Origin of the sequence: Paenibacillus sp. FSL W8-1187 (genome assembly GCF_037965485.1) — a bacterium.
Classification (GTDB): domain Bacteria; phylum Bacillota; class Bacilli; order Paenibacillales; family Paenibacillaceae; genus Paenibacillus_O; species Paenibacillus_O pasadenensis.
This window is the reverse complement of the sequence record NZ_CP150181.1, coordinates 1,939,303-2,400,675: the sequence shown is the minus strand read 5'-3', so window position 1 is coordinate 2,400,675 and position 461,373 is coordinate 1,939,303. Positions and strand designations below refer to the sequence as shown.

Sequence of the window (461,373 nt, the reverse complement as noted above, 5' to 3'; positions counted from 1 at the left end):
GGCCGCTCGCCTCGTCCCACAGCTGCGTGAGGATGCCGTGCTTGACTTCCTCGGCGGTGCGCTTGTAGTGGTCGCTGCGCTCGTAGTCGCCGAACAGGTCGGTGAAGAACGAAGCGGCCATCAACCCGCCGTATACCGAAGCCGCCGTATACGTCCAGATGCCGTAGCGCTCCTCCCACAAGTCGTAGCTCGGCTTGGGCAGCGAGAGCGAATGCTCCATGTAGCTGCTGAGGAACGCGGCCGACTTGCGGATCAGATTGCTGTACAGCGACTGCGGCAGCTCGATCACCTGATGCCGCTGGAAGTCCCGCCACAGCGCGAACAGCACGAGCGCCGTCTCGTCCTCCTGGATCGGCAGCCGCTTCGCTCCCTGCACCGTATACGGATGCCAGCTGGAGCCGACCGTGCCGTCGGGATTGAACTTGTGGTTCAGGTAGCCGTCCGGCGTCAGCGCCTCCGAGCAGAATTGGAAAAACGGCGCGATGACGCTCTGATAGCCTGCCAGCGACATCGCATCGGCGACGAGCGCGCCGTCGCGAGGCCACATGTAGCTATAGTGGTCGCGGTTGTACTGCAGGATGTCCGTATCGTTGGCCGCGATGATCGCGCCGCGCTCGTCCGTCTGCGTGCGCACGAGCAGCAGGCTCTGCCGGAACATGCGGGCGACCTCCGGCGGCAGGTCGCCGAGATCCTTTTCGGCACGGCCGAGCCAGTGGTTCCAGTAGACGACGATGCGGCTCAGCAGCTTCTCCGGATGCTGGTCCTGGACGTAGTCGTTGAGCTGCTTGACCTCCTCGAGGCTTTTGCCGATCGACATCCAGTAATAGACCGTCTTCTCGCCGCCGGCCGGCACGACCGTGCGGAAGCTGATCGTGCTGTCGACCGAGCCTTGGGCGATCGCGTTGCCCATCAGCACGCCGTCCTCGGCGTCGCGCCATGTGCCCTCGGCGGAGTGGAACCGCTTGATGCCCGTCGAGTACTGGGACATGCCGCCTTCGTCGGAGAAGCCGTTGAACATGAAGTAGGACGAGCGCTTGTAGTGGAACAGCGTATGGTTGTCGGGATAGTAGGCGGCGGTGTCGCCGACCTCCGTGCCGTCGATCATGAGGTCCTGGTGGAAGAACAGGCGGAATTCCCGTTCCCGATCGGCGTGATTGCGGATGACGACGCGCTTCAAATAGATGCATTCGCGCTGGTGGATGCCGTCGTTCATCTGCAGCTCGACGCCGAGTCCGCCGTGACGAGCCGTGACGTCGGTGACGAGGGAGTCCTCGATATAGCCGAGCTCCCTCGACCACGCCGGATCCTCCAGCCAGCTGAACTGGCCTTCGGTCCAGAGGCCGAGGCGGCAATACTGGCCGCCGACATGGTTGAGCTGTCCGACGTACGGATAGTAGATGTCGCGGATATAGCAGTTTTGATCGAGGTTGAGCAGCATCTTGCCGTTTCCGATTACGAGGTGACGGGCCATGAATCCTTCTCCTTCCGCTCGGGCGCGAGTTGTTCGTACAGGTCGATGTAGGATCGGGCGGAACGGTTCCAGCTATAGTCGTCCCCGGCCCCATTGCGGACGATCGCCTCCCAGGCGGCAGGCTCGCGGTAGAAATGGAGCGCTCGGCGGATCGTGAACAGCATGTCATGCGCGTTGTAGCTCGCGAAGCTGAATCCGTTTCCTCGGCCAGTATATTCGTCGTAAGGCTGGACGGTGTCCTTGAGCCCGCCGGTCTCGCGCACGATCGGCACGCTCCGGTAGCGGAGCGCGAGCAGCTGGCTGAGGCCGCACGGCTCGAACTGCGACGGCATCAGGTACAGGTCCGAGCCGGCGTAGATGCGTCGGGCAAGGCCGTCGTTGAAGCCGGTCGCGAGGCTGACCTTGTCGTAGCGGGTATGGGAGGCCGAGCGGAACATCTCCTCGTACTTCCACTCGCCGGAGCCGAGCACGGCCAGCTGCATGTCCTCCTCCAGCAGCTCGCCGAACACGCCGTCGATCAAGTCGAAGCCCTTCTGCTCGACGAGCCGCGAGACGATGCCGATGACCGGCACGTCCTCGCGCTGGGGCAGCCCGAGCTCCTTTTGGAGCGCGAGCTTGTTCTGGCGCTTGCGCTCCAGCGAGTCCAGGTACGGGACGGCGATCGCCTCGTCGTTCATCGGGTCGAACAGCTCCGTGTCGATGCCGTTGACGATGCCGGCCAGATCGCCCGCCCGCATGCGCAGGATGCCGTCCAGCCCTTCCCCGTAGTACTCCGTCTTGATCTCCTCGGCGTACGTCGGGCTGACCGTCGTCAGCTTGTCCGCGTAGAGCAGGCCGCCCTTCATGCAGTTGGCCGCGCCGTCATGCTCGAGGCCGTCCCAAGCGAAGATCTCCGGCCCCATGCCGATCAGATCCATCATCTCCTGCTTGCCGAACACGCCCTGGTAGCGCAGGTTGTGGATCGTGAACACGGTGCGGACGGACGACAGCCGCTCGTCGGCGAAATAGCGCCGCTTGAGCAGGAACGGGATGAGGCCCGTCTGCCAGTCATGGCAGTGCAGGACGTCCCAGCGGATGTCCATCCTCCGCGCCGCCTCCAGCACGGCGATGCTGAAGAAGACGAACCGCTCCGGATCGTCGCCGTAGCCGTACAGGCCGCCGCGATGGAAGTAGAACTCGTTGTCGATCAGATAATAGACGACGCCATCCACCTCGCCCTCGAGCAGGCCGCAGTATTGCGTCCGCCAGCCGAGCTGCACCGTGAACTCGTCGATCTTGCGGAAGCGCTGCGCCAGCGTCCACGGAATCGTGTCGTACTTGGGCAGGATGACGCGGGCCTCCGTGCCCGCCTGGCGCAGCGCCTTGGGCAGCGCGCCGGCGACGTCGGCCAGTCCGCCGGTCTTGGCCAGCGGCACCGCTTCCGATGTTGCGAAAAGTACATTCATGAGTAGGGTTCCCTCCAGGTTGGCTCCGCCGTTCCGCTCTGTCTATGTGCGCGGGGGCAGGCCGGAATGTCGGCCGGGCTCATCTAACGGTTAGTATCGGCCGAAGCGCGGCCGGATGTTGGCTTTTTAGGCGCAAATAGAGAAAAAGACCATCAGATGGTCTTTCTCTTGCCCGCCACGAAGGGCAGGCCTGCCGTGCCGCGGATATCGCGATGCGGCTCGACCTGGCTCTCCTTGTCGAGGATGACGCGGTCCAGCTGCGTCCCGTCGCCGATGACGCCGTTCTGCATGACGATGCTGTTGCGGATGACCGCGCCTTTGCCGACATGGACGCCGCGGAACAGCACGCTGTTGATGACCGTGCCCTCGATCTTGCAGCCGTTGGCGATGAGCGAGTTGCCGGTCTTCGCCCCTTCGAGGTAGCGGGTCGGCGGCTCGTCCTTGGTCTTGGTGAAGATCGGGCCCGGCCGGAAGAACAGCTCGCGCCACGCCTCGGGACGGAGCAGGTCCATGCTGGTCCGGTAGTAGGCCTCGACCGTATTGACGACGCCGAGATATCCCTCGTAAAGGTAGCCGAAGATGCGCAGCCGGTCGATCCGGGACAGGATCGCGTGCCGGACGAGATGGTCCTGGCCTTGGGCCAGCGAGGTCTGCACCAGGTCCATCAGCAGATCCTTTTTCATGACGTAGATCTCCATCGAGTGCACGTCGGAATCCATGTTGCCGAAATGGTCCTGCATGTCCTTGACCCGTCCGCCCTCGCCGAGCTCCACCTTGCGCGTCTTGCCGCCGAGCAGGTCGGCTTGCTTCTTGCAGATGACCGTAATGTCGGCGTTCTGGCTCTCGTGGTAGTCGATGACCGCGTCCAGATCGACGTTGCACACCATATGGCTGCGCGTCACGACGACGTACTCGAGCTTGCAGCGCTGGAAGTAGTCGCGGTGCTGGTAGAAATGGTACAGGTCGCCGCGGCTCAGCTCATGGATCTGGTCGGAGGACGGCGGCAGGACGAACAGCCCGCTTTGGCGCGTATGCAGGTCCCACGGACGGCCGGAGCCGAGATGGTCCATGAGCGAGCGGTACTTCGTATGGGCGAACACCGCCACCTTGGAGATGCCGGAGTTGACCATGCTGGAGAGGATGAAGTCGATCAGCCGGTAGCGCGCGCCGAACGGCACGGTCGCCGGGCAGCGGGTCGCGGTCAGGCTTTCGAGCTCGTCGGTCTCGTGGATCAGGTTGACGACGCCCATCGCTTTGTTGATCATGGCTGCTGCACCTCCTGGAGCGAATGATTGCGGCCGATCTTCTCGTCGCTGCCGACGACGCCGATCTCGGTTCCATCCGGAGAGCCGAGCATGACGCCCGGCTCAAGCACGGCGTTCTCGCCGATGATCGTGCGGTATACTTTGCAGCCGGCGCCGATGACGGCTCCCGGCATGATGACCGACTCGGAGATGAGGCTGCCCTCGCCGATCTCGACGCCGCTGAACACCACCGAGCGCGACACCTCGCCCTCGACGACGCAGCCTTCCGTAATCATCGACTCGCGGATCGAGGCGGCCGGGGATACGTAGTGGGCGGGCCGGTTGTGGGGGGTCGAATAGATGCGCCAGTCGCTGTCCCCGAGATCGAGCTGCGGCTCGCAGCCGAGCAGGTCCATATGGGCTTCCCACAGGCTCTCGATCGTGCCGACATCCTTCCAGTAGCCTTTGAACGGGTACATGTGCAGATGGATGTCGTCCTCGAGCATCGCCGGGATGATGTCCTTGCCGAAATCATGCGACGACTTGCGGTCCGCCTCGTCGCGGATCAAGTATTTTTGCAGCACTTTCCAGCTGAAGATGTAGACCCCCATCGAGACGACGTTGCTGACCGGATGCTTGGGCTTCTCCTCGAAGTCGACGATGCGGAAGCCTTCGCCGAGAATCATCGTGCCGAAGCGGCTCGCTTCCTTGATGTCGACCTCGAGGCCGGCGACGGTCACGTCCGCGCCGGTCGACTTGTGATGCTCCAGCATCTTTTCGTAGTCCATCTTGTAGATATGGTCGCCGGAGATGATGAGCACGTACTCCGGCTCGTAGCGGTCGATGAACCCCATGTTCTGATAGATGGCGTTGGCGGTGCCTTTGTACCAGTCTCCGCCTTTGGACTTGACATAGGGCGGGAGCACGGCCATGCCGCCATCGCTGCGGTCGAGGCCCCATGGGCTGCCGATGCCTAAATACCGGTTGAGGACGAGTGGCTGGTACTGGGTCAGGACGCCGACGGTGTCGATGCCCGAGTGCATGCAGTTGCTCAGGGTAAAGTCGATGATCCGGTATTTGCCTCCGAAATGGACGGCCGGCTTGGCCAGGTCCTTCGTGAGGACGCCGAGGCGCTTTCCTTCTCCCCCGGCTAGCAGCATGGCGATCATTTCTTTTTGGCCCATGGTCCCAACTCCTCGTGTCAGTGTGTTCCCCTCGGCTGGTGCTCAAGCAGCTGGAAGGACAGCGGGGGCAAGTGCAGGGTAAGGCTGTAGTCGCGGCCATGCATCGGAGCCTTCTGGCTGGAGATGGAGGTCGGAAGCCCGGTCGAGGCTCCGCCGAGCCGGGCGTCGTCGCTGTGCAGGAGCAGCTTGTACCTGCCCTTGTCCGGCACGCCGACCCGGTAGTCCTCGTAGGAGCTGCGGGAGAAGTTGGCGACCGCGACCGCGCACCCGCCGTCCTTGCTCCTGCGGATGAAGGAGACGACGCTCTGCTCGGCATTGTCGGCGTCGATCCACTCGAAGCCGGCCGGATCGTAGTCCTGCTCCCACAGCTGCGGCAGCTTGCGGTACAAGCCGTTCAGCTTGCGCACGTACTGCTGCATCGACCGGTGGGAGTCGTACTCCAGCACCATCCAGTCCAGCGACTCGCTATCCTTCCATTCGTCGAACTGGCCGAATTCTCCTCCCATGAACAGCAGCTTCTTGCCGGGATGGGCCATCCAGAATCCGTAGAACAGGCGCAGGTTCGCGAACTTCTCCTCGTAGCTGCCGGGCATCTTGTTCAGCAGCGACTTTTTGCCGTGCACGACTTCGTCATGGGACAGCGGCAGGATGAAGTTTTCCGTGTGGTGGTACATCATCGCGAAGGTGAGCCAGTCATGCCGCTGGGACCGCTGCGACGGATCAAGCTGCATGTAGCGGAGCATGTCGTTCATCCAGCCCATGCTCCACTTGAAGTTGAAGCCGAGCCCGCCGTCATGCACCGGCGCCGTGACGCCCGGCTCCGGCGAGCTGTCCTCGGCGATCATGAGCGTGTTCGGGAAATAGCGGAACACCGCCTTGTTCAGCTTCTGGAGAAAAGCGTCCGCTTCCAGGTGGCGCGTGCCGCCGTAGATGTTGCGCGCCTGCAGCTCCGGCGGCTTATCCATCGTCAAGTCGCGCATGCTCGCGACCGCGTCGACGCGCAGGCCGTCGACATGGAACAGGTCCATCCAGTACAGCGCGTTGGAGATGAGGAAGCTCTGCACCTCCGTGCGGCCGTAATCAAAGGCGTTCGTGCCCCAGAGCGGCTTTTCCGCGAGGCTGGGGTCGGCGCTCTCGTAGAGCGGCGTGCCGTCGAACTGGCGCAGTCCCTGCTCGTCTTTGACGAAGTGCGCGGGCACCCAGTCGAGGATGACGCCGATGCCCTTGCGGTGGCAGCGGTCGATGAACTTCATGAGGCTCTTGGCCGGGCCGTAGCGCGCCGTAGGCGCGAAGTAGCCGGTGATCTGATAGCCCCACGACTTGTCGAGCGGATGCTCGGCGAGCGGCATCAGCTCGATATGGGTATAGCCCATGCGGACGACGTAGTCGATGATCTCCCCGCCGATCTCGTCGTAGCTGTAGAACACCTCCGGCGCCTTGATCTTCCAGGTGCCTAGATGCATCTCGTAGACGAGCATCGGCTGGTCGTACGGAGAAGTCGTCCGCTTGCGCCGCTCCCACTCGTCGTCCTTCCACTTGTAGCCGGACAGGTCGGCGACGACCGAGGCGGTGTTCGGGCGCAGCTCGCTCGCGAAGGCGAACGGATCCGCCTTGAGCAGCTTGCGGCCGTCCGCGGTCACGATTTCGTATTTGTAAAGGTCGCCGGCCTTGAGGCCGGGAATGAACAGCGACCAGACGCCGGTCGCGTCGACCGGCTCCATGCGGTGCTGCCCGCCGTCCCAGCCGTTGAAATCGCCGGCGACGCCGACCTCGCGGGCGTTCGGCGCCCAGACGGTGAAGCGCACGCCGCGGCGGCGTTCCTCGAGCCTGACATGCGCGCCGAACGTACGATAGGCGAAGTCGTTTTCGCCGCGGTTGAACAGGTACACGTCCTTGAGGAGCGCTTTGTCTTGCTTGGACTTGGCGGATGGCTTCGGCTTGGCGGAAGCTCTCGGCTTGGCGGATGGCTTGGAGTCGGCGGGCTGGTCGATGCTGGCGGGCCGGCCGTCCAGGACGGCCGGATCGGATGGAACGGGCTGCTTGGGCTTGAGTGTAGGCATAGGGGACACCTCCGGATCATTCTCGCTTAAGGCAGGCGGCATTCGGGTGAAAGTAGTTCCATTATAGCAAACCTGCGCCACGCCATGATAGATTACTTGACGCAGATGCGCCGCCGCCTCGTCCCGGAGGCGGACCAGGCGGCCGGACGCCCGCAAAGCCTGCTTGAACGGGATCTGCATGCGCGGTTTTATGTAGGATCGCCGAAAAATGAAAACGCTTTTACGAAGCTCTTGCCCTAAGAATATACCCGCCGCAGGGCCGGGTCAATCAGAGGTGGCGAATTGTCGCATGATTCGGGCGGCAGCTTCGGCAGCAAGGGCGGCTTATCCTCGGTATAACGCCGGCAGGGCAGGCGCCCGGGGGGGCGGCATGCTCGGAGATCGCCGCATGCCTCGGCGGCCCGGCTTGAAGCGTTGCCGGACGCTTGGCTATCCATCTAACGATACTGACAGACGCTATTCGTGGAAAAGAAGGCTCCAAAAAAATCTAACGATACTGACCGAGCTTATTTTCTTAAACAGCCTCAAAATCGAGGGGAAAAGGGCCAATAGGCTCTGTCAGTATCGTTAGAATTCAAAACTCGCCTCAAACGATGAAATAAGGCTCGCTAGTATCGTTACGTTGAGCGGACCCAAAATTGACGGAAGGCCGCACACACCCAAGCTGCAACCAATGTGCCTGGAACGACTGGCCTCCGGGAGGCAGCCGATTCGACAGATGCGGCCGGGCGCCAATTCGTTCTCTGGATGAGCCGCCCTCCCTATGCCGTCGGCCGGGCGAGCCGCATCAGCCGCGCGATGCGGCTGATGCGACAGATACCCGCTCCAGGCGAGTCATCCGTCTGACCCGGGCAGCGGCATCCAATCCGGGAGCGCATAGGACCGATAGCGCAAATTCCCGCCCACCTGCTTCAATCTCCCCAGCTCGACCAGCCGATGCAGAATCCGTCTTGCATAAGCGGCGCTCACGTTGAGATGGACCGTCAGCTCGGAAGGCGTGAACGGACGAAATACCCGCCTCGCGTACCGGACCGTCTCCGCCTCCAACGCCGTCAGCGAGCCTGCGCTTTCGCCCGCGATGAACTTTCCGACGAAAGAAAGTACCAGCTGCTGGCAGCGCTTCGGCTCCTCGACGATCGACAGATAGGCGACGGGGATGAACAGCCAATCGTCGATGGACAGCATCGAGTACCTCCAGCTGAGGTCCTTGAAGCGCCTTACATCAAGATCTCGAGCATGAGGACCAAAGCCCTGAATCTCGATGCCCCCCTTCGCGCCCCCGCCCGGAAGATAAGCCAGATCGACATATCGGTAGCCGTTCGACGCGTCGCGCACTTCCCATTCTGGATGCAGATGCTTGAAGCTGCGCATGGTCGGGAACCAGATTTGCTTGAGGAAAGCGACCGTGCCGTGGCCCAGCCCTTTCTCCAGAAGCTCTCGGCGGCGCGGATTGGTCTCGTCCTGAATCTCGGCTTGCAGCCATTCGTCATAGGCAGTTTGAAAGTTTGGCATCGTTTCTTCGGCTCCTTTTCTGATTCGAAATGAACGAAAAAAGCCGCTTCAAGCCCTCCCGGATCGGGATGGACTTGAAGCGGCGCGTGCTTCACGACCGCAACTTGCTTTAATGTCTCGCTTCGCGACTTGCTTTAATGAATCTCGGTTCGACTGGGGCAGTCCTGCGAGAGGTACGTCAGTCGGCGAAGGCGACTGCCATGCCTGCTGCGAAGATGCCTAGCGGCGGCGTCCCTTCACATGCAGCAGGATCAGGATGAGGGCGAAGGCGGTCAGCGCCATCAGCGGAATCGTGATGAAGCCGAGCCAGTTCAAGTAATCCTGGTTGCACGGCACGCCGGACTTGCACGGCACGATGCCCGACAGCGACGGGAACCATTGGAGCAGGTTGTGGTAAAAGGAGATCGCGATGCCGATCCAGGCGAGCGGCAGCGCATAAACGCCGATCTGCCGGTCTCCGCGATAAGCCGCGATGCCGAGCAGCACCGCCAGCGGATACATGAAGATGCGCTGGTACCAGCACAAGTCGCACGGCATGTACCCGGCGACCTCGCTCAGGTAAAGGCTGCCCAGCGTCGCTGCGAGCGCGACGACCCAGGCGCAGTAGAAGCGGTAGCGCTCCCACAGTCCTTGCGGCTCGTCCTCGTCCTGGTCAAAGGAATCCGGCTCGTCATGCTCGTAGAGCTCCCCATCGGTGTTCTGTTCGGCCATGAGCCGCCACCCTCCCCATCAAAATTTCGGCGCGTCCTCGGACGTCATGCGCTTTTCGCGAAGCCGATTTCAAGCGCGCTCTTCCGCTCCGCGCATTCCATCCGGCGAAGCGGCTTACTTCTTCTCGTCGAGCTTGGCGTCGATCGCCTTCTTGATGTCGTCATAGCCTTTGAACTGGAGCTGCTCGCCGTCCACGAACAGCGAAGGCGTGCCGCCGACCTTGAGCGTCGACTCGGCCAGCCGGCTCTCCTCGGCGACCTTGTCGGAGCCGACGCCGGCGTTGATGTCGCTCAGCAGCTTGTCGAAGTCGATGTCGAGCTTGGCGTCCTTGGCGATCTGCACGAGCCGCTCGGGCGTCGCCCAGACGGTAGTCTCATCGCCTTGGTTCGCATAGATCGCATCATTGTAGGCCCAGAACTGCTCCGGGTCCTGCAGGTAGACGGAGTGGGCCGCGACGGCCGCCGTCACCGAATCCTGTCCGAGGAAAGCGTAGTTCGCGAAATACAGCGCGGCCTTGCCGTCGTTGATGTAATCCTGGACGAGCAGCGGCTTGACCTGCTCGGAGAACAGCTTGCAGCTCGGGCACTTGTAGTCGCCGAACTCGACGAGCTTGACCTGCGCGTTCTCGTCGCCGAGGCGCGGCATCTCCCCGTAGTTGAACGCATGGGGCTTGGACGAATTGTTGATGCCCAGAATGATGACGACGGCGATGAACGCGATGGCGATCGTCAGCCAGATGAGCGCTCCGTTGCCCTTCTTCTGCTTGGCTGGAGGCACGTAGACGTTCTTCTTTTTCTTGCTGCTCTTCGATTGGCTCAAGAGGCGTCCTTCCTTTCGGTCATGATGCTCGTAATCTAGCAGCCTGGCCACCCAGGCACTTACTAAAGTATAGCCAGCTCGCGAGAACAGCGTCAAGCGTCGAAATAACGAATTCCGGGGGAGAAATCGACGATCTCGAGTCGCCGGAACGTCGACGCTGCCGGCTCATCGGCCGGCCGTCTCGCCGGCGTACCAGCTTACGTCGTCCAGCATGATGCGCCCCGCCCCGCCGTCCGCCGATCGGAAGCGCAGCTCCAGACGGTCAAGCGAGTCCGTATCGAGCAACGGCTCGGCCTCGCGGAAGGCGGACAGCGGCAGCCGAATCGTCACCCGCGCCAGCTCGGCCGGGCGGTCGTACTTGCCCTCGCTGGCGAATTCGTCGAGCCAGGCCGGCCGCAGGAACGGCTCCTCCTCCACCGCCGCGAGCGCATCGGCGACCGCGACCTCAGCCTCGGCGCCATTTCGATCGCGCAGCACGACCTGCAGCCGCAGCTCCTGGGGCTCGCAGTCCGCTCTCTCGGAGCATAGCTGGCGGCCGAGGTTGGCCGCCGTGAAGCTCAGTCCTCCTCCGTCGGGGTCCAGAGGCTGCGGCAGTCCGGTCAGCCTCAGCCAGCTGCCTTCCGAAGCGGTACCGCTCCCGGAAGCATCCTCATCGCTGCCCGGCCTTTCAGCGGCTGCCCCAAGAGCTCCCCAGGAGACGACGGCGCCTCGACTGCCTTTGGGCGAGCCGTTGCGGTCGAGCAGCGGATCGGCGCTCAAGCTGGAGCCATCCGCCGCTTCGGCGCGCACGCCGGAGCCCGCTTGCCGGGCATCCTCCTGCTCGAAGTCGGCAACAGGCAGCTCGTCTGCGTCGGCGTACAGCCGGTACGTCCGGACGCCGGAAACGGCTTCCGGACGGCCTGCTTCAGCCGCCGCCGAAACGCTCGTCTCCTCGGACTTCGCATCCGAGGCTTCCGACTCCGGCAGCAGCCAGGCGCGGGCGGCGGCGTCGCCGCCGAGCACCGCGTCCGCGAACGCCCCGACATACGAGGCGGCGAGCAGGCGCTGCCGCTCGCCGCTCAGCATGTCCCGCTGGCGCAGCAGCAGCCCTCCCGGCAGCGAGTTGTCCATCGTGCCCCAGTCCGCGTTGAAGCGGCTGTGGTTCGCATCCTCGATATACACAGCCGCCTTGAAGCGGTCCGAGCCCGGCTCGAGCCGCACGCGGCCGTATTGCCTTTCTCCGTAAAAGACGGTCAGATCCGCATCCCGCGAGCCGTGCAGCGTGAGATAGCTCGCATGCTCCAGCACGGCCCGCTGGCCGTCCTCCTCCGTATCCGTCGGAGCGAGCGCGGCGACGCCGAGCACCGAGCGGGCCAGAGCGGCATCGCCGGGGAACCACTTGCCCGCATCCGCCGCCATCGCGGCCGCCTGCCCGCCGCGCGAATGCCCGATCAGCAGCGTCCGGGACGCGTCGAGCTTGCCGGCGAGCGGTCCGTCCGGCTGGCCGGACAGACGCTTCAGCTCCTCGAGATGGCGCAGCAGCAGCCACGCCCGCAGCTTCATGTCGTCGTCCGGGATGCCCGTCCAGGGCGAGAAGTTCAGGAAGTTCTCGTCGACCGAGACGGCGGCGTAGCCTTTGGAGGCGAGCCGCTCGCCGAGGTAGGCGTAGCCTGCATCCGATCGCTGCTGCGCGATATGGTTGCCGTGCACGATGAGCGCGAGCGGGAACGGCCCGTCTCCGTCCGGAAGCCACAACGTGCCGTTCAGCGGCATCCGATCGGGCTCGAAGCCCCAGTACCACGCCTTCAGCCGGCTCCAATCCGTCAGCAGCGCCGAAGCGTCTGCGGAGGAGGTGCGGATGTCCGCCTCCGCGGCGAACTCCGCCCGGCGGCCGGTGCCGCTGCCGTAGGTCAAGACGGAGTAGGCGTAGGCGCCGGATCGGCCCGGCAAGTCCGGCGCGATCGCGCTTCCCGCAGCGCCCGCGCCGTCCGCATCGTCCGCCGAGCCGCCGAAGCCCGGCGCCGGCAACGACAGCAGGAGCGGCAGCACGAGCAGCGCTCCGGCGGAACAGAGCAGCGCGGCCAGCGGCTGCGGCCGGCGAAGGCGAAGCCGCGGCAGCGCGGCGGCAAAAGCTACTCCGCCGACGGCGGCGGCAAGCGCGTACGCGGCCGCGAGCGGCAGCGCCGCCGTCCAGCGCAGCTCCGCGACGAGCAGCGCGCCAGCCGTGCCGGCGGCAAGCGCCAGCGCGCCGCCCGCGAACCGGCGAGGCAGCGGCAGCCTCATCCAGCACAGCAGCCAGGACAGCGCCCAGGCGGCGATGCCGAGCGCGGCCGTGCCGGCCAGCGTCATCGCCATCAGATCATAGGCGGGGCCAAAGCCGAGCGGCAGCCCTTGCGCGCAAGCGGCGCACAGGAACGCGGCCCCGATCCAGACGCCCGCCATCGACCGGCGCCAAAAAGCCGTGTCGCGCTGCCCGGGCGCTTCCTGCGGCAGCAACCGCTTGCGCCACGGCTTCCGAATCGGATTACGATTCGGCTGTCCCGCTCTTCCAAGCGGCCCCCACTCGATCGACACGTCTGCTCGCCTCCTGCTTCTCTCGTTGACTCTTCGATTCTACCAGTATAGCAGACCGGGGAGAAAGAGCTTCGCGATCATGAAAGGCAGGCAAAGGCAGCCACCCCGCCAACTGCAGCCGCATGAAAACAAACCGAGGGTGCCCCAAAAGCCTTGGCTTAGGCTTAGGGACACCCTCTCTGAACCGAGCTCTCGGATGTCTGCAGCCCGATCGATTCGGGTTACAGCCATTGAATTACGCCAGACAGCCCCGCTTGCCCATTCATCTCTGCTCCGCGCGCCGCTTGCCCTTGTCGGCTTCCCTGGCATTGGCGTCGGCCTCGTCGCGAGCCGCCTGCATCTGCTCGAGCGTCTTGGTCTGCAGCCTCGCCGCGCCTTCGTACTCGCGCGTCGGGATGAGATTGCCGGCCGCCAGCCGCTCCTTGGCGGCGGCGATCGCCTCGCCGTACTGCGGCAGCCAGCGCTCGCCGGCGACGAGCATCTCGTCGACGAGCTGCCACACCTCGGGCGGATTGCATACCGCGCCGACGAGCGGATCCATCAGGAACGCCTGGCGCAGCAGCTTGTCGTCGCCGCGCACCGCCGCCTCAACGGCCAGCCGCTGCACGTTCACGCTCGCCTGGCAGACGGCGGCCGGACCGAGCGGCAGGTCGCCGACGACCGGCATCGAGATGCCGTTGCGGTCGACGTAGCCCGGCGCCTCGATGATGCAGTCATCCGGCAGATTCGAGATGACGCCGCGATTGACAACGTTGAAGTGGCCGCGGTACACCCGCCCCGTTTCCAGCGATTCGATGATGTAGCCGCCGTGCTCCTGGCTCCGCTCCGACGCCTCGTACCGCAGCGCAGGCTCCTTCATCCACGCCGGGAACTCCGTCTCGAACCAGAGCCGGCCCTCGGTGCAGACGCGCAGGTAGCCTCCGGTCTCCCCGTTGATCCAGCTGTTCAGGTCGATCCAGTCCGGGATCTCCTGCGGACGCTTGCGGTACCAGGGCACGTATTCGCTCAGATGGCCGTTCGACTCCGTGCTGTAATAGCCGAAGCGCCGCAGCATGTCGATCCGCACCTTTTCCGTCCGGGCGAAGTCGGGATGGCGCTCGAACGCCTCCAGCAGGTCGCCGGTGCGGTCGACGCCGCCGGTCTTGACGCTGACGTACCAGGTCTGGTGGTTGATGCCCGCGCAGACGATGTCCACCTCGTCCATCTCCAGCCCGAGCGCCTGCGCGATCTGATGGTGGCCGCCCTGCACGCCGTGGCACAGCCCGATCGTCCGCACGCCTCCGTACGCGTTGCACGCCCAGGTGAGCATCGCCATCGGATTGGCGTAGTTGAGCAGCAGCGCATCCTCGCGGGCGAACTCGCGGATGTCCTTGCAGATGGCGAGCATCTCGGCGATGCCGCGCTGCCCGTACATGATGCCGCCGGCGCAGAGCGTGTCGCCGACGCACTGGTCGATGCCGTAGCGGAGCGGAATCTCCACGTCGGTGCGGAACGCCTCGAGCCCCCCGATCCGGATCGTGTTGAGGATGTATTTCGCGCCCTTCAGCGCCTCGCGCCGGTCCGTCGTCGCCTGGATCCGGATCGCGAGGCCGTTCTCGTCGATGTCGCGCTGGCAGAGGCTGCGCACCCGCTCCAGATTGTCCGGATCGATGTCGGCGAACGCCACCTCGATTCCCGCGAACTCCGGCACCGACAGCAGATCCCGCAGCAGCCCCCTCGTGAAGCCGATGCTGCCCGCGCCGATAAAAGCAACCTTGAATGACATGTCGCTCTCTCCTCCCTCAATCTCTTGATGGCTCTATGCTAGCCGATATCGGGAAGAAAGCGTTATCGCGGAACGAACCGATTGCTGCGGCTATTGTTCGAAATCCGAACCTTGCCCCGGCGAATAAGCGGAGTCCGGACGGCTGTCCGCCGTCACGGAGCGCCGGAACTCGGACGGCGTCATGCCCGTCTGGCGGCGGAACCACGCATGGAAGTAGGCGCGGCTGCCGAGGCCGACGTAATCCCACAGGTCGGACACGGGGATCGAGGAATGCCGGAGCAGCTGCCGCGCCTTTTCCAGCCGGATCGCCGACAGGTAGCCGCCGAGCGTGACGCCCTCCGCCTGCCGGAAAATCCGCTGCAAATAGCCCGGATGCAGGCGGACCGCCGCCGCCACCTGCTCCGCCTGCAGCGGCTGGTCGAGCCGCTCGGCCATATAGCGCTTGGCCTGCTCCACGTAGCCGTCCTGCGGACGCTCGGCCGCATGGGCCGTCTCCAGCCGCGACAGCCGCAGCAGCAGCTGGGCGTGCAGCAGCCTCGACATGGCGCTGCCGCCGATTCCGGATTCGTCGAGCTCCAGCACGAGCTGGCGCAGCGTCTGCAGCGCCCGCTCCCGGCTGTCCCGCAGCACGAGGCTGGGCGCCTTCCTCGACAGCCACTCCGCCAGCGGCGCGTCCGCCTCGGCAAGAGCGGCCGCCTCCGCGAGCGGCGCTGCCGCCGCCACGAAGCGGAACTCCACGTTGAGCATCCGGCATTCCTCGCGGACGAGCAGGCGATGCGGCACGTTCGCGTCGAGCAGCACGAGGTCTCCGCGCTTCAGGCGGCTGGCGGCGCTGCCCGGCTCCATCGGCGTCCCCAGCTCGGTCTCGACGAGGCAGCCTCCCTCCATGACGTACATGATCTCGGTCGCGTCGTGGCGGTGGTAGTCCATCGCGTAGCCTTGCCATTTTTTGAAATAATACGCCGTCACCTCCGGCTCGCAGCCGCCTCGGCGCACGGCCGGATCAAACAGGCTGCCTGTCCGGAACATCGGTGCTCGCCCTCCCTCTCGCCCAGTCTCGCGCCAGCAGGCCGTAGACGGCATGGTCGAGGAACATGCCGTCCGCATGCTCCTCCTCCCGCAGCACGCCCTCGAGCGAGAAGCCGAGGCGCAGCGCGACCGCCCGGCTGCGGCGGTTGTCCGTGCGCGCGCGGATCTCGACGCGGTTCAGGTCCAGCGTCCCGTAGGCGAACGAGAGCATCTCGGCGGCCGCCTGCGCCATCAGTCCCCGTCCCTGCCAGGCGCTGCCGAGCCAGTAGCCGAGCGACGCCTTGCGGTGGCGGAAGTCCAGCTCCTGGAAGCTGATCATGCCCGCCGCGGACGCCCCGTCCAGCAGCACGGCTGACATCGCCTTGCCCTCCTTGTAGCGCTTGCACTCGAAGCGCACATAATCCTTCATGTCCGCCGCGGAGCGGATCTGTCCGACCCAGGGCAGCCATGCCTCCAGCTCGCGCCGATCCTTTTCCAGCGTCCGGTACAGCGCCTTCGCGTCGGCAGGAGCGAGCACCCGCAGCTCGCAGCCGCCTTCCAGCCGGCGATGGAACATCGCCTTCGCCTCCCTGCCCGAAAGCGGGCTCGTTTTTTCCATCATAGCACGCGATTGTCTTTTTTCGAACGGGATCGTGTACAATAGGACTGCATGACGATACGCGAATGGAGGCTGAACCACTTGAGCAAATTGCAGCAGCAAATCGAACGCTACGCCGATCTCATCATCCGGGTCGGAGTCCGCATCCAGCCCGGACAGAAGCTCGCCATCAACGCGACGCTCGACTCGGCCGACCTGGTGCGCGGACTCGTCCGCAAGGCATACGAGGCAGGAGCCTACTCCGTCAAAGTAAACTGGTCCGACGATACGATCGCCCGCACCCGCTATGAGCTCGCTCCAGACGAGGCTTTCCTCGAGGAGCCCAAATGGTACGCCGGCGAAATGACCGAGCTCGGCGAGCAGGGCGGAGCCGCCATCAGCGTCGTCTCCTCCGACCCCGACCTGCTGAAGGGCATCGACAAGCAGCGGATCGTCAACCACCAGAAGACGTACGGCAAAGCGATGGCGGCCTACCGCCAGATGACGCAGTCCGACAAGTTCAGCTGGTGCGTCGTCGCCGCTCCGTCCAAGGCATGGGCGGCCAAGGTATTCCCCGGCTCCACCGAGGAAGAGCAGTACATAAGCCTTTGGAACTCGATCCTCAAAGCCGTCCGCTGCGATCTCGACGATCCGGTGGCGGCGTGGGAGGAGCATATCGCGAGCCTGAACTCCCGCTCCGAGCATCTGAACGCGCGCAAGTACAAAAAGCTCCATTACACCGCGCCGGGAACCGATCTGACGATCGAGCTGCCGGAGGGCCATCTGTGGGTGGCGGCGGACAGCGTCAACGAGGCCGGCATCCCGTTCGTCGCCAACCTGCCGACCGAGGAAGTGTTCACCGCCGCCAAGGCGGACGGCGTGAACGGCTACGTCTCGAGCACCAAGCCGCTCAGCTACGGCGGCACCATCATCGACAACTTCAAGCTGACGTTCGAGAACGGCAGCGTCGTCAAGGCCGAGGCCGAGCGCGGCCTGGAGACGCTCGAAGGGCTGCTTGAGATGGATGCCGGCGCCCGCCGCATCGGCGAAGTGGCGCTCGTGCCGTTCGACTCCCCGATCTCCCGCTCGAACATCCTGTACTACAATACGCTGTTCGACGAGAACGCCTCGAACCATCTGGCGCTCGGCAGCGCATACGCCTTCAACATCGAGGGCGGCAAAGGGCTTTCCCAGGAAGAGCTCGCCGCCCGCGGCCTGAACACGAGCATCACGCATGTCGACTTCATGATCGGCTCCGCCGACATGAACATCGACGGCATCGCCGAGGACGGCAGCGTAGAGCCGATCTTCCGCGCCGGCAACTGGGCGTTCTAAGCCAGGCATCTGCGAGCGCGCCAGCGGATCTGAACAGGCGTCGCCGCATGCAAAAACCCGGGAACAAACGGACCTCGCTCCGTTCGTTCCCGGGTTTTTTATGATTGCGGACGCTTGCGCCTCGCGGCTCAGCCTCGCTGCCGCGCCTTGGCCGAGCTGCGATAGGCGTCGATGGCCTCCTCCAGCTTGTCGCGCCGGATCGGCTTGCTGAGATAGTCGTCCATGCCCGCCGCGAGGCAGGCTTCCCGGTCGCCGCGCAGCGCGTTCGCCGTCACGGCGACGACATACGGCGGGCGCGCGAGCCCCATCGCCCGGATCTCGTCCATCGTCTCGAAGCCGCCGAGCACCGGCATCAGAATATCGAGCAGCAGCAGATCGTACGGCTCCGGCTCTTGCAGCGCCTCCAGCACCTCGGCACCGTTCGCGACGACGCGGACGGAATGGCCCGACTTTTCGAGCATCTTGCGGATGACGAGCTGATTGATCTCGTTGTCCTCCGCGACCAGCACGCGCAGCGGACCGTCCGGCTCGGGCGCGGCCATCGCCGCATCCGGCAGGGCGTGCGGCGGCTGATCCCGGGCGGCCTTCGCGGCGAAGCGGAAGCGGAAGCGAGAGCCCTGGCCCGGCTCCGACTCGACCTCGATCGTGCCGCCCATCAGCTCCACCAGCCGGCGGGAGATGGCAAGGCCGAGACCGCTTCCCTCCTCCGTACGAGTCATATAGGTGCCGATGCGGCGGAACGGATGGAACAGCTGCTGCTGCTCCGTCTCCGTAATGCCGATGCCGGTATCGGATACCTCGCATTCGATGAGCCTGGAGCCGCGATCCTCGCCGCCCGCCGAAAAGACCGCCCGAATCTGCCCGCGCTCGGTGAACTTGACGGCATTGCCGATCAGGTTGAGCAGCACCTTGCCGAGCTTTTCGCGATCCCCGAGCAGCTCCGCCGGCACGTCCGCGGAGATCGCCGTTTCAAGCTTGAGCCCCTTTTGGACGACGATCGGCATCTGGATCGCGACGATCTCGTCGAGCAGCTCGGCAAGCCGGAACGGACGCTCCTCCGCGGCCTCGGCGCCGGCCGACTCCAGCCGCGTGTAGTCGAGCGTGTCGTTGACGATATGAAGCAGCGCATGGCTGCTCTTGCGGATCAGCTCGATATAGCGCCGGGCCTCTTCCTCGAGCGGCGTGTCGAGCACCATGCGCGTCAGCCCGAGGATGCCGTTCATCGGATTGCGGATCTCGTGGCTCATCATCGTCAGGAATTCGTTTTTGGCCCGGTTCGTCGCTTCGGCGGCTTCCTTTTCGATGAGCAGCTTCTTCTGCTCGCTCATGTCCTTGGCGATCAGGTAATAGCCCTTGATCGTCCCGTTGATGATGATCGGAGCGATCGAGGCGAGGATCTCCGTCACGCGTCCGCTGCGATGCCGCATGCCGCTGAGCTGCCGCTCGGCTTCCGTGTCCTGGCTCGCCTGGCGAAGGATCGGCCCGATCTCCTCGACGAGCAGGTACGGCGAGAAGTCCTTGCCCGCGAGCTCCTCCACCGGCATGCCGAGCATCCGGCCGGCCTCCTGGTTGTAGTTGATCACTCGCCCCTGCAGATCGAGGGAAATGACCGCGTCGTGATTGTATTTCTTGAGCGAGGTATACCGCTCGACCGATTCCTGCAGCTGAAGCTCGAACCGCTTGCGCTCGGAAACGTCCTCGAGGCTGAGCAGATACCCTCCGCCCGCGCCTTCCTCTCCATCGAGCGCGTAGCCGATGATGCGGAACATGCGGCGTTCGCCGCTTTGGAGCGTCATCTCCTCCTCGCAATCGATCGGCTCCAGCTGACGAATGCGGGCCAGCTCCGCCCTGCAGAGGCTGTCCGCCGGAAAGCAGAGCCTCGCGAGCGCGTCGGCTCCGAGGCCCGTCAGCTCCTGCTCCGTGCAGGCGAAGGTGCGGAGAAAGGCCGGATTGACCGTCATGATGCTCAAGCCGGAATCGAAAAGAAGGAGGGGAACGGGGCTGAGGCTGATGACCGAGGCCAGCATGGCCCGGCTGGGCTGGGCTGGCGTCCGCTCCCCCGCTCCGCTCCGCTGCGCTGCGTTTTTTTCCATGATTTGATGTCCACTCCCGGTCCGTCGGTTTGATCTCCCCCTATATTAACCGTATCGGCCGGCTCTCGCACCTCATCTGAAAAAAAAGGCAGGCAAGCCCCCTCAGCCGGCCGGAACGGCCGCCAAGAGCCAGAACTGCTTGGCCTCCTGCCGCAGCAGCGCTTCCGGCGCCGTCACCCGGCCGTCGTCGGGCACGCCCTCGTCGACCGCGCCGCGATACAGCCGGTTGTCCGGATTGGGATCGAAGACGAGGAAGCCCGGCTCCCCTGCCGCCGTCCGCGCCGGCTCGGCCAGCAGAATGAAATGCCCCGCCGACGTGAATCGGCCCGGCTTCATCGAGGCGATGGCCACATCGCCGCGCTGCAGCGCCGCGCGCGCCTCGTCGATGGAGCCCGTCGCCTTGCAGGCGAGGCCGTACTCGCGGCTTGCCGCCGGAAAGAAGCTCCAGGACGTGCCGGAAGCGCGCGTCCGGTGCCCGCCCTTGACGGAAAAGGCCGCCAGCTCCGTCGGCAGCGGCCTGGCGCGCGTCAGGCTCGCGACGGCCATCGCCATGCAGGTCGGACCGCAGCCGGAGCTGCCGATCGTTTCCTTCCCCCCGATCGTGTACGGCACATTTCGCCAGCGCGGGTCCTCCTGGCTGTAATAGATCCGTTCGCGCGAGACGCGCTCCTCGCGGACGGCCGTGGAAGCGAACAGCGCCTCCCAGGTCTGGCGTCCGACGACGCCGGCCGCGCTGCCCGCATTGCCGAGCCGGCTCCGCGTCTTGAAGCGGTTCACCGCATGCAGCGTATTCCGGCCGAAGCAGCCGTCCGCCTTCAGCGGCGCCCCGTCCGCGCCCGAGTAGCCGAGCGCGGAAAGCCGCTCTTGGACGAGCCGCACCGCCGCGCTCGGCGCGGCAGCGCTCGCCGCCGACAGCGGTCCCCCGAATTCAGGCGTCGAGCCCGACGCCGTCGCTCCGCTCATGACGACGCTCTCCCGCCGCCTGCAGGGGGATCGCCGCCCGTGGCCGGCAGACGAATCGAGCTGGAATCGAAATACGGGCTGGACATCCATCCCGCAGCCTCGGCGGCCAAGGCGGTGCCCGCCCCCGCCGCAAGCTCCAACCGCTCCAGCAGCAGCTGCTGGCCGAGCAGCACGTCCTGCAGCATTTCGCAGACGAGCTGAAGCGTCGGCTCGAACGGCGTCTTCCCGGTTCGCGCGAGCGTCCTCTCGGCCAGCTCCTCGCTCATCAGCCGCTCCGCGCGAGCCGACACCTCGAAGCTCGCCGCGACCGGCAGCGAGTCCGCTGCCGGCAGGCGCATCAAGTCCCATGCCTCCGCGCCGGAGCTGCGGATTTCCAGCAGCCCGCCGCCCAGCTCGCCCGCTGCCGCGCCTCCTGCCTGGCGGCCGTTGATGCCCGGCGTCTCGCCCGCTGCCGCCGCGCCCTCTTTGCGGAGCTTGCGCTTCGTGTCATCGCTCACCGGGCTTCACCGCCTTTACGAATAGTTCCGCGTTGCGATCGAGCCCCTGCGTCGCGATCCGCAGCACGCCGGGCTCGCGGCTCGTCACCATGAACGTCGCGGTGCCGCCGCTGACCTGCACCGGCTGCGTCTGGCCCTGCACCGACACCGGCACGACGCCGCTGAAGCTCTCGTCCAGCCGCGACATCCAATCTCCGACAAGCAGCATGACCCGGATCGCATCCGCGCCGTCCGCGGCCAGCTCTCCTTTGTCGGCCGTCAACAGCGCCGCAGTGCCCGCCAGGACGCCGTCCGCATAGCGGGCGAACAGCAGGCCCGGCTGTCCGTACTGCTCCTCCGTCAACGGCACGAGCGAGCTGTGCTCGAACGGCTCCGGAAAATCGCAGCGCCCGACGACCCGTCCGTCCGCCGCGATTTGCGCGTAATAGCTAGGCATATTCAATCACCTCCCAGGAAATGAAAACCGTCCGGCCCGCAGGCAGTCCTCCGGCGAACAGATAGATCCGCTCGCTGAACAGCACGGCGTAGACGCCTGACGAGGTGCCGGCATCGCTTTTGACCTGATATAAAGTGGATGTCACTTGGAGAAAGCTTTTCGAGCGGTCGATCCACGGAATCGGCACGTTGACGGAGTCGCTCGGATTCGCGATCGACGTCTCGCCTCTCAGCACCTGCTTGATTCCCACGCCTTTCCACCCCGTTCCGTCGTTGTACTGCAGCTTGCCGCCCGCGGCGGAAAAATGGATGCCGTCCACCTTGTCGGCGTTGGCTGCGCTCGTGGCATTGCCCGCCCCCGCCGCGTAATCGGCCGTCAGCGCGCGCTGGGCGAGCGTGTTGCTGCCCGCCAGCCGCGAGGTGATCGCGAAGTTGAAATGGACCAGGCCGACTCCGTTGCGCTGCGCGAGCACGAGCCGGTTCCGATGGTCGTAAGGACGTCCGTTTTCCAAATAGACGCCCTTCTGAGCCGCGATCTCGCCTGCCGTCCCAAACGGCAGATCGATATAAAGATAATCCCACGCGCCGAGCGTGAACGTGCCCCGCGACACCCGGATGTAGCTGCCCGAGGCCGGATTCATGACGATGAGCGTGCCGTCGAGCGTCACCTTGCCCGCCCCGTCGTCGACGATGCCGCCCTCGCTCATGACGACGAGTCCTTGCAGCCGCGCATTTAGCCCCCAGCCGCGCTCGTCGTCGAGCGGGTCGAGATCCCGGTTGCCGTGGCTCGAGCTGAACACGCTCAGGCAGGAGACGGAAGCGGAGCCGTCGGCGGCAGCGGCCGCCTTGACCGTCAGCCGGACATAGCGGCAATCGGCGTTCGCCGAGAACGGCAGGTACGACAGCGGCGAATAGGCCGGCTTGCCGGCATGATCGTAGGTCTTGACCCAGTCGGTCCCGTTCGGACTCGCCTCGACGATGAAGTCCTTCGGCAGCGAGGCGGCGCTCTGGACCGGCCATCCGCCAAAGCTGATCCCTTCCAGCTTGGCGCAAGGCAGGCCGAGATCGACCGTCAGCGACAGCGGATAAACGGAGCCGGCAGGCAGCGCCCAGCGGCCTCCCTCTCCGGCCGCCGCGGAAGACCACGGAGCGGTCGGCAGGCCGATCAGCACGCCGCCCGTCGCGGCGGCGCGTTTGTTTTTGGCGACGTTGGCCGAGCTCGTCTTGACGACGAACCGGTCCAGCGCTTCGATATTTTCATTTTGAGCCGCTCTGCGGACGATGTCCGAGGGCTCGAATGTCTTGAGTCCGCTAGGCAGCTGCGCCATGACGGATCACTTCCCTTCCACAGGATTCCACACCTCAAGCGCGTCCCAGCTGAAGCCGAGCCGCTCCAGCGCGTTCCAGTCCAGTCCGGCCGCGTCCAGCTCTTCCCATCGCAGATAGGTGAACTGGAACTCCAGCAGCAGATGGGCCGGCAAAATCTCGCGCACCGCCGACTTCACGTCCGCCAGGTTCGGCGGCACGCCGCGCTTGCCGATGAACGTGACGACGACCTTCCAGTCGCCGAACTTCTCCTCGACCGAGATCTCGCCGTTCTCGAACGAATCGACGACGCTGCGGATGACGGCGAGCGTCACCGTGCCGGCTCCGCGCAGCCGCGACTTGATCAGCGAGCGCCGCTGGTCGAGCGGCTTGCTGCCGCTTGCGGTGATGCCGCAGGCCTCTTCCCAGCGGGACAAGCCCCATGTCGCCGTCTCGAGGAAAAACTGGCGGAACGCCTCGTCCAGCTGGCCGGAGGCGAACGCCAGCTCCGCCGCCTCGCGCTCGATGATCGCGATCGCGGCGAGCGCATCTTCGTAATACTTGGGCAGCATGCCCATCATCTGCTCCGCCAGGCTATACGTCATACTCGATCTCGACCTTTCCCGCGACCGGCACCATGTCCGCCTCGAGCGCGATGTCGGCGCTGCCGCCGTTCATCGCCAGGCTGACGTAATCGTCGACCTCGTCGATGCCGATCAGGATACCGGCGATGCGGTTGAACGGCACGCGGTCCTTCTTAAAGGCGAGGCCGGCCAGATAGGCGGCCAGCCGCCGCCGGAACTCGGCGACGATCGGCTCGAGCTCCACGCCCGGCACGAAGCGCAGCTGCGCCGCGACGTCGATCTCGATTCCTTTCGCCGGAGCGACCGTCACCTTGGCCCCGATCGGCCTGCGCGCCTCGATCGCTGCCCGCGCCAGATCGACCTTGTCCGGCTTGGCCGGCGTTCCGTCTGGGCCGAGCAGCGACAGCTTGACCGTGCCGCCCCCTTGCCACACCTCGAACACCTTGACGTCGCCGATGCCTTCCACCTCCAGCGCCCACTGGCGGTAATGGCCGGCGTTGCCGCTCGTGGCTGGCGTGCGGACGCGGTCATAGTACCGCTGCAGCAGCGACGCGTCGCTCTCTTCATCCGCCCCGCCGGCGAACGCCTTCGGATTGCTGACGGCGACGATGCCGGCCAGATCGCCCAGCACGCGGCTGATCGAGCCCGGCTGCACGTTGCCGGCCGCGCCCGGCTCCGAGGAGACCGCGCGGACGAGGATCTGCTTGCCTTCCCCGATGGTCGCCGCCTCGCGGGTCGCGAACGAGACCGTCCCGTCCGGCAGCGAGGCGATCGTTCCCTCGCGGATGCGGGTGCCCGCGGCTCCGGCGAACAGCAGCTCGCCGGAGCTTTTCGTGCCGGGCTTGCGCGCCAGTCCCATCTCGGCGGCGCGCAGATCGAGATACGGACCCGGCTGCTGCGGTCCGGCGAACCCCCAGTCCAGCGTCTGGCCGAGCCGAATGTAGAGCTGGGCCAGCTCGATCGCCGCCGGCGACAGCATGTCGTGGACGACCGACCCCGGCCGGCGGTCGAGCTCCGGCGGCACGGCCGCCAGCATCCGCTCCAGAATCGCTTGCTTCGTATGCTGCTCAAACAAGCAGCGTCACCTCCTGCTGCAATAATCCGTCCTTGTGGACGACCGCGAAGCGGGCGCTCAGCCGGTCTCCCTGGCTGTCCAGGGCAAAATCCACCACGTCCAGCACCCGGTCGTCCGCGAGCAGCGCTTCCCGGATGACGCGCGGAACCTCGCTGCGCATCAGCTCCGGCGTCAAGTCCTCGCCGATCAGGCGCTCGAGCTCGGAGCCGTAGCTCCAGTCGCAGGCGAGATAGCGGAAGCGCGCCGTCCGCAGCGCCTTCTCGACCGCCTGACGCAGCGCCTCCTCCCCGTCGATCAGCCGGTTCTCGAGCTGTCCGCCAGCGAAGTCGAGCGCGTACGTCCGGGACGGACGCGGCGCCGGCGGCGCGGCGGATGCGGCCGAGCTTCGCGGCTTCAGCGGCGACAGCGCCATCAGTACGTCACCGCCCGATCGAGGACGAGGTACAGCTGGCCCTGCTGCACGCCGGCGACGATGACGCGCTCGCCCGGCTTGAGCTCGTCGATGTAGGTGAGCTCGGCGTCCGAAAGCGCGAAGTCGCCCGCTTGCATCTCCAATTTCTGCGTCGTAATCGTAAGCGTCCCTCCCGATGTCACCAGCGTTGCCGAGGAGGGCGACAAGCCCGCGCTTGCGCTCATGACTTTCTCCGCGTCCACCTTTACCTTGCGCATGTGGCTCGTCAGCCTCTCGGCGACGACGAGATCGTCCTTCTCCAGCACCAGCTCCGTATGGTCGAGCCGGATCTTCAGCTCGGGAGGCTCCGCGACGACGGTGCCGAGCTCGATCGTCGTATCCGCGTTCCAGCCGATGCTCCGCATGAGCTGCACGAGCTGGCTCGCGCCCGAACCTTCTGCTCTGTCCATGCTGCTTCCCTCCTGTCCGTTGTACGGCGCGTCTTCATCCTCAGTCCGCTTCCTCCATCGCTGTCAGCGTCAGCGCCATGCGATGCGCGCCGCCCTCGTACGAATGCTCGTCGGCGGTGATCGCATACCGGCCGACGATGCCGCTCAGCCGCTCCTCGACCTTGACGACCGCGCCCGAGACCGCTTCCTCGATGCCGAGCGCCTCGATTCTGGCCTCGTCGGCAAACGTCGCCAGCTGCCGCAGCAGCTCGTCGGCCTGCTGCTGCATCATCGAGCGGCTCATCGCCGCGCTCGGCTTGACGAAATGCTGCATGACGCCGAACCGCTCCGCGAGCTCGGCGCTGCGGACGACGACGGCCTGCTCCGTGCGCTGCGGGTCGAGGCCCATCACCTTCACCTGCGTCTTCATCTCCTCCATCGACTGCGAGCAGGACGCCGACAGCAAATTCCGCCCCGCCTCGATGCGCCACGGCACGAGCTGCGCGCTGCGCTCCCGCAGCTCGACCCGGCCTTCCCGCGAGCCAAGCTCGAACCGGCGTCCGTTCTGCTCTTCCGTCATCTCGAGCGCCTTCGTCATCATCTCGTACAGCGTCTTGTCGCGCTGGATCAGCTTCGGAATGACGAAGCCGGTCGAGGCGAGCTCGCCGACAGGCACGCCGAACTCGCCGCACAGCTGGCGGATGATGCCGTCCGCGGTCATGCGGCGGAACAGACGCGAGTCCTTCGTTTTGGTCAGGTAGATGTTCTCGTCGTACGCCGTCGCCGACATGCGGCCGCCGGAGTCGATCGAGTCCGCGAACACGACGCCGCGAAAAAGCTCCGCGCCCGACTCGCCCGCGAGCCGCAGCTCGCCGCCCTTGTCGATCTCAGCCAGCCGGCTGCGGCCGTCGGCCGTGTTGACCAGCTCGACGACGAGCTTGCGCGCCGCCTGCTTGACATCGCCCGACCAGCGGATCGACATGCACATCGCGCTCAGATCCAGCTCCTCGCCGCCGCGCCGCACATGCGTCAGCGTCCAGCTCATGCCGGCACCGCCAGCTTGAGCCCGACCTTCAGCCGGTTCGGATCCTTGCCGATGGCGGCCTGGTTGGCCGCATGCAGCTCCCGCCAGCGGTCGCCGTCGCCCCAGATCCGCTGGGCGATCTTCCACAGGCTGTCGCCGGCGACGACGACATAGAACGCCGGCGGCGTGGGCGAGCCGTCCTTGCGCTCCTGCTCTGCGGCCGGCTCCGCCTGCACCGGGCGGTACTGCTTGAGCGCGAGCTCATAATAGAGGTCGCCGGGGCTGCCGGCCCGCTCCTCGTAGGAGAACGAGCGGATCGTCGTCGGCACGCCCTCGACCGTCGTGCCCGTGATGTCGAACGTCACCGGCTTGCGGGCCCGCATCCAGCCCTCCACGAGCTGGACGCAGCTCCAGGGCGGCTCGAACTCCATATGCTCGCAGTAGCCAGGATGATAGTCGCGGGGGAAAAAGGAGGAGATCGCAAACTCGCTGAGGCCCGCTTCGCCGAATACGGTACGCTCGCCGAGCGCCACGACCGAGAGGTCCTGGTAGCCCTGCGACAGCTTCACCGACAGGACGGCCGGATTGACCGGCAGCCGCAGCCGCTTGCCTCCGCCGTCCGGCGTCAGCCAAAATTGCATGCCGCTCATCCCATCAGCCCTCCCGCGGCGCGGATTTCACGCGCGAGCGCGCGGGCGATGCCGTCGATGTCGCTTTCCTGGCGGACGTGGAACGTATTGCCCGTCACCGTCACCGCCAGCCCGGCGGCTCCTCCTCCGGACAGCTCGCGGTTCTCCTGCGCGCTCAGCACGCGCTCGCCCTTGTGCAGGCGCGCGACCATGCCGTCGTACGGCACGTAGCCGAGGCCATGGTAATGGCCGGGCAGGGCGGCCGCGCCGGCAGGTCCGGCGGCCGCCACCGTGACGGTCGCGTCCTCCCCGAGGCCGAGGAAGCCTTTGACCTTGTTCCACTTTTCCAGAATGCCGCCGACAAAGTCGTTGAAATACTTCTTGATGTCATCGAAATGATACTTGAACAGATAGGCCAGTCCTGCGACCGCCGCTCCGACGAGCAGCACGGGAGCGAGGATCGCCAGGATCGGCGCCGCCACCGCCCAGGCGGCCGCGGCCGAAGCGAGCAGCGACGGCGCGAAGACGCCGATGAGAATCCCGGCCATGACAGCCGCCGAGATGCCGAGAATATCCGCGTTGCGCGCGAACACCTCCATGACGGTGACGATGCCTTCGCCAAGCGGCAGCAGCGCCTCGCCGAGCGGCGCCAGCGCGATCGTGACCCGGTTCTGCAGCGCGCCCCAGCCGTCGCCGAAGCTTTGCAGCTGCTGCGACTGCGCCGAGATGCTGCCGCTCGCCTCGCTCATCGAGCCGAGCATGCCTTTGAAGCCGTCGGTGCTGCCGCGCAGCGCCAGCGCCAGGTCGATGCCGGCCTCTTGGCCGAATACGCCGATCGCCAGTTTGGCCGCTTCGGCGATCGACTCCGCTTGCCGGATCTGCGAGGCGATGATTTCGAAGCCTCCCTCCGGCAGCTGCATCGTTCCGCCTTCCACTTTTTTCAGCACATCCTGGATCGGATTGATGCCTGCCTTTTGCCACTTGGCCATCAGCGCCGTCGAGGCATCGAGTCCGAGCTCCATCTCCTGGAACGAGCCGGCCGAATCGCTCACGCCCTTCATCAGGGCGGCCATATCGGTCTTTCCGGCCCGGCTCGCGGCGAAAAACCTGTCGAGCGTCCCTGAGCTGTCGCCAAGCTTGACGTCCCAACTGTTCATGATGCCGGCCAGCGACTCCGCCATGGCGGCGCTGTCCCCTCCTGTCAGCCGAGACGCGTCCAGCAGCGTCTTGGACGTCTTCTCCAGTCCGGCGCCCGTGAGCGGCAAGCTGCCGCGCAGCGTGCCCATCGCCTTGGCGACTTCGTCCAGGTTTTGCGGCACTTGCGATCCGACCTTGCGGAAAGACTCCAGCAGCTCCCCCATCTGCTCGCCAGGCACTCCGGCGGACGCCCGCAGGATCGAAGAAGCCTTGCCGAATGTTTCGGCCGCCTCCAGCGATTTCGTTCCGACCGCGACAATCGCGCCTCCGGCCATCGCTGCCGCCGCCGCTCCATGCTCCTTGACCAAACCCTTGTGCTGCTCGTACACGCCCCTCCCCTTCTCGCGAAGCCCTTGAGCATACGACTTGACCGCCGTCACGCCGCGATTTTTGTAGCCCGCCCAGCGCTCGCGCATCGGCCGGCTATGCTCGGCCAAATACGCTCTTGCCGGAGCCGCCGCCTGCGAGACAGCGTCCTTCGCCTTGCCCCATCCTTCCCGGACCGGCTTCGTCGAGTCCATCCATTTCTGGCCTGCCCAGCTCCTGGCTCTGCCTCCCAGCGCCTTCGCGCCTCCCCACCCCGACTTCATCATGCCGGTCAGCGGAGCGATCGACCTTTCCTTGAACGCGAAGCGGATGCCTCCCTTGACGATGCTTTTCGACGCCCTCGCCGAGGCATTGCCGACCGCCTTCGCGGCATTGCCGACCGCCTTCGCCGATGCGCTTCCCGCGGCTCTCACGACATTGCCGGCGGCATTTGCGGCTTTGGCCGTGCCTGCCGCGGCTTCCCTTCCGAGCGCCTTGATCTGATCGCCCGCATCCTTCCGGACTTTTCTCATCTGTTCGAGGAAATCCTTGGCCTGCTTCTGCTTCTCTGCTATGCTCCGCCCGGCCGCTCCCAACGGGTCCAACTTGGACAGCTGCTCCATCTGACGGCGAATCTTATCCATCAGCCGCGAGAACTGCTCCAGCGCGGCGTTCTGGGACGGTCCGGGCGCAGCGCCTCCTGTGCTCATATCCGCCCGCGCCTCCTTTCGATCGACCGAATCCTACCTGCGGGCGGCCGCCCGCTCGCTCGCCTTCCGCGCCTTCTCCTCTTCCTCCAGCTGCAGCATCATCGAGGCGTACATGAAGCGCTTGAAGCGCTCCTCCTTGTTGTACACCTCGTCCGGCGCGATGCCGTGGCGCTGGAAGATCAGATGGAGCAGGAAGGGCTCGCCGCCCGCCCGGATCAGTTTTTTACTTCTTCCTCGTCGCTGTCGAAGCCGCTGATCTCCAATATCTCGGAGGAAAGCCTCGCGATCTCGCCCGCCAGCAGCAGCCCCATGATCGCGTCGGCCGGAGTGCCGTATTTTTCCGTCAGCTCGCGCGCGGTCCAGTCCGGCACGACGCATGACTTTTGGATGACGAGGGCGCCGAACTGCTCCTCGTCGAGGATTTTCTCCCGCTTGCTGCCTTTGCCCGCGAAGTGCGTGCACTGCTCCTGGATGCGGCTGATCGTCTTGCCGTCGAGCGCCTGGATCGTGAAGTCCACGCCCAACCTCTTCATCGGGATGTCCTTCTGCGGCCTCGTGTCGGCGCTCAGCAGCGCGTGCAGGACGGCCGTCTGGCGGTTGTCGCTCATGAACGTCTCACCTCCGTTATTCATCTAGGCTTCTTCCGCGGCGAGCTTGTCGAGCAGCTCGTAGCCGGTGAAGCTGAACGGCAGCTCCTCCTCGACGAGCGACCCGACCTCGTAGTGCAGCAGCGGGATCTTGTCGAACGTCACGCCCTTCAAGCGGACGCGGTAAGCGCCGTACGACTCGGGATCCTCCAGCTTGAGGATCAGCTCCGTGATGAAGCTGCCCTTCTTGTCGTCGGCGATCGAGCCGATCAGCTCCACGAACTCGGACGTCACCTTGTAGCCGCTGATCGTGCCGGTGCCGCTCAGTCCGGTCACCTTGTGGGCGGTCCAGCGCGTTCCGGCGCGCTTCACTTCTTCCTTGGAGATCTCCACGTTCGCTTCCGCGGACTTGATGTTCGTCAGCCACTTGCTGTCATGGTACACGTAGCCGTAAGCGCCGTTGATGACGCGTGTCGGATCCAGCATTCGATCTCATGCCTCCTCTTGGGTTCGGTTGCCTCAGACCTCGATGGTCAGGAAAATGCGTTCCATGCTGTCGATCTCCGTGTAGGCGATGCGCAGGTAGACGTTGTCGCCCTCGGACTTGCGCTCCGGATCGAGTCCGGCCTCGATGTCCGTCAGCACGCTGGCCAGCTCCAGCCGCTCAAGGTACGCCTTCACGGCGGAGATGAGCGCCGCCTGGCCGTCGGCGTTGTTGTCGAGCTTGCCGATGTAGCTGTCCGCCGCCGTTTTTGGAATGTCCGTCGCGACCGCCTGCCGCGCCCGGATCGTGCGGATCTTGGCTCCGCTCGTCACGAGCCCCTGCTCGACCTTGACCTTCTCTCCGTCATGGACGAGCGCGAGCGAGCCTTTTTCGAGCGCGGCCGCGATCTCGCTGTTCTTGAGCCGCCGCAGCGCGTCGGTCGCGGACACCTGGGCGTACGTGATCGACTTGTTGATGCCGGTGCCGGCGATCAGACCGGCGACATACGGCGCGTATTCGCCCGAGGAGTAGGACTTGCCGCCCGCCTCCGCGCCGGTGATCAGATTGACCGCGTAGTCGTCCTTCAGCTTGACGCTGCGGGCATTGCCGAGCGCCGGGTCCTTGTCCTCGTCCCTCGTGCCGCCGAATACGGCGAGGAAGTGCTTGCCGTCCTTGCGGCTGCTTTTGATCCACGCCAGCGTCAGATCGACCTCCGACGCCTCCACCTCGGCCGGATAGACAAAGACGTTGAACGGCCTCGCCTCCAGCTGGTCGCGCATCGAGAGGAAGCTTTTCGCCCGGGACGCCTTGAGCGCGTCGCCCTCGCCCGTCGGCGGCGTCATCGTGTACACGAGAACCTCGCGCGCCCCTCCTTGCAGGACGAGCAGCACCGGAGCCGCATCCGCCTCGCCGAACAGCTCGACCGCCTCGGCCGGCTTTTCGATCGTGTAGAACTTCTCCTTTGCCGCCGTGCCGTATTTCAGCAGCGGCAGCGCCACCGTGCCGCGCGCTCCTCCCTTGATTACAGCTGCCGCCGCGTTCACGAAATTGATGTACAGTCCCGGACGCGCCGGCAGGCTCGTCGTATCCCATGTACCGCCCATGTTCGTCGCCACCTTTTCCTTCGATTTGCTTGTTCGGTGCTGCTCAGCCTTCCCGGCTGTCGTTCAGATGAAGCTTCTTCATTTTCGGAGCTGCCGGCAGCTCCAGCCGCTCGCGCACGGTGCCCTGCAGCTGGCAGCTGCAGCGATGCAGGCCGCCTTCGAGCCGCTCCGACTGTCCGAGCCTCGCCAAGGCCAGCCCGCGCACGACGGTCGCTTCCTCACCGGACGCCGGCCTCGGCGAGGCGATCAGCGCCTCGAGCGCCAGCACCGCCTCCCCGGCGCTCGAGCGGTAGCAGGCGACGGCATAGCTGCGCTCCGCCGCGACGGCATGCGCCATGTCGAGCCGCCGCTCTTCCGCCAGCAGCGCCACCGTCCAGTCTCCGTGAGCCGGCTCGGCCGGAGGCTCGTGCCGGCTGATCGCCGCATTCGGCTCAAGCCCCTTGATCCAGGCGCAGATGGCCTCGATGTCCGCCGTGATCGTGATCGCTCTCTCCTCCTTTCGGGCACAACCTGGATTATAGGAGCGCCGAGGGGGGACGGGGGAGGATGAACTTTTATCACCCGGCCTCGGAACGGATGTTCAGCGGGGGGATGATGGAAGTTCGCCCTGTTCAGCTGAGGCGGGACTTGATATACTCCATGAAAAACAGGCTCGGAGGAGGCGGTCCGCATGCGCCGCATACGCGTCATGCTGGTGGAGGACGATCCGTTCTGGCAGGAAAACATCAGCTCCGATCTGGCCGCCGAAGCGGATATCGAGGTCGCCGCCGTCTGCGGAAGCAAAGAAGAAGCCCTGCAAGCGGCAGCGCTTGACAGGGCTCTGGACGTGGTGCTGATGGACATCAATCTGTCGGGCAACAAGCTCGACGGACTGGAGGCGGTGCAGGAGCTGTGGCCGATTCTAGGCGAGCGCGACGTCAAGGTCATCATGCTGACGTCGCTCAAGGAAAGCTCGATCATCCTGAAATCGCTGCAGCTCGGAGCGGTGAACTATATGACCAAGCAGAGCTGCAAGGATATCGTCCGCGCGATCCGGGAAGCCGCCGCGGGCGCCGCGCAGATCCACGCGGACGCAGCCGGCGCGATGCGGGCCGAGCTGCAGCTGATGGAGCTGACGCCGACCGAGCGCGAGGTGTACGAGCTGCGTCGGGCGGGGCTGAGCCGGCAGCAGATTTCCGACCGGCTGTACAAGTCCGCCCATACGATCAAGTCCCAGATCAAAAGCATCCGCAGCAAGCTGCTGCCGTTCCGGCTCCATCAGCCCTCGCGCGCGGCGGACGACGAGCATGATTGAGCCCGCGCATGCCGGCTGGCGCAGGCTTGCGGCGTCAGCCCTCGCTTGCGGCGGACGGCGAGGAGGCATGCCGCGCCTGCTCCGCGGCGGCGAGCGGCGGCCTCGCGCGGAATCGGGATGCCGGCAGCTGCAGCTGCACGATCGTCCCGCTGCCCGGCTCGACAGGCGGAAAGACGATCGCTCCGCCGTGCTTCTGGGCGACCTGCGCGCAATAGGACAGGCCCAGCCCGTGGTTGGACGCGTTTCTTTTGGTCGTGTAGAACGGCTCCATGATGCGCGGCGCATGCTCGGGATCGATGCCCGCGCCGTCGTCGCGCACCTCGACGATGAACCGCTTGCGCGTCGAAAAGGCGCGCACCGAGATGGTCCCTTCCTTGCCCTTCGCCGCATCGGCGGCATTTTGCAGCAGGTTCGACACCGTCTCCAGCAGATGCATCCGATCGCCTCTCAGCTCCCCGTCCTCCACGCTCGACTCGAGCCTCGTCCCGCGACCTGCCAGCTGAGGCCGCATCGGCCCGAGCGCGCCCTCCAGCATTTCCCGCACATCGACGGCGGCTTCGCGCAGGACGATCTCGTCCGACTTTTCACGGATGCTCTCCACCATGGAGAGCAGATGCGAGGTGACGCCGCCGATCTGCCGCAGCGATTCCTTCGACCGCTCCGCCTCCCCGTTTTCCAGCTGTCCGGCCGCCTTTTCCGTCAAGTAGTCGATTTTTTGAATCTCGTTCTTGATCGAGTGGTTCAGGATCGACACGCCCATCGTGATCGCGCGCAGCGAGTAGCTGCGGCGCTCGCGCTCGATGCGCAGCTTGATGCCGAGGAAGCCGTTGCGGATGAGCTGGTACAGGATGGCCCCGACGAGGCTGAAAATCATGATGACGTTCAGCTGCCACAGGTTGTTGCTTTCCAGGCGGAAATCCCACATGCGGAGCTCCAGCCGCTTCATGCCGAGGAAGTCGGTCACGTACGCCCAGACGACCGCCGCGGAGAACAGCCAGGCGACGCGTTTCTTGTTGCTCAGGCTGTACATGCTGCCGTCCCGCCAGTAGGCGAGGAAGAAGAAAAACACGGCCGCAGCGAGATAGAAGCCGACAAGCAGGCGCTGCTCCTCGAAGGCGAAGACGTTCCACGGCTCCCGCTCGAGATGGCGCAGCAGGTTCAGGACGGCGGGCAGCAGCAGCGCGGACGCAAGCAGGTGACGCGCGCGGCGGGACTCGATGCCGCCCATCCAGAGCGCGCCGAGCGAGGTGATCGCGGGAAAAAGGTACAGATAGACGGTCATCATGAAGACGCTCGCCTGATAGAGGATCGTCTCGACGTCCGGCGTCAGCCAGCCGAGCGGCTGGAGGCGCGGAAGGATCGTCAGATGGATGGAGAAGGCGCAGCTGGACATGCCGCCGCTCAGCATCGTCAGCGCGATCCAGAAATTGCGGCGGAAGTTGAAGGCAAGGAACGTCAGTCCCAGCGTCCATAGCGACAGGAACATGAACAGATACAGGATCGTCAAGCTAGCGTCCTCCATTGCTGGCCAAAAAGCCCGATTCCTTTCGCTCCGATTATACGGCAGCGCGCCGCCAGCAGGGATGGGCCTAAAGTCATAGGCACGGACAGCGGCGGTTTTTACACAATGTTAAATGTACAATCCGGCCTTTGCCCTCTATACTCTTGAGCGAACGTTCAGGCGCGGTTAAACCGATGTTCAGTCCTCAGCCGCCGCGGATGATTCCAATTCGACTGGGAGGGATTTTTATGTGGAAACGCAAGCTTGGCTGGGGACTTGTCGCGATGCTCGCCTTTATGGCGGCGCTGTTTCCGGGCGCTTCCGTCCGGACCGAGGCGGCAGCCGGCTATGACGCCGTCATTTATTTTCCGTTCGACCGCTACCCGCTGACCGGCGATCATATCCGCGACGCGATCGCGGACGGGCATTCGGCGATCTGCACGATCGATCGGGCCGGCGCGGACGCGAACCGCAAGGAGTCGCTCAAGGGCATCCCGACCAAAAGCGGCTACGACCGCGACGAATGGCCGATGGCGATGTGCGACGAAGGCGGTGCAGGCGCGGACGTGCGCTACGTGCCGTCCTCCGACAACCGCGGCGCAGGGGCATGGGTCGGCAACCAGCTTTCCTCGTACGCGAACGGCAAGCGGATCAAGTTTGTCATGTCCTACGGCAGCTGACGAGCCTTCTCCGCGTCCGGCGGATCGGCTATACTGAAGCTACCCGATTCCGGCGCATTCAACCGGTTGAAAAAGGAGTGATGCCGCATGACCCGATTGGGCACCACCGAGCTGCTCGTATCCTACTCTCAGCTCGCGGCGTACAACCGCAGCGAGGAGCATCCTTATTCCGACTGGACGGACGAGCATGTCGGCCAAGGCTTTGCCTGGCGCGAGGGCAGCGTCTCGTTCGGCACGCTCGGCGATGTCCGCAGCCTCGTCGAGCTGGAGCTTGACGAGAGGCTGCCCGAGCCGGCAGCCGACGCGGTCCGCGTCATCGTCGTGCCGTTCCGCGCGGACGGCAGCGGCATCGCGGTCAGCAGCATCCTGTCGGGGACGCTGGCGGCCGAGCTGCCCGCCGGCTTGTACGAGCTTCAGTTCGAAGCGTTCGAGCCGGCGGGCGGCGGCGATGGCCCCGGCCGCTATCGGCTCGCCTTCGCCCCGGCGGAGTCGCCGGCGGCTCGCATCGTCCGGCAGGACGAGGAGCTCGACCCGCCTGCCGAGCTGGTCCTGGCCGCGGAGGCGGCCGTTTGAACATGAGCCTGGCCGCATCCGTGCATGCACGGATGCGGCCAGGCTTTTTCACGGATGCGGCCAGGTTTTTTCGACGGTCCGGTCGTTCGACGCCAAGCTCCTCCGCTGATCCAGGTCCGCTGCGGCGAGTCCAGTTTGACGCCGTTATTGCTTGCGGTGCACACCCGCGGCGCCGAGCGCCGAGCCGATGATGCGGATCGGCACGTCCGCCGTCTTGCGCGTGCCGTTGCGGTACACCACCTCGAAGCGGATCGTATAGTCGCCCTTGGACAGTCCATCCGTCAAATGCGCCCACCGCTCGTCATGCAGCTCGCCCGCATAATGGCGATCGGCCGTCACCGGCTTCAGGATGGTGCGTGCGTCCAGCCCGCCTCCGGCCGTCAAGCTCGCCGTCACCTGCAGCACCGGAGCCGGGACCGGATAGCCTTGCACGATCAGCTTCTCTCCGGCATAAAACTCCTTCGGATGCTGCGCCGTCTCGTGGCCGAGCCGGTCATGGATTTCCTTCCAGTCCGCCGTATGGCCGACATCGGCGCTCAGTCCAAGCGGCACGACCGAGATCGGCTTCGCCGCCGTCGCTTCCGCCTTGCCGTCGCTGACCGTCAGCGTCACCTGATAGGTGCCGGGCAAGGACCGTTCAAGGAGCGGCGGAGCCGCATGCACGCTCGTTCGGCCCGACGGGTCGAGCACGGTCCATTTCGCCGTAAGCGCGTCTCCGTCCGGATCGGACGAGCGGTCGAGCAGTTGGATCGGGTCGCCTTCGTAGACCGGCCTCGGCGTCCAGTCGAAATCGGCCACTGGCGGGCGATTCGTCTCGAGATAGAAATACTTCGGCGCACTCCAGGCGCTCCAATCGAAGCCGTCGTAGGCGCGGACCTGCACGTACAGGTTGACCTTCTCCGGAAGGTCGGTCGTAGGGCGCCAGCTGCGGTCCTTGCCCGGCCGAATGTCCGTATCCCGGAGCAATTCGCCGCCGTAGCGATAAATCCTCAGTTGATACCGGCTCTGTTCATCGCTGTCTGCATCCCAGTAGCTCCACTGGAAAAGCGGCCTGAATTCGATCAGTTTGGTCGGCTGATTCGGATCGGAGCTCGCCGGCACGGTGATTTGAGCGGACGGGATCTGGTTGTGAATCGTCACGGTCTTGGTGATTTGCGCTTCGGCACCGAGCGAGTCTTCGACGCGCTGGCGGATTTCAAAGGTGCCGATCGTGCTAAAGCTCTTTTGCCAGCTCGTCCGGCTGCCGCTTGCGATCGTCTCGGCTCCGTTCGTCGTCCGATTCCTCAAGTACCACGTATGCGGCAGGTTCTCGCGGCCGCCGTCCTCTTTGTCCCATGCGGTGGAGTCGAACGTGATCGTCACGCCTCGATACGTGTTCACATGGCTTTGGTTGAAGCCAGGCACTGGCGGCGTATTGTTCGCGCCCGTCACCGTGACATGGAGCGTCTTGACGGTGTAGGCCGACCATGCGCCGTACTCATCCTTTACGGCCATCCCAATTTCGTACATGCCTTTTTCTTGCGGCGTCACGAGCTTTTCGTAGAAGGTGTCCCCCGAAGGCGTCGTGTAGTAGAACTTCTTCTCCAGAATGCCTCGCGTCAACCGATATTCAATGCCGGTTGCTTCGGTCGAATAGTTGCTCGGGCTTTCGTAACGATCCGGATCGTAGCTGCTGTCGGTCCAGATGACTTTTCCGTCTCCGGATAGCGTCACCGTATACTGCGATACCGGGCGGCGATGAACCGTTACTTTCTTTACGAACGGATTGCTCTCCTTGCGGTATTCACTGAATCGATTGTCCGGATACCGGTAGTCCGGATGCGGATCGTCCTGGGCTCGCAGCTGCACGAGGTAATCCCCGACTTTGTCGAAGGCGAGCTGCTCGCTCTCGAACGTTTTTCCGTGCAGCGCCGAAAGGCCCTGATTGTTGAGGAAACGCGGCGTGTGCTCGAAGCTCCAGCGGTACGAGCCGGCCTTCGGATCGTTCTCCGGATCGAGGAACTGGATGCTGTCGTACTGGACTTCCGCCTTGGCCGTTCCTTCATCCCAAATGGCGTAGTCGGCCGACCATTCGACTTTGCTGTCGACGGCCTTGTACGTCAAGGCGCTGAACCTGACATACGCCTTGTTCGCGAAGTAGCCGAACTTGCCTTCGAGGAATTGGCCATCCGTCGCCGACAGGATCGGGATGTTGTTCAGGAAAACCTCGATCTTGCTGCCGACGGTCTTCACTTTGAAGCCATAGCTCACGTCCGATTCGAACGGATAGCTGCCGGCCTGCAGCACGGTCCGGCTGCCATTCACGTATTTCACAAGATCCAGCGAGTGGCCATTCGACTCCACGGCATAGCGGTTTCGCGGGTCTTGCATGCGGAAGCTGAAGCCCATCGCTTCTTGGTCTACATCAACGTCGAGCATGCGCTGGCTGTACTTCATTTCCGCGTCGCTCAGCGAGACGTCCGAGACGAACTGGCCGTTCGTGAACGTCTGCTTGACGAGCGGCGTTGTCGATGGAGCGCCAGAGGTAAACCAGATCATGGCATTCGGCTCGGAGTTTTCTCTCGGGATTCGCTTCAACGCGAAGAGTGATCCATCCCCGACGTATTCGCGGAAGAAGGTACAGCCGCGATAGCTTATCACCAAGGAACCGCTCGGATTGTAGACTTGGCCGTCGGCTGTGCAGTTTCCTTGATTGTACGGCGTAGAGTTCGTGATGTATCCATCGGCTGTCCGAGTAGAGAAGTCTGTCCCCTGAGAAGATCCGTCCCAGTTGAAGGTCGCGTTATTCCAGTTGGATAAATTCTGGAGTGTAGCACCTGACTTCATGTTGAAGACCTTTGTTATTCGCGTCGGGAGGTAAGGCTCGCTTCCCATGAAATAAACATCGACATAAAGCTCGTTTGCGAATGTGTTCATCCACATCGGGTTGTAGCCGTAATAGCCGCCCGCCCCTGCGAACATGCCGATTGAATTGGAGTTCAGCGCCATCTGCTGGTCTGGCTCAGATAAGTATCGGCTCCAGATGAGATTCATGTTCTTGTCGTATTTGTTGATCGTCAAATCGAAGAATAGGGTCATGTCCCGATACTCGTTTTGCTTATACCCATAGCCTTCTAGGGTGTAGGTGTTTCCTTCGGGATCCAGGTACATCTCCGGCGCGGCCCGGTATGGATAATCGGCAAGATCCCAAGGGGTCGGTCGGTTCATTTGCCGTTGAATGGAACCCAGCGTTGTAAGGGTCATGTTGGGGCTGACCGAAACAAAGTGCGCGTACGCGCTCCCGACCTGGTAGTTGTCTTTGCCGCCAGAGCTGAAATCTCTCTCCATTTTCAAGACAACGCCGTTTCCAGAAGTCGTGGAGTGAATGACCCAATCCTTGAAGTTCCAGTTCACTTTGTCCGTGAACCGGTTCATATTGGATGGCACGGTCGTTTCTTGAAGAAGGGTTCCGTTTGCGGCATCGTAACGCCGAATGATGACATCGTCAACAGAGGAAAGAACGACGTACAAGTATGGACCGGAGAGCTCCCATGTCATTTTTCGTGAAAATGGACCCAGGTTGATGACATAATCATACGGACTTCCTTTGCTCCATTTCTTGGCTTTCCAGTCATAAGGATTATTGCCTTGGACAAGAGGCGAGAGTTTCTTAGGATTCAATCCGTAGATCTTCATCTTACCTTGGTAGTTTGAATAATTAGAAATGCTGAAGATGACATGTTTCTTGTTGGACCGAACTTTCGGAATTTCATTGTACTGCGTGTACGAGATGCTGTACGCCTCGATTTGCCGCCCGTTCTCATCCGCTAAGTAATCGTTGAAATAGGCCGTATTCGTCAACGCTCGCCAAGGGGAAAGGGCGTTGGCGCCAAAGCCGTTGTTTGGCTTCGTGCCGTTAATCAGTTCCACTTCGCCGCCATAGCGCATGAAGGAATAGGTGTTGTTTTGGGCATCTCCGAAGTTTTTGGCGTCTCCGCCGATGAGGCTTCCTCCGTCGACGCTCCATAGCCGCGACCGATCAAATACCGTTTCGTTCGTATTCGTTACATAGACGGGCCACGTAATCATTTTCTCCGGACGGATCGTCGTGCTCGCATCGAGATCCGGCTGCGGGTTTTTGCCCTTCAAGTCGAAGGAGACTTCCGGCGCGTTGTTGACGATGTTCAGCGTGTAGCTTTCGATCGGTTCGTCATCCGTATTGTCCTTCAAGTTGAAGTCGTCGGTGACTTCGGTCCAGAACAGGTACTTGCCGACTTTAGGGGCCGTGAAGGATACCTTTTCCTTCGATCCGACAATCGTCTGCCAGGCATCGTCCTGAAAGCCGTTGTTCAACGCGTCGTACTTGAAGCGGTAGATGGCGGAGACGATCTGGTCGCCGTCCGGACTGAACGACTTGTTCAAAATGACGTTCGGTTCGTTCCGTATCCCTAGCTTCGGCACGTCGAGCTTGGCGATCGGAGGCAGGTCGGGCTTGACGATGATCGTGCATCTGGCCGGCTGCTCTGATTTTCTCCCCTCAACGTCGTAGACGTTCAGCTGGACCTCGACCGTGATGTTTTGTTGCGTTCCGTTTACATAGGAAGACTGCCTTCCGATCCATTCATCTTGACTGTGATCGATCGCAGCGAAGACGGGGCTGTAGCTTTTGCTGGAGTCGAACAAGGCGTCTGGTATGTAATGGTTCTCGATGACTTCGTCCGGGCACTTGATGATGGGAATAGGGCCTTTAGACTGGACGTTGATGAAAGCCGAAACCTCACCGGTCGCTCCAAACGGATCGCGGAGCGTGCCTTTCACGGTGTGGACACCAGGAGTGTCCATGCGAATTTCGTACATGCCCCAGCTGCCTTCCGGATATCTTCCTTTCAGGCTCTTTATCCATGCGCTATTCCCGTTTGCAAAATCAAATCCATCAAAAGTCACTTCATCGCCATCCGGATCAAACGGGGAGGGGATGGACGGATCATGCAGAACGATTAGGTACATGGTTTCGCCTTCAACAACGGAGGTTACGGGAACCGTCGGGTTGCTGGGCCGAACAAAGGCGGCTTTGCCGGACGGCGGGCGGTTGTTCGGCGGGTTTTTGACTTCCAGCGGGCGGGGGCCGATTTCCTTCTGTCCGCAGTCGGTAATCAGGGTCATGTAGACCTGATGCGTCCCGGTGCTGATGGCACTTGGGTAATCTTTACGCTCGATCGTCGTGTCGGACCAACTGTGGAACCAGCCCGTCACGCCTTCCCTGGAGCCGCGCTTGAACGTGTACATGTGGCGCAGATATTTACATTGCTCGAATTCCGGATCTTTCGGGCGAAGCGTGAAGCTGTCGCCATAGTCGATGGACGGGGGCGTGACGTCAAAGTTCCCTCCAAAATCCTTGCTAGGAGGAGGGGGTGTAGGCGTCGGTGCTTCGCCCGGCGAGAATGTTCCATCTACCGTGTTGTTCGTTTCGCTGGCTTCGTCGATCGTGTTGGCCGAATCGACCGTCAGCCGGAACGTTTTAGGCGCATTCGACGTGAAGGTACTGCTGAACGTGAGCGACCGGCTCGCCCCCGCCTTCATGGAGGGAACGGATTCGGATTTCAAGACCGTCCCTGTACCGACGTCTTTTACGTTTACCGTGAAGGCTTTGTTGATGTCGACGCCGTCGTTATGATAGTCGGCTGTAAAGGTCATCGGTTTTCCGATTTCTATTTTTCCTGATGATCGGATGTTGTCTGCGACTAAATCGGGTTTAGAATTGTCAATTGGATCGTAGATGACGTTTACCGAATAACTTATTTCGTAGGTAAGAGCTGCCCAAGTTGTTTCGGTGTTTATTGGTTCATAGCGCCTACCTTGGACGTTTCCTGAACTGCCAGAGAGGGCTATCCAATGAACTCCGTTTATATTGTTAGTGGCATTTAATTGCAGTTTGACTTTTACGTAGCCGTAACCTGGCTTTCCATTTCCTTTAGCGGTAACTTCGTGAAAGCCTAAAGATTCGGCTTCAATGACTTTTACGGAAGAAAGTTTAATCTTATCAGTTGGAACTCTATCGGTAGTTTTTTTGTCTTTGCGGTAAAAATCAGGCACCCCCAGCTCATCCGACCACGCAGCAGCAGAGCCATCCGTATAGCGCAGTCTGGAATCGATGGTTTGTCCTGAACTGTCTTTCTCAGGAATAGCTCCAGGATATTGAGACACCCCATTCTGATAAGTCGATGAGTCAGCTATAAAGGTGTAGGACGGAGTGTCTCCTACCTGGATTGTCCAACCCTTGCCATCTGACTTCCGCCAAATATCATAATACATTCTTGATTCTCTTTGCCCGGTGAGCTCGACGGGTACGCCATTTACGGGCGGTAATGCTATCTGGCCGCTACCTTCATCGTAGGTTCCTAATTGGCCCTTTTGATTCCCGTTAATTTCAAAAGACCAGGACTTTACTTTGCATCCAGACTTCTTAACGGTTGCGGTTTTTAACCCTTCAATTATGTCTGAGTTGTGGAGCCCGCCCCCGTTGCCGGTTATTGTAGTAGATTTGCAGTTGGTTGCTTCAGCTGCTTCGGCAATCGAGTTTGGAGGGAAGGAGAAAACCTCAAATAATGGCATTAGAAGCGCAAGGAGTAACATCACACTGATTTTTGATTTCATTGAATTTTGCCCCCGAAGATCCTGCCTTCTTCGTTAAGCAGAATCTTATGTTTATCATTTCCGAAAGATTCGAAATAAAAGAAAACATTATTGTAAGTTGACGCTTCTTTAACCTTCTCTTTACTGATTGAATAAAGTGCCCATATTTCCTGGGAATGGATCGTTCTCATGTCAAAGTGCCAGTTTGATCCAAGGGGTCCTTTGCTACCGTAAGGCATGTGTAAAGCAAAGATGAAATGGGGCAGACTGATCATAGACATGAAAGGCATGCTCAATTTTTCAGTTTTTGTGTTCGTGACGTTAACCTTGAATGCGACAAGGTATTCGTCTTTCCATGGTTTGTAGGTAAGACGATGGATGCCTGCTGGATCGAGCTTGTTTACTGGTTCAAATGAAGATTTTGGTACCCAATTCATATAAGGACTGTTTTTGTCGTCCATATCAATAATGATGATTTGCTTAAACTCACCATCTATATATGGTCGAATGTTAGCCTTGAACGGCAACTGCCGGAACTTCCCGCCCCACATCGTCTCGACGTTTGTTCCCGTGTACGCCACTTCGGCATAGGACGCCGCCCGCTTGTCCATCGGCAGCGTCCCGCCGGCAAGCAGCGTCAGCATGCGGTCGATGATGACCGTCGCCTGTGCGCGCGTCGAGCTTTCCTTCAGACCCAGCTCGCCTCCGGACAAGCCGGACAGAATGCCGCGCTTCGTCGCTTCATAGACGAGCTGAGGATCGGTTGTTTTTGCCTGCCGCAGCTTCTCGTCCACGGCCCGTACGACGAGCCGCGCCATCTCCTGACGGCTGATCGGCTGGGACCAGTTGTCGTTGAAGTCGCTCGTTTTGTGGACGCCGGCGCTGACCGCCGCTTGAATGTACGGCACATGCCAGGCTTGGCCCGCCGCCGCTTCGCCTACCGGAAGCCCCAGCGCGGAATCGGTCATCTTGATGAACTCGGCGCGAGTAATCGACCGGTCGGGGCAGAACAGGCCGTCTCCGCAGCCGTTGACGAGCCCCTTTCCAGCGAGCTTGGCCACCGAGGCGTAGTACCACGCCGACGGCTTCACGTCAGTGAAAGCAGCCTCAGAAGCGGCAGAAGCAGCCCCGATCTTCGACAGCAACGTCCCTCCGCTCGTCGTCCCCATCAGCAATCCCGCCATCGTCAAAGCCATCCACGTTTTTTTCATCTTCATATCGTTCATCCTCCATCGGTTAAGTTATTTGGGGTTCCGCAGTCGTTCCGCTGCGGCTCATGCCACTAAAAATCATCGATTGTTCCATTCCTGACTCCCTTCTTTATCGGAATTTCCTACCGGGATTGACACCAATTGCATCCTTTAGAACCCATAAAAAGGCAAAAAGCACCTGTTCGCGTGGGGCAAATGCGAACGGGTGCTTCCCGTAGCGGATCTCTATTCGGTTATCCAAGTCGATCATCAGCTGCAGTCCTCTGCGCCTTCCCTGCTGATGGAGCAAAATCGGCGTGGCAAACTGTCGGCTTCGCAGCGATCAGGAGCCAATCTCAATCTCCGGAGTCCCTTTGCTCATTTTATCCACCATCTGTACGGTCGGTTTCACAGTATAACCTCACCAAAATCTGGTTCGTCATTCCTTCGACACGCGGCGTCGGTTTCCTCTTTATGAAGAAAAAAGGCCCTCTTCGTGTAAAGGAAGACCTAAGCAGTAACAAAAATCTTAACCCAACTGAAGTGAAACAAAAGCATATTATGGTACGTCTGCGGAGCTGGAGGTGTTTATTTTGAACAAGTTGGTAATTATCCTTTTTCTAGCATTGTTGGGCTGCCAATCTTCGGGACCTGATGAATCAATGACTACTAAGATAAACGGCACTCCATCCGCCACATCAAACGCTGCAAACGAGCTTTTCTCCGTTCATGTTTCGGTTCCACAGCAAGTTAAAGCAAACGAGGATTTTACGATTGACGTTGAATTAATGAATAAGACGGAACGGAGAGTCGAGATCTTAAGTGGAGAGCCCGTGTTTTATTATGTCATACACCGGTAAGTCGATTAACATGATTGCAAGGAACGATATAGGGGTTGTGCATCCAATGGCAGGAAGCGAGGTTATTTCAGAAAAGCATCCGTACCGGTTTAAAAATCCGGGCGTATATGAGGTTTCGGCCATTGCGGAATTTTCTGTTCAAGGTGGAGCAGACGACGAGGTCTACAAAATGGAAACGGCTCGAAAGCAGATTGAGGTTATTAGCCAAATGTCTCCTAGCGGGAACCGAACGCGCTGATTCAATGAGGGGCTAAAAAGACGGAAAAACGCTTCGAAGAGATTGAGGCCACTGAAGAAGGTACCGTTTCTAAGCGGCTCGAAAAATTCATCGACAACAAGGCATCGGCTCCCAGTAACTGGGTGCCGATGCCTTGTTGTTGGAACCATCTTGGACACTTCTTGCCTACTCCTGCTCTCCCATTTTTAATATTCGTTTTAAATTTACGGCAAATTAGGGCCATTGCTCCTTGCGAAACCGACGGTCTGTCCGCTGCTGGCATCCCGCCCGATCAGCTCTCGCGCTCGCCCGTCAGGAAACGGTAGCCGATGCCCGGCTCGGTCGCGATATAGAGCGGATCGGCCGCGTTGTCCTCGAGCTTCTTGCGCAGATGGCCGACATAGACGCGCAGATAATGGCCTTCCGACTCGACATGGCCCGGTCCCCATACTTGCCGGAGCAGCTGCTTCTGCGTCATCACCTTGCCCGCGTGCTGCGCGAGCGCCTTGAGCAGATCGTACTCGGTCGGCGTCAGCTTCACCCGCTCCCCCGACAGCTCCACGATCCGCTGCGCCAAGTCGACCGTCAGCCGCCCGAACCGCAGCACCGGCTCGGCCGCCGGGCCGCCCGCCGCATGGCGGAGGGCGACGCGGATGCGCGCGACGAGCTCCCCCGTGCCGAACGGCTTGGTCACATAATCGTCCGCCCCGCTGTCGAGCGCCTCGATCTTGTCCTCCTCGCCGTCCTTGGCCGTCAGCACGATGACCGGCATCGGCGACCACTCGCGCAGCCGCTTCAGCACGTCCAGTCCCGGACCGTCCGGCAGGCCGAGATCGAGCAGCACGAGGTCGGGATGCCCGGCCGCGGCCTGCAGCAGGCCGTCCTCGCCCGTGACGCTCTCCTGCACCTCGTAGCCATGCGCCTGCAGCGTCATCCGCAGCAGCTTGCGGATTTGCGGCTCGTCCTCGATGAGCAGGATGCGCGCTCCACCCGCCTTATTCGTCATGCTCTCCGCCTCCTGTCTGGTCCGTTGCAGCCGCCGGCAGCTCGACGGTCACGACGGCGCCGATGCCGCCGTCCCCGGGTCCGGCGGCGATCGAGCCGCCATGAAGCTCGGCGACCGCCTTGGCGATGGACAAGCCGAGTCCCGTCCCGGTCACCGACGCTGCATTGCCGCTGCGATAAAATTTCTGGAAAATCCGCTCCCGGTCCGCCTCCGGAATGCCGATGCCCTCATCGCGGACGGCGATCCGCACGAAGCCCTCCCGCTCCTCGGCGGCGATGACGATCCGGCTGCCGTCCGGCGAATATTTGACCGCATTGCCGATCAAATTGACGAGCATCTGCTCCAGCAGCACCGGATCTCCCCGCAGCAGAGGGGCGGGATCGCCGAGCCGCAGCTCGACCGCCCGGTCGCCCCGAGCCTCCTTCAGCTGGCGAAGCGCCGCGCCGACCAGCTCGTCGGTGCCGACCCAATCCCGCCTCAGCCGCAGCAGGCCGCTCTCCAGCCGGACCATGCCGAGCAGATTGGCCACCAGCCGGTTCATGCGCAAAGCCCCTCCGCGGATCGAGACGAGCAGCTCGCGCCGCTCCTCCTCGCCGAACAGCGCCCCCGATTCCAGCAGGGCGCTGCTCGAGCCGATCATCTCCGCGAGCGGCGTCCTCAGCTCATGCGAGACGGAGTCGAGCAGCGCGGCCCGCAGCCGCTCCGACTCGGCCGTCACCTGCGCCAGCCTCGCCTCCTCGCCCCTGCGGATACGGGCCAAAGCGCCCGCCGCCAGGCCGGCCATCGCCTCGCAGCGGGTGCGGTCCGCCGGCCACGCCCCTGCCTGCTGCGGGTCGCCCCGCAGCAGCAGCACGCCGAGAGACTCTTCCTCGGCCGTCAGCGGGAGCAGCAGCGTCGCTCCGTCCAGGATGCGGATGCTGCCCGCGTCCCCGGCCTCCTGCCGGGCGACGCTCTCGACGATCCGCCGCATCCGCTCCTCTTCCACATCTGGCGCAGCCGCCGGGTCGGCGCCGTAGCGGACGAGACGTCCGTCTTTTCCCGGCAAATAAAAGACCGTCTCCTCTCCGGTCAGGCTGCCGATGCCCGCCCGGAACGTCCGCACGAGCGACTCGACATCCGCTACGTCGCTCATGCTCCGGCTGATGTCATACAGGATCGCCGTCTGCCTCTGCTGCGTGACCGCCTGCCGCACCTGTCGCTTCAGCCGTCCGGCCAGCTCCGACGTGAGCAGCGCCACGGCCAGATAGACGGCGAACGAGACCAGATAGCGCAGGTCCGCCACCGTGAAGCTGAGCACCGGCGGCACGAAGAAGAAATCGAACGCCAATATGCCTGCTCCCGCTGCGGCGACGGCCGGACCGCGTCCGCCGTAGACCGCTCCGATCAGAATCGGAAACAAATAGATCAGCGCCGCGTTGACCGGATCCATGCCCAGCTCGGGAACCCGCATGAGCGCGGTCAGGGCGGCCGTGCCCGCCACTACCGCCGCATAGGGCAGCCAGCCCGGCTGTGCGGCTGCTTCCGCCATGCTCCGTCACCCTTTCCAACCGATATCGTCCCATTATACCGCACCGAGCCGCCCCAAGCCCGGCGCGCAGCCGTAAAAATAATATAAAGAATGCGGATTTTTTCCGACAGTCTGTCCGGCTCGCGCTTTACAAAATGTATAGCCCTCTTTCTTCCAATCGTTGGTATAATCGGAGCGAATTCCAATCCATTCGATGTCAGGAGGCATGAAGTCATGAAATCCGTCGTCCGTCTCATCGCCAGCATCTCTCTTGTTCTCGCGCTCGTCCTCGGCAGCTCGCCGCAGCTCGGGCTGCAAGCCGTTCCGTCCGCCGCCGCCGCGGTGTCCGGGCCTACGGACTTTGCCGGCATCATCAGCTACCTGAAGGCGAACGGCAAGCTGCCCCCGAACTTCCTGACGAAAAGCCAGGCGACGAGCCGCGGCTGGGTATCGAGCCAGTGCAATCTGGCGACCGTCGCTCCGGGCTACAGCATCGGCGGCGATACGTTCCAGAACCGCGAGGGCAAGCTCCCGGCCAAAAGCGGACGGACGTGGAAGGAAGCGGACGCCTACTACAGCTCCGGATGCCGCAACGCTTCCCGCGTCCTCTATTCGAATGACGGCCTGTACTACACGACGAGCGATCATTACGTCACCTTCACGAAGTGGAACTGAGATGGTAGACTAGAAGCGGAGAGGGACTTGCCGGAAACGGCAAGTCCCTTGCCATGGCAGGCTGGAAAAGGGGGTCTCGACATGAGAGAGCTGCTGCTGGACGGAAGCAAGCTGCAGGCATGGAACGACATTCACGATTGGTTTGCGGAGCAGTTCGGCTTTCCGGAGCATTACGGCCGCAACCTCGACGCTCTCTACGATTGCCTCGGCGACTATGCCGCGCCGCCGCTCCGCTTGCGGTGGCTGCGCTTCGAGGAAAGCCGGGTTCGTCTCGGCGAGGATGCCGCGCGCGCGCTCCTGCAGCTGCTGCAGGACGTCGAGTCGGAGCTGGACGGCTTCGAGGTGAGCGTCGAATGAAGCTCCGCTTGTTCCGCGCAGGCTGCCTGCTGCTGCTCGCTGTCCTTTTGGCCGCGGGCTGCGCCCTGCGGACGGAGGACGCAGCCCGCGGCGGCTCCGGAGCGGACGGCGCGGACAACAGCTTCGCTACGATCATCGGCCATCTTCGGGAGCATGGCGAGCTGCCGGAGCATTTCCTGACCAAGGCCGAGGCCCGGAAGCGCGGCTGGGACGCCAAGTCCTGCAATCTCGCCGACGTGCTGCCCGGAGCGAGCATCGGCGGCGACCGCTTCCAGAACCGCGAGGGGCTGCTGCCGGCCAAGTCCGGCCGGATCTGGCGGGAAGCGGATGCCGAGTACGAGTCGGGCTGCCGCAACGCGAAGCGGGTCGTCTATTCCAATGACGGCCTCTATTACGTCACCGAGGACCATTACAAGTCGTTCCGGGAATGGACGGCTCCTTGATCGCAGAATGAAAAAAAGCAGCTCCCGAGCGGCCGTCTTCCGGCCGTGCGAGGAGCTGCTTTTTTGCATGCGCCGCTTGTTGTTGCTCAGATCACGCTGCGCGAGGAGACGTAACGGTCCTTCCACCAGCCGCTCGTCAGGCTGTGGATCGCCACCCCGTCCGCCGAAGGCGTGTTGTGGATGAACTGTCCGTTGCCCATGTAGATGCCGACGTGATTGATGACGCCGTTGTTTGAGCCGACCGTATCGAAGAAGATCAGATCGCCCTTCTGCAGATTGGCCCGGCTGACGGCCTTGCCTTGGCTCTTCTGCACGCTCGTGCCCCACTTCAGGCTGACGCCGGCTTGTCCGTAGACGAACTGCGTGAACGACGAGCAGTCGAAAATGAGTCGGGATTCGTTGCGGACGCCGTAGCCGTAGCTGACTCGTCCGATATAGCTCTGCGCGATCGAGACGACTTGGTCTCGCTTGGAGGAGACGCCCGGGGACGTCGTGCCGCCGGTCGAGCCGCTCGGTCCCGAGTACGTCGAATATTGGCTGGAGGAGGAAATATAGCCGCTCTCGCCTCGCGGCGTCAGCACATGCAGCCAGTAGGCGTTCGCCTGGCCGACGACGTGGACCTGCTCTCCTTTTTTCAGCATGCGGATCTTGTCCGATCCGGCGCTTGCCTGAACCCTCATGTTGACGCCATATGTAATCTTGGTCTCGTAGGATGCCGCCGCCGAAACGGTGCTCGAGGCGGGAATCCAGGCTCCTCCTACGGCTCCAAAAGCGATTGCCGCGCTCAGCGCCACCTTGATCTTGTTTCGGCTTACCCAACTGTTGTTCATTCTGGATGCTTCCTCCTTGGGTGCAAGTTGTACCCTGAGCATACCAGAAATGAATCGGCCTATATTTTTCCACAAAGAGCGGAAAACCAAGGACGGCTTGGCTCGGCCGCCCTTTGTTAGAAATAAATGAGAAAGCTCTAACCTTTCATTTCCTCTATTTCCTCTCCTGCCTCCCCCTCGCCCGCCAGACCGTGCGTCTGCCGGAAGTAGGCCCGATTGTGCAGCATGCTCGGATGATCCGGGAATAGGCGCAGCGCAGCTTCGTTATGCTCATGCGCCTTGGCGTACAGCCCCATCCGGTCATAGCAGAGGCATAGCTGAAGATGCGGATACCAGGTGCCGGCCGTACGATCGGACAAGCCCATCGTCGACGGCCAATCCGCCTTCAGCGCCTGCTCGTACCAATAGGCCGCGATGCCGTAGCTGCCGCTGTCGAACAAGGCGTTGCCGATGGCACAGCAGCCTTCCGGCCGCGGCTTGTCGTAAGCAAGCGCGCGCAAGGCGGACTGCAGCCGCAGCTCCGGCTGCCCGAGCGCTTCGTAGCACGCCGCGAGCTTCATGCAAGCCTGCAGATTGTCCTCCACCCAGCCTTCGCCGGTCCGCAGCATCGTCTCGTAATGGATCGCCGCTTCGTCATGGATGCCGTGATCCTTGAGCTCGTTGGCGTAGTAATAGAGATCGCGCACCGAAAACGCCTCTCCCCGCTCCCGCCGCTGCCGGTAGATGCGCAGGTTGCGGTCGGTATAGGCTTTGTCCTTGCCGTGCTGCACCGCCGCATCGGCGTCCAGATGAGGTCCCGATGCGTCCAGATACTCATGCACCGCCCCGATCCAGCGGAAGCCGCGATCCCTGCGCACGATGCGGTTGCGGCGCAGGCTCGACAACGGCTCCCCGTCCGCCCCGCGGCTGAGCACGTACGGCATCGTCACCCGCCAGATCGAAGGGTCCAGCGTCCGCTTCAGCTCCAGCAGGCGCTCGGCGTCCTGCGGCTCGACGTAGTCGTCGGCGTCCAGCCAGAGGATGTAGTCCATCTTGGCATGAGAAAAGGAGAAGTTGCGCGCGGCGGCAAAATCGTCGATCCACTCGAACGGCTCCACCCTCGCTCCGAACGAAGCCGCGATCTCTGCGGTGCGGTCCTCGGAGCCCGTATCCGCGATGACGATCTCGTCCACGACTTCCCGGACGGAGGACAGCGCCCGTGCCAGCACCGCCTCCTCGTTCTTGACAATCATGCACAGGCTGATCGTGATCACAGCTCATCCCTCCTGTCTCCACCGTATTCGCATTCTCCGCTCTCCATGCCTAGCGCGGCTTCACCTCCCGGCCTCGTGCCGCATATACAGGCAACATCGAAGGACCGACCGCTCTCGAGCGCTCGGCAGCTAGAAAGGAGCGGCGGAGAGTGGCCCCTTCAAGGCGCGGCAAGAAACGATTCAAATCCCGCCCATCGTTGCGCAGGCTGCTTCGGTGCGCTGCTACGCTGGCGGATAAGCGCTGGTCGGGAAAAGAGCTGGCGCGAAAGCTGGAGCGGCTTATCGAGGCGGAGGGCCGGAAGGCATGCGCGAAGCCCAAGCGACGCAAGGCGACTCGGCCGAGCGGCGGCATGAAGCCTTGCCAGAGGAAGCGGCGGCGGCCGAAGGCTCCCTGCCGGCCTTGTGATGCCGGAAAAATCAAGGCGCTGGTGAATGAAGAGCTTGGCCTGATCGTGCCTTTGCTGCCTCCGGGCAGCACCGGGGCGACTGGGGCGACAGGTGTTGCAGGAGCGACGGGCGGCACGGGGGCGACTGGGGCGACGGGCTTTACGGGTGCAACAGGTTCTAGTGGAGCGACTGGGGCGACGGGCCCTAGCGGGGCGACGGGGGATCCTGGTGCAACAGGGGCGACCGGTTTTACGGGTGCAACCGGTTCTAGCGGTGCGACTGGGGCGACGGGCCCTACTGGGGCGACGGGGGATCCTGGTGCAACAGGGGCGACCGGTTTTACGGGTGCAACCGGTTCTAGCGGTGCGACTGGGGCGACAGGTTCTAGCGGAGCTACTGGCACCACAGGGGCGACCGGGGCCACTGGCTTTACAGGTACGACTGGCGCTACTGGTGCGACCGGCTTTACAGGCGATACTGGTGCTACTGGCGTGTCTGGTACGACTGGAGCTACTGGGGCCACGGGTGCGACTGGCATCACAGGTGCGACAGGCTTCGCTGGAGACACGGGCGCGACTGGCTCTAGCGGTGCGACCGGGGCTGCTGGCGCAACCGGGGCGACTGGAGACACGGGCTTGACCGGGGTGACTGGTTTTACGGGGACCACGGGTGCAACCGGGGCGACCGGCGCTACGGGTCCGAGCGGAGTCGCAGGGGTGACTGGCTTCACTGGCGCGACTGGCGTTACGGGTGCGAGCGGAGTTACTGGCGTCACTGGGGCTACCGGTTCTACCGGGGCCACTGGAGACACTGGCTCGACAGGAGCAACTGGATTTACGGGGACGACTGGCGCTACGGGTGCGACAGGTGCGACCGGGTCCACGGGAGACACTGGCGCGACCGGAGTAACTGGCTTTACAGGTACGACTGGTGCAACTGGAGCGACCGGCTTTACAGGGGCGACTGGCTTCACTGGCGAGACGGGCGCGACGGGTTCTAGTGGCGCTACTGGCTCCACGGGTGTGACCGGGGCCACTGGCTTTACGGGGGCAACTGGTGCAACTGGGGCCACGGGTGCGACTGGCAACACGGGTGCGACTGGCTTCGCTGGAGACACAGGCGCGACAGGTTCTAGCGGTGCGACCGGGGCGACCGGCTTTACTGGCGCAACTGGTATTACAGGTGCGACTGGCCTCCCTGGCGATACTGGCGCTACGGGTGCGACCGGGGTGACTGGCATCACGGGGGCGACAGGTGCGACAGGTGCGACCGGGGCCACTGGCGTCACGGGCGTGACCGGAATAACCGGTTTTACCGGGACAACGGGTGCAACTGGGTCGACCGGCGCTACGGGTTCGAGCGGAATTACTGGGACTACTGGGGCGACTGGTTCTACTGGGGCAACTGGCTTTACTGGCGCGACGGGCGCGACGGGTTCTAGCGGCGCTACTGGATCCTCAGGTGTGACAGGTTCGACCGGGGCAACCGGAGACACGGGCATGACCGGGGCGACTGGCTTTACTGGGGCAACTGGGGCGACCGGAGCCATTGGCCTTACGGGCGCGACTGGTTCTAGCGGAACTACTGGAACCACAGGCGCGACTGGTTCGACAGGTGCGACCGGGGCCACGGGCCTTACCGGGACAACTGGCGCGACCGGCTTTACTGGAGACACGGGTCCAACCGGGGCCACGGGTGCGACTGGCTTCACTGGAGACACGGGCGCGACAGGTTTTAGTGGAGCTACTGGGACGACTGGCGCTACTGGCGACACTGGTGCGACCGGGGCAACGGGCTTAACAGGGACGACTGGCGATACTGGGGCAACGGGCGTAACCGGAGTAACCGGTTTTACAGGCGCGACGGGAGCCACCGGCGCTACGAGTCCAACCGGGGCCACTGGAGCGACGGGCTTTACAGGTGCGACGGGCTTCACAGGAGACACTGGAGCGACCGGGATAACTGGCCTTACGGGGACGACGGGTGCTACTGGCTTTACTGGCGCGACGGGCGCGACGGGTTTTAGCGGAGCTACTGGAAACACGGGTGTGACAGGTTCGACCGGGGCGACTGGAGACACTGGCGTGACCGGGGCCACGGGCGACACTGGCTCGACAGGAGCAACTGGCTTTAACGGGACGACGGGCGATACTGGTGCGACTGGTTCTAGCGGTGCGACCGGGGCTGCTGGCGCAACTGGGGCGACCGGCTTTACAGGCGCAACAGGTCCTACCGGGGCGACAGGTGCAACTGGTATTACAGGTGCAACGGGCTTCACTGGAGACACAGGCGCGACTGGTTCTAGTGGAGCTACTGGCTCCACGGGGGCGACAGGTCCAGCCGGGGCAACTGGCGACACGGGCGTGACCGGGGCGACGGGTTTAACAGGGACGACGGGCGATACTGGTGCGACCGGCTTTACAGGCGATACTGGTGCGACTGGCGAGTCTGGTGCGACTGGCACGACTGGGGCCACGGGCGTAACCGGTTTTACAGGCGCGACGGGAGCGACCGGCGCTACAAGTCCAACCGGGGCCACTGGGACGACGGGCTTTACGGGTGCAAAGGGCTTTACTGGCGATACTGGAGTGACGGGTTCTAGCGGGGCTACTGGCTCCACGGGGGCAACAGGTTCGACCGGGCCTACGGGCGACACGGGCGTAACCGGAGTGACTGGCATCACAGGGACGACTGGTGCAACTGGAGCGACAGGCGCTATTGGCTTTACAGGCGTAACGGGCTCCACTGGCGATACTGGAGCGACCGGGTCTAGCGGAGCTACTGGCTCCACGGGGGCGACGGGCCCGCCCGGGGCCACTGGCTTAACAGGGACGACGGGCTTTACAGGGACGACGGGCTCTACTGGGGCGACCGGCTTTACAGGTGCAACTGGTATTACAGGCGCGACGGGCTTCACTGGAGACACGGGCGCGACAGGGACGACTGGCTCTACTGGGGCAACGGGCTTAACCGGTTTTACAGGCGCGACGGGAGCCACCGGCACTACGAGTCCAACCGGGGCCACTGGAGCGACGGGCTTTACAGGTGCGACGGGCTCCACTGGAGACACTGGAGCGACCGGGATAACTGGCCTTACGGGGACGACGGGTGCTACTGGCTTTACGGGCGCGACTGGTGCGACGGGTTCTAGTGGAGCTACTGGAACCACGGGGGCGACCGGAACGACCGGGCCAACTGGAGACACGGGCGTGACCGGGGACACGGGCTTTACGGGGGCGACCGGAGCCGCGGGCGACACTGGCTCGACAGGAGCAACTGGCCTTACTGGGACGACTGGCGCGACTGGTTCGACTGGTTCTAGCGGTGCGACCGGGGCTGCTGGCGCAACTGGGGCGACCGGCTTCACCGGCGCGACGGGTTCTAGTGGAGCTACTGGGGCGACTGGTTCGACCGGGCCCACTGGCGACACTGGCGTGACCGGGGTGACTGGTTTTACAGGGACGACTGGTGCAACTGGGGCGACCGGCGCTATTGGGGCGACTGGTTCGAGCGGAGTTACTGGCGACATCGGAGCGACAGGTTCGACCGGGGCAACTGGCATGACCGGAGTTACTGGCGACACTGGAGCGACAGGTTCGACCGGGGCAACTGGCATGACCGGAGTTACTGGCGACACTGGAGCGACAGGTTCGACCGGAGCGACTGGAAACACTGGCGCAACCGGAGTCACCGGCCTTACGGGGACGACGGGTGCAACTGGCGTGACTGGCTTTACGGGTGCGACAGGCGCAACTGGTTCGAGCGGAGTCACCGGGGCAACTGGCTTTACGGGCTTCACTGGCGAGACTGGCACTACGGGTTCCAGCGGCGCTACTGGGACCACGGGTGCGACTGGTTCAACCGGGGCAACTGGCGCGACCGGAGTGACTGGATTTACGGGGACCACTGGTACAACTGGGGCGACCGGCGCAACCGGTTCGAGCGGAGTCACCGGGGCGACTGGCTCTACGGGCGTAACGGGCTTCACTGGCGAGACTGGCGCTACGGGTTCTAGCGGAGTTACTGGGACAACTGGGGCGACTGGTTTAAACGGCGCGACTGGTGACACGGGCGTGACCGGAGTAACCGGCCTTACAGGAACGACTGGTGCAACCGGAGCGACTGGCTCTACGGGCGTAACGGGCTTCACTGGTGAGACTGGCGCTACGGGTTCCAGCGGTGCTACTGGGATCACGGGGGCGACTGGTTTAAACGGCGCGACTGGAGACACTGGCGCAACCGGAGTAACTGGCCTTACAGGAACGACTGGTGTAACAGGTGCGACCGGCTTTACAGGTGCAACGGGCTTCACTGGAGACACTGGCGTGACCGGGGCCACGGGCTTTACGGGCGCGACGGGTTCTAGCGGCGCTACTGGAACCACAGGTGCGATTGGTTCGACCGGGGCTACTGGCGACACGGGGACGACTGGTGTAACCGGAGCGACTGGCTCTACGGGCGACACGGGCGCGACGGGTTCTAGCGGTGCTACTGGCACCACGGGGGCGACTGGAATGACCGGGCCTACTGGCGACACGGGCGTGACCGGGCCTACTGGCGAGACTGGCGTGACGGGCGTGACCGGGACGACTGGCTTTACGGGGACGACTGGTGCTACTGGTGCTACTGGGGCGACGGGCTTAACGGGGACTACTGGGGCGACCGGAGCGACTGGTGCTACTGGGGCGACGGGCTTCACTGGCGCGACAGGTTCTAGCGGCGCTACTGGCACCACAGGTACGACAGGTCCTGCCGGGGCAACTGGCGACACTGGCGCGACTGGAGTAACTGGCCTTACAGGTACGACTGGCGCTACTGGCGCGACAGGCCCTACCGGGGCCACTGGTGCAACTGGAATTACAGGTACGACTGGAATCACGGGTGATACTGGCGCTACGGGTTCTAACGGGGCGACTGGAATCACGGGTGTGACAGGTGCGACCGGAGCGACTGGCTTTACGGGGACGACTGGTTCAACCGGGGCGATTGGAGACACGGGCGCAACCGGAGTAACTGGCCTTACAGGTACGACTGGTGCAACTGGTTCGACTGGGGCCACAGGCTTTACTGGCGCGACGGGCGCGACGGGTTTTAGCGGCGCTACTGGAGCCTCAGGTGTGACAGGTTCAACCGGCGCAACCGGAGACACGGGCATGACCGGAGCGACTGGCTTTACGGGAGCGACGGGTTCTAGCGGAGCTACTGGCATCACGGGTGTGACAGGTTCGACCGGGGCAACTGGAGACACGGGCGTAACCGGGGTAACTGGCCTTACCGGGACAACTGGTGCAACTGGCGCGACCGGAGCGACTGGCTCTACGGGCGCGACGGGTTCTAGCGGCGCTACTGGCACCACGGGTGCGACCGGAACGACCGGGCCTACTGGCGAGACTGGCGTGACTGGCGTGACCGGGACGACTGGCGCTACTGGTGCGACGGGCTTTACGGGCACGACGGGGACGACCGGGGTAACTGGCCTTACTGGGACGACTGGTGTGACCGGCTTTACAGGAGCCACTGGTGCTACTGGTTCTAGCGGGGTGACCGGCGCTACTGGCGAAACAGGCGCAACCGGCTCTACAGGGGCGACGGGCGCGACCGGTCCGACCGGGGCGACTGGAGCAACCGGAGTCTCTGGCACAACTGGTGTGACCGGCGCTACTGGCTCTACGGGAACAACTGGCACTACTGGTGTGACGGGGGCGACGGGATTCACAGGCGCAACAGGCGCGACGGGACCAACAGGAGTTACAGGCGTTACTGGCGAGATTGGCGCAACGGGCCTTACTGGTGTGACGGGCTTCACAGGCGCAACGGGGACGACCGGAGCGACCGGTCCGACCGGAACGACCGGAGCAACTGGAGTTTCTGGCGCTACTGGTGTGACCGGCGCTACTGGTACAACTGGTGTGACGGGGACAACGGGTTCTAGCGGGGCGACCGGCTTTACGGGCGCCACAGGAACGACAGGCCCGACTGGTGCGACCGGAGCCACCGGCATATCTGGAGAGACCGGATCTACAGGCGTGACGGGGACGACCGGCGCTACTGGCGCGACCGGAACGACCGGGGTTTCTGGAATAACTGGAGCTGCAGGCGCTACTGGTACGACCGGCTTTACGGGCACGACGGGGACGACCGGCGCCACTGGGGCAACCGGGGTTACTGGAGCCTCTGGCACCACCGGAATTACGGGCGCGACCGGATTTACAGGCGCGACGGGGACGACCGGGACCACCGGCGCAACGGGTCCCAGCGGAGCTACTGGGGTTACTGGGGTTACTGGGGTTACTGGGGTTACTGGAGCTACTGGGGTTACTGGGGTTACTGGCACGACGGGCGTGACCGGGGCAACAGGCCCAATAGGCGCTACGGGGACGACCGGCACGACGGGCGTTACAGGTGCGACCGGATTCACTGGAGCCACAAGCGCCACCGGCGCGACTGGACCTACCGGTCCAACAGGTCCGACCGGAGCAACGGGCTTTACTGGCTTCACCGGAGCGAGCGGAATCAATGGCGTGACGGGCGTGACCGGGTTCACAGGCCCGACGGGCGCGACCGGGTTCACAGGCCCGACGGGCGCGACCGGATTCACGGGCGCGACTGGACCTAACTTCCTCTCGAACGGCTTCTCCGCCACGCGAACGCCGACCACGTCGTCGAGCAGCACGCAGCTGACGGGCTGGAGCACCGCGTCGCCGTTCTACCCCGGCACCGGATTCGACCCGACGGGCGGCAACTATACGGTGCCCGTGACCGGACGCTACTCCATCGAGGCGACGATCAGCTACTCGACGACCGCGTCGCTCAGCGTCTCTCTCGGCTCCAGCGTGACGCCGGCTTTCGTCATTCAGCGCACGTCGCCGGTCTCGACGGTTCTTGTCACGGGATTGTTCCCGGTTCTCGACGTCAACATCGCCCTCCTGCTGACGCTGCGGGCGATCCTCGGCTCCGCGACGATCACGATGGTCGGCGAATACCAGCTCAATGCCGGCGACGTCATCGGCATCTACTATGTCGCCAACGGCCTCTCGGTCAACCTCAACCTCGGCGGTGCCGCCGCAAACGTTTCCACCTGGGCGATCCATCAGATGGCTTGATTTCGGATGAGGACCGCCGCCGATGCGCAAAAACGAAGACCCGAGACCATGCAGAGCCGGCTCTGCATGGTCTCGGGTCTTTGCGTTTTTCAATAAAATCAGATCCGTCCGCCCGCATGCGGCACGACGCTGATCAGCTCCAGCAGCTCTCGATCCGAGAGCGCCTCGGCTCCCTCCTCCGCGCCTGCGGGCCGGACGAGCTCCTCCATCATCCGCAGCTTGCGGCTCTGCAGCTCATGCATCTTCTGCTCGATCGTGCCTCGCGCCGCAAGGCGGATGACCTGCACGACCCGCTGCTGCCCGATCCGATGCGCGCGGTCCATCGCCTGCTGCTCGACCGCAGGATTCCACCACAGGTCGTACAGGATGACCGTATCCGCGCCGGTCAGGTTCAGTCCGGTGCCGCCCGCCTTCAGCGACAGCAGGAAGACGTCGCGCTCGCCTTCGTTGAAGCGGCGGCACAGCTCCACCCGCTCCCGGCTCGGCGTCGAGCCGTCGAGCTGGAAGCAGTCCAGCCCTTCCTTTTCCAGACGACGCCGGATGAGCGCGAGCATGGACGTGAACTGCGAGAAGATGAGTGGCCGCCGGCCCGCCTCAAGCGCGTCGCGGACGAGCGAGGCGAGCTGCTCGAGCTTGGCGGAGCCGCCTTCGTAGCCTTCGACGAACAGCGCAGGGTGGTCGCAGATCTGCCGCAGCCGCGTGATGCCGGCGAGGATGCGGATCCGGTTCTGCTCCAGCTCGTCCTTGTCGATATGCCGCAGCGTTTCCTGCTGCAGCTGCACCAGGTAGGCGGCGTACAGCTTCTTCTGCTCCGGCAGCAGCTCGGCGCTGTGCAGCGTCTCGATCTTGTCCGGCAGCTCACGGATGACGTCCCGCTTGAGCCGGCGCAGCAGGAACGGCCGAGTCCTCGCCGCCAGCTCCTCGCGCGGCATCTCCTCGAATTGACGCTTGGAGCCGAGCAGCCTTGGAAAGACCGCGTGGAAAATCGACCACAGGTCCGCGGCGTGATTTTCCACCGGCGTGCCCGTCATGGCGAAGCGGTACTCCGCCGTCAGCGCCGACACGGCGCGGGCCGTCTGCGTCGATTCGTTCTTGATCGTCTGCGCCTCGTCGAGCAGCAGCGCCGCGAACGGCTGCGCCCCGTAGCTCTCGGCGTCCAGCCGCAGCAGCGGATACGACGCGATCACCACGTCCGCCTCGCCGGTGCCGGCCGCCGCGAGCTTGCGGAGCCGCTCCTTCTTGCCCCCGTCGGCCACGACCGCCCTCAGCTCGGGAGCGAAGCGCTCCAGCTCGGCCGCCCAGTTGTAGACGAGCGAGGACGGGCAGACGACAAGCGCCGGCCGGCCCGTCCGCCGGATCTCCTCCCGGATCGACAGGACGAACGCGATCGCCTGCACCGTCTTGCCGAGTCCCATCTCATCCGCCAGAATGCCGCCGAAGCGGTAGCGCGCCAGCGCCTTCAGCCAGCGGTAGCCGGCCTTCTGGTAGTCTCGCAGCACGCCATTCAAGCCTTCCGGGATTAAATCCGCGCTGCGCTCCGGATGGCGCAGCTCCTGCAGCAGCCGCTCCGCCTCCGCGCTCGTCGCCATGAGCGGGCTGCCGGCCAGCTCCTCCAGCAGCGAGACGCCGGCAGCGGCCGGAGCCCGGTACCCGTAGGCGGTCCGCTCGGCGTACGCAAAGCCGGTCTCGTTGATATAGCGGACCAGCTGCTGATACGCCTCCGACCGGAGCGGCAGCAGCGCGCCGCTGCGCAGCCGGTGGTACGGCCGCTTCTCCTCGAGCGACTGCAGCACGGCGCGGATCTCCGACTCGGGAATTCCATTCATCTCGAAGCGGAACTCCAGCCAGTCGGTACGCTCGTCCGGCTGCGCCCGGATGTGCGGCGGCGGATCGGGATGCAGCCGCGTCTTGACCGCCGTCGTGGCATACACCTGGACCAAGCGCTCGAGCCGGGGCAGAATCTCGTACAAAAAGGCGAACTCCTCTTCCTCGCTCGACAGGCTGCAGCCTTGCTCGGTCAGCGTCATGCGGCCTTCCTTCATCAGGTCCAGGATGTCGGCTTCCTTTTCCCGGTCGCGCACGAGGATGCGGCCATGGGCGGGCTCGTCCCCTTCGCGCAGCGGCTCGATCGCGATTTCGCCGTAGCGGAATTCCAGATCCGCGACGAGCCGGTCCTTCACCCGGTCGAGATACAGCCTCGCCTTGAGCGGCGGACGATCGAGCCGCTGCGCCATCTGCGGGCTCACGCTCACCTCCGCCATCCGTCCGAGGCCGGGCAGCACATGCCGCGCCAGCTCCTCCAGCTGCGGCCGGGAGAGCGAGAGCCGTCCTTCCGGCAGCGGCCGAAACAGCTCCTGCAGCGCCGTCAGCCTGCCGCAGCCCTCGTGCCCGAGCGCGATGAGCCGGCCATGCCCCAGCGCGGCGCCGTACGCGGGCAGAGCCAGCAGCGCATCGAGGCCGCTGGACGTCAGCACGCCTCCGCCATCGCTCGCCGTCTCCAGCCCGAAGCGCAGCCCCGTCGACTCGCTCCGGTCGAGCCGGAACGGGGCGGGCCGGTCGCCGCCGTGCAGCCGGGCTTCGGAGCAGGCCTCCGCGAGCCGGACGATCTCGTCCCAGTCGCCGGGCGGGATGTCGAGCCGGTCCTCCCGCTCTCCCGGCTGGCCGGAGCCGTCCGCCCGCAGCAGCGCTTCGGTCGAGGCGATCCGCGCCAGCCCGCGCAGCAGCGCCGCCGAAGCCGTCTCGAACCGATGCCTATCCGGATCGTACGCCTCCGCTGAGGTGATCGTCGCCTTGCGGCTCCCCATGATTCGGCGCAGGAAGCTGCGCAGCCGATAGATCGGCTTCCACCCGTCCGCCAGCCTCACCGACAGGCCGACGCACAGCAGCGGCTCGCCTCTTCTCGCGCGCGGCTCGAAGTCGAACCGCAGCTCCAGACGCTCGCGGGCATCGAACAGCGCCGGCCGCGACAAGCCGCTGCCGGGACGCGGCTGCCGCTGGAACGCCTGCTTCAGGCCGTCCAGCGCGCGCTCGGTCGCCGTCCGCTCCCCGCCGCCGGGGCCGGGCCCCGCTGCCGCCGACGACGACGGCTTGGCCGGCGCACCTGCGCCTTCGCCGCGGCGCAGCGCATAGAGCACGGCCGCGACATGCTTGCATGACTGGCCGTAGGAGCCGATGTCCAGGCAAAAGCTGCAGGACGCTTCGGGGAGGCTCCCTGGCTTCACTCGCAGCTCCACATGCGCGACAGGCTTGCCGAACACCTCCGCCCGGATCACGTCCGAGCCGGCATTGCCGCTGCGGATGGCGACGAGCCCGCGCTCGGCGAGCTGCCTGCCCTTGCGGCTGGACAGCTTGCCGCAGCTGCGCTCGATTTCCGCCTCGTTCCATGCGGGCTTGTTCATGGCTCCCCCTCCTATCTCTTGCCGCTCCCTGCGGCAAGTCCACCTCCGATCGTATCATAGTCGGCCGTCCGACAGGTAGCTTACGTCGTCTCCTCTTCGGCGAACGCCTTGGCCAGCTTCCCCGAATCCGCCTCGTAATCGGCGACGACGAGCACGTCGAGACGGCGCGCCTCCCGCAGCACGCTGCGGACGAGACGGTTGGCGCAAAACGGCCTCCAGCTGCGCCCGGCGGGCTGGCCGACGATGATCTGCGTCGCCTTCTTCTCCGTGGCCCAGCCGAGCAGCGCGGCGGCAGCCGGCTGCCGCTGCTCCCGGCGCAGCAGCCGGAAGCTGCCGCCGAGCCGCTCCGCCAGCTGCCGCAGCTGCTCCAGCCGGCCCTCGAGCTCCGGCGCGAGCGGTCCGCGGCCATGCACATAGACGACATGCCAGGCCGCCTTCAGCCGGTAGGCGATCCGAAAGCCGCGGCGGATGAGCCGCTCGGCGCTCGGACTGGCCGTGACGGCGACGAAGATGACCTCCTCCCTCCGCCACGGACCGCGCAGCGACCCGCGGCGGTCCCATGACTCCAGCCGCTCGTCGACATCGTCGGCCAGCTCCCGCAGCGCGAGCTCGCGCAGCGCGATCAGATTGCCGAGCTTGAAAAACTGCCCGAGCGCCGCCTCGACCTTCTCCGGAGCGTAGATTTTGCCCGCCTTCATCCGCGCCTGCAGCGACTTCGGCGAGACGTCGACGAGCTGCACCTCGTCGGCGAGGCGCAGGATCCGGTCCGGCACCGTCTCGCGCACGACGACGCCGGCGATCTGCTCGACCGCGTCGCCTAGGCTCTCCAGATGCTGCACGTTCATCGTCGAGATGACCGAGATGCCGGCGTCGAGCAGCCGGATCACGTCCTCCCAGCGCTTGCGGCGCTCGCTGCCGGGGATGTTCGTATGGGCCAGCTCGTCGACGAGCGCGACCTCCGGCCGCCGCTGCAGGATGGCGTCGACGTCCATCTCCTCCAGCAGCGTCCCCCGGTACTGCGCCTGGCGGCGAGGCACGATCTCGAGCGCACCGACCTGCGCCTGCGTATCCTCCCGGCCATGCGTCTCGAGCAGGCCGATGACGACGTCGACGCCTTTCTGCAGCAGCTCGCCTCCCTCCCGCAGCATCGCGTACGTCTTGCCGACGCCCGGAGCCGCCCCGATGTACAGCTTGAAGCTGCCCCGCCGCAGCTGCCCGATCTCCGCCTTGAGCTCCTGATCCGTCAGCCGCCGGTAGCGGCTGCGCGGCTCGCGCTCCGGGCTGCGGGCGGGCAGGATGCGCTCTCCGGTCCAATCGGAGCGGTCGGCGACGAACAGCAGGTCGATGTTGCGCGTCATCGTCAGCAGGCGGTTCGCGATCGAGCCTCGGCGCCATTCCTGCCACGGCGTCTGGCGCGAGTGGCCGAGCACGATCCGGGTCGCCTTGCGCTGCAGCGCGAAATGGAGCAGCTGCCGCGGCAGGCGGCGGCGCGAGCGGAACGTACGCTCCTCGAACGAAGCGCCGACCTTGCGGGCGAGCAGGCGGATGGAGCGGCGGAACGCCTCCTCCTCCACGCGCAACGCCCGTCCTGACGGGACGAAGGCGACGACGTCCATCTCGCCGCCGAGCCGCTTGGCGACCTGCTGGCCGCGCCGCACGAGGATCGATCCGTTCCAGTGGTACTGGACGGCGACGAGCACGCGCTCGGCGATGCCGGACGGACCGGCGAGCCCGAGCTCCTCGCGATGCTTTTCGAGCGTGCCGTTCACGCCCTCCGCCATCGTGCGCAGCGCAAGCTCGCGCAGCCGCCCGAGCGTCCCGCGCTCCAGCCAGCGCGGCGGCAGCGATGGATTCGCCCCTTCGGCCGCGCGTTCCAGCAGCGTATCCGGCGTGACGTCGATCAGCCTCATCTCGTCGGCCAGCTCCAGCGCCCGAGCCGGCACGAGATGGTCGATGCGCAGCCCGATCCAGCTGCGCGCAAGCGCGGCCGCTCCTTCGAGCTCGTAAATGTTGACGGTCGTGACGACGCTGATGCCGCGGGCCAGCAGCAGCTCGATATCCTCCAGCCGGGATTCCCGAGGCGCGTCCGGCCGATTGCGATGAGCCAGATCGTCCACGAGGACGACCTCGGGATTGCGCTCCAGCAGCAGCTCGACATCGAGATCGACGGCTTCGCCGCGGCTCCAGGCGACGCCCGCAACCGTCTCCAGCGGCGGCTGCGCGGCCGGAGCGGAAGCCGCCTCGCCGCTCTCCTCCACCGGCGGCGACACGACGGCGTCGACGCCCTGGCGGAGCAGCTCTTCTCCTTCGCGCAGCATATGGTACGTCTTGCCGGAGCCCGCGACCGCTCCGACCAGGATGTTCAGCCTCCCGCGCTTCAGCTTGAGGATGGAGGCCAGAATTTCTTCCGGCGACTTTCGTTTGAACGGCTCCATGAGCGCTTCCCTCCATGAACGGGCAAAGCCCCGCTCTCCAGAACGGAGAAGCGGGGATTCGCGCCTTACTTGGACGCCGCTTCGCGCAGCGCCAGATTGAGCTCCAGCACGTTCACCGTCGGCTCGCCGAACAGCCCGAGCCGGCGAGGCGCCGTATGCCGCTCCACCAGCTGCTCGAGCTCGGCCTGCGGGATGCCGGTCGCCGCGCTGACGCGCGGAATTTGCACGCGCGCGCCTTGCGGGCTGATGTCCGGATCGAGGCCCGAGCCGGAGTTCGTGACGAGGTCAAGCGGCACCTCGCTCAGCGGCACGTCCGGATTGGCGGCCTGCCAGTCGAGCGCCGACTGCCGCGCCCGCTCCAGCAGGTCCGGATTCGACGGAGCGTAGTTCGGCGTGCCCGAGCCGTCCGCGGCGTAGCCGATGCTCGACAGCCGCCCGTGGAACCAGCGCGGCTCCGTGAACGTCTGGCCGATGAGCTCCGAGCCGACGATGCGGCCGTCCTCCTCGATCAGACTGCCGCTGGCCCGATGGGGCATCAGCGTCTGGGCGATGCCGGTCGCCGCCAGATTGTAGACGACGCCGCAAAGCAGCATGAGGACGAGGCTGATGCGGAGACTGCTGGCGAATAGCTGCATGGTCGGTTCATCCTTTCGAGGTTCGATTGTTCCGTCGTTCGCCCGCATCCGCCTACACCATCCACATGACGGCAAGGTCGATCAGCTTGATGCCCGCGAACGGCACGATGACGCCGCCGAGGCCGTAGACGAGCAGATTGCGCCTCAGCAGCGCGGCGGAACCCTGCGGCTTGTAGGCGACGCCCTTCATCGCGAGCGGGATGAGCAGCGGGATGACGATCGCGTTGAAGATGAGCGCGGACAGGATCGCCGACATCGGCGAATCGAGCCGCATGATGTTGAGGACGTCCATCTGCGGGATCGCCGCCATGAACATCGCCGGGATGATCGCGAAATACTTGGCGACGTCGTTCGCGATGCTGAACGTGGTCAGCGCGCCGCGCGTCATGAGCAGCTGCTTGCCGATCGCTACGACCTCGATGATCTTGGACGGATCGGAGTCGAGGTCGACCATGTTCGCCGCCTCCTTGGCCGCCGTCGTGCCGCTGTTCATGGCGATGCCGACATCCGCCTGCGCCAGCGCCGGCGCGTCGTTCGTGCCGTCCCCGGTCATGGCGACGAGCTTGCCCTGAGCCTGCTCGCGCTTGATGACCGCGATCTTGTCCTCCGGACGGCTCTCGGCGATGAAGTCGTCGACGCCGGCTTCCCGGGCGATCGTCTGCGCGGTCAGCGGATTGTCGCCGGTGCACATGATCGTGCGGATGCCCATCTGGCGCATCTGCTCGAAGCGCTCCTTCATGCCCGGCTTGACCGTATCCTTCAGGTAAATGAGGCCGACGATCTTCTCGTCCACGGCGACCGCGAGCGGCGTGCCGCCCGCCGAGGCGATACGGTCGCTTTTCGCGTCCAGATCGCTCGGAACGTCGCCGCCCTTCTGCCTGGCCCACGTCTTGACCGCGTCGACCGAGCCCTTGCGCACGCATCGTCCATCTGCGAGATCGAGGCCGCTCATCCGCGTCTCGGCGCGGAACTCGATCCACTCCCCGCCCTCGGCCAGCGCCGGGTCCGCCGACAGCCCCATCTTGCGGGCCAGCTCGACGACCGAGCGGCCTTCCGGCGTCTCGTCCTTGACGGAGCCGGCGAGCGCCCACTCGGCGACGGCCGTCTCGCTCCAGCCGCCGACGGAGACGAACTCGCTCGCCATCCGGTTGCCGTACGTGATCGTGCCCGTCTTGTCGAGGATGATCGTGTTGATGTCGCCGGCCGCCTCGACCGCCTTGCCCGACATCGCGATGACGTTGAACTGCGTCACGCGGTCCATGCCGGCGATGCCGATCGCCGACAGCAGGCCGCCGATCGTCGTCGGGATGAGGCAGACGAGCAGGGCGATCAGCACCGGCACCTCCAGCTTCACCCCGAGGAAGCCCCCGAGGAACGGCAGGCTCGCCACGACCATCAGGAAAATAAGCGTCAAGCTCGTCAGCACCGTGCTGAGCGCGATCTCGTTCGGCGTCTTCTGCCGCTTCGCTCCCTCGACGAGAGCGATCATGCGGTCGAGGAACGACTCGCCCGGATCGCTCGTCATGCGGACGCGGATCGAGTCGCTGAGCACCTTGGTCCCTCCGGTGACGGAGGAGAAGTCGCCTCCCGCCTCCTTGATGACCGGAGCGGACTCGCCGGTGATCGCGGACTCGTCGACGGACGCGAGTCCCTCGATGACCTCGCCGTCGCCGGGAATCCACTGGCCGGCCTCGACGCGCACGACATCGCCCTTGCGCAGCTCGCTCGCCGGCACCTCCTTGAGGCCCGCCGAGCCGCTCTCGCGGAAGGCGACGACGTCGCGCTTGGAGCGCTTGAGCGAGTCGGCCTGCGCCTTGCCGCGGCCTTCCGCCAGCGCCTCCGCGAAGTTCGCGAACAGCAGCGTCACCAGCAGGATCGCGGCGACGACGACGTTGAACCAGGCCGGCGTGCCGCCCCCGAACGCATCCGGGACGACGGCGAGCAGCAGCGTGACGGCGAAGCCGATCTCGACGACGAACATGACCGGGTTGCGGACCATCACCCGCGGATCCAGCTTCAGGACCGATTCCTTCAGAGCCTGGCGGACGATCGGTCCGCCAAGCGTCGATCTATTTTGGCTCATGGCTAGCTCTCCTCTTTTCTGTCCGTTCGGCTATGGCTTCAGCGTCAGCTGCTCGGCGATCGGCCCCAGCACGAGGCTCGGGAAGTACGTCAGCGCGCCGACGATGAGCACGGTGCCGAGAAAGACGGCGCCGAACGTAGCCGAATCGGTGCGGAACGTGCCGATCGTCTCCGGCACGGCCTTTTTGGCGGCGAGCGAGCCCGCGACCGCAAGCAGCGTGATGATGGAGACGTACCGCCCCAGGTACATGACGATGCCGGTGCTGAGGTTCCAGAACGGCGTATTGTCGCCTAGTCCCTCGAAGCCGGAGCCGTTGTTGGCCGCGGACGACGTGAACTCGTAGAGCGCCTGGGTAAGGCCATGGTAGCCCGGGTTCGAGATCGTATCGGGATAAGCATAAAGAGCGGCGGCCGTCGGCAGCAGGATGAGCGCCGGCTGCACGAGCAGCGTCAGCGCGATCAGCTTCATTTCGCGACCCTCCAGCTTCTTGCCGAGAAACTCCGGCGTCCGGCCGACCATCAGGCCGGAGAGAAACACCGCCATCAGCGCGTACAGCAGCACGTTCATGAGGCCGACGCCGGAGCCGCCGAACACGGTGTTCAGCATCATGTTCATGAGCGGCACCATGCCGCCGAGCGGCGTGAACGAGTCGTGCATCGAGTTGACGGCGCCGGTTTCGGAGGCGGTCGTCACGACTGAATAGAGCGCGGATTGCGGCACGCCGAAGCGGGTTTCCTTTCCTTCCATGCTTCCTTGGCCGGAATCATAGCCGAGCGCCGCGATCGCGGGGTTCGCCTCCTGCTCGGCCGTCAGCGAGACGCCCAGCATGACGACGAACAGCAGCGCCATGGAGACGAACAGCACCCGCCCCTGCTTCGGATTGCCGACGAGCTTGCCGTACGCGAACGGCAGCGCCGTCGGCACGAGCAGCATGAGCAGCATCTGCAATAGGTTGCTGATCGCGTCGGGGTTTTCGAACGGATGCGCGGAGTTGACGCCCATATGGCCGCCACCGTTGTTGCCGAGCTCCTTGATGGCGAGCAGCGAGGCGACCGGACCGCGCGCGATCGTCTGCTCCCCGCCCTCCAGCGTCTGCGCAGCGGCAGACGGCTCCAGCGTCTGCGGCACGCCGAGCGCGACGAAGACGAGCGCCAGCACAAAAGCGATCGGCAGCAACACCCGCGTGATCGAGCGCACGAGATCGACGAAGAAATGGCCCATCGGCTTGCCGGCCAGCCCTCTCATGAACGCCATCGCCGCGCACAGCCCCGTCGCCGGCGAGACGAACATCATGAACACGATCGCGATCATTTGGGACAGATAGGATAAGCCGCTTTCGCCGCTGTAATGCTGCAGGTTCGTATTGGTCATGAAGCTGATCGTCGTGTTGAACGCGAGCCGCGGCTCCATGTTCGCGATCCCGCTCGGATTGAGCGGGAGATAGGCTTGCGTGCGGAAGACGGCGTAGACGAGCAGCAGCATGACGCCGTTGCTGACGATCAGCGCCGCGGCGTAGGCTTTCCAGCTCTGGCTTCCGGGGCGGATGCCCCCGAGGCGGTAGATCAGCCGCTCCGCCGGGCCGAAGACGCGGTCGAGGCCGGTCGGCTCCAGGCTGTAGGCCCGATAGAGATACAGCCCCGCCGGCTTGGCCAGCAGCAGCACGAGCAGCAGCGTGATTGCGATGGATAGTCCTGCCATCATGGGAGGTGGCTCCTTCTTGGGTCAGAATTGGTCGGGGTGAAGTAAGACGTAGACGAGGTAGAGGAACACGGCCGCGACGACAACCCACAGGAGCGCGATCATCGTTCCTCGCGTCCTTCCTGCGCCTGCTTGCCGCACCAGGCGAGCAGGCCGAGCATCGCGGCGGTCAATCCGATCAGCAAGGCGAGCATGCCGATATCCATCATGTGAATGGCTCCTTTTCCTTGTCTTGGCGGGCTTCGTCCTGAATGAGGTAAAAGACGTCCTGCCCGTTTGTATGAATGACATAATCCGCTCCGAGCGACTTGTAGACGCCGCCCGAGCCGCGGCCTTGCGTGACGACGAAGATGCTGCGGCCGGTCCAGCCGCGGAAAATCTGCACATAGCGGCAGCAGAGAGCGAGGCTGCTCTCGAACAGGTAGACGTTGCCGCATCGGCATTCAGGCGCCGGATTGCGGTCCTTTTCGGCCGTATCGATTTGCATGATTCGACCTAAGCCGAGGCGCTCCAGCCGCTGCCTTTCGCGGCGGCTGTTGACGACTGCGGCGCAAGGAATCCGCATGCGCTTCAGCTGCATCAGGAAGCGTTCGCCGGCCGCTGTGGCCGGCGAGACGAGTATCGTTTCGGGATCGAGATCCATGGTGGTTCTCCTTCGGGTGGCGAGGGCGGCGGACGGCTGCGGACCGGGATCCGCTTTGGAAAAAAGCGCGCAAAAAACCACAGAGGCAGCGGCCCCTGTGGTCTTGGTCAGATCACAAGCGTCATCATCCTCTCTCCCGATCGGAGCACGGCGCGCTATGGCGCGCGCCGCCTCCTGCGCTTACGAGGTTAGCTGTCGGATTCGGACGGTGAGAGTCGCCCTACCCGAGGGAGACGGATTCCATGGATCCGCTCCCCCAGGATTCACCCCTGGAGCCGCGGCGGCCGACTCTCACATCGGCGGCCGCAGGCTCCGCTTGGTTCCCCCGTTTTCCATTTCGGAAACTCAGCGTTGTCAAAAGCTGGTCTGGCTAGCTGAGACGAATCTTACACCCGGACTTTTCGGAAAGTAAAGCCGGGCCAGCGGCGAAAATCCGGCCGCGATCGCGCTTGTCGAGCAAGAAAGGCCGATCGATCTCCATTTCTCTCTCTGAATCTCGCTCATTCTCTCGAATTCATCTCGACGCATGCCAAAAACCCGCCTCCATCGCCGATTTCATTCTCGGCAAACGAAGGCGATGGTCGCGCTTACATGAAGCGGGACGGCTGAATTCCGCCTGCGCCGCCTTTTACAGACCGCCCTCTCGTCGCGTAGGATGAGCAGCAAAAAAAAGCGAAGGAGCAATTGCCATGCCCAAATCGGAACACATCCTCGTCTGCCTGTCGTACGGCCCGCACGGAGAGCGCCTCATCCGCCGCGGCGCCGAGCTTGCCGCGGCGGCGGGCAGCCGCTTGGTCGTCCTGAGCGTGGTGTCGGACGTCGAGGCGGCGCCCGGCTCGGCGCAGGAGGAATGGCAGCGCGTCTGGCGCGAGGCCGCGGCCGAAGCAGGCGCGGAATTCCGGGCGGTGCCGTCCGCAGGCCGCAAGGCCGTCGACGTGATCGCGCATACGGCGATGATCGAGCGCATGACGCAGATCGTCGTCGGCCAGCCCGTGCCGACGCGCTGGGAGGAGCGGTTCCACGGCTCCTTCGTCGACGCGCTGCTGCGCCGGATCGGCCAGACCGATCTGCATGTCGTCGCCGTGCAGCGGCTGGACGAGGAGCTGGAGCGGACCCATGAGCGCGGCGTCCGCGTCGCGGTCGCCGCGCGGGACGGCGGCTACGTCATCCAGAGGACCTTGGACAAGAATGGATGCTCCGGCGTCTTTTTCCGCAGCCGCGATACCGAGTTCGAGCATGGCCTGCTGAAGCTCAAGGACGGCAGCAGCCGCAGCCGCGCCTTCAAGGTGCGTCACGGCGCCGTCGTCGATCCCGAATTCCCGGCCTTCTGGCGGAGCAGAAGCTAGGGCGTGTTTGCATAACCCGAAGCGGGATTGCAAACACGCCCTAAGGAGACGTTTTTACGCGATTTTTATTTGGCAGACCGGGTCGCCGGGCGTAAGATCAGCTTAACGAATCCATCCAGCCCGTGAACTCCAGCTCGTCGTACCGGTAGAACTGATCCAGAATCCGCTCGCGATCGTCGAGGAACAGCCCGCCCGCGACCTCCGACACGAGCTTCGGTATCGCATGGCGCATGCCCGACAGCGCGGAGGCGGATAGGCCGCAACTGATCATCGCGGAGTAGTTGAACGTGTGAAGGCCGTGCAGCCGCGACGCGCCCTCCTCGTCCCGGCTCGTGAAGGCGAAGCCCGGCGTCAAATACGGATGGGCGTCGAGCACCGGGCTGGCGATGTCCGCCGGCGCCTCGTACCGGTCGCCCCAGCGGGCGATATGGCGCTCGACCAGCCGCAGCTCGGGACGCAGCGCCGGGTCGGTCAGCAGCCCGGTGCTGACGACGAGGAAGTCGAACGACTCCTCGCCCTGCGGCGTCGTCACGACGGCCCGCTCTCCTTCCGTCCGCACCGCGAGCCAGGGCGCTCCGACATGGAGCCGGAAGCCCGGCCAGGCGGCCGCCCGCTGGAACGTGTCGTTCGTCGGCGGCTGGTTGTGCTTGAAGAAATGCGCCATGACGGCGTACTTGTCCTCGTCGGACAGCCGCGGGAAATGCTCGATCATGCCCGAGTGCTCCATTTGCCGGATCGGATTGATGCGCGGCAGCTCCGGCCGGCGGACGAATACATGCGCCTCCGCGACGCCCGCGGCCAAGGCGAAGCTGGCGTTGTCGAACGCCGACGCGCCTCCGCCGAGCACGGAGATCCGCTTGCCGCGCAGCGCCTCGAAGTCAATCGCCTCGGACGTATGCGCGTACAGCTCGCGCGGCACATGGCGCGACACGAGCGGCGGCACATGCCACTCCCCGCCGCCCTGGATGCCGGTCGCGAGGATGACCTTGCGGGCGAGCAGCTGCGGAGCCGGCGCGCCGGGGCCTTCGAGATGGAGCCGGTAAAGGCCCTTCTCCAGCGGCTCGACGAGCGTCAGCCGCGTCTCGTTGACGACAGGCAGGTTCAGCACCCGGCGGTACCAGCGCAAGTAGCTCATCCAGTCCCCGCGCGGAATTTTGTCGATCGCCTCCCAGCCCTCCGCGCCTGCCTGCGCCTCCCACCAGGCGCGGAACGTGAGCGACGGAACGCCGAGATCGATGGACGGCAGATGCTTGGGCGTACGGAGCGTGTTCATGCGCGCGTACGTTTCCCACGGCCCTTCCTTGCCCTCCGGATTCTCATCGAGGACGATGACGTTCGAGACGCGTTCCTTCATTAAAGCAAATGCGGCTCCGAGTCCGCTCTGGCCGCCGCCGATGATGGCGACGTCATGCACATGGCCTTCGTCATGGCTCCTCGGCTGGACCCAGCCCGCCCCTCCGAAGGCGATATAAGACAGGTCCCGCTGGACCTGGGCGTTCAGTTGCTCTAGGCTCATCCCGCATCGTTCCTTTCTGCTGTTCCGCTTGCCGGCCCGGCGGCTGGAGGTCAGACTATCTGCCGCATCCGATTCGTCTTTTTGGCGACTAGACCGTTTCAACCCTTTATCGCGGCTCTCAATGTCTCCTTCATGTTATATTTTATCACATAATGCGTAAAGAGTTGCGGAAAGAACTTGTAACTCGCCGCCTTCGATTTGTGCCCGTTGACAAGAGCGGGACGATCCTGCTGATGGCTCATATCGCTTTGCGCAGCAAAAAGAGCCGCGCAAAGAGGGCGGCTCGGGGCTTGCCATCGTTCCTGATTCCAGCCTCTTATCGACGGTCATAACGGGCTCAGCTGCTCAACTTCTTCGTTTCGACTCCGTCTCACAATGGCGTTAGGGCGTGTTGATGACGACGCACCGCGCTCCCTAAAGGCAAAAATGGCGTTAAGACGCGCTGATGACGATGCGCCGCGCTCCCTAAAGGCAAAAATGGCGTTAAGACGCGCTGATGACGATGCACCGCGCTTCCTAAAGGCAAAAATGGCGTTAAGACGCGCTGATGACGATGCACGCTCGCACACTACCAGCTTGAATCCATTCCGTGTCTTTCTTTCAAAAAAAGCCTTGCCAAGGTCGCTTTCATCGACCTCGGCAAGGCTTTAGCTGTCTAACGCTTCTAAAGGAAGCTCGCTTTAACCGCCTCCACCGATCAAGAATGGACGATGTTCTGGTTAGGATCCTGCTTGCCCGATCAAGGCAGGAGCAGCTTCCAAACCGCGTGGAGAACGGCCGCCGCTTCGGCGCGGGTCAGCGCGCCGGCCGGATTCAGACGGCCGGCCTCGTCGCCGCGGACAAGTCCGGCCGCGACGAGCTTCTCCGCGTCCGCGCGGGCATAGTCCGCGACCTGGCCGGCGTCCTTGAAGCCGGCCAGTCCGCTGCCGCTGCCGCTGTCGAGCGGCCATCCAGCCGCCTGCAGCGCGCGCACGGTCAGCGCCATCATTTCCTGGCGGCTGAGCGGCGCTTGCGGCCGGAACGTGCCGCCGCCTTGGCCGCCGGCGATGCCGAGCTCCTTGGCGGCGCGCAGCTCGGCGGCGTACGGCGCGTTCGCCGGAACGTCGGCGAACGGAGCTTGCGTGCCGGCTGCCGCTCCGCCCTTGAGCTCGAGCAGGCGCAGCAGCAGCGATACATAATCCGCGCGGCGGATCGGCGCCGACGGCGAGTAAGCGCCGGCTCCGGTGCCCTGGATCAGTCCGCGCGCGGCGAGCGTCTCGACCGCTTCCTTCGCCCATGCGGCGGAGGATAGATCGGAGAAGGACGCCGGCACAACCGTCATCGCATACAGGCCGGACGCGGAGAGCGGGAAGCGGATCTCCGCCGCGGCGGCGTCATACGCCGAGCGGATGACCGGCACGAGCGCGCCCGTGCCGCTGCGGAACCGGATCGACGCCGCAGGGGCGGATGCGATCGCCGGTCCGTCCTTCGGCACGGCCAGCGTCGCGGAGGCTCCCGTCGCGGAGCTCGGTGCGAGCTCCTTTCCATCCGCTTCGAGGCTCCACTGCAGCGCCGGCAGGCCCGAGGAGCTGACGCTCCACGGCAATCCGGACGCGGATGCCTTGGCGAGCCGCAGCGTCACGACGCGGTCAGGCGCCAGCCCGGCGCCCTGCAGCAGCTGTCCCGGCAGCGAGACGGCCGCGAAGCCGGCGTCCAGCTGCAGCGTCAGCGCAGCTTGTCCGGCCAGCCAGCCGGCCGGCAGACGGACTTCGAAGGCGTCGGCCTTGGACAGCGCGGCGAGATCGACGGCGATCTGGCGGCTGCCCGCCTCGCCGACGGCGGCCGCTTCAAGCAGGCGCCGCAGGTACGCTTCCGTCAGCTCGACGGTCGCGCCTGCCGTGCCGCTCGTGACGACTGGCCCCGGCGTCGGCGATGGAGAAGGCGTGCTCGCAGCCGGAGGCTGCTGGCCACCAGGCGTCGATGTCGGCGTCGGCGTGGACGTCGGCGTGGACGTCGGCTGCGGCGACTCCGACTCGCCAGGCTCGCCCGGCTGGACGGCCTCGGCCAGCTGCAGCATGCCGAGTCCGCTCGTATCCTGGTAGGACTGGCCGGAGCCGTCCGCCCAGTTTTTGACGGAGTAGCGGACGCCGCTGCCCGTCTCGTCGTTGTTCACCTGCAGGTCGAAGCCGATGTACATGCCTGCTGCCGGCTGGATCGCATCCAGCGCGATCTTCGCCTCGACCGCATACCCGCCGTCGACGATGCGGACCGCCGAAGCGTAGTTGTCTTGGCTGGCATGGCCGCCCGTCGTGCGCACGTTCTTGAAGTTGATGCGGTACTGGCCGTCATCTCCCTCATAGACCGGCGTCTTGCCGTTGTTCTGGTCGACGAAGATCTCGATCGAGTCCTGCTCCCAGGCGTTGGCGCTCGCATCGCTCAGCAGCGGGTCCTTCACGACCGCGTATACATACAGATTGTCCTCGTCCCACAGCGTGCGGAAAGCTGCCGTCGCCCCTTTGTCGGCCGGACCTTCGACCGCCACCTGGGTCAGCAGCTCGTCGGCCTGCTGCCAGATGCCGTCCGCCTCGCCGTCGATGACCGGCGTTCCGTAGCGGGCTTTCGCTTCCTTTGATGCCGCGGCCAGCGTCAGCTCGCCGTAGCCGAGATCGTCGCGCTCCTGCGCGCTGCGGGGATCGCTCCAGGAGACGATCGCGCCGTTGCTGCCCTGCTCGGAGCCGTCGTTCACTCCGGTATCCGTCACCCGCAGGTCGAACTTCAGCTTCGCGCCGATCTGAAGCGGATCGGGCAGCTCGAACGAAGCCAGAACCGCGTAGCCTCCCGCTTTTTCCGCTGCGCCCTCAGCGCCGCGAGCGACCGTACGGACCAGCGTCCGATCGCCGTCCTTCAGGAACAGCTCGACCTGATCGCCGGCGCCGACGGAGGCGTCGCGCACGTCCGCAAGGACATGCAGCCTGCCGCCGTCCCACAGCGTCTTGAACGAGGCTTGCAGCGTTCCGATCTCTTCCGTCTTCAGAGCCGGCACCTTCTGCCAGGCCTGATCTCCGCCGCCTCCGCTTCCCAGCGCTCCTTGGCGGGAAACGGCGCTTTTGCCTACGACCGGCAAGCGGCTCGGATCGACCATGCCCCAGAAGGCGGGCTTCGCCTTGTAATTCTTGTCGAAGGCGAACGGCGCGTCCTGACGGCCCGTGCCGCTCGGACGGTCATGCAGCCACGTATGGTCGTCGGCGATGCCCCAGAACGTCACGTTGCTGATGTATCCGCCAGGAACGCCATTGCGCTCGCCCTCGTCATCCACTTTCTTGAGGGCGTCGAACAGCTCCTTGTACCGGTAGCCCTGCTTGTCGAGCAGCGCCTGAGGCACCGTCTGGTAGGAGTCCGTGTTGTTCGTATAGACGGATACGTCCAGCTCGGTCAGCTGGTTGTCGAAGCCGGCCGCACCGAACTTGCGGATCGACTCCGTGATCTCGGCGACCGACGGACCGGCGATGTTGATGTGCGTCTGATGCCCGACACCGTCGATCGGCACTCCTTCGGCGCGCAGCTTGACGACGAGATCATAGAGGAAATCGCGCTTCTTCGCATTCTGCGTGCCGTAGTCGTTGATGTAGAGCTTGGCGTCCGGCGCATGCTCGCGCGCCGTCTCGAACGCCGTGCGGATGAAGTCGAGGCCGGTGATGCGGTACCACTGGGAATCCCGCATGCCGTCCGGACGTCCCTCGTCGATCACCTCGTTGACGACGTCCCAGTCGGTCGCGACATCCTTGTAGCGCTCGACGGCGGCAGCGATGTAGTTGCGCAGCCGGTCCAGCACGAGCTCTTTGTTTTCCGGCGTCGGAGCCAGGAACTGGCCGCTCTCGTCCTGCAGCATCCAGTCCGAGCCCTGGCTGTGCCAGAGCAGCGTGTGGAAGCGCAGGTTCATGTCGCGTCCCGCCTGCTTCTCCGCGCGCACGTAGTTCGCCAGCACGTCGGCCCCCGACCAGTCGAACTGGTCGAAGCCCTGGCTGAGGTACGCGGGCTTCATCGCGTTTTCCGCGACGAGCGAGTTGTAATGAAGATCCAGCAGCTCCTTGTGCACGCCTACAAGCTGAGTGTTCGTCACCGCCGCGCCGATGCGGAAGTACGGAGCGTACGCCTCCTTCAGGCTCGGCAGATCCTTCTCGATCGAGCTCGGCGCCGGAGGCGCGATCGACACGTCGTCCACATAAAACGCATCGTCCACGCTCGACGTCTCGACGTAAAGCTTGAGCGTCTCCAGCTCGCCGGAATAGCTGAACGTTCCCTTCAGCTGCACCCAGTCCGTGCCGGACACGCTCGCCGAGGCGAGCGTCGTATACTTCGCGTCGCTGCCGGGCGCCTTGTTCTCCATCGACAGCCGCACCGTGCTCGGCTGCGCCGGAGCCGCAGCCAGCTTGACATACGCCGTCACCGCATACGGCACGGACGGCTGAAGCTGTCCGAGCAGATCGCGGTTCGGCCCGTTCCAGCTCTCGGTGCGGCCGGAAGCCTTGATGCTGTACGTTCCGGTGCGGGCCGCCTCGGAGCTGACCGCGACCGTTTCGCTGCCGCGCGGCCCCCAGCCCATCGACGTGCCGTCCTCGAAGCCGAACTCGATCGCCGCCTCGCCGGGCTCCGAAGGCTCCTGCGGGCCGGCCGTCAGATCGACGATCTCGACTTCATCGACATACAGGTCGGCGGACGATGCGGCCGTCTCTACGTAGAGCGTCATGAGCGTCGAGCCCGGCGGACGGGTGTACGAGTCGACGGACAGCGTCGTCCACTCCGCATCGCTCACCGGCTTGTTGCCGACGATCCACGTATAGTTGTTGCTCTGGCCCGTCGTCCGCATCGTGACATGGGCTTGGTCGCTTCCTTGGGCAAGGCGCGTCTTCAGGGAGATCTTGTACGCATGCCCTTCCTGCAGCTGCGAGTTCAGCTCGAGGCTCGGACTGCAGGTTTGCGAGCCGCGATTCGCCAGCTTGAGCGAAGCTTGTCCGCTCGCCGCCTGCTCGTTCGAGACGGACAGCGCGCCTGCTCCGGAGCCGCAGTTGAACACGCTCCAGCCCGCCGTCGTGCCGCCCTCGAAGCCATAGACGGCCCCTGTCGCCGTGCTTGCGCTCGCCGCGAGCGCCTTAGCCTCCGGCTCCGCGGAAGCGCGGGCCGCTTGCGGACCGAGCATCCCGCCTTGCGGAGCGAGCAGCAGCGCCGCCAGCGCCAGCGTCAGCGCCCGGCGGCCGGATTTTTTCCAACTGGAAAACATGATGGACAACCCCTCCTTCATGATGGTCGAGGAACATTTGAACCGCTTACAATTTCCCTCCGCTTCTATGTAAGCCCTTACATTATAACGAGCCGATTCGCGCAAGTTTACCCTGCAAACTATAGCATTTGCTTCGAAATCCATAGAACTTGACGGGGAAGGCATGAAAAAAGACGCCGAACCGAGCGGTTCAGGCGTCGATGGATGGGGCCTGCTTCAAGCCGCGCGTCCGCCGCAGCAGCGCGAGTCCCGCCCAGCCGGCCGCGAGCAGTAGGCCGAGGACTAGAGCGGTCGCCCAGCCGGCGCTCAGCCAGCCGGCCGCGAGGAAGCGCAGCCAGACGTACAGCCCGCCGAGCGCGAGCAGCAGCGTCGGCACCGTCAGCACGATGCCGGCCTTCATATAATAGCCCCAGGAGATGCGGACTCCTTTGCCCGCCAGCACATGCAGCCAGAGCAGCGTCGCGAGCGAGCCGATCGGAGTCATCTTCGGGCCGAGGTTGCAGCCGATGACGTTGGCGTAGACCATCGCCTCGCGGATCGGTCCGGAGACGCCGGATTGCTGGATCGCCAGCGCGTCGATCATGACGGTCGGCATGTTGTTCATGACCGAGGACAGCAGCGCCGCAGCGATGCCCGTCGCCAGCGTGGCGGCGAGCAGCCCGTGCTCCGCCGCCGCGGCAAGCATCTCTCCGAGCTCTCCGGTCAGTCCGGCGCCGCGCAGCCCGTACACGACGACATACATTCCGATCGAAAAGACGACGACCGACCACGGCGCGCCGCGAACGACCTTGGCGATCGAGACGGCCGGACTGCGGCGGGCCGCGCCGAGCAGCAGCAGCGCCGCCGCCCCGGTCACGAGCGACACCGGCAGCTTCAGCAGGTCGCTCGCGAAGTAGGCGGCAAGCAGCGCGCCCATCACGATCCACGACAGGCGGAACAGCCGCGGGTCCCGGATCGCGTCCGCAGGCGCGCGCACCTCCTCCGCCCGGTAGCGGCCGCGCACGTCCCGGCGGTAGAACGCCCCCAGCACGAGCAGGCTCGCGCCGATGGAGACGAGCGTCGGCACGATCATGCGCGAGGCGTACTCGCCGAACGACAGGCCGAAAAAGTCGGCCGACACGATGTTCACGAGGTTGCTGATGACGAGCGGCAGCGAAGCCGTGTCGGCGATGAAGCCGCTCGCCATGACGAACGCCAGCACGAAGCGCCCGCCGCCGCCGAGCGCCCGCACCATCGCCAGCACGATCGGCGTCATGATGAGCGCCGCCCCGTCGTTGGCGAACATGCCCGAGACGGCCGCCCCGAGCAGGATGACGGCAACGAACAGCAGCGGCCGGCTGCCGCCCGCCAGCCTCGCCATATGCAGCGCGCACCACTCGAAAAACCCGATCTCGTCGAGCACGAGCGAGATCAGGATGATGCCGACGAACGCGAGCGTCGCGTTCCAGACGATGCCCGTCACCGCCGCGACATCGTGCAGCGTGACGACGCCGAGCGCGAGCGCCAGCAGCGCGCCGACCGAGGCGGACCAGCCGATGCCGAGCCCGCGCGGCTGCCAGATGACCAGAATCAAGGTAAGGATGAATATCGCTGCCGCAGCCATATGAAATTGCTCTCCCCCGCCATTCTATTTCTCTTAAACGCACGGACTCTATTATACAAAAAATGTGCATGACCGAGTGGCAGCTTTTGCAAAGCCCGAGTTGCGAGCTGTAACCCGATGAAATCGGGTTGCAGCTGGTTCAGAGCTCGGTTTGCGAGCTGTAACCCGATATATTCGGGTTGCGGCTGTTTCAAAGCCCGGTTTGCGAACTGTAACCCGATAAAATCGGGTTATAGCTGTTTCAAAGCCCGGTTTGCAAGCTGCAACCCGATAAAATCGGGTTGCAGCTGCTCCAAAGCCCGGTTTGAGGGCTGTAGCCCGAAAAGTTCGGGTTGCATAAAGAGGCCGGTCCTTCCCGAGAGAACGGACCGGCCTCGCGTTCCAGCCTCTGCAATCGTTCGGCGGAATCAGGCCAGGTTCCCGCTCAGCAGCGGCTGTAGCCGCAGCTGCCGCAGGTGCTGCAGCCTTCCAAGCGGAGCAGAGCCGCGCTGCCGCAGGAGGGGCATAGATCCGCCGCGACGGCCCGTTCTTCGGCATGCGCTCGGGAACCGGCATGTGTATCAGAGCTGGCATGCGCCCGGGAACCGACATGCGTATCAGAGCCGGCATGCGCCCGGGAACCGGCATCCGCACCGGAGTCGGCAGGCGCCCGGAAACCGGCATGCATCTCGGAACCGAGCGGCGCGTCCTTTGCGCGGCTGCCGCGCTCTCCGGCTCCAGCGTCCGGCGCGGCTGCCTCGCCGCCGCTGGCGGCATGCTGCTCCAGCGCCTTGGCGACCGCATCGGCGATCGACTCGACGCGGCTCGCGCCGAAGCCGGTCGCCCCGGAGCCGCCGATTCCCTTCAGATGCTTGATGAGCAGGCCGACCTTCCGTCCGTGCTCGCCGTACCGGAGGAACAGCGAGCAGACGCGTCCGAGCGCTTCCGCCATCGCGAACACATCCGATCCCGCCTTGCCGACGTTGAGGAAAATCTCTCCCGGCGTTCCGTCGAGATCATTGATCGTGATGTACGCCATGCCGAGCGGCGTGTTCATCCGATATGTCGAGCCGCGCAGCACCGCCGGACGCCGCTTGTACTCGTGGTCAACGATGCGCCCGGATGGGACCGAGGTCGATGGGGCCGAGGTCGACGGGACCGATGTTGACGGGACCAACGCGGACGAGACAGGCGAGGACAGTACCGGTGGTTCGGCCGCGTCGCCGCGTGCCGCGCCCTGTCCGGCGTCCGCCTCGGCGGCTCCGCTGCCTGCAAATCCGCGTGCCGCGCCCTGTCCGGCATCCGCCCCAGCGGCTGCGCTGCCTGCAAATCCGCGTGCCGCGCCCTGTCCGGCGTCCGCCCCAGCGGCTGCGCTGCCTGCAAATCCGCTTGCCGCGCCCTCCCCGGCGTCCGCCCCTGATACGGCGCCCTCGCCCGCCGCCCCTGCGCCTCCCCCTGCCTGCCCGGCGTCCGCCCCGGCCGCAGCTCCGTCTCCCTCAGCACCGCCGCCCTCAGCAGCGCGTGCCGCGCCTTGCCCTTCCTCGCCCTTTTTGCCCTCGGCCGCGCTCAGCACCTGCGTATCCCGGCTGCCGTCGCGGTAGATCGTCACGCCCTTGCAGCCGAGCTCGTACGCCAGCTCGTAGAGACGACGCGTGTCCTCGACGGTGAAGTCCGCCGGGCAGTTGGCCGTCTTGGAGATCGAGCTGTCCACCCAGCGCTGGATCGCCGCCTGCACGCGGATATGGTCCTCGGCGGACAGGTCCATCGCCGTGACGAACGGCTCCGGCAGCTCCTCGCCCGGATGGGCCTCCTTCCATTGCCGCGCGATCGGCACGAGCTGCCGGTCGAGACCGAGCCGGCTCTGGCGAACATACTCAAAGGCGAAATAGGGCTCGATGCCGGTCGACGTGCCGACCATCGTGCCGGTGCTGCCCGTCGGCGCCTGCGTCAGCACGGTGACGTTGCGCATGCCGCTGCGGCGGACAGCCTCCGCGACCTCAGGAAACCGCTCGGCCAGGCTCCGCATGAAGCCGCTTTTCAAATAGGGCTCCGCCTCGAACGCCGGGAACGGCCCCTTCTCCGCCGCCAACTCCGCCGAGGCGAGATAAGCCTCGCGCGCGATGAAGCTGTACAGCCGGTCGAGGAACGCGAGCGACTCCGGACTGCCGTAGCGGATGCCGAGCCGGATCAGTAGCTCCGCCAGTCCCATCGTGCCGAGGCCGATGCGGCGCTCCCGCTGCTGGTTGCGCTCGTTCGCCGCGAAATGGTAAGGCGTCGTGTCGATGACATTGTCCAGGAACCGCACCGACCCGCGCACGACCCGGGCCAGCTCCTCCCAGTCGACGTCCTGGCGGCTCTCGTCGTGGAATCGGGACAGGTTGATCGCCGACAGATTGCAGACGCCCCAAGGCGGCAGCGCCTGCTCGCCGCATGGATTGGTCGCGATGAGCGGATTGAAATACCAGCTGTTCGACATCTCATTGTAGCGCTCCATGAAGACGACGCCCGGCTCCGCCGACTTCCAGGCCGACTCCACGATCGCCGCCCACGCCTCGCGCGCCTTGACCGTCCGCCAAGCCGTCACCGCGCCTCCGAGCTCGCGCCATGCGGCCAGATCGCCGGTCCAATGCTCGTCATAGAGCGGATGCTTCGTGTCAGGGAAGGCCAGCTCCCAGTCGTCATCCTCCCGGACCGCCTGCATGAAGCGGTCGCTCACGCAGACCGACAGATTGGCGTTGGTCAGCTCGCCCCTCGTCTGCTTGACCGCGATGAAGTCGAGCAGGTCGGGATGCCAGTCGTTCAGCATGAGCATGAGCGCGCCGCGCCGGCTGCCTCCCTGCTCGATCAGTCCCGTCGTGTAGCTGAACAGCCCGCCCCAGCTGACCGAGCCGCTGGAGCTGCCGTTCACGCCCGCGACCGGCGCGCGCCGCGGACGCAGCGACGACAGGTTGATGCCGACGCCTCCGCCGCGCGACATGATCTCCGTCATCTCGCCGAGCGTCTGCATGATGCCGCCCCTGCTGTCGCGGGGAGACGGCAGCACATAGCAGTTGAACAGCGTCAGTTCCTCGCTCGTGCCCGCTCCGGCCGCGATGCGCCCGCCCGGCACGAGCTTCCAGTCGTCCAGCAGCGAGCGGAAGCGCTCCTTCCACAGCCGCCGGCTCTCCTCGTCCGGCTCGGCCGCCGCCATCGCGCGGGCGAGCCGGTCCCACATCTGCCCGGGCTCGCGCTCCTCTGCGAGCGTCAGACGGTCCGCCTCGGTCTCGACCAGCTCGCCGGAGCGCGTCCGCACCGTCGCCCGCGAGCCGGAGCGCGCGACGACCTCGCCGACCTCTTTAGCCGGGAAGGCCGGATCGTCCTTCGTCAGCACGAGCACAGTGTCGCCGGGCTTCGCCTCGCGCGGATCGGCCTTCTTCCAGGCATAGCGGTCCAAAAAGATTTTTTCGCTCAAGCCTTCCAAACGGGTCGCCGTCATCGCATGCACTCTCCTCGCTTCGCTGGTCTATCTCCCATATCTAGTGTCTACTCCATTATATCCTACGACATCTAGATCAACATGTGATAAATGTCCGATTCCGCCTCCCCTTATTGAACTCCCGGACGCTGGGCATACTGAATGGCATATGACAACGAGAGGGGCCGATAGAGATGACGCGAACCGTCAAAGAAGGCGGATCGGGACGGCTGCATCCGCTCGTCGACCTGAGGATGGACCGATCCTGGTTCGAGGAGCTGCAAGCCCGCGTGGACCGCAACGGCCCGTGGGACGATTGGACGCTGTACCAGCTGGCGATGGAGGCGGAGCAGTCCCGGCGCATCGAAAGCTTCGACGAGCTGCAATGCCTGCGCTTCCTGAACGGCCTCGAGCCGATGAAGCATCAGACCGAGACGGCCGTCAAGGTGCTGCACGACATGGGCGGACGGGCGATCCTGGCTGACGAGGTCGGCCTCGGCAAGACGATCGAAGCCGGGCTCGTGCTCAAGGAATACATGGTGCGGGGGCTCGTGCGCCGGGCGCTCATCCTCGTGCCCGCCTCGCTCGTGCTGCAATGGGTGCGGGAGCTGAATACGAAGTTCGGCATCACCGCCGTCGCCCAGAAGCGCGCGCATACGTGGAACTACGATGTCGTCGTCGCCTCGATCGACACCGCCAAGCGCGAGCCGCATCGCGACCTGCTGCTCGGCACCGACTACGACATGCTCATCATCGACGAGGCGCATAAGCTCAAGAACAAAAAGACGACCAACTACCAGTTCATCACCCAGCTGCGCAAAAAATATTGCCTGCTGCTCACCGCGACGCCGGTGCAGAACGATCTCGACGAGCTGTACAACCTCATCACGCTGCTCAAGCCGGGCCAGCTCGGCGGGCAGGGCGAGTTCGCCTCCAACTTCGTCGTCGGCAAGCGGATGCCGAAAAACGAGGATCAGCTGCAGGAGGCGCTCTCCTCGGTCATGATCCGCAACCGCCGCGGCGACGGCGACGTGCAGTTCACGAAGCGGATCGTGCGCAACGTGCCGCTGCGCCTGTCCAAGGAAGAGATGGACTTGTACGAGGCCGTCACCGCGTTCGTCAAGGAGCGCTACGAGGAAAGCGGCGGCAGCCTGACGAGCATGCTCTCGCTCGTGACGCTGCAGCGCGAGGTGTGCTCGAGCCGCGACTCGGTGTTCCTGACGCTCGTCAACCTGTTCAAGAAGACGGAGGAGGACTCCCCCGTGCGCGGCAAGATCTGGGAGCTGATCGAGGTCATCAAGCGGATCAAGGCCAACACGAAGGCGGAAAAAGCGATGGAGCTCGTGCGCGAGAGCGACGGCAAGGTCATCATCTTCACCGAATACCGCGCGACGCAGGAATATCTGCTGCAGTTTTTCCGAGGCTCAGACATTACCGCCGTGCCGTACCGGGGAGGCATGGGACGCGGCAAGAAGGACTGGATGATGGACCTGTTCCGTGGCCGCGCCCAGGTCATGATCGCGACCGAAGCCGGCGGCGAGGGCATCAACCTGCAGTTTTGCAGCCGCATCATCAACTTCGACCTGCCGTGGAATCCGATGCGCGTCGAGCAGCGGATCGGCCGCGTGCACCGGCTCGGCCAGACCGAGGACGTGCAGGTATACAACCTGTGCACGCTCGGCACGATCGAGGAGCATATCGTGAACCTGCTGCATGAAAAGATCGACATGTTCGAATCGGTCATCGGCGAGCTCGACCATATCCTCGAGCGGTTCGAGCAGGAGGAGTCGATGGAGCAGCGGCTCGCGCGCGTCATGCTGGAGGCGCCGGACGAGGAGGCGCTCGCCGAGGGCATCGACCATCTCGGCCGCTCGCTGCGCAGCCTCGCCGAGCAGCCGGCCGCCTCGCCGAAGGTCCGGCTCTCCGGCGCAGCCGGCGCAGACGGCCGCAAGCTCTCCCGCGCCGAGCGCAAGCAGGCGCTGAACCGTCTGCTCGACGGCATATCCCAGCCCGTGGAGGTCGATGCGCCATGAACGACAAGCAAGTGCAGCGCTTCGTCGCCCGCTACGCCGAGGCGACCGGCTCCCGCATCGTCGAGAAGTCGCCGATGCATCTGACTGTCAAGCTCTCCCCCGCCGCCGACCGCGAGCTGACGAACCGCCCGTACTATTGGAGCTACGTCGACCGGGCGGGCATCGAGCCCGAGACGATGACGTACCTGTTCGTCACCGACAGCAAGCGCTACGACGAGCAGCAGCTGCGCCAGGCCAAGGCCGAGGCGGAAGCCGCCGCCGAGCCCGGCTCGCTCGATCAGGCGGCGCAAAGCGCCCTCGCCCGCTCGATCGGCTTCGTGCACGGCTCGATCCAGGGCCGCACGCCGCGCGAGGACCTGTACTTCGGCTCGCGCAAGCTCGACCAGCTGTTCGCCGCCGCCCGCAGCGGCGGCAGCTATGTCTGCCTGTTCCAGGAGCCGGAGCGCCGCTCGCTCCATCCGTTCGAGTCGGTCGCCTACACGGCCTGGCTCGGCGTCAACCTGCGCGTCGAGTTCGCCTGCGACATGAAGCGCGAGGAGATCCACTCCTACGGCATCTCGCTGGCGACGGGCAACATCCAGGAAAACTTCCATGAGCGCTTGTCCGGCCTCAAGCTGACGCCGAAGCTGCCCGCCAACGTGCATGCCGCCCGCAACGGGCTCACGCATGCGCGGGCGATGTCGCTGATCGAGGGCCATCTCGAGCGGAAGCTGCGCGCCGCCGACTTCAGCTGGGCGGAAGGCGCGAGCCGCAGGCTCCAGGAGGAGCTGGACATCCTCGCCCACTACTACGACCGGCTGCTGGAGTCGGCCGAGGAGGAGCAGCGGGACGCGATCGCCGCCCAATTCGAGACGAGGCGCCAGGAAATCCGCTGGCAGTACGAGCCGCGGGTGACGGTATCCGCCATCAACGGCGGCCTGTTCCATCTCGAGGGGATCGAATGAGCGCCTTTTCGCCAGCATGTCCGTCCATCCGCCACAAATAGCCCCGGCGCAGGCGCGGCGGAGCTGACAGCAAGCAACAGCCTTCGCCCGCTATCCGCGGTAGACTGAAGCAGAATCGAATCGACAGGAGGCAATCGTAATGGCCCAATCCTCGCTGCGCGCCGCCGCGGCCGCCTTGCTCGCCATGATGCTGGGCGCCCTGCCGGCCGCCGCCGTTGCCGCAGCCGCGCCGCCGCTCTCTCTCGCCGTGTCCAAGGCGCCGTCCCGCTACGCGAGCTCGGACAAGGCTCCCGCCGAGGACGCCTTCCGCTCCCGCTTGCAGGCGCAAGCCGCGAGCTGGCGGGACGAGCTGGCGCGCCTGCCCGAATTCGCCGCCTGGAAGTCGGCCGAGCTCCGTCTGGAGCCGCTCGGTCCCGGCACGCATGCCTGGCTTGCCGGCGTATTCGCAGCGGACAGCGGCGAGCAAGCCGGGTACATGATTCTGAATGCCAAGGAAGACGGTAGCGTCGAGCTGGGCGAATACGGCGCCGGCGAAAGCCCGCTGTTCCGCGAATCGGCGCTTCGTCAGGGGCTGAAGAAGGAAGGAAAGAGCTTCGCGGACTTCACGGCGCGCAAGCGATATGCATCGCCTTTCGCCGCCGTCTGGAGGCTTCAGGACGGACAAGGCCGCGTCCGCTACGCCGATGCGGCGAGCGGCGAGCTGCTGCCGATCTCGGATGCCGATTGGAGCCGCTGGGCGAACGACGCTGCGCGTCCGGCCTCCGGGCAAGCAGCCGCGCTCCATGCCGCGACAAGCCAAAAACCGGCTTCAGCAACGAAGCCGGTCCATTTGGCAAGCCATCGCCTGTTCGCCGGCGACGATCCGCTGCAGCGTCTCTCCTGGCTGCTGCAGCGGCCGCTGTCCGCGCCGACCGAGGCGCAGCTGCTGCAGCGGCTGCAAGCCGGAACCGCGCTCGATTACGCCGCAGAAGCGTACGGCGGCAAAGCGCTGTTCATCGGACAAGCCGCCGGGTTCCACCGCTGGAGCGGCGCGCCGGCGTTCGGCGCGTTCCGCATGGCGGGCTCGGCCGGCATCCGCTACATGCCGCTGGTCGACGCTGCGGCGGCAGGCTCTTTTTATCCCGTCGGCGATGTTGCGACCGCTTAGCGCTTCAGTCCGCGCAGCCACATGCTGATGCCCATGCCCGACATGCCGAACCAGCGCGTCAGCCACGGCTCGCGGCTGCTCTTGCGCTCCCGCCGCTTCTGGCGGCGCACTTGGCTAGGCGTATCGACATAGCGGACGAACCGCTCCGTCATATCCTTGATCCATTCTTCCGAATCCATGCCTCATCCCTCCGTCGCTTCGTTCATGGAGATAGTATTTCCGCCGCCGGCTGCTCCTAAACGCGAATAGAGCCCGGCTTCGAGTGGAAAAGTATCCGTAAGCTTTCCATGAATGGAGGATCGAGGATGAAGCAGAAGAAGCTTCCCCGCTGCCGGGCGGCCGCGCTGACCGTCGCCCTGGCGCTGCTTGCGCCCATGTCCGCCTATGCCGCTCCGACGCTGGATCTGGCGCCGCCTCTTGAAGAAGCGGGCGGTCCCAGCTACAAAGGCGCGCTTCCGTATGCCGAGGTGCTGATCGACGCCGGCCACGGCGGCATCGACGGCGGCACCTTTTACGAGAAGGTGCTGGAAAAGGACATCAACCTGGCGGTCGCCAAAAAGCTGCTTGTGCGGCTGCAGCAGCTCGGCGTCAGCGCCGTGCTGAACCGGGTCGACGACTACGAGCTCAGCGACGACAACCGCTGGCTTGGCAGCCGGTCGCGGCATCAGAAGGACCTGTCCCAGCGGACCGGCCTGACCGAAGAAATCCATACCGGCATGCTCGTCAGCCTGCATGTGAATTGGTCCAAGCGCGGCGCAGCCCGCGGTCCGGTCGTGCTGCATCAGAAAAATCGCGGCGAGAGCGTGCTGCTCGCCCTCTGCGTGCAGGACGCGCTCAACCGCCAGCAGCTGACGGCGGAGCTGCCGCGCGCGGGCAGCCCGTTTTATCTGCTCAACACGGTCAAGCAGCCGGCCGTCATCGTCGAGATGGGCTTCATCAGCAACGGGGACGATCGGGCGATGCTGACCTCGATGGAGGGCCAGCAGAAAATCGCCGAAGCGATCGCCTCAGGCGTGCGGCAGTACAAGCTTCTCTTCCGCTGAAGCCGGCAGCAGCTCCGTCAGCCGCACGAATCGGCTCTGCGGCATCGATGCGGCGGCGGAGCGCACGGCGGCGGAGGTGATGAGCCCCGGCACGCCGACATGTCCGATCGTGATGCAGTCGTTTTTCTCGCGGGCGAGCTTCCGCAGCTTGACGATCTGGCCGGAAACATGGCTCGCGGTATAAACATCGTCAAGGAAGATGTCGTTGCTCAGCACCGGCACGCCCAGCTCGGCGCCGACACGCGGGATGACGGTCTTGAACGTCGTCCGGCTATCCAGGAAAAACAATCCCTTCTCCTTGCAGACCGCGAGCACGACGCGCATGATGCGCTCGTCCGCGGTTATTTTGCTGCCCATATGGTTGTTCATGCCGACGGCATGGGGCACCTCGGCAATCGCCTTCTCCACCGCCTGCCTCACCTCGGCATCGCTCATCGAGGAGCGGATCGCGCCGGGTCCGAGCCACTCCGGCTTGCCCTGATTCGGCTCCATCGGCATATGCACGATGACGTCCAGGCCGAGCTTATGCGCCTGCTCGGCATCCTGGCGCGAAGTCGGCATGAACGGCATGACGGCGGCCGTCACCGGCACCGGCAGCTTGAACATCTCCTCGGTTCCCTTCATCTTGTTGCCGAAGTCGTCGATGACGACGGCGACGCGGCTTTGCGCCGCGGCTTGCTGTCCGCCCCGCTGCTGCTGCGCTTGCGGCGCGGACGCTCCGGCCCAGGAAGGCAGCAGCAGCAGCGCGGCGAGCGCGATCACGGAGCTTTTTCGGAATGTGGTCATGGCAAGAATCCCCTTTCTATTCGGGCTTTCCTGTTCATTTTGCATCCGAATGGAGACGCTTATGCCGGCGAGCGTAAAGGCAAATTGAGGCTCTTGCTTGCGCAGCACGCAAAAATGGCTTCCCGTTGCCGAAGCAGCGGGAAGCCATAGTCGAACGAATGCTTATCTCATCGGGGCAAAGCCGCTGACCTCGGACAAGATCTCCTCGGTCCGCTGGAGCACATCGTCGGTCAGGACGAGATCGAGCGCCTTGATGTTTTCCTCCAGCTGCGAAGGACGGCTGGAGCCGTTGATGGCCGAGCTTACGTTCGGCTGGCGCAATACCCACGCCAAGGAGAATTGGGACAGGCTCGCTCCCAGCTCCGACGCCAGCGCTTCCAGCTTGGCCGTGCAAGCGAGCACGTCTTCGCGCAGGTAGCTGTTGATGACGCCGTTCGTCTGGTTGTTGGCCGCGCGGCTGTTTTGCGGAATGCCTTGGCCCGGTTTATATTTGCCGGTCAGGACGCCTTGAGCGAGCGGCGAGAAGACCACTTGGCCCAAGCCTGCCTCCTCGCATTGCTGGATGACGCCTTCTTTTTCGATATAGCGCTCGAAGAGGTTGTAGATCGGCTGGTTGGAAATCAAAGGACGCAGATTGAGCTGCTTTCCGATCGCAGCGGCGCTCTTGATTTGCTCGGCGGACCACTCGCTGACGCCCGCGTACAAAATTTTGCCTTGAGCCGTCAGATCGTCCAGCGCCCGCAGCGTCTCTTCGATCGGAGTTGTGTCATCGAAGCGATGGCACTGGTACAGATCGATGTAATCGGTGTTCAGCCGCTTCAAGCTCGCCTCGCATTGCTCCATGATATGCTTGCGGGACAGGCCGCGCTCGTTGGGGCCTCGGCCCTGCGGGAAGAACACCTTCGTCGCGAGCACATAGGTGCTGCGGCGATAGGCTTTCAAAGCCCGGCCCAGCACTTCCTCCGCGCCCTCATAGGAATTGGACGTATCGAAAAAGTTGATGCCTAGCTCGTAGGCTTTATCAATGCACGCCTTGGCGGTTTCCTCGGCCGTAACCGATCCGTATGTCAGCCAGCTTCCAAGACCGATCTCGCTTACCTTGAGGCCGCTTTTGCCGATTGCTCTGTATTTCATTGCCTTCACTCCTCCTAGTTGGGTTGTTCTTTACGAGCATAAAGGCTAAAGTTAACTTCAGGTCAAGCGTTTGATTGACCACCTTGCCAAAGGAGAAGATCTGCATGGACTATACGATCAAGCAAGTCTCGGAACGCCTCGGCCTGCCCGTCTCTACTCTTCGCTACTATGACAAAGAAGGCTTGATGCCGCTGCTGAAAAGGACGGATTACGGAACTCGCCAATATTCCGAGACGGACATCTGCTGGCTGGAGCTCGTCTGCTGCCTCAAAAACAACGGCATGCCTTTGAATGAGATCAAGGACTTCATGGGCTTGTGCCTGGAGGGGGCGTCGACCTGCGAGCAAAGGAAAATCATGCTGGAGAAGCACAAAGAGCATGTCCTGCAGCAGATCGATTCCTTGACCCGCAGTCTTGACATGATCAACTATAAATTGGATCATTATGATGAAATCGGCATCTTCCACATCGATGCCCCGGTCCATTCCTAACTTTCTTTCAGGAGGTTCTCCATGCCGAAGCCGATTTGTTATGCCGAAGTCTCCCTGCATCCTCTCGCATGGGAGCAATTGAAAGCGCATTACGAAATCACGAGCGACGACAGCCGCTTGCCGGAGGCGTCCGCCGCGCTGGTGTATTCGGTGCCCGATCATTGGGCGTTCAGCGAATCGACGAGCAGGCTCAAGGCTGTCGCTTGCCACTCCTGCAGCAGCTCGGCCGCCGCTTGGATGAAGGAGCAAGGAATTGCTCTGACGCTGGCACACAGCTTGTGGCGCACCGTAGCGGAGCATACGCTGGCCTTGATGATGGCCGCGGCACGAAATATCGTGCCGGCGGACCGGGCCGTGCGCAACGGCGAATGGAGCGGTCAAGACTTGAAAATCCCTTACTCGGGATGGGATTTCCAGCAAAAAACCATCGGGATTTGGGGCATGGGCAAGATCGGCATCGAATTGGCCGGATTGATATCCGGCTTCGGCATGAACAGGCTGTACAACGATTGCCGCCGCCTCCCGGCGGAGCAGGAGCAAAGGCTGGGCATCGCTTATGCCTCCGTCGAGGACATGCTCGCGCAGGCGGATTATTTCTGCATCCTCCTGCCGCTGAACGAGCAGACTCGTGGCGCATTAGGGAAAGAGCAATTTGCGCGCATGAAAAAAGGCTGCATCCTGATCAATACCGCAAGAGCCGGCATCATCGAGGAGCAGGCTTTTCAAGAAGCGCTGGAAAACGGCACGATCGGCGCCGCCGGTCTCGATGTCTTTTGGCGGGAAAACGATGTGCAGCCCGCCTATCTGGCGGAAAGAACCAATGTCGTGCTGACCCCTCATCTAGGAGGATCCACCTATGAATGCGACATGGTTCTGGTGAATGCCGTGCTAGAGCGGAAGTAGCGGGTCGGAGACGATGAAGCGCGACCGCTCGTCCGCGTCAATCGCCGCCTTGACCGAGGCCAGGATGTCCTCGCCTGTCAGGATCGAGTCTCCGCCCTCGAGGCGCTTCAGAAAATCTGCCGTGATGGACGGCGGAGAATCCAGCCGCGCTTGGACGAAGGGCTCTGTATGCGTCGCCGTCAGCAGCAGCGGCTCCGCCTGCGCGCCAATCGCCAGCGGATCTCCCGCCAGCCGGCATTCGGCCGAGCCGCGCGTGCCCGCGACGAATATCCTTCCGTCCCCCCACGTCCAGCTCTGCCTGGGCGTATGCCAATCGGCATACAATTGAGCGACCAGGCCATTGTCCATGAGGACCTGCAAGGAGGCCGCGTCATAAAAATCCGGATGCTCCGGAAGGATGCGCTTGACCGCAACCCCTTCCGCATGGCGGATCTCGCTGCCCGTCAGCCAGCGGAGCAGATCAAAATCGTGGATGAGAAGATCCACGATGATGCCGCCGCTCTGCGTTTTGGAAAAAAACCACGGGGGGCGGCTCTCCGGGCTCAACCGATGCGGCTTGCGGATTCCGATCGACACCAATTGCCCTAGATCCCCTCGATCGATGAGCTGCTTCAGGGCATGGATGGCCGGCTGGAATCGTTCCGTGAGCAGCATGCCGACTTGAATGACTCCCCGGTCCATGACCGCCTTCAAGCGTCGATACCCTTCTCGATCCGTCACCGCAGGCTTGTCGACCATGACAGGCTTGCCGTGACGCTCGCATGTCTCGATCACTTCGATTTTTTCGTTGTGGATCGCCGAAGTGCCGATCAGCTTCACCTCCTCCGCCAGCAGCCTGTCGCATTCGCTCAGCAGAGGCACTTGATGCTGGGCGGCCAGCTGCGATGCGAGCGCGGTATGGCGGGGGTCATAGATGCCGGCGCAGACATGGCCCAGTGCCAGCATTTCCTCAAGAAAAACTCCGATATGCGCATGCTCGCAGCCGAGAATGCCGAACGTCATCGTTTTCATGTCGAACTTAAACCTCCTTGACGGCTGCGGCTTGGTCAGAGAGAGAACCGCTTCTGCTCGCGATAAGCTCGCGCGAATGCGGCGCCGTCGTAGCCGCTCGCATCCGGCGTCAGGCTCGGCAGCTCCACCGGTTGTCCGCCTCGCTCCTTGGACAATCGGGCCGCGATCGCGGCCAGCTCGGTCTCGATCACGGCCTCGAGCTGGACCGGCGCCGGGGCCTCGCCGCTAAAATACGGCATGACGGCCTCGAGCAAGGACCGATACAGTCGGCTGCTGTCAGCCGTGATGAATTCCACTCCGGACTGCGTAATCATCGTGGCGTAGAACGGATGGCTGCTCTCCGTCGCGCCTACGCTGACGATCCCCCGGCGCCCGTCCGACCAGGACAGCTCATATTGATCCTGTCCCGAATGCCCCAGATGGCGCACGCTGCGAATGCCCGGCCCCAGAAGCCCGTGCAGCAGCGTAAAGGCATGAATGCCATAGTAATACTCGTCGTTGGCACAGCCGGAAAGAGCGTAGATGAACGAATGCGGAGCCGCGGCTTGCCGCCTCAATGCCTGCACTTCTGGCGCATAACGCAAAGCGGAGCCGCCCGTGACGACCGCCCCCCGGCTTGCCCATTCTTTGATTTGCAGCAGGTCGCGGACATTGCCCGCTAGCGGCTTGTCGATAAAAACAGCTTTGCGGGCGTGGACAAAAGGCAGCGCCCTCGCGACATGAACATCCCAGTTGCAGCTATGAATAAAGGCCATATCGACTTGTTCGGCCATTTCCTCCACGGACGCATAGACCCGCTCGATGCCGTGATCGGACGCGAATGTTTCTGCATAGCCGGCTGGATTCACCTCTCCATGGTCGCATACGCCGACGACCTCGTGACCGAGGGATCGCAGGATGGGGATGAAGCTTTCGGGGTGAGACGTATCGGGATCCACCAGTCCGATTCGCAAGGCTTTCATGACGCAACGCCCCTTTTCTGCGCTACTCGGCGCGCCGACCTGCGGATACCCGCTCCAAATAATCGTCCAAGCGTTCGATTTGGAATTCCTGGATGATGTCTTCTATCGTGCATTCATCCGTCTCGCAGGAGATCAGAACGGAGCCCAAATGCCCGGGATCCGCGATGGCCACTTTTGATCCGTATTTGGATTTGAGCTGCCGCAAACGCTCCATATTGTAATCGAGATGCACGACCGCGCAATCCAGATTGACGGATGTCGTCGCGAAGTCGAAATAGCTGGTGCTGGATGCCAGCACCTCGCCGACCGGGGACAGCACCGCGCTTGGCAGGCCGCCTCCGATGGCGCCGACAAAATGCGATCGGCAGGAATAAGCCCAGTAAGGCTGCATGATTCCGCCATGATACAGAGAGGAAAAAAGGATCAAATCGGGCTTTGACTGGACGTATTGCAATCGCAGCCGGTCAAAGTTCAAATCAAAACAAATCGCGCATGCGACCCATCCGAAATCGCATGCGATGATCGGCGCCTCGGTGCCGCAAACGACGCCATAATCCTCGATTTCTCCCAACGTCAGATGGTTTTTCGCATACTCGCCGATCGGTTCGCCGTTTCGATCCAGCACGACGATTGAGTTTCGCCAGGTCCGATCCTCCTGCAGCCTCAAGGTCGGATACGCGATATAGCAGCCGTTCTCGCTCGCCATTTCGGAGAAGAGACGCTGAATTTTATCTCCGCGAACGCGGCAGTATTCATGCGTTTTGGCCGGCGACAAGAAAACATTGGACGGAATGTCGCAAAATTCAGGCAAAACGATTAGATCAGGCTGATCGGGAAGCACCTGGCTCAGCTTCTGTTGCAGGTGCTTCATCATGCGATCGACCATTTCCTCCGTCGCCAGCTGCTCCTCTACGTTGAACTCACGATTGCCGATCGTGCTGATTTTGACGTAATTGCTCATGGCTCAAGGCTCCCTTCGCGCCCGGACGGCATGCGGAAGATCCGATCAGCTCAGGACGGGTTGATCTCTTTGAATGAGAGACCGTATCGGCTCGGGCTTGCCGCTCTTCACGGATTTTATCGCCTGCAGCATCATCAACGTCGCGTACAGGCCGTCCATATGGTTGATCGGCGGCTCCGCATTCTGTCTCAAACTTTCGATGAACGCTTTATTCTCTTCGAGAATGCCGGTTTCCTTGCCGCGATACAAGATCGTTTCCTTGCCTTCTTCGCTGTAGATCAACGTCGTCAAGCGATCGGACAGCGTAACGGTCTTGTTCTCGGCGAACAGCTGCATGAAAAACTTGCTGGTGAAGGGCGGACATTTGCAATCGCCCTGAATCAAATTGCCGACGACATTGTCGTCGAAGCGGAAAATGGCGGCTATATTGTCCACTTGGGCATTTTGCTGGTAATAATTCGCCCCGGCCGCGTAGACATCGATCGGGTCCTTGCCGACCATGAACCTCATGATGTCGGCCGAGTGGCAGCCTTGCGACAGCACATTGCCGCCCCCGAACGTCGGATCGTTGGCCCATATGCCTGCCGGCCACTTGTCGTCCATCATCTGCATGCTGACCAGCAGCGGCTCCGGAATCAGTTCCTTCGCTTTCAACAGCATATCGTAATAGCGCATCTTGAACGCCGTCATCACCTTTTTGCCGCTTCGTTTGACGGCTTCGTCGATGCGCAAGCAGTCTTCCACATTCATGGCGAGCGGTTTTTCCACCATCACATGCTTGCCCGCTTCCAACGCCCGGATGCAATAATCGGCGTGCGTATTGTGCATGGTGGAGATATAAATCGCGTCGATCGTCTCGTCGGCGTACAGCCTTTCCGCATCGTCGGTCGCATAGTCCCCGCCGAACTCCTCCAGCAACTTCTGAGCGTTGCCCACATGCACATCGCAAAATGCAACCATATCCATACCGTCCAGCTGGCGGATGCATTCGGTATGAATCCTCCCGTTTTGTCCGCAGCCGATGAGTCCGGCTCTAAAAGTTCGCACCGTTTATCTCTCCCATTTTCAGAGCATGTATGATTCCGCAGTTGTCCGACCGTCTGATCCTCGGATAGGATCAGACGCTCCGAAGGAGGGCCTGCCAGGAATGATGGCTGCGGGCGTTCAACGGATCGCGCTCCCACTCGCTCGCTTCCATTCCTGCAGCCGACTCCAGGCAATGGCTCGCTGAAGCAAAAATCGTCCCCCGCAGCCCATTGTCGACGAGCTCCAGCTCGATATCCACCGGCGAGCTGAAGACAGCCGCGCGTTCTCCCATTCGCAGCTCTCGCAAGCCGAGCGCCGTCAATCGCCGATGCGCCGGGTCCGATAGGACCGCTTCGGCGTCGATCTCGCAGCCTTGCAGCCGGATGGACGTCGCTTTCTTCCCGAACTGCAGCTCTGCCCCGCCTTCAAATGAAATGACGCCTTCCTGCATCGAGACCTCACCGGCGGTCGCGGTGACGGCAAAGAGGAACGCTCCTTGCTTGACCTGCGACGGATAGGCAAGACGCCAGCGCTTGTATCGCGGAAAGCGCCCGTGCTTGATATCCTGCTCGCCGGCGTTGCCGTTCAAGCCGTAGATATAGGTCGGATGCCATGCCGGCTCCTCGATGTTGACTTGCCGGTCGTCCGGTCCATCCAAAATGCTGACGAACACTTCGCCCTTTTCTTCGTCGCTCAAGCCTTTGTCGCCATCCTTGATGCCTGCGATGAGGTTGGCCTGGCCGCCTGTAAGCCGATACTGGCCCGCTCCGAGATCCGTTGCGGCGCCCGAGCAATGCAAATGCGTCGCGAAATGGAGGGGGCGGCGGCCCTCGAACGAATCGGACAGGACGATGGCGCCGGTGCGCTGATCCACGACGATGATCCGCTCGGCTTGCTTCACCTCATGCCGGGGATGAAGCTCGTTCGTGATGACGGCATGCGCGTAGATGAATCGTTCGCCGATCAGGCAGCGGCGAATATACGAGCTTTTTTCCGGTCCGACATTTCCGTTCAAGTATTGCCCTTGCGTGTAGCAGCCCCCGTCGTCAAAGCACATGGAATTGCAGAGGGAGCTGTCTATGCCGTAGGTTCCGATGTCGATCAAAACGGGAGAACCGTCCGCGCTGAGCTGAATGCCGCCCATGGCCGGCGGGAACTCGCGGTTATGCGTCTGGATGTTGAAGCTGACGGAGCGGCCCGCTTTAAGCCCGGCGGTGAACGCCCCGGCGATCCGTCCGCCGGACGCAAATGTAATCATGCCGATATCCTTCGCAAAGAAGGGCCGTTCCGGATACGGCGCAGCCGCGCCTTGCTCCTGCGGAGCGAACAAGAAGTCGAATAATCCAAGCTCGACGTCTCCCGCCGTTTTCCGCTCTTGATCCACGAAGGTTCGATAGATGGAATCGATGCCCGGCGTCGGATGGAACCGGGTCAAAAAAGCCGTCAGGTAGCGATGCTCCCGCGTACGCAGTCCCCGCTGCAATTCCTGGCTGTTCGGCGCGTTGAAGCACGCCAGCATCGCGTGGCCGAGCCGGTCCAGAAAAGGACTCTCGTCCAGCTCGGGACGCTGTCCGCCAAACGTATGGGCCGCCGCCAGATAACGAATCAGATGAAAGGGGAAGTAGGTGACCCATACGTTTTTGCCGTCCTGCGGGAACAAGCGAAGGCTTTCGGCAAACAGCCCGTGAAAAAACGGAAGGGCTTTGCGTGCCGCCTCGAGATCGTCATAAAACGCCATGCAGGCGATCGCCGTTCCGTTCCATGTCCCGAGCGAATGAGGCTCCGGCGTCGGGCAGCCCATATACGCCCGCTGCAGAACGGTAAAGTCATACAATTTCCGGATGTACGTTCCGGCCTTTTCCTTCATGCGCGTCTGCTCGGCCGCATCGAACAAATCGGAGCACCAATCCCAGGCAAGCCCGATCGCATACAGCTTCAGGGCGATGCCGCGATCGTTCTCTCCGCCCATGACGAGCGGGTCCGCTTTCCCCGACCAGGTCGCCAGCCGGCATAATTCATCGACTTTCGATTTTACGGACGCGCCGATCTCCCGATCCCTCGTCACCAGGTACGCCAGGCAGACGAGATCGAACTCGACGCTGCCCGGCGGGCCGCTTTTGATGCGCTCGACGATCGCCTGGAAGGCGGGATCTCCGGCCAGCCGGCGGCGCAGCGGCTCCGCCTCATCCGCGTTCAGATAGACTCGCGGATGCCCTTTGCCTATCGGCGCCAGCTCGTGCAGCTTGCGGTCGTCGGTTTTGATTTCGATGAACTTGATCCGCTGCCAGTCGATCCGGCTGCGATCGCGTTCGACGAACTCCAGCCTCAATTCGGTCTCGTCGGCATCGGCTTCGAAGCCAAAATCGGCATTCAGCCGGCTCGCTTCGATATCCTCCGGCCCGGGCATGTCAAACCACATTCCGCCCAGCAGTCTGCCGTTCACATATGTTCTGGCCATCGGCATGGCCATGACGCCGCTCAGATGATCGAAATCCCAAGGCCCGACGGGCTCAAGCGCCCCATCCGGCACCCGCACCATCGGAATCATCGCCGTATTCATGTCAAAGGCGCCGTCCAGCGTCTGCAGCCGGCAGCGATAGAGGCCCCGCGGCAATGACACTGTTAGGACGAGCCGATCGGCGTCCGCTTCGATATCCGTGATCCGGCCGGTCACGTCGCGCCATTCCGTCCCGTTGAACCGGTTCGGCGACGGCTGCAAATATGCGATCAAGTCGCGGTTAAGCACGCTGAGTCCCCCTTACCGCTGATGTAAGACAACTACTTCCTGCCCGCTGCGATGCGAGGCATAGATCGCTTGCACCGCAGCAACGACGCTGCGGCTGTATTCTCCGGAGCATTCGGGATTGACGTCCGTGCGGATGCTGCTGAGCAAGTCGCGGTATTGCAGGACGAACGGAGGGGCTTCCTGCGGCGCCTCTACGGACCGATATTCGCCGGATTGGCCGATCCAAAGCCCAGCTCCGGTGCTCAGCTTCAGCATGCCTTCCGTAAACACAATTTCCGTTTCGTCCCTGTTCACGCCGCCGTATCCGCTTTGGCTGATCGTACACGGCACGCCTCGGTCCGTTTGGACCCATGCCGTCACGCTGCCTTCAATGTCTCCCTTGGCGCCGTAATGGCTGACCGAGGCTTTGACCTGCACGATTCTGCTGTCCGTCAGCCATTGAATTTTATCGATGGAATGCGATCCAAGGTTCATCGCAATTCCGCCGCCCGATTTTGCGCTCTCGAAAAACCAGTCCGGCCGGTTCGGGGAATAATAATCGACATGCCGCACATCGTTGATCATGACCAGCTTGCCGAGCCGACCGCTTTGAATGATTTCCTTGGCGATCCGATTTTCGGCAAAATAATGCTGGGTGTGGCCGACCATGAGCTTGATCCGGCTTTCGCCTACCGTCTTTATGATTTCATCGCATGCCTCGACGTCGATGGCCATCGGTTTTTCCAGCAAAATATGGCAGCCGCTGCGCGCGCACCAGATCGCGCACTCTTTATGCAAATGATGCGGCAGCGTAATGACCACGATATCCGGCCGCTCGATCTCGACCATGCGCCGATAATCGGCATACGCTCGAACAGGATGCTGAGCGGATGCCTTGCGGGCCCGCTCCTCGTCGATGTCGGCGATCGCAACCGCCTCGATCTCGTTCATTTCCGCCAGAGCCTGCAGATGCAAGGAGCTGATGGCTCCAGCTCCGATTATGGCCGCCTTGAACATCGTTCACCTCCAAATATGACGTCGCGATTCCCGTTGCGAGCAGCGAATGCAGGGTCATCGGCCTTAAGGACATGGACATCGGCCATGGCCGAGCTCGCCCTCACTCCTCGCGATCGCCGATCGCGGAAGGCCATTCTCCCCATGCGACCGTCAGATCCTCCCAAGGGAAAAAGGACGGAATCGAGGCGAAGGGTTCATTCAAAAATGGCAGCTCCTCGCTTGTCACGCCGTCAATGGCCGCTATCGGCTGCTCGATTCGAGCGCCGTTGATCGTCGCATACCGCGTCGCCATCGCTCCCGGACTCCAGGAGGTTTCAAGCTCAAGCGGCGGCCTGGCTTTGCCGGCAGGGCGTCTGTACCGCACCCGGCGCGTAGTCCAGTAATAGTCGGTAAACTGAGCGGATTCAAACTCCTCCGCGAACTCGGCCAGAGAGGCGTACTCCGAAACGCTCGCATGCTCGGCTACGAATCCGCCGAAAAGGAATCGAAGCTCGTCTCGGGCAAAGCTTCGCTCCTCCCCTTCATACAGGCTGGAGCAGATGAAATTATAGTTCCCCTTTGATTCCAGGCGGATCGAAACCGGCCTCTGGCTTGGCGTGTAGACCATGGGACGGAAGGCCGACAGCAGCTTCCCGGTGCGGCAGACGATCCATTCTCCGTGCTGCACCTCTCCGGACCAGTCCTTCCGCGGAATGCCTCCGACGATCAGCTCCTCTACGTCTCCTCCGTGCGTCGACAAGATGATCTGCTCGCGGATGGCCGACAACGGCTTGCGGGCCGCCGCCTCGTCGAAAGACGGATGCGGATGCGTGAGCACCAAAGCCGTAGATCCGGACTGGATCGTAAACGTGTTGGCCCAGGAGGAGAGGATGTCGGCTTCTCCGACATTGGCATATTCCCGATCGCCGTCTCTTGCCCGGACTTTCGTTCCCGGCACGTCGCCGTTGACCGCCAGCTTCGTGAAGATCGTTCCGATATCCCGATAGGACTCAACCTGATCCTGCCGCTTGTAGGTGACGAAGTAGCTGTTGTTCTGATCCATGCTGCCGAACGGCGCGCTGGACGTTCCGAGCGCGAAGTCGCGGTGCAGCACCGTTTCGATCCGGCTTGTTCTTGCCAGGAAGTCCGTGCCTTCGCCGGCTCCCAATTCGCAGGAGGCGACCGCTCGGAACGGAAACGGCTTGGCGTCGAACAGCCGCAAGGCCGTGTCGGGGATATCGTAGTGTCCGCCGGCGAACCAGCAGAATTGCGCGACATTGAACGGAACGTCTCCCATATGGTGAAGGACAAGGTCGTCGGGCTTGTCGAACAGCAGCATCGGAGACGGGTGGACCCGGTCGCCCAGACAGAACCAAAGCAGGCTGGAGATGCAGCTGGCATGCGCGGCCGTGTCCACGGTGTAGGCGCGCGAATACGGTCCCGCGAGCACGCCCATTTCCGGGTGGAACCGGGCGGCCAGATCGATCCAAAGGCGCTGCTCGATCCCGGACGCCAGAAGGCGCGCTTCCTCGTTTTGCGCCTGAGCGGCGATCTCCCCCATGGCGCGGATCGTCAAGCCCGAATACGTCGGCGAGTTGAACTCGCTGTTGATGCCGTTCCGGACCAGCATCGCCCTGAATTGCCTTAGATTCCAAAGTCCATAGTCGACCGCTTCCTCGCAGCCGAGCATTTCCCCGCCGAGAATCAGCCCTGCCGTCGCCTTGGCAGGCATGTTGTCGTTGTAGCCGTGGAATTGAAAGTCCGGCTGCCGGTTGCCCGGCTTGAACGAAAACCCGTCTCGCACGAGACGCTCGAGCTCTTGCCGGACGGCTGCCGACATTTTGTCGCGATGAGCGACTAACAGGCTGGCGGCTATATTGGTATTGAAAATGTTAAACCGGATCGCCCCGTACTTTTCCGTCTCGCCTTTTGCGACGATGGCATCCGCCCATTCGGCTTCTCCCGCTGCGTACATGGCGCCGGCCAGCCAGTACCGTTCCCTTGTGTGGGGCGGCGTGGTGTCGGCCAGCCATTCGCCTTCGCGGTCATACCATTGTCCGGCGGCATCGACCGCCCTCGCCATGAACCGTTGCGTTCGTTCGCGGAAGCCCTGTCCGTTTCCGCTATTGGAACGCTGCTCTGCTTGATTTTCGACCATCGGGATTCCTCCTGACCGCTTACCCCTTTACGGAGCCGAGCGTAGCCCCTTCCATAATCCATCTTTGGAAAAACATAAAGACCAATACGGAAGGAATCATCGTGATGATGACGCCGGCGAACAATGTCACCCAATCGTTGGTGTACTGCATCAGCATGTTGGCATGGTAAATATTGACGCCGATCGTATATTTGCTCGAGTCGCTTAAATAAATGAAAGGCTCCAGGAAGGAATTGTACAGGCCGATGAATTTGAAGATCGCTACCGTGACGATCCCCGGCATGGAGAGCGGCACGATGATGCGGATGAACATTTTAAATATCGACGCGCCGTCGATCGTCCCGCTCTCCTCCAGCTCGCGCGGCAGCGACCGCATGAACCCGCCCAGCAGCATGAGGAAAAAGACGCTTTCCCCCAGGCAGTTCAGCAGAATGAGGCCGGTAAGGCTGTTGGTCAGATGCAGATCGCGCATGAGGATATACTGCGGGATCAGCGCATTGATGCCCGGCAGGAACAGCGAGAGCATGATCATGCCCCAGATGAATTTCCTGCCTTTAAATTCAATGCGGGTGAGCGCGTAGGCGTTCAGAGCGGTCAGGAACGTGCCGATCACGAGGCTCGCCCCGACGTAATACAGCGTATTGAGCATCGCGGTCAGGAGATTGTAGTTGAGCCAAGCCTTCTTGTAGTTCATCCATTGGGGATGATCCGGCAACGTCCACACATTTTGGAAAAACTCCGGATTCGTCTTCAGCGATTCATAGAGAACCCATACGATCGGAAAAAGAATGGTTAACGACCAGGCGATGAGTACAAGCCACCAAATCAGGTCGATATAACTGCGCCGCTCCTTCATGGTTCACCACCTTTAATATTCGTAACCGCGGTCTGGCAAAAGCTTGTCGACCAGCAGCTTGGCTCCGACAAGAATGACGAACAAGAACATCCCGATCGCCGAAGCGTAGCCGTAGTTCTGGACTTGCTCCCCGAAGGCCATGTTGAACATATAGAGGCCGATGACGTCGGTAGAGCCTGCCGGACCGCCGCGCGTGAGGATGAGGATCAGATCGAGGCTCTTCAGCGTGCCGAGCACGAGGAAGATGGCGCTCACCCGGATCAAAGGCGTAATGAGCGGGATCGTAATGCGGAACAGCCGCGTCATATGCCCCGCCCCCTCCAAAATGGCGGCTTCGTATAAACTCTTGGGAATCGTAGTCATGGCATTCATGAAAATGACGATGTACAATCCGACGCCCGCCCATACGTACGGAGGCAGCACCGCATACATGGCCGTCCGGGTGTCCCCGAGCCAATAAAAGCCGTCCATGTCGATGCCGAACACCTTCAGCAGCGCGTTCAGCAGGCCGAAGCTGCCATCGTAGATGAACGCCCACAGCAAGGAGACGACTACGGTAGACAAGACGTTGGGGAAGAAAAAGAGCACCTTGTAAAACGACGTGCCCTTGTAGCCTTTGTTGGTCAGAAGGTAGGAAAGCACCAAGGAAATCAAAATGACGCAAACCGGCACGGTGGCCATATAGAATAAATTGTGGCCGAGCGCTCGCCATACATAACGATCGTTGAAAAGGCGGACGTAGTTTTCAAAATAAATGAACTTCGGCTCCGTAATGCCGTTCCAATCCAGCAGCGAGTAGTAGATCGACAGTAGATTGGGATAAAGCGCAAACAGCAGGTAACCGCCAAAGGTCGGCACGATGGCAAAGGTGAGGAAGATCCACTTTTGAACATTCGCCCTTTGCAGCAGGCTGCTTCGCTTCGGTCTAGTCAGGTCGCGATCTGTTCGAAGTGTAGCCAAGGTTCAGCGCTCCTTTCTTGAGGTCAGCCGATAAGAAAGGAGGGGGCCTCCCCCCTCCTTGGCGGATTTACTTGCCCTGTGCGTCGATCGCTTTCTTGAGGTAGTTTTCCGCTTCCTGAAGCTTCGGCTGCGGATCCTGTTTTCCGGTCGCGATCTGTGTAATCGATTCGGACATGACCTTGTTCGCCTGCTCGAATGCGGGGTCCGTCAACGTAACGTCTGCGGAGCCCGAATCCATTTTTACTTTATTGTCCTTCATATAAGCCAGGAATGCGCTAGGCAAGCTCTGGAGCTTCTCCAAGCGGGACGCGTCGTCGGCAAAGTCCGCTCTCAGAGGAATCATGCCGCCCTTTTCCGCGATCTGCAGTTGATTGTCCAGGTTCCACAGCCAGACGATGAATTCCTTGGACCAGTTCTTGTTCAGCTCAGGCTTGGCCGCCCAGATCAGGAAGCCCGAGCCCGGTGTGAACGTAATCCATTTCGTATTGTCAGGCTTCTCGGCCATTGGAACCGTCATGTAGCCCCATTTGAAGCCTTCCGGCGTCGACTGCTTCATTTCGTTCTCGACCCAGGTGCCCGTCGCCACCATCGCCGCTTTGCCTTGTACGACCTGCATTTGAGATTGCGTATGATTCAATGCGGCAAGGCCGCTCGGGAAGTAGCCCTTCTTGCCCATATCATAGATCCGGTTCCAGCGCTCGACGTTTTCGGCAGCGAGGAAGTAAGGCTGATTGAACTTGTGGTAATCCTCATACACCTTATCCAGCGTGCCGTTCTCCTCCGCCAGCTCGTATACCTTGGGCGGGCCGAACGCGTTGGTGATATAATCCGGATACACGCCGGGGAACGTAATCGGATATAAGCCGGCCGCTTTAATATCCTCGCAAAGCTTCAAAAACTCGCTCCACGTTTTCGGGTTCTCGTTCCAGCCGTTTTGCTCGAACAAAGATTTGTTGTACATCAGACCGGATCCGCTTGCCGAGATCGGGAAGGCGTACGTATTTCCCTTCGTGCGCGGAGACGACTCAAAGCTGCCTTCGAAGGAAACCTCTTTCAGCGTCTTACCGCTTCCGTCATACGCTTTTCGGTCCCACAGGTCTTCCTGCGATTCAAGCTTGCCCGCTTCGACGTAGCTCGCGATGCCTCCCGGTATGCTTCCCGAGAACAGATCGAACATGTCCTTGTCGTCATTCGCCGCGATTTTCGTTTGCGTGACCTGCGAGATCGTAGGGGAGTACGTGACGTCGAACGAGACGTTGGGGAATTTCTGCTTGAAGGATTCGAGAGCGTAGTCGAACCATTCGCGGCCCATTCCGCCTTCAAAAAAACCGACCTTCAGCGTTACTTTTTCGTCCTTCGGCAGCCCGTTCTCCGAATAGACCTGGGCGCCCGCGTCCGTCTCGCCGGCCGAGGCATTGACCGGTGCGGGAGAATTGGCGGCATTGTTCGAGGAATTGCTGCTGCAAGCGGTAAGTGAAGTAAGAACAACGAGCGATGCAAGTGATACTGAAGTCGCTTTCAAAACCTTTTTCATGTAGACCCTCCTTGGAAGTTAGAAGTCATGGTTTTGCTGAATTAGCCTTCGTATAAATGCTTGTTCTTACACGCAATCGACGAGCGGCTCACCTCCCGCATGGGCTCCATCCGATTGGAACCGATTGAACCCCGCCCAATCTGCTGTATATTTGATTTACTTTACTTAAGCCAATTTTAAGCAGGTATCGCCCGGTTGTCAAACTAAATTTCTCATCATATACAGCAGATTGGATAAAAAAGTGAGTTTATAGAAAAATAGTACAGCAAAAAGGGAGGGAATCCTCCCTCCCTACCCGTTGACAAGCAGTTCCTCCACCTTGGCGCACAGCTCTTCCTCGGTGATGAGATCCGACCAATACCTTTTCAACAGCCGGCCGAGCTGGTCGAACGCTTCCGCCGATAGATTCAGGCGGCTGCGCGAGCTGTACGTCGCCATGATCTCACGGAAGAGCGGATAGCGCGACGGCCGGTTGATCGAATCCCGCTCTTCCAGACGGATTTCATTCAGCGATCTGACCGCCGGTATGCTGTTCGTCCACTTGCGGATCATGCCCTGGGCTCTCGAGGAAGCCAAATAATCGACGAGCAGACGGGCAGCCACATGATCGGTCTTGCGCATGGACACCCCGATCGTGTGGAGCATCGTAGCGGGCGCTTCAATGAACGGAGCCGGCGACAAGTCGAAGTCGATGGACGAGTCCTTCAGCTCGTTCAAAGCCATGTAGCTGGCCAGCATCATCGATACTTTGCCCTGACGAAACAGGTCCATGACATCCTTATTGTCCTCGATCAGGAAGCCAAGGTAGTTGTCCTGCGCCTTGATGATGCGCTTGCACAACCGAATGCTCTCGAGCAGCTTGCTGCCTTGAAGTCTGAATCCGCCGCTCGGGTCCGGCCCGATCTCTTCCCCGCTCTGCATGAGAAACACCGGCCAGCGCAAGGAGGACACCATGATGAAGTATAGCCCCAGCCTCCCGTCCGCCCCTCTGGACAGCGTCTCGGCATGCTTCAGCGCATCCTCCCATGTCCAGCTCCCATCCGGTTCGGGGACTTGCGCTTCGCTGAAGTGAGTCCGGTTGTACGCGAGTACGATAGGGGAAAAGACGATAGGGACGGCATACTGCAGCGATTGATGGCTGAACACGTCGTTCAGAAACGGATAAATCTCCTTTTCCGCTTTCAACGGCTCGAGCATGCTCAGCGCTCCGCTTTCTTTCAGCTCCTGGAAATGAAGGCTGTTCTGCGTGAAGACGTCAATGACCTCGTTTTCCAAATAGCTCTCGATCTGGCTCGTGTAGTTGGTGATCGTGATCGTCATGATCTTGACGCGTATATGAGGGTACAGCTCGTTGAAGTCGTCCAGCAATTTCGAAAGGAGGATGTCCTTCTCGATCGAAGAACTGACGCCTAGCGTAACGACCGTCGATTCATGGCCTTTTTCCGTCACTTTGCTTCCGACCCGATTCACTTTGACGATCAGGCCTTCCGCTACCAGCTCGTCAAGCCCTTTCCGGATGGATTTGTTGCTCAATCCGTACAGCTGGACCAGCTCGGACTCCGAAGGAAGAAACTCGCCCGGTTTATAAGTGCCGTCCAAGATCCGGTCCCGCAGCTGATCAATCATGAATTTCAATCGAGACCGGAATTTAGTACGACCTGATTTAGGTTGATTCCCCATTTGAATATGAGCCGCCACCTTTCGAGACGCATGTTCGTTGCATGAATAGCATTTTTCTTAAATCTAAACGATTGAACCTTCAAAGTAAAGCGATCTGCTGTATAACTTCTGACTTTTCGGAAATGCAAACAAGCCATCGGGCCGCAAGGGAGGATCTCCCTGCGCCGCGATGGCTTTAAGCTCAGGCGATAGCGCCCGACTTTTTGCCGGCTTCGGCCATGCTCTTAACTTCCCATTCGAACTTCACGTCCTGATTTGGAGGACTCATAGATGGCGTCGATGATCCGATTGTTGAGGTATCCGGTTGCGGCTGAGGGCAGAGGCTCCTTCCCTTCGAGGACGCATTCGACAAAGTGCCGGCTTAACAGCAGCCGCTCGTCGGCTTTCTCATCCGGCGTCATCTCGATGTCGACCTTTCGATCGAACAGCTCCGCATGCAGCACGCCGGAATTCAGCTTGATCGTCGCCCCGCCCTCGGTTCCCATAAGCTGCAGCAGCATGCCGTCCTCGTTGCCGTTGTGGCTGGCCCAGCTTACGTCGAACAGCAGCGTCGCGCCATCCTCCATCTTCACGAACGCCGTCGCGAGATCCTCCACGTCAAAATAGCCGTTCCAGTCGTGGGTTCCCCAATTGCCGATGCCGAGCTTGCGAGGTCCGAAGCTCGCATAAGTCGAGCCCGATACGCTGGCCGGCGTCGGGTTGCCCATCAGATACAGCGCCAGATCAAGCAAATGGATGCCGACGTCAATGAGAGGCCCTCCGCCGGAATGCTCCATCCGCGTAAACCACGAGCCCCAGCCGGGGATATTTTTACGGCGCAGCCAATTCGCCTTGACATAATAGATCGTGCCCAGCTTGCCTTCCTCAATCAGCTTTTTGAGCTGCCTCGCCGGCCACACCCACCTGAGCTGATGGGCAATCATGAGCGTTTTGCCGGACTTGAGATGCGCCTCTTGGATGCGAGCGGCCGCCTCTGCATTGATGCCCATCGGCTTCTCGAGCAGCACATGCTTGCCGGCTTGAAGCGCCTGGATCGCCAGATCGGCATGCCATTTGTTGGGGACGCCCAGGACAACGGCGTCGATCTCCTCGCTCGCGATCATCTGATCTGCGGAATCGAAGACGCGTTCGATGCCGAGCTCGGCGGCAGCCTTTTGCGCGAGCGGCAGATGGGCGTCGGCCATGCCCGCGACGACGGCGTTGTCGAGCTGCTTGAACGTCGCGGCATGGATCTGGCCGATGGCGCCGGCTCCGATGATTCCGATGCGAAGGCTCATCGCTTTTCCTCCTGAGCTAAAAGCTCGTTCCACTGCTGTTTGACGAGCTGCAGGCTTCGAACCATGGCCGGCATCGGATCGTGGTCATAGGGCTCGTGCTCCAACGTCAGCGCCCCTTGGTAGCCGATCGCATGCAGCTCGCGAAGCGTCCCCTTGATGTCGACGACGCCTTCGCCCAGCCCGCACGAGTCATGCGCGCCTGCCGCGAGAACGTCCTTCAGGTGAACATGCTTCAAATACGGCGCAAGCTCGCCGACGGCAGCGCTGACATCGCAGCCGTTCGTGCCGAACCATCCCGTATCCAGCGCAGCCCCGATCCAGGGCGAATAAGGGGAAATCTTCTCGATGATCTCCTGCGCATTGCGCTCCGGATGATTTTCCAGTCCAAAGAAAATTCCGTATCGCTGCGACAGCTCGACAATCAGCTCCGCATTCGAGACGTTGAAGCTGCTCGCGAGCAGCGGAGCGCCGATCGCGCGGGCGATCTCGAATCGACGGGCTCCCTCCTCAAGCGTCATGTTCGGCGATGAGAACGAAGCGGTATAGGACACGACGGAGAGCTCGTACTTATCCAGCAGCTCGCGCGCCTTGCGCACCATCTCGTCCGTCGCCGTCTCCGGGTGCAGATGCCCCACCCATAGCTCGATCGCATCGAATCCATTTTCTTTGATGCCGCTGATCAGCGACTCGAACTTCAGCTCGAATTGACTGCCGTGGAAGCTCCGAATCGTCGCTTCCGTGCATCGTCCCCAATCCTTGAACCAGTCCGTCACATCCTTGTAGCCGACTTCCTTCGCCACGTAGTTCGCCGTCATGAACGCCCATTCCATCCCGTACCTCTCCTCGCTTCCTAAGCTTCGTGCGGCTGACTCAGCCTTCCAGCCACTCCATCAGCCGATGATTGGTGGCAATCGCCGCAACGCCGACTACGCCGGGATCCCTGCTCAGCTGCAGGTCACATCGGACGTCGATGACGCACAGCCGCTTCAGGTATTCTTTCACTTCATCCAATAATGCCTCTCCAAGCGCCTCAACGGTCACGCCGCCCAGCACCACGTCCGTAATGTCAAGAGCGGCGACCAGGTTGGAGATGCAGAGCGCCAAATGCGAAGCGATGTAACGGATCATCTCCTCGAAAGGACCGCGATGCGTCGTCGGATAGCCCCCCGCTTGTCCGTCGTTCAGGATGTTCTCCAGGAAGCTCCACTTGCCGATCAACGGATGAATGCCGAGCCTTCCTTCGATCCAGCCCACCTCCGTCTTGGACATTCGGAAGGCTGGATCGAAGGAGGTGAAGGCGATCTCGCCGGCCAGGCTATGCTTGCCGCGACGGATTTGGCCGTCCAGGATAATGCCCGCGCCAATGCCTGAGCCGAGCGAGACATACAGCAGATCTTGCAGCGCTTCTCCGCTTCGCGTGATGTACTCGCCCCATGCGGCTGATTTGACATCATTGTCGATGGAGACGGGCAGTCCGATTTGCTCGCTCAGCCGATCGATGAGGCTTCTGCAGTCTCTTCTTTCTTTGACGCCGACGATAGGAGCGGCGAACTCGATCTGAGCCGTGTCCGGATCCACGACTCCGGGGATGCCGATGCCGACGCCGAGAATGCTCGGCCGGGCTTCCCCGAACTCCTCCATGAAAGCCCGCAGGATGACCGGCAGCCGAAGCTCGAGCATCTCGTCCAGGTTGGCGACTGCCTTGAACCTTTTCCGATGCTTGATATTCCCGTTCAAATCGACGAATCCGACATCCAGATAATCGCCTTCATACACGACTCCGATCGACCATGCGGCATCCGGATTGAAGCGGATCAGCTGAGGCTTCCTTCCTGCCGTGGAGATGCTTCCCTCGCCTAATTCGATGACCAGGCCCTTCTCCTGAAAATAACTGACGATCTTGATGACCGTAGGAGAACTGATTCCCGTTCGCCTGCTGATCTCGGCTCTGGAGATGCTGTCTACCGAAGACAATAAGTCGAATACCGTCTTGCGGTTCATATCTTTCAGATGGGTTTGAATGAAGCTCGCCATGAATGTCCCTCTTCTCATTAGTTAAGAAAGCTTATTAACCAAATATAGAGGGACGACCGCGCCCCGTCAATGACACGGGGCTATCGGTTTCCCCTTCCAGTCCTGCCGCTAAACGCCGTGCCAGAGATCGATCGGTTTCTTTACTTGGGGACGAAACGGAAGCTCCACCTTGTTCCCCGTTCGGGCAGATTCGTAGGCGGCATAGATGATTTCCAGGACAGCCCTTCCGTCTTCTCCGGTTACCAAAGGCGTCTTGTCATAGGCGATGCATTCAATGAAGTGCTTGAGCTCTTGCGGATAGCCGTAGTTGAACGCTTCCTCGTAGATCGTAAACGTCCAGCCCTTTGTCGTTCCCGCCTTCTCCGCCGCATAATCGTACCCGTCCACGCTGTAGGTCAAGGCGGAGTTGCCCATGACCATATCCGCGTAGCTGACGCCTTTTGTACCATGAACCTCGATCTTGTCGTCCATGCCGCCATGCTTCGCCCAGCTGTCTTCCGCAACGCCGAGCACGCCTCCCTCGAATTCGATGAGGAGAACGGCGTTGTCCTCGCCTTTCGTAATCTCGTTGTGCAGCACGGTCTGCATATGTGCCTTTACGCTCTTCACGCCCGGGTTCCCGCCGAGCATCCAGCGGAACCATTGGATGGCATGGCAGCCCATGTCCATCACCACGCCGCCGCCGGACAGATCCATGTCATAGAACCAAGGGCTGTGAGGACCGGAATGCTTCTCGGTCTGCTTCAGCATATAAATTTCGCCTATCGCGCCATCCTGAACGAGCTCGCGAACGCGTTCATACTTCGGGGCAAAGCACAATTCCTCGGCATACATGAGCTTGACGTTCTGCGCCTTGCAGGTCGCGATCATATCGTCCGCTTCTTCAAGCGTGACGCAGAGCGGCTTCTCTATGATGACATGCTTGCCGGCATTGGCGGCGGCGATGCAGACCCTATGGTGGAGAAAGTTTGGGAGGCAAATGTCGACGACGTCGCAGCCCGATTCCGCGAGCAGCTGGCCGATGTCTGAATAAGCCTGCGGAATATGATGCTTGGCTGCGAATTGCTTGGCTTTATCCAGATCTCTCGCATAGACGGCGACGACTTCCGATTCCGGGACGAAACGACGATAGCACTCTGCATGGTAATCCGAGATGAACCCGGCTCCGAAAATAGCCACCTTTACTTTTTTCATCCTCCATGGCCTCCTTCGTGGAATTAGACCGGCTCCCGCAAGCTAGCCGGGTTGTTTCTCGCTTGGCTGATCATCGTCATGGAAGCCGGCCAGATGTTGAACCAGCTGGGCGGGCGTCGGACTTGTGCCATGCTTTACATAGTAGCTGGCTACGGCGTTGCCGGTCTGCAGGCTCTCTTTGACGCCGAGTCCGAGCAGCTGCCCCGAGCAGTAGCCGGCGTTGAAATGGTCGCCGCTGCCTGTGAGGATGACCGGCTCCTCAATGGCATAGCTGTCTGCTTGAAACAATTCGTCGCCGCTCCAGGCGAACGCCCCGTCCTTTACATGCACGACAAGCTGATCGACTCCCGCGTATTCGTAAAGCTGCCGCGCCGCATGCGCCATGTCCTGCTCGTCCTGGTCAAGCAGCTTGCGGCCTGCTGTCGCCAATTCGTTCTCGTTCATGCCGAGCACAACGTTGCAATGACGCTTGAATGCCTTCAGGAGCGAGAAGGCTCGGCGAAGATCGGCCTCGCTTTTTTTAGAGCAATCGGACAAGTCGATGAAGATCGTCTTCTCCGAGGCGTTCCGGGCGTTCGGGATAATCTCATTCAGAAAGCCCTCCCAAATCTGAGAGGCATGCTTCGTCTCGCTCCAATTCAACAAGCAGATCAGCGGATTGCTGTCGAACCAGGAGAGGAGCCGCTCCTTCCCGACGCATTGGACCAATCTGTCCCAGTCCATGGAATCCAGGCAGCTGACATCGGCCAGCATGACCTTCCCGTCCCGGAATTCTATCGCCGTCGAGAAGCCTGGATCCGTCACGGAAATCGCTTCATGGACCGTTCCGGTCAGCTCCGAAAATTGCGGCTTGATCCCTTGACTGCCCAGCGCCCCGATGCTCGTAAGCCGGAAGCCGAGCCTCCCCAAGGCGAGAGCCATGATCGGCATGTTGCCGCCGAGCTTGTTCGTTTGCTCTACCAGCTCGATCGAGCAGTTTTTGCCGCTCTTGTCCACTAGATATTGCCCGAACTCGCTCATGGTCTCGAAATAGCGGGCTTGATCCTCCTCGTCACGCCGCCGTACCGCGCGAACGACGCTGTCGATGAAACCGTCAAATCCGAGCATGACCCCGAACTGCTCTGCCTTCTTATACTTGATCGCGATTTGTTCGGCTATTGGCTGCAAGCTTCCTTCAGTCCTTCCTTGCCTTGACGGCCGCCTCGCTGTCCAGCAGCAAGCAGCCGTTCGGATGCTTCCGAACGAGGCTCGCCGGCAGCTGCTCACTGATCTCCTCGTTAACGATGCGCTCGACGATGTCGGCTTTGTGGGAGCCGCTGACCATGAGGACCACGCTCTTCGACTCGGCGAGATGCCTCAACCCCAACGTGACGCCGGTCCGAAGCCTCATCGGCTTGGTGAAATATTTCTGGCCGACCTGTTGGGTCACCTCATCCAAATTCGCCACATGAGCATACGTATCGAACGAAGTCCCCGGCTCGTTGAAGCCAATATGCCCATTCATTCCCGCTCCTACGAGCATGAAATCAATGCCGCCGAGCGTTTCGATCCGCCGGTTCATGGCTTGGCATTGTCCGGCCAGATCCTCCGAGCAAGCATCGAACATATAGAGCTGGTCTTCGGGAATTTGCAGCGGCTCAAAAATCTCTTCATAAAGTAATCGCTTACAACTGCCTTCGTCCTCGCGGCCAAGTCCGGCCCACTCATCCAGTCCGACAAAACGGCATTTCGACAAGTCGACCTTTCCTTCTCTGGCCATCGAGACCAGCTTCCGAAAAGCGCCTACCGGCGTAGCTCCGGCTGCCAGACATAATACCGCGTCCGGCTTGTCTGACACGCACTTCGCAATCCATTCGCTTGCTCTCTCCGAAAGAGCTTCATAATCGGATTCGATGATCGTCTGCATAGTCACCACCTCGGGTCCATGATTTAATTAACTAACTTTATTAATTATAATAGGTTGCCTCTACGGCCCCGTCAACCCCTATCGGTAGGCCAAACGAAAAAAAAGCTCCCGAACCGTCACTAGGACGGGTTCGGGAGCTTGTACATTTCTGGGGTGGTGCGGTCAAGAGGACTCGAACCTCCACGGTATTGCTACCACTGGCACCTGAAGCCAGCGCGTCTGCCAATTCCGCCATGACCGCATAACCAACGAAAAATAATATACCATGATTTAAAGTTCACGGTCAAGCTCTTTTATGATTTTTACAAAAAAGAAGGACCGGCTCCACGGCCGGTCCTTCTGCTTTGCTCCGAGCTCGCCTTACGCCGCTCTTACTTCCATTCCTTGATTTCGAACAGCCGATAGAGCACGGCTGCGGCTTGCGCCCGGCTCGACAATCCGAGCGGGTCGAAGACGCCTCCGCCCATTCCGTTCATCAAGCCCGCCTGCTCCACGGCAGCTGCCGCTTCCTTCGCATAACCGGCAATCTTGTCTTGGTCCGCGAATGAAGGGGCGGCGGCATTCGCCGGCGCGAGCACATCCAGCTTCATGTAGCGGGAAGCGCGGTACAGCATGACAGCCATATCCTGCCGGCTGATCGGATCGCCGATCCCGATCGTGCCGTCCTTCTTCCCTTCAACGATGCCCGCCTTCTGAGCGGATGCGATGGCCTCATAATACCAGGCGCCTTTTTTCGCATCGGAGAACGTGGCGGCCGCCGCCGGGTCCGTCAGGTCGAACAGCCGGACGAGCATCGTAATGAACTGCGCCCGGGTCAGCCGTCCGTTCGGATCGAAGGCTTCGCCGCCGACGCCGGTTACCGCTTCGCGGGCCGCCAGCGCCTTGATATACGGCTTGGCCCATCCTGCCTCGTTCAAGTCGCGGAAGGTGAGGTCGGCATAGCCAGGGAAATAAAGGCTGAAATGCCGGGGGCTGAACGAAATCATGCCTGTGGCCGGGTCGTATTTGGCGTTTTTGACGACCTCGAGCTCGCCGTTATCGGCGATGTAGTAGATGACGGCCTGCTCCGGCTGCTCGCCAGCGCGGAGCGTGTACGGAACCGTCACCGTCACTTCGCGGGCATCGAAGGCGCCGACCGGCCGGCCATCCAGCGTCAAGCCGAAGTCATAGATCGTCGCGTCCGCCGGCACGTTCCCGCTTGCGGCCGCAGGCAGCTCGGACGCCGCCTTCCGGCCGACCGACAGCTGCAGCTTCGCGCCGTCCGCCGCATTCTGCTTCGCGAACCAGCTCCGATCCAGCGAGACGACCGCCAGGCCGTTATCAATCGTCAGGCGTTCCACATTCGACGCCATGGCGCTGCGGATCGGTCCGAAAGGCAGGACGAGCTCGACCTGCTTCGTCGCCGGATCGGAGACGAGCTTGATCGTCAAGGCATGTCCCTCCAGCTTGCCGATCGCGCTTTGCAGACGGGCCGCATCCAGCTCGACACGAGCGGTTCCCGCTGCATTCGGCGCTGCCTTGACGCTGATGCCCGAGCCGCTGATGACCGGATCGTTCCCGGCGTCCGGAATGACGGGAGCCGGGCCGCTGTCGCCGCCCCCGCCGCTGACGATCTGCGTGCTCGTCCGCACGCCCGGCGCATAGTCGGTCCACCGGTCGCCGTCTTGGCCGACCTTGATGGCATTCAGCGAGAAGGCTCCGCTGCCCGCCGCTTTAGCGGTGAACTTCACCTTGCCGAGCATGAGGTCGCCGCTGTCGCCCGCCGCATGTCCCAGCTTCGTATAGACGGCACGCAGCTGGCCTTCGTCCAGCAGCTCCGGGTTGACGACCGCGCTGAACCCGCTCAGGCCAGTCGTGAACGAAGACGCGCTGACGCTCCACAGGGCGGCGTCGAACGACAGATTCAGCTCGAAGGCCGTCCACGCTTGGGCGCCTCGCACTCCGATCTCGACCTCTACCTGGTCTCCGACCGCCACGCTCGACTTCGACGCGCCCACATAAAACGCAGGCTCATCGCTTGCTGCTGCCGGCGAGACCGGCAGCAGCATGAAGATCAGCAGGAGAGACAGACTCCATGTCCATAGATTTGTTCTCAATGATTTCGACTTCCTCTCTTCCGATTCGCTCCGGCTTTAGCTCAAGATAAGCTTGGCCAACTCGCGCAGATCCTTGATGTCGATGACGTTGTCGCCATTCAGATCCGCCGCCTTGACGCTGCTCCAGTCGGTGTCCGCGGCTTTTTTGCCGTAACGGGCCGCCGCCAGGCTCAGATCCTCGATCCCGACGCGTCCGTCTCCGTTCAGATCGCCCGCAACAGGAACGCTCGGAACGTTTTTCAGCGCCTCGAATGCCTCTACGGCTTCATTCAGCGCGATCATAGCCTGCTGCACGTCCTCCGTCTCGGCCGTATCGTCGTTCAGCACAACGCTTGCCTGATCGATCGCCGCTTGCAGCGCCGCCTTGGCGCCTGCCGGATATTGGCCGTCCAGATCGCCCTCCGTCGCCGCGTCATGCCGCGCTTGCGCATCTGCGACCGCAGCGGCCAGCGAAGACTTCGACACCGCCATCAGGACGTAGCTGTACGTAGCGCCATTTGCAGCCGGCGCTTCCAGACCCGTACCGTCGGCAAGAATGACATCCGACGTGTATACGCTTCCGGTCACCGTCTGCTCCAGCGCCTTCGCCTTGAACTGCAGCTTAAGCTGCGCGACGTCGGCATCCGGCGTCTGCGTTCCGCCGGCCTCGACGGTCGTAACCCGGACCTGACCCGGCGCCACTTCCGTTTCCAGCTGGAAGATGTACCCCGGCTTCAGCGGCTCCGCCTGGATGAACTCCAGCTTCGCCGGATCGTAGTTGATGGTGTACTCCTTAGCATATACGCTGTCGGTGACCGAACGAAGTCCAAACGCGACCTCGAACGTCTGATTGGACACCACGTTCGCAGGCCCCGTCAACGACAGCACGGTATCTTCCAGTCCTCCGCGATCCGCCTCGACGGTGTAGCTCGCTTCCAGAATGCCGCTCGTCACGCCGTTTACGATCGCGATCGCCTTCAGCGTGCTCATGCCGACCGGCAGCTCGATCGCCCCGGCATACGGCGTGCTGGACAAGGTCGGCGTGCTGCCGTCCAGCGTGTAGTACAGCTGCGCATCCTCGACGTCATGGGACAGCTTCACCGATTGCGGGAAGCTGTACGTGCCCGACGCGAGATCGGCGCTCGGCGGCGTCAGCGTGTACGGATCCGCCGAGTTGGCGTATACCTGAACCTCGACAAGCCCGCTTCCCCATGCGTTGCTGAGGGCGTTGTTGTTGACGCGGCGAACCTCGTTTACTTTCAGCTTCACGTACCGGTAAAGGCCGCTCAGCGTATCCGAGTTGAAGCCGGCCCACATATTCGTGCCGTTGTTCACCAGCTCCGTCCAGTTGGCATTGTCATTGGAGGCCAGGATCTGGTAGCGATGATACATCTCCGAACCATTATACAGCCGGTAGGCGACATCGATCCGCGACAGATCATAGATCGCGCCCAGATCGATCGTGTATTCGTACGGAGCCGCCAGCTCGAAGAAGCTGCTGGAATCGCCCGACGTATGCAGGTTGAAGGCATAGCCGTCGTTCGCCTTCTCGATGCCCGCGGCCTCGTCGTTGCCGGTAATCGTAGCGCTTTTTCCTTGCGAGACGAGATACGCCTGCGGCATCTGCACGCCGCCGGTGGCCGCATTCAGCTTCCAGCCCGTCGTGTATTTCATGGAAGCCGTATGCTGCTCGGCCTCGAACTCGATCGGCAGCCATACGTAACGCGAGTCGGACAGCTGGCTCGAGCGCCATTTGTCGCCCATGTAGACGTAGGTCCGGGTGCCGTCCGCGCCGGTAAGCTTCATGATGTTGGTCGGCTGGCTGTAGTACGTGCTGTTGTTTCCGAACGCATATTTCTCGATGATTTTTCCGTCTTCTCTGACCGGCGTCCAGCCGTGCGGATCGCGGAGATCGGCGCTGTAGCTGATCGTTCCTTGGTTCGGCATCCAGCCGGACTGCCCGGATGACGCCATATAGTAGCCGTCGTCCGTCCGCACGACTGCCGGAGCTTCGCGGCCGACGTCTTCATAGAAGCTGTAGGATTCAAAATCGGTCGCCTTCGATTCGGAATCGCTGAATTCATAGGTGGTGAAGTCCACGTCGGTGTAATCTTCGTTCAGCCGGTGGACCCGCATGGAATGTCCTTCCGCCGACATCAGGTAAGCCGTGCCGTCGTCATCGGCGAACACGGTGAAGTCGCGCGAAAGATAGCCCATTTGCGATTCGTCCTGCTGAACGGAAGCCGGAATCGCCGCCTTCACGCCTCCAGCTTTGAAATATTCCGAATCGCTGTAATTGTTGACGTCGCTGCGCCAGTTGCGCAGCGTGCCGCCCGGACGCCAGTGTCCGAGGAACGTATACGGACCTTCCGGACTATCCGCCGTCGCCACCGCGATCTGGCTGCTGGCGTAGCTGCTCGCCGTCTCCCAGTGGCCGTACAGCACGTACTTTTGCGTCTTTTCGTTGTAGAGCAGCTTCGGCCGCTCCCACTTGTTGTCGATCAAACCGAATTCCGCCCCCGGCACCGTAGCCGAGAACGAGTTCAGAATGTCGCCCTCGTTCGTCCAGTTGACCAGATCGCGCGAGGAATACAGCGACACGGCATGGAAGTTCGCTTGGTTATGGATTTTGTTCTCGCCTACCCAGTAGTAGATCGGGTTGCCGTCCGCAGCGGTCTGCTGCAGGAATCCGCCGCCGTGAGCCTGGATCGGGTTGCCTTCGGTATCGTACCAGAGCTCGCCGACCGGCACGCCTGCCGCCGCATAGTCCACGACCTTGTCCGGATGGACGTTCTGAGCCCAGGTGAAGGCCTCGTCGAGCTGCTGCAGCGCCCGGTCAATCGTCCACTGCGTTGCGGAAGAATCGTTCAGCACCGCCTCCGCGTTCCGAAGCGCCTCCGTGATGGTATTCCAGCTTCCGTTCGTAAACGTGCCCCGCTCCGTGTCTTTATGCGCGGCATACTTGGCCTGCAGCGCCGTCTTGTCGAGATGCGGCGTGCCGTAGACGGACAATTCGATGATGCCGTCCGCCCAGATCGCGCTGTTGCCGTTGAATACGTTGATGACGTTGTCAACGGTCAGGCGGACGTAGCGATAAAGCGATTCGTCCGTGACCGGATTGGTCACAAAGCCGACGACGTTGTTTTGCGAGCCGTCCGTCAGCAGCGTCCAATTCGCATTGTCCATGCTGCCTTCCAGCTTGAAGCGATAAGCCGTATCCGAGCCGCCGACCTCGCGGGTGGTGAAGTTGATCTCGGAAAGCTGAGACGCCTGCGCCAAATCAATCACGATGTTATACCCTGCAGCCTTATGCTGCACGCGCGGCGACGAGGCAAAATCCGCTCCGTCCGTCACGGCAGTGGCGTCGAGCCCTTCGGAATCGACGGCTTTTTTGCCGAGCGAGAGCAGCTGCCCGGATTGGACCGGAATGGCGCCGATGGCCGGATCGTAGTCCAGCTGATGGAACCAGTCGGCGGTTGCAATGCCGTCGTGGAACACCATCGGGAACAGACGCGAATAGGTGCCCATCGGGTCCCTGAACTCGCCGGGATATTGGTCGCCCCAGTGGTAGCCGTTCAGCGCGAACGTTTTTTGTCCGCCCGTTCCGGTCCAGGTGCGGGTTCCGTTCGCCTGCGTGGCGAAGGAGGAGCCGTTGCCGATCGGCCGAAGCGGCGTCCAGTCGCCGTCGAGCGATGTCGCAGAGGCATACTCCGCCTGGCTCGGATACCAGCCATTCGCCGTCGAGCCGAAGAAGTAATAGCGCCCTTCATGCTTGATGACGGTCGGAGACTCCTTGTGCTTGCCCACGAACGCCGTGTTCACCAGAGCCTCCGGCTGCTCCCAGCTGTCGTTCAGCCGGACGATCCCGATGTCGTTGTTGTTGCGCGTAGCGAACAATACGTACGCCGTTTCGTCATCGTCGACGAACAGCACCATGTCGCGCGCTTCCATATCGAACGGGCGCGCCCGGAACGTCGCCTCGAAGTCGTTCCCGCCTGGAGTGACCGAGGCGATGAACAGCTTCGCCTGCTGATAGTCGAAGCTGCCTTCCTCATGCGCGGTGAAGACGACTTTGCCGTCGGGATGCAGCGTGTAGCCGGCTCCCTCCGCCCGCATGTCCTCGAACGAGCCGAGCAGGCGCTTGTTGCCGTAGGAAAGCCCGTCGGCGCTCGTCTGCTCGTAGATTCCCGTCGTGACGACGCCGGTGACCTCGTCCTTCGTCGATTCGTAGACGTAATCATACCAGGTATTGCCCGACTTGACGCCATACGGAATTCCGTTCGTAAGGCTGTCCGCGCCGGTCGTATTGATCTTCTTGTGCGTGATCGCCGCAGCGTCGTAGCCGAACGTGCGCACCGCATTCGTGCTCGCCTCCGCGATTGTCGCGCCGGCAGCGATCGCCTTGACCGTATACGTATAGTCTTGATCCGTCTCGAGTCCGTACTCGTCCGCGACGTCGCCGTAAGTCCGGCTGATGAGCTGGTCTCCGCGATAGACTTCGTAATAGTCCGCACCCGTAACCAGCGGCCAGGCAATCTTCGCGTTTACGACCTCGGACTGTCCGTCAAGCCGGAAGCCGGTCGCGGTCGCCGACCAGTCGCTGCCGTAGAAGTCCGCGCTGGCGATCGCGCTGCTTTTCCCTTCCGCGGAAATGGCGACGGCCTTGATCGTCGTAATTCCGTGGACCGGGATCGGTCCCGCATACGTCGGGCTTTCCGCCGTAGGGGTCGAGCCGTCCGTCGTGTAGTGAATATACTGCTCCCCTGCCGGATGCGAGATCGCGATCGGAGCGTAAGCCTGTCCCTCGGATGGAGAGAAGGTAGGAGGAGCGCTGGTCAACCGGTTCTCAAGCAGCTCTTGCTCGCTCAATGCCCGGCTGTACATCTTGAAGTTGTCGATCAGGCCCGCGAAATATTCGCCTCCGCCCCAGTTGCCCTTCCCGAGCTGAAGAATGCCTCCGGATTCGGTCAGGACGCTCGACATCGGATAGGGACTCGTCACCGTCGACTTGAGCGTACCGTCGACGAACAGCTTCGTTTCCGTCATCGTAATGACGACGTCCACATGCTTCCATCTGGTCGCTGAAGTTTCCGCTTCTGCCGCTTCCGGGCGGGAGCCGTTGTTGTTGAACCGCTCAACGCCGACGAAGCCTGGCCGATCCAGGATCCCTATGTAATGCTCGGCCAGATAGTTCTGCGTCTCCGCATTCGGCGCGGCAAAAAACGCCCAGGTGCTGCCGCCGTCCGGCTTGCTGTCGTACGAGACGGTGATCTCTTCCATCCCGGCCAGCAGCGGCGTGCCGTCCTGCTTGGTCAGCTCGAGCCAGAAATTGTTGCTGAGATTGGCCGCCTTTCCTCCCCCTTCGTAAGAGTCCTCATAGCTGGGGGTGCCGTGAACCGTAACCTTCGCCAAGCTGCCCTCCAGGCCGCCAACCGGATCCTCGAAGTTGAAGTCGGCCATGATCGACTCGTCGCTGTCGCCGTTCGAGTCATCGGCCGCCCAAACGCTTTGAAGAGGCATGAGCATGTTGAAGGCCAGGCATGCGATAAGAAGCAGCACTCCCGGCTTTCGCCCTTTAGCTCGCCCCCTTCTTCCTGCACTTCCGTTCATTGATTATCCTCCTTTGCTTGCTTGAATCCGCCCGCCGAAATTTTTTCAGGAAAGCGGTTCCATGAACTCATGACGAATCATAAGCCAATCATCCGCGCTTTTTCTAGTGAACATATCGATCACCATTGGACATGTCGAGGATTTTGACGGTGAACAATATTGATCTTGCTGCATAAACAAGCCCTTCCTCGACCGTCCGCCCGTCAGTACCCGATCATCGGCACCGATTTCGGCAGCTTGCCATAAGGCATTGCCTCGCCGTTTTTGACCTGATACAGCACGCGCGACGTTTCGCGAGCCGCCTCCATCAATTCCGGGTAAGGCTGCATGCAGATGTCCACCATGCCGATCTGATAATTCTCGCCGTCATACCTGCCCAGGCAGAACTGATCGTTATACTGGAACCAGTGGGCGCCTACGCCATAAGGATGGGCCGCGACCTTCTCCACGAAATGCCTCCACATGACGCCTCGTTCCTCTTGATCGGGAACGCCCTTCAGCCCGGTCGCCGGCAGCCCTCGATCCAGCGCCCCGCAGTGGTACTCTCCGAGCAGGATCGGCAGGTCCACTCTCGCATGCTGGACAAAGTCCATGTCGCGAGTCGGGTCGAAATCATAACAGTTGATGGAGAATACGTCGAAGTACTCCCAGCCCTCCATCATGTCGAGATTGTAGGCTTTGGACCATCTGAGACCGAGGTTCAGGTGATTCGAGTCTACCGCTCTGCAGGCCAAGGACGGTACTTTGATATATTCGCGAATGAGATGAGCCGAAAACTTCCGAATATCCGGCTTTGATTTTGGATACGTCGTGGAGCAGCTGTAGATCGGCTTTTCCAGTTCCGAAAAACTCTCGAATGCGGAATCCCAGGCGAGATTCAGCTCCTCGATCGTCGTGTAAGCGCTTTTCAAAAAGGCAATGAGTCCCGACCGGCAATGCGTTTGCGCGGGATTATGCAAAACCTCGTCGGCAATGGCCAAGCCCTCCACGAAGTTGAACTCCGGTTCATTCCTCAAAAAATAACCGATCAGCCAAGGGTCGTCCTTCCACGCCGACAGCTGGCGCGCATACTGCTCGGCTTTCTCTTTGTACTCCGGCGAGAGGACATCCGGGAAATCCCTGAAAATGAGCGTGTCGGTCGTCGGGAAATTAGGCAGTTCTCGAACATAAGGCAGCTTTGTCCGGCCGCTGGCCATGCCGAGACCGGGGAAATTGCCTTGCGAATTGATGCCGTTTTTCATCAGGATATGGTGGGAAATCTCCTCCCATTTCTCATGCCATCGCTCGCCATACGCTTTTTTCATATTCAATGCGGTGAAGCGGATGATTTTGAACGAATCGAGGGGCATGTAGGCCGCTCGCCTTGTCGTCCCGATTTTGTAAAATTCCCCGAAGTCCGGGTCGTCGGTCTCCGGAAGCCAGTCGCACAGGTCCTCGAAGCTGTCCACGCGGCACTGATCCCCCGGATTCGTCCCGCACGGGCCTAAGGAGAAATAATCGCAGCCGCTCGGGTCTACCAGATGCCATCTTCCGTCCTCGGACTTGAAGGTCGAGAAGTAGCCGGTGCCTTCCTTCAGCTGGCGGGTTCGGTCTCCTCCCCACTCGTTCCATTCGGGAAACGGGTATTCCGCCGGCCCTTCGTTCGCTTCCAGCCTCTCCTTCAGCTCGGCCAAGGAATGGATTTTGCCCGGCCAGTCCTTTCCTTTCCACTGGCCGAATTCATCCACGAGCTTTGTCCGAGGCAGCGGAAAATCGGTCGGCATCTGATCCGTCAGATGAAAATGCTCGAACCGGACGCGGACATCATGAAAGGCCTTTTCCATGCCGAGCTCGAAGCGCTCCACGCTGCCCAGCTCGGTCCGCTGCCCATGTACGACCAGCTTCAGCGTTCCCGGCGTACGGTTCGTAAAAATGGTTCTATTGTCAAGCAAGTGAAGATCCAAGCAAATCCTGGTCTTGAAGCGCGGCAGCAGACCGAAACGCATAAAAATCCGTTCCTGGTCTTCTCCGGGCAAGAAGCAGCGAAACATCATCGCCACGGAATGATCCTCCAGCACTTCGATGTCGCCGACAAGATATCGTTTGCCCGCTTCTTTGACTTGTCCGATCGTAATCCCGCCACCGTCCGCGCCAAGGACAACCTCGCAGCCATCCGGGCTGCAAGCGGCCATCTTCGCCTCTCTGGCCACGGAATTCGTAAAATTAATTTTCATGGCTCGACCTCCGCATGAAGCATAGTTTGTACGCCTTAATTCTCGAATGAATAGGTATGGAATTCAATGCAAAATCCCAGCCTCTTTGTAAAATAGCGACTTTTTAACGAAAAAGATCCAGGCTCGTCCGTTTTCCCTGTCGAAAAAACAAAAACCGCTCTCTCGAGCGGTTCGCAATTGAAATGGCAGAAGGGATGGGCCATAATGAACCGAGATCGCTTTTACACCATAACGACTATGATGCGGATGCATCCCTAGCCGCATCAAGCGATGCCGGGAGTCGATACAAAAATGAAGACCCTGCTGCATTATCGAATGGACAGCAGCCAGCTGCCGCGAGTGCTCTTTATGGAGAAGGTATCCGTAGCTCCCCCGCATCTTCATATTCGGAGAAAAACCGAGGAATTCATTTTGTACTATGTGCTGGCCGGCGAGATGCATTTGAATGAGGAAGACCGCCGCTTCGTGCTCAAGCCGAATGACTTTCTGCTCCTCGATCCGCAGCGGGAGCATTGGGGGACGAAATCTGCCCCCTGCACCTATTTTTATATCCACTTCAGGCACGGCGACATGGAAGAGCGGACGGAAGCCGTGGATGAGCTCAAGCATGCCTTGATCGCCGATCGCTTGACCGCCTTGAAAACGCATGAATGCGATGCCGACAAGCCCTCTTCATCGAAGCTCGTCCTTCCAAAAACCTTCTCCTCCAAGCCGACCGGCACGGCCGTAAGCCTCCTCCATAAGCTGAGAGAGGTCCATCATAACCGTCTGGAGCATTTTCAGTCGATGTCCGGAATGGTTTTATTGGAGCTGCTGATCACATTGTCCCGGGAGCTGACGGCCAGCTTCCTTTTCAACGAGCATTCCATCGCGAAGACCCGCTCCACTCGAATGATCCATGATCTGCTGGCCTATTTTCAACAGGACTATTCCTTGCCCATCAGCGGAGCGAGCCTCGAGGAACGATACAAGTGCAATTTCGATCATTTGAACCGCCTGTTCAAACGGACGACCGGCACGACGATTTTGGCGTATTTAAATGAAGTGCGAATTTCAAAAGCCAAGCAGATGCTTTATGACGGATCGGGCAGCATCTCCGAAATAGCCGAAAAATGCGGGTTCAAGGACGTCTACTATTTCTCGAAGGTGTTCAAGAAATATACCGGGCTTGCTCCAGGCTTGTTTGCCCGGAATCGCAGCTGGTAGCGGAAACCGATCCCCATTATCCTAAAACGAAAAAAGCTCCTGAGCTGCCGCTTGAACGGGTCCAGGAGCTCGATTATTCATAGAGACGGCCATCATGCGCAGGGCAGCCCTTAGCTTAAAAGTCCATCTTGGAAATGAACGATCCGTTTTTCACGGGCAGACAAATAGGCTCCTTCCAGCAATGAAACCGTATGCAAATTATCGTAGGCGCTGTTCGAGGCCTCTTCTCCGGTTTCAATCCATTCCAGCAACTGATTTAATCCATCAAACACCGCTTCTTCAATAGGCATGGCATACTTCCAGGTTTGAACGGGGGTTGGGTTCCAATTAGGCTGACCGGAAGGATCGGGCTTGAGCAAGTGAATCTCATTCCCCGTGGGCCTTAATGCGGCTTCGCTTCCCAACACCACAAGGTCATCCCTGCAGAACGCGCTGGAAAAGCTTTGGGAGAAATTCGCATTCACGCCGTTGTCGAACACGATCTGCACCGTCGCATCGGTTTCGCCGATGCAATCAATCGCCTCCGAGCTATAGGACGTACAGTAGATGGAGCTTGCATCGGCATCGGCCATTCTTCGTATTCCGTCAAACCAATGAATCGACATGACGGACATCGCATGTCGTTCGGTATGGATTCTCCAGCCTGTATCTTGACGAAAGAATAAGGACGAAAAATGAATTCCCTCCAGCTTCCCTATCGCCCCCTCTTTGATCAGTCCCCGGATAAACTCGAATTTGTGGTGCTTTCGGAAGTTTTGGTTGACGGACACGGGAACCTTCAACCGCTTGGCTTGTTCCGCGATCGACTTTGCTTCCTCAAGCGTGTCGGCGAACGGCTTTTCGACAAAAACCGGAATTCCTGCTTCAAGCAGCGGCGTGATGACGCTTTCACGGATCGTCGAAGGCGTGCAGACGACAGCAGCCTCGATGCCTGCTTCCTTGATCATCGTTTCCACATCCGTGTACCTGCCCGGAATGTTAAATTCATCGGCTCGTTCTTGAACATTCGACTCGCTCGGATCGCAAATGGCAACGACCTCAATCCGATCCGGATGAGCGGAGTAGCCTTTCAAATGCATTCGCGTCACTGCTCCTGCGCCCACAAAACCTACCTTGAACTTCTTCACTCGGGCTCACGCTCCTAATCCTAGTTTCATGAACTTGAGGCATTCTTTCATTCCGGTCGCAATTTCCCCGCCGCTTTCCTCGTCTGCGGAGATCCAACCGGAGTAACGGATATCCTGAATGGCTTGAAACACGGGGGAGAAATCAATCTCTCCATGCCCTAATATCTCAAAATGACCTTTGGCAAAATCTTTCATATGGAAATTCGTTATAAAGGGAGCAAACGTGCGAATGACCTCCGCGATATCGTCTACACCCGATTTGACTAGATGAGCGGTATCGATCGTCAATCCGACATGAGCGGGATTCTTGATCCTGTCAAAAAAGAGATCAAAGTCCTCCCGATGCATGAGCGGCTGGTCATAATGGTGGTGCAAGGAGAGCCGCAGGCCCTGTTGCTCCGCCTCTTTGCCCATTTCTTCAAAAACGGCGGCGAATGTCGCGATGTTCTCGTTTGACACTTGCTGCCTCGGCACCGCATGGCAATAAACGATTATCTCCGAATCAACATGCGCAGCAAACTTATACACCTGGCGCAATTGCTCTTTGCTGTCATCGTTTAATAGAGTGCCCCCCGCGATGAGCGCAGCAGCGATGCCGGCGGGTTGTCCCCAACGGCTCCTGAATGATTCAGGCTCAAGCAAATAAGGAGTGTACTGACTCGGCTTCAGCTGCAGCCCGCTATAGCCGGCCTTTTGATAGCCGTGAACGAGCAGCTGTTCCTCCTCGGAGGTTGCCGTAGGCCTTGAAAAGGCAAAGTTGTACGTCATGCGTCCTTTCCTCCCTTCCTGATCGGCTTCATCGGCCTCACAGCCGTGTTCCGTTTACTCTCCGATCGTCTGCCTGTCTACCGACGAATAGGCGATGATCATTTTGCACGGCTCCCAACTCGTTACTTTGGCGTGATGCGGCACGCCTTGCGGAATCCGAAGCGCCATGCCCGGCTTCAAATGAACGATTTCATCTCCCAACGAATGGTCGCATTCCCCGGACAATACATAAATGATTTCTTCGCAGTTCGGATGGATATGACGTCCATTCTCCTGCCCCGCTTCAATGTACACCACGCCGAACGTCATTTGACCGTCCGGATCAATTTCTTTGCCATACAACCAGGCGATTTTGCCCCATCCCATGTCGAGCACATGCTTCTCTTCGTTCAAATCCGATGGCTGGATCATTCGGCACTCTCCTCTTTTGCAGCTGGCAGGATGTAAAGTTGAATCTGTGTTTATGATAATTCAACATGGTTGAATTATCAACAACTTTATTGAATGAACTTCTCCGGAGTTTAGTTTATGATATGATGATGGAAGCGAACGTCGATAAGGAGAGAGAATCCATGAATATCGGAAGCCGAATCCGGTACATCCGACAGGAACAAAAACGAACTCAAGAGGAAATCGCCAAGTCATGCGGATTTACGAAAAGCCTTTTATCCAAAATTGAAAATGGACAATCCAATCCGCCTGTATCGACGCTGATCAAGATCGCTGCCTCGCTTGGAGTTCGAGTGTCCGATCTGCTGGAGGAACAAAGCGCTCAAACGACAGTATACAATAGCGTCAAGCAATACGAGGACCAGGAGAAATGGGTCGAGACGAATAAAGGCTATTCCTTTTTCGCTTTTGCCGGCGAAAGAAGGGACAAGCTGATTCAGCCCTATTTGATTACGGCCAAAAAAGGGAACGTCAAGCAGCATGGGTTTACGCATGAAGGGGAAGAGTTCATTTATATGATCAAGGGAGAAATGAATTATCAAGTCGGGGCTACTCAATATACGATGCTGCCTGGAGATTCGATTTATTTCAATTCGCTAGAGAAGCATCTGCTGATTCCGATTACCGACGAGGTCACTTATCTTGCGATTTTCACTCAAAAAACGGACGACAAGAAGTAGCCTTTCCTTTCCAAACGGATGGAATATGGGGAGCCTAGCTAGGCCAAAAAAAGAGGGGCATTTCTCGGGGTTACGACGCCGCCGAGAAATGCCCCTGCTTCATGACTCTCGTCCTGACTAAACGCCAAATTGCCTTAAATGATGGTCCAGATGTTTATAAACCCCTATCCCCCATTGCTCGGGCGTGAATTTCCCAAAGAAAGGATGCGGATGAGAGGAACATTTCTCCGGGCCATTCCTTTGGAAAACGACAATCATTTGCTTCAGCTTTTCCTTTTCCGTCTCAAAATCTCTCTCATCTGCAATCCGTATCGTTGGAATGGTCGACATATTGTGCGGTGCCGGCTTGTCATTATAAAAAATACGGTTTACGAACCTGCCAATCACTTTCCCCAGCCAGTATCTCGGGGGAAAGGAATTCCCCATCGGGATGTCTTGGAACGCCGAGCAGTGAGCCAGCATCTGAGCCGCATTCATCGTTCCCCACTGGGGCGCTGCATGCGGGCTTAACTTGTCGATCCGATTCAATATATTCGCTGAATGCACCGGGCTGTAGATGCTTTCCATGATTCCACCTCATTCATTTCTATAGGCTGGTTTACAGTATTTCACATTGTCCCGTATCTTGAAACAAAAAAATAAAAAAATCCCTTCCGAAAGGAAGGGGTCGATTGAAAGGATGGTGCGGTCAAGAGGACTTGAACCTCCACGTCATTGCTGACACTAGAACCTGAATCTAGCGCGTCTGCCAATTCCGCCATGACCGCGTAATCACAAGGAATAATATACCGCGGCCGTATCCTAAAGTCAACAAAAATCAGCGGATTTCCACCATCGCCTTGATGACCTGCGAGGCGGGATCCAGCCATCCCTCGAACCGGTCGACTGTCTCGTCGAAGGCTGCCCGGTGGGTGACGTAGGCGTCGATGTCGAGCGATCCGCCGCGCACGACATCCATCACATGGAGGAAATCCTCCTTGGTCGCGTTGCGGCTGCCCATCAGCGTCATCTCGCGCTTGTGGAATTCGGGATCGTTGAAGGCGATGTCCCCCTTCACCAAGCCCACATAGACGAGCCGGCCGCCATGCGCGACATAGCGGAAGGCGCTTGCCATCGAGCCGGCGTGGCCCGTCGCATCGAATACAGCCGTCGGATAGTCGCCGTCCGTGATGCTCGCCAGCTCGGCCGCGGCTTCCGGCGACGCCTTGACCGTATGATGGACCTTGGCCCACTGGCTGCAAAAAGCAAGCCGCTGCTCGCTCAAGTCCATCACGATGACGCGCGCGCCCCGCTGCTTGGCGAACGCCATCACGCCGAGGCCGATCGGCCCCGCGCCGATGACGAGCGCGGTCTCGCCCGCGCGCAGCTCCGAGCGGCGCACCGCATGGGCGCCGATGCTCAGCGGCTCGACCACGGCCGCCTCGTCGAGAGTGAGGCCGGACGCCTTCAGCAGATGGCTCGTCGGCACGGCGATGCGCTCGCGCATCCCGCCGTCCGCATGGACGCCGAGCACCTTCATCGCCGTGCAGCAGTTCGTCTTGCCGCTGCGGCAGGCGATGCAGCGGCCGCAGTGCAGGTAAGGGATGATGCTGACGGGATCGCCGGCTCGCAGGCCTGAGGCCGGATCGTCGACCCGCTCGATCACGCCGGACAGCTCATGCCCGAGGATGCGCGGATAGTCGAAGAACGGCTGGTTTCCTTTGTAGGCATGCAGGTCGGTGCCGCAGATGCCGATCCGCTTGACCGCCACGATCGCCTCGCCCGGCCCGCATGCCGGCTCCGGCAGCTCGACCAGCGCCAGCTTTTCCGCTTGCTCGCAACGGATTCCTTTCATCGTCCAAGCTCCTCTCGCTTACACATTCAAGCTCCGGTTGTATTCCGGCAGGCCGCTAGGCCAGGTCTGTCCTTGCACGGGCGCCAGGACGTCCAGCACTTCCTGCAGCAGCTCCGTGTCGAGCTCCTCTTCCGCCCAGCCGGCATTGCGGCGGATGTTGTCCGGGTTGGCCGTGCTTACGAGCGTAGTCGGGATGCTCTCGTTGGCGACGGAATACTGGATCGCCAGCTTTGCGATCTCCGTTCCTTTGGAGGCGCACAGCTCGGCGGCGCGCTTGCAGGCCGCCTTCAGCTCGCTGCCGGCCGGATGCCAGTCCGGCGCGCCGCGCGTGCCGAGCAGTCCCATCGAGAGCGGAGAAGCGTTCACCAGCCCGACCTGACGAGCCGAGAGCAGCGGCAGCAGCTCGAGCAGCGTGGAGTCGTTCAGCGAGTAATGGCAGTACGAGATGATCGCATCGACCTCGATCTGCGGCAGCATCTGGCGGAACAGCTCAAGCGGCAGGCCGCAGATGCCGGCATGGCGGATCTTGCCCTCCTGCTTCAGCCGCTGGAGCGTCGGCATCGCTTCTTCAAGGATGACGGCCGGCTCCACGAATTCGATGTCATGCAGGAAGAAGAGGTCCACATGGTCGGTATTCAGCCGCTGCAGGCTTTCCTCCAGGCTGGCGGCGATCCGCTTCGACGAGAAGTCGAATTCGTTCTCGCCGTAGCGGCCGGCTTTGGTCGACAAGTAGAAGCTGTCGCGAGGAACGTCGCGAATCGCTTTGCCGAGCACGGTCTCCGCCTTGGTCAAGCCGTAATAAGGCGATACGTCGATATAATTGATGCCGCAGTCCAGCGCTTCGCGGACGGTGCGGATGCTTTCGCTCTCGTCCGTAGTCCGGAATACCGAGCCCAGCGACGAGGCGCCGAAGCTCAGCACGGAGACGTCGAGTCCGGTGCTGCCGAGTTTCCTGTAGTTCACGTTCGGTTCGCTCCTTGAAAGAAGAGTGGGATGACGCTAGAGGATGACGCCGTCCTTGAAGATCGCGATCTCCCGGAAGTCGTTGCGCTCATTGTTCGTCTGCCGCTCGCCCGAGGCGAGCGCGATCACATAATTCCACAGCTCGTCGGCGAGCTGGTCCATCGTGGCATCCTCAAGCAGGCGGCCCGCATTGAAGTCGATCCAGTTTTTTTTGCGCGCGGCCAGCTCGCTGTTCGAGGAGAGCTTGACGGTCGGCACCGGTCCGCCGAACGGAGTCCCTCGGCCTGTCGTGAACAGGACGATATGGGCGCCGCTCGCCGACAGCGCCGTCACCGAGACGAGATCGTTGCCAGGCGCCTCCAGCAGGGCAAGCCCCGGCCGGCTCGCCCGGCCGCCGTACGGCAAGACGTCGGTGACGGCGACCTGGCCGCCCTTCTGCGTGCATCCGAGCGACTTCTCCTCCAGCGTGCTGATGCCGCCGGCTTTGTTGCCGGGAGAAGGATTCTCATAGACCTCCTGCCCATGCCGGATGAAGTAGTTCTTGAAGTCGTTGACGAGATGTACGATGCCTTGGAAAATCTGCTCGTCGGCCGCCCGGTTCATCAAAATCGTCTCGGCGCCGAACATCTCGGGCACCTCCGTCAGGATCGCCGTCCCGCCCTCCTGCGCCAGCCGATCGGCGACGGCTCCGACGAGCGGGTTGGCGGTAATTCCGGACAGCCCGTCCGACCCTCCGCATTTGAGGCCGAGCTTCAGCTTGGAGACCGGCACCGGCTCGCGCTTGAAGCGCTCGGCGTAGTCGGCCAGCTCGGAGAGCAAGGCCATGCCGGCCTCGAGCTCGTCTTCTTCGTCCTGCAGCTTCATGAATTTGATGCGGTCGGGATCATGCGGCCCGATCGCCTGCTTGAACGAATCGATCTGGTTGTTCTCGCAGCCGAGCCCGGCGACGAGCACGGCCGCCGCATTGGGATGGTTCACGAGCGCGGCCAGCAGCCTTTGCGTATGGACGAGGTCGTCGCCGAGCTGCGAGCAGCCGAACGGATGCGCGAAATGATGCACGCCGTCGATGCGGCCGCCAAAGGCCGCGGTCGCCCGCCGCGCGAGCGTCTCGCAGGTCCGGTTGATGCAGCCGACCGTATTGATGATCCAGATCTCGTTGCGGATGCCGACCTGCCCGTCGGAGCGCAGGTATCCCTGAAACATGCGGCCTGTCGGCCGCTCGGCCGGTGCGATGGCGGCCGCCGGCGCATAGCCGTAATCTTCCTTGATCCCTTGCAGCCCGGTGCGCAGATTATGCGTGTGCACCCACGAGCCCGGCGCGATGTCGCAGACGGCTTTGCCGATCGAATAGCCGTACTTGACGACGTCCTCGCCCGCGCGGGCCGCCCGCGTCAAAATCTTGTGCCCCTTGGGCACGTCGTCCAGCAGCGTCAATGCCGTTCCGTCCTCCAAGATGATGGAGTCTCCGGCTTGGAACGGCTGCAGCGCTACGATGGCCGAATCCTTTTCGGCAAGCCTGATCCAGCTGTTCATGCTTCCTTCCGCTCCCATCCCGCCAGATGATCGGCGACCGCTTCCGCCAGGCCCTTCCAGGCCGACAGATCGATTCCCCATACCGTCTCGTCGGCCAGCAGCCGGCGAACCTTCTCCCGCTCCCCGCAGTCGGCCGACCACGCCTGCTCGATCCGGCCCAGCAGCTCGGCATCGTCGGCGACCCGATACGGCTCTCCGGCGAAGCTCCGACCTTCATAGCCGTCGCCGATCCTTTCTACGCGGTAATACCGCAGCAGGGCGGCGAAGCCTAGGGCCAGTCCAGCCGGCACAGGCTCGCCCTTCTCGGCGTAATAAGCCATCGACGGCAGCAAGCGCGCCTTGGCCTTGCTGATGCTGTTCATGGCGATATCCGAGAGCCGGTGGCGGAGATGCGGATTCAAGTACCTCTCGTAAACTTCCGCCGCATAGGCCTTCATCGCCTCCGCCGGCTCCGGCAGCGACGGAATGATCTCCGCTTCGACCGTATTCCGGACGAAGCTCCCCAGCTCGGGATGCTCCATCAGCTCGCGCACATGCTCCACGCCATGCAGCAGGCCGAGCGGAGTCATGAGCGTATGGGCTCCGTTCAGAATCCGCACCTTGCGCTGCTGGAACGGCTTGAGATCGGGCGTCCAGTGGACGTTGAAGCCGGCCTGGCGCAGGGGAAGCTCCTCATCCAGCTCCGGCTCGGCCTCGATCGCCCACAGATGGTAAGGCTCGCCCGTCGTCAGCAGCTCGTCGCGATAGCCCCAGCGCTCGAACCAGCGCTCCGCCTCCTCGGCATCCGGGTATCCGGTCACGATCCGATCGACGAGCGTGCTCAGGAACCGGTTGTGCTCCCGCACCCAGGCTTGAAAAGCCTCCGGCAGGCCCCATTCCTCGGCATGCCGCAGCACGCCTTCCCGCAAACGGTCGCCGTTGCGCTCGAGCAGCTCGCACGGCAGGAAGATCAGCCCCTTGTCCGGCGCCCCCGCGAACGTCTCGTAGCGGCGCAGCAGCAGCAGCGTCATCTTGGCCGGGAACGACTCCGGCGCCTCGCCCGGAACCATCGGCTCGGAGCGGTAGGCGAGCCCCGCTTCGGTCGTATTGGATACGACGAACCGGAGCTCGGCGCCATCCGCCAGCGCGAGGAACGACGCCCACTCCTCGTAAGGATCCAGCACGTTGGAGAATACGGAGACGACGCTTCGGCGCTCGATCCGCTCGCCTCCCTCCAGGCCGCGGATGACGAGGGTGAACAGTCCGTCCTGCGCAGCCAGCTTCTCGATCTTGCGCTTCCCCGATCGGCGGGGCTGCACGACCGCGACGCTGCCGGGGAAAAGTCCTTGCTTGCGGCAGCCATCGAGCATCCAGTCCACAAAACCGCGCAGGAAGTTGCCTTCTCCGACCTGCAGCACCCGCACCGGGTCGGAACCAGCGCTTGTAAAGCGGCCGTCTTCCGCTGCGGCCAACAGCGTTTCGGTAAGTAACGACGCCATCGCATAGCGCCTCCTTTTTGTTCGCTTGCCTTCATTTTATAAGATAAAATGGATTATAAACATAACCTGTAATTGCTTTAACATTCTCTATTTTGATATATTGAACGAACGATGAGGACATGGAGGAGGTTTCCCGTGCAGCCGTTTCGCAAGCCCTTTCAACTGGATCCTGTCTTTCCGTTCGAGCTCGTTCTTCAAGGCGTCCGCCGCTACGAGACCGAGCTTCCCGACCATCTGCACGATCTGTATGAGCTCGTCTATGTCCATGACGGCCAAGGCACCTTTTTCATCGACGGCTCCCTGTACGAAAAAAAAGCCGGGGACTTGTTCCTCATTCCCGGCAACACCGTCCATCGCGCGTTTCCTTCTTCCGGCGACCCGATCGTATCGACAGCCTTGTTTTTCGCTCCCTCCCTCGTCCATGCCGAATCGCTCGACGACGGCCATCACCCGCTCCGCTGCTTCGAGCGGGCCCGCAAAAGCAAGCAGCACAAGGCCGAGCTGACGCAGCCGGCGCGGCTGGCCGTAGAAGCGGCCATCGAGGCGATCGCAGGCGAGCTCCAGACGGCAGCCGCCGGCTATCGCCATGCGGTCAAGCTTCATCTGCAGCAGCTTCTGCTTGCGCTCAGCCGGCTGCCGATGCATGAGGAAGCCCCCCGCAGCGACCTCCTGCCCGGTCCGAAATGGGTCCATGACGCGCTGCGGACGATCGACCTCGATCCGGTCCGCTGCGGCGGCCTCAAGGAGCTGGCCTCTGCCGCCTGCGTCAGCGCGCCTCACTTTTCACGCGTGTTCAAGCAGATGACCGGCATGAACGTGACGGACTATGTCGGCGCCAAGCGGCTCGTCGCCGCCAAGGAACGGCTGCTCTCCACGGACGACAACGTAGAGGCGATCGCCAATGACTGCGGCTTCCTCGGTCTGCCGCATTTTTACCAGGCGTTCAAAAAGCTGACGGGCATGACCCCGCGCGGCTACCGCCTGCAGAGCCGGCTTGAGCCGAAGGAATGAACCGATTCAGCCGAGACGCAGAGGCCGCGGCTCGACGCTACTGGCTCCAGCTGCGGTAGCTCGACGGCGACTCGTTGAAGATCTTCTTGAACACGCTGCTGAAGTAGCCCGGCTCCGAGAATCCGACCTGCTGCGCGATTTCATAGGTTTTCAGCGTCGTATTGCGCAGCAGCTCAGCCGCTTTCTGCATGCGGTATTCCGTCACGTATTCAATATAGGTGCGGCCGATTTCATTTTTGAACAGCGCGCTGATATAGCTGAGGCTGAGATGGACATGCCGGGACAGGTCCTGCATCGCCAGCTCCGGATCGGCGTAGTTTTGCGCGACATATTCCTTGATCCGGGCCACATAGACGCTGTTGCTCTTCGCATGGGCCTCGATATGGGCGCTGCACTTCAAATACAGCTCATGCACCCACTGCTTGATGTTGAGCAAGCTCTTGATCTGCCGCAGCGTCTCGGACACCGGGACCTCCCTTCCGAACATGGCCTCGACGCTCACATTCATGTCGATGAATTTCTGCAGCATCATGGCGACGAGCTTGATCCATTCATCGACGCACACCTGCTTGTCGAATTTCTGCAGGATCATGTAGTCGTAAAAGCTTTCCAGCTCGCGCGCGACCCGCTTGTCCTCGCGCGCTCCGACAGCCTGCAGCACCGAGCTGCGGATGGTCGCCAGGCCGCCTGTAAAATCCGTGGAGCTCTGCTCGACGCGATCCCCGTCGACGATGACGTCGTTGCCGATGAAGAATTTATACTCAATCGCTTTTTTCGCGATGACATACGATTTGGACAGCTCTCGGAGCGACTTGACGAAGCTTCCCACCCCGGCGGAAATCGTAATCTTCAAATATTGCCCGCTGGCCTTTTTCAGCTCGGCGATAGAGGCCTTCGTCTTCAGGACCGCCGCCTGCTTGCTTTCATCCAGATAGGAAAAAACAATCGCGATTTCATTTTCGTCCGTGCGGAAGACGCTGCAGTCCTCCCGGTTCTGGAGCAGCTCCGATACGAGATTGTACAAAGCAAAATTCGTCAGCTTCCGTTCATCCGGATGAATCGAGGCGCTCCCGCCCAGAACGCGATCGTAATCGAGCAGGCAGATGCCGTGCCACTGGCACGCTTCGTTGAAGCTCATCTTCGCGATCGCTTCGCTGTCGATGTACAGGCTTTCATAAATCAGGCCGTTCAAATAGCGGCTCCGCATGTAGGGCAGGCTTTCGTTCACCTTTTCGTTCAACGCCTCGTATTCAAGCTGCTTTTCTCTTTTTTTATCCAGTCCGGCCACGACAGTCGTCAAAATCTCGATCGACTCGTCCTTGGTCAACGGCTTCAAAATGTAGTCGCTTACATGAAGCCGCAGCGATTCCCTCACATAGGCGAAATCGTCGTAGCCGGTCACGACAATGATCTCGCAGTCGTTTCCGGCGTCTTTCAGCATTCGGACAAGCTCCAGTCCGTTGACCTGAGGCATGTTGATATCCACGATTGCAATGTCCGGCCGAACGCGCTGGATGAGCTCGAATCCTTCGATGCCGTCCTGCGCGCCTCCTGCGTATTCAAGACCGAGCGAGGGCCAGTCGATTTGTTTCCGCATCCCTTCCCGGACGATATTCTCATCGTCGACGATTACGATCTTGTACAAGGCAACTCCACCTTCAGGATCCAGATTCACAGCCAGCTAACAAACGAACCAGGGGATGATCCATCCCCTGGCTTCCGGCTTTTTTCACGATTATACTCTGCTTGCTACTTCAACGGATAGAGGGCCGCTTGCGAAGCCGGATCTTCCATATTGTCCGTCGCCACGAGCGTCGTGCCCGTGTCGATGCTTTTCGTCACCTCGGCTCCGCTGAACGAATTCACGAGCTGCTTGATGCCTTCGACCCCCATCGTATACGGCATCTGCACGGCTACGGCCTTGATGATTCCATCCTTCAGCAGCGGAATGACGTCGTCGGAGGAGTCGAAGCCGACGAGGATCGTTCCCGTGACGTTCTTTTCCTTGAAGGCACGGCCCGCGCCGACGACGCTAGGCTCGTTGGCGGCGAAGAGAGCGGTCAGATCCGGATGGGCGGTAAGGATGTCCTGCGTGACGGAGAGCGCTTTCGTCTTGTCGCTCTGGCTGTACTGGGTCGTGACGATCTTCATGTCGGGATGCTCGGCGATCGCTTTCTTGAAGCCGTTTTCCCTTGCCGTATTGGAGCCTGCTCCCGGCTGGAAGCCGAGAATGGCGACCGTTCCTTTGCCGCCGACCATTTCCGCGAGCTTTTTGCCGACCTGGTAGGCGGCGTCCTCGTTGTTCGTCGTCGCATAGCTCAGGTAGTTTTCGGTATTGATGCCGGAGTCGATGATGACGACGGGAATGCCCGCCTTGGACGCCTTGTCGACGGCCGGCACGAGCGCGTCCGAATCGGAAGGAGCGAGTACGATTCCGTCCACCTTCTGGTTGATGGCCGTCTCGACCAGGTTCACTTGGCCGTTGATATCCGTCTCGCCGCCGGCGGCGCCGGTGAAGTACATGTCGACGCCGTTCTTTTTCGCTTCTTCCTCGGCTCCCTTTTTGACCGTCTGCCAGTACGGAGCATCGGTCGATTTGACGATGACGGCAATTTTCTTCTGCTTGTCGCCGCCGGCCGCATTGCCGCCGCCGCTTGCATTTTCCGCCGCGCCGTTGCCGGAGCTGCCCGAATTTCCGCATCCCGCCGCAAATGCGACCAAGCATGCTGCCACCATAAGAGCTGCAACCTTTTTAATCGGCTTCACATTTCTTCCTCCTTAGATAGGTCCATCTATTTTTATGGAAAATTCCATTTGAAACCGTCTCGAGCGGCGCCGCCTCCGATCAAGCGAGGGCGTGGCCTTTTCTGCGGCGAAGCGTATCCATGTAGACGGCGATGATGATGACCGCGCCGATGGCAATCTGCTGCCAGAATGCATTGACGTTGAGCAGGTTCAAGCCGTTGCGCAGGATGCCGATGATGAAGGCCCCGATGATCGTCTCCCGGATCTTCCCGGATCCGCCCGCCGGGCTCGTTCCTCCGATGATGGCGGCGGCAATGGCGTCCAGCTCGTAGCCGGTGCCTGCCGTCGACTGGGCGGAGACGAGCCGGGAAGCCATCATGATGCCGGCGAAAGCGGCCAGCGAGCCGGAGATGACATACACCCAGATTTTCGTCTTCTGGACGTTGATGCCCGAGAGCACCGCTGCGTCCTCGTTGCTGCCGAGGCAGTACACGTAGCGTCCGAACCGGCTCTTGCGCAGGATGAACCCGAAGACGATCGCCAGCACGAACATCTCGATCATCGGGATCGGAATCCGGCCGATGCTCCCGCCGCCGATGAAGTAGAACTCCTCCGGCAAGCCCGATACCGGCATCGCTCCCGTGATGACGTAGGCGACGCCCCTGGCGATGCTCATCATGCCCAAGGTGGCGATGAACGGCGCGATGTTCAGCTTGGCGATGACGAGTCCGTTGATCCATCCGCATACGGCCCCGATCAGGATGCCGGCGACGATCGCCAGCCAGATCGGCGTTCCGGCGACCATCAGCTTGCCTGTGACGACCCCGGAGACCGCCAGGATCGAGCCGACGGACAAGTCGATGCCCGACGTGATGATGACATACGTCTGCGCGATGGCCAGGATGCCGATGACCGACGTCTGCAGCGCGATCGTCAACAGGTTGTCGACGGTGAAGAAATGATCCGAAAGAATGGAGAAGACGAGGCTCATGACAAGCAGTCCAAGCAGAATCCCGAATTTATGCAAGACTTTCCGTGTGTAATCCGTCGCCGATCTTTTCATTGCTACGGTTTGCCCGTCCAATGCTTCCACTTCCTTTGTCGATAATTAATGGATGGCGTGAGACAGGATGCCGACCTCCGTCAAGTCCTCCGCATCCAGTTCTCCTGTCACGCGGCCTTCCCTCATGATGACGACGCGGTCGCTGATGCCGATGATCTCCGGAAGCTCCGAAGAAATCATGATCACGCCGATGCCCTCCTGCACGAGCCGGTACATCAGCTCGTACACCTCGTACTTCGCTCCCACGTCGATGCCGCGCGTCGGCTCGTCGAAGATGACGATCCGGGACTGCTTCGCCAGCCATTTGCCGATGATCACCTTCTGCTGGTTGCCGCCGCTCAGGTTTTTGGCCAGCTGATGAATGGACGGCGTCTTCACGCGCAGATCCTGGACGTATTTCTCGGAAGTCAGCGCCGCTTTCCTATCGCTCACCACGCCGACGCTCGTTATTTTCTCGAGGCTCGGAAGCGTGATGTTGTACTCGATCGACAGATCGAGCGCCAGGCCGTCCTTTTTGCGGTCTTCGGTCAAGTAGGCCAGCCCGTAGGCGATCGCATCGTACGGAGCCCTGACCTTCATCGGCTCTCCGAAGATGCGGACATCGAACTGATCGACTCGATCCGCTCCGAAAATCGCTCGCGCCAGCTCCGTCCTGCCCGATCCCATCAGCCCGTAGATGCCGAGAATCTCGCCCTTGTAGAGCTTCAGGTCCTCCACATCCAGCTTCGTGCCTCTGCGGATCTTGTTGACCTGGAGCAGCACCTCCGACCGGTCGGCCTTCGTGTGCGGCTTCGGCGGGAACTTTTCGCTCAGGTCCCTCCCCACCATGGAGGAGATCAAGCTGTTCATCGTCATGTCCTGGAAGCGCTCCGTCTTGATGTAGCTGCCGTCTCTGAGGATCGTGACGCGATCGCAGATCTCGTTCAGCTCTTCGAGACGATGGGAGATGTAGATGATGCCGACGCCGTTTTTCTTCAGGTTGCGGATGACCTTGAACAGCTCCTTGATCTCCGATTCCGTCAACGCCGCCGTCGGCTCATCCATGACGAGAATCTGCGCGTCCATCGACAGCGCCTTGGCGATCTCGACCATCTGCTGCTCGGCGACGCTGAGCCTTCCGACCTGTTGATCCGGGTCGAGCTTCAGGTCCAGCATGTCGAGCACTTCGCGCGTCTTTCTTTTCAGCTCGCGGTCGTCGATCACGAAGTTGAAAAGAGCGTGTTTCGGTTCTCTGCGGATGAATATATTTTCCGCAATCGTAAGATCCGAGAATAAATTGAATTCCTGGAATATAATGCTTATCCCTCGTTTTTGCGCTGAATCCGGATCAAGGTCGACGACCTCCTCGCCCTTGATGAAGATCCGGCCCTCGTCTTTTTTATAGACGCCGGCCAGAATTTTCATCAGCGTCGATTTCCCCGCCCCGTTCTCGCCGATCAAGGCGTGCAGCTCGCCGCTCTGCAGCTCGAGATCTACCCCTGACAACGCTTTCACTCCGGGAAACGACTTTACGATTCCATTCATTCGCAACAGCTCCGTCAAGCTCTTCACCACCGTTTTGCTTTTAGTCGTCCTGCTGCCCTGTCTCCTGCTCCTTCGATTATAGGTCTCGCGGCAGAATTGCATAATAAAGAAATCTATGATGAATATATAAAAATCTCTAAAAAAAACACCCTCCGGATTGCTGCCGGAAGGTGTTGCATGATGGCGACTGGCGAAGCTATTCTGCGAACGGGAAGAGCAGCTTTTCGTTTTGCGGCGAGTACATCGTCTCTTTCGTAATGAGCTCGTAGCCGGTAAGGATCGTTTCGCTCTTGTCCTTCAGAGCGGATATGATGCTGGCATATCCCATGTTGAACGGCTTTTGAACGACGATGGCCTGAATGATCCCGTCCTCGAGCCCCTTGATGATCAGCCGCGAGCTGTCGAAGCCGACGACGCTGATCCGGTCCTGGACGCCCAGCTCGCGAACCGCGATCGCAATGCCCTCGAGCGCCTGCTGATTGACGCCGTAGAGGCCGGTCACGTTCGGATTTTTCCGCAGGAGCTCCTTGGTCAGATGGTAGCTCTTGTCGACATTCTCCTGGCTGTACTCCTTGAACGCGATCGATGCGCGGCTGTCCGCAGAAGCCTCCACCGCCTCCTTGAAGCCTTTCTCGCGGTCGATGGCCGTCGTCGCGTTCATCGTCGAGCTGACGATGCCGATCTCCCCCCCGGCCCGGAGCCGGTCCAGCAGATGATGGCCCAGATCGACGGCGGCCGCTGCATTGTCAGTCGTAATGAAGCTCCTGCTGACGTCCGAGTGGATGTCCGAGTCGAGCAGCAGCAGCTTGATGCCGTGATCGGCCACCTGCTTCGCCGCATCGCTCAGCAAATACTGATCGACGGCGGATATGATGATCGCGTCCGGCTTCTTTTCGATGGCGCGCTTGACGAGCTCGATCTGCTCCTGCGCGTCGTTCTCGTATTTCGGTCCCCAGAAGACGAAGTCGCAGCCATGCTCCTTCGCCGCGGCTTGGGCGCCGGCCCGGATGAGCCTCCAGAATTCATAATCCTCGCGGTCCACCTTGACGATCATGTAGATCACCGGCCTCTTCGGCGAATCGAACACGGATCCGCTCAGAGCGAGCAGCCCGCCTAGCAGGATGGCCGCGCAAGCGGCAGCGAACAGGCTTTTCTTGACTTTCATCCGCATCCGAAGTCCACCTCCGCTATTCCACGATCGGCAGGAAGACCGTGACGGTCGTGCCTTCGCCTGGAACGCTCTCAAACTGAAGTCCGTACGACAAGCCGTAGCTCAGCTGGATTCGCTGATGCACGTTGATGATCGCTACGCCGCCGCTCGTGAGCGGCTCGTCCTCCTTGAAGATGAGCAGCCTCGCCAGCTTCTCCTTGCTCATGCCGACGCCGTCGTCCCGCACCTGCAGGGTGAGCCTGTCCCCGCTCCGCTTGCCGGAGATCCATATCTTTCCGCCGCCGGGCTTGTTCTTGATGCCATGATACAAGGCGTTCTCGACGAGAGGCTGCAGCAGCGTCTTCAGCATCTTGTACGAGTAGAGGTCTTGGTCGATCCCGATCTCGTACTCCAGCTTGCTCTCGTAGCGGATTTTCTGGATGACGAGATAATATTTGATATGCTCGATCTCCTGATAGACCGGGATGATGTCATGGCCCCTGCTCAGGCTGAGGCGGAAATATTTCGACAGCGCCGACGTCATCCTGACGACCTTCTGATGCTCGCCCTGCTCCGCGGTCCAGATGATCGTATCCAAGGAATTGTACAGGAAATGCGGATTGATCTGGGCATAAAGCGTCTTCAGCTCGCTTTTCCGCAGCTCCGATTGATCCTCTTCGATCTTCAGCAGCAGGCTTTTGATCCGGCGCACCATGATCGAGAACGTATGGGCCAGATGGGCGACCTCGTTCCTGCCGGATACGCGGATGTCCAGATCGAGGTCGCCCTTCTCCACGCGCTTCATCATCTTCTCCAGCTGGGACAGCGGCCCGGACAGATTCGAGGAGACCTTGATCGATATGACCGTCGCGACGATCAGGCAGACGAGCGTGAGGAGCACCATGATCTTCATGAGCACTTCTTTTTGAATCAATATATCGTCCATATAGGTCACGCCGACGACCTTCCAGTCGATCGACTGCAGGCTTTGGACCGTGACGATGCGGCTGACGCCATCCTGCTTGTCGTTGAAGCTGCCGTTCTCGGTCTGAAGAAGGCGGGCCGTATCTTCTTTTTTGACGTTGGAATGGATGAGCTGCTGGCTGGGATGATAGACCATCTCGCCTCGGCTGTCCATGAGGAACAAGTAGCCGCGCTCCCCGATCTCCACGTTGCTGCATAGATCCGTGAACACCTTGTAGTTCATGTCGATCAGCAGCACGCCGACGAACTGATCCTGCTCGTCGTAGATGGCGCTGCTCAAGGAGACGACCCACGGATACTGGTCGACGATGAAGTTCTGCACATGGGAGGAGGACAGCACGGGCTCGCCTCCAGCCTCGACCGCTTGCCGATACCAGTCCAGGCTGGCGACATCCGTATTCCCTTTGATCTGATAATCGTCTTTGTCGGCCAGCAGGATCTCATTCCGGTTCAGCAGCACGATCGTCACGATATCGCTGCGCGTCTGGGGAATCGTCTTCACCAGCACGTCGCCTTCCTTGGCGGAGGAATACCGGATGATCGACGAGATGTCCTGCATGTAGTTCACATAGTAGTCGATGTTCCGGCCGATCTGAGCCGTGATCTGGCTGGCCGAGGCCTTGGCCTCGCGGGTGATGACCTGTACCGATAAATAATAAAACACGCTGTCCAGCACGATGATCAAGCCGATGATCATCAGCCCGATATTCGTCAGGATCTGCATCTGGATCGATCTGAAGTTGCGGAACTTCATGCGGCGCCGGTCCCCTCCCGCTATGCTAGAACGCGTCTACCTGTCGAAGATCATGCTCCGTCCGAAGCCGCCTCTTCCTTTCCTCCCCGAAAGACAAGCCGATAAACCGCTCCCGCCCGGGTCGAAAAGACAACCGCTCCGGCAGCATCCGTCTTCGCCTCGACCTTGCCGCCGTCCTCGTCCCGCACTTCGAACGGCTGGCAGCTGACGATCGCGCAAGCGCTGCCGGCGTCGGAGCGCAGCTCCGCCTCCGTCAAGCGGCCGTCACGCCAGGCCATGCCGACCTCGAAGCCGCCTCTCGCCCGCAAGCCGCGGACCGAGCCTTGCGGCCACGCCTGCGGCAATGCCGGCAGCAGCTCGATCCGTCCTTCATGAGACTGCAGCAGCAGCTCCGCGATGCCGGCCGTAGCCGCGAAATTGCCGTCGATCTGGAACGGCGGATGCGCGTCGAACAGATTCGCATACACGCCGCCGCCCTCGTATTCGGTCGGCTCGTTCGGACGCACCAGCCGAAGCAGGTTCGAGATGAGCCGAAACGCCCGGTCGCCGTCCTTGAACCTTGCCCACAGGCCGATTTTCCAGCCCAGGCTCCATCCTGTGCCGCCGTCGCCCCGGATGTCGAGCGACGTCCTTGCGGCCTCGAACTGCTCCGGGACGCTGCCCTTCGTCACGATCCTGCCCGGATAGACTCCCACGAGATGGGAGACATGCCGATGATGCGGGTCCTCGTCCTCATAGTCGCGGCTCCATTCCTGCAAGCGGCCTCGGTCGCCGATCCGGATCGGATGCAGCTTTTGCCGGGCCTGCTCGAGGGTGTGCGCGAACTCCTCGTCCAGCCCCAGCTCCGCCGCCGCGAGCTGGCAATTGTCGAACAGCTCCGCGATCAGCATCAGATCCATCGTCGCCGATTCGGTGACGGCATGCTTTTGCCCCGCGAGCACGAATTTATGCTCCGGCGAGGTGGACGGCGAGGTGATGAGCTGGCCGTGCTCGTTTTCGACGAGCCAGTCGAGCGCGAACAGCGCCGCCTCCTTCATGATCGGGTAGGCGCGCTCCCTCAGGAATTCCGCATCCGAACTGAAGGCGTAATGCTCCCACAGATGCTGGGTCAGCCACACGCCTCCCATCGGCCACATCGTCCAGACCGGGTCCCCTCGGCCATAGTCGCCGACGGGAGCCGTCTGCGCCCATAGATCCGAGTTGTGATGCGCCACCCAGCCTCGCGCTCCGTAATTGACCTCGGCCGTCTTGGCGCCATTGGCCGCCAGCCGGCCGATATAGTCGAGCAGCGGCTCGTGAAGCTCGGCCAGGTTGCCGCTTTCGGCAGCCCAGTAGTTCATCTCCGCGTTGATGTTGAGCGTGAAATTGCAGCTCCACGGCGCCCGCGTCTCCTCGTTCCAGATGCCTTGCAGATTGGCCGGCTGGCTGCCCGGACGCGAGCTGGCGATCAGCAGATAGCGTCCATAATGGAACAGCAGCTCGACCAGTCCCGAATCGTCCGCTCCGTAGTCGGCGATCCGCCGATCCGTCGGCAGCGAGTCCGGCGCCTTGCTGCCGCCCAGATGGAGCGAGACTCGGTCGAACAGCCGCGAGTGGTCCTCCGCATGGCGCTGCCGCAGCTCCTCGTAGCGGCGGACGCGCGCCTGCCGCATCGTCTCCAGCGTGAGCCGCTCCGGCCGGATCGCCTCGTCGCTCGCTCCCAGGCGCGGATGGAAAGAAGTCGCTGCGCTGAACAGCAGCGTAGCCGATGTCGCATCCTGGACATGGAGCCCGTCCGCGTCCGCCCGCAGCGTGCCGCCCTCCAGCTCGACCGCCAGGCGGCCGTGGAACGACAGCCCCTTGCTCTTGCCGTCAGCGCCGTAGCGGACGGGCTGCTCGGTATCGTGGTAGCTCGGCGAGACATGCTCCGGCGCGAAGCCGAACAAAGTGAAATCTCCCTCGTCCGCCGCCGTCGCATGGCGCAGCGGGCTGTCCAGGCGCGCCCGGAAGCTGAGCGCGCCTGTCCGATCGGCAGACAGGCGGACGACGATCGCCTGGTCGGGATGCGAGGCGAACACTTCGCGCTCGTACGTCACCCCTCCGATCGAATACCGCACCGTCGCCATGCCGCGGGCGAGGTCGAGCTTCCGCTCGTAGCTGCCATAGCTGATCTGCCCATGCTCCATGCTGAGCAGCAGATCGCCGAACGGCAAGTACGACTGCGTATACGGTCCCATCAAGCATTGCTGGGCAAGCCGATCCGCCTCCGCATGCTTTTCCTGAGCGATCAAGGCGCGAATTTCCGGCAAGGCTTCCTTCGCTCGCGGGTTGTTCCAGTCCGTCGGATAGCCGGACCAGAGCGTGTCCTCGTTGAGCGCGATCCGTTCCTTCTCGATGCCGCCGAATATCATGGCGCCTAGCCTTCCATTGCCGACGGGCAGCGCCTCGACCCAATGGACGGCGGGGGAATTGAATTGAATGTTCATCGTGGATAAACCCTCCCGATCATGTCGATTTCGATTGGTGCATCAGTAGCACGAACAGATCTATGGCCCGTCAAGTCCGCAAGCGATGCAGAGGATCCTGAGAACGCTTACGAAAAGCAGGAATGAACCCAGCATAAAGCATCGACGGCTGCAGGACAATGATGGATTCTCCTTTCCTATCATCCACAGGTAAAAGCTGGCCGTCCTATCCAGAGACTCAAGCTCATCAAGCGATCAAGGACGTCCAAGAGGCCGGCCATCTCTCCCGAGAATGCCGGCCTCTCCTGTCACGCCCCTGATTTTTGCATGCGTCAGGTGTAATTCAAGCTCATGAAATCATAATCTCCTGCCCAAGTCCCGCTCGCGACCTCGACGAGCACGTACAGATCGTGGACGCCTCCACTAGACGCGCCGGTCAGCGCAAGCTGAGGCTCCATGTCGCTGGAGGCGACAGAGGCGCTGGCGATCCGCTTGCTCTCGTCCAGGACGACGTTGGAGATCTGATAGCGCCGGCTTGCTTGTCCGTCGCCTCGAGTCGTCTGATAGTCATCCTTGAATTGCTTCGACACGCTCTCCTGGAGGTCGACGTAGAGCTTGATCGTCGCAGCGCCGGCATATACCCGAGTGAAGCGGATCGAGTCCAGGCTGCTGAAATCAATGTCGCTGAACTTCCAGACCGCCTGATTTCCCGTGCCGTTGCCGGTATAGTTCAGCTTTCCGCCGCTAAGGACGTAATGGCCGAATCCGTAATCGAAGCTCTCCATCTCCACTTTGCGGTCAGCCGAAGGGTTCGCGAGGATCGGGACAAGCCGTTCGTTGGACTTGAAGCGGCCGTCGGTCGTCGTCGCATGCACCTTGACCGTCTTGCCCACGGCCGTCTCCGCGCTCGCTTTCGTAGCCGAAAGCACGCCTTGATCGGAGATTCCTACGCCCGGAATCGGCTTGCCCGAAGCCGCATCCACCGCAAACCAGCGGATTGCGGTCGCAGGATTGACCGACGCTTGGAACGAAGCCGTCGTGCCCGCCTTCAATCCGCCTGCGCGATCCGCTTCGGCCGAGGAGATCGCGATGCTTGCATCGGCAAGCTCGAACTGCACGGTCTTAGAAGCTCCTTTGGCAAGGGAGATGTCGATGTACTTGCGTCCCGTCTCGTCCGTCTTGATCGTCTGGGCGACGCCGCCAACCAGAGCCCTTTTCCACGTCAGGCCATTCATCAGCTTCAGCTGGACCGAGGACTGATCCGTCGTCAACGTCACCGAAGCGGTTTTAGCCGCCGTATCCCACGCGATCTGATTGACGAGCGTATTGTTCCTGGCCCTGAGCCCGCTCACGCTTCCTTTATTGAAGCTCGGAAGCAGCGTCGGCAAGATCTCGATCTCACTCATGTTGGAATACAGCAGAGATTCGTTTACCGCGCCCATCAGGCCGAACGCCGCATCCGTGGCGTACGTGGAGCTGAGCCCGCTGTTATGCGAGGTCATCAAGCTGGCATAGTGGTAGCGGGCGGTCAGCAGGTATTTCACCGCATGCTCGAAGCCTGCCGGCCTTTTCAGCCTCGCCTCGACGAGCGCCTTGTGCGTCGCTCCATGAGACTGGGTCGCTTCCGAACCGTTGTATGCGGCGGAACGGTAATTCATCGCCAGCGCGATTCCCATGCTCAGCGCCGGATCGTTCTGGGCTTCGAACCCTGGCCAGGCCGGGTAGGCGTGGCTTTCATGCCGATGCCGATGCTGCTCGGGCACATTCTTGTCCGCCCATTCCTTCAGCTCCCCGGTTTCCTCCTCGTACACATAATCGGGGATGTATTGCTCCAGCTGCGCCCATTTCTCTCGGATGCTGCCCGCGTCGCCGGGCTTGACCGCATCGAGCAGCGTCCTTCCCATGAACAGCGTATTTCTTGCCGCAGCGATATCCATGGTCGTATTGTACGACAGGGCATAGATCGAGTTGCTGCCGTCGGCGCTGGTCCGATCTCCGCGAGTATTTTCGGGCGAATAGCCCGGCGTGAACAGATATTGCGCCTTCAGGTCGCCGCCGGCGACCGCATCGGACAGCGTCGAGCCGTCGTTCAGATGGTGATTGCCCATGCCGTCCGTATAGAACCTCTCGTCCACGTACTGAAGCCAGAAATTCATCGACTTGATGACGAGCGGATAAAGAACGTCGTTCTGCAGGTCGATCAGGCCGGTCTGCTTGATGCGGGAAACATCCGCCGCCGTCAGGTCCAGCACGTCTGCGATCGTCTTGCCCGTGGAGCGGCTCTTCTTTTCAAAATCGATGTCTTTGCCGACCGGCACCTGGCGATTGCCGTACGTCTGCCAGTATTCGAAGATCGGCAGGATGACCCAGTCGGTGATGCCGTTCACATAAACATGCGGATAGCCGTTGAGGAAGTGATAGCTGCCCGACTCTCCGGTGCCGTCTACGCGCGGCGGCGCCTTGATGGCGTTGTCCATGCCATAAATATTGTGAGCATCATCCTCCCAGTCCGCCACCATGCGGACGATGAAGTTGACATATCCCTGGCTCGCTCCCTCCATATTTCCGACGTTCATGCCGGACACTTGCAGGTTGTTGTTGGCGTCCAGCGTAAAATCGCCCGACCAGTCCGGCTTCCATGTTCCCGTCCATATCGCGCCAAGCCGCGTCGATTGATACCCGCTCGCGCAGATCAAGCCGAACCGGCCGTTGTTGTAGATCCGTTCCAGGAATGCCTTGTTGATGACATTTTTGTTGCTGTTCTGCTTTTGGATCAGAGCCGAGTTCGTCAAGGCGCGATCCGCTTTTTCTGCGGCCGTCTCGGCAAGATCGAGACGCACGGTGTTGAACATGCCCCCGTGAATTCCGGCATGCGGCTGCAGCAGCGCCTTGTAGCCGCTCAGCTCGGCCTTGCCGGAGTTCACGCTGTATTTGGCGAGCACGCCATTGATGTCTGCCAGCAGCTTGTCGTACAGCTTCGTCTTGACATCCGCCAAGCTTGGAGCGCCCTCGTCGATGCGGTCGACCTTGCTGACGAGCAGGAGGGTATTCGTGCCGGTGATCGTCAATGTCGGATCGTTCGCCACGACTGGCGCGGTCCCGGTGCGGAAATAATTGATCCTGCCGTCGGCAGCCGGCGTGAAGGTGCGCTTTTTCGCCTCGTACTTGATCGCGCCATCGGTGACGACTCGGGTAGCCGTGCCCCAGCCGCCTTCGGCGAACAGCCTTTTTTCCACGTTTTTGGTGCCTTTGCGGTTCAAGTTCGGAGATTTGCCCACCATGCCGATTCCTACGACTTTGCCTTGCTGCTCGGTCACGACGTAGTCGGTCGCGGGAAACTCTTCGTTGTTGCCTTGATTGCTCTGATTTTTCATCTCGAGAATATGGTCGATCGACAAGGTCAGGTTCAGGTTCCGCCCTTGCGGAGCCTCGATGTACGTCACGATGACCTCATCGCTCCTCGAGGCGAAGGACAGCCGATTCCACTGATTGCCTTGTTCGTCCTTCCACTGGACGCCGACTTCGCCGGTTTCAAAATTCGTGTACCGGTTGTAGTTCCCCGCGCTTGCGTTCGCGCTGGTATAGTCATTGTTCTTGATGCGATACTGGGCGGCCGGCTGATAGTCCCGAGGCCACGTCGTTCCCCAGTTCGCGCCGTACTGCTCCTGCGAGTACCTGTTGTATTCCTGCGTCCACGGAAAATCGCCGCTGCCGCCGCTCAGGACCGCCCCCGTCCTCTGCGCGTCAAGCACGGGCGACAGGACCGGAGTTTCATAAAAGTTTCCGTTGTCAGTCACGATTTTCGTATTGTTGAAGATGAACACATCTTCGCTCGGATCCGCGCTCTCGATGAAGCCGATCTCTCCGTTGGCGGTTACGGAGCCGTCTCTCCAATTGTTGTTGGCGCCGCTTTTCACGATCGGCTTGAACGTATCTTCATTGAATCCAAGAGCGTTTCCGAGCCCGAACTTCCAAGCGCTGGAACCGCCCGCTTCGTAGGAAAGGCTCATTGAATCAAAATTAGCCGCGTAGGTCCCGCCGCTTGCCCGGGCGTAGACGTACAAGTCATGTACGCCCGCAATCTCTTTGCTGAGCGCGACGGTTTGGTTCAAGGCGCCGTTCGGAGCGTTGCCGCTGCCGACTCGTTTGGACGCATCGATCGTAACATCGGAAAGCAGATAGCGCCGGCTTTGTTCCGCCGTTCCTTTGCTCGGCTGCCAGTCCTGAAAATACGTCTTGCTCGCCTTCTCCGGCAAGTCCACGTACAATTCAATGTTCGCGGCGCCCGCTTGCTCCCGGATGAAACGGATCGATTTTAGATCGGTGAAATCGATTCCGCTGTATTTCCAGACCGCTCCCCTCCCGTCCGCTCCCCCGACATAACCGAGAACGGTGTTTCCGTTCGGAGCAACGCCGTTCTGAATCACATAATAGCCGAATCCGTAATCCAGGTTCTCGCTCGGCATGTCCGCCGTCCCTTCAGCCGCCCTGACCGGAGCAGGAGCCGCCGGAAGCGCTCCTCCGATCATCGACAGGCTCAAAAGCAGCGCCATGACTGTTCTCTTCATCCTAATCCTCCATTCGAATTTAGCGTACAAGCCAGATTGTAAGCGCATTCAATAAGAGGGGGAAGGCAATATTCTCCAATAAAAGTCGATTATTCTCTTCTTGTCCGAGGCGGCGAAGAAGCACAAAAAAAGCTCTGGACTGTCGTTAGGACAGATCCGAGAGCTTTTTCGCGCTTGCCGTTTCAGCATCCGGCATGCCGCTTGCCGACGCCATGCGGACAGCGAGCGCTACGGCAGCGAGCTTTCGCGTGCTTCATCGATCGCTTTTTGAATATCATCCAGCGCCGTCTTCAACGGAGCGCCGGCCAAATAATGGTTGACTCCCTCCAGAATTTTGACCTGAAGCGATTCCGTCGAAATCGTATGCGGCCAGTACAGCGTAGCTTCCTTTTGAGTCACGGCAGCCGCGATCGAAGACGTCGATTCGTTCCAGCCCTGGGACGACGAGATCGTCGAGGGAATGGCGTTTGCTCCGCGGGCAAGCTTTTCCTGGCTGGCGCGTCCGTTCATGAACGCCACGAACAGCTTCGCTTCCTCGGGATGCTTCGTCTGCGAGTTGATGACCCGGTAGCTGCCTACATTGATGTTGGGAACGGTACGGGTGCTGCCCGGAATGACCATGAACCGGATATCCTGAGAAGGATCTCTCTCCTTGATCGTCAATAGGTCCCATGTCCCCGTAATCAACATGGCCGCGCTTCCGTTGCCGATCAAATCTTTCGCCTGCTCATGCTTGAGCGACGTCCAGTTTTTCGGAACGTAGCCGCGATCGATCAACAGCTTGTGCTTGCTGATCGCATCGACAAAGTAAGGATGGTCGATCTTGATCTGGCCGCTCTCCAGCTTTTTCGTCCACTCGGCATCCGCGCCATTGTTGGACATGATGGAGCCCCAGAAAAACTGGGCGTTGGACCATTCGCCGTCTGCCGCGATCGGGATGATCCCTTCTCGCTTCAGCGTTTCGCAAAGCTCCAGCAGCTCATCCCATGTTCGCGGCACTTGAAGCCCCAGACGGTCGAACATCGTTTGATTATAGATCAAGCCGTCGCTATGCATGACTTCCGGTACGCCATACACCTTGCCATCCACCTCGACGGGCTTCAGGGAAGAAGGATAAAAATCGTCGAGGAACGGAGAGCCGCTCAAATCGAGATATACGTCCGGACGCAGCTTGCGGAACTCCTCGAACAAGCTCGGGGACCAGGTGTCGAACACATCCAGCGGCTCGCCTCCGAGCAGCCTGATCTTGATCCCGGCGGTATAGTTGTTGCTTTGAATGAAGTTGGCTTCGATCTTGATGTTCGGGTAGCGTTTCTCGAAATCCGCGATCGCCTCGTAATAAACCTTGCCGGCTTGAGCCGCATCCAGCAAAAAGCTGGAATAATGCAGGACGACCGGTTCCGGCGCCGGCTTCCCGTCCTCGGAGGAGCGGGGAATGCCGAACCGGCCAGCCAAGCCGCAGCCTGCGCAGCTGACGATCAGAGCGCAGAAGACAGCCAGCAGCGCCCATGCTGCGCGCTGGCCTCGCTTCATGCCGGGCATTCCCTTCCCTCCCTTTTATCCTTCCCGAGCTTGATTTTCCTCATCATGACATGACGGCTTTCGCTCGTCAATGACTCAGAGCTTGCCGCCGGACGTCGCGATGCCTTCGATGAACTGCTTTTGGAACAGCATGAACAGCGCGAGCATCGGCCAAATCGCCAGCACAGACGCGGCCATCAGCTCCGGATAGTGGACCGCGAACGCGCTCTGGATTTTGGCCAGCGCGGAAGAGAGCGTCGCCGCGCTGGAATCGGTGTTCACGATGAGCGGCCACATCAAGTCCTTGAACGAGAACAGCGCGGTGAAGATGGAAAGAGCGGCCAATCCGGAGCGGACCAGCGGAAGCATGACATAAAGGAACGTCTGTCCGATATTGCAGCCGTCGAGCTTCGCCGCTTCCTCCAGCTCCTTTGGCAGTCCCATGAAAAACTGCCGCAGCAAAAAGGTGCCGAAAGCGCTGACCAAGCCCGGGAACAGCAAGGCAAGTATAGTATTGCGCAATCCGAGCTGATCCACCATTAAATATTGCGGAATGATGAAAATTTGGGTCGGAACCATCATTTGGAACAGCACCAGGCTGAAAAAGAAGCTTCGTCCCGGGAATTTAAGCCTGGCGAAAGCATACGCCGCCATCGCGCTGAACGTCACGCCGCATAAAACGCGCAGCGCCATCATCGCAAACGTATTCCAGTACAGGCGGAGGAAGTCGGTCTGCCGCCACACCTCCGAATAGTTTTCCCACATCACCCGGCTGGGGAAGAAATAGAACGGATTCATCGAGGTCGATTCCGTCACGGTCTTGAGCGAGGTCAGCACCATCCAAAGGAAGGGCAGAACCATGATGGCCGCTCCCAGCAGCAAGACCGCATGGACGAACAGCGTGGATACTCGATTTTTTTTGCATCATGCCGCACCTCCTATTGATAATGGACCCACCGCTTCTGCGCTTTCATCTGGAAGAAGGTGATGATCATGATCAGCGCCAGCAGCAGCATGACGATCGCGGATCCATACCCTCTGTCCATGTACTTGAAGGAGCTGTTGTAGAACAGATAGACGAGCGAGACGGTATGGTCGTACGCCGGATTCGTCACGTCGATCATCATGAAGATGACATCGAATACTTGCATGGCCTGAATGACCGACGTTACGACGACAAAAAACAGCGTCGGCGTCACGAGCGGCAGCGTAATGACGAAAAATTGCCTGATTCTGCCCGCCCCGTCGATATCGGAAGCCTCATAGTAGTCCTTCGGTATTTCCTGCAGGCCAGCAAGCAAAAGCACCATATTGTAGCCGACGACGCTCCAGATCCCGATGACGGCAATCGAGACGAGTGCAAGACGGGGATTGGAAATCCAGTCGACGGGCGGCAAGCCAAATTTGGACAGCACATAGTTGAATAATCCGAATTGCTGATTGTACATCCATCTCCATACCATCGTTACGGCGGCAGGCGCCGCGATCATCGGGATGAAATAAATGGTCCGATAGGCGGATCGGCCTGCGATTTTCTGATTCAGCAGCACGGCGATGAGCATCGCGAGGGCGATGCTGACCGGCACGACGATTGCGGCATAAAGCAGCGTGTTGGCGACAGCATGCCAGACCTGCGCATCCTGGACCAGCTTGCGGTAGTTGTCCAGACCGACATAAATATTGTTTCTCCCGAAGTCTCCGCTCTTGAAAAAGCTCAAGTAGGCCGACTGGGCCATCGGAATCAAGTTCAGAACGATAAGTCCGACGATGGTCGGAGCGATGAAAAACCAGCCCCAGGCCCATTCCTTCCATGCTTTCTTTCCGGATGTTCTCTTTACGGTTTGGCTCTGCATCCGATTTCCTCCTATCAAAATGCGGCAACCGCTCGGTTGCCGCATTCCTCATTTACCGTTCCGCCAACCCGTGGCGCTTACTTCTCCTGGGATAGGCTTTCATTCATGATCTTGGCGGCGTTTTTAGCTGCCTCCTCCACCGTCGCTTGACCGAGGAAAGCCGGCTTGAGCGCTTCGTACGCCTTGTCTTCCCAGACAAGAGTCGTATTGGAGTAAGGACGGACGACGCCGTATTGAACCATGTCGACAAACACTTGAGAATGGAACGTCGACGAGGATTCGACCCACTTCTGTGCCGTTCCTTTGTAAGCCGGGATCGCCAGGCCAAGCTCCGCCTGCATCTCCTGGCCTTCCTTCGAGCTCAGGAACTCCACGAATTTCCAGGCCTCTTCCGGATGCTTCGTTTTCGCATCGATCGCATGGCCCAGGCCGTTGTAGATGGAGGCTTGCTTTTCTTTTTTCGGCAGTACGGCGACGTCGAAGTTTTTCGCCATGTACTCGTTCTCGGCAAAGCTGCTCAAGTTCCAGGAGCCGAAAATGCCCATCGCGACTTTTCCGTTTTTGATCAGTTCCGGACGCTCCGCGTCGACGACGGTCATCGGAGACAGCCCTTCGCGAGTGAAGCTGATGTAATAGTCCAGCGCCTCGATCGTTTTCGGATCGTCATAACCGGATTTCTTGTCGTCGGTGATGATCGTGCCGCCGTTTTGATACACGAAGTTGTAGTACCCTTCCTGGTTGTGCATCGGAGCGAGCAGGCCGTACACGCCGTCTTTCGTCAGCGTCTTCGCGGCGCTTTTCAGATCGTCCCACGTCCAGCTCTCGTCGGGATAGCTCAGGTTCGCCTTGTCGAACAGCGTTTTATTGTACCAAAGTCCGATCGTATCGAAGTCCCTCGGAACGGCATATTGCTTGCCGTCAAAGTTGTAGATCTGATTGAGCCCCTCGGGGTAGTTCTCCAGTTTGACTTCCGTGCTTTTGGCGATCTGATCGTTCAGATCGAGCAGCATGCCGTTGGAGGCATAGCGATAAATCTCGTTGGAGTGCATCCAGAACACATCCGGCAGCGATCCGCCGGTCGCTCCGGCTTCCAGCATCGTCCAGTAATCGGACCAGCCGGCCACTTCGATCTTGATCTTGATGTTCGGGTTTTTCGCCTCGAATGCGTCGGCAATCTTGCGCGCGCCTTTCTCCTGATTGGAATCCCATAACGCGTATCTCAGCGTTACGTTTCCGCCGCTTCCGCTGCCTGTCGAAGCGTTCTCCGCCTTGGAAGGCTCCGAACCGGCATTGCCTGCAGCGCCATTGCCGCCATTGCCGCCATTTCCGCATGCAGCCAACATCGTCGCGGTCAGGCCGATGGATACTAAAGTCGTCCAGCGTTTGTGCGTCACTCGAGTTCCCCCTCTAATCGTGCTCAAGTTTCCCTTGCCTTTGCTCTCTTATCGTAAACAATGGCGCTTCAAGCCGGAATGGCGGTTTTTTACGCTCTATTCACCTTTTTTGACCAGACAAAAGACGACAAAAAAAGCGCTCCGCCGGAAGGAGCACTTTTTTTACTTTTCCTCTTTATTTTTTGCTTTCGCCGGCAGATCCGCGGAATTCCTCCGGCGTCATGCCGCAATGCTTCTTGAACAGCTTGCTGAAATAAGCGGTATTGGGATAGCCGACCCTTTCCGCCACCTCGTACACCTTCAGCCGGTTTTCCCGCAGCATTGCTTTTGCCTTTTCCATGCGCAGCCGAGTCAAATAGCCGACGAAGTTCACTCCCGTCTCGCGTTTGAAGATGCGGCTCAAATAAGAGGCGTTCACATTGATCTTCTCCGCCACGAATTGAAGCGAAATATCCTCCGTATACAGCTGCCGCATCATTTCGCATGCCTGCTCCGCATAACTGCGAGGAAGCTCTTTGTCGGTCAAAAGGGAGCGGCATGAGTTCAAATAGTCCACGACCGTGCGGTGGAGGCCCTCCAGCCGTTCTTCGCGCAGCAGCTTTTCGTATACGTTCAGTCCGTCCTCGTCGGAATCGGGAAGCACCGGGAAGCAGGAGGAGATCAAGCCGAGCACCCGGATATAAGCCGAGCGGGCCGCTTGCTTCGTGTAGCCGCCTTCCCGCAGCTGCTCCTTCAGCTCCTCCAAAAACGCCAGCGCCGTCTCGCTGCCAAGCTCCGCGTCCTGGCGGAACGATCGCAAGGCCGCGCCTTTCCACACGAAGCGCTGGATGCAGCGCTCCTTTTTCCGTGGCCGGTCATAATAGACCAGTCCGTTTCCGGAGCTGAAAAACAGGTCGTCCAGCGCTTCGTCCGCTTCCTGAAACGCTTTCCGAGTGCCTTTGTAGCCGTCGGCCTTGCTCGCCCCGATCGACATCGTCAAATTGAGAAAGTCGTTCATCGCCTCCTGAATCTTGTCGACGAGCTTCTCGAATTCCTGCGGCGGCCCGTCATCGAGCCATTCCATCAGCAGGACGTATTCAGCCGAATTCATGACGATGATTTCCTTCTGCCGCTGCCGTGGTATGATCTCCTCCAGGATGTTCAGGATGGCATATCGCAGCAGCTTCTCGTCCTGCTCGACATATTTGCGGCGCAAATATTCGAAGCGGTCGATCCTGAACTTCGCCAGCAGCATCGGTCCGTCCTGGACGCGGATGCGCAGCGATTCCCGGTTCGCCGCAATGTCGCGCTCTCCTTTGTAGCCGCTGATCACTTCCTTGAAGAGCGTCTCCTTCAAGTATTCGATGCTTTCCTTGACCGATCCGGGCGGCATGCCGTCCATCTCTTTGCGCGTCGTTTTCGCCGCTCTTTTTTTCACGACATCGAGCACCCGCAGCAGCTGCGAGGACTTCATGTCGCTCTTGATCAAATAATCGGCGGCTCCGAGCCGGATCGCCTCCTGCGCATAGTGGAATTCATCCAGGCAGCTTAAAATGACATACTGGCAGTCCGGACGGTCCCGCTGCACTTCGCGGATCAGCTCGAGTCCGTCCATGACCGGCATTTTGATGTCGGTCACGATCAGGTCGGGAGCCGCCGCCTCGGCCAGCTCCAGCGCCTCCTTGCCGTTCGCCGCCTCGCCCGTGATGCGAAAGCCCTCTTCCTCCCAATTGATCAGCGATTTGAGGCCGATGCGCATCAAAAGCTCGTCATCCACGATGAGAACGTTCAGCATGACCGTTTTCCCCCTTCTTTAGGTCGATACGGGAAGATCAAGGTAAGCTCGGCCCCTTCCCCCTCGGCGCTTCGGAAGGACACGCCGTACGGCTCGCCGAAAACCCTCCGGATGCGCTGATGCACGTTGCAGATTCCGATCCCGCCCTCCGCATCGCTGCCGGCCAGCCGTTCTCGAAGACGGCTGGCCGCTTCGCCGCTCATCCCCGCTCCGTTGTCGCGCACCGTAATCCACAGCTGCTCTTCTCCGATGCCCCTTACTTCCAGCGTCAGCACGCCGTCCTTCTGATTGGCGATTCCATGGAAGATGGCGTTCTCAACGAGCGGCTGTATGCTGAGCTTGGGAATTTCCTGATCCAGCAGCGAGTCGTCCTCGACCTCCACATGAACTTCGATCCGGTTGAAATAGCGGACCTTTTGGATGACGAGATAATGACGGATATGCTCCAGCTCTTCGCGGACGGGCACGAGTCCCTTGTCCGCTCTTGCGGTATACCGAAGCATGGAGATGAGCGCCTCCGTCATTTCCACGATTTTGTCCGAGCGCTGCATCGAGGCGATCCATTTGACCGAATTCAGCGTGTTGTACAAGAAATGCGGATTTATTTGCGCCTGCAAAGCCCGGATTTCCGCCTCCACCTTTTGCTCCTGCTCCTCGTAGATGCGCTCGACAAGCTGCTTCAGTTCTGCCGACATCTGTTCGAACCGGATCGCCATCAGCCCGATCTCGTCATTCGACTGAACGGGGTGCAGGCTGTCGAACTTGCCGTGCTCTACGAGCGCCATGTTCCTCATCAGCTGCTTGATCGGCCGCGTGATGAGGCTGGAGATATAAAACGTGCTCACCAGCGCGAACAGCAGCAGCACGGTGATGATCATCCACAAATTGCGCTTCAGAATCCCGTCCTCGATCGTCAGATCGTCCATAGGCATCGAGAGATAGGTCTTCCATCGGTGGGATTCGAAGCCCGCCTGGATGAGCATGTACTCGCTGCCCTTGACGCGGACGATCTGGCGGTCGAGCCCGCCGTCGACATGGCCGCCCATCGGGAAGATCGACTCGAACGGCTGGCCGATCGTGCCATAGTCGTCCCTGAACATGATCCGGTCCTGCCCATCGACGATGGTCATGACGGACTGGCTGCCGACATTCATGCGCTTGTTGAGCTCATGGATGAATTCGATGTCGACGCTGATCACCATCACGCCGAGCAGCTTGCCGTTCTCCATGTCCAATATTTTCCGCAAATTGTAAATGGACCAGTTGCCTTCTCCTTTGACCTGCCGGTCCTTTTGCGTCGGCAAATCCCGCGTAATGTCGTCCGATTCCAAAAAATCGTTGAACCACGCTTCCTGGCGCGGCTCGTACGCGTAGTCGATCGGCTTGTTCGGGCTGATATAGAGATCGTTTCCAGGATTCATGTTATAGACATAGATGGAAATTTTTCGGTCTTTCATCGTGATGTAGTTCATCAATAATTGCGTAGCTTGCATTTCATTGGCGATGGATTGGTTGCGCAAATAATTTTGAACCGGATAATTATCCTGCGATACAGCCGAAATATAGCTGTTGATGCCATAGCTTGAAATAAGGGAAATCTGCCGGATATTTCGCAAATATTCCTCGATCCGGATATTGGACTGCCTGGCCACGTCCGCAAGCAGGATGCTGTACTTGCTCTCCAGCATCTGGCGCGAAGAAAAATAGGCATTGACGACCATCACGGACAGCGGGATGAGGACCGACAGCAAGAAAAAAACCATGATCTTGTTTTTCAGGCTGATGAAGCGGTATTTGCGACGCATCGCATCGTCCTCCGGTCTGAACGGGATAGAACCAATGTCCTCATGATAATCATAGAAGCATCGCCTTGTCACGTCATGACGGTCTGCTATACTGGTAGCAGCACGGCACTTCACCTGAAAAGAGGTTGCTTCCATGGCTAGCTTCACCTTGCAGAGACAGCCGGACGGGGTTGCGGATCCGGAGCTGAACTTGCTGTTCTGGGGCAGGGAGCAATGCTGTCCCGGCCATACCTACGGTCCCGGCATGCGCGATTTTTATAAAATCCATTTCATTCAGAGCGGGTCCGGCACGTTGACCGCCGCGGGCGAGACCCATCGCATCGGCGCCGGCCAGGCGTTCCTCACTTATCCGCATATGCGGGTCACCTATTCGGCCAGCGAGGAGACGCCGTGGCTCTATTCCTGGATCGCCTTCAAAGGCAGCCGGGCCGAAGAGCTGCTCGCCCGGACGGCATTGTCGGCAGCCAGCCCGATCTTTCCGCTGGACGACAAGCTGATGCCGACGCTGGATCAGACGATGAGCCGCGACGCCCTGGCTTCGGACGCCGCCGATCTGCTGCTGCTCGGACGGCTGTACGAATTTCTGGCCGCGCTGATCGCGATCGTGCCGCGCCACGAGGCCGGCCACGACGGCCGCTCGCGTCCCAACCCTCATGTCGCCGACTGCCTCCGCTATCTGCACGCTCATTACGACGAGGACATCTCGGTCGAAAGCATGGCGCGGGAATTCCAGCTCGACCGCAAATATCTGTCGTCCCTATTCAAGCGGGAGACCGGCATGCCTCCGCGTCAATACTTGCTGGATTACCGGATGTCGCGCGCGGCCGATCTGCTCGATCGGACCGACTGCACGGTCAGCGAGATCGCGTTTTCGGTCGGCTATCGCGATCCGCTGCTGTTTTCCCGCATGTTCAAGCGGGTCCGAGGCTGCTCGCCTCGAAGCTATCGCGATCGCAGAATCTGACATCATGACATGTTTTCCTTCCTTGCTGACATGTATTCCACGCCGCTCCTTCCGCTACAATGGAGAAGTCAACTCGGCAAGGCAAGCCCTTTCAGGCTGCCGGGCCACATGGGAGGAATGATGATTTTGTACAAAGCTTCCGAATCACGATACGACACGATGAAGTATAACCGAAGCGGCCGCAGCGGCTTGCTGCTTCCGGCCATCTCGCTTGGTCTTTGGCACAACTTTGGCGGCATCCATACGGTCGAGAACGGCAGAAGCATGCTGACCCGCGCCTTCGATCTCGGCATCACGCACTTCGATCTCGCCAACAACTACGGTCCCCCTCCAGGCTCGGCCGAGGAAATGTTCGGACAGATCCTGAACAAGGACTTGCTTCCATACCGGGATGAGATCATCATTTCCACCAAAGCCGGCTATGGCATGTATCCCGGCCCTTACGGCGATTGGGGCTCCCGCAAATATCTCGTCGCGAGCCTGGACCAGAGCCTGAAGCGCATGGGCCTCGACTATGTCGATATTTTCTATCACCACCGTCCAGACCCGAACACACCGCTGGAAGAGACGATGAGCGCTCTCGACGCGATCGTCCGCCAAGGCAAGGCGCTCTATGTCGCCATCTCCAACTACGGTCCGGAAGAAGCACGCAAAGCGTCCCAGATCCTGCGCGAGCTCGGCACGCCATGCCTCATTCATCAGCCGAGCTACTCCATGTTCAACCGTTGGATCGAAGACGGACTTCAGGACGTGCTGGATGAAGAAGGCATCGGATCGATCGTCTTCTCCCCGCTGCACGGCGGCATCCTGACCGACCGCTATCTGAATGGCGTCGCGGCGGATTCCCGCGCTGGCGGTCCAAGCGTCTTCCTGAACGAGAACGACATCACCGAAGAACGGATCGCTAAGGTCCGTCGCCTGAACGAGATCGCCGCGGGCCGCGGCCAAAAAATGTCGCAGCTCGCCCTGAACTGGGTGCTGCGCGGCGGCCGAGTCACTTCGGCTCTGATCGGCGCCAGCAAAGTGTCGCAGATCGAGGATGCGGTCGACTCGCTCCGCTTCCCGGAGCTGACCGAGTCGGAAATCGCCGCGATCGAAGCCATTCTGAAGGGCTGATCGGATCCAGGACGCCTCGCGGCATGGTCCTTGATGCTTGGCTGACGCCAGGGATGAGGCTCATGCCGGTCCAATCGAAAGGGCGGCTACTCATTAATTGAGTAGCCGCCCTTGTTTCATACCATGAGCAATCTTCGATGCAGACAGTCAAATGAGTTATTGACCCAACGGACGTATGAACGATCCGAGATAGCTGGCTCTGTAAGGACTACAGCCTTTTGTATATGACGCCGAGCTTGTCTATATTGTCGGCAGCGCGTCCGAAGAAGCCCGCAATACTGCTGCCGGCCGGGGCGGTAAAGGTAGTGGCGGTGCCGCTCTTCGTGCCCGAAGCAATCTTGCGTCCCTTGCTTGTCGTAAGCTCCAGATAGAAAATGCGAACGCTGTTGTTGTACGTATTCGTGTACACGAGCGCGCTGGCGATCGTTTCCCCGCTGTCCAGCGTAAGGGTGCTTGTTGTCCCGCCGGACCCGCCAATGCTGATCGTCGTTCCGTTCACATAAGTCATGGCGATGGAATCCAGACGGCTCGCTCCCCTTAGCGTGACAGAGAGCGGAGCGCTTGTCGCCGGAGCGTTGCTGTGGAGGAAGTTGAAGCCATTGCCGCCGCTTCCGCCCGCAAGATCACTGTAAGATACGGCAGCGCTGGTCGAGTACGTAAAGTTCGCGGCTATCCCGTAATGATCGGACAGTTGCGCGCCGTTCTCATCGGTAAAGTAAGTATCCTCGACCTGGTAGCTGTTCGCTTCGAGGGATAGGGCAGCGCCGCTGCGATAGAAAATCTTGTCGACGACTTCGTTGTCGGCGCTTGTCGATCCAGGGACGCCCAGCAAGGCGTCTGCGCCCATGGTCGGATAGCTGCCGCCGCGAACTTTCTCGATCCAGGCATCCTTCATCCCTAGCCGATCGACGAACAACGACTTCAAATTATCTTCGGATCGCGTATATCGGGTGTTGGTATCGCCGAATACAAGCACGGCATGACCTTGCGAATGCGCCTCGATATAGGTGGCGAGCTGGCTCAGGTTATCCCGTCTCGCTTCATTGGACAACGTGTCCGTATTGGCGTCGGCATGGAGATTGTAAACGTCAATGTAGACCCCTGCGGACATTTGGATTTGGCTGTAGGTGAAGCCCTTCGGTGTCAGCTCGTCCGATCCGTTGTCAAACAGTCCATAGCGTTTGTTCCAGGTCACTCGCTTCAAATCGTTGAGCGGGTAGTTCGACAGCGTGTTCAGGCCGCTGCCGATGCCGGCGCCGCCGGATGTCGGGGTGCGGTGGGGATGATTGTCGTTCGCATACAAGGAAGCGTGGTAATTAAAGTCCTCCTGCACGTTGACCAGATCATAAGGCCCCAGCTTGGCTCCGATCAACGGCGTAAATTTTTGCGGATCTGAGCTGCTGGACAGAAGCGCGGGCAATCCTCCGATATTGTAGGACAGCACCGTGAAGCTTCCTGTTGCCGCGCTTGCCTTCTGAACATAGCCGGTCATCCCTAATGGAGCCGCGCTTGCCAACGCCAGCGTTAATGCCAACACCTTGCGCCACTTCGGCATTTCAATTCATCACCCTTCAACATTTGATCGTGTGTTGCCTCCCACAGTCTAACACCCGATTTTGGCGAGCTTCCATATGACAAATCCCGTATTGTAGCAGAACCGTACGATTCTGCGGCAGGGCTCATCCAGAACCGGCTTCGCGCCTATATGAACATGAACAACGTTTATGGAAAAATCGCAGAGTCGTATAGGATGTGGCGCCGGAGACCGGGCTTTACGAGGGTTGATGCTCGTCGCGCCATTCATTCGCTTCCCGGACCACCTGCAATCCTCCCATTTCCATAAATTCCTGGACGAACGCATCGAAGAACTCCAGGGGCTGATCGCCCGTAATGATGGAGATATAGGCCTTGTTCTTCCATTTGATGAGGTCGGAGCCGTAACGGGCCAGAGATGGAGTCGCGACCTCCAGCGCATTGTAGAGTCCGTCCTTGTCCAGGCCCAGGGAGAGCGCCCATTGCTCTCTGCGGCCGGCCGGCATGATCGGAACAGTCATGCCCAGATTGGCGCCGATCAGGTTCTGATAGCTGAACAGCTTATCGTACGGCGGGAGCAGAATGACGTCCTCCTTGGATGGACTTGTCCATCGCCAGTGCGTCCCTTCGATTCCGTATTTCAACGTGGCCGCCTCGTCGGGATCGGGGTTGGCGCTGACATCGTCGAGAATCCGCAAAATCATCTCCAGCTTCCCAGGCTCTCGGACTGCGTCGGCGCCGATCGCCATGAAGCTCATGAGCATGTCATAGGCTTGGGAGCCGCGCTTGCCTTCCGGGCCTTGGACAGGCCTGCCAAACGAAATCCGGGCTTCCGGATAAGCCGCGGACAGCTCCTTCGCGTTGAAGGCGGCGGCGGCGGGAGACAGCTGTCCGTTCAAATTCCAGGCCAAATAGTCGCCTTCCTGGACCCAATGATAATAGTTGCCCATCGAGGTCATGCCGATCGTTCCATTGATGAAGGAATGGGAGAGATGCTTGTAGCCTCCCTTGTTCTCGCCCGTTATGAATTCAGGATCGATGACGCCGTCCCGATACCACTTCCTGAGAAGCCGCAGCGCCTCCTTCATCTCCGGCTGCAGGGCGCCGACGGCCAACTCCCCATCCTTCTCTCCGAAATAAAGCTGGTCGGCGAAGACGACCTGCCCGAAGGCGCCGAAAACGACGTTCATCCCTTCTCGGGACAAGCCGTACGTATCCTTCTTGCCGTTGCCGTCCGGATCGTCATGTGCGAACGCGTACATGACCTTCTCGAACTCGGCCAGCGTGTCGGGAACTTCAAGCCCGAGCTTGTCGAGCCAATCCTGCCGATAAACGACAGGGATACGGTAGACGTTCGTAGGATTGATGACCGGAATGCCGTAATAGCGGCCGTCGATGACGCCGTAATCCTGATAATGAGGCGCGTTCTCTCGAATGGCCTTCATGAGGTTCGGAGCGTACTTCTCCAGAGCCTCCTTCGGGATCTCGGCCAGCACGCCTTGCCGCTCATACTTGAGCAGATCCTGCGGCTGCCGGATCCGGAACAGGTCGGGGATGTCTCCCTGCGCCAGCTTCAGATCCAACAGCGCTTCGTAGTTATTGTTCTCGAGATTCCACAGGTCCAGATCGACGTTGAACTTCCTTTCCACGTAGCGGACCATCTCGGCCTCTTCGGGCACGGGCAGGTTCTGATGCATCGTCCAGGAGATTTCGTACTTCGGCTCGGTCGCGGCCTCGGCGGGGGGCAGGGACTGAGGCGAGGCGAGCATCGTCGAGGCTCCCTCGCATCCACCGAGCAATCCCGCTGACAAGATTGCGAAAAGGATGGCCGCGATGCGACGCGGCTGCTGTTTGGCCATGATTCCCCTCCGTTGCCGCTAGGCATGTCTTGCGATGCTGCGCCTGTAATTTCCCGGCGTGCAGCCGTGAATTTCCTTGAATTTCTTGATGAAGTAAGCCGCCGTTCCGTATCCGACCGTGCTCGCGATCTGCTCGACCGTCAGCTTGTTGGCCTCGATCAGCGCTTTGGCCCTCTCCATCCGCTGGCCCGTGACGTATTCGGTATAGGTTACGCCAACCTCCTCCTTGAACAGTTTGCTGAGGTATTTGGGACTCAAGAAAACTTGTCCGGCTACCGCGTCCAAGGACAAGTCCTCCGATAAGTGATCCTGGATGTACCGCTTGACAGCCTCCACGCTGGAGACCGCCCTCTCGCTGTTCCGACTTTCCATGTGCGCGATGAACTCGGCCGCCGAATTCGTCAACCAGTCCTGATAAGCCAGAATATGGGGCAGCCCGGCAAACTCGCCGTAGAGATCCGGATTGCCGGGATCGGGATGCTTGTAGCGGACGCTCTTCATGTAGTCGGAATAGACGAACACGGTATTCGCCAGAATATAGCGGCAATAATCCGCCGCATAGGCCCCTTCCCGCATGACCGTCGCCAATTGCTCGACGGCGTCGGCAAGGCCGTCCGCCTGGCGGGCATGCAGCTTGTCCCTGAATGTCGCCAGGATAGCCTGCGGAATTTCTTCCGTGCTTTGCTCTCGGTCCAGCAGCTCCGGATCGTTCAAAATGGACGTCTCCGGAAAGAAGTAGGCGTATTTCATCCGAATCCGGGCTTCGTCGAAGCTCCGGTGAACGTCGATCAGCTCCTCCACCCAACAGCCCCAGGAGATTTGGAAGTCGAGCTGGAATCGCTCCCTGCCTTCGGCCACGACGAACCGGGAAATCCGCTCCCGCAGCTCGCCGCTCTCCCGATCGGCGCCCATGAGGACGACCACCCTCTTATCGGGGAGCGCCTCGGCCCGAATGAAGCCATCCGGCAGCGCGGCCGCCTCCAATTGGCCGATCATTCGATAGGCCGCGTACTGAAGGCTGCGGGAATTCAGCCCGGCAAACGCTCCTCTCGAATCGAGAAGCAGGCAGCAGTAGCGGCCATACTCGCGGTCCAGGCCAAGAAAATCGAGGTCCTCGGCCAATTCCTCCTGACTGTAGCTGTTGCGCAGCAGGCCAAGGATGACATTGTGCCGGATGACCGAGCTGTTCGCTTCCAGCGTTTCCTCGAGGCTGGCGACTTTGGCGTTCAGCTTGACGAAGGCCGTATCGATCAGCCGGTACTCGTTGGCGACGCTTGCGGAGGCGGGGTCCAGCAGGCCCTTGATCTTGGCCGTCAGACGTTTGATCGGACCCGTATTCGCCCGCGCCAGCACTCCGGACATGACGATGCCGATCAGGAGCGCGAACAAGCAAAGGCCTAAAATAAGCTTCTGAATAAAAATCGACTTCTGGTAGAACGCGCTCGAAGGCATGATGCTGTACAGCTTCCATCCGGTCGATGGAAGCGTCAGGTAGGTCGCCACTTGGGAGGACCATTCTACCGTCCCCCCTGCGTCGCCCGCTCCCGGCTCCAGCGCGCCCGCTCCTGCCTCCGCCCTCTGGCCCAGCTTGCCCTTGTCGGAGCCGGATATTGCATTGCCCGAGCTGTCCACGATAAAAGTGCCTTCGTACCGGGAAGGCATCCTATTGCGGATGATTCCGCTGATCGCGCTCTCCTTTACGTCCACCGCGACGATCACCTCGCTGTCCGCTCCCGACGACCGGAACGGGTATCCGTGAGCGTAGGTGATGAGCGCCTGGCTCTTTCCGCCCTTCAGATTGGAATAGATGTCCTCGGGAACCAGGCGGGCTTGCGTCCACAGGCTGCTCTCCTTGCTGCTCCGCATTCCTTCGATCCAATCCGTCAAAAAAGGCGTTTCCCGCTCCCGGTCGGCGTAGAATTTCAGTCCGTAGGCAGAGGAGAGCATGATGTTCGGCTTGGGATAATAGAGATGCACCGCCTGAACGAAATCGGAGTTTCGGATGACTGCCGAACGCAGCAGCTCCTGCAGATCGAGCACCTCGGCATGATCGCCCTTAAAGGAGGGATCGGCGAGCAGCCTCACGTCTGCCGTCTTATTGAGGGAGATGTCCAGATAGATCTGCTGAGCCCGTCGAAGCACCGAGCTCTCGATCGTCTGGGCCGTATTCTCCAGCGCAATCCGGCTTCGGTCGCGCAGCTCCTCCTTATACTTGCCGGTAAAGTACATATAGAAGCTCGAACAAAGCAGAAGCACGATGACAAGGACGATAAATAGGTACGATAGGATCAGGTTAGCGAATACCGTGTTCCATTTTCTCAAGTCGTCCCCTCCTTCCGCTGCCGATCCTGCCTCAGCTTTCTCATTCAAAATACCGCATCTTTATTAAGGCAATGTCAAATCACGCCCGGTTCCTCCCAAAGCGACAGAAAGCGGAAATTGTCCTATTGCCGCCCGCCGCGCCCCGGTGCTACATTGAGTCCGGTTCCGATCCCCCGAGGGTCGAGATTAATCATGATAGGAGTAGACTCATTGTGAAGACAAAGGCAAAACCAAAGAACCGGCTCGTATCGGCCATGATGGGCGCGCTGCTGCTTTCGAATTTCGCAGGCGGAACGATCGCGCTCGCGGCTTCCGACGATCCATCCGCAGCTCTGCCCGCTGCTCTGCCCCCCGCTCCGGCATGGGGATACTTCGTCGACGGCTACAAGAACAACACGACCGCCAACATGACATTGGAATCCAACCCGGTGCTGGGCACGCTGTCCAGGTTTCTGGATCTGTGGACGCCGGGGACGTCCTGGAACAACGGCACGAAGCTCAACGCCGGCGTTCTCGACGCCAACATTCAATATGTTGCCGACATCGCGGCCAGCCGCACGGATGCAGAGGAAGCAGCGGCATATTACGATGACCGGCGCAACCAAACCTACGGCGCCATCGACGGCCTCGGCTCGCTGGCTGACGTCTACCGTCAGAACACGAACACGTTCACCACGATCACGAGCATTCCGGAAGACGCTGCATCGGTGAAGTACAACGACGGCAACGGCGCGAACAAGGGGGGCGACTCCGATTCCGAGCTCGGCAAGATGGTCGATCTCATCGGAACGGTGAGAGGCAACTACGCCTCGACTACCCCGGCCAAAAATAACTTCGCTTACATGCGTCCCTACCGCTGGCTGGACGACACGTCCATCATCGTGCCGACGCTTGTTCCTGCGATCAGCTCAACGCCGGCTACGGACGGCGGCTTCCCGAGCGGCCACACGAACGCATCGTACCTCGCCGCGCTGTCGCTCGCTTATGCCGTGCCGGAGCGGTTCCAGGAGCTGCTGACCCGCGCTTCCGAGATGGGCAACAATCGCATCGTCGCCGGCATGCACTCTCCGCTCGACGTCATGGGCGGGCGCGTCACGGCAACAGCTCTGGCGGCCGCTGCCTTGGCCGATCCGGACAACGCTGCGCTGAAGCAGGCCGCGTACGATCAAGCTCACGCTATCCTGCTGAAGGAGAACGGCACAGCTGAAGACCGCTTCAGCGATTACGCCAAAAATAAGGCGCAGTTCACCCAGCGGCTCACCTACGGCTTCACGCCGATCGCTTCCACTACGGAGGCCATGGTCGTTCCGAAGGGCGCCGAGGTTCTGCTGGAGACCCGCCTGCCTTACTTGAGCGGCGACCAGCGCCGTGCCGTTCTCGCGACGACAGGCCTCTCCTCCGGCTACCCGCTGCTGGACGATCCGGAAGGCTGGGGACGGCTCAACCTGTTCGCTGCGGCGGACGGCTATGGCGCCTTTAGCGGCGACGTTACGGTCGAGATGAATGCAAGCCAGGGCGGATTCCATGCCTCCGACAGCTGGAGGAACAATATCTCCGGACCCGGAAAGCTGACGAAGGAAGGCACGGGCACCCTGAAGCTCAGCGGTAGCAACACCTATTCCGGCGGCACCGAACTGAATGCCGGCACGCTGGAAGGCGCCTCGGAGACGGCCTTCGGCAGCGGCGCGGTTGCGAACAACGGCGGCACGCTCGCAGAGAGCGCAACGGGAAGAGTAGCGATCGGAGGCGACTTCGCTCAAGCTTCCAAAGGCACGTTGGAGCTGAACGTAGCGAGCTTCGGCGACATGCTCGATGTCGACGGCGCGATCGACGCGGACGGCAAGCTCGTCGTGAGCTTCGCGAAAGACTACGTGCCGGAAGCAGGCTCTCTTACTCTGATCCGCCATGGCAAGGACAAGCGCATCGGGCAGTTTTCCTCCGTGGAGATCAACGGATTGCCAAGCGGCTATACGGCCCAGCTTGATTACCAGTCCGACCGGATCGCGCTGTCCATCGACAATGGCACGACGCCTGGCACCACGCCTGGCACCACGCCTGGCACCACGCCTGGCACGACTGCGCCGGATACGGGAACAACTGATCCTTCCGCCGGGACGGACGATACGGATTCTGGCGGCAGCAGCGCTCCGGAACCGAACCAGGAGCCGGACGCCGGCATCGATCCGTTCCATTCGAACGTAGTCAGCCGCGAAGCCGTCGTGCAAACGGTCCGCGACGCGATTGCCGCTGCGGGCAACGAGAGCCGCTCGTTCCGCGACGTCGGCAAGCACTGGGCAAGCGGCACCATCGCCAAAGCGGCAAAACTTCGTATCGCGGGCGGTTACGCGGACGGGACGTTCCGGCCGAATGCGCCTGTCACCCGGGCCGAATTCGCCGCCATGATCGCCCGCGCGTTCGGGCTGGCGCCAAGCCCGGCTTCGAACGTCTATGCCGATGCCGCATCCAGCTGGGCTGCCGGCTCCATCGGCGCTTTGGCGGACAAAGGAATCATCGCCGGATACGCGGATGGCAGCTTCAGACCGAACGATCCGCTCACCCGCGCCGAGCTGGTGAAAATAATCTCGCAGATCTTGAACCTCAATACGCTGGCGAAAGGCTCCGCTGCCGGCTTTGCAGACGTACGCGGCGACCATTGGGCGGCGGAGGCAATCCGTCTGGCGTCCTCGGCCAGCCTCGTCCAAGGGATCTCTTCCTCCCGCTTCGCGCCGGACGACAGCAGCAGCCGCGCCGAAGCGCTGACGATCCTCCTTCGCGCCTTGGAGAGCGACCTTACGATCAAGGCTATGATCGACGCCATGTAAACGCAAGGGAAACGCAAAGAACCGGGGCTCATGCTGCACGAGCCCCGGTTCTTCATTCTGGTTCTGAAAATAAAAAAAAGCTCTGATCTGCGAGAATTCGCAGAACAGAAGCCTGTTGTAGATAAGAGTGGTGCGGTCAAGAGGACTTGAACCTCCACGTCATTGCTGACACTAGAACCTGAATCTAGCGCGTCTGCCAATTCCGCCATGACCGCGTGACACTTTTAATAAAATATCACACGGCCCGGATGCTTGTCAACCTTTATGTCGAAGGCTTGAAAAGCTCATGGCGCGGGCGGCATTCCGTAAGGCGGGGACGGCGTCTCCGGCCGTTTTTCGTCGGCAGGCACATAACCGTAAGGTCCGCCGGCAAGCGCGAAGCCGCCTGCTTCCTCCTCCGGCGCTCCGTAAAGCGGAATGCCGTCGTCGCGCGCTCCTTCGGCTTCCTCGGACGCCAGCTCATGGGCTCCATAAGGCGTCTCGCTCAGATGTCGCTCCTCGACCGGACCGGAATAGTATGGCGTGACTTCCACGCCGCCATACAGCCGCTCGCCATCCGGGCCTGCGAGGCGGACATTGCCGCATACAGGGCAGCGGAACACCGTCACGCCATCGACCTCGGACCCGTTCATCACCATATGATCGTTTGGACAAAACATCTCGCGCTCTCCTCCTTCGTCGTTCAGGACGATGCGGAACGCGGAGCTGCTGCGGATTCGTACGTATAGCCCCGGCTGAGCTGGACGACCCGCCGGTTCGCCTTGCGGATCATGACGCTGTCGTCATCCCAGGCGACGACGATTCCGAGCACGTCGTTCTGCTCCATTTCATCCCGGATGACCCGGACCTTCTCTCCGGTCAGCCGGAATCCGTTCAGCAGATCGTCGCTGGCAAGATTCATCTTATTACCCTCCTCTCCTGCTGCTGAAACGCCGCCGCATCAAAAAGCCCCGGAAGCACCGGGGCTGAAGCCGCTCTATTCTGCGTTGCCGACATGCTCCTTGGTATCGTTCGTCTCGTACCACTCGTCCAGCACGCGCGAGCTCATGACCCGCTTGGAAATATAATCGGCCTGCTTGTCGGTGAACTGGCCCTTCCACTCCAGCCCGAGCTCCTCGCTCAGCTTGACGATCGTCAGCAGCTCGGACCAGGCGACGTACCGTTTGTACCAGAAAAATTGCGGATGCTCGATCATGTACGGATACAGATCGTCGAATTCGGTATGCTTGCAATCGAGCGCGCGCTCGAAATGAATTTTGGCAGCGGACAGCTTGGCTTCAAAGAAACCGGGATCTACGTTTTCCATCGCCTTGTGCCTCCCCATGTAAGAAATCTTCTTTACCCATTATAGGCGATATGCCGGGCAGGGAAAAGGGAAGATTTTGACGGCTATTCCTCGAAGACGATCGATCCGCCCTCGAGCGAGCGGATGCGGACGAGCGGCTCGACGCGGATGCCTTGCTCGCGCAGCGTGCTGGCGCCGGCCTGGAAGCACTTCTCGATGACGACGCCGAATCCGACGAGCTCGGCTCCCGAGCGCTCGATGATGCGCACGAGACCGCGCGCGGCGTCGCCGTTGGCGATGATGTCGTCGATGAACAGCAGCCGGTCCTCCGGAGACAGCAGCGACTTGGACACCATCAGATCGGTCACGATGCCCTTGGTGAACGACGGCACCCGCTCCGAGTAATGATCGGGATCGGCGATCAGCGTCTTCTTGCGCCGAGCGAACAGCAGCGGCACGTTCAGCTCCAGCGCCGTGGCGAAGGCGACCGGGATGCCGGACGATTCGACGGTGATGACCTTGGTCGCCCCCGCTTCCCGGAACAGGCGAGCGAACTCGCGCCCCATCTCCATCGTCAGCGCCGGATCGACCTGATGGTTGAGGATGGCGTCCAGCTTGACTACATCGGCAGACAAGATCGACGCGTCCTGAAGGATTCGGTTTTTCAGCATTTCCATATCGGCTTGGTCCCTTCCTTGGGGAATTCTTTCCGTTAAATTATCATAGCCCGGCCGTTCCTGCAACCTCGCCCAGCCGCTCCCTGTCATGCCTGTCCGCCGCCGCACATAGGATGTAAGGACAATCCATGCGAGAACGGAGGCGAAGCCATGCGGGGACGCGTCTTGCGCGTGCTGCAGATCGGATTCACGTATATGGGCACCGTCGTCGGTGCCGGATTCGCCACGGGCCAGGAGATCCTCCAATTCTTCACCCGCTACGGCCACTGGGCCGTGCTGACGATCGTGCTCGCGACCGCCATGTTCATCTGGCTCGGAGGCAAGATGATGCTGCTCGCCGGCGAGATCGGAGCCAAGTCTTACGAGGATCTCAACAAGGCGCTGTTCGGACCGGCCGTCGGCCAGCTCGTCAGCTATTTCATGCTCGTCGTCCTGCTCGGCGTGAACGCCGTCATGCTGGCGGGAGCGGGAACGATCTTTTATGAGAACTGGAACCTGCCCTACCAGATCGGACTCGTCGTGACGCTCATCGCCTGCTATCTCATGCTGCGTCGCGGCATGAACGCCATCCTGACGATCAACAGCATCGTCGTGCCGTTCATGTTGCTGTTCACGGCGATCGTGCTGTACGACACGTTCACCTCGCCGAGCGGCGGCCGCTGGCTGCAGCTGACGACGGACGACTCGGCGCTGCGGGTGTGGACCGCCCCGCTGCTGTACACCGCGTTCAACCTCGCGATGGCTCAGGCGGTGCTCGTCCCGCTCGGCGCCGGGATCACGGACCGCAAGGCGATCCGGCTCGGCTCGCTGTTCGGCGGCATCGGCATCGGCTTCATGCTGCTCGCCGGCCATATCGCGCTGTCGTCGCATATGCCGGGCGTCCAGCAGTACGAGATCCCGATGGGCGGCATCGCGCGCCAGCTCGGCTACGGCATCCAGTTCGTCTATATCCTGCTCATCTTCTCCGAGATCTTCACGACGCTCATCGCCGACATCTACGGCCTGGCCCTGCAGCTGCAGCAGCGCGTGGCGGTTTCACCGAACGTGCTGCTGCTGATCATCCTCGTCCTCTGCTACCTGCTCAGCCAGATCGGCTTCGGCCCGCTCGTCAAGACGCTCTATCCGATCTTCGGCCTGTTCAGCCTCGGCTGGCTGGCGCTCATGATGCTCAAGAAGACGCGAAAGCGGCCGGAGAGCGATTAGCTCTCCGCCGCTCCAGGCGCCGCTTCCAGATAGACCTGCTTCAGCTGCGAGATGACCCTCGTCAGCGAGTAGGCTTTTTTGGCTTTGTCCCAGGCGGCGCGGGCAAGCTGATAACGGAACGTCTGGTCCGTGATGAGCCGCTCCAGCGCCGCGGCCAGCGCCGCCGCATCGTCTGGCGGCACGAGCAGCCCGTTCACGCCCTCCTCGATCTGCTCGCCGATGCCGCCGACGTCGGTGCCGACGAGCGCGAGCCAGCAGAGCGCCGCCTCGGCGAAAACGCTGCCGAACGCCTCCGCCCGCGATGGCAGCACGAACACGTCGAAGAACGGCATGAATTCCTCCGGATGCAGCATGTAGCCGTAAAAAATGATGTCGTCGTACAAGCCGAGCTCGGTCGCAAGCGTCTCGAGCTCCTTGCGGATCGGGCCGTCGCCGATGATGTGGAGGACGAACGGATGGCCTTTGTCCTTGAGCTCGGCGCAAGCCCGCAGCAGGATGTCGATTCCTTTGGCGGGCACGAGGCGGCATACCGTGATGAGCTGCGTCACCTCGTTCTCATGGCTGATCGGCTTGAAGCGCCGCTCGTCGAAGCCGTTGGCGATGACGCCGATCGCCTCCGCGTCGTCGACGTACGGAGCCATGTACCGGCGGAACGAATCCGATACGGTCAGCAGCCGGTCGGCGGCATGCTCGAGCTCGCGATAGATGGAGGCGAGGAACCGGTGCTCCGGCCCGCCCTCCTCGATCTTGCCGTTCAGGATGAGCTCGCGCTCGTAGCTCGAGTGGATCGTGACGACGAGCGGCGTGTCGGGAAAGACCTGCTTCATGACGAGCGCGGCGACGGGATGATGCGCGTGGATCAGGTCGTAGTTGCGCTTGATGCGCATTTTGGTCCACCACAGGTAGTCGCTCAGCGTCTGAAGATACTTGGCCGCGATCGGATTGTCCCGATACGGCTCCGGATCGAACGTATGCAGCCGCACTTCCTCGGTTCCCTTGCCGCGGATCCGCTTCGGCAGGGAGAACAGGTCGGTCGGCCAGCCGACCTTGTTGAACCGATCCTGCATATAAGGGACCATGGAGGACACGCCTCCGGGCTGCTCGGGAGGAAAGAACAAAGCCTGCAAAATTTCCATCTGATCGCTCTCCTTCCAGCTTGGCCATGATAGAATGGAACGGACGTTCCCTCTAATGGTTGGACGGGGAACAGCCGATACCGTGAAAAGGCGGCAAGCGAATCGCTTCCGCTGCCCGGCCGCCGCTGCGAAACGCGGAGCCGGACCGATGCTGACAAAGGCGGAGTGCATGTTCCATGACCAATTGGCCTCAGGCTGCTTCGATTCAACTATTCGCATCCGCCTGCACGCTGACCGTGCTTGCGCTGATGATCTTCATGGGCGTGAAGCTGTATCGAAGCTATCGCCGCCATCACGTCTACCGGCTGCTGATCCTCATCCTGCCGCTGCTCATGATCCGGCAGGGGATGCTGCTCGCCGGGCTGGACCAGGGCGATGCCCTTCCCTTGCTCCAGCTGGCGACGCGCCTGCTCGGAATCTTTTCTTTCATCATTATAAACTTTGTCTTCATGAAATTATATAGCCATCCCGGCGCGAAGCTGCGCGGAGCTCCGTTCGTCGTCATGGCCGCCCTCGCCTTCGCGATCGCCGGAGCGGAGCTGGCCATGAATCCGGGCCTGCTCGACGCTGCCGACGGCCGTGCGGTGCCGCTCGTGCTGCTCGACTTCTACGGCATCATCATCAATTTCCTCATCCTGCTCGATACGCGGGGGGTCGAGCTGCGCACGAAGTATTCCGCCAGCTTGATCGTCTACTTTACGGCCGACCTGGCGCTCGTCACCGACCGCTACGTCTTCCAGGGCGGCATGCCGGTGCTGCTCGTGCTTTCGCGGATGCTGCCCGTCGTCTACTTCACGCTGCTGTTCCTGCTGCTGTTCGAATGGGTGCTCGAGCGGCTGCTCACGACCTACCGCTCCTCCATCACCGACGGGCTGACCGGACTGTACAACCGCCGCCATTTCCAGCAAAAGGCGGAGCTGCTGCTCCGCCGCGGCAAAGGAATCGCCGTCGTCTTTTGCGACATCGACAACTTCAAGAAGCTGAACGACACGCAAGGCCATCACCGGGCCGACGGCGTGCTCAAGCAGATCTCGGAGATGATGCGGGAGCTCGTGCAGGGCATCGGCTCGGCCGGACGCTACGGCGGCGAGGAGCTGCTGCTGGTCGTCGGCTCCAGGGAGAAGGCCGCCGAGCTCGCCGAGACGCTGCGCCGGCGGATCGAGCAAGAGACGATCGTCACCGTCAGCATAGGCGTCAGCTACTCCCGGCCCGGCATCAGCGTCGACCAGATCGTGCGCGAGGCCGACGAAGCGATGTACCGCTCCAAGACGACCGGCAAAAACCGCGTCACCGTCGTGAACGAGCCCGCTCGCGCCGCGAGGGGCAAAAAAGCATCCCCCGTTTAGGGCGTGTTTGCACCCCCGCTCAGTTGCGTCTATCACCGCCTTTTTGCCCCCTGCTTCGTCACGCAGGGATCAAAAATTCGGCAATATTCGGCTTCCTTCGAAGGATGCAACACGCCCTAGGACGGCGGATGCCTTTTCTTGACTGCCCTTTCTTGGCGCGACCGGCTCCAGGCGCATGGCGCGGGGCAGCTGCGGCCGCCCCGGCTGCCGGGGTCAGGCGCCGCTGCTGAGCCGCCAGTCGGCTGCGGCCGTCTGCCCCGACACGAGCCGGATCGCCGCCGGCAGCTGCGCGAGCTCGGAGATGACCGCGTCCGGCAGCGCCGCCGCCTCGTCCGGCCAGGCCTGGCTGCTCCGCAGCCAGACGGTCTTCATGCCGCTGAAGTAGGCGCCCTGGATGTCGTTGACGGGATGGTCGCCGACAAAAAGGGCCTGCTCGGGCTGTACGCCAAGCTCGCGCAGCCCCATGGCGAAGATCTCGCGCTGCGGCTTGCGGCAGCCGGCCGACTCGGAGACGAGGATCGATTCGAACCAGCGCGCGAGCCCGGTCCGCTCCAGCTTGCCGCGCTGAATCGCGTCCTTGCCGTTCGAGACGATGCCGAGGCGATAATACGGACGCAGCGACGCGAGCAGCTGCGCCGCGCCGCTCATCGCCCGCGCGGCGGCGACGTATTCCCGCTCATAAAAGGCCATGAGCTCCGCAGGGTCGGAGCATGTGCAAGGAAGAAGCTCCGGCAGCTCCCGAAACAGGTCGTGCTTCGGCTTGTAGCCGTCCTCGTCCAGCTCGATCAGCCGCCGCGTCCAGCCTGCGCGCCCGCTCTCCGGCACGGCGGCATACCGCTCGGCGAAGCGGCAGGCGAACTCGTGGAAGCCTGCCGTACGGTCGAGCAGCGTATTGTCCAGGTCGAACAGGATCGCTCGTATCATCGCTCTCCTCCTTTTTGCCGATCGCTCACGCTTGCAAGCCCCGATAGCGTCCCGTCACGAGCTCCCGACAATACGGCTCCAGCTGCGGCATGGCGAGCCGCTCGGCGCGGGCGACCGCCTCGCCGATATCGTAGGGCACCCGGATCAGCTGCAGCGCGAAAGGCGCCATGGCCGCCGCATCCGGCTCCCCTTCCACGATCGCGTAGGAGGCTTGCGGCAGATCGAGCGGGTTGCCGACGCTGCCGCAGTTGAACAGCAGCCTGCCGTCCACATATTGGGCATAGGCTTGGTGGATGTCTCCATAGCCCAGCGCATCGGGGCGGCCGCTGCAGCCGTCCGGCGGATCGAACATGGACGCCCTGTCCTCCGGGGAGTCCCAAGGCTGGACGCGGCGATACACGCTCTGCGGAGAAGCATGGACGAGGCGGATGAGCCGCCCGCCGAGGCGAAGCTCCGCGCAGAACGGCAGCTCCCGCAAATAGCGGAGCCGCTCCGGCCCGAGACGCTCCTGATGCCAACGGAGCGTCTCGTCGTCCGTCGGCAAGCCGAGGAATTCATCCCAGTTGCCGCGGATGACCGTCTCGCAGCTGCTTCGCACCTCATCGACGGCCTCCGCCGGCTCCGGTCCCTTTCCCGCCAGATCGCCCAGGCAGACGATCCGCGAGATGCCTCTGGCCCGGATGTCCGCGAGCACCGCCTCCAGCGCCGGCATATTGCCGTGTACATCAGATAGGATCGCGATCCGCTCCATGCAGTCCCTCCTTGAAAGCGGTTCATAGTAGCTTATGTACGGCAGGCCGGGAGGAATGATTCCTCCCGGCCGATTATTTGCGCAAGCGCGTTTGCCGCGGGATCGTTCAGCGGCCGCGCACCGTCTGGACATCCGCCGCCGGGATCCGTTCTCCCTCGTAGAGCATGAACCGCCCCTCCTGCCATTCGATGCGCAGCAGCCTGCGGTCGTCGGACTGGTATTGCCACACATGCAGCTCGCCCGCCGGATGATGGGGGGCCCTGCCGGACGACGTCACCGGAGAAGAATGCTGCTCTTCCAAATAGTAGTCCCGGCCGTCCAGCGCCATCGTCGACGGCACCTCCTCGATCGAGTCCAGCCGTCCGTCGATCGGCTCGTACAGGCTGTACTCGGTCTGCTCGCGGTCCTCGATATGGAGATAGCGGAGCCGGGTGCCGTCCTGCAGCGTCAGGAACGTTTCCTTGCGCCGGAAATTCTTCGTCTGGCCGATCACCTCATACGTCTCCAGCGAGATCTCGCAGATGTCGCCCGGGCCGAGCGTCAGCATGCTTTTCTCGGCCGGCGCCGGCTCCGGACGCCGCATGAGGTTCGCCACTCGTTTGAACAAGCTCATGCCTTCGCCGCCTTATTCCGGTTTTTTGTATTGGTTCAGCAGGGCAGCCAGCTCATCCTCGACTTTTTTGTCGCGGCCGAGCGCCTCGAACTCCTCGTCGAGCGACTTCGCCCGGTCGTTCAGGACGTTGCTCGCCTCCGCTTGCGATTCGAGGCCGAGCACCTTGTCTTCCATCCGCTTCAGTCCGGCCATCGCCGTATCGGAGCCGAAGCCGCTCATCGAACGGTTGATCTCGACCTGCGCTTTGGCTGCCTGGGCCCGGGCGACGAGCGACTCGCGCTTGCTCTTAAGCTCGCCGAGCTGCTTTTGCATCTGCGCGAGCTTGTCGCGGAGCAGATCCGCGGAAGCCTTGTTCGTCTCGAACGCGGCGCGGTATTCGTCCCGCTTGGCTTCGGCGCTCTGCTTCTCCGCAAGCGCGCGGCGAGCCAGATCGACATTGCCCGCCTCGGCGGCGGCATGGGCCTGCTGCAGGCGGCGTTGAAGAAGCTCCTCCTGCTCCTCGAGCAGCTTCTTGAACTTCTTCTCCAGGGCGATCTGGGCCGCGACCGCCTTTTCGGCTTCTTCCAGATCGCTCGCCATGTCGCGGATATATTGATCGGTCATCTTGACCGGATCCTCGGCTTTGTCGATCAGGGCATAAACGTTGGATAGAGTCAGATCGCGCAGGCGTTTGAACAGAGACATGGATAAATTCCTCCTTGGAAGGTCGATTAATCGGTACTGAAAAGTTTGCCAGTCAATTAGTTTCTTGCTTTCCCCTTATACGACGGCAGCCGCCGGAAGGTTTCCGAATCCGGACGGCAGCCGGGCCGGACGGTCCAAGGTTAATGCTTCCGGGGCAAGGGTATACAAGGAGTAAAGGAATCCAGTCGCCCGAACGGAGGTCGTCCCGCTTGAAAATCGGAAAGTTCTATCAAGCCTGCATCAGCATCATTCTCGTCCTCGTCATCCTCTACCTGCTCTCCCGGCTCGAGTTCCTTTACCGCCCGGTGCTGCTCGCGTTCAACATGCTGCTGCTTCCGTTCGTCGTCTCGTTTTTCTTCTATTACCTTTTCCGCCCGCTCGTCACGCAGCTGCACAAGTGGCGCATGCCGAAATGGCTTGCCGTGCTCGTGCTGTTCGTCGTCATGGCGGCCGTCGTGGCGATGCTCGTCGTGCTCGTCTGGCCGACGCTGCAGTCCCAGGCCGAGGGCTTCGTCGAGAACCTGCCCGCCCTCGCCAAGGAGGTGCAGGAGCAGATCAACTACTTGCAGACGCAGAGCTTCGGCGGATTCAGCCTCGCCGAGATCGACTTGTCGAGCAAGCTGACCGGCTACCTCGAGCAAGGCATCAACTATTTGTCGACCTACCTGCAGAACGCCGTCTCCGTCGTCGCGACGATCGCGCTCGTCGTCGGCACGGTGCCGGTGCTGCTCTACTACATGCTCAAGGAAGACCGCAAGGGCTATACGTCCTTCGTCCGCTTCTCGCCCGCCAAGTACCGCGCCGACGCGATCGAGATCTTCGGCAGCGTCGACAAGATGCTGAGCGAGTTCGTCATCGGCCGCGTCGTCTGCTGCCTCGCGCTCGGAGCGTTCGCCTATATCGGCTTCCTGATCGTCGACCTGCCTTATTCGCTGCTGCTCGCGCTGTTCGTCGGCGCGATGAACATGATCCCGTACATCGGGTCGATCATCGGCTCGATCCCGTGCATCCTCATCGCGTTCACGGACTCGTTCACGACGGCGATCTGGGTGCTCGCGATCATCCTCGTCGCCCAGCAGCTCGAGGGCAACCTGATCTCGCCGTTCGTCTACGGAAGGACGATGGACATCCATCCGCTGACGACGATCATCGTCGTCCTCATCGCCGGCGCGGTGAGCGGCATCGTCGGCATCATGATCTCGATCCCGGTTTACATGATCTTCAAAATCGTCATCCTGCAGATCGCCGAGCATTTCGAGCGCAAAGCACAGCCGGACAGCACCGCTTGACCCGTCCGGCCTAGGCCGGCGGAACGCTCCAGAGCAGCTCCGCCCGCTCCAGCGGGCTGACGCGATAAGCCTCGTCGAGGCCGTCCGCCGCGATGTGCGCCTTCGGTACCCGCTTCAGCCTCAGCTCGACCTTCGTCTCGCCTTGCAGCGCCCTCTCCGACAGGAGGAGGCGCTGCTTGTCCGTCCAGGACGCCCGCAGCCGGCGGCCGGACGGCAGCAGCCCGTCGGCCGCGGAAAAGCCTTCCCTGTACCAGGGATGCTCCTGCTCCCCCGCTGTGCCAGGCTCGTTGAGGCAGACATACAGCGACAGGCTGTCGAGCAGCTGCAGCCGCAGCAGATCGAGGCGGGTCCGCTCCGGATCGGCGCGCAGATTCATCGCGAGCCGGCGCTGGCGCACCTCCTCGGTCCGCTTGAACTCTTCGCATGCCTCTCCTTCCAGATGCTCGAAAAAGGCATGATAAAACAAGCTGCACAGCAGGCCGGCATAGGGGCTGACCGCTTCGACCTCGTCGATGCCGCGCCGGTAGAACGCGATCTTGGGCAGCAGCGGATAGTCCTCGAACGCGTAGGGGCGTCCGGCCGCATCGTTCCAGATCGGCGTCTCGTCGAGCCCGATCCAGCCGCGGTCATGATGCGCCGCCGCATAGACGACGCTGGCGCGAAGCTTGTCCGCCGGCAGCAGCTCGGGCGCGAGCGCCTGCGCGAGCTGCGCGGACACGGCCGCATGGTCGTGCTGGCGGATCAGCACGAAGCTGTCTCCGCTGTCCCGGATGATCATGGTCGGTCGGCCTCCTTTGCCGGCAGCGGCACTTCCGTGTAGTGCTCCACCGTAGGGAACGGATCATAGTAATGATGCAGCAGCGCCTTCCAGCGGCCATAGTCGGCGGATTCGCGGAAGCCGTGCGTATGGTCCTCCAGCGTCTCCCACTCGACGAGCAGCAGGTAGCGCGAAGGCTGCTCCAGGCAGCGGGACAGCGTATGGCGGACATAGCCGCGCATGGAGGAGATGATGGCGGAAGCCGTGCGGAAGTCCCGCTCGAAGTCGGCCTCCTTGCCGGGAATGACGGACAGCAGCGCATGCTCGAGAATCATGGTCGTCGCCTCTTTTCGATCCGTTATGGATGATGCGGCAGCATGAGATGGGGGCGGATGAACGCCAGCCTCATGCCGCAGCGCTGCATGTTGCGCATGCTGATGCTATAGGGCTCGCACTGGCTGACGGCGATCAAGCATCCTGCTGCCCGGGCCGCTTCAAGGCGGGCAAGCAGCAGCGCCTGCTGCAGCCCTCGCCCGCGCTCCTCCGGCAGCGTCGCTGCGAAGCTGAGGTTCGCCGCTCCGCCGCTTATGCGCATGACGCCGACTGCGGCCGGCTCTCCATCCCGCTCCGCGATCCAGAAGCTCCACCCGGGACGCTCCATCAGCACTTCGTTGTTCGCCCGCACCGACGGTATGCCGGATTCTCCGAGCCCCGTCGACAGGCAGTGGATGCGGGCATAGGCCTCAGCATCGGCAAGCCCCGCCTGCCGTATCGTCAGCCCGCTCCCCGACGACGGCTCGACTTCGATGCCGGCTTCTTTCGGAGCGAACAGCCGGTACAGGCCTGCATGGAGCGCCGCTGTCCTATAGCCTCGGCGGCCGAGCTCCTGCAGCAAGGCAGAGGTGATCCGCTGGGGACTAAGCTCCAGCCTGACAGGCCGCTCCCGCTCCCGATAATAGCGCTCCAAATCGTCCAACCTTTCCAGCACGCCCTCGTGAACGCCTTTGACCGTATTGAACTGCGGCCACGGCATCGAGCGGCTGAACAGGCGCAGCATGCCGTCCTGCTCCACGATCTCCACGCCTTCCGGATTTCCCGCTCGTTCCCGCACCGCTTGCATCCGGTCTTTCATGGACTCCGCTTCCGCAAGTTCGGCAGCCGAAGCGTGCATGGCAAGCAAAATGTCGTTTGCGTTCAATAGGCCGCCTCCGTTTCCTCGTTCATCCGGCTCTTCTTCCGGCTCCATGCTGAATATTCGTGATCGGCACCGCGATCTCCCGCTTGCTGGATGAAAACTCTCGGGCCATCGTTGCCAAACCGGCCTTGATCCGTTAAGATAATCGAGAGAAAGTTAAAGGGCTTTAATTTTGAAGCAGGCTGACGCCGCTTCCTTTTGCCAGCCTTCTCGACATCCGAAAAGAGCAAGCTCTCTTTTTTTTCATCAAAAGTTTAAGCGGTTTAACTTCACGAAGGGAGGCGCTTCATGAAACCAAGCATCTTCGACGTCGCCAAGCGCTCCGGCCTGTCCGTCGTCACCGTCTCGCGCGTGCTCAACGGCTCCGGCAACGTGCGGGAGAAGAACCGCCTCAAGGTGCAGCAGGCGATGAAGGAGCTCGGGTACCGGCCGAACTCGGCCGCGCAGTCGCTCGCCAAGGGCAAGACCGGCGTCGTCGGCCTGCTGCTGTCGACGCTTCAGGACTCGGTGTTCGACGCGATCGTCAAGAGCGTGCATGACGAGCTCGCCGGACACGGCTATTTTCTCGCGCTGTCCGTATCGCCGAGCTGCCGGGAGCCCGGAAGCAGCTTCCTGATGGAAAGGGACCGGGTCGACGGCATGATCATCCTGTCGCCGACCTGGGAGGACGAGCTGATTCCCGATCTCGAGCGCAAGGGCATTCCGTACTCGATCATCGACAACCAGAACCCCGCCTACGACTTGTCGGCCGTGCAGGTCGGCCATTACTCCGGCGGCTACGCGGCCGGCAAGCATCTGGTCGAGCTCGGCCATTCGTCGATCGCCCATCTGAGCGGCCCCAGCAACTACAAGAGCACGATCGACCGGCAGAACGGCTTCCTCAAGGCGCTGGCCGAGCACGGCCTGGAGCCGGTGTTCATCGAGGAAGGGACATATTCCATGGACACGGGCTATGAGGCGGCGAAGCGCTGGCTGGCGGAGGGCCGCCTGCCGGAGGCGCTGTTCTGCGGCGACGATTATATCGCCGTCGGCGTGCTCAACGCGCTGCAGGAGGCAGGCCTGGCCATCCCCCGCGACCTGTCGCTCGTCGGCTACGACGACCAGAACCTCGCGACGCTGCTGCATCCGAAGCTGACGACCGTGGCGCAGCCGGTGCTGGAGATCGCGCGCTCCGCGGTCGACGGCCTGCTCGCCCAGATGGAGGGGCGCGAGGCGCCGCCTCCTGTCGTGCTGAGACCGGAGCTCGTCGTGCGCGAGAGCACCGCTCCGCCATTATCCGCTTGGAAGGAGAATTCCGTATGAGCTTCTATCTCGGCGTCGATGCCGGCGGCACGAAGACGCATGCTCTCGTCTCCGATGCCGATGGACGCATCCTCGGCAAAGGCATGGCCGCAGGCGGCAACCATCAGAACGGCCGCGACTCCGCCCGGCGCAATCTCGACGCCGCCGTCTCCGAGGCGCTGCGGCAAGCAGGCGTCGAGCGCTCCGCGCTCGCCCACGCGTACTTCGGACTCGCCGGAGCCGACCGCCAGGCCGACCTCGACATTTTGCATCCGCTGCTCGGCAGCATCGGCTTCGCGGAGCGCTATACGGTCGTCTGCGACACGATCATCGGCCTCCGGGCCGGCACGGCCAGGCCGTACGGAGTCTCTGTCATCTGCGGCACCGGTGTCAACTGCGCCGGCGTGAGTCCGAGCGGCGACATGTACCAATGCGGCGGCTTCAGCTACATGTACGGGGACTTCGGCGGCGGCGGCGGGCTGAACGTCGAGGTTTTCCGCACCGTCATCCGCTCCTGGGACGGCCGCGAAGGCCCGACGAAGCTGACGCCGATGCTGCTGGAGATGCTCGGCTATCCGACGGTCGAAGCGATGTTCCACGACTATCTCGACCGCTCGCTCGGCGTGCCGACCGACGTCGTGCGGCTGCTGTTCCGCGCCGCCTCCGAGGGCGACGAAGCGGCGCTCCGCATCCTGACGCATCAGGGCGAGGAGCTCGCACTGTCCGTCAAGGCGGTCATCGAGCGGCTCGGCATGCGCAAGCTTCCGTTCGACGTCGTGCTTGCCGGCAGCCTGCTGACTCGCGGCGACCACGGCTGGATCAGCGGCCCGATCGCCGCGATGCTGCGGCAGACGGCTCCGGGAGCGTCGCTCGTCAAGCTCGATGTCGAGCCGGTCGTCGGCGCCCTCTGGGGCGCGCTGGAGGCGGACCGCATCGACATCACGCCGGAGATGTACCGATCGATGCGCCAGCACCGCGAGTTCGACGACATCCCGATCGCCCCACTTTAACGAAAAGAGGAATCGACCATGACCGAAACAAAAGGCCTCAAGATCGCCGTCATCGGCGGCGGATCGTCCTACACCCCCGAGCTCGTCGAAGGCTTCATCCGCTATTATGACTCGCTGCCCGTGCGCGAGCTGTGGCTCGTCGACATCGAGCCCGGCCTATGGAAGCTGAACATCGTCGGCGAGCTCGCCAAACGAATGGTCGACCGCTCCGGGCTGCCGATCGAAGTGCATCTGACGACGGACCGCCGAGCGGCGATCGCCGGAGCCGACTTCGTCAGCACGCAGATGCGCGTCGGCATGCTGGAAGCGCGCGGCCTGGACGAGGCGATTCCGCTCAAGCACGGCGTGATCGGCCAGGAGACGACCGGCCCCGGCGGCATGATGAAGGCGCTGCGCACGATTCCGGTGCTGCTCGACATCTGCCGCGACATCGAGGAGCTCGCTCCGGAAGCATGGCTGCTCAACTTCACCAACCCGGCCGGCATGGTCACCGAGGCGATCCGCAAGCACTCCAAGGTCAAAAGCATCGGCCTCTGCAACGCGCCGATCGGCCTGCTCAAATGGCTCGCCGGCAAGTACGGCACGACGACGGACCGCGTCTACGCCGAGTTCGTCGGCCTGAACCATCTGCACTGGGTCAGCCGCGTCACCGTCGACGGCGTCGACCGGCTGCCGGAGCTCGTGCGGGGCGAGGACAGCTTCTCCGCCAAAAACGTCTCCGGCTCCGACTGGGATCCGGCGTTCATCTCCGGCCTGAACGCGCTGCCCTCCTACTATCTCAAATACTTCTACATGACCGACACGATGCTCGCCGAGCAGAAAGCCGCGTTCGAGAAGGACGGCAACCGCGCCGAGGTCGTCAAGCGCGTCGAGAAGGAGCTGTTCGAGCTGTACCAGGATCCGGAGCTGAAGGAGAAGCCGAAGCAGCTGGAGCAGCGCGGCGGCGCCTACTATTCCGAGGCGGCAGTCAACCTGATGCGCTCGCTCTATGGCGGCACCGGAGACGTGCAGACGCTGAACGTGCCGAACAACGGCATCCTGCCTTTCCTCCCGGACGACGCCTGCATCGAGGTCAACTGCGTCGTCACGAGCGGCGGCCCGATCCCGCTGCAGCTGACGGCCGTGCCGGCCCCGTGCGTCGGCCTCATCCAGGCCGTCAAGACGTACGAGTCGCTCGCGATCGAAGCCGCCGTCAGCGGCGACCGCAGCATCGCGCTGCAGGCGCTGGCGCATCATCCGCTCGTGCCGTCGGTCCGCGTCGCCCAGGCGCTGCTGGGCGAGATGCTGGAGGCGAACCGGGCGTATTTGCCGAAGTTTTTCACGCAGGAATGAAAAAAAAGCGCGGCGGCTCCTTCATCGGCCTGCAGCCATGCTCGCCATGCTTGCCGCTGCGCTTCCCCCTTGCTTCTTTGCCGCCGCTTCGCCGCAAAGCCGCTCCCCGCAACCCGCAGCCTGCTTGCCCCCGGTTGGCTCGGACGAGCCGACAAAAAAAGCAACATCCGTCGACAAATTTTTCCTCCCCGGCCTTCACCCCCAGCCAAATACCGCAAAAAAGGAAATGCGATTGGACAATTATCTTCATAGGCTTGCGTTCTCCCCCGATTTACAATGAACTGGCGGATTGTTCCGTCAGACCAGTATGGGGGGAAATTGAATGTCAAAGAAGAAAATCGCTCTGTTGTTGTCTCTTTGCATGATGCTGGCTTTGCCGACGGCTTGCAGCAACGCTCCGAGCGCAAGCAACGGCGCCGGCAGCGCTTCGACCGGCAATGAGGCCGCGGACGCTCTGGAAGCAAATCCTTCCGACCCTGCCTTCAGCGCCTACAAGGAGCCGGTGACGATCCATACGGTCACTTCGGAATATCCTTCGGCCAAATATCCGCAGGGCGACGACATTACCAACAATGTATGGATCCGGCGCTACCAAGAAAAATACAACATCAAAGTCGTGACGGATTGGGTAAGCGATGAATACGACACCAAGCTGAACCTGGCGATCACCTCCAACGACCTTCCCGACGTGTTCAAGGTCAACGCCTCCCAGCTGCAGCAGCTCATTGAAGCCGACATGATCATGGACTTGACGGAGGTGTTCGACAAGTACGCTTCCAGCCGCTTGAAGGATTACATGAAAGCGGATACAGACAGCTATGAATCGGGGATGAAGGACGGCAAGCTGTACGGCATCCCGCAGCTGCACTGGGGATTGATCGATCAATCCGACTACATCTGGATCCGCAACGATTGGAAAGAAGAGCTGGGACTTAAAGATCCGCAAAGCCCGGAAGACATCAAGAACATCGCGCTTGCCTTCATGGAAAAGCACGGCGGCTACGGCATGGCCGTCGACCAGACGCTGGATTACCTCAATGTGCTTGCCGTCAGCTGGAACGCCCATCCCGACATGTGGATCAAGGACAGCAGCGGCTCCATCGTGTACGGCTCCATCCAGCCGGAAATGAAGGACGCGCTCCAGGCATGGGCGGAATGGTACAAGCAAGGCATCATCGATCCGGAGTTCGCCATCAAGGACTTCAGCGCGATGAACGCGGACGTCGTCGCCGGCAAAGTAGGCCTGCAGCCGTACTATCAATGGTGGGGCTACAATCCCGGCGTCGATACGATTACGAATCTGGGCAAGGAAGCCATCTTCTATCCTTACCTGCTGCGCACGGCGAACGGCGAGGAAGCGAAGCAATCCATCTCCTTTGCCAACGGCAGCTATATCGTCGCCAAAAAGTCGTTCAAGCATCCTGAAGCGGCCGTCAAGCTGCTCAACGATTACGCCTACATCGTCGATGAAGGATTGGAAAAAGAGTCGAAGGAAACGCTGTCCGGCCTGCTCGACAACGATATGGCGCATGTCGTAGGCGCCTTCCGGGTGCTCAATCCGACCTCCGACTACGAGCAGTACGAAGCCGTTTCGGCAGCGCTGGAATCCGGCGACTCCAGCGGCCTCACCTCCTCGGGCATGTGGCAGAAATATAAAAACAGCATTGAATTCAAAGAGAATGCGACTCCTAGCGCCGTGGGCGACTACCTGCAGCAAGGAGCGCCGAAGTCGGCGTTCAGCCTGGCCAAAAAAATCTATGACAGCGGCAACTATATCAAGACCGAGCTGTGGGGAGCGACTCCAGAGGCGCTTGCAGCGTACGGAACGACTCTCGATGATATTTTGACGGAAGGCTTCACCAAAATCATCATGGGCTCCGAAAGCATCGATTATTTCGATACGGTCGTGCAAAATTGGAAGACTGCAGGCGGAGATGCGGCTACTCAGGCCGTAAACGAAGCTTACGGAAACAAGTGACTCTTTCTGTAGAGGGGATGCGGATTTCCGCAGCCCCTTTTCCACCTATCCAAGTCAAGAAACGAGGCGACCATCCATGCTGACGAAATTAAAGCAGCAGCGCGCGCTGCATCTCATGCTGCTTCCGAGCCTCATCCTCGTCTTCATTTTCAGCTACATTCCTTTTTACGGCCTGGTCATTGCGTTTCAAAAGTATAATCCCGGACTCGGCTTCCAATCTCCGTGGGTCGGTTGGGACAACTTCAATCATGTCTTCCAGCAGCCTAACTTCGTCCGAACGATATGGAACACGCTCTATATGTCGGCCTTCAAAATCATCGGCGGCATCGTCGTCCCCGTCGTTTTCGCCCTGCTGCTGAACGAGGTGGCGCACGGACTCGTCAAACGGACGTTCCAGACGCTCGTTTATATTCCGAACTTCCTGTCGTGGGTCATCATGGCCGGCATCCTGCTCGACATCCTCAGCTCCGACGGCATCATCAACCATTTTCTGAGCTTGCTCGGAATTCCCGCCGTCAATTTCCTCGGCAATCCGTCCCTCTTCCCCTGGACGATGATCGTGAGCGATATATGGAAAGGCTTCGGCTTTGGGACGGTCGTTTATTTGGCGGCGTTGTCGGGCATCGATCCCGGCTTGTACGAGGCTGCCGTCATCGACGGCGCAAAACGCTGGAAGCAGACGATTTATATTACGCTGCCGCTGCTTATGCCGACGATCGTGCTGATGTCCGTGCTGTCGCTCGGAAACGTGCTGAACGCCGGCTTTGATCAGATCTACAATCTGTACTCGCCGGTCGTGTACCAGACGGGCGACATCATCGATACGTATGTCTACCGCCTCGGCATCCAGCAGGCCCAATATTCAATCAGCACGGCAGTCGGATTGTTCAAGTCGGTCATTTCCTGTATCCTCGTCGGCGTATCCTATGTGCTTGCCTATAAAGTCGCCAACTATAGAATCTTCTAAGGGGGGATCCGGATGATTCAGGACCGAAGCGTCGGGAGATATTTGTTTGTAGCCGCCAACTATGTCATCTTGATCGCCACATCGCTGCTTTGCATCTTGCCGTTCGTCAACCTGCTGGCCGTATCGTTCAGCGGCAGCGCCGCCGTGTCGGCAGGAGACGTCGTGTTCTGGCCGGTGGACTTCACGACCAAAGCGTACGAGTTCGCGATGACCGGCGGAAAGTTCCTCACTTCTTTATGGGTATCCGTGCAAAGGGTCGTCCTGGGGACGATCGTCAACCTCCTGCTCATCGTCTTGACGGCTTATCCGCTATCCAAGTCATCGGGCAAGCTTGCGGGCCGCAACTGGTACATGACCTTCTTCATCGTCACGATGCTGTTCAACGGAGGCTTGATTCCCACCTACCTCATCGTCGTCAAAACCGGCTTGATCGATTCGATCTGGTCGTTGATCCTGCCCGGGGCGCTCCCCGTATTCAGCATGATCATCCTCATGAACTTCATCCGCGGCTTGCCGGAAGAGATCGAAGAGTCCGCCATCATCGACGGGGCGAGTCCGATGCAGATCTTGATCCGAGTCCTGCTCCCCTTGCTGAAGCCCGCGCTGGCCACGGTCGGCCTGTTCAGCATCGTCGGCCATTGGAATTCATGGTTCGACGGCATCATCTATATGAAAAACCCGGCCAACTATCCTTTGCAGAGCTATTTGCAGACGTTATTGATGAGCTTCGAGCAGCTTATGCTCAAGTCGGGCTCCGATTACACGAAGCTGCTGTCGATGATGAATGCCAGGACAGGCCGCGCTGCCCAGATGTTCCTGGGCGCCATTCCGATTTTGCTCGTCTACCCTTTCCTGCAGAAATACTTCACGAAAGGCCTCGTTCTCGGCAGCGTAAAAGGCTGACCGCTGGGCAAAAACGGCGCTTCCGCATAGGAAGCGCCGTTTTTTGATCGTTCAGGAAATACCGGGAAGCAGGAACGTAAACGTCGTCCCTTCCCCGGGGCTGCTTGCCACTCCGATGCCGTAACGCTCGCCGAAATGAAGCTTGATGCGGCGCTGCACGTTGAACAGCCCGATCCCCCGCGCTTCGGCCTCCGTCCCGGTTCTCCAGCTCTCCAGCAAGCACCGCACCGTCTCCTCCTCCATCCCCGCTCCGTTGTCGTGAATCTCGATGGCGACATCGGCCTGGATCGAGTAGATGCGGATGGTGATGCAGCCTTCCTCCTCCAATTCCGCGAAGCCGTGAAAGATCGCATTTTCAATGATCGGCTGCAGGATCATTTTCGGAATCCGGTAATCCAGCAGAGGCTCTTCGATTTCCCGGCGGATCTGGATGGAATCATAATAGCGCACGTTTTGAATCGTAATGTAATTGTCCACATTGTCGAGCTCCTCGCGGATCGTCACGAGCGGGCTTTCGAGCCGCGAGGCATACCGGAGCATGGAGATCAGCGCTTCGGTCATGTCGACGATCTTGTCGGACTGCTGCATCGCCGCGATCCATTTCAACGAGCCGAGCGTATTGTACAAAAAATGGGGATTGATCTGAGAGTGAAGCGCCCGGATTTCCGTCTTCGCTTTTTCGATCTCATCCTGCTGGATTTTTCCGACGAGCCTTTTCAGCTCATCGGCCATCTTGTTGAACCGCTGGGAGAGCTGCCCGAACTCGTCCCGCGCGTTGATCTGCTGCACCCGTTCGAAATGCCCCTTCTCCACGAGCACGATGTTGTTCATCAGCTTTTTCATCGGCCGGGCAATGACGGAGGAAAGAAAGCTCGACACGATGGCCGCGAACAGCACCATGAGACCCGCCAGCAGGAGCAGATTGCGCCCCAGCAGCCTTCCTTCATTCGTCAGCTCGCCCTTCGGCATGTACAAATACGTCATCCAATCTTTTTGGCCCAGCCGATTGGTCACGACGATATTTCTCTTTTCGTCGGGACGGACGTTCGCCCGGAACAAGGTGCCGATCAGCGACTCGTTCCGGCTGTAGACGATTTTGTCCTCGCTGTCCACGATCATATAGTTGGAACGAAACGTATCTTGCAGATTGCGGTTCACATTTTCCACGAATTTAATGTCGATGCTTACGACGATGACTCCAAGAAGCGCTCCCGATGACGAATCGTATATTTTCCGGGCATGGGAGACGGCCAGCGGCTTCGTTTCGATCTGCTCGTCGACGCGAGTCGTCAGCGTGATCGTCCGCTCCTTGTCATGCATGAATTTTTTGTACCACAGCTCGGTCTCCACGTTGTACGCCTCATGGACCGGGCTGTTCGGGCTTACGATCAGATCCGGCCCGCCGTTCAAGTTGTACAGGTAGATCGAAAAAACGCGATCCTCCATCATGATGTAGGTCATCAGATTGTTGTAAGCGAGCGTCGTGTTCGGCTCGCCGCCCTCTCGCAAAAAATCCTGCACCGGATCGCTTCCGACTCCGGTCGCAGACTGGCTGCCGCTGAGCCCGGTGCTGGCCAGCAGCGATATTTTTTCGATCTTTTTCAAGAAGTCGTCGATGCGAATGCTCGTCTGATAGCCCAAGTCCTCCATGATCCGCTTATAATTCCGCTCCAGCAGCCGCTCGGAGGAGCGGTAGGAGCTGATCGTCATGACGGTGATCGGCAAGACGATGACGACCATGCAGATCAGGATGATTTTCGTTTTGATCGAGACAGGCCGGCTTCTCCGCATGCTGCACCTCTATCGGCTCGAATTCAATGGATTTGTTCCCGATATTCCTCCGGCGTGACGCCGACATGCTTTTTGAATATTTTGCTGAAATACGTGTAGTTCGGGTAGCCTACCATCTCGGCGACGGCGTATACCTTCAGCTTTCCGCTCCGCAAATAGATTTTCGCCTTCTCCAAGCGCACCTCGGTCAGGTAGGAGACGAAATTGACCCCTTTTTCCTGCTTGAAGATCCGGCTCAAATAGGAAGGGCTGACATTGATTTGGCTGGCTACGCTTTGAAGGGAGATCGCTTCCGCGAAATAGGTATGGATCAGGTCGACAGCCATCCCCGTATACGTGCTTTCCTCGACAACGCGGCCCTCCTGGTCGAAGCAGCAGGACACATAGTCCAGCAGTCCGTGATGGACGTCTTCCCAGCTGTCCCCTTTTAGAACGTTTTCATAAGGCGACAGCCCGTTGAAGGAGCTCAACGGTCTTTTGCCGGCCAGCGACAAATAGGCATTCATCTTCTCCAGCAGCAGGATGTAGAACAGCCGGATGCTGCTCTCGTCGAGCCGCTGCTGATCCAGCTTCGAGCGGAGGCCGGCAAAAAACCGACCGGCCTGCTCCTTGTCCGCGGAGCTCAGCATGGCGAAGAACAGCTGCTCTTCCTCCGAGCTGATTTTGGGGTTCGCTGCTTTGCGCGGCGGCTCCTCCGCCTTGTCGTCATAAAAGAAGGTCGCCGGTCCAGAGGCGAAAAAGCGAGCGCCGAGCGCTTGTTCCGCCTGCTTGTACGCCGATTTGACGGAGCTGAAGCCGCTCGCCGGCGCGCTCGCCCCGACCGACACGCTGAGGTTGGTGAAATCCTTCAGAGAAGCGATTATTTTCGCGCACAGCTTTTCGATGTCCGGACGTGCCGACGAGCTTCCCTCCAGCTTGTTGACGACGATCAAATATTCCGAGGAGCTCAGGACGACGATTTCTTTTTCCCATTTGGACGGGATGATTTCCTCTAGAATGTTCAAGATTGAAAATCGGAGCAGCTTTTCGTCTTTCTCGACGTATTTCCTTTTGATCGCTTCGAAATGATTCACTTTCAACGTCAGCGCGATCAGATCCGCCGGCTTGACGCGAATGTGCAGGTCCGCCGCCCGCGCATCGGCTTCGCTTTCGGTCATGAAGCCGCTGATGAGATCCTTGAAAAACTCGGCCTTCCTATGGCTGATGCTGCTGGAGCCGTCGTACGGATGGTCGGCGCTCGCCGGTTGTCCGGATTCAAGCTGAAGCTGCTCGCGGATGGAGGCGAGCAGCTCCATGAGCGCGGCAGAGGTAAGCTCGCTTTTGATCAAATAATCGGCCACATGCAGCTTGAGCGCTTCCTTGACGTATTGAAGCTCATCGAGATTGCTGAGCACGATGAACTGGCATTTCTTTCGCTGCTTCAATACTTCCCGGATGAATTGAAGACCGTCCATGACCGGCATTTTGATGTCGGTGATGATCAGATCCGGCGAGGCCGCCAAGGCGACCTCCAGCCCCTCCTTGCCGTTGGCGGCTTCGCCGACGATGCGAAAGCCGTGCTCTTCCCACTGGATCATGTTCCGGATGCCGATCCGCATCAGCAGCTCGTCATCGACGATCATCAGGTTGTACATAACAAGTCACCTCTGACGGGCTCCATGGCCGTAATCGACGAAAGCGGATCCGGAGCGAGCCACCGCTCCAGAAACGCCCGCACCGCCGCGTCGTACTGCACCGGCGCTTTTTGCCGCGCCGCGCCATGCTCTGCGCCCGGCACGACGAGCAGCTCCTTGGGCTGCGGGCAGGCCTCGTGCAGCTTGACGCCCATCCAGGTCGGAACGAACGTGTCGGCTCCCCCATGGATGAACAGCATCGGGACCTTGGCCTGCCGAACCTGCTTCAGCGCCGACGCCTCGCCGAACGAGTAGCCCGCCAGCAGCTTGGTCAGCGCGCTCGTCAGCGGCAGGAACGGGAACGGCGGCAGCTTGTACATGCGCTTCAGCTGGAACGTCAGCTCGTCCTTGACCGACGTGTACGGGCAGTCGGCGACGATTGCCTTCACCTGCGGCGGCAGCGCCTCGCCCGCCGTCATGCAGACGGTCGCTCCGCCCATCGAGATGCCGTGCAGCACGATCTCCGCGTCGCTGCCGGTGCGGGCGAGCGCCCAGTCGATCCATCCCAGGTAATCCTTGCGCTCCGGCCAGCCGAAACCGATGTAGCCGCCGCCGCTGCGGCCATGTCCGCGCGCGTCCGGCAGCAGCACGTTCCAGCCGAGCTGCTCGGCGTAAAAGCGGGCGAAGCCCGCCATCTGCTTGGCCTCGCCGGAATAGCCATGCGCGAGAATCGCCGTCCGCGCGCTTCCGCCCGGCGCCGGCAGCCAGTAAGCGCGCAGCTTCAGGCCGTCCGGCGAGAGCAGCTCGGCCTCCTCCGGCGCGCGCCCGCGCAGCCATGCCTGATGGTCGGCGGCGCTGCCTTCCCCGGCCTTCGGCTCCGGCAGCTGCGGCAGATCGGGGTCGCCCTCCAGATACGTCTTCGGCGAACGATGGATCGCCATGCGGTAGAAATAAATGCTGGCCGCGATCAGCAGCGCGGCGAGCGCGCCGGCAGCGGCGGCAATCCAGATGAAACCTTGCGTCATGTCCGGTTCAGTCCTCTTTCCTGAGTTTCTGGCTTGTCGTCGTTCTCGATGATCGCGCCGGACACGCTTCCGGCTACTATGTCCGTATTATACCAATCGGACGGCGCGGATGATACGAGCTGCGCAAAAAGGCCAGCCGCGCTCATGAGCGCGGCTGGCCGGGGTCGATCGGCTGCTTATTTGAATACTTTGACGCGCTCCTCGATCGGCGAGAACTGCTTTTCGCCGGCCGGAGCGACCGGCTTGCCGAACGGCATCTGGGCGATCAGCTTCCAGCTCTCCGGCACGTTGAACTCCTTTTGCACCTGCTCGTCGATGAGCGGGTTGTAGTGCTGCAGCGTCGCGCCGAGGCCTTCCGCCTCCAGCGCCGTCCAGATGACGAGCTGCAGCATGCCGTTGGAATGAGCGCTCCATTTCGGGAAGTTGTCCTGATAAGCGACGAACTGCTCCTGCAGGCTGCGCACGACATGCTCGTCCTCGAAGAACAGCACCGTGCCGTAGCCGGCCTTGAACGCGGCCATCTTCTCCTCGGTGGAGCTGAAGCCCTCGCCGCCGCCCGTCACGACGCGCAGCGTCTCGAGCGTGAAGTCCCAGAGCTTGTCCGATTGCTCGTCGAACAGGACGACGACGCGTGCGCTCTGCGAGTTGAACGCCGACGGCGTATGCTTGACGGCTTCCTCGATGATCGACTGCACCTTGTCGACCGGCACGACTTTCTCTTTGCTGATGGCGTACAGGGAACGGCGGTTTTTGATGGCGTCCAGGAATGCTTGCGAAGACATCGGAATCCCTCCATTGAGTTGAATTATCCACGAATTAAGTTACCTACTTTTCTATTGTAACTTAAAAGGGAAATCAAGGCAATCGTCAAGTTTCGCTCGCCCGCAAGTCCGATTCCGAGGCCGGTCCGGACGAGGTCGGCGACTGCACAAGTTTACCCCGAGCGGCCGATTTTGAACCGGCTCAGCTGCTCCGTCAAGCCCATTTCCGTCAAGATCCGCTCCTGATGGACGCCGAACAGGTCCAGATGCGGGTATTCGCTGCGGCGGTGGATGTAGCGCGGCTCGAAGCCATGGCTCCGGCACCACCGCTCCAGCTTGCCGAGGTCGCTGCAGCCGACCTTGGTGACGCTGGTCATGCCCGGGAAGCGCTCGTCCATCCAGAAATGCGTCAGCAGCGCGATGTCGCCGCGGGCGACCGCCTGCTTCCAGGCGAGCAGCTCTCCTCTGCCGATGCCGAAGGCCATCCGCCCGCTACAGCTCCCCGGTGTAGGCCACGATGGCCTTGACGCGGCCGACCTGTCCGTCCTGCAGCCGGACCTTGATGCCGTGCGGATGCGTCGGCGAGTTCGTGAGGATGTCCTTGACGATGCCGCGCGTCAGCTTGCCGGATCGCTGATCCTGCTTGAGCACGATGTCGACGGTCAGTCCCGCGCGGATGTCGATTCGTTTTTGAATGGCCATATGCCTTCTTCTCTCCCTTGTCCTTGCCTAGTCGGTTCCCCGCCTTCCGGTCGGGTCTCATGCGACAAAGAGTATCACAGACGTCCTCCGCTTGGCAAAATCCGTCCGTTCGGCTCTTTTGCCATGTGCATCCCGCCGCGGCGGCGTGTTATACTGAAGGAATAAGCAGACGCCGGTTCTTCTGCCGCGCTGCACTTATCCAGAAATGAGGAATCTCAACTTATGTCATCCCCTTTTAACGCCCTCGGCATCCGGGAGGAGCTTGTCGGCCTTCTTCACCAGGAGGGCATCCTGGATCCGACTCCGGTCCAGGAGACGGCCATTCCCGTGCTTCTCAAGGGCAAGGACGCCATCGTGCAGGCGCAGACGGGCACCGGCAAGACGCTGGCGTTCGCGCTTCCGATCCTGGAGGGCATCCATTCCAATAAAAGCTATACCCAAGCGCTCATCCTGACGCCGACGCGCGAGCTGGCGATCCAGATCAGCGGCGAGCTGGCCAAGCTCGCGCCCGCGCTCGGCGTATCCGTGCTTGCCGCCTATGGCGGCCAGGACGTCGAGTCGCAGATCCGCAAGCTGAAAAATCCGCCTCATGTCGTCATCGCGACGCCCGGCCGCCTGCTCGACCATCTGCGCCGCGAGACCGTGACGCTGAGCTCGATCCGCATGCTCGTGCTGGACGAGGCCGATCAGATGCTGCATATGGGCTTCCTGCAAGAGGTTCAGGCGATCATCGACCAATGCTCGCTCAAGCGCCAGACGATGCTGTTCTCGGCCACGATGCCGGGTCCGGTCAAGCAGCTCGCCGCCCGCTACATGGACGACCCGGAAGACATCCGCATCCGCAGCGCGGCCGTCACGCTCGACGCGATCGAGCAGCGGGTCGTCGACACGACGGACCGGAACAAGCAGCCGCTGCTGCTGGCTCTGCTCGACGCGGAGAACCCTTACCTGGCCGTCGTCTTCTGCCGCACCAAGCTGCGCGCCAAGAAGCTGACCGAAGCGCTGCAGGAAGCCGGCGTCCCGGCGGACGAGCTGCACGGCGATCTGACGCAGGCCAAGCGCGAGACGGTCATGAAGCGGTTCCGCAACGCCAAGCTGCAGGTGCTCGTCGCGACCGACGTCGCCGCGCGCGGCCTCGACGTCGAGGGCGTCACGCATGTGTTCAACTATGACGCTCCGTCCGACGGCGATACGTATATCCACCGCATCGGCCGCACCGGCCGCGCCGGCGAGTCCGGCATCGCGATCACGTTCGCGACGCCGCGCGACCGCACGAGCCTCGAGACGATCGAGCAGAAGATCCGCGCCAAGCTGAAGCATGTGCCCGGCTCCAAATACGGCGTCGGCCAAGGCGCGGCTGCAGCACAGGACGAGCCTGCGGAAGCCCGCCCGCGGCGGACGGGCGAGGCCTCGTCCCGCGGCGGCGCGCGTTCCGGCGGCTCCCGTCCTGCCGGCGCTGGCCGCAAAGGCGGCGCGGCCGGATTCGGCCGCGGCAGCTCCTCCCGCCCGGGCGGCTCCGCTCGCTCCGGCGGCTCCGACCGCCGCGACGAGGCTCGCGGCCCGGCGCGCAGCGCCTCCGCACGCGGCGGCGCTGCCGGCGCCAGGCCGGAAGCTCGCGTCGCGAGCTGGAGCGACGAGCCGCGCGGCGGCGCACGCAGCGGCGGCAGCGCCCGCGGCGCCTCCGCTGCCGCAGGACGCGGATCCTCCGCCCGCTCGGCTGGCGGCGCGCGCAGCGGCAAGCCCGCTCCCGGCGGCTCGCGCTCCGCTGGCTTCTCCCGCGCCTCCAAGCCCGCTTCCGGCGGCGGACGCTCCGCCTCGCCTCGTCCGGGCGCCAAGCCGGGCGGACGCAGCGGCAAGCCGTCTCCGGGAAGCCGCTCTGGCGGCGGTCAGGGACGACGCGGACGGTAACGGCCCTTCCTCTGTGCCAAGCCTATTTTCCGGATATCCGGGCGCTTGCCCCGGACCAATCAGGCGGGCGGGCATAGACTGGAGTACAAAGCAGCTCGAAGGCTGCCGCTTGGCCAGAGGAGGGAATCACATGTCCGTCGCAGGCTTTGGTGGAGGCTACACCAGCACAGCCACGATCCTCGTGCTGTTCATTCTGCTCGTTATCGTTTCCCAAGTTTTCCTGCTGTAGGCTCGCATAGACGCAAAGAACCCGCCTTTCTCCGGAAAGGCGGGTTCTTTGCGGTTAAGCTTGAGTTCGGTTCGGTGCGCTGCTCCGCGAGCCGCCGTGCCGGCGGGCGCATCAGGAGTGGACGCCGCTGCCTTCATGGCGGATGACAGGCGCTCCGGCGGCTGTCTCCAGGCGGACGCCTGCAGCGCGCATTTTGACGACGATCTTACGCAGACTTTCGATGGAGAGGTGGAACTTCTGCTCCAGATCAGCCAGCGACAATCCCTTCAGATAGCAGCGGTAGATGTCTTCGTTGCGGCGCTGGATGAGCTTGCGCGATCCGCTCAGCTCGCCCCATGCGGCGCGGCGCTCCTGCTGCTTCGGGATGTAGATCAATTCCCCGTTGATGTATTTCTGCAGCTCTTTCAGCAGGCTAGGGGGAAGCACGTCTTTTCCATTTTTGTAGTTCAAGGTTTCCTACCTCCTCGATTGCATGACCCTTTACGACCAGACGGCGGCTTTCGGCAACAATGCCTTTTGCGTTTGCAGCAACACGAACGATTTGATTGTTCATTTTGTGCTTCCTCCTTTCGAAATTTGCCCCTGCGATGGGGGGTGGCGATATCGCCATTCCAATTGTATTCGTTTGCGAACGACAGATTTCCTGCTGGACCGAAAAAAAAAACGAAGGGAGGCCATCGGCCTCCCTTCTGGCACGGGTCTCCGCCGTTAGGCGGAGACCACCTCGTATGCCTGATCCATTTCTATCAGCCTCCTTCCAGTAGAGGATGTGTCGGCCCGACATCTATATTAAGCCATACCTTGCCAGGCTTCGGCAAGAAACAACTTGGCTATAGCTGTTTTTTACCGCAGGTTCTCCCGATACGCCTTCAACGCGTCCGGCTGCAGCGAGGCGAGCTCCGCCTCGGTCAGCTCCCGGTACGTCCCGATCGGCAGCCGATCGTCGAGGACGAGCGGTCCCATCGAGACCCGCTTGAGATGGACGACCCGGCCCCCCGCGGCCTGGAACATGCGCTTCACCTGATGGAACTTGCCCTCGCGGATCGTCAGCCGGACGGACGACAGCGCGCCGCCGTCCGTCTCCTCTCCGGGATCGTCCGCGCCCGCTTCCTTGCAGCCGAGCGTCTCCAGCTCGGCCGGCATCGTCACATAGCCGTCGTCCAGCTCGATCCCGCTGCGAAACAGCTCCGCCTCGCGCTCTCCGACCGGCTCGGCCGACCGCACGAGCGCCTCGTACGTCTTGGGCACATGCTTGCGCGGGGCGAGCAGCTCATGAGCGAGCTGGCCGTCGTTCGTAAGCAGCAGCAGCCCGACCGTATCCTTGTCCAGACGGCCGACCGGGAACGGCTCCAGCACCCGATCCTCCGGCGCGAGCAGGTCGATCACCGTGCGCTCGCGCCCGTCCTCCGTCGCCGAGATGACGCCTGGCGGCTTGTGCAGCATCAGATAGATCTTGTCGCGGAACAGGACCGCCTGCCCGTCCAGCTCCACCTTCTCCTGCTCCGGATCGAGGACCCTGCCGCTGTCCTTCTCGGTCCGTCCGTCGACGGCGACCCGGCCGGCCTTGACGATCCGCTTGATCTCAGCCCGCGATCCATGCCCCATGCTCGACAGCAGCTTGTCCAGCCTGATTCTTCGGCTCATGGCGCTCCCTCCTTCTTCTCGTTTCCCGCCAAAAGAAAGCGGAGCCTCGTGCGGCTCCGCCAGCGATCTTTTTCTTGCAGGCCGCGCGATCGGCGCGGCTTATTCGAGCTCGTCGGCCTGCGGCGGGCTTTTGCGCGCCTTGTGCAGCGACGACTGGATCTCGCCCGACAGCTGCTTGAGGCCGAACGTGTCGCCCTGCTCCCACAGCTCGTTGAACTTGAGCTGGAACTGGACCGCCTCCCGCACCTTGCGGTAGAAATACAGGTCCTGGATGTCGCTCAGCACCTTGTTGACGATATTCGAGCCTTCCTCGAAGCCGATCTGCGCATCAAGAATCTCGCTGCGGATGCTCGACATCTCGTTGTCGAGGTTGAACGCCGCCTCCGCCGCCTTGCGCAGGCGCAGCTTCACGTCATCGGGCAGGCTCTCCTTGAACTTGTAATTGAGCGAGTGCTCGATCGTCGCCCAGAAATTCATCGCCAGCGTGCGGATCTGGATCTCCGCCAGCACCTTCTTGAATCCGAGCGCCGTCTGCACGGGATATTCCACGATCATATGATAGCTGCGGTAGCCGCTGTCCTTGTAGTTCGTCACGTAGTCCTTCTCGTAGACGAGCTTCAGATCCTGCCTCGAGCGGACGATCGCGGCGACCCGCGTGATGTCGTCGACGAACTGGCACATGATGCGGATGCCGGCGATGTCCTCGATGCCGGTCTCCAGCTGCTCCATCGGCACGTTCAGCCTGCGCGCCTTGTCGAGGATGCTGGAGATCTTCTTCACCCTGCCGGTGACGAATTCGATGGGAGCGTAGGACTCCCGGGCTTTCAATTCCGAACGGAGCGTTTTGAATTTGACCTTCATTTCCTCGACTGCCTGTTCATAAGGCTGCAAAAAAAGATTCCAATCCCGGCCGTCCATCCGTCCGCCTCCTGTCTGTCATTGATGATCGGCGCCGATAGCCTCCTTGATCGAGCGATAGCCGTCCCGGCGCAGCAGCGCGCCGAGTCCAGCCGCGATGTCCTTAACGATGCCAGGACCGCGATAGATCATGGAGGTGTAGATCTCCACGAGCGACGCTCCGGCCTTGATCTTGGCGTACGCATCCTCCGCCGTGAAGATGCCCCCCGAGCCGACGATCGGCAGCCTGCCGCCGGTCATCCGGTAGAGCTCGGAGACGACCTCCGTCGAGCGCTCCCGCAGCGGCTTGCCGCTGAGGCCGCCGGCCTCGCTCCGGCTCGCATGGCCGAGCCCGTCGCGGCTCAGCGTCGTATTGGTGGCGATGATGCCGCTGACGCCGCTCGCCGCGATCGTCTCCGCCGTCAGCGCGAGCTGGTCGCCGGTCATGTCCGGGGCGATCTTGACGAGCACCGGCTTCGGCCGCGAGCCGGATCGGGACGCCTGGGAGGCGATCTCCGACGTGACCGCCGCGAGCAGCGTGCGCAGCTCGTCGCCGTGCTGCAGCGCGCGCAGATCCGGCGTATTGGGCGAGCTGATGTTGACGACGAACAGGTCGGCATGCTCATGCAGCTTGCGGATGCAGGTTATGTAGTCTTCGTGGGCAAGCTCGTTCGGCGTCGTCTTGTTCTTGCCGATATTGACCCAGACGGGCACCGTGCGCCGCCCCAGCGCCGCGAGCCGTCCGGCCATCGCGTCCGCCCCGTCGTTGTTGAAGCCCATCCGGTTGATCAGCGCCTCGTCGGAGGGGAGCCGGAACAGCCTCGGCAGCTCGTTGCCCGGCTGGGCGAGCGGCGTCACCGTGCCTACCTCCATGAAGCCGAATCCGATGCTGGAAAATCCGGCGACGGACTTCGCGTTCTTGTCCAGTCCGGCGGCGAGGCCGACCGGATGGCGGAAGTCCAGGCCGAACAGCTCCATGCGCAGCTCGGGCTGATCAGGCACGCCGTACAAGCTCTCCAGCATCGCGGCCATGCCCGGCACGCGCGATGCTTGATGCAGCCCGTCGATGACCAGATGATGGGCTTTTTCCGGGTCCATGCGGAAGAACACCGGCTTCAGAAAAGATTGATACAGCAACCCCTTCACTCCCGTTCCTACAGAAAATGCTCTGCCCTTCAGTTTATCGCGTTCCGCCTCAAAAGGAAAGAGCGGCTGCGAAAGCGAGCGCTTGCAGCCGGCAACTTCCGCTATCTCGGACAGGGGCTATTGCCCGTCCGGCGCGCAAGCGATTACAATAGGAAGACAGACGGCGGTGCCGGCTGATCGGAAAGGGGATGAACACGATGAGCGCTGCAAAACGGAAGCCTCCGGCGATGAAGCAGGTTCAAAAGGAGCAGCCGAACCGCAAGGCGATCGCGGTCTTTTCGGCTGTATTCGGCGTCGTCGCGGTCGCGATGATCGTGCTGCTGATCGTATATTCCTAAGCGCTCGGACGACGGGCTTACAGCCAGTCGTACCGCTTGCCCGGATTCTCCTCGAGAGCCGCGGGTTCGACCCGGTAGCGGCTCTTTTTCGGCTGTCCGGATTCCGGCTGCAGCCGCTCCAAGCCGCCCTCCTGAATCGTGACCGGAGTGCCGATCGGCACCAGGTCGTACAGCTCCTCCACATCGTCCCGCCCGAGCCGCACGCAGCCGAGGGACTCGTCCTTGCCGATCGAGTCCGGCTCGTCGGTTCCGTGGATCGCATAGCGCGTGTCGGACAGCGTCATGCCGCGGCTGCCGAAGCTGCCGGTCGAGCTTCCATTCGGATTGCGGACCTTCTCGCTGATCTCGAAGCGGCCGAGCGGCGTCCGCTCGCCCCCAAGCCCGGCCGCATAGACGCGCACCGCGACAGGGCCGCTGAAGACGGCGAGCCGGCGGGCCTTCGTATCGACGACGATGCGGAAGCTTTCTGCCATCGCCGCAGCCAGACGCCCGCGGCCGGCCGAAGCTCCGCCCGTCGCCTGTCCGGCCGCCGCCCCGCCAGGCGCCCCTCCGGCCGCTCCGGCGGCAGCGGGCTCGGCCGGCTGCTTCGCTTCCTTCAGCCAGCCGTCGAACCGCTCCTCCATGCCGTCTGCGCGGCCGGCGAGGATATTGTCCGGGTAAGGACGCAGCAGGTCCTCCAGGCGGGCCGGCCATTTGCCGTATCGCCGCTCGAAGCTCCGGATGCCGCTCACGACGGACCAGCGCTGCTCCTGCAGCGCCTTCTCGGAGCGGACGGCTTCGTCGGCTTCCGCCGACAGTCCGCTCTCGCAGCCGCATTCTTCCCGGCCGGCCGGCTCCCGCACGAGGTAGTCCCCGCCAGACGCGCGGCTGGCCAGCGCCGCTCCCGCCGCTTCCGATCGCCAGCGATAATGCGAGCCCGCCTCCGGCAGCGTCGCCGCGACCGCCCGATCCTCTCCACCGGCTCGCGACAAGGCGTCGACGGCGGCAGCCGCGCCCTCCGGAAAGCTCCGTCCGTCGACCCATACGATACCGATGCCGCTCCCCTCCCCGTCGCGCTGCGCCGGCTTGGAGACGGCAGCCGGCTGTCCGCCGGGCTTGTCGACCGTCGCCGGCAGCGCCGTTCCCGGCGCCCAGGACGCCGCCGGAAGCAGCGCCAGGCCGGCCGCGATCAGGATGGCTGCGCGCAGCGCCGTTCTGGCGACGCCCCCGCGCCGCGGCTCGTTCCAGCGGTCCAGCCAGTCCTCGGCGGCCAAATTTTCGAACGGATGAGGCTCGTTCTCATACGCCTCGTAGATCGGACCCGATCGCAGATAGCAGTAATTGGCCTTTCCTTCCTTGCCCAGCGAGGCGTAGGTCTTGCCCAGCAAAAACCAAGCCATCCGGTTCGATGGATTGGAGGCCAGATAGCGCTTGAGCTCCTCCAGCCGCTGCCGCGCGGCGGTCTCCCCTTCCTGCGGCCCGCCTCCGCTTCCGCCTCGTTCCTTGTCGTCCACCCGCATCCGCTCCTTCCGTGCGCCCTTCAAGAGGTACTATCGGCAATTCGACGCGCCGTCTCCATGAGGCCGCGGTCCCGAACCGCGAAAAAGCCTGCCCGGGTATCCGGGCAGGCGGCATGAGAGCGATGATTTACAGGTTGAACGGTTCGTCGGCGATCTTGATGGAGTCGGTCGGACAGCCGTCGCACGCGTCCTGCAGATCGTCGAACAGATCGTCCGGAATGATCTTCGTTCCCGTGTTGCCGTCGCCTTCGTAGATCGTCTCGGCGAGACCCTCGTCATCGTAATCGTAAATATCAGGGGCCGTCGCGCCGCATGCTCCGCATGCGATGCAGGTGTCTTTATCGACCCATGTATATTTGCCCATGGTGTTCCCTCCTCCAATAAATGAAGCCTGTGGCCCTTATAATCGGATAAGAGTATTCTTACCCGTTATCAGCCTGTCTGTACACATCAATTTATAACAAAATCCTCATCGATTTGCAAGGAGGTGCCGCGCAGCTTGCGGTTGCGGATGAGCGCCGACGGATCCTCTCCGAGCATGCCCGCCGTCAGCACGGCGCTCTCTCCGAACTTGTCGCGCAGCGCGTCCATCGCCTTGGTCAGCGCCTCCCGCCGAGGCTCCTGCTCGTATTCGAACAGATCGAGCTGCACCGCCGCGCTGTCCTTGGGCTGCAGGCTCTGGAGCGTAATGCCGAGCAGCCGCACCGGCTCCGGCCGCGGCCAATGCTCGTCGAACAGGCGGCAGGCTTCGCGATGGATGCTCGCCGCGTCCTCGAGCGGCTTGTCCAGCGTGCGGGAGCGCGTATAGGTCGTCATGTCCGGCAGCCGCACCGTAATCTGCACGCAGCCGGCGACGAAGCCCTTGCGGCGCATGCGGCGCGCTGTCTGGTCGGCGAGATTGAGCAGGACGCGGTGGATCTCCGGCCGGGCGGAGACGTTGGCGGGCAGCGTCGTCGTATGGCCGACCGACTTGCTCGCTTCCTTCGTCTCGCGCACAGGCGAGCGGTCGATGCCGTTCGCGGCCTCCTTCATATGCGGCCCGTACACGCCGAACTGCGACAGCAGCAGCGTCTCGTCCGCCGCCGCGAGCTGGCCGATCGTGCGGATGTTCAGCTTGCGCAGCTTGTCGGCCGTCTTGCGCCCGATGCCGAAAAGCTGGTCGCACGGCTTGTCCCAGAGCAGCCGCGGCACGTCGCGGATGCGCAGCACCGTCAGGCCCGACGGCTTCTTCATGTCCGAGGCCATCTTGGCGAGCAGCTTGTTCGGGCCGATGCCGACCGAGCACGGCAGCGACCACTCGAGCCGGATGCGGCGCTGGATCGTCTCCGCGATCTCGAGCGGGGACCCGAACAGCGACGAGCCGGTGATGTCCAGGTAGCATTCGTCGATCGACACCGTCTCCATGATCGGCGTATAGGAGGCGGCGATCTGCCGGAAGCCTTGGGAATAGCGCCGGTACAGGTCGAAGTCAGGCCGGATCAGAATCAGCTCGGGATAGAGCTGCAGTCCCTGGCGGACGGTCATGCCGGTGCGTACGCCTTTGGCGCGAGCCGGATACGAGCAGGTGACGATGATGCCTTTGCGCAGCTCCACGCTGCCCGCTACCGCCGTCGGCTTGCCGGCGTATTTTTCCGGCTCCTCGGCCTCGTGGACCGAGCAGTAGAAGGCGTTCATGTCCAGATGCAGGACGACCCGTCCCTTCCGCGCCTCCCGGCCCTCTTCCCGCTTCTCCATGAGAGCGCCTCCTTTTCCGCAGCCTCGTCCTTGTACTAGAAGCATACCCCCGCCCCTCCCGAGGGTCAACCGCGAGGAAAAATTGCACTTTCTCTTCTATCCTGCGCAGCCGCGGTGTTATAATAAAGTAATCTTTCACCCAATACTTCTGCGCATGAATGCGGCAACACATCAAAGGGGGATTCGTTCGTCTATGAGCCAAGCCATCTCCATCTTCGACACGACCTTACGGGACGGCACCCAAGGCGAGGGCATCAGCCTCTCCGCCGACGACAAGCTCAAGATCGCCCTCAAGCTGGATGAGCTTGGGGTCCATTATATCGAAGGCGGCAACCCGGGCAGCAACAGCAAGGACATCGAGTTTTTCCAGCGCGTGCAGAAGCTAGGCCTGAACGCCAAGATCACCGCCTTCGGCAGCACGAGGCGCAAGCACAGCGTCGCCGAGCAGGACGCGAGCCTGCTGCGGATCGCGGAGTCCGGCGTGCAGGCGGCCACGCTCGTCGGCAAGTCCTGGGACTTCCACGTGCACACGGCGCTCGGCACGACGCTGGAGGAGAACCTGTCCATGATCTTCGACTCCATCGCCTTCCTCAAGCAGCGCGGCCTCGAGGCGATCTTTGACGCGGAGCATTTTTTCGACGGCTTCAAGCACAATCCCGACTATGCCCTCGCCGTCCTGCGGCGCGCGCGCGAGGCCGGCGCCGACTGGCTCGTCATGTGCGACACCAACGGCGGCACGATGCCCGGCGAGATCTCCGATATCGTGAGCCGCGTCCGCTCCGAGATCGACGCCCCGCTCGGCATCCATACGCATAACGACTGCGAGCTGGCCGTCGCCAACACGCTCGCGGCCGTCGCCGCCGGCGCGACCCAGGTGCAGGGCACGATCAACGGCTACGGCGAGCGCTGCGGCAACGCCAACCTGTGCTCGATCCTGCCGAGCCTCGAGCTCAAGCTCGGCTATTCGGCCATCGGCCGCGAGCGGCTGCGGCTGCTGACGCCTACGGCCCGCTACATCAGCGAGATCGCCAACGTCAGCATGCCGGTCGGCCAGCCGTACGTCGGCAACGCCGCCTTTGCCCACAAGGGCGGCATCCACGTCTCGGCCATCCTCAAGGATTCCAAGACGTACGAGCATATCGAGCCGGATCTCGTCGGCAACAAGCAGCGGATCCTCGTCTCCGAGCTTGCCGGCCAGAGCAACGTCATCTCCAAGGCGCAGGAGATGGGCCTCGACGTGACGAGCAACAACGACAATACGCGCGCGATCATGGAGCGGATCAAGGACCTCGAGCATCAGGGCTACCAGTTCGAGGCGGCCGACGCCAGCCTCGAGCTGCTGCTGCGCGACGCCTTCGGCGGCCTGGACGAGGTGTTCGCCGTCGAGTCGTTCAAGATCCTCCTCGAAAAGACCTCGCACGGCATGGTCACCGAAGCGATCGTCAAGCTGCGGGTCGGCCAGGAGTCCGTCTATACCGCCGCCGAGGGCAACGGCCCCGTCAACGCGCTCGACAACGCCTTGCGCAAGGCGCTGCTGCCGTTCTATCCGCGCATCAACGACATCCATCTCGCCGACTACAAGGTGCGCGTGCTCGACGAGAAGGACGCGACGGCGGCCAAGGTGCGCGTGCTCATCGAGTCCAGCGACCTGTCCAGTAGCTGGAATACGGTCGGCGTATCCGGCAACGTCATCGAGGCGAGCTGGGAGGCTCTGCTCGACAGCATCCGCTATGCCTTGCTCGGCATGGCGCGCCTGGAGAGCGGCTCCGGCGACGATGTGCTGCGCATGCGGACCGGCGTCGTCAATCATTGATTCGATATGCCAAAAGGCAGCTCCCAACGAGGGGAGCTGCCTTTTTTGTGCCCGGGCTTGTGAGCCCCGGAGGGCCATACGATCGCATCGCCGCGCCGCCGAGCGGGAGCGTCTCGCCTCGCCACGGTCCGATCCGGCTGTCCGATTCGGCTGTCCGTTCCGGCTGTCCCCATTCGGCTGTCCGATTCGGCTGTCCGTCCCGGCTGTCCAATCCGGCTGCCCAATCCGGCTGTCCCATTCGGCAGTCCGATTCACCCGTCCGTCCCGGCTGCCCGTCCGGCTTCAGGCGCCGGGCTGCCGCGGCTGCGCGAGCAGATCGTCCAGCTTCTGCTCCCACTGCTTTTTCGTGATGACGCCGGTAATGCGCTCCCTCACCTTGCCGTCCGTTCCGATCAGCAGCGAGGTCGGGAAGTTGCTGACCTTGTACGCCTTCGTAGCCACACCGTCCCGGTCCATCGGAATCGGGAACGTCAGCTTCTTCTCGTCGACGAAGGCGCGCGCGTCGCGCTCGCGGTCGTAGTCCGTCGAGTTGACTCCGTAAAAATCGATCCGGTCGCCGTACTTCTCGAACAGCTCCTGTAAATCCGGCGCTTCGGCGTCGCATGGGCCGCACCAGGAGGCCCAGAAATTGACCAACACCGGCTTCTCGCGAGCGCCTCCGACCGCATAGGTCTTATCGTCCAGCCCGGGGAGAGAGAACGCGGGCGCATCGTAGCCTTCCTTGGGCTTGGCGTCTTGGCCGCCCGAGAACAATCCTGCGCCGAGCGGCATGTCCGCCCGGTCCATCCAGATCCAACCGCCGGCCAGCACCGCGGCCAGCAGAAACAGCACGGTCATTCCCTTTTTCATGCTCTACCTTCCTTCGCTACTGCCGTCTTCCTGTCATCGACATGGTATCATGAATGAGGAGGCCGACTCAAGGCCGTCCCTTCCATGATCCCCCAAAGGAGCGCCCGCTATGAAAAATGCCGATTACCTGCTCTCCGCCTCGGCGTTCGGCCAGCTCGTCGCCCGCTGCCGCCAGGCAGCGCCGCAGGAGGCATGCGGCCTAGCCGCAGCTTCGGCCGACGACCCTTGCGGCATCGTCACCTGCATCTTGCCGCTCCGCAACTGCCATCCCGATCCGCTGCGCCACTACCGGCTCGATCCCGCCGAATGGATCGAAGCGCATTACCGCCTCGTCCGCTCCGGCCTCCGCCTGATCGCCGTTTATCACTCCCATCCTCGAGGACCTGCCGCCCCGTCGGAAGAAGACCGCCGCGCGGCGCTTTGGACCGGCTCCCCGCGCGCCGAAGAGCCCTTCGGACTCGCCGAAGGGCCTGGCATGTGGATCGTATCGCTGGAAAACGCCGCCGAACCGGAAATCGCCGCTTATGCCTCCGGACCGGAAGGCCTCCGGCGCTCAGTGCTGGCTCAAATAAGCGTATAGGTCGCCGAGCGTATGGATGTTGCGCGAGCGGATCCTCCCGAGGTACGTCCGCCATAGCCGCGACTGCATGAAGCAGTCCTCCAGCGCGTGGTGGCGGCGCGTGATCGGGATGCGCTCCTCGGCCAGCAGCTCGTCGAGGCCGTATGATTCCCGTCCAGGCTGCAGCCACTTGGCGACCATCATCGTGTCGAGCACGCGATGGGTCAGATTGCATTTGTACGTCCTCCACAAGGCGGCGTTCAGGAACTGCTTGTCATGCCCGCTCCCATGCGCGATGAGCAGGCGCTTCCCGCAGAAGTCCATGAAATCATGCAGCACGTCGGCCAGTTCCGGCGCGTCCTCGCCCATTGCGCTCGTAATGCCGGTCAGCTCCGTGATATGGAGGGGAACTTTGCGCTTCGGGTTGACGAGGCTGTAGAACGTCTTGCCCTCGACCGGCTCCCCTCCCTTGAGCAGCACCGCGCCGAAGCTGATGATCTCGTCTCCGTTGTACGGATAGAAGCCCGTCGTCTCCAAGTCGAATACGACGGTCTCCAGATCGTCGAATGGCGTATCGAGCAGAGACTGCTTGCGCAGGTCGCGGTTGACCGAGCGCATAAAGGCCATCTGCTGCGCGTTCTGCGCTCCCAGCATGGACGCGAGGGCCGGCGTGACGCCTCCCATCTTGTACAGCTGCCACATTCGGCTGACGCCTTTGCTTTCCTTCATGTTGACTCCTTTCCATCCGTCAGAGCCTGTTCATCGTATGCCGGTACACCCGCCGCTGCAGCTTCTTGCCGACCTTGAGGCCGCTTTTCAGCTCCTCCGCCATCTCCTTCGTCAGCTTGCGCGAGCTCAGCTTGCCGTTGGTCGTGAACCGGCCGTTCTCGATGCGCTCGGTCGTCATCATCCGCAGCCGCAGGAACAGGCGGAACGTCTGAATCCACTCCGCCGCCTCAGAGCGCTGCACGAGCCCCTGCTCCTCGAGCGCGCGGATTCTCTCCAGCGTGCCCGTCTCGCGCAGGTTGGCCTCGATCGCCAGCAGGCGGATGGCATTGACCATCGGGATGTAGGCGCCGTATTTGATGTCGAGGCTGCCCGCGTCTTCGCCGTACGGCTCCCGCAGGAGCTGGCCGAACACATTGAGCAGCACCTTGTGCTTCATCGTATTTTCCAACATTCGCTTCACGATGACGGGCTGTTGGATGACGTCTCGATAAAAGTAGGCCATGAGCTCCTCGTGGAGCTCCGGAGCGCCGAACACGCAGCGGCTGTCCGCCACGATCAGCAAATAGCGCACCGGCTCCCACGCCGGCTCGTCGAACCAGCGCCCGAGCCGCTCCTGCCAGCTCGAAAGCGGGCGGCACCACTCCGAATTGCTGCTCAGCACATTGCCCTCGCAGAGCGGATAGCCCGCCCCGAGCAGCAGCTGGACGACCTGGTCCGACAGGGCGGCAAAATAGCGGCGGCTTTCTTCTCGGCCTTCGCCATCCGGCGAATCGCCATAAACGATGCCGCTGTCCTGATCGCTGAGCAATGTCTGTTCCCTGCGCCCGCCGCTCCCGAACAACAAATAGGCAAAAGGCGCGGGGGGAGTTCCCATCCCGAGCCGCGCCAATTCGCTTTGAGCGAGCTGAATGGCGCGACGAATCATAGCGTCGTGCGCGTCATTCAGCTCGGCATAGAATTGTTCTGTCTGTTGCTGAGGCAGCCGGGCGACCATCCGGTCGTGGACAAGCTCGCGAAGGCGATGCAGGCTGGCGGAATCTTCCGCGCGGGCGATTCCGTGAAGCAGCTGATGCCAACCCGGGTCTGTCATGCGGCGTCTCTCCCCTCTGGCCTGATCCAAGCTCTGGATGAAGTGTAGCAGATTTCGCTACGCTTGGATATTCTGGCCGGAAGGTTTTTTGAGCTGCTCCGGATAGCCGTAGTTGCCGTGCTCGCTCAGGTCGAGGCCGGCGATCTCCTGCTCCTCCGTGACGCGCAGGCCCATGATGGCCTTCATGATGCCGAGCAGGATGAAGCTCGCGGCGAGGACGAACACGCCGCAGATGACGACGCTCTCGAACTGGACCCACAGCTGATGCCAGCTGCCGGTATCGATCAGACCGCCTTGGCCGACGCCGACTTTGGTGGCGAGCTCTTCCGTGGCGAAGATGCCGTTGGCGAGCGTGCCCCAGATGCCGGCCGCGCCGTGCACGGAGAGGGCGAAGATCGGATCGTCGATTTTCATTTTTTCGAAGAAGCGGACGCTGTAGAAGACGAGGATGCCGGCGACGAGGCCGATGACGACTGCCGCCCATGGATCGACGAAGGCGCAGGAGGCTGTGATGGCGACGAGGCCGGCGAGCGCGCCGTTCAGCGTCGTGCCGATGTCCGCCTTGCCCAGCACCGCCCAGGAGATGAGGAGCGCCGCGACTGCGCCGCCGGCTGCGCCCAGCTGGGTGTTGAAGGCGACGAAGCCGAAGAAGCCGTCGCCGATCGCGACCGTGGAGCCGGCGTTGAAGCCGAACCAGCCTACCCACAGGATGAGGACCGACAGCGCCGTGAACACTTGGTTGTGGCCGAGGATCTCATTGGCGGAGCCGTCTTTGTTGAACTTGCCGATGCGCGGCTTGAGCAGGATCGTGCCGGCCAGAGCGGCGAGGGCGCCGGTCAAGTGGACGACGGTAGAGCCTGCGAAGTCTTGCGCGCCGTCTTGGGCAAGGAAGCCGCCGCCCCAGATCCAGTGCGCGACGACCGGATAGATGAGAGCCGTGAACAGAATCGTGAAGATCAAGTATACGGACAGCTTGGCGCGTTCCGCGAAGCCGCCCCATGCGATCGACAGCGATACCGCCGCGAAAGCGAGCTGGAACAGGAAGAAGACCGTAGTAGGAAGGCCGTTGTCGACCGACGTCTTGGCCGGATCGAAGAAGAAGTCTCCCCATCCGAAGAAGTCGTTGCCGGAGCCTCCGAAGGCGATGCCGTAGCCGAGCGCCCAGTAGACCAGCGAGCAAAGGCCGACCGTGAAGATCGTCTTGCCGGCGACGTGCCCGGCGTTCTTCATGCGGGTCGAGCCCGTCTCCAGCAGGATGAATCCTCCTTGCATGAGCAGGACCAGAATCGCCGCCAGCATGACCCACAGGGCATTTAGACCCATGTTGAGCGTCGCTCCCGAAGGATCCTCTGCGAACGCCATCGCCGGGAAAAGCACCAGCAATGCGCTCATGGAAATCAGCATCTTTTTGACCACTACGACCACTCCCTAATGTAATGTTCTCTAACGTGTGATGAAAGACTTAATGCCATTATAGTCAGAAGTACCTGCTTTGACAATAACCTATTTTTCAGAAACGAAAAGAATATCAAACGTTCCCCTTTCATATCGTAACGAATGTTAAGTTTTCCCCCCACATTCAGCGAGAACGGACGATCCTCCCAGGCTATCCTTCGGTTTTGCCGCGAAACCAGGATGAAAAACCGATCCGTCAGAAGTCATGCGATGCATCCAGCCTTCATGTAAGCTTTCTCGACAATCCCGCTTTTCTCCCTCGCTGGACCGGCAACAGGAAACGGCTGGGTTTGACGGCATGAAGGCTTACCGATTATCATAGTTTTCATAGAGAAGCAAGGGTTTGATAAGGATGGTGGAGGAGAAATGGCTGAACAACTGCTCAAGATCGGTGAATTGTCCAAGCAGGCTGAGGTCAGCTCCAGAACGATCGACTACTACACGAAGCTAGGCTTGATCCAGCCCGAAGCCCGCAGCGAGGGCAATTATCGGCTCTATAGTCGTGAAACCTTGGAACGCCTCCAGCGTATAGAACAGTTGAAGAAAGAAAAATATACGTTGGACGAAATCAAGCAAGCCCTGGACAGCTGGACCAAGGTCTCATCCGTGTCCCAGGTCACGCAGCGACTCAGCGATCTCGAGCTGCATCTGACGCAGCTCGAGCGCGAGGTCAAGGAGCTTGAGCCCGTCATTCAGAATCTCAAGCCGAAGCAGGCCAACCAAGCCGTCAAGCGCCTCATCCCGCAGACCGCGGCATGCATCGAGGCGCTGATGCTGATTCTGAACAAGGGCAATTTCATGTAGCCAACGAAGAAAGATGGAGGGATTGCCTTGTTTTTTCATCCGATGGACTTCCTGATCCTGATCGCCTTCGCTCTGTCGATCTGGGCGCAGTTCAGAGTCAAGGGCACGTTCAACCGCTGGTCCGAGGTGCAGGCGATGAGCGGCCTGACGGGCTACGAGGCCGCGCGCCGCTTGCTTGACGCGAACGGACTGTACGACGTGCCGATCGAGCCGGTTCCGGGCCGCCTGAGCGACCACTACGATCCGATCCACCGCGTCGTCCGCTTGTCGGAGCCGGTCTACTACGAGAGCTCCATATCGGCGATCTCGGTCGCCTGCCACGAGGTCGGCCACGCGATCCAGCATAAGGTGAGCTACCCGATGCTGACGCTGCGCCACCGGATCTTCCCGGTCGTCAACTTCGCTTCCGGCATCGCGCCGTTCCTGCTGATCGGCGGCTTCCTGTTCCAGGCGACCGGCCTGATCGGCATCGGCATCATCTTCTTCTCGGTCGCCGTGGCCTTCCAGCTCATCACGCTGCCGGTCGAGTTCAACGCCAGCAGCCGCGCCCGCGAGCTGATGGTATCCGAGGGCTTCATCTCCAACGAGGAAGAGCGCGGCGTATCCAAAGTGCTCAACGCCGCCGCCTTGACCTACGTCGCGGCCGCCCTCATCTCTCTGCTGGAGCTGGTCAAGTACATCATGATTTTCTTCAGCAACCGCGAATAGCACGCAAACGAAAAGCCCCTTCCGTCTCCAGACGGAAGGGGCTTTTCGTTTGGCGGAGCAGGACTCGCTCTTATGCGAGGCCAGCTCCTGCAACGCCCCACGCGGCTGATCAGCGCCGCATGGGGGGCATGGCTAGGGTTGCCGCAACCCCCGCCTCAACGCTGGCGGGCCCGGCGGTAGCGCTCCTTGTTGTCCATCGCGGCGTAGATCAGATAGCCGCCGATGAGGCCGCCCAGATGGGCATACCAGTTGATGTTGGAATAGAACAGCAGCGACACGACGCCCAGGATCAGAATCATGTAGACCGTCTTGACCGAGCTCTCGTCCATCATGCCCTTGCGGTGCAGCGCCATGAACAGATAGGCGCCGTAAACGCCGTAAATGGCGCCTGACGCGCCGAGAGACGACTGGACTCCGGTAATCGCGACCGCGGACAGCACGTTCCCGGCGATGCCGCTCAGCACGTACAGCAGCGTGTAGCGCCAGGCGCCGATAAGCCGCTCCAGCGGCGGAGCGAAAACGAGCAAGGCGAACAGGTTGAAGAACAGATGCTGCAGGCTGCCGTGCACGAAAATCGAGGTGATGTACCTCCACGGCTCCTGGAGGCCGAAGGCATTGTCGGCATAGCCGGGCTGATCCTGCCACTGGATGAACATCAGATCGTAGGTGAGGCGGTCGTTCGTCAGCAACTGGCCGGCGAACAGGATCAGGTTCAGCGCGATCAGGATCGACGTGACGGGATACGACTTCAGGTATCCCCGAAAGCTTTCGTAGCGCAGGAAAATCATGAGGCTCTCCCCTTCTTTCCCGATTGGACAACCGGGTTGGCGAATGTTTATAATGAGAAGGCATTTCCTATTCCATTGTTGCAAATGAAGGAGGACATATCAGATGGCTCAAGAACGTCAAGCAAGCTTCAAGGGCAACCCGATCACGCTGGTCGGCCCGCAGCTTCAGGCAGGCGACAAAGCCCCTGCATTCACCCTCAACAAATCGCTCGTGGACACGGCCACGCTCGGCGATTATGCAGGCAAGATCAAGCTGATCAGCGTCGTGCCGAGCATCGACACCGGCGTTTGCGACGCCCAGACCCGCCGCTTCAACGAGGAAGCCGCGAAGCTCGGCGACAACGTGGCCGTGCTGACGGTGAGCGCGGATCTGCCTTTCGCCCAGGCGCGCTGGTGCGGCGCGGCGGGCATCGACAAAGTCGTCCTTCTTTCCGACTACAAGGGCAATGAGTTCGGCCAAGCCTACGGCGTCTACATCAAGGAGTTCGGCCTCGACATGCGTTCGATCTTCGTTCTCGACGCCGACGACACGATCCGTTATGTCGAGGTGCTCGGCGAGATGACCGAGCATCCGAATTACGAAGCCGCTGTCGAAGCGGTGCGCGCGCTGCTGTAGCGCCAGGAACAGAAAAGCGAGCAGGGACGATGTCCTTCGCTCGCTTTTTGCTTGTTCAGGAGGTCGTCTTGACGGCCGCCAGCTTTTTGTCCAGGGTGCGGTAAATATCGAGGATGACCCGGTAATTGGCGCCGAGATCCCCGAGGGAGCCCCGCGAGGCGGAGTAGATATCGACCGCGGATGTGACGGGTCCCGTACCGATGACCGAGACGGTGATGTCCATCGTCCGGCCCGTAACGGTCCGCTTCTCCAGTACGATCTCGCCGACCGACGGCACGTCATGCAGCACCTTGTAGCCCTGCATCTTCTTGAGCGTGCTTAGAACCTCGTCAAAAGCCTTGTCCTTGGAGAGCTTGTAGTAATGGGACTTGAGCAGCGGATCCTTCGCCTTGTCCCCCGACTGCTCGAAGCTGCGCAGCAAACCGAAAAGCGTCCGTTTCAGCAAGGATGATTCCCCCTCCGACCTCTATGTATAAGGGTGTGGCTCGTATGTCGGCATCAGGCATGCCGTTTCAAAAAAAAGGCTCTGACAGCTGTCAGAGTCGTCTTGAACTCTAGAATTAAGTCCCGCGATGCCGTCCGGCTTGCTTGTTTCTGAACCCGCTCTCGCAGGTGGGTGTCCGCAGATCTGCCTTTGAGATCCTCCATGAAATGAAGGCGTGTCAGCCGCACATCGATGTTGAACTCCCGGGAAACAGCCATTGGTTCAAAACAATTTAAAGCCGTAACGAGCATCGCAGGATGTATAGCTATTATAAGCCTTGCGGCCGCAAAAGTAAAATTCGCCGCTTTATTTTTTGGCGCCCTCTCCAAGCTCCGTATCCACGACGTCGGCTTCTTCCGCGGCGAGCCGATTCTTCTCCTCCAGCTGGGACTGCACCTTCTGGTAGACGAGGTAGAAGTTCCAGAATGCGAAGTAAGCGATCAAGCTGCCCATGAAAAACGGGATCAGGAACGTGATCTTCGTGAAGCTGATATACAGGATGAACCCGGCCACGATCGCCGTGGAGAACGAGCGCAGCGGCCGCCCGATCGTGATGAGGATCGCATTTTTGAGCAGCTGGAACGTCTTCATGTGATAATGCACGACCATCGAGAAGAAATTGAACACCGAGATCGACAGCAGCAGCATCAGGCCGATGAAGATGTACGAGACGAGCTGCAGGCTCGGATTGTTCATATATACCCGGTAATCGACGATCATGATGGCGAATAGAAGCGCATACAAGATGCCGCCGACCATGCTCTGCACATAGTTTTCCTTGTAGGTCCGGAAAAAGGTCTTGAACAGAGGCACGTCCAGGTCGCCCATGACCCACTTGCGCGCGACGCCGAACATCGCGGACGTCGCCGGGAACAGCGTGAACGGGGCGACGACGAGCGCGAGGAACATCCAGCTGAAAAAGCTTGCCGCGACGTCGACATCTTCGATCCCCGTGGAAAGGAATGCGGTCAGCACCAAAAACGCAAACGGAAAGGAGCAGACGACCCACAGCAGATTGATGACCGCAAGCCTCATGATCCATTCGGAAAGGCGGTAGAAGCCGCCCATAATGCCTCTCATTTCCATGTCGTACTCATTCCCCCCAGCTGACTATTGCTTCTATTATACCGCGTATCGCAGCAGAAGCCCAACTATATCGAGACCGGGCATTCGTCCTGTCCGTACAACTGTCCCCCGCATACACTGACATCAGCTTCACCCAAATCAATCCATTTCATAGGAGGTGTCGATATGGGCGCAGCTTACGGAGGATTCGGTGGCGGCTTCGGCGGATACAGCACGGGAGCCATTCTGGTCCTGTTCATTCTTCTGGTCATCATCACACGTGCATTCTGGTACTGATCCGACGGATGCCGACCGAGACCGGACTACGGGATTCCTGCCAGGCAGGATAAGCTCGGTCCGGAAGGCGACTCCGCTGGATCGGGGCTAGGCATGAAACGGCGATGCACCTTCTTCTTTGCAAACGAAAAGCCGGGATGGCCGCATATGCGGTTGTCCCGGCTTTTCGTCTAGACGCATCGTGCAGGATTATTGGTTGACGAAGTCGTCCGAGGAGAACTTGGGACGACGGTCGCCGCCGCCGCTGTTGCCGCGGTTCTCTCCGCGGCTTTCGTAGCTGCGGCCGCCCTCGCCTCTCGGCTTGTAGCCGTCACGGCTGCCGCCGCGATTGCCGCCGTAGCTGCTGCTGCCGCTGCCGTATCCGCTGCGTCCACGAGGAGCGCTGCCGCTGCCTCCAGTACCGCCGCCAGTGCCGCCGCGATTGCCGCCGTAGCCGCTGCCCGTAAAGCGGCGACCGCTCGAACGTACATCCGGACGGCGCTTTTTGGCGCGGATCGGATCTTCCGGCGTCAGCTCGATGCTGACGTCCTTCTTCTCGCCGGTGATCAGCTTGATCGCCGAAGCGAGCACATTGACGGAGTCGTACTGCTCCAGCAGCTGGATGGCGATGCCCTTGTACTCTTGGAAGCTGTCCGTCTGCACGATCTCGATGATGCGCTCCGCCGTGATGCGCTGCTTGCCCTCGATCGCCTCCGCGATGGACGGAACCGGCTTCTTGGAGATGCGCTGGCGCGTCACCTTCTCGATGAAGTGCAGGTGATCCGTCTCGCGCGGCGTCACGAAGCTCCATGCCGTGCCTTCCTTGCCGGCGCGGCCCGTACGGCCGATGCGGTGGACATAGCTCTCCGGATCTTGCGGGAGGTCGAAGTTGATGACATGCGTCACGCCGGATACGTCGAGGCCGCGAGCCGCGACGTCCGTCGCGACGAGCACGTCGATGCTGCCGTCGCGGAACTTGCGCATGACGTTGTCGCGTTGGTTCTGGCTCAGGTCGCCATGCAGGCCGTCCGCGGAGTAGCCGCGCTTTTGCAGCGCTTCGCTCAGCTCGTCGACGCGGCGCTTCGTGCGGCCGAAGATGATCGCCAGCTCTGGGCTTTCCATATCGAGCAAGCGGCTCAGGGCGTCGAACTTCTGACGCTCGTGCACTTCGATGTAGGCCTGGTCGATCGTCGGAGCGGTAACCTGTTTAGGGATGACCGAGACATGCTCGGGATTTTTGAGGAACTGCTGGGCGAGACGCTGGATGTTCGGAGGCATCGTCGCCGAGAAGAGCATCGTCTGGCGCTGCTCCGGCACGAGGCTCAGAATGGACGTGATGTCCTCCATGAAGCCCATGTCGAGCATTTCGTCCGCCTCGTCAAGCACGACGTGCTGGACGTCGTCAAGCTTGATCGTCTTGCGGTTGATGTGGTCGAGCAGACGGCCCGGGGTGCCGATGATGATCTGCGGACGCTTCTTGAGCGCGCGGATCTGGCGGCCGATCTCTTGTCCGCCGTAGATCGGAAGGGAACGGATGCCCTTGAAGCGGGAAAGCTTGCCGATCTCCTCGGCGACCTGGATGGCCAGCTCGCGGGTAGGCGTCATGATGAGCGCAACGATGCGATCCTCGGTCGTCGGAATGTTGTTGATGAGGGGGATGCCGAAGGCTGCGGTCTTGCCTGTGCCCGTCTGGGCCTGGCCGATGAGATCGGTGCCTGCGAGGGCGATCGGGATGGCCTTATCTTGAATTGCCGTGGATTCCTCGAATCCCAGCTCCGTAATTGCCTGCAACACCTTAGCGTCGAGGCCAAATTCAGCAAATGTTTTCAAATCTTATTCAAACTCCTTCTCTTTGCGAAGCTCGCTTCAAAAATATCCTGTTAAGTATAGCACAAAGAACCTGGTGAATACCAGTCGCAGGCAAACAGCCATACTACGGGCGTATGCAAAGGGAACGGCCGCCCAGGGGACAAGCCTCCGGCGGCGGAAACGGAGGAAGCATGAAGCCTTACCAAGCATTGGCCTCCTGGCTGGCCGTCACGGCCGGCTCGATGCTCATCGCGGCCGCCTTCAATATCCTCCTGATTCCGGAGCAGCTGCTGAGCGGGGGCATCTCCGGCATCTCCATGATGATCGGCTACCTGACCGGCAGCAACATCGGCTGGCTGTACCTGGCGCTCAACGTTCCGGTGCTCGCCTGGGGCTGGTTCACGCTCGGCCGCCGCTTCGTCTTCTGGAGCAGCTACTCCGTCGTCGCCGCCAGCGCCTTCATGCAGCTCATCCCTGTCCAGCCGGTCGCGCAGGACATCCTGCTCGCCTCGGTATTCGGCGGGTTGCTGCTCGGATTCGGGACCGGCCTCTGCCTGCGCGCCGGAGGCTCGTCCGGCGGCTTCGACATCATCGCGTCGATCGTCAGCCGCAGCCGCGACCTCCCCGTCGGCATGATGATCTTCATCCTCAACGGCCTCGTCATCGGCATCCTCGTCGTCTTCACCGGCAACTGGGACATCGCGCTCTACTCGCTGATCTCCATCTTCACCGCCGGGAAAGTCGTCGACCTCGTCCATATCCGCCACCTCAAGGTGACGGCCTTCATCGTGACGCAGAAGACGGAGGAGCTGCTGAAGCAGATGCTCTCCCGTCCGCGCGGCGTGACGATCGTCAAGACGAGAGGCGCCTTCTCCTCCGAGGAGCGCGACATGCTGATGACGGTGACGACCCGCTACGAGCTCGACGAGCTGAAGCGGATGGTCCGGCGCCTCGATCCGAAGGCGTTCGTGAATATCGTGGAGACGGTCGGCGTCATGGGCGATTTCCGGCGCAACGGCTGACCGGAGGAAGAGGCGGAAGCGGATTTGTGGCCCCTTCCCTTTCTTCCTCCTCCGCATTGGAGTATACTGGAGCTATCCCGTAGTTCATTGTTTCATGCCCAGCGTTCTGCCCTGTTATCTGAATGAGAAAGGGTGATGCAAGGTGGAAGTGGAAACGGTCAAACTTTCGAGGATTGTGGAAAAGCTGGCGCCTGAGCTTCATTCCTTCCTTACGGCGCATGAGCTTGATCTCAAGATTGTCCTCCGGGACGGACTGTCCGTGCTGGAGCCGTCTGACGCGATGGAGATCGTGCAGCACAGCATTTGCGAATACCAGAAGCTGACGCTTCTGCATTGACCCTTCTCGATCCGAGAAGGCCGAGGGCCCGCCGCCAGGCGGGCCTTTTTTAGCTGAAATTTCTTGTGTCAGCTTGTCGGATCTTGTTTTATAATTTCATGAGAAGAGTACATAGGGAGAGAACAGAATGGAAATGGTGTATTCAACGATGCTGCTGCTGATGCAGCTGTTGTCGGGCGGGACCGGTCCGGAGTCGGACGCCTCTCATCAGATGATGGCGTCCTATGTGAACGCGGCCGCGGGCAAGCCGGTGATCGCGATGCCGGACGCGGAGGTCAAGGCTCCGGACGCCGGCGGCGAGTTCGTCAAGAAGGATCCGCAGCCGGACGCGCCCGAGGTCAAAGGCATCTACGCGACGGCGCACAGCGCCGGCGGCGCGCGGCTGGAGAAGCTGCTCTCGCTGCTCGACCGGACGGAGCTCAACAGCATGGTCGTCGACATCAAGGACGACTACGGCTACATCACCTACCCGACCGACAATCCCGAGCTGCTGGAGATGGGCACGGCCAAGAAATACATCAAGGATCTCCCGGGCCTCATGAAGACGCTCGAGCAGCATAAAGTGTATCCGATCGCCCGCATCGTCGTCTTCAAGGATACGGTGCTCGCGGCGAAAAATCCGGAGCTCAGCTTCGTGCGCGGAGACGGCAGCGTCTGGAAGAACGGCAAGGGCGACAGCTTCGTCAACCCTTATTCCAAGGAAGTCTGGGACTACAACATCGCTGTCGCCAAGGAAGCGGTCAAGTTCGGCTTCAAGGAAATCCAGTTCGATTACGTGCGCTTTCCGGAAGGCTTCGAGAAAAAAGCCGACTCGCTCAAGTATGAGAAGACCGACATCAGCCGCGTCGACGCGGTCGCCGGATTCGTCAAGTACGCGCGGGAGCAGATGGCCGATCTCGGCGTCCGCGTCTCGGTCGACATTTTCGGCTACGCCGCCTCCGTCCCGGCTGCCGAGGGCATCGGCCAGGACTTCGTCAAAATCTCCAAATATGTCGACGTCATCAGTCCGATGGTCTACCCGAGCCACTATTCGACCGGCTGGTACGGCGCCAAGGCGCCGGATACGAAGCCTTACGACGTCATCAAAGGCTCGATGGTCGATACGCACAAGAAGCTCGATCCGATCGGCAGCTTCAAGCCGGTCATCCGCCCTTGGATCCAAGACTTCACGGCGAGCTGGCTCGGCAAGGGCAACTACATCAAGTACGGCAAGGCCGAGGTCGAGGCGCAGATCCAGGCGCTCCACGACACGGGCGTCAAGGAATACCTGCTCTGGAACGCGGGCAACAACTACACGGAAGCGAATTATAAGTAACGCCGGACTCATCCGCCTTTATTGCGAGCGGGAGGCGGCAGGGAAACCTGCCTCCTCCCGCTTTTTTTGCCGCGCCAAGACAAAAAGCGGCCGCGGCGTCCATGGTGGACGCCGCGGCCGCTCGGCGCGCGAAACGGATCAGCCTTCGATCAGATAGCCGCTGCCCGGCTCGGGCCGCTTCTTCTCGACGATGGCGATCGACTGGAGCTCGGGGGTATGCAGGAAATGGCGCTGCGCATGGCTTTCGACGTAGGAGAACGCCTTCTCGTCGCTCGCCGCGAGCACGATCAGATGCGCCTGCTTGCCTTCCGGCAGCTGCAGCTCGATTTTATACAGGAACAAGGGGCTCGCCCTCCTCTGCGGCTTATTGGGACAGGCGAAGGGCCAGGTTGTACAGGTCCATGTTGAACGGCTTCTTGGTGTTGACGACCAGGTCGATGTCCGTCGCCGTCAGCTCGCCCTTGATGATGCCGCAGGACTTGGCCGATTCGCCCGCCATCAGCTGGCGCACGGCGAAGTCGCCGAGCTGGCTCGCCAGCACGCGGTCGTTGTGGGTCGGAGAGCCGCCGCGCTGGATGTGGCCCAGCACCGTGACGCGAGGGTCGATGCCGCAGCAGCTCGTGATATGGTCGGCGACGTCCTGGCCCTTGCCGGCGCCTTCGGCGACGATGATGATGCTGTGGCGCTTGCCGTGGCGGAAATTGTCCTGCATGCGACGGGAGACTTCGTCCAGATCGTACGGCACCTCCGGCACGAGGATCGTCTCCGCTCCGCTCGCCAGGCCCGCGTAGAGGGCGATGTCGCCGCAGTGGCGGCCCATGACCTCGACGATCGAGGAGCGCTCATGGGATGTCATCGTATCGCGCAGCTTGTTGATGGCGTCGACGACGATGCTCACCGCCGTGTCGAATCCGATCGTGAAGTCCGTGAACGGAATGTCGTTGTCGATCGTGCCCGGCAGGCCCATCGTCTTGATGCCGAGCTTGCTCAGCTTGTTGGCTCCTTGGTACGAGCCGTCGCCGCCGATGACGACGAGGCCGTCGATGCCGCGCTCGCGCAGCACCTCGGCGCCCTTTTGCTGGCCCTCGGGAGTCATGAACTCCTTGCAGCGGGCCGTCTGCAGGATCGTGCCGCCGCGCTGGATGATGTCGCCGACGCTGCGCAGGTCCATCGGACGCAGATCGTCGTTGATCAGTCCTTGATAGCCGCGCTGCACGCCGTATACGTCCAGGCCGTGATAAAGGGCGCTGCGCACGACAGCGCGCACCGCCGCGTTCATCCCCTGGGAATCTCCGCCGCTCGTAAGGACGGCAATGGATTTGACTGCTGACATAGTAGGTCCTCCAATGACGCATTAGTATAGGTGCAAAAAGAAAAGAAACCGGTTCGGAAGCGCGCTAGGCCCGGATCCGGCGGATCCAGACGCTGTTGAGCAGGAAGAACAGCCGGGCGAGCGGACTGCCCTTCATGAGCGCGCGGGACACCCGCTTCACGTCCTCCTGGCCGCCCACCTTGGGATCGGACAGATACAGAGCCAGCAGCCCCTCGACGATCAAGCGGTGGAAGCCGGGGTCGGGCAAGGCGAGCGCATCCGCTCGCGCCTGCTCGACGATGGCGCCGATGCGCGCCGCCGCCTCCTCGGTATCCCGATAATAGTTGCAGAAGTTGAGGTCCCCGCCGGCCAGGTCCTCCTCCTGATCGATCAAATAGTCGAGCAGAATGTGGAGGCCGCATATATGCGGGAAATAGCCGCCTCGCACGCGGGCGGCGCCCTCCGGCGTCAGGCCGGGATCCACGGCGGCCGTGAACAGCGCGAACATGCCGAGCGTCGAGCCCGTCGCGGCGGCGAACTCGTTCCAGCGAAGCTCGGGACTGAGCTGCCGATGCCGCTCCCGCCAGGCGAGCAGCTGCTCCTCGCGCAGGTCCTTGCGGATGTGCTTGTACACCTGCAGGTCGCCGTACAGCGAGACGAGCTGCGCGACCTCGGGCTGCGCGGCCGCATAGCCGGGCAGCCGGCGCACGGCTTGCTGGCAAGTCCGCACGAGATGATGCAGATAGCCGCCGTCATCCTGCTCGGCCCTCCGCGCGTAATAGTTCGTCAGCTCGGCGTCCGGGTCGATCGCGTCCAGCATCGAGCGATGCAGCAGGCGAAAGTCGTCCGGATCGAGCGAGGTGCTGCGGTCGCATAGATTGTCCAGGTAGTCGCTGATCGTCTGCAGCGCGACGATCAGCGGAATGAGCAGGCGGCGCTTGGACGGATCTAGGATCGCGTAGACGCAGCCGCCCTGGCAGTGGAACCGCTTGTCCCTCATGCTCGCGAGCGCCTGCGTCCGCAGCTCGGGATCGGGGATGAGCTCCGCCCGACGGCGCAGGGCGGCCAGCTCCGCCGATACGCCGGGCAGCACATAGCGGTAGACGCGGTACATCAAGTTCATCGGCTTGGACGGAGCCTTGACGGCTCCGATCGTCCTGTCGTTCATTCGAGGCGCCCTCCTAGCGGTCGTCAGGAATGGCGCCGCGCTTCAATCTCCTGATTGACGCGGTACCAAATATGCAGGTCATTGATGCGGCTCGCCAGCTCGGCGATGTCGGAATTGAGGCGGCATGAGCGAGCGAAGTCCTCCTCCTCGTCCAGCTCCCGCTGCAGGAGGACGATCTGTCTCTCCAGAGCGAAAATGACGTCCGGAATGCGGCCGCGGATCAGCTCCCACTGCTCCACGATCCCCATCTGCTCCGCGGCGTCATATTGATCCCAATTCCGATCCAGGCGGGGCAGGTCGATGCCGAGCCTGGCGTCCGGTACGAAGAAACGGTCCCTCATGGTAAACCTCCATTGATACTTTACCATCCTGATGCCTTAAAATCCAGTGTCGAAGCGGAAAACGATCACCGCCGCGTGGGCCGAGAAAGGGGGATCGAGCCGGGATTCCGGTCCCGAGCGGGGAGACAAAACGCATAGACGAATCAAGCGCCAGCCGCCGGTCCGCTTGACGGATGCCGCCGCTGGCGGCCGGAGGCCGCTCGGCAAAAAAAATAAGGCCCCTCGAAAGGGGCCCTATCTTGCTCTATAATAAGCGAATCCGACGAAGCGGATCTTACAGCTTGACTACGTTCGCAGCTTGAGGACCGCGGTTGCCGTCCGTGATGTCGAATTCAACTTCTTGGCCTTCGTCGAGGGACTTGAAGCCTTCTGCTTGGATCGCAGAGAAGTGAACGAATACGTCTTCGCCGTTCTCAACCTGGATGAAGCCGTAGCCTTTTTCTGCGTTGAACCACTTAACTGTTCCTTTCAAATGAACAACCTCCTAAAATGACGCTGCTTGAAGCAGCGAATAAGCCCATTATACACTCGCCACTCCCTGATTGCAATGAGGTCGAGACGGCTATAGCCGTTCTTTACCGGACGATTTCGAGAAAATGGGTCGACTGCGGCAGAAAAGGCAGCCTCGAGGGCTTCAGATCCGGCCGTCCGCCGGCCGCGCGGATCTCGCCGAGCAGCCGCTCCAGCTCCGGATAAGGCTCGGCGGCCAGCGACAGCAGCGGGTAGATCCGCACCGTGCCGCCTGGCCGGCAGACGCGCATCAGCTCCAACGCCGCGTCGCGATGGAAGCGGTAGCCGAACTGCTCCGCATATAGAAATAGGAAATGGCTGCAGAAGACGAGGTCGAACTTCCCGTCCGGCGCAGGCAGAGCCGGCAGCATCGCCGCCAAATATCTTCCTTCCGCCTCCACCGAGGCTCGGTCGGCCAGACAGCGCTCCAGGGAAGCGATCCGCTCCGCATGATGGCGCTCCAGCGTGCCGTAGTAGCTCCAGTCGAATGTCTCCTTCAGCGCGTCCAGCTTGGCCGTGGACAGCTCGATCTCCTCCCGGGCCGACTGCGCCCAGCTGCCGAGCGGCTCGCCGAAGCGCGGATCGAAGGCATAAGCATCCGCTCCCGCCGCCCTCGCGCCGGCGCAGAACGAAGATGCTCCTGCGGCTACATCCGCGACGGCGATTCCATGGAACGCCTCCGGCTCGAGGCCGAACATCGCGGCGTACTCCGCGAAGCTTCGGCAGGTCATCGCCACGCCCGACTGCTCGTAGCGCTCCCGGCTGAACGATGGCGGATTTGATTCAGGCTCGCGGCCCCTGCTCATGAATGGCTTCATGCGTTCATCTCTCCTCTTCTCGTCTTCCCCGCCGCTCTCGCGGCGACGGCGGAGCATCCCTTTTCCGAAAAGGAGGGATGCAATCCCATGCTAATCCACCTCTTGGTTGCTTTGCAACGATTTTTAGCGCTATGATGAAGGGATAGCAAGTCCGACACATGAAGGGGGATTTATCGTCATGATCAAAAAACATCTGATCTACAAGACCGACAAATACAATATGCTGAACGTCGAGGTCCACGGCAAGACGATCATCGCAAGGGAGATTTCCGACCAATGGGGCGAGGAATGCCATACGTTCCTGAGCCGTCCGGAGCTGATGCATTGGGCGGAGAGCCGCTTCCGTCCGGAGAAGTTCGAAGGCCGCGAGGAAGAGCTGCAGACGATTCTGCAAAATTTGAGCGAGGTCTAAGAGCCGGCGGCAGGATTACTCCCCGCCCTTCACGAAGGTTACACGCATCCCCGGATCAATTCCCATAAAATGGAGGAGCCTTGCCCGGATGGACACCACCAATGCCGTCATCTTCATCATCGCCAGCTTCTGCCTGGCCGCGATCGTCCTCATGAACCGGTCGTCGCTGCCGGATCGAGTGCGCAAGCCGCTCGCGATCAGCGCGATCGCGCTCGTCTCGATCGCGTTCGTGCTCCTCGTCGCCTCCTTGTTCCGCATGGGAACATAAGGCAAGCCCCAGGCAGGCATACTAAAGGGTATTCTTGTTCCCGATGGAGGCCTGCCGAATGAAATGGTTGCCCGTGCTGCTGTCGCTGACCCTGCTGGGCGGAGCTCCGCCGCGCATCGCCGCCGGCGCGCCGCCCGCCGCCGCGCCCGCCCATCCCGCTTCCGGGAGCGCGGACGCGGCTCCACTACCGAACCTTCCAAGGAGGGCTATCATGAGCCAAGTACCGAAACGTTCCGAAACCGCACCGGAGTACCGTTGGAAGCTGGAAGACATCTTTGCCGACCAGGCCGCCTGGGACAAGGAATACGGCAAGGCGAAGGAGCTCATCCGCTCCGCCGCCGCGTTCCAGGGCACGCTCTCCGAAGCGTCCCGCCTCAAGGCTTGCTTCGAGCTCGAGGACGACATCGGCTACCATGTGGAGCGCCTGTACGTATTCGCCAACATGAAGCATCACGAGGATACGGCGGAGCCGCAATACCAGGCGCTGTCCGAGAAGTCCCAAAAGCTCAGCGTCGAGGCCGGCGAGGCGCTCAGCTTCCTGACGCCCGAGGTGCTCGCGCTGCCGGAAGAAAAGCTCGAGGCGTTCATCGCCGACCCGCAGCTCGCTCCGTACAAGCATACGCTCGAGGAGATGAAGCGGCAGAAAGCCCATGTGCTCTCCAAAAACGAGGAGTCGCTGCTCGCCCAGGTCGGCAACATCAGCAGCGCGCCGAACACGATCTTCAGCATGCTCAACAACGCCGACCTCAAGTTCCCGAAGGTCCGCAACGAGCAAGGCGAGGAGGTCGAGCTGTCGCACGGCCGCTATATCGAGTTCCTGGAGAGCCGGGACCAGAACGTTCGCCGCGAGGCATTCAAGGCGATGTACGATACATACGGCAAGCTCAAAAATACGCTCGCCTCGACGCTGAGCGCGAACGTCACCAAAAACGTCTTTTACGCCAAAGCCCGCAAATATCCGTCCGTGCTGGAGATGTCGCTCTACGGCGACAACATTCCGAAGACCGTGTACACGAATCTGATCGACACGGTGCACGGCTCGCTGCCGCTCATGTACCGCTACATGGAGCTGCGCAAAAAGCTGCTCGGCGTCGACGAGCTGCATATGTACGACCTGTTCGCGCCGCTCGTGGACGAATTCGACATGAAGATCACGTTCGACGAAGCGAAGAAAATTACGGCCGAAAGCTTGAAGCCGCTCGGCGAGGACTACGGCAAGGCGCTGCAGCAAGGCTACTCGGACAGCTGGATCGACGTCTACGAGAACGAAGGCAAGCGCAGCGGCGCCTACAGCTGGGGAGCCTACGGCACGCATCCGTACGTGCTGCTCAACCATAAGGACAACCTCAACAGCATGTTCACGCTGACGCATGAGATGGGGCACGCGCTGCACTCGTTCTATTCCGACGGCAACCAGAAGTACCGCGACGCGCAGTACACGATCTTCCTCGCGGAGGTGGCCAGCACGCTCAACGAGGCGCTGCTCATGGACCATCTGCTCAAGAAATCGACCGACCGCAAGGAAAAGATGTACCTGCTCACCTACTATGCCGATCAGTTCCGCACGACCGTGTTCCGCCAGACGATGTTCGCGGAGTTCGAGAAGATCATCCACGAGAAGGCGGAGGCGGGCGAGTCGCTGACGCCGCAGGAGCTGTCCAAGATCTACTACGGCCTCAACGAGCTGTACTACGGCAAGGGCATGACGGTCGACAAGGACATCGAGATGGAATGGGCGCGCATTCCACATTTCTACAACAGCTTCTATGTGTACAAATACGCGACCGGCTTCTCGGCGGCGACGAGCTTCGCCAAGCAGATCCTCGACGAGGGCCAGCCTGCGGTCGACCGCTACCTCGGCTTCCTGAAGAGCGGCGGCAGCGACTTCTCGATCAACATCCTGCGCAAAGCCGGCGTCGACATGAGCTCGCCGGAGCCGATCGAGCAGGCGATGAGCGTGTTCGAGGACGTCATCCGCCAGCTCGAGGAGCTGGTCGATTCTCCGTCCGAATAGTCCGCATCGCATCGCCAAAGCCAGAAAAAGCCTTTCCCGGGCAGCTGCTGCCGGGAAAGGCTTTTTGGCGTGGCATGGAGGCGGTGCGTGAAGCGGCGGGCGCGAGCGTCCGGAACGCTCCGCCGGAAAGCGCGGGAGCGTCGATCCCCGCCCTCTCCGGCGGTTATCCCAGCAGCGCCATCGCCGCGGCGAGCGCGCCGGCGAGCAGCGACGAGACGAGGTTGACCGCGTCGTTGGTCATCCAGGCGAAGCCGCGCACTCGCTCGGCGGGACGCCCGCAATGCTCGGCGCGCTCCGTCTCGCTGCCGCAGGCGGAGCAGCGGTACATGACCTGGAACGTCGCGCCGAGCCACGAGTCGGCGAGCGCGCCGGCCAGTCCGGCGAGCGCGCCGGCAGCCAGCAGCGCGCCAAGCGGCGGCGCGGGGACGGCCGCGGCGGCGCCCCAGGCGAGCGGCGCGGCCGCAGCCAGCAGCGCGGCGGCGGCCCCGATGAAGGCGCCGCCGAGCAGCGCCGCACCGGTGCCGAGCGGCGTGACGCCGCCGCTCGTGCCGGCCGGCACGCGGCGGAGCGTGCGCACCGACCGCGGCAGGCGGCGGCTCAGGGCGCCGATCTCCGTCGCCCAGGTGTCGGCGTTGACGCTCGCCATGACGCCGACAAAAGCGAGCGCCAGCCAAGGCTGCGGCCAGATGGCGTAGGCGGCGCAAAGGAGCAGCCCCGCCCCGCCGTTGGCCAGCACCTGTCCGGCGTCGCGGCGGCTGCCCTTGGCATAGCCGCGCTCCGCGCCGGCCTTGGCGCGGTGATGCTTTTTCCACTTCGACCAGAGCGTCGAGCTGACGAAAAACGCCAGCAGCAGGCCGAACCAGAACGGTCCGCCCAGCGCGACATAACCGGTGCCGACCATTGCGGCCGCAAGCGCTCCCGAGCCGGACAGCGCGCGCAAGCGCCAAGCCGCGCCCGCGATCGCGGCCGCTCCGGCGGCCGCGGCGGCCAGCCTCAGCAGCGGCTGGCCGTCGAGCAAGCCCCACGCGTCCATCGTCTTCCCCCTTTCGACGCCAACGCGCCTCGCTGTTGTCAGTCCCAGGTCCGGTGCGGCTGCGGCAGGCTGCGCATCGCCTCGCGCCAGCACGCCGGATCGTTCGTGCAAATCATCAGCCGGTCATCCATCAGAGCATGCTGACGGATGAGCCGGTAATCGTCGATCGTCCACGCCATGACGCGCAGGCCCGCCTCGCGAAGCCGCCGCAGCCGCTCCCGGTTCAAAGCGCGGTAGTCGATCGACAGCAGGCCGCAGCCCAGCTCCCGCAGCTCCTCCGGCAGGCGGCCGTTCCAGCTGTCGGCGATCAGGCCGGTCGGCACGGCGCCTCCGAGCTCGCGCAGCCGCTGCAGCGTGCCGCGGCTGAACGAGGTCAGCACGCAGCGCTGCTCCATGCCGGCGTCGCGCACCGCTGCGAGCACCCGCTCCTCCAGGCCGTCCGCCCCGCCGTGGCGCTTGAGCTCGATATTGAAGCGCAGCCGCCCGCCGAATTCGCGCAGCGCCTCGGCCAGCGTCGGCACCGGCTCGCCCCGATAGGCGGCCGAGAACCAGCTGCCCGCGTCGAGCCGGCCCAGCTGCTCGGCCGTCAGATCGGCCGCTTCGCGGCGGCCTCCGGTCGTCGTCCGCCTGAGCGTGCGGTCATGGAGCAGCACGGGCGTCCCGTCGCCCGCCAGCTGCACGTCGATCTCCGCCCAGCCGATGTCGGGCGCCTCCGCGGCCAGCCGGAGCGCCGAGAGCGTGTTCTCCGGAGCGAGGCTCGACCAGCCGCGATGCGCGACGCACGGATTCCTCAACGCGGCTCACCTCCCCGCGGACTTCTCAACGCGGCTCACCTTCCCGCGGACTTCTCAACGCAGGCTCACCTTCCCGCGGACTTCTCAACGCGGCCTCGCCGTCTCGCGGACTTCTCAACGCGGCTTCACCGTCCCGTCCGCTCCGATGGAGGCGGCCTTGCTGATGCCGTTCAGCCGCTTCAGCTGAGCCGCGAGCTGCTCGCCCGAGACGGGCGCAGGGCGCGACTGAGCGATCTTCATCGGGTGGAACTGGAGGCCGCAGCGGCCGTCCTTGGCGCAGACGGCGTCGAGCACGCCGGTCTCGCTCGTGTTCGAGTTCGCATTGGAGGTGAAAATGAAGTTGCCGAGGCTGTACGCGATCCACTTGCCCTTGTACAGCTCGAAGCCCTGCAGCACATGCGGATGCGCGCCGATGATTAGATCGGCTCCGGCGTCGATGAACGCCCGCGCGAGCGAGCGCTGGTGGTCGACCGGCTGATCGGCGCGCTCGCGGCCCCAATGGACCATGACGACGACGAGATCCGCCTGCTTGCGAGCGGCGCGGATCGCCTCCTCCGCGCGCGCCGGATCATAGGCTTCGGCGACGCCGGCACGGGTCGGGCCGGCTTTCCACTCGACAACCGGCAGCACGCGGCTGACGCCGAGATAGGCGACCTTGACGCCGCCGCTCTCCAGCACGACCGGCGCGTACGCTTCCTTGTCGGTGCGGCCGCCGCCGACATGCGGCAGTCCGGCGTCGTCCAGATGGCCGATCGTATCGAGCAGCCCCTCGACGCCCTGGTCGAGCGTATGGTTGTTGGCGAGCGTGACGACGTCGAAGCCGGCGTCCTTGAGCGGCTTCACGTATGCCGGCTTGCCCTTGAAGACGAACTGCTTGCCCGTGGCAGGATTGCCGCGTGACGTGATCGGCGTCTCCAGATTGCCGGCGGTCAGATCGGGCTTGGACAGCCGCTCGGCCGCGCCGGTGAACGGGTAGTCCAGCCCCTCGCTCTCCATCAGGCCGGCTACCTTGGCGGCCAGCAGGATGTCGCCGGTAAAGGCGAGGCGGATCGTCGGCGCGTCCTTGGGCACGAGGCCCGACCAGCCGGACGGCGAAGCCGTCGGCCGCGCCCCTGCTCCCGAGCCGCTCGGCGGCGTGGAAGGCTCGGACGGCGAAGCGCTCGGCGCAGCCGATGGAGCTGCCGACGGAGAAGCCGACGGCTCGGGCGACGGAGTCGCGGAGGGCGTCGGCGATGCGGACGGCGACGCCGTCGGCGATGCGGAAGGCGGCGCCGTCGCCGGGGCAGGCTCGGACGGCGCGGCCGTCGCCTCGGCCAGCGGAGCTCCGCCGGAATCCGGCCGATTGTCGCGGCTCAGGCCGAAGACCAGCACGGCGCCGGCTCCGAGCAGCAGGGCGAGCAGAATGACGTTCAAGACGAGCAGGCGGCGGACCGCGCGCTTGCGGCGCTGGCGCTGCTGCTGTCTGGCTTGGCTGCGGTTGCGGTACAAAAAGACAGCTCCTCTCGCGAAGGCAGGAATGAATGGATGAGGCGAACCGGATTCCGCCAGATGGACGGACCTTACGCCATTATACCATTCTATCCCCGCTCGGAAAGGAGCCGGTTCTTCTTAGCTTAAAGACGCCCAGATTTGCCGCGCCGCCTCGCGGCCTTGGCGGATGCAGTCCGGCAGCCCGACGCCGTCGAACGCGGCTCCGGTCGCATAGACGCCCGGGCAGTCGCGGCGCATCGCGGCGCGCAGCCCCGCGATCGCCTCGACGTGGCCGACCGGATACTGCGGCATCGAGCGGCGCAGGCGCGTGATCTCCGTGAACAGCGGCTCCGCCTCGATGCCCATCGTGTCGCGCACGTCGCGGCGGACGGCGGCGATCAGCTCGCCGTCCGGCAGCAGCGCGCCCTCCTCCGCTCCCGCGCGGCCGACGTAGCAGCGCAGCAGCACGCGGCCGTCCGGGCTGCTGTGCAGCCATTTGGACGACGTCCATGTGCAGGCGGTGATCGTACGCCCTTCGGAGCGCGGCACGAGGAAGCCGGAGCCGTCGAACGCCATGTCGGCGATATCCTCCTCGCGGAACGCCATGACGACGTTGGCGACGGAGACATACTCGACGGCGCGCAGCGCGGCCGTGTCCGTCAGAGGATCCAGCAGCGCGGCGGCCGCCTGGCTCGGCACGGTCACGACGACCGCGTCCGCGGCCAGCGTCTCCCCTCCCGCCAGCTCCAGCTCATACGCCGGAGCCGCCTCGTCGGAGGAGCGGCGGCGGATCGCCTCGATGCGCGTTTGCATCCGCCGCTCGATGCCGCCCAGCGCCTCGTCCAGCCCGTCGACGAGCGTGCGCAGCCCGCGCCGGTACGTCATGAACACGCCGCCGCGAGCCGCCGCCGGCACGTAGTCGGGCGCCGCCGGAGCGCCGCCGGCCTTGGGCGCTCGCATGCCGCGGATGAGGCTGCCATGCTCAAGCTCGGCCTGGCGGAACTGCGGAAACGTCGCCGCGAGGCTGAGCTTGTACAGATCGCCGGCGTAGATGCCCGCGAGCAGCGGCTCGCTGATGCGCTCCACCATCGCCCGCCCGAAGCGCCGCTCCAGCAGGCTGCCGACCGACTCGTCGCGTCCGTCGTCCGGACGCGGAGCCGTCAGGAAGTCCTGCGAGGCGCGGAACTTCTCCTGCGGGTCCATCAGCTCCGTCTTGAGGAAGCTGGCCATGTCCGCCGGCACGCCGAGCGCGAGCCGCGCCGGCATCGGATGCAGGCGGCCTCCTTGGTAGATGTACGTCTTGGCCGCCTTCGGATTGGTCGTGACGAGCTCGTCCAGCAGGCCGAGCTCCTGCGTCAGCTCCAGGATCGCCGTCTTGCGGCCGAGGAACGAATCCGGGCCTTTTTCGATCGTGAAGCCGTCCTTGCGCAGCGTCTCGATGCGGCCGCCGAGGCGGCCGCTCGCCTCCGCCAGCACGATCCGCGCCTCCCGCCCCTCCTGCCGCGCCTGCAGCTGCAGGTAGAACGCCGCGCTGAGGCCGGTCAGTCCGGCTCCGGCGACGACGATGACCGGCGTCCGTCCGGACGTCATGACGGCAGCTTCGCCGCCGCTTCGCGGATGCTGTCGGCGAGCGTCTCCATGTACAGCGGATCGGAATTCAGCATGCGGATGCGGCCGAACGCCACGCCGAGCTTGTCCGCATGGGCCATCGCCTCGATGTCGAGGTCGTAGAGCACCTCCAGATGGTCGGAGACGAAGCCGACCGGCGCGGCGAGCAGCGCCCGCTCCCCTTCTCCCGCCAGCTTGTCCATCGTCTCGAGGATGTCCGGACCGAGCCAAGGCTCCGCCGTGCGTCCCGCGCTCTGCCAGGTGAACTGCCAGCGCGGCGCTCCGGCCGCCTCGGCGACCGCGCGCGACGTCTCCAGCAGCTGCTCCTCGTACGGATCGCCCGCCTCGCGGATGCGCTCCGGCAGGCTGTGCGCGCTGAACAGCACCTTGACGTCCGCTCCGCCGGCTTTGGCCGACACGGCCTCGACGCCTTCGCGCACGCGCTCCGCGAGCGCCTCGATCAGGCTCGGATGCAGATGGTAGGATTCCACGCAGGCCAGCTCGATGCCGTGCTTCTGCGCCTCGGCGAGCGCCCGCTTGTTGTAGCTGGCGATGCTCATCGTCGAGTAATGCGGCGCCAGCACGATGCCGACCGCGCGCTTCACGCCGTCCGCGGCCATCGCCGCGACGCCGTCCTCGATGTAGGGACGGGCATGCTTGAGGCCCTGGTAGCAGCGGAAGCGGCCCGGCTCGGCCGTATCCAGCTTGTCCTGCAGGCTGGATACTTGGCGGTCCGTGTTCTCGCGCAGCGGAAAGACGCCGCCCGCGATCGCCTCGTAGCGGTCGGTCAGCTCCTTGAGCTGCTCGGCCGACGGCGCATGGCCGCGGCGGATGTGGGTGTAGTACTCCTCGACGGAGTCGAGGCTTTCCGGCGTCCCGTACGACATCACGAGCACGCCGATCGCAGCGTTAGACATGAGGCAGCTCCTCTCCCGTATGGACGGCTGCCGGCTGCGCGCCGGACAGCGCCTTGGACGAATAGTCATGCACGAAGGCCGTCAGCTCGCGCAGCTTGTCGAGCGAGGCTTCGGGGAACAGGCCGTGGCCGAGGTTGAACACATAGCCCGGCTCCTGGATGCCCTGGTCGATGATCGCGGCGGCGTGGCGCTCGATGACGTCCATCGGCGCGGTGAGCACGACCGGATCGAGGTTGCCCTGGATCGCATAGCCGCCGCCGAGGCGCCGGCGCGCCTCGGGAATGCTGACGCGCCAGTCGATGCCGATGCCGCTCGCCTGCAGGTCCCGCAGCTCCGGCAGCAGCTCGCCCGAGCTGACGCCCGGGAAGTAGATGCCCGGCTGCTCCAGATCGGACAGCTCCGCGAAGATGCGGCGGATCGTCGGCAGCACGTACCGGCGGAAATCGGCCGGAGCCAGCGAGCCGACCCAGCTGTCGAACAGCTGGTACGCCTTGCCTCCGCTGGCCGCGTGGGCCCGCAGGTAGGCGATGACCATATCGCCGAGCTTGTCCATGAGCAGGAACCAGGTGTCGGGATCGCCGTACATCATCGCCTTGGTCTTGAGGTAGCTTCGCGACGGCTTGCCCTCGATCAGATAGCTGGCGATCGTGAACGGCGCGCCGGCGAACGTGATCAGCGGCACCGTCAGCTCGCGGTCGAGAATGCGGATCGTCTCTAGCACATGGCCGAGGTCGCCCTCGACGTCGATCGGCTTCAGCCGCCGGACGTCCTCCGCGCTGCGGATCGGATTGTGGATGACCGGTCCCGTGCCGGCCACGATATCGAAATCGATCCCGATCGAGGCGACCGGGTTCATGATGTCGGAATAAAGGATGGCTGCGTCCACGCCGAGCTTGCGCACCGGCATGAGCGTCACTTCCGCGGCCAGCTCGGGCCGGCGGCAGATCTCGAGCAGGCTGTACGATTCCTTGATCTTTCGGTAATCCGGATCGTAGCGCCCCGCCTGCCTCATGTACCAGACCGGAACATGGCCGGTCGTTTCCCTCCGGAGAGCCCGGAGGAAGGAGTCGTTGTTGATCATGTGCGCGCCCCTTCGCTCTCTATGAATTTCCCATCGTTTCCATTATGCCCGTTTTCAAAAACGCTAACAACCTTCGCCCCGCGGAGGCTATGACAATCCTATGACAAACGAGTTTCAACCCCCGATCAAAAAGATTATACTAGGGTAATGAGCAAAAGGCGCCTTACGGCCTGGGCAAATGCTCCGTCAGGGCGGGTTTGCAACTGCGCCCTAGGCCGTCAAAACGCGAAGGAGACCGCTGATCTATGACTCTATATCCCGTTCGCCACGATCTGGCCGCCTCGGCGCTGGAGCAGTCGCCGTTTGCCGTCGCTCTGCTCGATCCGCATGCGATGGAATGGGCCGGCATGAATGCCGCATTCCTTCGGCTGGCCGGATACGGACAAGAGCCGAACCGCCCGGCTCCGCCCGGCCCCGAGCAGCTGCTGAAGCTGGAGACCGGCACGCTCCGAGACGTCGCCGAGGGCGTCCTTGGCGGGGCGTCCGGCGAGCGCCGCGCGATGCTGCTGACGGCGCGCTCCGGCTCCCTTCCGGTCCGGGCCGCCTTCGCGGACGCTTCCGCAGGGGGAAGTCCCTGCATCGGCGTCTATATCCTGGAATCAAGCCCGGCCGCGGACGAGCCGCTCGTCGAGGACAACATCGCCGAGCTGATCGCCGACCATACGCTCGATCTCATCACCTGCAGCACGCCCGAGGGGACGATCCTTTATTGCGCGCCCTCCATCAAGGAGATTCTCGGCTACGACGTGAGCGAGATGATCGGGCGCAACCGGCGAGAGTTCTACCATGAGCAGGAGGCGAGCGAGATGACGCCGGAGCGGATGTACGACACCGTCCGGAACTTCGTGCGCCGCGTCCGCCACAAGGACGGACGCTTCATCTGGATGGAGACCTATTCCCGAGAGATCCGGCTCCAGAACGGCCGCAAGCGGGTGCTTACGTTCGGACGCGACGTCACCGGCATGAAAAAATACGAGGACATGCTCGCCGCCGTCCATCGCATCGCCAAGATCGGCGCCTGGGAGTGGGACATCGAGCGCGGCCTCATCACCTTCTCCGAGGATGCCCGGCGCATGTTCGCCTATCTGCTGCCTGCAGAAGCGGCGCCCGTGGACGCCCTCGTCGACTCGCTGAACCTCGACGACGGGCCGGTCGACCGCAGCATGAAGGAGTTCCTCCGCCTCGGCAAGGACAACTCTCCCGGCGAAAAGGTGTGGGAGTACGCGCTCGACCTTCCCGACGGCTCGTCCAAGACGATCCAGGTCCGCTGCGAGCCGCGGCTGAACGAGCAGGGCAAGCCCTACCGGTTCACCGGCATCGTGCGCGACGTCACCGAGCAGCGCCAGCTGCAGCGCCAGCTGCTCGAGAGCGAGCGCAACTACCGCCTGATTACGGAAACCTCGCCCGATCTGATCACGCGCCACAAAGGCGATCGGCAGGTCGAGTTCACCTTTCTCTCCCCTTCGGTCGAGAAGCTGCTCGGCTACAAGGCCGAGGAGCTGCTCGGGCGGACCGTCCTTCCGTACGTGCATCCGGACGACCTGCAGCGGGTGCAGGGCTATATCGAGCAGCAGCTGCAGGCCGACAGCTCGCAGACGGTCGAATACCGCTTTCTCCGCAAGGACGGCTCCTACGTCTGGCTCGAGGTCACCTGCAGCTGCATCCGCGACGGCAAAGGCCGGCCGCTCGAGATCGTCGCCGTCTCGCGGGACATCTCCGAGCGCATCCTCGCCAGCCACAAGCTGCAGGAGAGCGAGCAGCGCTACAAGTCGCTGTTCGAGCATAGCCCGCAGGCGGTCTACTCGATGAACCTGCAGGGCGACTATTTGACGGCCAACGAGCATCTCGAGCGGCTGACGGGATACAAGCTCGACGAGCTGATCGGCATGTACTGGGGACCGATCGTGACCGAGGAATATACCGAAAAGACGCTTCATCATTTCCAGCTCGCCTGCCAGGGCCATCCGCAGTCGTACGATCTCAAGATTCGCCACAAGCAAGGCCACGAGCTGCTGATCAATACGATCAACATCCCGATCATCGTGGACGACAAGGTCGTCGGCGTATACGGCATCTCCAGCGACATCTCGGAGCGGGCGCGCTACGTCGAGCAGATTGAAAAGCTCGGCTATCAGTACACGCTCATCCTCAACGCCGTGTCCGAGGGCATCCTCGGGCTGGACAACGAAGGGCGGGCGATGTTCGTCAACCCGGCGGCGATGGCGATGCTCGGCCTGACGGCAGCCGAGTCGAGCGGCGGCTCCTATCTGGACATGATCGAGCAGACGCGGGCCGATGGAACGCCCTACAAGCGCCACGAGTCGCCGATCCATCAGGCGCTGCGCGAGGGCCGCTCCTACCATAGCCCGGAGGCGGTGCTCTGGCGCAAGGACGGCTCCAGCTTCCTCGCAGAGTTCCGCGTCACGCCGATCTTCGACCGGGGCGAGCATCGCGGCGCCGTGCTCGTCTTCCAGGACATGACCAACGAGAAGGAGATCATCCGCGCCAAGGAATCCGCCGAAGAGGCGGACCGCGCCAAGTCGGAGTTCCTCGCCATCATGAGCCATGAGCTGCGCACGCCGATGAACGGCATCCTCGGCATGGCCGACCTGCTCGCGGGGACGGAGCTCGACGAGGAGCAGCAGAGCTACGCCGACATGATCATCCAGAGCGGCGAGTCGCTGCTGCGCCTGCTCAACGAGATTCTCGACTTCAGCAAGATCGAGGCCGGCAAGATGGTGCTCGAAAAGGAGCGCTTCTCCATGCCGAAGCTGGCCGCCGAGGTGGCGGATCTGTTCCGCGCCGTCGCCTCGGAAAAGCAGCTCCGGCTGGAGCTGCGGCTGGACGATTCGATCCCGGCCGCGCTGCTAGGCGATGCGGGGCGCATCCGGCAGGTGCTGGTCAACCTTGTCGGCAATGCCGTCAAGTTCACCGAAGAGGGGCGGGTGTGCCTGTCCGCGCGGCTGCTCGGCCGCGACCGCAGCGCCGCCCTGCTGGAGCTGGCGGTGCAGGATACCGGCATCGGCATCCCGCTGGACAAGCAGAACCTGCTGTTCCAATCGTTCTCGCAGCTGCATCCCGGCCTCAACCGCAAGTATGGAGGCACCGGGCTCGGCCTCGCCATCAGCCGCCGCCTCGTCGAGCTGATGGACGGCTCGATCGCCGTGGAGAGCATGCCGGGCGAAGGCTCGACCTTCCGCGTGCTGATCCGCCTGGAGGTCGAGGAGGACGAGGGACTCCGGCAGTCCCGGCCTTCCCACGAGGGCCGGCTCGATGCGGTCGAGCCGGCGGCCTCCGCCCGCTTCAGCGGCGTCCGGGCGCTCGTCGTCGACGACAATCAGGTCAACCGCATGCTGCTGAACGCCCTGCTCGGCAAGATGGGCTGCTCGACCGACAGCGCCGAGAGCGGCCAGGAAGCCGTCCTCGCGCTGGAGCGGGGGCGCTACGACATCGTCTTCATGGACCTGCAGATGCCGGTCATGGACGGACTGGAGGCGACCCGGGCGATCCATGCCCGCATCCCGGCGGAGCTTCAGCCGGCGATCGTGGCGGTGACGGCGTTCGTCCGCCAGGCCGACCGCGACAAATGCCTCGAGTCCGGCATGAAGGACTTCATCGGCAAGCCGGTGTTCGCTTCGGAGGTCGCCCGCGTGCTCGGCACGCTCGTCTCCGGCGGCTACGGCGCGGAGCGCGCGCGGAGCTGAGCTCGGCTCGCAAGAATGGAACGATAGGTTCAATTGGAATCCCGATCCATGTAAGGCGGCGTTCAACGTTGCTATAGTTTGGATTAGGGTGATCGAAGACATGGCTTATGACTACTCCGTAATCGGCAAGCGGATCCGCAGGGCTCGCGAGGAAAAGGGCTTGACCCAGGAAGCGCTGGCCGAGCAGCTCGACGTGTCCAACGCCTACATCAGCAAGATCGAGCGAGGCCGGACGCCGATCAATCTCGACCGGCTGTCCGAGCTGTGCGTCGTCCTCGAGGAGACGCCGGAATACTTGCTGAGCGGCGCGAACCGCTCCTCCCAGGACTTCTTGCGCGGCGAGATCATGGAGATGCTGGAGGGCTGCTCGCCCGAGAAGATCCGGCTTATCTCCCAGGTGATCCGCCCGATCGTGGATTTCAAGGAAAAGGAATAATCAAAAGGGGGCAGCCCCGCGATCCGATTCGGACCGCGGGGCTGCCCCCTTTTTGATGTCGGCTGCGCACGCCGGCGGGCGGCCCGTCCAACAAACGCCGCCGCTCCCGTAGCCCCTGGCAGAGGCCCTCCTCTGCGGGAGGCGCCTCAGCCCCGGGAAACCGCGGCGCGCGCCTGCACCTGCACCTCGTCCGGACGGTAGACGCTCACGAGCGAGCCGTCCTTGGCGGCGGCGAACAGCACGGAGCGCTCGGCTTCGAGGGTGAACGCATACGACGTGCCGGTCGCCGGATCGACGACGCGGATGTCCGCGTCCAGCGCGTATTCGGAGACGAAGATGAAGACGGCTCCGTCCTTGAACTGCAGCTTGCGGCCGTAGACGCCGGCCAGCTCGCCGCCCTGCTCCCAGAGCAGCTCCTGCTCCACGCCGGCTGCCTCCAGCGCGATGTCGTATACCGCCTCGAGCGGCATCCAGCTCTCGGCCAGCTCGAGCGGCAGCGGGCACCAGAGCAGGCGGCCCTGGCCGAGCGCGATGTCATGCAGCTTGGCCGCGGCGGCCGGGCGGCCGTCCTCGCCGAGCGGCGACTCCTTGCTCAGCCGCGCGATGCCCTCCCCGCCAAAGCCGACCGGCAGCAGCTCGCCGTCCAGCTCGAGCGCCTCCTCGCGGCGGACGTTGCCAACGGCCGTCGCTCCGATCAGTCCGCGCGCGCGGGCCGTCGGGCGCCAGTACGCGTCCAGCGACAGCGGGCCGGTGACGAGCAGCGTGCCGCCGGTCCGCTCCGCCCAGTCCGTCAGCGCCGCGAACGCCTCGTCGCTCAGCGCATGCGCGGACGGCAGCAGGATCAGCTTCGGCGATTCGTACGACGGATCGCGCAAAATGTCGAGCCCGTACTCGCCGAGCGAGCGGAACGGCACGTTCATCCGATGCGCAAGCGAGCGCGCCAGGCGGGACGTGCTTTCCTCGACGCTGGAGCGGTTCGAGAAATCGCTGCTGTACGGATAGACGACGGCGACCTCCTCCAGCTTGCGGTCCTCGAACAGATGCCCGCATTCGCGGATGAAGCGTCCGAAGTCGTACGAGACGTCCGCCTCCGGCTTCTCCGTGCCGTCGGCGCGCAGCGCCCCGATATGGGACTCGTTCACGTTGTGCATATAGAAGTTGATGTTCCAGATCCACTGCACCGCGCCCGCTCCGCCCGTCGAGAACGCGTAGGCGTACTTGCGCTCGAGGATCGCATGCAGCTCTTCCTCTGTGCGCTTGGCGAAGCCGTCCGGCGTCTCGACGTACATGATGCCCGTCTCCTGGATGACATTCGGCTTGTTCGGCGTCTTGGCGAAGACGCCGTCCAGCACGAGCTGGTCGTTCTTCCACCAGGAATGGACCGTCGTGTAGTCGACCGCCTGCTCGTAGAACAGCGGGGACGGACGCTGCGCCTGCAGGCCCTCGTCCTGGCCGACCGTCACGAGCTGCTTCGGCTGCACCGCCTGGATCGCCGCCCGCAGCTCCGACGCCCAGCGGTTGTGCATATCCTGCGAGAACAGCAGGTAGTCGAGCCACTGGCCGCTGCGCTTCTCGACCAGCTCCGTCGTGGAGAAGCCGATGTCCTGCGGCAGCGGAGGCAGGATGCTCTCGAACGACGGCAGGTCGAGCGGCGACATGTTCCAACGCTCCTGCAGCGTCCCGATGTCGCCGTGCCGCTCCTGCAGCCACTGCCGGTACGCGGCGACCTCGAAGCGGTCGCGCAGCGTGCTCGCCGCGTTCCACAGCTTCGCCGGGTTGAACATCGTCGGCTCGTTGATGAGGTCCCAGTGCACATGAGCGCTGTCCTTGTGCCGGGAGACGATCGCCGTCAGGAAGCGCTTCTGCGCCTCGACGCTGCGCGGGTCGAGGTACGGGTTGTCCCCTTCCCACAGCTCCGGCGTGAACGCGAAGAAATTGAACACGAGCTCGAGGCCGTGGCGCTTCGCCGTCAGGATGAGCGCGTCGACCGCGCGCAGCATCTCCTCGCTCACATGGCCGTCGACGAACGCCATCTTGCGCAGCGCCGTCCAGAGGCCGGTGCGGATCAGGTTGATGCCCGCCCGCGCCATCTGCTCCATGTCGCGGTCCCAGACGGCCGCGTTCGGCAGATGCAGGTACTTGCGCGCGACGTCGCTCGTCATGTACGTCATGCCGACGATCGGCAGCGGGCGTCCTTCCTTGACGAAATAATCGCGGCCCGCCTGGAGCATCCCGCCCTCGCGCAGCAGCGCCTCGTCGCGGCCCCAGAAGCCTTGCACGAGGCGGCGCTTCTCGCCGCTGCCCGCCGCCGTCAGCTCGGCGTCGATCCGGTAGTAGCCCGGCTCCGCCGCGATCGGCAGCGCGATGCGCTCATAGTCGGCCAGCGCGCCCGAGGCAAGCTCGAGCTCGCCTCCAGCCACGACCTCGCGCGCGCCGCCGCGCTCGCGGCTCACCTCGTAGCGGACGCGCCACGCGCCGTCGGCGCGCTCGTTCAGGCGCTGGCGCTGGAACGTCAGCACCGGCTTCTCGCCCGGCTCGTAGCAGGCGTAGTTGGGCTTGAGCCACCACTCCGTCACGCCGCGCGCGGCATAGTCGCCCCAGGCGGCAAGCGCCTCGGCGCCCCTTCCCTCCGCCCAGAACCTTGCCCCGGCCTCGCGGCAGGCGAAGATCCAGCGGCCGCCGGCAAAGTCGCCCTTCGTATTTTCCAGCAGCACGACCGGCGCGCAGCGCTCGCGGCCGTCCTTGTCCTCGCCCGTCAGCAGCGGGTAGATGTGGGCGTCCATCGGGCCTCCCGAGCCGTTCTCGCCCGGATGGTCATGCGAGCGCGTCACATGCAGCGCCAGGCCGTAGGTCGGCGCCCCGTCGAACAGCTCCTCCGCGCCGTCCAGCAGCGGAATCGCGGAAGACGCCTTCCAGCGGACGACCTTGGAGACGTCTGCGCGCAGCGCTTCGTGGATGCCGATCGCCTGATGGTAGTTCGTCTGCTCCAGCTCTTCCTTCCAGCCGCTATCCGTCGCCGCGACCGGAACGCGCAGCGGAATGCCGCCGATCGTCACGAGGCCGCCGCCGCGCTGCAGATGGCCCAGAATCGCCGGCCACGCCGCCTTGGGGAAATAAGGCCCGTGCAGCAGCAGCAGCGCCTCCGGGCGCTCCGTCTCGAGCCGCGCCGCCAGCTCCTCCGCCGTCGCGACGGAGCCGCTCAGCGCCGCGAGCTGCTCCGGCTCGGGGCGAACCCCGGGGAATGGAAAGCCTCCATCGTAAAATGCCAGCCATGTCGCCATGAACCAACTTCCTCTCTATGCAAAAGTTTGGCTTGCTTGAAATCGTTAGGTTTGTTAGGCTAAAAGCATCCGAATTTCAACCAAACTTTAGAGGGTGCATGATGCGATGTCAAGAGGAGGAAAAGTGACGATGCAGCAGATCGCCGATCGGCTGCATGTATCCAAATATACGGTTTCCCAGGCGCTCGCCGGCAAAGGCGGCGTCAGCGAGGCGACCCGCCAGCGGGTCATGGAGACGGCCCGCGCGATGGGCTACGAGGCGCCTTCGTCCCGCCCCCGCTCGGGGCCGCCGTCTACGACTCGGCTCTCGCCCGGCCGTCGGCCGCCGGCGATGCCGACGGCCGCTACATCGTCGTCTGGATGTCCCGCATCCATCAGGAGGAGCCGATGTACTGGCAGCGCGTGCTCGGCGGCATCCAGGAGGCATGCCGCCTGCACGGGTGGGGCGCCGTCGTGCTCGCTCCCTTTGACGACGGGCATGTCTCCGACATCCTGCCGCCTTACCTCGACCGGACGCGCTGCGTAGGCGGCCTCGCGGTCGGCTCGTTTCCGCTGAAGCAGCTCGCCGCCATGAAGCGCACGGCCCTCCCGGTCGTGCTCGTCGACCATCAGGAGCCGTTCTCCGGACTCGACAGCGTCGCCAACGACAACATCGCGGCGGCGCGCATGATCAGCGGCCTGCTGCTCGACCGCGGCTGCCGCAGCTTCGTCTTCGTCGGGAGCGACCGGTTTTCCGTCAGCTTCCGCGAGCGCTGGCTCGGGTGCCGTTCGGCGCTGGAGCAGACGTTCGCCCAGCGCAAAGACGGCGAGCTGCGCCGCTGGACGATCCCTTATTCGCGCGAATGGATCGACACGCTGCAGGCGCGGCTCTCGCGGACACGCCCGGACGAGCTGCCCGACGCGTTCGTCTGCGCCAACGACGACATCGCCGCCGAGCTGCTCAAGCTACTGCTGCAGCGCGGCGTCGACGTCCCCGGCCGCTGCCGCGTCGCCGGCATCGACAACATCGAAGGCTCGGCCTGGACGCGTCCGCCGCTGACGACGATGGACCTCGGCAAGGAGCAGCTCGGCCAGCGCGCCGTCGAGGCGCTCGAGCGCCGCATCGCGCGACCGTCCGCGCCGGTCGAGCGCGTCGGGCTCGTGCCGGAGCTCGTCCTGCGCGCGAGCACCTGACCGTCAGCCTTTCACGCGCATAACGGCCAGCCCGTCATAGGCGGGCAGCAGCGTGCCCGCTAGCCGCGGGTCCTCCGCGAGGCGGCGGTTGAACTCCCGCATTGCGAGCACGGACGGGCCGGTGCGCGCCGGATCGGCGACGCGGCCGCGCAGCAGCGTGTTGTCGGCCACGATGACCGCGCCCGGCTCCGCCAGCTCGATCGCGGCGTCCAGATAGCGCGGGTAGCCGCCTTTGTCCGCATCGATGAAAAAGAAGCCGAAGCGCCGGCCCTCCGCCTTCAGCGCCTCGAGGCTGTCTCCCGCGTCGCCGACCCGGTATTCCGTCCGGCCGCCGAAGCCGGCCGCCTCCAGATGCGCTGCCGCCAGCTCCGCATATTCCGAGAGCAGCTCCAGCGAGGTCAGCCTGCCGTCCGGAGCGAGCCCGCGCGCCAGGCAGATGCCGCTGTAGCCGCCGAGGGCGCCGATCTCCAGCACCTGGCTCGCTCCGCTCATCGCTACGAGCAGCGTCAGCAGCCGGCCATAGCCGGTCGGCACGGAGATCTCCGGCATGCCGCGCTCGCGGATGCCCTCCAGCACCCGGCGCAGATCGGGATCGGGGGGGAACAGCTCCTCGATGTAGCGCTCCATCTCTTCGGGTCCAAGCAAACGTTCTTTCATGGTTCGTTCCTGCCTTCCTCGTTGTGCTGGATCGGTACGATCGCCTATACTTGATTGTATGATGACAGGCCGGGAGACACAAACGCCCCGGCCGGATATGGAGTGAACGCAAACCGATGCAACAGCTTGAACTGATCGCAACCTCTCCCATGGGCCTCGAGGCGGTCGTCGCCCGGGAGCTCAAGGACCTCGGCTACAGCGAGGCGAAGACCGAAAACGGACGCGTCACCTTCAAAGGCGGCCTGGAGGACATCGCGCGCGCGAACCTGTGGCTGCGCACGTCCGACCGCGTCCTCGTCAAGATGGCCGAGTTCCCCGCCCTCACCTTCGAGGAGCTGTTCGAGGGCGTGCGCGCCATCGACTGGCCGGACTGGATTCCGGAGAACGGAGAATTCCCGGTGAACGGCCGCTCCCAAAAATCGCAGCTGTCGAGCGTGCCCGCCTGCCAGTCGATCGTCAAAAAGGCGGTCGTCGAGCGCATGAAGGACAGCTACGGAACCGAGTGGTTCTCCGAGGACGGCGACCGCTACGTCATCGAGGTGAGCCTGCTGAACGACGTCGCGCTCATCACGCTCGACACGACCGGAGCGAGCCTGCACAAGCGCGGCTACCGCAAGCTCGTGACCGAGGCTCCGCTCAAGGAGACGATGGCCGCGGCGATGGTGCTGCTCAGCCGCTGGAATCCGTCGCGGCCGCTGTACGATCCGTTCTGCGGCTCCGGCACGATCCTGATCGAGGCGGCGATGATCGGCTGGAACGTCGCCCCCGGCCTGCGCCGCGAGTTCAACAGCAGCAGCTGGGACATCATGGGCCAGCGCCGCTGGGAGCTCGCCCGCGAGGAGGCGATGGACGCCGTCCGCGACGACGTCCCGCTCGAGATCGCCGGCTCCGACATCGACCCGGAGGCGATCGAGGTCGCCGAGGCGGCCGTGCGCAAGGCCGGCTTCGCCCGCGACATCAAGCTGCAGACGCTGCCGATCGCGCGCGTGCAGCCGGCCGGCAAGTACGGGTGCATCATTACGAACCCGCCTTACGGCGAGCGGCTCGGCACCGAGAAGGAAGCGGACAAGGTCATCCGGCAGCTCGGCTTCATCGACGCCGTCAAGAAGGACTGGTCCGTCTTCGCCCTCAGCCCGTCCAAGACGTTCGAGCAGAGCTACGGCCGCTCGGCGGACAAGAAGCGCAAGCTGTTCAACGGCCGCATCGAATGCCAGCTGTACCAGTACCTCGGCCCGCTGCCTCCGCGCGGCTAGACCCCGATCCCCAAAAAAACCGGCTCCCGCCGGCAGGACCTGAAGCGTCCCGCCGGCGGCGCCGGTTTTATTTTTTGATATGAGGCTTGACCTTCTCCAGCACCTCGTCCTCGGTCGGGGCGGTCACGTAGCGGCCGTTGACAAAGACGAACGCCCGCTTGCCGCAAGGGCCGCAGTACGACTTGCAGCCGACCTTGATGTCCGCCTCCGGGTCCAGCTTCTGCAGCTTGGGCAGCAGCGTCTTGACGCGGGTGAACTTGCATTTGTCGCAGATGCGGATGTCGTTCAGCGAGGTCGGCTCTTCCGTCCCGAGAGGAGCTTCCAGCGTCTCAGTGGTCACCGTGATTGCCCTTGGCAGGGTTCGTCACGACGAAGCCCTCCTCCGGAGAATACAGGTAGTCGACCTTCACGCCGTCGAGCAGGTCGACGCCTTTTTCGAGCAGCACGTCGATCTCCTTGTCGGTGGAGACGAGCTCGTCCTTGTCGCTGCGCTCGTCGATGCCGAGGCCGTAATGCGCGTGGTCGCCGTGCGCATGCGTAATGTAGACGCGCAGGAACTTTCCTTCGTGCTCGGGCTTGTCCAGCTCCGCCTTGAGGATCTTGGCGGCGTTGCGGGTGATCTTGCAGTTCATCGGGATATCCTCCTTGGGTCTATGTCATCCATCCGCCTGCCGGGCGGGGGAATCTCGTCGATTTTCGTCTCTATCATTTTATAGAAAGCCCGTCGAAACTTCAACCCGCCGGATACTTGCCCTCCATCCAGCGGGTGAAGCCCTCGGCGGCCAGCATCGTGACGGCGATGTCGTCGATCGGCATGAACGGCATGACGTCGGGCAGCACCCAGTACAGCGCGACCGGCACCAGGAACAGCAGCTTGTGGACGGGCTTCACGTCCCGCGAGCGCAGGATCCGGAAGATCCGGGCGAATACATGCTTCCAATGGCGAAGCGAGAGCAGCTTGCGCATCGTCATTCCTCCTCGGTTCAGCTTCGCCGGCGCAGCAGGCTTTTAAACCGGCCTTCCCTTATACGAATAGAGATTCCCCGAGGTTGCGAAAGGAAAAAAGAGAGCCCGCAGGCTCTCCCGTTCCGCGGCGGAAGCCGACATCCAGCCGTCCGGCATGCCGCTATCCACCGCCCGGCGATCCTTTCTCCGCTACCGCGCCGGTCCATCCTCCTCGCGGGCCAGCCGCAGCAGCTCCTCCAGCAGAGGACGCAGACGCGCCACAATGTCGTCCTGCTGCTCCAGCGGCAGCGGGTTCGCGCCGCAGCCGAGCTCGATCGTGAAGCCCGGCCGGCGGAAGCGCTGGATGAACCAGTCCTTGTAGCCGGCGTCGCTGCCCTCCAGCTCGACGGCCGCATAGCCCGAAGCGCGGGCGAGCCGCTCGGCCATGCCCCTCGCGCAGGCCGGCTCCAGCCCCCTGTAGTTCCAGTAGATCTCCTCGCCCTGCGTATGCAAGGCGGCGACGACGTCGAACGACTCCCGCTCCGTCAGCGCCGCCGCCGCGCGCGCCTCGGGCTCGCTGAGCGGGCTTTCGCCCGGGTAGTCGCGCGGTCCCGGTCCCTCCATGCCCCGCCGCCTGCGCTCTTCGTCCCAGTGGGCCGGGAACTGGTCGTTCAGGTCGACGCCGCGGATGTTGGCCTTCCAGCCGCTGAAGTCGGCACTGCCTCTATTCCACTCCAGCAGCTGGCGCCCGTACGGATGCCCTTCCGGCACGCCGCGCAGCGCAAGCTCCACGCCGTCCGGGTTGACCATCGGCAGCAGCCAGAGCGACAGCCCGTCTGCCGGGTCGACGCCGGCGGCGCGCCGCTCGAGCAGCTCCTCGGTCCACCTCATGAGCGCCAGGCTGGTGATCCATTCGTTTGCATGGAACGAAGCGTTCAGATGCACATGCCGGCTCCCGCGGCCGATCCGCAGCAGCTCCAGCCGCTTGCCCATGACGCTCGCGCCCGCCGGCTGGCGCTGCAGCTCCGGATAGCGCAGCTGCAGCGCCGCCAGATCCTCGTCCAGCTCCGCCGGGCCGTACGGCCGCGCCTGCACGATCTTGCCGGTCCTTGCCATGCCGCTCCCCTCCTCCGAATCCGATTAGAGATGTATATGCGGCCGCAAACGCAGCTATCCCCGTCCGCTGCGCGGACGGGGATAGCTCTCAGCCGATCTGCGGGATCTGCCAGACGACCGGCGTCAGCTCGATCTGCTCGCCGAGCCACTGCTGGGCGATGCGCTTGAACAGGCGGGGATCGCCGCTGCAAAAGAACTGATGCACCGGCAGCTCCGGCTGGGAGGCGAGCTTGCCGGTCTCCTGCAGGATCGCGCTCATCTCCCGCGCCGTCTCGCTGTCGGAGCTGATCAGCTTCACGCCCGGCCCCATCACCTCGCCGATCGTGTCGGCGAGGAACGGGTAGTGGGTGCAGCCGAGGATGAGCGTGTCGAGCGGGATCTCCTTGAGCGGCTCCAGCGAGCTGCGGATCGTCTCGAACGTCTGCTCGGAGCGGAAATTGCCCTGCTCCACGAGCGGAACGAACTGCGGGCAGGCGAGGCTGGCCACATGGATGTTCGGGTTGAGGCGCTTGAGCGCTTCCTCGTACGCCTGGCTGCGAACCGTGCCGATCGTGCCGATGATGCCGACGATGCCGGACTTCGTGCTCTTGATCGCGGCCCGCGAGCCGGGATTGATGACGCCGATGACCGGGACGTCGACGCGGCTGCGGATGTGCTCCAGCGCGACGGCCGTCGCCGTGTTGCAGGCGATGATGATCATTTTAGGCTTGAACTGCATCAGATAGGTTACGAGTTCATCCGTGAACCGGACCACTTCCTCCGCTGGCCTCGGTCCGTACGGCGTCCGTGCGGTATCTCCGAAGTAGATGACCTTCTCGCGGGGCAGCTGCCGCATCACCTCGCGCACGACAGTCAGGCCTCCCACTCCGGAATCTAGGATGGCTATCGGTCTTTGCACGTACACACCGCTTTCCTTGAACGAATTGACGTCAGCTATTCGCTAAGACAGCATATGAATCCGGGCTGCCGAACGTACCTTCATCTTAGCGGATTGCTAGAGTCGGTTCAAGCAGGCGGACGCCCATCCGGCGCGGAGGAGCCGTCCCGCGGCGGCAGCCGGACCGGCAGCCGCACGGTCAGCGCCGTGCCGCCCTCCTCGTCGCTGCCGGCCGCGATCGAGCCGCCGTGCAGCTCCACGATCTTGCGGCTGATCGCGAGCCCGAGGCCGCTGCCTCCGCCCTCGCGGGTGCGCGACTTGTCGACCTTGTAGAAGCGCTCGAACAAATGCGGCAGGCTCTCGGGCGGGATCGGCGCGCCCGTGTTGGACACCGTCGCCACCGCTTCGTCGCCTTCGCGGACGAGCGAGATCGAGATGCGCTCCCGCTCCGGCGAGAACTTGACCGCGTTGTGGATGAGATTCGTCCATACCTGGCGCAGCAGGTCCTCGTCCGCCTCGATCTCGAGCGCTCCGGCCTGGACTTCCAGCTCCTGCTCCTTGGCGCTCCAGAGCGGCTCGAGCGACAGCGCGGCCGTGCGCAGCTGGGCGTCGAGGCGAAGCCGCGCCGGGCGGAACGGATGATGCTCGGAGTCGAGCGAGGCCAGGCGCAGCATGTTGTCCGACAGGCGCGAGAGGCGCTCGCTTTCCTCCTCGATGATCGCCAGATAGCGCCGCCGCTGCTCCTGCGGCAGCTGCTCGTCCTGCAGCGCGCGGGCGAAGCCGCGGATCGAGGTGAGCGGCGACTGGATCTCATGCGAGACGTTGGAGATGAAGTCCTGCCGCATCGTCTCCATCCGGCCAAGATCGGCCGCCATGTCGTTGATCCCTTGGACGAGCCGGCTGAACTCGTCGCCGCTGTCATGCGGACGGGGAAGGATGACCTGGACGGTGAAGTCGCCGCGGGCGATGCGGCTCAAGGCGTCGAAGATCGCCTTGAACAGCTCCATGTTGCGCTCGTGCATGAAGCGGCCGACGATCGCCATCGACAATCCGAACAGCAGGAATCCTCCCGCTGTCGCGGACAGATGGGCGATCAGCGGCGGCGGCGTCCAGCCGGAGAGGTCGATGGCATAAAACGAGGCGGTCCAGCAAAGGGCGATCCAGGCCAGCACAGCCGCGACGAGAGCGGCCCGCTTGATCCGCATGCCCCAGCTTGCCGGCTGCCTGGCAGGCGAGCCCCGCCTGGCCATGCCGGATGCAGCGCCTCCGCCGCGCGCCGGGGCGCCGCGCTCCCGTCCACTCACGGCCGCTCCTCCAGCCGGTAGCCGAGGCCGCGGATCGTGCGGATCTCGACGCCCGAGCCGTCCGCCAGCCGGTCGCGCAGCCGCTTGATATGCGTGTCGAGCGTGCGCTCGTCGCCCTCGTAGTCGTAGCCCCATATCTGCTCGAGCAGCTGCTCGCGAGGCAGCGTGCGTCCCGGATAGCTGGCGAGCCGGAACAGCAGCTCGAACTCCTTGCGCGGCAGCGTGTCCTCGCGGCCGCCGATCCGGCAGGTGTACGTCTCGCGGTCGAGCGTGACGGCTCCCGCCTTGACCTGCCTGGAGGAGGCGATCCGGCTGCGCTTGAGCAGCGCCTTGACGCGGGCGACGAGCTCCGGCGGATCGAACGGCTTGACGACATAGTCGTCGGTGCCGAGCTCGAAGCCTTTGACCTTATGCATCGTCTCGCCCTTGGCGGTCAGCATGAGCAGCGGCAGCTCCCGGCTGTCCTCGCGCAGCCGCCGGCACAGCTCCCAGCCGTCCATGCCCGGCATCATCAGATCGAGGATGACGAGATCGGCCGGACGATCCTCCAGCCGCGCCAGCGCCTCCGACCCGCTGGCCGCCTCCGTCGTGTCGAAGCCTTCCTTAGCCATGAAATGGACGACCAGCTCGCGGATATGGCGGTCGTCGTCGACGATGAGCAGATGGGGCATGCAGCATTCTCCTTTTTATCTCGCTGATGCCCCTAGTCTACCCCGCCAATGTGAACGGAAGTTGGACTCGCGGAATCAGCGGTACTCCGGCAGCCAGTCTCCGTGCGCCTCGATCAGATCATCGCACAGCGAGACGATGTCGTCCATCGACAGCTCCGCCGACGTATGCGGATCGAGCATCGCCGCGTGGTAGATATGCTCGCGCTTGCGCGTGACGGCCGCTTCAAGCGTCAGCAGCTGCGTGTTGATGTTCGTCCGGTTGAGCGCGGCCAGCTGCGGCGGGAGCGCTTCGACCTGCAACGGCTGGATGCCGCCGCGGTCGACGAGGCAAGGCACCTCGACGCACGCTTCCCGCGGCAGGTTCGGGATGAGTCCGTGCGTATTCATGACGTTGCCGCCGATCTTGAACGTCACGTCCGTCTCGATCGCTTCCATGATGTAGGAGGCGTATTCATGCGAGCGCTCATGCTCGAGCCCCGCGCTTCCGAGCAGCTCGTCGCGCTGGCGGTTCCAGTTCGCGATCTGCTCCACGCAGCGGCGCGGGTATTCGTCGAGCGGAATGTTGAATGTTTCGACGAGCTCGGGATAGCGGCTCTTGATGAAGTAAGGATGGTATTCCGCATTGTGCTCCGACGATTCGGTCACGTAGTGCCCGAATTTCAGCATCAGCTCGTAGCGGACCATGTCGTGGTGCTTCTCTTTCTGCTTCTCGGCCGCGCGGCGCTTGATCTCCGGGTACAGATCCTCGCCGTCCCTTGTCGCCTCCAGCAGCCACGCCATATGGTTGATGCCCGCGATCCGCGTCTTGACGCCGGCCGGATCGAGGCCGAGGTCGCGGAACAGATGCGGCACGCACACCTGCACGCTGTGGCAGAGCCCGACCGTCCGCACGTTGCCGTACGTATTCAGGTAGTTCGTCAGGACGGCCATCGGGTTCGTATAGTTGAGGAAGAGCGCGTCCGGACACACCTCGCGGATGTCGGCCGCGAAGCCCTCCAGCACCGGAATCGTGCGCAGGCTGCGGAAAATGCCGCCGATGCCGATCGTATCGGCGATCGTCTGGCGCAGGCCGTACTTTTTCGGAATCTCGAAGTCGGTCACCGTGCAAGGCTCGTATCCGCCCACCTGGATCGCGTTGATAACGTACTTCGCGCCGCGCAGCGCTTCCTTGCGGTCCGCGTACACCTTGATCTCGCAGGTGCTGCCGCTCGACCGCTTGATCGCGCCGAGCAGCTGCTCCGACTCCTTCACCCGCTGCGCGTCGATGTCGAACAGCGCCAGCTCGAACTCCTGCAGCGCCGGCGTCAGCATCGCATCGCCCAGCACGTTGCGGACGAATACCGTGCTGCCCGCTCCTAGAAACGTGATTTTCCCTTTCATGATCCAGCCTCCCTGACCTTCATGATTGTCTTGCTGCGGCTTCGCGGCCGGCGCCTGCGGGCACCGCGATGCCCGCTTCGGGCCGAGCCCGGATTTGCGCTTCGTGAAAGCGCGTTCCAGGGCAAGCGCATCCGCTTTGCCGCTCCACTCGATCTTACGGAATCGCCGGGGCGGAGCATAGGGCCGGATGAAGGGAAGCCATGGACAGATGTCTTCTTTTCGGCTACGGTAGAGGAAACTAGGCTCGGCCGGGAGGCCGGATTCGGAGGGACAAAGATGGAGACGCCGGCACAGCCCGACCATTACTCGTTCCAAGTGTGGGACAATCCAAGCGAGGCCTCGGCTGGGGAGCTCTACGTGCTGTTCAGCGGCCAGGGCAGTCCGCTGCCAGGCCACCGGAACGGTCCCGGCATCCACGATTACGCGCTTGTCCATACGGTCGCCAGCGGGCGCGGACTGTTCCGCTGGCGGGATGCGGAGCATCGGCTGGAAGCGGGCGATACGTTCGTCATCTTTCCGGGCGAGCTGTTCTTTTACGAAGCGGACGGGCAGGAGCCGTGGACGTACGAGTGGGTCGCTTTCCGCGGCTATGCGGTCTTGCCGATGCTGGCGGCGGCGGGATTGGATCCGTCGAGCCCGGTGCTGGCCGGGCGCGGCTGCGGCGACGCCTCCCGGCTGTACGGGCGGCTGCGCGAGGCGCTCGCCGGCGGCAGCAGCGCCGCCTTGTCCGATCTGGAGGCAGGCGGCTGGCTGCGGCTGCTGCTCTGCGAGCTGGCTCGGCTCCAGCCGGAGCGCGCGCGGCCTCAGGCACGCTCCTCCGACGCGGCGCGCCGCCAAGTCGACCAGGCGGTGCGCTGGCTGCAGACGCATTATGCGGAGCCCGTCTCGATCCAGGATCTGGCGCGCCGCCTCGGCTACCACCGCACCCATCTGTCCAAGCTGTTCCGCGCGTTCACCGGCCTGTCGCCGATGCAGTATCTGGGCCAGCTGCGGATGAGCCGGGCCAAGGACCTGCTCGCCACCGACTTGTCGGTCGAGCAGATCGCTTCTTCGTGCGGCTATGCGGACCCGCTCTATTTTTCCCGCCATTTCCGCCGCAGCTTCGGCTTGTCGCCTACGGCCTACCGGCAGGGGCTGGAGTGAAGCTAGGCCGGAACCTGATGCCGCTTTTCGGAGCGAGAGCTAGGCTGGAACCTGCTGCCGCTTCGCGGAGCGGGAGCTAAGCTGGAACCTGCTGCCGCTTCGCGGAGCGGGGACTCGTTCCGATCTCCTTGGAGCCCAGATTCCTTTGATCCCATTCCCCAGCTGGGGTGGAATCCGGCCTCCAAGGGAACCGCTGCCGCTTCTCCACGAGTTCCCCGTCCACTTCGCTACGGTTTCAGGATCTGCTTGCGCTTCGCGCACGACTCGCGGTTTCCAACGCCATTTAGAGATTCAACCCTACTCATGCATCCAGTTGCTCGGTTTTTCCGCGCAACTTCCTTCGTTCCACCCCTTCCGCACACGAGTTGCTCGGTTTTTCCGCGCAATTTCCTTCGTTCCTCCCCTCCGCACACGAGTTGCTCGGTTTTTCCGCGCAACTTCCTTCGCTCCGCACCCTCTCCGCACATGGGCTACTCGATTTTCTCGATCACCTTGCTGGCGCGACCAGCTAGCTGGCCTGACCGTCGAGTCGGAGCTGGTCCGTGCAGCGGGCGACCCAGGCTGCCGTCTGCCAAGGAACGGGAGACGGCTCCTTTACTCCATAAAAGGGGAGGGCAGACCCGGGACGAAAGGAGCGGAGCGTGACGATGCCTTTCGGAGAAGCGGCAGCGGTCCTCTTGGAAGACGGATGGCCTCCGAATCGGAGGTAGGGCGATCCGGGCATCCGGCTTCCAGTGGAATCGGAAAAAGGCTCGGCTCGCGCAGCACCCTGCATGAGAAAAAGCCTCTCCCGACATCCGCTTGCCGCAAAGGCTCGCATCGGTCGAAAGAGGCTTCCGATCTTGGCGTCGTGTCCGCTTAGAGCGGGCCAGACGGCTTACACTTGCATGATCTTGATCAGGTTCGTCGCGCCGGCCTTGCCCGTCGGCACGCCGCTGGAGATGACGACGAAGTCGCCGTCCTGCAGCAGGCCCGTCTTGCGTCCGCCGTCGACGGCCGACTCGAACATCGCGTCGGTCGATTCCGCGCGCTCGCCGAGCACCGGGATGACGCCGCGCAGCAGGCAAAGCTTGGCGATCGTCGTCGGCTCCGGCGTGATCGCGATGATCGGCGCCTTTGGACGATACTTGGACACCATGCGGGCCGTGAAGCCCGATTCCGTCGGCGTCAGGATCGCCTTGGCGTCGAGGTCGAGCGAGGACCCTACCGCAGCCTGGCTGATCACCTCGGTCGTCGTCGTCGCATGCAGCACCTGCCGCGTGCGGAACTGCAGGCGGTGATCGGCGAGCGACTCGGTCTTGGCGGCGATCGACGCCATGCGGCGCACCGACTCGACCGGGTACTTGCCCGCCGCCGTCTCGCCGGACAGCATGATGCAGTCCGTGCCCTGGATGACGGCATTGGCGACGTCGCTCACCTCGGCGCGCGTCGGACGAGGGTTCACCTGCATCGACTCGAGCATATGGGTCGCGACGATGACCGGCTTGCCGGCCAGGTTGCACTTGTGGATCATCTCTTCCTGCAGGGCCGGGACGTCCTCGACCGGGATCTCGACGCCGAGGTCGCCGCGGGCGACCATGATGCCGTCCGACACTTCGATGATCGCGTCAAGGTTCTCCACGCCCTCGTCGTTCTCGATCTTGGAGATGATCTGGATGTGGCCCGCCCCCTGCTCCTCCAGGATCTGGCGGATCTCCATGATGTCCTCGGCCTTGCGGACGAACGAAGCGGCGATGATGTCGACCTGCTCCTTGATGCCGAAACGGATATGGTTCACGTCCCGCTCCGTCACGCCGGGCAGGCGGGTGCGCACGCCGGGCAGGTTGACGCCCTTGCGAGGCTTGAGCGCGCCGCCGCTGACGATTCGGCAGCGGATTTCCGTGCCGCCGGACTCCAGCACCGACAGCTCGATGAGGCCGTCATCGATCAGAATCGTGCTGCCTTCCGTTACGTCCTCCGGCAGTCCGGCATAGTTGACGGAGATTCGCGATGCGTCGCCTTCGAGCTCCACGGTCGTAAGCGTCAGCTCCCCGCCGGGCACGAGCGTCACGTAAGGCTCCTTCAGCTTGCCGATCCGCACCTCCGGACCTTTGATGTCCATCAGCACCGGCACGACGGCTCCCGATACGCGAGAAGCCTCCCGGACGGCGCGGATGCGCGCGGCATGATCCTCCAGCTCCCCGTGCGCCATGTTGATGCGCGCGACGTTCATGCCGGCTTCCATCAGTTGGACGAGCACTTCCGGCGATTCGCTCGCGGGGCCGAGCGTACAGACGATTTTCGTTTTGCGTAGAGTCACAGCAATAGCCTCCTCATCTTCTGCCCCTATTGTACCTTTCTGTTCGCCAGGATTCGACATGCTATAGTATGATTAGAAAACTATAGTACGATTTAGGGGTTGCAACAGAGGAGGAATAGAATGGATTGGACCATCAGGAGGCTGCAGGGAAAGCTCGACGGCATGCCGCTGCGCGCGAGTTCCGGCAACACGCTTCAAGCGCAGCGGCACGCGAATACCGACAACCCGCTTCAAGCGCAGCTGCATGCGCATTCCTACAACCCGCTTCATGCGCCGCTGCATGCGCATTCCGACAACACGCTTCAAGCGCCGCTGCCAGGTAGCTCCTTCGAACCGCCGCTCGCAAGCTCCGGCACAACGCAGCAGGCAGGCTCGGGGATGGGGCTGCTGCTTTTGATGGCGTACGGGAGCCTTGCCTTGCGCTTGGACGCGGATGGAACGGAGCTTGAGCTGAAGCGGGGCGACATGGCTTATGCTCCGCCGGGCTCCCTGCCCTCGGTTCATGCAGGCAGCGGCCGCATGCAGGAGCTTTACCTGCTTGGAATCGAAGCGGACTGCGCATCCGTGCGGGAGCTTGGCCTGCCGTCGCAGGGAGCCTTGCTGCATACGCTGCGGCTCGACTGGATGGTAGGCCGGCTGCGCACGCTCCTCGAGGAAGACAGCGACCGCGAGCCAGGCTACCGCGTGCGCGGAGAAGGCATCGCGCTTGAGATCGCGGCGCTTTGGAGCCGCGAGGCTCATGCCGGTCGGCCGACACCGGTCGCCGAACGCCATCTGGAGCGGATGAAAGCCTACATCCAAGACAAGTATCGGGAGAAGGTCACCAAAGAAGACCTCGGGCGCTGCATCGGACGCACGCCCAACTACGCCGCCACGCTGTTCCGCCAGGGGACCGGACAGACGATCAGCGGGTACGTGCATGCCCAGCGCATGCGGACGGCGGTCTACATGCTGTCGGAATCGCTTCTGACGATAGAAGAAATAGCCGATTATCTCGGCTATGGGGAGGTTTCGTATTTTCAGCGGATATTCGGACGAACGTTCGGCATGCCGCCTTCCCGCTACGCCGGCCGCTCGGATTAGGACGCAGCCCGAGCCGCATGGACGACGCTCCGGCTCCGCCCCGATTCGCGATCGGCTCTCAGATCTTGTCGTCTTCGCCGTTCGTCTGGATCGCAGCCGCTTCTTCTTCGTCCAGGATGTCCGCCGCCTGCAGGCTGCCGGCCAGCTCCTCGATCGTATCGGCCCCTTCGATCGCGGCCGAAGAAAGGTTCGCCGATGCGATGGATACGATCGGCTCCTCCGTCTTGCGCTCCCAGAACTTGATGCCGGAAGCCAGATGATCGGCCGTGTGGATCGCCTTTTCCTTCAGCGCCGAGGCGCTTTCGGCCGTGTGGCGCGCCGCTTCGGCCGCCGAGCTGCCGATCCGCGAGCCGATCTCGCCTGCTTTGTCGGCCGCGCGCGATGCGCGCTCGCCGATGTCGCTCCGCAGCTCGCTGCCGGATTTCGGGGCGAACAGCAGCGCTGTCACCGAGCCGATGACGCCTCCGGCCAGGGCTCCGAGCAGGAAGCCCCCGCCGCGTTTCTTCGTTTGCCATTTGACCATGTCAATCTCTCCTTTCGTCATTAGGGTTCCCTTGTTCCCCGCCGGAACATGCAGGCGATCTGAGCCGGGAAGCCGCCGAGCGCACATACATCCAGCCTTCGAGCGCGGCGTCGGCGATGGCGATCGCTTCCTCGAGCTGAGGCCGGTACTTGCCGGCCGCCGAGCGGACTCTTGCTGCGGCCGCATCCGCGGTGCCGGCCGCCTGCTCGGCGATCCGCCGTGCGGCCGTGCCGGCCGTGTCCGCCGCTGCCTGCAGCGAACCGGCCGCTTCCGCAAGCGGCGCCAGCTTCTCGAGCTGCCGGCCGGCCATGACGGCCGCCTGCTCCGCCTTTCCGACGAGCGCGCGAAGCTCGCCGGCCAGCTCCGCCGTTTCGCCGAGCGTGCGCGACGAAGCCTTTTCCAGCTCCGCCGCCGTCTCGGCCAGCCGCCGCATCAGCGCCCGCGCCTGCCAAGCGGCCGCAGCCGCCGACAGGCATAGCAGCGCCGCGCAGCCCGCATACCACCATTCCATCCGCCTCGCCTCCCGCTGCATCTGTTGCCGGACCGGGCGGGAGCCCAGTTCCTGCTCTCAGTAGATGCGCCGCGGGCTCCAAGTGACACAAAAAAAAGCCAGCCCGCGAGTCCGGGCTGACGGAACGATGAAAAAAGCCGCATCCTGCGCCTTCATGGCGGCGGATGCGGCTAATGATGCTACTGTTCTTTTTGCAGATAGTGCCCGACCTGATCGCTGAAGCGCCGCAGCCAGCCGGCGAGCTCCGCCGTGAACGGATGCCGCTCGCCGCGCGGCCAGCTGAAAAACTCCTGCACGAGCGGACGGCGCAGCGCCGTCAGCTGCTTGAGCCGCTCGGCCAGCTCCGCGTCCAGCACCTCTTCGCCGCCGATGATCTCGATGATGTCGCTGTAGCTGCTCGCCTCGCGCATGATGTAGCCGTCGATCAGGCAGCTGCCGACGTCGGTCACCGTCTCGATCGCCAGGTGGAGCAGCCGCTCCTGCGCGAGTCCGTGGAGCGTCGAGCCGTTCCAGGATGCCGCGAGCTCGTCGAGCGCGTCCGCCAGCTCCGGTATTCCATCCAGCCGCAGCCGGATGTCCTGCACGTTCACATAATACATGAAGCGCCTCCGTGAATGCTTATTTCTTCTTTTTGCCGCGACGCTTCAGCCAGACGATCATGATGACGCTGCTGATGACGACGACAAAAAGATAGGTGATCATCATATAGAAGTCTTCCCCGAGCGACTGCTGCTCTTCCATGAATGAATGCTTCCTCCCCGGCTCCGCTTAGGATTCGTAATCGACGGCGACGGACGATTCCCGCGCCTCGTTCATATGGCGGATGACATCCTGATGGACCGGATGGACCTGATACTCGCCCAGCGCCTCGAGAGAGTCGAACTTCGTCACGAGCGCGATGTCGTAGGAGCGCTCCGAGTGGACGACGTCCTTGCCGACCTCCAGATGGCGGAGAACCTCGATCTTGCCCTCCATGGCGCGCAGGACGGCCGCCGTGGCCTCGACGCTCTCGGGAGAGCGGTCCTTCAGGCGGAAAAAGACGATATGAGTCAACATTGCCGCGTATCCTCCAATCCAGTTGTGCCCGCAGGCGGAAGGGCCTTGTCCGCCGTCTGCATGTCCGGCGCCCTTTTGACCCATAATAACGCAAGCCGTACGATTCGGCAATGCCGGCGGAAGGGAGCTTTGCCCATATGCGCTATCCGGTCACGCTTGCTGCGACTGCCCTCGGCCTGATCCTGTGCCTGTTCAGCTCGACGGGCTACGACCCCCATAATGTGTTCTTCTTCATGTTCAGTCCGGTCGCCTGGATATCCGACGTGTTCTACGACATCCACAAGACGCCGGTCATCGTCATGTACGCCTTGACGGTGCTGTGCTACGCCGTCATCGGCTATGCCTGCGATCGGCTGATCGCGGCTGGCCGCAGGCGCAGGCGCGTCTGAAGCCGCATCGGCGGACGCCCATGGACGCCGCGCTCCGCGCGCGAAGCAGCCCGGCAGCGAAGCTCCTCCTCTAAAAGAAGGAGCGCGCCGCCGGGCTGCCGCCGTTTCCGCCGCCGTCAGGCCGGCTTCAGCCTGCCCGCGTCCAGCACGAGCACCCGGTCGCAAAACGGAAGCACCCGCTCGTCATGCGTCACGACGACGCCCGCCTTGCTGCGCGCCTTCACCTCTGCGCGCAGCATCTCCATGACATCCGCGCCGCGCGGCGCGTCGAGGCTCGCCGTCGGCTCGTCCGCGAGGATGACCTCGGGCCCGTTCATCCAGGCCCGGGCGATCGCCGCCCGTTGCTTCTCCCCTCCCGACAGCCGCTCCGGATACGCCTTGCGCCGGCCGCCGAGGCCGAGCCGCTCCAGCAGCTCCCGCGAGCGCGCCGCCGCCTCCCCCCGCGGCATGCTGGCAAGCCTGGCGACGAGCAGCAGCTGCTCCTCCACCTTCAAGTAAGGAATCAGGTTCGCCGATTGAAAGATGAAGCCGAGCTTGCCGAGACGCAGCTGCGCGAGCCGCATCGCGTCCATGCCGGACAGCGGCTGCCCGTCGATGCGCACCTCGCCGCCGTCCGGCGACAGCAGCGCCCCCGCGATCGACAGGAACGTGCTCTTGCCGGAGCCGGACGGCCCGGTCACCGCGACCAGCTCGCCCTCCCCCACCTCGAGCGACAGCCCGTCCAAAATCGTCCTTTCCTTCTCCCCGTCCGTGAACGCATGCGTGATTCCGTCCAGCACGAGCTTCGCCTTCGTCCTGTTCATGCCGTTGTCCTCCCTATCGCTTCCAGCGCATCGGCGCGGGCTACTTTGACGATCGATACGAGCGAGCCGGCGGCCGATGTCGCCAGGAACAAGCCGCAGGTGGCGAGCAGCGTCATCTCGTCCAGCCGGAACGGCAGCGAGGCCGGCAGCACGGCGCGGAAGCCCGCGATCAGCAGCAGGCTCGCGGCCAGGCTCGCCGCCGCCAGCAGCAGCACCTGCACCGCGACGCTGCGCGCCAGATAACCGGTGCCGGCGCCGATCGCCTTGAGGATGCCGAACTGGCCGAGCTTCTGGAGCGTCATGACATAAAAGAACACCGCCAGCACAAACGCCGAGATGACATAGAGGAACGCGATCATCATCGACAGCGAGCCTTGCTCCGCCGAGTAGCCTGGGATCGCCTCGATCACCTGGCGCTTGCTCAGCAGCGCCGTGTCCGGCAGCTCTGCCGCGATCGCCTCCAGCCGCTGCGCGTCGCCCTGCAAGGCGATCGCATTGTACGGCGCCGAGCCCGCCGGATCGCCGCCGCCGCTGGCAGCTCCGCCGCGGACCGGCCGAGCCAGCTCCGCCCATTCGGCCGGACTGACGAACAGCGCCGGCGTATGGCTGAACGATTCGTCCTGCGTGAAGCCGACGATTTCCCAGCTCCGCCCGCTGGCCGTATCGGTCAGCACCCCGCCGATGCGCGCCCCCGCAGCCTTCAGCTGCGCGTCCGCCACGGCCTTGCCCGTATCGCCCGGCGCAAGCGCAGCGCCCTCTACCACCGGCGGAGCGAGCCAGCCCTCCGGATCGACGGCGAGCACCGCCGCGTCGGCCTTGCCGGCTCCGTCGACCTCGACCGCAGCCATCCGCACGCCGAGCGCCTCCGACTTGCCTTCCCCAGCCAGCTCGCGAATCCGCTCCGCCTGCGGGGCGGCCAGCTCCGAGCGCGCCAGCCGATGCTCGGCATCCGCCGACAGCAGAAACGCGTCCGCCGGCATGTTGACGACCGAGGACGCGTTCGCGTAGCTCAGTCCTTTGGCCAGCCCCGTCACGAACAGCACGAGAAAGGACACCAGAATCAATATCGCCGCCATCAGCGCGTACCTCAGCTTCGAATGCCTCATTTCCCGAAGCGCCAAAAACATCCTTCATCGCCTCCTTGTCTCGATGCATTCAGCTTAGGGACGGCGTATGAACGGAGCGTGAACCGCTCGTTACATCGGCGATGGCGCACGAAGCGCGCAAAAAAAGCGCCCCCCGAAGGGAGCGCTTGATCCGGCGGCGCCGATTATTCGACGACGAGCGTCGATTTCATGTCGGCATGGCCGATGCCGCACATGACCGAGCAGTGCATTTCATAACGGCCTGGCTTGTCGAAGGTCACTTCCTGCTCCATCGTATCGCCTTGCAGGTCGATGCCGAGCTCCTCGATGCCGAGTCCATGGATGCCGCTCTTGTTATGCAGCACCAGCTTGTACTTCTGGCCGGCTTTGACGACGTATTCCTGCTTGTCGAAGACGAAATCGTTGGAGGCGGTCACCTTGAGCAGCTCCACGCCTTCCGGCAGATCCGCCGTCTCGTCCTTCGGACCTTCCGGCAGGCCGAGCGTAAGCATGTAGATGCCGACGCCAGCGGTAATGACGAGCAGAATTGACATAATCCATTTCATGAGGTTCTTGCTCCCCTTTGCATTGATGATGATCCAGTTTTGTCCATAGCTATTTCTTACTATAACGAATAAAGGGGGTCCATCACAAGCTTCAACCGCTTCCATGCGGACATCGAGGGCAAGATTTTGACAATTCATTGAACATTCCGTGTCGTTCACTCGTCCTTGCGGCGGAAGATTTCGATCGCCGACCGCAGCTTTTCCGGCAGCGGCAGCCCGATGCGTCCGCAGTTCTCCACGATGGACAGCAGCTCGTTGCCGATGTAGAAATAGATCGCGGCGCCCATCACCGCGCTTCCGCCGCCCAGCAGCTCGTCGATCCGATGCGCGATCAGAATGATGAGCAGCGTCAGTCCTTTGCGCGCGAGCCCCCAGGAGCCGACGATGCTGCTCAGCCCCCGCCGCTCCTTGAGCGAAGCGGAGATTCCGGTGATATAGTCCACCGCCATGCAGACGAGCAGCAGCGTCAGCGACTCGTGCCAGATGCCGAAGGCAAAGCTGACGATCGAGCCGATGACGGCGGCGAGCGGCACGGCCAGTCCGTCTTTCATGGCGCATTCCTCCTCTATCGGGTTCGATAGAACAGTTTATGCGCCGTCTTGTCCTGCGGACTGTTTGTCCGCCTGCACGCCGCAGGTCAGCTGAGGTTGAATTTGCCCGTGTGGATGAGCTCCAGCTTCACTACCGCCTCGAGCTGGCCGGGCTTCGGAATCCATTCCCGCCCGCTGTTGAGCTGCTTCCAGACGTGATACTGGTCGCGGTACAGCTTCTCTCCAAGCAGCAGCACGTCCACTCCGGCGGCGCAGCCTTTGCGGAACGTGTCCATGATCTCGCTTCGGATCGCCTCCTCCACTTGCCGCGTGATCTCCTGCTCGTCCAGATTGCCGTCCAGCTCGACGACATGGCCCTTCAAGCTCACCTCCATCCTGAAATGCGGTTCCCCATCGGATACGTCCATGCTGACGCGCGGCCGGGAGCGGTTGATGCTTACGCTCGCGTTCGGCTGGCCCTGCTTGTCCCCGTCTCCCCCGTCCTCTTCCGATTTCGTATTCACCACATACTGCAGGAAGGAAGGATCGATCCAGCGGAAGCCCTCCGTGTCTTCCAGCGGCAGGAACCGCTTGAACTTGCGGTGGTTGAATGCGAACAGCCCGTCGTACGCCTGCACCTTCAGCTCCCGGTCGGACTGCAGCCAATTGCCTTTGTCGAGCTTCAGGGAAGGAAGCATCGCCGTGAAGCCTTCCTCGTCGAGGAAGCGGACGAGCTCCTGCATGCTGATCGGCCGGATATAGCTGCTCTGCGCGTACTGGCTGCTCGGGTTGTACAGCACGCTGAGCAGCGGCGAGGAGCCGAAGAACGATTCCGTCTGGAGCAGCTCGGCGATCGGCCCCCGCGTGCCGAAGACGAGCGTCGTATAGCGGGAAGCCCGCTGGCGGTTGTTCGCGTCGAGAATGTCGCTCATCAGCGGCAGCGCCCGCTCGTGGACGATCATCGCCTTCAGGTGCTCCATATTGAGGACGAACTGGCTCGTCCGCTGCAGGTTGCCCATCGCGGTCAGCAGCGTCTTTCCTTTGGCGGTTCCCACCCATACGTTGCCGTTGCCGGGACCCGCGCCTTTCTGCTTGGCGATCGCCTTGAACTGGATCAGCTGCGTGTAGACGACATACTGGCCGTCGACGTAGTCGACTCCGAGCGCCGACACGTACCCTTGATCGGTCATGTCGATCTCGTCCCAGCATCCCTGAAGCAGCAGCGCCGGCAGCAGCGCCGCGACGAGCCGGAGCCAGGCGGCGCGGGAGGCGCGCCGGCTAGTCATGGCTTCCGCCTCCGCCTTGCAGCCTGCGCTTCTTCCACGGCAGCTGCAGGAAGCTCGGCAGCATGTTCTTGAATTCCATCGTCGCGAGCGGAGCCATGTAGGGGCGGCCGAACGACTCCAGCGAGCACACATGGACGACGATCGCCAGCAGGCTGATGAAAAAGCCGAACATGCCGAGCACGGAGGCCGCGGCGAGCACGGCGTAACGCAGCACCGTGACCGTCCCGTTCAGCGTCTGGTTGACGAGCGAGAACGTCGCGACGGCGGTGACGGCGGCGACGACGAGCATCGTCGGCGACGTGAGGCCGGCTTCGATCGCCGCGTTGCCGACGATCAGCCCGCCGACGACCGACACGGTCTGCCCGACCGCCCGCGGCAGCCGCACCCCAGCCTCGCGGAACAGCTCGAACATCGTCAGCATGAGGAACATTTCCATCGTGCTCGAGAACGGCAGTCCGCTGCGCGAAGTGGAGATCGTCGCCAGCAGGTTGAACGGGATCTGGTCCGTGTTGAACGAGCAGAGCGCGATCCAGAAGCCGGGAGCGAACAGGCTGAGGAACAGCCCGATGAAGCGCAGCGTCCGCTCCAGGGAGACATAGAAGTACGGCATGTGCAGGTCTTCGGGCGACTTGAGGAGGAAGGCGAGATCCGCCGGCGCGATGACGCAGGCAGGATTGCCGTCGACGAGGATCGCGATGCGCCCGGCCATCAGCGACGAGGCGACGAAGTCAGGGCGTCCGCTGTAGTGGACGAGCGGGAACATCTTTCCCTTGCCGTCGGAGACAAGCGCCTCGATCTGCGTGCTGCTCTCGATGAAGACGACCGAATCGGCGATGTTCTCCAGCCTGCGCCGCGCGCTCTCGACGATCGCCGGCTCGGCGAGGCTCGCCATGAACAGAAGCGCGATCTGCGTGCGGGACTCGCTTCCCGCCGTCAGCAGGTCGATCTGCAGGTCCGGCGTCTTCAGCCGCCGGCGCACGAGGCTGATGTTCTGCTGGATGTTCTCGACAAAGCCGTCGCGCGGCCCTTTGAGCGATACTTCCATGACCGACTCGTCAGGCTGCCGGACCGACAGGTTGGCGATGTCCGACAGGTAGATCCGCTGCTCCTCTCCCTCGCCGGCGAGGATAAGCACCGCTCCGCTGAACAGAGCCTCGAACAGGTTCTGGACTTCGTCCGCCGGATCGAAATGGAGCAGCTTCGTGTCCGAGCCGGCTACGATCCGGCCGCCATGCTGCCTGAGCTCGCTCAGCACGGACAGCTGGAACAGCGTGGAGTCGATGAGGTTCGGACAATACAGCAGCACGACATCCTTCTGCCCGCCTTGCTCGGTCATCAGCCCCGAATCCAGCATCTCGACGTCGCCGCAGCCTTCCAGCTTGTCCAGCAGCTCTTCCTTCGTCCAGCGGCGGCGCCGGACGCCGTCCCGCTCCCGGGACCGGTCCTGGCCGCTGCCGCGCGCGCGGCCGATCGAGAACGCCGACCGGCTGCCCGATTTTCCTTGTTGGGTCATGTCTGTCCTCCTTTGCTTCCGCCAGCCGGCTTCGAACGGCTGCTTCGCGCCAGCGCCGCCACGAGCCAGCTGCCCAGGCTGACCAGCAGCAGCAGCAGTCCGGATGCCGGGAAATAATACACCATCAGCTCGCGATACGGAATCATATGGTCCGTGACCAGCTGGGCCAGCGGGGTCAGCGCTGCGAACAGCAGCCAGCCGTACGCCGCCTTCGCCTTGGGCCGCCGGATCCCGAGCAGCTCCTGGACGAGATAGAGGCTGATCGCGATGCGGATGAGCGACCCGGACAGCCACTGGTAGACCGCGAAGAAGTCGAGATGCTCGATGTACTTGCCGATCTGGACAAGTCGCCACTGCGAGAAGGCCGGATAGCGCATCTTGGCCGCCTCGGTCGGCCCGAACTGCGTGATCGCTCCAAGCAGCGGCCCCATCGTCAGCAGCACGAGCGCCACCATGAGCAGGAGGAGCTGCCACAAGGCGAACTTCTGCCGGATATGGTGCTGATACAGCACGAGGATGTAGATCTCGACGAGAGAGCAGCCCGCAAGCAGCGCCCCGTGCCACACCGGGGTGAATCCCTGCACGAGGAACGGCTTGAGGAACTGGTAGTCCTTATGCGGCATGTTCGCTCCCATGACGAAGTCTCCGAACAAGACGACGAACGGCAGCAGGACGCATGAGGCGAAAGCGATCGTCCGCAGCCCTTTGGAGACGGCATAAAGCGAGACGCCGAGCAGGCAGATCGCGAACATGAAATTGGGCGTAGCCGGCAGATAGGTCGACTTGCTCCAGGAAATGGTGTCGATGAGCGAATTGAATGCGGTTGCCAGCAGCACGACAAGCACCGGCAGCTTCAGCGCCCATGAGCCGGCCTTGCCGAGCGTCCGCTCCGCCGCCGACCAGAACGGCTCGCGCAGCCGCTTCATCGTGCCGTAGACAGGCAGGCATATCCACAGGACGCCGAGCACGCAGGCGAGCAGCGGACTGATCCAGCTGTCGCGGCCGGCGACACGAAGGATAATGGGCAAGATCAGGACGTGATTGACGAGTCCGACCGACAGCACGAGAATGAACACGGCCGGCAAGCGGCCGATCTGGTTCGCGGCCTGCATGCGATCCCCTCCTTTTGGGGTTAGATTATCCCTCTATCGGCAGGAATATCCAAAAGCGAGGCCGGCAGGCTTCAATTCAAAAAGCCTTCCCGCTCCGGCAGCGCCGGGCGGGAAGGCTTTTGAATGATGCGGCCAGGCCGCGGACTCGGCGAAGAGCCGAGCCTATTCGGCATAGATCATCTTGCGCGTCATGCCGCCGTCGACCGTAATGTTCTCGCCGGTGACGAAATCGTTGGCCGAATCGGTCAGATAGAAGCAGGCGCGGGCGATGTCGTCCGGACGTCCGACGCGGCCGGACGGATGCTGCTCATGGTCGCGGACGCTCAGCTTGGCCGTGTCGCCGGTCTCGATCCAGCCGGGGCTGACCGAGTTGACCCGGATGCCGTGCGGAGCAAGCGAGAGCGCGAGCGCATGCGTCAGCGCGAGGATGCCGCCCTTGGACGCCGCGTACGCTTCCGAGTCGGGCTCGGACATGAACGCCCGCGTCGAGGCGATGTTCACGATCCGTCCCCGCACGCCCTTCTCCCGCATCAGAACGGCCGCCTCGCGGCTGCACAGGAACGTGCCGCGCAGATTCGTATCCAGCACGACGTCCCATTCCTCCACCTCCAGCTCCCAGAGGGGCTTGAAGGCGCTGATGCCGGCGTTGTTCACCAGCACGTCGGCCGCGCCCCAGCTTTCCCGGACGCGCCCGAACAGCTCCTTCACTGCTTCCGGGCGGCTCAGATCCGCCTCATGGACCTGCGCTTTTCCGCCTGCCGCCTCGATCAGCCGCAGCGTCTGCTCCAGCCCTTCGCGGCTGCGGTCGACGAGCAGCACCTCGTCCCCTTTGCCGGCATAGGCTTGAGCGAGCGCCCGGCCGATGCCGGAGCCCGCTCCCGTGATGATCGTCCTGTCCGTCTCCGTCCGCCTGCTCTCCATCGCTCTCATCCTTTCGCTTCGGGCCGGCCGCCAAGCCGCCCGGGGTATCTACCTCTATACCCCGCTGCCCTCCGGATCTATCGGCCGGCATCCGGCCGAGCGTCCGGGGCCTAGGCCCGTCCTGCCTCCATTTTAACCGGTCGAGGGCTGGTTCGGAACATGTCCCTTCTGATTGCGGTTCTCGTCGCTGCCGGCAGCGGCCCGATTTTCCGCTTCCTTGGACCGCTGCGCCAGCGACTGCTGCTTGCTGTCGAGGCTGATCTTGCCGCCTTTGGCCATTTTCCATCCGCCTCCTTCCGCGGGCTTGATCCGGCGGTCCCCGCAGGGCCGCCGCGCCGCATCCGGTAGCTTGCCCCTCCCTCCGCTTCTCCATCAGGCGCGTCCGCAAGGTTTCCCTTTTCCCCTGAATCCCTTACAATGAAAGTCGGATGCCGGCATCCGCCGCTTCCGAACCATTCGATCCCGCCGCTAGGAGAAAGGATGCCTGATCATGATCATCAAACCGAGAACACGCGGCTTCATCTGCACGACCGCGCATCCGGAAGGCTGCGCGCGCCAGGTCCGCGAGCAGATCGAGTACATACAGCAGCAGCCCCGCTTGGAAGGACCCAAGCGCGCCCTCGTGCTTGGCGCGTCGACCGGCTACGGCCTGTCCGCCCGCATCGCCCTCGCTTTCGGCGCCGGCGCGGCGACCGTCGGCGTCTTCCGTCCGTCCGCCGCGACGGACAAGCGCACCGCATCTCCCGGCTGGTACAACTCCGCCGCCTTCGAGCGCGAGGCCGCCGAGGCCGGCCTGACGTCCATCAGCGTCACGGGCGACGCCTTCGCCGACGAGACCAAGGACAAGGTCATCGAGACGATCCGCGAGGAGCTCGGCCAGGTCGACCTCGTCGTCTACAGCGTAGCCGCTCCGCGCCGCACCGATCCCGACACCGGAGAGACGTTCTCCTCCACGCTCAAGCCGATCGGCGATCCGTATACGAACAAGACCGTCAACTTCCACACCGGCGAAGTGAGCGAGGTGACGATCGAGCCGGCCGAGGACGACGACATCCGGCAGACGGTCGCCGTCATGGGCGGCGCCGACTGGCAGCGCTGGATCACCCGCCTGCAGCAGGCCGGCGTGCTCGCCGAAGGCGCCGTCACGATCGCCTACTCCTACATCGGCTCCTCGATTACGCAGGCGATCTACCGGGAAGGCACGATCGGCAAGGCCAAGGACGATCTCGAGGCGACCGCGCTGGAGCTCCAGCGGCAGCTCGCTCCGCTCGGCGGACGCGCCTACGTCAGCGTGAGCAAGGCGCTCGTCACCCAGTCCAGCTCGGCGATCCCGGTCGTGCCGCTGTACGTGTCGGCGCTGTACAAGGTCATGAAGGACAAAGGCCTGCACGAGAATACGATCCAGCAGACGGCGCGCCTGTTCGAGCTGCTGTATGCGGATGGCGGCACCCCGCTCGACGAGAAGGGCCGCATTCGCATCGACGACTGGGAGCTGCGCGCAGACGTGCAGGACGAGGTCGCGCGCATCTGGGCCGAGGTCGACAGCTCCAACATCGACGAGCGGACCGATCTCGAAGGCTACCGCAAGGAGTTTTTCCAGCTGTTCGGCTTTGAAACGGCCGGCGTCGACTACGAGCAGGACGCCGATCCCATCGTCGACATCCCGTCGGCCCGCTGAGCGTTGCCCGGCGCCGATCCCATCGTCGACATCCCGTCGGCCCGCTGAGCGTTGCCCGGCGCCGATTCTATCGTCGACATCCCGTCGGCGCGCTGAGCGGCGCCCGGCGCCGATCCTATCGTCGACATCCCCTCGGCGCGCTGAGCGGCGCCCGGCGCCGATCCCATCGTCGAGATTCCTTCGGCCCGCTGAGCGCGGTCGGAGCTTAAGAAGAAGCAGCCCGTCCTGGGAGCCAGGAACGGGCTGCTTTTAGGTTTGCCGCGAGCTGCAAGGAACCGGCGGATGGAGCGTCCGGCCAAGCCGGAGCGTGCGCGGGCCCGCGCACGCCTTATCCGTCAGCGGCGGGGTCCGCTCCCTGCCTGCGCTCATGCCGCCGCTTCGCCGTCTCCGTCCGGCCGAGCCCGCCCTCCGTCAGGCTTCGCCTCCTCGCCCTCCTCCTCGCGCAGCAGGAATAGGCGGATATCCGCCGCCAGCCGCTCCGACAGCTCATGCACGTCCGCCGCCTGGCGGGCCATCCGGCGGATCTCCTCGTCCTGCATCGTGCCCGACGCGAGCACCTGCTGCGCCGCCGCGGCCGCGCTATCGGCGATGCCCGACACCTGGGCGGCGAGCTGCCGAAGTCCGCCGCAAGCGTCGCGCGTGCGGTCCACCTGGGCATGCACCTCGTCGATGCTCTTGCTGATGCGGGTCATCGACCCGCCGATCGCCTCGAAGCTGCCGAGCGTCGCCGCGACCTGCTCCTGCTGCTCCAGGAGCAGGCTGCGGCTGCCTTCCATCGAGGAGCGGAATTGCTCCATGCCCTGCTGCAGCCGGCCGATCAGCCCTCCGATGACCGTCGTCGACTCCTTCGTCTGGTTCGACAGCCGCCTGACCTCCTCGGCGATGACGGCAAATCCCTTGCCGTACGCCCCCGCCTGCGCCGCTTCGATGGAGGCGTTCAGCGCCAGCACATGCGTCTGCGAAGAAAGCTCGATCATCGACTTCGTAATGCCGGAGATTTGGCTCGAGAATCCGCTCAGCCGCTCCAGCTCCTCAAACATGCAGGCGATGCTCTCCTCGGTCTGCCGCGACGTCTCCCGCAGCCGGCCGACCGTCTCCTGTCCGCGCCGCGTATCGCCCTCCGCCGTGCCGCGCAGCTTCAGCATCCCGTCGGCCAGGCCCGCGATCGCCTCCACATCCGCGCCCAGCCCGTCCATCAGCCGGCTCGTCTCCTCGGACAGCTCGCTCTGGCTCTCCGCGCCGGCGGCGATGTCCCGGATCGAGCGCAGGATCTCCTCGTTCGCCGCTGCCGTCACGTCGGCGGACACACGGAATGCGCCCGACCGGCTCTCCAGCGAAGCGGCCACGGCGCGGCTCCGCTGCAGCATTCCGTGCACCCGGTCGACCATCACGTCGAACTGACGGCTCAGCCGGCCGAGCTCGTCCGTCCGCGAGGAGCCGATCCGCTCCCGCAGATCGCCCTCGGCGAGCCTTCCGACGGCCCGCTCCAGCTGTCCGACGCTCGCGCGGAACGAGCGGACGAGCAGGAACGCGACGACCACGGTAAGCGTGATGACCGCCAGCGCGGCAGCGCCCGACATCGTCAGCGTGTCCTGCAGCCGCTCGAACGAGAGCGCCTGGGCGGCGCCCGCATTGCGGTCGGCGGCCGCGCTCAGCCGGCTGCTGATGTCGAGCATCGTCACGTTTTCCGCGGCGGTGCGGGTATGGAGCAGATCCATCTGCTCCAGCAGCTCCAGCGGATCGGCATTTTCATCCAGGAGCAGCGCGGCCATCTTCTCCACCTCGCCGGCGTAATGGCCGGACTTCGTCCGCAGCGCCTCGAGATCCTCCTGCGCGGCGGTGCTGCCGGAGAAGTCCAGCCGACTCAGCTCCGTCTCCATCGCCTGATGGACCGTGCGGAACGGCTCGATGCGCTCCGCGTCGTTCTCCCGCTTCAGCTCGCCCTCCAAACGATCCAGCTCCTGCAGGAACTGGCTGATCTTCGCGGTCGACAGCCGCTTGTCCATCTCCCGCTTCTGCTCGGTCATCGAGCTGCGGACCTGGCTGATCCGCTCGAATTGATAGACGGCGAGGCCGACCAGCAGCAGCGAGACGATCGCGAAGCTCGCGATCAGCCTCGTCTGCATGTCCGACCAGCCGCTTCCCCTGAAAATGCGCATTCTGTCTTCCTCCTCCGAAGTCCCGCTTGCATTCGAGTGGCTCAAGTCTACGGAAGGACGATTAAAACCAGCCGGTCGAATCGTCAACGGAGCGTTAAACAAAGGAAGGAGCAGGAAGTCGCTATCGACTTATCGCAGAGTAGAAGCGCGCGAAAAAGGCCGTCCGCATGCGGATGCGGACGGCCTTGATGACGGCGAAGCGGCGTTCAGCTGTTCAGCAGCTGCTTGACGATTTCTTTGTTGCGGCTGCTGAACACGTCGTTGTGCGAGGAAACCATGGCGTAGCTGTCGGCATCGGGATTCAGATGCATCTTGGCCCGGTTGACGGCGTTGGCCGCGTCCTGGAACGTGCCGGCGATGAGATGGAGCTTGCCTTCCTGCATGAGGATGTCTCCCGCGGCGTAAAGCCCCGGCACCGAGGACTCGCCGCTGCCGTTGCCCGCGATGTAGAAGCTGTCGATGCGCTTGAGGTCCAGCGGGCTGTTGTCGAGCAGCGAGCTGTCGCGCTCGTAGCCGTGGTTGATGACGACCTCCTCGACCTCCACCTCCGCGATCTCGCCCGTTGCGATATGGGTCAGCTCGACCTTGCCGATGCGGTCCGATCCGGGCTCCGCAAGCAAGCGCGTGATCGACGTCTGGAACAGGCATTTCGCCGAGCTGCCGAGCAGCTGGGCGACCTTGGCCTCATGGCCGGTGAGCGATTCCTTGCGGTGCACGACGTACACCTGGCGGGCGACGGCGACCAGCTCGTTGGCCCAGTCGACGGCCGAGTTGCCCCCGCCGGAGACGAGCACGACCTTGTCCTTGAACTGCTTGAGCGACTTGACCGTATAGTGGAGGTTCGACACCTCGAAGCGGTCCGCTCCCTCGATCTGCAGCCGCTGCGGATTGAGGATGCCGCCGCCGACGGCCACGATGACCGTGCGCGAGCGGTGGATCCGGCCCGAAGACCCTTCGAGCAGAAAGATTCCTTCCTCGTCCTTCACGATGCGCTCGATCTTCTCCCCGAGCACGACCTCCGGATCGAAAGTCAGCCCCTGCTGCACGAGCTGCTCGATCAGCTGCGCGCCTGGCACGGGCGTCAGCCCGCCGACATCCCAGATGATCTTTTCCGGGTAGATGTGGATCTTGCCTCCCAAGCGAGGCTGATACTCGACGATCTTGGTCCGCAGCCCTCTCAGTCCGCTATAAAAGGCGGAATAGAGCCCGGCCGGCCCTCCGCCGATAATGGTCGTATCGAACAGCTCCTCGGTTTCCCGACCTTCGCGATTCCCGTTCAATCCGGTTCCCCCCGCTCCATTGATTATCATTCTCATTTACTTTACCGTCTTTTTTCTCCCTTGGCAACGCCCGCTTCGGCAAGGCGGTTTTCTCGCGCCATCTTCGACTCCAGGCTTGACAGATCCCGCGGACAGCTCTATAGTGAAGAACGTCATTGATAATCATTATCATTCATTTAGGGAGAGATCATCGTTGAAAAAGATATGCCTGCCGCTCATCCTGTCGCTCCTCCTTCTCTTGACTGCATGCGGCGGTCAGAAAAGCTCCAACGCCGGCACGAACGAAGGCGCCGCCGGAGCTGAAAATGCCGCTGCGGCGAATGCGAACGGCTCCGCAGCCGCGACGGAAGGAACGATTACATACGAGTCCGAGAACGGACCGATCGAAGTGCCGGCGAACCCGCAGCGCGTCATCGTCGTCGCCTCTTATGCGGGCAATGTCATGGCTCTCGGCGTGCCGCTCGTCGGCGTCGACAGCTGGTCCAAGATGAATCCGCGCTACCAGGACCATCTGGCCGGCGTCGAGGAGATCAGCGAGGAGAACATCGAGAAGATCATCGAGCTCGATCCCGATCTGATCATCGGCTTGTCCACCACCAAAAACCTCGACAAGCTCAAGGAAATCGCCCCTACCGTGACCTACACCTACGGCAAGGTCGACTACCTGACGCAGCAGCTGGAGATCGGCAAGCTGCTGAACAAGGAGAAGGAAGCCCAGGCATGGATCGACGACTTCAAGGCTCGCGCCGCAGAGGCCGGCGAGCAGATCCGCGCCAAGATCGGCGACAAGACGGTTTCCGTCATCGAGAGCTACGACAAGCAGCTGTACGTGTTCGGCGACAACTGGGGCCGCGGCACCGAGGTCCTTTATCAGGCGATGAAGCTGAACATGCCGGAGAAGGTCAAGGAGATGGCGCTTCAGGACGGGTACTACGCCCTTTCCGCCGAAGTGCTTCCGGAATATGCCGGTGACTACCTGATCATCAGCAAATACCTCGACCAGGAGAACGCGTTCCAGCAGACGGAGTCGTACAAGAACATCCCGGCGGTGAAGAACGGCCAAGTGTTCGAAGCGAACGCCAAGGAGTTCTACTTCAACGATCCGATCACGCTCGACTACCAGCTCGACTTCTTCAAATCCCATTTCCTCGGCAACTGACCAAGGATGATCCGACTGGAACTCTTGCTCGTTCAAGGGTTCCTTTCGCTGTTTAGCCGACCGGCTCGAACCGCCGGACGATCGATCAAGGAGGTTCCCCCATGCAGCAACCATTGTCCCGGCGAAGAGGCGCTTATTTCGGCTGGAAGCTCGCGGCCTCGCTCGTCGCTCTCGCCTTTTGCTTCTTCTTCGCCCTCACCTTCGGCGCGGCCGACACCAGCTTCCGCGACGTGCTGATGGCCCTGTTCACTTCCTCCTCAGAAAAGGCCGTCCTCACCATCCGCGAGCTGCGCTTGCCGCGCGAGCTGGCCGCCATGGCGGTCGGCTCCGCGCTCGCCGTAGCCGGCGCGGTCATGCAGGGCATGACGCGCAATCCGCTCGCCGATCCCGGCCTGCTCGGCCTGACGGCCGGAGCGAACCTGATGCTCGCGCTGACGATCGCGCTGTTTCCGAACATCGGCTACATCGGCATCATGATCGGCTGCTTCATCGGCTCGACGGCCGCCGCTCTGCTCGTCTTCGGCATCAGCGCCTCCCGCAGCAACCGCTTCTCGCCGCTGCGCATCGTGCTGGCCGGCGCCGCGATCTCCGCGCTGCTGTTCGCAGCCTCCGACGCGGTCAGCCTGCACTTCAAGATCTCGCAGCAGGTCAACCTGTGGAACGCCGGCGGCGTCATCGGCACGACCTGGAAGCAGCTCGCCCTCGTCACGCCGTTCATCGGAGCCGGCATCCTGGGGGCGCTGCTCCTATCCCGCCAGCTCACCGTGCTCAGCATGAGCGAGGAAGTCTCGACCGGCCTCGGCCAAAATACCGCGCTCGCGAAGACGCTGCTGTTCGTCGTCGTCGTGCTGCTCACCGGCGCCGCGGTGGCGCTCGTCGGCAACATGGCCTTCGTCGGACTGCTCGTGCCGCATGTCGCGCGCGCGATCGTCGGTCCGGACTACCGCTTCGTCCTGCCGGTGTCGGCTGTCGGCGGAGCCGCGCTGCTGCTGCTCGCCGATACGTTCGCGCGCACGGTCAACTCGCCGTATGAGACGTCGCTCACGGCGATCGTCGCCATGCTCGGCCTGCCGTTCTTCCTCTGGATCGTCAATCGGAAAGGAGGCGCGTTCCGATGATCGAATCGCTCGCGCGCCGGCGGCAGCGCATCGCGCTGATCGTCCTGCTGCTGCTCGTCGCCGTCACGATGCTCGTCAGCGCCAGCTGGGGCTATTCCAATCTCGGCATCAAACGGGTGCTGCCCGTCCTGTTCGGCGACGGCTCGCGCAAGGAGGAGTTCGTGCTCTTCTCGATCCGCCTGCCGCGCATCGCCATCACCTTCCTGGCCGGCGTCGGCCTCGCCCTCTCCGGCGCGATCCTGCAGCGGGTGACGCGCAACGACCTTGCCGATCCGGGCATCATCGGCATCAACACCGGCGCCGGCCTCGGCGTCGCCGTATTTTTCCTGTTCGCCCCGATCGAGCCGGGCAGCTTCGTCTATCTGCTCACGCTGGTCGCCTTCGCCAGCGCGATGCTGACCGCTTTTTTCATCTACCTGTTCTCGTATCGCAAGGGCGAAGGACTGAATCCGGTCCGGCTCGTGCTCATCGGCGTCGGCTTCTCGCTGTCCATCTCCGGCATCATGACGGTCGTCATCTCCTCGGTCTCCGACCGCGAGAAGGTCGACTTCATCGCCAAATGGCTGTCCGGCAGCATCTGGGGCACCGATTGGGTGTTCATCTGGGCGCTGCTGCCGTGGCTGCTGCTGCTCATCCCGTTCACGCTGTACAAAGCGAACCAGCTCAACCTGCTTGAGCTGAGCGAGCCGGTCGCCGTCGGCATCGGCCTGCCGGTGCAGAAGGAGCGCATCTGGCTGCTCATCGCAGCCGTCGCGCTCGCCGCCTCCTCCGTCTCCGTGACGGGCGGCATCAGCTTCATCGGGCTCATGGCGCCGCATATCGCCAAGGCGCTCGTCGGCCCGCGCAACCAGCTGTCGCTGCCGATCGCGATGCTGATCGGCGGCTGGCTGCTGCTCGCCGCCGACACGATCGGCCGCAATCTGGCGGATCCCAACGGCGTGCCCGCCGGCGTCGTCGCCGCTTTTATCGGCGCGCCTTACTTCGTCTACCTGCTGCTTCGGCGGACGACTTCCTAGTCCGAGCTGGCCGCTGCGCTCCGGGTACGACAATTCCGGTTCGGCTGGCCGCTGCTGCGCTCCGGGTACGGCAATTCCAGTTCGGCTGGCCGCTGGCTGCGCTCCGGGTACGGAACCTCTTTCCGATTCCGCTGAAGCCCAGATTCCTCTGATCTCCCTTCCCGAAACGGAAGGAATCCGGCCTTCAAGGGAACCGCTCCCGCTTCTCCAAGAGGTTTCCGTCCCCTCCGCTCCTGCTGAACGCCCCACACCATCTAGTAAATGCCCTGAAGAGAGCGGACTTTGTAGCCGCTCTCTTTTCGTATGTACATCTCGCAAGGTTTTCCGCGCGTAGAGCGCCGCGTCGCGTCGGCTTCGCTGGCTACGCACAGTTTTTCCGCGCGTAGAGCGCCGCGTCGCGTCGGCTTCGCTGGCTACGCACAGTTTTTCCGCGCGTAGGGCGCCGCGTCGCGACTCCTGCTCCGGCTACGCACAGTTTTTCCGCGCGTAGGGCGCCGCGTCGCGTCTCCTGGGCCAGCTACGCACGGTTTTTCCACGCGTGTAGCGCCGCGTCGCGACTCCTGGGCCAGCTACGCACGGTTTTTCCGCGCGTAGGGCGCCGCGTCGCGACTCCTGCTCCGGCTACGCACAGTTTTTCCGCACGTAGAGCGCCGCGTCGCGACTCCTGGGCCAGCTACGCACGGTTTTTCCGCGCGTGTAGCGCCGCGTCGCGACTCCTGCGCTGGCTACGCACAGTTTTTCCGCGCGTAGAGCGCCGCGTCGCGTCGGCTTCACTGGCTACGCACAGTTTTTCCGCGCGTAGGGCGCCGCGTCGCGACTCCTGCTCCGGCTACGCACAGTTTTTCCGCGCGTAGAGCGCCGCGTCGCGTCGGCTTCGCTGGCTACGCACAGTTTTTCCGCGCGTAGGGCGCCGCGTCGCGACTCCTGCTCCGGCTACGCACAGTTTTTCCGCGCGTAGGGCGCCGCGTCGCGACTCCTGCGCTGGCTACGCACAGTTTTTCCGCGCGTAGAGCGCCGCGTCGCGTCGGCTTCGCTGGCTACGCACAGTTTTTCCGCGCGTAGAGCGCCGCGTCGCGTCGGCTTCGCTGGCTACGCACAGTTTTTCCGCGCGTAGAGCGCCGCGTCGCGTCGGCTTCGCTGGCTACGCACGGTTTTTCCACGCGTAGGGCGCCGCGCCGCTCCTTCAAGCGCACCGTGCCCATCACGTATAGCTCAGCAACTCGGTTTTTCCGCGCAACTCCCCCGGTCAGACTCCTTTTCGGCCGCTCGTACGAGCGGCTCCCCTGCACTTCAGGCGGAGAGTAGCGACTCCGTCAGCCATCCGCTATACTAAAATGGTCGAAGAGTTTAAACGCATCAACGTATAAGCCTGACTTTCTCTACCTTAAGGAGGCTCTGCCATGGGCAAGCTCGCCATTCAGCTGTTCCGCCAGTGCCTGCCGGTGTTCCAGACGCTGTCCGATCCGCATCGGCAGGACATCCTGCTGCATCTCCACGAAAACGGCCCGCTGTCCGTAAGCGATCTGACCGCGCGGCTCAGCTTGAGCCGGCCCGCCGTGTCCCATCATCTCAAGCTGCTGCTGCAAGCCGGCCTGCTCGCCTGCGAGCAACAGGGCACGCAGCGGATCTACTCGCTGCGGCTCGAAGAGCCTGCCGCCCTGCTGCGCGAGCTGCTGGAGACGGTCGAGCGCGAATGCCTGGCTCCCGGAGCCGGCGGCGCATCCGTTCCGCCAGCTCGATCCCCCAACGCATCCGACACCCCATCCGACAAGGAGGAACGATCATGAAGCCCGTCACCCCTGCCGAGGTCGCGGCGATGCTCGCCGAGCACAAGCGCTTTTTCGATACTGGCGCCACCCGCCCGATCGACTGGCGAATCGAGCAGCTGCATCGGCTCGCCGCCGCGCTCCGCAGGTTCGAGCAGCCGCTGCTCGATGCTGTGTTCAAGGATCTGCACAAAGGCCCTGCCGAAGCATATATGAGCGAAATCGGCTTCACGCTTGCCAGCATCAAGGAAACCGCCAAAAAGCTGCGCCGCTGGGCGAAGCCGGAGCGGACCGGGAGCAAGCTGTTCCAGTTCCCCGCCCGCAGCCGCATCTACCGCGAGCCGTACGGCACCGCGCTCATCATCGGGCCGTTCAACTATCCGATCCAGCTGCTCGTGGAGCCGCTCGTCGGCGCCATCGCGGCCGGCAACTGCGCCGTGCTCAAGCCGTCCGAGAACACGCCCCATGTCTCCGCCGTCATCCGCGACATGATCGCCGATACGTTCGAGCCGGGCTTCGTCCGGGTCGTGGAGGGCGAGCGCGAGACGACGACGGCGCTGATCGAGTCGCCGTTCGACTACATCTTCTTCACTGGCAGCGTGCCGGTCGGACGCATCGTCATGCAGGCCGCGGCCAAAAATCTCGTGCCGGTCACGCTGGAGCTCGGCGGCAAGAGCCCGGTCATCGTCGACCGCACCGCGGATCTGAAGATCTCCGCCCGGCGCATCATGTGGGGCAAGCTGATGAACGCCGGCCAGACCTGCGTCGCTCCGGACTACATTCTCGCCGAAAAGGAGATCAAGGAGGAGCTAATCCGCCAGATGCGCGAGGCGGTCCGCGACTTCTACGGCGACGATCCGTCCCGCGCCGAGTTCGGCCGGATCGTGAACGAGCGCCAGTTCGACCGGCTGGCGGACATCCTGGAGCGCGATCGCGAGAGCATCGTCTTCGGCGGCAGGACCGACCGCGCGACGCTGTACATCGAGCCGACCGTGCTGAACGCGGACTTCCACCACTCGGCGGCGATGGAGGAAGAGCTGTTCGGACCGGTGCTGCCGATCATCGGCATCGACAGCGTCGACGAGGCGATCCGCCTCGTGAACGGCAAGCCGAAGCCACTGGCGCTGTATCTTTTCACCAAGGACGACGAAGCCGTGGAGAAGGTCATCGCGCGCTGCTCGTTCGGCGGCGGCACCGTGAACGACACGATGATGCATCTGATCAATCCCGAGCTGCCGTTCGGCGGGGTCGGACCTTCCGGCATCGGGGCGTATCACGGGCGGCACAGCTTCGAGCTGTTCTCCCACCGCAAGAGCGTCGTGCGCCGCAGCTTCCGCTTCGCGAGCAGCCTCACGTTCCCGCCGTACACGCCCGAGAAGATGAACATGATCCGAAAATTCCTCGGCTAGGCCGCCGAAACGGCGGTGGATCGCCGAAAAGGCGGCGGATCGCCGAAACGGCGGCGGATCGCCGAAACGGCGGCGGATCGCCGAAACGGCGGCGGATCGCCGAAAAGACCGGAGCGGGCGCTCCGGTCTTCTTTTCGTCTGCAAGAGGGCCAAGTGGCCGAACAGCCGGCAAGGAAAGCGGCTGCCTCGCTCGCCCGCCTGCCTATGCCTACGCCTTGCCTTCCCGCCGAGCCGCGCGGCCTTCCCGCCGTCCGCTCAGCCCCGTTCCTCTGCCGGCCGTCGCACCGGGATCCAGATCTCGCTGCGATAGTCCGGCTTGGACGTGTCCGCGGACTCGTTCCAAAGCATCTCCGGTCCCGGTACCAGCTCATAGCCCGAGGACGGGAACCACTCGGAGTAGATCCGTCCCCAGACGTTTTGCAGCGCCGCCGGGAACGCCCCGACCGCCTCGAACACCGCCCATGTCGACGGCGCCACCTCCAGCGTCTGCCAGCCTGCCGGCGCGCTCCTTGTCGTGGCCGCTCCGATATGATGGTCGAGCTCGCCCTTCTCCTCCATGCGCTCCTCGGAAAAATTCGTCGATGCGCTGACGAGTCCGGACGGCTCGCCGTCACTTAGAGCCTTTAGCTCGGCGACGCCTTCCGGAGTCAAGCTGCCCCACATCTCCTGAATCGCCGGATTGACGCCTTCAAATTGAATCGGCACCCGCCGGCCGAGGCCGACGATCCGAAACGCTCCTTTTTCAACTATCCGCACCTTCATCTCCATGCCGCCTCTCAAGCTCAAGTGAAAGGTCATCCTCGGAAACGCCTTCAGCTGGACGCCGCCCGAGCGCGCCTCGCTCGGCGTCGCTCCGTGCTGCGCCTGGAACGCGCGCGCGAAGGCGTCCGGCGACGCATAGCCGTGCTTGACGGCGACGTCGATGACCTTGGCCCCCCGCTGCCGCAGCTCCTCCGCGGCCAGCGTCAGCCGCCTGCGGCGGATGTACTCCGCAAGCGGGACTCCCGACAAGTAAGAGAACATGCGCTTGAAGTGATGCTCCGAGCAGAGCGCGATCCGCGCCGTCCGCGCCAGGTCGAGCTGTTCGCCGGCGAAGAGGCGTTCCTCCAGATCGTCGAGCGCCAGGCTCCAGGCTTCCAGCATGCCGATGGACCTCCTTTCCTTTCCCTAGGATAGCGACTGCAAGACGAGAGCGCCCGACCGGCACGGTTCCGAAAAAGTCGGATCGGGACGCTCGGACGAAGGCGCCGCCAGCGCCGCATAAAGGGTGGAGCCGGATGCGGATCGGCGTCGGAGCGCTTGCGCCGGCTCCGGAGCCGGCGCAAGCGCTTCGACGCTCAGCCCGGCAGCTCGTCGGCGAGCCGGCAGGCGGCGTCGTGGAACTCGCGCCGCAGCGGACCGAGGTCGACGCCGCGCCCGAAATGGACGCGGTTCGTCAGCAGCACGACGGCGAGGCCGCGCTCCGGATCGACCATGAGGCTCGTTCCGGTGAAGCCGGTATGGCCGAACGCGCTGCCGCTCGCCAGCGAGCCGAAGCAGTCCGCCTTGTCGCCGCGCAGCACCCAGCCGAGGCCGCGCCGCTCCTCGTCCCGCCCGGACGTCTGCAGCCGCAGCGCCTCGCGGCGGATCGGCTCCGGCAGCACCTCCGCCGCGGCAGCTGCGCTCGCCGATGCGTCGCCGGAAGCAGCGGCTCCGGCCGGCGGCTCACCCAGCCACATCGCGGCATAGCGCAGCAGATCCTGCGCCGTCGAGAACATGCCCGCATGGCCAGCGACGCCTCCGAGCGCGCGAGCGTTCTCGTCATGCACGACGCCTTGCCAGAAGCGGCCGCTCGCGGCATCGCGCTCGGTCGGCGCGCATACTGGCCGCTCCTCCGCGCGCAGGCCGTAGGAGGTCCGCTCCATTCCGAGCGGCTCCCAGACGAGACTCCGGACCGCCTCGTCCAGCGGCAGGCCGGCCGCCCGCGAGGCCAGCTCGCCGAGCAGCAGGAAGCCGATGTCGCTATAGACGGCCGACGTCCCCGGCTCCGCGCGCAGGTCGCGGGCCGCGATCCGGCGGAGCGCCTCCGCCAGCGGCGCCGGCGGCGAGTGCAGGTTCTCGCTGGACGGCAGCCCGGAGGTGTGGGCGAGCAGCTGGCGGATCGTCACGCCGCAGGACGGTCCGGCGGCGAGCTCCGGCAGCAGCCGGCTAGCCGGCTCGTCCAGCCGGAGGCGTCCCTCTGCCGCGAGCCGCAGCGTCAGCGGCAGCGTCGCGGCCACTTTCGTCAGCGAAGCGCAGTCGTAAAGCGTATCCGCTCCGACCGGCCGGGCGTCCGCCGGCTCGGACGAAGTCGCCCCGACCGCGACGCTCCAGCTTGCTCCGCGGACATGAACGGCGGCCGCGGCTCCCGGCGTCCATTTCCGCTCCACCGCCTCGCGAAGCGGCTTCAGCAGCCGCTCCAAAACAGCGTCTTCCGATTTTTCCGACATAGGCGATTCCTCCTTTTGCTTGCCTCCATTGTACCGGATCCTCGCGGACGGCAGAACCCTTTTCGGCTGAGAGACGTATAGAAAGCATTCCAGCATGGCCGGGAGGTACGATGAACCGATTGCTTCTGCAAGGAAAAAGACTGCTCGCCGACTGGCTCGACCGTCCGCTGCGCGGCGGCGTCATCGTCGGCCGCCGCTATCGGATCGACGAGCTGCTCGGCATCGGCAGCTACGGCCTGACCTATCGCTGCACCGACCTGCTGCGCGGCCGCCCGGCCGCTCTCAAGCAGGCCAAGCCGAGCAAAGGCGCGGCCGCCCGCGAGCTGCTCCGCCGGGAAGCCGGCATGCTGGAGCGGCTGGACCATCCGGCTATTCCGCGCGCGCTCGCGCTGCTGGAGGAGCGGGGGCAGCTGTTTCTCGCGAGCGAGCTGGCTGCGGGGGTGACGCTCGAGGATTGGATCTTCGAGCAGGGACGGACATTCTCCGAAGCGGAGGCGCTTCGGCTCGTCCGCAGCCTGGCGGAGATCGTCGGCCATGTCCACAAGCGCGGCTATGTCCATCTGGACGTGCGTATCCCGAATGTTTTGGCCAAATTATCCAGCAGCGAATTCGGAGCGCCAAACAGCGCAGCGCGGGCCGGATTCGCCAGCGGAGACAGCCTCTCCCTCATCGACTTCGGGCTCGCCCGCCGCATCGGCGAGCCTCCGCTCGCGCTCGCCTCCGCAGACGAGCATGACCGGCGCCGCGCTCCGGCCGAGCCGGCTTCCGACCTGCATGATCTCGGCGAGCTGCTGCTGTTCCTGCTTTACTCCTCCTACGAGCCCGCGCCCGGCGCTCCCGAGCGAGGCTGGGAAGAGGAGCTTGAGCTGACCCCGCAGGCGCGCCGGCTGCTGCGCCGCCTGCTCGGCTCCGATGGCCCGCCGCTGAGCGGCGTGCCGGAGCTGCTGGAGGAGCTGGACCGGATGCTCGCGGCTCGCTGAGCGCAGCGGACGATAACGGCCGCTCAAGCCGGCGCCGCCCGCCCGATCGGACAAAAAGACCGGCCCGGACCCCCGCATCGCGGAGATTCGGTCCGGCCTTCTTGCATCGCCGATCGGCGGGCGGCCTCCTCAGCTTGAGCTATGCTTGCGGCCCTTATAGTAGCCGTGGCCGCGGCCATGCCCGTACTTGCGGTCTGAGGAGCTGTAGCGCTTGTGGCTGTAGCCCCTGCGGCCGCTGCTTGAGCTGTAGCGCTTGTAGCCGCCGTAAGGCTTCCGATGACGGGACGAGCCGAGCAGCCGTTCCAGCAGACGTCGGATCATAAATCATTCCTCCTCGCTTTTTCCCGTTCTACGAAGAAAAAGCGGCTTGGTTTCAGACGGCCGCTTGCGCGCCGGCGGCTCGCGTCTCGAAGCGGTACGTGCCGGAGCCGAGCCGAAGCTCCAGTCCTTCGTCCGCTTGAACGACCTCCGATACGCCCTCGGCCTCTCGCACCGGCCGGCCGGATTCGGTCGATCCTTCCTCCGCCGCGCCCGGCAAGCACACGCGCGCGGTGGCGCCCGCCGGCACCTCGAACTCGTAGGCGAAGCCGCCGTCCGGCCGGCGCGACCAGGCGGAGCGGATCGGACCGTACGGCGAGTCGAGCTCCGCTTCGGCGAACGAAAGCGAGCCGCCCGGCACCGGACGGAGGCGGATGCTCCGGTAGCCCGGTCCGCTTTCGTCCGCGTCAATGCCCGCCACCGAGCCGAACAGCCAGTCGCCGACCGCTCCGTAGGCGTAATGATTGAACGAGTTCATGTCCCGGCTCCAGAAGCTGCCGTCCGGCTTGATGCCGTCCCAATGCTCCCAGATCGTCGTCGCTCCCTTGGTGACCGGATACAGCCACGACGGATATTCGCGGCGCTCCAGCAGGCGGTAGGCCAGCTCGGCATGGCCGAAGCGGGTCAGCACATGGCAAAGGTAAGGCGTGCCGACAAACCCGGTCGTCAGCTGATGGCCGCTCTCCTCGACGAGCGCGGCGAGCCGGTCCGCCGCTTGCTGCCGCTGGCCGGGCTCCAGCAGGTCGAACATGAGCGCCAGCGCATAGGAGGTCTGCGTCGGCGCCGCAAGCCGGCCGCTCGGGGTGACGAACTCCTTGCGGAAAGCAGCCTCGACCCCCTCCCGCAGCTTGCCGTACTCGGCGGCATCGTCCGCCTTGCCGATGACGGCGGCCGACTTGGCGAGCAGGCCGGCGGCATGCGCGTAAAACGCGGTCGCGATCAGATCGCGCGGCGTCGCCCCGACATAGCTGTTCTCCTTGGCGTCGAGACCGAGCCAGTCCCCGAAATGAAAGCCGGTATTCCATAAGAACTCGTCCTCGCCTTGAGCGCGGATATACTCGACCCAAGCCTTCATGCTGGCGTACTGCTCCTCCAGCACCCGCTTGTCGCCGTAGCGCTCGTACAGCACCCACGGAACGATGACGGCAGCGTCTCCCCAAGCCGCCGAGCTCGCGCCGACGCCCGGCACATCCGGCACGACGAACGGCACGCCGCCGTCCGGCAGCTGGTCCGCCGCCAGATCGCGCAGCCACTTGGCGAAAAACGGCAGCACGTCGCGGTTGTACGTCGACGCTCGCACGAACGCCTGCGCGTCGCCGGTCCAGCCGAGGCGCTCGTCGCGCTGCGGGCAGTCGGTCGGGATGTCGACGAAGTTGCCGAGCTGACCCCAGACGATATTGTCGACGAGCTTGTTCACGAGCGGATCGGAGCAGCGGAACCGGCCTGCCGGCCGCAGATCGCTCGTGATGACGCACCCGATGAAGCGGCCCGGAATCTGCTCCGGCGCGACGCCCTCGACCTTGACGTAGCGGAAGCCCTGGAACGTGAAGCTCGGCTCGAACGTCTCTTCCCCTTCGCCGGAGCAGATGTACGTCACCTGCTGCTTCGCGGAGCGCAGGTTGTCGGTATAGAAATTGCCGGCCGCATCCAGCACCTCGGCATGGCTCAGCGTGACGGCGGCTCCGGCTTTTCCGCGAACGGTGAAGCGGACCCAGCCGACCATGTTCTGGCCCATGTCCAGCACCGTCTCGCCGCTCGGCGTCGTCAGCACCGAAACGGGCACGATCGTATCGACGACGCGCACCGGCTCGCTCTCCTGCGCGACGAGCCGCCCGGCGGCAGGCTCGATCGGCGCGGCCGCCGTCCAGTCCGCGTCGTCGTAGCCGGGCAGCGCCCAGCCTTTCTTTTCCCGCCTCGCGTCATAGCGCTCTCCGTCGTAAATCTCCGAAGCGCGGATCGCGCCGTCGCTCCCTTTCCAGCTGCCGTCCGTGCCGATCGTCTCCTCGGTGCCGTCGGCATACCGGATGCGCAGCAGCGCCAGCGCCGCGCGCTCGCGGCCGTAGATCGGCCATTCGCCCCAGCCGATCCTCCCCTTGTACCAGCCGTCGCCAAGCAGGATGCCGAGAGCGTTGCCGCCCGAGCGGAGCTTTTTCGTCACATCGTACGTCTGGTACTGCAGCCGCTTGCCGTAGCTGGTCCAGCCGGGATGCAGGCAGGCGTCGTCGGCCGGCTCGCCGTTCACGAGCAGCCGGTACATGCCGAGCGCCGTCGCATAGATCCGGGCTGAGGCGATCGGCCGCTCGAGCCGGAACTCGCGGCGCAGGCAGGCGGCCGGCTCCTTGCCTTCCTCGTCGGCCGGCAGCGGATGCGAGATCCAGCGCGCTCCGCTCCACGGAGCATCGCCGAGCAGGGCGGTCTCGAAGCGCGCCGGCTCGCTCCACGGCGACTCCTCGCCGTCGACTCCCCATGCCTTGACTCGCCAGACATAAGCCGTGCAGGCTTGCAGCGCCGCTCCTTCGCACCGCGCATGCAGCGTGGAGCCGCCCTCTTGGCGGCCGCTGTCCCAGACGAGGTCCTTGTCCGCGAACTCCTCCCCTCCAGCCGCAGCCGCGACCTGGATGCGCCAAGCCTGCTGCAGCCAGCCCCTGCGCTCCGATTTGATTTTCCAGCTGAAGGACGGGCTCGGATCGTCGATGCCGAGCGGGTCGATGCGGTTGTTGCAGGTCAATCCATGCACGTCGATGATGGCCATTGAATTCTCTCCCCTTTTAGGCAGCGCTTACTTGCTACCGTCAGCTTACCTCGCTGCCAGCCGATCTCCCATAGCTGATCCGGACGAAAAACCATGGTAAAATGGACATAACCATCGACCATTCTATTTGCTGCCGATGCCGAAAGGAGGCCGCGCATGAAGCGAAGCCGGCTTACGATGAAAGCGAGCGAGCTATTCCGTCCGGGGTACCGGATTTTCGTCAACCGGATCGAGGAGCGGTTCGAGACCGCCCTGCACGAGCATGACTTCATCGAGCTGAACTATGTGGCCGAAGGAAGCGGCTACCAGTATTTGGGCGGCACCGCCCATCCGGCGGGACGCGGCGACTTCTACGCGCTGCCGGTCGGCGCGTCCCATGTGTTCCGTCCCTACTCGGCGGACAAAAGCCGGCGGCTCGTCGTGTACAACGTCGTATTCCAGCCCGAGCTGCTGGAGGAGATCGCTGCCGCCTCGCCGGAGCTCCGTCTGCTGGAGCGCTGGCGGGACATCGAGGCCGGACCGCCGGGGGCCGGCCATATCCGCGACGCGCGCCTGAAGCTCGAGCCGCTGTTCGAGCGGCTGCACGAGGAGCATGCCTCGCCGCGCGCCGGCACGCCCGCCATGCTGTCCGCGCTGCTGACGCTGCTGCTCATCGAGTGGCTGCGGCTGCGGGAAGCGGACGCGAGCGGCGGATCCGGACAGGAGCCTTCTCCGATCCATGCGTTCGCCGAGACGATCGAGCAGGTGCGCGAGCAGGCGCTCGGCCCGATCACGCTGCATGAGGCGGCAGAGCGGTCCGGCATGAGCGAGCGGCATTTTCAGCGTCTATTCCGGCGCCATGCCGGCCAGACGTTCCATCGGTTCGTGCAGCGCCAGCGGATCGCCGCCGCCAGCGAGCTGCTGCGCGCGACGGAGCACAAGCTCGACACGATCGCCGGCATGGTCGGCTATCGGGACATCGCATCGTTCAGCCGCGTGTTCAAGCAGATCGAGGGGCGGACACCGGGGAGATATCGAAGCGAGGCTTTCAACGCCAAAAAACCCCTCCCAAGCGAGAGGGGGTGAAATCGAAGCTATTTTACGACTGGGAATGCGGCCCGACGGGCTGCAGCCACTCCAGCTTGATCGCGTCGCCGACGGGACGGGTCCGCAAGCCGAGCGACTTGAGCCGCACCACTACCTGTTCCTGGTACTCAAACAGTGGAACTTCTTGAAGATAGGCGGAGGAGCGGTCGAGCGTCACCGGCTCCCTTCCCGGAAGCTCGAACGTATATCGCGTATCTACTTGCTTGATATACGGCAAAAACGCACGAGCGCGCACGTAGGGCTCGCCATTCAAATAATAAAGCGGGTATTCATTGCCGCCGCTGGCGTTCGGGTGCACCTCGAACAGCTCCGATTCCAGACGGAAAGCTCGTGATCGCTGCATGATTTTTGCCAGCTGCTCCCGCGAGTAGGGCGCATCGCTTGCGTTTCTCAGCAGCTCCTCCAGCAGGTCGATGATTCGAGACAGAGCCATCAGCAGCAGTCCGCCGAACAGGCCTCCGGCAAAGGCCGGCCATTGCTCCGAAAAGAGGCCGAACGCCCCGAATGCCAGGAGCACCACGCCGCCGACGACGAGTAAAGCTTGCATCGCGCCACCTCTTCCTTTTATTTCCTATTAGAAGTGTAGCATGGCGAAACAGCAGCCGTACAGCATCCGCTGCGCCTTTTGCCCCCTCGAGAGCTGCCTCGATCCGTTTAAGCCCGCATGCTTTCATCTCCCAGCTGCACCAGCACCTTGCCGAAGCGGCCCCCTTGGCGGACCGGAACACGGCCCGACGGATAGGCTTTCTCTAGGTGGCCGGCAATCGCCCGCTCCACCTCGTCATCCACGGTCATGCCGCGGCCTCTCAGCAAGCTTCTCATTTCCTGCAGCGCCTCGCCCCATGACAGCTCGCTCATCTTCGATTCCCGCGTGACGAGCGAATGATAGGCATACCCCTTGAGATAAAGCAGATGCTGGAGGAAGCCCATCTCCCGATGGAGTCCGACCTGCAGCGGCTCGCCGGTGACGAGCGGCCAGATCTCCTCGGCGAGGCTATGCCCTCCCGCGCTCGCGGGCAGGCTGATGTAGGCATAATGCCTCGCGCAGGACAGGATCTTCTCCACCGCGCTCCAATCGTGCAGGACGGGGCACATCGAGACGAAAACAAGATCGAACGCGCCCTCCCAGCCCCGCTCGCGCACGTCGATCTCCTCGAACGGGGCAGCCGCGATCTCCAGCCCGCTTGCGCCCGCGCGCGCCGCGTTCTCTCTCAGCAGCCGGACGAGCGGCGGGGAAGGCTCCACCGCCGTGACGGCGGCTCCGCGCTCGAGCATCGGCACGGTGAACACGCCGGACGCCGCGCCGACATCAAGGATGGACATCCCTTTGAAGTCGACGCCCTGCCCCTCCAGCCATCCGAGGATGCGCTCTGTCCTTCTTCTTCCTTCCTCGCTGAAGGAAGATTGATCGAACGTCTCCGCTTTGTCGTCAAAAGCTCGGGACGGCTGGATGCCGGCTTTTTCCTGCTTTGCCCGCACGAGATCCCCTCTTTCCTTCCACGCCTGCTCCCACACCTTGGCATCATCAAGCTCTTTCATCGTCAAGCCCCTCTCATTGATTCTATTATGGATATCTAATATCTATAATAGATGAGTTCATTCCGATGAGCAAGCGCCTCGCTTCGAAACAAGCCGCAAAAAGCCGTTTCCAAAGCTTTGGCAAGCTTCGGAAACGGCTTATTTTTTCGCAATCGGCTGCCCTGGCAAGCCTTCTTGAACGCGATGATCCCTTTCGACGGTTCTTTATTCTCCGAGGAACTTCTCCGTAAAGAAGTCGAGCTGATACTCCAGGCTGAGCGGATCGTTGAAGTAGAACGCCTTGGCGTCGGCCTCGTACACATGCCCGTTCTTCACGGCCGGGATGTTCTTGTACGTTTCCGTCTCCTGGAACGAGTTGTCCTCTTCCGAGTTTTTGCTGAAGATGATGTAGTCGCCCGAGTAGTCGCCCAGCACCTCGGTCGATACGGCCAGGTAGCCGTCCGTCTTCGTCGCTTCCTTCACCTTTTCAGGGATGTTCAGCCCGAACGGCCCGTAGAGAAGCTCCGTGCCGCGGCCGAAGTTGTAGCCGTATACGTACAGCTGCTTGTTGAACGTCTCGAGCACGGAAACGGTCGCCTTGTCGCCGATCTTTGCCCGAATCTTCGCTCCGGCTTCCTTGGAGCGCTTGTCGAAGTCCTCGACCCACGCCTTCGCCTCGGCTTCCTTGTTCAGCAGCTTGCCGACCTCCAGCTGCAGGTCCAGGTAATCCAGCTTGCCGTAGGTGAAGGTGACGGTCGGCGCGATCTGCTTGAGCTTGTCAAGGTTTTTGGCATCCGTCGTGCCCAGGATCAGGTCGGGCTGCAGCTCGATGATCTTCTCCACGCTTTCGTCCGATACCGCCTCGACATCAGCCAGCTTGTCCTTGAAGTTCGGATTGTCCTTGGACATCTCGTCCGCGCCGACAAGCGGCACGCCCAGCGCCATGACGTTGCCCGTCAGGAACCGGGTCAGCACGACGACGCGCTGCGGATGCGCCGGCACCTCGACCGGGCCGCTCTCGGATTGATAAACGATCGTCTCGGAGCCGCTCTCTCCGACAGCCCCCGCGTTGGATTCGTTATCGGCCGCCTCCTTGCTGCCGCAGGCTGCCAGCAGCAGGATCGCGCTCAATGCGATCGGCATGAAAAGCTTCTTCATGATGACTCTCTCCCTTTTCTCTCGCTGTCCAAACTGACGATGAAAATCATTATCAGTCGCTATCGCTAGTATAGGGAGACTCCCTCGGCCATGCCATAGCTTTTTAAGGGAGGAACCGCATGCACAATTGGCTCACTGGCGCCAGTTGGACATTCAGGCTCGGAACGGCTCGCCGAGCAGCAGCTGGACCGCGCGGCGAAGCTGCAGCTGGATCGAGACCGGATTGTACGGAATCCAGTCGTCCTCCTCCGCTCTATAGACCGCTTGCCGCTGCACGGCTCGCAGCCCTCGCCACGCGTCCGATTGCAGAAGCTCCTCCACATGGCCGATAGAGCCGTGCTTGTCGGGCACGGAGATGAGCAGGAGCCGATCGCCGTCGCACCGTCCCAGCTCGGACAACCCGACCTCCATCGAATGGAACTGGTCGATTCGGCGCTCCATCTCCTCGCGCACCGGAGGCGGAGGAAGCATTCCGAGCGAACGGTAGAACACATACCCCGCATTGCGCGCGCCGTAAGCCAGCAGCCGCCCGGGCTTGGCGACCAGGATCGAGACGGTCTGACCCGCCAACCCCCGTGCCTGCACGAGCTCCCGAGCCGCCCGCTCCTCCCGGTCGAACGCCTCCAGCCACGCATCCGCCCGCTCCGTCCGCTGGACCGCGCGGGCGATCAGGCTCAGCTGATCCTTCCAGCCGATCTCCATCCACGGAATATCCGCGAGCGGCGCGGCGACGCGCAGCCGGCTGGCGCTCTGCCCGTACCGCTCCAGATGCGGCGAGGCGCCGACGATCAGCTCGATCCGGCTGTCCAGAAGAGCCGCTCGGATCGTCTCGGGCGGCTCGTCGGCGGCGATCAGCCGGGAAGCTCCCGCAGCCGGGACCTCCGCCTCCGGCTTCAGGAACTCGCTGCTGTCCGCGATCAGCAGCTCCGGCTCCACGCCGAGCAGCCGCAGATGGACGGCGTAGGGAGCGAGCCAGGCGGCGACCCGTTCGACCTTGCGGCTGCGGAATTCGCTCGGCGAGCGCCCCTCCTGCAGCTTGAAGCGCCGGCTCAGGTAGAATTCGTCCTTGTAGCCGACCTTGTGGGCGATGTCGCGCAGCGAGTCCGCGCCGCCAAGCAGCAGCTCCTTGGCCCGGTTGATCCGCAGGCGCGACCAGTAGTCGCTCGGGGTGAAGCCGGTGTGCAGCTTGAACAGCCGGGTATAGTGGGACGCGCTCACGCCCGCGATCTCGGCCAGCCGCTCGCGCGTCACTTCCTCGGCGAACCGCTCCTCCAGATAAGCGACGCTGCGCTCCATCGAAGGCAGCTCCGCATCCGGCGCCTGCTTCGCCTGGCCGTGGGGAAGCAGGCGGAGCAGGAGTTGGTGGAACAGGAGCTGGTTCTGGACGTGGCGGATTTCCGTGCGCGGCAGCCGGTGGACAAAAAGCTCCTCCAGCTGCGACGCCAGCCCAGCATCTCCGGAGATGCGCCGAGGCTGCCGGACGGCGTCAAGCGAGCTGGGGCGCAAGCCTCCCGGGCCATCCACGGCTGCGGCTCCAGCCATCCCCGTGCCGATGACGAGCAGGTAAGCATGCAGCGGTCGGCCGGGATCTCCTCGGAGCTCGGCAGCCTCCTCTGCCGGCAGCAGCAGCGCCTCTCCCGCGCCAAGATCGTAGGCATTCCCGCCCGCCCGCAGCGTTCCGCTGCCGTCCCGGACCGCGAGCAGCGACGGCGACGCTTCCTTCCACTTCTGGACGGGCGTATTCGCCGTGCAGTAGACGGACCGGATCCGCTGCGCGGAATAGAGCGGAAAACGGAGCTTTTCCCACTCCGATCCAAATGTCTGGTCCACCGTCAAATCCCCTCTTCAAGCCGGGACCGTGGCGCCGAAAGCCGCCCTTTTCCCGCGTTTTCCCCTATCGTAGCATATCAAGCGCCGGGAACAAACCGAGCGCCAAAAAGGAGCCGGCATCCCGGCTCCTCGGTCGTTCCTGGCTCTAGTCTTCTCTCGGATGCCGCTTCCGCAGCTCGCCGACGTATTCTCCCCGTCCCGTCTCCGCCAGCCGCTTGGCGTAGCGGGCCAGATTCCCCTTGGCGTGGTACGGGCCGCCTTCCTTCATGACGGTCCAGAGCGGATCGACGTCATGGTCCATTGTCATCATCATGCCGTCGTGCCAGTCCAGGAGCCGATGAGCGGCTTCCCGGCACAGCTCGGGACGCTCCGCAGCGAGATCGCGCTGCTCGTGCGGGTCCTCCTTGACGTTGAACAGCATCTCCTTGGCGAAAAGATGGTAGCCGTCGTGGTACGTCCGAATGTACAGCCAGTCCCCGAAGCGGACGCTGCGCTGGCACACATGCGCGCATTGGGACAGGACGAGCGCGTCGCGTCCCGTCTCCTCTCCGTCCCGCACGGAGGCGGCATAGCTGCGGCCGTCCCACGACGGCGCCGGCTCCAGCCCGATCAGCTCCGCCATCGTAGGCGGCAGATCGAGATGATAATGAAGCCCCCGGTCGACCGTGCCGCGCCCGCTGACGCCCGGCCAGCGGACGATCATCGGGATCCGGCATGTGGCCTGGTCCGCCGTGCCGTGCTCGCCGTAAATGCCCAGCTCGCCCAGGCTCTCGCCATGATCCGCCGTCACGATGATGACGGCATCGTCCAGCACGCCTTTGCGCCGCATGGCGTCCAGGATCAGGCCGATGTTGTCGTCCATGTGGCGCACGCCGCAATCGTAGCCGTCGATCATGCGCCGCAGATCGTCCCGGTCCTTCAGCTCGCCGGGATGCCGAGGATACTCGGGGAAGGTCTGGCTGTCATACATGTTGATTTCGCGGGCGCCGTGCGGTCCGACCTTCTCCCGATGCTTTCGGAACGCTTCCTCGGTAATCCAGTCCGGCAGCGGCTCGTCGGCGAAGGGGTTGCCGAACGCCTCCGGCGCCCGGTAGGGCGTATGCGGGTCCCAGTAGTTGACGTACAGCATCCAGTCGTCCTGCTCCGCATGGCGCTCCAGCCAGTCCAGCACGACCGGCGTCACCTCCTCGGCGGACTCCATGCCGCCTTTGCCGGTGTTGTGGATCTCGTTGAAGCCGGCATAAAACGTCCACGCCGAATGCCGCTCGCCGAACGGGCTGACGAGCGCGGTCTTCATGCCCGCCTTGCGGAACAAGGCCGGGAAGCTGTCGCTTGCCAGCCGGCTGCGGAAATCGCGCGACTCCCCGTCATGGCGCACGTCGGCCGCCGTGCCGCCATGCCCGACGACGCCGTTGTGGATGCCGAACCGTCCGGTCATGAGCGCGGTGCGCGAAGGAAAGCACGGCGCGTCGGAAGTGTAGTAGTTCTCGAACCGCACGCCCTCGGCGGCGATCCGGTCGATATGGGGCGACGTATTCCGAGGGTACCCGTAGCAGCCCAGATGGTCGGGGCGGGTCGAATCGAGGTCAAGCAGCAGGATGCGCATCGTCTTCTCTCCTTTTATCGGGCTTGGGCGAGCTTTCCCTATGGCCTGCTCCGAGTATAGGAGACGAACGCGGAGCACGTCGATGTAAGATCCGATTCCGGGAGGTACGATTCAACGATGACCTTTTTTCGAGCTCGGACCCGCTCATGCGGAAAATGGTATACTGGCAAGGATCGATTACGCGATGAAGGTGATTCCATGCTGCGTTCCTTGTCGGTACATTTGGATGATTTCATTCCGGGCTGGCGCACGCAGTCCGAGCGCATCCCGTACCATGTGCTGATTCTTGTCCTGGAAGGAAATGTATCCTATCGCATCGACGGCCGGGACTATGTCGCCGAGCCGGGAGACCTGCTGCTCGTGCCCGCAGGGACGCGCCGTGCCGGCAGCACGCATCCGTCCGGGCCCCATCGGAAATTCACCGCTACGTTCACCTTCGATGCCGAGGCCGGGGGCGCGGTTCCGCTGCTGCGGGAGAACCGCTTCATCCGCTTCAAGCCGCGCCACTTCCCGTATCTGGAGCAGCGCTTCGAGCGCCTGTTCGAGGAATTCCGGAGCAGCGAAGCCTACGGGACATTCGTCTGCGAGGCCATCCTGCTGGAGCTGCTCGGCCTGGCGGCAAGGGAGCTGGACAAGCCCGAGCTGACGCCGATCCAGGCTCGGTACGCCGAGCGGATGAAGCGCCACCTGATGGAGCATTACCGGGAGCAGGTGGAGATCCGGGACCTGGCCCGGCTCATCGGGCGGTCGCCCAACTATGCCGCCTCCGTCTTCCGGGAGACGATCGGCCTGTCTCCGATCCGCTACGTCCATCAGCTGCGGGTGGCCGAAGCCGGACGCCTGCTGCTTCATTCGGATATGACGGTCGCCCGGATCGCCGAGTATCTCGGCTATTACGACACGTCCTATTTCTTCCGGATGTTCAAAAAGCATACTTCCCTGTCGCCGACCGACTATGTCGCGCGCGGCGGCCGGCGGGACGGGCGTCCTCCGCTCGCCGACTGAATCCGCGCAGCGCCAAAAGACCCGCCGCGCGTAAGGCGCGGCGGGTCTATTCGGCGTGACCGGCCTCAGGGGAGGACGTCCGCGGCGACGCGGAAGCCCATGTTGCCGGTGGAGCTGTCCGGCGTATTGCCGCTTCGCGCGGCGACCCGGTAGCGGTTGCAGTAGGAACGGTGGCACAGGTACGAGCCGCCGCGCGTCGAGCGCTTGCCGGTCGGCTCCGTCTGATGCGGGTTGACGGGATCGGTGCTCGCGTGGTAGCTCGGGCTGAACCAGTCCGCGCACCATTCCCAGACGTTGCCCGACATGTTGTACAGGCCGTATCCGTTCGGCTCGTAGGCGTCGACGGGAGCCGTTCCGACATACCCGTCGGAGGCGTTGTTCTTGACGGGAAACTTTCCTTGCCAGATGTTGCACCGGTGCCGGCCGTCCGGCCTCAGCAGGTCGCCCCACGGGTACGTCCTGCCCTGCAGGCCGCCGCGGGCCGCATACTCCCATTCCGCCTCCGTCGGCAGCCGCGTGCCCGACCAGGCGCAGTAGGCCGCCGCGTCCTGCCACGAGACGTGGACGACGGGATGGTCCAGCCGCTCCTTCCCGATCGACGAGTCCGGCCCTTCGGGCCTCGACCAGCATGCCCCTTCGACGACGAGCCACCACGGGACGCCTTGAGGCACGCTCGCCACCCGCCGACGGGTCTGCTCCGAGACGAGCAGATGAAAAACGAACGACCAGCCGAAGCGCTCCGCTTCGGTCCGGTAGCCGGTCGCCTCGACGAACTCGGCGAATTCGCGGTTGCTTACGGCGCAGGGCGCGATCCGGAACGGATCGACGCGCACGAGCCGGGGCGGCCCTTCGCCGTCGGAGGCGAATCCGTCGGCATCGCTGGCCCCCATCTGAAACTCGCCGCCCTCCAGCCGCACGAGCCGCTCGCTCCGCGCCGGAACGACAGGCGAAGGCGTGCGCTCGAGATCCGGCCCGGCCGCCGCCTGAGGCCCGGAGGCCATGCGCGAGGCGCTGCAGCAGGACGAATGCATGTCCATCGTGTGACCTCTCCTTTTGTCCGATTCCGTTGCCCGGATTCCCGCCGGCGCCGTCAGCTGTAGAGAGCGACGCCGACGAGTCCTGACACGATCATAACGGAAACCGGATGCTTGCGGTAGACGAGCAGCGCGATCAGCGCTCCGGCGAAGAGCAGCAGCTGCGAAGCCGCGAACCAGGAAATCGTCTCGAGCATGCCGCCGCTCTTGGCGAACGATACGGCCGCATAGGCGATGAGTCCGGCGACGGCGGGGCGCAGGCCGTATAGGGAGGCTTGCACCCAGCGATTGTCCCGATACCGGAAAAACAGCGTGCCGAGCAGCAGGATCAGCAGCAGCGAGGGCAGGACGATGCCGAGCATGGCGACGATCGCTCCGGCGTAACCCGCGACTCGATGGCCCGTCAGCACGGCGATGTTCGCCGCCATCGGTCCCGGCGCGATGCCCGCTAGGCCGACCTGATCGGCGAACTCCCGGGCCGTCATCCAACCGTGCCGGTAGACGATCTCATGCTGCAGCAGCGGCACCATCGCATAGCCTCCGCCGAAGGAGAACAGCCCTGCCAGGAAAAACGCGATAAACAGTTCGATCAGCTGCATGGCAGGCCTCCGGTCAGATCATGTATTCAATCTCATGCTCATCGGAACGCCGGGCCGGAATCCGGCCTTTGTTCAAGCGCATGGCCGCGATTCCTGCGGCCGCTCCTCCCGCAAGCACGAGCAGGGGATGAACGAGCGGCTGTCCGAGCAGCATCGCAGCGGCCGCACCGACGAATATAAGCACGGAGATCCAGTCCACGAGCGCCGTTCGGCCGACTTTATAGGCCGCATAGACGATCAGCGCCACGACGGCCGGACGCATCGCCGTCAGCGCCGCCTCGATCTTGGGATTGTCCCGTCCGGCCAGGAACGCCATCGACAGCGCGAGCACGATCGCGAACGTCGGCAGCAGCATGCCGGCCAGCGCGGCGATAGCTCCCCGCACGCCGGCCATGCGGTACCCGATGAGCGTCGCCGCATTCGCTCCGATCGCTCCGGGCACCGTCTGGGCGACCGCGCACAGGTCCGCCACGTCCTCGGAGCTCAGCCAGTGCCGCCTGTCGACGACCTCGCGCTCGATCAGCGCGACCGAGGAATAGCCTCCGCCGAAGGTCAGCGGTCCGATCTTGAGGAAACTGACGAAAAGCTTGCCCGGCAGCTTGAATCCCGGTTCGTTCATCGTCTTCACCTCCATCCGCATCAGTATATCATCTTAATTCCATTTTGGCATTAAGTTATCAACGAGAGCTGATTCTTCGTTCCAAACCCCTCTGAAACAACTCCCATTCCGGCCTTTTCCCCCTTCTTTCGCTTTTGGACGACTCCACTTTATTTGAAATTAACCTAAAGTTGCATTTTTCGGCGGATGCTCGTCGTCTTGCACGATGGTCTTCCCAAGCGAATTCCGTTATACTGACCTTAATCCCATCCCGATACAAGGAAAAAATCCATGAAAAACTCTTCCGATCGCCGTACCGATCCGCCAAAGAAGCGGATCCATGCCCTCGTCTCCTCGATGGGCACCGCGTCGAAAGCCGAGCTGCTGCCCGCCTCCGGGATGACCGGCAGCTCGCTCACCCGGCTGCTGGACGAGATGGTCGCCGAGAAGCTGCTGAGCGCTTCCCGGCTCGGACCGTCCAGCGGCGGCAGGAAGCCGATCCTGTACGAGATCAATCCCGAAAGCGGCTATTTTTTCGGCTTGGAGATTTCCCGCCGCACGTCCTCGCTCGGCTTTTTCGATGCGAGGATGAACGCCAAGGCGCTTCTCCACTGGCGGATGGACGAGGCCATGACGCCGGAGCAGCTCGTCGATTTTGCCGCCCGCAACATCCGCTCCATCCTGTCGGACCACCGGATCGAGCCGAGCCAAGTCCGAGGCATCGGCATCGGAGCCGTCGGCCCTCTCGACCGCAAGCAGGGACTGCTCATCGCGCCCCTTCATTTTCCGGCACCGGGATGGAAGGATGTTCCGATCTGCCGCTTGCTCGAGGAGCGGACCGGCATTCCGGCCCGCCTGGAAAACGGCGCCAACGCCGCCCTGCTAGGGGAGCGATGGGCGATGCGCGGCGACAATCCGCAGCATCTGCTCCATGTGCATGCCGGCATCGGCATCCGCACCGCGATGATGTCCGGCGGCAGCCTCGTCCACGGCTCGGTGGACATGGAGGGCGCCGCCGGACAGATGATCATCCATATGGACGGTCCGCGCCTGCACTCGGACGGCAATTACGGCGCGTGGGAGGCGTTCGCCTCCGTGCAGGCGATCGAGCGAAAGGCGCAAGCCGACGCCAAGGCCGGCCGGCGCGACGTTCCCGGCGCCGCCGCGGTTCCTCCGGAGCGGATCACGTACGACATGGTGCTGCAAGGGCTTCATGACGGCAGTCCCTACGCCCGCGAGATCTTTCTGCAAGCCGCCGTTCATCTCGGCATCGGGCTCGCCAACCTGATCAACGTCCTCCACCCGGAGACGGTGCTGCTCGGCGGCGCCCTCATCCGCTCCAGCGACCACGTCTACCGGACCGCCATCGAGACGGCCCGGCGCAACATCTATTACTCGCCCCACTACTCGCCCGTATTCTCCAAAGGCGTCCTCCAGGAGGACGCCGTCGTCGTCGGAGCCGCCTTGACCGTATGGCAGGAGGAGCCTTGAACCCGAAACGCCCCGCCGGAGCCGCTGCATACGCGGCTCCGACGGGGCGTCGTGCGTTATGGTTTAGGCGCGCCATGCGCCGCTGCTGCGGACGACCGGCTGTCCGCTCGGATTTCCAGGCTGAACGGGGCAAGACAGCACGGCCCGCCGCACCGCTTCGTCTCGCTTCTTTTCGTTACGGTCCTGTGCTAACCGACGGCTCGGGCGGCTCATTCCACCGCGTTCCACGCCTCCAGCATGAGCTCGCCCACAACCGCCGCGCCGGCGATCGACCCGAGCGCCGCCGCTTGAATCGCCTGATAGCGCGCCGTCATCGCATCTCCGGCGCAGTAGACGCCGGGCACGCTCGTCTGGCCCATCTCGCTCGCCTCGACCGTGCCCGCCTCGTCGGCGCGGCAGCCGAGCCGCTGCGGCAGGTCGGAGCCCGCCGCCAGCTGCGGAGCGAAGATCATGCCTCCGAATGGCTCGCTCGTTCCGTCCGTCCATTCCACCCGCTCCAGCATCCCGTCCCGCGCCTGCAGCCGGCGGATCGTCCCGGTCCGCACCGCGACGCCATGCGCCTCCAGCTCAGCAATCTGGACTTCGTCCAGCCCTCCCTGGCCGTTCGTCAGCACCGTCCGCCGCGGCGACCAGGCCGCGAGCAGCTTCGCCATGTGCATCGCATGCTCGCCGCGGGCGAGAATCGCCAGGCTGCGCTCCCGCATCTCCCAGCCGTCGCAGAACGGGCAGACGAAGGCGCTGCGGCCGTAAACCTCCTGCAGACCCGGCACGTCGAGCGGAAGGTCCTTTTTGCCCGTGGCGAAAATCAGCTTGCGCGCCTCATATGTCTCGCCTTCCTCCGTGACGATCCGAAACCGCCCGTTCTCGCCTGCGGCCTCGACCGCCTTGCCCGCCCGCACGCGGACAGAAGGATACGGAGCGAGCTGCTCCAGTCCGATGCGGCGGAATTCCGTCGGCGAGATGCCGTCTCGCGTCACGAAGCCGTGGCTCTCCCGGGTCACCCGGTTGCGCGGCTTGCCCTCGTCCAGCAGCAGCGCGTCGCGCCGCGCCCGCCCCAGCACGAGCGCCGCGCTCAGACCGGCAGGACCTCCTCCGATGATGATCGCATCCAGCCTCTTGTCCGCCATTGCTCAATCGCCTCCATTGTAGAGTAATAATATCTATAATTGACCCGAAACGATCCCGCCTCTACTCGCGCTCGAAGCGCCTGCGAGGCGGGAATCGAATCAGGATAATGCCCTCTGCTCCTGCTGACGGGCGAGATCGGCGATCGTAACGGAGGCGAGATGCGCCTCCATCCTATGCTCCGCTTCTGCCATCGCCTGATGGATGAGGCAGCCGGGATGATGGTGGACGCCGCTGCACTCGTACAGCGACGTCTTGCCCTCGATCGCCTGGATGATGTCGAGCAGGGCGATGTCTCCTGCGCTGCGCCGCAGCCGGTAGCCGCCCGATACGCCGGGCGAGGACTCCACGAGTCCGTCCTTGACGAGCTTCGTCAAAATCTTGGACAGATACGTCGGGGATACCTGCATCCGCTCGGCCAGCGGTCCGACGCCGACGCGTCCTTCCCGTTCGCCGAGCGCGAGGAAAAGCATCGTATGCAGCGCGTAATCCGTCGCTTTGGAATATTTCATTCGCTATCGCCTCTTTATTACAGACTTCACGGGTCTATATTAACCCGATTTTGGCAAAAGCGCAACTTAAAAAGCCGGCAAGGGGGCTTTCGCATCCCGCTGCCGGCCCATCCGAACCTTGCACGAGAAATCAGTCCCCAGCGGTCCCCGGCTGCGCTCCTTGTCCTCCGCTCCCCCAGCGGATCGCCCAATTCTCCATTTCCCTCAGCGCCGCCTGGAAATCCCGGCCCTTATCCGTCAAGGAATATTCCACCGTCACGGGCACGCTTGGATATACCTCGCGATGAACGATTCCCGTGCTTTCCAGATGACGAAGCACGTTCGTCAGCGACTGCGTGCGCACGACCGCGACATCCCGCTGCAGCTGCTGGAATCTCCGCGGCCCTTTATAGAGCTCCGCGATGACAAGGATGGACCATTTCGCCCCCAATATTTCGAGCACCGAGCAGATATGGGGATGATGCGATTCGTCCTGGCTCCACCCTCCCTCCTCAAGCTCCTGCTCTTCGATTCCTTCCTGCTTTTCGATTCGCTCCTGCTTTTCGAGTCGCTCCTCCATTGCCTTTCCTCTCCTTTGCCGTTTCGAAAGGAAGTCCATTCCGGTGGACTACGTCCAAACGCTTTGCGAACTTACCTAAATAAAGAAACTTAATTATAATCCAATCAGACAAAAGGAAGGGAACGATCTCCATGAAAACAAACGCGTTTACGATCTACCTGCTTGCCCTCGGCGTGTTCCTCACGGCGACGTCGGAACTGGTCGTTTCTGGCATTCTACCCCGCATCGCCGAGGATGTAAATATTTCCTTGGCCGTCGCCGGACAGCTGATCGCCGCTTATTCCTTGTCGTTCGCGATCGCGACGCCGCTGCTCATCGTCGCGACGAGCCGCATGGACCGCAAGCCGCTGCTGCTGTGCTCGCTGGCCGTCTTCATCGCCGGCAGCGCCTGGTCCGCCTCGAGCTCGAGCATCGAGTCGCTGATGGCGGCCCGAGTCGTGCTCGGCGCCAGCTCCGGCATGTTCCTCGTCGTCTCTCTCGGCATCGCCGCAAAGCTCGTTCCGGCCGACAGGCTCGGACGCGCCATCGGCACGATCATCCTCGGCTTCAGCAGCGCGATGATCCTCGGCGTGCCGCTCGGCGTCGCCATCGCCGACTGGCTGAGCTGGCAGGCGATCTTCATCCTGCTCGGCGCTCTCGCCGCAGCCGTCGGCGCCGTCATGTTCCGCCTCATGCCCGGAGTGGAGGGCGACGAGCCGGTTCCGTTGTCTCGCCAGCTGAAGCATGCGGGCAGCGCAGTCATTTTGACGGCGTTTTTGATCTCGCTGCTCCGTGAAGGAGGAAATTCCGTCTTCCTCACCTATATCTCGCCTTACCTGCAGCAGATGCTGGACTTCCGAACGGCGGATATCGCGTTTTTGATGCTCGCTCTTGGCTTGGCCGGTGCTTTCGCCTCCCGGCTCGGCGGCGACCTCGTCGACCGCTGGGGCGCCGCTCGTACGCTCGGAGCTTTCCTTGTCCTGCATGCGCTGAGCATGGCGCTCTTGCCGTTCTTCGCGTTTTCCACGCCTGTCGCGGTCGGACTGATCGCGATCGTGTTCATCGCCTTGTTCGCATCGGGCCCTGCCGTCCAAAGCTACATGATCCAGCAAGCGCCCAAGTCGGCCAACCTCGTGCTCAGCCTGAACACCTCCGTCATCCATCTCGGCATCGCCGGCGGCGCCGGCGCGGGAGGATGGCTGATCAATCGAACGGCCGAGGTGGAGTTCCATCCTTGGCTTGCGGCATCGCTGATCGCGCTCGGCTTCGCGGCCGCGCTGGCCAGCTTCGCGCTGGGTCGCAGGGCTCGGATTCGGGCGGACCGGCGAAGCGCGGCTTGAATTCAAATAAGGGCAAGGGCTTGTCCCTTGGCTGCCCTGCTTGGATGGACGGAACAGGCGCAGCGAAAAAAGAGCCGAAGCGAGGGCAGCCTCCGCTTCGGCTCTGCTCGTCGATCTGACCTAGGGCGTGTTTGCAAACCCGCTCCGAGCCTCTCTCCCGCTTTTTTGCCCCTTGCATCCTTAGAAGGCTGCAGCACGCCCTAAGCTTTGGGCCGGGCCCGTTTCGCTCGCAGCGCCGTCCCTGCCTTGGCCGGCGGAATGCTCTGCGGATTGCGGAATACGTTTTCCGGATCGTACTTCGCCTTCACGCGGCGCAGCCGGGGATAGTTCTTGCCGTAATAGACCGGTCCGGAAGCTTTGATGCCCTGGTCCGGGACGTTGATATAGGAGCCGACGATGTACGGCTGCAGCCTCCGGCGCGTCTTGCGGACGATCGCGATGTTTTTGGCCGCCTGGCTCGGCTGCACCCAGGAGCTGTTCCACTCCACATAAAACTTCGCATCGCGCCAGTAGAAAGCCGTCGAGCGAGGCGACGGACGGCTGACCGCTCCGCCCCAGTTGAGGAAAAAGAAGCCGGCGAACTCGCCCTCGATGTTCTCCAGGAATTCACGCATCGGCTTCAGCGCCGCGGTCGGGAACGGACGGCGGGCAAAGCCGGAGGAGAACTGGTTGCTTTCCCGATTCGTCAGCACCGGGTCCGGCGGCAGCAGGAACGTCACCGCCTCGTCATACGGCAGCTGCCGGATGATCCGGCTCGTCGGCGTTCCGATGCTCGTCAGCGGCTTCAGCAGCCTTGTCGCTGCAGTTTTGGAGCCGAGGAACAGCCCTTCCATGCTGACGTTGCCGCCCTTTTTCGGCCCGATCGACAGCTCGCTGCCGAGCCTGTCGTCCACGCTCGGCGCCCATTGCTGCCAGGCGAGAAGCACTTCCTCGAACTGCTCCCACGGCCATGTGATCCGGTAGACGGTCGCCTTCGCCGGAGCCTTGCGAACCTTGAACTTATACCGGGTGCAGATGCCGAAGTTGCCTCCCCCGCCGCCGCGCGAAGCCCATAGCAGATCCGCGTTCCGCTTCTTGCTGGCGTGGAGGATCCGCCCCTTGGCATCGATCATTTCCAGGGCGGTCAGATTGTCGCTGATAAGGCCGATCGTCCGCTGGAGCGGGCCGATGCCGCCGCCGAGTGTGATGCCTCCGATCCCGACGGACGGACTGTCGCCGAACGGAGCGATGAAGCCCCGCTTCGCCAGCGCGTGGGCGAGCCGCCCTACCCGGTTGCCGGCGCCGACGACGACGGTGCCTTTGGCTTTGTTCAGCTTGATCTCGTTCAGCTTGCTGACATCGATGACGATGCCCCCGGTTACTTGGGACAGATCGCCTTCCAGCGCATGGCGGCCGCTTCTCGCCCGGATCGGGACGTCGTTCTCCCGAGCCCATTTGATCGCGTTGGACACGTCTTTGGCCGTCCGGGCAAAGACGAACACCTTCGGAAAGCGGTCCGTGTGCGGATCCCAGTTTTTGCGCGCGGCATCATAGCCCGGTTCGCCGCGAAAAATGACTTTTCCAGTCAGCTTCGTGTTGGATTTCATGGATCCAGCTCCCATCGGGACAAGTGGGCATCTCGCCTTGGCGCGGCCAGATGCCCTCTATCCTATGCGGGACATTCGCGGACGGAATGGGCCCATGCGGCAAGCCAGACAGGCGACCGGAGCGTTCCTGCTACATCTCTCTATGCTCCCGCCACATTCTTCTATTCGCAACCGGCTGCGATTCTGGTTTAATCCGAATAGACGACATCATGCGGCGAGCGCTCCTCCCGATAGGATCGACGGCGCATGATAAAGAGAGGATGAAGGAAATGGATGCTAACAAGCCGCTTGGCCTGACGCCCGCTTTGGGCTGGAATTCATGGAATACGTTTACATGGGATATCAACGAGGAGCTGATCCGCAACGTCGCCGATCTATTCGTGACGGATGGCTATAAAGATGCCGGCTACGAATATATCGTCATCGACGACTGCTGGAGCTTGAAGGAACGGGATGCCGACGGCAATCTTGTGGCCGATCCGGCCAAATTCCCCAGCGGGATGAAAGCGCTGGCCGATTATATCCACGCCAAAGGCTTGAAGTTCGGCATGTATTCCTGCGTCGGCACCCACACTTGCGCCGGCTATCCGGGCAGCTTCGAGCATGAGTTCCAGGATGCGGCGCTGTTCGCCGAATGGGGCGTCGATTTCCTCAAGTACGATTACTGCTTCAAGCCCCGCCATATTTCCGGCGAGCTGATGTACAAGCGGATGAGCCTCGCCCTCAAGAACAGCGGTCGCGACATTCTCTTCTCCGCCTGCAACTGGGGCGCGGACGATGTGTACGACTGGATCCGCGAATCCGGCGCCCATACGTACCGGTCGACCGTCGACATCCGCGATTTCTGGGATTCCATCAAAGAGCTCGCCATCTCCCAGCTCGACAAGACGCCGTATACGGGACCGTTCAGCTACAACGACCTGGACATGCTCGTCGTCGGCATGAACGGCGGCAGCAACGACGCCTTCATCGGCAGCAAGATCGGCGGCTGCACCGACATCGAGTACAGGACCCACTTCGCGCTCTGGGCCATGATGGGATCCCCGCTCATGATCGGCTGCGATATCCGCAACGCGAGCGAGGCGACGAAGGACATTTTGCTGAACCGGGATCTGATCGCCATCAATCAGGACGTCGAAGGGCGCGGCGCCTACCGGATCAAGCCGGAGCCGAACTGGTTCCATAACGACGAGGTGTTCATCCTCGTCAAAGTGCTGACGGACGGCGATCTGGCAATCGGCTTCTTCAACCTGAGCGACACCCAGCGCGAAGTGCCGGTGCTGTTCTGGGATCTCGGGCTGCCGCATGCAGCCGGCTTCTCCCTGTCGCTGTACGACTGCATCGAGCATGCGGAGCTGGGATCGTTCAAGGAACGTTTCGCTCCGGTCGTGCCTGCTCACGATTGCCGCGTCGTGCGCGCCAAGCTCGTCCGCTGAAATGGCCGGCCCCCGCATCTGCACCAGCTGCCGCGTGCCGCTCCAGACGGATGACGTCGCCATCTATTTGAAGCTCGTGTCCCGCTTCGCGCAGGACTTCCTCTGCATCGACTGCCTCGGCGTCAAGCTGAAATGCGGCCGCGAGCCGATCGAGAAGCTCATTCAGCATTATCGGGCTTCCGGAAAATGCTCGCTGTTTCGTTGATGGATTATGGATTTCACGACGAAAGCAATCGGGAAGAAACGGATGCATCCGTTTTAGGTTAAACTCAAGGGGATGAACCTAAAAGGAGGCCGTTTACGATGAGCATGCACCAATCGGGTCTGGATCGGGGAATCGTTCCGCATCTGTGGTTTGACAAGGAAGCGAAAGAGGCGGCAGAGCTCTACAGCAGCGTCTTCCCGGATTCCAGCATCAACAGCGTGACGCCCTTGAACGACACGCCTTCCGGCGATGCGTCCCTCGTCTCGTTCCAAGTATGGGGGCAGCCGTTCATGGCGATCTCGGCAGGACCGCATTTCAAGCTGAATCCCTCGATCTCGTTCTTTGCCCATTACGATCCGTCGCGGGAACCGAAAGCGAGGGAAATGCTTGACGAGGCATGGGAGAAGCTGGCCGAAGGAGGAACTCCTCTCATGCCGCTCGGCCAATACCCGTTCAGCGAACGGTTTGGGTGGATCCAGGACAAATTCGGCGTCAGCTGGCAGCTCATTCTGACGAATCCGGACGGGGAGCCGCGTCCGCCGATCATCCCTTCCCTGCTGTTCGTCGGCGCCAACTGCGGCAAGGCTGAGGAAGCGCGCGACTTCTATCTTTCGGTGTTCCGCGACTCGCAGCCCGGCGAGCTCGTTCGTTATGGACCCGGCATGGAGCCGGATCGCGAGGGAGACGTCATGTTCTCCGACTTCAGGCTGGGAAGCACCTGGTTCACGGCGATGGACAGCGCACATGACCACTCGTTCCAATTCAACGAAGCGATTTCCTTCGTGGTCCGTTGCGACACCCAGGAAGAGATCGACTTCTACTGGGACAAGCTGTCCGCCGTTCCTTCAGCCGAGCAATGCGGCTGGCTCAAGGACCGCTACGGCGTGTCATGGCAGATCTGTCCCAGCGCCATGGACAAGATGATGGCCGAAGGAACGCCGGAGCAGCGGGTCCGCGTCACGAAAGCTTTCCTGAAGATGAAGAAGTTCGATCTGGCAGAGCTGGAGCGGGCTTATCGGGGAGATTGACGAGGGCAGCAGCTTTTCTGAAAAAAACGCCATCCCGGTCGGGAGGGCGTTTTTTGGGTTCAACCTGCGTCAGCTTTGTCTTTATGGACAGAGCGTCTCGCCTACCGCCGCCGGGGAGCCGGCTTAGCGTAGTTTCGGCTATGGCCTCAGCTTTGCCGCTCTTTTTGGAAAGAGCGTCTCGCCCACCCGCGATAGCCGATCAGCGTCACGGCTAGAAAGACGCCGTAAATGGCGGCCGCCGCCCAAATATTCCGCGCGTCGTAGACAAGGCCGTCGCCGATGACGACAAACAGCAGCATCGACGGCACCTTTCCGAGCGCCGATGCGACGGCGTACACGCCGAACGACACGCGGCTCAGCGCCGCGTAAACGTTGATGACGATCGACGGGATGACGGGAATGAGCCGTGCGAACAGGATCATCAGAAAGGCATTGCGCTCGAACAGCTGCGTCATCCGATCGAGCCGGCCATAGCGTGCCAGCATGCGCTTTCCCCAGTCCTTGAAGACGTAGCGGACGAACAGGAACATGAGCAGGGAAGCGGCGGTCGAGCCGACCCAGGTGACGATGCCGCCCTCGATCGGGCCGTATGCCGCGCCGATGACGGCGCCGACGACCGGATACGGGATGACGGGAAACAGCGCCATCCCCGTCGCTGCCAGCATGACGGGCAGGGCCGATTCCCGGCTTTCGATCCAGCCGAGGATCGGCTCATGGTACAGGTAGACGACGACCGCAATTCCGGCGTACAAAATCGTCATCGTTAGCTTTTTGATCATGGATGCGCTCTTTTCCGGTTCGTCATTAGCATGCTTGCTTCTATGATACGGAATGAGCGGGGTGGATACAAATGCGGGGCGAGGCCGTCGATCCATGAATGGGTTTTTCTGGTTCAGATCAAGTCCCCGCTTTGGACAGAGCCTAAAAGCTCATACGAGTAGACTTTTCCTGATGGTCCAGCCGGGACAGGCCTCAGCTTTCCTTTTTGCGCGAGCTCGCGACAGTACTTGATGACGGTCTGCTTATGCAATTCCAGTTCGACTGCCGCTTGCGCCGGCCGAATGATTCGGTGATGACGGACCGCAAAAACGCATCCATTCGCGCTCTATCTTCCCATGCCGCCGATTTCCTGTTCCCGAATGATCTATGCCGGAATTCAAGTATGGGGCCAATATATTCCGTAGAACGGCCTCAATGAAAGCTGGATTTTCTTTCAACTCGTCCAATGAAATCGCGATCAAGCGGCATGAATAGGATTGCAGGAACATTCCGCGGTTCAGGTCCATCCGATACTTCGTCCGATCCTTGCCGTGCGAGCCATAGTCCATGATTTCGATCGCAAAGCGAAGAGTCCCCACGATCCACATGAAATCGACGAAATACGATCGCCCGCGCCAATCCATCACTTCATACTCGGGGTGCAAGTCATGAAAATGGCCCACGAGCGGCCACCATGTTTTCTCTGCAAAGAATCGATTTCCATACCCATGGCCTCGCTTCAACGCATCTTTCCGCTCCCCTTCGCGTCGTTTCAAATGCCCTTTGATCCATTTTTCATGTTCCGCTTTGAAACTCATTCTTGTCCACTCCCTCTGTTAGAATAAAATGAAATACGAGAAGAAAAGGCGTTCTGCCGGAGCGTTCTTCCAAGACAACGATCTAATCATATGTACCAAGATTGGAACCCCTGTCAATCCCCGCAATCTCCTCCGCACGTTTTATGACCTTATGAAGAAGGCTGATGTTCCCAAAATTCGCTTTCACGATCTGAGACATACTGTGGCTACTCTGATGCTCAGCCGCAACATCAATCCCAAGGTAGTAAAGGAAATATTGGGCCATTCCGATATTCGCGTCACATTGGATACGTATAGTCACGTACTACCTTCTGTTCATAAGGAAACGGCACAGCAGTATGGCAACATGCTCTTTGGGACGGAGCAAAAGAGCAAGGGACATGAAGTCTCATTTACCGTCCCGCCAGAGAGACTATTTGATACCGACTCTGAATCGTCAACGACGATTCAATAATTCGCTCTCAAGCTACTGACCGCCTTTCAACGTAGCTTTCGGAGCGGTACAAAATGAATCGCCCTGCCTTTAACAGAAGACAGGGCGATTCATTTTCTTAAAAAATATTGATCTGGATGAAGCGCGTTAGCTTTTGAGGTCCAAAATGCTACGTTGGAAATATCCTGCCTGCCGTAAGAAATTATTATGAACTTTGGTCTGTCAACATTGCTTCCTGCTCCAATTTAATACGTTTTTCAATCATGTAGTCGATGCAGGCTTGACAATCGTCAAGCTCTTCACGTAATTTCAAGGTGCCAAGTTTCTCAAGATATTTTGGCGTGAATGATGCTGTCAATGAAGAATGTTTTATCAACTCCGATTTATTCATACGGTAAGGAATGACATTATGCTTAATTTCCCGTCTCAATCTTGCTAACATTGAAAATCCACCATAATCGATATCGCTCCAATGATACCAGTTACAAGTGTTTGGTATGTTATTGGCAATGCTTTGTAAAAACTTCCGCTTTGCCGGACTGAATTGTCCTCCATGAAATACAACCAATTCATGCTCACTTTTTTGCTTATAGATGTAATCAATGTAATTTGCCCGATTTTCGATAGAGATCACACTTTTTATTTCAGGAGAAACGTTTAGGTGTCCTCTTTGGAAATCAGTTATGCTCACAGTCCCCCCGAAAGTTAACGGTGAAAAATCTACGGATTCATTATCAAATATGATTTTGACGTGCCCACAAAACTCCATTTGCTCAGGATATTTGGAAATCCCTACCTGTCTAAGAAGCCCCTCTTCAGATTCATCTACGGAATCCAAATATTTTGACAATATGCCAAGCAGCCGAGTTTTTACCGTCTTCTCAAATCTCTTTGAATCACCGAAACATTGTATCGAAAAAACACGCTCAAGTATTTCCACCGTGCCCAATTGTTCCACAAAGCATATTGCATGAATAAGATCTGTGCGCTCCTTTTTGTCGGCGGGCAATCTCTTTCCAATAGAGCGTCTGCTAGAAATAGCTTCATAAGCATCAGCTAGGAACTGTTTGGCCCAATCACTTTGGACAATTTCCATGGCAGCCAACAGTTCAAGACACACGTCGTCTATTTCATCACCTTTAGGCTTTCTACAAATCAAGGCATATGCTGAGGATATATTCTCAATATTTAACCACACCTTAGCAATAATGTGGTGTTCTTCTCCTCGCATCCACTGATAGGAAACGAGTTGCTCCTCATTCAAAGACAGTACCGCATTATTAATCATCGTACGTTTTTCAAATTGTTCAATATCATATTGGGGGAAATCTGTCTGCCCACCATCGTATAGATTCAATATGATTCGGCGTGAAGGCTGTTTTCTCTCAGAAAAATAACTACTGCGTTCGTATTTGTCTAGCAATGCTGCTATCAGTTGGTACCTGTACCGTTCACTCATATTCAAGGTCCTCTAGTTTTCTAGGATCAAATTTGCGAACACAAGCCTGTTTGCCTTCACGTAACACTAGTAGATTACTGTCGACGAGAGTGGCAATATCTCCAATTTTATCAGGTGGTGCAGAAATCACCACTTGGAAATTGAATTGACGTAGTAGTTCAACGCTACGTACGATACGCTCTCCGTCCATTTTAGAAAAAGCCTCATCAAACAGAATTATGCGAGATGTGTTTGCAATCTTATCCCTACCAACCCGATATAATTGAGTGAACGATGCCAATACAGCTATATAAAATGGCGTCTGCGTTTCACCGCCCGACTTTTTACCTAGCGTTTTCGAAAGACGTTGTGATTCGCCCTCACTGTTCATGACCTCCAAATCGAAAGACAAGTATGTACGGTAATCTGTAAAGGCTTGAACACGTTTTTCATAATCTTCGCGCTCCTGAGTTTTGGATCCAGTTCCTTCATTCGTTATGATGGCAAATAGTTCTGCTATCTCGTCCTTGTATTTTGTATTAAACTGATCGGATAATAGATTGTATCCACCCTCCAGAAGCATTGGATCAACGATCATATCATAATACCGCTTGTATTCAGGCTTGGGAATAATCCGGAATCGATATGTATCCTCACCAAAGGAACTTCCACTTAAAGCATTATTGAGTCCGTCAATTTGTCTTTTGGCATCATTAATGTTGTTTTGCAAGCGACTTAAAAAATCTTCTTGAAACTGCTCAAAGGCTTTGTTCCTTGTGTCCTGGATCAGTGAAAGATACTCTGGAAGCTTATTATCACTAAGCTCGAGCCACGCGTTATCGTAAACTTCGTTATGCAAGTCATTAATATTGTAACCCATAAGATACATATCGTTATATTGTCGGCGCAAGTTTCGCAACTCGTCCCATGTCGCAGTTTTGGCGTTTGTTGAGCGGTTGAGCTCTCGCGGAAAAGCCCTTTCAATATCGATAGCGTTGCCTCTACTAAGTAGCTCACGTTCATACCTCATTACCCCTGTATTTTCCAGCCACTCCATTTCGAATTTTTCGGATAACTGCTTTTCCATGGCGTTGAGTTCTTCGGACAATTTCGGTATCGTTTCGTCTTTGCATACTCGCAAGCGTTCTTTGATGGTGCTGCAATGGTCTTTATATCCATCAATTTCTTCACGCAACTTATTCAACATTTGATCTAAGCCTCGAATACGCTCCTGTAGGGCTTCAACAACGCTCTTATCAACGGAATTCAAATCGTGTTTCAATTGGGTAATATCCCGCTCAATCTCCGGAATCAACCCGACATTTTTCGCGGCTGATACTATTTGTCCTACTTCTGATGTGCTTATGGACATTAGGCTGCTACCCAGTTGAAAGGCAGTCTTGATGGAAGAGCAGATGCCTATTTTATCGGTTAGTTCTGCTATCTCTATTCTCACATCTTCCAATCGTTGCCGAATCGCGCCTTGACCTATAGCTGGTTTCGCCCATCTTTCAGGATTCATAGCTCTTACAACGAAATTCTGATAAATCATGCCTTCGTCAGTAATTGATGTTCGATGACGACGCAAGTCACCGACGCGATCACACTTTTTCACACGGCCAAGAGTATAATCCAAAAATAGTCGCACATTGGCATCATTGGTGTCGAGTTCTTCTGCTAAGCTACCGGGGTCCGCAGTAGGATTTATTTTCTTAATACTTTCAATATCTACAATTCCGGTACCATAAATACTACGCTTTCGTTTGATTTCGTCATACACATGTAGCGCAGTATCGAAATGTTCTGGAGGGACTATAAGATAAAATTTTTGCGTATGAAGATACCCTTCTATGACATTACGCCAGCGATTATTCCTTATTTCCGCCGCTTCCGCCACGATTACGACTTTGACACTTGTCCCCGTTTTAGCACGTAAACGACCTGATACCGCTTCTTTGAGATCCAAGACATCTCGTGGAAAGCGATAAACACCACTCTCAAGGGATTGTAGTTCTGTCTGTAATATTTTACGTTCATCAGCAATCTTCTGCTGTTCCTCAGAAAACCGGGAAACGAGTCCACCGGACTCTATTCGCATTGCATCCGCAGTTTGTGCGATGCGGATAAGCCCATCCTCACCAACTGACAAAATAGCTTCAGCATCACTATTACCGATTGTGTCAAAATTGACGAAGAATTCTTGACCTTCAGCAACCAAATCATGAATACGAGTAGTCAATAGAGGGTTTAGAGAAGAAATATCGATTTCATCTATCTTCCGGATCATTCCACCCAAATTAATACGCCACGACGCCACGCTTTTTGTAAGCATTGCCGAGGTCCTGTCATATTCCTTCTGTAATTCGTCTTTTCGTAGTTCTTTTTCTTCAATCTGCCCCTGAAGGTGTTTCAGGGTTTGAGTCTGCTCATTATTCAGATACTGGGCTTGTAAAATATCACGTTTTTCCTGCATTTCTATTTGCCGTTCATTTTCCACTTCCAATTTACCGTTCAGAGTGAATACCTGCGCTGTATATTCTATTGCCTTTTTCTTTTCAACTTCTAAGTCCATCGTTTTGATATCAGCCCGAGCACGGTCCACTAAATAAGAATAGAGCATTTCATTTTGTTGGTGAGTTACAAAACTCTGATGAGAAGTAACGATTTGATCAAGCAAGGCAATACGATCCTTAAGTACATCAGCTTCTTGTTCCAATCTTTTATAGCTTCTAATATTCTCTTGCATTCGGCTGACATCGACTGTTTGTTGCGTATCGCATACGAATTCTGAAATAAACTGCTGGATGTCCACATCCGGATTAAATGAAACAGCTTTTTTCAATAATTGCCCGAAACGATCACGCAATCCCCCGAGCTTTCCATACAGATCATTCCTGAAATCCCGGTTTACATCAGTGGTATAGCTATGTCCTGTATAACTTTCTTTGATATAAGCCCTAAGTGCTGTAATATCCATTGGCTTACGGTTAACGACGAGAGCATTGGACGGTATGGATCCATCAAATCGGAAGAACAGTTTTTGCATGTCGTTTTCCGAGTAGGTATCAAAGCAACACCCGGCAGTAAAATATTTCTTCTTTTCCTCATCATAAAACTCTATGGCAATGTAACTTGTAAACCGACCGTCTCGCAGGTATTTGAAACCAGCGTTCTCATCGTCCCCCAATTCTCCACGCAAATATCCGCTCAAGGTTCGATTCCCGCGTCCGCTAGCAGCTTTGTTGAAGAAACTGCCACTCGTATCGGCCAATAGCAATAACTGAAGCGCATCCATGATTGTGGATTTTCCAGAGGCATTTTTTCCGGTCAGAAAATTCACTTTATCAAACTCAATCATTTCATGGACAAAATAGTGCCAATGAATCAGCAGTAGTTTAGTCATCCGTTTCATTTCGCATCCTCCAGTCCCGGCTCCGTCTTGTCGACATCATCTTTGCGAAGTTCCTCTAATTCTGCCATCATATCATTAATTCCCTGATTAGAGACAATAGACAAAATGGAAGGAAGAATGAGAACTTGGTTTCCTTCACTGTTCCATGCAGAAGTATCCATTTTCTGTATGATGTTATGATGAGCAAGTGTTCTCTGAGCATCCATCCGTTCTTTTTGAGTCGTTTTCCCTTTTTCCAGAAGCCCAAGCATCTGCATCTTCTCTACGATTGCCTGAGTATCCGTTTTCACAGTGTGGAAGCTGCTCGCTTGTTCTCGTTCTTCCTCATAAATGAGACGACATGTATATAGAAAGAGTGTGGTGAATCGATCGATTCTAAAGCGATTATGGTCGTAAATGTTGATTAAAGACATAATGCCGTAATGATCATCTTTCTCAAGACGCCAACCCGTGACAGCAAAGTAATCCCGTAAGACTCCAAAAAAACGTGACGCATTCTGGTAATCATAGCTAGGCAATGTCATTTGCTGCGATGGCTGATATTCATATCGCACCATATAAGTGTGGGATAGCAGATAATTCGCAAGTCGTCTAAACTCGCCCTTCTCGTAACTAGTAAGTGCTTCATATTTCTCACTCCACAAGATGCTTTGCCACCTTTCTGCTGATTGTCAGATTCGGAATGGTGTATCCATTTTTCTCATGGCGCCCTTCCTTCATTTGAACCTTATATGTCATACCACGTTCATTAGCGCGGACAATAGCTAAAATCAGTAAAATAAAATCGGTATCATTATCCACTGGAATCGTCTCACTGCTGACCTCGCTGTTACCCGAAGCAAATAGGCTATCTACATAGGCTCGTATTCTTGCTATAGGATACCCCTTTTTAATTTGTTGCAACATGCCAGCCATTGCCGAATCGGAGAAAGTTTGATTATCCGATATTTCTAGAGGGTTTAAATTAACTCTCCGACTGCGTACATTTTTATGATAAAGAGATTTTCCATCTAAAAATTCTTGTCGATTAACTCGAACATTTCTTTCAAGCATCTCTCCAATTTTACTTCTTGCTGTATTCGTGGACTGTGCATATCCCTTCAACAATTCAACTAATTTTCCCTTGATACTTTGGTCGGCAGTCATCAAATACTGGATTTTGTCTATGGAGCTTTTGGTATAGGTACTGTGCTTTCTATCGATTTCGTTTACAATACCACCTACAGACTGATATACATCCAAAACATAATCAATCAACGTTATAATTTCCTGACTAGCTTCTTCGTGACTTTCATATTTTCGTATAGTCATAGCTCTTGAACGCATGTTATCCATAAGTTCCTCATCCGCAAGAACATCTGACAAAATCCCTTGAATTGGAGCCATATACCTATGAATAGAATCCATCGTTTTGATAGGATGATAGATACGATCGGACATCCGTTTATACTCTTCGAAATGATTTTTCAAGAGTATGTTCACATCGCTCTGCTCTTGGATCCGCCGCAAATAACTTCGAATACCATGATAGAGACTTTTCAATTCGAATGTAAGCCGCTCTGTATTTGCCTTCGCCGATAAAACCGCCTCGTACATTTGCCCGCGGTGTTCTTCTTTTGCTTGTTTAAGACTAGAGTAAGTGGCAAAAACGAGAGAGTTATACTCGTGTAACGTGTGGTCGTTCAGTTCACTTAAAAGTTTCATTACTTGAATGGCATAATCTCGCGGCGTAATTATCTCGATGAATGATCCGTCCAGAAACTCTTTATCAACCCAGCCCGTTTTTACCAACCGATTCAAGATCAAACGCGCCTTAACATTTGGTGTTAAACTACCCTCAGTAGCATCGTCATCTGCTTCAGGTGTAAACTCCTTATCTTCAATCTGTGCAATTAAAGAAGTTAAATAGTCATCCACGCGTATATTGAGTTCATATTTAAACATCTGATGTAAAAGCATGATCGCATCAAGATATATTTCTTTGTTTCCAGATGAAAGCACGGAAAAAAAGCTTCCGGGAATAGTGGCAAATAGGCTCATTTTTATACCTGCCTTCTTATACATGGTATAGATACAGCATGAATTAATTTCTTTTATGCCATACCATTTTTCATACATTCAGAAATTTCATCCAACGAAAAAGATGAGTATATAAATTAAAGTTTTCGACAAAAAATGAGGAAATTCCTTCCTAATGACAAGAATTTCTATAAGTTACCCATCCGATTGTAACTAGCCATTTTAGGCATAGTGGGCTACGAATGAAGCCGAGACGCTTTCATACTATTTAAAATGTTGAATCTCACTGCAATTAGCTGACCGCCTTTCATCCAAGTGTTGATATTTATCATAAAAGTCGCCCTGCCCTTATGAAAAGGACAAGGCGATTTTTTTTATCGAGGGATACGATGCTCTGGAATTCTCACAAGAAATTCGAAAATCCTGATTTTACACCAAAAAAATCGTCAGCGTGACCAAACGTGTGACCACGACCCAAAATCAGCTCCGTTTCGGGCATAGAAAAAACCGCCAAACACCCGGAATCCCTTGTGTTTAGCGGTTTTCTTTTGTATGGAGCCTAGGGGGATCGAACCCCTGACCTCATCGCTGCCAGCGATGCGCTCTCCCAGCTGAGCTAAGGCCCCGTATGATCATGTCGTATGTATGTCATCTGCTTCGTTAGAAGAAGATTTGCTTACCGCGACAAGAAAGAATATACCATGCTACCGAATAAAGTGTCAACACTTTATTCAATATTCTTTTCACCGCTCCGTGCGATGTGTCCAGCTGCTGCGTCATCCACTGGCTTTTCCGGCGAATGCCAGTTGCAATCCGCTAAAAAATGTTCTAACCTATTAATTGTTAAGACCTTTTAACTATTATTGAAATGAACCTATTCGACATGCGAGGTGAATGCCGCTGAACCCTCAGCATCCCCTCTCCCGACTGGTCGGAGAGTACATGCAGACGCTCGTCGAGCGCTTTACCAAGCTGCAGGACCCCGCCTTGTCGGCGCCGCAGTATTCCATCCTGCAGACGCTCGCCCGCGAAGGCCGCAAAACCTCGTCCGAGCTGGCCGCCCGCCTCGAGGTGACGCCCTCCGCCGTGACGAACCTCAGCACGAAGCTCGTGCAAAAGGGATACGTCGAACGGATCGTCTCCGAGCAGGATCGCCGAATCATGTTTCTGCAGATTACGGAATCCGGCATGGCAGCCGAAAAAGGACTGCTGGACCGATTCGAAGAGCTGATGGACGGAGCCTGGGAAAGCTTCACCGAAGAGGAGCGGAAGCTGCTCGAACGCTCCTATCGCCATCTGATCGACCACCTGCGGCAAGAAAAGAACTCCACCGGGACATCTTAGCATGGGCAGCATCCAGCATCCCAATTCATCGAATGCGGAGGAATCAACTATGGATCGACTCAAAGGAAAAGTCGCGATCGTAACCGGCGCAGCCGGAGGCATGGGCAAGGCGGACGCGCTGCTGTTCGCCAAGGAAGGCGCGAAGGTCGTCGTCACGGATTTGCAGGAGGACAAGCTCCAAGCCGTCGTCGAAGAAATCAAGGCGGCCGGCGGCGAGGCCGCAGGCTTCAAGCATAACGTCGCCTCCGAAGAGGACTGGCAGCGCGTCGTTTCCGAAGCGAAGAACGCTTTCGGCAAGATCGACATCCTCGTCAACAACGCCGGCATCTCGGACGCCACTCCGTTCATGGACCAGACGGTCGACAACTGGGAGCGCGTCATGAAGATCAACGTCACGAGCATCTTCCTCGGCCAAAAATACGTCATCCCGCATATGATCGAAGCCGGCGGCGGCTCGATCATCAACATCTCTTCGATCGCCGGCCTGACCGGCGGCAGCGGCACCGGACCCTATACGGCCAGCAAAGGCGCCGTCCGCCTGCTGACGAAGGCGACTGCGGTCGATTATGCGAAGCACAACATCCGCTGCAACTCGATCCATCCGGGCTTCATCGAGACCCCGATGACGGTCGACATGTTCAAGGATCCGCCAATGGTGCAGTGGTTCCAGATGCAGACGCCGCTGCCGCGTCTCGGCAAAGCGGAGGACATCGCGAACGGGGTGCTGTTCCTCGCCTCCGACGAGTCCTCCTATATTACCGGCGTGGAGCTGCCGATCGACGGCGGCTACTACGCGAAGTAATCCTGCCTGCCGCGCTGCCGCGGCTGACTGCCGTCTTGTAGCGGCTGCTGCCTCATAGCGGCCGGCGCTGCTCCGGCCCCCTGCCACGCGGACTAGCTGCGCGGACAAGCCGCGCTTCCGAGCCGCACCAAAAAGCCCGAGCCGCTTCGCATGCTGCGAAGCGGCTCGGGCTTTTTGGTCGTTCATTAGGATGCCAGGCTTGTTCCGTCTCAGCCTTCGACTGGATTTTTGGACAGCAGGCTCGACAGTTCCTTCATGAACATGTCGATATCCTTGAACTGGCGGTAAACGGAGGCGAAGCGCACGTAGGCGACCTCGTCGACCGGATAAAGCTGCTGCATGACGAGCTCGCCGATCGCCCGGCTGTCGATCTCGGCCTGGGCTGTCGTCCGCAGCTCCTTTTCGACCTCGGAGACGATCTCCTCGAGACGCTCGACCGGCACCGGGCGCTTCTCGCAGGCCCGGATGAGGCCGCGCAAAATCTTGTCGCGGCTGAACTCCTCGCGGCTGCCGTCCTTCTTGATGACGATCAGCGGCGTTTCCTCGATCATCTCGAACGTCGTGAAACGGCGGCTGCACTTCTCGCATTCGCGGCGGCGGCGGATGGACTTGTCCCCGTTGGCGGGACGCGAATCCAGCACCTTCGTGCCGTTATGCTCGCAATAGGGGCATTTCATCGTTGGTCCTCCCTTTCCTCGGCTGATTGCGCGGAGGCAAACCCGCTTCCCGCATGGACTTGCGGGCGTTTGTACAAATTTATCTTCTCCTTGCGTATGAAGCCGGCATTTCGGCACATAATACTTTTACCAACCGCGAGGAGGTGAAACGACAATGGCACAGAACAACGGCAGCAACAAGCTGGTCGTAACGGGTTCCCACGCAGCCCTGGACCAAATGAAGTACGAAGTTGCTCAAGAGCTCGGCATCGCCATCCCGCAGGACGGCTACTACGGCAACTTCACGACGTATGACGCAGGTTCCCTCGGTGGCTACATCACGAAACGCCTCGTAACCATCGGCGAGCAATCCCTCGCAGGTCAATATAAATAATTGACCTCATACCGAAAGGCCCGGAGACGCTCCCGCAGCGGACGCTCCGGGCCTTTTTCCTTCTCTCCCCATTATACATAACGGGACCATTCGGGATAAAGGCTTTTGTACTTTTTGTAGTAATAATTGACTCTTTGCACATAATGACGAGTCTCTCCGTACGGCACCTGATCGAGCCGCGCCATCGTTCCGTCCCAGCGGCCTTCCTTGAGCCATTGGCCGACCTTGCCCGGACCGGCATTGTAGGCCGCGACCGATGCCGCCTGGTTGCCCTTGAACTGGTCCTGCAGCGAATGCACGTACCAGGAGCCGGCGCGGATGTTCTCCTCCACGCCGATCATGACCGTCTCGCGCGACATCGACTTGAATTTCGCCGTGTCGATGATCCATTCGGCCGTATCGGGCATGAGCTGCATGACGCCGCCTGCGCCCTTGCGCGACACCTTGTCCGTGCGGAAGTTGGACTCGACCCGGATGATCGCCGCGATCAGATAAGGATCGACCTGCTGCTCGGCGGCCGCCTGCTCGATGCTGTCCTTGAAGGCGATCGGATACATCAAGCGGCCGAGCCAGTCGGACTTCAAAAACAGCAGGGCGATGAAGCCGGCCAGCACGATCAGCAGCACCCGCTTGCGGACGAGCCAGCCCCAGCTCATGAGATCCCCCGCTCAGCCAGGAATCTCTCCGCCTGCCGCAACGTCTCTTGCTCGCTGCCGCCGTTGTCGATGACCCAGTCCGCACGCCGCTTCTTCTCCTCGAGGTCGAGCTGCAGCCCGATGCGCCGCCGCGCCTCCGTCTCGTCCATGCCGCTGCGCTTGATCAGCCGCTCGAGCTGGACATCGGCCGGCACGTAGACGACGAGCACGCCGTCATAAGCCGCGTCCTGTCCCGTCTCGTACAGCAGCGGGATGTCCGCGACGACGAGCCTCTCCGGCCGCTCCCGCTCCGCCTGCTCCATCTCGGCTTGCATATGCCGCCGGATCGCCGGATGCAGGATGCCCTCCAGCTGCCGGAGCTTGTCCGGCTGGCCGAAGACGATGCGGCCGAGCGCAGGCCGGTCAAGCCGGCCGTCCGGCTGCAGCACGCCCTCGCCGAATGCGGCGGCGATCGCCGCGAGCGCGGGCTCTCCCGGCTCGACGACGGCGCGTGCCGCCTCGTCGGCGTCCGATACGAAGACGCCCTTCTCCCTCAGCATGCGGGAGACGGTGCTTTTGCCGCTGGCGATGCCGCCTGTAAGGCCGATTCTCATGCGAGGTCCTCCTCCCTGCTTGCTAGTCCCGGATCTGGCCGGGCAGCGGATAAAATCCAAAATCCCCCCGTCGCGGGAGGGATCGATGTCAGTCTGGATCACGGGGCGGGCGTCGGCTCGAAAGCCGGCGTCACCAAAGCTTGCCGAGGCCGATCAGCAGCAGCAGCGTGCCCGGCAGCACGCTCAGCAGCTTCATGCGCTTGCCTCCGGAAAATCGGAAGCCGAAGCGCAGGCCGGCCGCCAGGAACAGGCCGCTGGCCAGCATGATGCTGAGCGCCGTCAGCCACGGCTCGAGGCCGACCATCGCCGCGCCGAGCCCCGCTCCGAACGCGTCGAGCGACAGCGCCGAGCCGAGCAGCAGCGCTTCGCCGGCGCTGATGCTGCCGGAGCTGTCGACATCCGCCGTCTGCGGCGAGCGCAAAATCTGGATGACGATGCCGAGCTTCTTGATCTCGAGCGTCAGCACGGCGATCGACGGCACGGCGAGCTCGGCGGCGGCGCCCGAGCCGGCGCCGGCGGAAATCGCCGCAGCGGAGCCGCCGGCTCCCGCGGCAGAAGCGGCGCCTGCATGGCTGCCGTCGGACGAAGCGGCAGCCTCGCCTTTTCGCTGCTCCTCGTCAGCCTCCGCCTCGGCGGATGTCCGCTTGGGGCGCAGCTGCTGGAACAGCGTGAAGCATCCGATGCCGATCAGGATGAGCGCGCCGATGCGCCTCGCGTCATCGGGGTCGACGAATCCCGTCAGCCAGGCTCCGACTTTCATGCTGAGCAGGATGACGACGCCCGAGCAACCCGTTATGATGAGCACGGACAGCAGCGGGATGCGGATTCGCCTCAGTCCGTACGTGATTCCGACTCCGAATCCGTCTACGCTGACGGCAAAGGACAGCAGCAGCAGCGGCAGCAGATGGGAAAGCATAGCCGAACAGTCCTCCCTGCGAATGGCTTTGCTCCATTCTATGCAGGGGCTGGGCATCTGTTCCTATCCGTCCGCCGATGCAGGCTCCGCCGCAGCGGACGGCAGCCGCTCGAAGCTAGCGGATCGCTGCCTCGGAGCGCTTGCGGCGCACGCTCGGCAGCGGCTGGCAGGCCGCGCAGAAATGGGTGCCTCGGCCGCCGACGACCGTCTTGACGATCGGCGCCCCGCAGCCCGAGCAGGGCTCGTTCTTGCGGCCGTAGACGAGCAGCTCATGCTGGAAGCGGCCTGCGTCGCCCTGGCCGTTGACATACGACTTGACCGACGAGCCGCCCGCCGCCACGGCGCGCTCCAGCGTCGCCCGGATCGAAGCATGCAGCTTGCGCCACTGCTCCGGCTTCAGCCGGTCGGCCGTCGTCTCGGGATGGATGCCCGCGAGATGCAGCGCCTCATCGACATAAATATTGCCAAGCCCGACGATGTATGCCTGGTTGAGCAGCAGCGGCTTGATCATCGTCGTGCGCTTCGCCAGCAGCCCGCGCAGCGCTTCGAGCGTGAACGTCTCCTCAAGCGGCTCCAGCCCGAGCTTCGCGAGCGGCGGCTGCGCGAACTCCTCGCCCGGCTCGAACAGATGCATCGTGCCGAACTGGCGCACGTCCTGGTAGCGCAGCTCGGTGCCGTCGGTGAAGCGGAAGCGCACATGTGTATGCTTGGCCACCGGCTCGCCGGCGTCATAAAGGCCGTAGCGGCCTTCCATGCGCAGATGCGAGACGAGCACGAGCCCGTCGAGCACGATGCGGATGAATTTGCCGCGGCGCTCGACGGTTTGGATCGTATGCCCGGCCAGGGCGGCGGCGAACGCCTCCGGCTCCTGCGGGCGCTGTATGATGCGCGGCAAGCTGACGACGACGCTCTCGATCGTCTTGCCCGCCGCGATGAGGGTGAGCGTTCGGGTTACAGTTTCTACCTCCGGCAGTTCCGGCATGGGGATCAGCACCTTTCTCTATCCTCACCATTATAACGGAGATAAGCGCTTCCTGCATGCCCAGCGAGCTGGGAAAACAACCAAGCCGCCTCCCCCGCCTCGCGGGAAAGGCGGCTGAAGGCCGTCCGTTACTTCGCTTCGTACCAGTTCGCTCCGTAGCTGACGTCCGCGCGCAGCGGCACGCTCAGCTCCAGGGCGCTCTCCATCACTTCGGGGACGAGCGCCTTCATCGTCTCGAGCTCCTCGGGATGCACCTCGAAGACCAGTTCGTCATGCACCTGCAGCAGCATGCGCGAGCGCAGTCCCTCGGCGCGCATCCGCTCCTGCATCTTGACCATCGCCAGCTTGATGATGTCGGCGGCCGTGCCCTGGATCGGCGTATTCATCGCCGTGCGCTCCGCGAACGAGCGCAGGTTGAAGTTCGACGCCTTGATCTCCGGCAGGTAGCGCCTGCGCTCCAGCAGCGTCGTCACATAGCCGTCGCGGCGCGCCTGCTGCACGATGTCGTCCATGTACTTGCGCACGCCCTGGAACGCCTCGAAATACTGATCGATGAAGCGCGCCGCCTCCTTGCGCGTGATGCCGAGGTTCTGCGAGAGGCCGAAGTCGCTGATGCCGTACACGATGCCGAAGTTGACCGCCTTGGCGGAGCGGCGCATGTTCGCGTCCACGTCCGCCTGCGCCACGCCGAACACGTCCATCGCCGTCTTCGTATGCACATCCAGATCCTGCGTGAACGCCTCGCTCAGTCCCTCGTCGCCCGAGATATGCGCGAGCACGCGCAGCTCGATCTGCGAGTAGTCGGCCGCGAGGATGAGCCAGTCCGGCTCGGACGGCACGAACGCCTTGCGGATCTTGCGCCCTTCCTCCAGACGGATCGGGATGTTCTGCAGGTTCGGGAACTGGCTGCTCAGCCGGCCCGTCGCCGCGATCGTCTGGCGGTAGTACGTGTGGATCTTGCCGCTGTCCGGACGGATCTCCTTGAGCAGCCCCTCCACGTAGGTCGACTGCAGCTTGTGCAGCTGGCGGAAGTGCAGGATGAGCGGGATGATCTCGTGGTACGGCTCCAGCTTCTCCAGCACGTCGGCGTCGGTCGAGTACCCGGTCTTCGTTTTTTTCATGACGGGCAGCCCGAGCTTGTCGAAAAGGATCTCGCCCAGCTGCTTGGGCGAGTTGATGTTGAACTCCTGGCCGGCGTGGCGGTAGATCGCCTCCATGTCGGCCTTGATGCCTGTCTCCAGCTCCGCTCCGAGCTGGCGGATCGTCTCCGCGTCGACGGAGATGCCTTGGCGCTCCATGTCGGCGAGCACGCCGGACAGCGGCTGCTCCAGCTCGTAGTAGAGCCGGTGCATGCCCGTCTCCTCCAGCTGGGCCATCTGCAGCGGCGCGGCCGCGCGCACGGCGTCGGCCTTGACCGCCAGCTGCGCGTACAGAGCCTCCTTGTCCGGCACCTTGAACTTCGCGCCCTTGCCGTAGACCGACTCGTCGGTCGGCACCGACGGCAGGCCGAGGCGCGCCGCGATGCCGCTGACGCTCTGGTCCGTCGCGGTTGGGTCGAGCAGGTAGGCGGCCAGCACGATGTCGAACGCTCCGCCCTGCAGATGCACGCCGAGGCTGGCGCTGAGCGCCAGCTCCGCGCGGTGCAGGTCGCAGCCGGTCTTCGGCGCGGAAGCATCGGCGAGCCACGCCTTGAACTCGGCGGCATCGCCGCTCGCCAGCCATTCGCCGGACATCGCATAGACGGCGTCCTCGGCCGCGTAGGCGGCTCCGATCAGCTCGGCGTGATGCGGGTTGTCGCCGATCGCCTCGAGGTAGAACGCGCCCGGAGCGCGGAGCGCCTGCTCGAGCGCCTCGCGCGCGGCGGTGTCGCCGATCTCGACCGGCCGGACGTCGAGCTCCTTTTGCGGCTCGGCCGATACGGGGGCTGCGGCGCCGAGGCCGAGCCGCTCGATGAGCGACTTGAACTCCAGCTTGCCGAACGCCGCGGCCAGCGTCGACGGCTCGTATCCTTTGTAGGCAAAATCGCCCGTCTCGCCGGCAAGCGGCACCTCGCGGAAGATCGTCGCCAGACGCTTGCTCAGCCGCGCCGACTCCTGATGCTCCTCGACGCGCTCCTTGAGCTTGCCCTTGAGCTCGCCGGAGCGCTCAATCACCGCCTCGACGGTGCCGTATTCATGCAGCAGCTTGAGCGCGGTCTTCTCCCCGACGCCGGGGATGCCGGGAATGTTGTCGGACGTGTCGCCCATGAGCCCCTTGAGGTCGATGATCTGCGCCGGCTCGAGGCCGTAGCGCTCGCGCACCGCCGCCGGATCGTACAGCTCGATCTCGCTCACGCCCTTGCGCGTGACGGCGATCGACACCCGCTCCGAAGCGAGCTGCAGCATGTCCTTGTCGCCGCTGACGACGATCGCCTGCACGCCCTGCTCGTCCGCCATGCGGGTGAGCGTGCCGATGATGTCGTCCGCCTCGTAGCCCGAGAGCTCGAACTGGCGGATGCCGAACGCCTGCACGACCTCCTTGATGAGCGGGAACTGCTCGGACAGCTCGGACGGCGTCTTGTCGCGGGTTCCTTTGTAGTCGGCGAAGCTTTCCGTGCGGAACGTCACCTTGCCCGCGTCGAAGGCGACCAGCACATGGGTCGGCTTGTGCTCCTCGAGCACCTTGAGCAGCATCGTCGTGAAGCCGAAGACGGCGTTCGTATGCAATCCAGCCGCGTTGGTGAGCGGCGGCATGGCAAAAAACGCCCGGTAGGCGATGCTGTTGCCGTCGATCAAAATCCACTTGTCCATATCAGGGCACCTCGTCGTCGTTATGATTGCTTCTACTATACCACACTCCGCTGGAAAACCTTGAAACCTTAGCGCTCAAATGTTCGTATCCAAAGAAAATATCAAACGAAAGCGAGGCATGGCTATTGATGGCAGGCATCGGCATCATCGGCGTCCTTTTCTTGCTTATTGCGCTCGGACTGTTCGTGCTTCACATCGCGCTCTGCGTATGGGCGTACCGAGACGCCCGCGACCGCGGCTACAGCAGCGAGTTCGCGCTGCTCGTGCTCCTGGCGCTGCTGTTCTTCCCGGTCGTCGGGCTGATCGTCTACCTGATCATCCGCGAGGATCGGCGCGGGAATCGGCTTCGCTGAATGGCAAAAAGGCATGGCTCCGGCGATCCGGAGGCCATGCCTTTTTCGTGCTTGCTCTAGCCTTGCTCTGCCGCTGCCGCCGCCGGCAGATGCGAAGCCGCGACGCGGTAGATCGTCACGCGGTTGCCGACGATCGGTCCCGCGCCTTCGCCGGCAGCAGCCGGACGGCCGTGCGCGCCGTGGCCATGGGCTTGACCGTGGCCGCCATGTCCGTGAGCCGGCTTTTCAGCCGCCTCGCCTTCGGCCTGCTGCTCCTGCCGCTTCGCATGCGCGCCGCGGAACGAGTCGCTCGACGCCCAGGCCTCGAAGTCGGCTTTGGCTCTCCAGGTCGTGCAGACGCGGATTTCCTCTTCGCCTTCGTTCTCGCTTTTGCCATGCAGCACGTCCATCCGGATGAAGCCTTCGAACGTGTGCACCTGCTTCGGCTTCGCGAACCGCTCCAGCACCGCCTCGGCGAATCCGGCCTTGACGACGATCCGGTTCTCGACGAGCACCGGGCCGGCGGGCTCTTCCTTCGCTTCTCCCAGCTTTTCCTTCAAATAAGCCACGACCTCTTGCGCGTCCGGCCCGCCCATCAGGGCGTGCTGCAGCAGCGTGATGCCATGCGGTCCCTTGGCATGCAGCTGAGACGGATGGCGCTCGATGACCGAGCGGACGAGCTCCAGCTCGCCGAGCATCGCCGCGCCGAACAGATCCAGACGCGCTCCCTGCTCGAGCAGCCAGTTCAGAATATCCTTGCGGCCGACGTGAGCGGCCGCTCCGGCCGCCGTCTCCCAATCGCCGCCGCCCCAGTTCATAGCGGCATGCAGCAGTCCCGGCTCTTCTTGCAGCAGCTGCTGCACGCGCTCCAGATCGCTATGGGCCGAGCCGACGAAGGCGCGTACCAGTTCTGGATTCAATGCTTGCTCAGACATTTGTCATCTCTCCCGTTTCCTGTGGTTGAATCGCTTCATGGCTCGAATCCGCGCTTGCGGATTCGGCCGGCGCCGCCAGCCGGCGTGCCGTTGTCGCACGCCGCGCCTGGAAGCTCGGCACGCCTTCGTCGGTCCGGATGCTGCCCTCGACGCCGAATACGTCGCGGAAAAACGCATGCGTAAACAGCTCGGCGGGCCGGCCCTGAGCGGCGACTCGGCCGTCCTTGACGGCAACGAGCCTGTCGCAGTAGCGGGCGGCTTGATTGAGGTCATGCAGCACGGTCACGACGGTCATTCCCTGCTCGCGGTTCAGCCTTTGGACAAGCTCCATCAGCTCGAGCTGATGGGCGATGTCCAGATACGTAGCCGGCTCGTCGAGCAGCAGCACCGAAGGCGTCTGCGCGATCGCCATCGCGAGCCAGGCGCGCTGGCGCTCCCCGCCTGACAGCGCAGGCAGCGGCCGATGCTGCAGCTCCTGCAGCGAGGCCGCCGCGATCGCCCAGTCGACGATGCTCTCATGCTCTTCGGCGCTTCCATCCTGGTACCATTTCAAATGCGGGTGGCGTCCCTTGCGCACCAGCTCGCGCACGGTCAGCTCCAATCCCGACTCCTGGGCTTGCGCCAGCATCGCGATTTGTCGCGCCACGGCTTTGGGCGGAATCGCCGCCAGATCTTTGCCGTCAAGCAGCGCCGATCCGCCGCGCGGCTTCATCAAGCGGGCAAGCATCCGCAGCACGGTCGACTTGCCCGAGCCGTTCGGGCCGATGATGCCGACCCACTCGCCTTTGACGATGTCGATGTCGACGCCGTGCACGACAAGCCGGTCGCCGTAGCCGTGCACGAGCGCTTCTCCGGTCAGACGGCTCATCGTTTCGCCCCCTTTCGCAGCAGATAAAGGAAGAACGGAGCTCCGAGCAGCGCCAGCAGGATGCCGACCGGGAACTCGATCGGATCGAACAGCGTGCGCGCCGCCGTATCGGCCAGCGTGACGAGCGCCGCGCCGCCGAGCGCGGACGCCGGCATGAGAACGCGGTAGTCCGAGCCGACAAGCATGCGGACGATATGCGGCACGACAAGGCCGACGAAGCCGACCATGCCGGCCTGGCTGATCGCCGCGCCGGCGAGGAATGCCGCGACGCCGACGATGATGAGGCGGTACAGCTCGACGCGCACGCCGAGCAGCTTGGCCGCGTCGTCACCGAGCGCCAGCAGGTTCGCCGGCTTGATCAGCAGCAGCGCCGCCGCAAGTCCGGCCAGCGCGTAAGGCAGCAGCGCGTCGGCATGCGGCCAGCTGCGGCCGTTCAGGCTGCCGCTCATCCACGGCAGCACCGATTGCACCTTTTCGCTGTTGAGGATCATGAGCGCCGACATCGCTGCGCCGAGCAGCGAGTTGACCGCGACGCCGGCGAGGATGAGCCTCACCGGAGATGCTCCGCCCTTCCAGGCGAGCCCGTAGATGACCGCGCTGGCCGCCAAGGCGCCGATGAACGCCGCCGCGGGCAGCAGCGCGATCTGCGCTGGGAACAGGATCATGATGGCGACAGCGGCGATGCCTCCGCCCGACGAGACGCCGATGATGCCGGGATCGGCAAGCGGATTGCGGAATACGCCTTGCAGCAGAGCGCCGGAAAGGCCGAGCGCGCCGCCGACCATAAGGCCGGTCAGCACGCGCGGCAGACGCAGGTTCCAAACGATTTGCCACGCCTCGGTGTCGGAGCGCCCGAGGAGCGAGGCCCACACGTCGGCGATCGGAATCCGGATCGATCCGAGCGCGAGACCGCAGACGACGCTGGCGACGACGAGCGCCGCCGCGCCGACGAGCACGGCCGCATGCCGCGCCGACGCCGGGCGCCTCGCCCGCTTGACGTCAGCCGGCGACAGGACGGCCGCCATGTCAGTTCACCTGCAGGAGCAGCTTGTTGATCGTCTTGATCGCCTCTGGAGCGCGCAGGCCCGGGTTGGCGGCGAACAGGTTCTGCGGCAGGATCTCGAACTGGTCGTCCTTGATCGCCGACAGGTTGTTCCAGGCCGGATTCGACTCGAACTGCTTTTTGAACGCCGACTTGACTTCTGCGGCGTCGCCATGGGCGATGAGCAGGATCAGGTCCGGGTTGGCCGCGACGATGCGCTCCATGCTGAGCTCGGCGTATTGCGGCATCGTGTCCATTTTCGGGAACTTGGACGCTACGTTCTCGCCGCCCGCCAGCTCCAGGAAGCTGCCCGGGTAGCTCGTCGGCAGAGCGACGACGAAGCTGCCAGGAGCGCCGTACACGATCAGCGTCTTCGGCTTGGTCGCCGGCTTCTTCAGGCTGCTCACCGTGCGGTCCATGTTGGCTGCGATTTCCTCGGCCTTTGTCTCCTTGCCGAGCAGCTTGCCGTACAGGCGCAGGGAGGACTTGATCTGATCATAGGAGTTGTGCGAGTTGAGCAGCACTTGCGCGCCGAGCTTCTCGATCGTCGCCTTCTGGCTGGCAAGAGACGGGCTCGCGATGACCAGATCCGGCTTGACGGATGCCAGCTTCTCGAACAGGATGCCGTGCGTGCTGCCGACTTCGACCGCCGATGCGGCTTCCGGCGGATTGACCGCGCCCATCGCCGTCGGACGGCCGACAACCGTGCCGCCGAGCGCGTAGATCATCTCGGTGTCGGACGAGGAAAGCGTGACGATGCGCTGCGGACGCTTGTTCAGCGTGAACGGTCCGGTGCTCGTCGTCAGCGTCAGCTTGCTCGAAATCGCGACCGTGCGGCTCGATTGCGACCAGGTGACCCACTTTCCGAACGCTTCCGTGATGAGGCGCAGCGGAACGAACGTCCTGCCGTTCTGGATGACCGGAGCGGCCTCCAGCTTCGTGGCTTTGCCGTTTATGTATGCCGTCGCAGAGCTTGCCGTCAGCTTGACGGTATCGCTTCCGCTCGTCGCCGTCACCGTGCGCGTCGAGCTGTTCCAGGTTGCCTTGCCGCCGAGCGACTGGACGATCGAGCTGTAAGGCACGAGCGTGCGACCAGCGGTTACGATCGGCTGCGCGTCGAGCGACAGCTTTTTGCCGTCGAGCGTCACCTGGATCGGCGCGGCAGCGGCGCGCGCCGTCGACGGCACGCCGGAAGCCGAGACGAGAATAAGTGCTGCCGCGGAAGCGGCGAGAAGCGATTTGGTGCTGCGGAACATGAAAGAAACCTCCCCGGTTGGATTAAGAATGAGAATCAGTATCATTTACTGAATCTATAATACTGATAACGATTCTCATTGTCAACGGGGTCCGACCATCTTTTTCCGCGCCATGGTAAAATGGAGAAATCGACCCGAAGGAGATGAACATCGACTATGACTTTCTCAGCTACGCCCGCCTCCATCCCGTCCGTCTACCTCGCCGGATTCGAGGTGTTCCGACCCGACGCGGCCGATACCGGCCGCGCGATGAAGGTGCTCTGCGCCGAATACGGCTTCCGCGGCATCTTTCCGCTCGACAAGGACATCCGTCCATTGCCCGACCGGCTGGACACCGCTCGCGCCATCTTCGAAGGCAACGTGCGGCTCGTCCGCCAGGCCGACTTCGTAATCGCCAATCTGAACGCGTTTCGCGGCGCCGAGCCGGATGCCGGCACCGTCTTCGAGTGCGGGCTCGCCTATGCGCTCGGCAAGCCGCTCTACGCTCATCTGGCCGATGCGCGGGACCAGGCCGAGCGTCTCGCGGCCGAGATCGATCCGGCTACCGGCCTGCATCGGGACGGGATGAACGTCGAGAACTTCGGCCTGCCGGTGAACCTGATGCTCGCCATCCCCGCCACCGTCGTCGAGGGTGGACTGGAGGACGCGCTGCGTCGCGCCTCCGCTGATCTGGCCGCCGGCGTGTTAAGCTTCGGTTAAACCCGACGAGTCGGGCAGACAAGCCGCTGCGCGAGGCTTATAATGGCAGGGAAGCGCCAGCGGCAGCTACGGATGCCGGTGTATGGCGCACCCGAGCCTGGCGCGACCGAGCCTGATGCGGCCGAGCCTGGCTCGACCGAGTCTGGCGCGGACGAGCCCTGGCGCGGCTGTTCGGCCGATGCGGCCGGCAGCCGGCGGCTTGGGCCGACCCTGCTTGCCGTATCCCATTTGAGAACCCGAAAGGATGGTCAAGATGAATTCCTCCCTCCAGCCGCTCGTCATTGGACATCGCGGCGCCGCAGGTGAAGCGCCTGAGAACACGCTCGCCAGCTTCCGGCTCGCCGCAGAGCAAGGCGCGCAGATGGTCGAGCTCGACGTCCATCTGTCCGCCGACGGACAGTTGATCGTCTGCCATGACGATACGCTCGATCGAACGACGGATGGCGCAGGCGCGATTCGCGACCAGACGGCAGAAGAAATCCGACGCGCCGACGCCGGAGCCTGGTTCGGTCCGGCATTCGCCGGCGAGCGCGTGCCGCTGCTGAGCGAAGTCTACGAGCTGCTGCCGTTGACGGTAGAGATCAACGTCGAGGTGAAAGACGCGGCCGGAGAGCAACTCGACGCCAAGCTGCTCGACTTTCTCCGTCAAGGAACGAACCTGTTCCGCACCGTCGTCTCCTCGTTCGACCACAAGCTGCTCGTCCGTCTCAAAGCTGCCGAGCCGGAGCTGCGCATCGGGCTGCTCTATGCCGCCGATCTGTATCATCATGCCTCCTACGCAGCTCTGCTCGAGACCGAGGTATGGTCGCTCCATCCGCATCACGGGCTGATCGGCCGCGAGGACGCCGAGGACGCGAAGGCGGCCGGCATTGCCGTCTACCCTTACACCGCCAATCGGCCCGAGGAATGGGAACGGCTGGCCGCGATCGGCGTCTCCGGCATCATCACCGATTATCCCGGCCGGCTGAACGACTGGCTGGCCCAGCGGGCCGGACGCTAAAGGCCCGGCGGGCGGGACGCTAAAGGCCCGGCGGGCGGGACGCTAAAGGCTCGTCAGGCGGACCGCTATTAGTCCGGCGGGCGGACCGCTATTGGTCCGTCACTCTCAGTCGCCGTCGAGCCTACGCCCTGCCTGCGGCTTGATGGCCGATCCGTGCATCCCCTTGCGGATGCCCCGGCTCACTGAATCTCGACACGATCCGAATTACGGCCTAGGCAGCATAAGACAGCTGATCGTACTCAACTGAATCCGGCTTCTCGAACTTGAGACACCTCAATCGGCCAACGCACGCTTAGGCGGAGCGAACCGGCTGAACGGCGTGTCTCTTTTTCTTGCCGGCAGCTTGAGGCGGCACATCGAGCCCGATCGCGTTTCGCGTTTTTTGTTCTTCTTGGTTTTCCTTGTCCGCTCCCCCCGGCCGCCCCGAAGTTCGACATCTTCGCGGCTAACGACTCCTGAAATCGTAAGAAGTCCCCTACGCGGCGTTGTGAAAATCTAACGACTCTCACGAATCTTAGCGAACGAAAAATAGCATTTTTTCGATAGAGAAACGCAATATCCTCAACGCTAAGCACTTGAGGCGTCGTTAGGTTTTTGAATCCACGACTAAAAGGCGTCTAAGCGTCTGACGAATCGTTAGCTTTCCAGCTGCAAAGAACGAAGCGGTGGTGCTGGGATAGCTGGGGCTGCCGGGGCTGCTGGGGCTGCTGGGGCTGCTGGGGCTGCTGGGGCTGCTGGGGCTGCTGGGGTTGCTGGGGTTGCTGGGGTTGCTGGGGTTGCTGGGGTTGCTGGGGTTGCTGGGGCTGCCGGGGTTGCCGGGGTTGCCGGATGTACCGGGGGCGGGGCTACTCTACCTGTCGGGGTTCGGGGGTTGCATCTAGCAAAGGTCCAAGCAGGGAGCGGAGGGGACGGAAACCTCTTGGAGAAGCGGCAGCGGTTCCCTTGAAGGCCGGATTCCTTCCGTTTCGGAAAGGGAGATCAGAGGAATCTGGGCTTCAGCGGAATCGGAAAGAGGTTCCGTCCCCGGAGCGGGGCAACTCTTGACCCACGGCCCCACAGATTCCACAGGCTCCCCGGGCTTCCCGAATTCCCCGCTCCCTAGGCTCCCAGACTCCAAGCTCCCCGATCCCGAGGCTCCCCAAGCCCTCCCTGCGCTCAAGGGAACGCCAAAAAGCGCCTCCCGCTCCGGAATTCCGAAACGGTCAAGGCGCATGCAGCAGCCGACGCTACAAAAAAGCTAGGCGTTCAAATCCGGACGGCGGCCCGTCACGAGGTAAACGACGCTTTCCCCGATATTGGTCGCATGGTCGGCCAGACGCTCGATATAGCGGCCGACGAAGCTGAGCAGCATCGACTGGTTGATCGTGCGCGGGTCCTGCACCATGAGCGTATACAGCTCGCGGATGATCTGCGAGTACAGCGCGTCGACGGCATCGTCGTCCTTGGCCATCTTGTAGGCGAGATCGACATTCTCCTGCACGAACGACTGGATCGACTCGAAAATCATCGTCTGCACGATCTCGGCCATGCGCGGCAGGTCGATCAGCGGCTTGATGAGCTGCTGCCCCTCGAGGCGCAGCACGACCTTGGCGATGTCGACCGACAGATCGCCCATCCGCTCCAGGTCGCCGGAGATGCGGAACGCGACGAGCACGCGCCTCAAATCCTTGGCGACCGGCTGCTGCGTGGCGATCAGCTTGGAGCCGAGCTCCGTAATGCGCTCCTCCAGCCGGTTCAGCTCCGGGTCGCGGCGGATGATCGCGGACGCCGCCTCGGTGTCGACGCTCATCAGCGCCTGCATCGATCCCGCGAGCGCCGACTCCACATGCTCGCCCATTTCCTGCAGCATCTTGTCGAGCTGCTCCAGTCCCTCGTCCAGTTCCTTGCGTTTGATCATGACGGTCTCTTCTCTCCCTCTCGCCGGCGCTTCAGCCGAAGCGTCCTGTAATGTAGTCTTCCGTGCGCGCGTCGCTCGGGTTGGAGAACAGCTTCTCCGTCTCGTCGGCCTCGACAAGCTCTCCGTTGAGGAAAAACACGGTACGGTCGGATACGCGCGCCGCCTGGTGCATGTTGTGCGTCACCATGACGATCGTGTACTCCTTCTTGAGCTCGCGCACCAGCTCCTCGATCTTGAGCGTCGAGATCGGGTCGAGCGCGGACGTCGCCTCGTCCATGAGCAGCACCTCGGGCTCGACGGCGAGCGCGCGGGCGATGCACAGCCGCTGCTGCTGGCCGCCGGACAGGCTGAGCGCCGACTTGCCGAGCAGATCCTTCACTTCCTCCCACAGCGAGGCGCCGCGCAGGCTGCGCTCCACGATCTCGTTCAAGGTCGCCTTGTCGCGGATGCCGTGCAGCCGCGGGCCGTACGCGACATTGTCGAAGATCGACTTCGGAAAGGGATTCGGCTGCTGGAACACCATGCCGACCCGCTTGCGGAGGGACTCGACGTCCGTTTCCGCACCGTAGATGTCCTCGCCGTCCAGCTTGACGCTGCCGTCGATCTTGACGCCGGCGACGAGATCGTTCATGCGGTTGAGCGTGCGCAGGAACGTCGACTTGCCGCAGCCCGACGGGCCGATAAAGGCGGTGATGGTCTTTTCGGGAATGTCCAGCTCGATGTTCTTGAGCGCGTGGAACTCGCTGTAATGCAGGTTGAGCCGGTCAATCTCCATGATCGATGTCGTCATAACGTTCCCCTTCTCCCATGCGTCGATAGTCGGATTGCCGCCGCGACGGCCTCTCCCGGCCGAGCGCGGCTTGCCTTTCGGATCAGCCGAAGCGGCCCGAGATGTAGTCGTCGGTCTGCTTCTTCTCCGGATTGGTGAAAATGACGTTCGTCTCGTTGTGCTCGATCAGATTGCCCATGTAGAAGAACGCCGTCTTGTCGGACACGCGGGCCGCCTGGCCCATGTTGTGCGTCACGATGACGATGCAGTACTCCTGCTTGAGCTCAGAGATGAGCTCCTCGATCTTGGACGTCGACACCGGGTCGAGCGCGGAGGCCGGCTCGTCCATGAGCAGGATTTCCGGCTGCACCGACAGCGCGCGGGCGATGCACAGCCGCTGCTGCTGGCCGCCGGACAGCGCGAGCGCCGACTGGTTCAGCCGGTCCTTCGTCTCGTCCCACAGCGCCGTGCGGCGCAGGCAGGACTCGACGATCTCGTCCAGCTCGCGCTTGTTGCGCACGCCGTGATAGCGCGGACCGAAGGCGACGTTTTCATAGATCGACTTGTAGAACGGATTCGGCTTTTGCCACACCATGCCGATCCGCTGGCGCAGCGAGACGACATCGGTGCCCGGCGCGTTGATGTCCTCGCCGTCCAGCCAGATGCTTCCTTTGGCGCTCGCGCCGGCGATCGTGTCGTTCATCCGGTTGAGGCTCCGCAGGAACGTGGACTTGCCGCACCCGGACGGGCCGATGAGCGCCGTCACGCTGCCTCTCGCGAAGCTCAGGTCGACTTTTTTGACCGCTTCCTTCTCTCCGTAAAAGATGCTCAGCTGCTCGGCGGCCAGCGCCGCGCTGCCTCCCGGCCGCGTGCTCGCGCCGATTGCGCTCGAGGGAGCTGCGATTGCCATCTTGGGGTCCTCCTCGTAGTCGGGTTTAGCGGGATGCCGTCAGCTTGCGGTACAAGAAGCGGCCAAGCCAGCGGGAGCCCAGATTGAACAGCAGCACCGTCAGGATGAGCACGGCGGAAGCGCCGGCCGCGATCTGCGCGGCGTCCGGAGCGATGCCTTCGCTGTTGATTTTCCAGATGTGCACGGCGAGCGTCTCGGCCGGACGAAGCGGATTGAGCGGCGACACCGGACTGAACGGATTCCAGTCGGTGAAGTCCAGCCGCGGCGAGCTCATGCCGGCGGTGAACAGCAGCGCGGCGGCTTCGCCGAAGACGCGGCCTGCGGCCAGGATCGTGCCGGTCAGGATCGTCGGCAGCGCGACCGGCAGCATGATCTTGACGATCGTTTTCCAACGCGTCAGGCCGAGGGCGAGTCCCGCCTCCTTCTGCTCGCGCGGCACGCCGCGGATGCCCTGCTCGGTGATGCGCACCATGAGCGGCAGGTTGAATACGGTCAGCGCGAGCGCGCCGGCCAGCAGCGAGAACTTGAGGCCGAAGTAGTTGACGAACACCAGCAGGCCGAACAGGCCGACGACGATCGAAGGGAACGAGGAGAGCACCTCGACGACGAGCCGGATGAAGTCGGTGAACCGGCCCGGACGGGCGTACTCCGCCATGTAGATGCCGGCGCCGATGCCGAGAGGCACGGTGATGATCATCGTCAGCACGAGCAGGAACAGCGAGTTGAACAGCTGCGGCCCGATGCCGCCTCCGACCTTGAACGTCTGCGGCGGCGACGTCAGGAAGCCGAAGCTGATATGGCTGAGGCCGCGGTACAGAATGAATCCGATCAGCCCCGCCAGGATGAGGATGATGAGGAAGGCGAAGAAGTAGAAGACAGCCGTCGCTACGCGGTCGGCGGTTTTGTTGGACATTCTCATCGCAGGCTTCTCCTTTCCAGCACGCGCACGATCGCGACGAAGACGAATGTCATGACGAGCAGCACGAGCGCGAGGCTCCACAGCACGTTGTTCTGGACTTGGCCCATGATCGTGTTGCCCATGCTGAGCGTGATGACGCTCGTCAGCGTGGACGCCGATTCGAACAGCGAGCTCGGAATATGCGGAGCGTTGCCGATGACCATCTGCACGGCGAGCGCCTCGCCGAAAGCGCGCGCGATGCCGAGCACGACGCCCGTCAGCATGGACGGGATGACGGCCGGCAGGATGCTGCGCGAGATCGTCTGCCAGCGCGTCGCGCCGAGCGCGTAGCTGCCTTCCTTGAGGCCGCGCGGCAGGTTGCTCATCGCATCGGTCGCGATCGTCGTGATCGTCGGCAGGATCATGATCGAGAGCACGACCGCGCCTGCGGCGAGGCCGAGGCCCTGCCCGGGGAAGATCGCGCGGAAGAACGGCACGATAACGGTCAGGCCGACAAAGCCGTACACGACCGACGGGATGCCGGCGAGCAGCTCGATGACCGGCTGCATGACCCTTTTGCCGAACTTCGGCATCAGCTCGGTCATGAAGATCGCCGCGCAGAAGGCGAGCGGAGCCGAGATGCAGGCAGCCAGAATCGAGGTGACGAACGAGCCGGTGATGAACGGCAGCGCGCCGAACGACTGCGGCTCGCCGTCAGGCGCCCATTTCGTGCCGAACAGGAATTCCTTCAGGCTGACGCCGTTGACGAAGAAGGTCGACAGCCCCTTGGACGCAACGAAATAAACGATCGAAAAAATCGTGACGATGAGCACGGCGACGCAGATGAGCGTATACGTCTTGCCGAACCATTCTCCGCCGGAGCGCGATTTGCGGCGCGCGGTCGGACGAGGCGGCGTTCCGCCGGAAGGGGCGGCGGATGCCGGAGACGCCTCGGCGCGCGGCTCGGACGAAGCCTCGGCCCTCGAAGTCGGCTCTGCGCCCTCGGAGCCTGGCCGGGCAGGGTCTAAGGTTGCTTTCATGAATTGATCTCTCCTTACGCCGAATACTCTTGGCATGGCGCAAAGCCAAGAGGGGGCATGGGATGCCTCCTTCTTGGCCTGCCGCTGCGCCATGAAACGCAGCTGGTGATGACGGTGTTATTTTTTCGTGATCGTGCCGGCTTCATCGCGCGTCACTTGCATGTCGTTGATGGAAATGTAGCCCAGATCGGTTACGTCCGTCTTTTGGATGTCGTCGCTGACCATGTAGTCGAGGAACGCTTTGACGACTTCGTTCGGCTCGCCCTTCGTGTACATGTGCTGGTAGGCCCAGATCGGATACGCGCCGGTTTTGACGTTGTCCGGAGTCGCTTCGACGCCGTCGAGCTTGAGCGTCTTCACCGAATCGTCGAGGTAGGAGAGCGCCAGGTAGCCGATCGCTCCCGGCGTTTCGCCGACGAGCTTTTTGACCGTGCCGGAGGAATCCTCTTGGATGTTGCCCGGGAGATCTTCGGATTTCGTGCCGAGTCCGTACTTTTCAAACGTCTTGCGCGTGCCGGAGCTCGATGGACGGTTGACGATGACGATCTTCTCGTCGGCACCGCCGACTTCTTTCCAGTTCGTCACTTTGCCGGTGAAGATGTCGACCAGCTGCTGCTTCGACAGGTCGTCGATGGCGATATTCTTGTTGACGACGGTCGCCATGGCGACGACGGCGACTTGATGGTCGATGAGCTCCTTGCCTTTGTCCGCGTCGGCATCCGTGAACTTCTCGCCGGCGAAGATGTCCGAGTTGCCGATGTCGGCTTGTCCTTCCGATACTTGCGTCAGGCCAGTGCCGCTGCCGCCGCCTTGAACCTGCACCGTGACTCCGCTATATTCCGATTCGGCCATGAATTTCTGGGATACTTGCTCAACCAGCGGCTGCATCGCCGTGGAGCCTGCCGCGAGGATCGAGCCGCTCAGGCTTGCGCCCTCCGCTCCTCCGCTGTTCGCGTCGTTCTTGCTTCCGCAGGCAGCCAGCGTCAAGGCAAGCACCGTCGTCATCAGGACCAGCATCGTCTTTTTCATCTTGTTTTTGTTTCCCCTTCCGAAGATCCGAGTTTTGATCTGCCTTACGAGATTCATTGTACGAGCCGGTTGTTAATGCCGTATGTTCGCTTTGTAAAGGTAATTGTAAAATTGCATTTATTTTATCTATAATAAAGCAAGCATATTCACATAAAATATCTATACTTCATGGCGAAAGGGAAGATCCATCATGACAATCGTTAAATGGAGGCTGCTCGTCCTGCTGGACAAGCATAAGAAGGTGACTCCCGCCGCCCGCGAGCTCGGCCTCAAGCAGCCTACGGCAACCTTTCATATGAAGAAGATGGAGGAGGAATGGGGGACGGAGCTGTTCGAGTCGAAAACCGGCCGCATCCTGCTGACCGATGCCGGCAAGGCGCTGCTCCGCTTCGCGCGCGAGATCATCCGGCTGCACGAGGAAGCGCGGCTGGAGATGCGGCTGCTCGCGGCAGCGGGAGAGCGGCTGGCGGTGTGGATCGACGCGCCTTGCCGCGAGCAGGCCGCCGCGCTTGCCGCCTCGTTGCTCGAGCCGTTCGGACGCGCGATCGACTTCACCGCCGAGCGGCGGCTGGAGGAGCCTGATCTGATCGTATCCGAGCGGGCCGAGCCGCCTTCGGTAGCGGGCAGCGTCTACTGGCAGGCCGAGCTGAAGCTGGCGGTATCCGCCTCTCATCCCGCTTATGCGGGAGCGTCGGCCGATTCTCTGCTCGCCTCGCAATCGCCGTGGATCGCTCCGCCTGCCGGCACGGAGCTGCGCCGGCTATGCCTCGAGTGGAGCGAATCCCGCCGCGGCGCTCTCCGGGAAACGTACACATCCGCCGATCTCGGCACGGCCCGGACGCTCGCGGCGCAAGGCCTCGGTTTTGCTATCGTGCCCGACTTCAGCCGGCATCATCCGGCGGCGGCGGCCAGCGGCGCGGCCGGACTGCGGCTGATCCCGCTTCCCGGAGCCCCTTCCTACGGCCTCGAGCTCGCACCCGGACCGCTGCTCGCGCGCAAGGACGAGCCGATGCTGCTCGCTCTGTTCGCCGACACGAGGCGCGGCGGCTGACTCCCTCCTGCGGATTCCCATTCGAAGCGATGAAGCATTCGTTCCGAAAAAACACAAGACGGGATGGAGCGTCTGCTCCATCCCGTCTTGTGTTTGGCCGGAAATGCCGCCCTTCCCGCTAGGGAACGGCCGATGAACCTGAAGCTTGCCGGCGTCACGCTGCTTCTATTAGTAGAATTCGTCCATGCCGCCGATCGTATCCTTCACCCGATCGAGCGCTTCCGTCGCTTTAGACCGCCTGGCCGCGATCCGGCATCAGACGTTGAAGCCGTTCCAATGGGTGATCTCGTCGACATGCAGCCGGACGGTTGGATGGCCGGGCTGAGCCGCCTTGCCGAGCGCGATCAGCATGACGTTGGCGTAGCGGTCGGAAATCTGCAGCAGCTCGCGGAACTGGTCGACGTTGTAGCCGGCCATCGGCACGGTGTCGAGGCCGCGGGCGCGGGCGGCCAGCATGAGCTGCTGGGAGACGAGGCCGCCGTCGATCAGAGCGGACTGGAGCGCGCGCTCCTGCGGCAGGGAGCCGTAGAAGCGGTTCATGTTCTCGACCAGCTTGGCGGCCGTCTCCTCGTTCATATAGCCGGCCTCGACCGCTTTGCCGTAGATGCGGGGAGCTTCCGTATACGCCTGGAGATCGACGAGCACGGCGATGACGGCCGAAGCGGCGACGACCTGCTCCTGGTTGAAGGCGATCGGAAGCAGCTTCTGCTTGAGCTCCGAGTCGGTGATGACGATGAAGCGCCACGGCTGCATGTTGCTTCCGGAAGGGGCGAGCGTCGCCGTCGTCAGAAGCTCCTTGATCTCTTCGTCCGTCAGCTTGAAGTCCGGATCATACTTGCGGACCGATCTTCTGCTTTTGATCACCTCATGGAAATCTGCGGCCGGCAGGCTCGCTTGTGGATTCGTCGTCGACATGTCTCCCACTCCTTGAACTGTTATGATAATAACCACAGTATAGGGAGGGGATTAATCCCTGTCAATAGGTCGGAATAAACTCCCGTGCTTAGCCGCCGCTGCTTGAGCTCTCAGGTCGGCAAGAAAAAACCGTCCCTTGGTTTCCAAGGGACGGCGGGATGAATCGATCAAGCGTCCAGCCCATGCTCTTCGCGGATTTTGTACAGGCCGGTGATGAGCGGGTCGGCCGTATCGCGATTCAGCAGATGCAGCGCGAGCAAGTAGTGGAACGGCATCGCGACGACGTTGTTGCCCTCGCGGATCGACGGGAAGCCGGCCTCGACGACCGGACCGTGGTCCGGATGGATGTCGATGTCGACATGGACCGGCTCGTCCTCGAACTCGGCGCGGCACATCTTGGCGCAATGCGGAACGATGATCTGGTCGAACAGGTATTTCGCTTCCTCTTCGTTTTGCGGCGGCGGCGGCAGCAGGCGGCTGCGCTCGCCGCGCAGGATGTCCACGAAGAACGACGACATCCAAAGAGCCGGATCCTCGTTCTTTTGGAAATTGTGCACGAGCTCGTTCATGAAGAAGCCTACGGAATGGGGATTCTTATTGGCATCGAGCAGCCGGTAGGTGAACAGCGGCCCGTACATCGGGTGATTCACCACTTGTCCGTCTACTTCGTATTCGTCCTGATAGAAGCTTCTGAGCGCGAGCTCGCCGTGCTGATAAAGCGCAGCGATCATCTGCTGCAGCTCCTCCTCGGTCAGCTGAGGCTGTCCCGGCGTCGCCGCTTCGGCTCCTTGTCCTGGCTGGAGCTCGTCGGTATTTTGATTAGTCGTCATGAACGCATCCTCCTCATGCGTCCATCTTACCATTCCGTCCAACAAAGGGAAAGCGTTTGACAAACTTCGAGGCGGCTCGCGCCCGCCTCTCGACCGGTCAACGGCCGGCGGCGGGGTATGCCGAGCGGTCCCAGCTGTGGTCGGCCGCCATGGCGGCGTCGGAGCGGAGGAAATAGGCGAGCTTGCTTTTGCCCGCTCCGGGATCGTCCAGCGTCGCGTCCAGATGCTGCCAGACGCCGTCCAGGCGGACCATGTTCCAAAGATGAAGATCGCCCTTGGACTTGCCGTACACGATGCGGCTCTCGTAGCCGGCCGCTTGCAGCAAGCGATGAAGCATGAGCGCATAGCCCTGACAGACCGTTCCGTTCTTGCCGTACAGTCCCGCATATGCGGAATGCTCCTCCAGCGTGCGGTCGTAGCGGAACCGGTCCATCACCCATTCATAGATCGCCAGCGTCTGCTCGCGGCCTTCCTTCTTGCGGGCAATGGCCGGCGACTGGACGGCCTTGCGCGCTTCTTCGTTGACGGCCTCGGTCTGCTCGGACGTCTCCCAATAGGACATGCGATAGTCGATCGTCGCGGAGTAGGCCGTGCTTGTCCAGTTCCAGGTCATCTTTTTGAGGACAAAGCGCAGGTCGTCATCCTTGGCGCCAATCGCCTTGAACACCTGCTGCAGCTTCTGGTCCAGCGATTCCGTGCTGCCGCGGTACAGGACCGTCGCCCGCTCGCCGTATCCGTCCTTCATGACGCCGTAGATCAGCTCCGCGATCTCCTCGAACGTCGCAGCCTCGAGGACAGGGGCGGCGTCAGGCGCGGCGACGGCCGCTGCCGGCCGGGCCGTCGCGACGGCAGGATCGGCCGCGTAGGCGGCATCGGCCTTGCCGGCGCCGCTCCTTCCCTTCGCCGCTTTCGCGATCGGCGCATTTGCCGCCGCAGCGGCCGGCAGCGCCGCGCCGAGCAGCAGGCTCGCGGACAGGATGGCGGTCAGCGCACGCCTGCCCGTACGCCGGAACGGCTTCCTTCCGATCCGCCGCCTTGCCTTGCGGCTTCCGTCCTCCATTGCCGCTGACTGAGCTTCGCCGATTCCACGTCCGATCATATCCGATTCCTCCCTTTCACCCGCGCCACATTGCGATATAAGACTAACGGACGATCAATATATCGTTTTGTAGTTCTTATGGCACGGGTATTTAGTTAGGTATTTCTTCGGATCGAATCAGGATTTATTGAATATCCGCCAAATGAATTAGTTCTATAGAACTATTTATGCAGATCGCGCTTCCCTTATAAATAAAGGCGGCTGCGTGCGGACATCCTAAGCGAAACAGGATCCGGGCTGCGGACAAGGTGATTGGAGCGCTGCCGGCACGGTTACTTAATAGCATGAGCGAGACCAAAAAATACGAAACGACTAAGGGAGGAAACACATCATGGCATGGTTATGGGCACTTATCGTCGGCGGCATCATCGGTTGGCTGGCTGGCATGCTCGTCGGACGCGACGTTCCGGGAGGCATCATCGGCAACATCATCGCCGGCTTCGTCGGCGCTTGGCTCGGCGCGCTGCTGCTGGGCGAATGGGGTCCGGTCGTAGGCGGATTCTTCTTCATCCCGGCGCTGATCGGAGCCATCGTGCTGGTCGCGATCGTCAGCCTCATCCTCGGCAGCATGCGCCGCGCCCGCTAACACTGGCCGCGCGGCCGTCTGGCCGGACTGGCGCAAGGCTAGGCGCGCCAGACGCAAAGAAGCCGTTTCCCCGATCGGGGAAGCGGCTTCTTTTTGCGTGCGCGCTTGCAGCGGTCCAGCGAATTATTCCTCGTAAATTTTCGTCAGCATCTCGCCGAGCTCGCGGAGCGCCTGCTCTTCCTGCTCGCCTTCGGTTTCGAGGCGGATCTCGCTGCCGGCGGAAATGCCCAGCGTCAGAAGGCCGAGCGAGCTTTTGCCGTTGGCCTTTTTCTCGCCTTTGTACAGCGTCACCTTGCACGGGAACGCATTCGCCTTCTCGACGAACAGCTTGCTCGGACGGGCATGGAAGCCCTGCGGATGAATGACGGTGAATGTACCGGATGCCATGATTATGCTTCACTCCTTGCGGTATAGTGGCGGACGAGCTTCAGCACCTCGTCCTGGGACTCGAGCTCCAGCGCTTGGCGGGCCAGCTCCGCGCAGTCGGCGCGGGACAGGCGGGAGATCTGCTCGCGGGCGGACAGCACGGTGGACGCGCTCATGCTGAATTCATGCAGGCCGAGGCCGAGCAGCAGAGGGATCGCGTCGGGATCGCCGGCCATCTCGCCGCACATGCCGGTCCAGCGGCCATGGCGCTCCGAGGCGCGGATGACCATCTCGACGAGGCGCAGGATCGACGGATGATGCGGCTGGTACAGATAGGCGACCGATTCGTTCATGCGGTCGGCGGCCATCGTGTACTGGATCAGATCGTTCGTGCCGATGCTGAAAAAGTCCGCTTCGCGGGCCAGCGCGTCGGCATTCAGCGCCGCGGCCGGAATCTCGATCATGAGGCCGACCTCGATCCCGCTCGATACGGCGACGCCGTCCCGCTCCAGCTTGGCGCGCTCCTCGGCGAGGATGCGCTTGGCGTCGCGGAGCTCCGAAGCGACCGCGATCATCGGGAACATGATCGCCAGGCGGCCGTAGGCGCTGGCCCGCAGCAGCGCGCGCAGCTGCACGCGCAGCAGCTCCTCCTCGGCCAGGCAGAGGCGGATCGCCCGCCGGCCGAGGAACGGATTGCTCTCCTTGGGCAGATCGAGGTAAGGCAGCTCCTTGTCGCCGCCGATATCGAGCGTGCGGATGACGACGCGCTTGCCTTGCATCTTTTCCAGCACATGGCGGTAGACGGAGAACTGCTCCTCCTCGGTCGGCAGCGAGCTGCGTCCCATATAAAGGAATTCCGTGCGGAACAGGCCGATCGCGTCCGCCCCGCTCTCCAGCACCTTGGCCACATCGGCGACGCTGCCGATATTGGCGGCCAGCTCGATCTCATGGCCGTCGGCGGAAACCGACGGACGGTCGACGAAGCCGCGCAGCCGCGCCATCTTCTCCTCGTACTCGCGCTTGAGCAGCCGATAGCGCTCCAGCTCCTCGGCGGAAGGATCGACGAGCACGACGCCTTCGACCGCATCGAGCACGAGCATCGTGCCGGTCTCGATGCGGCCGGCCTCGCGGCCGGCGCCGACGATCGCCGGCAGCTCGAGCGAGCGCGCCATGATGGCGGAGTGCGACGTGCGGCTGCCGACTTCGGTCAGGAAGCCCTTCACATAGTCGAGATCCAGCTGCGCCGTATCGGACGGCGTCAAATCCTCGGCGACGAGGATCGTCTCCTCGCTGAGGCCGGACATCGTGCCGCCGTCGCGGCCTTCGAGGATGCGGACGACCCGACCCGCGACGTCGCCGACATCCGCCGCGCGCTCGCGCAGCAGCTCGTCGTCCATCGAGCGGAGCAGCTCGGCGATGCCGGCAGCCACTTCATGAAGCGCCGATTCGGCGTTGATGCGCTCGTCCCGGATTTTGTCCTCGGTCGCTTCGATCAGCTCCGGATCGTCCAGCAGAAACAGATGCGCCTCGAAAATCTCGGCCTTCTGCTCGCCCATCCGCTCCAGCGTCGAGCGGCGGATCGCCTCAATCGCCTCTTTCGCCTCGGCGACGGCCGCCTTCAGGCGAGCCGCTTCCGCCTCGGAATCGGCGACGGCGCGCCGCTCCGGGATCGCCGCGGCCGGCTCCAGCCGCAGCGCCTTGGCGATGGCGATGCCCGGCGATGCCGCCGTGCCTTTCCATGCGATTGTCGTCATGATGCTTGCGCCTCCTGTTCGTAGCTCGCAGCCGCAGCCGCGAGGAGAGGATGGCCGGCGTCGAGGCCGCTCGCCTGCGCCAGCGCGCCGGCCGGGCCGAGCTCGCGCAGCGCCTGCTGCAGCTGCACCGCCTCGGGATCGCCGGCGACATCGAAGCGCAGCGCAAGGCCCATCGCCTCGGCGAGCCGATCCGCCGGCAGGCCGAGCGCGAGCGCGAGCAGCGCCGGCCGGACGAGCCGGTCCTCGCGGGACAGCTTGCGCAGCGGCGAGCGGCCGACGCGCTCGACCTCGTCCGTCAGATGCGGGTTGCGGAAGCGGCCGAGAATCGTCTCGACATAGGCTTCATGCTCCGCCGGGTCGAAGCCGTAGCTGCGGACGAGCATGTCGCCCGTCTCCCGCAGCACGGCGCGCACGAACGCGGCAACCTCTTCATCCTGCATCGACTGCTGGATAGTGGCGAAGCCTTTTGCATAACCGGCGTAGGCCGCCGAGCAATGGCCCGTGTTGACCGTGAACAGCTTGCGTTCGATGTACGGCGCCAGATCGTCGACATAACGGACGCCGGGGATCTCCGCTGCGCCGGGCAGCAGCTGTGAGCGGTCGACGACCCACTCGTAGAACGGCTCGACCGTCACCGCGAGCACATCCTCGTGATGCTGGATCGGCACGATCCGGTCGACCGCCGAGTCCGGAAAAGCGGTGCAGGCGGCAAGCGCCTCGCGCTCTTCGCCGCTCAGCCGCTCCATGACCTGCTGCTTGAGGATGGAGCTGGCGCCGATCGCGTTCTCGCAGGCGATCAGCTGCAGCGGAGCTGCGCCCCGCTCCAAGCGGAGCCTCAGCCCTGCGGCGATGCCGGGGGCGATATGCCGCAGCACGCCGACGCCGACGGCCGTCGTGACGAGGTCGGCCTCCGCGACCGCCTCCGCGACCGCCTGCGGGTCGCGGCCGTCGATTGCGCTCACGCCGCCGACGCGGAACTGCCGGCCCTCCTCCTCGGCCAGCGTCACCGTGTACTCGCCTCGGCGCTGCAGCTCGCGGACGAGCGGCTCGTTCACGTCGGAGAAGACGACCTCGTAGCCGGCTTGCGAGAGCAGGAGGCCGATGAAGCCGCGGCCGATGTTGCCCGCTCCGAAGTGGACCGCCTTCATTCTTCCATCCCGCTTTCGAAGATGTCGATGATCTCCTGGGCGCTTCGGGCCGTGCGGATGCGCTCCATGCTCTCTTCCTCGGAGCACACCATCGCGACGCTCGTCAGGATGTCCATATGCTCGCCGCCCTGCGCGGCGATGCCGACGACGAGCACGGCCGGCTCGTCGCCGCCGAAGTCGACGCCGCCCGGAATTTGCAGCACCGACAGCCCCGTGGAGCGGATGAGCGCCTTCGCCTCGTTCGTGCCGTGCGGGATCGCGAGTCCGCTGCCCATGTAGGTGGACAGCGCCTGCTCGCGCTCGACCATCTTCTCCACATAATCGGCATCGGCATGGCCGGCGTCGACGAGCAGCTGGCCCGCCAAACGAACGGCCTCCCATTTGTCCTTGACGGCTACGTTCAGTCGGATGAGTTCAGATTTCAGCATGTGGGTCAAGCACTCCTTTATTCTCTTTCTAATTTATGATTCAGATACGCCTTCAAATGGACGGCCAGATCGGCGCGGATGCGGTTTTCGCGTCCTGCCGCCAGCACCTCGATCATCTCGCTGTCCAGCAAGGAGGCGCTGATCTCGCTCAGCACCTCGAGGCTCTCGCGCGCCAGCGCCAGCGGCGCCAGCATGAGCAGGAACCTGCGCAGCGCCGGCGCGTCCGGATCCGGATCGAGCCGCAGCGGCTGCTCAAGCTCGAACAGCGCGAGCAGCGGCCGGGAAACGTTCCCGCTGCGCGTATGGAACAGGGCGAGATCGGTGCCGGGAAGCATCTGCGTGCCATGCGCCTCCCGCTCGATCAGGCGGTCGACGACTTCTTCCGCGTCGCGCACCGATGCGGCAAGCTCCGGACGGCGGCAAGCCTCCAGCAGCATCGGCCGCAGGCTGGCGGACGCCGTCCGCAGCTGCAGCACGCGAAAGTCCTCCAGCAGCCGCGCGCACTCCGCGGCCGCTCGGCTGACCGAGAGCAGCGACTGCTCCGGCCCGCGGCCGTCTGCGGGCCCGTCTGCGGGCTGCGGCTGAGGCGCGGCGAGCGTGGCGTCGAACGGCCCTGCCTCCGCTCCGTCCTGAAGGGCCGGCTCGCCGGATTCCTTCTCGCGCGGACGAGAGCGGATGAACTCGCGCAGCCGCTGCGCCTCCCCGGAATCGAGCAGCGGACTGAGCTTGATGTAGCGGCTCGCCGCGATCGGCAGGTCAACGGTGCTGATGATGATGTCATAGGCCGACGGCGGGATTCGGCTCGCCTCGTACCAGGAGGCTTGCTGGACGAGGTCCAGCTGCGGGAACTCCTTGCCGAGGCGGGTCGCCAGCATGCGCGAGGAGCCGATGCCGCTCGTGCAGACGATGATCGCCCGCAGCGGCTGGCTCAGCTGCTGGCGGCGCTCCAGGCTCGCTCCGAAATGCATGACGAGGAACGCGATCTCTTCCTCCGGCACGGTCCAGTTGCGCAGCGCCGCATCGCTTGCCGCCCGCACCTGCGCGAACAGCTCGGCGTAATCCTTGCGCACCGCCTCCAGCAGCGGATTGCGGATGCGCTGGCCGGCGGCGATCCGCTCGAGGGCGGCCTTCAGATGGGCATACAGGCCGTCCCGCAGCGAGCGGTCGGACTCGTAGTCCCCGCCGCCGATCTCGTCCATGCGGCGGATGAGCTGACGGACGATCGCCGCAAGCTCCAGATCCTCCGCCGGCAGCGGACCGGCGGACCGGCGCGCCGCCCGCTCGAGCAGCAGCTGCGCATAGTGGCGCTCCGACTCTCCGTAGGTCAAGCCCGTCTCTTCCTGCAGCAGGTCGCATAGCCGCTCCGTCTCCGGAGCCGGGCGCCGATAGTAGCCGCGCAGCTCCTCCAGCTCGGACAGTGGCGCGACATGGCCGCGGCCGATGCGCTCGGCGGCGATCGCCAGCCGGACGAGCAGGTCGGTATACGCCTGCTCGCTCAGCGGATGGTCGTCCTGCTCTTCTTCCCAGCGCCAAAGCACGTCCTCGATCTCGGGCATGCGGGACGTGCCGGACAAGTCGGCGATGCTCTCGTCGATCGGATGCCGCAGCCGCTCCTCGTCCAGCGACAACAGCGCCAGATCGTCAAGCCTCAGCCGCTGCAGCGCTCGGACCGCATCGCGGCGGGCCGTTTCGGCGCCGGCCAGCTCGATGCCGTAGCCGCGGCGGCGCACGAGCTCCAGCCGGTTCGCCGCGATCCACGCCTCCAGATCGTCGAGGTCGGCGCTGACGGTCGGCACGGTCACCTTCATCTCGGACGCCAGCCCGAACAGCTTGATCGGCTCGGCGCTGCCGAGCAGCCGGGCGAGCAGATGCAGCTGCCGCTCTTCGGCGGAAAACTCCGCCTCCTCCGGCGCGTCCAGCTCGCGCTTCAGCCGGAGGAGGCGTTCTTCGTCCGCTTCGAGCCGCAGGCCGGAGCCTGCCTTGCGCAGCAGCCGCGCGCCTTTGCGATGCAGATAGCCCTCGAGCGCGTCGAGCTCCCGATGCACCGTGCGCGAGCTGACCTGGATGCGGCGGGCGATCTCGGCGACGGTGATGTCATCGGCATCGGAATGAAGCAGCAGATCGAGCATGCGTCTCATGCGATGCGTCAGCTCCATGCGTCCCTCCTCCTCCTCGCTTCTGCTTTTCGGACAAAATGCCGGAAAGGATGCCGGGAGCGCGCGGCTCCGGCATCCATCCGTCTTGTCAGGTCAAGCGCGAATCACGGCTTCAGGCGTTCCGCCAGCTTGTCGTATTCCGGGCTCTTGAGGAAATTGTCGATGGAAACATGCTCCGCTGCGGGAACGACCGAGCGGGCGCGGTCCGTCAGCGTATGATGCGTGATGACGACGTCGGCGTCGGACGGAAGGTCGCTGATCGCCGTGTTCGTCACCTCGACATCGGAGCCGATCGACTTGAGCTTCTTGCGCAGCATCGAAGCTCCCATCGCGCTCGAGCCCATGCCGGCATCGCAGGCGAAGACGATTTTGCGGATGTCCGAGCCTGCCTTCGCTTCAGACGCGGAAGCATCGATCGAGGCCGATGCGCCCGCAGCCGCTCCGGCAGTCGGCGTCATGCCTTGCGCCTTCATGTCCTTCATGCGTTGCGCCGCTTCCTCCAGCGACTCCTCGTCGTCCTTCTGCTTGGAGGTCTTGAGCAGCAGCGCTGCAATCAGGAAGGAGACGACCGCCGAGGTAAGCACGCCGCTCAGCACCTGCAGGATCTCGCCGCGCGGAGCCATCGCGAGGTACGCGATGATGCTGCCGGGAGACGGCGGTCCGACAAGGCCTGCGCCGACGATCGAGAACGTCAGCGTGCCGGTGACGCCGCCCGCGATGACCGCGAGCAGCAGGCGCGGATTCATGAGGATGTACGGGAAGTAGATCTCATGGATGCCGCCGAAGAAGTGGATGATCGCCGCTCCCGGAGCCGACTGGCGGGCGGAGCCGCGGCCGACGATCATGTAGGCGAGCAGGATGCCGAGGCCCGGTCCCGGGTTCGACTCCAGCATGAACAGGATCGACTTGCCGGCGCTCGCCGCTTGCTCGATGGCGATCGGGCTCAGCACGCCGTGGTTGATGGCGTTGTTGAGGAACAGCACCTTGGCCGGCTCGATCAGAATGTTGACGAGCGGGATGAGGTGATGGGCGACGAGGAAGTCGACGCCGGCGGAAAGCACGTTCGTCACCGCTTCGATCGCACGGCCGATCAGCGAGTAGGCGACCAGCGCGAGCGCGCCGCCGATGATGCCGAGCGAGAAGTTGTTGACGAGCATCTCGAAGCCCGAGCGGACCTTGCCTTCGATCGCCTCGTCGAACTTCTTGAGCACCCAGGCCGCGGCCGGGCCGACGATCATCGCGCCGAGGAACATCGGGATGTCCGCGCCGACGATGACGCCCATCGTCGCCAGGGCGCCGATGACGCCGCCGCGCTGCTTGTGGATCATCGTACCGCCGGTATAGCCGATCAAGAGCGGCAGCAGGTAGGTGATCATCGGACCGACGAGCTTGGCGAAGTATTCGTTCGGCCACCAGCCGGTCGGGATGAAGAGCGCGGTGATCAGGCCCCAGGCGATGAATGCGCCGATATTGGGCATGACCATGCCGCTGAGAAAGCGTCCGAACTTCTGCACGCCTACGCGTGCGCCTCCGGATGCGGATTTGGTGGATTGCGCCACAGTGGATTCCTCCTCGAGTTGACTTGCCGAAGGAGCCCTGCGCGCTAGGCCCTTCGTTCTGGTTCATTCTATGCTACGAAACGCAAGCTCTCAATAAAATGAAAACGCTATCTTGTCATCAATGCTCCTGCCATTTCTTTAAAAGGGAAGAAAGGCGCCCTAAAAAGGGGGCTTCGGCCACTGGACGCGCCTCCACCCGCCATCCTGCGGTATACTGGAGGAATGATGGCTTCGCCATCCTACATTGTCTGTTTCGGGAGGAATCGCTATGCCTGATTTCGCGTCTATTTTCCAAGCGGCCGCAGAACGCTGCGGACAAGGCTGGAAGCAGCTGTCGAGGGCGATCGGGGAACGTCCGGAGCTCGGCCATGAAGAGTTCTACGCCTCGGCGCAGCTCGCGGACGAGCTGGAGAGGCAAGGCTTCGACGTGAAGCGCGGCGTGCTCGGCCTGCCGACGGCGTTCGTGGCGGAGTACGATACCGGCCGGCCCGGCCCGGTGGCCGGACTGCTGTGCGAGTACGACGCCCTGCCGGACATCGGGCATGCATGCGGGCATCATCTGATCGGCGTCATGGGCGTCGCCGCCGCCGCGCTGCTGAAGGAAGCGCTCGACGCATGCGGCATCGGCGGACGCATCCGCGTGTACGGCACGCCGGCCGAGGAGACGCGCGGCGCGAAGGTCACGATGAGCGAGGCCGGCTGGTTCGACGACTGCGGCTTCGCGCTGATGGCGCATCCGTACCACGCGCATGAGCGGTCGGGCCGCTCGCTGGCGATGCACGCGCTGCAGTTCGATTATTACGGCCGCACCGCCCACGCCGCCGCCAGCCCGCATCTCGGGGTGAACGCGCTCGACGCCGTGCTGCTGCTGTTCGGCTCCGTGAACGCCCTGCGCCAGCAGATGCGCAGCGATGCCCGCGTGCACGGCATCGTCAGCGAGGGCGGCCAGGCGCCCAACATCATCCCCGGCCATGCCGCGGCCCAGTTCTACGTGCGCGCGGCCGACAGCGCCTATCGCGACGAGCTGACGGAGCGCGTGCGGGCCTGCGCGCAAGGCGCGGCGCTGCAGACCGGCTGCCGGCTCGAGATCACGCCGTTCGAGTTCAGCTACGACGAGCTGCGCACGAACGAAGCGCTGTCGGAGACGTACCAGCGGATGCTGCGTCTCGAGGGCGTGCCGGACGAGCAGGTGCTCTCGGGCAGCGACCACGGCTCGCTCGACCTCGGCAACGTTTCGCTGCGCTGCCCGGCGATCCATCCCTACCTCAAGGTCGTGGAGGAAAAGCTCGGGCTGCACACGGTCGAATTCCGCGATGCGGCCATGCGCGAGGAGGCGCTGGACGCGATGCTGGCCGGCGCGCGGCTGCTCGCGGCGACGGCGCTCGAGGTGATGGCGGACGAGTCGCTGTACCGGGCCGTCCGCGAGGAGTTCGAGGGCGGCCGATAGCCCGATTGGACCGTCATGAACGCCAAAAAAGCCGGCTGCGGATTCGTTCCGCAGCCGGCTGTTGAGGTTTTTGGGGCTTTAGTCGAAGTAGACGGCCTTGCCCGTCTTGGACGACTCGTAGATCGCTTCGAGAATCTCGGAGACGACAAGCGCCTGCTCCGGCGTGACGACCGGCTCCGTATCGTTGATGACAGCCTGGATCCAAGCGCGGGCCTCCAGCTCGCCCGGATCCTCGGAGGCGCCCTCGTAGAAGGCGACGCCGCCGCTGTTCAGCTCGATCTCCTTGACGTACAGGCGGGAGTTCTCCTCGCCGTTGAAGCGCAGGCCGCCCTTCATGTCGGCTCCGGCCTTCGTGCCGCTGAGCGACACCTTCGCCTCGTCGACTTCGAGCGAGTTGAGCGCCCAGCTCGACTCCAGCACGATCGAAGCGCCGTTCTCCATCGTGATCATCGCGAACGCCGAGTCCTCGACCGTGAACTTCGCCGGATCCCAAGGTCCCCATGCGTTGGCGGCGTTCTCGGTCTGCGACAGCTTGTGGTAGGCGCGGCCGAGCACGACCTTCGGCTTGTAGTTGTCCATCATCCACAGCGCCAGGTCGAGCGCATGCGTGCCGATGTCGATGAGCGGGCCTCCGCCTTGCTTCTCCTCGTCGAGGAAGACGCCCCAGGTCGGCACCGCGCGGCGGCGGATCGCATGGGCCTTGGCGAAGTAGACCTCGCCCAGCTCGTCACGGACGCAAGCGTCCTTCAGGTAGCGCGTATCGCCGCGGAAGCGGTTCTGGTAGCCGATCGTCAGCTTCTTGCCCGTGCGCTTCGCCGCTTCGAGCATGCGGCGGGCGTCGTCGGCCGTCTTCGCCATCGGCTTTTCGCACATGACATGCTTGCCCGCCTCCAGCGCGGCGATCGCGATGTCTGCGTGAGAGTCGTTCGGGGTGCATACATGCACGACCGCGATCGACGGATCGTTCAGCAGGTCATGGTAGTTTTCGTAGACGGCCGCCTCGCTGCTGCCGTACTTCGCTTTCGCTTCCTCGGCGCGGCCGCGCTCGATGTCGCAGAACGCCACCATTTCCGCTTCGCTTACTTTGGCCAGGGACGGCATATGCTTGCCATTGGCGATGCCGCCGCAGCCGATGATTCCAACACGTACTTTGGACATGTGTTCATTTCCTCCCGGTATCCTTAACGTGGATCGAAGTTGGTTTTTTAGGGGAACGCTTGAAGGCGCATGCTTCAAACACTAAAATAAGTATAAGAGAACCGATCGGCAAAAATAAAGCTTCTTTCTAGCGCTCGTTTTATGCGATCTTGGTATTGGAGGCCTCTCCCCCTTGGAAGTCTATAACGAAAAGGTCCTTTATGAAAACCCTCTTTTGTCGCTGCGCGTCTTTCGGTCGCAGCGCGACCATAATCTGCACATCAACTGGCATTATCACCGCGAGCTGGAGCTGCTGCTCGTCCTGAGCGGCAGCCTGGAGGTCCATGTCGAGGAGGAGCGCTTCGATCTCGCCGAGGGCGACGTCGCGATCATCGGCGCCAGCCAGCTGCACCGGGACCGGAGCAGCTCCGGCTCGCTCGACTATATCGTGCTGCAGTTCGACCTCGAGCAGTTTTTCGACCACAGCACGATGCCGTACATGCGCTTTTTCATGGAGACGAACCACCCGCTCAGCCAAGTGAACTACATCTTCCAGGAAAACTCCCACGTCAAGAACGAAATCGGGCAAACGGTTCGAGACATTCTTGCCGAGACGACCGTCAAGGAGATCGGCTACGAGCTTGCCGTCGGCATGCTCGTCAAGCGCATCCTGCTGCTGCTGCTGCGCAACGACAAGCGCAAGATCCTTTCCGACCAGGACGACTTCGACCGCCTCCGCTTGAAGCCCGTGCTGACGTTCGTCGAGCAGCATCTCACCGACCGCATCCAGGTCGAGGAAGTGTGCAAGCTGGCCAACATGAGCTATTATTATTTCGTCAAGTACTTCAAAAAAACCATCGGACTGAGCTTCACCGAGTATGTCAATTACCGCAAGATCAAATGGGCCGAGCGCATCCTGCTGACGAAGGATCTGAGCATCTCCGAGGTCGGCGACCGGATCGGCATGCCGAACATGGCCCATTTCTACAAGATGTTCAAGAAGTACAACGACTGCTCGCCCAAGGAATTCCAGAAGAAGATGCTCGCCTGGGGACGCAGCTGACCGAAGCTTCGACGAATTGAAAAAGCTGTCTCGCCCGTTTCTCGACGGGGAGACAGCTTTTTTGCGATCGCGGCGGGCGCGGAGCAGGCTTGCGGCAGCCTCATTTCCCGAGGCGGCCAAGCCGGGCGGCCGGCCCGAAAGCGAGGCAGCCAAGCCCGTCGGCGGCCCGCCGGCGCATTCTCTATGCCAGCGCTCAGCGCTGCCCGCTCAGCCTGCGCCGACTTTTTTGGGCAGCACGAGCTTGTAGCCGACGCCGCGGATCGACTCGATGCAGACCGAATTGGCGCCCAGCTCGAGCTTTTTGCGGAGGGAGCTGACATGCACGTCGACGGTGCGCTGGCCGCCGATGTAGTCGAAGCCCCAGACGACATTCATCAGATCGTCGCGCGTGATGACCATGCCGGGCCGCTGGATGAGATACAGCAGCACCTCGAACTCCTTGGGCCGCAGCGGCACCTGCTCCCCGGCCAGGATGACCTCGTAGCGCTCGGGATAGATCGCGAGGTCTCCGGCTCGGATGACCTTGTCCTGCGGCTGCGCCGTATCGGCCACCGCATGGCCGGAGCGCCTCAGCACCGCCGAGACGCGGGCCAGCAGCTCGGCGACGCCGAACGGCTTGGTGATGTAGTCGTCGGCTCCATGCTTGAGGCCCTGGACGACCTCCTCCTCCGCCGTGCGCGCCGTCAGGATGATGACCGGCGTCTTGATCCCGCTCTGCCTCAGCTTGCCCAGCACCTCGAAGCCGTTCATCCCCGGCAGCATGATGTCGAGCATGATCAGGTCGAAGCTGCGCTGAATCGCCGCCTGCAGCCCTTCTCCTCCATGATCGCAGACCGTCACGTCGTAGCCTTCTTGCGTCAAGTTGTACGAGAGCAGCCTCGAAAGAGTGGGCTCATCCTCGATGACAAGCACTTTGTGCGACATGATCGTCAAACCTCCAGCCGTCCGGAACGGATGCCCGTTCTCGGTATTGTTATCTCTATCTTAACATGACAAGCCCTGCGGCGAGGCAAAAAGATCATTTTTCCCCCTATGGCTGAATGACCGGCAGCTCCAGGGTGAACGCCGTGCCGATGCCGACCGTGCTGTCGACCGTGATCATGCCCTTGTGCAGCTCCACGAGATGCTTCACAATCGACAGGCCGAGGCCGGTGCCCCCGCTGACGCGCGAGCGGGCCTTGTCCACCCGGTAAAACCGCTCGAAAATGCGCGGAAGATCTTTTTTCGGAATGCCGATGCCCGTGTCGCTGATGCGGATGCGCACGGCCTCCACGCCGTCGTCGCGAGTCGCGAGCGATGCGGAAAGCGTGACATGGCCGCCTTCGGTCGTATAGTTGATGCCGTTCTGCAGCAGGTTGATGATGATCTGGCGCAGCCGGTCCTCGTCCGCCTCCAGGAAAATGCCATCCGCGATCGACGATTCCAGCGCGATCCTTTTTTTGGCGGCCTCCGGCTCCATGACCTCGATCGAGCGGCGCAGGAACGCGGTCAGGTCGACCGGCGACAGCTGCAGCGGCACTCGCCTCGACTCTACCTTGGACAGCTCGAGGATGTCGCCGATGAGCCGGTTGAGCCGCTCGCTCTCGTCGTAGATGATCTGCATGAACTGCTGCGACATGACCGGATCGTGCACCGCGCCGCCGAGCAGCGTCTCGGCGAAGCCCTTGATCGCCGTCACCGGCGTCTTCAGCTCATGCGAGACGTTGGCGACGAACTCGCTGCGCATCCGCTCAAGGCGGCGGATCGCCGATACGTCATGCAGCACGAGCAGCGCTCCGCCGTAGCGGTCGTCGCTCGCGTACACGGGGACGAGGTTGAGCTCCAGCAGCCTTTCCTCCGGGAAATAAAACGTGATCTCGTCGTGCATCGGCTCCTGGTTGTCGATGCCCTGCTGGATGAACTGCGACAGCTCGTACTGCTGCTTGACCTCGCTGTAGTGCTTGCCGACCATCTCGCGATGCTCGAAGCCGAGCACCTCCTCCGCACGGCGGTTCAGCAGCACCATGCGGCCGTCGGGATGGATCATGACGATGCCGCTCGTCATGTTGTCGAGGACGCTGTACAGCTGCGTCTCGTTCTCCTGGATGCGGTTCATCTGCACCTGCAGCCCTTCGGCCATCGCGTTTATCGCCGTGCCGAGCTCGCCGATCTCGTCCTTGCTGCGGATGTCGACCCGAACCGAGTAGTCCATCGCCTTGATGCGGCGCGCGGCGCCGGTGATCTGCTCGAGCGGCCGCGTCAGGCCGAGCGCGACCCGGTAGCTGACGGCCGCCGACAGCAGGAAGAGCAGGATCAGGCCGCCGATAAGCACCGTCCATAGCTTGTTCACGCTGCTCTCCACCGATGCGAGGCTGTAGGACAGCCGGATCAGGTCGGACGGCAGCTGCTCGGGATCGGCGGCGACGGCGACGTAGAGCATGTTCTGCCGAACCGTATCGCTGTGGCGGATCGCCCGGCCGGAGCCCTCGGCTTCCGCCTCGAGCACCTCCTTGCGCCCGCTGTGGTTGTCCATGGCGTTCGGATCGGAGTCGGAGTCGCCGAGCACCTTGCCGTCCTTGCGGATGAACGTCACGCGCGCGCCGGTCAGCTCCTTGAAATCCAATGCCCGCTGTCTGAAATACGCCTGCCCCTCGTCCGGCTTGTCCGCGAGGCTCCAGTCGAGGTGGGCGTTGATCACCTTCATCTCGCGGAGCATGCTTTCCTCGAGGGCGGAGATATGGTTGTCCTTATAGGTCTTGCCCATCAACAAGCCGGCTGCCGTGACCGACAGCCCGATCATGACGATCATGATCCACGTGAGGCGGACCCGAAAACGCTTCATGCCAAAATCTCCCCGCTGTCATCTGAATTCGTCCATTTATCGTACCTCCCGCGAGTCAAAGGCGCCATAGCAGTATTGTAAACTTTGTGTAAAATTTCATACGGCCGGAAATGCAGCCGAGATTGCATCGCTTCTCGGGAGGCGGAGCGGGAGGAGCGTATCGCTTCGCGGGGAGGCAGAGCGGGAGGAGCGTATCGCTTCGCGGAAATGGATGGCAGGACCGTACCGCTTCGCGGGACGGGGGCTCGTTCCGATCTCCCTGGAGCCCAGATTCCTTTGATCCCATTCCCCAGCAGGGGTGGAATCCGGCCTCCAAGGGAACCGCTGCCGCTTCTTCACGAGCTCCCCGCCCGCTTCGCTCCTGGTCCTTGATCATGCACCGCTTCGCGGGAAGGCTCCGCTCCTAAAAATGGACTCTCTCATACAAGACGCTCCGCTGACCAATGGCTCCCCAATCCTCCGATTGACTACGTACCCGAGTTACTCGGTTTTTCCGCGTAACTCCGCCGTTTCTCCCGCTGCACACCCGAGTTACTCGGTTTTTCCGCGTAACTCCGCCATTTCTCACGCTGCACACCCGAGTTACTCGGTTTTTCCGCGTAATTCCGCCGTTTCTCAGTTAAGTCCATATAATTGTGTAAAATGCTCCTGACCATAAAAAGGAAAGCCATGGTAGGACTCTCGGTTAGAATGGAAGTTGTCGAGACCAACATTCCAAGGAGAGTGCCTACACATGACTCCATACCAGATTACCGTAGATCAGGACATTTTGCACCAGCTGTTTATCGGAACCGATCGGGACGCGGGAGTGGCCCGCTTGCTGGAGACGGTGCTGAATCAGGTGCTGACAGCCCAGGCGACGGATCAGCTGGCGGCGCAGACGTACGAGCGCACCAGCGAGCGCAAGGGCTATCGCAACGGCAGCTACGAGCGCGACGTCATTACCCGCGCTGGCAGCGTCACCTTGCGCGTCCCCCGGTTTCGGGACGGCTCCTTTTCTACCGAGCTTTTCGCCCGGTATCAGCGCAGCGAGCAAGCGCTGGTGCTCTCGCTCATGGAAATGGTCATCAACGGCGTGTCGACGCGCAAGGTGACTAAAATCACCGAGGAGCTGTGCGGAACCGAGTTCTCCAAGTCAACGGTCAGCCACCTGTGCAAGCAGCTGGACCCGGCTGTCCACGACTGGAACAACCGCTCTCTGGCCGACTACGCCTTCCCCTTCATCACCATCGATGCGATCTACGTGAAGGTGCGTGAAGAAGGCCGTATCTGTTCTCGAGGCGTTCTGGTAGGCTACGGCGTGAACGAGCAAGGCCGGCGTGAGATTCTGGGCCTGCGCGTTGACGACACCGAGTCGGAGGAGAGCTGGGGCGCCTACTTCCGCTGGCTGAAGGAGCGCGGCCTGCACGGCGTAGAGCTCGTCACGAGCGACTACCATGGCGGGCTGGTCAAGGCCATCGAGAAGGAGTTTCAAGGGGTCTCGTGGCAGCGGTGCCAGACGCACTTCATCAAGAACGTGCTGAACGCAGCGCCCAAAGCGCTCCAAAGCGAAATCAAGAGTCGCGTCCGATCGATCTTCGATGCGCCCGACATGAAGACGGCTCGTTCCTATCTCGAACAGACGCTTGAGGCGTATGCCGAGACAGCACCCAAAGCGATGAAAATACTGGAGGACGGGTTCGAGGACGCCGTCGCGGTGCTGGCCTTCCCGGAGGCCTACCGCGTGCGGCTGCGCACCTCCAACGGCATGGAGCGCCTGAACGGGGAGATCCGCAGGCGCGAGACGGTCATCCGCATCTTTCCCAATCGCGCTTCCGTCCTTCGCCTCATCGGAGCCATGCTCATGGAAGAGAACGAGTACTGGATGACGAAGAAGCCGTACATGGACATGACGGACTTCAAGGCGTGGAAGAAGCAGAAAGCCACTCAGGGCGCCGGCTCGGAGGAGCAGGAAACCAGCACCACCATGACGGAAGCGACGGACAGCCTTTAAACCCGATTCCATTTTCTACCGAGAAGTGTTTTTACACACAATTATGGACTTGACCCGTTTCTCTCGCTGTGCACCCGAGTTACTCGGTTTTTCCGCGCAACTCCGCCGTTTCGCCAGCGCATTCCAACTAACTCGATTTTTTCGACTTACTGGCCCGCCCTCATGGCGTGGCCAAGCGCTGGGCGCGAACTAGGACTGCCGTCTCCCAGGTATGCGGGAGACGGTCCACCCCCTATAAAAAGGGGGTGGAGGCGGGCGGCGGGACGAAGGGAGCGAAGCGAGACGATGCCTTTCGGAGAAGCGGCAGCGGTCCTCTTGGAAGACGGATGGCCTCCGCATAGGAGGTCAGGGGATCAAGCCATCCGGCTTCCAGTGGAATCGGAGAAAGGCTCGGCTCGCGCAGCGGGCTTCTCGTCCCAGTCGGCTCGGCCTGCGCAGCGGCCTGTTCGTCCAATAAAAAAGTCCCTCCCGAAGGAAGGACTTTTTCACAAATCGATTCCGCCCGGCCTACAGCCCGAATCCGAACGGATACGCCTCGCTCAGAGCCATCGGCAGCTTGCCCGACGGCGTAAGCTCGCCGGCCAGCGCCTTGGCCGCCGACCGCAGCGCCAGCGGGCGGCACTCGTACACGGCGAGGAACGCCTGCACCGACGGGAACCGGCCCAGGTCCAGCGGATTGCGGACCGAAACGGCGACCGTACGGTCGCTCGCCGCCGCCAGCAGCCGCTCCGCCAGCTCAAGCTCCTGCGGATGCTTGGAGGCGTCGTAGCTGACGAACACGATGCGGTCGAACGCTTCCAGCCCGTCCAGAGCCTGCGGGTCATCGTGGCGGCGCTCCTCGACGTTCGGCAGCAGCTTGGCCAGCCAGCTGCCGAGCGTGCCGTCGCCCGACAGCATCTCGTCGGCGACGGAGACGGCCTTGATCTCCGGCCACAGCACGAGCGTGCGTCCCTCGGCCGGCAGCGGCAGCAGGCCGCCCTCGTTTTTGACGAGCGTCACGGACGCCTCGCTCCAGCGCTCGGCGACGGCCCGGTTGTCCGCCGTGCCGATGCGCGGCGCGCTCTCTTCCCAGGAGGCGAGGGGCTCGCCGGCGCCGAGCTTCTCTTTCAAGCAAAGAATGCGGTCGAGCGACTGCTCCAGCCGCTCCTCGGACAAGCGGCCTTCCTCGACGGCCTGCACGACGGCGTCGATTCCGGCGAGCTGCTTGCCGATCGTATGGCTGATGAGCACGAGGTCGGCTCCTGCCTCGATCGCGCGCACGGAGCCTTCGCCAGGCCCGTACGTCTTGTCGATCGCGTCCATCTCCAGGCAGTCGGTGACGATGACGCGATCGTAGCCGAGCTCGCCGCGCAGCAGGCCGGTCAGCACCGGCTGCGACAGCGTGGACGGCACGCCGCTCGGGTCGAGCGCGGGCAGGCAGACATGCGCGGTCATGATGACGTCGGCGCCGGCCGCGATGGCGGCGCGGAACGGCGGCAGCTCGATCTCCTCGAGCCGCTGGCGGTCATGCGCGACGATCGGCAGCGCGTGATGCGAGTCGACGCTCGTATCGCCGTGGCCCGGGAAGTGCTTGACCGTGGCGGCCACTCCGGCCGACTGGAAGCCCTCGACAGCCGCCGAGCCGAGCTCGGACACGAGCTCCGGACGATCGCCGTAGGAGCGGACGTTGATGACCGGATTGTCGGGATTGTTGTTGACGTCGATGCAGGGCGCGAAGTTAAGGTTGACGCCGAGCAAGCGCAGCTCCTCGCCGCAGATGCGCGCCGTCTCGTAGGCGCCTTCGCGGGATGCCGCGGCGCCGAGCGCCATGTTGCCCGGCATGAGCGTCACGCCGTCGACGATGCGCGCCACCATGCCGCCCTCCTGGTCGATGCTCACGAGCAGCGGCGGACGTCCTGCCTCCGAGGCGGCCCGGTGCAGCTGCGAGGACAGCTCGTGCACCTGGCGGGCGTCGTCGATGTTGCGCGTGAAGTAGATGACGCCGCCGACGCCGTGCCGCTCGATGATGCCGAGAATATCGTCCGACGGCTGCTTGCCGTGGAAGCCGAAGACGAACAGCTGGGCCGCCTTTTCCCGCAGCGTCCACCCGTCATACGGTTTCGGCGCCAAATTGCGCGATTCAATCATAGACATGATTATTTCTTCCTACCCTTCTTCGAAAAATGATCGAAATAAAGTTCATCACGATTAATTGTACCAGCACTCGCGATCATAATCTAGGAAGAGTTAAGCCTTTTCAACCCGGCTGCTGCAGCCTCGCGCGGAAGTCGGTCGGGTTTTCTCCCGTATATTTCATGAAGACCTTGGTGAAGTAGCGGCGCTCCGAGTAGCCGACCTCCTTGGAGATCTGGGCGACGCTCTTGGAGGTGTTCTCCAGCAGCTGCTTCGCCTTCTCCATGCGCTGGCGCGTGACGTACTCGATGAACGTCTCGCCGTACGTCTGCTTGAACAGCAGGCTGAAATACGAGGTGCTCAGCCCGACGCGGGTCGCCGCCTCCTCGACGCCGATGTCGCGGTACAGGTTGCGGTCGAGGTAGGCTTTGGCCTCGGCGATCGTGCGCTCGGAATGCTTCTTCTTGTCGCTCGAGCCGGCCAGGCCGGCGTCCGCCGTCTGGCGGATGACGCTGAGCAGGTCCTTGGCGCTGATGCGCCGGTCGAGCTTGCGCCAGAGGGCCTCCTCCTGCTCCTTGCCGAGCAGCTGCATCTCCTTCATCTCGCGCATCAGATGGAGCGCGAAGTAGTGCAGCACCGGCTTGATGCGGCCGAGCTCCGGCGTGCCGAGCGACTGCAGGCGGGAGGAGAGCAGCTTCATCTCCTCGTTGACGTCCTGCGCATGGCCGCGCTTGAGCGCCTCCAGGATCCGCTCGGAGCTCGACCAGAGCACCTCATGCGAGACGTTCTGCAGCAAGGTCTCCCCCGTAAAGAAGCGGATCCGCTCCGCCTCGGGATCGAGCTGCATCGAGCGATGCACCCGCTTGTACGCGGTCGACAGCCCCTTCATGTCGACCAGATCGCCCCAGACGCCGGCATGCAGGCTGAGCTTGACATGCTTCCGGATCTCCTCCAGCAGCTTTTCGATCCACTGGGAGGTCTCTCCCCGATCGAACCGATAGCCCTCCTTCATCGCGGCGAGCACGCACCATTCGCCGTCGCGCATCTGGATGACGGCATGGCGCATGCCGCTGCGCCGCAGCGACTCGCGCAGCACGTTGGCGACCGCGAAGTTCCACAGCTTGCGCTCCTTGTCGTTCCACTCCCGCCAGTCCTTGGCCTCCTCCGCGCCGGCGTCCATGTCGAGCACGAGCAGCAGGTAGGAGCGGCCGCTCAGCTCATGCTCGTCCTCGGCGACGAGCCAGTGGTTGTGCGACACGTCGGTATAGTCCTTGAGCACGTCGAACAGCACCTTTTCGTTGGCGAGGTCGAGCACGGCGTTCATCCGCACGCGCTCGTCCTGCTGCTGCCGCTGCCGGGCCCGCCGCTGGCTCATGACGCGGGCGATGACGCCGGTCAGCTCGTCGTACGGGATCGGCTTGAGGATATAATCCTGCACGCCGTACTGGATCGCCGTGCGCGTGTAGCTGAAATCCTGGTAGCCCGACAGCATGATGATGTCCAGATCCATGCCGGCATCGCGGATCGTCTTGACCAGCGTCATGCCGTCCATGACCGGCATCCGGATGTCGCAGAGCAGCAGGTCGATCTCGCCGCCCTGCAGCGCCTCCAGCGCCTCCCTACCGTTCTTGGCCGTAGCCGCCACCTCGAGGCCGAGCATCTCCCAGGGGATGACCTTCTCGAGGTTGCGCGTAATATGCGGCTCGTCGTCGACAATCATGACCTTGCCCGTCATTCGAGATCCCCCTTATTGCGCGGTATCGTACAGCGGATGATCGTCCCCTCGCCGGGGCTGCTGCAGATCATCATGCCGTAGGAAGGGCCGTAGTGGATCCGCAGCCGGTCCGCCACGTTGCGCAGGCCGAGTCCGCCCCGCTCCCCGTCTTCCATCGGGCTCCACTTCTCGTCCTTCTTGCCCTCGGCCACGCGCCGCAGCGTCGGTCCGTCCATGCCGATTCCGTTGTCCTCGACCGTCAGCACGATGGCGTTCGGACGCAGCTCGACCCGCACCGAGATGACGCCGGGACGCTCCAGCCCGTCGAAGCCGTGCTGGATGCTGTTCTCTACGAGCGGCTGCAGCGTCAGCTTGAGGATGCGGTATTCGCGCGCGTCCTCGTCGACTTCCATCCCGTACGAGAACAGATCCTCGAACCGGTATTTCTGGATCTCGAGATAGCTGCGGACATGCTCGAGCTCCTCGTGCACGGTGATCTCTTCCTTCTGATGCATGCTCGTGCGCAGCAGCTGGCTGAGCCGGCGCACCATGAGCATGATCTTGCCGCCTTCGTTCTGCGCGGCCAGCGCGTTGATCGACTCCAGCGTGTTGAACAGGAAATGCGGCTTGATCTGCGCCTGCATGAGCATCATTTCCGCCCGCTGCTTGCGGATCTGCTCCTCCCGCACCTCGGTCAGCAGCCGGCCGAGCCGCTCGGTCATGCTGTTGAAACTGTTGCCGAGCAGCACCGTCTCGTCCTTGCCCTGCACCGGCACCCGGATGTCGAGCAGGCCCTGCTCGACGAGCCGCATCTTGCGCACGACGCGGATGATCGACTTGGCGACCCGGTTGACGAAAAAGACGTTGAACAGCACCGCGGACAGCAGGCTGAGGCCCGTCAGCAGGCTGATCCATTTGACAAAGGCGACGTTCTCGCTCATGAGCGAGCTCCACGGCTTGGCCGACACGAGCATCCAGTCGTTGATGCCGAGCCAGTACGAGGAGACGAGGCTGTCGGTATGGAGGAACTCCGCCCGCCCGCTCACATAAGGCGTGCCGGGGCTCGCCGACGCGTAGCTGGAGCTGCTGATGTAGCTGCCCTCCATGTCCGTCTCGCTGTCGAGCAGCACGAGCCCGTTGCGGTTGAGGATGTAATAGCGCGAGCCGTCGTCCTCGCTGCCCTTGAAGTCGGTGAGGATCTCGTCCACGCCCGACGACTTGAACTGGGTGACCATGATGCCCAGATCGCTCAGGCTTTCCCGGTCCTTGACGAGGCGCATCTGGGTGAACAGAGTGAACTCCTTGCCCGTCAGCTCCTCCTGCTCGTAGGGGCCGATCCAGAGCGGCTTGGCGTTGAGCTTGACCGCCTCCTCATAGGAGGGATGGAGCCTCAGCTTGTCGTAGGCGATCGGCTTGAACGTCGTCGGATCGTTCCGCGTCGAGCGGAACAGCGCGCCGTTGTTGGCGTAGAGGGCGATATAGCTGATGGCCGGATTCTGGAACAGCAGCGGTCCCATCTCCTTCTCGGCCATGCCGATCGCGATCAGGGAGCTGGCTCCTCCGTCCGGATCGGCGTTGATCTTAAGCGTATGCTGGACGACCGAGCTGGTCAGGTTCACGTCCGTCAGGCGGTTCATTTCGTCGAAAAAGTTCGTGATGTTGCGGCCGACCGCATTCATCGTCAGCTCCGTCTGCTCGTTGTATTTTTTCTCGATCAGATGCTCGTAATACAGGAAGGACACGACGCCCGACGCTGCAACCGGCACGACGATGAGCAGGATGAAGGCGAGCAGCAGCTTCGGTCTCAGGTTCATGGCCTCTCCAGCTCCTCTCTAAGATGTTCGTCAGCTGCCGCCGCCGGGCGAAGGCTCGCTCTCCTGCAGCTGCTGCAGGTCCTTGGCGACCTGCTCCGGCGTCTTGACCTGCCCGATCAGCTCCTGCAGCCCGATGCCGATCTCCGCGTTCATGCGCGGGGAAAAGATGGAGTCGAACGCCGGGAACGAGCGGCTCGCGTTGCCCACGACCTGCAGCACCTCCGAGATGAGCGGATCGATGCCCGCGTAGTCGCTCAGCTTCATCGACGGCAGCGTCTTGTCCTCCAGCAGGATCCGCTTCTGCACCTGTTCGTTGAAATAATTGCGGATGAAGCTTTTGACCATCTGCCGCTGGTCCCCGCTCAAGCTCGACGAGAAGCCGAAGCCGTTGGAGTAGCCGGCGTTGAGCGCGCCGGGATCGCCCTTGCCCCCCGTCACCGAAGGGAAGCTGAAGTAGCCGATGTCGTTTTTGTACGGCCCGGCGTTGTCGTCGGTCAAGCCGGCGAGATCCCAGGTGCCGGTGAACAGCATCGCCGCCTTGCCGGTCAGCAGGTCCTTGGCCTGCTGCTTCTCCTCCTGGCTGAGCGCGTCGGCCGGGAAATACCTCTTGTCCACGATCTCGGCATACGCCTGGAAGCCGGCGAGCACGTCGGGATCGGTCCACTTGGCCTTGCCGGAGGCGATCGCCCGCAGCTTGTCCGTGCCCGCATACCGGTCCATGATCGTGTTCCACATCATGCCGGCCAGCCAAGGATCCTTGGCCGACAGCGCGAACGGACTGTAGCCGGCCTGCCGGATGCGCTCGCACGCCTCCATCAGCTGCTCCCACGTCGCCGGAACGGCGAGCCCGAGCTCGCGGAAGATCCGCTTGTTGTAGTAGATCGCCTCGCTGTAGCCGCCGAACGGCAAGCCGTAGACGCGGCCGTCGACCGTGAACTCCTCGAGGCTCTGGAACTGCTGGCCGATGCCGAGCTCCTCGATGATCGGCGTCAGGTCGAGCAGGCGCTGCGCCTTGACGTACAGCCGCAGGTCCGAGCCGCCGAACACCTCGAAGATGTCCGGCGTGGAGCCCGTCGCCATCTCCGCCTTTAGCTTCTGATCGCGATTGATGATCTCGTCGATGCCCTCGAGCTGGAACTTGAGGCCCGGATTTTGCCGTTCCGTCTCGTCGAGCACGTCCTGCAGAATCTTCAGCCGGGCTTTGACCGACTGCTTGATCTGCGTATGGCGGATCGTCAGATTGACATGCGTCGCGCCGCCCTCCGCCGATCCTTCTCCGCCTTCGGCTTGATTGGCGGACTCGCCCGCTCCGCCGCCGAAGCAGCCGGCCGGACCGAGCAGCAGAACGAGCGCCAGCAGCGCTTGCAGCCCTTTTTTGCCCATAGACAGACCTCCCCTTGTCTGACCGCGTGACAGTCTATGTCTTGTATTCATTATAGGCGAACGGCAAGCGGCTTGCAGGATGAAAAATAGACTGTCAAGGGATAGATTTGTATTGTAAAAAAGGCCTCGAACGCCGGCTCAGCCGGCATTCGAAGCCTTATTGCAGTCCTGCGCGCTAGCGCTGCCCGAGGCGGCGCGCCGCCTGGCGGACCGCCTCGTAGAACGCCTCCCACTCGGGGGGAAGCGCTTCGGCCGCCGCCAGCTGCGCCTGCGCGTCCGGCCCGGCTCCGTCCTGCATCGGAGCGGGACGGCCCGGACGCGGATCGAGTTCGTCTTCCATCATGCTGCCCCCCTCCTCTGGCCGCTGCTCAGCTCTCGAGCCACTCCTTGCGGAGCGTGAAAATTTCCCGCAGCTCCTCGTTCGACAGCTCGGTGATCCATTGCTCGGACTGGCTGACGACCTGCTCGCTCAGCGACTGCTTGCGCTCGATCATCTCGTGGATTCGCTCCTCAAGCGTGCCCAGCGCGACGAACTTATGCACCTGCACCTGGCGCCGCTGGCCGATCCGGAACGCGCGATCCGTCGCCTGGTTCTCGACGGCGGGATTCCACCAGCGGTCGAAGTGGAACACATGGTTCGCCTCCGTCAGATTGAGGCCAGTGCCCCCGGCCTTGAGCGAGAGCACGAACGCTCCATGCGGCCGCTCCGGATCCTGGAACGCCTCGATCATCTCGTCGCGCCGCGCCTTGGGCACGCCGCCATGCAGATACGGCACAGGCAGGGCGAGCCGCTTTTCAAGCAGCCGCTGCAGCGCCGCGCCCATGTCGACGAACTGCGTGAAGATGAGCGCGCGCTCGCCCTCGGCGGCGATCTCCTCGCACATCTCGACCAGCCGCATCAGCTTGGCGGAGCGCTCCGGCGACCAGTCCCCGGTCGCCGCGTCCTCTCCGAGCAGCAGCGCCGGATGGTCGCATACCTGCTTGAGCCTCGTGATCGAGGCGAGGATCAGGCCGCGGCGCTGCATCGGCGCGAGCGTGTCGAGCTTCTCGAGCAGCTCGGAGACGATCGTCTCGTACAGCGCGCCTTGCTCGGCCGTCAGCGTCACGTACACCTGGCCTTCGTTCTTCTCCGGCAGCGACAGCTGGATCGCCGGGTCCTTCTTGAGCCGGCGCAGCATGAACGGCTTGATCCGCCGCTGCAGCGAGGCGATGCGCTCCGCGTCGCGGTCCCTCTCGATCGGCAGGATGACGGCTCGCCGGAACTCCGGCAGCGTGCCGAGATAGCCCGGATTGGCAAAATCGTAGATCGACCACAGCTCGCTCAGCCGGTTCTCCATCGGCGTGCCGGTCAGCGCGATGCGGTGGCGGCTCGGCAAGCCGCGGATCGCCGACGACTGCTTCGTATAGACGTTCTTGATGTTCTGCGCCTCGTCGAGGCAGAGGCTCTCCCATTCGAAGCCGCTCAGCTCCTCCTCGTCGAGCGACGTCAGCGCGTAGGACGTGATGACGAGATCGGCGCCGGCCGCGAACTCCTGGAAGGCTTCCTTGCCGCGCGCGCGGCGCGGACCGTAATGCAGCCGCACCTCGAGTCCCGGCGCGAAGCGCTGCAGCTCCTTTTCCCAGTTGCCGATGACCGACGTCGGACAGATGAGCAGCGACGGCCGCGCCGGCTCTCCGGCCGCGGCGCCGGATTCCTTGACATGAAGCAGATAGGCGGTGAACTGGATCGTCTTGCCCAGGCCCATATCGTCCGCCAGCGTCGCGCCGAGGCCGAACCGCCGCAGGAACGCGAGCCACGACACGCCTTGGTGCTGATACGGCCGAAGCTGCCCGCGGAACGAGTCGGGCACGTCGACGAGCGGCAGCTCGGACGTGTCCTGCAGCCGGTTCATCAGCTGCTCCAGATGGGCGTTCAGCTCCACCTCCGCCTTGAGCAGCTCCTCGCCTTCCTCGGCCTCCTCGTTCAGGACGATCCCGCCCTGCAGATGCATCTGCATGATCTCGCGGAAGCTGAGACCTTTCTTGCCGCCGTTCTTCTTGATCCAGCTGCGGATGCGGGTGATGTCCTCCGGATGGAGATGGACCCACTCGCCGTCGATCTTCATGAGCCGCTTGTTCTGCGCCGCGAGCTGCATGAACTCCTCCTCCGAAAGGTCGGCGCCGCCGAGAGCCAGCTTCCAGTCGAACTGCACGATCTGCGACAGGCCGAACATCGGCTGCTCCGCCGAGCCGGCGGCGGAGCGCAGCTTCGCCTTGAGCCGCACGCGGCGCTTGCGCACCGATTCCCACCAGCCGGGCAGCAGCACCGCCGCTCCGGCATCGAGCAGCTGCAGGCTCGCCTGCTCCAGGAAGCGCCACGCCTCCTCGTCCGCCAGCTCGCGCTTGACCATCTCGTCGTCGCCGCTCCAATCCGGCAGCGCCGTGCGCCACTTGCCTTCTTCCTTGGCGAGGCGCTCCTCCAGCAGCGGCAGCCATTCCTCCGGCAGGCTCAGCTCCGAGCCTGCGGCCGGACGCCAGCTGCCCGGTCTGGCGCCGCGCTCCAGCGGGATCCAGCCGGCGTCCGCCGCGCGTCCGCGCAGCGCGGCTCGCAGCCGCCAGACGCCGTCATCGCCGGGCTCAGCGAGCTGCAGCGCGATGCGGAACGGGAACCGGTCCTGCTTGAGCCCGAGGCCGATGTACCAGTCCTCCTCGTCCGGCGACCGGCGCTCCAGCGCCGGGCCGAGCGCCCGGGCGAGGCCGCTCCAGGCCGCCTGCGCGCCCGCATCCTCGTCGAGCAGCTGCTCGACGCAGGCGCCGAGCCAGGCGGACAGCCACGACGGAGCCTCCGCCGTCCGGCCCGCTTCGTCGCGGAAGCGCCAGCCGCGCGCTCCGTCCGTCCAGCGGCTCCAGTCCGGCTCGAAGCCGCCGCTCTCGAGCGCTTCGCGGATGCGGATCGCGCCGGCGCGAAGCTCCTGCGCCTGGCTGGACCAGCCGAGCGCGAGCATGCGCACCGGCCGCGGCGACAGCAGGTAGTCGAGCGCCGTCAGCGGCCGCAGCAGCATCGGCTTCGCCTTGCGCGTCGGGTCGGACTCGACGTAGTCGATGTCGGCGCCGTACCAGGAAGGCACATGCCAGGCGAACAGCAGATCCTTGAGCCGGGCTTCGAGCTCGCCTGCGTCCTCGGCTTGAAGCACGATGCCGCTGCCGTTCCAATAGCCGTCCACGACGATCGGTCGCGCGGCAGAGAATCCCTTCATCATTTCAGCATGGTTCCTTTCCGCAGTTCTTCCTGGAATGCCCGCATCCGCTGGTACTTGGAGACGGTCCGGTCGAGGTACAGCTTCCACTCCGCGGTCCGCTTCTCGGCCGCGTACAGCTTCTCCAGCTTCTTGAGCTGCTTGACCGCCATCCGGTAGCTCTGCCGGTTGCGCATCGCGATCCAGCCCTCCACCGCCTGATGGTACAGCGGAATCATGACGGACGGCGCGCGTTTCGAGACGAGCCGCAGGTCCGCCGGATCGAGCTCGTCGGGCCGCAGCCCCATCGCCAGCTGCAGGTCCGCCCATTCCTCGAAGCAGCCCTTTTCCAGCAGCAGGTCGGCCAGCGACATGTACGAGTAAGGCAGCTTGTCGGCCATGCGCCGCTGCCAGGACGGATCGTCCGGCCGGGCGAGATCGGCGTCGCGGCACAGCTGCAGGTACGAGGTCAGCAGATTGCCCCGCTTGCTACCGGCGATCGGATCAAGGAAGTCCATCCAGATGGCGAAATCATTCCAGCCGCGCTGCTCCAGGCGGATGCGGGCATAATCCAGCGCGAGGCTGGCGACCGCGTCCGGCGCCGCCTGCCGCAGCCGCTCCACCGCCTTCGCGTCCTCTCCCTGGGCGGCGTCGAGGCAGGCGAGCGCCGCGTTCGCGAAAGCGAAGCCGCGTTCGAGATCCGCCGCCGCAGGAGCGCCCGCTTCGCCGGCAGGCTCCGATTGCGCCGCCGCTTGCCGCGCGGAGCCCGCCTCCAAAAGCATCCGCTCCAGCTCCGCGCGCTCGCCCTGCAGCCAGGCCGGATCGGCCAGCAGCGGCGAGATGAAGCCGAGATAAAGCTGATCCCAGCGGAACAGCTTCGGCTCGGCCGACGCGGCTTGGCCCCGCAGGTAGGAGGCCAGCTCCGCCTGCCAAGCCAGGCCTGCTTGACCGGCAGGCTCCGCCGCCTGGCGCTCGGCGAGCGAGTAGTAATGCTCGATCCACGGCTCCGCCATCCGGGCGAAGCTCATTTCCTGATAATAGCGGCTGAACGGATCCGTCAGCTTGATCGCCCGCTCCGCCTGCTCCAGGATGAACAGAATGCTGTACATCCAATGCATCGCCTGGAGCGGCTTGGGCCAGTCGCGCGCCGCCCCCTTGAGCGCCGACAGCACCGGCTGCAGCGGATGCAGCGTATGCCGGCAGCCTTGCCAGGTGCGGCCGAACCGGCGCTCCATCCATTCCATCCATTCCTGCGGGCTCGACTGCTCGTCGATGCCTCCCGCCGCCGCTTGCGCCGGCGATTCGGCCTGCTCGGCGGGCGCTTCTCTTTCCAGCCGGCTGACCGTCACCGGCCCGGCGCCCGTCAGCCGCTCGAGCGCCCGCTTCGGCTCGCCGCCCTGCAGCTCCAGCGCGGCGAAGTACGAGGCCACTATATGCTTGCACCAGCCCGAATACGGGCAGTCGCATGTGTTGTCGTCGAATTGCGCGCCGAGCACGACGTGGTAGGGCTCCGTGCCCTTGACGGCGGCCAGCAGCCGCGAGCCGGCCTCCTGCACCGACTTCACTCGTCCTTGGGCGTAGTAATCCCAGCCGCGCGCGATGATGTCTTTCCGCGTGTAGTCGGAGATCTTCCGCTCGATATCGTTCAGCAACGTTTCCGAGATCCCGTCCGCTCGCATGGCTGTCCCCCGCTTTTCTGTTTCGGCATTCTTATCATTATACCAAATAAAAACGGAAACCGTCCTGCCTCGCCTTATAAAAATGCATGGGCTCGCTCCGAAAACGGAAAACGGGGCTGCTCCCGGCCAAAAGCTGCTGGCCGAACGGAGCTGCCCCGCTGCGCGGAATAAAGGTTCGAAACAGGCGCGAGGACGGATGGAGCGGCGTCCTTCCACGCGCAGCCGGAACGATCAGGAAGCGTTTTTGCCGAGCGAGCAAAGCAGCGCCCAGCGCCGCTCCTGACGGCGCTTGTATTTGGGCAGCTGGCGATACAGCCGCAGCCCTTCCTCGAAGGCGGCCTTCGCATCGGCCTTGCGGTCGAGCCCCTGCAGCAGCTTGCCCATGCGGTAGTAACCTTCGCAGGAGGAGGACTGGATGCGGGAGAATGCCTCCAGCTCGGCAAGCGCTTGCGTCTTGTCGCTCTTTGCCTTGAGCGCGGCCAGCCGCAGATGCGGCGCGCCGTATTTGACGCGCGGGTTGAGAGCCAGCGCCTTGCGGATCGCCGCCTCCCCCTCCTCCTCGCGGCCGGTATGGAGCAGGCTCGTGCCGTAGTCGTCCCAGAATTCGGCCGAATCCTCCATCAGCAGCGATTCGCGCAGCGGCTCCAGCGTGCTGCGCGCTTCCGCATAGCGCTTGCGCTCCAGCTGCAGGCGAGCCAGCTCCAGGCGGGAGCCGCTGTTGCTCGGGTTCGCGTCCAGCTCCCGCCGCAGCGCCGCGATGCGGCTGCGGCGGCGCAGCGGCTTGGTGAAGCTCGGGGTCAGGCCGACGAAGCGGCGGTCAAGGAAGTAAAGGACGGCCAGCAGGACGAGCAGGGCGAGAAACGGGTTGCCGAGCAGCGTCCAAAGGAGGCCGAACAAAAGCGCGATTTTCATGATAGCGGCTCCAATCTCTAATAAAATGGACGCTCCTATTTTAGCACATGAAAACAAGGGTGAAAACGGAATTGATGGAGGTGTCTGGAAGGGCTGTCCCGGAGCCGCCGGCATTATTCCTCTTGACCCGCGCCCAAATGAAGAAATGACCGCACCCATGAAGAGGCGGATTCATAAGATACGTTGACTGTATCCCTTAACCTTGTTGTAACCCACAAAAACCCGTGCAAGGAGGGGGGACGAAATTGAAGGGCTCTGACCACAAAAACAAGTTTCTGCTGACTCACCGGGAACGTGAAGTCTTCGAGCTGCTGGTCCAAGACAAAACGACGAGGGATATCGCCGGGCAGCTGTTCATCAGCGAAAAGACCGTCCGCAACCATATCTCCAACGTTATGCAGAAGTTGAACGTGAAAGGCCGCTCGCAGGCTGTCGTCGAACTGATCAAGCTTGGAGAACTGACGATCTGATCCGCCTGGTCGGCGCTCTTGATAAGCCTTCCCGCTCCGCATCCGCTTCGGCGCATGCGGCGGGAAGGCTTTTTAAGCTACATAAACCATGCCCTGAGAAGCTTAGCTCCCGATGTCGGAACCCTCCATGGAATCGTGCAGGGGTTGGAAGAATTATGGTACATTTAAGGCAAAATACTTGACGAAGGTGGAACAAGCCTATGCGCACGAATGCTCCTTCGGAAATAAGCTCTCTCACTTCTCAAGAGAAGCAAAGCTTAGTTCGTCTGAAGCAAAGACTTGCTGCTAGCTTTCGACTGATTGAACTGATCCTTTTCGGCTCCAAGGCAAGGGGAGACCATGACGAATGGTCTGATCTGGATGTATTGGTTCTCGTCGAAGACGAAAAAAATTGGCGAAACCGCGAGCTGCTTTCCGATATCGTTTATGAATTGAACCTGCAATACGGCACCCATTTGACGTGCATCTTGGAAAATGCGGATGACTGGCGGTCAGAGGAAACGTCCATTGGGCTCCCCTTGAAAGACAATATTGTCGAGGAGGGCATTGTCATTGCGATACCTTAAGGCTGCCGAAGTCATGAAAGGCAAGGCGGTTGATGGATCATCGAGCAGAAGCTGACTATAGCGCCACCGTGTCTTTCTCAAAAGATGATGTGGCCCACCTGCTCCATCAGGTCCGGTCGTTCAACGAAGCCATCGTGAAGATCATCGATCAAGAAGCCGCTAAGTAAGAATCGATGTGGTAACCTCCATTTTACACGAAGCCCACATGGGCTTTTTTTTCTAGGTGTCGCACTTCATATACAATCCGTCATACCTTATACCGGAGAGGAATTAGTCAACTATTTACTTATTACGCCGATATATTACAAATACCATATATTTCAATGAAGAGAGGTCCGCGATGCAAACGAATGGCATTTACGCGTCATCAACTCCGAGCGCTATAGCAGCAAAGAATAACCCGCTTCCTGCAAAAGTGCCCGTACCTGCAAGCAGCCATGCTTCTCATGCCGTAGAGACGTATACCCCGAGCGTGATTGATGAAGGACAACAAGGGCTTCGTGCACTGGGAGGCCAGTGGATTGTTGGCAGGGAATTTACATCCGTGCAAGGTACGGACTACTCAAAGAATTTTCTGGATGATGTAAGCGGGTTTCTGGTAAAAAGCGCCTATGAGCGTGATCTCCTGCTTCAGCGTTACGCAGGAGACGAATTGAATCAGCAGCTTGAGCAATACGATAAGCAAGTTCAACTCAAGCTAGAGGATATCGCGCAGACAACAGCGAGCACTTTGTCTCAATATTTGAATTTTGAAAATGATTCTATTTTTGGAGGCAGCAAGGAGACGCAAGGAGAGTTCCTCTCCGCCTATAAGCCGCTCTTCGACAAAAATGAGTTGACCGATCGCATCAAGAATATGCTGCAGGAACAGTCCCGGATTCTGGACAAGTTGCAGGAGGAGCAGGGGGACCAATGGAAGCAGGTCATGGAACAAGGCGGCAAGGAGATTACAGACTTTCGGGATTTACTGAAGGAGGAGGCAAGTAAAGCCTCTGGAGGAGAATCGACCTCTTTTCAAGATATTAGTTACCGTGATGTAGCAGCAGTATTCGATGCACTTGTACACACAACAGCTAAAGCTATGAACACGTCTACTTTTGATACGGAATGGATGGCGAACAATTTAGGGACCGCACGTCTCAAGCTGGAACTTTATTTGCAGCAATCGCCTATGTCGTCAGCGATTAAGGAGCAGCTCACTCAGTCCGTAGATAAGGCAATGAGTACCAAGATGGGAATCGCAGAATATGAAGACTATAAGTCCTCTCTTGTCTCAACGCCTTCCTTCCGCAAGCAATTTGCTTCACATCAAGAAATGACCTTGGAAATAAAGCGAATGTACAGCGACCATCTACAAGACCCTAATGCCAAGAAGTCTGTAGGAACGATCATGTGGGAGAGCATGAAGGAATTATTGAATCAGAAGCCGGAGCATCTTCTCAGTGGCCTGATGGACTCCTTCAATAGACTGCATCACAGCCTCATATCCTCACCGAGTATGGAAGGGGATGTAGGTCCAAAGGCCAAGCTTGAATTTGCCAACCAGGTACGAGATGCGAATCTAGAGGACTGGAACAGCTTCATTTCTTCTCTGAATATGGGTCAACAGCAGAAGAGCGCGCTTACGATGCCCAAGAATAGTATCGACATTAAAGTATAGCAGTAACGTAGAGCTTCTGTCCGGAAATCAGCCGGGCAGAGGCTCTTCTTCTGTGTACTGGTTCGCAGCTTCTATATTTCCAACGTAATGCTCTGGCGATCCGGCTCCGTTTTCACAAAGACACCGTTCTCCGGTTTATTTACGATGCCGCGATCCCCTTTGACAACAACCAGGGCTGCCAACGACGAATCAGATCGTTAAAAGCCCCAAATCGGCCAGCAAAAAAATCTAACGACGCGTGAGGAGCTTAGCCATGCAAAAAGGCCGAAAAAACGTGCGGAGAAACGCAAAAGACGGCTCTAAGCGTCTGACTCGTCGTTAGATTTCGGGAGACTCGGAAAAAGGGATTCTAAGCGTCTGAGGAGTCGTTGGCAACGGATGGTGAGTGCATGAGTCCCGCGAAACAGCAGGAACCGGCGATTCAGAAGCCGCGAGACGACCGATCCAGGCAGCCCGATGCCGCTCCAGCCGCCGACCTCGCACGGGCCGTCGTCGTTGTCGCCGCCAGCGACGACCTTTCCGTCCGATCTCAGGCCAACCGTATGCCGTTGGCCCGCCGCTGCGGAGCCCGCTGGCCGACCGCCACCCTTCATCGGTCAAGGCTCTTACATTCAAATCAAAAAAGGCCTCGATTCCTCATGGAGGAAAGCGAGGCCTTCTTCGGGCAAATCCGGTCGGGAGCGCGATCGCTCCCCCGCCGGCGCCGGTCGAAACGTCATTTCACCGCGCCGGCGACAAGGCCGGACACGATATGGCGCTGCGCGAACATGTAGACGATCAGCACCGGCACGATCGTGAACAGCAGGCCGGCGAACAGCGGCCCCCACTCGGTCTTGTACTGCATCTCGACCTGCATCGCGGCGAGGCCGATCGGCAGCGTGTACTTGGCCGGGTCGTTGACGAGGATCGTGCCGACGATGAACTCGTTCCAGATGTCCAGCACGTTGATGATGCCGACGCTGATCAGGCCGGAGCGCGACAGCGGCAGCATGACGCGGAAGAACGTGCCGAAGTAGCCGGCGCCGTCGATCGCGGCCGCCTCCTCCAGCTCCTTGGGCAGCGTCTTGAAGAAGCCGATGAGCACGAAGATGCCGAAGGCGAGCGTGTTGGAGGCGTAGACGAAGATGAGGCCGAGCGGCGTGTTCGTCAGCCCGAGGTCGTTCACGAGGAAAAACAGCGGGATGAGCGCGAGGCTGAACGGCACCATCATCGAGGAGATGTAGATCAGATACAGCACCCTGCTGCCGATAAAGCGATAGCGGGCGATCGTATAGGCCGTCATCGACGCCAGCACGAGGCCGAACAGCGTCGCGCCGGTCGTGACGAGGATCGAGTTGACGAAGTACTTGCCGAAATTGTAGTTGTTCCACACATAGCCGAAGTTGGACCATTGGAGCGGCAGCTCCGGCAGCGCCCACGGCATGTTGAAGTAGAACTGCTGGTTGTCCTTGAGCGAGTCCATCAAGGTCCACAGGAGCGGATAGAGGACCGAGACGCCCCACAGGACGAGCAGCAGCATGAAGAATCCCTTGATGACGGGATGGACGGTGCGTTGAACCATGCTCGCTTCTCTCCTTCCTTAACTCTCGTGCGCTAGCTGACTTCCACCTGATCCTTGCGCAGAAGCCACTGCAGGAAGACGGTGGTGACGAGCGAGGTGGTCAGAATGGCGATGCCGATCGAGGCGCCGTATCCGAAATGGGCCTGCTTGAACGCCTGCTGGTACAGGTACGAGCCCATGACCTGCGTCGAGTTGTCCGGTCCGCCCGCCGTCATGATCGTCACGATGACGAACGAGCCGTTCAGCGTCGTCATCATGATGTTGATGACGGAGATCTTCATCTGCTCCCAGACGAGGGGCAGCGTGATGTGCCGGAACTGATGCCATTGTCCGGCGCCTTCTATGTCGGCGGCTTCGTAAAGCGACTCCGGAATGTTCGTGATTGCGGCGATCAGAAGAATCATGTAGAATCCGATGCCGGCCCAGATGGTCGGAGGCAGCAGCATCCAGATCGAATGGCTTTCGAAGCCGAGCCAGTTGATCGTGACGGGCTCTTTGGTGAACAGCGACAGGAAGCCGTTCAGGAAGCCGATCTGCGGGTTGTAGATGAAGCCCCACAGGATGCCGACGACGACGACGGACAGCACGTTCGGAATGAAGAAGATCGAGCGGAAAAACCCGGCGCCCCGGATGCGCAGGCGCGTCAGCGCCACGGCGAAAAAGGTCGCGATGGCCATGATGCCGATCATCTTGCCGGCGACGAGGAAGTAGTCGTTGCCGATGGCCGTCAGCATGATCGGGTCTTGCAGCAGGTCCTTGAAGTTCTGCAGCCCGACGAAATCCTTGTGCTGGGACATGCCGGACCAGTCGTAGAAGGAGTTGTACAGCGCCTGGACGATCGGATAGATCGTGAACAGGCAAAAATAGAGGAATGTCGGTATGATGAACGCCGCAATGAACAGCTTGCGTTGTCCTTTGGCTCCTCCCAGTCTCATCTCAAGCTCACCGCCCCGTTCGTTCTGCCATCAGAGAGCATCCCCGGAAGCTTCCGCTCCCGAGGATGGCCTGTGCTGGTTCTATCTTGATCCTCGACGGCCGACCGTTACTTCGCGACTTTTTCGACGACCTTGACGACGCGGTCGACCCAGCCCTGCGGATCGATCTTGCCGATCGTCAGCGCGACCGTCGCGTCCTGCATCGCCTTGTCGACGTCCTGGTTGAACGTGACCGTCGGCACGACGACCGTCGTATCGGCCGTCAGGTAAGCCGCGGCTTGCTTGACGAAGTCCGGCGCGGCGGAGCTGCTGATGTCGCCTTTGATGTTGGACGGCGCGCCGCTCAGCTCGGCGAACTTGGACGCCTGGCTTTCGGAGAAGATGAACTGCAGGAACGCTTTCGCGGCTTCCTTGTTCTTCGCGTTTTTGGCGATCGCGACCGTGGAGGTCGACGTGTTGGCGACGACCTTGTCGCCCGCTTTTTGCGTGACGGATGGAATGAAGCCGAACTTGAAGTCGGCCGGAACGTCCTTGCTCATCTCGTTCGGCAGCCACAGGCCGTTCGGGATGTACGCGTCCTTGTTTTGCAGGAACAGCATTTGCGAGTCCGTATGGTTGATGGAGACGGAAGCCTTGTCGATGAAGCCCTTGTCGCGCAGCTCGACGATCTTGCCCAGCGCTTCCAGCACCTGCGGCGACTTGAACGCCTCGACCTTGCTGTCGCCCATGTCCTGCAGCAGCTTGTAGTCGTTGCCGTTGGCGGAGACGATCGCCGGGAACAGGAAGGAGCTGTTGATGTAGTACGGATATTTGCCGGTGTGGATGAACGGAGTCGTGCCGGCCGCCTTGATCGCCTCGGAGGAGCTGATGAACGTGTCCCAGTCCTTCGGCTCGGTCCAGCCGTTTTTCTCGAACAGCGCTTTGTTGTAGAAAATGCCCCACGAGTTCAGCACGAGCGGCACGTTGTACGTCTTGCCGCCGTATTGCGGAGGCTGCTGCGCCAGCAGGTCGAGGATCTTCACGCCGTCGACGTTCGTCGCCGTCTGCAGCCAGTCGGTCAGGTCCTCCAGCTGGCCGTCCTCGGCCATCTGGCGGTCGTTGAGCTCAGGACCGTCGATGTAGACGAAGTCCGGCGGCGTGCCGGCGATCCACTTCGGCTTGTTTTGCGTATTGATCTGAGGGCCGGCTTCTTCCTTGATGTTGAGGTCCGGGTTGGCCGCCTTGAAGTCGGCGATGACCTGCTTCCACCACTTGTCGCCATAACCGCCGACGAAATATTGGACCGTGAAGTCGCCGCTCAGCTTCGTCTCGCCGCCTGTGGCCGACGTGTTTTCCGCCGCCGCGTTCGTCGCCGAGTTCGTCGCCGGCTCATTGGCCGCTTCTCCTGTATTGCCGCTGTTGCCGTTGTTGCCGCCGCAGCCGGCGAGCACAGCCAGGGACATCGCGATCGCCATGGCGCCCGCTGCCGTTTTCTTTACCGTAAACGTCATCTTGGCTTAACCCTCCCGAATGAATTCTATTTGGCCGATGCCTCGTTGCTCCGACCGTTGCCGGCGAGCCATCCGCATACTTGTATCGTAAAGGGGATCGTCTGCACGCTCTATGGAATATCTTCCGTAAAATCTTTAGTATTTTATGATTTTTCATTTCATGATTTTGATGATAATCGTCATTTCATGCGAATCTATCGCTGGTTCTCCCGATTTCGGGTTCAAAAAAAGCCGTTCCCATAACCGGGAACGGCTCTTTCTCTCGTCTTCGTTCAGTCCTGCTTCACGGCGATCTTCTGCAGCTCCTCCAGCGCCGACTGCGGCGAGTATCGCCCCTGCAGCACGGCGCTGCCGAGCTTGCGCGCCGCATCCATCACATTGCTCCAGCGCGGCTGCTCGATCGGCACGAAGCGCGCGCCGGCCAGATCGTCCAGGTTGGCGCGCATTTCCGCATCGCCTTCGGACAGCAGCGCTCCGGCCGACCGGGTCGTCGGCAGGAAGCCTTCCTGGCGCACCATGTCCGCATACCGCTCATCCTCGTACAAATATTGGATGAAGGCGGACAGCGCGGCCGGATCGGAATGGGCCGTCTTGAACGACACGAGCACATCCTGCACGCCGAACGTCATCGGCGGCTGGCCGTCCTTGACCGGAATCGGCCCCCTGCCCCAGCGCAGTCCCGGAAACTCCTTGGGCACGACGGAGCTGAAGTAATTGCCCGATATCATCATCGCGAGCCCGCCGCTCCCGAGCACCCGCTGCTTCTCGTCCCGCGTCGTCAGCCACGGATCGGCATCGGTGAGCCCGGCGTCGTACATCGACTTGAGCAGCTCCAGCCCCTCCACGTTGGCGGGCTGGTCGATCGCCCAGCGGCCGTCCTTGATCCAGCCGCCGCCCGCGCCGTAGAAAAAATAGCTCAGGTAAGAATGGATCTCGTTGTCGGTCATGTCGATGCCGAAGCCCTCGCCATGCCCGCCGGCGCGGACGAGCCTGGCGTCCTCGACGAGCTGCGACCAGGTGCGCGGCGGTCCCGCGATGCCGGCTTGATCGAACAGCTCCTCGTTGTAGTATAGGCTGCGCATGGAGGCGACATACGGAATCGCCGCAAGCGTCCCCTCGTATTCGGCGCGGGCGAGCAGCGACGGCTGCAGGTTGTCGAGGAACGGCTCCGGCAAAATGTTCCTGAAGTCGTTCAGCAGCCCGTCGGCGGCGAAATGCGCGTAGAAGTTGGCGTTCAGCAGGTCGGGCGGCTCGCCCTGGGCGAGCATGTTCGTGTAGACGCCGTCGAGGATGTCCCAGTTGACGACCTGCAGCTCGACGCGGATGTCGGGATGAAGCGACTCGAAGCCTTTTACGATGTCCTCGAGCAGCGGCTTCGTCTCCGTGCTGTATTCGGAGGCGACAAACTTGATGAGCGCCTGATGCGGCTCCGGCTCCGTCACCTCCGGCGCGGGGGAGGACGAGGCGCAGCCCGCCATGAGCGCCGCCAGCGCGAGCGCGGCGGCGGTCCGAGCGAGCTGCCGCCGCCGCGCCGCCGTCCGATGCGCCGCAGAGGCAGATGCGCGAGCCTTTGCCGCTTGTCGCGGGCGAGGCGGATCGGCGGCCGGCGCCGAAGCTTCCGATCGGCGGTCATTCATCATGTCAGGCGCCTCCTCCTTTATCAAGCTGAAGTCAATAGACAAACGGGAACAGCAGCTTCTGGTTCTCCGGCTCGTACATGTTGGCCGTCGTGATCGTCGAGGACGGGATGTCCACCCACTGCGGCCGCTTCCTGCCCTCCCGGAGGGCGCTTGCCGTCTCGACGCCGAGATAGCCCATGTTGAACGGGTTCTGGACGATAAGCGCATGCATCCGCCCCCGCTCGAGCAGCTGGATCTCCGGCAGCGAGCTGTCGAAGCCGATCAGCTTGACGCTGTGCGACAGCCCCTGATCCTCCAGGGCGCGGGCGGCTCCGCTCACGCCGACATCGGTCAAGGCGACGATGCCGTTCATGCCGGGATAGGCGACCGTGAGCGACTTGACCGTCCGATACGCCTGCTCCTCGGACTTGCCGACGTCGATCGTACCGAGGCTGAACGCCTCGCCCGGCGGGAGCCTCTCCAGCACGCCCTGGCGGCGCTGGCTCGCCACGACGGAGTCGTCGTCGCTCGTGATGAACGCATAGACAGGCTTCTTGCGCTTGTCGGGGGCGAGCATGTCCGCCGCTACGCGGCCTTCCTCGACATGATCGCTGGAAACGTAGCTGTCGTACGGATGCTGAAGCAGCGGCGTATCGATGACGATCAGTTTGATGCCGGCCTTGCGGCAGGCTGCCAGCTCCTCCGACAGCCGCTCCTCGGAGATCGGCGCGAGCACGATCGCATCCGGCCGGGCAGCGATCGCCTTGCGCAGCAGCTCCTTCTGCTCCTGCGCCGCTTCCGCTCCGGACGGGCCGAGCAGCTCGAGCGCCACGTTCAGCTCCTTCGCCGCAGCGAGCGCGCCGGAGCGCACCGTCTGCCAGTAGGAGCTGTTCACATCCTTCGTCTGCAGGATGACGGCGATGCCGCCGCCGGCAGCGGCAGGCTGCGAGCGCTTCAAGCCGATCCAGACGACGAGCGCGGCGAACAGCAGCAGCAGGAGCGGCAGCCACAGCTTTTTGCTTCCCATCGGAATGACCTCCTTCAGCGGACCTTCGGTATCGTGACGACGACGCAGGTTCCTTCGCCCGGCTCGCTCTCGATCGACACGCCGTAGCCGGCGCCGAACGTCAGCACGATCCGCTCGTTGACGTTGCTGACTCCGATATGGTCGCGGCCGTCGTTGTCGCGCGCGCTCGCGCTCAGGACCGCCCGCACCGTCTCCTCGTCCATCCCCTTGCCGTTGTCCCTCACGGTGAATCGGATGGAATCCCCGTCCAGCTCGCCGGCAATTTTGATGACGCCTCCTTCCGGCATGTTCTTGATGCCGTGGTAGATCGCGTTCTCGACGAACGGCTGGAGCAGGATGCGGGGCGTCTTGTACAGATGCAGCTCCCGCGGGATGTCGATCTCGTAATCCAGCATGTCCCGGTAGCGCATTTTCTGGATCTGCAGGTAGCTGGCGATATGCTCCTGCTCGATGCGGATCGGTACGAGCTCATCGTCCTTGGCGATGCTGGCGCGGAACAGCTTGGCCAGCGCCGAGGTCATCCGCACGACCTCCTCGTTCTTGCGCTGCTCCGCCATCCAGATGATCGAATCGAGCGTGTTGTAGAGGAAATGCGGATTGATCTGGGACTGCAGCAGCCGCAGCTCTGTCCGCCGCTTCGTCTCCTCGGTCTGGATGCGCTCGTCCATGAGCCGCTGCGTCTGCCCGACCATCATGTTGAAGGTCCTCTCCAGCTGGCCGATCTCATTGACCTGCTCCACCTCGGCGCGCACCTCGAAGTTGCCTCGCTCGACCTGGCGCATCGCCGCCTGCAGCCTGCGGATCGGACGCGTGATGCGATGGCTCAGCAGCAGGCTGATCAGCAGCGTGCCCGCCAGAGCGGCCGCCGCCCAGAGCAGGAAGGAGTTGCGCATGGCGTCCGGATCGGCGATCAGCTCGCTGCGGTAGGCGACGCCGACGATTTTCCAGCCGAAGTTGCTGTCCTGCACGGAATACAGCCTCTCGCCGGCGCCGTCGTCGACGAGGAAGCTGCTCCGTCCCGCGGAAAGGATGCGCTCGATCGGCTCCTCGCGCAGCTTGCTGTACAGCAGCTGCTGCTGCGGATGGTAGACGATGTCGCCGGCGCTGTCGACGATGAAGACGTAGCCGCGCGCGCCAAGCTTGACGCTCCGGCAGATCTCGTTGATGACGTTGAGCTTGAGGTCGACGAGCGCGATGCCCTGGCCGGTCATTCCGTTGCTGTTTTTCAGCTCGCGGCTGAGCGAGACGACCCATTCGTAATCGCCGGTCACGACATTCTGCACATGCGGCGCCGAGATGACCGAGCGTCCGCCGGCGCGCGCCGCCTTGACGTACCAGTCCTGCTCGCGCAGCCGCACATAGGGGTTGAGCGTCGTCAGCCTGCGGTCCGACACGTTGCGTCCGTTGTAGCCGAACACCATGATTGAGGCGATGTCCTTGCGCGTATACAGCAGCGACTGGAACAGGTCCGAGATGTTTTTTTCGTAGGCGCGGATCTCCTCGCGGCTGAGAAAGGGGTTGTCCGACAAATAATACTTGACGTCCTTGTTAGTGAAAATAAGCAGCGAGATGTTCTCCATGTTGTCGATGTACGACTGGATGTTCTGGCCGACCTGCTGGATGACCTCGCCCATGTACGCCTGGGAGTTGGTCAGCACCGCCTCCTCCGACAGCTTGTAGCTGTTGAGGCTCGTGATGCCGATCGCCCCTAGGATGAGGATGGAAAAGGCGGCCGAGATCGTGCCGCGGATCGTGCGCAGCGGCCGCAGCCCGCGCTTCAGCCAGTCCGGCGGCTGCAGCCTCGTCATGCCTGCCCCCTCGCCTGCTCGCGGTATTCGCGCGGGGACAGTCCGGCATGCTTCTTGAAGGCGAGGCTGAAGTAGTTCGGATCGGAGTAGCCGACCTGCGCGGCGATCTCGTACAGCTTGAGCGGAGTAGCCTCGAGCAGCTCCTTGGCTTTGGCCATCCGGACTCGCGTCAAGTATTCCACGAACGTCTCGCCGGTTTCCTGCTTGAACATCTGGCTGAAATAGCTCGTGCTCATCAGCGCCTGGCGGCAAATATCCGAGAGGCTGAGGCGCTCGTCGGCGAAGTTGCGCTCGATGTAAAGCAGCGCTTGCCCGATCTGGCTGCGCCCGAGCCGGCTGCGGCTGTCCGCCGCCGCTTTGGCGCCTCGCGTCGCGAGGTCCGTCAGCCACCCGCCGACCTCATCCAGCGTAGAGAGGCGCTGCGCCTCGGCGAACAGCATGCCGGGGCTGTCGCCAAGTTCCTCTACGCCCATCTCCTGCAGCACGCTCAGCATCGTGACGAGCGCCCGCTGGATTTCCAGCTGGCAGGAGACGAGCGGAGCCCTGGACTGCTTGAGCCGTTCGGTGAAATCGCCGAAAAGCTGGCGCAGCTCGCCCGCCGACCCGGTCCGCAGCGCCGCTCCGAGCTTGCCGCTCCAGTCCTCGCCGGCTGCCGGCGGCGCCGCGCGCTCGCCTTCGAGCTCGACGATGCTCAGTACACGGTCGCGGCCATAGTGGAATCGGTAATCGAGCGCGGCGATGGCGCTCCGATATGATTCCGGCAGCTTCGCGAGGCTGTCCGCGGCCCGGCCGAACGCCGCCGACATCGCGTAGCCAAGGTAATGCTCGATCTCGCGGCGGATCGACCAGGCGATGCGCGAGGCTTGCTCGTACAGATCCGCAGGCGGCTGGCCCGACAGCAGCACGGCGATTCTTTCCTCGCGGGTGCGGAAGCAGATCGCCCCTTCGCGGGCGGCGATCTCCTCGGCGATGTTGAAGCCGGCGAAGCGCAGCAGCTCCCGATCCGGCTCGCTGCCGGCGGCCGGCCCGCCGTCGAAGTCGAGCAGCAGCGCGAGCAGCGGCGGCTGCAGCGCCGGCAGGCCGAAATAAGCCAGCCGCTCCTCGGCGTCCTGAGATCCGGCGCCGGTGGCGGCGAGCCGGTCCAAATACCGCTCCCGCAGCAGCGGCAGGCTCTGGCTCAGCTGGCTGCGCAGGCGGTCGACATCCTCCTTGCGGCGCCGCTCCTCGTCGAGCTCCCCGCGCAGCCGGTCGAGCAGCTCCCTGGTCTCGCTCGCGGTGATCGGCTTGAGGATGAAGTCGTACACCTTCATGCGGAGCGCCTGCTGGGCGTAATCGAATTGGTCGTAGCCGGTGAGGATGATGATTTTGACGTTGGGATGGCTGGCCGAGATGGCCGCGCTCAGCTCGAGTCCGTCCATGAACGGCATGTTGATGTCGGTCAGCACCAAGTCGGGACGGAGGAGCTCGACCGCCTCCAGCGCATCCCGGCCGTTGGCGTAATCGCCCGCGAGCTCGAAGCCGTGGCTCGCCCAGTCGATCGTGTTCATCAGGCCTTCGCGGACGATCGGCTCGTCATCCACCAGGATCAGCTTGTACATGGCCGACGCCTCCTGCAGCTGCTGCCGCTTGAATTTTTGATCGAATATGTAACCATACTGATCGTGACGATCATTTTTGTCAATATCGCGAAAAAAGCCGCCCGTTTGGGGCGGCTCGGAAGATGGGGTCGGCCGGCGGACAGGTCGGCTGGAAGGTTCTACTTGAAAATATGCGCGTCCAGTCCGCTCAGCTTCTTTTGCGTGCCGGCGCTGCCGTCGTCCACGTTCGGGAACACCCTCTCGACCATGGCATTGAACTCCGCCAGGTACGGCTGGATTGAGTGGCCTTGCTTCGCATCGTTGTCGTATTCCCGCATCCGGCTGAAGAAGTCCGGGTTGGCGGAGACGAACACCTTGTCGATGCCCGGCATGCTTTTGCGGACGGCGTCTGCGACCTGCGTCTTGAAGCCTTCGTTGAGGCTGCGGGCCATATAGATATTGTTGTTGTCGGCGAGGCCGTTCTCCATATGGCCTCTGCGATTCGTCGCCGAAGCGCCGCCGTAGCCGTTGTAGCCGTTCGACAGCGAGCTGTAGCCGTTGTTTCCGCGCGACTCGCCCATACGCCCGTATTGGTCGATCGTGTTGTCGAACTTCCCGTCCATGCCCCGGCCCAGCCGTTCGTTCATGCGTCCCATGCTGCCGTCCAGCCGCTTCATCCCGCGCTCGAGGCTAAGTCCATCGCCGCTTTTGGCAGACATGCGGCCGCTGTTCGAGCCCATTCGGCCCGTATTGGAGGCGGCGTAGCCCATCTCGGTGCCCGAACGGGTATTGGTGCTGCCGACGATGCTCTCGCCTTTGAGGCCGACTGCGACATAGGCGTTGTCGTTGGTCGTCAGCACGTAGGCGTCGCGCACGCCTTCAAGCTTCTTGACCGTGCCGGCGATCTGCCGATTCGATTTGAGATTATAGTTGCGATGATTGCCGATGATGTTGTTGCCGTTCAGCTGACGCCCGTCGACGCGGTTCATCTCGTTCATGTTGTCGTCGGCGAAGCGCTTGTCGAGCAGGCGGTAGTTGCCGATGTTGTTGTTCCGGATGTTCTTGTTGCCGAGCTCGCCATGATGCGTTCCGCAGCCCGCCAGAGCCGTGCTCAACGCAACGCCGGCTGCAAGCACTTTCCAGGGATGCTTCATTCGAAAACCTCCATGTCATGGGCGTCCGCTCCGCTCGCGGAGACGGCTGTAGTAGTGTCGCCCCGCGGAGGCGGCCGTATCCGGGACAATCGCTGGGAAGGCGGCCAGCCCGAGCGAACTGGTGCACCCACGACCGAGTTGCTCGGAAAACCGAGTAACTCTCCTCCAACTGGTGCACCCACGACCGAATTGCGCGGATAAACCGAGTAACTCCCCTCCAAATGGAGCGGATAACACCGAGCTGCTCGGAAAAACCGAGTAACTGCAGCTGTAGGCCGAAAAAAACGGTTTGCCGCTGTTCTGAAGCTTGTTTCTCAAGCTGTAACCCGAATTTATCGGGTTGCGGCTGCTCGGAAGCTCGTTTCTCGAGCTGTAACCCGAATTTATCGGGTTAGGGATGCTCGTCAGCCCGTTTCTCGAGCTGTAACCCGAATTTATCAGGTTACAGCTGCTTGAAAGGGCGAACCTGTGAGCGGCGGTCTCGAAAGAGGATGGTGGAGGGTAGACGGTGGGAAGGTAGAGGATGGCGGAGCGAAAGGGATGGACCTTCTTGGAGAAGCGGAGCGGTTCCCTTGAAGGCCGGATTCCTTCCGCTAACGGAAAGGGAGATCAGAGGAATCTGGGCTTCAGCGGAATCGGAAAGAGGGTCCGTCCCTGGAGCGGCTCCAGCCACCTCACAGCGGCTCCAGCCCTCCTCCCAACAGCTCGCAAAAAACAGCCCTCCATAAATGGAGGGCTGTCCAAGTGGCCAAGCTACATCCGGCTCGGTTCAAGGATGAATTCAAAGGCATAATCCCGGTCGGAAGGAATGCGGAACTCCGGATGGACAGGCGCGCCCCAACTGTCGTCGCCGCCGACGCCAAGCTGCTTGGCCGCGACCGTCACGTTCGTGTAATGGACCGCAGGCAGCTCCCAGACATGGGCGGCGTTCTCCAGCTCCATCGCGCTGTGCGGGGAGACATTGCATTCCAGCGGCTCGGAAACGGCTGCGACCGCAAAGCCATTCCCTTGGGCATCCAGAACGTCCAGCCGGCGCACGCCGGTGCGGTTGCCCGACTCCTGCGGCACGAGGTAGCGGGACGGCAGCTCCGCCACCGCTCGGCTGAACGTGCCGAGCCGCGCGCCATGGCAGCGGTCGGAATAGTTCTCCTCCGGACCGAGCGCGTACCACTTCGTCTGGCCGTAGTCGGCCGACGTCTTGAACGTCAGCGCCAAAATCGGCAGATCCGCCAGTCCTTGCGCTCCCTTGTACTCCGTCCGCACGCGGATGCTGCCGTCGGCGCGGACCGTGTAGGCGACGGTCAGCCAGGCGCCCGGGGCCGTGCTGAACTCATAGCGGTAGGCGACCGTGACCGTACCGGCCTCCTGCGTCAGCTCCCAGCCCGTGCAGCGGCGGGCGACGCTCGCGGCCAGCCACGCTCCGTGCGTGTAGGCCAGCGCCGTGCCCTTGTCGTTGTCCGTCGTCGCCCGCCAGAACAGCGGCATCGGCGGCGACTCGATCACCTCGCGGCCTCCATAGCGGAGCGAGACGAGGCTATGCGCCTGCTTGGAGAACAGCGCCTGCCAGCCTCTTCCGAAAACGCCGATGTTCACGTCGCCTTCGACGACGTCGATCTCCCCGGCCGGCAGCGGCTCGGCAGCCTCGCGCTCGACGCGCACCACCGACTGGCCGAACGCCACCTCATGGCCGGCTGCGGCCCAGAGCTGATCGTCCCGTAGCCGCAGCGACGCTTCGATGACGTATTCGCCCGGCGCCTCGGCGATGCCTTGCGGCAGGCCGCTCGGCACCTCGGCCTCTTCGCCCGGACCAACCTCGAGCGGAACGATCGCTTCATGGACCAAGGCTCCGTCGCGCAGCAGCCGGCAAGCCAGCTCCAGATGCCCGGTGCCGGCGAACAGCGAGCCGCTGCGCACCGAGATCGAATCGAGCGACGGCGTCAGGCGGTAGTTCTGGTAAAGGAACTTGACCTCCTGCATCTTGGGCGAGACGGTGCCGTCGGCATGCACGATGCCGTTGCCGCAGAAGCTGTAGTCCGTCGGACGGTCGCCGAAGTCGCCGCCGTAGGCGAGATATTCTTTGCCGTAACGATCCTTGCGAATGAGCGCCTGGTCCATGTAGTCCCAGATGAAGCCGCCCTGATAGAGCGGATACTTGTCCTCCAGCTCCGTATACTTGTGCATGCCGCCGACGGAGTTGCCCATCGCGTGCATGTACTCGCAGCTGATGTACGGCTTTTGCGGATCGTCGTTCAGATAGGCTTCGATGTCGGCCGGCTTGGCGTACATGCGGCTCTCCATGTCGCTCGTATCGTTGAACGCGCGGTTGTGGAACACGCCCTCGTAATGGACGAGGCGGCTCGGATCGCGCTCGCGGAAATAGTTCGAGACGTTCAGGATGACTTCGCCCGCGTACGACTCGTTGCCGCAGGACCAGATGACGATGGACGGGTGGTTCTTGTCCCGCTCCAGCATGCTGGCCGCCCGGTCGAGGACGATGTCCTGCCACTCCGGCAGGTCGCCCGGCACGTTCCAGGACGGCTCGACCGCGCCCATCTTCTGCCAGGAGCCGTGCGACTCCAGGTTCATCTCGTCGATGACGTAGATGCCGTATTCGTCGCAGAGCTCGTACCAGAGCGTCTGGTTCGGATAATGGGACGTGCGCACGGCGTTCAGGTTGTTCTGCTTGAGGATGCGGATGTCGCGCAGCATGTCTTCCTTGCCGATCGCCCGCCCGCTCCGGCTGTTGAACTCGTGGCGGTTGACGCCCTTGAAGACGATGCGCTTGCCGTTCACGAGCATCAGCTTGTCCTTCAGCTCGAAGCGGCGGAAGCCGGCCTTCTGCACGATCGCCTCGACCAGCTCGCCGCCGGGACGATGGATCGTGACGAGCAGCGAGTACAGCCGCGGCAGCTCGGCGCTCCACGGCTGCACCTCGCCCGCTTCAAGCACGGCGGCGATGCGGCCTGCTGCGTCCAGCGCGACCTGTCCGCTCTCGGCGACGACGGCTCCATGCGGGTCACGCAGCCGCAGCAGCGCGTAACTCCCGGCAGGGGCGGCGTCGGCCAGCCGGATCGAGGCATGCAGCGTGCCGAGGCGGTACGTATCGTCCAGATCGGCGCGCACCTCGAGGTCGACCGCATGGATGTCCGGCGTCGTATAAAGGTAGACGTCGCGGAAGATGCCCGAGAACCGCCAGAAATCCTGGTCCTCCAGCCAGCTGCCCGTGCTCCGCTGGTATACCGCTACCGCGAGGCGGTTCGCTCCGCCGCGGATATGCGGCGTCAGGTCGAATTCCGACGGCGTGAAGCTGTCCTCGGCATAACCGACGAACTCGCCGTTCAGCCAGACGTAGAAGGCCGACTCGACTCCCTGGAAGGAAATGAACGTCGGGCGGCCGTCCCAATCGGCCGGCAGCTCGAACTCCTTGACATAGCTCCCGACGGGATTGTGCTCCGGCAGCTGCGGAGGGCGGATCGCCTCCAGGCCGTCCCACGGATACATCGTGTTTACGTATTGCGGCTGACCCCAGCCTTGAAGCTGGATATGGCCCGGCACCTGGATGTCTCCCCAGCCGGCCGTGCTGAAGCCCTCGGCGTGGAAATCCGCCGGACGAGAAGCCGGATTGGCCGCGTAATGGAAGCTCCAGCTTCCATTCAGGCTATGGCGCATCTTCATCGGCGCCCCTGCCTCCGCCTCCTCCACCGTGGCGTAATAGCGGTGGTCCGAATGGGCATCCAGCCGATTCACCTTGAATACGGCCGGATCGGCCAGCCAATCCAGCGATGCTTGACGATCAGACATGTAGCGGATTCTCCTCTTCGGTTTACTTGACGGAACCGACCATTCCGGCGACGAAATGCTTTTGCATCAAGAAAAACACCAGCGCGGTCGGCAAGGTGGAAACGACGATCGCCGTCATGATGATGCCGTAATCCGGCGAATAGCTGGAGCCCAGATTCGAGATCAGCAGCGGAATCGTGCGCTTGTCAGGCGTCTGCAGCACGACGAGCGGCCACAAATAGTTGTTCCAGCTCGACATGAACGTGATGATGGCGCCTGCGGCGTAGCTTGTTTTCATCGTAGGCACATAGATCCGAAAAAACAAGCCCCATTCGCTCAGTCCGTCCATCCGCCCCGCCTCGAGCATGTCCTTCGGGAACATCTTGGAGCTCTGGCGGAAATAAAAGATCAGAAAGGCGGTCGTGAACGTCGGCAAAATGACCGAGGCGATCGTATTGATGCCGATGGCGGGCGCGAAGCCGGAGATGCCCGCGAACATCTGGAACAGCGGCACCATGATCGCGGCGAACGGGATCATCATCGAGACCAGCAGGATGTTGAAGACGATGTCCTTCGCCTTGCTGCGGTAGATCTCGAAGCCGTATCCGGCGAGCGAGGCGATGAGCAGCGCCAGCAGCGTCGTCGTGACGGAAATCTTGGCGGAATTCCACAACGCCTGCCCGAGCTCGACCTGCTCCGTCAGGTTGCGGAAGTTGTTCAGCAGGTTCGAGCCGGGCAGCAGCCGGCCGCTGGAGACGTCGATCGACTTGTTCGTCGCGCTGGAGAGGATCCAGAGGAACGGGAAGATCGAGACGCCGGCCGCGAGAGTCAGGAACAAATAAATCGGCGTTCGTTTGAGCGATTTCATCGTTTATCACCTGCCGCTTTGAACTGGAGGATGGACAGCAGCACGATCAGAATGACGATCGTGTAGGAGACGGTAGCCGCATAGCCGAAGTCCGGGGTGTACTTAAAGCTCAGGTTGTAGATGTACTGGGAGATCGTCATCGTGGCGTTGCCCGGTCCGCCCTTGGTGATGTTCATGATCTCGTCGAACAGCTGCAGCGTGCCGATCGTCGACGTGATCGAGGTGAACAGGATGATCGGCTTCAGCATCGGCGTCGTGATGGAGAAGAACTGCCGCACCGGAGAAGCGCCGTCGATGCGCGCCGCCTCGTAGATGGAGGCGTCGATGTTCTGCAGCGCGGACAGGTAGAAGATCATGTTGTAGCCGGTCCAGCGCCAGGTGATGGCGATGATGATCGTAATTTTGGCCAGCACGGGATCGGTGATCCACTGCAGCGGCGCGTCGATCAGATGCAGCTTCAGCAGCGCCTGGTTGACGAGCCCTTCCGCGCCGAACAGGTACTTGAACACGACCGAGTAGGCGACGAGCGAGGTGATCGCGGGCAGGAAGATCGCCGTGCGGAAAAAGCCCTTGAAGCGCAGCTTGCTGTCGTTCAGCAGCACGGAGATGAACATCGCCAGCAGGATCATGACCGGAACCTGCACGATCAGGTATAGAAATGTATTTTTAAGCGCCGTCCAAAACACCGGATCGCTCGTCAGCCGCTTGTAGTTGTCGAGCCCGGTCCAGTCGATCCTGGCCCCGGTGCCGGACTTGAACGACAGCAGCAGCGCCTGGAGCATCGGGTAGAAATAAAAGAGGAGGATCATCAGCACCGCGACGGAGATGAACATCCATCCCGTCCAGCGGGGCTGAAGACGATTGCGGACGATGGCCGTTTGTTTCATCCTTAGGGCTCCTTTCTCGGGAAAAATGGACCGTGACGAAGCAAGCCGTCCTCGCGGACGGCCTGCTGACGGACGGATTCGGTTAGCCCAGCTGGGACTCCGCCTGGGACTGCGCGTCGCTCAGCACCTTGTCGAGGTCCGCGCCGCCCAGATAGCTCTGCATCGCGCTTACGAGGATGTCCTCGATCGCATACGTATGCATGCCGTAGTTGACTTGCGGAATCTTCTGCGTCCAGGCCGCGAAGTCGCTGACGATCTTCTGGCCGCCGAAATACGCATCTTCCTGGTTGTAGGCGTCGCCTTCGGTAGCCGCCTTCAGCGTGCCGATGACGCCGATATCCGTCACGAGCTTCTGATACAGCTCCGCGTCGGAGCCGAGCGTCTTGGCGAGGAACTCGGCCGCCTGCTCCTTGCCGTCGACGTTGAGCACGTACCAGGAGCTGCCGCCCAGATTGGAGGCGTTGACCGAGGAAGCGGTATTTTTCAGCTTCGGCATCGGAACGACGGCCCATTGTCCGGACTGGGAAGCCTCGGCCTTGACCGACGGCGTGATCCAGTTGCCGGTCGGCACGGTCGCCACGTCGCCGGTGTTGAATCCGGCCAGGAACTGGCTCCAGTCGGAAATCATCTTGACGGTGTCGGACTCCATCAGCTTCTTGTAGGTCGCGAACGCGTCCTTCAGCGCCGCGTTGTCCTTCAGGTCCGGCGTCGTGCCGTCCTCAGCCGTGTACCAGGCTCCCGCCGACTGGATCATCATGCGGATGAGCCCGAGGTCGTTCGGATCCTGCGTCAGCATCGCCTTGCCGGTCTTTTCCTTCACGGCCTTGCCGATCTCGATGAACTGGTCCCAATCGATGTTCTGCAGGTCATCGACCGAATAGCCGGCTTGCTCCATCAGATCCTTGCGGACATAGAGCCCGGTCACCCCGGGGTCGAACGGCACGCCGTACTGCACGCCGTCCAGGCTCGTCGAGGAGAGCTTGTAGTCGGCGAAATCACCCGGCTTGATCAGGTCGGACATCTTGTAGAACGAGTCGGGATAAGCCTGCAGGAAGCTTTGCGCCCGGTAGTCCTCGATCAGCACGACGTTCGGCAGGCCGCTCGTCGTGCCGGAGTTGAGGCCCGTATTCAGCTTCTGGATGATGTCGGCCTGGGCGTACTCGATGATGTCGACGTTCACGTCCGGATTTTCGGCCGCATAGGCTTCCTTCGCCAGCTTCATCGCCGCGATGTTGAAGTTCGGATCCCATGCCCATACCGTGACTTTGCCGCCGCCCGAGCTTTGGCCCTCCTGACCGTCGTTGTTGCCGCTGGAGCAAGCCGTGAGCGCCATGACGCCGGCGAGCGCAGCGAATGCCATCTGTTTCTTCATCGTAAAAGGTCCCCCTTCGCATGCTTTCGGAAAGCGCTTGCCTTCACCAAAAATGGTATCAAACGCGGGCGTTCCTCCGGTAGGAATATCTTTGCCCCGTTTGGTCCTTTCAATGCCAATCTTTCGGGGAAGGGGGAGGAGGCGTTGTCTTTTTTAAAGCTTTTTGGATTATGTTTAGCTTTCGCGGCCGGTCAGCCTTCGGATTTTTCCGCGAACGGCAGCCGGACCTGCACCCTCGTGCCCTCGCCCGGCTTGCTGCGGATCGTCACGCCGTAGTCCTTGCCGTAGAGCAGCAGGATGCGGGCATGGACGTTGCGGATGCCGATGCCGCTGAACAGCTGGCGGTTGCTCTGCGAGTCGGGCAGGCTGTCCTGGCCGTCCTGCAGGTCCATGCCGTCGCCGTTGTCGACGATCTCGCACAGCAGCGATTCGCCTTCGCGGGCGACGATGACGTAGATGTAGCCGCTCTCCCTTTCCTTGAACGCATGGAAAAACGCGTTCTCCATGAACGGCTGCAGGATCAGCTTCGGCACCTCGGCCTGGAGGCAGTCCGGCGAGATGAAGTAGTCGACCGCGATGCCGCTGCCGTAGCGGATTCCGTTGATGAAGGCGTAATCCTTCAGGTTCTGCACCTCCTGCTCCACCGGGATCGTCTCCTCCACGTTGCCGATGGAGTTCTGCAGCAGCGAGATGAGCGCATGGATCGTCTCGGTCGCCTTCTGCTTGTCCTCGCGCTGGACGAGGAAGTTGACGGAGGCGAGCGTGTTGTACAGGAAATGCGGATTGATCTGCCGCTGCAGGGCGGCCAGCTCGGCATTGCGCTGCTCGCGCTGGGTCTGCACGAGCTGCATGATGTAGGCGTTCAGCTCGTCGAGCATGTAGTTGAACGCCGTCCCGAGCTGGCGCGTCTCGTAGCTGCCGCTGACGGGCATGTAGTTGTGGAAGTTGCGCTTGGTCACGCTCGACATCTGCCGCACGAGCAGCCGCAGCGAGCGGGTGAGCCGGCGCGAGATGAGCAGCAGGATGAGCAGCGCCGCCGACACGATGGCCGCTCCGATGAGCACGATCTGCGTCACCGGCAGCATGTCGCGGACGAGCTTTTTGTCGACGAGGTTGACGATGTAGAAATCGTATTCGGGCAGATGCTGCGACACCATCAGCTGGCTGCCCTCTCCGCTCCCGATCGAGATCGAGTCCAGCCCCTCCGCGCGGATCCTCTCCGCTCCGGCGAGCAGGGCCGCGTCGCGGCTGCCGATGCGGCCGGTCAGGTTGCTCGACACGATCATGCCGTCGCGGTCGAGCACGAGCACGTCGTTGCCGGTGCTGGTGAACGTGCTGTAGAAGCGGCTGAAGTCGCGCTCCGGCAGCATGAAAAGCATCGTCCCGTACGGCAGTCCGGTCGTCCGCGAGATGAGCTTGCGGGAGGCGGTCAGGATCGGCTCGCCCGCCGTCCCGTCCTGCTCCAGCAGCAGCCGGTACGTCAACCGGCTGGCGTTTTGCGGCTGCTCGGCCGCCAGCTCCTGGCGCTTCAGCGCGGCGGCCGACTTCGTCCAGTAGGAGCGGTCGCTGAAGTAGCTCCGCTCGCCGTCGCCGAGGATGATCGTGCCGACCTCGTTCTGGTCGAGGCCGGCGGCGATCCGCGTCATCTGCGCTACCATGGCGTAGTAGGCCTTGTTCTCGCTCAGCGAATTCCCTTCCTCCTCCGTCAGGAAGCTGCGGATCGTGCTGTTTTGCATCGCCTCGTTCGAAGCGGTCAGGATCGAATAATGGAACGACTCGAAATTGCGCTTGATCTGGCTGACGACCTTGGCGTTGGTCAGGCTGAACGTGTCGAGGAACAGCTGCTGCGACACATGCACCGTCACCCAGGAGGTCATGCCTCCGACGGCGATCGTGCTGATGACCATGATGATGAACATCTTGCCGAAAAGGCCGAGCCGCGACAGGCGGCCGCCCGCTTCCTTCATCGGAGGTCCTTCCCTTCCTGCGCCGATCGGCGGTACTGGCTCGGAGACTGGTCCATGTATTTTCGGAACACCTTGGTGAAGTAGCTGTTATCGGCGTAGCCGACGCGGGTGGCGATGTCCGCGATCGCGTCGTCGGTGTCCGCCAGCAGCCGGCATGCCTGCTCGATGCGCACGCGGTTGACGTACTCGCTGAAGCCCTCCTTGTTGCGGCTGGCGAAGTAGTTGGACAGATACGACGGGTTGAAATGGAAATGCTGGGCGACGTCCGCCAGATGGAGCGGCTCGGCATAATGCTCGTGGATGTAGGCGAGCAGCTTCTGCATCGCCTGGCTGCCTCCGGGACGCTGGCGCGCGGCGACGCAGCCCTCGGCCTCGTCCAGGAAGCGCAGCAGCGTCCGCTCCGCTTCCTGCACGGATCGGGCTTCATGGATCTCGCGGAAATACTCGTACTTGCGCTCGTCGAGAGACGCGGCCGGATACTGATGGCGGAGCAGCGCCACGATCACATGGAACAGATGATGGCCGAGGAACGACTTGAGCTCCTGGACGCGCATGCCCTCGCAGCCTTCCATCGACGAGGCGAACTGCCGCAGCCGGGCGAACGCCGCCTCGAACTGCTGGCCGCCGAGCTCCGCCTCGAAGGCGGCGGCGTCGAAGGCCGAGCCGCCGCTCGCGGCGGCAGCTTGCGCCGGCGGCGCGAAGAAGCGCCGCTCCGGCCGGAAGAAGCGGCGCTCCATCAGCGCCGGCAGCTGCTCGATCGCCGCGTGCAGCCCGCCGAGCGAGCCGAACGCCGGGCCGAGCGCGCCGAGGACGGGCCAGCTTCCTTCGGCCGCCGACGCTTCGAGCCGCTCCAGCCAAGCCTCCAGCAGGGGCAGGTCCGCCGCGTCGAAATTGATCAGCGCCCGCACGAGGTCCCGCCCCTCCGCCAGCTCCGCCGCAGGCGCGAACCGGCCCGCTGCGGGCAGCTCGGCGAGATGGGCTTCGAGCCGCTCCTTCCACGCGGCCGTGCCGGCGGCGGGACTGTCGCCATCGAGCCTGGCGCCGAACACCGCATAGGAGCGATGGGGCAGCTGCTCCTGCAGCAGCCTCGCTCCGTCCATGCTGTCGCCGAGCGGAAAGCCGGCGGCCGCCTTGTCGAGCAAGGCGCGCAGCGACTGCTGCTTGGCTCCGCCGAGCCGGATGCCGCTCAGCTCGGGGATGCCGGCGGCCATTTTTTTCAGCGTCGCGAGCAGCTTGCCGGCATCGAGCTTCGGCTTGAGGATATAATCCTCGACGCCGCTCTGGAACGTGGAGCGCACGTAGTCGAACTCGCTGAAGCTGCTGAGCACGATCATGCGGATTTCCGGATGGCGGATGCGCACTTCCCGCGCGAGCTCCTCTCCGTCCATGACGGGCATGACGATATCGGTGATCAGGATATGCGGGGAGAGCCGTTCGATCAGCTCCAGCGCCTCCTTGCCGTTGGCGGCCTCGCCGACGATGCGGAAGCCCTCGCTCTCCCAGTCGAGCAGATGCTTGATGCCCTGGCGGGCCAGCAGCTCGTCATCCACGATCAATACGTTGCAGGTCAGTTCGCTCAAGCCGACGCCCCCTTTCTACGATGCTTGCGTTTTTTTATTCGTCTATTCTAACGGACAAGCATGCTGACGTAAAACGAGGCTGGGCCGAGGCCTTCGAAGGAAGCGGACGATGCCGAGGCGGGCTTGCAAAAACGCCCCTGCTCTGGCCGCCGGAACGCAAAGAGGGCGCAGCCGATGCGGCTGCGCCCTCTGGTTACCCTGATTTTCGGTTCCGGCCGGCGGCAATCCGCCTCACACCCGGCTGAGCCGGATCCAGACGGCCATCTCGCCCGGCTCCCGGTTGCCCCACAGGAAGTACGGGACCGCCCTCAGCTCGGCCGCCACCGGCTCCGGCGACTGGCCGAGCGGACGATACGGCTGGTCCGGATCCCATCCCGCCAGGTCCGCGCGGCGGCCGGCCGCCTCGAGGGAGACCGCGCCGCCCGGCAGCGCGGCGTCGAAGGTCGGGATCAGCTCGGTGTCGGGATCGATCGAGAGGGACGCGATCGGAGCGCCGTTGTCGACCTCCTCCAGGCAATAGACGAGCGGCCCGCGCTCGATCGCCGCCTTGCCCGCGTCGGCGCGGATCTCCGGATTGGCGGCGATCAGCCGCGCCTCCAGCCTCGGCTCCCATTCCACCACATCTCCGGCCGCCCAGACGCGGGTCAAGACCGCATAGCCGTCGACGGTCCGATACGCCGATTCGGCGCCGTTGATTTTCAGCAGCGCCTGCCCGCCGCACCAGGACGGGACGCGCAGCGCCAGCGAGACCGCCGTCTCCGGCGCTTCGGTCCACTCGAACCTCGTGCCGCCCTGCCAGGGCAGGAGCGACGTCTGGACGAACGCGGCCGTGCCGCTTTTCAGCTCGAACCGCGCCTCGCTGCCGATGAACAGATGCGCGTAGACAACGTCGTCCTCGGCGGACGCCGTGTACACATAATCATGCAGCGAGCAGAGCAGGCGGGCGACATTGGGCGGGCAGCAGGAGCAGCCGAACCATTTTTGGCGGACGGCCTTCACATGCCTGCGGTCGGGGCTGCCCTCGGACGCCTTGGGCCATACCTCCAGCGGATTGACGTAGAAATAATGCTTGCCGTCCTGGGACATGCTGCCGATCACGTTGTTGTACAGCGCGCGCTCCAGCACGTCGGCGTACTCGCTCTTCGGCTCCAGCTGCAGCATGCGGCGGGCAAAGAAGATGAGCCCGATCGACGCGCATGTCTCGGCGTAGACGGTGTCGTTCGGCAGATCGTAGTCGAACGAAAAGGCTTCGCCATGATGCGTCGAGCCGATGCCGCCGGTGATGTACATCTGCTTGCCGGTCATGTTGGCCCACAGGCGGCGGCAGGATTCGAGCAGCTCGGCGTCTCCGGTCAGCCCGGCCAGATCGGCCATCGCCGTGTACATGTACACCGCGCGCACGGCATGGCCGACCGCGACGTCCTGCTCGCGGACCGGCTTGTGCGCCTGGTTGTAGGCCATCTGGCGCACGCTCGGAATCGGCTGCTGCCTGCCCGTCCAGTGGCTGACGCCATCCCTGCGCCCGCATTCCTCCACGAGGAAGTTCGGCTCCGCTCCGCGCTCGTCGATGAAGAACTTGGCGAGGTCGAGGTAGCGCCGCTCGCCCGTCGCGCCGTACAGCTTGACGAGCGCCAGCTCGATCTCCTGATGCCCGTCGTAGCCGCGCAGCTGGCCCTCCTCCCGGCCGAACACCGAGTCGATATGGTCGGCGAAGCGGGAGACGACGTCGAGCAGCCGGCGCTTGCCGGTGCTCTCGTAATAAGCGACGGCCGCTTCGATCATATGGCCGGCGCAATAGAGCTCATGCGCCTCGTACAGGTTCGTCCATCGCTTGCCCGACTCCTTGATCGTGAAATACGTGTTCAGGTAGCCGTCCTCCTGCTGGGCCGCCGCGACCAGCTCGATCGCCTCGTCCGCGATCCGCTCCAGCTCGGGGTCCGGATGCGTGCCGAGCGCGTAGCCTACCGCCTCCAGCCATTTGGCGAGGTCGCTGTCCTGGAACACCATGCCGCCGAACTCCCCTTGCTCCTGGCCGGCCGCGATGCGGAAATTCCGGATCGCATAGCTCGGCTCGGCATCGGCGATGCGGTCGTTAAGCGCTTCCCATTGATACGGAATGACGGTGTCCCGGACTAGCGCCGCATAGGCATCCCAAAATCCGTCCTTGATGCGCACGCGCTCTTTCGTTCCGGCGGCCGCTGCTTGCTTCATGCCATATCCCTCCAGGCGATTGATAGGATTCATTGCTTTTCCACCCTATTCTAGCCTTGGACAACAATTGGAACTAGGTGCAACCGAACACAAAAATGACAATATCCGACCCCGAACATACGGTCGCCTGTGGAGCGGAACGGCCGGAGCGGCGGGCCCGGCCAGAAGGCGGCGGGCGCTCACAGCTTGTAGAATTCCCTTGCGTTGCCTCCGAACAGCCGCGCCCTCTCCTCCGCTCCCCAATGCGCCGGGAGAGAGCTTTCCAGAACGTCCACGACCTGATCGTAGCTCGCCGCGAGCAGGCATACCGGCCAATCCGATCCGAACAGGACCCGTTCGGGACCGAATACGCTCAGCACATGCTCGACATAGCCGCGGAAATGCTCCGGGGTCCACGCCTGATGATCGGCCTCCGTCACCATGCCGGACAGCTTGCAATAAATCGCGGGATGCTCCGCCGCACGCGCAAGCTGCGCGGCCCATGGCTCGAACGCCTGCTCCGCGATGCGCGGCTTGCCGATATGGTCGACAACCCCCCGAAGGCCGGGGACGGCGTCGAGGAGCGCATTGAGGGCGTCCAGCTGAGTCGATTTTACGAGCAGGTCGACGGGCACGTCCTCCCGCGCGAGCTCCCGCAGCGCTTGCACGAACGAAGGCTCGAGCACGCGCGCCGCGTCCGGCATCTCCTGGATCATGATCCGGAAGCCGACGAATTTCGGATGGCTGCGATAAGCCTCGTACCGTGCCCGATGCGAGGGATCGAACAGGTCCAGCCACCCGACGACGCCCAGGATGGACTCCGAGCGGTCGGCGAGGGAGAGCAGGTACTCCGTTTCCTCCGCCGTCGGAGCCGCCTGCACGACGATCGTCCCGTCCAATCCGTGCCGCTGCAGGCAGGGCTCCAGATCCTCCGGCAAATAATCCCGGTACAGCACCGGCAAGTCAGGCGTGATCCAGCCGTAATCCGTGCGGGACATCGTCCAATAATGCTGATGAGCATCGATGCGCATAAGAGTCCACTCCTTCTTCAACTTGTCTCTTCTGATTGTAACCGGATTCAATGAAAGCGGAATAACAGCGGCCCGCAAGTTTATTCCCGATTTTGATATGCGGCGGCGGCCGCAACTTGGGCGGCTCGCGCTCGTCATCTGTCCCTATCGCTTGCGCCGCGAGGCTCATAGGATAGAGGTGACAGCTTATCCAAAGAGGTGATGCCCGCTATGCTGCCGTTGGTCACGGTCGTCATACCGTTTTACAACTGCCCGTACATTCCGCAAGCGATCCAGAGCGTGCTCGACCAGTCCTATCCCTCGATCGAGCTCATCGTCGTCGACGACGGCTCGACCACGAACCAGCATCTGCTCGATCCGTACCGCCATCGCATCGTCTACTTGAGCAAGGCGAACGGCGGGACAGCCAGCGCGCTCAACTACGGGATGCAATGCGCGAGCGGACGATACGTCGCCTGGCTCAGCTCCGACGACCTGTTCACCCGCGACAAAGTGCTGAACCAGGTGTCCTACATGCTGGAGAAGAACGCCCAGTTCAGCTTCACGGACTTCCACACGATCAACGAGACCGGACAGATCACGCAGATGTGGAGCATGGTGAAATTCCCGACGGAAAAAGCGTTCATCGCCTCCATGCTCGACTTCTGTCCGGTCAACGGCTGCACGGTCATGATGCTGCGGGACCTCATCCAGAATGTCGGATGGTTCAATCCCGGCCTGCCTTACGCGCATGACTACGACCTGTGGGCGCGGATCGCGCTGAACGACGTCGGCATGCATTACTTGAACGAGCCGCTCACGCTGTACCGCCGCCATGCCGGCATGGGCACCGTCCAGCATTTGTCGCGCATCATGCCTGAGTTCGAGTCGCTCAAAGCCTACTACGCGCCGATGCTCCGCACGAAGCTCGCCCGCATGCCGGGCTGACCTGCGGCATTCGGGAGATTGCCGCAGGACGCAGATTCAAGCTGAAAAGGGACCCGCCAGCTGCGGGTCCCTTTTCGGCTTGCGCCCGCGAGCCGGGCTTCGCCGGGACGGACAACCCGGCCGCTCAGCGGATCGTGCGCTTGAGCGCGTGCAGGTCGTCCTCGACCTGCAGCATCCGCTGCCCCAGCAGCTTCAGCGCGTCCTCGACCCCTTTGTTGTACAGATGCGGAGCCAGCGCGGCGATCATATGGTCGAGCAGCGCTTCCGCGCCGATGGTTCCGAGCGGGAGGTCGAGCTCCCGGTCCGCGAAGTCTCGCAGCTGCTCCGCCAGCTCCTTTTTCTGCTCCAGCGGCAGCTTGATCGGCATCATGTCGGTTCCTCCTTTTTCCTTCGACAGGCTCCATTATAAAGCTTTGCCGCGCCAAGCAAAACGGGACCAAGCGGACGACGCTCCGCTTGGTCCCGAATGCTCGCTCTGACGCCGAAAGGCGGCCACCGCCGAGAGCTAGATCAGCTCCGCCAGCCGCAGCAGGCGGACCAGCACCGCAGCCGCCTCCGCGCGGGTGACGGCGCGGGCCGGCTCGAAGCGGCCGCCGAGGCCGGCCATCAGGCCGAGGCGGGACGCCTCGGCGACCGGCTCCGCCGCCCAGCGCGCGATCGCGTCCGCGTCGGCATAAGCCGGCGCGGCGGCGCTCGCCGCCGTCGAGCCTGGCGCCCCCGGCGCTCCGGCGGACGCTCCGGCCGCATCGGCCGAGGAGCGCAGCAGCTCTGCCGCCCGCGTCGCGAGCGCGGCGAGCTCCTGGCGGCGGACCGGCGCGTTCGGACGGAAGCGTCCGTCCGCGTCGCCCTGCGCGAGGCCTGCGGCCAGCGCCGCGCGCACCGCCGCGGCATGCCAGGCGCCGGCCGCTGCGTCGCGCGGCGCGTTCGCGCTGTCGCCGGGCGGCAGCTGCAGCGCGCGGACGAGCAGCGCGGTCAGCTCCGCGCGCGTGATGGCGCGCGCCGGCTCATAGCGGCCGCCGGCGCCTTGCGCCAGGCCGAGCCCGGCCAGGCGGCCGATGTCGGCCGCCGCCCAGTGGCCGGCCGTGTCGGCGAACGCCGGCGCCGTGCGCACGGCGGCGACAAACGCGCCTCCGCCTGCCGGAGCCGCCGACGCCTTGCCGTCTGCGAAGCTCGCCGGCAGCGCGGCTGCCGAGCCGTCCGGCGCGGCCAGCCTCAGCAGGGCGGTCGCGCCGGCTGCGGCGCCGAGGCTCAGCCGCGGCCGCTCGGCCGGGCGGAACGCCAGCGGCTGCGAGCCGCCCGCCCAGACGGCGGCGAGGCTCAGCTCCGCCGCCGTGCCGGCCGGACGGAACCCGGCCGCGAGCGCCGCGCGGCGCAGCGCTGCCGCCGCGGCTTCATCCGCGTCGCCGAGCCGCAGCTCCAGCTCCAGCTCCGGCGTCGCGCCCGTCGCTGCCGTCGTCCGCAGCGCGCGCAGCAGCGCCGCCGGCTGCAGGCGCAGCTCGGCGCCTCCGTCCTGCACGAGCAGCTCCGGCTGCGGCTTGGCCGCGGCCGCGCGGGCGAGCGCGTCCAGGCTCAGCCGCAGGCTGCCGTCCGCTCCGAGCGGCAGTCGCGCCTGCGCCTTGCCTTCCGCGATGGCGGCCAGCAGCGCCATTTCCGCCGCATTCGCCGCTGCCGGCGTCGGCGTCGCGCTCGGGGTCGGCGTCGCGGACGGCCCGGCTCCCGTGCCCGGCGTCGCGCTCGGCGCAGGAGTCGGCGTCGCTGCCGCATCCGCCTCCTGCACCGTCAGCGTATACTTCCGCTCATCGTTGCCGAGACGGACCGTCACCGTCGCCTGGCCGGCGGCCAGCGCGGTCAGGCGGCCGTCCGCATACGATGCGGCCGCGGCCGGCCAGAAGGCGACGGACGCCTCGGCCGTCCGATCCGCTCCGGCCGCATCCCGCACGGCCACTGCCGCCGATGCGCCGGCCTTCAGGACGAACCGCGCTCCCTGTCCGTCCGCCAGCTTGACCGAGAACGGCTTCGGCCGCGAGGCCAAGCCTTCGTTCCATTCCTCCAGCGACAGCCGGCCTGCCGGACCGGCCGCGGCATCGCTCATCCGCTCGCCGCGCACGATCAGGTTGTCGATCACCAGGCTGCCGGTCGGATAGCCCTGCTCGTTGTCCGTCTTCGTCTTGGCCGCCTCCAGCCCGTTCGTGCCCAAGCCGTCGAGCACGTTGTCCTGCAGCAGCACGGAGCCCAGCTCATGCGAGCCATGGACCGTGATGCCCGCATACGCGCTGTCCCGCGCCACGTTGTCCCGCACGACGACGCTGCCCGCGCCGCCGGCGAGGTCGGACTCGCCGGCGAACAGCCAGATCGCCCCGAGCGGAATGCCGTAGCCGCTGTCGAAGCTGCCGGCGCGCACGAGCGTGTTGCGCTCGACGACCGTCTCGCCGCCGAACGGCTCCGCGGCGAAGCGCGTCGATACGGCGATGCCCGCTCCGTTCACGACCGTATCCTGAAGCAGATTGTCCTGGATGCGGTTGCCGTGGCCGCCGAACACGGCGATGTTGTCCGCCAGCCACGGCAGCGACACCGTGTTGAAGCGCGCCGTATTGTTCACGCTCGGCGTGCGCTCCGCTCCGTTCTGATCGGCCAGCTTCGGATCGGTGAACGACCACATCGCGATGCCGTCGTCGCCCGGATAGCGGATCTCGCTCTGCTCCATCAAGCTGTCCGAGGTGCCGACCGCGAAGTTGATGCCGTCCGCCAGCAGGTTGCGCAGCCGCAGCCCGGCCATGTAGAGCCCCTTCGTGCGGGCCTTCTCGCCGATCGGCTGCGTCAGCCAGAGCCCCGCCTTGGCATGCTCGACCCAGACGTTCTGGATGACCGAGCCGGGACCGAACGCGCCGTGGAACGCATTGTCGAACGCCTCGTCGTCGCGCTCCGCCACGCCCCCGTCGATGAACAGGTCGTAGACGCCGACCTTGCCGCCGTGGCCGTAGAAGCGCGCCCCGTTCAGCTCCGTATGCCAGACGCCCGCGCCGCGGATGACCGCGTCCCCGAGATCCAGCAGCTTGTCCGTAAAGTCAAAGCTTCCCGCCGGGAACCAGACGCCGGCCGCCGCGCCGCCTGCGGCCGCCTCCAGCGCGGCCGTCAAGGCGGCAGTGTCGTCCTGCCCGTCGCCGGCAACCGCGCCGTAGTCCGTCACGGATACGAAGCCGTCCGGCTTGGCGTAAGCCGCGTCCGCCCGCTCCAGATCGACCCGGTCGAGCGCGTACGTCGCCGCGTCGTCCCCGGCGTCCTTTCGCAGCGTGATCAGCGCGCCGGCCGGCACGTCGCCGATGACGGCGCGCACCTCGTCGTAGAAGCGGTGGCCGCTGCCCTGGGCAGGATCGTTCGACCACGGATAGCTGCCGTACACCCACGAATTGCGGTTCGTCAGCGTCAGCCTCTGGCGGAACTGCCTGTCCACATAAAGCGAAAGCGTATGCTGGCGCTCCGAGCCGTCGAGCGTATCGGGGATGGAATAGCGCAGCACGAGCGCGTCCGCCGCCTCGGCGCTCGCGAACTCGACCTGGTCGCCCTGCTCGCGGAGCAGGACGGCCTCCCGGCCGGAAGCCTCCGAGGCGAGCGTGCGATGCAGGCGCGACGGGCCGATCCGCTCGCCCTTCGCCTCCATATGCTCCGCTTCATAGGAAACGTAGGCCGGCGTCGCGCCGCGATCGTCCGGAGCGATGCCGCCCTCTACCGTCAGCGAGCGGAGCGTTCCCGCATCCGCCACGGAAATGACGTTGACGCCGCGGCGCAGCTCGGCCGTCCAGCCAGAGGCGGAGGCGATGCCGGCGGCCGGCAGGCCGTTGACCGCCAGCTTCAGCCCGGCCGCCTCCGGCGCCGCGCCGTCCCATGCGAGGCGGATCGCATAGGCCCCTGCCTCGGGAGCCGTGACGGCGAACTGCCGCATGCCTCCGGCTAAGAACGCCTTGTCCGCCGGGTAGACGACATCCGCCCGCACCGGCTCCAGCCTCCAGCGGGCAGCGGCTGCTCCCGCCTCATCCGAAAGGACAGGCGAGGCGCCATCCGCAGCCGCCAAATAACCGGCCGCCTGGACCGCCCGCAGCGTGCGGTAGCCGAGCCGCTCCTCCACGCTCCACTGCGCCTCGGCGGCGATCCCGCCTGCCGCCGTGCGCAGGCCGCCGGCCGGCAGCAGCTCCGGCACGCCCGCCGCCGTCATCGCCAGGTAAGCGCCCGTCGCCTCGTTGCGCAGCAGCTGGCGGCCGTTCGTGTCCACGAGCCGCCAGCGCGCCGCGGCATCCTCCTCGCCCGCTGCCGTCAGCTCGGGCCGGCCGCCGCGATCGGCGAGCCGCCTGTCCGGCGCTCCGGCCGGGGCGATCGTGACCGCTTGCGCCGAAGCCAGCAGCGGCGTCGACGTCTCCGCGCTGCGCGGCTCCGCGGCCGCCGGCGGCTCCATCTCCGCCGGCGCCGGCTCGAGCTGCCAGCGCGCCGTCGACGCCGAATCGAGCGCCAGTCCATGCTCCGCATACCCGGCCCCGCTGCCGACATGCACGAATTCGTCGCTGAACTCGCCGTACAGGCTGCGCAGCAGCCAAGCGCCGCCGTCGGCCGTCTGCTCGGCCGCCCAGGCGGCCGCTTCCGGAGCCGCCTCCCCTGCGGCGAGGCTTTCCAGGAACGGATAGTCGGCGTTCAAGCGGAGCAGATGGCCGCTCGCCCGGTTGCGGATGCTCCAGCCGCCGCTCTCCCGACGCTCGAGCGTCCAATGCGACGAGCCGTCCCGCTCGCTCGGACTGCCGTACAGCACGATGCCGGACGGATTCTCGTACAGCCAGCCTTGGCCGGACGCCGAGCGGATGCGCACCGGCTCCTGCGGCGGCTGCTTCGGCCCGCTGGCCGCCGGCTCGGCGATGAAGCGCGCCGCGTCCCGCTCGCCGGCGCCGGCCGCCTTGCTCAGCCGGATCGCCGGCGAGCCGTCCGCCGCCTGTCCGGCGAGCAGATAATGCCCGGCCCAGCGGCTCTGGATCGTGGAGTAGACGGTATCCGCGACGGTGCCGACCGCCCATTTGACGCTGGCCCAGTCGGAGCCGACGGAAGCGAGCGTCTGCGGCGATTCCGCCGGCTCGTCGTCGGCCTCATGGCCCGCGATGTTCTCCAGCGCCGCATAACGGCCGCTGCCCTGATTTTTGAGCCGCACGACGCCTGCGGCGCCGGCGTCCTCCAGATACCAGATCGAGGCCGGGTCCGCAGCGTCCGCCGGCCCGTACGTCGCCGTGCCGACGGCAGCATCCGCTCCGGCCTGGACATCGAGCAGATACTGATCGTCCGTGCCGGCGATGCGGAACCGGAACAGCCGCTGCTTGTCCGGCACGACCGGCACGAAGCGCCAGCGCGGGCTCGACCAGCCGGGGTTGATGACGCCGTACTCGGCGTATTTCGTCAAGTTCTGGATGGACATGTACTTCAGCGGCCGCTCGCCGGGATGCTTGTCCCGCACGCTGCTCACGAGCATGTCGCCTTCGCCGGCATTGCGGATCGTCCAGACGTAGCCGCCGGAGCGCTCCTCGCCCGGCGTCAGCGCCGCCAGCCCGATCCGGCCGCCGTATTCGGCGCCGAGACGGACATGATGGCCGGTCGCCCGGTTCTCGATCAGCTTGCGCCCCTCGAACTTGTGGACGACCCACTGATCCCGGCCGTCCGTGCGCGCGTTGCCGTACTTGAGCAGGCCGTCCTCCGATTCGTACAGGTAAAAGCGGTTGTCCGGCCCCCAGGCGTTCTGGATGCGGAGGTAGACCGGTCCGTCGCCCGCCGGCAGCGTATTCGGATCGGCCAGCTGCCACTGCGAGCCGAGCGAGGCGGCGTCGCCGCTGATCGCCGCCATGCCGTCCGCCCCGCCGGCCACATAGGCCGCCTCGCCCGAGGCGCTGCCGATCGTCACGTAGTCGTCGTACTCGTCGGACTCCGTGAACGCCCATGTCGAGCCGTCTCCAGGAGCCGCCTGCGCCGCGAGCGACACGCCGGACGCGCCGCCGCGAACGATGTAGCGCCCGCTGGCCGCGCTCCGCAGCCGCTTCGCGCCGTCGTAGTCCTCGACGAGCCACAGCGAGGCGGCTTCGTTGCCGAGCGCCTCCGATACGGCTCCATGCTTCAGCTCGCCGCCCTGCTCATAGAGGAAGTCCGTCGGCCGCTGCGCGTCCGTGTAGGCCGCGAGACGCACCGGCTCGATCTCGCTGAGCGGGACCGCCCGCCAATGCGCAGTCGGATTGCCCTTGCCGCCCGGCCAGCCGTTCGAGCGCACGTCCGTATCGTCCGGAAACTGCGCGTTCAGCAGGCTGCCGGACGCCTGGACGTTCTCCAGCGTGAACCAGCCGTCGTCCGCGGCCTCCTGCTTCCAGAGCGTCAGGCCGGGCGACGCGCCGTCCCGCTCGCCCGTCCGCACGGCCGCCCAGTCCGGATCGCGCTGCACGATATAGCGCCCGGAGCCGACGTTGCGGATCGCGACCGCGCCGCTGGCCGCATCCGGCTCCAGCATCCACTGGGAGGCCCGGTCCGTCGCCGGCCGCGCCGCGAAGCCGACGGTCGGCTCCCCGTCCTTCGCCGCATATTCCACCATGACCTGTCCCGGATGGCTGCGGGACTCCAGCTGCACCGGCTGCGGCGCGTCCAGCGGCACGAACGTCCACTTCGGGCTGTCGAAGCCGAGGTTCACGTCCGAGCCGAGCTCCGCCCAGCCGAGCTGCCGCTCCTCGTGGATCGCGCGCTTGCCCGCCGGGTCCGCCGCGCTGACGAGGTTGTAGTAGTCTCGCGTCGCGGTCGGCACGATGCGCCAGCGCTCCTCCGCTCCCGGCGCGCCGGTCTCCTTCGCCTGCAGCGCGGCGCCGAGCTCGCCCGCTCCCGCCGCCGTGACGACGTGGCCGGTGCGGACGTTGCGCAGCAGAGCGCCGCCTTCCTGCCATTCGACCGTCCAGTGCGAGGACTCGTCGGACGGATTCGTCTTGCCGTAGCGCACCTTGCCGTCCGAGCCCTCGTACAGATAGTTGCTTTTCCACAGGTTCTTGATGCGCACCTTGCCCTGCGGCAGCTCCGGCTGCGCGCTGTCCGCCGCCATCGCGGCTCCCGCCAGCGCCGGCAGGCTGCCGATCCAGAGCAGCAGCGCCAGCAGCGACATCGCGACCGGCTTCCACCTCGTTCGATTCATCGATTGACCCCCTTGATTGTCCACAGATTCTCTTTCAGTGTAGGGTGCAACCGCTTCCATGTTCGAGGTGCGCTTTTATCGCAAGCAGGTGTTTTTCTACGAATCTTCCTTGCTCCTCCAGCCGCCGTGCTATAATGCGGGAAAAAGGAGGGACGTCATGATCGCCGAAACGGCCTTTCTTCATTACGACGCTTTTGCCGACGAGCCCGGCAAAGGCAATCCCGGAGGCGTCGTGCTCCAAGCCGAAGCCTTGACCGACGAGCAGATGCTCGATCTGGCCGCGCGCGTCGGCTTCAACGAGACCTGCTTCGTGCTGCCCTCGGAGCGCGCCGACTTCCGCATCCGCTACTTCACGCCCGGACATGAGATGGATCTATGCGGCCACGGCACGATGGCCTGTCTCGCCGCGCTGGCAGCCGCCGGCCGTCTGGACGGCCTGGACACGCTCACCGTCGAGACGCTGGCCGGCGTGCTCCCGATCCGCGTCGAGCGCGATGCCGGCAGCGGCAGGCCGAGCTTCGTCATGCGCCAAGCCGCGCCGCAGTTCCGGCCGTTCGGCGGCTCGCGCGCGGAGCTTGCGGACGCCATCGGGCTGGCGGAGCAGGACCTGCATCCCGATCTGCCGATCGTCTACGGCAGCACGGGCATCTGGACGCTGTGCGTGCCTGTGCGCGGACTGGCCGCCTGCGCCCGCATGCGGCCGGACAACCGCCGGTTCCCGGAGCTGCTGGCCGAGCTCCCGCGCGCCTCGCTCCATCCGTTCTGCCTGGAGACCGTCCATGCGGACGCCCGCCTCCACGCCCGCCACTTCTCCTCCCCGTACTCCGGCACGGTCGAGGATCCCGTCACCGGCACCGCCTCCGGCGTGCTCGGCGCTTACTGGGACCGCTGCATCGCCGCGGCGCCGCCGGAAGGGCTGCGCTTGACCGTCGAGCAAGGCCGAGAAGTCGGCCGCGACGGCAAGGTCCATGTCAGAGTCGTCCCGCGCGGCGGCGAGCGGGAGGTCGAGATCCGCGGCTCCGCCGTATTCGTGCGGGAGTGGAGCTTGCCGGCGCTTTAGCCCGAGGACGCTCCGTCTCGCGCCCCATCCGACTCATTTCTCGATAAAAAGGAGACTGAACCTATGACCCGATCCGATTCCGCAATCTTCGCCCAGCTCGACGCCGTGCGATCGCTCACCGTCCGGCAGCTCGAGGATCTGACGCCGCTGCAGGGCGACCTCATCCCGTCCGGCTTCCGCAACTCCATCCGCTGGAACGCCGGCCATCTCGTCGCCGTGCTGGAGCGCTTCGCCTTCAAGGCGCCGGCGCTGCCGTCTCCGCTGCCGGCTTCGTTCCGCACGCAGTTCGACTTCGGCAGCTCGCCGGCATCCTGGATGGACCAGGATGAGCCCGTGCCGGCGCTCGAGGAGCTGCTGGAGCTGCTGCGCGAGCAGCCCGGACGGGTGCAAGGCGCGCTCGCCGGCCGCCTCGACGAACCGGTCGAGCCGTATACGACGTCGACCGGCATCCTGCTGACGACGCCGCGCGAATTCCTCTCGCTCGCCCTTTACCACGAAGGGCTGCACATGAGCGTCATCAAGCTGTACCGCCGGCTGCTCGGGCTGTGAGCATCGGTCCGCGAGGAGCAGTCTAAGACAGGCTGACGGCGGCGAAACCCGATACAATCAGCAAGGAAGGAGGCGCGAAGCCGTGGATTGGCTGACCCGAATGAACGACACGCTCGACCGGATCGAACGGCTGCTGGACGGACGCCTCGACGTGGAGGCGCTGGCGCGGGACGCCTACTCGTCGCCGTTTCACTTTCAGCGCATGTTCCATGCTCTGACCGGCTATCCGCTGGGCGAGTACGTGCGGCGCCGGCGGCTCACGAGAGCGGCGCAGGAGCTGGCCGCGAGCGGGATCAAGGTCGTCGATGTCGCGCTCAAGTACGGCTACGAGTCGCCGGAGGCGTTCGCCAAGGCGTTCCGCAAGACGCATGGCGTCACGCCGACGATGGCCCGCCAGCCCGGCTGCCGCCTGGTCGCCTTTCCGAAGCTGCGCTTCCATCTATCGCTGAAGGGAGAAATGGAAATGAACTATCGGATCGAGAAAAGAGACCGCTTCACGATTGCCGGAGCATCGATCGTCGTCAGCTGCGAGAACGGCGAGAACTTCCGGCGCATCCCGCAGTTCTGGCAAGAGAGCGGGCCGAACGGCACGATCGATCGTGTGCTGAAGCTCCAGCCGGGCCAGCCGCTGATCGGCGCCTGCACGGACTTCCGCATGATCGACGGCACGGCTAGCGACAAGGACGAGACGGAGCGGTTCCGCTACATGATCGCCGTGGAAGCTCCTGCCGGGACGGTGCCGGCGCCGTTCGAGCATGCCGGCGCCGAGTTCGTCGAGCGCGAGGTGCCCGCCTCCACGTGGGCCGTCTTCACCGCGGCCGGGCCGCTGCCGGAGTCGGTGCAGAGCGTCACGAAGCGCATCTTCTCGGAGTGGTTCCCGTCCACCGGCTACGAGCACGCGGGCGGCCCGGAGCTGGAGCTGTACCTGGAGGACGGCGGTCCCGATACGGACGCCGTGACCGAGATCTGGGTGCCGGTGAAGCTGACGTCGTCGTAATCGTTCCAAGCAAAAAGGCCAGCACACGGCATCCGTGCGCTGGCCTTTTTGCATGGGAGCGTGCGCCGACCGCGCCGGCCGCGCGGGCTACGCGCGGTTTTCACGCGCGTAGGCTTCGCTGGCGCGACGGCCGCGCGGGCTACGCACGGTTTTTACGCGCGTAGGCTTCGCCTGCGCGCCGGCCGCGCGGGCTACGCGCGGTTTTCACGCGCGTAGGCTTCGCTGGCGCGACGGTCGCGCGGGCTACGCGCGGTTTTCACGCGCGTAGGCTTCGCTGGCGCGCCGGCCGCGCGGGCTACGCGCGGTTTTTCTGCGCGTGGGCGTCATCTCCTCGCACCACCTGCACGCCGCACGACGGTACTCTCGACCCCGTCGTCGTCTCCTCGCACCACCTGCACGCCGCACGACGGTACTCTCGACCCCGTCATCGCCTCCTCGCACCGCCTGCACGCCGCACGACGGTACTCTCGACCCCGTCATCGCCTCCTCGCACCGCCTGCACGCCGCACGGTACGAGTGCAAGAAAAAAGGACGGAGCCAAGATCTTTTCATAGACCTTGGCTCTGTCCCTATGACTCCTTATCTTCCAGCTACTCCCGCTGCGCCCCGTCGACGCCGCTTCGAGCCGGCGCTGACGCCGGACGGGAAGGCCTCGTCGCCAGGAATACGCCGGCGAGGATGATCGCGAGCCCGGCGAGCAAGTTCCAGCGCAGCTCCTCGCCCAGCAGCAGGAAGCCCCACAGAATCGCTGTCGCCGGCACCAGGTAGGTAACCATCGTGGCGAGCTCCGGGCTTCCCTTTTGAATCAGGAAATAGAACAGGATGTAGGCGATCCCGGAGCCGAATACGCCGAGGCCGACGAGCGCCCCGAGGAACGGTCCCGACCCGAGCGCTTCCACCGGCAGCGGATCGCGGACGAGCGCGATCGCGCCGCAGGAGACGGTCGCCACGAGCAGCGTGCCGAAGGTCGACTGGTACATCGTCAGTCCGCTCAGCCGCTTGGACAGCTGCGAGCCGATGCCGTAGCAGAGCGTCGCGCCCATCATGCACAGGAAGCCGAAGCCGTCGACCGAAATGATCGTCGCCGGATTGACGCCGAGCAGCACGAGGATGCCGGCGAGCGAGACGAGGATGCCTCCCCACTGCTTCGGCCCCGGCTTGCCGGCGAAAAAAAGCGCCCCGACGACGAGCGTCCAAAGCGGCGTCGTCGCGTTGAGCACCGAGGCGACGCTGCTCGTCAGCCTCGTCTCGCTGAGCGGGATGAGCGCCCACGGCACCGTCGTGTTGAACGTCGCCATGACGGCCATCGGCAGCCAAGGCAGCGAGCGCAGCGAGAACGGCTGCCGCAGCGCAAGCATGACGGCGGTGATGGCGACGAGCCCTGCGCCGGCGCGGAGGAAGGCGATCATCCACGGCCCGGCCTCCTCCAGCAGAATCTTGATGAAGAAAAACGAGCCTCCCCAAATGAGGCTGAGCGTTACGAGCGCGGCCGCGAGCGGCTTGGTCATGGCAATTCCCTTCCTTTCTGTTTCAATCGCAGCAAAAGGCAAAAGGACGAAGCGGCAGGCGCTTCGTCCTTTTGCCTTTTGCCTTGTCGGCGGAGTCCTTTCTCCGTCAGGAGAAGAACGTCCAGCTGCCGAACCACTTGAGGAAATGCTCCGCATAGCTGCGGCTGATCGTGAGGCCGGTCAGCACCGGATAGAACATCGCCAGCAGCGCGGCCGCAATGCCCACATACAGTCCCGTCGCCAGGTTCGCCGATCTTCGGTCCATCTTCTCCGGCAGGCGGATCAGCACGTACACGATGCACAGGATGAGGAACGGCACCGTCGCGTAGTAGTGGTAGATGAACGTCAGGCGCGGAATGCCGACCCACGGCAGGTACTGCGAGAGCAGCCCGATCGTAATGACGAGCAGCGCGCGGCTGCGTCTTTTCCAGGCGGCCGCGAAGGCAGCTAGCGCGCACGGAATGCCGGCCCACCAGATGAGCGGGTTGCCGAGGCTCATGATGCTGGCGATCTGGCCCTCGGCCAGGCCGGAGCCGCCGTAGTACCAGACCGGCCGGCGGATGATCGGCCACTCCCACCAGGTCGAGGCGAACGGATGCGTCGCCACGAGCTTGGAATGGTAGTCGTACATGAACTTCTGGAACTCGATGACGTTGCGCAGGCCGTGGCCCGGCCCCGGCACGAGCATGAACGGGATGTACGTCAGCGCGTAGACGACGGCGGGCACGGCGACGAAGAACAGCAAGCCCGCGCCGATCAGCTTCGCCGGCACGCGGCTTTCCGCGGCCGCCGCCTCCGCTCCGCGCGGAATTCCTGCGCCGCCGCGAGCCGCGTCCGCTCCGCGCGAAGCCCCGGACACGCCTGGCGCTCCCTCGCGCGAAGCCTTCCACCGCCGGTACATCGAGCCGAAGAACAGGACGGCCAGGCCTGCGCCGGAGTAGACGCCGACCCATTTGACCGACGCTCCGAGCCCGAAGAAGACGCCGGACAGCGCGAACGCCTGCAGCGCCGGCCACAGCCTCGCTCCGACGACGTTGCGCTGCAGGAACCGGTTCATGAAGTGGTAGCTGAGGAGGATGAACAGGACGGCGTACGTATCGACCGTGCCGATCCGCGACTGCACGAGCGGCATGAAGTCGAGCAGGATGAGCGAGGCGGCCAGCAGGCCGGCCTTGCGCGAGTTGAACAAGCCCCGCGCCAGCGCGTACATCGCCGGGATGAGCAGCAGCCCCGCCAGTCCTCCCATCACCCGCCAGCCGAACGGATTCATGCCGAAGATCGAGACGCCCGCCATGATGATGACCTTGCCGAGCGGCGGATGCGTCGTCTCGTACGGCTCGATCCGATGCAGATGCTCGAACGCCGTGCGCGCGTGGTAGATCTCGTCGAAGTACATGCTGTTCTTGTACGAAGGCTTCGCCGGCACGAGCGACTGCTCGTCGAACAGCGGCGAGCCGCCCGTATCCAGCAGCGGCATCGTGCGGCCGTCGGCGTCGATCACTCCCGCTTCGTACAGGACGACGCCCGGCGTGCCGGTGATGCGCACCGCCTGGATCGTCTGTCCGCCGATGCCGATCGACTTCCACTGGAAGACGGTGCCGCCGTCGAGCTTCTGCTCGGCCGGAGCGCCGAACGTCGTGCCGTCCGCGGACAATGCGACCTGCACCGTGCCGCTGCCGATGCCGGCGTACAGCATGACATGGTCGGCCGGCTGCGGACCTCCCTCGAGCTGCACCGTCACCTCCTGGCTGGCCTGCGTCGGCGCCCACGGCGTGGACGGCGCCTTGGCGTCGCCGAGCTGCCAGAACATGAGGACGGCGTAGACGGCGACCAGGCCCGCGATCGGCAGCCATTCCTTGCGCCGGGATATGCGGGTCGTGTCCTCGTACGGCTCGGGACCGGACGGCTCGTTCGCGGAAGCCGCGGAGCCGGCTGCCCGCTGTGGCGCAGGCGCGTCCGGCAGCTTCCACGCGCCGCCGGCGGCCAGCGCCAGCGATCCGTACGAGCGGCCGCGGACGAGCTGGACGACCAGATGGACGAGCGCCGCGCCGGCGAGCAGCTGGAGCAGCGATACCGTCACCATGAGGCCGTCGCCGTTGGCCCGGTAGAAGCTCTGCTCGATCGCGTCCCGCAGCACCGGCGCCGTATTCGCCAGCACCGTGAGCGTCAGCGCGCCGTACAGCGCGAGCAGCCGCTTGCTGCCGGAGACGATGAACGCCGCCAGCGCGAACGCGAGCGCGGGATACAGGTAGCGCTCATGCATGCCGGTCTTCAGCAGGAAGACGAGCAGGGCTCCGGCGAAGGCCGCCAGATAAAGCCCTTCGCGGCCTTTTTTCCAGCAGATCAGCCCCATCGCCACGAGCGCGGCGAGCGCCCCGACGTTGCCCCATGCCGAGAGCTCCAGGCCGAGCCAGGTGCGGGTCGTCTCGATGCCGTTGTAGCCGAGCAGCCCGTACAGGTTGAAGGCGTTGAGCGTGGCGTACGGGTAGGACGCGAACATGTTGCCGTAATGCTCGATGATCCAGCCCGGCTCCCTGCCGATCGCGAACGGCAGGAGCAGCAGCAGCGCGCTGCCGATGCCGGCTCCGGCGGCCTTGAGCCAATCGGCCGGCCGGCGGCTCGAGAGCAGCGCGAACAGCAGCAGCGGCAGGAACAGCACCGCTTGCGGCTTGACGAGCACGGCGACGGCGAGCCAGGCCGCGCCGGCGGCGTAGCGGCTCGACGTCAGCGCCCGCACGGCCAGCAGCACGAGCAGCGCCATGACGGAATCGACCTGCGCCCACAGCGCGGAGTCGAGCCAGACGGCCGGGCTGAACACGTACAGCGCCGCCAGAAACGCGCTCAGCCTCGTGCCGAAGCGGCGGCGGGCCAGATCGTACAGCAGCCAGCCGGCGGCGAGATCCGCGAGCAGCGCCGGCAGCTTGACGAGCAGGATCTCGGGTCCGGCTCCGAAGCCGAGTCCCAGCGCGCTCTTGAGCATCCCCAGCACCCACAGGACGTAGATGTAGCCCGGCGGATAATCCGCGAACACGCCGTCCTCGAAAAATCCGTTCAAGCCCGTCTCGTACGCCCGCTGCGCCCATAGGCTGAAGTCGGTGTAGTCGACGGGATGGCCCTGCATCGTCGGCGCGAGCAGCAGCCGCAGCAGCAGGCCGGCTCCCAGCACGAGCCAGATCGCGCGGCCGGAGCGGCCCGGCTCCGGCTGCCGCCGCAGCTCCGCGGCCAAGCCGGCGGAGACGCGGCGGCCGAAGATCGCGCTCCAGCCGATGTACAGCGCCGCCGCGAAGGCGATGCCGCCGAAGATCGCCAGCGGCATGAGGAAGCCCGGCGCGCCGGCTCCGGCGGAGGAGTCGCCGCCCGAGCCCGGCGCTACGGTCGACGGATCGAACGAAACGGCGTTCGCCGCCGCTTCTCCCTCGACCTCGACGAGCGACACGGCGGCGAAATCGGCCGTGCCGGTCGTCTCGCTGCCGTAGCCGCCGAGACGAAGGGCGACGTCGAGCTCCTGCTGCTCGGGACCGGTCCGTCCGTACAGCTCGACCTGCTGCCAGACGCCCGCGGTATCGAATGCCGGCGCGGACGTGTCCAGCACGCCGAGCACGGACAGGTTCGCGCCGGCCGAGCCGGACGGCACGCCGGATGCGCGGATCATGCCGCTGAGCTTGTACAGCGTGTCCGGCTTGACCGCGACCTTTTGCAGCCAGCGGGCGTCGTTCGGCTGCTGGCTCGCGACCCGGACGTAATGCGCGGGATCGGAGCCGCTGCCCTGCTCCAGCGTCCATGCCGTCACCGATTCGTCGAGCTTGTAGCCGTCTTTGGTCCAGCCTTGCGGCAGCCCGTCCTGGGACGCCTCGAAGCTGCCGTTGACGATCAGCTCCGTCGCGGCATAGGCCGGAGGCCGGCCGGCCAGCGCCATGATGGCGACCAGCAGGATCGCCAAGGCCGGGCGTATGTATGTAAGCTTCACTTCGTCCTACCATCCTCTCCTGGCTGCATGACTTCTACCAGATTAGCATACCGGACCCGCTTGCGACACCCTCAAAAGACGCAGCTTCCGAGCGGATTCGATCTCTTTCACCTTTGCAGGAGAGGAAGGCCGGGCGCAAGGGGAAATTTATCGGCGCGCAGGAGGAAAAACGGCTGCCGGCTGCCGCTCCGCTGCCGAAAGGCCGCTCCGGAATAGGAAAAAGGACGGGCCTCGCTCGAGGCCGCGTCCTTTTCTCGTTTTTTTGTAAATGGGGACCGTGCCGAGGCCAATGATCTTATTTCGTCAGCTCGCTCAAGAACCGGAGCACGAGCGCGGCCGTTTCCGCCCGCGTCGCGATGCCTTGCGGATCGAAGCTGCCGTCTTCCCTGCCGTTCAGCAGCCCTTTGTCGGCAGCGGCTTGAACGGCGGACTTGGACCATGCCGGGATGAGGGCGTCATCCATGAAGGAGGTGGCGGCGCCGGATGCCGGCGGCCATCCGGCCGCTCGAGCGAGCAGCGTGAGCAGCTCCGCTCGAGTGATCGCTTTGTCCGGTCGGAACGTCCCGTCCTCATAGCCTCGGATCAGGCCGAGAGCCTGGACCTGGACGATCGCATCCGCCGACCAGGCCGGGAAGCGGTCCGCATCCTTGAACGGCGCAGGCGCGGCTGCGCTCGTAGGAGGCAGCAGACGGCTGACCAGGACGGCCAGCATGCCGCGAGTCGTCTTTTCGTTCGGCTGGAACGATCCGTCCGGATAGCCTTGGAAGAGGCCGAGCTGGATCGCTTTGACGATATCGTTCTCCGCCCAATGCCCGACCGCATCGCGAGGCGTCTCGACGGACGGCGCATTTGAAGGCGCCGGGGTCGCGCTTGGAGCCGGCGTCGCGCTTGGCGATGCCGACGGAGAAGGCGTCGACGTAGGAATCCAGTAGATCGGCGGCTCCGGCGTCGGTGTCGGCGTCGGAGTCGGCTCCGGACGAGCCTGGCTCGGATTGCCGTAGATCGGCAGCTCCTCGAAGATCCGTGTCGTCAGCGTCCGGTTGCGGTCGCCGGAAATTTCCCAGTTCATGATGCCGGCCAGATTTTCCTTCCGCACATGGATCGCCTTGTACGTGATGGATTCCTCATCGTCATAAGAGATGAACGTGCCTGTTTTCTCGTTGAACAGATAAGGCACTTTGGCTTTGTCGTTCCAATGCCGCTTGTAGGTCGATTGGGTGACATAGTTCTCTTCCAGGTCGGTGAAGTCGAACTTGCCCGCTTCCCATGTGCCGTCTGTGGATGGAGAGGCGCACTCTCCGTACTCGCCCGAGCATCCGATCCAGCCGTTGCCGTAGAACGGCACGCCGAGGACGAGCTTGTAGTTCGGCACGCCGCCCTTCAGATGGCCCGCTGCCCCGCCGGCCACGTTGTTGCGCGGAGCGGTCGATTGCTTGTTGGCCGGATCGTAGTAGAGCGGCGCGTTGTGGTAGGCGGAGCTGTGCCAGCCGCCGCTGTAGTCGTAGGTCATGATGTTGACGAAGTCGAGGTAAGGCACGGAATTCGTAAAGTCGGCGTTGCGCGTGAAATTGTCGCCTTGTCCCGAAGCGATGGTCAGCAGGTAGTACTTGCCGTCCTTTTGACCGGCGGCGTCCAGCGTCTCGCGCAGCGTCTTCATGAGCAGCGTGAAGTTCTGGGGATCGTCCGGGCTGCGGTCGTTGTCGTCCTCCCCGCCTTCGACCGGATATTCCCAGTCGATGTCGAGTCCGTCGAAGCCGTTGCTGCGCAAATACTGCAGCGCGGTTTGAGCGAATGTCAGACGGGTCTCTTCCGCAGCGGCCAGCCTCGAGAAATACTTGGACCAGCTCCAGCCGCCGACGGAAACCATGAGCTTGAAGTCCGGATCGCGCTGCTTCATCGTCCTGAGCTCGGCGAAGTTCGGCATGTCGTCGGCCGGCGCGCCAATGACCATGCTGCCGTCGAACACATAGCCGGATTGGTCGGCGATTTCCGGATTCTGGCATTCCTTGCCGCTTTCGCCATAGCCGCCCCAGCAGATGTCTGCGAACGCGTAGTTGATATGCGTCAGCTGGCTCGTATCAATGTCGGATGGCTGGAAGTCGCGGCCGGTTTCGCTGCGAGCCCACGAGGCGTAGTAGTAGACGAGATTGTAGTTGTGGCCCGGCGTCGCCTTGACGCGAGCGCTCGTCGGAGATGTCCACAGATCGTTCTTGGCCACGACCGTGAAATAGTACGGCTGGCTCGTCTTCAGCCCCGTCGCCAGATAGCGCGGCTCCGCCGAAGTGCCGAGAAGCTTGCCGCCGGAGTAGATTTCATAATACGTCGCGCCTGCAACGGTCGCCCATCCGAGCGTGACCTCGGACTTCGTCGCCGTGACGACCTGCACGTCCTTCGGCGCGTCGAGCTGGCCCCAGATCAGGCGGATCGGATCGCTTTTCGGCGAGTTCGGTCTCGCTTTCGACGAGTCCTGCGCGGCGACCTGCAGGTAGACTTCTTGCCCGACGGTCAGCTTGGAGGCGTCCAGCTTGTAGGTGCCAGAGCCGTTCCAGATGCCGGCCAGCCAGTTCGTGCGGCTGTATACGTCATATCCGTCGGCTCCGGGAACGTTGTCGAACTGGATCATCAGCGACTCGTACGTTACTTCCGTCACTCGAGGCTGATGGGGCTTCTTGAGAGGAGCGGGAGGAGCGGTCGCCGTATCGGCTGCCGTCGTGAAGGTGATCCGCTCGCTCGGCACGCTCGAGCCGGAAACGCTGGCCTGACGGATGTAGAACGTGTACTCCGTCTCAGGCTCCAGTCCTCCGAGCGTGACCGGCGGATCTGCGAACCAGCCCTGGTAGTTGAAGCCGCTGTCCGGCTTTGTCTTGTCCTTCGCGACATAGATGTCATACCCTTTGTCCGGATCATGCCGGTCGTTGAGATCCCAGGTCAGCATGGCGGAACGTCCCTTGATTTCCGACACCTGCAGATTCGTCGGCGGCGGAGGCGGGCCCTCCGCGGCGGTTGCGGATGCCGGCAGGGAGACTAGCCCTGCGAGCAAGGTCAAGCATAAAAAAGAGGCTAGCTTTGTGGCAACCTTCTGTTTCCATCGTCTGTTCAACCTCGATCACCTCTGCGGAAGAATGGGGGAAGAATGAATTCGCGGCTTGCCGGTCTGCGCCTTGCTCGTGCTTGTCCCTCCCTTGTCTCTCGAGCTGGATACGAGGTCCATTTTCGCATCTTTTCCCGCCATTTCCTTCCTATTTCCCAGACTCCGCGCGTATCTATAAGAAAAAGTGGGAAAGTATCAAACGATTGCGGATAAAGAAAAAAAGGAGGGAAAATCTCCCCCTTTTTCGATAAGATATTTCCCCCGCCGAACGTAGTCCCGCCTCTTGATTTCCTTCCATCTCTCTGATCAAAAAATAAAAAAAAGCCCATCCGAACGAATCCGGACAGGCTTTCCCTGCATGCGGCCGGGCTTGCGGGAAGCCGCTTCTTCCGACCGTCAAGCTTCTTTTTTCTTCTCGCCATCGCCGAGCGGCACATGCAGAATATCCAGCACGAACATGAATACCGGGATGCCGATGATGAGCCCCCAGATGCCGAAGTAATGCTGCGAGAAGACGAGGATGACGAACGTATAGAACATCGGCAGCTTCGTCTTGGACGCCATCAGCCTCGGATTGAGGAAATACGTCTCCAGAGCGTGGATGAGCAGGATCATCACGATGACCCAGAATACGAGCGTGACGCCGCCCGCCTGGTAGCCGATGATGCCGATCGGCACGAACGAGATGATGACGCCCGCCACCGGGATGAGGCTCAGCAGGAAGACCATGATCGTCAGCGCGAACAGGTACGGATAGCCCATGATCCACAGCCCGAGCATCGTGAATACGGTGTTGAACAGCGCGATGACGAGCTGCACCTCGATGACCTTGCCGAACGAGGAGACGAAGCGCTGGGCGAAGTAGGCGATCTCGTCATAGACCCAGCCGATCTTGCTCGTCTGGAACTTTTGGGTGAAGGCGAGAATCTTCGCTTTTTGCAGCAGGAAGAAAAAGCTGAGCAGGATGACGATCAGCACGAGCTCCAAAATCTTGCCGATCTTGCCCAGATAGAGGAACGCCTGGTCGACATACGTCTTGTAGTCGATCTTCTCCAGCTCCTCCGACAGCCGCTTCGCGATGTCGTTGCCCTCCGTGGAGTTGAGGAAGCGGATGATCGTATTGATCATGTCGCGGCCTTGGGTGACGATCTGAGGCACATAATTGGAGATGCCCCAAGCCAGGCCGGACAGCAGCAGCACGTACAGCAGCACCGCGACGACGATCGGATGCACCGGGACCGCCTTGTTGATCCATCCGGTGAAGAGTCCTTGCAGCCGGTTCATGACATAGGTCACGAGAAACAGCAGCAGGATCAGATTGAGCATGTGCCGCAGGCTGTAGAGCAAGCCGACGAGCAGCAGCAGGACGACGATCCTGCGGACGGCGGGCATAGCGAAAAAAGCGCGCATCGATTCCATGACTTCCCTCTCTAACATGAAGGTTCTCGTGCTGGCGCGCATCGCGAGGGCAGAAGGGCCGGCGATGCGCGCATGGCTTCTCTACATTATTACCGATGCAGCCCGCGCTGTCGATGCGGAGCGGCCGATCCGCCGAAAAAAGGCCGGTTCCGCCCCAAGGCAGACCCGGCCGGCCGACGAAGGTCAGCGGGCTTGGATGGCGTCGTAGTATTTGGTCTGCATCGTCGCGGCGGCCGCATCGAGCTTCGCCTTCAGGTCGACGTCCTGCTGGGAGAACACTTCCTGGACGATGTTCGTCATCTCGGCATAGTATTCCTGGGTGTTGTACTGGGCTTCCGGATTGCCGTCGAGCAGCTTGCTGGACTCCGGGTCGTACTTGTACACGTTGTCGTACTTGTCGTAGATCGCCTGCAGCCTCTTGCCGTAGTCGGAGTCTTCCTTGTAATAGCTCATTTGCGGCGGGATGTAGAACTTGCCCTCTGCCTTGCGGGCCTGGATGTCCTTCTCGACGGCCTCCAGGTAGTTGTCGGAGAAGCAGTCGAAGATGATATAGCGGAACGCCATTTCCTGCTCGTCCTTGGAAGCGTTCGGGTTGATGACGAGATAGTCGCCGCCCAGGATGCCGGAATGCTTGCCTCCGGCCTGGGCCGCCGGCATCGGATAGGTCGCGATGTCCTCCGACTTCATGCCGCCCTGATTGAGCGCCTGGTCGAGCACGCCCTCCGCGCCGGCGATGACCATCGCGGTGCGCCCTTGCGCGAACGCGCCGACCGCGTCGTCCCAGCCGAGCGCCCAGTCCTTCGGAATGGCGTCCGCTTCCCAGCGCAGCTTCTGATAGAACTGCAGCGCCTTCACCGCTGCGTCGGAGTTGAACGCCGCCGTCACCTTGCCGCCTTCGACGGTCTGGATCTGGCCGCCGGCTTCGAACAGGAAGTTCGTCCAGTTCCAGCCCGCTTCGTTGCCTTTGCCCATCGGGGCGATGCCGGAGATGCCCTTAACCGGATCGGCCGCCGCTTGGGCCGTCCTCAGCATGTCGTCCCATGTCCAGTCATACGGCGGTGCGGCCACGCTTTTGTCGGCGAGCAGCTTCTTGTTGACGACCACGGAGGTAGAGTAGCCGTTCTGCACGATGCCGAACACCTTGCCGTCCTTGATGAACTGGCTTTGCAGCGTCGGATTGATGTCGTCCTTGCGCTCGTAGCCGTTCCACAGCTCGGTGATGTCCGCCGCCCAGCCGCGCTGCACGAGGAAGCCGGCCTCCGTCGCGAACGTGTTGAAAAACGTCGGCGCCTCGTTGGCCGCCATCTTCACTCCGATCTCGTCGACATTGTAGTGCCAGTCGCTCTTGGTGATCGTGACGTTCGGATATTCCTTTTGGAAGCGCGCGATCTTGTCGTCCTCGGCCTTGCGCTTCTCGACCTGATCGGACAACGGGTAATAGATGCTGATCGCAATCTTCCGGTCCCGGATATCCCCTTCGCCCGGCGCCGAGACGCCGCCGCTGCTCGCGGCCGGCTTGTTCGGCGCCGCGCTTCCTCCTTTGCTGGCAGCTCCGGTTTTGCCGGAGCTGCCGTTGCCGTCGCTGCAGGCGGACAGCAGCAGCGTCGTCGCCATCAGAAGGCTGATGAGCGCAGCCGGCTTGCGCATGTGTAGCTCCCCTTTTCCCATTGCGATATGTCGCCCGAGGCCCATCGAATCCGCTCGCGCAGCGCGGAGCCTTTCCAATCCTACTTGCCTTGGCTTTCTTTTTTCAGCTCGCTCGGGCTGTAGCCGTAGTACTTCTTGAAGATCTTGCTGAAATGCTCCGGCGATTCGTAGCCGACCCGCTCCGCCACCTCGTACCGCCGCAAGTCGGTCGTCAGCAGCAGCCGGCGGCCTTCCTCCATCCGCAGCTTGATGACGTATTCCCACAGGTTGTAGCCGGTGTTCTTCTTGAACAGATAGCTCAAATAGTTGGGACTGACATGTCCGCGCTGGGATACCTCATGCAGCGTCAGCCCCTTCTGCGCGTAGTTGTCCTCGATGTAGCGCAGGGAGCGCTCCACGATCCGGTTCGTCTGGGCGGACGCCTCTTCCTCGCCGGGCTGCCTGACGGAGCCGCCCTCCGCTTCGCTCCAGCTGAAGTCGCCGTAGTAGAACACCTTTTGCCCCGGATGCCGGATCCGCCACTCCAGCGCCCTTCTCGACTGGGTCGCCAGCAGATGGAGGAACTCCGGCCCGCGGGCGATCTGGCTGATGCCGACGAGCACCGGCAGCCGCAGGAACGAGTCGGCATGATGATGGAGGCTGCGGCCGATCATGTCGAGCTGGTTGATCTTGCTGACCGTGGCGTCCTCGTAGCGCTCCTCGCTCCAGCCGATGACGAGGCCGACCTCCTCGTCGGGCAGCTCGAGCGGGACCGGATTCCAGTCCTTGCCGAGCAGCTCCGTGGAGAGGTTCATGACGGCGTAGGCAAGCAGTTTCCGGTCCCGCGGCGACAGATCCGGGCGCGTGTCGAATTCCGGACGGATGCGGATGACTGCGAAATAAGGCCCTGTCTCCTGCAGTCCGGCGGCTGCGGCCAGCTCCCCGGCCTCCGCCGTCGAGGCAAGCGGATTGGCGAGCAGGCGCTCGAGCGCCCGGCGCGGCTCCTCGGCCTGCGCCTGCAGCGCGAAGCGGCCGCCGAGGCTCGCCGCGTAGTCGGGCTCGCTTTCGGCGGGGCGCTCGGCCTGCAGCAGCGCGTTGCGCACGCTGTCGAGCAGCTGCGCCGCGTTCAGCGGCTTGATGAGGTAGTCGCGCGCGCCGAGCCGCATCGCCATCTGCGCATATTGGAACGTCTCGTGCGCGGAGACGACGATCGTCTGCACCCACGGCTTGATGAGCCGGGCCTGATGCATCAGCTCGATGCCGTTCATGCCCGGCATGCCGATGTCGGTGATCATCAGGTCGACCTCCTCCAGACGGAGATAGTCGAGCGCCTCGAAGCCGTTGCTCGCGGTATGGATATCCTCGATGCCGAGCCCGGCTCCGGCCAGCATGCTGGACAGCCCCTTGCAGATGAGCGGCTCGTCGTCGACGATCAGGATGCGATGCATGTTCATTCTCCTCTCGATGGTCCAGATAGATCGGTCTCGTCCAGCAGCGGCAGCTGCAGCCGCACCTCCGTGCCTCCGTCCGCTCTCGGACCGATGGCCAGCCCGTAGCGCGGGCCGAACTGCAGCCGGATGCGCTGGTCGATGTTGCGGATGCCGTAGCCGAACGACGGCGAGCTGTCCGGCTCGTCCAGCCAGCGCTGGATGGCGGCGTAGTCGACCGCCTTGTAGCCGTTGTCGCCGACCGTCACGAGCAGGCCGCCTCCTTCGTCCGCGCGCGCGGCGACGACGATCTCGCCGTCCTCGCCCATGTGCTTGATGCCGTGGACGATCGCGTTCTCGATCAGCGGCTGAAGCGTGATCTTGGGGATGAGCGCCGCGCCGAGCTCCTCCGGTATGTCCCAGAGCACGCGCAGCTCCGCCTCGTAGCGCCGGCGCTGCAGCGCCACATAGGCGGCGGCGTGCTCGCTCTCCTCCGCGAGCGTGATCAGCTCGCGCCCGCGGCTCAGGCTGATCTTCATCAGCTTGGACAGGTCCTTGATCATTTCCGCGGATTCGGTATGCCCTTCGAGCGAGCTTTTCCAGTAGATGCTCTCCAGCGTATTGTACAGCAGATGCGGGTTGATCTGGTGGTAAAGGATCTGCAGCTGCGCTTCCTTCTGCCGGATGTCCGCCTGATACTTGTCGGCGATCAGGCTGTTGAGCCGCCTCGCCATGCCGTACACGGCAGAGATCAGCACGCCGACCTCGTCGCTGCGCGACTGGCCGGGCGTCTCCGGTACCCGCTTGCCGGGCTCGTACCTGCGGACGAACAGCGACAGCCGCTGCAGCGGCGTCATGAGCGAGCGCCAGAAATAGATCATGATGATGCAGCCGACCGCGACATAAGCGGCGGAAATGAGCAGGATGACGTTTTTGAGCTCGCTTTGCTGCTGCAGCATCGCCTGCAGCGGAATTTCGTAGATGAGCCGCAGATGGAGGCTGTTCTCGCCGCTCGCCACATAGATCCGATCCCCCTCGATGAGGTGGACCGGCAGGTCCGAGCGCGCCTGCGCGGCCCGCTCCGCCAGCGCCGCCGGCAGCGCCAGCTCCGTGCCGATCCGGTCCGGCAGCGTGCTGCTCATGATCGTGCCGGCCTCGTCGACGAGGCTGATGTCGCCGCCCGGCAGGCGGACCGAGCTCATCGTGTCGGCGAGCTTGTGCTCCAGCTTGTAGGCGACGAGCACGCCGATGACGCCGCTGCCTTCGGCGATGTTGTTGACGGCGCGGATGTAGGCGAGCGTCGAGCTTTTGTCGAACGCCGTATTGGTCGAGGTCACGCGGACGAAGCCGAGTCCCTTGAGCCGCACGGCCTCGTCGTACCAGTCCGGCTTGTTCTTGCCGGATAGGAAGTAGACGCCGTTCTGCGTCATCTGGATGGACGGCGCGAAGTAGAATTCTCCGGATGGGTCGTACACATAAAGGGAGTAATAGACCGGGGTCTCGCCGTTCGTGCCGGTCGAGTAGGAGCGCAGCAGCTTGTCCATCTCGGCGTACTTCTTGACCCGGCCGAGCACCGGCTCCCGTCCGCCCGGCACGATGCGCTGCGTCACCGGATTCTGGATGATCGTCGTCGTGATGCGGTTGATGCTGTCCATTTCCTTGTTGATCATGAGCAGGTTCTGCTTGTTGAGCTCGGCATAGGCGCCGGTGACGTTGTCCTTCATGATCGTCTCGGCCTTCAGGTTGCCGTAGGCGAACAGGCCGAGGATCGGCAGCGCCATGAACAGGAACAGCAGGATGAGCTGCAGCTTGACGCTCAGTCTTGTAAGCGGATTCAACATGAGCCGTCGGCCTCCGTGCACGTTCAAGTACCCCGATTATGGACCGGAATGAGACGGATTTCAATCCCCCGGCGCAAATGCTTCATTTCCCGGGCAATCGACCGCATAAGAATTCCCTGCGCTGCGGAAGCTAGCCAAAAAGCCGCGTCAACCGCGCGGCGCGGAAGGAGCGCGACGTTCATGAGCTCGGCCGTTCTTCTGGAGTATTTGTGGGTGCTGGTCGTGCTGATCGGGCTCGAGGGCATCCTCGCGGCGGACAACGCGCTGGTCATCTCGATCATGGTCAAGCATCTGCCGGAAAAGCAGCGCAAGAAGGCGCTGTTCTACGGCTTGGCCGGAGCCTTCGTGTTCCGCTTCGCCTCGCTGTTCCTCATCTCGTTCCTCGCCAACGTCTGGTATGTGCAGGCGATCGGCGCCGCGTACCTGCTCTACATCTCGATCAGCCACATGGCCAAGCGGCTGTTCGTGAAGCAGGAGAAGAACAAGCAGGAAGCGGAGAAAAAGCAGGAGAACTTCTGGGTGACCGTGCTCAAGGTCGAGCTGGCGGACATCGCCTTCGCCGTCGACGCCATCCTCGCCGCGGTCGCGCTGGCGATCACGCTGCCGCCGACGACGTTCCCCCGCATCGGCGGCCTCGACGGCGCTCAGTTCGCCGTCATTTTGGCGGGCGGCATCATCGGCCTCGTCATCATGCGCTTCGCCGCCTCGTACTTCGGGCGGCTGCTCGTCAGCCGGCCGGGGCTCGAGACGGCCGCGTTTGCCATCGTCGGCTGGGTCGGCATCAAGCTGGCGGTGTATACGCTGTCCCATCCCGATGTCGGCGTGCTGTCCGAGAAGTTCCCCAAAAGCCTCGGCTGGAAAATCGTATTCTGGGGCGTGCTGCTGGGGATCGCGATCGGCGGCTGGTTCCTGTCCAAGGAAAAGAAGCCTCCGCAGAGTCCGGAGTCGGGGGCGGCCGGGACGGAGCCGGTTTAGCAACGAAATCCAAGGCATATTTATGCCTTGGATTTTTTTCGGGCCGGATTCCGGCGAATCCAAGGCACTTTCATGCCTAGGATTCACGTTTCGGGCCTGTTCCCAGCGAATCCAAGGCACTTTTATGCCTTGGATTCACGTTTCGAGCCGGATTCCGGCGGATCCAAGGCACTTTTATGCCTTGAATTCATGTTTCGGGCCAGTTCCCAGCGAATCCAAGGCACTTTTATGCCTTGGATTCACGTTTCGAGCCGGATTCCGGCGGATCCAAGGCACTTTTATGCCTTGAATTCATGTTTCGGGCCAGTTCCCAGCGAATCCAAGGCACTTTTATGCCTTGGATTCACGTTTCGAGCCGGATTCCGGCGGATCCAAGGCACTTTTATGCCTCCCTCATAATTAAGAGGTTTTCTCACGAATGCTCACTCGTTCGCAGGATTTCACACGATTCTCTTTCGAGACGGTAGGCTTGAAACCGAAGAAGATGGACCGAGAGACGGTTGTGGGCCGCTTTTAGGGCAGGCGGGAACAGAAGTCCGTGAATCACGAACCTCGGCAGGAGCGGTTTTGTCGCACCCTCTTCCACTTGTCCTTTGGCGGTTCACCCTCCCAGATCTCTACGGGTCTATGCCCTCACATTCCTTCGTTTCACCTGGCCAAAGCGTGGAGGCCGATTCGTTTTGGATAACGGGTCTGGGCCCTATTGCATAAAAAACTCGGTTCTCTCGGTGCGTTTCCGTGTAAAATCCCGCGAACGGGTCAGCATTCGTAAATGACAATGGTGTGGCGTGTGGAGGAGCTCGCCTGCTGGTTCGACTAGGCTGCGTTCGACTCTAGGTTGGGGCGGTATCGTTCCCCTTTATTTGCCATTGCGACGAGCATTCGAGCCAGTTTGCCGATCAGACAAATAATGGATTTCTTTCTGGCCATTCCTTGAGCCTGGTTTCGTTCATGGCAGGTTTTGAATTCCGGATGGTCTTTCACCAGACAGAGCACGGCTAGAAACAGGACTTTTCGCAGTAGGCTGTCGCCTCGTTTGGTCAGCTTGACTTGTCCCTTGTACGTGCCGGAACGTTGCGTCGCCAAACTAAGACCAGCGCGGTTCAACAGCTGATTGCCGTGGCGGTAGGAGCTCAAGTCGCCCGCGAGCCCAAGTAGGGCTGCTTGAACCGTTGGTCCCATGCCGCTGCCCAGACTGGCCAGCTGCTCGGCCTGCGGCAGGTCGCGCAGCAGCTCTTCCAGACGCTGGTCGACGGCTTCGATCTGGCGCTTGCCCAGCTCGTACATCTCCAGCAAGTGGCTCAGCGTCAAGATGGCCTCCTCCGGCGCTCGACAGTCGCCAATGCTGCCAGAGGCCGCTTGAATCAGCTCTGCTGCCCGTTTTCGCCCGCTGACGCCCCCAGGCCGCTGCAAGCCTTGCTCGCCCCAATGCCGGATGAAATCGTCCACGCTCCATCGGCGAAGTTCTTTCGGCAGCTGGAGCGACTTGAGCGTAGCTAGAGAACGCACGCCGTCCCAGTTCTTGAACACCGTCGAGTATTCAGGAAAGTACAGGTCGATCCAGCGCACGATCCGGTTTCCCGTCTGCGTCTGATTCCGAACCAGCATGTCACGATGAAGAACGGCGCTTTTCAACCGACCAAACCTCTCGTCCTGCGGCGTATACTCGGTGTAGTACCCTCGTGTTACGACATCCGCGATGACGAGCGCATCTTTCGGGTCGTTCTTGGCGGGACTGTTGTCGCGGTCTTCCTTGTGCCGACGGGTGAGGGCGGGATTGACCAGAACGACCTTGATCCCGCGCTCCAGCAGCCAATGAGCCAGATTGAACCAGTAGTGTCCCGTGGGCTCCATGCCGACGATTGCGGTGGAGAGGCAGTGCTTCTGCATTGCTTGATTCAACCATTGCAGCAGCTGCTCGAATCCGTGGGCGTCATTGGTGAAAGCGTAATGGCGTGGTGTCAAGGTCCGACCACGGAAATTGGTCATCCGGGCGGCATGCTTGTCCTTCGCGATGTCAATGCCGACGATAACATGCTTTTCGGTCATTTGATCCAAACGTTGATCAACCGAGTGCTTTCGAGTAAACTTCATAGTGGAACGTCTCCTTTAGATGAGTTATTAGGGCTCTGACCCGTCGCAACCTCATCTTATAGGAGCGTTCCTTTTTGTGTCCAAGCTCATTTCTTAGCTTATACAGGAATGTTTGGATTCACGTTTCGGGCCAGTTCCCAGCGAATCCAAGGCACTTTTATGCCTTGGATTCACGTTTCGAGCCGGATTCCGGCGGATCCAAGGCACTTTTATGCCTTGAATTCATGTTTCGGGCCGGATTCCGGCGGATCCAAGGCACTTTCATGCCTAGGATTCACGTTCAGGGCCTGTTCACCGCTTAACGCGCGGCTCCTTCATACCGCTCCAGAGCCTGCTGCTGGATCGCCAGCGCGCGGCCGATCCCGAGCGCCTCCAGCCGGCCGCGCCAGCTTTCAAACGCCGCCATCGGCTCGATGCCGAGAACGAGCTTGAGCGACATCTCGTCGACGGCCGCCTGGACCTCCTGCATGATCGCGGACAGCTCCAGGCTTTCCCGCTCCGTAAGCGGCAAGTTCGGAAGAGCATGCTCTTCCGCATCGGTATTCGACCAGATGCGCACCGCCTCCCGCTGCTCCGGCAGCCGGAAATACTGCTCTTGGTAGCGGATGTCCTGCACGAACGGGCCGAAGTAGCTGGCCCGCGTGTACATCGCCAGCGTCTGGGGCATCGACAGCTGCTCCGGGTTGGCGAAAATCAGGTCCGTATAGGCGGGGTAGCCGCCGCGCAGCTCGTAGCTTTTGCCCTCCGCGCCGAAATTGAACAGCATATGCCCTTCCTCGCCATAGCCGAAGTCCATCAGCCGCACCGCCTCTTCGACGCGCTCGCTGCGCGCCGATACGGCTACCGCTCCGCTCGGTCCGACGGCCGGGGCGCGCTGCCCGAACTTGGGGCGATCGCCGCGGCGCAGCACCGGATACGGCGCCGCGGCCAGCTCGGCGTCCGAGTCCTGCTTGCGCAGCATCGGCAGCCAGCTGCCGATGCCGGCGCCGGCGTTCCATACGCTCGCCCCGCTGCGTCCCGACGTCATCGAGGCGTCCTGCGTGACGGAGTCCACAGCCGCGAAGTTCGGGTCGAGCAAGCCCTTTTCGTACCAGCTCCGCATCAGCTGCAGAAAGTCCCGGTAGCCGGGCTCCGCCGGTCCGAACCGTACCTTCCCCTCCTCCACATAAAACCCCTTGGCGATGCCGAAGGCGCCGATGAACGCCCCGCCCTCGACGCCGTTCAGCGGATTCGTCGTCCCGAGCAGCGTCAGCGGCGCTTGCGCGCCCTTGCGCTCCTTGAAGGCGGTCAGCGCCTGCTCCCAGTCGCCGATCGTCTCCGGGACTGGCAGGCCAAGCTCGTCCAGCCAATCCTTCCGCACGATCGGCCCTTGATAGGTCAGCAGCCGCTCGTCTCCCCGGATGAACGGAAAGGCGTAGTAGCTCCCGTCCGCCGTCCGCACGAGCTTGTCGATGTCCGGATGTTCCCGCAAATAGCGGGTCAGGTTCGGCGCATGCTTCTCCATCGCCTCGTTCAGCCGCAGGATATGGCCGTCCTGGATCGCCTTCTCCGGACCGCCGGGATAGTTGATCCACTCGTACTCGATCAGATCCGGCACGTCGTCCGAGGCGAGCAGTACGCTGATCGCTTCCCGCCCCTGGTTGGATGGCGGCTGCACGAACTTCAGCCTGACGCCTGTCCTCTCCTGCCAATCGTCGAAAAATGGAACCTCGGCGATGCGCGAGCGGGCGCTCGCGGCGTTGCCGTTCAGCTCCGCCCAGTAGGAGAGCGGCTCGTCCTCCGATCGGTCCGGACCGACCGGCTCCGGGCCGGAGCGCGTGCAGGAAGACAGCAGCGCTGCCGCCAGCAGCAGCGCCGCCAAGCGCCGGTTGCGATGGCTCATCGTCATTCCTCCCTTGTCGCCGCTGCCTTATGCCAGCTCGCGGTACTTGCCTGGCGTGATGCCCTCGTACTTCTTGAACACGCGGATGAACGTCGCCGAATCGTTGTACCCGACCTGCCGCGAGATCTCGCTGATCGACTCCCGCTTGCCTTCGATCAGCAGCTTGGCGCGGGAGATGCGGGTGCGGTGAATGGAATCGAGCAGCCCTTCCCCCGTCTGGCTGCGGTACAGCCGCGACAGATAGCTGCCCTTCATCGCGAACTGCTCGCCGATGCCATTCACATTCAAGCTGGCGTCCATGTAGTTGGCCTCGATGAAGCGGTTGACGCCGGCGACAAGCTCTCGCAGCGAACGCTGCCGCTCCTGCGAGACCTGCGCGTCGCGGCGCGTCCGGGCGATCGCGCACACCTCCGCCAGCAGCCGCAGCAGCTCCTCCTGCATCTCCCCGAACGTCGTGCTGGCCATGATCCGCTCCATCCAGCCGGGATGCTCCTCGAGCACCCGCTCCTCGCCCTCGCCGAGCTCATGGATCGCCTTGAGCATCGTCGCGAGCAGGTTGAACATGAGGCAGCGCGCCATCCCGAGCGACAGCGGAGCATTGCCGAAGTTGCGCTCCGCGATCTCGTCCATGCAGGCCGCGGCCTGCTCCAGATCCCCCGCTTTGATGATATTGATAAGCTGCTGCTCCTCCTGGAGCGGATAGTCGTAGCCTTTGCCGGATGGAGCTCGGCTCTCCATGCGGATGTCTCGGTAAGAGAGGATGCCCGTCTTGCCGAGCAGCATCCGATACTCCATCGCGTCCACCGCCTCCTGATAGGCGACTGCGACGCCCGCCCAGCCGCCGTGGATGCCGCCGATCGACACGGTCAGCTCCATCCCGTACCGCCGCAGGAACGCTTGCGCCTCGGAAGCGGCCGCCCGCAGCTCGGCTTCCGCGTCCGCGGCATCCGGACGGAGGCTGACGAGGCAGGCGTGCAGGTCATCCGACTCTGCCATGTAGCCGGCATGGCCCGCCTTGGCGCACAGCTCCTCGACAACGTTGGCGATGATGAACGGGATGAGCCGCCGGCGCTCCGCCGCCTCGATGCCGGACAGCGTCTCGTGCAGGCTGTCCTCGTTCTCCAGCGCGAGCAGCAGCACGGCGAACCGGTCCGAGCGCAACGGCATGCGGAACGAGCGGAATGCCTCCTCGTAGCTGACCGGCGTATCGAGCCTGCCCTTGAACAGCCGCTGCAGCATGTTTGCCCGCAGCACCTGCTGATGCTTCTGCAGCTGCTCGGCGATCCGCTCCTTCTCGCTGCGCGCGCGCCGGATCGCCTGCTCGATGCGCTTGAGCTCATTGCCCTCGGCGCGCCCCTCCGGAACGTCGGCTTCCCGCTCGTCGATCGAGCGGACGAGGCCGCGGATCGGCGAATAGTTCCGCCGCAGGAAAAACCACGTCAGCACGCCGGCGCCAAGCAGGCTGACCGCGATGCTGCTCGCCGTGAAGCGGCGCACGTATTCCGCTTTCTCCCAATAGAGCGAGCTCGGAATGATGAGCGCATATCGGAGGCCAGAGACGGCGGAGCGAATGTGGAACAGCTCGGCGTCTCCGGCCTTGCCCTCGGCGAGGCTGACGCGGCCGTCCGCGCCGAGGAACGCCTGCAGCTCCGGGGCGTCCGGCCGATTGGTCAGCAGCGGCCGCCCGTCCGGATCGAGCATGAGCAGCACGCCGCCGCCCAGGCCGGAGATGCTTTCGAAGTCGGCCTGGAAGCCGGAGCTGTCCGCCATGACGACGACCGCGCCGGTGAGCTTTCCGTTCAGGCCGTCCGGCAGGCGGTAGACGTAGGCGATCGAGCTTTGCTCCTTGCCCGCGTCCGAGCGCGGCAGCTCGATGAAGCGTCCCGGCCCTTCCCGCTGCGTCTCGGCTTTCCACTTCTCGAATGACAGCGCTTTCGAATTATGGATCGTGCGATAAGCCGTCTCGGCGTCGCGGATGTTGCCCGGACGGATGACGGAGTCGCCCCGCTCCCAGACGACGTAGAATTCCGCGATCGAGGCGTATGACGTCTTGTACATCCGGAACTCGTCGCTCAGCTGATAGGCCGTGTACGGCGCCTCCCGCGCCGACTGGCTCGAGTACATCAGCGTCTGGAGCTTGTCGTTCCAGGCTATTTCCATGCTGAGCCGCTTCATGAGGTCGATCTGCTTGTCCATCGTGTAGCGCACCTGCTCCAGCAGCGAGTCGTTGGCGCGGTGGATCTCGCTCTGCAGCGCCCGGTCGGCCGCGGCGGCGTTGACGAAGCTGATGAGGATCGGCAGCAGCAGCACGGCGCTGTAGGACAGCAGCCAGGCGACAACGACGCTTCTTCGCTTGTTCCATAGTCGGCGGATCTTGTTCAACCCTCTCATCTCCTGCAAGCTCGATATGCCGAGCGGATCGGCCGCGGATGCGGAGCTTTATTATACCGATAAATGCCGGCCGGATGGAATGCGCAATATGCGCGGCGGCATCGATCAAATCGTCAAAAAGCCCGCTGCGGACGGGGCCGCGCGGGCTGGAAGACGCTAGAACAGGCGAAGCGTCGACCCGCCGAGCTTGGCGAGCGCCTCGACATAAAAGTAATCGCCGTAGATGAGCGAGACGTCGACGTTCTGTCCGGCCGGCTTGTGTCCCGTGCCATGCAGCAGCAGCGCCTCGTGGCCGTCGACGCGCCAGGCGGCGTATCCGCCGCGAAGCGAGCGTAGCATCGCCTCCGCCTCGTCCCGCCAGCGCCCGCCGTCCGCTCCGTGATCCAGGGCGGCCAGCTCGAGCAGTCCCGAGGCGGCGATCGCCGCGGCCGAGCTGTCGCGCGGCGGCTCGCCGGCAGAGCGGTCGGCGCGGAAGTCCCAGTGCGGCACCCGATCGTCCGGCAGCTGGCCTACAAAATACGCCGCCGTCCGCCGCGACGCCTCCAGGTAGTCCCTCTTGCCGGTCCACCGGAACGCGTTGGCCATGCCGTAGAGCGCCCAGGCCGCCCCCCGGCTCCATGCGGACTCCGGCGCGTCCCCTTGGCCCCCGAGCGCCTCGATGCGTCGGCCCGTCGCCGGATCGAACGAGACGATATGGTACGCCGAGCCGTCCTCGCGCAGGAACTGCCGCAGCATCATGTCGGCATGGGCTTCGGCGATATGTGCATAGCGGGGATCGCCGCTCTCGGCCGAAGCCCAGAACAGCAGCGACAGGTTCATCGCCGAGTCGACGATCGACCACCCGGCGCGGTCGCCGTTCCAGGCGCGCAGGAAGCTGCCCTTGAGGTTGAAGCGTCCCGCCAGCAGATCCGCGGCGAGCAGCGCGCGGCGGCGCGCCTCCTCGTCGCCGGTCAGCTTGTGCTTGGCGACGGCGGTCGTCAGGAACTGGAAGCCGAGATCGTGATGAAAGCCGTTCGGCTCGATGAGACGCCGCTCCAGCCGCTCGTCCCAGCTCCACGCCGCTTCCCGGAACCGCTGCTCGCCGGTCCCGTCATAGGCGAGCCAGAGCAGTCCCGGCCAGAAGCCGGACGTCCACCAGTCGATCGGCCCGTCGTCATACTTCCCGTCCGCTCCGGCCCGATGCGGCGAGCGGCTCCCGATGCGTTCCAGCATGACGCCGACCGCCTGCAGCGCCTCGCGGCTCATGGCGGCGGCATCCGGAGCTTGATTCCTCTTTGTCTCCATGTGTGATTCCTCCTTTTAAGCGGCTGGCCCGCCGCGCGCTCAGCCCTTCAGCGACCCGACCATGACGCCCTTGACGAAAAAGCGCTGTACGAACGGATAGACGCACAGGATCGGCACCGTCGCGACCATGATCGTCGCGTACTTGATCGTCTCGCCGATCTGATGCCGGTCTCCCGCCGACGCCCCCGCCGACATGCTGTCGGTCGCATTGGCGATCAGGATCTCCCGCAGCACGAGCTGCAGCGGGAACAGCTCCCGGCTCTTGATGAAGATCGAGGCGTAGAACCAGCCGTTCCATTTGTCCACCGCGTAGTACAGGATCATGACGGCGATGACCGGCATCGACAGCGGCAGGATGATGCGCAGCAGGATGGTGAAGTGGCTCGCCCCGTCGATCTTGGCCGATTCCTCCAGGCTGTCGGGGATGCCCATGAAGGACGTCCGCATGATGATCAGGTTGAACGTGCTGACGGCGAACGGCACGATCGTCGACCAGAGCGAGTCGAGCAGGCCGGCGCCTTTGACGACGAGATAGAGCGGGACGAGCCCGCCGCCGAAAAACATCGTGAACACGAGGAGGAACATGAGGACGCCGTTCCACATCACGTTCTTGCGGGAGAGCACGTACGCGCCCATCGCCGTCAGGATCAGGTTGACCGCGACGCCGGCGACGACGATGAACAGCGTGTTGCGGTAGCCGATCGCGATCGCCGGATTGTCCAGCACGCTGCGGTACGCCTCGAGGCTGAAGCCGAGCGGTCGCCACAGGATGCCGCGGTAGGCGAGCAGCTCGCCCGAATCGCTGAGCGAGGCGAACAGCACGTACAGCAGCGGGTACAGCGTGACGATCACGAGCAGGCCGAGCAGCGCGTAGACGGCCGCTCCGACGAGCCGGTCCCCGAGGCCGGTCCGGATGTTCATGGCGTTTCCCTCCTTACCATAGGCTGCTGCGGCTGAACCGGCGGCTGAAGTAGTTGGCCGATACGAGCAGCGCCAGATTGATCAGCGAGTTGAACAGGCCGACGGCGGAGCTGTAGCTCCAGCCGAATTCCAGCAGTCCCTTGCGATAGACGAACGACGAGATGACGTCGGCCGTCTCGTAGGTGACCGGGTTGTACAGCAGGATGATCTTCTCGAAGCCGACGTTGAGCAGGTTGCCCATGCGCAGGATGAGCATGATCGCGATCGTCGGCAGGATGCCCGGCAGCGTGATGTGGAGCATCTGCCGCAGCCGGCTCGCGCCGTCCATGCGCGCCGCCTCGTACTGCTCCAGGTCGATGCTCATGAGCGCGGCGATGTAGATGATCGACTCCCAGCCGATGCGCTGCCAGATTTCCGAGAGGATGTAGATCGGGCGGAACAGCTCCGGCTTCTGCAGCATCGCCTGCCCGTCGTAGCCGAACCAGACGAACAGCCGGTTGATCAGCCCGTCCGCGTTGGTGAAGTCGGTGACGAGGCCGCAGATGACGACGAGCGAGATGAAATACGGCATGTAGGTGATCGTCTGCACGGTCCGCTTGAAGGCGCGGTGCCGCACCTCGTTGATGAGCAGCGCCAGCACGATCGGCGCCGGGAATTCGAACAGCAGCGAGTATAGGCTGATGAGCAGCGTGTTCTTGAGGATGCGCCAGAAGTAGTAGCTCTGGAAAAAATCCTCGAAATGCCTCAGGCCGATCCAGTCGCTGCCGAGGATGCCCTTGATCGGCGAATAGTCCTTGAAGGCGATCGTCGCGCCGTACATCGGGAAATAGTGGAACACGACGTAGTAGGCGAGCACGGGCAGGAACATGAGGTACAGGTACTTGTTCATCGCAAAGTCCCTCAACGCGCGGCTCCGGAACGATTTTGGCGCGGACATGCGGTTCGTTCACCTCTTTTCATGGGACGGGAAGAAGCCTGTCTGCTGCGGAGGACGGCCCCTTCCCGGCTCGCGGCTCAACGGCTAGAATAGCGGGCGAGCGCCGCCGTCTGAATCTCGATGGCGCGGTCGAGGCGCAGCGACTTCATCTTCGCCAGGTAATCGTCATAGGCGTCGAGCGGCTCGCTGCCGAGGATGATCTTGAGCGTCATCTCGTCGACGAGCGTATTGATGTCGTTCATGATCGTCGCATACTCCGAGCTTTCCTCCGCCGTCGGCGTGATCGGCGGCAGGTTGTAGCTCGCGGAGTCCGTCTGCTGCCAGAGCTCGACCGCGTCGCGCTGCGTCTGCAGGGCGAAAAACTGCTCGGCGTAGCGCTTGTCCTGAATGAACGGCCCGTTGTAGCTGCCCCTCGCGTACTGCGAGATCATCTGGGCCGGCGCGAGCTTGTCGGGATTTTTCATCAGCAGGTCGGTGTAGGTCGGATAACCGTCCTTCATTTCATAGCTGACGCCCTCCGTGCCGAAGTTGAAGAACAGCCGTCCCTCCTCGCTGTAGCCAAAATCGAGCATGCGCACGGCGAGCTCCGGATCCTCGGCCGAGGTCGTGACCGCGACGATGCCCTCCGGCGAATAGGCGTTGTTGCGCTGGCCGAACTTCGGCTTGTCGCCCTTGTTCAGCACCGGGTACGGCGCTGCGGCGAGCACCGCCTTGGGATCCTTCGCCTGGACGAGCGGCTGCCACTTGCCGATGCCGCCGCCGGCGTTGGCGACCGTCGCCCCGGCCGCGCCGGAGACGATGTTGCCGTCGAGCGCCTTGCCGTCGGCCGTCGCCGCGTTTTTGTCGATCAGCCCTTCGGCGTACCAGCCGCGGAACAGCTCCAGATAGTCCTTGAAGCCGGGCTCGGACGGGCCGAACTTGATCTGGCCGTCCTCCTGATAGAAGCCTCGCGTCACGCCGAACGCGCCGAGGAACGCGCCGTTGCCGGATTCCTGGAAAAAGCGCGGCTTGCTGACGAACGACAGCGGCGCCGCCGCTCCCTTCTTCTCCTTGAACTGGCGCAGCGTCGCGGTCCAGTCGTCAATCGTCTCCGGCACCGGCAGTCCGAGCTCGTCGAGCCAGTCCTGGCGGATGATCGGCCCCTGGAACACGCGCAGATACTCGTCCTCCCGGATGAACGGGAACGCGTAGTAGCTGCCGCTGTCCGTCTTGACCATCTTGTCGATGTCCGGATTGTCCTGCAGGAATCGCTTGAGGTTCGGCGCGTACTTGTCGATGTAGTCGTTCAGCCGCAGGATGTAGCCGTCCTTGATCGCCTTCTCCGGACCGCCCGGGAAGCCGTCGAGGAAGTTGAACTCGATCAGGTCCGGCAGGTCGCCCGAGGCGAGCAGCATGTTGAGCGACTCCTTCGCCTGCCCGCTCGGCGGCGAGGCGAATTCCAGCTTGACGCCCGTCCGCTTCTGCCATTCCTGAAAGAAAGGCACCTCGTCCAGCGAAGGCTGCACGCCGACGAGATTGCCGGGCAGCTCCGCCCAGTAGGCGAGCTGCTTGTCGGTCTGCAGCGGATAGGCCGTCTGCTCGGCTGCGCCAGCCGCCCCTTGGCCGTCTGCTCCCGCTCCGCCGGTCTGGCCTCCGCTTCCTGCGTTGTTTCCGTCATTTCCTCCGCCGGACGTGCAGCCGGCGAGCAGCGCCCCGGCCAGCGCCAGCGACAGGCCCGATTTCAACCATCGGTTCATTCATCTTCCCCCTCAGCTCGAGTGGCGGGAACGGTCGGACCTTGGAATGGGAGCGCTTGCATGTTCCCGTTCGGCCTCCGCGCCTCGCCTCCTTAGGCTACCTTCCGGCGGCAGCGAGCCGATAGAGGCGAATTCGGCTTTACGATCGGCCGTTTCGGCCATCGGCGTTGACGATATCGGCACAGGAATAGGCGGAATCGGTATTCAGATCGGCCGAAATGGCCCGATCGGCGTGAAGCGGGGCGCGCCTTCGATCGAGGTCAAGTCCATAATTGTGTGTAAAAACACTTCTCGGTAAAAAATGGAATTGGGTTTATAGGCTGTCCGTCGCTTCCGTCATGGTGGTGCTGGTTTCCTGCTCCTCCGAGCCGGCGCCCTGAGTGGCTTTCTGCTTCTTCCACGCCTTGAAGTCCGTCATGTCCATGTACGGCTTCTTCGTCATCCAGTACTCGTTCTCTTCCATGAGCATGGCTCCGATGAGGCGAAGGACGGAAGCGCGATTGGGAAAGATGCGGATGACCGTCTCGCGCCTGCGGATCTCCCCGTTCAGGCGCTCCATGCCGTTGGAGGTGCGCAGCCGCACGCGGTAGGCCTCCGGGAAGGCCAGCACCGCGACGGCGTCCTCGAACCCGTCCTCCAGTATTTTCATCGCTTTGGGTGCTGTCTCGGCATACGCCTCAAGCGTCTGTTCGAGATAGGAACGAGCCGTCTTCATGTCGGGCGCATCGAAGATCGATCGGACGCGACTCTTGATTTCGCTTTGGAGCGCTTTGGGCGCTGCGTTCAGCACGTTCTTGATGAAGTGCGTCTGGCACCGCTGCCACGAGACCCCTTGAAACTCCTTCTCGATGGCCTTGACCAGCCCGCCATGGTAGTCGCTCGTGACGAGCTCCACGCCGTGCAGGCCGCGCTCCTTCAGCCAGCGGAAGTAGGCGCCCCAGCTCTCCTCCGACTCGGTGTCGTCAACGCGCAGGCCCAGAATCTCACGCCGGCCTTGCTCGTTCACGCCGTAGCCCACCAGAACGCCTCGAGAACAGATACGGCCTTCTTCACGCACCTTCACGTAGATCGCATCGATGGTGATGAAGGGGAAGGCGTGGTCGGCCAGAGAGCGGTTGTTCCAGTCGTGGACAGCCGGGTCCAGCTGCTTGCACAGGTGGCTGACCGTTGACTTGGAGAACTCGGTTCCGCACAGCTCCTCGGTGATTTTAGTCACCTTGCGCGTCGACACGCCGTTGATGACCATTTCCATGAGCGAGAGAACCAGCGCTTGCTCGCTGCGCTGATACCGGGCGAAAAGCTCGGTAGAAAAGGAGCCGTCCCGAAACCGGGGGACGCGCAAGGTGACGCTGCCAGCGCGGGTAATGACGTCGCGCTCGTAGCTGCCGTTGCGGTAGCCCTTGCGCTCGCTGGTGCGCTCGTACGTCTGCGCCGCCAGCTGATCCGTCGCCTGGGCTGTCAGCACCTGATTCAGCACCGTCTCCAGCAAGCGGGCCACTCCCGCGTCCCGATCGGTTCCGATAAACAGCTGGTGCAAAATGTCCTGATCTACGGTAATCTGGTATTGAGTCATGTGTAGGCACTCTCCTTGGAATGTTGGTCTCGACAACTTCCATTCTAACCGAGAGTCCTACCATGGCTTTCCTTTTTATGGTCAGGAGCATTTTACACAATTATATGGACTTAACTTTCGATCGAAGAGGAAGTCTTCTTCGACGAAAAAAAAGCCCCCTCGGGTCTGATATGCTCCCCTTTAGGTAGACAGGTGAAATAATAAAAACCTGTTTATCAAGGGGAGTTTTTTCATGTCTCAAATAAATGAGTACTGCGGAGAAGAGAAATTGGCCATTCTGAAGGAGTATGAAGCAGGACGGGGATCACGAAGAGACATCGCTTGTAAATATAACATTAACGTCAGTACGTTGAAGGAATGGCGACGTCGTTATGAACTGTACGGATTCGAAGGGTTAGCATGGCGTGCAGAGAATAAGAGCTACTCAGTGGAACTTAAACTTCAGGCTGTTCAAGATTATCTATCTGGAAAGTACTCACAGAATGAAATCATAAGGAAGTACCATATGGCAAGCCGTACACAGCTCCGAAACTGGATTAAGAAGTATAATAGTCATAGCGGTCTAAGACCGTATAAGAACGGGGGCGGAGCCGCTATGACAAAGGGACGGACAACGACTTGGGAAGAACGAATGGACATTGTAATCTATTGCTTATCGCAAAATCGAAACTATCAAAAAGCAGTAGAGAAATATCACGTTTCTTATCAGCAAGTTTACGGATGGGTAAAGAAGTACGAAGCAGATGGCGAGAACGCTTTGCGAGACGGCAGAGGGCGCACAAAGGCACCTGAAGAGTTATCTGAGGTCGACCAGCAAAAGCTCGCCATGAAGAAACTGGAGTACGAGGTTGAGCGGCTTCGGGCGGAGAATTCTTTCTTAAAAAAGTTACAGGAGTTTCAAGGGAGGCGTCGCTAAGCGGACATCGACAGGAAAACATTTATCTCGCTATCCAAGCCGTGCAGCAGGCAGAAGCGCTTAGCATACAGCTACTGTGCAAGGTGGCGGAGATTCCAAGGTCAAGCTACTACAAGTGGCTCAGTCACAAGCCTAGCCAACGACAGTTGGAGAACCAGGAGCTTACGGCGGTCATGATGACGTTATATGAAAAGGTTGAAGGCACCTTCGGTTACCGTCAATTAACGCTGCATATGCGTCGACAAACGGAGAAGCGGATTAACCACAAACGCGTGTATCGTCTGATGAAGATAAAAGGGATTCAGTCCGTCATTCGCAGGAAGAAAAAGAAATATGAACGTTCTACACCGCAGCACGTAGCTGAGAACGTATTAAACCGTGCGTTTCAAGCGGAAGCACCGAACGAAAAGTGGCTAACGGATGTCACTGAATTTAAATATGGCAACGGTCAGAAGGCCTATTTAAGCGCCATTCTCGACCTTCATGATAAATCGATTGTTTCTTATGTACTGGGACATTCCAATAATAATCCGCTCGTGTTTAAAACATTGAAGTTGGCGCTAAAGGCAGCGCCAAGAAGCAAAGCGCTCCTTCATAGCGACCGGGGCTTCCAGTACACGTCTTCGAGTTTTAAGAAAATGTTGGATAAGGCTAAGCTGAAGCAGAGCATGTCCCGGGTCGGACGTTGTATTGATAACGGTCCTATGGAATCTTTTTGGGGAACGTTGAAATGTGAGAAGTACTACTTGCATAAATACCAAACTTTTGAGCAGCTAAAGAACGATATTGATGATTACATCCACTTTTACAATTACGAACGATTGCAGAAAAAACTAAACGGCCTCAGTCCCATTGAATTTAGGGCTAAGGCCGCTTCATAGATCTTTATTTTTTGTACTGTCTACTTGACGGGGTGCAGTTCAGTCGCGGAGTGGACCTTTAGGGACAGCTTTCTAGCTAGCTGCCGGCGGAGCAAAGACGGCTCTGTCGCTCTGTCGCGTGCGTTCGTTCGCTGAAATGTCGGCGGCAGCCTGCGCCGCTGGCGCTCAGGAGCTGCCGCCGGCGCGGCAGTCCTCCAGCGTATCCTGCGCCGACTGGCGAAGCGGGATGCGCGGCACCCAGCCGAGAGCGCGCAGCGCGCTGGCGTCGATCGGCTCCGGCGAAGCCGCCGTGCTGCCGCCGATCTCCACCGGCAGCGGCACGGCGGCCAGCTCCCGGTACAGCTCCGCCAGCTCGCCGAGCTGCGTCATCCTGCCGCTCGCCATGGCGTAGCTGCGGCCTGCGGCGCCCCGCTCCAGCAGCGTCTCGTAGCCTGTCATGGCGTCCCGCACGTCGAGAAAATCGCGCGCTTCGGTGGCAGAGGACAGACGGAACGGAGGCGGAGCCTGCATCTCAGCCGCTGCAGATGGAGCGAGATCGGCGACAGCATCGCTGCGGCCTGGCAGGGATGGATCGGATGCAGGCGGGGCCTCTGCCGAATTTCCAGCCTGCGCTGCCGTCCGCTCGCAAGCGGCCGCGTAGCGGGCGAGCAGCCGGCTCAAGCCGGCGGAAGGGCCGGGGCCGACGAGGTTGGAAGGAATTGCGACAAGCACGTCGAGCCCGTACAGCGCATGCCAGCCCAGCGCCGCCTGAGCCTGCATCGCTTTGCTCAGCGCGTACGGATGCAAAGGCTTGACGGGCGGCGGACCGTCCGCCGAGCCGCCGAGCATCGAGCCGGCCACGACGATCCGGCAAGGATGCCCGGAAGCGCGGACCGCCTCCAGCAGCCGGACGGTGCCCATCAGATTGAGGTCCAGATAACCGGATGGATCGGCCCAGGAAGGTCCGGCGGCGTTGAGCCCCGCCAGATGAAGGACGGCGTCCGGACGCGTCCGGCGCAGCAGCTCGGACAGGCTGTCCGAGCCGGGCTCCGACAGGTCGAGCGCCTCGAGTCGGACGAGAGACAGCCACTCCGGCTCATCGCGGCCCGGCCGGCTTGCGAAGGCGAGAGAGGATGAGCCGGGAGCGCCGTCATCCGAGGCATCGGCGTGATCGACGGCATTCGAAGCGTCCAGGGCGTCCGGGGCGTCCAAGGAATTCGAGACATCCGAGGCATTCAAAACATCCGAGGAATCCACGCCAGCTTCGGCTCCCGGGGCATCTACGCTATCGGCGGCATTCACGGCATCCGTCGCACCCACGGCATCCATGACATTCATGGCATCCGTCGCATCCACGGCATCCGCAGCGACGAACCAGTCCGGACGTTTCGCCGGGTCTGCCCAGAACGGCGTCGATCCCGGACGGACGCAAGCGACAATCTCCCAGCCCGCCCGTGCGAAATGCCTCACCGCATGCGAGCCGCAAAAGCCGCCCGCCCCGGTGACGAGGAGCCGCTTCCGACGGCCGGACGATCCCGCTTCGCTCCGCTCGCCGGCTGCGCCTTCTTCCAGCCTGCATCCTGCCGATCCGCCGGTCTCGTGACCGCTCGTTTCCTTTTTCAGCCTGCGGCTGGACGACCTTCTCCAATTGGAGGCTTCGGCTCCCTTTGGCCCGCTCGTTCCCCCGATGCTGCGGCTGGACGATCCGGAGTCGCTGATTTCCCGCCTGCTCGTTCCTTTCCCTATCATCCTTCCTCTCCCCTCCCGACCCTCATCATTTGCTTCATAACGCTGCTTGCCCGGCCCGATCCTTTGAATGAAGGCTCGTGCAGCAAACGTGACTTCTGGAGCTGAAGACCGCCCATACGCTGATGTATCTAAAAATGCGGAATGCGTCGAAAACATGCTAGTTGCATCCTTTTTTTGCCGCCGCCAGCTTATCGCCCTCTCCAAAACGGGGACTATCGGCCATCCACGGCTCCGGTTGACGTGGAGAAGAAGCCAGCACCGAGCGTCGATGTTCCGTGGCTGCTTTGATCGATGAACCTTGACTGCTCTGGTCTATGATCCATGACTGCTTTGTACGAAAGATCGTACAAATTCTCCGCTCACTGATCAATTCCGACCTCTTTGTACGATAAATTACACAAAATCCTCACCTGACATTTTAGGAAGGCTGAGTTTATATGAAAAATCATATAAACTGCTCCAATGTCTTCCAATCGATCAAAGTTTGTGTGATTAATCTCACAAAGGGAATGATTCTATTCGCAAATCGTCACCGAGAGTTCCCTCCACTTGCGCTGCAGGCCCCCGACATGATTTTCCGCTGAGATTTTGCCGCTGAGAATGTCGTGCGGGATTGCGCTGGACTGCCCCTTCGCCGAAAAAGCAAAACGGGAGCAGGAAAAGGACCGGCTGCGGCGACATGCCGAAGCCGGTCCAAACCTCGCCCGGCCGCGCAACAGCCGGGGGTTATAGCAGCAAGGATTGCGGCGGCAGGGAGTTGCAGCAGCAAAAATTACGGCAGCTGGGTGGTGCGGCAGGGGCGGCTTCGCTCGCGGGCGCCGCTCCCATGCCGCCACTGGGCCATCAGCCCCCGCGCCGCTCCCATGCCGCCAGCTCGCGGACCATGTCCGGGATGCTTGGCGCCCGGTAAGTCCAATCGGTCCGCACCGCGCTCAGCGTGCGGTCGATCTCCGGCTCTGCCGCCGGCACGATCGCAACATCATCGCGGCCGTACGCCTCCTTGAACCACTCCAGCATTTCCAGCTTGCTTGCCGGAGCCGCCGCCAGCAGATGCACGAGCCCGCCGATCTCCGGATGCGCCGCCGCATGCTCGACCGCCTTGGCCAGCTCCAGCGTCGTCACGCCGTTCCAGTAGACGCGGCTGTAGCCGGACACCTCGCCCGTCTGAGCCAGGAACCAGCGCAGCAGGCCGATGCCCTTGGGGCTGGCGTCGGGCCCGATGATCGACGTGCGGATCGTCAGATGGCGCGGATCGTTCACCTCGCCGAGCGCCTTGGAGCGCGCGTAGACGGTGATGCCGTCCGGCCGGTCGAGCTCCGTATAGCCGCCGCGGTCGCCGAGGAAGACGCAGTCCGAGCTGATGTGGATGAGCCTCGCGCCGATCTCGCCGGCGGCGAACGCCAGCCAGTGCGGCAGCAGGCCGTTGACCGCGTACGCCTCCAGCGGATGCGCCTCGGCGTCGGCGTTGAGCTTGCCGATGCAGTTGACGATCAGCTCGGGACGGACCGCCGCCACCGTGCGCCGCACCGCCTCCAGGTCGGAGGCGTCGAGCGGCAGGGATCCGTCCCCGCCGCCGCGCGTCGTCCAGCTGAGCTCGAAGCCGTCCCGGCCGCGAAAGTAATCGACCATCATGGAGCCGGCCATGCCGCCGCCTCCGAGGACGAGCAGCCTCATTGCAGGAACCCGCCCCTCCTCAGCATGTCGCGGATCTGCTCTTTGTCCATCAGGTTCTCGCTCGAGCAGAAGCTGTCGAAGTCGACCGCGTCATACGTGCTGTACCGCTGCTGAAGCCCCGGGATGTCGAGCGGCGGCAGGATGACCAGGTATTCCTTGTCGTAAATGACCGTGCTCTTGCTCTCGAACTCGGTCAGCAGAATCTCGTGCAGCTTCTCGCCGGGGCGGATGCCCGTCTCGACGACCTCCGCCTGCACGCCGATGTCCTCCATGAGCACCTCGGCCAGATCCTCGATGCGGCAGGTCGGCATCGTCATGACGAAGATCTCGCCGCCGAGGCTTTCCTCCGACGCCTTGAACAGCAGGCTGATCGCGTCATGGAGCGTCAGGAAGAAGCGCGTCATGCCGCGGTCCGTCAGCCGCACCTGGCCCTTCGTCTTGATCTGGTTCGTGAACAGGTGGATGACGCTGCCGTTCGTGCCGAGCACGTTGCCGCCGCGCACGCAGACGAACTTCGTGTCCGTGCTGACGAGGTTCGCGTACACGATCAGCTTCTCGCCGATCGCCTTGGTCATGCCGTAGAAGTTCGACGGGTTCGCCGCCTTGTCGGTCGAGATGTAGATGACGCGCTTCACCTTGTTCAGGTTGGCGGCCTCGATGACGTTCTGCGTGCCGAGCACGTTCGTCTTGAGCGCCTCGTACGGATGCTCCTCGCACACCGGCACATGCTTGAGCGCGGCGAGGTGGAACACGTAGTCCACGCCTTGCGTCGCCTTCGTCAGCGCCTCCAGGTCGCGGATGTCGCCGATGCGGAACGTGAGCCGCGCATCCTCGAACATGCGGCTCATCGTCACCTGCGCCGACTCGCTGCGCGAGAATACGATGATTTCCTTCGGATTTTGCGGCAGCAGCTGCCGAATCAGCTCATGCCCCCAGGAACCGGTTCCGCCGGTGACAAGGATGCGAGAGTTTTCAAACATTCCATTTCCCTCCAAGCACATATTTCACTACGATGTCCGAAACGTCCAAAGCCTCGTATCCCGCCGGGATGCCCCAGCTTGCCGGCAGCGCCGTCATGACGTCGACCGCATCCGCGATATTGCCCGCCCGCAAGCCGCTCACGACGTTGCTGCCGCAGTCGACCGTCTCGGGACGCTCCGTCGTGTTGCGGATCGTCACCGTCGGCACGCCGAGCAGGCAGCATTCCTCCTGCACCGTGCCGCTGTCGCTGACCGCGCACCAGGCGTCCCGCTCCAGCCGCACGAAGTCGAAGAAGCCGAACGGCTCATGAAACTCGACCAGCGGATGCGGCTGCACCGCCGTGCCGCCGGCGTCGATGCGCGAGCGGGTGCGCGGGTGGATGCTGCAGACGATCCGCTTGCCGTGCCGCTCCGCGATCCGGTTCAGTCCGCCGAGGATGCCGTCCAGATGGGCCGGCACGTCGACGTTCTCGGCGCGGTGCGTCGTCACGAGCACATAGTCCCGCTCCTGCAGGCCGAGCCGCTCCAGCACGCCGCTTCCGTCGATGCGGTCCTTGTACTGCGCCATCACCTCGCCGATCGGGTTGCCGGTGCGCACGATGCGGTTCGCCGGAAAGCCCTCGCGCAGCAGGTTCTGCTTGCTGTACTCGGTATACGGCATGTTGATCGTCGACACGGCGTCGATGATGCGGCGGTTCTTCTCCTCCGGCACGGTCAGGTCGTAGCAGCGGTTGCCGGCCTCCATATGCGCGACCGGGATGCCCATCCGCTCCGCTACGATCGCGCACAGCGCGCTGTTCGTATCGCCGAGCAGCAGCACGATGTCCGGCCGCTCCTCGCGCAGCAGCCGCTCCATCTCGCCGAACATGACGGACAGCTGGCCGCCGAGCGTGTGGCTGCCGCCCGCCATCACATGGTCGGGACGACGCACCTCCAGCTCGCGGAAGAACACGTCGTTCAGCGAATCGGTATAGTTCTGTCCCGTATGCACGAGGATGTGCCGGTCCGCCAGCCGGTCGAGCTTGCCGATGATGAGGCTGAGCCGGATGATCTCCGGCCGCGTGCCGAGCACGGTCATCACTCGCATTCGTCCATTCCGCCTTTCGGGTTGAAAATAGATGCTCTAGCGCTTCTTCCTGCCGGCTCTGCGGCCGGCAGAGCCGATCTTGCGGCGGCGCGAGGCGCCGCCGGCACGCCTGCGCCGGGCCGGGCGGCTGCGCTCGCCGCGCCGGGCTCGCCGCGCGCGCCGGCCTTGCCGCGGCGCAGCCGGCCCTTGCGGCGCAGCCGCTCCCTCCGGCCGCCGGCCAAGCTTGGCGAAGCCGGCGCGGGCGGCTCCGCGGCCGCCGCCGGCTCCGCAGGCGGCGAGCCGATCGGCTCGCCGCGGGTCAGCAGCGCCAGCACGCCGTCCGGCAGCTGGACTCGCGGCACGCCGCCGAGTCCGGCGGACGCCTCCGCCTCCGGGCTTGCGATCGGCCGCAGCGTCCAGCCGGCGAGCAGGCCGCGCTCCGGCCCAGAGCCGTGCGCGATCCGGGACTCCGGCTCGCGCGGCAGCCGCAGCCGCTCGAGGCTCGCCAGCAGCCGTCCGCGAAAGGCCGGCATGCCGAACACGGCAAGCGCGGCCGCGCCGCTGCGCGTTCCGGTCGCGAGCCGCAGCGGCGCGTTGTCCGCGAGCCGCCCGATCCGCTCCGCGAGCCCGGCATAGTCGCCCATCGGCGCCAGCCAGTCGGCGTTGCCGGTCGCGTGCAGAATTTCCGCGAGGCCGCCGGAGGCGTAGGCGACGACCGGCTTGCCGAACAGCAGCCCCTCCAGCGCCGTCATGCCGAAGCCTTCCTCCACGATGCTCGGCACGACCAGGACGTCCATCGCCGGATAGGCGCGCGATACGTCCGGCTCGAACGGCAGCCAGCTGAGGCGGGCCGACAGACCGGCCGCGTCCGCGATCCGCGCGCAGCGGGCGGCGTACTCCGCATCGACCGGGTTGCCGATGACGACGAAGCGCAGGTCGGGCCGCGAGGCGGCCGCCATTCCGGCTGCGGCCAGGAAGTGCTCCAGCCCTTTGTTCTCATACAGATGCGAGGCGATGAACCCGACCAGCACCTGCTTCTCCTGCAAGCCGAGCTCGGCTCGCCGGACGGCGCGGCTGGACGCCCAGGTCCACGGTTTGAACGCCGCCGTGTCTACGCCGGGCAGCAGCACCTCCGAGCGGGACAGCGCGAGCGGAGATGCGAGAGGCTTCAGCGTCGAGGCGGAGATGCCGACGACGCGGTCGGCATGCTGCTCGATGAGCTTCATCGTCGGCCCGACGCCGGCGGCCGGACGCATCGTCTCGGTCAGGCACCAGATGACCGGGATGCCGAGCCGCTTGGCGGCGATCGCTGGCAGCGGCTGGACGCAGGTGTTCACCCACGCCGCATGCGGCCTTATTTCCAGCAAAAGCCGGTACAGCCGCTCCATCGCCTCGCTTCCCGTCCCCTCCTCGACTTCCTCGGGAACAGACGGCAGCCCCAAATACATGGAATAGTAGATCGGCACATGCCCCGTCACGCGCACCGGGATGCCTGCGGCGGCGGCGCGTCCGGACAGGATGCCCTCCTCGGGCACCGCGAGCGTGCAGTCGGCGACGGCCGACAGCTCGACGATCGTGGACAGCAGCAGCTTCTCCGCGCCGGTGATCGCCTCGGGACTGCCGATATGGGAGAAGAACAGCAGCCTCGGCCGGAACTCCATGCTCATCGCCCTCCTTGCCCGGCGCCGTCAGCGCGGGCCGGAAGCGCCGTCATGACGGAAACATGACGGAAAGCATCGTCGTCAGCCGGTGGGCGTAGGTGTGCTCTTTCATCGTCCGGCACATGCCGCGGAACGCGATCGCCTGCCGCTCCTCCTCGTGGTTCAGGTAGTAGTCGATCTTCTCGACCAGCTCCTGCGGCGAGGCATACGTCGCGATCTCCACGCCCGGCTCGTAGAAGCGGGCGAGGTCGTCCCGCACATCCGTCAGCTGCAGCGTGCCGCAGGCCGAGATTTCGAACGTGCGCGGATTCGGCGATATGGCCGTCAGCTGCGCGCTGTTGCTGTTGAACGTCTCGTCGTCATGGGCGCGGTGCATGTTGATGACGATTTTCGCTCCGTTGTACGTGGCGGCCGTCTCCATCGGGTCCATCCAGTGGCCGGCGCGGATCTTGGACTGGAGCAGCCGGAAGTCCCGGAGCCGCTCCCACCAGAGGCCGGAGATGGCGATGTCGCGGGTGGCGAGGTAGGGCGTAATCTGGTTGAAGAAATCGACGCGCTTGTGGTAGGCCGAGCCGACGAAGCTGATCTCGCGGCGCAGCGACAGGTCCGGATTGCGGGGACGGAACTCGGCCGGATTGACGCCGAGCGGCAGGTAGGTGACGTTCGGGCAGCCGAGCTGCCGGTAGAATTCGACCGTGTTGCTCTCGAGCGTGAACACGAAGTCGTAATGCGGGGCGAGCTTGCGGGTAATGTCGGAATAGTACGGATCATCCGTGAACCAGACGGCGGTGCGGATGCCGAGCGCGCGGATCGCGTCCACCTGCTCGGTCGGATATTGCAGGCCGTCGAGCACGATGACCGCGTCGGGCCGCAGCTCCTTGGCCAGCTGCACGACCGGCTGCTGCGTGTCGGTGATGCTCACCCTCGCGGTCATCGAGCGAAGCGTGTCGGCGATCGCCGAGTCGAGCGGCGAGTAGGGATAGCCCTTCGCCGTCGCGACGAACAGGACGTGGATCGGAAAGACCGGCGGCGCGTACTGCAGGCGGCTCAAGCCAGCCTCGCATTTGCCGTACCACAGCCCATGCTCCATTCCTGCGGCGAAGCCCGCTTCGCGTCCGCGCTGGACTTCGGCGTCCAGCAGCGGGGGCGCGCTTCTCCTGACGGAAGCGGCTGCCTGACGCTTTTGGCGGCTTGGACGGATGCGCTTGCCGCGCATGGATTTTACTGCCACTATGCTTCCTCCTTCTTCATAGCCAGCCCGGCGGTCGCCTGCGGCTGCTTGCGCTTCAGCATCCGGCCCGGTCGAGCAGCATGCCCAGCCTGCCGGCGAAGGCATGGTCCCGCATCGTGCGCAGCATGCCGCGCACGGCGATCCGCCGCCTCTCGTCCTCATGGTCGAGGTAGTGGAGGATCTTGGCGGTCAGCTCCGCCGGCGTGGTGAACACGTCCAGCTCCCGGCCCGGCTCGTAGTACCGGCGCAGATCGTCGCGGATGTCGGTCAGCTGCAGCGTGCCGCAAGCCGAAATCTCGTACGTCCGCGGATTGATCGACGCTCCCCGGAGTCCGGCATCGTTGTGGTTGTCGGAGCCCGGCTCGGTCGTGCGGTGGATGTTGAGGACGATTTTCGCCCCGTTGTAGAATTTCACCGTCTCCTCGATCGGCATGAAGCCGGGCCGGATGAACGGCTTGTAGCGGGCGTAGCGGTCGAGCCGCTCCCACTCGCCGCCGGCGAGGACGACCTTGCGGCCTTCCAGCGCGGGCAGCACCTCGTCGAGCAGGCGGATCCGGTTCCAGAAGCCCGTGCCGACGAAAAAGACGTCGCTGCGATACTCCTGGCCGACCGGCTTCGCGTGGAACACCGCCGGATTCGCGCCGAGCGGCAAGTAATGCGCGTTCGCTCCGCTCGCCCGATAGAACGGAACCGCCTCGAGCTCATGCGTGAAGACGGCGTCGTAAAGCGGCGCGAGCCGCGCCGTCTCGCGGGTGAAGTACGGATCGTCGGCGAACCAGATCGCCGTGCGGATGCCGAGCGCGCGGATCGCCGCGATCTGCTCGGCATGGTCCGGCGGGAACACATGCAGCCCGTTCATGACGAGCACCAGCTGCGGCCTCAGCTCGGCGGCCTGCGCGAGCATCGTCGACGGATGGCCGACATGGACCGTGCTGGCGTGCTGCCGGAGCGCGTCCGCCACCCCTTCGTCGATGGCCGGGAAGCCCTGCGGCACGAAAAGGACGGTCAGCGGACGCTGCGGGTACGCGGCGGGAGCGACCGTCTGCGCGGCGCTCCGGCAAGCTCCGTCCCGGCGGCCGTGCGCCTCTCCGGCGATGCGGCCCGCCGCCCTTCCCGCCGCCAGCAGCTGCTCCTGTGATGCCATGCCATCTGCCTCCCTTCTCCTTGTCTTACTGTATTCCGGCGGCGCGGCGCCCTCTTGGCCTCTTGTCCGCCGTCCGCCAAAAGCGGCGGATATCCACGCCGCCGAGCGGCCGCGCGGGCTTAGTGCCCGTGGCCCGAGTGCGGCCCAGGCGGCCGCGCGTGCTCGGCGCACGGTGGCGCGAGTGCAGCCAGGCGGCCGCGCGGTCTCCGCGCCCGGTGGTGCGAGTGCAGCCAGGCGGCCGCGCGGGCTCGGCGCACGGTGGCGCGAGTGCAGCCAGGCGGCCGCGCGGTCTCCGCGCCCGGTGGTGCGAGTGCAGCCAGGCGGCCGCGCGGGCTCGGCGCCCGGTGGCGTGGGTGCGGCCAAGTAGCCGCGCAGTCTCGGCGCCCCCGTGGCGCGAGTGCGGCCAGGCGGCCGCGCGGTCTCGACGCCTGGTGGCGGCGAGTGCGGCCAAGTAGCCGCGCGGTCTCCGCGCCCGGTGGCGCGGGCCTTCTCCCGGACGCCGATGCTGCCGCTAGGGCTGCGTCTCGTACGCCAGCTGCAGCCCTTCCTCGTAGCCTTGGCCGAAGCCGAGCTGGTACCCTTCGTTGTAGGTCTGCTGGAAGCCGGCCACATAGCTCGGGCTGCCTGCCATCTGAGGCACGGCCTGCAGCGGCGCGCGGCGGATCCGGCGGATTCGCCGCGGCCTCGCGGCTGCGGCGCGCCTCCGTGGCCGCGCTCCTTTTCCGCCTGCAGCGGACTTCGCTTTGCGGCGGATCGTACCGGACGCCTTCTTGCGCTTGCCTCCTGTGCGGGTCGTCGTCTTTTTGGCTCCGGCAGCGGTCTTCGGCTTCATGCGCCGCGTAGCCGGCTTGGATGCCGCAAGCAGCAGTATTGCCATGAGAGCATTCCTCCTTGATTCGGTCCGTAATGGGGAAAAGCTTGCTGGTAGTAGGCTTAAACTCTAACCATGATCCGCTCCGGCGCTTCTCAGTGCCGTTTTTACCACGATTGCTTTCGTACCGAGAAAGCTTGCGGCTAGAGCCGCCAATTGCTTTCATTTTGCGAAAGCTTGCGGCTAGAGCCGCCAATCGCTTTCGTCCTGCGAAAGCTTGCGGGCTAGAGCCGCTGATGCAGCTGCGGAGCGGCCGCAATGGCCGGGCCGGCGGGGATGGCGTCCGCTTCCGCCGGCGACAGCCGCCGGCGGACCGGCCTCCGCTCCAGCGACCAGCTGGACGCGGCCAGCGGGTTCAGCGGCCGGCGCAGCCGCCCTTCCTCGACGAGGCCGACGCTTCCGTCCGGCAGCAGCACGGCCTCCGGCGGCTTCGCGCCGCCGTCCGGCGCGTCCGGCAGCGGCGGCGCGTCCGGCAGCCCGTGCCAGCGGACGGCGGCCAGCTCGGCCGGCACCGGCTCCGCTGCTACGCCCAAGCGGCGCAGCAGCGGCATTGCGATTCTCTTCGACGGCAGCGTCCACGCGCCGTCAATCCGCCAGCGGCGGCCGCTCTCGACCCACCAGACCGTGCCGTCCGCGCCTTCGGCGGCGATGCCGCCGGGATAGAGCTCGAGCTCGCCCGCCGAAGCGGATCGCTCCTCCGGCCGGATCGCGGGGGGCAGGGAGCCGGCTCCCTCCCATTTCGCCAGGAAATACCGTCGGTTGCGCAGCGTGATCGCCTCCATCCTCCGGCCGATCGACCGGATGCTGACGTTGCCGTAATGATGGATGAAAGCGTCCCCCGCGATCGCGAGTCGATAGCCGGCCAGGCGGGCGCGAAGGCTGAAGTCGTCGTCCTCGTAGTTGCCGACCTCGTAGCCTTCGTCAAAGTAGCCGATCTCCTCCAGCAGGCCGCGCCTCATCAGCATGCAGAAGCCAGTCAGCCGCTCCGTCTCCCGCCAGCGGCCGGGGTCCGGCTCGTTGAACGAGGCGGCCCAGGCCCGCATCGCCGGAATCGTCCGGTACGGCGCGTCGATCCGCTGCTCGCCGCTGATGAAGTTCGTCACCGGGCCGACGATGCCGGCATTCGGGATGCCGTCCAGGCAAGCCGTCAGATTGTCGAGCCAGCGCGGCGTGACGAGCGTATCGTTGTTGAGCAGCAGCAGCTTCTCTCCGCGCGCCATCATGAGCCCGCGATTGACCGCCGCGGCGAAGCCGGCGTTGCGGCCCATGAGCCGCCAGCGCAGGCGGCCGAAGCCGAGCGCCGCGCCGCGGCTCGCCAGCATCTCCGCCGTCCCGTCGGAGGAGCCGTTGTCGACGACGATGATCTCGTACGGCTCCGGCGTGTGGGCGAGGATGCTGTCCAGGCATTGCTCCAGATAGCCGCGCTTGTCAAAGGTCGGGATGATGATGCTCGTGCCGGGCCACGGCACGCCGAACGCCTGGCGTCCGGCCTCCAGCCCTTGGCGGTAGCCTTCCTCGCGTCCCTGCGCATGGAGCTTTTCGTTTTCGGGGACAGCCGCGCGGCGGCCTGCCTTTGCCATGTCGGCTTCCTCCTCTGTGTGCGGAAATGAGCGGCCTTGACTCGATTTATTCGAGTCAAGATCACGCCTGCGAAGGCGCTGCGCGGCGCCTGCAACCCGATTTTTTCGGGCTGCAGCTTCTGTTCTGCGCTGCGCGGCGCCTGCAACCCGATTTCTTCGGGCTGCAGCTTCCGTTTCGCGCTCCGCGGCGCCTGCAACCCGATTTTTTCGGGCTGCAGCTTCTGCTTCGCGCCACGCGGCGCCTGCAACCCGATTTTTTCGGGCTGCAGCTTCTGTTTCCCGCTACGCGGCGCCTGCAACCCGATTTTATCGGGCTGCAGCTTCTGTTTCGCGCTCCGCGGCGCCTGCAACCCGATTTTTTCGGGATGCAGCCTCCGTTTCCCGCTACGCGGCAGCTGCTACCCGATTTCTTCGGGCTGCAGCTTCCGTTTCGCGCCACGCGGCGCCTGCAACCCGATTTCTTCGGGCTGCAGCTTCCGTTTCGCGCCACGCGGCGCCTGCAACCCGATTTCTTCGGGCTGCAGCTTCCGTTTCGCGCCTCGGGCGCTTGCGGTCAGCCCTGCGAAGCGGAATCGTCGTCTGCGGGCGAAGCATCCATCGCCGCAGCCGATTCTTCCGTCGCTGCGGGAGTTGGCGCGTCATCCGGCGGGACGGCTTCGACCGGGACGCTTTTCCCAGCGCCTGCCTCATCCGCCTCGCCCGGCTCAGCTGCCTCGCCCGACTCATCCGCCGCGCCTGCCTCGTCTGTCCCGGCCGACCCGCCTGCCGCATCCGCTCCGCCTGCAGCCCGGCCCGCCCCGGCAGCGGCCATGCGGTCCTTCATCCAGCCCGCCGCCTCGTGCAGCGAGTCGAACGTGCCCGCATCGGTCCACCAGCCCGGCAGCACCTCGTAGCGAAGCTTGCCTTGCCTGGCGTAGGCGTTGTTGACGTCGGTGATCTCCAGCTCGCCGCGTCCCGAAGGCTGCGTGACGGCGACGATGTCGAAGACGCTGCCGTCGTACAGGTAGATGCCGGTGACGCTGTAGCTCGTCGCCGGGTTGGCCGGCTTTTCCTCGATCGCGGCGATGCCTCCCTCGCTGTCGAACACCGGCACGCCGTACCGATGCGGGTCCGGCACCTCCTTGAGCAGCACCATCGCCGTGCCCGGCTCCTGGCCGCGGTAGGCTTCGACGTAAGGCTTCAGCGAGTCCTCCACCAGATTGTCGCCGAGCAGCATGAGGAACTTCTCCTGAGGAGCGATGAAAGGCTTCGCCAAATCAAGCGCTTGGGCAATGCCGCCGGCCTGCTCCTGGATCAGGTAGGTGAGGCGCGCTCCGAACGCTTCGCCGCTGCCGAGATAGTCGATGAACAGTCCCGCGGACTGCCGTCCCGTGACGAGCAGGATTTCGTCCGCGCCCGCCTCTGCCAGCGTGTGGATCGCGTAGTGGATCATCGGATATTGGTAGACGGGCAGCATATGCTTGTTCATCAGCCCGGTCAGCGGACGGAGACGGGTACCGGTCCCACCGGCCAGCAAAATGGCTTTCACTTCAGCTTCACTCCTTCGTGGATTACGGGTTCATGCCGGCCTCTCCATGCCCGGCGGCCGCAGCGCGGTCGCGGCTATGGTCGGGATAGCGGAAGCGGGGCGGCGCTCCGGCCAAACGGATCGCGTCGGCATAAGCGAGCGGACGGATCGGCTCGGACGCCACCCGGCTCGGACGGACGCGGACGGGCAGCGCCGATCCGCCGCCGGCCAGCAGCGCGGCCAGCGCGCGCGGCGGCTGCGCCAGCAGCGCCCCGTCTTCGAGGCGGCGGAGCGCCGCGCCGTTGAGCGCGAACGGCGTCCGCTCCAGCGACATCGCCGTCCGCCGCTCGCCTCCGAGCGACCAGTGCAAAAAGGCGTTGAGCCGCGTCTGCGGGCTCCACTTCGAGAAAGGCCGCCTGCAGCCGCCATCCTCCGCGAGCGCCGCCGCCGGCCGCTCCGGCGCGGCGCGCAGGACGGCCTGCAGCATCATGCGGCTCGCCGGCTGCAGCGCCTCATCGGCGTCCGCGACGAGCAAGGCCCGCGGCTGCAGCTGCCGCGCGGCTGCCGCGCCGGCGGCCCAGGCGGCCGCGCCGCCATGCGGATGCCGCAGCCGGATGCGCTGCGCCGCCTCCGGCCCGGCATCGTCGGCAGCGGACGCCTCTGCGGCGAGCTCGGCAGCGCCGGCTGGCGCTTCCGGCTCGGCGGAGCCGGGTCCGCAGCGCACGAGCACGAGCTTGCGGCAGCCCAGCTTCTCCATCCAGGCCGCAGCCGCCTCCAGCGACTCCGCGCGGGCGGAGCAGAGCACCGCGGCCGCTTCCGGCGGGAAGCTCCAGCCGTGGCCGGCGGCCGCCGGCTGCAGCCGGGCAGCGCGGGCGGACCGCGATCGGGCCGCCCCGCCTCGACGGGCTGCCTCCCTCCGGGCAGCGGCCAGGGAGCGATGCCGGCGGCTGCCCGAGGCCGGCGCTCGCTTGGAGCGCGGACTGCGCCGCGCGTGCCGCCGGACGGATCGGCCGGCAGGACCGCGCCTTCCGGCAGAAGCTTGCTTTTTCGTCATGACAAGCCGCTCCCTTCCCTCGTCTCGGAACCGGACTCCAGCGCCTTGGCCTGCGCCTCGGCCAGCCATGCCGCCGCCTCCAGATGATCGCCCGTGATGAGGCGATGCAGCGGATTCGTGCGCTCGCGCTTCAACCGGCTGCGGTTGCGGCGGCCGACGTCGACATGCACGATCCGCCGGACGGCGAGTCCTGCGGCCAGCGCCTTGACCTGAGCCAGCGGCGGCACCGCCAGCGCCTCCACGCCGATGCGCTCCGCAGCCGCGCGGGACATCGCATGAGGGACCGCGGTGAGGGACGTCCCCCGCAGGTCGCTCCGTCCTGCCATCGAGTTCAGCGCATGCTTGGCGAGCACGACCGGATGGACGCGGCTGCGGCCGGTCGGTCCCGAATAGTCGTTCAGCGCCACATCGGCTCCTCCGCTCAGTACCGCCTGCACGAACGGACGCAGCTTGGCGGCGGGCAGCACGATATCCCCGTCGAGGAAAAGCAGCGCCTCTCCTCGGGCGGCGCGAGCTCCTACGCTGCGCCCTACGTCATGTCCGAGCGCGCGGGCGCAGCGCAGCACCTTCGCTCCCATGCGGGCCGCGATCCGGTCGGAGCCGTCCCTCGTGCCGTTGGAGACGACGATCAGCTCCGTGCGCGGATGGACCCGCTTCGCTTGGGCAAGCACCGCGGCGATCGTCCGGCGTTCGTTCATGACCGGGATGATGACCGATACGGCAGGAGCCGCATCCTCCTCCAGCGGACCCGGCGGCAGAAGCGGAGACGGAGCGTCCTCGCCGGATGGCCGCCATCGCGGCGGCGGATCGGCCTCGGCCTGCCGGCGGTTTCCGGCCCTCGATTCGGACGGCATTGCCTCGTCCGCTTCTCTCGCGCCGCCCAGCCTCTCGTCGGATTCGGTCCGCGGATGGGCCGGACTTTCGTCCATTCTCGCAATTCGATCGGGCGCTGCGCCTTTGCCGGCCCTCGGCCCCGCAGGCTTCGCGCGGGCTCCTCTCCGAACGCCGGAGACGCTCGCGCCCGGCGCGCGGCGCTTTTTGCGCGGCGCCGCTTTTGCCTCGGATGGCTTTTCGCCCTGGCGGCTCGGCTGCGACTCTCTCACTTTTCTCACCTCTCTAATAGCCAGCTTATGAGAGTCGCCGGCCAGGGGAAACGGCATTTGTACAGGTTGGACAGCTGCCTTGCCGGGACGCGCGCCGCATGGGGCCGGCAGCTGGCGATTCGGCTTGCTTCTGCGTGCGCGCATAGGAAAAAGGACAGCTCCATCGCCGTCATGACGATGGAGCTGTCCTTCTTTCGGTTCATCCTGCACTTGCGCCTGAACGAAGCCGCGTTCCCGCCGCAGCTCGGCTCGGCCCTGCCCGGCGGGGTGCGCGCTTTCGGGCCTTACTCCCTGCGGCCGGCGGCGATCCAGTCCAGCCGGCCGCGCGAGTTGCCTTCCTCCTGCGTGCGGATGAGCGTCACGACCGCCTCCGCGCCCAGCTTCGCGCGCACGACGGCATGGCAGAACGGCACGTCGAGCGAGCAGGCGAGAGAGTAGCCCGTGTCCCGGAACGGCTGCTGCAGCGGCAGGATAAGGTCGAGGCGGCTGCGTTCCTTGAAGTCGAAGGCGACCGTGCCGAACTGCAGCTCGCTGCCGTCCGCAACCGGACCTTCCGCAAGCTCCGCGCCCGCCTGCGAAACTCCGGGCCCGCCTTGCGCGGCGGCTGCCGCAGGCGGCGCGGAGCGGACATCCGCTCCCGCTTCCGGCGTCCCGCCGCCGGGCATGGCCTGCGGCAGCAGCCGCACCGTCGGCGAGGTGCGGATCTTCAGCGCCGGGCTGAAGCGGACCTCCTCCAGCCGCGCCCATTCCGCCGCCGACCGGCTGGACGCGTGGAAGTCCGGCTCGCTCTCTGCGGACGGGCGAGCGAGCTCCCCGTCCCCCTCGCCCGCTCTTTCGAAAGCCGCCCGACTCCGGCGCTGCGGCTCGCCTTCGCCTTCACCTTCGCTTTCGTCTTCGCGAGCGCCAAGCTCCTCCGCCTCGAGCCCTCCCTCCAACGGACTCGCCACAGCGGCGAAGCCGTGCAGCTTGACCCGGCGGATGCCTCCCGGCCTGCGTCCGTCCGTGTCCTGATGCGGGCTGTCGACGGACGGCGATTCTCCCAATCCTTCCAATTCGGAATAGTCCGGATGATCGACCTGATACATCGGACGCGAGACTCGTCTCGGCCGCGGACGGCTGTCCGTCGCGGCCTTTCCTTTGGCTGAGGGCGCGCCGCCCGGCACGAAAGGCCGGCTCGCCTTGCCCGGTTTCCCATTCGTTTTCATGTCCATGCTCCTTCATCGGCACCGTTGGCCATTCTTCTGCTCTTATACTCTATGCGCCTGCCCTGCCGGGGGATGACTGCGGCTTGCTGCCGCGGCATGCGCAATAAGGAATGCGCAAAAAGGATGCTCCCGGCCCTAGGCCGAGCCGCATCCTCCTGACCGCTCTCCATCTTATCCCTTCCGATCCGTCCGAGTGGCCGCGACCGCTCAAGCCCTCCCCGCCGCATCGCCTTCTACCGGCGCGTCCAGCGATGCAGCTGCAGCCCTTCCACGACCAGCAGCGCCTTGCCCTCTTCTTTCGCCGCCTCCTCCGCCGCCTTGTCGGGAAAAGGAAAATAGCAGAACATGTCGCCCTTGCGATAATTGATGCCCGACATGCCGGTACCGGAAGCCTCGTAGGCGCTTCCCGCGGCTTGAACGTCCATCCTCGCCTCCAGCGTATCCCCGAAGCCGCTGTCGCTTCGAGCATGGCGGAGGCCGCTCGCCAGCGTCGCTCCGCTCCAAGAGATCGTGCCGTCCGAGCGGAAGCAGGCCATCAGGAGGCCGCTGTTCGGCTCCAGATGCGACAGCCAGATCCGCTGGTCGCCGTGGCGGTACAGGTCGCGGCCGACGTTGGCGGACAGATCCGTCAGATCGAGCTCCATGGAATATTCGCCGGGCAGCGTCGAGATGTCGAGCGAGTAGCGCTCCTTGTCGCTTGCGATCGCGGCCATCCCGCCTTGCCAGATCGGCATGATGCCGTACCCGTAGAGCCAGGCTCCTGCGGCAGCGGCGACAGCGGCCAGCGCGACGAGCCGCACTCCCTTTTTCCTCTTCCTCGGCGCTTTGCGCTCGCTTCGCATCCGTATGCGACCTCCCCGACCGGCCTGTGGCCGTGATGCTCGATTAGACGCAGCGGACTGGAAAAGGTTCCCCGATCTGGACACGCTTCCGCTCCGCCCGCCGATTGAGATCGCTCCCGTCCGCGACCGCGTCCGAAAAAATCCTGCTTATGCCCGCGGCAGCGAACGCCCCGCCGACCCGGCAGCGCCCGCCTCCGCCAGCGGCTCCGACCGCCAGGCGGCATGCCAGAGCGAGCCCGTGCCGGCTCCGGTCGGCCCTGCCGCCTGGATCGCCTTCAGCGTGAACGCCTTGGCGCGGCGCGCCGCCTCCGGCAGCTCATGGCCGAGCGCCAGCAGCGCCGCGATCGCCGAGGCGGTCGTGCAGCCGGTGCCATGCGTGTGAGGCGTCGGCACGCGCGCGGCGGCGAACCGCTCCGGCCGGTCCGGCCGATCGGCGGACAGCAGCAGGTCGACCGCCTCCGCGCTGCCGGGCAGATGCCCGCCTTTCAGCAGCACATGGCGGCTGCCGAAGCGCAGCAGCTCCCGTGCGGCCGCTTCCATCGCGGCCTCGGTCGCGAGCTCGCTCTCGTCCCAGCCGAGCAGCGCGCACGCTTCCGGCAGATTGGGCGTTATGACCTCCGCCAGCGGCAGCAGCCGGGTCCGCAGCGCCTCGGCCGCCTTTTCCTCCAGCAGGCGCGAGCCGTGCTTCGAGATCATGACCGGATCGACGACGATCGGTCCCGCCCCGCAGCGCTCCAGCTTGCCGGCGACGATGCCGATGATGTCGGCGGAGAACAGCATGCCCGTCTTCACCGCATCCGCTCCGATGTCGTCCAGCACCGAGTCGAGCTGCCGCGCGACCGCCTCCGCCGGGAGCGGGTAGACGCCCTGCACGCCGACCGAGTTTTGCGCCGTCGCCGCCGTCAGCACGCTCATGCCGAACGTTCCGAGCTCCTGGAACGTCTTCAGATCCGCCTGGATGCCCGCCCCGCCGCCGGAGTCGGAGCCTGCGATCGTCAGCGTTTTCTTGAATCGCCTCATGCGCGTCCCCTCCTTGGCCCGCCGGGGGCGGCGGCCGTCCTGCCCGCGTCGTCCCCGCGCCCTGCCGCTTCCGCCCGGCTCGGCGCAGACGTCCCCGCGCCGGCGCTCGGAGCGAAGGCTCCGGACGGGTGCGCCGAAAATCCGCGCCGGAAGCGCTCCGGATGGAACGCCGCGCTCGCCGCAAGCTCGTCTCCCTCCAGCAAGCCGAGCACGGCGGCGGCCGTCGCCGGCGCGAGCAGGATGCCGTTGCGGTAATGCCCCGCCGCGAACAGCACCTGCGGATAGCCGCTCAGCCGGCCGATGAGCGGACGGCCGTCGCGGGTCGCGGGCCGCAGCCCGGCCCAGCGCAGGCTCGGCCGCATGCCCGCCAGCATCGGAAAAGCCCGGGCGCTCCAGCGCTCCAGCCGGCCGATGCCTCGATCCGTGACGTCCGTGCAGAAGCCGGCCACGTCCTCCGACGCGCCGCAGACGAGCCTGCCGCCCGACTTGCCGACCCAGTAGGCCTGGCTCGTGAACACCATATGGCGCACCTCGCCGTCCGGCACGCCGTACGCGCAGATCTGGCCGCGGATCGGGTGGATCGTCTCCGGCAGGCCGAACAGCCGCTCGAACTCCCCGCTCCAGGCGCCGGCGCACAGCACGAGCCGATCACCCTCGAAGCGTTCGCCGCGCTCCGTCGTCAAGGCGACCGGACATTCCGGGGCGTCGCCGGGCCGCAGCTCCAGCGAGGCCAGCCCGCCCTGGCCGGCTCTGAGCCGGACGCCGACGCTGCGGCACGCCTGCTCCAGCGCCGCGGCGAGCTGCGGCGCGTCCACATGCGCCTCCGCCGGCGTATAGATGCCTCCCGCGCAGGCGGCGAGCCGCGGCTCCAGCCGCGCCGCTTGCGCCGCCGTCAGCAGCTCCGCTCCGCTGCCGGCGGCGCGCTGCCAACGCAGCCGCGACTGCAGCGGCAGCAGATCCGCTTCATGCAGCGCCACCCCGAGGCTGCCCGTGCGGCGCAGCCCCGCTTCCATCCCGCTCCGCTCCTCGATGCGCTCCACCCACTCCGGGTAGCGGCGCAGGCTGTCCAGGCACAGCTCGAAAAACGCATCCGGCTGCTCGACGTTCTCGGAGAACGGAGCCAGCATGCCCGCCGCCGCGCCTGTCGCCTGCCCGCCGAAGCCGCCGCGCTCCACGACCGTCACCTCGCGCGAGCCGTCGCTCGCCGCCTCGAACGCGCAGGCGAGCCCGATGATGCCGCCGCCGAGGATGAGCACGCGCTCCTTCATCGGCCGGCCTCCTTCGTCGCGGAACGGGCGCTGGCTATGCTTGTCCCGCCCGCCATTCCCAACGGGATCGCAGCGGCTTCTGTCGAGAGCTCAGCCGGAGCCGGAGCCGCAGCGGCGTCGCCGCCGTCGGCCCCGGCGCGGCTTGCCCCGGCCGTCCCCGCAGCGGCCGCCGCCTGGCCCGCGTCCGTTCCGTCCCGGAACGTGAACAGCTTGCCCGCCTCGGCGCTGCTCGCCGAAGCGTACGGCAGCTCCGGAATCCGGCCGGCCAGCCGGGCGAGGCGTCCCGCGCGGATCGCCAGCGCCATCGCTTCGGCCATCGCGACCGGATCGCAGGCTTTGGCGACCGGCGTGTTGGCGAGCACGCCGGAGGCGCCGAGCTCCATCGCGAGCACGGCGTCCTTGGCGGAGCCGAGCCCGGCGTCGACGATGACCGGCACCGGCGACTGCTCCGCGATGAGGCCGAGCAGATACGGATTCAGGATGCCGAGGCCGGTGCCGATCGGCGCTCCGCCCGGCATGACCGCCGCCGCGCCGGCTTCCGCCAGCCGGCGGCACAGGATCGGGTCGTCCGACGTGTACGGCAGCACCGTGAAGCCCTCCGCCGCGAGCCGCTCCGTCGCGCGCAGCGTCTCGATCGGGTCCGGCAGCAGCGTGCGCGCGTCGGCGCTGATCTCCACCTTGATCCAATTGCCGAGCCCGGCCGCGCGGGCCAGCCGCGCGATGCGCACCGCCTCGTCCGCGTTGCCCGCTCCGGAAGTGTTGGGCAGATACGTCAGCGCGCCTTCTTCCAGATGCTGCAGGATCGAGTCGTCGGCCACCTCGTCGAGGTTGACCCGCCGCACGGCGAACGTCACCACCTCCGCTCCGCTCGCCCGCAGCGCCTGCAGCATGACCGCCGGGCTCGGGAACCGGCCCGTGCCGAGGAAAAACCGCGACCGCAGCGTCTTGCCGCCGATCGTCCAGACGTCCGTCCCATTTCCTGTGCCTCCTGCAAGCACGCCGCTTCCGCTGCCTGTCTTCGCCGCATCCGCACCGTTCGATTCGAATCGCATCCGCTCAGCCCCCTCCTACAAAATGCACCAGCTCGACCGCCATGCCGCGCCGCAGCCGGCAGCGGCTCCACTCCTCGCGCGGCACGATCTGACCGTCCGCCTCGGCGACGATGCGGCGGCCGCTCAGGCCGCGCTCCTCCACGAGCCGCTCCAGCGTGCCGGCCGCCGTCCGATGCGGACCGCCGTTCAGCACGATGTCGACCGCCGCGGCAGCCCAACCATTCGTCTCGCCCGCCGCCCGAGCCGCGGCCAGCTCCCGCCCCGCTTCGTAAGCCTGCCCGTTCCGCCTCCCCCGCGCCGCCGCGATCATCGCCTTGAGCTCGCGGCATGCCTGGGCGGGCGACGCGCTGCCGACGATCGCGGACACGGCGCAGAGGCGCGTCGCTCCGGCCCCCAGCACCTGCTGCGCGTTATGCGGCCCGATGCCGCCGATCGCGACCCACGGGACGCGCACATGGCGCGACGCTTGGCGGACGTACTCCAGCGTCACCGCGGGACGCCCCGGCTTCGTCTCGGTCGGAAAGACCGGACCGACGCCGATATAGTCGGCGCCTGCGTCTTCCGCCGCCAGCGCCTGCTCGAGGCTGTGCGTGCTGATGCCGATGATCGCGTCCGGGCCGAGCCGCTCCCGCGCCTCGCGCCAGCCTCCGTCCTCCTGACCGAGATGGACGCCGTCGGCCTCCGCCTCCAGCGCCAGCTCCGGATCATCGTTGACGATGAACGGCACGCCGTACTCGCGGGTCAGCCGGCGCAGCAGCCGGGCTTTTTCCAGCAGCTCGTCCTTCTTCGCCGTCTTGTGCCTCAGCTGCACGATGTCCGCTCCGCCATGAAGCGCCTCGCGCATCACCTCCTCCAGCGTGCGCCCGGGATGATAGTTCTCCCCCGTGATGACATAAAGGCCGAAATCCAGCTTTTTCATCCTTCCGACTCCCTTCCTGAACCTGCGGCAGCGCGCGTCCTGCGCCTTTTCGGCCTCTCTCCGCCACGCTCCGATCCAGGTCCGTTTTTGCTCCTCGTTCGCTCGCTGCCTTCAGCTGACGGGCAGATAGCGCTCGCATACTCTCAATGCCTCGTCGGGATCTCCCGCTCCTTGCACGAGCACCCTGCCATCCGGAAAAACAACAAGCCGCGCCCCCTCGTCCGGCAGCTCGGCCCGCAGCAGGTATGGATTGCGCATGACCGCGCAGCCCGCCGCCTCGAGCTGCCTGCGATAAACGTCCAGCGGCTGCGGCTCGCTCAGCTCCACCTGCACCGTGTCCCGCCCGCACAGGACGGCCGACAGAACAGCCGTCTTCCGCGGCTTGAACGCAGCGTCGACCGTTGCCGCAGCTTGCGGCTCGCTCCGTGCAGATGACGCCTCCACAGCCGGCCCTCGCGCTTCTCTCGCTGCTTCTGCCTTCCTCGAGCCGCTCCGCGAAAGCTCTCCCGCGCCGCTGCCGCCTCTCTGCGCCTGACCTGCTTCGCCGCATGCCGGACAGGTCCGGGTCGGCCCCGGCAGCTTCAGCTCGCGCAGCGACAGCGGCCAGACGCTCGCCGTCGCGAGCGTGCGCCGCAGCTCGCCGCGGCTGCCGCTCAGCCACTTGAGCGCCTCCGCCGCCTGCAGCGCCGCGACCAGCTCCACCGCCGGCGACAGCATGCCGACCGTATCGCATGTCTCGCCGCTCTCCTGCTCCTCCTCGCCGCCGATCAGGCAGCGCAGGCAGCAGGTCGCGCCGGGTACGAGCGGCGCGCTCATGCCGGAGGCTCCGGCGACTCCGCCGTAGAGCAGCGGCACGCCATGCGCGAAGCACCAGTCGCTCAGCCGCAGCCGCACCGCGGCGTTGTCCGTGCCGTCGAGCACGAGATCGCAGCCGGCAGCCGCCTTCTCCAGCGCGCCCGGCGCCGTCAGGTCGGCGACGACGGCCTCCACTGCCAGCCCGCTGTCGACGCGACGCAGCTTTTTCGCCGCCGCGACCGCCTTCGGCAGGCACTGCCGCGCGTCCTCCTCGTCGAACAGCATCTGCCGCTGCAGATTGCTCCACTCGACATAGTCGCGGTCGGCGAGCACGATCGAGCCGACGCCCGCCCGCGCCATATGCTGCGCCAGCGCGCAGCCGAGCGAGCCGACTCCGGCGATCAGCACGCGGGAGCGGAATAGCGCCAGCTGGCCTTTTTCGCCGATCGGCGCGAACCGCATCTGCCGCGAGAAGCGCTCGCGCCTCTCCGCGCTCAGCCCTGCGACCGCTCCTGGCTCCGTCCGACCGGCCTTTTCTGTCCCGCCAACCATGCCTGCTCTCGCTTCTGGCTTCATCCGTCCGGCCCCGCCTGCACCCGCCTCTCCCTCCGTCCGACCGACCTCGCCTAAGGCCGCTCCTTCCTCCGTCTGACCGGTCCCGCCGACGATGGCCCCTCTCTCCGTCGGGCTCTCCTTAAGCATAGAGCTTGCCGCCGCCCGCCTTGAAGGCGTCCGCCTGCTCCTTCATGCCCGCCTCGATCGCCTCCGCTGTCTCCAGCCCCTCGCGCTCCGCATAGTCGCGGATGTCCTGCGTGATGCGCATGCTGCAGAACTTCGGTCCGCACATCGAGCAGAAATGCGCCGTCTTCGCGCCCTCGGCGGGCAGCGTCTCGTCGTGATAGCTCATCGCCCGCTCGGGATCGAGCGACAGATGGAACTGGTCGCGCCAGCGGAACTCGAAGCGCGCCTTGGACAGCGCGTCGTCGCGCAGCCTCGCGCGTGGATGGCCCTTGGCCAGATCGGCCGCATGGGCAGCGATCTTGTAGGTGATGACGCCCTCCTTCACATCCTCCTTGTTCGGCAGGCCCAGATGCTCCTTCGGCGTCACGTAGCACAGCATCGCCGTCCCGAACCAGCCGATCATCGCCGCCCCGATCGCGCTCGTGATATGGTCGTAGCCCGGCGCGATGTCCGTCGTCAGCGGACCGAGCGTGTAAAAAGGCGCCTCGTCGCACACCGCGAGCTGGCGGTCCATATTCTCCTTGATGAGGTGCATCGGCACATGGCCGGGGCCTTCGATCATCACCTGCACGTCATGCTTCCAGGCGATCTTCGTCAGCTCGCCGAGCGTGTCCAGCTCCGCGAACTGCGCCTCGTCGTTGGCGTCGGCAATCGAGCCGGGACGAAGGCCGTCGCCGAGCGAGAAGCTGACATCGTACGCCTTCATGATCTCGCAGATCTCCTCGAAATGCGTGTACAGGAAGTTCTCCCGATGATGAGCGAGGCACCACGCCGCCAGGATCGAGCCGCCGCGGCTGACGATGCCCGTCACGCGCTTCGCCGTCAGCGGCACATAGCGCAGCAGCACGCCCGCATGGATCGTGAAGTAGTCGACGCCCTGCTCGGCCTGCTCGATCAGCGTGTCGCGGAACACCTCCCAGCTGAGGTCCTCGGCCTTGCCGTTCACCTTCTCCAGCGCCTGATAGATCGGCACCGTGCCGACCGGGACGGGCGAGTTGCGCACGATCCATTCGCGGGTCGTATGGATGTTCTTGCCGGTGGACAGGTCCATGATCGTGTCCGCGCCCCAGCGCGTCGCCCACGTCATCTTCTCGACCTCCTCCTCGATCGAGGAGGCGACGGCGGAGTTGCCGATGTTGGCGTTGATCTTCACATGAAAATGCCGCCCGATGATCATCGGCTCGATCTCCGGGTGGTTGATGTTGGCGGGGATGATCGCGCGGCCGGCGGCCACCTCGCTGCGCACGAACTCCGGCTCCATGCCCTCGCGGAGGGCGATGAACTCCATCTCCGGCGTCACGATGCCGCGCCGCGCGTAATGCAGCTGCGTCACGTTGCGGCCGGGCTTCGCCCGCAGCGGCTTGCGGCCGGTCGGCGGGAACCGCTCCGCGCCTTTTGCCGCCGCCTTCTCCGCATCCGTAAAGCCATTGTCCTCCGGACGCACCTCGCGGCCGTCGTAGGCTTCCGTGTCGGCTCGCTCCGCGATCCAGCGCTCTCGCAAGGCGGGCAAGCCGCGCCGGATGTCCGCGACATAGCTTTCGTCCGTATACGGACCGCTGGAGTCGTACACGCGCACCGGCTCGTTGGGCACCTGCTGTCCGCGCATGTCACTGTCCGTCAGCGCGATCTCGCGCACCGGCACGCGCACGCCCGGCGTCTTTCCGTCGATGTAGGCCTTGCGGCTCCCCGGCAGCGGCTTCGTCAGGATGGGCATATGAAAAAAACCTCCTCGCGGTTGTGGAATATCCGCTAGGAGGCTAGAGAGCAAAGAAAGCCGTGCTCGCGCATCGTTCCGTGACGGCTCGCCCTCGAGCCGGCACGGAGGGGCTTGGCCAGGTCTGCGCCCGCCGCCAGGTTGGGGCGGGCTTCGGGAGAAGGGTTCAAGGGCAGTCCGGATGGGAGTGATTCCCCCGCCTTCGACGCAAGGCAGCCGGCGAAGCCTTCCGACCGTGCCGCCCTTGTCTCTTTTGCCTTTCCCCTTCTTATCCGAACGTCGTCGCCTCCTTCCCATCCGCTTGGCGAGGCGCAAAAAAGCCGCCTCCCGGACAGGAAGCGGCGAATGGACGCAGACCGATACAAACGTTGCGCGATTCGACCACTTTCCTACGCTGGCATGACCCAGATCAGGTTCAAAGGGACCAAAGCTTCGCTTTATCTCAGCCCTTGCGGGCGCCCCTAGTGGATATCTTGGTTTTGAATATACGCTGTCTTTCAGGTGTCGTCAAGTTCGAACTTTTCATTCTACAAATAATAAAAAAAAACCACAAGGAGTGTTCTCGCATGTGGTTTTAAACTTAAGTTTCTAATCTATTGGTAGTTCAAACTAGCTCAAATCGAATCCGTTCATCAGCTTGGCCTTAAGGAGCCATTGGTACAGGGCTACGGCGGCGAATTCACGGTCAGCCGGGGCGTTGGGCTGATAATAGGTCTTGCCCGAAAGCAAGTAACCGTTCAAGACGCCCGCGTTCGTAAGCTTCTGGATGCTTTCTCTGGCATAAGCGGCCGCATGTGCCAGGTCTGTGTAAGCGACCGTTTGATCGGTCGTCAACTCGATGCCGGCAAGCTTCAATGCCCGCTCCAGGATAACAGCCAGATCCTGACGGGAGACTTTGTCATGTGGCGCGAATTTTCCCTTGCCGATGCCTTGGATCAACCCCGCTTCGCTGGCCGCCGCCACGTCGGCAGCAAACCAGTCGCCTTTTTTTACATCGGTGAAAGAGGCGAGCGCTGTTGACTTCAGACCGAGTGCCCGGACGAGCAGGGCGGTGAATTCGGCGCGGCTCAGGCTGGCATCGGGCGAATAAGTCGTCGCTGATGTACCGTTGATGATCCACTTGCCGGCCAAAGCCTCGATCACGCGAGCGGCGGCGGAGTCGTCAAGATCAGTAAAGTTCACGGTTCGAGTCGCCAAGGCGTACACCGAGAAGCCAGGGCGGCTGACGGTCACCTTCGTCGTGCCGTCCGCTTGCTTGCTCAAGATGGAAGCTACGGGAGAGACGGCACCGTCTTCTTCATACAGCACTCCTGCCTCGTCAAGCTCGAAGCTGCCGGGTACAGTGAATGTTCGGGTGATGAATAGATGGTTCGGGATGTCCACGGGCTTGCGACCGGCTGCAGTTGTCCAGTCGGCCTCAAATGAGACGGGTTGGCCGATTAGTTTGCCATTTCCTAAAGCAGTGACGAAAGCGCTGGAATCAGCAGCCGGCTTGATTTCCAATTCGAGACTGGAATTGGAGGGAGCGAGGCTCATCAGAGACAGCGGCAGAACAACGGACGATCCGCCAGCGCTGAAGACAACCGTGCTCTTCTTCGGCAAGGCTGAGAGCAGTTCGACTTGCCGGCCTGTCAATACAAGCTTGGCCTGCTCCTTGTTGGTCGAGATAACCAAGGATCCAGCGGAATTTCCAGCGGAAGCAATGGCTGCCGTCAGATCGGCGTCCGTGACGGTGACCATCATCATGCCGTCCTGAACGGTTTCGGTGCTTCTGATTGTATGTTCTGTATTCGAAATGACCGGAGACGGTTGCACGCTTGGAGCCGGCGACGCCGTCGGAATGCCCGGATCGGACGGAGCCGGTGACGGCGTCGGTGTTGATGACGGTGTTGATGACGGTGTTGATGACGGTGTCGATGACGGTGTCGGTGTCGGCGATGGCGTCGGCGTCGGAATATGAGGATTGTTGGCATCCTCATCTGAGATCACAGTAACCGTAGGGTCGATTCTGGATTTGTCGAAGGTTGCCCCTTCGGCATACCGGATCGTTCCTTTGCCCGTGACTTTTCCATTTACGACCAGGTCGCCGGACAAGAATAACACTTCATCTTCTGGAATGATCAGGCTGCCGTCTACGATCAGCTTGCCATAGATCGAGGTGGAAACCTGAGCGTGGTTCGGATTAAGCTCAGCTCTCGTCGAGCGATCGGTCGTGATGGTCGCCACTGCTTCTGCCGGTACGATGGAGCTGTCCAGAGTCGGAATGGTCGTGCTTCCGTCCCATTTTAGAGCCGGGAGCCGCTCCAGTGTATTGAACTTGACGAGGTCTTCCCGTTGAGAGTTCAGGACGACGGAGAGCTGCGCATCGTTGGAGAAGGTTCTCCATCCGAACGCATCGACCGAGCCGCCGAGTTTAGCTTCCTTGACTTGATTGAAAGCCCGAGACCCCAAATAGCGAACGGAATTCGGGATGGCGACGGAGGTCAAGCCGCTGTTGGAGAAAGCCTCATCCCCAATGTAGACCAATGAATCGGGCAGGTCGACCGAAGTCAATGCTTTTGCTCCCGAGAAGCCGCCGCGGTTGATCGCCGTAATCGAGTTCCCCATGACGATTTTCTTCAGGTTGTTCATAGCGGCGAACTGATACTCATTCACGAAGGTCGGACCGGCAGGAACCGTAATTTCCGTTTCTTTGATGCCGGCAAAGGCGCTGTCGTCAGCCCATTCGATTGATTGGGGAATTTCCAGATCGACGCCCCCATTATAGCCGGGCTCTTGTTGGCCGGAATAACCGAGCGCCTGGAAGCCCACTTCTTTCAGCTTTTTCGGATAGTTGAAGCTCTTCAGGTACAGATTCTGATCAAAGGCGCGCTCCCCGATGATTTCAATCGTATCCGGAAGCACGATCTTGGTCAAAGTCGGAACGCCCTTGGTCAGAAATGCCGCGATAGAGGTTACGGTATACGTCAAATTGTTTCCGCTGTCGGTTGCTTGCTCTGGAATGAACAGCTCCGATACCGTCTTGTTGTCAAGCGCTTGGACCTCGGCCGTCGTGTCGCTGGTCGGGCGGTAGAGGATGCCATCCGCCAGGAACAGCCCCGGAACATAATCAGCGAATTCGGAACCGCCGACGGTAATGGAAGCCG

At 62.8% G+C, this 461,373-nt stretch carries 366 protein-coding genes, 4 tRNA genes, 1 other RNA gene, 5 pseudogenes and 2 riboswitches (2 of these 378 cut by a window edge); of the genes and pseudogenes, 91 read left to right on the top strand and 285 right to left on the bottom strand.

Features of this window, described 5'->3' with window-relative positions:
• From NYE40_RS10185 to NYE40_RS10130, 12 genes are all read right to left on the bottom strand, one after another.
• A protein-coding gene (locus NYE40_RS10185) for a glycoside hydrolase family 15 protein (protein WP_339279858.1) crosses the window boundary here: on the bottom strand, positions 1-1,471 show its 5' portion. It extends 488 nt beyond the left edge of the window; 1,471 of the gene's 1,959 nt are visible here — the first part of the coding sequence; the start codon lies at positions 1,469-1,471; its stop codon lies beyond the left edge, outside the window.
• Positions 1,453-2,916 (bottom strand): glycogen synthase GlgA, encoded by a 1,464-nt coding sequence (glgA, locus tag NYE40_RS10180; protein WP_153783444.1) that lies wholly within the window; start codon positions 2,914-2,916, stop codon positions 1,453-1,455. Before glgA ends, NYE40_RS10185 begins: the two co-directional genes overlap by 19 nt.
• A gap of 152 nt (positions 2,917-3,068) precedes the next feature.
• A complete protein-coding gene (gene glgD, locus NYE40_RS10175) occupies positions 3,069-4,181 on the bottom strand; it encodes a glucose-1-phosphate adenylyltransferase subunit GlgD (RefSeq protein WP_101808998.1) in 1,113 nt (370 codons plus the stop codon).
• Entirely contained in the window at positions 4,178-5,344 is a 1,167-nt protein-coding gene (locus NYE40_RS10170; protein WP_101808997.1) for a glucose-1-phosphate adenylyltransferase, read from the bottom strand. The genes glgD and NYE40_RS10170 overlap by 4 nt, the downstream gene beginning before the upstream one ends.
• 17 nt (positions 5,345-5,361) lie before the next feature.
• Entirely contained in the window at positions 5,362-7,404 is a 2,043-nt protein-coding gene (gene glgB / locus NYE40_RS10165) for a 1,4-alpha-glucan branching protein GlgB (protein ID WP_339279857.1), read from the bottom strand.
• Between the two features lie 834 nt (positions 7,405-8,238).
• Positions 8,239-8,916, bottom strand: coding sequence for a hypothetical protein (locus NYE40_RS10160; protein WP_028599632.1), 678 nt, complete (start codon positions 8,914-8,916; stop codon positions 8,239-8,241).
• Between the two features lie 219 nt (positions 8,917-9,135).
• Positions 9,136-9,627, bottom strand: coding sequence for a disulfide oxidoreductase (locus tag NYE40_RS10155; protein WP_084137412.1), 492 nt, complete (start codon positions 9,625-9,627; stop codon positions 9,136-9,138).
• Positions 9,628-9,741: 114 nt separating this feature from the next.
• The gene (locus NYE40_RS10150) at positions 9,742-10,446 is read right to left on the bottom strand and encodes a thioredoxin domain-containing protein (protein WP_028599630.1); all 705 of its coding nucleotides are present in this window, start codon (positions 10,444-10,446) and stop codon (positions 9,742-9,744) included.
• Positions 10,447-10,611: 165 nt separating this feature from the next.
• Positions 10,612-12,999 (bottom strand): hypothetical protein, encoded by a 2,388-nt coding sequence (locus NYE40_RS10145; protein ID WP_339279856.1) that lies wholly within the window; start codon positions 12,997-12,999, stop codon positions 10,612-10,614.
• A 262-nt stretch (positions 13,000-13,261) separates the two neighbouring features.
• Positions 13,262-14,764, bottom strand: coding sequence for an alpha-glucosidase/alpha-galactosidase (locus tag NYE40_RS10140; protein WP_028599629.1), 1,503 nt, complete (start codon positions 14,762-14,764; stop codon positions 13,262-13,264).
• A gap of 90 nt (positions 14,765-14,854) precedes the next feature.
• Positions 14,855-15,793 (bottom strand): AraC family transcriptional regulator, encoded by a 939-nt coding sequence (locus tag NYE40_RS10135; protein WP_052333404.1) that lies wholly within the window; start codon positions 15,791-15,793, stop codon positions 14,855-14,857.
• Positions 15,768-16,349, bottom strand: a complete 582-nt coding sequence (locus tag NYE40_RS10130; protein ID WP_164820098.1) for a GNAT family protein — start codon at positions 16,347-16,349, stop codon at positions 15,768-15,770. The genes NYE40_RS10135 and NYE40_RS10130 overlap by 26 nt, the downstream gene beginning before the upstream one ends.
• A 123-nt stretch (positions 16,350-16,472) precedes the next feature.
• On the opposite strand from NYE40_RS10130, the gene NYE40_RS10125 reads away from it, so the two are divergent.
• Positions 16,473-17,705 carry an aminopeptidase gene (locus NYE40_RS10125; RefSeq protein ID WP_028599628.1) on the top strand — a complete coding sequence of 411 codons (1,233 nt, stop codon included), beginning with the start codon at positions 16,473-16,475 and terminating at the stop codon, positions 17,703-17,705.
• A 128-nt stretch (positions 17,706-17,833) separates the two neighbouring features.
• Here NYE40_RS10125 and NYE40_RS10120 read toward each other — a convergent pair whose 3' ends face one another.
• From NYE40_RS10120 to NYE40_RS10045, 16 genes are all read right to left on the bottom strand, one after another.
• On the bottom strand, positions 17,834-19,798 hold the full coding sequence (locus NYE40_RS10120) for a PAS domain-containing hybrid sensor histidine kinase/response regulator (RefSeq protein ID WP_052333402.1): 1,965 nt from the start codon (positions 19,796-19,798) through the stop codon (positions 17,834-17,836).
• A gap of 102 nt (positions 19,799-19,900) precedes the next feature.
• A complete protein-coding gene (locus NYE40_RS10115; protein ID WP_052333401.1) occupies positions 19,901-20,761 on the bottom strand; it encodes a C39 family peptidase in 861 nt (286 codons plus the stop codon).
• Positions 20,758-21,258 (bottom strand): hypothetical protein, encoded by a 501-nt coding sequence (locus tag NYE40_RS10110; RefSeq protein WP_028599626.1) that lies wholly within the window; start codon positions 21,256-21,258, stop codon positions 20,758-20,760. Before NYE40_RS10110 ends, NYE40_RS10115 begins: the two co-directional genes overlap by 4 nt.
• Positions 21,248-21,694, bottom strand: a complete 447-nt coding sequence (locus NYE40_RS10105) for a hypothetical protein (protein ID WP_028599625.1) — start codon at positions 21,692-21,694, stop codon at positions 21,248-21,250. The genes NYE40_RS10110 and NYE40_RS10105 overlap by 11 nt, the downstream gene beginning before the upstream one ends.
• Complete coding sequence (locus NYE40_RS10100) at positions 21,687-23,021, bottom strand: discoidin domain-containing protein (RefSeq protein WP_339279855.1); 1,335 nt, start codon at positions 23,019-23,021, stop codon at positions 21,687-21,689. The genes NYE40_RS10105 and NYE40_RS10100 overlap by 8 nt, the downstream gene beginning before the upstream one ends.
• A gap of 6 nt (positions 23,022-23,027) precedes the next feature.
• Positions 23,028-23,603, bottom strand: a complete 576-nt coding sequence (locus tag NYE40_RS10095) for a putative phage tail protein (protein WP_153783430.1) — start codon at positions 23,601-23,603, stop codon at positions 23,028-23,030.
• Positions 23,593-24,657 carry a baseplate J/gp47 family protein gene (locus tag NYE40_RS10090; RefSeq protein WP_153783429.1) on the bottom strand — a complete coding sequence of 355 codons (1,065 nt, stop codon included), beginning with the start codon at positions 24,655-24,657 and terminating at the stop codon, positions 23,593-23,595. Before NYE40_RS10090 ends, NYE40_RS10095 begins: the two co-directional genes overlap by 11 nt.
• Positions 24,650-25,069, bottom strand: coding sequence for a DUF2634 domain-containing protein (locus NYE40_RS10085; RefSeq protein WP_153783428.1), 420 nt, complete (start codon positions 25,067-25,069; stop codon positions 24,650-24,652). Before NYE40_RS10085 ends, NYE40_RS10090 begins: the two co-directional genes overlap by 8 nt.
• On the bottom strand, positions 25,069-25,518 hold the full coding sequence (locus NYE40_RS10080; RefSeq protein WP_153783427.1) for a DUF2577 domain-containing protein: 450 nt from the start codon (positions 25,516-25,518) through the stop codon (positions 25,069-25,071). Before NYE40_RS10080 ends, NYE40_RS10085 begins: the two co-directional genes overlap by 1 nt.
• A gap of 40 nt (positions 25,519-25,558) precedes the next feature.
• Positions 25,559-26,542 (bottom strand): hypothetical protein, encoded by a 984-nt coding sequence (locus tag NYE40_RS10075; protein ID WP_043111536.1) that lies wholly within the window; start codon positions 26,540-26,542, stop codon positions 25,559-25,561.
• Positions 26,539-27,171, bottom strand: coding sequence for a LysM peptidoglycan-binding domain-containing protein (locus NYE40_RS10070; protein WP_028599619.1), 633 nt, complete (start codon positions 27,169-27,171; stop codon positions 26,539-26,541). The genes NYE40_RS10075 and NYE40_RS10070 overlap by 4 nt, the downstream gene beginning before the upstream one ends.
• Entirely contained in the window at positions 27,168-29,363 is a 2,196-nt protein-coding gene (locus NYE40_RS10065) for a hypothetical protein (RefSeq protein ID WP_028599618.1), read from the bottom strand. Before NYE40_RS10065 ends, NYE40_RS10070 begins: the two co-directional genes overlap by 4 nt.
• Before the next feature lie 215 nt (positions 29,364-29,578).
• The gene (locus tag NYE40_RS10060; protein ID WP_052333400.1) at positions 29,579-29,995 is read right to left on the bottom strand and encodes a hypothetical protein; all 417 of its coding nucleotides are present in this window, start codon (positions 29,993-29,995) and stop codon (positions 29,579-29,581) included.
• Positions 29,996-30,436 carry a phage tail tube protein gene (locus NYE40_RS10055; protein WP_028599616.1) on the bottom strand — a complete coding sequence of 147 codons (441 nt, stop codon included), beginning with the start codon at positions 30,434-30,436 and terminating at the stop codon, positions 29,996-29,998.
• 33 nt (positions 30,437-30,469) lie between these two features.
• Positions 30,470-31,537, bottom strand: coding sequence for a phage tail sheath subtilisin-like domain-containing protein (locus NYE40_RS10050; RefSeq protein ID WP_043111535.1), 1,068 nt, complete (start codon positions 31,535-31,537; stop codon positions 30,470-30,472).
• A gap of 43 nt (positions 31,538-31,580) precedes the next feature.
• Complete coding sequence (locus NYE40_RS10045; RefSeq protein WP_028599614.1) at positions 31,581-31,907, bottom strand: hypothetical protein; 327 nt, start codon at positions 31,905-31,907, stop codon at positions 31,581-31,583.
• Positions 31,908-32,207: 300 nt separating this feature from the next.
• On the opposite strand from NYE40_RS10045, the gene NYE40_RS10040 reads away from it, so the two are divergent.
• Positions 32,208-32,831 carry a response regulator transcription factor gene (locus NYE40_RS10040; protein ID WP_339279854.1) on the top strand — a complete coding sequence of 208 codons (624 nt, stop codon included), beginning with the start codon at positions 32,208-32,210 and terminating at the stop codon, positions 32,829-32,831.
• A gap of 34 nt (positions 32,832-32,865) precedes the next feature.
• Here NYE40_RS10040 and NYE40_RS10035 read toward each other — a convergent pair whose 3' ends face one another.
• A complete protein-coding gene (locus NYE40_RS10035; protein ID WP_164820099.1) occupies positions 32,866-34,338 on the bottom strand; it encodes a HAMP domain-containing sensor histidine kinase in 1,473 nt (490 codons plus the stop codon).
• Positions 34,339-34,616: 278 nt separating this feature from the next.
• On the opposite strand from NYE40_RS10035, the gene NYE40_RS10030 reads away from it, so the two are divergent.
• Complete coding sequence (locus NYE40_RS10030; RefSeq protein WP_028599611.1) at positions 34,617-35,012, top strand: NucA/NucB deoxyribonuclease domain-containing protein; 396 nt, start codon at positions 34,617-34,619, stop codon at positions 35,010-35,012.
• A gap of 87 nt (positions 35,013-35,099) precedes the next feature.
• Positions 35,100-35,585, top strand: a complete 486-nt coding sequence (comJ, locus tag NYE40_RS10025; protein WP_153783426.1) for a competence protein ComJ — start codon at positions 35,100-35,102, stop codon at positions 35,583-35,585.
• Between the two features lie 144 nt (positions 35,586-35,729).
• On the opposite strand, the gene NYE40_RS10020 is transcribed toward comJ, so the two are convergent.
• Both NYE40_RS10020 and NYE40_RS10015 read right to left on the bottom strand, forming a co-directional pair.
• Positions 35,730-42,218 carry a CARDB domain-containing protein gene (locus NYE40_RS10020; protein ID WP_084137409.1) on the bottom strand — a complete coding sequence of 2,163 codons (6,489 nt, stop codon included), beginning with the start codon at positions 42,216-42,218 and terminating at the stop codon, positions 35,730-35,732.
• The gene (locus NYE40_RS10015) at positions 42,215-43,414 is read right to left on the bottom strand and encodes an S-layer homology domain-containing protein (protein WP_028599606.1); all 1,200 of its coding nucleotides are present in this window, start codon (positions 43,412-43,414) and stop codon (positions 42,215-42,217) included. Before NYE40_RS10015 ends, NYE40_RS10020 begins: the two co-directional genes overlap by 4 nt.
• An 879-nt stretch (positions 43,415-44,293) precedes the next feature.
• Between NYE40_RS10015 and NYE40_RS10010 the strand changes: the two genes are divergently transcribed.
• Positions 44,294-44,485, top strand: coding sequence for a hypothetical protein (locus tag NYE40_RS10010; protein ID WP_127464330.1), 192 nt, complete (start codon positions 44,294-44,296; stop codon positions 44,483-44,485).
• A gap of 271 nt (positions 44,486-44,756) precedes the next feature.
• Here the strand turns inward: NYE40_RS10010 and NYE40_RS10005 are convergent, their stop codons facing one another.
• Entirely contained in the window at positions 44,757-45,470 is a 714-nt protein-coding gene (locus NYE40_RS10005) for a response regulator (RefSeq protein WP_028599605.1), read from the bottom strand.
• Entirely contained in the window at positions 45,460-46,998 is a 1,539-nt protein-coding gene (locus NYE40_RS10000; protein ID WP_339279853.1) for an ATP-binding protein, read from the bottom strand. Before NYE40_RS10000 ends, NYE40_RS10005 begins: the two co-directional genes overlap by 11 nt.
• A gap of 213 nt (positions 46,999-47,211) precedes the next feature.
• On the opposite strand from NYE40_RS10000, the gene NYE40_RS09995 reads away from it, so the two are divergent.
• The 3 genes from NYE40_RS09995 (at position 47,212) to NYE40_RS09985 (ending at position 48,452) form a co-directional block, all read left to right on the top strand.
• On the top strand, positions 47,212-47,652 hold the full coding sequence (locus tag NYE40_RS09995; RefSeq protein WP_028599604.1) for a ribonuclease domain-containing protein: 441 nt from the start codon (positions 47,212-47,214) through the stop codon (positions 47,650-47,652).
• 81 nt (positions 47,653-47,733) lie between these two features.
• Positions 47,734-48,009: a barstar family protein gene (locus NYE40_RS09990; RefSeq protein WP_028599603.1), complete on the top strand. Its 276-nt coding sequence runs from the start codon at positions 47,734-47,736 to the stop codon at positions 48,007-48,009.
• Positions 48,006-48,452, top strand: coding sequence for a ribonuclease domain-containing protein (locus NYE40_RS09985; protein ID WP_339279852.1), 447 nt, complete (start codon positions 48,006-48,008; stop codon positions 48,450-48,452). Before NYE40_RS09990 ends, NYE40_RS09985 begins: the two co-directional genes overlap by 4 nt.
• Positions 48,453-48,538: 86 nt before the next feature.
• Here NYE40_RS09985 and NYE40_RS09980 read toward each other — a convergent pair whose 3' ends face one another.
• Positions 48,539-49,282 carry an SH3 domain-containing C40 family peptidase gene (locus tag NYE40_RS09980; RefSeq protein WP_339279851.1) on the bottom strand — a complete coding sequence of 248 codons (744 nt, stop codon included), beginning with the start codon at positions 49,280-49,282 and terminating at the stop codon, positions 48,539-48,541.
• 137 nt (positions 49,283-49,419) lie between these two features.
• Positions 49,420-50,535: a glycosyltransferase family 2 protein gene (locus NYE40_RS09975; protein WP_339279850.1), complete on the bottom strand. Its 1,116-nt coding sequence runs from the start codon at positions 50,533-50,535 to the stop codon at positions 49,420-49,422.
• 1,886 nt (positions 50,536-52,421) lie between these two features.
• On the opposite strand from NYE40_RS09975, the gene NYE40_RS09970 reads away from it, so the two are divergent.
• Positions 52,422-58,025: a hypothetical protein gene (locus tag NYE40_RS09970; protein WP_339280040.1), complete on the top strand. Its 5,604-nt coding sequence runs from the start codon at positions 52,422-52,424 to the stop codon at positions 58,023-58,025.
• A gap of 98 nt (positions 58,026-58,123) precedes the next feature.
• On the opposite strand, the gene NYE40_RS09965 is transcribed toward NYE40_RS09970, so the two are convergent.
• The 6 genes from NYE40_RS09965 to NYE40_RS09940 all read right to left on the bottom strand — a co-directional run bounded on the left by NYE40_RS09965 (position 58,124) and on the right by NYE40_RS09940 (position 68,917).
• Positions 58,124-61,423 (bottom strand): DEAD/DEAH box helicase, encoded by a 3,300-nt coding sequence (locus NYE40_RS09965; protein ID WP_339279849.1) that lies wholly within the window; start codon positions 61,421-61,423, stop codon positions 58,124-58,126.
• 80 nt (positions 61,424-61,503) lie between these two features.
• Positions 61,504-63,858, bottom strand: coding sequence for a histidine kinase (locus NYE40_RS09960; RefSeq protein ID WP_028599599.1), 2,355 nt, complete (start codon positions 63,856-63,858; stop codon positions 61,504-61,506).
• 65 nt (positions 63,859-63,923) lie between these two features.
• The gene (gene kdpC, locus NYE40_RS09955; RefSeq protein WP_028599598.1) at positions 63,924-64,493 is read right to left on the bottom strand and encodes a potassium-transporting ATPase subunit KdpC; all 570 of its coding nucleotides are present in this window, start codon (positions 64,491-64,493) and stop codon (positions 63,924-63,926) included.
• Positions 64,494-64,545: 52 nt separating this feature from the next.
• A complete protein-coding gene (gene kdpB / locus NYE40_RS09950; protein ID WP_028599597.1) occupies positions 64,546-66,576 on the bottom strand; it encodes a potassium-transporting ATPase subunit KdpB in 2,031 nt (676 codons plus the stop codon).
• A 30-nt stretch (positions 66,577-66,606) separates the two neighbouring features.
• The gene (gene kdpA, locus NYE40_RS09945; protein ID WP_028599596.1) at positions 66,607-68,274 is read right to left on the bottom strand and encodes a potassium-transporting ATPase subunit KdpA; all 1,668 of its coding nucleotides are present in this window, start codon (positions 68,272-68,274) and stop codon (positions 66,607-66,609) included.
• 205 nt (positions 68,275-68,479) lie between these two features.
• A complete protein-coding gene (locus NYE40_RS09940) occupies positions 68,480-68,917 on the bottom strand; it encodes a hypothetical protein (protein WP_194843342.1) in 438 nt (145 codons plus the stop codon).
• Between the two features lie 162 nt (positions 68,918-69,079).
• Positions 69,080-69,278: riboswitch (cyclic di-AMP (ydaO/yuaA leader) on the bottom strand.
• A gap of 328 nt (positions 69,279-69,606) precedes the next feature.
• Between NYE40_RS09940 and NYE40_RS09935 the strand changes: the two genes are divergently transcribed.
• Complete coding sequence (locus NYE40_RS09935) at positions 69,607-70,263, top strand: universal stress protein (protein WP_043111533.1); 657 nt, start codon at positions 69,607-69,609, stop codon at positions 70,261-70,263.
• Positions 70,264-70,360: 97 nt separating this feature from the next.
• On the opposite strand, the gene NYE40_RS09930 is transcribed toward NYE40_RS09935, so the two are convergent.
• The 4 genes from NYE40_RS09930 to NYE40_RS09915 form a co-directional block, all read right to left on the bottom strand.
• Positions 70,361-71,779, bottom strand: a complete 1,419-nt coding sequence (locus NYE40_RS09930; RefSeq protein WP_339279848.1) for an NAD(P)/FAD-dependent oxidoreductase — start codon at positions 71,777-71,779, stop codon at positions 70,361-70,363.
• Between the two features lie 739 nt (positions 71,780-72,518).
• Complete coding sequence (locus tag NYE40_RS09925) at positions 72,519-77,036, bottom strand: endo-1,4-beta-xylanase (protein ID WP_339279847.1); 4,518 nt, start codon at positions 77,034-77,036, stop codon at positions 72,519-72,521.
• Positions 77,037-77,226: 190 nt separating this feature from the next.
• Complete coding sequence (locus NYE40_RS09920) at positions 77,227-78,639, bottom strand: arsenic transporter (RefSeq protein WP_052333395.1); 1,413 nt, start codon at positions 78,637-78,639, stop codon at positions 77,227-77,229.
• A 424-nt stretch (positions 78,640-79,063) separates the two neighbouring features.
• Positions 79,064-82,093, bottom strand: coding sequence for an adenosylcobalamin-dependent ribonucleoside-diphosphate reductase (locus NYE40_RS09915; protein ID WP_043111532.1), 3,030 nt, complete (start codon positions 82,091-82,093; stop codon positions 79,064-79,066).
• 173 nt (positions 82,094-82,266) lie between these two features.
• Between NYE40_RS09915 and NYE40_RS09910 the strand changes: the two genes are divergently transcribed.
• From NYE40_RS09910 to NYE40_RS09900, 3 genes are all read left to right on the top strand, one after another.
• Positions 82,267-84,105 carry an SNF2-related protein gene (locus NYE40_RS09910; protein WP_101808975.1) on the top strand — a complete coding sequence of 613 codons (1,839 nt, stop codon included), beginning with the start codon at positions 82,267-82,269 and terminating at the stop codon, positions 84,103-84,105.
• Positions 84,102-85,049, top strand: coding sequence for a YqhG family protein (locus tag NYE40_RS09905; RefSeq protein WP_101808974.1), 948 nt, complete (start codon positions 84,102-84,104; stop codon positions 85,047-85,049). Before NYE40_RS09910 ends, NYE40_RS09905 begins: the two co-directional genes overlap by 4 nt.
• A 139-nt stretch (positions 85,050-85,188) precedes the next feature.
• Positions 85,189-86,196: a hypothetical protein gene (locus NYE40_RS09900; RefSeq protein WP_339279846.1), complete on the top strand. Its 1,008-nt coding sequence runs from the start codon at positions 85,189-85,191 to the stop codon at positions 86,194-86,196.
• On the opposite strand, the gene NYE40_RS09895 is transcribed toward NYE40_RS09900, so the two are convergent.
• Positions 86,193-86,375: a YqzE family protein gene (locus tag NYE40_RS09895; protein WP_028599590.1), complete on the bottom strand. Its 183-nt coding sequence runs from the start codon at positions 86,373-86,375 to the stop codon at positions 86,193-86,195. The two genes, NYE40_RS09900 and NYE40_RS09895, sit on opposite strands and share 4 nt — an antisense overlap.
• 126 nt (positions 86,376-86,501) lie before the next feature.
• On the opposite strand from NYE40_RS09895, the gene NYE40_RS09890 reads away from it, so the two are divergent.
• On the top strand, positions 86,502-87,239 hold the full coding sequence (locus NYE40_RS09890; RefSeq protein ID WP_339279845.1) for an N-acetylmuramoyl-L-alanine amidase: 738 nt from the start codon (positions 86,502-86,504) through the stop codon (positions 87,237-87,239).
• Here NYE40_RS09890 and NYE40_RS09885 read toward each other — a convergent pair.
• Both NYE40_RS09885 and NYE40_RS09880 read right to left on the bottom strand, forming a co-directional pair.
• The gene (locus tag NYE40_RS09885) at positions 87,204-88,025 is read right to left on the bottom strand and encodes a divergent polysaccharide deacetylase family protein (protein ID WP_153783415.1); all 822 of its coding nucleotides are present in this window, start codon (positions 88,023-88,025) and stop codon (positions 87,204-87,206) included. The two genes, NYE40_RS09890 and NYE40_RS09885, sit on opposite strands and share 36 nt — an antisense overlap.
• A gap of 162 nt (positions 88,026-88,187) precedes the next feature.
• On the bottom strand, positions 88,188-89,159 hold the full coding sequence (locus tag NYE40_RS09880) for an aldo/keto reductase family protein (protein WP_028599587.1): 972 nt from the start codon (positions 89,157-89,159) through the stop codon (positions 88,188-88,190).
• Between the two features lie 104 nt (positions 89,160-89,263).
• Here NYE40_RS09880 and NYE40_RS09875 point away from each other — a divergent pair, with 104 nt between their 5' ends.
• On the top strand, positions 89,264-89,650 hold the full coding sequence (locus tag NYE40_RS09875) for a MerR family transcriptional regulator (protein WP_028599586.1): 387 nt from the start codon (positions 89,264-89,266) through the stop codon (positions 89,648-89,650).
• A 21-nt stretch (positions 89,651-89,671) separates the two neighbouring features.
• A complete protein-coding gene (locus NYE40_RS09870; RefSeq protein ID WP_052333394.1) occupies positions 89,672-90,553 on the top strand; it encodes an NAD(P)-dependent oxidoreductase in 882 nt (293 codons plus the stop codon).
• Here NYE40_RS09870 and NYE40_RS09865 read toward each other — a convergent pair.
• From NYE40_RS09865 to NYE40_RS09765, 21 genes are all read right to left on the bottom strand, one after another.
• On the bottom strand, positions 90,539-91,564 hold the full coding sequence (locus tag NYE40_RS09865; protein ID WP_240479038.1) for a Gfo/Idh/MocA family oxidoreductase: 1,026 nt from the start codon (positions 91,562-91,564) through the stop codon (positions 90,539-90,541). The genes NYE40_RS09870 and NYE40_RS09865 overlap by 15 nt on opposite strands.
• A 35-nt stretch (positions 91,565-91,599) precedes the next feature.
• The gene (locus NYE40_RS09860; RefSeq protein ID WP_028599584.1) at positions 91,600-92,526 is read right to left on the bottom strand and encodes a Gfo/Idh/MocA family oxidoreductase; all 927 of its coding nucleotides are present in this window, start codon (positions 92,524-92,526) and stop codon (positions 91,600-91,602) included.
• Between the two features lie 22 nt (positions 92,527-92,548).
• Positions 92,549-93,487 (bottom strand): carbon-nitrogen hydrolase family protein, encoded by a 939-nt coding sequence (locus NYE40_RS09855; protein WP_052333393.1) that lies wholly within the window; start codon positions 93,485-93,487, stop codon positions 92,549-92,551.
• Between the two features lie 45 nt (positions 93,488-93,532).
• Complete coding sequence (locus NYE40_RS09850) at positions 93,533-94,534, bottom strand: Gfo/Idh/MocA family oxidoreductase (RefSeq protein ID WP_084137404.1); 1,002 nt, start codon at positions 94,532-94,534, stop codon at positions 93,533-93,535.
• A gap of 70 nt (positions 94,535-94,604) precedes the next feature.
• Positions 94,605-97,259, bottom strand: a complete 2,655-nt coding sequence (locus NYE40_RS09845; protein WP_339279844.1) for a hypothetical protein — start codon at positions 97,257-97,259, stop codon at positions 94,605-94,607.
• 12 nt (positions 97,260-97,271) lie between these two features.
• The gene (locus NYE40_RS09840; protein ID WP_339279843.1) at positions 97,272-98,255 is read right to left on the bottom strand and encodes a Gfo/Idh/MocA family oxidoreductase; all 984 of its coding nucleotides are present in this window, start codon (positions 98,253-98,255) and stop codon (positions 97,272-97,274) included.
• Positions 98,256-98,355: 100 nt separating this feature from the next.
• Complete coding sequence (locus NYE40_RS09835; protein ID WP_028599580.1) at positions 98,356-100,392, bottom strand: hypothetical protein; 2,037 nt, start codon at positions 100,390-100,392, stop codon at positions 98,356-98,358.
• A gap of 19 nt (positions 100,393-100,411) precedes the next feature.
• A complete protein-coding gene (locus NYE40_RS09830) occupies positions 100,412-101,248 on the bottom strand; it encodes a carbohydrate ABC transporter permease (protein ID WP_028599579.1) in 837 nt (278 codons plus the stop codon).
• Positions 101,249-101,260: 12 nt separating this feature from the next.
• Positions 101,261-102,208, bottom strand: coding sequence for a sugar ABC transporter permease (locus tag NYE40_RS09825; protein ID WP_052333392.1), 948 nt, complete (start codon positions 102,206-102,208; stop codon positions 101,261-101,263).
• 67 nt (positions 102,209-102,275) lie between these two features.
• Positions 102,276-103,742: an extracellular solute-binding protein gene (locus tag NYE40_RS09820; protein ID WP_339279842.1), complete on the bottom strand. Its 1,467-nt coding sequence runs from the start codon at positions 103,740-103,742 to the stop codon at positions 102,276-102,278.
• Positions 103,743-104,033: 291 nt separating this feature from the next.
• On the bottom strand, positions 104,034-105,368 hold the full coding sequence (locus NYE40_RS09815; RefSeq protein WP_164820101.1) for an extracellular solute-binding protein: 1,335 nt from the start codon (positions 105,366-105,368) through the stop codon (positions 104,034-104,036).
• A gap of 278 nt (positions 105,369-105,646) precedes the next feature.
• On the bottom strand, positions 105,647-106,699 hold the full coding sequence (locus tag NYE40_RS09810) for a Gfo/Idh/MocA family oxidoreductase (protein WP_028599576.1): 1,053 nt from the start codon (positions 106,697-106,699) through the stop codon (positions 105,647-105,649).
• Positions 106,696-107,529: a sugar phosphate isomerase/epimerase family protein gene (locus tag NYE40_RS09805; protein ID WP_028599575.1), complete on the bottom strand. Its 834-nt coding sequence runs from the start codon at positions 107,527-107,529 to the stop codon at positions 106,696-106,698. The genes NYE40_RS09810 and NYE40_RS09805 overlap by 4 nt, the downstream gene beginning before the upstream one ends.
• A 40-nt stretch (positions 107,530-107,569) precedes the next feature.
• Positions 107,570-108,733 (bottom strand): ROK family transcriptional regulator, encoded by a 1,164-nt coding sequence (locus NYE40_RS09800; RefSeq protein WP_028599574.1) that lies wholly within the window; start codon positions 108,731-108,733, stop codon positions 107,570-107,572.
• 108 nt (positions 108,734-108,841) lie between these two features.
• On the bottom strand, positions 108,842-109,927 hold the full coding sequence (locus tag NYE40_RS09795) for a Gfo/Idh/MocA family oxidoreductase (protein ID WP_043111530.1): 1,086 nt from the start codon (positions 109,925-109,927) through the stop codon (positions 108,842-108,844).
• A gap of 42 nt (positions 109,928-109,969) precedes the next feature.
• Complete coding sequence (locus tag NYE40_RS09790) at positions 109,970-111,034, bottom strand: PfkB family carbohydrate kinase (protein WP_127464336.1); 1,065 nt, start codon at positions 111,032-111,034, stop codon at positions 109,970-109,972.
• 67 nt (positions 111,035-111,101) lie between these two features.
• The gene (locus tag NYE40_RS09785; protein WP_043111529.1) at positions 111,102-111,833 is read right to left on the bottom strand and encodes a glucosamine-6-phosphate deaminase; all 732 of its coding nucleotides are present in this window, start codon (positions 111,831-111,833) and stop codon (positions 111,102-111,104) included.
• 154 nt (positions 111,834-111,987) lie between these two features.
• Positions 111,988-112,074 (bottom strand) — tRNA-Leu (locus NYE40_RS09780).
• Between the two features lie 130 nt (positions 112,075-112,204).
• Positions 112,205-113,929, bottom strand: coding sequence for an S-layer homology domain-containing protein (locus NYE40_RS09775; RefSeq protein WP_127464337.1), 1,725 nt, complete (start codon positions 113,927-113,929; stop codon positions 112,205-112,207).
• A 36-nt stretch (positions 113,930-113,965) separates the two neighbouring features.
• Positions 113,966-119,518, bottom strand: coding sequence for a chitobiase/beta-hexosaminidase C-terminal domain-containing protein (locus NYE40_RS09770; RefSeq protein WP_084137402.1), 5,553 nt, complete (start codon positions 119,516-119,518; stop codon positions 113,966-113,968).
• Between the two features lie 203 nt (positions 119,519-119,721).
• Positions 119,722-121,731, bottom strand: coding sequence for a beta-galactosidase (locus tag NYE40_RS09765; RefSeq protein WP_028599569.1), 2,010 nt, complete (start codon positions 121,729-121,731; stop codon positions 119,722-119,724).
• 291 nt (positions 121,732-122,022) lie between these two features.
• On the opposite strand from NYE40_RS09765, the gene NYE40_RS09760 reads away from it, so the two are divergent.
• Positions 122,023-122,937: an AraC family transcriptional regulator gene (locus tag NYE40_RS09760; protein WP_180968490.1), complete on the top strand. Its 915-nt coding sequence runs from the start codon at positions 122,023-122,025 to the stop codon at positions 122,935-122,937.
• Between the two features lie 110 nt (positions 122,938-123,047).
• On the opposite strand, the gene NYE40_RS09755 is transcribed toward NYE40_RS09760, so the two are convergent.
• From NYE40_RS09755 to NYE40_RS09745, 3 genes are read right to left on the bottom strand one after another with little or no spacing between them, the layout of a single operon-like run.
• Positions 123,048-124,064, bottom strand: a complete 1,017-nt coding sequence (locus NYE40_RS09755) for a Gfo/Idh/MocA family oxidoreductase (protein WP_101808959.1) — start codon at positions 124,062-124,064, stop codon at positions 123,048-123,050.
• 6 nt (positions 124,065-124,070) lie between these two features.
• Positions 124,071-124,832, bottom strand: coding sequence for a sugar phosphate isomerase/epimerase family protein (locus NYE40_RS09750; RefSeq protein WP_339279841.1), 762 nt, complete (start codon positions 124,830-124,832; stop codon positions 124,071-124,073).
• A gap of 54 nt (positions 124,833-124,886) precedes the next feature.
• Positions 124,887-125,243, bottom strand: coding sequence for a cupin domain-containing protein (locus NYE40_RS09745; protein WP_028599565.1), 357 nt, complete (start codon positions 125,241-125,243; stop codon positions 124,887-124,889).
• Positions 125,244-125,404: 161 nt separating this feature from the next.
• Here NYE40_RS09745 and NYE40_RS09740 point away from each other — a divergent pair, with 161 nt between their 5' ends.
• Complete coding sequence (locus NYE40_RS09740; protein WP_028599564.1) at positions 125,405-125,962, top strand: XRE family transcriptional regulator; 558 nt, start codon at positions 125,405-125,407, stop codon at positions 125,960-125,962.
• 117 nt (positions 125,963-126,079) lie between these two features.
• Here the strand turns inward: NYE40_RS09740 and NYE40_RS09735 are convergent, their stop codons facing one another.
• From NYE40_RS09735 to NYE40_RS09710, 6 genes are all read right to left on the bottom strand, one after another.
• A complete protein-coding gene (locus NYE40_RS09735; RefSeq protein WP_028599563.1) occupies positions 126,080-126,529 on the bottom strand; it encodes a DUF1569 domain-containing protein in 450 nt (149 codons plus the stop codon).
• A 113-nt stretch (positions 126,530-126,642) separates the two neighbouring features.
• Positions 126,643-126,729: transfer RNA gene (locus NYE40_RS09730), tRNA-Leu, on the bottom strand.
• Positions 126,730-126,779: 50 nt separating this feature from the next.
• Positions 126,780-127,796 carry a zinc-binding alcohol dehydrogenase family protein gene (locus NYE40_RS09725; protein WP_028599562.1) on the bottom strand — a complete coding sequence of 339 codons (1,017 nt, stop codon included), beginning with the start codon at positions 127,794-127,796 and terminating at the stop codon, positions 126,780-126,782.
• Between the two features lie 18 nt (positions 127,797-127,814).
• Positions 127,815-128,759 (bottom strand): aldo/keto reductase, encoded by a 945-nt coding sequence (locus tag NYE40_RS09720; protein ID WP_028599561.1) that lies wholly within the window; start codon positions 128,757-128,759, stop codon positions 127,815-127,817.
• A 36-nt stretch (positions 128,760-128,795) separates the two neighbouring features.
• The gene (locus NYE40_RS09715) at positions 128,796-130,292 is read right to left on the bottom strand and encodes an altronate dehydratase family protein (RefSeq protein ID WP_028599560.1); all 1,497 of its coding nucleotides are present in this window, start codon (positions 130,290-130,292) and stop codon (positions 128,796-128,798) included.
• Positions 130,289-131,770 carry a tagaturonate reductase gene (locus NYE40_RS09710; protein ID WP_339279840.1) on the bottom strand — a complete coding sequence of 494 codons (1,482 nt, stop codon included), beginning with the start codon at positions 131,768-131,770 and terminating at the stop codon, positions 130,289-130,291. Before NYE40_RS09710 ends, NYE40_RS09715 begins: the two co-directional genes overlap by 4 nt.
• A gap of 135 nt (positions 131,771-131,905) precedes the next feature.
• Between NYE40_RS09710 and NYE40_RS09705 the strand changes: the two genes are divergently transcribed.
• A complete protein-coding gene (locus tag NYE40_RS09705) occupies positions 131,906-132,781 on the top strand; it encodes an AraC family transcriptional regulator (RefSeq protein ID WP_101808956.1) in 876 nt (291 codons plus the stop codon).
• Between the two features lie 37 nt (positions 132,782-132,818).
• On the opposite strand, the gene NYE40_RS09700 is transcribed toward NYE40_RS09705, so the two are convergent.
• The 14 genes from NYE40_RS09700 to NYE40_RS09635 form a co-directional block, all read right to left on the bottom strand.
• Positions 132,819-134,426 (bottom strand): response regulator, encoded by a 1,608-nt coding sequence (locus tag NYE40_RS09700; protein WP_339279839.1) that lies wholly within the window; start codon positions 134,424-134,426, stop codon positions 132,819-132,821.
• Positions 134,427-134,530: 104 nt separating this feature from the next.
• Complete coding sequence (locus NYE40_RS09695; protein ID WP_180968489.1) at positions 134,531-135,502, bottom strand: ABC transporter substrate-binding protein; 972 nt, start codon at positions 135,500-135,502, stop codon at positions 134,531-134,533.
• 124 nt (positions 135,503-135,626) lie between these two features.
• Positions 135,627-136,517, bottom strand: coding sequence for an ABC transporter permease (locus NYE40_RS09690; RefSeq protein ID WP_228551403.1), 891 nt, complete (start codon positions 136,515-136,517; stop codon positions 135,627-135,629).
• Positions 136,518-136,634: 117 nt separating this feature from the next.
• Complete coding sequence (locus NYE40_RS09685) at positions 136,635-138,131, bottom strand: sugar ABC transporter ATP-binding protein (RefSeq protein ID WP_219623327.1); 1,497 nt, start codon at positions 138,129-138,131, stop codon at positions 136,635-136,637.
• Positions 138,132-138,309: 178 nt separating this feature from the next.
• Complete coding sequence (locus NYE40_RS09680; protein ID WP_101808951.1) at positions 138,310-139,284, bottom strand: substrate-binding domain-containing protein; 975 nt, start codon at positions 139,282-139,284, stop codon at positions 138,310-138,312.
• 16 nt (positions 139,285-139,300) lie between these two features.
• Entirely contained in the window at positions 139,301-141,001 is a 1,701-nt protein-coding gene (locus NYE40_RS09675) for a sensor histidine kinase (protein WP_101808950.1), read from the bottom strand.
• A gap of 50 nt (positions 141,002-141,051) precedes the next feature.
• A complete protein-coding gene (locus NYE40_RS09670) occupies positions 141,052-143,466 on the bottom strand; it encodes a glycoside hydrolase family 95 protein (protein ID WP_339279838.1) in 2,415 nt (804 codons plus the stop codon).
• 311 nt (positions 143,467-143,777) lie between these two features.
• Entirely contained in the window at positions 143,778-148,013 is a 4,236-nt protein-coding gene (locus tag NYE40_RS09665; RefSeq protein WP_339279837.1) for a glycoside hydrolase N-terminal domain-containing protein, read from the bottom strand.
• 228 nt (positions 148,014-148,241) lie between these two features.
• Positions 148,242-149,546, bottom strand: coding sequence for a sugar ABC transporter substrate-binding protein (locus tag NYE40_RS09660; RefSeq protein ID WP_339279836.1), 1,305 nt, complete (start codon positions 149,544-149,546; stop codon positions 148,242-148,244).
• An 84-nt stretch (positions 149,547-149,630) separates the two neighbouring features.
• Complete coding sequence (locus tag NYE40_RS09655) at positions 149,631-150,395, bottom strand: carbohydrate ABC transporter permease (RefSeq protein ID WP_339279835.1); 765 nt, start codon at positions 150,393-150,395, stop codon at positions 149,631-149,633.
• A 77-nt stretch (positions 150,396-150,472) separates the two neighbouring features.
• Positions 150,473-151,387, bottom strand: a complete 915-nt coding sequence (locus NYE40_RS09650) for a sugar ABC transporter permease (RefSeq protein WP_339279834.1) — start codon at positions 151,385-151,387, stop codon at positions 150,473-150,475.
• Positions 151,388-151,464: 77 nt separating this feature from the next.
• The gene (locus tag NYE40_RS09645) at positions 151,465-152,781 is read right to left on the bottom strand and encodes a sugar ABC transporter substrate-binding protein (RefSeq protein WP_339279833.1); all 1,317 of its coding nucleotides are present in this window, start codon (positions 152,779-152,781) and stop codon (positions 151,465-151,467) included.
• Positions 152,782-152,956: 175 nt separating this feature from the next.
• Entirely contained in the window at positions 152,957-154,555 is a 1,599-nt protein-coding gene (locus tag NYE40_RS09640) for a response regulator (protein ID WP_339279832.1), read from the bottom strand.
• Positions 154,549-156,360, bottom strand: a complete 1,812-nt coding sequence (locus NYE40_RS09635; protein WP_339279831.1) for a sensor histidine kinase — start codon at positions 156,358-156,360, stop codon at positions 154,549-154,551. The genes NYE40_RS09640 and NYE40_RS09635 overlap by 7 nt, the downstream gene beginning before the upstream one ends.
• 133 nt (positions 156,361-156,493) lie before the next feature.
• Here NYE40_RS09635 and NYE40_RS09630 point away from each other — a divergent pair, with 133 nt between their 5' ends.
• Both NYE40_RS09630 and NYE40_RS09625 read left to right on the top strand, forming a co-directional pair.
• Positions 156,494-157,324, top strand: a complete 831-nt coding sequence (locus tag NYE40_RS09630; protein WP_339279830.1) for an AraC family transcriptional regulator — start codon at positions 156,494-156,496, stop codon at positions 157,322-157,324.
• Between the two features lie 159 nt (positions 157,325-157,483).
• A complete protein-coding gene (locus NYE40_RS09625; protein ID WP_228551396.1) occupies positions 157,484-158,440 on the top strand; it encodes an aldo/keto reductase in 957 nt (318 codons plus the stop codon).
• A 208-nt stretch (positions 158,441-158,648) separates the two neighbouring features.
• Here the strand turns inward: NYE40_RS09625 and NYE40_RS09620 are convergent, their stop codons facing one another.
• From NYE40_RS09620 to NYE40_RS09610, 3 genes are all read right to left on the bottom strand, one after another.
• Entirely contained in the window at positions 158,649-159,995 is a 1,347-nt protein-coding gene (locus NYE40_RS09620) for a jacalin-like lectin (RefSeq protein WP_101808947.1), read from the bottom strand.
• Positions 159,996-160,212: 217 nt separating this feature from the next.
• Entirely contained in the window at positions 160,213-161,742 is a 1,530-nt protein-coding gene (locus NYE40_RS09615; protein WP_244912795.1) for an ABC transporter substrate-binding protein, read from the bottom strand.
• 108 nt (positions 161,743-161,850) lie between these two features.
• A complete protein-coding gene (locus NYE40_RS09610; protein ID WP_101808945.1) occupies positions 161,851-164,154 on the bottom strand; it encodes a helix-turn-helix domain-containing protein in 2,304 nt (767 codons plus the stop codon).
• Between the two features lie 212 nt (positions 164,155-164,366).
• Here NYE40_RS09610 and NYE40_RS09605 point away from each other — a divergent pair.
• Both NYE40_RS09605 and NYE40_RS09600 read left to right on the top strand, forming a co-directional pair.
• Positions 164,367-166,169, top strand: a pseudogene (locus NYE40_RS09605) (phosphatase PAP2 family protein); the annotation flags it as partial.
• Between the two features lie 204 nt (positions 166,170-166,373).
• Positions 166,374-166,976: an S-layer homology domain-containing protein gene (locus NYE40_RS09600; protein WP_339280039.1), complete on the top strand. Its 603-nt coding sequence runs from the start codon at positions 166,374-166,376 to the stop codon at positions 166,974-166,976.
• 128 nt (positions 166,977-167,104) lie between these two features.
• Here NYE40_RS09600 and NYE40_RS09595 read toward each other — a convergent pair.
• The 5 genes from NYE40_RS09595 to NYE40_RS09575 all read right to left on the bottom strand — a co-directional run bounded on the left by NYE40_RS09595 (position 167,105) and on the right by NYE40_RS09575 (position 168,938).
• Positions 167,105-167,191: transfer RNA gene (locus tag NYE40_RS09595), tRNA-Leu, on the bottom strand.
• A 69-nt stretch (positions 167,192-167,260) separates the two neighbouring features.
• Entirely contained in the window at positions 167,261-167,635 is a 375-nt protein-coding gene (locus NYE40_RS09590) for a zf-TFIIB domain-containing protein (protein ID WP_146000530.1), read from the bottom strand.
• Between the two features lie 23 nt (positions 167,636-167,658).
• Positions 167,659-167,877 carry a hypothetical protein gene (locus tag NYE40_RS09585; protein ID WP_101808942.1) on the bottom strand — a complete coding sequence of 73 codons (219 nt, stop codon included), beginning with the start codon at positions 167,875-167,877 and terminating at the stop codon, positions 167,659-167,661.
• 75 nt (positions 167,878-167,952) lie between these two features.
• Complete coding sequence (locus NYE40_RS09580) at positions 167,953-168,282, bottom strand: hypothetical protein (RefSeq protein ID WP_028599547.1); 330 nt, start codon at positions 168,280-168,282, stop codon at positions 167,953-167,955.
• Between the two features lie 83 nt (positions 168,283-168,365).
• Positions 168,366-168,938, bottom strand: a complete 573-nt coding sequence (locus tag NYE40_RS09575) for a xanthine phosphoribosyltransferase (RefSeq protein WP_028599546.1) — start codon at positions 168,936-168,938, stop codon at positions 168,366-168,368.
• A gap of 150 nt (positions 168,939-169,088) precedes the next feature.
• On the opposite strand from NYE40_RS09575, the gene NYE40_RS09570 reads away from it, so the two are divergent.
• The gene (locus tag NYE40_RS09570; protein WP_101808941.1) at positions 169,089-170,141 is read left to right on the top strand and encodes a hypothetical protein; all 1,053 of its coding nucleotides are present in this window, start codon (positions 169,089-169,091) and stop codon (positions 170,139-170,141) included.
• Here NYE40_RS09570 and NYE40_RS09565 read toward each other — a convergent pair.
• A complete protein-coding gene (locus NYE40_RS09565) occupies positions 170,138-171,277 on the bottom strand; it encodes a glycosyltransferase family 4 protein (RefSeq protein WP_101808940.1) in 1,140 nt (379 codons plus the stop codon). The genes NYE40_RS09570 and NYE40_RS09565 overlap by 4 nt on opposite strands.
• A gap of 176 nt (positions 171,278-171,453) precedes the next feature.
• Here NYE40_RS09565 and NYE40_RS09560 point away from each other — a divergent pair, with 176 nt between their 5' ends.
• On the top strand, positions 171,454-172,623 hold the full coding sequence (locus tag NYE40_RS09560) for a GGDEF domain-containing protein (RefSeq protein WP_028599543.1): 1,170 nt from the start codon (positions 171,454-171,456) through the stop codon (positions 172,621-172,623).
• A gap of 213 nt (positions 172,624-172,836) precedes the next feature.
• Here NYE40_RS09560 and NYE40_RS09555 read toward each other — a convergent pair whose 3' ends face one another.
• The 4 genes from NYE40_RS09555 to NYE40_RS09540 form a co-directional block, all read right to left on the bottom strand.
• Positions 172,837-173,547: an HAD family hydrolase gene (locus NYE40_RS09555; protein ID WP_052333387.1), complete on the bottom strand. Its 711-nt coding sequence runs from the start codon at positions 173,545-173,547 to the stop codon at positions 172,837-172,839.
• A gap of 25 nt (positions 173,548-173,572) precedes the next feature.
• Entirely contained in the window at positions 173,573-174,298 is a 726-nt protein-coding gene (locus tag NYE40_RS09550; RefSeq protein ID WP_028599542.1) for a metallophosphoesterase family protein, read from the bottom strand.
• 106 nt (positions 174,299-174,404) lie between these two features.
• The gene (locus tag NYE40_RS09545; RefSeq protein WP_028599541.1) at positions 174,405-174,911 is read right to left on the bottom strand and encodes a DUF4178 domain-containing protein; all 507 of its coding nucleotides are present in this window, start codon (positions 174,909-174,911) and stop codon (positions 174,405-174,407) included.
• Positions 174,912-174,923: 12 nt separating this feature from the next.
• Positions 174,924-175,595 (bottom strand): PspA/IM30 family protein, encoded by a 672-nt coding sequence (locus tag NYE40_RS09540; protein WP_028599540.1) that lies wholly within the window; start codon positions 175,593-175,595, stop codon positions 174,924-174,926.
• A 209-nt stretch (positions 175,596-175,804) separates the two neighbouring features.
• Between NYE40_RS09540 and NYE40_RS09535 the strand changes: the two genes are divergently transcribed.
• Positions 175,805-176,884: an AI-2E family transporter gene (locus tag NYE40_RS09535; RefSeq protein ID WP_043111527.1), complete on the top strand. Its 1,080-nt coding sequence runs from the start codon at positions 175,805-175,807 to the stop codon at positions 176,882-176,884.
• A 10-nt stretch (positions 176,885-176,894) separates the two neighbouring features.
• On the opposite strand, the gene NYE40_RS09530 is transcribed toward NYE40_RS09535, so the two are convergent.
• The 3 genes from NYE40_RS09530 to NYE40_RS09520 are packed head-to-tail and all read right to left on the bottom strand — an operon-like array spanning position 176,895 to position 178,773.
• Entirely contained in the window at positions 176,895-177,662 is a 768-nt protein-coding gene (locus tag NYE40_RS09530; RefSeq protein WP_028599538.1) for a DUF3891 family protein, read from the bottom strand.
• Positions 177,659-177,976 (bottom strand): antibiotic biosynthesis monooxygenase, encoded by a 318-nt coding sequence (locus NYE40_RS09525; RefSeq protein WP_028599537.1) that lies wholly within the window; start codon positions 177,974-177,976, stop codon positions 177,659-177,661. Before NYE40_RS09525 ends, NYE40_RS09530 begins: the two co-directional genes overlap by 4 nt.
• Before the next feature lie 23 nt (positions 177,977-177,999).
• Positions 178,000-178,773 carry a GNAT family N-acetyltransferase gene (locus NYE40_RS09520; protein ID WP_127464340.1) on the bottom strand — a complete coding sequence of 258 codons (774 nt, stop codon included), beginning with the start codon at positions 178,771-178,773 and terminating at the stop codon, positions 178,000-178,002.
• Positions 178,774-179,124: 351 nt separating this feature from the next.
• On the opposite strand from NYE40_RS09520, the gene NYE40_RS09515 reads away from it, so the two are divergent.
• From NYE40_RS09515 to NYE40_RS09490, 6 genes are all read left to right on the top strand, one after another.
• Positions 179,125-180,138 carry a LacI family DNA-binding transcriptional regulator gene (locus tag NYE40_RS09515; protein ID WP_028599534.1) on the top strand — a complete coding sequence of 338 codons (1,014 nt, stop codon included), beginning with the start codon at positions 179,125-179,127 and terminating at the stop codon, positions 180,136-180,138.
• The gene (locus tag NYE40_RS09510) at positions 180,135-181,127 is read left to right on the top strand and encodes a BadF/BadG/BcrA/BcrD ATPase family protein (RefSeq protein ID WP_028599533.1); all 993 of its coding nucleotides are present in this window, start codon (positions 180,135-180,137) and stop codon (positions 181,125-181,127) included. Before NYE40_RS09515 ends, NYE40_RS09510 begins: the two co-directional genes overlap by 4 nt.
• An 18-nt stretch (positions 181,128-181,145) precedes the next feature.
• Complete coding sequence (locus NYE40_RS09505) at positions 181,146-182,459, top strand: 6-phospho-beta-glucosidase (protein WP_028599532.1); 1,314 nt, start codon at positions 181,146-181,148, stop codon at positions 182,457-182,459.
• A 322-nt stretch (positions 182,460-182,781) separates the two neighbouring features.
• Positions 182,782-184,437: an extracellular solute-binding protein gene (locus tag NYE40_RS09500; protein ID WP_028599531.1), complete on the top strand. Its 1,656-nt coding sequence runs from the start codon at positions 182,782-182,784 to the stop codon at positions 184,435-184,437.
• A 76-nt stretch (positions 184,438-184,513) separates the two neighbouring features.
• Positions 184,514-185,404 (top strand): ABC transporter permease subunit, encoded by an 891-nt coding sequence (locus NYE40_RS09495; RefSeq protein WP_028599530.1) that lies wholly within the window; start codon positions 184,514-184,516, stop codon positions 185,402-185,404.
• Positions 185,405-185,416: 12 nt separating this feature from the next.
• On the top strand, positions 185,417-186,307 hold the full coding sequence (locus tag NYE40_RS09490) for a carbohydrate ABC transporter permease (protein WP_101808939.1): 891 nt from the start codon (positions 185,417-185,419) through the stop codon (positions 186,305-186,307).
• Positions 186,308-186,358: 51 nt separating this feature from the next.
• On the opposite strand, the gene NYE40_RS09485 is transcribed toward NYE40_RS09490, so the two are convergent.
• The 6 genes from NYE40_RS09485 to NYE40_RS09460 form a co-directional block, all read right to left on the bottom strand.
• Positions 186,359-188,098, bottom strand: a complete 1,740-nt coding sequence (locus NYE40_RS09485; RefSeq protein ID WP_028599529.1) for a sensor histidine kinase — start codon at positions 188,096-188,098, stop codon at positions 186,359-186,361.
• Between the two features lie 23 nt (positions 188,099-188,121).
• Positions 188,122-189,732 (bottom strand): helix-turn-helix domain-containing protein, encoded by a 1,611-nt coding sequence (locus tag NYE40_RS09480; protein WP_028599528.1) that lies wholly within the window; start codon positions 189,730-189,732, stop codon positions 188,122-188,124.
• Positions 189,720-190,736 (bottom strand): alpha/beta hydrolase, encoded by a 1,017-nt coding sequence (locus NYE40_RS09475; protein ID WP_052333384.1) that lies wholly within the window; start codon positions 190,734-190,736, stop codon positions 189,720-189,722. Before NYE40_RS09475 ends, NYE40_RS09480 begins: the two co-directional genes overlap by 13 nt.
• Positions 190,737-190,912: 176 nt before the next feature.
• Positions 190,913-191,518 (bottom strand): nitroreductase family protein, encoded by a 606-nt coding sequence (locus NYE40_RS09470; RefSeq protein ID WP_028599527.1) that lies wholly within the window; start codon positions 191,516-191,518, stop codon positions 190,913-190,915.
• A 152-nt stretch (positions 191,519-191,670) separates the two neighbouring features.
• Positions 191,671-191,982, bottom strand: a complete 312-nt coding sequence (locus tag NYE40_RS09465; RefSeq protein ID WP_028599526.1) for a hypothetical protein — start codon at positions 191,980-191,982, stop codon at positions 191,671-191,673.
• Positions 191,983-191,989: 7 nt separating this feature from the next.
• Complete coding sequence (locus NYE40_RS09460) at positions 191,990-192,199, bottom strand: YwbE family protein (protein WP_028599525.1); 210 nt, start codon at positions 192,197-192,199, stop codon at positions 191,990-191,992.
• Positions 192,200-192,421: 222 nt separating this feature from the next.
• Between NYE40_RS09460 and NYE40_RS09455 the strand changes: the two genes are divergently transcribed.
• On the top strand, positions 192,422-194,107 hold the full coding sequence (locus NYE40_RS09455) for a DEAD/DEAH box helicase (RefSeq protein ID WP_339279829.1): 1,686 nt from the start codon (positions 192,422-192,424) through the stop codon (positions 194,105-194,107).
• Positions 194,108-194,237: 130 nt separating this feature from the next.
• A complete protein-coding gene (locus NYE40_RS09450) occupies positions 194,238-194,336 on the top strand; it encodes a YjcZ family sporulation protein (protein ID WP_127464540.1) in 99 nt (32 codons plus the stop codon).
• Between the two features lie 111 nt (positions 194,337-194,447).
• Here the strand turns inward: NYE40_RS09450 and NYE40_RS09445 are convergent, their stop codons facing one another.
• The 5 genes from NYE40_RS09445 to NYE40_RS09425 all read right to left on the bottom strand — a co-directional run bounded on the left by NYE40_RS09445 (position 194,448) and on the right by NYE40_RS09425 (position 198,014).
• On the bottom strand, positions 194,448-194,786 hold the full coding sequence (locus NYE40_RS09445; RefSeq protein ID WP_101808937.1) for a CD3324 family protein: 339 nt from the start codon (positions 194,784-194,786) through the stop codon (positions 194,448-194,450).
• Positions 194,749-194,889 (bottom strand): hypothetical protein, encoded by a 141-nt coding sequence (locus NYE40_RS09440; protein ID WP_153783323.1) that lies wholly within the window; start codon positions 194,887-194,889, stop codon positions 194,749-194,751. The genes NYE40_RS09445 and NYE40_RS09440 overlap by 38 nt, the downstream gene beginning before the upstream one ends.
• Positions 194,890-195,179: 290 nt before the next feature.
• Positions 195,180-195,980, bottom strand: a complete 801-nt coding sequence (locus NYE40_RS09435) for a pseudouridine synthase (RefSeq protein WP_028599523.1) — start codon at positions 195,978-195,980, stop codon at positions 195,180-195,182.
• A 99-nt stretch (positions 195,981-196,079) separates the two neighbouring features.
• Positions 196,080-196,898, bottom strand: a complete 819-nt coding sequence (locus NYE40_RS09430; RefSeq protein WP_028599522.1) for a GTP pyrophosphokinase family protein — start codon at positions 196,896-196,898, stop codon at positions 196,080-196,082.
• An 18-nt stretch (positions 196,899-196,916) separates the two neighbouring features.
• Entirely contained in the window at positions 196,917-198,014 is a 1,098-nt protein-coding gene (locus NYE40_RS09425; RefSeq protein WP_028599521.1) for a quinone-dependent dihydroorotate dehydrogenase, read from the bottom strand.
• A 206-nt stretch (positions 198,015-198,220) separates the two neighbouring features.
• Between NYE40_RS09425 and NYE40_RS09420 the strand changes: the two genes are divergently transcribed.
• A complete protein-coding gene (locus tag NYE40_RS09420) occupies positions 198,221-198,361 on the top strand; it encodes a hypothetical protein (protein WP_153783321.1) in 141 nt (46 codons plus the stop codon).
• 17 nt (positions 198,362-198,378) lie between these two features.
• On the opposite strand, the gene NYE40_RS09415 is transcribed toward NYE40_RS09420, so the two are convergent.
• From NYE40_RS09415 to NYE40_RS09405, 3 genes are all read right to left on the bottom strand, one after another.
• Positions 198,379-199,854: a L,D-transpeptidase gene (locus NYE40_RS09415; RefSeq protein WP_180968487.1), complete on the bottom strand. Its 1,476-nt coding sequence runs from the start codon at positions 199,852-199,854 to the stop codon at positions 198,379-198,381.
• A gap of 133 nt (positions 199,855-199,987) precedes the next feature.
• Complete coding sequence (locus NYE40_RS09410; protein WP_028599520.1) at positions 199,988-200,224, bottom strand: ferredoxin; 237 nt, start codon at positions 200,222-200,224, stop codon at positions 199,988-199,990.
• Positions 200,225-200,310: 86 nt separating this feature from the next.
• Positions 200,311-201,594: a DNA polymerase IV gene (locus tag NYE40_RS09405; RefSeq protein ID WP_339279828.1), complete on the bottom strand. Its 1,284-nt coding sequence runs from the start codon at positions 201,592-201,594 to the stop codon at positions 200,311-200,313.
• A gap of 193 nt (positions 201,595-201,787) precedes the next feature.
• Between NYE40_RS09405 and cimA the strand changes: the two genes are divergently transcribed.
• Entirely contained in the window at positions 201,788-203,407 is a 1,620-nt protein-coding gene (gene cimA / locus NYE40_RS09400) for a citramalate synthase (RefSeq protein WP_339279827.1), read from the top strand.
• Between the two features lie 282 nt (positions 203,408-203,689).
• On the opposite strand, the gene NYE40_RS09395 is transcribed toward cimA, so the two are convergent.
• Complete coding sequence (locus NYE40_RS09395; RefSeq protein ID WP_339279826.1) at positions 203,690-204,256, bottom strand: TlpA disulfide reductase family protein; 567 nt, start codon at positions 204,254-204,256, stop codon at positions 203,690-203,692.
• 109 nt (positions 204,257-204,365) lie between these two features.
• Between NYE40_RS09395 and NYE40_RS09390 the strand changes: the two genes are divergently transcribed.
• The gene (locus tag NYE40_RS09390) at positions 204,366-204,836 is read left to right on the top strand and encodes a M67 family metallopeptidase (RefSeq protein ID WP_043111526.1); all 471 of its coding nucleotides are present in this window, start codon (positions 204,366-204,368) and stop codon (positions 204,834-204,836) included.
• Here NYE40_RS09390 and NYE40_RS09385 read toward each other — a convergent pair.
• Together NYE40_RS09385 and NYE40_RS09380 are read right to left on the bottom strand one after the other, a co-directional pair.
• On the bottom strand, positions 204,810-205,544 hold the full coding sequence (locus tag NYE40_RS09385; protein WP_028599516.1) for an exonuclease domain-containing protein: 735 nt from the start codon (positions 205,542-205,544) through the stop codon (positions 204,810-204,812). The genes NYE40_RS09390 and NYE40_RS09385 overlap by 27 nt on opposite strands.
• Before the next feature lie 19 nt (positions 205,545-205,563).
• Positions 205,564-206,469, bottom strand: a complete 906-nt coding sequence (locus tag NYE40_RS09380; protein ID WP_240479039.1) for a DUF294 nucleotidyltransferase-like domain-containing protein — start codon at positions 206,467-206,469, stop codon at positions 205,564-205,566.
• Between NYE40_RS09380 and NYE40_RS09375 the strand changes: the two genes are divergently transcribed.
• On the top strand, positions 206,440-206,682 hold the full coding sequence (locus NYE40_RS09375) for a hypothetical protein (protein WP_244912836.1): 243 nt from the start codon (positions 206,440-206,442) through the stop codon (positions 206,680-206,682). The two genes, NYE40_RS09380 and NYE40_RS09375, sit on opposite strands and share 30 nt — an antisense overlap.
• A 9-nt stretch (positions 206,683-206,691) precedes the next feature.
• Here the strand turns inward: NYE40_RS09375 and NYE40_RS09370 are convergent, their stop codons facing one another.
• Positions 206,692-207,996 (bottom strand): ammonium transporter, encoded by a 1,305-nt coding sequence (locus NYE40_RS09370; protein ID WP_174817700.1) that lies wholly within the window; start codon positions 207,994-207,996, stop codon positions 206,692-206,694.
• 459 nt (positions 207,997-208,455) lie between these two features.
• Here NYE40_RS09370 and NYE40_RS09365 point away from each other — a divergent pair, with 459 nt between their 5' ends.
• Together NYE40_RS09365 and NYE40_RS09360 are read left to right on the top strand one after the other, a co-directional pair.
• Complete coding sequence (locus tag NYE40_RS09365) at positions 208,456-208,893, top strand: MerR family transcriptional regulator (RefSeq protein ID WP_028599513.1); 438 nt, start codon at positions 208,456-208,458, stop codon at positions 208,891-208,893.
• A 27-nt stretch (positions 208,894-208,920) separates the two neighbouring features.
• Positions 208,921-209,601: a zinc metallopeptidase gene (locus NYE40_RS09360; protein WP_244912794.1), complete on the top strand. Its 681-nt coding sequence runs from the start codon at positions 208,921-208,923 to the stop codon at positions 209,599-209,601.
• 155 nt (positions 209,602-209,756) lie between these two features.
• Here NYE40_RS09360 and NYE40_RS09355 read toward each other — a convergent pair whose 3' ends face one another.
• Positions 209,757-210,389 (bottom strand): rhomboid family intramembrane serine protease, encoded by a 633-nt coding sequence (locus NYE40_RS09355; RefSeq protein WP_028599511.1) that lies wholly within the window; start codon positions 210,387-210,389, stop codon positions 209,757-209,759.
• A gap of 103 nt (positions 210,390-210,492) precedes the next feature.
• Here NYE40_RS09355 and tpx point away from each other — a divergent pair, with 103 nt between their 5' ends.
• Positions 210,493-211,005, top strand: a complete 513-nt coding sequence (gene tpx, locus NYE40_RS09350; protein WP_043111525.1) for a thiol peroxidase — start codon at positions 210,493-210,495, stop codon at positions 211,003-211,005.
• Between the two features lie 55 nt (positions 211,006-211,060).
• On the opposite strand, the gene NYE40_RS09345 is transcribed toward tpx, so the two are convergent.
• The 3 genes from NYE40_RS09345 to NYE40_RS09335 form a co-directional block, all read right to left on the bottom strand.
• A complete protein-coding gene (locus NYE40_RS09345) occupies positions 211,061-211,450 on the bottom strand; it encodes a DUF1499 domain-containing protein (RefSeq protein ID WP_028599510.1) in 390 nt (129 codons plus the stop codon).
• Positions 211,451-211,565: 115 nt separating this feature from the next.
• Positions 211,566-211,751: non-coding RNA, 6S RNA (gene ssrS, locus NYE40_RS09340), on the bottom strand.
• A 44-nt stretch (positions 211,752-211,795) separates the two neighbouring features.
• Positions 211,796-212,575, bottom strand: coding sequence for a DUF624 domain-containing protein (locus NYE40_RS09335; protein ID WP_028599509.1), 780 nt, complete (start codon positions 212,573-212,575; stop codon positions 211,796-211,798).
• A 165-nt stretch (positions 212,576-212,740) separates the two neighbouring features.
• Between NYE40_RS09335 and yjcZ the strand changes: the two genes are divergently transcribed.
• Positions 212,741-212,851: a sporulation protein YjcZ gene (gene yjcZ, locus NYE40_RS09330; protein ID WP_084137398.1), complete on the top strand. Its 111-nt coding sequence runs from the start codon at positions 212,741-212,743 to the stop codon at positions 212,849-212,851.
• A gap of 189 nt (positions 212,852-213,040) precedes the next feature.
• On the opposite strand, the gene NYE40_RS09325 is transcribed toward yjcZ, so the two are convergent.
• A complete protein-coding gene (locus tag NYE40_RS09325; RefSeq protein WP_339279825.1) occupies positions 213,041-214,660 on the bottom strand; it encodes a DEAD/DEAH box helicase in 1,620 nt (539 codons plus the stop codon).
• Between the two features lie 170 nt (positions 214,661-214,830).
• Here NYE40_RS09325 and NYE40_RS09320 point away from each other — a divergent pair, with 170 nt between their 5' ends.
• The 3 genes from NYE40_RS09320 to NYE40_RS09310 all read left to right on the top strand — a co-directional run bounded on the left by NYE40_RS09320 (position 214,831) and on the right by NYE40_RS09310 (position 217,313).
• Positions 214,831-215,661, top strand: a complete 831-nt coding sequence (locus NYE40_RS09320; RefSeq protein ID WP_028599507.1) for a YitT family protein — start codon at positions 214,831-214,833, stop codon at positions 215,659-215,661.
• Positions 215,662-215,803: 142 nt separating this feature from the next.
• Positions 215,804-215,998, top strand: a complete 195-nt coding sequence (locus NYE40_RS09315; protein ID WP_028599506.1) for a hypothetical protein — start codon at positions 215,804-215,806, stop codon at positions 215,996-215,998.
• Positions 215,999-216,125: 127 nt separating this feature from the next.
• Positions 216,126-217,313 (top strand): putative glycoside hydrolase, encoded by a 1,188-nt coding sequence (locus NYE40_RS09310; protein ID WP_153783319.1) that lies wholly within the window; start codon positions 216,126-216,128, stop codon positions 217,311-217,313.
• 138 nt (positions 217,314-217,451) lie between these two features.
• Here NYE40_RS09310 and NYE40_RS09305 read toward each other — a convergent pair whose 3' ends face one another.
• The 6 genes from NYE40_RS09305 to NYE40_RS09280 all read right to left on the bottom strand — a co-directional run bounded on the left by NYE40_RS09305 (position 217,452) and on the right by NYE40_RS09280 (position 221,462).
• Complete coding sequence (locus NYE40_RS09305; protein ID WP_028599504.1) at positions 217,452-217,655, bottom strand: DUF3906 family protein; 204 nt, start codon at positions 217,653-217,655, stop codon at positions 217,452-217,454.
• Positions 217,656-217,677: 22 nt separating this feature from the next.
• A complete protein-coding gene (gene pfkA / locus NYE40_RS09300) occupies positions 217,678-218,646 on the bottom strand; it encodes a 6-phosphofructokinase (RefSeq protein ID WP_028599503.1) in 969 nt (322 codons plus the stop codon).
• Between the two features lie 64 nt (positions 218,647-218,710).
• Entirely contained in the window at positions 218,711-219,793 is a 1,083-nt protein-coding gene (locus NYE40_RS09295; RefSeq protein ID WP_028599502.1) for a tetraprenyl-beta-curcumene synthase family protein, read from the bottom strand.
• 23 nt (positions 219,794-219,816) lie between these two features.
• Positions 219,817-220,134 (bottom strand): hypothetical protein, encoded by a 318-nt coding sequence (locus NYE40_RS09290; RefSeq protein ID WP_028599501.1) that lies wholly within the window; start codon positions 220,132-220,134, stop codon positions 219,817-219,819.
• 274 nt (positions 220,135-220,408) lie between these two features.
• A complete protein-coding gene (locus NYE40_RS09285; protein ID WP_028599500.1) occupies positions 220,409-220,606 on the bottom strand; it encodes a cold-shock protein in 198 nt (65 codons plus the stop codon).
• Positions 220,607-220,709: 103 nt separating this feature from the next.
• The gene (locus tag NYE40_RS09280) at positions 220,710-221,462 is read right to left on the bottom strand and encodes a class I SAM-dependent methyltransferase (RefSeq protein ID WP_339279824.1); all 753 of its coding nucleotides are present in this window, start codon (positions 221,460-221,462) and stop codon (positions 220,710-220,712) included.
• 178 nt (positions 221,463-221,640) lie between these two features.
• Between NYE40_RS09280 and NYE40_RS09275 the strand changes: the two genes are divergently transcribed.
• The 3 genes from NYE40_RS09275 (at position 221,641) to pepF (ending at position 224,156) form a co-directional block, all read left to right on the top strand.
• Positions 221,641-221,874 carry a hypothetical protein gene (locus NYE40_RS09275; protein WP_339279823.1) on the top strand — a complete coding sequence of 78 codons (234 nt, stop codon included), beginning with the start codon at positions 221,641-221,643 and terminating at the stop codon, positions 221,872-221,874.
• Between the two features lie 88 nt (positions 221,875-221,962).
• Positions 221,963-222,142, top strand: a complete 180-nt coding sequence (locus NYE40_RS09270) for a hypothetical protein (RefSeq protein WP_028599497.1) — start codon at positions 221,963-221,965, stop codon at positions 222,140-222,142.
• 211 nt (positions 222,143-222,353) lie between these two features.
• Positions 222,354-224,156, top strand: a complete 1,803-nt coding sequence (gene pepF / locus NYE40_RS09265) for an oligoendopeptidase F (RefSeq protein WP_028599496.1) — start codon at positions 222,354-222,356, stop codon at positions 224,154-224,156.
• 163 nt (positions 224,157-224,319) lie between these two features.
• On the opposite strand, the gene NYE40_RS09260 is transcribed toward pepF, so the two are convergent.
• From NYE40_RS09260 to hemE, 6 genes are all read right to left on the bottom strand, one after another.
• On the bottom strand, positions 224,320-225,189 hold the full coding sequence (locus tag NYE40_RS09260; RefSeq protein ID WP_052333381.1) for a DUF92 domain-containing protein: 870 nt from the start codon (positions 225,187-225,189) through the stop codon (positions 224,320-224,322).
• A 38-nt stretch (positions 225,190-225,227) separates the two neighbouring features.
• Positions 225,228-225,983: a glycerophosphodiester phosphodiesterase family protein gene (locus NYE40_RS09255; RefSeq protein WP_153783318.1), complete on the bottom strand. Its 756-nt coding sequence runs from the start codon at positions 225,981-225,983 to the stop codon at positions 225,228-225,230.
• 114 nt (positions 225,984-226,097) lie between these two features.
• Positions 226,098-227,471 carry a CapA family protein gene (locus tag NYE40_RS09250; protein WP_153783317.1) on the bottom strand — a complete coding sequence of 458 codons (1,374 nt, stop codon included), beginning with the start codon at positions 227,469-227,471 and terminating at the stop codon, positions 226,098-226,100.
• Positions 227,472-227,591: 120 nt separating this feature from the next.
• Complete coding sequence (gene hemG / locus NYE40_RS09245; RefSeq protein ID WP_153783316.1) at positions 227,592-229,043, bottom strand: protoporphyrinogen oxidase; 1,452 nt, start codon at positions 229,041-229,043, stop codon at positions 227,592-227,594.
• The gene (gene hemH, locus NYE40_RS09240) at positions 229,040-229,978 is read right to left on the bottom strand and encodes a ferrochelatase (RefSeq protein WP_028599491.1); all 939 of its coding nucleotides are present in this window, start codon (positions 229,976-229,978) and stop codon (positions 229,040-229,042) included. Before hemH ends, hemG begins: the two co-directional genes overlap by 4 nt.
• Positions 229,971-231,059: a uroporphyrinogen decarboxylase gene (gene hemE, locus NYE40_RS09235; RefSeq protein WP_028599490.1), complete on the bottom strand. Its 1,089-nt coding sequence runs from the start codon at positions 231,057-231,059 to the stop codon at positions 229,971-229,973. The genes hemH and hemE overlap by 8 nt, the downstream gene beginning before the upstream one ends.
• 245 nt (positions 231,060-231,304) lie before the next feature.
• Between hemE and NYE40_RS09230 the strand changes: the two genes are divergently transcribed.
• The gene (locus NYE40_RS09230) at positions 231,305-234,763 is read left to right on the top strand and encodes a PAS domain S-box protein (protein ID WP_339279822.1); all 3,459 of its coding nucleotides are present in this window, start codon (positions 231,305-231,307) and stop codon (positions 234,761-234,763) included.
• A gap of 100 nt (positions 234,764-234,863) precedes the next feature.
• Positions 234,864-235,199, top strand: a complete 336-nt coding sequence (locus NYE40_RS09225; protein ID WP_028599489.1) for a helix-turn-helix transcriptional regulator — start codon at positions 234,864-234,866, stop codon at positions 235,197-235,199.
• A 146-nt stretch (positions 235,200-235,345) separates the two neighbouring features.
• Here the strand turns inward: NYE40_RS09225 and NYE40_RS09220 are convergent, their stop codons facing one another.
• The gene (locus NYE40_RS09220) at positions 235,346-238,480 is read right to left on the bottom strand and encodes an alpha-amylase family protein (protein ID WP_339279821.1); all 3,135 of its coding nucleotides are present in this window, start codon (positions 238,478-238,480) and stop codon (positions 235,346-235,348) included.
• 106 nt (positions 238,481-238,586) lie between these two features.
• Here NYE40_RS09220 and NYE40_RS09215 point away from each other — a divergent pair.
• Both NYE40_RS09215 and NYE40_RS09210 read left to right on the top strand, forming a co-directional pair.
• A pseudogene (locus NYE40_RS09215) lies at positions 238,587-238,745 on the top strand (LacI family DNA-binding transcriptional regulator); the annotation flags it as partial.
• Positions 238,746-238,867: 122 nt separating this feature from the next.
• Entirely contained in the window at positions 238,868-239,653 is a 786-nt protein-coding gene (locus NYE40_RS09210) for a substrate-binding domain-containing protein (protein WP_339279820.1), read from the top strand.
• Positions 239,654-239,656: 3 nt separating this feature from the next.
• Here the strand turns inward: NYE40_RS09210 and NYE40_RS09205 are convergent, their stop codons facing one another.
• Positions 239,657-240,310, bottom strand: a complete 654-nt coding sequence (locus tag NYE40_RS09205) for an O-methyltransferase (protein WP_028599486.1) — start codon at positions 240,308-240,310, stop codon at positions 239,657-239,659.
• 116 nt (positions 240,311-240,426) lie between these two features.
• Between NYE40_RS09205 and NYE40_RS09200 the strand changes: the two genes are divergently transcribed.
• The gene (locus NYE40_RS09200; RefSeq protein ID WP_028599485.1) at positions 240,427-241,563 is read left to right on the top strand and encodes a class I SAM-dependent RNA methyltransferase; all 1,137 of its coding nucleotides are present in this window, start codon (positions 240,427-240,429) and stop codon (positions 241,561-241,563) included.
• A gap of 67 nt (positions 241,564-241,630) precedes the next feature.
• Here NYE40_RS09200 and NYE40_RS09195 read toward each other — a convergent pair whose 3' ends face one another.
• The 8 genes from NYE40_RS09195 to NYE40_RS09160 form a co-directional block, all read right to left on the bottom strand.
• Complete coding sequence (locus tag NYE40_RS09195; RefSeq protein ID WP_228551390.1) at positions 241,631-241,903, bottom strand: DUF1450 domain-containing protein; 273 nt, start codon at positions 241,901-241,903, stop codon at positions 241,631-241,633.
• Positions 241,893-242,195, bottom strand: a complete 303-nt coding sequence (locus NYE40_RS09190) for a heme biosynthesis protein HemY (RefSeq protein ID WP_028599483.1) — start codon at positions 242,193-242,195, stop codon at positions 241,893-241,895. The genes NYE40_RS09195 and NYE40_RS09190 overlap by 11 nt, the downstream gene beginning before the upstream one ends.
• Before the next feature lie 100 nt (positions 242,196-242,295).
• The gene (locus NYE40_RS09185; RefSeq protein WP_028599482.1) at positions 242,296-242,535 is read right to left on the bottom strand and encodes a hypothetical protein; all 240 of its coding nucleotides are present in this window, start codon (positions 242,533-242,535) and stop codon (positions 242,296-242,298) included.
• A gap of 183 nt (positions 242,536-242,718) precedes the next feature.
• Positions 242,719-243,624, bottom strand: a complete 906-nt coding sequence (locus NYE40_RS09180; protein WP_052333377.1) for a M14 family metallocarboxypeptidase — start codon at positions 243,622-243,624, stop codon at positions 242,719-242,721.
• A gap of 88 nt (positions 243,625-243,712) precedes the next feature.
• The gene (gene racE / locus NYE40_RS09175) at positions 243,713-244,522 is read right to left on the bottom strand and encodes a glutamate racemase (RefSeq protein ID WP_028599481.1); all 810 of its coding nucleotides are present in this window, start codon (positions 244,520-244,522) and stop codon (positions 243,713-243,715) included.
• 107 nt (positions 244,523-244,629) lie between these two features.
• Complete coding sequence (locus NYE40_RS09170) at positions 244,630-245,805, bottom strand: HAMP domain-containing sensor histidine kinase (protein ID WP_228551387.1); 1,176 nt, start codon at positions 245,803-245,805, stop codon at positions 244,630-244,632.
• Positions 245,802-246,476: a response regulator transcription factor gene (locus tag NYE40_RS09165; protein ID WP_028599480.1), complete on the bottom strand. Its 675-nt coding sequence runs from the start codon at positions 246,474-246,476 to the stop codon at positions 245,802-245,804. The genes NYE40_RS09170 and NYE40_RS09165 overlap by 4 nt, the downstream gene beginning before the upstream one ends.
• A gap of 75 nt (positions 246,477-246,551) precedes the next feature.
• On the bottom strand, positions 246,552-247,856 hold the full coding sequence (locus NYE40_RS09160; RefSeq protein ID WP_043111524.1) for an alpha-glucosidase/alpha-galactosidase: 1,305 nt from the start codon (positions 247,854-247,856) through the stop codon (positions 246,552-246,554).
• Positions 247,857-248,132: 276 nt separating this feature from the next.
• Between NYE40_RS09160 and NYE40_RS09155 the strand changes: the two genes are divergently transcribed.
• The gene (locus tag NYE40_RS09155; RefSeq protein WP_101808928.1) at positions 248,133-248,999 is read left to right on the top strand and encodes an AraC family transcriptional regulator; all 867 of its coding nucleotides are present in this window, start codon (positions 248,133-248,135) and stop codon (positions 248,997-248,999) included.
• Positions 249,000-249,876: 877 nt separating this feature from the next.
• Here NYE40_RS09155 and pyk read toward each other — a convergent pair.
• A complete protein-coding gene (pyk, locus tag NYE40_RS09150; protein WP_043111522.1) occupies positions 249,877-251,298 on the bottom strand; it encodes a pyruvate kinase in 1,422 nt (473 codons plus the stop codon).
• 120 nt (positions 251,299-251,418) lie between these two features.
• Between pyk and NYE40_RS09145 the strand changes: the two genes are divergently transcribed.
• Positions 251,419-252,381, top strand: a complete 963-nt coding sequence (locus tag NYE40_RS09145; RefSeq protein ID WP_052333374.1) for an AraC family transcriptional regulator — start codon at positions 251,419-251,421, stop codon at positions 252,379-252,381.
• 58 nt (positions 252,382-252,439) lie between these two features.
• On the opposite strand, the gene NYE40_RS09140 is transcribed toward NYE40_RS09145, so the two are convergent.
• From NYE40_RS09140 to NYE40_RS09120, 5 genes are all read right to left on the bottom strand, one after another.
• Positions 252,440-252,904: a YtxH domain-containing protein gene (locus NYE40_RS09140; RefSeq protein ID WP_052333373.1), complete on the bottom strand. Its 465-nt coding sequence runs from the start codon at positions 252,902-252,904 to the stop codon at positions 252,440-252,442.
• Between the two features lies 1 nt (position 252,905).
• A complete protein-coding gene (locus NYE40_RS09135) occupies positions 252,906-253,415 on the bottom strand; it encodes a DUF948 domain-containing protein (RefSeq protein ID WP_101808927.1) in 510 nt (169 codons plus the stop codon).
• Between the two features lie 179 nt (positions 253,416-253,594).
• On the bottom strand, positions 253,595-254,014 hold the full coding sequence (locus NYE40_RS09130) for a HepT-like ribonuclease domain-containing protein (protein WP_339279819.1): 420 nt from the start codon (positions 254,012-254,014) through the stop codon (positions 253,595-253,597).
• 19 nt (positions 254,015-254,033) lie between these two features.
• Positions 254,034-254,156 (bottom strand): hypothetical protein, encoded by a 123-nt coding sequence (locus tag NYE40_RS09125; protein WP_255309805.1) that lies wholly within the window; start codon positions 254,154-254,156, stop codon positions 254,034-254,036.
• 27 nt (positions 254,157-254,183) lie between these two features.
• Positions 254,184-254,471 carry a Dabb family protein gene (locus tag NYE40_RS09120; RefSeq protein ID WP_028599472.1) on the bottom strand — a complete coding sequence of 96 codons (288 nt, stop codon included), beginning with the start codon at positions 254,469-254,471 and terminating at the stop codon, positions 254,184-254,186.
• Between the two features lie 137 nt (positions 254,472-254,608).
• On the opposite strand from NYE40_RS09120, the gene NYE40_RS09115 reads away from it, so the two are divergent.
• The gene (locus NYE40_RS09115) at positions 254,609-254,860 is read left to right on the top strand and encodes a hypothetical protein (RefSeq protein WP_028599471.1); all 252 of its coding nucleotides are present in this window, start codon (positions 254,609-254,611) and stop codon (positions 254,858-254,860) included.
• 116 nt (positions 254,861-254,976) lie between these two features.
• Here NYE40_RS09115 and NYE40_RS09110 read toward each other — a convergent pair whose 3' ends face one another.
• The 9 genes from NYE40_RS09110 to NYE40_RS09070 all read right to left on the bottom strand — a co-directional run bounded on the left by NYE40_RS09110 (position 254,977) and on the right by NYE40_RS09070 (position 262,955).
• On the bottom strand, positions 254,977-255,663 hold the full coding sequence (locus NYE40_RS09110; protein WP_339279818.1) for an ABC transporter ATP-binding protein: 687 nt from the start codon (positions 255,661-255,663) through the stop codon (positions 254,977-254,979).
• Entirely contained in the window at positions 255,660-256,790 is a 1,131-nt protein-coding gene (locus tag NYE40_RS09105) for an ABC transporter permease (protein ID WP_339279817.1), read from the bottom strand. The genes NYE40_RS09110 and NYE40_RS09105 overlap by 4 nt, the downstream gene beginning before the upstream one ends.
• 143 nt (positions 256,791-256,933) lie before the next feature.
• Entirely contained in the window at positions 256,934-257,314 is a 381-nt protein-coding gene (locus NYE40_RS09100) for a cytochrome c oxidase subunit II (protein WP_052333372.1), read from the bottom strand.
• Between the two features lie 155 nt (positions 257,315-257,469).
• Positions 257,470-257,865 carry a phage holin family protein gene (locus NYE40_RS09095; RefSeq protein ID WP_028599467.1) on the bottom strand — a complete coding sequence of 132 codons (396 nt, stop codon included), beginning with the start codon at positions 257,863-257,865 and terminating at the stop codon, positions 257,470-257,472.
• 86 nt (positions 257,866-257,951) lie between these two features.
• On the bottom strand, positions 257,952-259,130 hold the full coding sequence (locus NYE40_RS09090) for a Ger(x)C family spore germination protein (protein ID WP_194843328.1): 1,179 nt from the start codon (positions 259,128-259,130) through the stop codon (positions 257,952-257,954).
• Complete coding sequence (locus NYE40_RS09085) at positions 259,123-260,643, bottom strand: spore germination protein (RefSeq protein ID WP_339279816.1); 1,521 nt, start codon at positions 260,641-260,643, stop codon at positions 259,123-259,125. Before NYE40_RS09085 ends, NYE40_RS09090 begins: the two co-directional genes overlap by 8 nt.
• Positions 260,640-261,755, bottom strand: a complete 1,116-nt coding sequence (locus NYE40_RS09080) for an endospore germination permease (protein ID WP_101808921.1) — start codon at positions 261,753-261,755, stop codon at positions 260,640-260,642. Before NYE40_RS09080 ends, NYE40_RS09085 begins: the two co-directional genes overlap by 4 nt.
• Before the next feature lie 162 nt (positions 261,756-261,917).
• Positions 261,918-262,676 carry an SDR family oxidoreductase gene (locus NYE40_RS09075; protein ID WP_153783302.1) on the bottom strand — a complete coding sequence of 253 codons (759 nt, stop codon included), beginning with the start codon at positions 262,674-262,676 and terminating at the stop codon, positions 261,918-261,920.
• Positions 262,677-262,808: 132 nt separating this feature from the next.
• On the bottom strand, positions 262,809-262,955 hold the full coding sequence (locus tag NYE40_RS09070) for a hypothetical protein (protein ID WP_164820197.1): 147 nt from the start codon (positions 262,953-262,955) through the stop codon (positions 262,809-262,811).
• Positions 262,956-263,166: 211 nt separating this feature from the next.
• Here NYE40_RS09070 and fabV point away from each other — a divergent pair, with 211 nt between their 5' ends.
• Entirely contained in the window at positions 263,167-264,354 is a 1,188-nt protein-coding gene (gene fabV, locus NYE40_RS09065; protein WP_028599464.1) for an enoyl-ACP reductase FabV, read from the top strand.
• A 365-nt stretch (positions 264,355-264,719) separates the two neighbouring features.
• Here fabV and NYE40_RS09060 read toward each other — a convergent pair whose 3' ends face one another.
• Both NYE40_RS09060 and NYE40_RS09055 read right to left on the bottom strand, forming a co-directional pair.
• Positions 264,720-266,513 carry a methyl-accepting chemotaxis protein gene (locus tag NYE40_RS09060; protein ID WP_153783301.1) on the bottom strand — a complete coding sequence of 598 codons (1,794 nt, stop codon included), beginning with the start codon at positions 266,511-266,513 and terminating at the stop codon, positions 264,720-264,722.
• Positions 266,514-266,719: 206 nt separating this feature from the next.
• Complete coding sequence (locus tag NYE40_RS09055; protein ID WP_028599461.1) at positions 266,720-267,793, bottom strand: NAD(P)/FAD-dependent oxidoreductase; 1,074 nt, start codon at positions 267,791-267,793, stop codon at positions 266,720-266,722.
• Positions 267,794-267,986: 193 nt separating this feature from the next.
• On the opposite strand from NYE40_RS09055, the gene NYE40_RS09050 reads away from it, so the two are divergent.
• The 5 genes from NYE40_RS09050 (at position 267,987) to NYE40_RS09030 (ending at position 274,261) form a co-directional block, all read left to right on the top strand.
• Complete coding sequence (locus tag NYE40_RS09050) at positions 267,987-268,952, top strand: iron-hydroxamate ABC transporter substrate-binding protein (protein ID WP_028599460.1); 966 nt, start codon at positions 267,987-267,989, stop codon at positions 268,950-268,952.
• Positions 268,953-269,053: 101 nt separating this feature from the next.
• Positions 269,054-270,070: an iron ABC transporter permease gene (locus NYE40_RS09045; RefSeq protein WP_101808918.1), complete on the top strand. Its 1,017-nt coding sequence runs from the start codon at positions 269,054-269,056 to the stop codon at positions 270,068-270,070.
• The gene (locus NYE40_RS09040; protein ID WP_028599458.1) at positions 270,067-271,086 is read left to right on the top strand and encodes an iron ABC transporter permease; all 1,020 of its coding nucleotides are present in this window, start codon (positions 270,067-270,069) and stop codon (positions 271,084-271,086) included. The genes NYE40_RS09045 and NYE40_RS09040 overlap by 4 nt, the downstream gene beginning before the upstream one ends.
• 1,400 nt (positions 271,087-272,486) lie before the next feature.
• Entirely contained in the window at positions 272,487-272,873 is a 387-nt protein-coding gene (locus NYE40_RS09035; RefSeq protein WP_084136720.1) for a metalloregulator ArsR/SmtB family transcription factor, read from the top strand.
• Positions 272,870-274,261, top strand: a complete 1,392-nt coding sequence (locus NYE40_RS09030) for an aldehyde dehydrogenase (protein ID WP_339279815.1) — start codon at positions 272,870-272,872, stop codon at positions 274,259-274,261. Before NYE40_RS09035 ends, NYE40_RS09030 begins: the two co-directional genes overlap by 4 nt.
• 255 nt (positions 274,262-274,516) lie before the next feature.
• On the opposite strand, the gene NYE40_RS09025 is transcribed toward NYE40_RS09030, so the two are convergent.
• Both NYE40_RS09025 and NYE40_RS09020 read right to left on the bottom strand, forming a co-directional pair.
• Positions 274,517-275,410 carry a GyrI-like domain-containing protein gene (locus tag NYE40_RS09025; RefSeq protein WP_339280038.1) on the bottom strand — a complete coding sequence of 298 codons (894 nt, stop codon included), beginning with the start codon at positions 275,408-275,410 and terminating at the stop codon, positions 274,517-274,519.
• 188 nt (positions 275,411-275,598) lie between these two features.
• Positions 275,599-276,729: a serine hydrolase domain-containing protein gene (locus NYE40_RS09020; RefSeq protein WP_339279814.1), complete on the bottom strand. Its 1,131-nt coding sequence runs from the start codon at positions 276,727-276,729 to the stop codon at positions 275,599-275,601.
• A gap of 110 nt (positions 276,730-276,839) precedes the next feature.
• Between NYE40_RS09020 and NYE40_RS09015 the strand changes: the two genes are divergently transcribed.
• Entirely contained in the window at positions 276,840-277,709 is an 870-nt protein-coding gene (locus NYE40_RS09015; protein WP_052333006.1) for a protein kinase, read from the top strand.
• 129 nt (positions 277,710-277,838) lie between these two features.
• Here NYE40_RS09015 and NYE40_RS09010 read toward each other — a convergent pair whose 3' ends face one another.
• Together NYE40_RS09010 and NYE40_RS09005 are read right to left on the bottom strand one after the other, a co-directional pair.
• On the bottom strand, positions 277,839-278,030 hold the full coding sequence (locus NYE40_RS09010) for a hypothetical protein (protein ID WP_028597841.1): 192 nt from the start codon (positions 278,028-278,030) through the stop codon (positions 277,839-277,841).
• A gap of 52 nt (positions 278,031-278,082) precedes the next feature.
• Positions 278,083-280,779, bottom strand: a complete 2,697-nt coding sequence (locus tag NYE40_RS09005; protein ID WP_339279813.1) for a glycoside hydrolase family 78 protein — start codon at positions 280,777-280,779, stop codon at positions 278,083-278,085.
• A 156-nt stretch (positions 280,780-280,935) separates the two neighbouring features.
• On the opposite strand from NYE40_RS09005, the gene NYE40_RS09000 reads away from it, so the two are divergent.
• Positions 280,936-281,844 (top strand): AraC family transcriptional regulator, encoded by a 909-nt coding sequence (locus NYE40_RS09000; protein ID WP_339279812.1) that lies wholly within the window; start codon positions 280,936-280,938, stop codon positions 281,842-281,844.
• Positions 281,845-281,857: 13 nt separating this feature from the next.
• Here NYE40_RS09000 and NYE40_RS08995 read toward each other — a convergent pair whose 3' ends face one another.
• From NYE40_RS08995 to NYE40_RS08975, 5 genes are all read right to left on the bottom strand, one after another.
• Positions 281,858-282,412, bottom strand: a complete 555-nt coding sequence (locus NYE40_RS08995; RefSeq protein ID WP_339279811.1) for a hypothetical protein — start codon at positions 282,410-282,412, stop codon at positions 281,858-281,860.
• A gap of 107 nt (positions 282,413-282,519) precedes the next feature.
• Complete coding sequence (locus tag NYE40_RS08990; RefSeq protein WP_339279810.1) at positions 282,520-283,404, bottom strand: class I SAM-dependent methyltransferase; 885 nt, start codon at positions 283,402-283,404, stop codon at positions 282,520-282,522.
• Between the two features lie 204 nt (positions 283,405-283,608).
• Complete coding sequence (locus NYE40_RS08985; protein ID WP_028597837.1) at positions 283,609-284,541, bottom strand: iron-hydroxamate ABC transporter substrate-binding protein; 933 nt, start codon at positions 284,539-284,541, stop codon at positions 283,609-283,611.
• A gap of 153 nt (positions 284,542-284,694) precedes the next feature.
• Positions 284,695-286,371 carry a helix-turn-helix domain-containing protein gene (locus NYE40_RS08980; protein ID WP_339279809.1) on the bottom strand — a complete coding sequence of 559 codons (1,677 nt, stop codon included), beginning with the start codon at positions 286,369-286,371 and terminating at the stop codon, positions 284,695-284,697.
• A gap of 145 nt (positions 286,372-286,516) precedes the next feature.
• Entirely contained in the window at positions 286,517-287,977 is a 1,461-nt protein-coding gene (locus NYE40_RS08975; protein ID WP_339279808.1) for a sulfatase, read from the bottom strand.
• A 198-nt stretch (positions 287,978-288,175) separates the two neighbouring features.
• Here NYE40_RS08975 and NYE40_RS08970 point away from each other — a divergent pair, with 198 nt between their 5' ends.
• The gene (locus NYE40_RS08970) at positions 288,176-288,982 is read left to right on the top strand and encodes an AraC family transcriptional regulator (protein ID WP_101808912.1); all 807 of its coding nucleotides are present in this window, start codon (positions 288,176-288,178) and stop codon (positions 288,980-288,982) included.
• Between the two features lie 65 nt (positions 288,983-289,047).
• Here NYE40_RS08970 and NYE40_RS08965 read toward each other — a convergent pair whose 3' ends face one another.
• The 3 genes from NYE40_RS08965 to NYE40_RS08955 are packed head-to-tail and all read right to left on the bottom strand — an operon-like array spanning position 289,048 to position 291,234.
• Positions 289,048-290,019 carry a formylglycine-generating enzyme family protein gene (locus NYE40_RS08965; protein ID WP_043110979.1) on the bottom strand — a complete coding sequence of 324 codons (972 nt, stop codon included), beginning with the start codon at positions 290,017-290,019 and terminating at the stop codon, positions 289,048-289,050.
• Between the two features lie 53 nt (positions 290,020-290,072).
• Positions 290,073-290,615 (bottom strand): chromate transporter, encoded by a 543-nt coding sequence (locus tag NYE40_RS08960; RefSeq protein WP_028597833.1) that lies wholly within the window; start codon positions 290,613-290,615, stop codon positions 290,073-290,075.
• A gap of 13 nt (positions 290,616-290,628) precedes the next feature.
• Complete coding sequence (locus NYE40_RS08955) at positions 290,629-291,234, bottom strand: chromate transporter (RefSeq protein WP_043110996.1); 606 nt, start codon at positions 291,232-291,234, stop codon at positions 290,629-290,631.
• A gap of 270 nt (positions 291,235-291,504) precedes the next feature.
• Between NYE40_RS08955 and NYE40_RS08950 the strand changes: the two genes are divergently transcribed.
• On the top strand, positions 291,505-292,704 hold the full coding sequence (locus NYE40_RS08950; RefSeq protein WP_028597832.1) for an ROK family protein: 1,200 nt from the start codon (positions 291,505-291,507) through the stop codon (positions 292,702-292,704).
• A gap of 209 nt (positions 292,705-292,913) precedes the next feature.
• Here NYE40_RS08950 and NYE40_RS08945 read toward each other — a convergent pair whose 3' ends face one another.
• From NYE40_RS08945 to NYE40_RS08935, 3 genes are all read right to left on the bottom strand, one after another.
• On the bottom strand, positions 292,914-293,831 hold the full coding sequence (locus NYE40_RS08945; protein WP_028597831.1) for an NAD(P)/FAD-dependent oxidoreductase: 918 nt from the start codon (positions 293,829-293,831) through the stop codon (positions 292,914-292,916).
• Between the two features lie 99 nt (positions 293,832-293,930).
• On the bottom strand, positions 293,931-294,341 hold the full coding sequence (locus NYE40_RS08940; RefSeq protein WP_101808911.1) for an Rrf2 family transcriptional regulator: 411 nt from the start codon (positions 294,339-294,341) through the stop codon (positions 293,931-293,933).
• Positions 294,342-294,471: 130 nt separating this feature from the next.
• On the bottom strand, positions 294,472-294,900 hold the full coding sequence (locus NYE40_RS08935; RefSeq protein ID WP_101808910.1) for a helix-turn-helix domain-containing protein: 429 nt from the start codon (positions 294,898-294,900) through the stop codon (positions 294,472-294,474).
• Positions 294,901-295,031: 131 nt separating this feature from the next.
• Between NYE40_RS08935 and NYE40_RS08930 the strand changes: the two genes are divergently transcribed.
• Positions 295,032-296,219, top strand: coding sequence for an MFS transporter (locus tag NYE40_RS08930; protein WP_339279807.1), 1,188 nt, complete (start codon positions 295,032-295,034; stop codon positions 296,217-296,219).
• A 200-nt stretch (positions 296,220-296,419) separates the two neighbouring features.
• Here NYE40_RS08930 and NYE40_RS08925 read toward each other — a convergent pair whose 3' ends face one another.
• Positions 296,420-297,805 carry an FAD-binding oxidoreductase gene (locus NYE40_RS08925; protein WP_339279806.1) on the bottom strand — a complete coding sequence of 462 codons (1,386 nt, stop codon included), beginning with the start codon at positions 297,803-297,805 and terminating at the stop codon, positions 296,420-296,422.
• Between the two features lie 269 nt (positions 297,806-298,074).
• Here NYE40_RS08925 and NYE40_RS08920 point away from each other — a divergent pair, with 269 nt between their 5' ends.
• The 3 genes from NYE40_RS08920 (at position 298,075) to NYE40_RS08910 (ending at position 300,474) form a co-directional block, all read left to right on the top strand.
• The gene (locus NYE40_RS08920) at positions 298,075-299,241 is read left to right on the top strand and encodes a glycoside hydrolase family 27 protein (RefSeq protein ID WP_339279805.1); all 1,167 of its coding nucleotides are present in this window, start codon (positions 298,075-298,077) and stop codon (positions 299,239-299,241) included.
• A 1-nt stretch (position 299,242) separates the two neighbouring features.
• Positions 299,243-299,446 (top strand): hypothetical protein, encoded by a 204-nt coding sequence (locus tag NYE40_RS08915; RefSeq protein WP_339279804.1) that lies wholly within the window; start codon positions 299,243-299,245, stop codon positions 299,444-299,446.
• Between the two features lie 98 nt (positions 299,447-299,544).
• Complete coding sequence (locus NYE40_RS08910; RefSeq protein WP_339279803.1) at positions 299,545-300,474, top strand: VOC family protein; 930 nt, start codon at positions 299,545-299,547, stop codon at positions 300,472-300,474.
• Between the two features lie 146 nt (positions 300,475-300,620).
• Here NYE40_RS08910 and NYE40_RS08905 read toward each other — a convergent pair whose 3' ends face one another.
• Both NYE40_RS08905 and NYE40_RS08900 read right to left on the bottom strand, forming a co-directional pair.
• The gene (locus tag NYE40_RS08905) at positions 300,621-301,253 is read right to left on the bottom strand and encodes a TVP38/TMEM64 family protein (protein ID WP_339279802.1); all 633 of its coding nucleotides are present in this window, start codon (positions 301,251-301,253) and stop codon (positions 300,621-300,623) included.
• A 243-nt stretch (positions 301,254-301,496) separates the two neighbouring features.
• Positions 301,497-302,051 (bottom strand): hypothetical protein, encoded by a 555-nt coding sequence (locus NYE40_RS08900; RefSeq protein WP_339279801.1) that lies wholly within the window; start codon positions 302,049-302,051, stop codon positions 301,497-301,499.
• Positions 302,052-302,079: 28 nt separating this feature from the next.
• On the opposite strand from NYE40_RS08900, the gene NYE40_RS08895 reads away from it, so the two are divergent.
• A complete protein-coding gene (locus NYE40_RS08895) occupies positions 302,080-302,505 on the top strand; it encodes a site-specific integrase (RefSeq protein WP_084136714.1) in 426 nt (141 codons plus the stop codon).
• A 184-nt stretch (positions 302,506-302,689) separates the two neighbouring features.
• Here the strand turns inward: NYE40_RS08895 and NYE40_RS08890 are convergent, their stop codons facing one another.
• From NYE40_RS08890 to NYE40_RS08870, 5 genes are all read right to left on the bottom strand, one after another.
• Positions 302,690-303,943, bottom strand: coding sequence for a Wadjet anti-phage system protein JetD domain-containing protein (locus tag NYE40_RS08890; RefSeq protein ID WP_084136713.1), 1,254 nt, complete (start codon positions 303,941-303,943; stop codon positions 302,690-302,692).
• Complete coding sequence (locus NYE40_RS08885; protein ID WP_084136711.1) at positions 303,936-307,334, bottom strand: SbcC/MukB-like Walker B domain-containing protein; 3,399 nt, start codon at positions 307,332-307,334, stop codon at positions 303,936-303,938. The genes NYE40_RS08890 and NYE40_RS08885 overlap by 8 nt, the downstream gene beginning before the upstream one ends.
• A complete protein-coding gene (locus NYE40_RS08880) occupies positions 307,331-307,978 on the bottom strand; it encodes a DUF4194 domain-containing protein (protein WP_028597822.1) in 648 nt (215 codons plus the stop codon). The genes NYE40_RS08885 and NYE40_RS08880 overlap by 4 nt, the downstream gene beginning before the upstream one ends.
• Positions 307,968-309,452, bottom strand: coding sequence for a Wadjet anti-phage system protein JetA family protein (locus NYE40_RS08875; RefSeq protein ID WP_127464467.1), 1,485 nt, complete (start codon positions 309,450-309,452; stop codon positions 307,968-307,970). Before NYE40_RS08875 ends, NYE40_RS08880 begins: the two co-directional genes overlap by 11 nt.
• A gap of 454 nt (positions 309,453-309,906) precedes the next feature.
• Positions 309,907-309,979, bottom strand: a tRNA-Ala gene (locus NYE40_RS08870).
• 268 nt (positions 309,980-310,247) lie between these two features.
• On the opposite strand from NYE40_RS08870, the gene NYE40_RS08865 reads away from it, so the two are divergent.
• Positions 310,248-310,697 (top strand): MarR family transcriptional regulator, encoded by a 450-nt coding sequence (locus tag NYE40_RS08865; protein WP_052333004.1) that lies wholly within the window; start codon positions 310,248-310,250, stop codon positions 310,695-310,697.
• Positions 310,698-310,746: 49 nt separating this feature from the next.
• A complete protein-coding gene (locus tag NYE40_RS08860) occupies positions 310,747-311,499 on the top strand; it encodes a glucose 1-dehydrogenase (protein WP_339279800.1) in 753 nt (250 codons plus the stop codon).
• A 209-nt stretch (positions 311,500-311,708) separates the two neighbouring features.
• Here NYE40_RS08860 and nrdR read toward each other — a convergent pair whose 3' ends face one another.
• Positions 311,709-312,176 carry a transcriptional regulator NrdR gene (gene nrdR / locus NYE40_RS08855; protein ID WP_028597818.1) on the bottom strand — a complete coding sequence of 156 codons (468 nt, stop codon included), beginning with the start codon at positions 312,174-312,176 and terminating at the stop codon, positions 311,709-311,711.
• A gap of 154 nt (positions 312,177-312,330) precedes the next feature.
• On the opposite strand from nrdR, the gene NYE40_RS08850 reads away from it, so the two are divergent.
• Positions 312,331-312,549, top strand: a complete 219-nt coding sequence (locus tag NYE40_RS08850; RefSeq protein ID WP_028597817.1) for an alpha/beta-type small acid-soluble spore protein — start codon at positions 312,331-312,333, stop codon at positions 312,547-312,549.
• 71 nt (positions 312,550-312,620) lie between these two features.
• Here the strand turns inward: NYE40_RS08850 and NYE40_RS08845 are convergent, their stop codons facing one another.
• From NYE40_RS08845 to polA, 5 genes are all read right to left on the bottom strand, one after another.
• Positions 312,621-313,205: a lytic transglycosylase domain-containing protein gene (locus tag NYE40_RS08845; RefSeq protein WP_028597816.1), complete on the bottom strand. Its 585-nt coding sequence runs from the start codon at positions 313,203-313,205 to the stop codon at positions 312,621-312,623.
• On the bottom strand, positions 313,202-313,798 hold the full coding sequence (coaE, locus tag NYE40_RS08840) for a dephospho-CoA kinase (RefSeq protein WP_339279799.1): 597 nt from the start codon (positions 313,796-313,798) through the stop codon (positions 313,202-313,204). The genes NYE40_RS08845 and coaE overlap by 4 nt, the downstream gene beginning before the upstream one ends.
• A 130-nt stretch (positions 313,799-313,928) precedes the next feature.
• Complete coding sequence (locus NYE40_RS08835) at positions 313,929-314,714, bottom strand: manganese efflux pump (protein ID WP_339279798.1); 786 nt, start codon at positions 314,712-314,714, stop codon at positions 313,929-313,931.
• Positions 314,715-314,829: 115 nt separating this feature from the next.
• Positions 314,830-315,696, bottom strand: coding sequence for a DNA-formamidopyrimidine glycosylase (mutM, locus tag NYE40_RS08830; protein ID WP_028597813.1), 867 nt, complete (start codon positions 315,694-315,696; stop codon positions 314,830-314,832).
• Positions 315,697-315,824: 128 nt separating this feature from the next.
• Positions 315,825-318,485 (bottom strand): DNA polymerase I, encoded by a 2,661-nt coding sequence (gene polA / locus NYE40_RS08825; protein WP_043110976.1) that lies wholly within the window; start codon positions 318,483-318,485, stop codon positions 315,825-315,827.
• A 128-nt stretch (positions 318,486-318,613) separates the two neighbouring features.
• Between polA and NYE40_RS08820 the strand changes: the two genes are divergently transcribed.
• Positions 318,614-318,838, top strand: coding sequence for a PLDc N-terminal domain-containing protein (locus tag NYE40_RS08820; protein WP_028597812.1), 225 nt, complete (start codon positions 318,614-318,616; stop codon positions 318,836-318,838).
• A gap of 56 nt (positions 318,839-318,894) precedes the next feature.
• On the opposite strand, the gene NYE40_RS08815 is transcribed toward NYE40_RS08820, so the two are convergent.
• The 5 genes and pseudogenes from NYE40_RS08815 to NYE40_RS08795 form a co-directional block, all read right to left on the bottom strand.
• Positions 318,895-319,332: an antibiotic biosynthesis monooxygenase gene (locus NYE40_RS08815; protein WP_276203376.1), complete on the bottom strand. Its 438-nt coding sequence runs from the start codon at positions 319,330-319,332 to the stop codon at positions 318,895-318,897.
• Positions 319,333-319,374: 42 nt separating this feature from the next.
• Positions 319,375-319,752 (bottom strand): annotated as a pseudogene (locus NYE40_RS08810) (ankyrin repeat domain-containing protein); the annotation flags it as partial.
• Positions 319,745-320,620, bottom strand: coding sequence for an ABC transporter ATP-binding protein (locus NYE40_RS08805; RefSeq protein ID WP_084136709.1), 876 nt, complete (start codon positions 320,618-320,620; stop codon positions 319,745-319,747). The gene NYE40_RS08805 and the pseudogene NYE40_RS08810, both read right to left, overlap by 8 nt.
• On the bottom strand, positions 320,617-321,645 hold the full coding sequence (locus tag NYE40_RS08800) for an iron ABC transporter permease (RefSeq protein WP_028597811.1): 1,029 nt from the start codon (positions 321,643-321,645) through the stop codon (positions 320,617-320,619). The genes NYE40_RS08805 and NYE40_RS08800 overlap by 4 nt, the downstream gene beginning before the upstream one ends.
• Before the next feature lies 1 nt (position 321,646).
• Complete coding sequence (locus tag NYE40_RS08795; RefSeq protein WP_052333003.1) at positions 321,647-322,918, bottom strand: ABC transporter substrate-binding protein; 1,272 nt, start codon at positions 322,916-322,918, stop codon at positions 321,647-321,649.
• 156 nt (positions 322,919-323,074) lie between these two features.
• On the opposite strand from NYE40_RS08795, the gene NYE40_RS08790 reads away from it, so the two are divergent.
• On the top strand, positions 323,075-323,617 hold the full coding sequence (locus NYE40_RS08790) for a nucleoside 2-deoxyribosyltransferase (RefSeq protein WP_205621414.1): 543 nt from the start codon (positions 323,075-323,077) through the stop codon (positions 323,615-323,617).
• A 253-nt stretch (positions 323,618-323,870) separates the two neighbouring features.
• Positions 323,871-324,617: a glycerophosphodiester phosphodiesterase gene (locus NYE40_RS08785; RefSeq protein WP_028597809.1), complete on the top strand. Its 747-nt coding sequence runs from the start codon at positions 323,871-323,873 to the stop codon at positions 324,615-324,617.
• A gap of 1,237 nt (positions 324,618-325,854) precedes the next feature.
• Here the strand turns inward: NYE40_RS08785 and phoU are convergent.
• The 6 genes from phoU to NYE40_RS08755 form a co-directional block, all read right to left on the bottom strand.
• On the bottom strand, positions 325,855-326,514 hold the full coding sequence (phoU, locus tag NYE40_RS08780) for a phosphate signaling complex protein PhoU (RefSeq protein WP_028597808.1): 660 nt from the start codon (positions 326,512-326,514) through the stop codon (positions 325,855-325,857).
• Between the two features lie 31 nt (positions 326,515-326,545).
• A complete protein-coding gene (pstB, locus tag NYE40_RS08775) occupies positions 326,546-327,304 on the bottom strand; it encodes a phosphate ABC transporter ATP-binding protein PstB (protein ID WP_028597807.1) in 759 nt (252 codons plus the stop codon).
• 82 nt (positions 327,305-327,386) lie between these two features.
• The gene (pstB, locus tag NYE40_RS08770; RefSeq protein ID WP_084136705.1) at positions 327,387-328,193 is read right to left on the bottom strand and encodes a phosphate ABC transporter ATP-binding protein PstB; all 807 of its coding nucleotides are present in this window, start codon (positions 328,191-328,193) and stop codon (positions 327,387-327,389) included.
• A 25-nt stretch (positions 328,194-328,218) separates the two neighbouring features.
• Positions 328,219-329,106: a phosphate ABC transporter permease PstA gene (pstA, locus tag NYE40_RS08765; protein ID WP_028597805.1), complete on the bottom strand. Its 888-nt coding sequence runs from the start codon at positions 329,104-329,106 to the stop codon at positions 328,219-328,221.
• Positions 329,107-329,108: 2 nt separating this feature from the next.
• Positions 329,109-330,131, bottom strand: coding sequence for a phosphate ABC transporter permease subunit PstC (gene pstC / locus NYE40_RS08760; protein ID WP_084136702.1), 1,023 nt, complete (start codon positions 330,129-330,131; stop codon positions 329,109-329,111).
• A 117-nt stretch (positions 330,132-330,248) separates the two neighbouring features.
• A complete protein-coding gene (locus NYE40_RS08755; RefSeq protein WP_153783253.1) occupies positions 330,249-331,160 on the bottom strand; it encodes a phosphate ABC transporter substrate-binding protein PstS family protein in 912 nt (303 codons plus the stop codon).
• Positions 331,161-331,350: 190 nt separating this feature from the next.
• Here NYE40_RS08755 and NYE40_RS08750 point away from each other — a divergent pair, with 190 nt between their 5' ends.
• Positions 331,351-332,211 (top strand): LysR family transcriptional regulator, encoded by an 861-nt coding sequence (locus NYE40_RS08750; protein WP_339279797.1) that lies wholly within the window; start codon positions 331,351-331,353, stop codon positions 332,209-332,211.
• 255 nt (positions 332,212-332,466) lie between these two features.
• Here NYE40_RS08750 and NYE40_RS08745 read toward each other — a convergent pair whose 3' ends face one another.
• The 3 genes from NYE40_RS08745 to NYE40_RS08735 all read right to left on the bottom strand — a co-directional run bounded on the left by NYE40_RS08745 (position 332,467) and on the right by NYE40_RS08735 (position 335,055).
• Positions 332,467-333,126, bottom strand: coding sequence for a nitroreductase family protein (locus NYE40_RS08745; RefSeq protein WP_101808899.1), 660 nt, complete (start codon positions 333,124-333,126; stop codon positions 332,467-332,469).
• Between the two features lie 167 nt (positions 333,127-333,293).
• On the bottom strand, positions 333,294-333,956 hold the full coding sequence (locus tag NYE40_RS08740) for a hypothetical protein (protein WP_028597800.1): 663 nt from the start codon (positions 333,954-333,956) through the stop codon (positions 333,294-333,296).
• Positions 333,957-334,053: 97 nt separating this feature from the next.
• Positions 334,054-335,055, bottom strand: coding sequence for a transglutaminase domain-containing protein (locus tag NYE40_RS08735; protein ID WP_101808898.1), 1,002 nt, complete (start codon positions 335,053-335,055; stop codon positions 334,054-334,056).
• 331 nt (positions 335,056-335,386) lie between these two features.
• On the opposite strand from NYE40_RS08735, the gene NYE40_RS08730 reads away from it, so the two are divergent.
• Positions 335,387-335,641, top strand: a complete 255-nt coding sequence (locus NYE40_RS08730; protein ID WP_101808897.1) for a GlsB/YeaQ/YmgE family stress response membrane protein — start codon at positions 335,387-335,389, stop codon at positions 335,639-335,641.
• 123 nt (positions 335,642-335,764) lie between these two features.
• Here the strand turns inward: NYE40_RS08730 and NYE40_RS08725 are convergent, their stop codons facing one another.
• The 6 genes from NYE40_RS08725 to NYE40_RS08700 all read right to left on the bottom strand — a co-directional run bounded on the left by NYE40_RS08725 (position 335,765) and on the right by NYE40_RS08700 (position 343,052).
• Positions 335,765-336,028 (bottom strand): HPr family phosphocarrier protein, encoded by a 264-nt coding sequence (locus tag NYE40_RS08725; RefSeq protein WP_028597797.1) that lies wholly within the window; start codon positions 336,026-336,028, stop codon positions 335,765-335,767.
• Between the two features lie 2 nt (positions 336,029-336,030).
• Complete coding sequence (gene ptsP, locus NYE40_RS08720) at positions 336,031-337,761, bottom strand: phosphoenolpyruvate--protein phosphotransferase (protein WP_101808896.1); 1,731 nt, start codon at positions 337,759-337,761, stop codon at positions 336,031-336,033.
• Positions 337,758-338,909: a mannitol-1-phosphate 5-dehydrogenase gene (locus NYE40_RS08715; RefSeq protein WP_101808895.1), complete on the bottom strand. Its 1,152-nt coding sequence runs from the start codon at positions 338,907-338,909 to the stop codon at positions 337,758-337,760. The genes ptsP and NYE40_RS08715 overlap by 4 nt, the downstream gene beginning before the upstream one ends.
• Positions 338,906-339,337: a PTS sugar transporter subunit IIA gene (locus NYE40_RS08710; protein WP_043110974.1), complete on the bottom strand. Its 432-nt coding sequence runs from the start codon at positions 339,335-339,337 to the stop codon at positions 338,906-338,908. The genes NYE40_RS08715 and NYE40_RS08710 overlap by 4 nt, the downstream gene beginning before the upstream one ends.
• Before the next feature lie 17 nt (positions 339,338-339,354).
• The gene (locus tag NYE40_RS08705) at positions 339,355-341,493 is read right to left on the bottom strand and encodes a BglG family transcription antiterminator (RefSeq protein WP_339279796.1); all 2,139 of its coding nucleotides are present in this window, start codon (positions 341,491-341,493) and stop codon (positions 339,355-339,357) included.
• Positions 341,494-341,597: 104 nt separating this feature from the next.
• Positions 341,598-343,052 (bottom strand): PTS mannitol transporter subunit IICBA, encoded by a 1,455-nt coding sequence (locus NYE40_RS08700; RefSeq protein WP_101808893.1) that lies wholly within the window; start codon positions 343,050-343,052, stop codon positions 341,598-341,600.
• Between the two features lie 268 nt (positions 343,053-343,320).
• On the opposite strand from NYE40_RS08700, the gene NYE40_RS08695 reads away from it, so the two are divergent.
• Positions 343,321-344,499: a M20 family metallopeptidase gene (locus tag NYE40_RS08695; protein ID WP_101808892.1), complete on the top strand. Its 1,179-nt coding sequence runs from the start codon at positions 343,321-343,323 to the stop codon at positions 344,497-344,499.
• Between the two features lie 78 nt (positions 344,500-344,577).
• Here NYE40_RS08695 and NYE40_RS08690 read toward each other — a convergent pair whose 3' ends face one another.
• Positions 344,578-345,657: a Gfo/Idh/MocA family oxidoreductase gene (locus NYE40_RS08690; protein WP_028597790.1), complete on the bottom strand. Its 1,080-nt coding sequence runs from the start codon at positions 345,655-345,657 to the stop codon at positions 344,578-344,580.
• A gap of 172 nt (positions 345,658-345,829) precedes the next feature.
• On the opposite strand from NYE40_RS08690, the gene NYE40_RS08685 reads away from it, so the two are divergent.
• Positions 345,830-346,699, top strand: a complete 870-nt coding sequence (locus NYE40_RS08685; protein ID WP_028597789.1) for an AraC family transcriptional regulator — start codon at positions 345,830-345,832, stop codon at positions 346,697-346,699.
• A 207-nt stretch (positions 346,700-346,906) separates the two neighbouring features.
• Here the strand turns inward: NYE40_RS08685 and NYE40_RS08680 are convergent, their stop codons facing one another.
• A complete protein-coding gene (locus NYE40_RS08680) occupies positions 346,907-347,623 on the bottom strand; it encodes a response regulator transcription factor (RefSeq protein WP_028597788.1) in 717 nt (238 codons plus the stop codon).
• Positions 347,624-347,729: 106 nt separating this feature from the next.
• Entirely contained in the window at positions 347,730-349,520 is a 1,791-nt protein-coding gene (locus NYE40_RS08675; RefSeq protein WP_028597787.1) for an ATP-binding protein, read from the bottom strand.
• Between the two features lie 733 nt (positions 349,521-350,253).
• On the opposite strand from NYE40_RS08675, the gene NYE40_RS08670 reads away from it, so the two are divergent.
• Positions 350,254-351,513 carry an IS256 family transposase gene (locus NYE40_RS08670; RefSeq protein WP_339279795.1) on the top strand — a complete coding sequence of 420 codons (1,260 nt, stop codon included), beginning with the start codon at positions 350,254-350,256 and terminating at the stop codon, positions 351,511-351,513.
• 507 nt (positions 351,514-352,020) lie between these two features.
• On the opposite strand, the gene NYE40_RS08665 is transcribed toward NYE40_RS08670, so the two are convergent.
• From NYE40_RS08665 to NYE40_RS08630, 8 genes are all read right to left on the bottom strand, one after another.
• Positions 352,021-353,646, bottom strand: coding sequence for a glycoside hydrolase family 3 protein (locus tag NYE40_RS08665; RefSeq protein ID WP_228551375.1), 1,626 nt, complete (start codon positions 353,644-353,646; stop codon positions 352,021-352,023).
• A gap of 103 nt (positions 353,647-353,749) precedes the next feature.
• Complete coding sequence (locus NYE40_RS08660) at positions 353,750-355,360, bottom strand: response regulator (RefSeq protein WP_028597785.1); 1,611 nt, start codon at positions 355,358-355,360, stop codon at positions 353,750-353,752.
• Positions 355,357-357,153, bottom strand: a complete 1,797-nt coding sequence (locus NYE40_RS08655; RefSeq protein WP_028597784.1) for a sensor histidine kinase — start codon at positions 357,151-357,153, stop codon at positions 355,357-355,359. Before NYE40_RS08655 ends, NYE40_RS08660 begins: the two co-directional genes overlap by 4 nt.
• A 30-nt stretch (positions 357,154-357,183) precedes the next feature.
• On the bottom strand, positions 357,184-358,536 hold the full coding sequence (locus NYE40_RS08650) for an extracellular solute-binding protein (RefSeq protein ID WP_339279794.1): 1,353 nt from the start codon (positions 358,534-358,536) through the stop codon (positions 357,184-357,186).
• Positions 358,537-358,711: 175 nt separating this feature from the next.
• Positions 358,712-358,879, bottom strand: coding sequence for a hypothetical protein (locus tag NYE40_RS08645; RefSeq protein WP_180968484.1), 168 nt, complete (start codon positions 358,877-358,879; stop codon positions 358,712-358,714).
• Positions 358,880-358,904: 25 nt separating this feature from the next.
• Positions 358,905-361,775 (bottom strand): DEAD/DEAH box helicase, encoded by a 2,871-nt coding sequence (locus NYE40_RS08640; RefSeq protein ID WP_240478950.1) that lies wholly within the window; start codon positions 361,773-361,775, stop codon positions 358,905-358,907.
• On the bottom strand, positions 361,772-363,403 hold the full coding sequence (locus NYE40_RS08635) for an SWIM zinc finger family protein (protein WP_164820169.1): 1,632 nt from the start codon (positions 363,401-363,403) through the stop codon (positions 361,772-361,774). The genes NYE40_RS08640 and NYE40_RS08635 overlap by 4 nt, the downstream gene beginning before the upstream one ends.
• A gap of 258 nt (positions 363,404-363,661) precedes the next feature.
• The gene (locus NYE40_RS08630; RefSeq protein ID WP_028597780.1) at positions 363,662-364,342 is read right to left on the bottom strand and encodes a tetratricopeptide repeat protein; all 681 of its coding nucleotides are present in this window, start codon (positions 364,340-364,342) and stop codon (positions 363,662-363,664) included.
• Between the two features lie 245 nt (positions 364,343-364,587).
• Between NYE40_RS08630 and NYE40_RS08625 the strand changes: the two genes are divergently transcribed.
• The 3 genes from NYE40_RS08625 (at position 364,588) to NYE40_RS08615 (ending at position 367,038) form a co-directional block, all read left to right on the top strand.
• The gene (locus tag NYE40_RS08625) at positions 364,588-364,812 is read left to right on the top strand and encodes a LuxR C-terminal-related transcriptional regulator (RefSeq protein WP_028597779.1); all 225 of its coding nucleotides are present in this window, start codon (positions 364,588-364,590) and stop codon (positions 364,810-364,812) included.
• Between the two features lie 200 nt (positions 364,813-365,012).
• Positions 365,013-365,378 carry a nucleotidyltransferase domain-containing protein gene (locus NYE40_RS08620; RefSeq protein WP_052333000.1) on the top strand — a complete coding sequence of 122 codons (366 nt, stop codon included), beginning with the start codon at positions 365,013-365,015 and terminating at the stop codon, positions 365,376-365,378.
• 340 nt (positions 365,379-365,718) lie between these two features.
• Positions 365,719-367,038, top strand: coding sequence for a hypothetical protein (locus NYE40_RS08615; RefSeq protein ID WP_101808889.1), 1,320 nt, complete (start codon positions 365,719-365,721; stop codon positions 367,036-367,038).
• A gap of 440 nt (positions 367,039-367,478) precedes the next feature.
• Here the strand turns inward: NYE40_RS08615 and NYE40_RS08610 are convergent.
• The 17 genes and pseudogenes from NYE40_RS08610 to NYE40_RS08530 form a co-directional block, all read right to left on the bottom strand.
• Positions 367,479-367,604: pseudogene (locus NYE40_RS08610) on the bottom strand (chromosome condensation regulator); the annotation flags it as partial.
• Between the two features lie 149 nt (positions 367,605-367,753).
• A complete protein-coding gene (locus NYE40_RS08605) occupies positions 367,754-368,599 on the bottom strand; it encodes a carbohydrate ABC transporter permease (protein WP_101808888.1) in 846 nt (281 codons plus the stop codon).
• A gap of 32 nt (positions 368,600-368,631) precedes the next feature.
• Positions 368,632-369,534 carry a sugar ABC transporter permease gene (locus NYE40_RS08600; RefSeq protein WP_101808887.1) on the bottom strand — a complete coding sequence of 301 codons (903 nt, stop codon included), beginning with the start codon at positions 369,532-369,534 and terminating at the stop codon, positions 368,632-368,634.
• A gap of 107 nt (positions 369,535-369,641) precedes the next feature.
• A complete protein-coding gene (locus NYE40_RS08595) occupies positions 369,642-371,024 on the bottom strand; it encodes an extracellular solute-binding protein (protein WP_101808886.1) in 1,383 nt (460 codons plus the stop codon).
• Between the two features lie 272 nt (positions 371,025-371,296).
• Positions 371,297-372,664 (bottom strand): extracellular solute-binding protein, encoded by a 1,368-nt coding sequence (locus NYE40_RS08590; RefSeq protein ID WP_194843320.1) that lies wholly within the window; start codon positions 372,662-372,664, stop codon positions 371,297-371,299.
• A 31-nt stretch (positions 372,665-372,695) separates the two neighbouring features.
• Complete coding sequence (locus NYE40_RS08585) at positions 372,696-373,670, bottom strand: substrate-binding domain-containing protein (protein ID WP_153783240.1); 975 nt, start codon at positions 373,668-373,670, stop codon at positions 372,696-372,698.
• Between the two features lie 14 nt (positions 373,671-373,684).
• Complete coding sequence (locus NYE40_RS08580; protein ID WP_339279793.1) at positions 373,685-375,478, bottom strand: sensor histidine kinase; 1,794 nt, start codon at positions 375,476-375,478, stop codon at positions 373,685-373,687.
• The gene (locus NYE40_RS08575) at positions 375,475-377,076 is read right to left on the bottom strand and encodes a response regulator transcription factor (RefSeq protein ID WP_339279792.1); all 1,602 of its coding nucleotides are present in this window, start codon (positions 377,074-377,076) and stop codon (positions 375,475-375,477) included. The genes NYE40_RS08580 and NYE40_RS08575 overlap by 4 nt, the downstream gene beginning before the upstream one ends.
• Before the next feature lie 158 nt (positions 377,077-377,234).
• A complete protein-coding gene (locus NYE40_RS08570; protein ID WP_339279791.1) occupies positions 377,235-378,209 on the bottom strand; it encodes a YhcN/YlaJ family sporulation lipoprotein in 975 nt (324 codons plus the stop codon).
• A gap of 753 nt (positions 378,210-378,962) precedes the next feature.
• Positions 378,963-382,010, bottom strand: coding sequence for a glycoside hydrolase family 2 TIM barrel-domain containing protein (locus NYE40_RS08565; protein ID WP_339279790.1), 3,048 nt, complete (start codon positions 382,008-382,010; stop codon positions 378,963-378,965).
• Between the two features lie 22 nt (positions 382,011-382,032).
• The gene (locus tag NYE40_RS08560; protein WP_101808881.1) at positions 382,033-382,857 is read right to left on the bottom strand and encodes a carbohydrate ABC transporter permease; all 825 of its coding nucleotides are present in this window, start codon (positions 382,855-382,857) and stop codon (positions 382,033-382,035) included.
• A complete protein-coding gene (locus NYE40_RS08555; RefSeq protein WP_153783234.1) occupies positions 382,854-383,744 on the bottom strand; it encodes a sugar ABC transporter permease in 891 nt (296 codons plus the stop codon). The genes NYE40_RS08560 and NYE40_RS08555 overlap by 4 nt, the downstream gene beginning before the upstream one ends.
• A gap of 82 nt (positions 383,745-383,826) precedes the next feature.
• A complete protein-coding gene (locus NYE40_RS08550) occupies positions 383,827-385,116 on the bottom strand; it encodes an extracellular solute-binding protein (RefSeq protein ID WP_339279789.1) in 1,290 nt (429 codons plus the stop codon).
• Positions 385,117-385,307: 191 nt separating this feature from the next.
• Positions 385,308-387,083 (bottom strand): histidine kinase, encoded by a 1,776-nt coding sequence (locus NYE40_RS08545; protein WP_101808878.1) that lies wholly within the window; start codon positions 387,081-387,083, stop codon positions 385,308-385,310.
• Complete coding sequence (locus tag NYE40_RS08540; RefSeq protein ID WP_101808877.1) at positions 387,080-388,663, bottom strand: response regulator transcription factor; 1,584 nt, start codon at positions 388,661-388,663, stop codon at positions 387,080-387,082. The genes NYE40_RS08545 and NYE40_RS08540 overlap by 4 nt, the downstream gene beginning before the upstream one ends.
• A gap of 231 nt (positions 388,664-388,894) precedes the next feature.
• Positions 388,895-390,874, bottom strand: coding sequence for a beta-L-arabinofuranosidase domain-containing protein (locus tag NYE40_RS08535; protein WP_339279788.1), 1,980 nt, complete (start codon positions 390,872-390,874; stop codon positions 388,895-388,897).
• 179 nt (positions 390,875-391,053) lie between these two features.
• Positions 391,054-391,884 (bottom strand): amidohydrolase family protein, encoded by an 831-nt coding sequence (locus NYE40_RS08530; protein WP_101808875.1) that lies wholly within the window; start codon positions 391,882-391,884, stop codon positions 391,054-391,056.
• A gap of 210 nt (positions 391,885-392,094) precedes the next feature.
• Between NYE40_RS08530 and NYE40_RS08525 the strand changes: the two genes are divergently transcribed.
• Positions 392,095-392,811: a glycosyltransferase gene (locus NYE40_RS08525; RefSeq protein ID WP_101808874.1), complete on the top strand. Its 717-nt coding sequence runs from the start codon at positions 392,095-392,097 to the stop codon at positions 392,809-392,811.
• A 124-nt stretch (positions 392,812-392,935) separates the two neighbouring features.
• Here NYE40_RS08525 and NYE40_RS08520 read toward each other — a convergent pair whose 3' ends face one another.
• Together NYE40_RS08520 and NYE40_RS08515 are read right to left on the bottom strand one after the other, a co-directional pair.
• Positions 392,936-393,181 (bottom strand): DUF2164 domain-containing protein, encoded by a 246-nt coding sequence (locus tag NYE40_RS08520; RefSeq protein ID WP_101808873.1) that lies wholly within the window; start codon positions 393,179-393,181, stop codon positions 392,936-392,938.
• 135 nt (positions 393,182-393,316) lie between these two features.
• A complete protein-coding gene (locus tag NYE40_RS08515) occupies positions 393,317-399,997 on the bottom strand; it encodes an RICIN domain-containing protein (RefSeq protein WP_339279787.1) in 6,681 nt (2,226 codons plus the stop codon).
• Positions 399,998-400,154: 157 nt separating this feature from the next.
• On the opposite strand from NYE40_RS08515, the gene NYE40_RS08510 reads away from it, so the two are divergent.
• The 3 genes from NYE40_RS08510 (at position 400,155) to NYE40_RS08500 (ending at position 402,603) form a co-directional block, all read left to right on the top strand.
• Positions 400,155-401,057 (top strand): PhzF family phenazine biosynthesis isomerase, encoded by a 903-nt coding sequence (locus NYE40_RS08510; protein ID WP_028597765.1) that lies wholly within the window; start codon positions 400,155-400,157, stop codon positions 401,055-401,057.
• A 63-nt stretch (positions 401,058-401,120) separates the two neighbouring features.
• Positions 401,121-401,606 carry a DinB family protein gene (locus NYE40_RS08505; protein WP_028597764.1) on the top strand — a complete coding sequence of 162 codons (486 nt, stop codon included), beginning with the start codon at positions 401,121-401,123 and terminating at the stop codon, positions 401,604-401,606.
• A gap of 82 nt (positions 401,607-401,688) precedes the next feature.
• Positions 401,689-402,603: an AraC family transcriptional regulator gene (locus NYE40_RS08500; RefSeq protein WP_028597763.1), complete on the top strand. Its 915-nt coding sequence runs from the start codon at positions 401,689-401,691 to the stop codon at positions 402,601-402,603.
• Between the two features lie 590 nt (positions 402,604-403,193).
• Here the strand turns inward: NYE40_RS08500 and NYE40_RS08495 are convergent.
• From NYE40_RS08495 to NYE40_RS08465, 7 genes are all read right to left on the bottom strand, one after another.
• Positions 403,194-404,111, bottom strand: coding sequence for an EamA family transporter (locus NYE40_RS08495; protein WP_153783229.1), 918 nt, complete (start codon positions 404,109-404,111; stop codon positions 403,194-403,196).
• A gap of 106 nt (positions 404,112-404,217) precedes the next feature.
• On the bottom strand, positions 404,218-408,078 hold the full coding sequence (locus NYE40_RS08490; protein WP_339279786.1) for a glycosyltransferase family 39 protein: 3,861 nt from the start codon (positions 408,076-408,078) through the stop codon (positions 404,218-404,220).
• A 295-nt stretch (positions 408,079-408,373) separates the two neighbouring features.
• The gene (locus tag NYE40_RS08485) at positions 408,374-411,118 is read right to left on the bottom strand and encodes a glycosyl hydrolase family 18 protein (protein WP_339280037.1); all 2,745 of its coding nucleotides are present in this window, start codon (positions 411,116-411,118) and stop codon (positions 408,374-408,376) included.
• 447 nt (positions 411,119-411,565) lie between these two features.
• Entirely contained in the window at positions 411,566-412,588 is a 1,023-nt protein-coding gene (locus NYE40_RS08480) for an AI-2E family transporter (protein ID WP_153783226.1), read from the bottom strand.
• A gap of 183 nt (positions 412,589-412,771) precedes the next feature.
• Positions 412,772-414,235 (bottom strand): extracellular solute-binding protein, encoded by a 1,464-nt coding sequence (locus NYE40_RS08475; protein ID WP_153783225.1) that lies wholly within the window; start codon positions 414,233-414,235, stop codon positions 412,772-412,774.
• A gap of 80 nt (positions 414,236-414,315) precedes the next feature.
• Positions 414,316-415,662 carry a response regulator gene (locus tag NYE40_RS08470; protein ID WP_153783224.1) on the bottom strand — a complete coding sequence of 449 codons (1,347 nt, stop codon included), beginning with the start codon at positions 415,660-415,662 and terminating at the stop codon, positions 414,316-414,318.
• Between the two features lie 2 nt (positions 415,663-415,664).
• A complete protein-coding gene (locus NYE40_RS08465; RefSeq protein ID WP_339279785.1) occupies positions 415,665-417,482 on the bottom strand; it encodes a sensor histidine kinase in 1,818 nt (605 codons plus the stop codon).
• Positions 417,483-417,662: 180 nt separating this feature from the next.
• Between NYE40_RS08465 and NYE40_RS08460 the strand changes: the two genes are divergently transcribed.
• Positions 417,663-418,457 (top strand): TerC family protein, encoded by a 795-nt coding sequence (locus NYE40_RS08460; protein ID WP_101808866.1) that lies wholly within the window; start codon positions 417,663-417,665, stop codon positions 418,455-418,457.
• Between the two features lie 816 nt (positions 418,458-419,273).
• On the opposite strand, the gene NYE40_RS08455 is transcribed toward NYE40_RS08460, so the two are convergent.
• The 8 genes from NYE40_RS08455 to NYE40_RS08420 all read right to left on the bottom strand — a co-directional run bounded on the left by NYE40_RS08455 (position 419,274) and on the right by NYE40_RS08420 (position 431,275).
• Positions 419,274-420,551 carry an IS110 family transposase gene (locus NYE40_RS08455; RefSeq protein ID WP_153783040.1) on the bottom strand — a complete coding sequence of 426 codons (1,278 nt, stop codon included), beginning with the start codon at positions 420,549-420,551 and terminating at the stop codon, positions 419,274-419,276.
• Between the two features lie 298 nt (positions 420,552-420,849).
• Positions 420,850-422,433 carry an extracellular solute-binding protein gene (locus NYE40_RS08450; protein WP_228551371.1) on the bottom strand — a complete coding sequence of 528 codons (1,584 nt, stop codon included), beginning with the start codon at positions 422,431-422,433 and terminating at the stop codon, positions 420,850-420,852.
• Between the two features lie 27 nt (positions 422,434-422,460).
• Positions 422,461-424,815 carry a helix-turn-helix domain-containing protein gene (locus NYE40_RS08445; protein WP_101808864.1) on the bottom strand — a complete coding sequence of 785 codons (2,355 nt, stop codon included), beginning with the start codon at positions 424,813-424,815 and terminating at the stop codon, positions 422,461-422,463.
• Positions 424,816-424,980: 165 nt separating this feature from the next.
• The gene (locus NYE40_RS08440) at positions 424,981-426,108 is read right to left on the bottom strand and encodes a glycoside hydrolase family 88 protein (protein ID WP_101808863.1); all 1,128 of its coding nucleotides are present in this window, start codon (positions 426,106-426,108) and stop codon (positions 424,981-424,983) included.
• 39 nt (positions 426,109-426,147) lie between these two features.
• The gene (locus tag NYE40_RS08435) at positions 426,148-427,029 is read right to left on the bottom strand and encodes a carbohydrate ABC transporter permease (protein WP_101808862.1); all 882 of its coding nucleotides are present in this window, start codon (positions 427,027-427,029) and stop codon (positions 426,148-426,150) included.
• 13 nt (positions 427,030-427,042) lie between these two features.
• On the bottom strand, positions 427,043-427,966 hold the full coding sequence (locus NYE40_RS08430) for an ABC transporter permease subunit (protein ID WP_101808861.1): 924 nt from the start codon (positions 427,964-427,966) through the stop codon (positions 427,043-427,045).
• A 77-nt stretch (positions 427,967-428,043) separates the two neighbouring features.
• Positions 428,044-429,702, bottom strand: coding sequence for an extracellular solute-binding protein (locus NYE40_RS08425; RefSeq protein WP_339279784.1), 1,659 nt, complete (start codon positions 429,700-429,702; stop codon positions 428,044-428,046).
• A gap of 313 nt (positions 429,703-430,015) precedes the next feature.
• Complete coding sequence (locus tag NYE40_RS08420) at positions 430,016-431,275, bottom strand: IS256 family transposase (RefSeq protein WP_339279783.1); 1,260 nt, start codon at positions 431,273-431,275, stop codon at positions 430,016-430,018.
• A gap of 232 nt (positions 431,276-431,507) precedes the next feature.
• On the opposite strand from NYE40_RS08420, the gene NYE40_RS08415 reads away from it, so the two are divergent.
• A protein-coding gene (locus NYE40_RS08415; protein WP_101807520.1) for an IS3 family transposase occupies positions 431,508-433,072 on the top strand; the annotation gives its coding sequence in 2 pieces (ribosomal slippage) (positions 431,508-432,144 and positions 432,144-433,072; 1,566 coding nt in all).
• Positions 433,073-433,237: 165 nt separating this feature from the next.
• Here the strand turns inward: NYE40_RS08415 and NYE40_RS08410 are convergent.
• The 21 genes and pseudogenes from NYE40_RS08410 to NYE40_RS08310 form a co-directional block, all read right to left on the bottom strand.
• Positions 433,238-434,800, bottom strand: coding sequence for an NAD-dependent epimerase/dehydratase family protein (locus NYE40_RS08410; protein WP_339279782.1), 1,563 nt, complete (start codon positions 434,798-434,800; stop codon positions 433,238-433,240).
• A gap of 843 nt (positions 434,801-435,643) precedes the next feature.
• Positions 435,644-436,474 (bottom strand): SDR family oxidoreductase, encoded by an 831-nt coding sequence (locus NYE40_RS08405; protein ID WP_101808858.1) that lies wholly within the window; start codon positions 436,472-436,474, stop codon positions 435,644-435,646.
• Positions 436,471-437,454 (bottom strand): polysaccharide biosynthesis protein, encoded by a 984-nt coding sequence (locus NYE40_RS08400; RefSeq protein ID WP_028597753.1) that lies wholly within the window; start codon positions 437,452-437,454, stop codon positions 436,471-436,473. The genes NYE40_RS08405 and NYE40_RS08400 overlap by 4 nt, the downstream gene beginning before the upstream one ends.
• Entirely contained in the window at positions 437,447-438,541 is a 1,095-nt protein-coding gene (gene wecB, locus NYE40_RS08395; protein WP_101808857.1) for a UDP-N-acetylglucosamine 2-epimerase (non-hydrolyzing), read from the bottom strand. Before wecB ends, NYE40_RS08400 begins: the two co-directional genes overlap by 8 nt.
• Positions 438,532-440,181 carry a glycosyltransferase gene (locus NYE40_RS08390; RefSeq protein WP_339279781.1) on the bottom strand — a complete coding sequence of 550 codons (1,650 nt, stop codon included), beginning with the start codon at positions 440,179-440,181 and terminating at the stop codon, positions 438,532-438,534. Before NYE40_RS08390 ends, wecB begins: the two co-directional genes overlap by 10 nt.
• A 49-nt stretch (positions 440,182-440,230) precedes the next feature.
• Entirely contained in the window at positions 440,231-441,412 is a 1,182-nt protein-coding gene (locus NYE40_RS08385) for a glycosyltransferase (RefSeq protein WP_228551370.1), read from the bottom strand.
• 55 nt (positions 441,413-441,467) lie between these two features.
• The gene (locus NYE40_RS08380; RefSeq protein WP_339279780.1) at positions 441,468-442,556 is read right to left on the bottom strand and encodes a glycosyltransferase; all 1,089 of its coding nucleotides are present in this window, start codon (positions 442,554-442,556) and stop codon (positions 441,468-441,470) included.
• Positions 442,557-443,067: 511 nt separating this feature from the next.
• A complete protein-coding gene (locus tag NYE40_RS08375; RefSeq protein WP_043111194.1) occupies positions 443,068-443,433 on the bottom strand; it encodes a hypothetical protein in 366 nt (121 codons plus the stop codon).
• Positions 443,434-443,651: 218 nt separating this feature from the next.
• Positions 443,652-445,007 (bottom strand): glycosyltransferase family 2 protein, encoded by a 1,356-nt coding sequence (locus NYE40_RS08370; protein WP_101808853.1) that lies wholly within the window; start codon positions 445,005-445,007, stop codon positions 443,652-443,654.
• Between the two features lie 553 nt (positions 445,008-445,560).
• Complete coding sequence (locus tag NYE40_RS08365; protein ID WP_176587467.1) at positions 445,561-446,535, bottom strand: sugar phosphate nucleotidyltransferase; 975 nt, start codon at positions 446,533-446,535, stop codon at positions 445,561-445,563.
• 22 nt (positions 446,536-446,557) lie between these two features.
• Positions 446,558-447,568 (bottom strand): hypothetical protein, encoded by a 1,011-nt coding sequence (locus tag NYE40_RS08360; protein ID WP_339279779.1) that lies wholly within the window; start codon positions 447,566-447,568, stop codon positions 446,558-446,560.
• On the bottom strand, positions 447,565-448,497 hold the full coding sequence (locus NYE40_RS08355) for a glycosyltransferase (RefSeq protein WP_240478969.1): 933 nt from the start codon (positions 448,495-448,497) through the stop codon (positions 447,565-447,567). Before NYE40_RS08355 ends, NYE40_RS08360 begins: the two co-directional genes overlap by 4 nt.
• 458 nt (positions 448,498-448,955) lie before the next feature.
• Positions 448,956-449,876: a WIAG-tail domain gene (locus tag NYE40_RS08350; protein ID WP_339279778.1), complete on the bottom strand. Its 921-nt coding sequence runs from the start codon at positions 449,874-449,876 to the stop codon at positions 448,956-448,958.
• Positions 449,877-450,109: 233 nt separating this feature from the next.
• Complete coding sequence (locus NYE40_RS08345; RefSeq protein ID WP_339279777.1) at positions 450,110-450,718, bottom strand: hypothetical protein; 609 nt, start codon at positions 450,716-450,718, stop codon at positions 450,110-450,112.
• Between the two features lie 147 nt (positions 450,719-450,865).
• A complete protein-coding gene (gene thiD / locus NYE40_RS08340; RefSeq protein ID WP_101808849.1) occupies positions 450,866-451,738 on the bottom strand; it encodes a bifunctional hydroxymethylpyrimidine kinase/phosphomethylpyrimidine kinase in 873 nt (290 codons plus the stop codon).
• Complete coding sequence (gene thiO, locus NYE40_RS08335) at positions 451,735-453,006, bottom strand: glycine oxidase ThiO (protein WP_101808848.1); 1,272 nt, start codon at positions 453,004-453,006, stop codon at positions 451,735-451,737. The genes thiD and thiO overlap by 4 nt, the downstream gene beginning before the upstream one ends.
• Positions 453,007-453,230: 224 nt before the next feature.
• Positions 453,231-454,004 (bottom strand): annotated as a pseudogene (locus NYE40_RS08330) (thiazole synthase); the annotation flags it as partial.
• Positions 454,005-454,062: 58 nt separating this feature from the next.
• Positions 454,063-454,977, bottom strand: coding sequence for a thiamine phosphate synthase (gene thiE, locus NYE40_RS08325; protein WP_339279776.1), 915 nt, complete (start codon positions 454,975-454,977; stop codon positions 454,063-454,065).
• A 111-nt stretch (positions 454,978-455,088) separates the two neighbouring features.
• On the bottom strand, positions 455,089-456,348 hold the full coding sequence (locus NYE40_RS08320) for a ThiF family adenylyltransferase (protein WP_339279775.1): 1,260 nt from the start codon (positions 456,346-456,348) through the stop codon (positions 455,089-455,091).
• 118 nt (positions 456,349-456,466) lie between these two features.
• Positions 456,467-458,227 carry a phosphomethylpyrimidine synthase ThiC gene (thiC, locus tag NYE40_RS08315; protein WP_339279774.1) on the bottom strand — a complete coding sequence of 587 codons (1,761 nt, stop codon included), beginning with the start codon at positions 458,225-458,227 and terminating at the stop codon, positions 456,467-456,469.
• A 369-nt stretch (positions 458,228-458,596) separates the two neighbouring features.
• Positions 458,597-458,700, bottom strand: a riboswitch (TPP riboswitch).
• 136 nt (positions 458,701-458,836) lie between these two features.
• On the bottom strand, positions 458,837-461,373 hold the 3' portion of the coding sequence (locus NYE40_RS08310; RefSeq protein ID WP_339279773.1) for a leucine-rich repeat protein. It continues 4,645 nt past the right edge of the window; only the last 2,537 of its 7,182 coding nucleotides appear in the window; the start codon falls outside the window, past its right edge; the stop codon is at positions 458,837-458,839.

Excerpts from the sequence above, each read along its gene's own strand:
- NYE40_RS10105 (WP_028599625.1), bottom strand. The coding sequence starts at position 21,694 with ATGCCTAGCTATTACGCGCAAATCGCGGCGGACGGACGGGTCGTCGGG.
- NYE40_RS09455 (WP_339279829.1), top strand. The coding sequence starts at position 192,422 with ATGTCATCCCCTTTTAACGCCCTCGGCATCCGGGAGGAGCTTGTCGGC.
- NYE40_RS08410 (WP_339279782.1), bottom strand. The coding sequence starts at position 434,800 with ATGATAGGGAAAGGAACGAGCAGGCGGGAAATCAGCGACTCCGGATCG.
- NYE40_RS08545 (WP_101808878.1), bottom strand. The coding sequence starts at position 387,083 with ATGAAGGAAGCGGGCGGCCGCCTGTCGCGGCTCGGCCTTTTCGGCAAG.
- NYE40_RS10065 (WP_028599618.1), bottom strand. The coding sequence starts at position 29,363 with ATGAGCACAGGAGGCGCTGCGCCCGGACCGTCCCAGAACGCCGCGCTG.
- NYE40_RS10120 (WP_052333402.1), bottom strand. The coding sequence starts at position 19,798 with ATGGAAAAAAACGCAGCGCAGCGGAGCGGAGCGGGGGAGCGGACGCCA.
- NYE40_RS09540 (WP_028599540.1), bottom strand. The coding sequence starts at position 175,595 with ATGTCTCTGTTCAAACGCCTGCGCGATCTGACTCTATCCAACGTTTAT.
- NYE40_RS08530 (WP_101808875.1), bottom strand. The coding sequence starts at position 391,884 with ATGCGCATCGATGCTCATCAGCATTATTGGACGATGTCCCGCACGGAT.
- tpx (WP_043111525.1), top strand. The coding sequence starts at position 210,493 with ATGGCTCAAGAACGTCAAGCAAGCTTCAAGGGCAACCCGATCACGCTG.
- NYE40_RS09095 (WP_028599467.1), bottom strand. The coding sequence starts at position 257,865 with ATGAAAGACGGACTGGCCGTGCCGCTCGCCGCCGTCATCGGCTCGATC.
- NYE40_RS08785 (WP_028597809.1), top strand. The coding sequence starts at position 323,871 with ATGAATTCCTCCCTCCAGCCGCTCGTCATTGGACATCGCGGCGCCGCA.
- NYE40_RS09665 (WP_339279837.1), bottom strand. The coding sequence starts at position 148,013 with ATGAAGAGAACAGTCATGGCGCTGCTTTTGAGCCTGTCGATGATCGGA.
- NYE40_RS08960 (WP_028597833.1), bottom strand. The coding sequence starts at position 290,615 with ATGCAGCTGATCGAACTGTTTATCGCGTTTTTCCTGGCAGGGCTGTTC.
- NYE40_RS09925 (WP_339279847.1), bottom strand. The coding sequence starts at position 77,036 with ATGTTTTCCAGTTGGAAAAAATCCGGCCGCCGGGCGCTGACGCTGGCG.
- NYE40_RS08725 (WP_028597797.1), bottom strand. The coding sequence starts at position 336,028 with ATGGCATCCGGTACATTCACCGTCATTCATCCGCAGGGCTTCCATGCC.
- NYE40_RS09875 (WP_028599586.1), top strand. The coding sequence starts at position 89,264 with ATGGACTATACGATCAAGCAAGTCTCGGAACGCCTCGGCCTGCCCGTC.
- NYE40_RS09590 (WP_146000530.1), bottom strand. The coding sequence starts at position 167,635 with ATGTTTTGTCCAAACGATCATATGGTGATGAACGGGTCCGAGGTCGAT.
- NYE40_RS09180 (WP_052333377.1), bottom strand. The coding sequence starts at position 243,624 with ATGGCAAGGACCGGCAAGATCGTGCAGGCGCGGCCGTACGGCCCGGCG.
- NYE40_RS09210 (WP_339279820.1), top strand. The coding sequence starts at position 238,868 with ATGTACTGGCAGCGCGTGCTCGGCGGCATCCAGGAGGCATGCCGCCTG.
- NYE40_RS08400 (WP_028597753.1), bottom strand. The coding sequence starts at position 437,454 with ATGTTTGAAAACTCTCGCATCCTTGTCACCGGCGGAACCGGTTCCTGG.
- NYE40_RS09115 (WP_028599471.1), top strand. The coding sequence starts at position 254,609 with ATGCGCTATCCGGTCACGCTTGCTGCGACTGCCCTCGGCCTGATCCTG.
- NYE40_RS08520 (WP_101808873.1), bottom strand. The coding sequence starts at position 393,181 with ATGATGCCGATCAAGCTGCCGCTGGAGCAGAAAAAGGAGCTGGCGGAG.
- NYE40_RS08835 (WP_339279798.1), bottom strand. The coding sequence starts at position 314,714 with ATGCTTTCCCATCTGCTGCCGCTGCTGCTGCTGTCCTTTGCCGTCAGC.
- NYE40_RS08945 (WP_028597831.1), bottom strand. The coding sequence starts at position 293,831 with ATGGCGGACAAGAGGCTGGATGCGATCATCATCGGAGGAGGTCCTGCC.
- NYE40_RS09515 (WP_028599534.1), top strand. The coding sequence starts at position 179,125 with ATGAAACCAAGCATCTTCGACGTCGCCAAGCGCTCCGGCCTGTCCGTC.
- NYE40_RS08505 (WP_028597764.1), top strand. The coding sequence starts at position 401,121 with ATGACCCGATCCGATTCCGCAATCTTCGCCCAGCTCGACGCCGTGCGA.
- NYE40_RS09275 (WP_339279823.1), top strand. The coding sequence starts at position 221,641 with ATGATCAAAAAACATCTGATCTACAAGACCGACAAATACAATATGCTG.
- NYE40_RS10055 (WP_028599616.1), bottom strand. The coding sequence starts at position 30,436 with ATGCTGGATCCGACACGCGTCATCAACGGCGCTTACGGCTACGTGTAC.
- NYE40_RS08975 (WP_339279808.1), bottom strand. The coding sequence starts at position 287,977 with ATGCGCATCCTGCTGCTTGACCTCGATTCGACCCGCCCCGACCATCTG.
- NYE40_RS09760 (WP_180968490.1), top strand. The coding sequence starts at position 122,023 with ATGAAGACCCTGCTGCATTATCGAATGGACAGCAGCCAGCTGCCGCGA.
- NYE40_RS09670 (WP_339279838.1), bottom strand. The coding sequence starts at position 143,466 with ATGAACATTCAATTCAATTCCCCCGCCGTCCATTGGGTCGAGGCGCTG.
- NYE40_RS09435 (WP_028599523.1), bottom strand. The coding sequence starts at position 195,980 with ATGAGCCGAAGAATCAGGCTGGACAAGCTGCTGTCGAGCATGGGGCAT.
- NYE40_RS08630 (WP_028597780.1), bottom strand. The coding sequence starts at position 364,342 with ATGAAAATCGCGCTTTTGTTCGGCCTCCTTTGGACGCTGCTCGGCAAC.
- NYE40_RS10130 (WP_164820098.1), bottom strand. The coding sequence starts at position 16,349 with ATGTTCCATCGCCGGCTGGAAGGCGGCTGCGAGCTGCGGGTGCTCGCT.
- NYE40_RS09370 (WP_174817700.1), bottom strand. The coding sequence starts at position 207,996 with ATGGCGTTCGCAGAGGATCCTTCGGGAGCGACGCTCAACATGGGTCTA.
- NYE40_RS08320 (WP_339279775.1), bottom strand. The coding sequence starts at position 456,348 with ATGAAGCCAGAAGCGAGAGCAGGCATGGTTGGCGGGACAGAAAAGGCC.
- NYE40_RS08845 (WP_028597816.1), bottom strand. The coding sequence starts at position 313,205 with ATGAGCTGGGGCTGGCTCGTCCGCAAGCGGGTGCTGCTGATCGTGCTG.
- NYE40_RS09030 (WP_339279815.1), top strand. The coding sequence starts at position 272,870 with ATGAAGCCCGTCACCCCTGCCGAGGTCGCGGCGATGCTCGCCGAGCAC.
- NYE40_RS08435 (WP_101808862.1), bottom strand. The coding sequence starts at position 427,029 with ATGAACATCCGGACCGGCCTCGGGGACCGGCTCGTCGGAGCGGCCGTC.
- NYE40_RS08910 (WP_339279803.1), top strand. The coding sequence starts at position 299,545 with ATGAGCATGCACCAATCGGGTCTGGATCGGGGAATCGTTCCGCATCTG.
- NYE40_RS09260 (WP_052333381.1), bottom strand. The coding sequence starts at position 225,189 with ATGGACGCGTGGGGCTTGCTCGACGGCCAGCCGCTGCTGAGGCTGGCC.
- NYE40_RS08795 (WP_052333003.1), bottom strand. The coding sequence starts at position 322,918 with ATGTTCCGCAGCACCAAATCGCTTCTCGCCGCTTCCGCGGCAGCACTT.
- NYE40_RS08675 (WP_028597787.1), bottom strand. The coding sequence starts at position 349,520 with ATGAAGCGTTTTCGGGTCCGCCTCACGTGGATCATGATCGTCATGATC.
- NYE40_RS10095 (WP_153783430.1), bottom strand. The coding sequence starts at position 23,603 with ATGACGTATAGCCTGGCGGAGCAGATGATGGGCATGCTGCCCAAGTAT.
- phoU (WP_028597808.1), bottom strand. The coding sequence starts at position 326,514 with ATGATCAAACGCAAGGAACTGGACGAGGGACTGGAGCAGCTCGACAAG.
- pstB (WP_028597807.1), bottom strand. The coding sequence starts at position 327,304 with ATGACGACATCGATCATGGAGATTGACCGGCTCAACCTGCATTACAGC.
- NYE40_RS09655 (WP_339279835.1), bottom strand. The coding sequence starts at position 150,395 with ATGGTTCTGCCCTTCCTTTGGATGGTGCTGACCTCGCTCAAGACCGTG.
- NYE40_RS08695 (WP_101808892.1), top strand. The coding sequence starts at position 343,321 with ATGCCTGATTTCGCGTCTATTTTCCAAGCGGCCGCAGAACGCTGCGGA.
- NYE40_RS09865 (WP_240479038.1), bottom strand. The coding sequence starts at position 91,564 with ATGAAAACGATGACGTTCGGCATTCTCGGCTGCGAGCATGCGCATATC.
- NYE40_RS09680 (WP_101808951.1), bottom strand. The coding sequence starts at position 139,284 with ATGCGGATGAAAGTCAAGAAAAGCCTGTTCGCTGCCGCTTGCGCGGCC.
- cimA (WP_339279827.1), top strand. The coding sequence starts at position 201,788 with ATGAGCCAAGCCATCTCCATCTTCGACACGACCTTACGGGACGGCACC.
- NYE40_RS09135 (WP_101808927.1), bottom strand. The coding sequence starts at position 253,415 with ATGGAATGGTGGTATGCGGGCTGCGCGGCGCTGCTATGCCTGTCGGCG.
- NYE40_RS08480 (WP_153783226.1), bottom strand. The coding sequence starts at position 412,588 with ATGGAATCGATGCGCGCTTTTTTCGCTATGCCCGCCGTCCGCAGGATC.
- NYE40_RS09915 (WP_043111532.1), bottom strand. The coding sequence starts at position 82,093 with ATGACGGCGACCCGTTTGGAAGGCTTGAGCGAAAAAATCTTTTTGGAC.
- NYE40_RS09555 (WP_052333387.1), bottom strand. The coding sequence starts at position 173,547 with ATGATACGAGCGATCCTGTTCGACCTGGACAATACGCTGCTCGACCGT.
- NYE40_RS09145 (WP_052333374.1), top strand. The coding sequence starts at position 251,419 with ATGGATTGGACCATCAGGAGGCTGCAGGGAAAGCTCGACGGCATGCCG.
- NYE40_RS08650 (WP_339279794.1), bottom strand. The coding sequence starts at position 358,536 with ATGGGCAAAAAAGGGCTGCAAGCGCTGCTGGCGCTCGTTCTGCTGCTC.
- NYE40_RS09140 (WP_052333373.1), bottom strand. The coding sequence starts at position 252,904 with ATGGTCAAATGGCAAACGAAGAAACGCGGCGGGGGCTTCCTGCTCGGA.
- NYE40_RS10015 (WP_028599606.1), bottom strand. The coding sequence starts at position 43,414 with ATGAAGATGAAAAAAACGTGGATGGCTTTGACGATGGCGGGATTGCTG.
- NYE40_RS10050 (WP_043111535.1), bottom strand. The coding sequence starts at position 31,537 with ATGGGCGGTACATGGGATACGACGAGCCTGCCGGCGCGTCCGGGACTG.
- NYE40_RS08890 (WP_084136713.1), bottom strand. The coding sequence starts at position 303,943 with ATGAGTGAACGGTACAGGTACCAACTGATAGCAGCATTGCTAGACAAA.
- NYE40_RS09835 (WP_028599580.1), bottom strand. The coding sequence starts at position 100,392 with ATGGTCGAAAATCAAGCAGAGCAGCGTTCCAATAGCGGAAACGGACAG.
- NYE40_RS09550 (WP_028599542.1), bottom strand. The coding sequence starts at position 174,298 with ATGGAGCGGATCGCGATCCTATCTGATGTACACGGCAATATGCCGGCG.
- NYE40_RS09355 (WP_028599511.1), bottom strand. The coding sequence starts at position 210,389 with ATGATTTTCCTGCGCTACGAAAGCTTTCGGGGATACCTGAAGTCGTAT.
- NYE40_RS08535 (WP_339279788.1), bottom strand. The coding sequence starts at position 390,874 with ATGAAGCAAGCAGCGGCCGCCGGAACGAAAGAGCGCGTGCGCATCAAG.
- NYE40_RS10075 (WP_043111536.1), bottom strand. The coding sequence starts at position 26,542 with ATGAGCTGGACGCTGACGCATGTGCGGCGCGGCGGCGAGGAGCTGGAT.
- NYE40_RS08820 (WP_028597812.1), top strand. The coding sequence starts at position 318,614 with ATGGCAGGCATCGGCATCATCGGCGTCCTTTTCTTGCTTATTGCGCTC.
- hemE (WP_028599490.1), bottom strand. The coding sequence starts at position 231,059 with ATGATCAACAACGACTCCTTCCTCCGGGCTCTCCGGAGGGAAACGACC.
- NYE40_RS08570 (WP_339279791.1), bottom strand. The coding sequence starts at position 378,209 with ATGAAGCATCCCTGGAAAGTGCTTGCAGCCGGCGTTGCGTTGAGCACG.
- NYE40_RS09125 (WP_255309805.1), bottom strand. The coding sequence starts at position 254,156 with ATGGAAGAGCAGCAGTCGCTCGGGGAAGACTTCTATATGATGATCACC.
- NYE40_RS08655 (WP_028597784.1), bottom strand. The coding sequence starts at position 357,153 with ATGAACCTGAGACCGAAGCTGCTGCTCGCCTTCATCCTGCTCATCGTC.
- NYE40_RS09740 (WP_028599564.1), top strand. The coding sequence starts at position 125,405 with ATGAATATCGGAAGCCGAATCCGGTACATCCGACAGGAACAAAAACGA.
- NYE40_RS08990 (WP_339279810.1), bottom strand. The coding sequence starts at position 283,404 with ATGAAAGAGCTTGATGATGCCAAGGTGTGGGAGCAGGCGTGGAAGGAA.
- NYE40_RS09280 (WP_339279824.1), bottom strand. The coding sequence starts at position 221,462 with ATGAAGCCATTCATGAGCAGGGGCCGCGAGCCTGAATCAAATCCGCCA.
- NYE40_RS09465 (WP_028599526.1), bottom strand. The coding sequence starts at position 191,982 with ATGGCCTTCGGCATCGGCAGAGGAGAGCTGCTCGCCTGGAAGCAGGCG.
- kdpC (WP_028599598.1), bottom strand. The coding sequence starts at position 64,493 with ATGCAGCTATTCGCCAGCAGTCTCCGCATCAGCCTCGTCCTCATGCTG.
- NYE40_RS09995 (WP_028599604.1), top strand. The coding sequence starts at position 47,212 with ATGAAATCCGTCGTCCGTCTCATCGCCAGCATCTCTCTTGTTCTCGCG.
- NYE40_RS09520 (WP_127464340.1), bottom strand. The coding sequence starts at position 178,773 with ATGAAAGACCGGATGCAAGCGGTGCGGGAACGAGCGGGAAATCCGGAA.
- NYE40_RS09190 (WP_028599483.1), bottom strand. The coding sequence starts at position 242,195 with ATGAACTGCAAGATCACCCGCAACGCCGCCAAGATCCTCAAGGCGGAG.
- thiO (WP_101808848.1), bottom strand. The coding sequence starts at position 453,006 with ATGAAGGAGCGCGTGCTCATCCTCGGCGGCGGCATCATCGGGCTCGCC.
- NYE40_RS10005 (WP_028599605.1), bottom strand. The coding sequence starts at position 45,470 with ATGACGAATAAGGCGGGTGGAGCGCGCATCCTGCTCATCGAGGACGAG.
- NYE40_RS09770 (WP_084137402.1), bottom strand. The coding sequence starts at position 119,518 with ATGAACGGAAGTGCAGGAAGAAGGGGGCGAGCTAAAGGGCGAAAGCCG.
- NYE40_RS09490 (WP_101808939.1), top strand. The coding sequence starts at position 185,417 with ATGATTCAGGACCGAAGCGTCGGGAGATATTTGTTTGTAGCCGCCAAC.
- NYE40_RS09480 (WP_028599528.1), bottom strand. The coding sequence starts at position 189,732 with ATGTACAACCTGATGATCGTCGATGACGAGCTGCTGATGCGGATCGGC.
- thiE (WP_339279776.1), bottom strand. The coding sequence starts at position 454,977 with ATGAAAAAGCTGGATTTCGGCCTTTATGTCATCACGGGGGAGAACTAT.
- NYE40_RS09745 (WP_028599565.1), bottom strand. The coding sequence starts at position 125,243 with ATGATCCAGCCATCGGATTTGAACGAAGAGAAGCATGTGCTCGACATG.
- NYE40_RS09990 (WP_028599603.1), top strand. The coding sequence starts at position 47,734 with ATGAGAGAGCTGCTGCTGGACGGAAGCAAGCTGCAGGCATGGAACGAC.
- NYE40_RS08710 (WP_043110974.1), bottom strand. The coding sequence starts at position 339,337 with ATGCTGAAATCTGAACTCATCCGACTGAACGTAGCCGTCAAGGACAAA.
- NYE40_RS09005 (WP_339279813.1), bottom strand. The coding sequence starts at position 280,779 with ATGGCCATCATCGACGTGCATGGATTGACCTGCAACAACCGCATCGAC.
- NYE40_RS08860 (WP_339279800.1), top strand. The coding sequence starts at position 310,747 with ATGGATCGACTCAAAGGAAAAGTCGCGATCGTAACCGGCGCAGCCGGA.
- nrdR (WP_028597818.1), bottom strand. The coding sequence starts at position 312,176 with ATGAAATGCCCCTATTGCGAGCATAACGGCACGAAGGTGCTGGATTCG.
- glgB (WP_339279857.1), bottom strand. The coding sequence starts at position 7,404 with ATGCCTACACTCAAGCCCAAGCAGCCCGTTCCATCCGATCCGGCCGTC.
- NYE40_RS09220 (WP_339279821.1), bottom strand. The coding sequence starts at position 238,480 with ATGGCGACATGGCTGGCATTTTACGATGGAGGCTTTCCATTCCCCGGG.
- NYE40_RS09960 (WP_028599599.1), bottom strand. The coding sequence starts at position 63,858 with ATGGAGCCGTTCAAACGAAAGTCGCCGGAAGAAATTCTGGCCTCCATC.
- pstB (WP_084136705.1), bottom strand. The coding sequence starts at position 328,193 with ATGGCAATCGCAGCTCCCTCGAGCGCAATCGGCGCGAGCACGCGGCCG.
- NYE40_RS09840 (WP_339279843.1), bottom strand. The coding sequence starts at position 98,255 with ATGTTCAAGGCGGCCATAATCGGAGCTGGAGCCATCAGCTCCTTGCAT.
- NYE40_RS09185 (WP_028599482.1), bottom strand. The coding sequence starts at position 242,535 with ATGACGATGCGCAAGCTGCTCTCGCTTCGCCATTGGAAGCATGTATTC.
- ptsP (WP_101808896.1), bottom strand. The coding sequence starts at position 337,761 with ATGACGACAATCGCATGGAAAGGCACGGCGGCATCGCCGGGCATCGCC.
- NYE40_RS09320 (WP_028599507.1), top strand. The coding sequence starts at position 214,831 with ATGAAGCCTTACCAAGCATTGGCCTCCTGGCTGGCCGTCACGGCCGGC.
- polA (WP_043110976.1), bottom strand. The coding sequence starts at position 318,485 with ATGGACAAGTGGATTTTGATCGACGGCAACAGCATCGCCTACCGGGCG.
- NYE40_RS09920 (WP_052333395.1), bottom strand. The coding sequence starts at position 78,639 with ATGGCTGCGGCAGCGATATTCATCCTTACCTTGATTCTGGTCATCTGG.
- NYE40_RS08620 (WP_052333000.1), top strand. The coding sequence starts at position 365,013 with ATGCGCACGAATGCTCCTTCGGAAATAAGCTCTCTCACTTCTCAAGAG.
- pstC (WP_084136702.1), bottom strand. The coding sequence starts at position 330,131 with ATGAAAGCAACCTTAGACCCTGCCCGGCCAGGCTCCGAGGGCGCAGAG.
- NYE40_RS08985 (WP_028597837.1), bottom strand. The coding sequence starts at position 284,541 with ATGAAGAAGCTTTTCATGCCGATCGCATTGAGCGCGATCCTGCTGCTG.
- NYE40_RS09785 (WP_043111529.1), bottom strand. The coding sequence starts at position 111,833 with ATGCAGACGATCATCGAATCCGATTATGAAGCTCTTTCGGAGAGAGCA.
- NYE40_RS10140 (WP_028599629.1), bottom strand. The coding sequence starts at position 14,764 with ATGTCATTCAAGGTTGCTTTTATCGGCGCGGGCAGCATCGGCTTCACG.
- NYE40_RS09965 (WP_339279849.1), bottom strand. The coding sequence starts at position 61,423 with ATGAACAAGCCCGCATGGAACGAGGCGGAAATCGAGCGCAGCTGCGGC.
- NYE40_RS09075 (WP_153783302.1), bottom strand. The coding sequence starts at position 262,676 with ATGGAGAGCAGGCGGACGGAGACGGACAGGACGATCATCACGGGAGCG.
- NYE40_RS08805 (WP_084136709.1), bottom strand. The coding sequence starts at position 320,620 with ATGAGCCGTCTGACCGGAGAAGCGCTCGTGCACGGCTACGGCGACCGG.
- NYE40_RS09395 (WP_339279826.1), bottom strand. The coding sequence starts at position 204,256 with ATGAAAAAGGGAATGACCGTGCTGTTTCTGCTGGCCGCGGTGCTGGCC.
- NYE40_RS09690 (WP_228551403.1), bottom strand. The coding sequence starts at position 136,517 with ATGAGCCTCGTCTTCTCCATTCTTTCGGATCATTTCTTCACCGTCGAC.
- NYE40_RS08930 (WP_339279807.1), top strand. The coding sequence starts at position 295,032 with ATGAAAACAAACGCGTTTACGATCTACCTGCTTGCCCTCGGCGTGTTC.
- coaE (WP_339279799.1), bottom strand. The coding sequence starts at position 313,798 with ATGAGAATCGGCCTTACAGGCGGCATCGCCAGCGGCAAAAGCACCGTC.
- NYE40_RS08405 (WP_101808858.1), bottom strand. The coding sequence starts at position 436,474 with ATGAGGCTGCTCGTCCTCGGAGGCGGCGGCATGGCCGGCTCCATGATG.
- NYE40_RS09725 (WP_028599562.1), bottom strand. The coding sequence starts at position 127,796 with ATGAAAGGAATCCGTTGCGAGCAAGCGGAAAAGCTGGCGCTGGTCGAG.
- NYE40_RS08590 (WP_194843320.1), bottom strand. The coding sequence starts at position 372,664 with ATGATGAATGACCGCCGATCGGAAGCTTCGGCGCCGGCCGCCGATCCG.
- pstA (WP_028597805.1), bottom strand. The coding sequence starts at position 329,106 with ATGTCCAACAAAACCGCCGACCGCGTAGCGACGGCTGTCTTCTACTTC.
- NYE40_RS10040 (WP_339279854.1), top strand. The coding sequence starts at position 32,208 with ATGCGCCGCATACGCGTCATGCTGGTGGAGGACGATCCGTTCTGGCAG.
- NYE40_RS09035 (WP_084136720.1), top strand. The coding sequence starts at position 272,487 with ATGGGCAAGCTCGCCATTCAGCTGTTCCGCCAGTGCCTGCCGGTGTTC.
- NYE40_RS08935 (WP_101808910.1), bottom strand. The coding sequence starts at position 294,900 with ATGGAGGAGCGACTCGAAAAGCAGGAGCGAATCGAAAAGCAGGAAGGA.
- NYE40_RS09060 (WP_153783301.1), bottom strand. The coding sequence starts at position 266,513 with ATGCGCATTTTCAGGGGAAGCGGCTGGTCGGACATGCAGACGAGGCTG.
- NYE40_RS10010 (WP_127464330.1), top strand. The coding sequence starts at position 44,294 with ATGGCAGGAAGCGAGGTTATTTCAGAAAAGCATCCGTACCGGTTTAAA.
- NYE40_RS09675 (WP_101808950.1), bottom strand. The coding sequence starts at position 141,001 with ATGAAGTTCCGCAACTTCAGATCGATCCAGATGCAGATCCTGACGAAT.
- NYE40_RS09900 (WP_339279846.1), top strand. The coding sequence starts at position 85,189 with ATGGCCCAATCCTCGCTGCGCGCCGCCGCGGCCGCCTTGCTCGCCATG.
- NYE40_RS08420 (WP_339279783.1), bottom strand. The coding sequence starts at position 431,275 with ATGACTCAATACCAGATTACCGTAGATCAGGACATTTTGCACCAGCTG.
- NYE40_RS08550 (WP_339279789.1), bottom strand. The coding sequence starts at position 385,116 with ATGAAGAAACAGATGGCATTCGCTGCGCTCGCCGGCGTCATGGCGCTC.
- NYE40_RS09625 (WP_228551396.1), top strand. The coding sequence starts at position 157,484 with ATGAAGTATAACCGAAGCGGCCGCAGCGGCTTGCTGCTTCCGGCCATC.
- NYE40_RS08525 (WP_101808874.1), top strand. The coding sequence starts at position 392,095 with ATGCTGCCGTTGGTCACGGTCGTCATACCGTTTTACAACTGCCCGTAC.
- NYE40_RS08640 (WP_240478950.1), bottom strand. The coding sequence starts at position 361,775 with ATGATGAAGGGATTCTCTGCCGCGCGACCGATCGTCGTGGACGGCTAT.
- NYE40_RS09795 (WP_043111530.1), bottom strand. The coding sequence starts at position 109,927 with ATGAAAAAAGTAAAGGTGGCTATTTTCGGAGCCGGGTTCATCTCGGAT.
- NYE40_RS09290 (WP_028599501.1), bottom strand. The coding sequence starts at position 220,134 with ATGAGGGACCGTTTCTTCGTACCGGACGCCAGGCTCGGCATCGACCTG.
- comJ (WP_153783426.1), top strand. The coding sequence starts at position 35,100 with ATGACCCGATTGGGCACCACCGAGCTGCTCGTATCCTACTCTCAGCTC.
- NYE40_RS08390 (WP_339279781.1), bottom strand. The coding sequence starts at position 440,181 with ATGGAGTTCCGGCCGAGGCTGCTGTTCTTCTCCCATATCGGCAGTCCC.
- NYE40_RS08730 (WP_101808897.1), top strand. The coding sequence starts at position 335,387 with ATGGCATGGTTATGGGCACTTATCGTCGGCGGCATCATCGGTTGGCTG.
- NYE40_RS10080 (WP_153783427.1), bottom strand. The coding sequence starts at position 25,518 with ATGGACAGAGCAGAAGGTTCGGGCGCGAGCCAGCTCGTGCAGCTCATG.
- NYE40_RS09565 (WP_101808940.1), bottom strand. The coding sequence starts at position 171,277 with ATGGAAATTTTGCAGGCTTTGTTCTTTCCTCCCGAGCAGCCCGGAGGC.
- NYE40_RS08735 (WP_101808898.1), bottom strand. The coding sequence starts at position 335,055 with ATGATCGGACGTGGAATCGGCGAAGCTCAGTCAGCGGCAATGGAGGAC.
- NYE40_RS09640 (WP_339279832.1), bottom strand. The coding sequence starts at position 154,555 with ATGCTGAACGTTCTCATCGTGGATGACGAGCTTTTGATGCGCATCGGC.
- NYE40_RS09460 (WP_028599525.1), bottom strand. The coding sequence starts at position 192,199 with ATGGCCATTCAAAAACGAATCGACATCCGCGCGGGACTGACCGTCGAC.
- NYE40_RS09105 (WP_339279817.1), bottom strand. The coding sequence starts at position 256,790 with ATGTTTTTGGCGCTTCGGGAAATGAGGCATTCGAAGCTGAGGTACGCG.
- NYE40_RS09295 (WP_028599502.1), bottom strand. The coding sequence starts at position 219,793 with ATGAACGACAGGACGATCGGAGCCGTCAAGGCTCCGTCCAAGCCGATG.
- NYE40_RS08355 (WP_240478969.1), bottom strand. The coding sequence starts at position 448,497 with ATGGACGAAAGTCCGGCCCATCCGCGGACCGAATCCGACGAGAGGCTG.
- NYE40_RS09410 (WP_028599520.1), bottom strand. The coding sequence starts at position 200,224 with ATGGGCAAATATACATGGGTCGATAAAGACACCTGCATCGCATGCGGA.
- NYE40_RS09615 (WP_244912795.1), bottom strand. The coding sequence starts at position 161,742 with ATGCTCGCCTCGCCTCAGTCCCTGCCCCCCGCCGAGGCCGCGACCGAG.
- NYE40_RS08370 (WP_101808853.1), bottom strand. The coding sequence starts at position 445,007 with ATGGCAAAGGCAGGCCGCCGCGCGGCTGTCCCCGAAAACGAAAAGCTC.
- NYE40_RS09405 (WP_339279828.1), bottom strand. The coding sequence starts at position 201,594 with ATGGAGAAGCGGGAAGAGGGCCGGGAGGCGCGGAAGGGACGGGTCGTC.
- NYE40_RS09225 (WP_028599489.1), top strand. The coding sequence starts at position 234,864 with ATGGCTTATGACTACTCCGTAATCGGCAAGCGGATCCGCAGGGCTCGC.
- NYE40_RS09650 (WP_339279834.1), bottom strand. The coding sequence starts at position 151,387 with ATGCAGAGCCAAACCGTAAAGAGAACATCCGGAAAGAAAGCATGGAAG.
- NYE40_RS09765 (WP_028599569.1), bottom strand. The coding sequence starts at position 121,731 with ATGAAAATTAATTTTACGAATTCCGTGGCCAGAGAGGCGAAGATGGCC.
- NYE40_RS09470 (WP_028599527.1), bottom strand. The coding sequence starts at position 191,518 with ATGTCTTCGCAAGCATTCCTGGACGCCATCAAAAACCGCCGTTCCCTG.
- NYE40_RS09910 (WP_101808975.1), top strand. The coding sequence starts at position 82,267 with ATGACGCGAACCGTCAAAGAAGGCGGATCGGGACGGCTGCATCCGCTC.
- NYE40_RS09570 (WP_101808941.1), top strand. The coding sequence starts at position 169,089 with ATGCGGGGACGCGTCTTGCGCGTGCTGCAGATCGGATTCACGTATATG.
- NYE40_RS09230 (WP_339279822.1), top strand. The coding sequence starts at position 231,305 with ATGACTCTATATCCCGTTCGCCACGATCTGGCCGCCTCGGCGCTGGAG.
- NYE40_RS08345 (WP_339279777.1), bottom strand. The coding sequence starts at position 450,718 with ATGCGAAGCGAGCGCAAAGCGCCGAGGAAGAGGAAAAAGGGAGTGCGG.
- NYE40_RS08875 (WP_127464467.1), bottom strand. The coding sequence starts at position 309,452 with ATGTATGAAAAATGGTATGGCATAAAAGAAATTAATTCATGCTGTATC.
- NYE40_RS08440 (WP_101808863.1), bottom strand. The coding sequence starts at position 426,108 with ATGGAGACAAAGAGGAATCAAGCTCCGGATGCCGCCGCCATGAGCCGC.
- NYE40_RS09890 (WP_339279845.1), top strand. The coding sequence starts at position 86,502 with ATGAAGCAGAAGAAGCTTCCCCGCTGCCGGGCGGCCGCGCTGACCGTC.
- NYE40_RS08495 (WP_153783229.1), bottom strand. The coding sequence starts at position 404,111 with ATGACCAAGCCGCTCGCGGCCGCGCTCGTAACGCTCAGCCTCATTTGG.
- NYE40_RS09310 (WP_153783319.1), top strand. The coding sequence starts at position 216,126 with ATGGAAATGGTGTATTCAACGATGCTGCTGCTGATGCAGCTGTTGTCG.
- NYE40_RS10160 (WP_028599632.1), bottom strand. The coding sequence starts at position 8,916 with ATGCCAAACTTTCAAACTGCCTATGACGAATGGCTGCAAGCCGAGATT.
- NYE40_RS09735 (WP_028599563.1), bottom strand. The coding sequence starts at position 126,529 with ATGGAAAGCATCTACAGCCCGGTGCATTCAGCGAATATATTGAATCGG.
- NYE40_RS08715 (WP_101808895.1), bottom strand. The coding sequence starts at position 338,909 with ATGAAGGCGGTCCACTTCGGAGCGGGCAACATCGGCCGCGGCTTCATC.
- NYE40_RS09545 (WP_028599541.1), bottom strand. The coding sequence starts at position 174,911 with ATGAGCTTGTTCAAACGAGTGGCGAACCTCATGCGGCGTCCGGAGCCG.
- NYE40_RS09390 (WP_043111526.1), top strand. The coding sequence starts at position 204,366 with ATGAAAAATGCCGATTACCTGCTCTCCGCCTCGGCGTTCGGCCAGCTC.
- NYE40_RS08750 (WP_339279797.1), top strand. The coding sequence starts at position 331,351 with ATGACAATCGTTAAATGGAGGCTGCTCGTCCTGCTGGACAAGCATAAG.
- NYE40_RS09930 (WP_339279848.1), bottom strand. The coding sequence starts at position 71,779 with ATGAGCCTAGAGCAACTGAACGCCCAGGTCCAGCGGGACCTGTCTTAT.
- NYE40_RS09205 (WP_028599486.1), bottom strand. The coding sequence starts at position 240,310 with ATGAAAGAACGTTTGCTTGGACCCGAAGAGATGGAGCGCTACATCGAG.
- NYE40_RS08515 (WP_339279787.1), bottom strand. The coding sequence starts at position 399,997 with ATGAATCGAACGAGGTGGAAGCCGGTCGCGATGTCGCTGCTGGCGCTG.
- NYE40_RS08605 (WP_101808888.1), bottom strand. The coding sequence starts at position 368,599 with ATGGTTCAACGCACCGTCCATCCCGTCATCAAGGGATTCTTCATGCTG.
- NYE40_RS09620 (WP_101808947.1), bottom strand. The coding sequence starts at position 159,995 with ATGCCGAAGTGGCGCAAGGTGTTGGCATTAACGCTGGCGTTGGCAAGC.
- NYE40_RS09335 (WP_028599509.1), bottom strand. The coding sequence starts at position 212,575 with ATGGAAATGAGAGGCATTATGGGCGGCTTCTACCGCCTTTCCGAATGG.
- NYE40_RS09815 (WP_164820101.1), bottom strand. The coding sequence starts at position 105,368 with ATGATTGATCAGCTGCGGGACCGGATCTTGGACGGCACTTATAAACCG.
- NYE40_RS10135 (WP_052333404.1), bottom strand. The coding sequence starts at position 15,793 with ATGTTCCGGACAGGCAGCCTGTTTGATCCGGCCGTGCGCCGAGGCGGC.
- kdpB (WP_028599597.1), bottom strand. The coding sequence starts at position 66,576 with ATGAGCCAAAATAGATCGACGCTTGGCGGACCGATCGTCCGCCAGGCT.
- NYE40_RS08850 (WP_028597817.1), top strand. The coding sequence starts at position 312,331 with ATGGCACAGAACAACGGCAGCAACAAGCTGGTCGTAACGGGTTCCCAC.
- NYE40_RS09905 (WP_101808974.1), top strand. The coding sequence starts at position 84,102 with ATGAACGACAAGCAAGTGCAGCGCTTCGTCGCCCGCTACGCCGAGGCG.
- NYE40_RS08430 (WP_101808861.1), bottom strand. The coding sequence starts at position 427,966 with ATGTCCGCGCCAAAATCGTTCCGGAGCCGCGCGTTGAGGGACTTTGCG.
- NYE40_RS08745 (WP_101808899.1), bottom strand. The coding sequence starts at position 333,126 with ATGTCGACGACGAATCCACAAGCGAGCCTGCCGGCCGCAGATTTCCAT.
- NYE40_RS08800 (WP_028597811.1), bottom strand. The coding sequence starts at position 321,645 with ATGGCGGCCGTCCTGTCGCCGGCTGACGTCAAGCGGGCGAGGCGCCCG.
- NYE40_RS09970 (WP_339280040.1), top strand. The coding sequence starts at position 52,422 with ATGACCGGGGCGACTGGCTTTACTGGGGCAACTGGGGCGACCGGAGCC.
- NYE40_RS09380 (WP_240479039.1), bottom strand. The coding sequence starts at position 206,469 with ATGATTCGTCGCGCCATTCAGCTCGCTCAAAGCGAATTGGCGCGGCTC.
- NYE40_RS08585 (WP_153783240.1), bottom strand. The coding sequence starts at position 373,670 with ATGGGAAGCAAAAAGCTGTGGCTGCCGCTCCTGCTGCTGCTGTTCGCC.
- NYE40_RS09580 (WP_028599547.1), bottom strand. The coding sequence starts at position 168,282 with ATGGAAAACGTAGATCCCGGTTTCTTTGAAGCCAAGCTGTCCGCTGCC.
- NYE40_RS09385 (WP_028599516.1), bottom strand. The coding sequence starts at position 205,544 with ATGAAGGAAAGCAAAGGCGTCAGCCGAATGTGGCAGCTGTACAAGATG.
- NYE40_RS09475 (WP_052333384.1), bottom strand. The coding sequence starts at position 190,736 with ATGACGCAAGGTTTCATCTGGATTGCCGCCGCTGCCGGCGCGCTCGCC.
- NYE40_RS09510 (WP_028599533.1), top strand. The coding sequence starts at position 180,135 with ATGAGCTTCTATCTCGGCGTCGATGCCGGCGGCACGAAGACGCATGCT.
- NYE40_RS09710 (WP_339279840.1), bottom strand. The coding sequence starts at position 131,770 with ATGGCGTCGTTACTTACCGAAACGCTGTTGGCCGCAGCGGAAGACGGC.
- NYE40_RS09575 (WP_028599546.1), bottom strand. The coding sequence starts at position 168,938 with ATGGAAATGCTGAAAAACCGAATCCTTCAGGACGCGTCGATCTTGTCT.
- NYE40_RS08955 (WP_043110996.1), bottom strand. The coding sequence starts at position 291,234 with ATGAACGAACCGGGATTCAAGCTGCCGGGCAAGCTTTTCGTCAGTTTC.
- NYE40_RS09525 (WP_028599537.1), bottom strand. The coding sequence starts at position 177,976 with ATGATTCTCGAGCATGCGCTGCTGTCCGTCATTCCCGGCAAGGAGGCC.
- NYE40_RS09040 (WP_028599458.1), top strand. The coding sequence starts at position 270,067 with ATGATCGAATCGCTCGCGCGCCGGCGGCAGCGCATCGCGCTGATCGTC.
- NYE40_RS09935 (WP_043111533.1), top strand. The coding sequence starts at position 69,607 with ATGCCCAAATCGGAACACATCCTCGTCTGCCTGTCGTACGGCCCGCAC.
- NYE40_RS10020 (WP_084137409.1), bottom strand. The coding sequence starts at position 42,218 with ATGAAATCAAAAATCAGTGTGATGTTACTCCTTGCGCTTCTAATGCCA.
- NYE40_RS09895 (WP_028599590.1), bottom strand. The coding sequence starts at position 86,375 with ATGGATTCGGAAGAATGGATCAAGGATATGACGGAGCGGTTCGTCCGC.
- NYE40_RS10030 (WP_028599611.1), top strand. The coding sequence starts at position 34,617 with ATGCTCGCCTTTATGGCGGCGCTGTTTCCGGGCGCTTCCGTCCGGACC.
- NYE40_RS10085 (WP_153783428.1), bottom strand. The coding sequence starts at position 25,069 with ATGGCGCTGTCGCCGCTGAAGCCGCGAAGCTCGGCCGCATCCGCCGCG.
- NYE40_RS08790 (WP_205621414.1), top strand. The coding sequence starts at position 323,075 with ATGACTTTCTCAGCTACGCCCGCCTCCATCCCGTCCGTCTACCTCGCC.
- kdpA (WP_028599596.1), bottom strand. The coding sequence starts at position 68,274 with ATGGCAGGACTATCCATCGCAATCACGCTGCTGCTCGTGCTGCTGCTG.
- NYE40_RS08560 (WP_101808881.1), bottom strand. The coding sequence starts at position 382,857 with ATGAAATCGCTCAAACGAACGCCGATTTATTTGTTCCTGACTCTCGCG.
- NYE40_RS09080 (WP_101808921.1), bottom strand. The coding sequence starts at position 261,755 with ATGCAGGCCGCGAACCAGATCGGCCGCTTGCCGGCCGTGTTCATTCTC.
- thiD (WP_101808849.1), bottom strand. The coding sequence starts at position 451,738 with ATGAGGCGATTCAAGAAAACGCTGACGATCGCAGGCTCCGACTCCGGC.
- NYE40_RS08970 (WP_101808912.1), top strand. The coding sequence starts at position 288,176 with ATGCTGCGTTCCTTGTCGGTACATTTGGATGATTTCATTCCGGGCTGG.
- pepF (WP_028599496.1), top strand. The coding sequence starts at position 222,354 with ATGAGCCAAGTACCGAAACGTTCCGAAACCGCACCGGAGTACCGTTGG.
- NYE40_RS08510 (WP_028597765.1), top strand. The coding sequence starts at position 400,155 with ATGATCGCCGAAACGGCCTTTCTTCATTACGACGCTTTTGCCGACGAG.
- NYE40_RS09045 (WP_101808918.1), top strand. The coding sequence starts at position 269,054 with ATGCAGCAACCATTGTCCCGGCGAAGAGGCGCTTATTTCGGCTGGAAG.
- NYE40_RS08995 (WP_339279811.1), bottom strand. The coding sequence starts at position 282,412 with ATGCAAGCTTTACTCGTCGTCGGCGGCGTGGTGCTCCTGGCATTCGGG.
- NYE40_RS08705 (WP_339279796.1), bottom strand. The coding sequence starts at position 341,493 with ATGGAGCTGACGCATCGCATGAGACGCATGCTCGATCTGCTGCTTCAT.
- NYE40_RS08595 (WP_101808886.1), bottom strand. The coding sequence starts at position 371,024 with ATGACGTTTACGGTAAAGAAAACGGCAGCGGGCGCCATGGCGATCGCG.
- NYE40_RS08950 (WP_028597832.1), top strand. The coding sequence starts at position 291,505 with ATGAAAAACTCTTCCGATCGCCGTACCGATCCGCCAAAGAAGCGGATC.
- thiC (WP_339279774.1), bottom strand. The coding sequence starts at position 458,227 with ATGCCCATCCTGACGAAGCCGCTGCCGGGGAGCCGCAAGGCCTACATC.
- NYE40_RS09500 (WP_028599531.1), top strand. The coding sequence starts at position 182,782 with ATGTCAAAGAAGAAAATCGCTCTGTTGTTGTCTCTTTGCATGATGCTG.
- NYE40_RS08965 (WP_043110979.1), bottom strand. The coding sequence starts at position 290,019 with ATGGACATGCATTCGTCCTGCTGCAGCGCCTCGCGCATGGCCTCCGGG.
- NYE40_RS09750 (WP_339279841.1), bottom strand. The coding sequence starts at position 124,832 with ATGACGTACAACTTTGCCTTTTCAAGGCCTACGGCAACCTCCGAGGAG.
- glgA (WP_153783444.1), bottom strand. The coding sequence starts at position 2,916 with ATGAATGTACTTTTCGCAACATCGGAAGCGGTGCCGCTGGCCAAGACC.
- NYE40_RS10060 (WP_052333400.1), bottom strand. The coding sequence starts at position 29,995 with ATGAATAACGGAGGTGAGACGTTCATGAGCGACAACCGCCAGACGGCC.
- NYE40_RS10170 (WP_101808997.1), bottom strand. The coding sequence starts at position 5,344 with ATGGGCCAAAAAGAAATGATCGCCATGCTGCTAGCCGGGGGAGAAGGA.
- NYE40_RS08350 (WP_339279778.1), bottom strand. The coding sequence starts at position 449,876 with ATGAAAACGAATGGGAAACCGGGCAAGGCGAGCCGGCCTTTCGTGCCG.
- NYE40_RS09085 (WP_339279816.1), bottom strand. The coding sequence starts at position 260,643 with ATGACCCAACAAGGAAAATCGGGCAGCCGGTCGGCGTTCTCGATCGGC.
- NYE40_RS09870 (WP_052333394.1), top strand. The coding sequence starts at position 89,672 with ATGCCGAAGCCGATTTGTTATGCCGAAGTCTCCCTGCATCCTCTCGCA.
- NYE40_RS08660 (WP_028597785.1), bottom strand. The coding sequence starts at position 355,360 with ATGACGGGCAAGGTCATGATTGTCGACGACGAGCCGCATATTACGCGC.
- NYE40_RS09530 (WP_028599538.1), bottom strand. The coding sequence starts at position 177,662 with ATGATCATCCGGGACAGCGGAGACAGCTTCGTGCTGATCCGCCAGCAC.
- NYE40_RS09885 (WP_153783415.1), bottom strand. The coding sequence starts at position 88,025 with ATGACCACATTCCGAAAAAGCTCCGTGATCGCGCTCGCCGCGCTGCTG.
- NYE40_RS09635 (WP_339279831.1), bottom strand. The coding sequence starts at position 156,360 with ATGCGTCGCAAATACCGCTTCATCAGCCTGAAAAACAAGATCATGGTT.
- NYE40_RS08915 (WP_339279804.1), top strand. The coding sequence starts at position 299,243 with ATGGCCGGCCCCCGCATCTGCACCAGCTGCCGCGTGCCGCTCCAGACG.
- NYE40_RS09070 (WP_164820197.1), bottom strand. The coding sequence starts at position 262,955 with ATGGCCAAAGGCGGCAAGATCAGCCTCGACAGCAAGCAGCAGTCGCTG.
- NYE40_RS09450 (WP_127464540.1), top strand. The coding sequence starts at position 194,238 with ATGTCCGTCGCAGGCTTTGGTGGAGGCTACACCAGCACAGCCACGATC.
- NYE40_RS09485 (WP_028599529.1), bottom strand. The coding sequence starts at position 188,098 with ATGCGGAGAAGCCGGCCTGTCTCGATCAAAACGAAAATCATCCTGATC.
- NYE40_RS09155 (WP_101808928.1), top strand. The coding sequence starts at position 248,133 with ATGGAGACGCCGGCACAGCCCGACCATTACTCGTTCCAAGTGTGGGAC.
- yjcZ (WP_084137398.1), top strand. The coding sequence starts at position 212,741 with ATGGGCGCAGCTTACGGAGGATTCGGTGGCGGCTTCGGCGGATACAGC.
- NYE40_RS09130 (WP_339279819.1), bottom strand. The coding sequence starts at position 254,014 with ATGTATTATGTGAACGTGCAGGACATCCGGCTGCGGCTGGATGGAATA.
- NYE40_RS09860 (WP_028599584.1), bottom strand. The coding sequence starts at position 92,526 with ATGAAAGCCTTGCGAATCGGACTGGTGGATCCCGATACGTCTCACCCC.
- NYE40_RS08575 (WP_339279792.1), bottom strand. The coding sequence starts at position 377,076 with ATGTACAAGCTGATCCTGGTGGATGACGAGCCGATCGTCCGCGAAGGC.
- NYE40_RS08865 (WP_052333004.1), top strand. The coding sequence starts at position 310,248 with ATGCCGCTGAACCCTCAGCATCCCCTCTCCCGACTGGTCGGAGAGTAC.
- NYE40_RS09660 (WP_339279836.1), bottom strand. The coding sequence starts at position 149,546 with ATGAAGCGAGGCCAGCGCGCAGCATGGGCGCTGCTGGCTGTCTTCTGC.
- NYE40_RS09015 (WP_052333006.1), top strand. The coding sequence starts at position 276,840 with ATGAACCGATTGCTTCTGCAAGGAAAAAGACTGCTCGCCGACTGGCTC.
- NYE40_RS09440 (WP_153783323.1), bottom strand. The coding sequence starts at position 194,889 with ATGAACAATCAAATCGTTCGTGTTGCTGCAAACGCAAAAGGCATTGTT.
- NYE40_RS08900 (WP_339279801.1), bottom strand. The coding sequence starts at position 302,051 with ATGAGTTTCAAAGCGGAACATGAAAAATGGATCAAAGGGCATTTGAAA.
- NYE40_RS09980 (WP_339279851.1), bottom strand. The coding sequence starts at position 49,282 with ATGAACAACAGTTGGGTAAGCCGAAACAAGATCAAGGTGGCGCTGAGC.
- NYE40_RS08920 (WP_339279805.1), top strand. The coding sequence starts at position 298,075 with ATGGATGCTAACAAGCCGCTTGGCCTGACGCCCGCTTTGGGCTGGAAT.
- NYE40_RS09110 (WP_339279818.1), bottom strand. The coding sequence starts at position 255,663 with ATGAACAGGACGAAGGCGAAGCTCGTGCTGGACGGAATCACGCATGCG.
- NYE40_RS09160 (WP_043111524.1), bottom strand. The coding sequence starts at position 247,856 with ATGAAAGGGAAAATCACGTTTCTAGGAGCGGGCAGCACGGTATTCGTC.
- mutM (WP_028597813.1), bottom strand. The coding sequence starts at position 315,696 with ATGCCGGAACTGCCGGAGGTAGAAACTGTAACCCGAACGCTCACCCTC.
- NYE40_RS08375 (WP_043111194.1), bottom strand. The coding sequence starts at position 443,433 with ATGGCAATACTGCTGCTTGCGGCATCCAAGCCGGCTACGCGGCGCATG.
- NYE40_RS08580 (WP_339279793.1), bottom strand. The coding sequence starts at position 375,478 with ATGACGAGGCTGCAGCCGCCGGACTGGCTGAAGCGCGGGCTGCGGCCG.
- NYE40_RS09430 (WP_028599522.1), bottom strand. The coding sequence starts at position 196,898 with ATGGACGGCCGGGATTGGAATCTTTTTTTGCAGCCTTATGAACAGGCA.
- pfkA (WP_028599503.1), bottom strand. The coding sequence starts at position 218,646 with ATGTCAGCAGTCAAATCCATTGCCGTCCTTACGAGCGGCGGAGATTCC.
- NYE40_RS09810 (WP_028599576.1), bottom strand. The coding sequence starts at position 106,699 with ATGAGCCTTCGCATCGGAATCATCGGAGCCGGCGCCATCGGCCAGATC.
- NYE40_RS08665 (WP_228551375.1), bottom strand. The coding sequence starts at position 353,646 with ATGTCTATGATTGAATCGCGCAATTTGGCGCCGAAACCGTATGACGGG.
- NYE40_RS09010 (WP_028597841.1), bottom strand. The coding sequence starts at position 278,030 with ATGATCCGACGTCTGCTGGAACGGCTGCTCGGCTCGTCCCGTCATCGG.
- NYE40_RS09820 (WP_339279842.1), bottom strand. The coding sequence starts at position 103,742 with ATGAAAAAGGTTTTGAAAGCGACTTCAGTATCACTTGCATCGCTCGTT.
- NYE40_RS09855 (WP_052333393.1), bottom strand. The coding sequence starts at position 93,487 with ATGAGCAATTACGTCAAAATCAGCACGATCGGCAATCGTGAGTTCAAC.
- NYE40_RS09830 (WP_028599579.1), bottom strand. The coding sequence starts at position 101,248 with ATGAAGGAGCGGCGCAGTTATATCGACCTGATTTGGTGGCTTGTACTC.
- NYE40_RS10000 (WP_339279853.1), bottom strand. The coding sequence starts at position 46,998 with ATGGCGGAAGCAGCCGCACAGCCGGGCTGGCTGCCCTATGCGGCGGTA.
- NYE40_RS08755 (WP_153783253.1), bottom strand. The coding sequence starts at position 331,160 with ATGAAAAAGACGATGCTGGTCCTGATGACGACGGTGCTTGCCTTGACG.
- NYE40_RS08940 (WP_101808911.1), bottom strand. The coding sequence starts at position 294,341 with ATGAAATATTCCAAAGCGACGGATTACGCGCTGCATACGATGCTTTTC.
- NYE40_RS08615 (WP_101808889.1), top strand. The coding sequence starts at position 365,719 with ATGCAAACGAATGGCATTTACGCGTCATCAACTCCGAGCGCTATAGCA.
- NYE40_RS09100 (WP_052333372.1), bottom strand. The coding sequence starts at position 257,314 with ATGAAATGGATTATGTCAATTCTGCTCGTCATTACCGCTGGCGTCGGC.
- NYE40_RS08905 (WP_339279802.1), bottom strand. The coding sequence starts at position 301,253 with ATGATCAAAAAGCTAACGATGACGATTTTGTACGCCGGAATTGCGGTC.
- NYE40_RS08455 (WP_153783040.1), bottom strand. The coding sequence starts at position 420,551 with ATGAAGTTTACTCGAAAGCACTCGGTTGATCAACGTTTGGATCAAATG.
- NYE40_RS09790 (WP_127464336.1), bottom strand. The coding sequence starts at position 111,034 with ATGCTCGGATTTGACGGTTTCATCGACAGCGTCGTTCGCGCGGTACGG.
- NYE40_RS09560 (WP_028599543.1), top strand. The coding sequence starts at position 171,454 with ATGACCAATTGGCCTCAGGCTGCTTCGATTCAACTATTCGCATCCGCC.
- NYE40_RS10070 (WP_028599619.1), bottom strand. The coding sequence starts at position 27,171 with ATGAGCGGCATGCAATTTTGGCTGACGCCGGACGGCGGAGGCAAGCGG.
- NYE40_RS09985 (WP_339279852.1), top strand. The coding sequence starts at position 48,006 with ATGAAGCTCCGCTTGTTCCGCGCAGGCTGCCTGCTGCTGCTCGCTGTC.
- NYE40_RS09365 (WP_028599513.1), top strand. The coding sequence starts at position 208,456 with ATGGCTGAACAACTGCTCAAGATCGGTGAATTGTCCAAGCAGGCTGAG.
- NYE40_RS08680 (WP_028597788.1), bottom strand. The coding sequence starts at position 347,623 with ATGTCGCACAAAGTGCTTGTCATCGAGGATGAGCCCACTCTTTCGAGG.
- NYE40_RS08645 (WP_180968484.1), bottom strand. The coding sequence starts at position 358,879 with ATGATGGAAGACGAACTCGATCCGCGTCCGGGCCGTCCCGCTCCGATG.
- NYE40_RS09090 (WP_194843328.1), bottom strand. The coding sequence starts at position 259,130 with ATGACTAGCCGGCGCGCCTCCCGCGCCGCCTGGCTCCGGCTCGTCGCG.
- NYE40_RS08925 (WP_339279806.1), bottom strand. The coding sequence starts at position 297,805 with ATGAAATCCAACACGAAGCTGACTGGAAAAGTCATTTTTCGCGGCGAA.
- NYE40_RS09630 (WP_339279830.1), top strand. The coding sequence starts at position 156,494 with ATGGCTAGCTTCACCTTGCAGAGACAGCCGGACGGGGTTGCGGATCCG.
- NYE40_RS08555 (WP_153783234.1), bottom strand. The coding sequence starts at position 383,744 with ATGAAACAAACGGCCATCGTCCGCAATCGTCTTCAGCCCCGCTGGACG.
- NYE40_RS08885 (WP_084136711.1), bottom strand. The coding sequence starts at position 307,334 with ATGAAACGGATGACTAAACTACTGCTGATTCATTGGCACTATTTTGTC.
- NYE40_RS10115 (WP_052333401.1), bottom strand. The coding sequence starts at position 20,761 with ATGAGCGGAGCGACGGCGTCGGGCTCGACGCCTGAATTCGGGGGACCG.
- NYE40_RS09420 (WP_153783321.1), top strand. The coding sequence starts at position 198,221 with ATGAGCGCTGCAAAACGGAAGCCTCCGGCGATGAAGCAGGTTCAAAAG.
- NYE40_RS09800 (WP_028599574.1), bottom strand. The coding sequence starts at position 108,733 with ATGGCGAGCTTCATTCAAACCCATCTGAAAGATATGAACCGCAAGACG.
- NYE40_RS09000 (WP_339279812.1), top strand. The coding sequence starts at position 280,936 with ATGAAGCGAAGCCGGCTTACGATGAAAGCGAGCGAGCTATTCCGTCCG.
- NYE40_RS08895 (WP_084136714.1), top strand. The coding sequence starts at position 302,080 with ATGAAATACGAGAAGAAAAGGCGTTCTGCCGGAGCGTTCTTCCAAGAC.
- NYE40_RS09880 (WP_028599587.1), bottom strand. The coding sequence starts at position 89,159 with ATGAAATACAGAGCAATCGGCAAAAGCGGCCTCAAGGTAAGCGAGATC.
- NYE40_RS09020 (WP_339279814.1), bottom strand. The coding sequence starts at position 276,729 with ATGTCGGAAAAATCGGAAGACGCTGTTTTGGAGCGGCTGCTGAAGCCG.
- NYE40_RS10155 (WP_084137412.1), bottom strand. The coding sequence starts at position 9,627 with ATGGCCGAACAGAACACCGATGGGGAGCTCTACGAGCATGACGAGCCG.
- NYE40_RS09165 (WP_028599480.1), bottom strand. The coding sequence starts at position 246,476 with ATGCCCCATCTGCTCATCGTCGACGACGACCGCCATATCCGCGAGCTG.
- NYE40_RS08360 (WP_339279779.1), bottom strand. The coding sequence starts at position 447,568 with ATGACGAAAAAGCAAGCTTCTGCCGGAAGGCGCGGTCCTGCCGGCCGA.
- NYE40_RS08740 (WP_028597800.1), bottom strand. The coding sequence starts at position 333,956 with ATGACGACTAATCAAAATACCGACGAGCTCCAGCCAGGACAAGGAGCC.
- NYE40_RS08465 (WP_339279785.1), bottom strand. The coding sequence starts at position 417,482 with ATGTTGAATCCGCTTACAAGACTGAGCGTCAAGCTGCAGCTCATCCTG.
- NYE40_RS09585 (WP_101808942.1), bottom strand. The coding sequence starts at position 167,877 with ATGAATCTTGCCAGCGACGATCTGCTGAACGGATTCCGGCTGACCGGA.
- NYE40_RS08600 (WP_101808887.1), bottom strand. The coding sequence starts at position 369,534 with ATGAGACTGGGAGGAGCCAAAGGACAACGCAAGCTGTTCATTGCGGCG.
- NYE40_RS08460 (WP_101808866.1), top strand. The coding sequence starts at position 417,663 with ATGAGCTCGGCCGTTCTTCTGGAGTATTTGTGGGTGCTGGTCGTGCTG.
- NYE40_RS09715 (WP_028599560.1), bottom strand. The coding sequence starts at position 130,292 with ATGAACAGCTGGATCAGGCTTGCCGAAAAGGATTCGGCCATCGTAGCG.
- NYE40_RS08690 (WP_028597790.1), bottom strand. The coding sequence starts at position 345,657 with ATGTCCAAAGTACGTGTTGGAATCATCGGCTGCGGCGGCATCGCCAAT.
- NYE40_RS10100 (WP_339279855.1), bottom strand. The coding sequence starts at position 23,021 with ATGGCGCAGCTGCCTAGCGGACTCAAGACATTCGAGCCCTCGGACATC.
- hemH (WP_028599491.1), bottom strand. The coding sequence starts at position 229,978 with ATGTCTAACGCTGCGATCGGCGTGCTCGTGATGTCGTACGGGACGCCG.
- hemG (WP_153783316.1), bottom strand. The coding sequence starts at position 229,043 with ATGACGTCCGGACGGACGCCGGTCATCGTCGTCGCCGGAGCCGGACTG.
- wecB (WP_101808857.1), bottom strand. The coding sequence starts at position 438,541 with ATGCGAGTGATGACCGTGCTCGGCACGCGGCCGGAGATCATCCGGCTC.
- NYE40_RS09120 (WP_028599472.1), bottom strand. The coding sequence starts at position 254,471 with ATGTTGACTCATATCGTCTTTTTCCGCCTGAAGGACCGCTCTCCCGAG.
- NYE40_RS08670 (WP_339279795.1), top strand. The coding sequence starts at position 350,254 with ATGACTCCATACCAGATTACCGTAGATCAGGACATTTTGCACCAGCTG.
- glgD (WP_101808998.1), bottom strand. The coding sequence starts at position 4,181 with ATGATCAACAAAGCGATGGGCGTCGTCAACCTGATCCACGAGACCGAC.
- NYE40_RS09505 (WP_028599532.1), top strand. The coding sequence starts at position 181,146 with ATGACCGAAACAAAAGGCCTCAAGATCGCCGTCATCGGCGGCGGATCG.
- NYE40_RS09940 (WP_194843342.1), bottom strand. The coding sequence starts at position 68,917 with ATGGATCTCGATCCCGAAACGATACTCGTCTCGCCGGCCACAGCGGCC.
- NYE40_RS08425 (WP_339279784.1), bottom strand. The coding sequence starts at position 429,702 with ATGAACCGATGGTTGAAATCGGGCCTGTCGCTGGCGCTGGCCGGGGCG.
- NYE40_RS08565 (WP_339279790.1), bottom strand. The coding sequence starts at position 382,010 with ATGTCTGATCGTCAAGCATCGCTGGATTGGCTGGCCGATCCGGCCGTA.
- NYE40_RS08380 (WP_339279780.1), bottom strand. The coding sequence starts at position 442,556 with ATGGCATCACAGGAGCAGCTGCTGGCGGCGGGAAGGGCGGCGGGCCGC.
- NYE40_RS08470 (WP_153783224.1), bottom strand. The coding sequence starts at position 415,662 with ATGCATCGCATCCTGATCGTCGACGACGAGCCGCTCATCTGCAAGGGG.
- NYE40_RS09200 (WP_028599485.1), top strand. The coding sequence starts at position 240,427 with ATGCAACAGCTTGAACTGATCGCAACCTCTCCCATGGGCCTCGAGGCG.
- NYE40_RS08475 (WP_153783225.1), bottom strand. The coding sequence starts at position 414,235 with ATGCGCAAGCCGGCTGCGCTCATCAGCCTTCTGATGGCGACGACGCTG.
- NYE40_RS09495 (WP_028599530.1), top strand. The coding sequence starts at position 184,514 with ATGCTGACGAAATTAAAGCAGCAGCGCGCGCTGCATCTCATGCTGCTT.
- NYE40_RS09805 (WP_028599575.1), bottom strand. The coding sequence starts at position 107,529 with ATGGAATGGGCGTTCATGACGGCGAACTACGTGGCGAAGGAAGTCGGC.
- fabV (WP_028599464.1), top strand. The coding sequence starts at position 263,167 with ATGATCATCAAACCGAGAACACGCGGCTTCATCTGCACGACCGCGCAT.
- NYE40_RS08450 (WP_228551371.1), bottom strand. The coding sequence starts at position 422,433 with ATGAGCCATCGCAACCGGCGCTTGGCGGCGCTGCTGCTGGCGGCAGCG.
- NYE40_RS09270 (WP_028599497.1), top strand. The coding sequence starts at position 221,963 with ATGGACACCACCAATGCCGTCATCTTCATCATCGCCAGCTTCTGCCTG.